Consider the following 461,373-nt stretch of genomic DNA (forward strand, 5'->3'; position numbering starts at 1 on the left):
CTGAGTGATCTTCGCTCGTGTGGTGATGGGATTGCCCTTGGCGTCGCGCTCGCCGGTCGGCCTGTTGCCCCAGGCATAGGTTTCGCTCTGCCAGTTGAAGGCGCCGCCCACTGTCAACTGGCGCCACGCGCCTGGCAGCCGATATGCACTCGACAGCCGCAGCAGGTTCAGCGGTTGCTCGATGTTGTTGCGTTGGTCTTTGCCGTTCACGGAGTGGGTGTAGGTGTAGCCCGCCGTGACATTCCAGTCGGGCATCACTTCACCGGCCAGCTCCACTTCAAACCCGCGCACCTTGTTGCCCTTGCCGCCTGATTTGTAGAACGACTCTCCCGTCCTTGGGTCCGGCGCCACTGAGTCGTCCAGCTCCGCAACGTTGTCCTGGGTACTCCAGAAATAGGCGGTGGCAAGGTTCAGGCGCTCATTGAGCAGGCTGCCCTTGAGGCCTACCTCATAATTGCTGCCGACCACGGGCTCCAGGTATTTTCTGCCGGCATCGCGTCTGTCCTGCGGTTTGAAGATATCGGTGTAGCTCGCGTAGACGGTGTAGGCCGGGGTCAGGTCGTAAAGCAGGCCGGCGTAGGGCGTCCACATATCGTTGTGGACCTGGTGGGTTTTGTCGGACTTGATCCATTGATTGTCGAGGTCGTACTGGGGGGTGGAGTTTTCGATTTCCCAACTGCCGTATCGGCTGCCCAGTACCGCGTGCATGCGGTCAGTAAGGCTCAGTCGTGTGGCCAGGTAGCCAGCTTTCTGCTCCTTGCGGCTGTGTTCACCCTTGAGCCCGGTGGTGACATCGGCAAACTTGCCGATGCCGCCCATGTGCTTCCAGTCTTCGATGGTGCGGTAGCCGTCGGGCAGTACATCGCGCTGATGCGGCGAAGCGTCCCTTTGCTGTGACTGGCCGTAGCCCATCATCAGTTCATGCTGACGCCCCAGCAACGAATAGGCACCGGAAAGGTTGAAGTCGAACACGTCCATCCTGGAGGTGCCGACCATGCGGCTGGCCCAGGCGCCCATGCCGCTGCGGTCCGCATTCGGGAAGCCCGTGCCGCCGTAATACACCTTGCCGTCGGTATCGCTCTGTCGATGGGTGTAGGCGGCTTTCAGGCGCCAGTCCCCGCCCAGTTTGTGATCGAGGGTGGTGAACATTGTTTTGTCGGTCAGCGGCCAGGAGCTCCAGTGCGCGGCCATGTTGGTGGAGCGTGACAGCCCGGCCTTGCCGCCCTGGCTGTTCCAGTAAGGCACCGTGCCCCAGGAGGTGCCTTGCACCTGTTTGTCCTGATAGTCATAGCCCACCGCAAGCACGGTGTCTTCACTCAGGTCGCCTTCGAGAATGCCGTAACCCACCACGCGCTGAAGCTTGTAGTTGTCGCGGTGCGATTGACTGTCGCGGTAGGCCAGCACGCCGCGCCCGCGCAGCCTGCCGTCAAACGCCAAGGGGCCGCCCACGTCCACGTAGCTGTGGTAGTTGTCATAACTGCCGGCACTGAGCCCGGTTTTAGCCTGCCATTGGCCGGTCGGCCGCTTGCGCACCATATTGACGGTGGCCGACGGGTCGCCCGCGCCCGTGGTCAAGCCGGTGGCACCGCGCACCACTTCGATACGGTCATAAATGATGGTGTCGGCGTCGGACTTCATGAAGCCGAAGGTATTGAGCATCCCGTCGACCTGGAAGTTGGTGATGCCGTAGCCGCGAGCAGAGTACGCCGCCCGATCCGAGTCGTTGTGCTGCACCACGACGCCGGTGGTCTGGCGCAAGGCCTCGGTAAGGGTGTTGAGGTTGAAGTCGTCCATCTGCTGGCGGGTGACCACCGAGACCGATTGCGGGGTCTCCTTGATGGACAGGTTCAGGCGCGTGGCAGTGCTCATGGCGCCGGTGGTGTAGGCCCCGGTGTGTTCGGTATCGGCGCCCAGGCCTTCAGCAGTGATGCTGGTGGCGGCGAGTTCGAGTGCCGTGGAAGACGCGTGCTCGGGATCGGTTTCAGCCATGAGCTCAGGGCTGAGCACGCTGCCGAAGAGGCCGAGGGTGAGGGTAATGGAACGGGTGAAGGGCGAAAGCATTGCGGCAGACTCCTTTTTTCTTTGTAGCCTTTTCGATAAAAAAGGCCTTGGCTCAAAGACGAAAGGAGTCGCGCAACTTTAGGCTTAAACGAGAACGATTGTTATCTTCTTGTTTCAGAGGCTACTTGAGTACCACCTCGTTCGGTTCGATCTTCTTCGGCTTGATCAGGCTGAAGTCGATCAAGCCCTTCTGTTTGGTCTCGTAAGGATTGCCGATCATCAGCGGACGCGGCTTGAAGCTGTCACTCACCAGGCTTCGACTGCGGTCCCACTCGTCGAAGCTCAACCCGGCCAGATCGGCCCAGGTGTGAATCAACTGCGAGCTGCTGTAAGGGCGTTGCAGGTCGCCGGCAAAACTCCAGTCGTGGCTTTCGCGCCATTTGGGCGAGGCGTAGGCCATGAACGGGATGGTGTACATCGGCGCGGTCGGCTTGGCTTCGTTACGGCCCAGGGTGCTGTGACCGACGGAGTCGAACACGTCTTCGCCGTGGTCCGACAGGTACAGCAAAAAGCCGTTGGGATCGCTCTTGGCGTAGTCCTTGATCAGGCTCGACACCACGAAATCGTTGTATAGCACCGCGTTGTCGTAGCTGTTGTAGGTTGGCAACTGCGCATCACTGACGCCCTTGGGTACGCCCTGGCGGTCGGTGAACTTGTCGAAGCTCGGCGGGTAGCGGTACTGGTAGCTCATGTGCGTGCCCAACAGGTGCACCACGATGAACTTGCGCTCGGCGCCGTCGGCCAGGGCCTTGGCGAAGGGAGCCAGCACGTCGCCGTCGTACTGGCGGGCGTTCTGGTTGCGATTATTGTTGAGGTACACCTGCTCGTCGGCCTGTTCGGAAAAGGTCGTAAGCATGGTGTTGCGCTTGGTCATGGTCTGCTGGTTGGTGATCCAGTAGGTCTTGTAGCCGGCCTGTTTCATCACGCTGACAATCGACGGAGTCTTGAGGTACAGGTCGGGGTTCTCTTCGTCGGCGAACGTCAGCACCTGTTGCAGCGCCTCGATGGTGTAGGGGCGCGGGGTGATGACGTTGTCGAACACTGCCAGTTGATCACGCAACTTGTCGAGCTCCGGCGTGGTGTTGCGCGGGTAGCCGTAGAGGCTCATGCGCTGGCGGTTGGTCGACTCGCCGATGACCAGCACCAGGGTCGATGGCTGGCCGGCGTTGTTATCCTTGAGGTTCTTCAGGGGCGGGATCTGGCTGGCGCTGGTGAGCATGCCCTGCATGTTGTCCAGCTGTTCGGTGTAGCGACGGTAGGCGACGATCATCTGCCACGGCACGGCCGGCTCGATGCGGGTTTCGAAACGGTCGATGGCCTGTTCCATGGTGTCGCTGGTGGCGATCTGCTTGACCAGCGGGTAACCGACCACGGCCAGCACGATGGCGGCAGCGGCCAGCATCGACTGCCCGCGCGGCATGTACACCGGGCGCAGGCGGGTCCACAGGAACACGGCGAAGGCGGTGTGGGCGATAAACGCCAGCACGATCCACCAGGCGAAATATTGGGTCGCGTATTCGCCGGCTTCAGAGATGTTCGACTCGAACATGATGAAGATGACGCTCTGGGAAAATTCCTGCTGGTAAATGAAGAAATAACCCAGGCTGGCCATGGAGCATGCCCACAGCACCACGCCGATCAAGGCTGCCAGCAAGCGCGTGCGGCGCGGGAACAGCAGCATCGGCGCCAGCCACAGCGCACTCATGAAGAAGGCCTGGCGAAACCCACTGAAACCAGACGTGCCGGTCAGCTGGATCAGCAGTTGGGTAATACCCGAGAAGTACCAGAAGAACAGGAACAGCCAACCGAAGCCGGCCCAATCAAAGCCTTTCGCAGACGCAGTGCTGCGCTTGAACATCGCCATCCAACGCTCCAACCCAATTATTTTCAGCCGGCGCGCAGGAACGCGAGCCAACAGAGGCCGCCCTTGCATGGGGTGGCCCTTCGGGCGGGGAGTATCGGGGAGAGAGTGTGAAAACTTTGTCAGCGACCTGTAAGCATTATCTTACAGGGCGGATCAGCAGAGCGCGGGGCGGGCGCCTGAGGTCTGTTCGAGCTGGCCTTGCAGGTGCGAGCGCAGACGCAGGACTTCCTGCTGCAGTTGATCGCGTTCGTCCTTCAACTGGCGCAATTCATCGCGACGGATGCTGACGTAAAGAGTCTGTGGAGGACGGGTCATCTGTGCTGTGCTCATTGCTTGCCTCGCAAATAGCCGGTAGATCGCGGTGCCGGAACGCAGAATTGGAGTTCTCGGCATCAGTCGGAAGCAATTCTGAATTCTTTTTCACACCAAGGGAACTTTTTTATTTTTGACGGTCGTGTGACTTTTGCTGCAGTGATGGTGAAACGATGGCAACTTTTTTAGCATGAAACTCCCGCTATCCGCTCTGGACTAACCCTCATTAGCCTCATTGCGCTATAAACTATGTCACACATTTTTTAGCAGTTAGGAGCATCAGCACATGCAACTGGGGATTATTGGACTAGGCCGCATGGGCGGTAACATTGCGCGGCGCCTGATGCTCAATGGGCATACCACCGTTGTTTATGACCGTAACGAAGCATTCGTCAAAGGCTTGAGCGAGGAGGGCGCCACCGGCGTCGCCGACTTGAAAGCCCTGGTGGCCGGGCTGCAGAAGCCTCGCGCCGTGTGGGTCATGTTGCCGGCAGGCGACCCGACCGAAGACACTATCAACGCGTTGAGCGAGCTGCTGGAAGACGGTGACGTGATCATCGACGGCGGCAACACCAACTACAAGGACGACGTACGCCGCGGCAAGGCCCTGGCAGAAAAGGGCCTGCACTATGTGGACGTCGGCACCTCCGGCGGCGTCTGGGGCCTGGAGCGCGGCTACTGCATGATGATCGGCGGCGACGTCGAGACCGTGCAGCGCCTCGACCCGATCTTCAAGAGCCTGGCCCCAGGCGTTGGCAGCATCCCGCGTACCAGGGACCGTTCCGCCAGCGCCGACCCGCGCGCCGAGCACGGCTACATCCACGCCGGGCCTGCGGGCGCCGGGCATTTCGTCAAGATGATTCACAACGGCATCGAGTACGGGATGATGCAGGCGTTCGCTGAAGGCTTTGACATCCTCAAGACCAAGAACTCGGACAATCTGCCCCAGGATCAGCGCTTTGATCTCAATGTGGCTGACATCGCCGAAGTCTGGCGCCGAGGCAGCGTGGTGTCGTCGTGGTTGCTGGACCTGACCGCCGACGCGCTGGCCACTGACCCGAAACTCGACGGTTACTCCGGTTCCGTCGCCGACAGTGGCGAAGGCCGCTGGACCATCGAAGCCGCCATGGAGCAGGCCGTTCCGGTTCCGGTGCTATCCACCTCGCTGTTCGCACGCTTCCGTTCGCGTCAGCAAAGCACCTACGGTGACAAAATGCTCTCTGCCATGCGCTTCGGCTTTGGCGGTCACGTGGAGACTTCCAAAAAATGACCGCCAACGGCAAGAAACCAGAGGCCGAGCCCGCACCGCCCACCACGCTGTTCCTGTTCGGCGCCCATGGCGACCTGGTCAAGCGCCTGCTGATGCCGGCGCTCTACAACCTCAGCCGTGATGGTTTGCTGGGCGATGGCCTGCGCATTGTCGGCGTCGATCACAACGCCATCAGCGACGCCGACTTCGCCAAGAAGCTCGAAGATTTCATTCGCACCGAAGCCGCGAGCAAGGTCAAGGGCAATGCCGAGCATGCCCTCGACCCCGAGTTGTGGGCGCAGTTGGTCAAGGGCATCAGCTATGTCGAGGGCGACTTTCTCGACGACAGCACCTACGCCGACATCGGCAAGAAGATCGCCGAAAGCGGCACCGGCAACGCGGTGTTCTACCTGGCCACCGCGCCGCGCTTCTTCAGTGAAGTGGTGCAGCGCCTGGGCAGTGCCGGTTTGTTGACGGAAACCGACGAGAGCTTCCGCCGCGTGGTCATCGAGAAGCCGTTCGGCTCCGACCTGGCTACCGCCGAAGCGCTGAACGCGTGCCTGCTCAAGGTGATGAGCGAGAAGCAGATCTATCGCATCGACCATTACCTGGGCAAGGAGACGGTGCAGAACATTCTGATCAGCCGTTTCTCCAACGTACTGTTCGAGGCGTTCTGGAACAACCATTACATCGACCACGTGCAAATCACCGCCGCCGAAACCGTCGGCGTGGAAACCCGGGGTAATTTCTTCGAGAAAACCGGCACCCTGCGCGACATGGTGCCTAATCACCTGTTCCAGTTGCTGGCGATGGTCGCCATGGAACCGCCGGCGGCCTTCGGTGCCGACGCGGTGCGGGGTGAGAAGGCCAAGGTGATCGGCGCCGTGCGGCCCTGGTCGCTTGAAGATGCGCGGGCCAACTCGGTGCGCGGGCAGTACACCGCCGGCGAAATCGGCGGCAAGTCACTGCCCGGCTATCGCGAAGAAGCCAACGTGGCCCCCGACAGCAGCACCGAGACGTTTGTCGCCCTCAAGGTGATGATCGACAACTGGCGCTGGGTCGGCGTGCCGTTTTACCTGCGCACCGGCAAGCGCATGAGCGTGCGTGACACCGAAATCGTGATCTGCTTCAAGCCTGCGCCCTACGCACAGTTTCGCGACACCGATGTGGACGAACTCAAGCCCACTTACCTGAAAATCCAGATCCAGCCCAACGAGGGCATGTGGTTCGACCTGCTGGCGAAAAAGCCCGGGCCGACCCTGGACATGGCCAACATCCAGCTGGGCTTTGCCTACAAGGACTTCTTCGAGATGCAGCCGTCGACCGGGTACGAAACCCTGATCTACGACTGCATGACCGGGGACCAGACGTTGTTCCAGCGGGCTGACAACATCGAAAACGGCTGGCGAGCGGTGCAGCCGTTTCTTGATGCGTGGCAGCAGGACGACGGGATCCAGGCCTACAAGGCGGGCGAGGACGGCCCGGCCGCCTCCGATGCATTGCTGGCGCGCGACGGTCGCACCTGGCACAGCCTCGGATGAGTGACGCAGCGATCCATCCCATCCGTTTTATCCTGAGTGACGTGGACGGCACCTTGTTGCATCCGGACCACCGCCTCAGCCAGCGCACCGCCGATGCGGTGCGGGCATTGCGCGAGGCCGGGGTGTTTTTCAGCCTGGCCAGCGGGCGACCGCCCAAGGCCATGCATCACCTGATCGAGACCTTCGGCATCGATGTGCCGGTGGCGGGCTTCAACGGTGGCACCCTGATCAACCCCGATGGCAGCATACTGGTTGCCCACCATCTGCCGGCGGAGGCGGCGCTGATTGCCCTGGCGCTGTTCTCGGCCGAGCCGGACGTGGAAGTCTGGATGTTCGCCGACGGGGACTGGTTGCGACGTGATCCGCCGGGGCCTATGGAACCGCGCGAGGCTGCAGGGCTGGGCTATGGCCCAATCGTGGTGGAGAGCTTCGAGCCGTATCTGGATCGGGTCGACAAGATTGTCGCGGCCAGCAACAACACCCGGTTGCTGGTGGAGCTGGAAGCGCAGTTGCATCCCAAGGTGGAAGGCCTGGCTCAGGTGTCGCGTTCGCAGCCGATCTACCTGGATGTGACGGCGATGCTGGCCAACAAGGGCGAGGCCTTGAAGACCCTGGCGGCGCATCTTGGGGTGCCGCTTGCGCAGACCGCCGCCATCGGCGACGGCGGCAATGATCCGGCGATGTTTCATGTGGCGGGGTTGTCGATTGCGATGGGCCAGGCCGAAGAAACCGTCAAGCACCAGGCCACTGTCGTCACCGGCAGCAATCTGGAAGATGGCGCGGCAGAGGCGTTCGAACGCTTCATTCTCGCACCGCACGCACGTTCTTAAAGGCCCAACTCAAACGGGCGATCACTGTTCGCAGTGATCGCCCGTCAGGTTCATCGCCTTACTTGGGCATTGCCCAGGATTGCAACTGATAGCCATGCTCGTCGAGTTCGGCGCGTGCCTGCAACAGCAGATCTTCCAGTTGCGCAGGGTCGGTATAGGCGCTCGACGACAGCTGCTTGCTGCCGATGCGGGTGTTGGTGCGGTCGATGACGCTCAGGCTGAGGGCGCCAACGCCATCATGCCAGGCCACGCACTGAAAGGGCTGGAAGGCACGGTCTGCGATCAAAAGAGCTTCGTTGATGCGGAGCGGGGCGTTCATGTGGGTCTTCTCTCTGTATGCCCATTCAAGTCAGCACCGGCGGTTGGGCTGACCGTGCGGTGGGTTACTTGTACTGATGCACGATGCCCGGGTACGGGTCACATACTGACGCAATTAATTTTCAACGCTTGATCTGCGGATGGAGAGGGTGGCTTTTTGCCCGCACTTATAGCGAAATGTTACATGGCGCTCGTCAATAAATTGATAGTGTGTCGGCCAGGCGTCACAAATCCTTGTTTATAAATAAATTTAACAATTTTGACGCCAAGGAATAGTCATGATTGTTACACCTGTCCCGCGACGCTTGCTTGTGGTTGACCCCTGTGATGATTGTCACGGCCTGCTGCCCGGTTTACGCACCGCTGGCTGGGACGTGGATAGCTGTGCATTGGAAACGGTAGGGGACCGTTCCTGTGATATCGGCTTGCTGCGTTTGCAGCCGTATCATCTGGAGCGCCCCGAGGCAGTCAAGGAGCTGATCAGCCGCAGTGGCACCGAGTGGATTGCCGTGCTCGATCAGGACGTACTGCGCCTGCAGAACGTCGGTGACTTCGTCTGTGAATGGTTTTTCGACTTCCATACCCTGCCGTTCGATGTGTCGCGGGTTCAGATCATTCTCGGCCGCGCATTCGGCATGGCGCGCCTGCGCGGCAAGGGCAATACGCCGGTGGACGGGCCCGAACACGAATTGCTCGGTGACAGCCGGTCGATCCGCGAGCTGCGCAAGTTGCTGTCGAAGTTGGCGCCCACCGAGTCACCGGTGCTGATTCGCGGTGACAGCGGCACCGGCAAGGAGCTGGTCGCCAAGACCCTGCACCGCCAATCCCAGCGCCATGCCAGGCCGTTCGTGGCGATCAACTGCGGTGCCATTCCCGAGCACCTGATCCAGTCCGAACTGTTCGGCCATGAAAAGGGGGCGTTTACCGGCGCCCATCAGCGCAAGATCGGCCGCATCGAAGCCGCGAATGGCGGCACCCTGTTTCTCGATGAGATCGGCGACCTGCCGATGGAGCTGCAAGCGAACCTGCTGCGCTTTCTCCAGGAAAAACAGGTCGAACGCGTCGGCGGCAGTCAGCCGATCCCGGTGGATGTGCGGGTATTGGCGGCGACCCACGTCGACCTCGAAGCGGCGGTGGCCAAGGGCACCTTTCGCGAAGACCTTTATTACCGCCTGAATGTACTGCAAGTGGTGACCGCGCCCCTGCGCGAGCGGCACGGTGACGTCGCGATGCTGGCCAACCACTTTTCACGCTTCTACAGCCAGGAAACCGGCCGCCGCCCGCGCAGCTTCAGCGAAGACGCGCTGGTTGCCATGGGGCAGCATCCCTGGCCGGGCAACGTGCGTGAACTGGCCAACCGCGTACGCCGCGGGCTGGTGCTGGCCGAAGGACGCCAGATCGAGGCCACCGACCTGGGCTTGCTGGGCAAGCGGGCCGTGTCACCACCCATGGCCACACTGGAAGACTACAAGCACCGCGCCGAACGCCAGGCGTTGTGCGACGTGCTCAACCGACACAGCGATAACCTGAGCATCGCGGCCCGCGTGCTGGGCATCTCCCGGCCCACGTTCTACCGGTTATTGCACAAGCATCAGATTCGCTAGGACGAGCTCACTCCAAGGCCAAACCCTGAGACTTGCGGGCTTGTCGCTGGTGAAGGGGTTGTTATGGTGAATGGGCTTTTGTGGCGAGCGGGCTTGCCCCGCGTTGGGGTGCGAAGTAGCCCCAAAACCATGCGCTGCGCAGTGTCAGTTACACCGCGCTTCCTTTATTGGGGGCGCTTCGCACCCCAACGCGGGGCAAGCCCGCTCGCCACAACAACCCATTCACCACAAAAGCCCGCACCCAAGGACGCGTTGGGCAATCAGAAGTAATACGGAAATTTCAGGCTGAACGTAAAGTCCGGCGCATCGTCCGTCATGCCGATCGCGAGGTTCGGCACGATGGTCAGGTTGTCCGACGCCGCAATCGTCATGCCCACGTTGAAATAGCCGGCGTTGGCATCGCTGGACACCACCGACTGCCAATCCTGTCCGCTCTGCTTGACCTTGCTTTTGCGCTGTATCACGTCGGACACCGAGAACGACATGCTCATCTTTTCGTTCAGCGCGAACGCAACGCCCGCGCCAAACTGGAAGCTGTCGCCCAGTTGGATCTTGCCGGGGACTTTCTGGTTGACGTTGGGGCTGATGTCGCTGAACGAGTCCTCGAAGTTGTGGGTGTATGACAGCGAACCGAACAGCACCGCCGGGTCGAAGGTCTTGACCAGCGAGATGCCCGGCGTCACCGACCACACGCCGTTGCCGGTCGGCAGGCTCTCCGGGATGGCGAGGTTGTCGTTGCCCGGTTTCGGGATCAGCTTGATGCCGTACGGGTCTGCCCCGGTCGGGGCCTTGACCCGCACCGACACGACCGCATCGGGCAGGTGCGCGCTCTCGTCGAGAAACTTGTACGAGACGCCGACGTTGACGTCGCCAATGGTCGGGTCGCGGGTTACCGAGCCTTCCGACATGGCGGTAGAGCTGCCGCCGGCACCGCCTGACTGATAAGTGGACTCGCGGTACACCACCGGCACGTTCACGTCGAACTGCCAGCGGTTGTCCAGGTTGTAGCGCCCGGTCAGGTCCAGGGTCCAGCTGTCGGACTTGATACGGTCCAGGTTGATATTGCCGAGGAAGATCGAATCCAGCGCGAGAAAGCCGTTGAGGGACAACTGGCGTGCATCGTAGCGCGCGTAGGTGATGCCGGTTTCCAGACTGAACCTGCCGTTGCCGAAAAAACCACTGGCTTCGTTGTACAGGTTGCTCACACTTTGCGCCGGGGCCGAGTCGTCCTTGAGGTTTTGCCCGTAGGAACTGCCGCCGCCCGCGCCGCCGGAGGCCGCCGCCGCGCCCACGCCCGGCGTATGGCCGGCTACGGTGGTGCCGCCTTTCTGGAAGTCGGCAGGGGATTTAGCCAGGCGTTTGGGGGCGGGTGTTGCGGGTTGATCTTCTACTTGCCTTACACGTTGTTCCAGTACGGCCAGTGCTTTTTGCTGCACTTCATAGCGTTGCTTGAGTTCCAGCAGTTCCTGTTTCAGCGTTTCGATATCAGCGTCCGGTGCGGCATAAAGCACGGAGGCGGGCAGGAGCGTACTCAAACAAACCACGGCACGTAACGATACAGATCGATGCATGAAATAGGCCGTCCCATTTTTGGTGCGAAAGTGTCGAAGGCTCAGCGTAGTTCAATAACCGGAGGGGCGAAGGCCCTTGAGTTGATCCAGATTGAGGTTCTGCGTGACGTTGTTGAAACCGTTGTTGCCCATGACCACATTGAGTTGGGTCAGGTTGTTGACCGCATTGCCGTTGCCTTGAATGACGGTGCCTTGCAACACGTTGCCGGCGCCGATCTGCTGCACGACATTGCCCTGGTTGTTGCTGGCCTGGAGGGCCATTTGCAACCCGCCATTATTGGCGCTCACCGTCACCTGGCCTGCGGCCGTGCCACCGGTAATCGGCTGGCCAGCCAGCAGCGCCTGTCCGGACTGCGCGTAGTTGGCCGGGGCCAGGCCGTTTTTGCTCACATTGATGTCCACGCCGTTGGTGGCAGCGTTGCCATCCCCGGCTGCGCGAACGCTTTGCACCACGCCCTGGCCACTACCCAGGCCCGCGCCACCGACGACTGTGCCGCTACCTTCTGGTTGCTTGATTACACCCGTGCCATCGTTGCCGGATATCTGCACATAAAATTGCGGGGTGACGGTGGACGCGCTGACCTGCATGGCCGCGCTGCCGGTCACGGTGGCGCCGGCGGCATTGGTCCAGGTGCTGCTCATGACGATGCCAAAGCTGATGATGCGCCCCGGCATCACGTAACGCCCGCGCAGGTCGGCCATTTCCGCGTCCTTAAGCTCTATCGGCTTGAACGCGGAGGACGCATGCACCGGTGCAGAGGCGGCCAGGCAGATGACCGTCAACCAACGGAAAGTGTTCATCGTGTGCTCCTGGAGCGTCCTGCCCCTTATTGCGCTTCTAGAAGAAGTCGCTCTGGATAAAACCGAATTCCATCAATTCGCTGTCACGTACCGGGCTGAACGCGTTGAACTGGTTCCTGGCGGTCAGCGGCACGCGCGGGGTGAGAAGGGCGTTGGTCTTGTCATAGCCTTCACCGATCACGGCGAACACGATGCCATTCCAGCCCTTGACGAAATCGTCCCTGGCGTAGCGCTTGTTGCCCAGCACCGGATCGCCGATGTACACCCACTCCTTGTCGGCCCGCTGCAACACCACAAAATGCTTGTAGCCGCGAATTTCCAGCAGGACCACCACCGGCACCTTCACGGTGATCAATACGTCAGGGGCGATGCGATAGCCCTTGGCGCGCATGTTGATGCTTTCCAGGTAGCGCTTCATGTCGAGCATCGAAAAGCCCTGGGTGCGCACCAGGTCCTGGTCGGCGTTGACCAGCATGCCCTTGATGATGTGGTCTTCATCCACGTCCATCCAATAGGCCTGGCGCAGGATGGTGGCCAGTGCGGCGGCGCCGCAGCTGAAATCGGTTTTCTGTTCCACCAGGTTGGCGAACTTGCGCTCGCGGATGCTCTCGACCTTTTTGTACACCACCGCACCGTTGGGCATGACGACCGCCATTTGCCCCGCCCAGGTCGGGCCGGTGAGTGTGAACAGAAGGAGAAAGACAACACGGCGCATGATCAGGTGACCTGTTGGACACTGGAATGAAAGGGGCCTTGTTGCCAAGGCCCGATCTGCATCAGAAGCGAGTGATTGCTACGTTGTTCTGACCCTGGTTGTTGCTGCCCGACAGTACGTTGGAGTTCGATACGCCGGAGCTGTAGTTCAGCGAGTTGTTCACGCTGGCGTTGTTGGTAACCACCGATTTGGCGCCCCAGCCATGGCCGCTGCTCAGGTTCACGGTCAGGTTGCTCGACACATCCTGCACGCCGGATACAACGGCTGCGCCGCTATCGCCATTGCCGGAGGCGATGGCAACGCTGTTGCTGCCCTGGTTGGAGGTGCCGCTGGCTGCGTTCAACTGAATCACGCCGGAAGCGTTGTTGCCGCTGCTGTTGAGCGAGGCATTGTTTTGCGAGCCGCCGTTGATTGCCAGGTTGCCGCCGTTGGATTGCGCGGTGCCGGTGCTGGCGAACACGAAGTCAGCATCGCCGGAAACGATGGCCACGTCGTTCTTGCCCTGGTTGTTGTCACCGCTCAGCACGTTGCCGTTGGCCACGCCGCTGATGTGGTTGTAGGAGTCGGTGGTCGACGCGTTGTTTTCGGTTTTGTCGTTGAGTACGGTGTTGCCCTTGTTGTTCTGGCCGTCAACGGTGGTTGCGGCAGCGGTGGTAGGCGCGTGGTAACCGCCTGCCTGTGCTGCAACAGCCATGAGGGCAGCGAGAGCGAAAGCCAGTGGTTTGAGGGCTGTAGTGGTTTTCATGGTGTATCTCCTTGCTTCTAATTAGTGGTTTAAGTGTTGATACGGTCCATCAGGCGACTCAGCTCCATCAGTTGAGTCGCACGTTCAGGGTGTTAGCCACTCGGTTCCCCACCCCGGCGCTCTGGTTGACCTGTACCACTCCACGGCTGCCGGTGAAGGCCTGGTCGCTGGTAACGACCTGGCGGCTGCCAGTGGTAGAGGTCAATCCCGAGTCTGTTGCAAGCGCAACGGTCTGTTGCGACATGACGCTGTCGTCGATGCTTTGCGGGCCAGTGGTCAGGCTGACGCGCACGGCATTGATCATCTGGTTCTGGGCCCCGGCCGACTGATTGACGCTCAGTGCACCGTTGCCATGGCTGAAAGCGTTGCCCTGAATTGCGGTGCTGGCACTCAGGGAGCGGTCGGCGGCGGCGCCGCTGATTTTTTGCGTGACGGAAAGCGTGGCCTGGGCGTTATGACCCACGGCGATGGCGAGGTTGTTGCTCAGCTGTTGCTGGTCGCCGGCAGCCTGGTTGATCGAAACCACGCCGTTGTACTGCTTGCCCGAGTTATCGATGCTGGCGTTGTTGCCGGTCGTGTCGGCCATGGCTGCCGAGCAGCCCAGCACGGCGAGAAGCATCCAGAGATGATTCATTTGATCGCTCCGCCGATCATGCCGCCCAGGTTGTTCAGCGGTGCGAGACCGCGTGAGACCGCGCCGTTGACCGTTCCCGAGATGCCAGCGCTGCCGCCGCCCTGGCCCGTCGCGCTGGCGGCACCCAGGCTGTTACCGGCCCCGATGGCGTTCAACCCGTTCAGGTCGCCATTGGGCATGACGCTGCGGGTAACGCTCGAACCGCTGCTGATGCCAGCGATGTCGTGGTCGCTGAGCTCGTTGGTGACGGCGCGTATTTGCCCGGTCGGGTTGGCATTGGCGGTAATGGGGTAGGGGTCGGTGCCGCGTGCACGGCCAATGGCATAAGGTTGCACCTGACGCTCGATCACGATCACTCCATCATTCGCCGCCAGTACTGGCAGGCTCACGACGGCACTCAGTGCGCAGCCGATCAGCAGGAGGCTCAGTGAGCCAGGATTGTGTGTGTCCACGGTGGCAGTCCTTAGTCGTCGCGCTGACCCTAAACAGCGCTGACAGACGTAGAGCAGAAGGCGTGCCGCTTTTTATTTAATGTTTATATTCAAAAGCTTAGAGTTTATTGTGGGCAAAATGATGGCCATGCTGTTTCAGGCATGAGACAGCGTTGGGGTGATGACGCAGAGCCAGTACCGCCTGTGAGCTGTCTCAAGAATGAAACACTGCCAAGGGCAAAACCATGACTGCGCTCAAGACGGGCGATTGCAGGCAGGGAAGTGTTTCAAAAATGGACACCTCAGGCCCAGGCGGGCCCGCAACGGCTGGCAAAAAGGCTCAGCCCTTGGGTGCTTTACGCGGGATGGAGTTAAGTACGGGATTGCCGTCCTGGTTCTGGGTCAGGTAGACCGGCAGCACCTTGGGCAGGGAAGGGATGAGGTTGTTGACCTCATTGATGTTGTAGATGCCGCCGATGCGAATCGCCCCGGTGGGCGTGTCGGCCAGCATTACCGGCTTGCTCAGGTAGCGGTTGATCAAGGGCAGCGCATCGGCCAGGGCCAGGTTGTCGAGTACCAGCTTGCCCTGGCGCCAGGCCAGCGCCGAGTCAGCGGGGTTGATCGCGCGGACCCTGGGTGTTGCATCGCCATGCCGATAGCTGGCCTGCATTCCAGAGGTCAGCGGCACGCTGCCGTGCACCGTGTCGCTGGAAATCTGCACCGAGCCTTCGAGCAACATCACCCGTACCTGGTCCTCATACTTCCATACGTTGAACTGAGTGCCCGTCACGCGCACACGGCCGTCGCCGGCCCACACGATAAACGGGTGGGCGCTGTCATGGCTGACCTTGAAAAACGCCTCGCCCCTGTTCAAGGTCAGTCGACGCTGGTCTTTATAGTTGGCGTAGACCAGTTGCGTGCCCAGGTTCATTTCCACGTGGCTGCCATCACCCAGGGTGACCACACGTGTGCCATTGCTTGCATCGAAGCGTTCATAGGCGTTGGGCAGCCAGCCGGCTTCCCAACCGGTGAACGCTGCCAGCGGCAAGGCTACCAGGCAAATCGCAGCGGCGACCGCATAGGTGCGCAGCCGGCTGCGCGGTTTGAACGGCACTACGACAGGCGGGGTTTCAGGGCGGGGCAGATGCTCGGCAACGTCCCAAATCTCCAGCATGGCCGCGTATTCAAAGGCGTGCAGCGGATGAGCGTCATGCCAGCGCTGGAAAGCCTGGCGCTCGGCGCCGGTGCAGTCGGCCGCATGCAAGCGCATGCACCAATTCGCCGCGGCGTCGGTGATGGCGTCATATTCTGCTTCTGAAACGGAATTTTCGCTCATTGACTCATCCTGATTTCGCACATTCTAACCTCCCCGAGCGGACCGCGAGAACAGCATCATGGCGAATGCACATCAATTGGAACTTATTCTCGTTGGCGCGCACCTAAAAATCTCAGGACTTGAGTCTGTGTTTCCCACGATGGAGTAACCAATATGCTGAAGAAAACCCTCATCGCGCTGTGTGCAACCTCCGCCCTGCTGAGCGCAGGCGCCGCGCTGGCCGACAAGCCGGGCGCCGGCTGGATCCCGATTGAAAAAGCCATCGAAGTGGCCAAGACCAAGGCCGGCTATGTCGAAGTCTATGCGGCCGAAGCCGATGACAATGGCTACTGGGAAGTGAAAGGACGCAAGTCCGACGGCGTCGTGTATGAAGCCCGCATCGACGGGGCTTCGGGCAACGTACTGCGTGACCAGAAAGACTGATCGACCCTGCCGGGAGCCTGTTCAGGCTCCCGCATCCAACTCCCGGCCAGGTGGGTGATCAGGTAGGTAATGGAGTCTGCATTGGCCAGAATGGTGTCGATGCGCTTGTCGACGTTACTCATGAACACTGACCGCGCATCCTGCAGCGTCCGCGCACCGGTGGCACTCAGCACCTTGTCCTTGAGTGAATTACTCGAACTGTTTTTGCCGAAATCTTCCCACTTCTGGCTGAATTCGTCCCACGTCCTGAACAGCATCGAGGCCGGGGTGAGCGTCGATAACGCGGTTTCACGCAAGTCCGTCAGCGTGGTCTTGAGCTGCGTGGCGCCTTTGATGTTGACGTTGATCAAGTCTGGAAACGGTCGCATCGTGTCCAGGTAGGCGAGGTCTACAGTGTCGGAGGTCAGGTGAGTTATCTCGTGAATCAGGGTGGCCGCGCGTGCATGGGCGGCAATGTCGAACGGCGCGTTGAGACGGTTCTGATAGACATCCAGCCGCGGATCGAAAAAGCGGTCCATCAGGTAAATCCTGCGTTCTGTGTCGCCAGGCAGGACGAACGCGCAAGCATCCGCAGGGTTGTAACGATCGGTGCCACTGATAAAACGCATCGCGTCGGGCGCGATCAGGTTGGGGTTGACCAACTCATTGAGCACTTCGTCGATACGTCGCTCGATCCGCCCCAACTGGTTGGGGCTGAGGGTGCCGACACCGAACATTTCGCCAAAAAACAAGCCAGACCGGCTCAACGGATCGCGTGAGGGGGCGAAGTGCAGAATGTTGCGTTTGCAGGTCACGGCGTAGTACGTGGCGACATTCAATGCTTCGTTGATACAGCGCGCCTTCCAACTCGACACGGCGCTGATTGCGCGCATGCCAATCGCCTCCACATTGATGCCCTGCTGCTCGACGGTGGGCGGATAGTAGCGATCGGCGAGGCGGGACAAGACTTTGCCATAGCGCGGGGTGTGCCGGTTCAGATCGATTATCCAGTTGCCCTGGGCGTTGCGTTGTATCCAGGGGCCGCGATCCTCGGTGGCACCCAGTCGCCAGTGATCACCGGCCTTGCTCACGGCGTACACCTTGCCTGCGGCGGGCACAAAGTTGCGCTCTCCGTACCTCTCTTTGTAGGTGTGGGTCTGCCCATTCAGGTTCAGGGAGCCAAGCGCGACATCCTGGCTCTCGAACTTCTTCAAGCGCGTGCGCTCAGGGGCCGTCACTTTGTAGGTGTCCAGGGTCATCGCCTTGGGCGGGGAGGGGGCGGGCCATTGATCCAGCGACGGCGCCTGTTTGGCCGCAGGAACACCAGGCATTAGCGTGTCCAGCTCATCGCGCAGGCTGGCCAATTGGGCCACGCCAGCGATGAAAGTCTTGAGTGCACGTGTCCAGCGATGCTGTTGCAGGTCTTCGGCTGAGGCCTCGAACAACTTATAACTGCGCCATACCACCAGCGGGTAGGCGAGCTTGCCCGCCATGAACTCCAGGCCTTTGGGGATAGCCTCGCTCAGCAGGCTGCTCACCGCATCCCACTGTCGTTGCCCCGACGGCGTGAACTGGCAGGTCAGCATCCGGTTGAGCATCTCGCGGTTGTCGTCGAACAATCGATGCAGCAGATTACCGCTGACAGGCGACGCCCCCAGACGAATTTCCGAATTCGGCCGACGCAACAGATTGCGATAGGTCGTCTGATGAGCCGTTTGCATCTGGCCGATCACCCAGTCCTGCAAAACGCCGGGCGAGGTGAACTCATGCAGCAGTTCGGTTTCGTCCTTGTACTCTTTCAACACGTGCCGGGTGCTGTAGGGCGCGTACAGCACCAGGGGATCGGTTGCCTCGGCACCGATCAAGTAGCAGCCCAGCGCCGTCACCACGGAGGCGCCCTGGGTGGCGATCAGCTCCAGCGGTCGAACCAGCGCCTTGGCACCGCTGACGGCTGCACGGGCCACGGCGTCGGGCATATCGAAGGCCTGCTGAATCAGGCGCCAGGCCGCATCCGACAAGCGCTCATCGAGTTTTTGCCCGTGGGCGTACTGCAGCAGTTGCCAGGGCAACTGCCGGCAGAAGAGTTGGCGGCGCTCGCGGGTGTCGTCGGTGTTGCCGTTGAGATGGGTGGCGAGCAACGTCTGGTAGACACTTTTCAAATCGACCTGCCGCACCAGTTGCACCACGGCATTCCCGTCCAGTGTGGCGGGCAGCTCGGTTGCAGAGCGCGATGTCGGCCGGATATCCTCGGCTCGCAACTGCGGCAGGTGGCGCATGGCAAAGTCCGTCAGGGTCAGTGTGTGGCCCGGCAGCTCGATGCGTGGCGTGATCAGCACGTGCTCCGGGTCTGTCGCGTGGTCGGGAAAGCGCGCCGCAAGCAGGGTTTTCAGCGTGCTCTCGACCTTATCGCGCAGGGGCGTGATGCCGTGCAGATAGTCGCGCTCCTGCGGCGCGCTGAGGCGGTACTGTTCGAGCAGTTCGGCATGCAGGCGCTGGTCTGCCTGCGCCGCCATGCCCAGCCATACCGGCAACGCCTGCTGGTTGATCAGGGCGCGGGCAATGTTGATGGCCCGGTCCAGATTGGACGGCGGTGCGCGGCGGATCAACGCGTCCATACAGTCCTGAAAGCGTTGTGCTCCCAGCTTCATCGACAGCAGGTGGTCGATCTCGTCCAGCACGAAGCGGCTATAGGTGGACTGGCGATTATTGATCAGATGATCGTCGATACGCTGCAACTGGCCGAGAACAAAACGCTGGTGGGGCACACGCCTGGATGGCGGCAGGTGCTCGACCAACGACCAGCGTTCCCGCTCATCCTGCATGCGTCGGTCGAGGGTGTCGCGCAAGCTCTTGACTGAGGCAAACCCCTCATAGCCACGCGCGGGCGTCCAAAGTATGGCTGCACCGGAATGCTCGGTGTCGATGCCACCGCGTTCGGTCAGTACAAAGCAGCTGGTCAGTGGATCGGTGCGGGTTCCGACGCTCAGGCTCAGGCCGTAGGCGTCCGGGATAAAGCCGTTGAGGCCATGGCGTGTCAGCCGGGTCATGCTCTCGTTGTTGAGCACACTGCCCAGCAAGGCGACGTGAGTGGGGCCAAGGGTTCGTGACAGGCGTCTGAGGTGCGCTTCGCTGCTCAAACCATCGAACAGACCCTGGGCCAGATGTGCCTTGTTGTTGTCGATCAGCAGATGGGGGAGCGTGCGCAGGTCCCTGTCGACGAAGCTGCTCAGCACCTTGTCGATGACTGTATTGAAGCTGGCGACCGTCACGTTGGGTAATTTCAACACAGTGCCCGCTTCAGGCTTGCCGTAAAACCCGTGCATTGCCGACTGGGTAAGCGCGTCAGCCTGCCCGGTCAGGCGCGCGATGAAGTGAGCGACCATGCCTATTGACGTTTCAGGCACGCGCCTCTCGCGTTCTCCAGCCAGGGTGGAATAGGTATTGAGGTAGATGTCATTGGCCTTCAGGTTCGTATGCCCCTTGGCCAGTTCCGCATCCAGTGCATGAGCGACCAGATCGCGCAGCGTCAACTGCCTGCTGCGTTCCAGCGCCAGCGCATCATGCACCGCACGCATCCGTTTTAGCTGAAGCTTCGCCTTTTCCGCCAGTACCGTACTCGGTCGTCCATTGCCGCTGGTGACCGGGTGCACGCTCCAGTGTCCGCCGGCGTCGTGCTCCATAAGCCGGCTGTCAAGCATGATGCGAACGTCCAGGGCGGTATCGAGCAGGGCGCCCAGGTTGATGGCGCCGGCGCTGCGTCGATACAGGCCCAGCGCGTGCTCCAGGTTACTGAACTGTTTGGCTGCGATATCCTTGATCATGTCCTGGAAGACATCGTCGGCGACGGGCTTACCGCTGACTTGCACCTGATCCATGTCGATAAACACGCTGCGCTCATCCAGCGACAGAAAATTGAGCAGCTCATCTTCATGCCCGGCCGTCTTGAGCATGGCCTGCAGCATGTCCTTGAGTTCTTCCATGTTCTTGAGCACCTGCAACCCCCGCGATTGCGTATAGAGGTATGCGTGGGAGTTGCTGATCAGCAGGGTGCTGGCCAGTTCGACGTAATGTTGATACGGCGCATGAACCTGAACCTTTTCTATTTTCAGGGTGCTTGCATAGGCTGTGCGTGCGGCCTGGCCCGCGAGAAATACCGCGCGCAGCGTCTGGCTTTCTTCAGTGCTCACGATCAGGTCCTGGTGCTTGAACAGCAGGTCGACGCGAAACTTGTCACTGATCACCCGCGCGAAAAACTGCAGGCGTGACTGACCTTCCCGGCAGTCTTCGTTCCAGTAGGTTTGCAGCAGGCTGTGCGGCAATGTCGAGAGAATACCGCTGGTTTGCGCGACCAGACTGTTCCAGTTCTGTTGGTCTTTGGCCCGTTGCTGCGGGGTATGCTGGCGGGTGTCGTAGCCGAGATTGGCGAATATGCGGGTTTGGTCCGTTGGCCAGCCCTGTCTGCCGTAAAACTGCAGAAGCGCCTCGCGCAGGGGCATGGAGGCGCCCAGGCGATGTTCCTCATCGGTGGCGACACTGGCGAGAAAGTCCACCCGCGTGTCGCTCTGGTCAAGGCTGGGGAAGTAGCGCCGCGCCATGATGTTGAGCAGCGTGTCGAGCATCCAGCGCAGGGTGGGGAGCTTGCGCAATTGATCCAGCATCGCGACGACGTTTTTCTGTTGCGCATCGAGAATGCCCTGGCGCTGGTCCGCCATCACGGCGCCGGGGACGGCGGCGGTGCTCACCGTCAATGGATCCTTGCTTGGCAAGGCGTCACGCTCATCGATGGCCAAAAACTGCAGCAGCTCTGCACGCTGGCCGGGCTGTTTCAAGCGTTCCTTCACGCCGTCAAGCAGGTCGGCACGGCTGTCGAACAACTCCAGTCCGCCATAAGGCGTGAAGAGCACGGCTTTAGCGTCGTCAGGTGTCGGGCTCATGATGAAGGCGCCGGCCAGCACTATGGCGGGCTGGTCGCTGAGATTGACCAGCAGCCGTTCCACTTTCATCGGGTAGCCGCGTGCTTCCTTGTTCTGGCGCCCCGCGTCCGTGGCGTAATACAGGGTCAGCAACCAATCAAGGTCCTTGACTGAAAATCCCAGAGTACGCTCGCGCTCTGAGGGGGTCTTGCGACTGACGGGGAGTTGAAACTCATCGAAAAAGTAAGGCGGGTTCACGTGGGCCATTGCGTGCGTTCCATCTGCGGGGCTGTCATCAGTCCCTACCGTAATGGCAGGCGCAACGCCAAGGGTGTTACATATCTGAAGCAGACATTGACAGCAGCCACGGGCCGCGTTGTTTAATCGACGGTCTGGATTCTTATTGTTTCTCCCAATTATAAAATCGGAGCTACAGATGTCTGCCCAGTCCCCGATCGTCGACCTTCCTTGCGCGTTCATCGGTTTCAACGACCTGGTGGCGTTGCTGCACGCCCTGTTCATCAAGCACGGCACGTCACCCGAGGTGGCTGCCATCCTGGCTCACAACTGTGCAAGCGCTGAGCGCGACGGCGCCCACAGCCATGGCATTTTCCGTATCCCCGGTTACCTGAGCACGCTGGCCAGCGGCTGGGTCAATGGCCTCGCGGTGCCGCTGGTGACGGATGTGGCCTCAGGCTTTGTGCGGGTAGACGCCTGCAACGGGTTTGCCCAGCCGGCCCTTGAAGCCGCGCGTACGCTGCTGCTGGACAAGGCCCGCAGCGCCGGGATCGCCTTGCTCGCGATCCATAACTCCCATCATTTCGCCGCACTTTGGCCGGATGTCGAGCCTTTTGCCGAAGAAGGCCTGGTGGCGCTGAGCGTCGTCAACAGCATGACCTGCGTGGTTCCCCACGGCGCCGACCGGCCGCTGTTCGGTACCAACCCCATCGCTTTTGCCGCACCGCGTGCCGACGGGCCGCCGATTGTGTTTGACCTTGCCACCAGCGCCATCGCCCATGGCGACGTGCAGATCGCCGCACGTAAAGGCGAGCGCTTGCCGCCGGGCATGGGGGTCGACAGCCTGGGCCAGCCTACCCAGGACCCCAGGGCGGTGCTGGAAGGTGGCGCGCTATTACCATTCGGCGGGCACAAGGGCTCCGCGTTGTCGATGATGGTCGAGCTGCTGGCGGCGGCGTTGACGGGCGGTAATTTTTCCTTCGAATTCAACTGGGCGGATCACCCCGGCGCGCGCACGCCCTGGACCGGGCAATTACTGATCGTGATCGACCCGAGTAAAACCGCCGGGCAAAGCTTCGCCGAGCGCAGTCAGGAGCTGGTGCGGCAGATGCATGCGGCAGGGTTACGGCGGTTACCGGGTGATCGACGTCATCGCGCGCGGGCGAAGTCGCTGGAGGCGGGTATCGAGATTGACGCGAAGGATCTTCAACAGTTGCGGGAACTGGCGGGAGAGTGAAAGGGGCTGCGCAGGGCGCGCAGCCCCCGGCAGTCAGTTGCGACGGCCCAGCAACAGACCGACCACCAGACCGAAGCCTGCGGAAATCGCCACCGTCTGCCACGGATGACCACCGATGTAGGTCTCGGTGGCATCCACCACTGGCTTGCTGCGCTCGCGCACGCTGGAGACCGAATCCAGTGCCTGCTTGAGTTTGATCGCGACCTGCTCACGCAGGGTTTCGCCTTCTTCGCCCACCAGGGCTGCGCTGCTTTTAAGCAGCTTGTCGGATTCTTCGATCAGCGCCGTCAGTTCACTGAACGCTTGATCCTTGATTTGTTCTTCGACGGCTTGGGCAGCGGTTTTGCGGGCCATTGGGTGACTCCTTGCAGGTGAATGTGACAGTGAACAATGGAGTGTCCGGCGTCGGCAAAAGTTGCAGTTTTTTTGCCTGCAGCCGGTTTGGAGCAAAATCCGGATCAGGATATTTCGACCCACGGTGTAAGATGGCACCTATTTGTGCAGCAGGTAATTCAACATGAGCTTCAATCTCGCCAACAAGACCCTCGCCGAACGCGCCGAGCTGGAAGATGAAAAGTCCCGTCTCTATGACCTGTGGCAAAGCAACCTGGGCAAGGCCAAGGGAGAAGCCGCGCGGTTGTTCGGTGAGCGCGCCAAGCGCAAGGGCAAATGGGCTGAATGGGTGCGTGCCGAGCTTGACGGTATGTCGCCACCGGAGTTCTCCGGCATGGTGCGCAGCGAAGTCAACAAGCTGATGGCTGCGGCTAAATAAAACACGCCGCAATCGCCTCGCGCACCATGGGCAACGGCGAGTCAAACCATGGCTCTGTGGTGAGCGGGCTTGCCCCGCGTTGGGCTGCGCAGCAGCCCTAAAACCAGGCTCAGTACAGTGTCAGGTACACCGGGTTTTCCCTTGAATGGGGGCGCTTCGCACCCCAACGCAGGGCAAGCCTGCTCGCCACAGGGGTAGGATCACTTTTCTGTTTTACCAGGTCGCCGTGTTTGGCAGATTCAGCGTGCCGCGGTCCACAAAGCGCACGGTGCCGAACAGCCCACCCGCCAGTTTGCCGCGCAGCACGTACGGCAGGTTGTTCAGGCTTTGGGTCTGGCTCAGGCCCAGGGTCTGGCGTAACACGGAAAACGCCGAAACGCTGACCGGCACGGTCAGAACCGTCTCGGAAAAACGAGGGATGTTGCCGGCTTGATCACTCACCCCGGACGCCAGCGGCCGCCCGTTTACCTCCAGGTCCAGCGCCACGCCGTTGTAGTCGATTGCCGTTTCGTTGGGATTCTGCACCCGCAGTTTCACCGCGAAGCGCACTTCCAGGTCCTGGCTTTGCAGTGGCTCGATGCCCACCACGGTGATGTTGACCGGATCGCGATGGGGAAACAGCGCGCACGCGCTCAAGGTCAACAACAGTAACGATAGAACCATGAGCTTGCGCATGTGAACCTGCTCCTATTTCGTGACGTCCGGGTCCTGCATCACCTTTAGCGTGGATGACTCCGGATCAAATTCATCGTCTTCCAGCGCTATGAACGTTTCGGGCAGGAAGATGTTCAGCAGGATTGCACAGAACGCGCCCACGGTGATCGGCGATTCGAAGATGTCGTGCAACGCCTTGGGCAGGTCGCGCAGCATTTCGGGCACGGCGGCCACGCCCAGGCCCATGCCAAGGGAAATCGCCACGATCAGCACATTGCGTCGATGCAGGCCGGCTTCGGCGAGGATCTTGATGCCGGCTACCGCCACGGTGCCGAACATGATCAGGGTGGCGCCGCCCAGCACCGGCTTGGGCATCAGTTGCAGCACCGCGCCGATCATCGGGAACAGCCCCAGCAGCACCAGCAGGCCGGCGATAAAGTACGCCACATAGCGGCTGGCCACGCCGGTCAGCTGAATCACTCCGTTGTTCTGCGCGAACGTCACCATCGGCAGGCTGTTGAAGGTGGCGGCCATGGTCGAGTTGAGCCCGTCGGCCAGCAGGCCGGATTTGATCCGCTTGATGTACAGCGGGCCCTTGACCGGCTGTTGGGAAATCATCGAATTGGCTGTCAGATCGCCTGCCGCTTCCAGCGGCGAAATCAGGAAGATCACCGCCACCGGGACAAACGCCACCCAGTCAAACGAGAAACCATATTTGAACGGCACCGGTACGCTGATCAACGGCACCTGGGGCAGGGCGCCCATGTCGACACGGCCCAGCCACCAGGCGACGACGAAGCCAAGGGTCAGGCCGATCACAATCGAGCCCAGGCGCAAAAACGCGTTGTTGAAGCGGTTGAGCACCACGATGGTCAGCAGCACCAGCGCGGCCAGCCCCATATTGCCGGCTGCGCCCAGATCACTGGCGCCAAAGCCGCCGGCCATGTCGGTGACCGCCACCTTGATCAGCGACAGCCCCATCAGGGTAATGATGGTGCCCGTCACCACCGGCGTGATCAGCTTGCGCAGCTTGCCGATGAACTGACTGAGCGCCACTTCGATAAACGCTGCAAAAAAGCACACGCCAAAGATCGTCGAGAGGATTTCATCCGTGCCACCGCCCCGGCCCTTGACCAGGAAGCCGGCGCTGAGAATCACGCTGATAAACGAAAAACTGGTGCCCTGCAGGCACAACAGCCCCGAGCCGATGGGGCCGAAGGTGCGCGCCTGCACGAAGGTGCCCAGCCCCGAGACGAACAGCGCCATGCTCACCAGGTACGGCACTTCGCTTTCCAGGCCCAGTACACCGCCGACGATCAGGGTCGGAGTGATGATGCCGACGAAGCTCGCCAGCACATGTTGCAACGCGGCAAACACCGCCGCGGTGAAGTGCGGACGGTCTTCGAGGCCGTAGATCAGCTCGGATTTATAGCGTGGGCGGGGGGCTTGAGCGTCAGACAAAATGCGGGCTCGGGTCAGAAAAGGGAGGCGCAGGATGCCAGAAAGTCCTCATCGTCTGAAGTGTAAAAAGATATTCAGGCTCCGGACTCGCCGTTCACTTCGCTGATCCTGACCCAACGTTCCTCGCGGGCCGCCGTACGAATCGCCGCCGCCAGCCGTTCCACTTCCCACGCATCGTCAAAATCGCTGCCATCCGCGCCCTGGCCCGCCAGCGCCATGATCAACTCCTGCACTTCAAGGGTCTTCAATTCGTTGTAGCCCAATTGATGTCCGGCCGCCGGGCTGAACGCGGCGTAGCCGGGCAGGTCGGGGCCGGCCAGCACCCGCTGAAAGCCCGTTTGGCCGGCGCGATATACGCGCAGTTCATTCAAGCGTTCCTGATCGAACGCCAGGGTGCCTTCGGTGCCGCTGATTTCAAAACCCAGGTGGTTTTTATAACCGTGCTTGAGCCAACTGCTGCTGACCGTACCGCGCGCACCGTTGGCGAAGCGCAGCAGCGCATGCACCTGATCATCCACTGCGATGGCCTGGAACGTGTCGCTGCCTCTGACCACCGGGCGTTGGTTGTGCACGGTGTGGGTATCGGCACACACGCTGACCACCTCACCGACCAGGTAGCGCGCCATCGACAATAAATGACTGCCCAGGTCCGCGAGGGCGCCACCGGCGTGTCCCACCTCGCAGCGCCACGACCAGGGCGAGGCCGGGTCGGCCATGAAGTCTTCGCTGAACTCGCCCTGGAAGCTGATGATCCGGCCCAGCTCGCCATTGGCGATCATCTGCCGCGCCAGCCCGATCATCGGGTTGTGCTGATAGTTGTAGCCGACCCGCGTGATCACGCCTGCCGCACGGGCAGCCAGGCGCATTGCATCGGCCTGCTCGAGGCTCACGGCCAGAGGCTTTTCGCAATACACCGCCTTGCCCGCCGCAATCGCGGCCATGGCCATGGGGTAGTGCAAATGGTTGGGTGTGGTGATGGCCACGACGTCGACTGTGGGGTCGTTGATCAATACCTGCCAGTCACCCTGGGCCCGGGCAAACCCCCAGGCTTTGGCGCAGCGCTCGGCGCGCTCGCTATCGGCGTCGGCCAGGGCGACCAGTTTAAGCAGCATCGGCAGGTCGAACACCGCCCGGGCATTGTTGAACGCCAGCGCGTGGGCGCGCCCCATGAAGCCTGTGCCGATCAAGCCGATTCCGAGTTCGCGCATCATCAAGGTCCTTGTAAAATTTATTTTCACAAAGGCTTATTAATGGAATATAAATTCTTAAAACTCAATAGATGGAATAAAAAAACTGTTTTGCATGTTACCACTTGATCATCGGCCGCTCGACTTTCGTGCGGCTCCAGCCGTTTCTGTACATGCAATCCTTGATCAGTGTTTCCCGGTCCAAGCGATTTTTGTCGGTGTACTGATACTCCGTGTCGGTCTGCGTGGTTTTATTTTTGCAGCCGTGTTCGCCGGCAGTGCAGGACTGGCTGGTGGTGCTGGCCGATGCCCTCACATTGCTGGGCGGCAGTAGCCGCAGCGCCTCGGCCTCGCAGGCAGTCTGCTGGTGCTTGCGTTGTTCGCGGGTGGCATCGGCCTTGACCCAAACCCGGTCGTAGGATGTGCAGGCGCTCAGAAACACGAAAGAAGTGATTAACAACGGCAGGGCAATGCGCATGGCGGACTCATCATCGCAAGAGTGTGGGCGGCTATCTTCTTTGCCCAGCGCAAGGTCAACCAGTAGGGTGCTTCCGCATTTGCCTGCTGAAATTTCCGATGTGTCAGCATCACCACCACTAATGGCCAGCTATTCAGCCATCGCCCAAAACCTCCAAGTTAACAAAAGATAACGTACCGCCGATTGTCAGGCGATTCCAAAGCCCGCTAGGATGGCCCGTGCTTGCTTCAGGCGCTCTAGATTGCAGGTTTCAGCGCCCGGGAAGACGAGACGACCTGACAAAAAATAATAATGGGGAGAAAGGTCTATGAGTGAGCCTGTCATGGGTTGGGTTGTTTGCCGCCCACGCGCCGCACGCAAGGTTGCGATGCTGGCCACAGCGCTCTCGCTGCTTGGCGCTGTCGCGTTGTCGACCGCCGTCCGGGCCGCCAGCGATACCACCGCGCCAGCGGTGTCTGCGATTGAATCCCCCAAGGCCGCCAAGGGCCTGATGATCGATGTGGTGCACGCCGGCAAGCGCCTGGTGGCAGTCGGTGATCGCGGGCATATCCTCTATTCCGATGATCAGGGCGACACCTGGACCCAGGCCAGGGTGCCCACGCGGCAATTGCTCACCGCTGTTTTTTTCGTCGACGACAAACGCGGCTGGGCGGTCGGCCACGATGCGCAAATCCTCGCCAGCACTGACGGCGGCGCCACCTGGGCCCAGCAATTTCAGGACCTCAAACGCGAAGCGCCGTTGCTCGACATCTGGTTCAACGATGCCAGCCACGGTCTGGCCGTGGGCGCCTACGGTGCGCTGATCGAAACCACCGACGGCGGCAACACCTGGAACGACGTCAGCGACCGCCTCGACAACGAAGACCAGTTCCACCTCAATGCGATCGCCGCCATCAAGGACGCCGGCCTGTTCATCGTCGGCGAGCAGGGCAGCATGTTCCGCTCCAGCGATAACGGCCAGACCTGGGAAAAACTCGAAGGCCCTTATGAAGGCTCACTGTTCGGCGTAATCGGCACGGCGCAAGCGCAGACGCTGTTGGTTTACGGCCTGCGCGGCAACCTGTACCGCTCCAGCGATTTTGGCAGCACCTGGGAGCAGGTCGAACTGAACGCGGCGCGCGGCGCACTGGAGTTTGGTTTATCCGGCGCCACCTTGTTGGAGGATGGCTCCATCGTAGTCGTCGGCAATGGTGGCAGCGTGGTGGTCAGCCACGACGACGGGCTGACGTTCAGCGTGTTCAACCGCCCGGACCGTATCTCGCTCTCGGCCGTCACGGCGGCGGGCAACGGCAATCTGATTCTGGTCGGACAGGGCGGCGTGCGGGTTGCCACGCCGGCCGGCGCCGAACCGACAAAACAATAATAAGGGCGGGAAAGCATGAGCAGTCATCACAACGATAAAGCGACCTTCCTTGAACGCCTGATCTTCAACAACCGCCCGGCAGTCATCGTGATCTGCCTGCTGGTGAGCATCTTCCTGTTCTGGCAGGCGACCTTGATCCGGCCGTCCACCAGCTTCGAAAAAATGATCCCGCTCAAGCACCCGTTCATCGAAAAGATGATGGAACACCGCAACGACCTGGCCAACCTGGGCAATACCGTGCGCATCTCGGTGGAGGCCAGGGACGGTGACATCTTCACCAGGGACTACATGGAGACCCTGCGCCAGATCAACGACGAGGTGTTCTACATCTCCGGCGTCGACCGCTCGGGCCTCAAGTCGCTGTGGAGCCCCAGCGTGCGCTGGACCGAGGTTACCGAAGAGGGCTTTGCCGGCGGTGAAGTGATTCCGCAGAGCTACAACGGCTCGCCGGTCAGCCTCGATCAACTGCGCAACAACGTGCTCAAGTCCGGCCAGGTCGGACGCCTGGTGGCCAACGATTTCAAGTCGAGCATCGTTGATATCCCGCTGCTGGAGTCCTACCCGGACCCGCAGGACCAGGGCAAATTGCTCGCCCTGGACTACCAGAAGTTTTCCCATGAACTGGAAGACAAGATCCGCGACAAGTTCGAAGCGCAGAACCCCAACGTCAAGATCCACATCGTCGGCTTTGCCAAAAAGGTCGGCGACCTGATCGACGGACTGGTGATGGTGGTGCTGTTCTTCGGCGTTGCGTTCGTCATCACCCTGGTTCTATTGCTGTGGTTCACCAATTGCGTGCGCAGCACCATTGCGGTGTTGAGTACCACCCTGGTTGCGGTGGTGTGGCAACTGGGCCTGATGCACTTTTTCGGCTTCGGGCTGGACCCCTATTCGATGCTGGTGCCGTTCCTGATCTTCGCCATCGGCATTTCCCACGGCGTACAGAAAATCAACGGCATCGCCCTGCAGTCCAGCGAGGCCGACAACGCGCTGACTGCCGCGCGGCGTACCTTCCGCCAATTATTCCTGCCGGGCATGATCGCAATCCTCGCCGATGCGGTGGGCTTCATTACCCTGCTGATCATCGACATCGGCGTGATCCGCGAACTGGCCATCGGCGCCTCCATCGGCGTGGCGGTGATCGTGTTCACCAACCTGATCCTGCTGCCTGTGGCGATTTCCTACGCGGGCATCAGCAAGCGTGCTATCGCCAGGAGCAAGAAAGACGCGAACCGCGAGCACCCGTTCTGGCGCCTGCTGTCCAGGTTCGCCAGCGCCAAAGTCGCACCGGTCTCGATCCTGTTGGCGCTGGTCGCCTTTGGCGGCGGCCTCTGGTACAGCCAGAACCTCAAGATCGGCGATCTGGACCAGGGCGCACCGGAGCTGCGCCCGGACTCGCGCTATAACAAGGACAACAACTTCATCATCAGCAACTACTCCACCAGCTCCGACGTGCTGGTGGTAATGGTCAAGACCAGGGCCGAAGGCTGCTCGCGCTACGAAGCCATGGCGCCCATCGACCAACTGATGTGGAAGATGCAGAACACCGAGGGCGTGCAATCGGCGATCTCGCTGGTGACCGTGTCCAAGCAGATGATCAAGGGCATGAACGAGGGCAACCTGAAGTGGGAAACCCTGTCGCGCAACCCCGACGTGCTGAACAACTCCATCGCTCGCGCCGATGGGCTGTACAACAACAATTGCTCGCTGGCGCCGGTGCTGGTGTTCCTCAACGACCACAAGGCCGAGACCCTCGACCGCGCGGTGCACGCGGTGCAGGACTTCGCCAAAGAGAACAACAAGGATGGCCTGGAATTCATCCTCGCTGCCGGTAACGCCGGGATCGAAGCGGCCACCAACGAGGTCATCAAGGAGTCGGAGCTGACCATTCTGATTCTGGTGTACCTGTGCGTGGCTACCATGTGCATGATCACCTTCCGCTCCTGGGCTGCGACGCTGTGCATCGTGTTGCCGCTGGTGCTGACATCGGTGCTGGGCAACGCGCTGATGGCGTTCATGGGCATTGGCGTCAAGGTTGCGACCCTGCCGGTGGTGGCACTGGGCGTGGGGATTGGCGTGGACTACGGCATCTACATCTATAGCCGCCTGGAAAGCTTTCTGCGCGCCGGTCTGCCGCTGCAGGAGGCCTATTACCAGACACTGAAGTCCACCGGTAAGGCCGTGTTGTTCACCGGCCTGTGCCTGGCGATCGGTGTGTGCACCTGGATCTTCTCGGCAATCAAGTTCCAGGCCGACATGGGCCTGATGCTCACCTTCATGCTGCTGTGGAACATGTTCGGCGCGCTGTGGCTGTTGCCGGCGCTGGCGCGGTTCCTGATCAAACCCGAGAAGCTGGCGGGCAAGAAGGGCAATTCGCTGTTTGCCCACTGAGCCCTGGAAACGCACACACTCCAACTGTGGGAGGGCGCACGCCGCCTCCCACAGCTACGTTCATGCTGAGTAGAAAAACAGTTTCCTCGCCATCTCGGGCGAAACCCTGCTGCGCCAGATACGTACCACGGCCTGGTTATCTTTGGCTTGTTGCAGCTGCGCCTTGAGCCCCACGTAACGCTGATCGGCACGTTTCAAATGCGCGGCGACGTAGGCAAGGTCGGCGTCGGTCTTTTTGGCGTAGTGAAAGTGGGCATACCACAGCACTTTATTGGAGGCTTTTTCGCGGATGGCATATTCGCTGAGAAAGTCCTGAGCGCTGGTAACTTTGCGGGCTTCGATCAGCTGAATATCCAGTTGATTGTCGCGCCACAAGGTAAACACCTTGTCAGGTGTTGGTGATTGGCGTTTGTAGCCATCGTTGCGATAGCGCCGCCCGGCATTGCGCAGATCGAGGGCTTCGGCGCGAAAGCCTTCAATGGCGGCAGTGATCGGTTCGGTAACCGGACGCACGCGTTCCAGCTCCGCGATGATCGCCCCCAGTTCGTCCGCCAGTTGCTCCAGTAGCGTGAACCATTCCTGCGGGTTCTTCTCTTCACGTAACACCGGGTCACTCAACTGGCTCTTTTCACGCTCGATCAAGCGCTCGCGGTTCAGACGTTCCTGTCGGAGTCGCTTGCCGGCCTTGATCGCCGCACTGGCCGAGCGCGTGGCAGAGGGACGTGCAGCGGGCGGCGCCCTGACCACTTCGACGTAGACGCCTTCCCTGGGGTGTTCATGAAACGTGCTGCGCACGGCCCCGGTTTGAGGGTCGTGGAGGTCAATGATCGCTTCGCTCGCCGTACTCGATTGTGCACGCACATCACCGACCAGCGTGCCATGGTCGCGTGCCTTGAACACGCGCTTGCTGGCGGGCTTGCTCTTGAGTGGCAGCGCCTTGGGCACCGACACCCGGGTTTGTTCGAGGGCATGAATGACCGTGGCCAGGTCTTCTTCGGCGATGCTGCGCGCCTGTGCAAGACACTCCAGAAATTGCTCTGGATAAGGCCTTCGCAGCGCATCCGACCCCAGTTCGTGCAACGAGCGCATGGCGTAGGCCTGGCTTTCATAGTGCGCAATGACGTTTTCATAGACCGAAACTTGTTCCTGCAGGGTAAAACCGCGCACGATGCGCATCTGCAAGTGGGCGATCAGCGCCGAATAAAACGGCGTGCCATTAAGGTGCTGGAGGAAAAACCACTCGCTCTGATCGGGGGCCGGGCAGCTGCGGTCAAGGGCCAACTCCACGTACGTGCTCAACAGCTTGATCCTGTAGTTTGCGGCGTAGAACAGCTCCGGCACTCTGATCCCGGCATGCAGCTTGTCGCTCTGCGCACTGCCTGCCGGTGAGAGTCGGGCCATTTCATCCCACAAGGTTTCTATGCGCTGCGTGCACTCGATCAGCGCCTGGCTGTACGCTTGCTCACGTTTCTTCTGCCCGATAAACGCCTCGTAAGCGCTGGTCTGCTCGCGAGCCAGGTCGTCGAGCGAGCGCGAGGTGAGTGCATCTATGTGTTCACCTTGAGCGGTAATCGCCACATCTCTGAGATGCTCGTGCAGCAAGTCGCGTAGCGAGAAATGTATGCGGGACAGCGCATTCATCGCGCTCAACTGCTGTTCTTCATACAGCGGTGCGCGGTCCACCGCACGAATCTGATTGAAACTGTCGAGCAGTTGACGTTGCAGAGGCAGCAAGGCGTTCACGTTACGCTGCATGACGGCCAGCGCCACCTCAAAAGCGACCTGTGTTGCCCGGGTTTTTTCTTGCCATAACCGGTGCAACTGCAACTCGCGTGTTGTCGGGGAGGCGGACCTCTGTAGCGTGTTCCAGGCATTAATCAGTTCAGTGCGGTCTGCCTCAAACTTGGCGCGGGCTTGTTGGGTCTTGTTGAACGCTTGATCGTGGACGCTGGTGAGTTGGTTCAGTTGGGCGCCGATCTCGGCCGTGCGGGCAATCAGCGGCGCCGTTCTGTCCTCCAACGCCTGCCGATAGGCAGCAATTCGCTTTTTCGGACCGCCGCCTTCCAGCCGGAGTCCGCGATCCAGCGTCCAGTGTCCATTGCCGTCGGTGCGCAATTTGATCCCGGGATGATCAGGCTTTTGCGGATGCACGATAAAGACATCACCGAAACCGGCCACGATTTCCACCTGAAACAGCAGGCCTGCAACCGAGGCATGCCATTTGCCTGAGAGCTTGAACAAGCCTTTGAAGGCGCCGGTGTCCACGCGCGCAAGGGGCTGTTTTGGCCACTCGACACGCACGGTTTTGAGCCTCTCAAGCAGGCGCGCCGCAGAGGCGTCTCTTGCCACTGATTTGTCGAAGGCCAGTAAGGTGTGGCCGCCTCCCGGTGGTTCGGATGGCAGTGCTATGGTGCCTTGATCCAGTGGCCCCACGCTGATGAGTGGCTGAGTCGATGCGCGGCGGATCGGGTCCAGTGCCAACGCGTAGCGGGGCACCTCGCGTGCTTTTGCGACGTCGCCAGCTGTGCCTGCATGCAACAGCACCAAGGCGATATTGAGTAAAAGATCGACCACGGCCTGCTCTCGAGTAACGGGATCTGCGCTCTCGAGCCCGGGAATGTCGTGTGCCAGGCTGCTGGTCAACGACACCATCCAGCCCGCCAGCAACACCGGTACGCTCAACGGCAGCGCCAACAGGGCGTTGAACAGGAGCCAGCCGCCTTCCAGCATAATCGCCCAGCGACTTTCAGCGTTGGATACCGATTCGCGGTCAGCCAGGTCGACCAGCGCCCGCACGTGGCGGCCAAAAAGGTTCTGCATCAGCTCACCGCCCTGCAGTGATTGAATGAGTTCCTCATCCGACGCGTCAGCGGCAAGCGTTGCTGGCTTGGGTTTATCGGGTACGCCAAACGGGTCGAGGGGGGAAAAATGCACGATATGCGGTTCACTCAATCCGCCGTGTTCGTAGACCGATCGCGCACGGTCCGGTAACCAGGCCAATACACTTTCCTGCAGTTCACCGAGGGCAACGATCGCCGCCAACATGGTCGCGCGATCCGGGAATTGCTCCAGAGGCTGCCTGTACATAGGCCTGTATAGAAGGTGTGGCCCATTGCTGTTGCCGGCGCGCTCAATGATGAACATGTCTTCGACCTGATCGGGGTCGGCACCGGGTTTTCTGCGCAAGGCCAACGGCCGTATCACGATGCTGTCCTCGCCGACGATCTGCTCCACCGCACTGGTCTGTACCAGCGCCGCGATGAACCGGTAACCCGTCATCGTAAAGCCAAGCTCGCCCTTGACTGCCAGTTCAAGCGCCGTCAGCGGCAGCATCACCCTCAATTCGTTGCCAAAGAGCTGTTGGCGCTCGGTGGCATCGGCAGAGCCCCTCAACAATCGATTTTTGAGCGCTTGCGGGTAGAGCCTGCCCGATGTCCACACGGCGTATCAGATCCAGCAGATAATCGGGCGTCGTCCACGCCTGGATCAGTTGCCCGCCGGTGTGCCGAATGGTCATTTCGCCCTTGGGTTTACCGGACAAATTGCGCAGGGCCAGCTCGGTCAGGCTCATCGTCTGACGCTCGATGTATCCACCGCTCAAGGTGCCGACGGGCACTGCAAAAGTCAGCTCCAGCTCATCAGGTTGATAGCCCGGTGCCTGGGGCTGATCCAGCAGCATTTGTTGGTGCAACTGCCTGGCGGCATACACCCGCAGGGTGTCGATGCCATGGGACCACAATTTGCCCTGGCTGGCCTGGCGGACCCTGGCAAGTTCCAGGCTGTGCCTGCCATAAGCCAGTTGCGCGGCGGGCATGGCGCCGCTCAACCAGCATGGCAAAGCCGTTTGCAAGCGCCGCATGACGGGGATTTCGGCTCCTGGCACGTCACTGAACCAGGCCGCCGGATCGGTAACACGGGAGAACAGGGTTTGAAGTTCGGCTTTGCTGGTGTGCGACGGCAGCTGGATGGCGGCCAGGTCTTCCAGTTGTTGATTCAACAGCAGTGCGGCCTGCGTATCGAAAAAATGGCCGGAAGGCTCGTAGCGCTTGAGCTTGATAGCGTGCGCATCGAACTGCAGGCTCAGCTCGCGTTGCCAGGCCTGGACGAAGGCTTCCATCGAGGCATAGGCAACCACGGCGCCCGACAATCGGCAATGCAGCACCTGCTGATCCAGGGTCACCAGCAAATCAGGCGACAGCAACGTGGTTGACAGTGTGCCCCTTGACACGCGCGATTCGAGGATATGCACGCGCACCTGGCTGACCGCCTCAAGGCTCAGGCGATCAGGATGGTTCACCACCTGTGTCAGCGTCTCGGCCACCTTCGCATCGACAGAGGCCTGGCGTATGGCGGCAACATGCAAGGCCTCGGCAAGGCGGTCGCCCAGCCATTGCCAGCGGCTGGTGCCGGCGCTGCTGTCGGCATCCCAGTAGGTGGCCAGCGCCTCCTGAAAGGCGATGTAGAGAATGCCCGGAATCTGCCGGATCACGCTGTCGAGCATCGTCATGCGCGGCCAGGTCGCCTCGTCCGAATCTGCGGCCCGGGCGAAGCCGACCTTGCGCTTGGTGACGTCCACCAGATGGGGCAAGCGGTCGTCAACGCGGCTTTGCACATCCGGCGGCTTGCCGTCAGCCAGGTAATCAAGCACTGCTTCCACCAGGTGGCTCACGTCATAGCCGCCGAGCCTGTTCGGGAAGGCGACATACAGCGCTTGGGCCGGGGTATCGAGCGGGGCGGTTTTTTCGGCGATCAGTTGATCCAGCAGTTGCGCGATCACCGAGCGCAGGGTGGGGCGCGTGCCAAACTGCAGGTGCACCGCCTGGCGCAGCGGCTGCGCCGTCGCGGATGGAGTAGGGGGGTCATGGGGCGGTGTCCTGTACGGGGGCGATCGTCAGGAACAACTGGTCCTGGGGCGGCTCGATCAATACGTAAATGATCTTGCCCAAGGGCTCGGTGCCGGCTTTTTGCTGAGCACGCAGTTGGGCTTGCACATGCTGCTTGAGCAGATCCTTTTGCGTGAATTTTCGTTGCTCGGGCAGCTTCAGATGGGCTCGTGTGTAAGCGGCGGGCGAAGCATCGGCCGAGTCGTAATGAAAGTGCGCGTACCACAACACCACAGAGGGCTTGCGGGCCTTGTCGTACACCGCGTACTCGGTAAAGAAGTCGCCTCTGAGGGTGGGACGCTGGGGATCCGCCTGGCTGGTCAGGTTGATATCGATTTCCTTGTGACGCCATAGATAATCGATGCCTTCCAGGGTCGGCCATTGTTGCTTATAGGCGTCACTGGTGATGCGCTGCGCCATGCGGTTCATGTCGCGGGCGTTGGCCCTGAAGTCATCGATCAGGGTTTGCGCCGTTGCGTTCGCCGAATGATCGCGCGCAATTTCGTCAGCAATGCCGTTCAGCCTTGCCGCCTGTTCACTGAGGAGCTGGTCCCAGTCCGCCGGATTGACATCCTGTCGGGTCAGGGGCGATTGCAACTTCAGTTGCTGGGCGCTGATGACCTGCTCGATACCCTTGCGTTGCTCGATCAAGGCCTGGCCCTGACTCTTGAGGGTCGCCCATGTTCTCGCCGCAGGGGCGGGTTCGGGCTGCGGTGCAGATTCCTGCCGGGTTTGCACCCATCCCTGCGCATCCTCGCTATAGGTGGAAATGGCCTCGCCGGTCAGCGTATCGCTGATGACGATGCTGGGTGTCTCGGCTGTTGTCTGCGCAGGTTTGAACTCGCCGACGAAGTAGTGTCGCCTGTCGGTCTTGAAGACCCGCTTTGCAGGCGCCTTCGGGCGCAGGTTTTTTGCCGGCGGTTGCGGCGGCTCCAGTGCTTCCTGGCGGTATACCACCGTTTCCAGTTCCTTCTCGGCGAGCAAGCGGGCATTGCGCAGGCCTTCCAGCAGGCGCTCCGATACCGCGTGCACACGCTGCGGGCTGACGGTTTTAAGCGCATCCAGCGCCAGTTCGTAGCGACGATAGATGTCCAGGACCGTGTCATAGACATGGCGCTGTTCACTCAGGGGGTAATCTGCGCTGCTGCGCACTTCGATATGGGACAGCAATGCCTGGACGATATCCAGGTCGCCCAGATGGCCCGCATACAGCGCTTCCTGCGCAGAATGAAGACGTCCAAGACTCAGCGGCTCGACCGCCACCCACGACAAAGGGATCAGCGCGTTAAGCTTGAGGCTTTCGGATAAAAAGTGTTGGGGGTACTTGATCGATGCCAGCAGCGAGTCGCGCATCGCGCGACCCGCCACTGAGGCTTGCTCCAACTGGTCCAGGGTGTTCTCCATGGCGCGCGAGACGGTGACCATGCGTTGCTGGGTGTCAGCCAGTTCAATGGCTTTGGCGACGTGCTCCTGGTACGCCGTCGGATCGCCCAGCCACTTCTCAAGGAGCATGCGTCCCGCCAGGTGTGACATGGGTTCGCCGCCACTGGTGAAGCGCAGGGTATCGGCCCAGTGTTGGAGGTAGAGATGAATGGCCAGTTGGTTGTCCCAGATGGTTTGCAGCACTTTTGCCAGGTCGTGCACCCGCCCGCGCGCGCCTGCCGCCCGTTCCAGTGCCTGACCGGTATTGACCAACTCCAGACGCAGGGGCAGCAAGGCATCGTGGCGTTGTTGCAGGGTGTCCAGCAGCACCTCGTATTGTGTCCGCAGCCTCGCGTAACTCTGCATTTCGAGTGTATGACGGGCCTGCAATGCCGGCTTGCGGCTGGCATCGGCACTGTTCAGAAGTTTCCAGACCAGTTTCAACGTATTGGCCTGTTTGGTCAGTGCGGTGCTGGCTGTTGCCATGCGGTCCAGCGAGGCGACAAGCTCGTTCGCCGCAGGCGTGATTTCTTCGTTGAGCGACTGCAGGCGCATCGTCAACGCTTGCACCTCGCGCTGGTTTGCCTCGCGCAGGGCTGCCAGCCGCTTGGGGCCGCCGCCAACCAGCTTCAATCCACGTTCAAGGGTCCAGTGGCCCTGGCCGTCGCTTGTCAGCTTGATGCCGGGGTGCCAGGGTTTATCCGGGGACACAATAAAGACTTCGCCGAACCCCGGAACGATGCTTACCTGGAACAACAGCCCGGCCACCGACGCATGCCAGTTGCCGTCGATTTTATACAGGCCCCTCAACACACCGGTTTCGGCGGGAGCGGGCACCGCGACGGGCCACGCCACTGTGTAGTTCAACAGTTTTTCCAGCAGTCGCGCCGAGGCCGTGTCGCCGGCCAGTGAGAGTTCGAAATCAAGCAGGGTGCGACCGCCACCCGGTGGCTCTGACGGCAGGCCTGCCGCCCCGCGCCGGATCGCGGGCAGTGCTTTGGCTGCCACGCCCGCCAGCCGCCGCAGCGGTAGGCGGGCAAGGGCTTGATGATCAACGGGGGCTTGCTGCATTGGCGGTGTTGAAGTGGACTGGTGCAGCAGCACCAGGGCTGTGTTGAGCAGCAAATCGATCCACGCCAGTTCTCGAGCTATCGGATCGCCGCTGACCAGCGCCGGTAAATCCTGGGCGAGACTCTGTACCAGTTGTACCAGCCAGCCCACCGCCGCCGCAGGGCCGCGCACCAGCATCAACAGGGTATTGAAGCCCAATTGCGCGCCTTCGAGGATCAGCGTCCAACGGCTTTGGGCATTGGAAGTCGACTCGCGGTCGGCCTGCTCCAGCAACTGTCGCACCTCGCTGGTAAACAGATATTCCATCAATTGACCGTTGGTCAGCGATTGCAGAAGCTCGTCGTTGCTCTGATCGTCAGCAGTGGCCAGCGTTGCCGGTTTCGGCACGGCGGGCAGCGGATCGAATTGCGAACCGATACCGCTGATCCGTACGTAATGGGGTTCCTTGAAGCCACCGTTGCTGTAGATGGTCCTGGCGCTGTCGCCCAGCCAGGCGAGGACGCTGTCCTGCAGCTCGCCCGGTTTTTCGATGGCCGCGAGCAGTTGTTCGCGGCGATTGAATTGCAGCAATGACTGTTGATAAGCCGGGCGATACAGCAGATGGGGACCGGTAAGTCCGTTACGCGGTTCGATCACGAACATATGGTGCACTAGATCCGCTACAGCACCGGCTTTGCGCTGAAAAGCCAACGGACGCATGACGATTTCGATGTTATCCACGTAACGTTCGGCGTGGCTGGACGCCACCACTGCCGCCACGTAGTCGGCTCCTTTTGCGGTCAGGCCCGCTTCACCCTTGATCGCCTGCTCCAGCGCCTGGCTTTTCAATCCAGGCGGGCGCTGAGCGATGAACAGGCGTTTGCGCCGCAGCGCATCAGCGTTGTCACCAAGCAATTGCTCGCGAATATAGTTCGGGTAGTTCAGACCGATATTCACCCGCTGCACCAGTTGCTCTACGTAGTCCGGCGTCAACCACGCTTCAATGGATTGTCCGTCGGTATCACGCAGCGTCATGGAACCTTTGGGTTTGCCAGACAGGTTTTTCAGGGCCAGGTCGACCAGACTCATGTGCACCGGCTCGATATAGCCACCGCCGAGCGTGCCCACCGGTACCGCAAAGGTCAGCTCGAGCTTGTCGGCGTGGTATTTCGGTGCGTCAGTGTCACAGGTACGTTCGCCGGTCAGCCAGGCGTTACGCGCCAGGCACATCTGGTTATCCAAATGCTTGCGTGTGTAAGTGCGGATATCGTCCAGCCCATCCAGCCAGGTTTTACCGTCATCCAGGCGCCTGGCGCTGGCTTGCTCGAGCAGGCAGCGGCGGTAGGCGAAACGCAGCTCAGGTGAGGCCTGCTGCAGCCAGTCGGGCAGCGCAGCCTCGACCGAGCGCAGCGTCTGTCGCGACGCGGTGGCTGCTTCCTTGAGTTGCGCGGCGGGGTCGGTGATCGACTGGAACGACGCTTCCAGATTATCCCGCGTGGTGGCAATGCTCAGGTCCACAGCGGCGAGGTCCTCCAACTGCGCATTGAATACCAGCGCAGCCTGCACCTCGAAAATATTGCCGTCGGGTTCATAAAGTTGCCAGGTGAGGCTGTCGGCGGTAAACCGGTCTGCCATGAGCTGACCCCAGGCCTGGCCGAATGCATCCAGGCTCGCATAGGCTTCAATGCGGCCCGACAGGTTGCAGAGCCACACCTGTTTGCCATCGACCAGCAACAGATCGCTCGATTGCACCGTGACCTGGGTTTCGCCCTGAACCAGACGGGTTTGCACGCTGTAGGCATGCAATGAAGATTCCGGCCCGTGGCGCTGGCTGCGGGTTTCGCGCGCCGGGTAATCGGTCAGTTGGTTGATACGCTGCAACGCCGGGACATCACCGGCCAACTGGCGGATGGCGGCAGCGCGCAACTGATCCTGCAAAATACCGGCAAACCATTGCCAGCGGCTGCCTCCGGCATCGCTCGGCATATTCCAGTAGGCCATCAGTGCATCTTGAAAACCCACCTGCACAATCACTGGCAGTTCGCGGATGAGTGCTTCCACCACTGCCAGGTCATAGTGGCGCGTGCCGTTTTGTTCGAAGCTCAGCCGTGTGCCGCTGGCGTCACTCAGATAAGCGTCGAGCCCATCGCGTGCAGTGAGGTCGGGAAAGATTCCGCTGGCGAGGTAGTCAAGCGCGACCTCAACCAGCGGGCTCAAACCGCGTCCACCGCCTTCACGCGGCAGTGCCAGGCGCAACTGGGCGACGGGCAGCGTCAGCGGCGGGTATTTTTCCTGGAGGTGCTCGGTGAGCATTTGTGCCACCACCGAGCGCAGGGTCGGCCGTGTGCGGAACTGGGCCTGGACGGCGAGTTTGATCAACGTGTCGGTCACGGGTAATCCTTTACGAAAGAGAAGGGGACCCGTGTACGTTAGGGCCAGCGACGCAGTGCAGGCGTTAGCCGGTTACCGCCACCCTCTCGGCGGCCAAACTCGCCTATCATGTGCACCTTCCTTTTTCAGATGACCGATTCGTAATGACTGCCGACAATCTCACCACCGTCCTCACCACCGCCGACATGCTCGAGATCGACGGGTTGCACGCCTTCGACTTTGAGCTGTCAGAACAAAAGCTGCAGATCACCGCCATGGACGGCCGTGCTGAAAAGCGCTGGACGTTCAGCCTCGAGCAGGTCGAACAAGCCACCTTTGACCAGACCCTGCAAAGCTGGACCCTGACCGGTGACTCGGGCGAGCATCGCCTGATCTGCATGAGTGCGATCACCGGCAACAATAACGATGAGGACGACGAGCATGATGATGCGTAAATTCTGGCCGCTGCTGATGGCGGGCAGTGTCGGTGCGATGTCTGTGCAGGCTGCACCGGCCGACACCCATGACCTGCTGGTGGGCAGCTACACCGCCGGCAGCAGCGAAGGTATCTACCGCCTGCAGTTCGACAGCCGCACTGGCCAGTTCAACGGCAAGCCGGTGCTGGCGGCCAAGGCGGCCAATCCGTCCTGGCTGACCCTTTCCAAAGACCAGAAGCGTCTCTACGTGGTCAACGAAAATGGCCCGGGCCAGCAGGATGCGGTCGGACGTGTCAGCGGCTACAGCATCGACCCGCAGAACCATCAGCTCAGCCTGATCAACCAGGTGCAGAGCCTGGGCAATGAGCCGACCCATTCCAGCATCGCGGCTGATGGGCGTTATCTGTTCGTTGCCAACTACTCGGTACTGGAAGACCCGGGCGGCAGCCTGGCGATTCTGCCGCTGGATGCCGATGGCAAGCTGTCGGCACCGGTGCAAATGAGCGGGCACCCGGCCAGTGGCGTGAACCCTGAGCGCCAGGCGTCCAACCATGTGCACTCGGTGGTGTCATCGCCCGATGGCAACTACGTGTTCGTGCAGGACCTGGGTGCCGACAAGCTGTTTGTCTACCGTTACGACCCCAAGGCCAACCACGAACAGCCCTTGACCCCGGCCAGGCCGGCGTCGGTGCAACTCCCGGCGGGCAGCGGTCCGCGTCATCTGCTGTTCAGCGCCGACGGCAAGCATGCCTGGCTGACCACCGAGATGAGCGCCCAGATTGCAGTGTTCGATTATCAGGACGGCCAGCTCACCCAGACCCAACTGGTGGACTACGCCACCGGCCAGCCGGTGACCGACAAGGCCGGTGCGGCGTTGCATGCCTCAAGTGACGGCAAGTTCCTGTACGTGAGCAATCGCGGTACGGCCAATCAACTGCTGGTGTTCAGCATCGACCCGGCAACGGCGCACCTCAAGCAGATTCAAAAACGCTCCGTCGAGGGCGACCACCCGCGTGAATTCAGCCTGGACCCGAGCGGCAAGTTCGTGCTGATCGCCAACCAGAAGAGCAATGAAATCGTGGTGATCGAGCGCGACCCGAAGACCGGCCTGCTGGGTAAAACCGTGCAGAAACTGCCTATTGATGCGCCCAGCGACCTCAAGTTTCTGGTGCGTCAATAAGCCACAGGCCCCGCAACGCGGGGCCTGAGCTTTTCTATTAATTCTGTTAATAGCGGCTACTGTTTCAAAGCATTTCTAAGGTTCAATCCTCGGGCGTACGTTGAGTCCCAAGGCCTTCCCCGGCCACTCAACCAAACGAACACAAGGGTTATCGCCATGAACTTGAACCTCTTCTCCATCATCGCCGCTTCTGCTGTTTCCGCCACTGTTGCCTTGCCAGCGGCCGCCAGCGTGGAAGTCACCGACAAAAAATCCAGCACCAGCGCCTACACCCAGAAGTATCTGCAACAAAGCGCCAACTTCTATGCCGCCCTGGATCACAAGGTCCAGCAATAAGCTTGAGTTCAACACAATCAAATGTAGGAGCAGGCAAGCCAGCTCCCGCATTTGATTGTGTTGAACTCAGGGTTTGGCCATTACCGCTACAAACAGCGGCGACTCCAGAAAGCGCTGCAGCCAGGTTTGTAATCGGATATAGGGCGTACTGGCGAACCACTCGCGATCCACATGGGCAAACTGGCGCACGAACGGCGCCAGCGCCACATCCGCCAGGCTCAAATGCTCGGCCAACAAGTAGCTACGCCCCGCCAGTAAAATTTCCAGCTTCTGCAGGAACACCTCACCCTCGGCCCGATAATGTTCCATCGGATGCTCCGGGTAGCGCTCGGCGTACTTGTATCGATTCAAATGATGTTTGAAGTCTTGGTCATTCTCGGCGATCAACGCCAGCGCGGCCGGTTCATTCTGCAGCAACCAGTCATCCGGGTCGTGCTGCGCCAGGGCCCATTGCATGATCGCCAGGCTTTCATCGATCACCTGGCCGCCCACGCTCAATACCGGCACCGTGCCCTTGGGCGACAGCGCCAGCATTTCGGCCGGCTTGGCCTTGAGGCTCACCTCGACAATACGCACCGCCACGCCTGAATAACGCAAGGCCAGACGTGCACGCATCGCATAAGGACAACGCCGGAACGAATACAACAGCGCCTCGCTCACTTGACCTCCAGGGTACTCAAGCCGTTGCCCTGACGCTTGACCTGGATCTGCACCGGGATGCGTTCGTGCATCTCTTGCACGTGGGAAATCACCGCCACCTTGCGGCCCTGGGCCTGCAGGCCATCCAGCGCGTCCATCGCCAGTTGCAGCGACTCCGGGTCCAGGCTGCCGAAGCCTTCGTCGATAAACAGCGACTCGATCTTCAGGGTGCTCGACGCCATGGACGCCAGCCCCAGGGCCAGTGCCAGCGACACCAGGAACGTCTCGCCGCCGGACAACGAATGCACCGAGCGCAGTTCGTCGCCCATTTCCGTGTCCATCACCAGCAAACCGAGCATGCTGCCGCCGCGCTTGAGGCGGTAGCGGCGCACCAGTTGGCGCAACTGCACGTTGGCATGGTGCACCAGCAGGTCGAGGTTGTAGGCCTGGGCGATCTTGCGAAAGGTGTCGCCGGTGGCCGAGCCGATCAGCGCATTCAGGCGTGCCCAGCGCTGCCACTCTTCATAGGCTCGGGCGATTTGCGCGGCCAGTGAGCTGTTGGCCTCCTGACGGCGCTGGTCTTCCGATTGACGTGCGCGCAGCTCGGCGCACTGTTTTTCGGCCTCGGCGATGTGCTGATTAAGGGCGGCGAGGGTCCCGTCCAGCTGTTCGGCGTCGAGGTTGCCGTTGTGCAGCGCCTGATGTTCGGCCAGGCGCTGTTCGCGCTCCTGCAGCAACACCTTGGCTTGCTCGACGGCTTTTTCGCTGGCCTGCACCTGTTGGCGCAGTGCGCTGACCTGCGCGTCGTCGAACGCCAGCAGGCGGGTCAATCCGCTGTCATCCAGTTGCGGGTGTTGCGCGCGCCATTCGCCCAGGCGTGCGTCGAGCGCCTGTTGTTCGGTGTGCAGCGCCGACTGACGCTCCTGGCGGGCCTTGAGATCGGCCGCCAGTTGCACCAACTCAGTGTGGATCGCCTGTAACTGCTGGTTGGCGTCGGTCTCGCTTTGCCGCGATTGCACCACGGCCTGTTCCAGTTGTTGCTGCCACTGTTCGGCGCTGCTGTGGTCGCCCAGCAGTTCGCGCAGCCTGGCCTCGGCGGTCTGCTGCTGCGTCGCCAGTTCATTGAACTGCTGATTGAGCGAGTCCAGTTGCTGCTGACGATGCTGCTGGTGGGTGTGCGCTTTCTCGATGTTCTGCTGGCGTACCTGCTGTTCGGCCAGCTCATCGCGTTGATGGCCCAATTGCTCGAGACGCTGGCTGACCTGCTGGTCGAGCTGCATGAAGGTGGCTGCCGGGTCGCTGCGCAAACCTTCCAGCGTTTCGGCTGGCAGCAGGTTGGCGAAGGTGTGCAGCTCTTCGTCAAGGCGTTCGCGGTCGTTGGCCAGTTCGCGTTGCTGGTCGAGCATCAATTGGCGCGCCTGCTGGCTCGCTTCCTGAGCGTTGTGCAATTGCTGCTGCAGACGCCCGGCGTTCTGTTGCAGGTTGAGCAGCGCGGCCTGGCGCTGTTCGTCCTGGCTGATGCTTTGGGTCAACTGATTGAGTTGCTGGGCCAGCCAATCGCTGCGCTTGGCCACGTCCTGATTGAACAGCGACGCCGACAGTGGATGAGCCACAAGGATCGGCTTGAGCGCCTGTTGTTGCGAGACCACCTGCTCTTGTTGTTGCAGGAATTCCTTTTGCCGAGCGATCAAACCGCCGACGTCACCGCGCAGTTCGGTGAGTTTTTCCTTGAGCGTGTCGACCGCCTTTTGTGCCGTGGCCTCTTCGCTTTCATCGTGCCGACCCAGGCTGTGCAGCAGTGCTTCGGGTTGGTGGTAGGGGTGTTCGGGGCTGCCGCACACCGGGCAGGGTTGATCGTCCTGTAACTGCTGGCGTAATTCCTCGACGCTGGCACTGCGCGCCAGACGCTGGCGTTCCAACAGTTGCCGGGTAACGGTGAGCGCCCGTTCTGCCACCGTCAGCTCGGCCTTGGTTTGCAAGCCGGTCTGGTTCAGTTGCTCGCGTTGCTGGGCGAGTTCGGCCAGCTTGTGCGTGAGGGCAGTGGCTTGCTGGTCCAGTTGTTGCTGGTTGTCCCACAGGCGCGTGAGGTCTTCGAAAGCGCGCTGTTGCTTGCGGTTGTCCTGCAGCAGGCTGGCCAGTAGTTGCACCTGTTCGGCCACGGCATGGGGTTCGGCACCGGCTTCCTGATAAAGCAGATCGAGGGCCTGGCGTTGCTCGGCAAAGTGTTCGGCGGTGCGCGTGGCGCGCGCTTCAAGCTCGGGCAGTTCGGTCTGGCCTTTTTTCAGGCGGTTGCCGATCAGCATCAACTGTTGCAGGCGGTCGCGGTAGGCGTTCCAGGCATCGCTCAAGGGCGCCAGGGCGGCACTGCGCTCAAGTTCGGCGGCCAGGCGTTGCAGGCGCTGCGCGACATCGGCGTGTGTGTCCTGCAGGCCCTTGAGCTGGGCCTGACCCTCACGGCAGGCCTGTTCCTGCTGCTGTTTTTCTTCGTTGCGTCTGGCCAGGTCGCGGGTCAGGTGGGCGAGGGTGCTTTGTGCTTCGACCGCCTGGCGCAACAGCGGTGCGGCATCGGTCTGGTTCTTCACGGCCTGGGCCAAAGCGCTTTGCGCGCTGGTTTGCTGCAGTTGCGCCTGCTGCTGGCGGGTATGCAGCGCGTGTTGCTGTTCAAGATGCTGCTGAATCTGTTCAGCCAGTGGCGTGAGCAAGGTGCTGACTTCGGCCTGACGCGCAAAGTGGTGACGTTGTGGCGCCAGTTGCTCCAGGTGAGTCAGGTCCTGGCGTTGCGGGCTCCGGGCTGCCCAGTCAGCTTGTGCCTGTTGCAGTTGCTCGGTGGCGCTGAGCTGGCGTTCCTGCCATTCACGCAGTTCCTTGAGCCAGGTGTGCTGCAATTCCAGCTGCCGGAGCTGTGCCTGCTGGGTCTTGAGTTGTTGCTGCGCCTCGGTCAGTTGCAGGTCCAGCTCGGCGCGGGCTTCGTCGGCCAGCGGGACAATACCGGTGGCCTGGTCCTGCAACTGCCTGTGTGCGTCGCGGGCGTCTTTGGTCTTGTCGAAGGCGCGGCGGCCAAGCTGGGTGTACAGCGCGGTGTCGGTGAGCTTTTCCAGCAGTTCGCTGCGCTCGTTGTCGTTGGCCTTGAGGAAGGCGCTGAACTCGCTTTGGGCCAGCAACACCGCGCGGGTGAACTGCTCGAAGTTCAGGCCCAGGGCCAGCTCCAGTTGGGTCTTGTATTCGGTTTTCTGACTGGCCAGCACCTGATCACTGTCCAGGTCGAGCAGGCTTTGCCGACTGTTTTGCAACTTGCCGCTGGCCTTGTCGCGGGCGCGGTTGGCCTCCCAGCGCGCGCGGTAGCGACGGCCGTTGACGCCGACAAAATCCACCTCGGCATATCCGCCGCCCGTGCCGCGACGAATCAGCGTGCGCGGGTCGCCGATGGAAATATCGGTATCGGCGTCGGGCATTTTCGCCTGGCCGGTGTCGCCCAGCCGTGGCACCGCGCCAAACAGCGCCAGGCACAAGGCATCGAGCAGGGTGCTCTTGCCCGCGCCGGTGGGGCCTGTAATCGCGAACAGCCCGGCGCTGACCAGGGGCTCGGCGGTGAAGTCGATTTCAAACGGGCCTGCCAGGGAGGCGAGGTTTTTCAGGCGGATGGCGAGGATTTTCATGGTTGCTCACCTTCCTGCTGCACTTCCTGGAGCAACACGGCGAAGTCCTTCAAGGTCTGTTCATCCACTTCACTGCCATAGTTGTCCTGCCAGGCGCGGCTGAACAGCTCCTGGGGGGTGAGTTGGTCGAGTTCGACCAGCCGCGCCTGGTCCGCGTCGTCCTGGCCGCGTGTGCCGGCGTATTCGGCAGCGATGCGCACCAGGCGCACGGCCTTGCCTTGCAGCGCGGTTTCGATTTGCTGGCGCAGGTCCGGTTGCGGCTCGTCCAGGCGCACCCGCACTTCCAGCCAGGGATGGCGCTGGGTCTCGGCGAGCAGGTCGATGTCGGGCAAGTCCGCCAGGGCTTTGAGGATATCAGCCAGGGGGGCAGCTTCCAGGCGTTGCAGGTTGACCGAGCGCGGAATCAGGATCGGTTCGACGCTGACCAGTCTTTCGCCCTGGAACATCACGTCGAGAATCTGGTGTTTGTAGCCGATCTCGGAAAACGACAGTGGAATCGGCGAGCCGCTGTAGCGAATGCGCTCTTCGCCATTCACCTTTTGCGGTTTGTGCAAATGGCCAAGGGCAACATAGGCGACACTTCTATCGAACAGGCTGGCGGGCATCGCCTCGGCATTGCCGATGATCAGGCTGCGCTCGGAGTCTTCCGACACCGAACCGCCGGCCATGTGTGCATGGCTGATGGCAATCAGCGCCTGGCCTTTTTTGCGTTTGGCATTGGCAGCGGCGATCAACCATTCGTGCACCTGGCCGATGCCGCGCAGGTAATCGTCGCCCAGATGCGCGCCAGTGACTTCCGCCGGGCGCAGGAAGGGCAGCGCCAGGCACCAGCCGGCAATCTTGCCTTTGGCATTGGGCAAGGGAATCAGCAGGCGCTCGGCATCCAGTTGCCCGTCATCCAGCCACAGCACCCGGCCCAGCGCATGGGTGCGCAGACGGCGCATCAATGGCGCGGGCAACTCGATGCGCGAGCCGGAGTCATGGTTGCCGGCGATCATCACGATGGTCAGTGCGGGGTTTTGTTCGTGGGCGCCGATGATGAAGTCATACAGCCGCTCCTGCGCCTTGAGCGGCGGGTTGACCGTGTCGAAGATATCGCCGGCGATCAGCAGCACGTCAGGGCTATGGGCCTTGAGCTGGCCGAGCAGCCACTCCAGGAAACAGGCATGTTCGAAGTCGCGTTCCTGGCCATGGAGGTTTTGGCCCAGGTGCCAGTCGGAGGTGTGAAACAGACGCAAGGCGAACTCCGTGAAGAAGATGAAAAGAAGGGGAGTTTACCTGCAAAAGCGCGGGGTATGCCTGCAACCGACACAGATCAAGGCGGGCAGGAGGCACGCCACCCTTGTCAAACACAAAATAACGCGCTGCTTTAGAACCGGAAATCTCACCCCCCTGTGGCGAGCGGGCTTGCCTCCGCGTTGGGCTGCGCAGCAGACCCAAAACCAGGCTCTGCTCTGTGTCAGGGATACTGCATGTTCCTTGATTGGGGGCGCTGCGCGCCCCAACGCGGGGCAAGCCCGCTCGCCACAGACAAGCCGACCCACATGAGTGTTGGGTGTTTCAATTATTTGGGATAGAGCGGCGGCAAGCTGGTGCTGTCCGTCGCTGGGTCCTGCTCGCGCTCTGCTGTTGGGATGGCTTTCACCGCGCGCCAAAACTCCGTGAAGAAGATGAAAAGGAGGGGAGTTTATCTGCAAAAGCGCGGGCTATACCTGCAACCGATACAGATCAAGGAGGGCAGGAGGCAAGCCACTCTTATCAAACACAAAATAACGCGCTGCTTTAGAACCGGAAATCTCACCCCCCTGTGGCGAGCGGGCTTGCCCCGCGTTGGGCTGCGCAGCAGACCCAAAACCAGGCTCTGCGCAGTGTCAGGGATACTGCATGTTCCTTGATTGGGGGCGCTGCGCGCCCCAACGCGGGGCAAGCCCGCTCGCCACAGACAAGCCGACCCACATGAGTGTTGGGTGTTTCAATTATTTGGGATAGAGCGGCGGCAAGCTGGTGCTGTCCGTCGCTGGGTCCTGCTCGCGCTCTGCCATTGGGATGGCTTTCACCGCGCGCCACAGGTCTTCCCCCAGCCAGTAGTGGCCCCCTTCGCTGTACAGAGCGCCGTTCAATCCATCCAGCGCATCCGACAATGGCACAAACCGCGCTGCCATCTCGGCGAGGGTTTCCGGTTGCTGGCGGGCCCAGGCGTCCAGTGCCTGGCGCGTGGCCTGGGGGTCGTTGGCCTGGGTGGCGCGTTTGAGGTCGTCGAGCAGGCTGCGCGGGCTCGGGCCAGTTTGCGCGGCGCGCAGCACGGCGGGCTGCGAGCGGGCGCGCCACCATAGACCGAAGCCGAGCAGGGTGGTGCAGGCCAACAGCAGGGTGCTCAACTGCCACAGCCACAGACGGCTGTCGTCCGGGGCGGTGATGATGGTCGGGGTGGCGGGTGTGTCCACCACCAGGCTCGGGTTGTTGGCCACTTGCAGGGTACGCGCCGGCAGGCTGGTACGCTCAAGATGGTCTTCGTGGGTGTTCCACCACACCACTTCCACCGGCGGCAGTTCCAGCGCGCCGACCCGGTTGGGCACCAGGGCCTCGCGGTCTTCGCGGCTGCCGACCAGGCCACGGTCGCTGTTCTGGTTGCCCAGCACCGGCTGGTCCGGGTAACGGCGCAGGCCGGCGATGTCGGTGTTGGGCAGGGCCGGCAGTTGCGCGCTGGACAGCCCCTCGGCCTTGACCGTGAGGCTGCGGGTCAGCGAGTCACCCACCTGCACATGCTCAGGCTCCGGGCTCCAGCTTTCTGTAAGGGTCAGGCTGCGCGCCGGTAACCAGGGCGCATCCGCCGGGTACAGCGCGGGTTTGGGCTTGACCGTCAGCAGCATGGGTGCGGAGCTGACGTGGATCAGCTTGCCCGGCTTGGTGCCTTGCAGGGTGTTTTCCTGCGCCGGGCGCGACTCCACCAGCGTCGCGCTGAAGGTCTGCGCGGGAATCTCCACTGCGCCGCTGCGCTGCGGGTAGATGGCATAGCGCGTTTCGATCACGCCATGGCGGATGCTGTTGATGACTTTCTCGTAGGTGCGCGACTCGCCCAATTGCTCGATGCGCGCGTCCGGGATCTGCAATGGCGTGAGGCTGCTGTCGTCATACAGCGACACCGAGTGGTACACGCGCACGGTCAACAGCACCTGAGCCTGCACGTACGCGGTGTTCTGGTCGAGGCTGGCCTGCACAAACACGGGTGCAAGTTCCGCGCTGGTGTTCTGGCTGGCGGTTTCCATCACTTGCAGAGTGATCGGCTGGGTCGTGTATTCGCCCACCTGCAGCGGCGGGATCACCACCTCGCCGTTCTCCTTGGGCAACAACGTGATGATCCAGCGCGTGGTCGCGTGGTTGTCGCCGCCCAGGGTGGTGAGCTGGTTGATCTGGCGTGTGCCGCTGACTTCGAACTGCGCGTCCAGGGGCGACAGGTCGGGCTTGCCGAACTGGGTGACGTCGCTCGATTCTACCGTCAGTTCCACCGTTTCGCCGGAGTTGAGGCGGCTGCGGTCGACGCTGGCGACCAGGCTCGCCGCCTGTGCGGGGCCTGCCGTCAGCGCGAGCAGAAGCAGAAGGGTGGTGCGGCGGCTCATCGCGTCTTGTCCTGATGCTGTTGCTGTTCGTACCAGAATTTGCGCCGCAGCAGCTCGCCGGGGTTGTCCGGGATCTGCCGCAGCCATTGCTCCAGGGCCTGGCGGTGTTCGCCGTCAAGGCTGGCGTCATTGGTGCTCAGTGGCGGGGTGGTGGTTTGTTCATCGCCCAGCTCGCTGCCCGGTACTTCGTTGCTGCCGGACTTTGCCGGCGTACCCGGCTGGGTGTCGCCGGTCTGGCCCTGGCCCTGGGACGATTGCTCGCCGCCAGTGGCACGTTGTCCGCTGTCGCCCGGTTGCGCAGTTTGGCCGGGTTGGGCGGTTTCGTCATCTTCGTTTTTTGCAGGCTCTGGCGGCTCGGGGGGCGCCTGCTGCTGCATCAGGGCTTCGACCAGGGCCTTGTTTTTCAGCGCCGGTTGCAGGTCCGGCTGTGCTTCCAGGGCCTGGTCGTAGGCATCGATCGCCGCTTCCAGCTCGCCGGAGCGGGCCAGGGCGTTGCCTCGGTTGTAGTGGGCGCTGGCGTCAGTGCCCTGGGCAAAACGCTTGATGGCCTCGGCATAGTTGCCAGCCTCATACAGCGCCACGCCTTGCCACTGGGGGTCGGCAAAACGCTCGGCAGCTTCGGCGGGCCGTTGTTTTTGCAGCAACTGCTGGCCTTGCTGGTCGGCGCGCAGCCACAGGTCCTGCAACTCGAAGGCGTAGCTGGGTTGCGGCGAGGCGAGCAGCAGCAGGGGCAAGCAGAACAGCCAGCCGCGGCGACCGGCGCAGGCGGCCAGCAGCAAAAGCGGCAGCAGCAGCCAGTAACCCTGGTCGGCCCAGGTGTCTAGGTGCAGCCGTTGGCCGTCGCTGAGCAGGGTTTGTGGTGGGTCGAGTACGCCAAGCTGGCGCAGGTCCTTGTCGTCCAGGCGCGCGGCGCGGTAGCGGCCGCCCATCTCGTTGGCGAAAGCCTTGAGGGTCGGGCTGTCGAGCCGCGGGATCAGGATCGCGCCTTGTTCGTCCTTGAGGAACTCGCCGCTTTCCTGGGTCACCGGCGTACCTTCGCGGCTGCCAATGCCAAGGATCGACAGCGCCGGTGACGCGTTGCCCTGCAGCAACAGCCGGATGCCCTGGCGCTCCTGTTTGGACAGCGATGAGCCGATCAACAGCAGGCGGCCCTGGCCGAGGCCGCCGTGCTTGAGCAGGGCCAGGGCCTTTTCCACGGCGAGGTCGGCGCGATGACCGGGCTCGGGCATGATCGAGGGGCGCAGGGCTTCGAGCAGGTTGCGGCTGGTGGCGAGGTCGTCCGACAGCGGCACCAGGGTGTGGGCGCTGCCGGCGTACACCACGATGGCGGTTTGCGCATCGCTGCGCGCCTGCAGCAAGTCATACAGCTTGCGCCGCGCCTGTTCGAGACGATTGGGCGGGCTGTCGGTGGCGAGCATTTGCGGGGTCAGCTCCAGCAGCACCACCAACGGGTCGGCAGGCTTCTGGCTGGTTTGTTCCACGCGTTGCCAGCTCGGACCGAGCAAGGCCAGCACGGCCAGCAGCCACGCCAGGCCCAGCAGCACCCACGGCGATTTGCTCTCGCGCCCGTTGCCGCCGCTGAGCAGCACGGCGTGAAACGCAGGCGGCAGGATCATCTGCCAGCGCCCGGCGCGTTTTTGCCGGTGCCACAACTGCCACAGCAGCCAGCCGAGCAGCGGCAGCAGCAACAACCACCAGGGACGGAACCAATGTGGCCACAGATCGATCATCGACGCCTCCGCAAACGCAGGCGTTTGAGGCGCTGGCGCCATTCGGGGCGCTGCGGCAGGAACATCCCCCGGCTCGGCAGTTTGCTCAACAGCCGTTGCAGCGCGTTGTCGGGCCAGCGTTCCTGGATCACCAGCAGCATGCTCAGGATCAGTGCCAACGCCAGTGGCCCGCTGTACAACGCCTGGGCCGGGCGGGCCTGGGTGGGTTGCTGTTCGACCGGCTCAAGGCGGTCGAGGGTTTCCTTCACCTGCTGCAGTTCCTCACCATCACGGGCGCGGAAATACTGGCCGCCGGTGGCCTGGGCGATGGCCTTGAGCGCCGGCTCGTCGAGGTCCAGGCTCGGGTTGACGCCGAGAATGCCCAGAGACCCGGTCTGCTCGGGGTCGGCGCCGATGCCGATGGGGTAGATCTTTACGCCTTCTTCGGCTGCCAGGCGCGCGGCGGTCAGCGGGTCGATCTGCCCGCCATTGTTGGCGCCGTCGGTGACCAGAATCAGCACGCGGCTCTGCGCCGGGCGCTGGCGCAGACGCTTGAGGGCCAGGCCGATGGCGTCGCCGATGGCGGTGTTCTTGCCGGCGATGCCGATGCGCGCTTCGTCCAGCCAGGTACGCACGGTGCGCCGGTCGAACGTAAGCGGCGCCTGCAAATACGCCTGGCTGCCGAACAGGATCAGCCCGACGCGATCGCCTTCGCGGCCTTGCAGGAAATCGCCGAGCAAATGCTTGACCAGGGTGAGGCGACTGACGTCCTCGTCCTGCCAGTGCATGTCGGGGAAGTCCATGGAGCCGGACACGTCCACCGCCACCAGCAGGTCGCGGCCACTGGCGGCAATCGGCAGCGGTTCGCCGAGCCATTCGGGGCGGGCGGCGGCGGTCAGCAGCAACAGCCACAGCACCACGAACGGCGCTTGCTGGCGCCAGCCGGGCAGGTTGATGCGTGCGCGGCGTCGGGCCAGGCCTTCGAGGTCCTCGAGGTAGCTGACTTTGAGTACCGGCTCGCCGCTGTCGGCGATGGGCAGCAGCAGTCGCATCAACCAGGGCAAAGGTAGCAGGGCGAAGATCCACGGCCAGGCGAACTCAAACATGTTTGCGAATCCAGGTGTCGACGGCCTGGGTGAGGCCGGCGATGGCCTTGTCGTCGAGCTTGCATTCGGGCTTGTAGGCGCCTTCTACCAGCACCATCCAGCGCGTGAGGCCGGCGGCCGGGCAGCGGTTATCGAGGAATGCCAGCCATTTGCGGCCGTTGAGGGTGTGGCTCTGGCTGTAGGGGTAATCGTTGCGGCACAGACGCTTGAGCAGGCCGTTGAGCTGTTGCAGCCAGGCACCGGCGGGGGCGCCGTCGTAAGGCTTGGGCATCAAGGCCAGTTCGGCGAGGGCGGCGATGCGCAACGGGTCCAGCGGTTGCTCGGCGCGGGCCATCGGACGGCGGGCGGGCAGGAAGCGGCGAGCCCACCACAGGCCACAGCCGAGCAGCGGCACTGCCAGCAGCAACAGCCACCAGCCCGGCGCGGGCGGCCACAGGCCAATGGGCGGCGGGGTGATCAGCGGTTGCAGTTGGTCGAGGCTGCTCATTGTTTTTTGACCGGGCGTTGCGGGTTGAGGTATTCGCGCAGTTGCTCGACCATTTCGCTCTGGGTGCTCAAGGGCATCAGCAGCACCCGCAGTTTCTGCGCGAGCCGTTCCCAGCGGGCCGTGCGCGCTTCGGCCTGGGCCTTGTAGGCCTGACGCAGCTCGAAGTTGAGTGTGTCCAGTTCCAGTTGCGCGCCGCGTTGCGCGAACCTGAGCAGCCCGGCAGCGGGCAGGGCGTGGTCGAGCGGGTCGGAAATGGGCAGCAGCAGCAGGTCGCAATGGCGCGACAGCAGGCTCAGCTGCTGCTCGGCGCCTTCGGTGAGGGCGCGCTCGTCGCAGATCACGATGCCCAGGCTGCCCGGGCGCAACACCTCGCGGCCACGGCGCAGGGCCATGCCCAGGGCGTCGGCTTCCGGAAGGCTGTCGGTGTTCAGGCTCTGGTTGACGTGCACCAGCCGATTGAGCAGTTGCAGCAGGCTCTGCTTGCTGCGTCGGGGTTTGATTTCGTAGTGCTCGCGATCACCGAACACCAGCCCGCCGACCCGGTCGTTATGCCCCAGCGCGGCCCAGCCGATCAGGCTGGCGGCCTGCGCCGCCAGCACCGACTTGAACATCTGCCCCGAGCCGAAAAACAGCCGGCAGCTTTGCTCCACCATGATGAAGATCGGGCGTTCGCGCTCTTCGTGGAACAGCTTGGTGTGCGGTTCCTGGGTGCGCGCGGTGACGCGCCAGTCGATGGTGCGCACATCGTCGCCGGCCTGGTACACGCGCACCTGATCGAAGTCGACACCGCGCCCGCGCAGCTTGGAGTGGTGCAGACCGATCATCGGGCTGCGCTGGCCGGGCGTGGAGAACAACTGCACTTCGCGCACGCGATGACGCATCTCGATCAGCTCGCTGAGCGTGACGCGGACCCCGGCGCTGGTGTTCATCGGCTTCAAGCGACGGCAACGACGTCGAGAATGCGTTGCACCACACGGTCCTGGTCGATGCCGGCGGCTTCTGCCTCGAAGGACAAAATGATGCGGTGGCGCAGCACGTCGAACAGCACCGCCTGGATATCTTCCGGGCTGACGAAGTCGCGACCGGCGAGCCAGGCGTGGGCACGGGCGCAGCGGTCGAGGGCAATCGAGCCCCGGGGGCTGGCGCCGTAGGCAATCCATTCGGCCATTTCCGCGTCGAACTTGGCCGGGGTGCGCGTGGCCATCACCAGTTGCACCAGGTATTCCTCCACTGCATCGGCCATGTACAGGCCGAGGATTTCCTTGCGCGCGGCAAAGATCGCCTGCTGGCTGACGCGGCGCTCGGGCTTGGTTTCACCGTTGAGCGCTTCGCCGCGCGCCTGTTGCAGGATGCGCCGCTCGACGGCGGCGTCGGGGAAACCGATCTTGACGTGCATCAGGAAGCGATCGAGCTGGGCTTCGGGCAGCGGGTAGGTGCCTTCCTGCTCGATGGGGTTTTGCGTGGCCATCACCAGAAACAGCGGTGACAGGTCATAGGTGCTGCGGCCCACGCTGACCTGGCGCTCGGCCATGGCTTCGAGGAGGGCCGACTGCACCTTGGCCGGCGCCCGGTTGATTTCGTCGGCCAGCACCAGATTGTGGAAGATCGGGCCTTGCTGGAACACGAAGCTGCCGGTTTCCGGGCGATAGATCTCGGTGCCGGTGATGTCGGCGGGCAACAGGTCGGGGGTGAACTGGATACGATGGAACTGTGCTTCGATGCCTTCGGCCAGTTCTTTGATGGCCTTGGTCTTGGCCAGGCCCGGCGCGCCCTCCACCAGCATATGGCCGTCGGCCAACAGCGCAATGAGCAGGCGCTCGATGAGTTTTTCCTGGCCGAGAATCTGCGTGGAAAGAAAGGTTCGCAGCGCAAGCAGCGCTTCACGATGTTCCATCGATGACGGTTCCTGGGAAGAAGAGCCTGGGTGTTATGAAAGCTGCCAAGGCCGGGGGCGTCTACTTTAATGCATCGAAGGGGGCGGCGACTAACGGCGTAACGGGTATTTTTGGCAAAACTTGTAGGATTTTTGTGTGGGCAGCACAAATCTTATTGAACACACATTCTGTTGTGAGCGCCCACATTTGAGCGTTGACACCCTTTAGAGTCGGGTGAAGGTGCCGGTGCCCTTGAGGATGTTCTGCAAGGTTTCTTCGACTTCAGCCAGGTCTGATGCTGGCGTGGCGTGAGTGATTTGCAGCTGGTCCTTGCCACCCAGCGCATCGGCATCGCCGGCTGCCAGCTCGACCAGTAAGGTCGTGTCGCCCAGGGTGACCTTCAACCCGTCCAGGGTCGACGGCTCGTAATCCCACGTGAGTTCCACTTCTTCTTCATCCGGGTAACGCGTCAGCATGAACATCTCGCCGTTCTTGCCGTGGCAGCAGAGCATGGCCATGTTGTCTTCTTCGTCGTCGCACGGCGTGGCCATGAGGGCGTCGGTTTTCAGTTGCAGCATGGGGCATCCTGTCTGGGTTTGGGCGTGATGCGCGCAATTGTGCCATTGCGGCGAATTTTGTGCTGCACCCTGTGTCAGACCCAATGCATCGCGTGACGGGCAGTACCATTCATTTCCGCTACTCGCTCACTGGGCAATAGCCGGATAGTTTGCCGAAAAGTGCAGATTGTTCGCATCGCAACCCCAGGCCTGCTTACCGATGACCGAATATGTCGCAGCACCGCAAGCAGGCGTCTTCCCACACTCGTTAAGCTGCGCATCGGGTGTGCGCTGGCCGGGCGTCTGACCTGCCCGTCGTACCGTCACCCGGCTGCGGTTCATCCAGTGGAAGTTGTATGTGACCTGACTGTCTTGTCCAGCTTCACCCACCTGTCACTCTGATTGGTTTATGGTGTTTGTCATCGTTACCCACGAACAGAGCTGACGGTCTCCCCGCACGGGGATAACACGCGACGCTTCCATCAATAACAAGCCCAAGCGGAGTACCACAGATGGCGTTCTTCACCGCAGCCAGCAAGGCCGACTTCCAGCATCAACTGCAAGCGGCACTGGCGCAGCACATCAGCGAACAGGCACTGCCACAAGTGGCGCTGTTCGCTGAGCAATTCTTCGGCATTATTTCCCTGGATGAACTGACCCAGCGTCGCCTGTCTGACCTGGCCGGTTGCACCCTGTCTGCCTGGCGCCTGCTTGAGCGCTTCGATCCTGCGCAACCGCAAGTGCGCGTTTACAACCCCGATTACGAACGTCATGGCTGGCAGTCGACCCATACCGCGGTTGAAGTGCTGCACCGTGACCTGCCTTTTCTGGTGGACTCGGTGCGTACCGAGCTGAACCGCCGTGGCTACAGCATCCATACCCTGCAGACCACCGTGCTCAGCACCCGCCGTGGCAGCAAGGGCGATCTGCTGGAAATCCTGCCCAAGGGCACCCAGGGTGAGGGCATCGAGCAAGAATCGCTGATGTACCTGGAAATCGACCGCTGCGCCAACGCCGCCGAACTGAGCGTGCTGAGCAAAGAGCTGGAGCAGGTACTGGGCGAAGTGCGGGTGGCGGTGGCCGATTTCGAACCGATGAAGGCCAAGGTCCAGGACCTGCTGGCCGGTATCGATGCCAGCCAGTACGCGATTGACGGCGAAGAAAAAGCCGAAATCAAGAATTTCCTCGAATGGCTGGTGGGCAACCACTTCACCTTCCTGGGCTACGAAGAATTCGTGGTACGTGACGAGGCGGACGGCGGTCATATCGAATATGACGCCAGCTCCTTCCTCGGTCTGACCAAGCTGCTGCGTGCCGGCCTCAGCGCTGACGACCTGCGCATCGAAGACTACGCCGTGGCCTACCTGCGCGAGCCGACCGTGCTGTCGTTCGCCAAGGCGGCGCACCCAAGCCGCGTGCATCGCCCGGCTTACCCGGACTACGTGTCGATCCGCGAGATCGATGCCAACGGCAAGGTCCTCAAGGAACACCGCTTCATGGGCCTGTACACCTCGTCGGTGTACGGCGAAAGCGTGCGGGTCATCCCGTATATCCGCCGCAAGGTCGCGGAGATCGAACGTCGCTCCGGCTTCCAGCCCAAGGCTCACCTGGGCAAGGAACTGGCCCAGGTCGTTGAAGTGCTGCCCCGTGACGACCTGTTCCAGACCCCGGTCGACGAGCTGTTCAGCACCGTGATGTCGATCGTGCAGATCCAGGAGCGCAACAAGATCCGCGTGTTCCTGCGCAAAGACCCGTACGGACGCTTCTGCTACTGCCTGGCCTATGTGCCGCGTGACGTTTACTCCACCGAAGTGCGGCAGAAAATCCAGCAAGTGCTGATGGACCGCCTGAAGGCCTCCGACTGCGAGTTCTGGACCTTCTTCTCCGAGTCCGTGCTGGCCCGTGTGCAGCTGATTCTGCGGGTCGACCCGAAGAACCGCCTGGACATCGACCCGCTGCAACTGGAAAAGGAAGTGGTGCAGGCCTGCCGCAGCTGGCAGGACGACTACGCAAGCCTGGTCGTCGAGAGCTTCGGCGAAGCCCACGGCACCAACGTGCTGGCGGATTTCCCGAAAGGCTTCCCGGCCGGCTACCGCGAGCGCTTTGCCGCGCATTCGGCCGTGGTCGACATGCAGCACCTGCTCAGCCTCACCGAAGCCAACCCGCTGGTGATGAGCTTCTATCAACCGCTGGGCCAGGTCTCCGGCCAGCGCGAGCTGCATTGCAAGCTCTACCACGCCGACACCCCGCTGGCGCTGTCCGACGTGTTGCCGATCCTGGAAAATCTCGGCCTGCGTGTGCTGGGCGAATTCCCGTACCGCCTGCGTCATGCCAACGGCCGCGAATTCTGGATCCATGACTTTGCGTTCATCGCCGCCGAAGGCGTGAACCTGGATATCCAGCAGCTCAACGACACTCTGCAGGACGCGTTCGTGCACATCGTGCATGGCGACGCCGAGAACGATGCGTTCAACCGTCTGGTGCTCACCGCCGGCCTGCCCTGGCGCGACGTGGCGTTGCTGCGTGCCTACGCGCGTTACCTCAAGCAGATCCGCCTGGGCTTCGACCTCGGCTACATCGCCAGCACGTTGAACAACCACACCGACATCGCCCGCGAGCTGACGCGGTTGTTCAAGACCCGCTTCTACTTGGCGCGCAAGCTCACCGCCGATGACCTGGAAGACAAGCAGCAGCGTCTGGAACAAGCGATCACCAGCGCCCTGGACGATGTTCAGGTGCTCAACGAAGACCGCATCCTGCGGCGCTACCTGGACCTGATCAAGGCCACCCTGCGCACCAACTTCTACCAGACCGATGCCAACGGCCAGAACAAGTCGTACTTCAGCTTCAAGTTCAACCCGCACGCGATCCCCGAGCTGCCCAAGCCGGTGCCGAAGTTCGAAATCTTCGTCTACTCGCCGCGCGTTGAAGGCGTGCACCTGCGCTTTGGCAACGTCGCCCGTGGCGGCCTGCGCTGGTCCGACCGTGAAGAAGACTTCCGCACCGAAGTACTCGGCCTGGTAAAAGCCCAGCAAGTGAAGAACTCGGTGATCGTGCCGGTGGGCGCCAAGGGCGGCTTCCTGCCGCGTCGCCTGCCGTTGGGCGGCAGCCGGGACGAGATCGCGGCCGAGGGCATCGCCTGCTACCGCATTTTCATTTCCGGCCTGCTGGACATTACCGACAACCTGAAAGACGGCGCGCTGGTGCCTCCAGCCAACGTCGTGCGTCACGACAACGATGACCCGTACTTGGTGGTGGCGGCGGACAAAGGCACGGCGACGTTCTCCGACATCGCCAACGGCATCGCCATCGACTACGGCTTCTGGCTTGGCGATGCGTTTGCCTCCGGTGGTTCGGCCGGTTACGACCACAAGAAAATGGGCATCACTGCCAAGGGCGCGTGGGTGGGGGTGCAGCGTCACTTCCGTGAGCGCGGCATCAACGTGCAGGAAGACAGCATCACCGTGGTGGGCGTCGGCGATATGGCCGGTGACGTGTTCGGTAACGGCTTGCTCATGTCCGACAAGCTGCAACTGGTCGCGGCCTTCAACCACCTGCATATCTTCATCGACCCGAACCCGAACCCGGCCACCAGCTTCGTCGAACGCCAGCGCATGTTCGAGCTGCCGCGTTCGGCCTGGACCGACTACGACACCAGCATCATGTCCGAAGGCGGCGGTATCTTCTCGCGCAGCGCGAAGAGCATCGCCATCTCGCCGCAGATGAAAGAACGCTTCGACATCAAGGCCGACAAGCTGACCCCGACCGAACTGCTCAATGCCTTGCTCAAGGCACCGGTGGATCTGTTGTGGAACGGCGGTATCGGCACTTACGTCAAGGCCAGCACCGAAAGCCATGCAGACGTGGGCGACAAGGCCAACGACGCCTTGCGCGTCAACGGCAACGAGCTGCGTTGCAAGGTGGTGGGCGAGGGCGGCAACCTCGGCATGACCCAGCTGGGTCGTGTGGAATTCGGCCTCAATGGCGGCGGCTCCAACACCGACTTCATCGACAACGCCGGTGGCGTCGACTGCTCCGACCACGAAGTGAACATCAAGATCCTGCTCAACGAAGTGGTGCAGGCCGGTGACATGACCGACAAGCAGCGCAACCAGCTGCTGGCGAGCATGACCGACGAAGTCGGCCATCTGGTGTTGGGCAACAACTACAAGCAAACCCAGGCCCTGTCCCTGGCCGCCCGCCGTGCCTACGAGCGTGCCGCCGAGTACAAGCGCCTGATGAGCGACCTGGAAGGCCGTGGCAAGCTGGACCGCGCCATCGAGTACCTGCCGACCGAGGAGCAGCTCACCGAGCGCGCCGCGAACGGCAAGGGCCTCACCCGTCCGGAGCTGTCGGTGCTGATCTCGTACAGCAAGATCGACCTCAAGGAAGCGTTGCTCAAGTCCCAGGTGCCGGATGACGAGTACCTGACCCGTGACATGGAGACCGCGTTCCCGCCGAGCCTGGTGGCCAAGTTCTCCGAGGCCATGCGTCGCCACCGTCTCAAGCGTGAGATCGTCAGCACCCAGATCGCCAACGACCTGGTCAACCACATGGGCATCACCTTCGTGCAGCGCCTCAAGGAGTCGACCGGCATGAGCCCGGCCAACGTGGCCGGTGCTTATGTGATCGTGCGTGACATCTTCCACCTGCCCCACTGGTTCCGTCAGATCGAAGCCCTGGACCATCAGGTTTCCGCCGACGTGCAGCTGGAGCTGATGGATGAGCTCATGCGCCTGGGCCGCCGCGCCACGCGCTGGTTCCTGCGCAGCCGTCGCAACGAGCAGGACGCTGGCCGTGACACCGCGCACTTCGGTCCGCATCTGGCGGCATTGGGCCTCAAGCTCGACGAACTGCTGGAAGGTCCGACCCGCGAAGGCTGGCAGACCCGTTACCAGGCCTACACCGAAGCCGGCGTGCCGGAATTGTTGGCGCGCATGGTGGCAGGTACTACCCACCTGTACACGTTGCTGCCGATCATCGAAGCTGCCGACGTCACCGGGCATGACGCCGCCGAAGTGGCCAAGGCTTACTTCGCCGTGGGCAGCGCTCTGGACCTGCCGTGGTACCTGCAGCAGATCAGCGATCTGCCGGTGGCCAACAACTGGCAGGCCCAGGCCCGCGAAGCGTTCCGCGACGATGTGGACTGGCAGCAACGGGCAATCACCATCTCGGTCCTGCAAATGGCCGACGCGCCGCAGGAGATGGACGCCCGCGTGGCCCTGTGGCTTGAGCAGCACCAGGACATGGCCGATCGCTGGCGCGCCATGATGGTGGAAATTCGTGCTGCAGTCGGCACGGACTACGCCATGTACGCGGTGGCCAACCGTGAATTGCTGGACCTGGCGTTGAGTGGTCAGTCGGTGCTGCAGCCGGCTTGATCCTTCGGTAAAACAAAAGCCCCCGTCTCATGAGAGACCGGGGCTTTTTTGTTGGTGCGTCATTTGCCCTACAGCTGGATCATTTGTGGGGGCTGGCAGCACTCTGGCAAATTTTGAAGATTTTTTTCAAGCCGTCGTTGTTTGCCGGCAATGTGAACGTAGCGGTCAAGGGTTTGCCCCCCTTTTGAGCGGGCGCCAAGGAAAGCTTGAGGGTCTTCCCGCGTAAGGCGTCGCTGGCCCAGTCGGCGAGCTTATCCTGCGATGCATAGGCATTGAGCGTAAAGATGTGACCCATCTGAAACGCCCCGCCGTAAGCCCAGACGCCATTGACCAGGTGGTCGACCGCCGGGCGGCCTTCTGTGGTGATACGCAACGGCCCATTTGCACTGGCATCCTTGCCTTCAAATGGGGCGATGTCGAAGCGTAGCAATTGCGGGTTGATCTGCAGCGCGAGGCCCGCCGTCGGGTTCTGCGCGTAACAGCTGATCTGCAGGCTGGCGATAGTGCTGTAGTCGCCGTAAGTACTGTTACCAAAGGTACGGGCGGTCAGCCAGGCGCTGTCATCGTAGGGTTTTTCAAGCAGCCACACGGGCTGTCCTGGGGTGATGATGGAGGCCCCAAAAGTAAGTTCGTCATCGCCTTGTGCATGCACACTGAGCGATGGAGTGAGAAGGGCTGCGAGCAACGTAAAGGCGAGGGAGTGCATAGAAGTATTCATTCATATGTAGGACTTTCTGTTAGTAATGAATGCATTCTGCTGCTTGGCGAGCAACCATAATGTAGGACGTTTCCCGGACGGGTTGTCAGTGTGTGCTTTATTTACCTCTCACTACCGACAACTGGCCGTAGCTCGTATCTACTCACACAGGGCAAGCGTATGGCGACTCAGTAGTTTGGCTTCCAGATGATCCAGATGTCGGGTCATCAGGCATGTGGCGCCGTGCGCGTCGCGTTGCTCCACCGCATCGACAATCGCCACATGTTCTTGCCACGCGCAATAAGTGCAGGCATGCGCCTCAAACTGGGCAATGATCAGCGAGGTCAACGGCACCAGGCTGTTGAGGAACTGTGCCAGCGGTCCATTGCCTGCCATCCTGGCCAATAGCAGGTGGAACTCCCCCGACAGGCGAATCGCCGGGCCGCGCTGATCGCGCTCGATGCACTCGCGTTCGCGCACTATCAACTCGCGCAGCTGGCGAACGTGTGCAGGCGTGGCGTGTACACAAGCCAGTTGCACCACGGTTATCTCTGTGAGCCGCCGCGCCTCCAGAATCTGCCGGGTTTGCTGCGCATCCGGCGCGGCGACCTGGGCACGCTGGTTGGGGCGCAGGAGGACCACCTGCTGATGGGACAGTCTGGTCAATACCCGGCGAATCACGCTGCGGCTCACGCCGAAGTTTTCAGCCAGGCTTTCTTCGGTAAAGCGGCTGGTCGGGACAATGCGGTGTTCAAGGATGGCGTCGAACAGCCGCGCGTAAATGTCGTCTGCCGAGGGCTTTTTACCGGCAATCAAGTGCAGTGGCGGCTGGGTCGGGTGGCGGTGCAGGGCGTGGGCGGTCATGGCCTGTCTCCAAAAATCAGCTGCCCGGATGGTCGTCCGGAATGGTCAGGGCGATGCCCATGCGCAGGCCTTCCTGAAGGATATGCCGACGCATTTCGGCACTGGCCAGGGCGCTGTTCTTGTTGCGGATGGCGCGTACCACGGCTTCGTTTTCCCGCAGGCGTTCGGCCAGGTGCTCGGGCGAGTTGCGCAGCACCTGGGCGCTCTGTTTGAGAGCGTTGCGGGTTTGCTGCACCACGTTCTGGAAGATCGGGTTGGCGGTGAGGGCGAACAGCGCTTCATGGAAGCCGATGTAGGCGTGCAGGCCGGCTTCGGCATCACTGGCATCCAGGGCTTCGCGCATGTCCATCAGGGTCAGGCGCAGTTGGCCAACCTCCTGGCTACTGATCGATTGCGCCACCAGGCCGACAATGAACGGCTCGAGGGTGTAGCGCAGTTGCAGGATATCTTCCAGGCTGGCATCGGCCACGGCGTCGTTGGAGTGTGCCTGGCTGACGCTGCTTTCCAGCACCACCACGCCTTTGCCGGGCATGGACCGCACCAGACCGAGGGTTTCCAGCACGATCACCGCTTCGCGCAGGCTGGGCCGGCTGATGCCCATCTGTTCGGCCAGTTCACGCTGACCGGGCAGCATTTCACCGCGCCGCCACTGACCGCGCTTGAGTGCGGCACGCAGTTTTTCCACGACTGAATTGACGACGGTTGAGGTGCTGATCACGTCGATGCCTCCTTAAATTGCAAACACAGTAGTTATCCCAGTAAAAATCCATTGTGGGAGGGGGCTTGCTCCCGATCGCGGTGTTTCAGTCACCGGATGTGCAAGCTGGCCCACCGCTATCGGGAGCAAGCCCCCTCCCACAGTGAGTCTGTGTCGCTTTTCAGAATTCCTGATGCGCCGGCAACACCGGTTTCTTTGTCTGGAAGGCGTAACCCTGCTCGCCGTCCAGTACCTTGTTGGCGCGCTGGATATCAATGTCTTTTTCCCAGCGCGCAATGGCCACGGTGGCGACGCAGTTGCCGATCAGGTTGGTCAGCGCGCGGCCGATGCCCATGAACCAGTCCACCGCGAGCACCAGCACCAAGCCCACCACCGGGATCGCCGGGATGGCGGTGAGGGTCGCCGCCAGAATCACCAGCGCGGAACCGGGTATGCCGTGGGCACCCTTGGAGGTGATCAGCGACACCAGTAGGATGGTCATCAGGTCGGTCATCGACAGCGGCGTGCCGGTGGCGTTGGCGATAAACACAATGGCCAGGGTCAGGTAGATTGAAAACCCGTCGAGGTTGAACGAATAACCGGTGGGAATCACCAGGCCCACGGTGGAACTGCCGATGCCCAGGTGCTCGAGTTTGCGCATCACCTGCGGCAGCACGGCGTCGGAGGAGGCGGTGCCCATCACGATCAGCAGCTCTTCGCGCAGGTACTTGAGCAGCGGCAACATGCGCAGGCCCGACAGGCGCATCACCAGGCCGAGAATCAGCGCGACGAAGGCAAAGCAGGTCAGGTAGAACAGGCCCACCAGGCTGCCCAGGTGTTGCAGCGAATCCAGGCCATAGGTGCTGGTGGTAAACGCGATGGCACCGAACACGCCAATCGGCGCCAGGCGCACGATCATGCCCATGATGCGGAAAATCACATGGCTCAGCTCATTGATCAGTCGCGAGATGCCCGAGGCCGCTTCGCCCACCAGGTTCAGCGCGCTGCCGAACAGTACCGAGAACAACAGCACTTGCAGCACGTTGTTGTCGACAAAGGCGCCGATCACCGAGTTGGGGATCAGGTCCATCAGAAACTGGCTGGTACCCTTAAGGTGCTGGCCCTTGTCTGCCAGTTCATTGAGGCCTGCCGAGGAGAGCTGCTCCAGGTGAATATTGGCGCCCTGGCCGATGCCGGTGCTGAACGCCATGATCAGACCAATCACCAGGGCGACAGTGGTCAGCACTTCAAAGTAGATCACCGACTTGAGACCGATGCGCCCGACTTTCTTCAAGTCGCCGGCGCCGGAAATGCCGCTGACCACCACGCAGAATACGATCAGGCCAATCAGCATCTTGATCAGCTTGATGAAACCGTCACCCAGGGGTTTGAGTTGCGTGGAGAATTCGGGAAGGGCCAGGCCGCAGGCGATGCCGAGCATCAGGCCAATCACGACTTGCAGGAAAATCGAACGCGAGCACCATCTGAGCATGGGAGGAATCCCTATTCGGTGCCCTGGTGGTTCCAGGGCTTAATTGTTGTGGTCATACCGGTAAGTCCAGTGCGCGGCCAGTCTAGGCCGGTTTTTTTTGAAATCACAAGCAAATATTTGGCGGTTGACAGGTCCTGGTCTGACCAGTTGGTCGGCGAGGGCGATGCTTGAGCGGTTGGCGGGGTGGAAAAATTTTCGCTTATCATCCGCGCTCGGCACACGAGGTGATGCATGGATCAGCCAGGACTGACAACTGACGAAACCGGCCGCAGAGGGTGCACCTGGCGTACGGCCGCGCCGGAGTACCTGCGCTACCACGACCATGAATGGGGCGTGCCGGTGGCGGACGATATTCGTCTGTACGAGAAGATCTGTCTGGAGGGGTTTCAGGCGGGGCTGGCGTGGATCACGATCCTGCGCAAGCGCGAGCAGTTCCGGGCGGCGTTCGATGGCTTTGATTTTCGCCGCGTGGCGCAATACGGCGAGGCGGATATCGAGCGGCTGATGCACGACCCCGGCATTGTGCGTAATCGCGCGAAAATCGTGTCGGCCATCAACAATGCCCGCAGGGCCTGCGAGCTGGTGGAGGAGAGCGGCTCGCTGGCGCGCTGGCTATGGGCGTTTGAACCTGGCCCGGACGAACGCCCGGCCGTGGTGGACATGGCCTACTGGACTGCCAACCCGACCTCGCCGGCGTCGGTGCGCCTGTCCAAAGCCCTGAAGAAACGCGGCTGGAGCTATGTGGGGCCGACCACCATGTATGCGTTGATGCAGGCGATGGGGATGGTCAACGACCACCTGGAAGGATGCGCCTGCCGCCAGCAGGTCGAAGCGCTGCGGCGCCAGTTCAAACGGCCTTGAGTCTGCGGCTTGAACGGGATCAAAACTGTGGGAGGGGGCTTGCTCCCGATGGCGGTGTATCAGTGACAGATAGATGCCTGACACTCTGCTATCGGGAGCAAGCCCCCTCCCACAGGAAGTTGTGTGGGTTTCGGGCCAGGGTCAGGAAAGGAAGCCACCGTCCACATTCAGCGAAACACCGGTGGTGTAGCTCGACGCATCGCTGGCCAGGAACAGCACCGCGCCGGCCATCTCGCTCGGGTCGGCCACGCGTTTGAGGGGGATCTGCGCCAGGGCCATTTTCAGGATCGCGTCGTTCTTGACCAGCGCCGAGGCGAACTTGGTGTCAGTGAGGCCCGGCAGCAGGGCGTTGCACCGAATGCCGAACTCGGCGCATTCCTTGGCGAACACCTTGGTCATGTTGATCACCGCAGCCTTGGTCACCGAGTAGATGCCCTGGAACACACCCGGCGAGATGCCATTGATCGACGCCACGTTGATGATGCTGCCGCCGCCGTTATCGCGCATCAACTTGCCGGCTTCCACCGACATGAAGAAGTAACCGCGGATGTTCACGTCGACGGTCTTCTGGAAAGCGCCGAGGTCGGTGTCCAGCACGTTGCAGAACTGCGGATTGGTCGCGGCGTTGTTGACCAGAATATCCAGGCGACCGAACTGCTCGCGGATACCGACGAACACCTGGGTAATCTGCTCCATTTCACCGATGTGGCAGGCCACGGCGGTGGCCTTGCCGCCGTCGGCGATGATCGCGTCGGCCACGTGCTGGCAGCCTTCGAGCTTGCGGCTGGAAACGATCACATGGGCGCCTTGCTGGGCCAGCAACCTGGCGATGGCCTCGCCGATGCCACGGCTGGCACCGGAGACAAAGGCGATCTTGCCGTCGAGGTCGAACAGTTGGGTCTTGGACATGAGGGTTCCTTGTTGTGAACGATCAGAGCGCGGATTTACCGATGACGTTCAGGCTCATCTGCTCCAGCAGCTTGTTCATGTGAATGAACTGCGCAAAGCGTTTGTCCTGGGTCTGGCCATGGAAGAAACGGTAGTAGATCTGCTGCACGATACCGGCCAGGCGGAACAGGCCGTAGGTGTAGTAGAAGTCGAAATTTTCGATCTGGATGCCGGCGCGTTCGGCGTAGTAGTCGACAAACTCGCGTCGCGTGAGCATGCCCGGCGCGTTGCTCGGCTGGCGCCGCATCAGTTGCACCGGCGCAGGGTCAGCGGCTTCGATCCAGTAGGCGAGGGTGTTGCCCAGGTCCATCAGCGGGTCGCCCAGCGTGGTCAGTTCCCAGTCCAGCACGCCGATGATCTGCATGGGGTTGCGCGGGTCGAGGATCACGTTATCGAAGCGGTAGTCGTTGTGCACGATGCTGGAGGTGGGGTGGTCGGCCGGCATCTTGTCATTGAGCCACGCGCGTACGGCTTCCCACTGTGGCGCGTCGGGGGTCAGGGCCTTTTCGTAGCGCTCGCTCCAGCCGCGAATCTGGCGTTGCACGTAACCTTCGGGTTTGCCCAGGTCAGCCAGGCCGCAGGCGCTGTAGTCGACCTGGTGCAGCTCGACGAACTTGTCGATGAAGCTCTTGCACAGCGCCTGGGTTCGGCTGGCGTCCAGGCCCAGTTCGGGCGGCAGGTCGGAACGCAGAATGATGCCGTTGACGCGTTCCATCACATAGAATTCGGCGCCGATCACCGATTCGTCGGTGCAGTGAACGTAGGCTTTGGGGCAGTACGGGAAGCCGTCCTTGAGCTGGTTGAGAATGCGGAACTCGCGGCCCATGTCGTGCGCGGACTTGGCTTTGTGGCCGAAGGGCGGGCGACGCAGGACGAATTCCTGGTCCGGGTACTCCAGCAGGTACGTGAGGTTGGATGCTCCGCCAGGGAATTGGCTGATGGTGACAGCGCCACTCAGGCCCGGGATATGCGCCTTGAGGTAGGGATCGATCAGGCTGGCATCCAGTTCTTCACCTGGGCGAATCGTTGTTGATTGGTCGTTCAGCGCCATGCTTATCCCTTCTGCTTATTCTTGAGGCCTTGGACTATTGGCTAATCTAATGCGCAGCGCCGCCCAGCGACAAGGTCGGGGCGGCTTAATAGGTTAGCGTGTTGGAGGATGATCAGCGTGCCTGATCGGTCATTTAATGGGCGCGGGCAAGGCGACGGGCGTGAGTACCGGGCGCCCGGCAAAATATTCCGTGAGGTTGTCGGCCACGCGCTGCACGGTGTCGTGGGCCGCTTCCGGGGACAGGCCGGCGACATGGGAGGTGAGTACGGTGTTGCCGAGTTTCTTCAGCGCGTCGGGCACCCTGGGTTCGTCATCGAACACATCCAGCGCCGCGCCGCCGATTCGGCGCTGCTCCAGGGCGGCGATCAGGTCGGCGGTGACCACCACGCTGCCACGGCCGATATTGACCAGGTAGCCATTGGGGCCGAGCGCGTCGAGAACGCGGCGGTCGATCAAGTGACGGGTGCTGGCGCCGCCGGGGGTGGCGAGAATCAGGAAGTCCGAGGTGCGCGCCAGTTCCACCGCCGTGGCGCAGTAGGTGTAGTCCACGTCATCGCGGGGCTGACGGTTGTGGTAGCTGATCTGCATGCCGAACCCCATAGACGCACGCCTGGCGATCTCCAGGCTCACCGCGCCGAGCCCGAGAATGCCCAGTTGCTTGCCGCCCAGGGAAGGGCGCATCACCTTGGGCCATTCACTGCGGCGCACAGCGGCGTCGGTCTGCGGGATGCCGCGCACCAGTGACAGCAGCAGCGCCATGGCATGGTCCGCCACCGACGGCGCATTCACCCCGGCGCCGTTGGTCACGACGATCCCGCGATTGCTGGCGGCCTGCAGATCCACGTGTTCATAACCGGCACCGATCACGCAGATGATTTCCAGCACCGGCAACGCGGCGATTTCTTCGGCATACAGACCGAGCGGGCCACGAGTCAGCACAGCCTTGATCTGCGCACCGTGGGCCTTGATCGCCTGGGCGCGTTCAGCCGGCGTCGGCGCAAGGATCACATGAAAGTCATTGCTCTCGATGATGTGCAGGTATTCGTTGATGGTCTCAACCAGGACCAGGACAGTGGTGGTCATCGCAACGCTCTTGCTGAGGGGTTTGAGCGGGTGAGTATGCGGGATTTGTGAGGTGGATCTTTTTGTCGGAGTCGAAAAATTTCTTTTTGCGTAGGGCAGATCTGAATTTATTGACCATTCGTCCAGCGTCGTTTTGTTGAGCCAGTCTTTGTCGTCTTTCTTTCCTGCAGAGACGACACGGATGCTTGTTCCTGCCACACCTGATGATGTCGAATGGACGCCTTATGGATACAAACATTGCCCTTCAACGCTTATTCCCTGGCGGGCGGTAATCGCCAGTACGCTGGTCGGGCCAGCTAAATACCGACCTGGAGTGGCTATTGAAAAGCTTGAAAGAGACGCCTATAAAAATGGTACGCCGACGACCAACGCAAAGCCCTGGAAGGTGATGGAGTACCGGCATTGCATAGGTGCCAGCCATGGCAAACTCAGTCGTTGGGTTCGGGTAGAGCTGAGCGGAGGCGCTATCCATGGTCATCCGATTTCTGAACTGGAATTCAGGAGGTTAACAAATTGATCCGACTAAACTTTACCGATGGCACGATCACCCACAACGATCTCTCGCGATTGCGACATGTCGCTGTGGCAAAGCAAACCGATTTATTGAAGGAGGACATGCTCCAGGTCGAATTTGCTGGAGGGTTTTTACTGGATGTAGGGTGGTACCCGGAGTTTGATGCCGCTGGAGACTTTCGTATAAATGTCATAAAAAATCATGACTGGGATCGTCCCGTCATGGCATTGACCGCCCACGAGACGGCCGACCTGATCGAAAAACTGGACATTGCACAGAGTGCCATCAAGGGCGAACTGCGTAATTCAAACCTGGAAAGTTCAGCGTTGTAATCTCGGGTACTAGTGCGTCGTCGTGGCACCTCGGAGCTCTGAATTCGGCGCTTGCAGCGATTCTGAAGCACTTGCATCGCTCACCGTTCCTCAGCTAAGTCTTTGCTTCTTCAAGAGAATCCCGGACAATCCAGCCCCTTCTACAGTCGGGGCGCTGCCTGTCAGGTTTTTCTGACTCGTCCCGGCCGTGTCAATGCGGAGATCCGACCGGATGAATGATCAGGCCAATAGCGTCGACGAACGCTATGCAACGACACCTGCAACCCTCTCAAGCTGGAGCCGCCAGGACACCACCTGGATGCTGGGCCTGTTCGGCACAGCGATTGGCGCCGGCACTTTGTTTCTGCCGATCAACGCAGGCCTCGGCGGTTTCTGGCCGCTGCTGATTCTGGCGGTGCTGGCGTTCCCGATGACGTTCTTTGCCCACCGTGGCCTGACCCGTTTCGTGCTGTCCGGGCGTGAGGGGGCTGACATCACCGACGTGGTCGAAGAACACTTTGGCATAAAGGCCGGTGCGCTGATCACGCTGCTGTACTTCTTTGCGATTTTCCCGATCCTGCTGATCTACAGCGTTGCGCTGACCAATACGGTCGGCAGCTTCATGGAACATCAACTGCACATCATGCCGCCGCCACGGGCGATCCTGTCGTTCGTGCTGATCCTGGGCCTGCTGGCCGTGGTGCGTTGCGGTGAGCAGGTGATCGTCAAGGCCATGAGCCTGATGGTGTATCCGTTTATCGTCGCGTTGCTGTTCCTCGCGGTGTACCTGGTGCCGCACTGGACCGGTGGCATCCTCAGTACCGCCCATGTGGTGCCGGCACCGTCGGCGTTGCTCAATACCTTGTGGCTGGCGATCCCGGTGATGGTGTTCTCGTTCAACCATTCGCCGATCATCTCGGCCTTTGCGGTGGACCAGAAGCGCCAGTACGGCGCCCATGCCGACGAGCGCAGTTCGCAGATCCTGTGCCGCGCTCATGTGTTGATGGTGGTGATGGTGCTGTTCTTCGTGTTCAGCTGCGTGCTGACCCTGTCGCCGGCGCAACTGGCCGAAGCGAAGGCGCAGAACCTGTCGATCCTGTCGTACCTGGTCAACCACTTCGACAACCCGACCATCGCCTTCGCAGCCCCGCTGATTGCGTTCGTGGCGATTGCCAAGTCGTTCCTGGGCCACTACATCGGCGCCAGCGAAGGCCTCAAGGGCTTGATCGTCAAGACTGGCCGCCGCCCGGCGCCCAAGACCCTGGACCGCATGACTGCTGCTTTCATGCTGGTGGTGTGCTGGATCGTGGCGACGCTTAACCCGAGCATCCTTGGCATGATCGAGACCCTGGGCGGGCCGGTGATCGCCTCGATTCTGTTTTTGATGCCGATGTATGCCATCCGCAAGGTGCCGGCGATGGCCAGGTACCGTGGGCAGGCGTCCAATGTGTTTGTCACGGCAGTGGGTTTGGTGGCGATTACGGCGTTGGTGTATTCCTTTATTGCTTGAGGTTTGACGCAGTCTTCAGGGCTGCTCAACTCTAGAGTGTGGGAGGGGGCTTGCTCCCGATGGCGGTGAATCAGTTACTGAAGAAATTGACTGAACCACTGCCATCGGGAGCAAGCCCCCTCCCACATTTGTTTTGTGGTGGTGCTGATACTGGATTCCAGGCATAAAAAAACGCCGCGTACCTTGCGATACGCGGCGTTTTTACGTCAACACCTTAGGCTTGAATCACCGGGATGTTGGCGCTTGCTGCGATCTTGCGGAACTCGGCGATCTGGTCGAAGTTCAGGTAGCGGTAGACGTCACTGGCCATGGTGTCCAGTTTCGCTGCGTAGCCCATGTACTCTTCGACAGTCGGCAAGCGACCCAGGGTAGACGCGACTGCTGCCAGCTCGGCCGAGGCCAGGTAGACGTTGGCGCCATCGCCCAGACGGTTCGGGAAGTTACGGGTCGACGTGGAAACCACCGTCGAGTTCGGCTCTACCCGTGCCTGGTTACCCATGCACAGCGAGCAGCCCGGCATTTCCATGCGAGCGCCAGCCTTGCCGTAGATGCCGTAGTAGCCTTCTTCGGTCAGTTGGTGAGCGTCCATCTTGGTCGGCGGCGACAGCCACAGACGGGTTGGCAGCTGACCCTTGACCTGCTCCAGCAACTTGCCGGCAGCGCGGAAGTGACCGATGTTGGTCATGCACGAACCGATGAACACTTCGTCGATCTTCTCACCGGCAACGCTGGACAACAGACGGGCATCGTCCGGGTCGTTGGGGGCGCAGAGGATCGGCTCGTTGATTTCCGACAGGTCGATCTCGATGATTTCGGCATATTCGGCGTCGGCATCGGCTTCCATCAGCTCAGGGTTGGCCACCCAGGCTTCCATCGCTTGGGCGCGACGTTCCAGGGTGCGCGGGTCGCCGTAGCCTTCACCGATCATCCAGCGCAGCAGGGTGATGTTGGAGTTCAGGTACTCGGTGACCGACTCTTTGGACAGCTTGATGGTGCAACCGGCAGCGGAACGTTCGGCCGAGGCGTCGGACAGCTCGAACGCCTGCTCCAGCGTCAGGTCGTTCAGGCCTTCGATTTCCAGAATGCGGCCGGAGAAGGCGTTTTTCTTGCCTTTCTTTTCTACGGTCAGCAAGCCGGACTGGATCGCGTAGTAAGGAATGGCATGAACCAGGTCACGCAGGGTGATGCCAGGTTTCATCTTGCCTTTGAAACGCACCAGGATCGATTCCGGCATGTCCAGCGGCATGACGCCAGTGGCTGCGGCGAACGCGACCAGACCGGAACCGGCCGGGAACGAGATGCCCATCGGGAAACGGGTGTGGGAGTCACCGCCGGTGCCGACGGTGTCCGGCAGCAGCATGCGGTTCAGCCAGCTGTGGATGATGCCGTCGCCTGGACGCAGCGATACACCGCCACGGGTCATGATGAAGTCAGGCAGGGTGTGGTGGGTGGTCACGTCGATCGGCTTTGGATAGGCCGCGGTGTGGCAGAAGGACTGCATCACCAGATCGGTCGAGAAGCCCAGGCACGCCAGGTCTTTCAGTTCATCACGGGTCATGGGACCGGTGGTGTCCTGGGAACCTACGGTGGTCATCTTCGGTTCGCAGTAGGTGCCAGGGCGAACGCCTTTGCCTTCCGGCAGACCGCAGGCCTTGCCGACCATCTTCTGCGCCAGGGTGAAGCCTTTGCCGGTGTCGACAGGGGCTTCAGGCAGCTTGAACAGGTCGGTAGGGCCCAGGCCCAGTTCGGCGCGAGCCTTGTCGGTCAGGCCACGGCCGATGATCAGCGGGATACGGCCACCGGCGCGGACTTCGTCCAACAGCACCGGGGTCTTCATTTCGAAGGTGGTGATGACTTCGTCGGTACCGTGCTTGCAGACTTTGCCGGCGTGCGGGTACAGGTCGATCACGTCGCCCATGTTGATGTTGCTGACGTCGAACTCGATCGGCAGAGCACCCGCATCTTCCATGGTGTTGTAGAAGATCGGCGCGATCTTGCTGCCGAAGCAGAAGCCGCCGGCGCGCTTGTTCGGCACGTAGGGCACGTCGTCGCCGAAGAACCACAGCACCGAGTTGGTGGCCGATTTACGCGACGAACCGGTACCGACCACGTCACCGACGTAGGCGATCGGGAAGCCCTGGCCGCGCATCTCTTCGATCTGCTTCATCGGGCCGGTCTTGCCTTGCTCGTCCGGCACGATGCCTTCGCGGGCCATTTTGAGCATGGCCAGGGCGTGCAGCGGGATGTCAGGGCGCGACCAGGCGTCCGGTGCCGGCGACAGGTCGTCGGTGTTGGTTTCGCCGGTCACCTTGAAAACGCGCAGGCTGATCTTGTCGGCCAGGGTAGGGCGGTTGCGGAACCATTCGCCGTCAGCCCAGGACTGCAGCACGCCTTTGGCATGCTCGTTGCCGTTTTTGGCTTTTTCAGCCACGTCGTGGAACGCGTCGAACATCAGCAGGGTGTGCTTGAGCTGGGCGGCCGCGACAGGCGCCAGCGTGGCGTCGTCCAGCAGCTCGACCAACGTCACGATGTTGTAGCCGCCTTGCATGGTGCCAAGCAGTTCAACGGCGCGTTTCCTGTCGATCAGGGGAGAAGTGGCTTCGCCCTTGGCCAGGGCGGAAAGGAAACCGGCCTTGACGTAGGCAGCTTCGTCAACGCCTGGTGGAATGCGGTTGGTGATCAGGTCAACGAGGAATGCTTCTTCGCCGGCAGGAGGATTTTTCAGCAGCTCGACCAGGCCTGCGGTTTGTTCGGCGTTAAGCGGCTGGGGAACAATACCCAGGGCTGCACGCTCTTCGATATGTTTGCGGTAGGCTTCAAGCACAGTTATTACCCTCATCAGTGGTCCCACGGGACGCTCATCCAGAAATGATCGGCACGCGTGCGCTCGGGGGCTTTTTGGGCCGCAAAGCCAGCGCTGCCGGCATCTCTCACAGAAGCTGCTTTCAAAGTTTTACGCCTGCAGAACGAAATTGATGAGGGTTGGCGAGGGCCTGACCTACCGAGTCATTGACCATCGCCAACACCGTTCTGAAGGAACGACTGTGCTCGTGACGCTTTGAAAACAGCTTCCAGCGGATTATTGGCGCCTTACAAGGCCGGGTGATTCTACGGCAAAAAAAATCTAAAGGTAAGTTGCCTGGCCAAGATTGCCGGGTGATCGGGCTTAGACATAGGGCTAACAGGCGACTGTTTCGCCGGTCTGTGTAATGCCCTCTCATCAGATGACGTCAGGATCCGAGATTTCAGGTAACCACATCCCTGTGGCGAGCGGGCTTGCCCTAATGCCGTTCAGTTAAGCGCAGATTCCCTGTGGCGAGCAGGCTTGTCCTGCGTTGGGCTGCGCAGCAGCCCCAAAACCAGGCGCTGAGCCGTATCAGGTACACCGCGTTTTGCAGGATGGGGGGCGCTTCGCACCCCAACGCGGGGCAAGCCCGCTCGCCACAGAAGCTTCAGTTTGGCGGGCGACAGCGCTCGGTCGAAGACTGGGTGCCGCCGCCCACCGTTGCTCTCCATCGTCTCAGGACTTGATGGCCAACGCTTCGAGGTGATCCATCAGCGCCTGCGGCTTCAGCACCAGCACATCGCTCTCCACCGCATCGAGCACCACCTCCGCCGTATTACCAATCAGTGCCCCGGAAATTCCCGTGCGCGCTACGGTGCCGATGATCGTGACCGCCGCCTGCCATTTGTGCGCCGCGAACGGAATCAACACATCGGCCGGGCCTTCCTCGATGTGCAGATGCGCGTCGTCCACATCGAATTGTGCCTGGAACGCCTTGCATTGCTCGCGATAACGCGCTGCGATGGTTTCCCTGAGCTGGAACGTCGGATCGGCCGCCGCCAGCATCGGCGATGGATGGGCGCTGATCACATGCAGTTGCGCCTTGACCAGGCTGGCAATTTCGAAGCCATGGTCGATGATCGAGTCGTGCAGCGCGCGATGTTCGCTGTCGGTATTGCCCACATCGATCGCCGCGAGGATCACGCCACCGCTCCACGGGGTGGCGGTTTTCACCAGCAGCACCGGCGTCGGGCAGTAGCGCAGCAGTTTCCAGTCCGCCGGGGTCAGCAGGGCCTTTTTCAGTGGGCTGTCGGGCATGTGCTGCTTGATCACCAGCCCGCAGCCCTCGGCCTGCTGCACGTCGATGATGGTTTCATGCAGGCTGTCATTCCACGCCTGTTCGGTGGTGACGCTGTAGCCGTCCTCCCGCAGTTCGGCCTTGAGCTGGCTCAGCAGTGCCGAATGCTCGTGCCGCCTGTCGCACACCAGCAAGTGCAGGTGCGCGTCGGTGACGCCGGCGATCAGCCTGCCGCGCTTGAGGGCCAGGCTATCGGCATGTTCGGGCTCGATAACCACCAGGATGCTGCGGATGGCTTGCATGGTTGGCACCTCCAGGAACGTGGACTGCAACAACTATAGTCGCTGCCCGGTATTCGTCATCTTGATGCACATCAGGGTAGGCGGCTGGTGGTCTGCGGCGCGCTCGGTATAATCGGCGCCCTTTTGTGATCCTTTGCCCGTGAGCCCGATGAACCTGCCCGACATCCACGAATTCCTCGGTTGCCGTACCCCCGATGCCTGGGTCCAGGCTGCGCTGGCCGATCAGGACACCCTGCTGATCGACCACAAGAACTGTGAGTTCAAGGCGGCCAGCACCGCCCTTAGCCTGATCGCCAAGTACCACGGCCATGTGGACCTGATCAACATGATGTCGCGCCTGGCCCGCGAAGAACTGGTGCACCACGAACAGGTCATGCGCCTGATCAAGAAGCGCAAGGTCGAGCTGCGCCAGTTGTCCGCTGGCCGCTACGCCTCGGCGTTGCGCAAGGTGGTGCGTAACCACGAGCCGGTCAAGCTGGTGGATACGCTGGTGGTCGGCGCCTTTATCGAAGCGCGCAGTTGCGAGCGTTTCGAAGCCCTGGTGCCGCACCTGGACGAAGAACTCGGCAAGTTCTACTTTGGTTTGCTGAAAAGCGAGGCGCGGCATTTCCAGGGTTATCTGAAACTGGCGTATCAGTACGGCGACGCCGCTGACATCGCTCAGGTCATCGAGCGGGTGAGGGCGGCGGAACAGGAGCTGATCGAATCAGCCGATGTCGAGTTCCGCTTCCACAGCGGCGTGCCCGCCTGAGGCGTCAGCCACGGCGATCAGCGCAGTGATCAAGGGGTCATCGCGTTCAGGATCGAGTGGGCCACTTTTACCCGTTCGGCGTTCGGATAGTTTTTGTTTGCAAGCATCACCACGCCCACACGCTTGCTTGGCACGTAAACCACATACGCACCGAAGCCATTGGTGGAACCGGTCTTGTTCACCAGGGTGTCCCCATGTGGAGCTTGTGCGGGTGTCAGCCAGTCGACCTTGTGCGGCTCCACGGCCATCTGTGTGGAGTTGCCGTCAATCAGGGCGTCCAGTGGGATCGGGTACGGGTACATTTCCCAGCCAAGACCCTGAGTCATGCCATTGACGGTGTAGTAGCCGGTATGCGTGAGCGCAATGGCCTGCCGGACGAGTTTTTCCTGGCCGGCGGGGTTCATGTTGACGTTGACGTAGTGCAGCAGGTCCGCTGCACTGGTCTTGATGCCATAGGCTTCACTGTCCATCGCGCCCGGGCCAACACGTACAGGTTTTCCTTTGCTGTCATAGCCTTGGGCGTACAGGCTCATCTGATTTCCAGGTATTTTCAGAAAGGTATGCGTGAGCCCAAGCCTGGGGAGCAGGGTCTTTTCCATCAATTGATCGAACGACTGCCCCAGGCTTTGCGCTGCCAGATAACCAAACAGGCCCAGGCTTGGGTTGGAATACAGGCGCTGGGTACCAGGGGCGAACGCGGGCTGCCACTGCTGGAAATAGCCGATCATGTGCTGGCTGTTATCCGCCTCCTGGGGAAATTGCAACGGCAGGCCGCCAGCGGTGTAGGTGCCCAGGTTGAGCACGCTGATATGGTCGAACCGGCCGCCCTTGAGTGACGGCAGGTAGTGGCTGGCAGGCTGGTCGAGGGTAAGTTTGCCGGCGGCCACGGCGTAGCCGGCGAGGGTGGCGGTGAAGGTTTTGCTCACCGAACCGACTTCAAACAGGGTGTTTTCGCTGACCTGTTGCCCGCTTTGCTTGTCCGCTACGCCGTAGCTGAAGTACTGCGCTTTGCCGTCCTGCAGCACCCCAACGACCAAGCCGGGGATGGCTTGCTGTTGCATCAGCGGCTTGACGCTGGCGTCCACCACGGCGCGCAGGTCGGTCGCGGCCAGGCAGTGGCCTGTGCCAATAAACAGCGCAAGGGCCGTAACAGAGGGGATGAATCGAGGCATGGGTTGCTTCCATGGCAGATAAAGAGGGTGGGCAAGTTTCGCAAATACCGGCGGTTTACCCCAGCCCTTCGGTAAAACCTTTTACGAAACATAATGAAACATTTGCTGGCCCGCGAAGCTCTATCGCTACACCCGTATCGAGTCCGTCAATGAAAACGCCGCGTCCCTCCGCCCGCATGCCGCACCTGACCCAACTGCGTAACCTCAAGATGGCCCGTTCGGCCCATGCCTACGTACGCGGCAGTACCGTCCAATTCTACGAATGGCTGCACAGCCTGCCCGGTCGACGTTTACCCAGCGGGCCGCCGATCTGGATCTGTGGCGATTGCCACGCGGGCAATCTGGGGCCGACCGGCGACAACAACGGTCGCATTGACATGCATATCCGTGACCTCGACCAGACCGTGATCGGCAACCCCGCCCATGACCTGGTGCGTCTGGCATTATCCCTGGCTACCGCCGCGCGGGGCTCGGACTTGCCCGGGGTGACCACGGCCCGCATGCTCGAAGAAATGATGCTGGGCTACGCGCAGGCCTTCAAGGACAAGCCGGATGAAGTGCCGCCACGGCCGTCCCAGGTCAAGGCCGGGATGCGCAGCGCGGTGGAACGCACCTGGAAGCACCTGGCCCGCGAGCGCATCGATGACGTGCGCCCGACGATCCCCTTGGGCAAGCACTTTTGGGCATTGTCCCGTGCGGAAAAAAGCGCGCTTCAGGCCTTGTGCGGCTCCGATGAGCTGCATCACCTGGTGACCTCGCTCAAGGGGCGGCCCAAGGACGCCAAGGTCGAATTGATGGACTCGGCTTATTGGGTCAAGGGTTGCAGCTCGCTCGGCCTGTTGCGTTACGCGGCGCTGTTGCGCGTTGGCGACAAGGACGATCAGGAATACTGCCTGATCGATATCAAGGAGGCGGTCGGCGCAGCAGCACCGCGTGCAGCCCGCGCAAAAATGCCACGGGACAACGGCCGGCGGGTGGTGGAGGGCGCCCGTCAGCTGTCACCGGGGTTGGGTGAGCGCATGCTGGCGACGCGTTTTCTGGACCATGGTTTTTTCATCCGCGAGCTACTGCCCCAGGACATGAAGCTGGAGCTGGACGAGTTAAGTGAAATCGACGCCATGCACGCCGCCGGTTACCTGGCGCGCGTGGTTGGCATCGCCCATGCCCGGCAAATGGATCGGGCGACGCGCAGGGACTGGATGGCCATGTTGCAGGAAAACCGCTCACGGCAGCTGGACGCACCGTCCTGGTTATGGACCAGTGTGGTGCAACTGGTGGGCAGCCACGAGCAGGGCTACCTCGACCATTGCCGGCGTTATGCGCTGGAACACTGATCAGGCCAGGTATTTATTGAACCAGCCCAGGGTGCGCTCCCACGCCAGGTTCGCCGCCGCTTCGTCGTACCGTGGCGTCGAGTCATTGTGAAAACCGTGGTTGGCGCCCTTGTAGATGAACGCCTCATAGTGCGTACCGGCCGCCTTCAGCGCCTGTTCATAGGCCGGCCAGCCTTCGTTGATCCGCGTGTCCAGCTCGCCGTAATGCAGCATGAGCGGCGCCTTGATGCGCGGCACGTCCCTGGCCTCGGGCTGGCGGCCGTAGAACGACACGGCAGCGCCCAGTTCCGGGTAGGCCACTGCCGCTGCGTTGGTCACACCACCGCCGTAGCAGAAACCGGTGATGCCGACCTTGCCGGTGCTGCTGTCGTGGTGCATCAGCCATTCGATGGCGGCGAAGAAGTCGTTCATCAGCTTGGTCGGATCGACGGTTTGTTGCAGTGCGACGCCTTTTTCATCGTTGCCGGGGTAGCCGCCCACTGAGGTCAGGCCATCGGGCGCCAGGGCGATAAAACCGGCCTTGGCCAGACGTCGGGCGACGTCTTCGATGTAGGGGTTGAGGCCTCGGTTTTCGTGGACCACCACCACTGCCGGCAGCTTGCCTGCAGCTTTTGCAGGGCGTACCAGGTAGCCGCGCACCGTGCCGTTGCCCTTGGGTGAGGGGTAGGTGATGTAGTCGGCCACAATATCCGGGTCGGTGAATTTCACCTGCTCGGCCAACGCATAGTTGGGGCTCAGCGCCGCGAGCAGCGCCGAAGCGGTCAGGCCGCCGAAGGTGAACAGCGCGGCGCGGTCGAGAAATTCGCGACGGTTGAGCTTGCCATGGGCGTATCCGTCGTAGAGTTCCAGCAGTTCGGGGGCAAAGTCTTTGGCGGTGAGGCGAGTCATTGGTGCACTCCTCGATTGGCGATGGCAAACACTATAGACCAAGGCGGGCCGCCGCCTGGATTCGTGTCGATGTGCGCCCAATCAGTACTTGTAAGCCTGACGACCGATCAACAGCCACTTGCCTTTCTGCTTCTGCCAGACCTGGAAGTTGTCGATATCGGTCGGCACATCGACACCGCTGTTCACCGCCAGGGCGTGAAAGTGATTGCGCACCAGGGCGGTGTCACCGTTCAGGGTGATGGTCTGGTTCTGCATTTCGAGAGTCTTGAACGCGCTGACATGGTTTTCCAGGTCGGCGATAAATTGCGCCTTGGTCTGCACCTTGCCGCTGGAGTGGCCGTAGGTGAGGTTATCGGAGGTCAGCGCGTTGAGCTGCTTGAGGTCCAGGTGCAGCATGGCCTGGGTCAATTGATCGACGGCCTGGGCAACCTCTTTTTCGGCAGGGGCAGGCGCGGCGGCGACGTATCCGGCGAACAGGCACAGAAAGCCGATCAGCACTTTGAATTTTTGCATGGGGGTTCCTTATTGTTGTGGGGGGCGCACTCACCAAGTGAGTTGTCGTACAACCATGCAATAGATTCGAAAGGGAAGGAAAGTGAATTTTTGAAATATCTTGAAAGGACTATGCTGATGCCCAATCACCCGATGCCTGCGAGAGCCTGAATGGAATTTAACTGGCACAGCGACCGACTTACCCGCGCCACGCCTGTCACCTCAGGCTACAAGAACACTCAGAATGTACGCCGGTTCATGCTTGAGCAGTGTGGTGCGGCGTTCAAGTTTGATCGGCCGTTCATGGCCTGGATCCGCAACGGCACACCCAAGACACTGGGTGATGCGGTGGACGAGTGGCAACGCCGGCAAACCAACGCTTAACCCCTGGCAAACAGGGCATTGTGGCGAGCAGGCTTGCCCCGCGTTGGGCTGCGGAGCAGCCCCAGTAAAGACGAATGCGCTGTATCAGGCACTCCCCTGGGGCTGGTTTTGGGGCTGCTGCGCAGCCCAACGCGGGGCAAGCCCGCTCGCCACGGGGGCGTTTCGCGATCTCGAATTTGTATTCAGCCTGTCATTCAGTCGCCAGCGGCGGAGTACGCGGCGGCACCAGGCGCTTGCTGCCGGTGGCTTCATACGCCGCAGCAAAGCGCAGCAGCTAAATCCTGGCAAACAGGGCGTTGTGGCGAGCGGGCTTGCCCCGCGTTGGGCTGCGAAGCAGCCCCAGTAAAAACGAATGCGCTGTATCAGGCACTCCCTGGGCCTGGTTTTGGGGCTGCTGCGCAGCCCAACGCGGGGCAAGCCCGCTCGCCACGGGGGCGTTTCGCGATCTCGAATTTGTATTCAGCCTGTCATTCAGTCGCCAGCGGCGGAGTACGCGGCGGCACCAGGCGCTTGCTGCCGGTGGCTTCATACGCCGCAGCAAAGCGCAGCAGCTAAATCCTGGCAAACAGGGCGTTGTGGCGAGCGGGCTTGCCCCGCGTTGGGCTGCGAAGCAGCCCCAGTAAAGACGAATGCGCTGTATCAGGCACTCCCCTGGGGCTGGTTTTGGGGCTGCTGCGCAGCCCAACGCGGGGCAAGCCCGCTCGCCACGGGGGCGTTTCGCGATCCTTGAATTTGCATTCAGCCTGTCATTCAGTCGCCAACGGCGGAGTACGCGGCGGCACCAGGCGCTTGCTGCCGGTGGCTTCATACGCCGCAGCAAAGCGCAGCAGCGCCGAGTCGTCGTAGGCGCGGCCGGCAAAGGTCAGGCCGACCGGCATGCCGATGTCCGCCATCACGCCCATCGGCACGGTGACGGTGGGCACACCGAGGTGGCGGATGGCGAGGTTGCCGTTAGCCACCCACACGCCGTTGCTCCAGGCGATATCGGCGGAGGCTTCGTTCACGTCGGCATCCGCCGGGCCCACGTCGGCCACGGTGGGGAACAGCACGGCGTCGAGTCCGCGTGCGTCCATCCAGTCTTCCAGGTCTACCCGGCGCGTGTGTTCCAGACCGCGCAGGCCATCGGGCAAGGTCGCGATTTCGTTCCAGGGTGTGATGCCGCGCTGGGCCATGCGCACGTATTCGTCCATACCGGCGGCCAGGTCGTCTTCGCGGTTGGGCAGGGTGCCGGGGTCGTGGGGGAAAATCTGCGGGCCGTCCACATCGGCCAGCCGGTTGAGCGCCGGATCGCCGTTGGCGCGCAGGAAATCATCGAAGGCCCAGGCCGACAGTTCCCACAACTCATCGTGCAGGAATGCCTCGGATACCAGGCCACGGGTAAACACGGTGGGCGCGCCGGGGCGGTCGCCTTCGCAGTTGGACACCAGCGGGAAATCCACTTCGATCACTTCGGCTCCTGCCGCTTCCAGCGCCTGGCGTGCGGCGTGCCACAGGTCGATCACCGACGCGCGGGTGTTGATCTTCTGCCCGGTCGGGCCGCCGATGCCGGGCTTTTCGCTGGTGCCGGCCTCCGGGTCGGCATTGATGTACATGCGCGGCACGCCAAAGCGTTTGCCGGCGAGGGCGGCGCTGCCGGTAGCGAGTGCCGCGTAGGACGCCGGGCGCACCGAGCTGACGCTTGGGATCGGCACCCACGGTTGCAGACGCCAAAGGTCGCCACGGGTGTCGGGGTCTTCGGCCACCACCACGTCGAGCACTTCCAGCAGGTCAGCCATGGTGCGCGCGAACGGCACCACCACGTCCATGGTGGGGGTCAGCGGCCAGTTGCCGCGCACCGAAATTACCCCGCGCGAGGGCGTGTAGGCGCACAGGCCATTGTTCGACGCCGGGCCACGCCCGCTTGACCAGGTTTCCTCGGCCAGCCCGAACGCAGCAAAGCTCGCCGCCGTGGCCGTACCGGCACCGTTGGACGAGCCGGACGCAAAAGGCGCCGTCAGGTAATCGGCGTTGTACGGGCTCTCGGCACGGCCATACACGCCGCGCTGCATACCGCCATTGGCCATCGGCGGCATGTTGGTCTTGCCCAGGCAGATGGCGCCACCGCCACGCAGCCGTTCAATGGTAAAGGCATCACGCTGGGCGACCAGCCTGGCGAACGCCGGGCTGCCGGATGCAGCGGTCAGGCCCTTGACCAGATAACTGTCCTTGGCGGTGTAGGGAATGCCATCCAGTGGCCCGAGTGTTTCACCCTTGGCCCGGCGCGCATCGGACGCCTTGGCTTCGTTGAGCGCATCAGGGTTGCGTACCACCACGGCGTTCAACGCGGTGGCGGTGTGCGGGGCGTCATAGGCATCGATCCGCGCCAGATACGCCTTGACCAGTTCAACGGCGGTGGTCTGGCCGGACTCAAGCGCAGCGCGCAATTGGGCAATCGAGACTTCGGTAACTTGCATCAGATTTTTTTCGCCGCCTTCAAGTGGGGGGTATGGCGGCAGTCTACGTACAGATATTTCACAGTGCCAGCTTGCTGCTAAGGTGAGCGCTTTGATGATTCACGCTCCAAGGAGGACAAGATGCCAAGACCCTATATCGCCCTGATCGCTCTGGTCGGGTTTTCGTTGTACACCGTGGCGACGATGTTAACCGCCGAGCAATCACTGCTGGCCTTCGGACGCGAGTTGATGTCGCGCCCGGACACCGCCCAGGTGGTGATCGACCTGTACCTGATGGCAGCGCTGGCCTGTGTGTGGATGTACCGCGATGCCAGGGGGCGAGGGCACTCGGTTGTCTCACTGCTGCCGTACTTTTTGCTGACGGCGGTGTTCGTGTCGGTGGGGCCGTTGCTCTACATCGTCGTAAATGGATTTTCACGACGCTAGCGCAGGCCTCCTGCGCCGGTGCGGTCCACTAGTTGCAGGCTGTCACGCCCGCCGCGCTTGGTTTCGTAAAGCGCGGTGTCGCCCAGCTCGATCACCGCCGCCAGCGAGGCAGGTGGCTGGTCGAACAGGTTGGCGCCGATGCTCAAGGTGACCGGCGCGGGCGTAGTGAAGGCTTGCGCGGCCCGTTGCTGGAATTGCTCGCGCAGGTGACTGCCCAGTTCGATGATCTGCTGCGTGGAGGTGTTGCTCAGCAGGATCACGAACTCATCGCCGCCCAGGCGGGCCGACAGCGCGCCCTGGGGCGTCGCGCTGCGGATCAGTTCGCTCAGGCCGATCAGCAGGCGGTCGCCGGCGGTATGGCCGTAGAGGTCGTTGACCAGCTTGAAGTTGTCGATGTCGATCAGCAGCAGCGCCCCGGGTTGCGTGGACGACACCTTGGCCAGCAGGCGCGGTGCCCGCAGTTCCAGGGCGCGGCGGTTGTAGAGGGCAGTCAGCGGGTCGCGGGCGGCGAGCCGGGCGATCTGCTGTTCGCGGCGATGGCGCTCGGAGCCGGTCATCGACAGCGCAATCAGCATGATCGCCATGGCGCCTTCCACCAGGGAGATCTGGATGATCTCGCCCTTGAACGAGGCCAGGTCGATCAGCGCGCCCGGTATCAACACCGACAGCGCCTTGACCACATAAAAGCCGCCGTGAAACCGCAGTACGTAGCGCAGCTGTACCGCGCCGATGCTCAGCGAGCTGCCGTGGGGCCGCAGCAGGTAGCTCGCCCGCAGCGTCGGCAACGCCACCAGCAGCGACTGTACGCCCAGCATGGCCTTGGACCACGGCAGGTCGGCCGGCAGCGCCAGCATGCCGAACCACACCACAAGCATCAGTAACCAGGCCCGCGAAAGCTTTACCTGGGTAAACCGTGCAACGCCGAGCAGAAACAGCACGTGCGCGCTCACCAGCATGCCATTGACCAGCCAGATGCCGATCATTAAAAAGCCGTTGATGCGCAGCAAGGCCAGGGTGGAACCGACGCCGATGGTGGCGAAACCGCAGGCCCAGAACAACAGCGAGGGTTCGCGCACGCTGTGCCATTCAATCGCAAGGTAAAGGGCGGCAGCGGCTGCCAGGGCAATGGTCAGTGCCAGAATCGTAGGAGGGTCGAGCGTCATGTTGGTGCCGGAGTTGCCTGGGTGTGCGTTTAAAAACGCGATTGTAAGCGCACACGCAGGTTTTTCGGAGCTTTCAGGGTGATGGCGCAGTGATATCAGATGGCCGGTTCATCAAACGCCCTTGGTCGACGGCAACAGGATCGTCAGGATGCCCACCAACGGCAGGAACGAGCAGATCTTGTACACGTACTCGATACCGTGATTGTCCGCGAGCAAGCCCAGCAGCGCCGCGCCGATACCGCTGAAACCGAACATCAGGCCGAAGAACACCCCGGCGATCATCCCCACGTTGCCCGGCACCAGCTCCTGGGCGAACACCACAATGGCCGAGAAGGCCGAGGCGAGCACGAAACCGATCACCACGCTGAGCACGGCAGTCCAGAACAGGTCGACGTAGGGCAGGGCGAGGGTGAACGGCGCCGCGCCGAGGATCGAGAACCAGATGACTTTCTTGCGGCCGATCCGGTCGCCAATCGGGCCGCCCGCGAAGGTGCCCACGGCCACGGCGCCGAGGAACAGAAACAGGTACATCTGCGAGCTGGACACGGACAGCTGGAATTTTTCGATGAGGTGAAAGGTGAAGTAGCTGGTCAGGCTGGTCATGTAAAAGTATTTGGAAAACACCAGCACCGCCAGCACCACCAGGGCAAAGGTCACGCGGCCTTTGGACAGGCCATGGGTGGCCTTGCCGCCCTGCTTGAGTTTGAACAGGTTGAGGTGGTTGCGGTACCAGCGGCTCAGGCCGTACAGCACCAGAATGGCGAACACGGCAAACAGGCCGAACCAGGCGATATGGGTCTGGCCGTAGGGAATGATGATTGCAGCCGCCAGCAACGGGCCGAAGGCGCTGCCAGTGTTGCCGCCCACCTGGAAGGTCGATTGCGCCAGGCCGTAGCGCCCGCCCGATGCCAGGCGCGCGACGCGGGACGTTTCCGGGTGGAAGGTCGACGAGCCCACGCCCACCAGCGCCGCCGCCATCAGGATGGCGGGGAAGCTGCCGACAAACGCCAGCATCAGGATACCGACCAGGGTACACACCATGCCGGCCGGCAGCAGCCAGGGCTTGGGGTGACGGTCGGTGTGGTAGCCGATCCAGGGTTGCAGCAGCGAGGCGGTGAGCTGGAACGTGAGGGTGATCAGGCCGACCTGGGTGAAGCTCAGCCCGTAGTTGGCCTTGAGCATCGGGTAGATCGACGGCAGCACGGCCTGGATCAGGTCGTTGATCAGGTGGGCGAGGGCACAGGCGCCCAAAACACGCATGACCAATGGGCTTATCTGGGGCGCAGGGGCGGCAGCGGAAGGTGTGGCAGTAACGGTCGACATGCAGGCATTCCATACAAGGCAGCTAACAGGGGCTGACAGTACTTCAGCTGGCAGCTCATTTCTAATTGTTTCGAGGCCTGTGCTGCAGGAATGGCGTTACTGTTCGGACGCCGACAGGTTTGCGTAGAAGATGCAGCCGATCAACCGCGCGAACAGGCTCAGGGTTTCCGGCAGGTTGGGGTCTTCAAACAGCATCGCGCGCGAATCCAGGGCGCACAGGGCACCGTAGAGACGGCCATCGGGGAGGAAGATCGGCGCGCCGGCGTAGCTTTCAATGTCGAATTGCTTGACCACCGGGCGCACCGCGAAACGGCCGCTCTTGCTCACCTGCGGGATGAACAGGGTAGTGGGGTTGATGCAGAATTCGCTGCACAGGGTGGTTTCGAGGTCGAGCACATCGTTGGCGTTGATGCCCATGCCCGAAGGGTCGTAAACCGAGCAGACCACCCACTCGACGTCGGTGAACTTGGCGATCCCGGCAAAGCGCATGCCGGTCAGGCGGGTAACCAGTTGCAGGATGCTGGTGGTGGCTTCGATTTCGGCAATGGCAGCGCGTTCGTCCGCGCTGAGCAATGATTGTGGGGCGATGACGCTTGGAACCATTTGGAACACTCCAAAGACGTGGCGGCCGAGGCCACCACGTACAGGCAGGTACTAGTTGATGCGTGGATGCTGTTGTACCAGATTGTTGCGCTTGGCTTCCAGTGCGGCGATCTCGGCATCGATATCTTCGATCTTCTGCTCGATATTATCGTGATGTTCCTGCAACAGTTCCTTGGCTTCTTCCATGTCCGAAGCCGCCGGCGCCGCGCCGCGCAAGGGCTTGTTGGCGGTTTCCTTCATAGTCAGACCGGTGATCAGGCCGATTACCGCGAACACCATCAGGTAGTAGGCGGGCATGAACAGGTTGTTGGTGCTTTCCACCAGCCAGGCCACCGCCGTCGGGGTGATGCCGGCGATCAGTACGGACACGTTGAACGCGCTGGCCAGCGCACTGTAGCGCAGGTGCGTGGGGAACATCGCCGGCAAGGTGGAAGCCATCACACCGATAAAGAAGTTCAGCACCACCGCGAGGATCAACAGGCCGGCGAAGATCAGGCCGGTCTTGCCGCTGGTGATCAGCATGAATGCCGGGATCGACAGCAACAGCAGGCCGACGCTGCCGGCGATGATGAAGGGCTTGCGGCCGATCTTGTCGCTGACAAAGCCGATGAACGGCTGTACGAACAGCATGCCCACCATGATTGCGATGATGATCAGCACGCCGCTGTTTTCGGCGTAGTGCAGGTTATGCGACAGGTAGCTGGGCATGTAGGTGAGCAGCATGTAGTACGTCACGTTAGTGGCCGCGACGATACCGATGCAGGTCAGCAGGCTGCGCCAGTGCTTGGTGGCGATTTCCTTGAACGACACTTTGGGGCCATGGGTCAGGCCTTCGCGGTCGCCCTGTTCGAGCTTGTCGACGTGCTGTTGAAAGGCCGGGGTTTCTTCCAGCGCATGGCGCAGGTAGAGGCCGATCATGCCCAGGGGCAGGGCCAGGAAGAACGGCAGGCGCCAGCCCCAGGCTTCGAAGTCCGCCTCACCCAGCACGGTGGAAATCAACACCACCACGCCCGCGCCCAGCACGAAACCGGCAATCGAGCCGAAGTCCAGCCAGCTGCCGAGGAAGCCGCGCTTGCGGTCAGGAGCATATTCGGCGACGAAGATCGACGCGCCGGTGTATTCACCGCCCACCGAAAAGCCCTGGGCCATTTTGCAGAGCAGCAGCAGGATCGGTGCCCAGATGCCGATGGAGGCATAGCCGGGAATCAGGCCGATGGCGAACGTGCTCAGGGACATGATCACGATGGTGGCGGCGAGGACTTTCTGCCGCCCGTATTTGTCACCCAGCGCGCCGAAGAACAGGCCACCCAGTGGACGAATCAGGAAGGGAACGGAGAACGTGGCCAGGGCTGCGATCATTTGCACGCTGGGGGAGGCATCCGGGAAGAACACCTTGCCAAGCACATAGGCGACGAACCCATACACGCCAAAGTCGAACCATTCCATGGCGTTACCCAGTGCGGCGGCGGTGATCGCCTTGCGCATCTTGGCATCGTCGACAATGGTGATGTCTTTCAAACCGATGGGTTTGACGCTTTTCTTACGTAATTTCATGCGGGCCACTCTAAACAGAACAGGGGGTGCCATCGTTGCAGTGGCACCGCTGTGCTGCTTCAGATACACGCGGACACGAAATAATTCACCTTGTTGCATATTTTTTTGCCTTTTCCGCCTGCAGGCGCGGAGGCAATGGCGTGATGCGCGGCTGTCGTCCTACAACCTGTTGCCGCTGCCGTATTTCATACCCCTTTAAATCCTTGCCCAATCGGCAATATTTCAGATTGACACCCTGTAGTCGTCCCGATATAAAAGCCACAGTTGTACGACGACATATGACGTTACATATGTCCTACCTAACAAAAATAAAAAAGTGATGCCATGAATCTGAACGAGCCCATCAGTGCCCATCGTGTCGGCCAGGCGGTCGGCAATTATCGCTGGACCATCTGCGCGATGCTGTTCTTCGCCACCACCGTCAACTACCTCGACCGCCAGGTGCTCAGCCTGCTGGCGCCGCAGTTGTCGACGCAATTTGGCTGGAGCAACACCGACTACGCCAACATTGCGGCGGTGTTCCAGTTTGTCTATGCGATTTCCATGCTGTTTGCCGGGCGCTTTGTCGACAGGATCGGCACCAAGGCGGCTTACGTCATCGCCATCGGTATCTGGTCCAGCGGCGCCATCCTGCACGCGTTCGCGGTGCCGATGGGTGAGGGGATTGCGGCGGTCAGCGGCGCAATCGGCCTGGCGGTGATCCCTGTGTCGATTGCCGGTTTCATGCTGGCGCGTGCGGTGCTGGCGATTGGCGAGGCGGGTAACTTCCCGATTGCCATCAAGGCCACCGCCGAATACTTTCCGAAAAAGGAGCGCTCGTTCGCCACCGGTATCTTCAACTCGGGTGCCAACGTGGGCGCGATCCTGGCGCCGATCTGCGTGCCGCTGATTGCCGGTATGTGGGGCTGGGAAGCGGCCTTCATGGTGATCGGCATGCTCGGCTTTGTGTGGGTGGCGATCTGGGCCGCCGTGTATGAAAAGCCGGACCAGCAAAAACGCCTGACGGCCGAAGAACTGGCCTACATCCGCAGTGACCAGACCGTACTGCCGCCCACCCCGGCGCCTGCCGGCAGCGTCGCGAAGAAAGTCTCCTGGTTCAAATTGCTCACCTACCGCCAGACCTGGGCCTTCGCCTTCGGCAAGTTCATGACCGACGGCGTGTGGTGGTTCTTCCTGTTCTGGCTGCCCACCTACCTGTCGGCGCAGTACGGCATGAAAGGTGCGGATATCGTGATGCCGCTGGCCGTGCTGTACAGCATGACCATGGTCGGCAGCATCGGCGGCGGCTGGTTCCCCAGCTACTTCATGGCCCGCGGCGACGCACCTTATGACGGCCGCATGAAAGCCATGCTGGTGATCGCACTGTTTCCGCTGGTGGTATTGCTGGCGCAGCCGCTGGGCTACATCAGCTTCTGGATACCGGTATTGCTGATTGGCGTGGGCGCGTCGGCGCACCAGGCGTGGTCGTGCAACATCTTCACCACCGTGTCCGACATGTTCCCGCAGAAGACCGTGGCCTCGGTGGTCGGCATCGGCGGCATGGCCGGCGGCCTGGGCGGTGTGGTGATGACCAAGATCGGCGGCTGGGTGTTCGACTATTACAAGTCGATCAACGATATTCACACCGGCTACATGATCATGTTCGCGATCTGCGCGCTGGCCTACCTGGTGGCATGGAGCGTGATGAAGACGCTGGTGCCGCGCCACAAGGAAATCACGGACCTCTAAAAGCGGCGGCGATCAAGTAGGAGGGGGCTTGCTCCCGATGGCAGTGGGTCAGTCGACTGATAATTGACTGAAACACTGCTATAGGGAGCAAGCCCCCTCCCACATTTTGATCGCCGTTTATCAGACCAGGTTACGGGTTGCGCGTGACTCGCCAAATGGTATTGGCCAGGTCATCGGCAATAATCAGCGCGCCTTTGGGGTCAACCGTCACGCCCACCGGGCGGCCGCGGGTCTTGCCGTCATCGCCGCGAAAGCCGGTGGCGAAATCAATCGGCTCACCGGCCGGTTTGCCATTGCTGAACGGCACGAAGATCACCTTGTAGCCCACCGGGTTGGGACGGTTCCAGCTGCCGTGTTCGCCCACGAATACGCCGTCGGCAAACCCGGCGCCCATGGCCGGGATGGAAAAGTCCACGCCCAGCGCCGCCACGTGGGAGCCAAGGCTGTAATCCGGCCTGATCGCAGCCGCCACCTTGGCCGGGTTCTGCGGTTGTGCCCGTGGGTCGACGTTCTGCCCCCAATAGCTGTAGGGCCAGCCGTAGAAGGCGCCTTCCCGCACCGAAGTCAGGTAGTCCGGCACCAGGTCCGGGCCCAGTTCGTCGCGTTCGTTGACCACCGTCCACAATTGCCCGGAACCCGGTTGAATGGTCAGCGCAGTCGGGTTGCGCAGGCCTGTGGCGTAAGGCTTGTGTGCGCCAGTGGCGGCGTCGATCTGCCAGACCATCGCGCGGTCGATCTCCACTTCCATGCCACGTTCGGTCACGTTGCTGTTGGAGCCGATGCCCACGTAGAGCTGGCGCCCGTCCTCGCTCACGGCCAGGGACTTGGTCCAGTGGTGGTTGATCTGCGCCGGCAGGTCGGTGACTTTGGTCGGTGCGCCTCTGGCCTTGGTCTGGCCGTCGGCATAGTCGAAGCTCACCAGCGCATCCTGATTGGCCACATAGAGCTTGCCGTTGGCGAAGGCCAGGCCGTAGGGCGCGTTGAGGTTGTCGGCAAACACGGTCTTGAGTTCGTACTTGCCATCGCCGTCCGCATCGCGCAGCAGGGTGATGCGGTTGCCGCTCTTGACCTTGGTGTTGCCCTCGGCCTTGATCAGGCTGGCGATCACGTCCTTGGGCTTGAGCTTGGCCGCGCTGCCGCCGCGACCTTCGGCCACGAGAATGTCCCCGTTGGGCAGCACCAGAGTCTGGCGCGGGATCGCCAGGTCGGTGGCAATGGCGGTCACGCTGAAGCCTTCGGGCACCGTGGGCTTGCGGTCGCCCCAGGGGGTCGGCTCGGCAATTTTCATGCTCGGCAGCAGGCTGCTTTGCTGTTCCGGCAACTTGGGATCCGGGCCACGGGCCTGGGTCTTGTCGCCTTCGCCACCGCAGGCAACCAGCAGCAGTGCGGCGCTTAATAAGGTGAGGGTGTGGGACGTTTTCATTTGCTACCTCCGGCACGCAGGCCAATCCAGGTTGCCGCCAGGGTCAGCAGCAGCACGATGGCCGACAGCACCAGGCCGGCGGGCATGGCGGCGTAGGCATCCTTGGCGTGCTGGAAGGCATTGACCAGGCCCAGGACCCAGGTGGCCAGCAACAGCAACACGTACAGCACTGGTGCCCCGGTCTTGCGCTCGGCGCGTACCAGGTTGACCAGCGCGCACAACAGCGCCAAACCGCAAAACACCAGCGCACCGGCGATCAGCCAGGAGGCAAAGTTGGCCCACTGAATCTGGAAGGTCTGGGTGTAGGCGATGTCACTGAGCAGGGCGCCGAGAAACAGCGGCACGGTGCCGGCGAGCAAGGTCGCATGCAGCGGCCCGGGGGTTATGCGTTGATACGCGGGAAGGGTAGTCATGGGGGAACGGCTCCTTGTTGTACAACGCCCCAGGTTCGGGGCAGCGCATAGGAAAGGAACGCAGCATTTGTCAGAAAGTTCAGCGCATCTCGTGTCTAAATATTATGAACCGCCAGGGTCAGCCACCGGCCCAACACCTTACAATCCTGCTCAATACTTCCACGCCAGGCCCTTCCATGACCCACCCTCGCATCGGTTTCGCGTGCCAGTACCGGCACCCCGAACGCCTGCTGTCCAACAGCGCCCTCAAGTTGATCGAAGGCCCGTACAACCCGCGCACCACCACGTTGCGCTGGATGGACGGGGTGGCGCCAGAGGTCGCCCGCGCCAGGCTGGTCGAGGTAGTCAGCCATAACCTGGCGGCTCAACTGCGTCTGCTGGCCTACGTTGCCGACCTGCCGCCGACCCTGCGCATGCTGCGCTTGAGCAGCGACCTGCTGCCGTTTTACAGCCACCCGAAAGTCGCCGCCTTCTATCAGGACCCGGCCATTGCCAGCCAATTGCTCGAAGGCTTCGCCGCCATCGGCGACCTGGCGCGCGCGTCGGACATTCGCCTGTCATTCCACCCCGGCCAGTACTGCGTGCTCGGCTCGGAAAACCCCGGCGTGGTGGAAAACAGCCTGGCCGAATTTGAATACCACGCCGACATGATCCGCATGATGGGCTACGGCCGGCGCTTTCAGGACCTCAAATGCAACGTGCACATCGCCGGTCGCCTGGGCGTGGCGGGCACGCGCGCGGTGTGGTCGCGTTTATCGGAGGTGGCGCGTAACTGCATTACGTTTGAAAACGACGAAAAGACCTACGGCCTCGATCACTGCCTGCAAGTGGCCGACCTGGCGCCCGTGGTGCTGGATATTCACCACTGCTGGATCAACGAAAACGACTACATCGACCCCGATTCGCCGCGGGTTGCCCGCGTGATCGAAAGCTGGCGCGGCGTGCGCCCGACCATGCATTACTCCCAGCCCCAGGAGGTACTGCAGGAAATGGGCTTTGACGCCGAGCACAAACTGGAAATGGATGCCTTGCTGAAGGTGGTCTCCAAGCGTGACCTTTATGCCCACAGCGCGCAAATGTGGAACCGCTGGACCAACGATTACGCGCTGCAGTTTTTTGATCGTTTCGACATCATGCTCGAAGCCAAGGACAAGAATGTGGCGGCGCTGGCATTTTATGAGCATTTCAAGAAAAGCTCAGCGGCCTCCAACTGACACAGCTTCTCCGTGATGAGTGGGCGTGTTGTGGCGAGCGGGCTTGCCCTAATGCCGTTCAGTTAAGAACAGCCCCCTGTGTGAGCGGCGGTGTGCCTGGCCTGCGAAAGCGGTGCGTCAGTCAGCATCCATGTTTGCCGGGCCGACGCCTTCGCAGGCAAGCCAGCTCCCACATTTGATCGCGTTCACATTCCCCATTCCGGTCGGCTCTCAGGCCGCCGCGCTTTTGCTTTTGATCTGAGGCGCCCCGTCAAACACGCTGGCCGAACGCAGGCTTTGGAGGGTGGGTAACCCGGCAGGACGCCGGGTTAGCCGCGCTGGGCCAAGGATGGCCCATCGCGGCGGCCCACGCTCCAAAGCCTGCGTTCGGGCACACCGAGCCTGGGCGAGGTGCCGAGTGTTGGGGCGAAGCGTTTTGGGTTACTTTTTGCGCTCTTCAAAAAGTGACCCGCTGTAAGAGCGGAACCCCAAGTCGCCGTTACCGCAGAAACGGATATGTACACCGAAAAATGGCTTTCGCGAGCAAGTCGCACCGCCGCTTCCACAGAGAATCTGCGCTTAACTGAACGGCATTGGGGCTTGACCCGCGTTGGGCTGCGCAGCAGCCCCCTATCCCAGACTGCACGCCGTATCTGACCCAGCAGCGGCGTACTTCATTGAGAGGGGGCGCTTCGCACCCCAACGCGGGGCAAGCCCGCTCGCCACAAGGGTTCGCTCTATACGAACGGTTAATCAGTCCCTAAGACTTGAACCGTCCCACCAACCCATTCAACTCCTCCGACAGTTGCGACAACCGCCCCGAGTCGTCCTGCGCCGAATGGGCCAGGCTTTCCACCAGCCGTGCTTCGTCGTAGATCTGCTGGATATGCCGGTTGATCTCTTCGGCCACGCTGTGTTGTTCCTCGGCGGCGGCGGAGATCTGCAGGTTCTGGTCGCGGATTTCGTTGACTGAGGTCTGGATGCCTTCGAAGCTGTCGCGCGCGCTTTCGATGGACGACACGCTGGCACGGGACAAGTCCATGCAGCTGTTCATCTTCTGCGTGACTTCCTCGGTCTTGCTGCCGAGGGAGCCCAGCAGGTGCTCGATTTCGCCGGTGGAGTCGGACGTGCGCTTGACCAGCGCGCGCACTTCGTCGGCCACCACCGCAAAACCACGGCCCTGGTCACCGGCCCGGGCGGCTTCGATGGCGGCGTTGAGCGCCAGCAGGTTGGTCTGTTCGGCAATCGCGCGGATGGTGCCGAGGATCTGGTTGATGCTGCGGCTGCCGGCTTCCAGCTCGACCATGGCCTGGGACGATTCGCTCAGGCGCCGGCCCAGGCGGTTGACGTTGTCGGTGGTCACTTCGATCTGCTGCTTGCCCTCGGCGACACGGCGGTGACCGTTTTCGGCCGACTCGGCCGCGCCGCTGCAGGAGCGCGCCACCTCGTTGGCGGTGGCGACCATTTCATTGAACGCGGTCGATACCAGCTCCACAGCCTCGCGCTGGCGTCCGGCCGCTTCGTTCATGTTGTGCGCCACTTCGCTGTTGACCCGTGAGGCGTCCTGCAAATTGGTCGATGCCGACCCGATGCGCTGGATCAGATGGCGAATGGCGGCCAGAAACTTGTTGAACCAGCCGGCCAGTTCGGCGGTTTCATCCTTGCCCTGGATCTGCAGGTCATGACGCAGGTCACCTTCGCCCTCGGCGATCGACTGCAAGCCACTGCTGACCTGGCCGATCGGCTTGACGATCACCTTGGAAAACGCCGCCGCGAGCAGCCCGAAGATCAGCACCAGCACCACCACGATGACGGCGGTGATATAGGTCATGCGGGTCGCGGCCGCCATCACTTCGTTGTATTCGATCAGCCCCACATAACGCCAGCCCAGACCAGGCGAGGTCCAGATGTTGGCCATGTAGCGCACGCCGTCGATCACCACCTCGGTGGAGCCCTGAGGGGTGTTGGCCAGTTGTGCGTACGGCGCGCCGAGGTCCTTGAGCGGCTTGAAGTTATGCGCGGCGTCGCGCGGGTCCACCAGCACCACGCCGTCTTCGATCAGCATCACGTAGCCGCTGTCTCCCAGCTTGATACTCTTGAGCAACTCGGTGAGGTTCTTCAGCGACACACTGACCACGAACACGCCCTTGGGCTTGCCGGCGTTATCCAGCAACGTGCGCGCAGTGCCCACCAGGGCCACGTCGTCTTTATCGTAATAGTAAGCCGGGGTGCGCACGGTCTTGCCGGGGCTGGCCATGGCGGCCTTGTACCACGGGCGGGCGCGCGGGTCGTATTTGGCCAGCTGTGGATCGTCAGGCCATTTGACGTAGGTGCCGTCCTCGAGGCCAATGGACAAGATGGCCGCCGCAGGGTGAGTGGTGCCAAAGCGCGCAAACTGCTCGATCACTCGCTGCGCCTGGGGCGGCATCGGCTGGCTGGCCGCATCGGCGCCCTGATAGTTTTTCAGCGTGTCCACAGAGGTGTATACAGGATCAGCGGCCATTTGGTCGACGTTCTGCACCGTACCATCGAAGAACTGCCGGATGTTGCCGTCGATCTGGCGAATTTCGCGAGTGCTGCCATCGATGAACTGATCGACCGCCTCGGTGCGCGTGTTCATGACGGAGATCACCGCGACCAGGCTGACCGGGATAAAAGCGACGCAGACGAAGGCGAGCACCAGCTTGTTCTTTATTTTCATGGGGACGACCATCAGCGGGGAGGGCGGCCAAATCGTCTGCCCTGGGCGGGCACGGCGACTTGATTTCACTGACTGTTTCGGCCTGAGGGTGGTAAAGCTTTAGCGTTATTTTGTGTACAACTTGTCGCTCATGAGCGGCGCCTTCCCTGGCACCGTTTTTACCCGTTTATTGCGCCTGGCTGCAGTCGCGCGGCGTGATACCTTTTTCCTTGGCGTACTGCTTCGCCGAGGCCTCGATGATGGGGCGCAACAGCGCGCGGTCGGCCTGCACCCAGTCGCTGATCAGGTTCCAGCGCTGCCCGTCCCATTGCTGGAAGCGCACTGCGCCGCCGCCCTCATGGTCGGCGCAGGACAGCTTCAGCGGCTGCACCAGGCCCTTGGCGCCCAGCGCCTGCAATCGCGCATCGTCCAGGTTCAGGTGCTCGAAGCCCCAGCGCACTTGCTCGCCGGTCAGCGGTTGGTGGCCGTATTTCTCCTGGGCCAGGCGGACGGCTTCGACGTTGAGAATGCCGTTGACCACGCCCAGGTTGTAATACACGGTGCCAAAGCGCTTGGGGTCGGCGAGGTTGCCCTTGCCCGGGTCGATCACGCTGTGCTGGATGCCTTGCAGCACGGGAAAGTCGGTGCCCGAAGGGTGAGTGGTGATGGCGATGAAACCCTTGGCCGCGCTTCCGGCCGGCACCACGTCTTCTTCCGAATTGCTCCAGATGTTGCCGATGATGTGATCGGCCGGGTAGCCGACTTTTTGTGCCGACTTGAGCGCCACCGGGTTCATCACGCCCCAGCCGCGCAGGATCACCCAGTCCGGCTTGAGGCGGCGGATGTTCAGCCATTGCGATTGCTGTTCGTTGCCCGGATGGGGCACTTCGAGCAGTGTCAGTTCGAAGCCGGCATTTTTCGCCAGTGTCTCCAGCACGCCGTTGGTTTCCTTGCCATACGGCGAGCCGTGATAGAGCACGGCGATTTTCTTGCCCTTGAGCTTGTCGGCGCCGCCTTCACGTTGGCCGATGTAATTGATGATCGCCGAGACTTCCGAATACGGGTTGAGCTGCAACGGGAACACATAGGGGAAGACGCTGCCGTCGGTGGAGTCGGTGCGGCCGTGGTTGATGGTGATCAGCGGCAGCTTGTCGGCGCTCGAGCGCTCCAGCGTGGCATAGGCCATGCCCACTGACAGCGGGTTGGTGGCCGCTGCCGGCGCACCGTTGAGCCCGCCCTTGAGGCGCTCGTAGCATTCGACGCCTTTTTCTACCACGTACTCGGTTTCGCATTCGCTCCAGGTCAGCTTGACGCCGTTCACGCCCCCCTGGGCGTTGACGTATTGCAGGTAGTCGATGAACCCGCCGAAGAACCCGCTGCCACCGGCGGCATAAGGGCCGACGCGGTAGCTTTGCAAAGGAAAGTATTGTTCGTTGGCGGCCTGGGCCGCGGCCGTGAACCCGGCGGTCATCAAGGCCAGGCCAAGTGCCAGGCGGCGCAGCGATAAGCGGTGGGGCATAGAGGCGATTCCTTGAGCAGTGATTGAATGTCAGTAACTGAATTCAGTAACGCAGCGGCCACACCCTGGCCCGTTGACGAAAGCGCTGCCACAGCCGGGCCAGCCCCTCGGGTTCCTTGATCAGGAAGGCGATGATCAGCGCGCCGAACAGCATCTTCTGGATATTTTCCAGCTGGCCCGCGTCCATCAACCCGGCAGGCAGCAGCCCAAAGAGGTTGCCCAGCAGAATCGGGAACAGCACGATGAAGGCCGCGCCGAGAAGGTTGCCGAGCACACTGCCCAGGCCGCCGATAATGATGATGAACAGCACCTGGAACGAGCGGCTCAGGTCAAAACCGTGGGGCTCCACGGTGCCCAGATAAGCGAATGCCCACAGTGAGCCGGCGATGCCCAGGTAGAAGCCGCTGATGGCGAACGCCAGCAGCTTGGCCTTGTACAGGCGAATGCCGATGACGGCGGCGGCGGTGTCCATGTCGCGCACCGCCATCCAGTTGCGGCCCAGTTCGCTGCGCACCAGGTTCTTGCCCAGCCAGAACAGCGCCACCACCACCGCCAGGGTCAACACGTAGCGGCCCCGAGGCGAGCTGAAGTCCAGTCCGGCAATCAGCAGCGGTGGCGAGGTGATCACGCCGGACGCGTTGTCATTGGTAAACCAACTGAAGCGGGTGAGCACCCACTCCACCACGAACTGCGCGGCAAGCGTCGCCACCAGCAGGTAAAAGCCTTTGATGCGCAGGCTCGGCAAACCGAACAGCACCGCCACCAGCGCGGCGATCACGCCGCCCAATGCAAAACTCAACAGCAGCGGCAAGCCGGGCACGCGCAATTGCAGGTTGTAGGCGGCAAACGCGCCCACTGCCATGAACGCCGCCGAGCCCAGCGACAGCTGCCCGGCGTAGCCGGTTAGCAGGTTGAGGCCAAGGCCTGCGAGCGACAACACCAGCAGCGGCACCAGGATCGCGCTGAACCAGTAGTCGTTGCCCAGCCAGGGCACGCCGACAAAGGCCAACCCCAGCAACAGCCACAAGGCGACGCGGTCCTGGCGCAGGCGGAACGTGCGGCGCTCGGCCGCGTAAGAGGTACTCAGTTGACCGACTTCTTGATACAGCATGCAGGCATTTCCTCAGGGGCAATCAGACCCGTTCGATGGCGCGTTCGCCGAACAACCCTGCCGGGCGCACCAGCAGAAACAGCATGGCGAGCACATAGGGCACCCAGTTCTCAATGCCACTGCCGATGATCGGGCCGAGGTAGATCTCCGCGACTTTCTCGGTGGCACCGATGATCAAGCCGCCGACAATCGCCCCGCTGATCGAAGAAAACCCGCCGATGATCAGCACCGGCAAGGCCTTGAGCACCACCAGCGACAGCGAGAACTGCACCCCCAGGCGCGCGCCCCACAGCAACCCGGCCACCAGCCCGACAAAACCGGCCACCGCCCACACCAGCGCCCAGATACGTGGCAGGCGGATGCCCACCGCCATCGAGGCCAGCGGATCATCCGCCACCGCGCGCAACGACAGGCCGATCCGCGTCTTGTTGAACAGCAACGACAGCGCCACCACCAGCACGGCGGCGGTGCCGGCGGCAAACAGGTCGAATTGCGACAGCAGCATGCCGCGGATCTCCAGCGGCTCGTCGGCAATGCCGAGGTCGAGGCCATGCACCTGCGCGCCCCATAGAAACTGCGCAAACCCTTCGATCAGGTAGGACAGGCCCAGGGTGGCCATGAACAGGATGATCGGCGGGCGATTGACCAGCGGGCGCAGCACCACTTTTTCGATCAGCAGCGCCAGCACCACCATGCTCGCCAGCGTCGCCACAAAGGCCCAGGCAAACGGCAGGCCGCGCTCGATCAGGCTGACAAAGGTCAGCGCAGCGAACAGCACCATGGCGCCCTGGGCGAAGTTGAACACCCCCGAGGCCTTGTAGATCAGCACAAAACCGATTGCCACCAGCGCATACATCACGCCCGCCAGCAGGCCGCCGATCAGTACTTCGAAGAAAAACTCCATGCTCAGCTCCCCAGGTAGGCCGCGATAACGTCAGGGTTGGCGCGCACTTGTTGCGGGGTGCCGTCGCCGATCTTGCGACCGTAGTCGAGCACCACCACGTGGTCGCACACGCCCATGACCACGCCGATATCGTGTTCGATCAACACCACGGTGGTGCCGAACTCGCGGTTGATGTCGCGAATGAACTGGCTCATTTGCAGCTTCTCCTGGGCGTTCATGCCGGCCATGGGTTCATCCAGCAACAACAGCGTGGGTTCGGCGGCCAGAGCGCGGGCCAGCTCGACGCGTTTTTGCAGGCCGTAGGGCAGGGTGCCCACCGGCGCATGGCGCCAGGGATGAATCTGCAAAAAGGCGATGATCTTTTCCGCGTACAGGCGGTGGGCGTCGTCTTCGCGTGGCGCGCGGCCCAGGCGCAGCATCTGTTCGATCCAACTGCTGCGGCGCTTGAGGTTGCGACCGGTGAGTACGTTGTCGAGCACGCTCATGCCCTTGAACAGCGCAATGTTCTGGAAGGTGCGCGCGATGCCGCCTTCGGCCGCCTGGTGCGCGCGCATGCGCTGGCGCGTCTGGCCTGCGTAGTGAATGCGCCCGCTCTGCGGCGTGTAAACGCCGTTGATCACGTTGAGCAGCGAGCTTTTACCGGCGCCGTTGGGGCCGATCAGCCCGCAGATGTGGCCGGTCCTGACCTCGAAAGTGATCGAGGTAATGGCCTTGACGCCCTTGAATGATAAGGAAATGTCATCGAGCCGCAGTAATACCGAATCAGTGAAAGGGCGCATGGTGGGCTCGTCAGGCAGATTGGGAAAGCATGGAGTCGGTGGCTTCGAGGCGCGCAGCGGGTTCTTGCCAATGGCCAGGACGAATCCCCAGCGCAGCGAAGAACGTCGCGCTTTGTGGGCTCAGCGCCGGCCCCACCAGCAACGGCACGCGCAGTCGGCTCATGCCCAGCACATCGAGCAAGGGGCGGCGCACCAGCCAGTGGCCCAGCCAACGGCGCACGGGTGATTCGCTCGGCTGCAGGGCCCAGTGGTACAGCGCATGGCTGACAGTGCCCGGCAGCGGCAGGCGTTCACGCACCCAGTGCTCCAGGCGCGCGTAGGATTCGCGGGTGCCCAGCACCAGGGTCGGGCCCAGCTCGCGGCGGTCGGTGTCGCGGGTGGCCAGGGCTTCGGGGAAGTTCAGGCGAAAGCCTGCGTGCAGCCAGGGCGCGAGCAGGTAGCGCGCCTGGCCGCTGGCGGCGAACACCCGCGCGGCCAGGGCCTCTTCGCCTGCGCTGAGCTGTTCGCGCGCGACCAGTGCGCGCGAATCGGCCAGTAACTGCGCGTGGGTCAGGCCCAGCGCGCTGCCTGCGTGAAAAACGAAGGCGGTCGCATCGGATTGGCGTGCGCAGGGTGGCGCAGGGGCGTCGGTGCGCAGATCGGCGTAGGCGATCAGGTTGGCGTTGAGGTGCTGGCTCAGGCCTCGTCCGTCGAGGTACACAATCACACTGTGCCCGCTCAGTTGCTGCAGCGCGTCGAGGTTCTGCACGAGCACGAAGCGCGGTCGCAGCCCGTTCAGCAATGCGCGGTGGTCACGGTCGGGGTCAAGCAGGGTGACGCTGGCGCCCAACCACTGCGCGGCCAGTGCCATCAGCAGCGCTTCGGGATGCGCCTGGCTGATGATCAACAGGTCATCGTTGCGCCCGAACTGGCGCTCCTGCAGGGCGGCAGCGAGCTGGCCGACGTCCCGGGCCAGTTCGCTCCAGCTGCGTTCATGCCAGATACCCAGGCGCTTGTGGCGCAAGGCAATCGCCGAGCCACGGGTTCGGGCCTGGTGCAGCAGCGCCTGGGGCAGTGTGTGGGGCATGGCGGCATCCTTCGAAGGGTATGCGAAGGTGTTTGCACGCGCCGTGCCAGGCTGATAACTGCCTTTATATCAAATGGATAGACGTTACTCCTAAGGTGATTTGTCTGTGTTGATTCAGCACAGGCTGTCCGCGCAGTGTTGTTGGGCCAACAGTGCCGCTAGGTCGGGATCAGCCCCGTGTCTCGGTAGGTTTGCACCAGTTCGTCGTAAAGGTCGATGTCGGCGCGGCTGCGCGCGATCAATTGCGCGCCGGCGATGGCGGTGTAGATGGCACGTGCGCGGCGCTGGCACGCTTCGGTGTCGCCAGTGCCGAGTTGTGCGAGCAGGTCCGCGAGCCAGGCGATGTTGATGTCCGCAAACGTCAGCACTTCCTGCTTCACGGCCTCCGGTAAATCCTGGTATTCGGCCGCCATGAAGCTGGACAGGCACAGGCGGTTGCCGTCTTCGAGGGTCCTGCGAAAGATGTTCGGGTAGTGCTGCAGGCAGTCCAGCGGTTGTGGGTGGTCACTGCGCAGGGTGTCCAGGGCCGCTGCGGTGTCTTCCCAATAACGCCTGGCCACCGCGGCGCCGAGGTCCGCCTTGCTGGCGAAGTGGTAGTAGATGCTGGCGTTCTTGATCCCCACCGTCTCGCCGATGCTGCGAAAGTTGATGCCGTTGTAGCCGTAGTGCTGGGCCGAAATCCTCGCGGCTTCGAGGATGGCTTCGCGTGCGTTGACGCTCACAGGTGGATTCCTTGGTCGAGGGACAGGGATCTGATTCTACGCCCACAAGCATTTGCCTGCCAACTGATAGGTAGTGCTTGACAGGGGCTGACAAGGCGCCCAGTCTTTACCTACCACTTGACAGGTAGGTGCGCTGGTCAAGCCTTTCAATGCCCTTTGAGCGAGAGATCCCCATGAAAATTTATGACTGGTACAACGGCCCTTATCCTGCCCGTGTCCGTATTGCACTGGCGGAAAAGGGCCTGCTGCCCAGCATCGAATTCGTTTCGGTCAATTTGTGGAACGGTGAGCATAAAAAGCCCGTTTTTCTGGCCCTTAACTACTCCGGCACCTTGCCGCTGCTGGAGCTCGACGACGGCACGCTCATCGCCGAATGCACGGCTATCACCCAATACCTGGATACGCTGCACGGCCATCCGACGCTCACCGGCAAGACGCCGACCGAGCAGGGCCTGATCCATATGATGACCAAGCGCGCCGAAATCGAATTCATGGACGCGGTCAGCGTGTACTTCCATCACGCCACACCCGGCCTCGGGCCAGAGGTTGAGTTGTATCAGAATGCTGAGTGGGGCAACCGTATGGGTGACAAGGCGGTCAGGGGCATGCGCTATTTCGACGGCCTGCTGAAGACTCGCCCGTTTGTTGCCGGTAATGAGTTTTCCATGGCCGACATCGCCGTGTTGGGCGGCATGATCTTCGCCGATCTCGTGAACCTGCCCGTCCCGCAGGACTGCGAGTCGCTGCTGGCCTGGCACGCCAGGATCAACGAGCGCCCAAGCGTCCAGGCCTGGTGCGCGATGGTGGCGCAGCAGCAGTAACGCGATCATCCGGCACTGGCGAGCGAGCTTGTTTGTGGCGAGCGGGCTTGTCGTGGCAAGCGGGCTTGTTGTGGCGAGCGGGCTTGCCCCGCGTTGGGGGGCGAAGCCCCCCGTCAAGGCCGAGTGTGGTGTGCCAGATACACCGCAGACGCCGGGTTTGGGGCTGCTTCGCAGCCCAACGCGGGGCAAGCCCGCTCGCCACAACAAGCCCGCTCGCCACAATAAACTTGCTCGCCACAGTGCGGCGTTACCGGATCTATTAGAGGTCTTGGCGAAATGCCGTATGACTTCCGGCCAGAATCTCACCGGTTGCCACAATTGTGGCGTAGTCCATCGCCAGGTTGCTGAGCGAAAGGGCGTGCACGTCTTCGGCGGGCCAGAGGCGCCCGGATAAGTCGGTCTGGTCAAAGGTGTAACAGGCGTCCGAAACCACCGTCACGTCGAACCCCAGGTTACCGCCCGAGCGGGCGGTGGCTTCGACGGAGTTGTTGGTGATCACGCCGACAATCGTACGAGCAGTCGCCAAACATAGCTCAGCAATTTCGAGGTGTGGTGGATTAAAAGATCTGCCTGACAAACTGGCTACTCCATGGCAAGCGAGCTTGTTGTGGCGAGCGGGCTTGCCCCGCGTTGGGGGGCGAAGCCCCCCCGTCAAGGCCGAGTGTGGTGTGCCAGATACGCCGCAGGCGCCGGGTTTTGGGCTGCTGCGCAGCCCAACGCGGGGCAAGCCCGCTCGCCACGGGAGATGGGCTCGCCTGAAATCCTGGCTGACCTGCTCCTCAATCATGCCTCAGCGATTGAACCGCTCAACCAGCGCGTACTGCGTGGCTGCGGTGTTGGTCAGTTCCTTGCTCAGGTCGGTGGATTGATGGGCCTGCAACGAGGTCTGGTCGGCCAGTTCGGCGATGGTGGTGATGTTGCGACTGATCTCTTCGGCGACCGCGCTTTGCTCCTCGGTGGCGGCGGCGATCTGGGTGGTCATGTTGGTGATATTGGCCACCGCTTCGCTGATGCCGACCAGCGCCTGGTCGGCTTCGAGCACCCGGGCCACGCCTTCCTCGGCCTGGCGGTGGCCGTTCTGCATGCTGCTGACCGCGTTATTGGACGAGGCCTGAAGCTGGGTGATCAGGGCGTGGATCTGCGTGGTGGATTGCGAAGTGCGTTGCGCCAACTGGCGTACTTCGTCGGCCACCACGGCAAAGCCGCGTCCTTGCTCGCCGGCGCGTGCCGCTTCGATGGCGGCGTTGAGGGCCAGCAGGTTGGTCTGGTCGGCAATGCCTTTGATCACATCGACCACGCTGCCGATTTCGTCGCTGTCGCGGGCCAGTTGCGCCACGGTGGCGCCGGTTTCGCCGACCACAGCGGACAAACGCTCGATGGCTTCACGCGTATCGCGCGCCACTTCACGACCACGACCGGTGAGCACATTGGCCTGCTGGGTGGCGTCTGCCGTGCGTTGTACGTGGCTGGCGACTTCCTGGGTGGTGGCGGCCATCTGGTTGACCGCTGCCGACACCTGTTCGGTTTCGACACGCTGGCGGTCCAGGCCCTGGGCGCTGGCGGTGGCCAACTGGTCGGACTGGCCGGCGAGGGCGCTGAGCTGCTCGGCGCTGTCCTGCAGGCGCGTCAGGCAGGTTTTCAGGCGCGCAGTCTGGCTGAGGAACGCGGTTTCCAGACGTGCCTGGGGCCCGCGTGCGTCGCTGTACATCTGCGCGATCAACGCATCCGAGGTCGACGGTTCCACACCCGCCAGCAGGCGCAGTGTGCTGCCTTGGCGCCAGCGCGCGCAGAGCACGCCCACCGGCACGGCCACGGCCAGCGCAACGGCAACCGCCACCGGAGCGCCGAGAAACATCCCGGCCACGCTGCCAGCCAGGCCCGTGGCCATGTACGGCACGCACGCCACGGCTGTCGGCAGCCAGGCATCCTGGCGCGGTACACCGGGTTTGCCTCGGCTGATCCGCTGGTACAGCGCCTGGGCGCGGCGGATTTCATCGGCGGTGGGTTTTACGCGCACCGACTCGAAACCGACGACGCGGCTGCCGTCGTATATCGGCGTGACGTAAGCGTTGACCCAATAGTGATCGCCGTTTTTCGAACGGTTCTTGACGATGCCCATCCATGGCTGGCCTTGCTTGAGCGCGCGCCACATGTGCGCAAACACCGCCGGCGGGACATCGGGGTGACGCACGATATTCTGCGGTGCGCCGATCAGATCGGCGCGATCAAAACCGCTGATATCGACGAACGCGTCGTTGCAGTAAGTGATCATCCCCTGGGTGTCGGTGGCGGAGATGAGTTTCTGCGACGGCGCGAGGGAAATCTCACGCTGTGTTACGGGCTGGTTGTTGCGCATGGTGCTGCTCCCTGAAGTGCCAGACAGGTCATCGGCATCACCTCGAATAAGTTGATGGCCGATTTTTCGCCAGGCACTCCGGGACGGCATTCAGGGGCGTGAAGCGACCTCATCGAGGTGGTCGAGCAGGTCCTGCGGGTCTTCGTAAACCCGCAGCGCGCCCGCACGTTCCAGCTCGCCGATGTCATAGCCCCCCGACAGCAGGCCGATTCCGGTGGCCTTGGCACGCCGCGCCGCGAGCATGTCCCACACGGCGTCGCCGATGACCAGGCACTCGTCGATTGGCACCTTCATATGCCGCGCGGCGGCCAGAAACAGGTCCGGGTCGGGCTTGCCGTACTTCACATCGTCACGGGTGATGATGTTCACCTCGTCAATGTCCAGTTCCAGCGCCTTGAGGTTGATCTTCGCGGTGTCCAGGCCGCCGCTGGTGGCGATGCACCAGTTGAGGCCGACCTGGCTGAGGTGATCGAGCAGCGCGACGGCGCCCGGCAGCGCAATGATCTGCCCCTGCAGTCGCGCATACGCCTCGGCATGCAGTTTGCTCAGGCGTTCGGCTTGGGGCTCGCTGATGTCGAGCCCGGTTTCGCGGGACAGCGACTTGAGCATCAGGCCGCCGCTCATGCCGATTCTGCGGTGGATGCGCCACATCGCAAGGGGGATGCCTTCGGCGTCGAGGGCTTCTTTCCAGGCGGCCACGTTTTGGTAAACGCTGTCGGTGAGGGTGCCGTCGAGGTCGAAAATAAAGGAGGTTTGAGGTCGCATGGGGCTGTTCTCCGATCAGAAAAAAGATGATGGGACATCAGCTTGAGTGACATCACAGGCTTTGGAGTGCCCCGGGGTTTTGCCGTTCGATTTTTTGCTCATTCGCGCAGGCTTTGGCAAAAGCCTGAAACTTTCCGGGGAAAAACCTCATAATGGCGGCCATTTTTGTTCAGTCGTTATTCTGGTGTGCCCCCATGGAAATCAAGGTCAACTTTCTCGACAACCTCCGACTTGAAGCGAAGTTCGATGACTTCACGGTGATTGCCGACCAGCCGATTCGCTACAAGGGCGACGGTTCGGCGCCGGGGCCCTTTGATTATTTTCTCGCGTCGTCGGCGCTGTGCGCGGCGTACTTCGTGAAGCTGTATTGCCAGACGCGCAATATACCCACGGAAAATATCCGCCTGTCGCAGAACAACATCGTCGACCCGGAAAACCGTTACAACCAGATCTTCAAGATCCAGGTCGAGTTGCCCGCCGATATCTCCGACAAGGACCGCCAGGGCATCCTGCGTTCCATCGACCGCTGCACCGTAAAGAAAGTGGTGCAGGCAGGTCCCGAGTTCGTCATCGAGGAAGTCGAGAACCTCGACGCCGACGCCCAGGCCCTGCTGATGCCCGGCGCGACTGCAGGCGCTGGCACCCGCATCGCCGGCAAGGACCTGCCGCTGGAGCAGACCATCGCCAACATGTCCGCCATCCTCGCCGGGCTTGGCATGAAGATCGAGATCGCCTCGTGGCGCAATATCGTGCCCAACGTGTGGTCGCTGCATATCCGCGATGCGCAGTCGCCGATGTGCTTTACCAACGGCAAGGGCGCCACCAAGGAAGGCGCGCTGGCGTCGGCCCTGGGTGAGTTCATCGAGCGGCTCAACTGCAACTTTTTCTACAACGATCAGTTCTGGGGCGAGGAGCTGGCCAATGCGCCGTTCGTGCATTACCCGGATGAGCGCTGGTTCCAGCCTGGGCCCAACGACGAACTGCCGGGGGAAATCCTCGATGCGTACTGCCTGAAGGTCTACAACCGCGACGGCGAGTTGCGCGGTTCGCACCTGTTCGACACCAACTCCGGCAACGAAGCGCGCGGCATCGTTGCGCTGCCGTTTGTGCGCCAGTCCGATGGCGAGGTGGTGTATTTCCCGTCCAACCTGATCGAGAACCTCTACCTCAGCAACGGCATGAGCGCGGGCAATACCCTCGCCGAAGCCCAGGTGCAGTGCCTGTCGGAAATTTTCGAGCGCGCTGCTAAACGCGAAATCATCGAAGGCGAATTCGCCTTACCGGATGTGCCGGCTGAAGTGCTGGCCAAGTACCCCGGCATTCTGGCGGGCATTCAAGGCCTGGAGGCCCAGGGCTTCCCGGTGCTGGTCAAGGATGCGTCCCTGGGCGGCGAGTTTCCGGTGATGTGCGTGACCCTGATGAACCCGCGTACCGGCGGTGTATTCGCCTCGTTTGGCGCGCACCCAAGCCTGGAAGTGGCGCTGGAGCGCAGCCTCACCGAGCTGCTGCAAGGACGCAGTTTCGAAGGCTTGAACGATTTGCCGCAGCCGACCTTTGAAGCCCAGGCGGTCACCGAGCCGAATAACTTCGTCGAGCACTTCATCGACTCCAGCGGCGTGGTGTCGTGGCGCTTTTTCAGCGCGCAATCGGATTACGAATTCGTCGAGTGGGACTTCTCCGGCCAGGGCGAAGACTCCAATGCCGAGGAAGCCGCGACCCTGTTCGGTATCCTCGAGAGCATGGGCAAGGAGTCGTACATGGCGGTGTACGAGCACCTCGGTGCCACTGCCTGCCGGATCCTAGTGCCCGACTATTCGGAAATCTACCCGGTAGACGACCTGATCTGGGACAACACCAACAAGGCGCTGTTTTTCCGCGAAGACATTCTCAACCTGCACCGCCTGGATGACGCGCAACTGCACGCGCTGGTCGAACGCCTGATCGAAAGCGAGCTGGACGACTACACCGATATCACCACCCTGATCGGCATCGAATTCGACGACAACACCGCGTGGGGCCAATTGACCATCCTGGAGTTGAAGCTGCTGATCTTCCTCGCTCTCAAGCAGTACGAAGAAGCCAAGGAGTGCGTGGAGATGTTCCTGCAGTACAACGACAACACCGCCGAACGCGGCTTGTTTTACCAGGCGCTGAACGCGGTGCTGGAGATGGAGCTGGACGACGACCTGGCGCTGGCAGACTACGAGGCCAATTTCCGCCGTATGTTCGGCACTGAACGCATGGATGCAGTGATTGGCTCGGTAGACGGCAGCGTGCGCTTTTATGGCCTGACGCCGACCAGCATGAAGCTTGAAGGGCTGGACCGGCACCTGCGTCTGATCGAGAGCTACAAGAAGCTGCACAGCGCGCGGGCCGGGGTTACCTCCGCCTGAGACACGGTTTTCGTGTGGGAGGGGGCTTGCTCCCTCCCACAGTTGATCGTTGCTGCCTGGACATCTTTAGATGTGAGCCAGGGCCTGGGCCAGGTCGGCGCGCAAGTCCTCCACGTCTTCAACGCCCACCGACAACCGCACCAACCCGTCGCCAATCCCCAGTTGCGCGCGAGTGGCCGCCGGGATGCTGGCATGGGTCATGATCGCCGGGTGTTCGATCAGGCTTTCCACGCCGCCCAGGCTTTCGGCCAAAGCGAAGAGGTTGACGTTTTCCAGAAAACGTCTGGCACCGGCCAGGTCGGTGTTCAAGTCCACGCAAATCATCCCGCCAAACCCGTGCATCTGCTGTTGCGCCAGTTCGTGCTGTGGGTGGGATTTCAGGCCGGGGTAGTGCACCCGCGCCACTTGCGGTTGCTGCTCCAGCCAGGTCGCCAGTTGCAGTGCGTTGCTGCAATGGCGCTCCATGCGCAGGGCCAGGGTCTTCACGCCGCGCAGGGTCAGAAATGCATCGAACGGCCCGGCGATGGCGCCAACCGAGTTCTGCAGGAAGCCCAGGCGCTCGGCCAGCTCCGGGTTGTCGCCGACAATCGCGATGCCACCAATCACGTCCGAGTGGCCGTTGAGGTACTTGGTGGTGGAATGCACCACCACATCGAACCCCAGCTCCAGCGGGCGCTGGATCCATGGGCTGGCGAAGGTGTTGTCGGCCACGCAAATGATGCCGCGCGCACGGCAGATACGCGCCACGGCGCGCAGGTCGGTGAGGCTCAGCAGGGGATTGCTCGGGGTTTCGACCCAGACCATGCGCGTGTCGTCCTGCAACGACGCTTCAAACGCCGCCACATCGCTCAAGTCGACATAGCTGAACCGATGCCCGGCGCTGCGTTGGCGCACCTTGTCGAACAGGCGGAAGGTGCCGCCGTACAGGTCATTGCCGGAGACGATATGCGCGCCGGCATCGAGCAATTCCAATACGGTGGAGATCGCGGCCAGCCCGGAAGCGAAGGCGAATGCCTGAGTGCCGCCTTCCAGGTCCGCCACGCAGCGCTCCAGGGCAAAGCGCGTCGGGTTGTGGGAGCGGCCATAGTCAAAGCCCTTGTGCACACCGGGGCTGTCCTGCAGGTAGGTGGAGTTGGCGTAGATCGGCGGCATCAGCGCGCCCGTGCTCGGGTCGGGCGATTGCCCGGCGTGGATCACACGGGTGGCGAACGCGCTTTTATCGGGCTGGCTCATGCAAGGGATCTCCGTAAATGGTTGAGCAGATCGACGCGGGTGATCAGGCCGTGGAGGCCCGACGCGTCGGCAATGATGGCGACGAGGCCGCGATCCAGCTCGGCCTGCAGTTCGGCCAGGCTGGCGCCGGGGGCGAGGGTGTGCGGGGTGTCGGCCATGGCACTGGCAACAGTCATGGAAAAATCCGCAGCGTCATGGTGCAGGCCCAGCAGAATGTCGGACTCGTCGATCACCCCCACCAGTGTCCGGCCGTCCATCAGCACCGGCAGTTGTGACACGTCGGCCAGGCGCATGCGCTGGAACGCGGTGAGCAGGGTGTCGTCGGGGCTCACGCTGATGACGCGGCCGTCCTCGAAACGGCGGGCGATCAGGTCGCGCAGGTCGCCGTAATGTTTGTACTGCAACAGGCCGGCGTCGTTCATCCATTGGTCGTTGTAGACCTTCGACAGGTAGCGCGTACCGGTGTCGCACACAAAGGTCACCACGCGCTTGGGCTCGGTCTGTTCGCGGCAGTAGCGCAGCGCAGCGGCGAGCAGGGTGCCGGTGGATGAGCCGCCGAGAATGCCCTCGGCCTTGAGCAACTGGCGCGCGTGGTCGAAGCTTTCTTCATCGCTGATGGAGTAGGCGTGGCGCACGCTGGAGAGGTCGGCAATCGACGGGATGAAGTCTTCGCCGATGCCTTCCACCGCCCACGAGCCGGGTGTTTCCATGCGGCCGCTGCGGCTGTACTCGGCCATCACCGAGCCCACCGGATCGGCCAGCACCATCGCCAGCTCCGGCTGCACGCGCTTGAAAAACCGCGTGAGCCCGGTGAGCGTGCCCGCCGAACCCACGCCCACCACAATCGCGTCGAGGTCGTGCTGGGTTTGCGCCCAGATCTCCGGCGCGGTGCTGGTCTCGTGGGCCAGCGGGTTGGCCGGGTTGTTGAACTGGTCTGCGAAGAAAGAGCCAGGAATATCCTTGGCCATGCGCGCGGCCACGTCCTGGTAGTACTCGGGATGGCCCTTGCCCACATCGGAGCGAGTGATATGCACCTCGGCGCCCATGGCCTTGAGGTGCAGCACTTTTTCCGTGGACATCTTGTCGGGCACCACCAGCACCACGCGATAGCCCTTGGCCCGGCCGACCAGCGCCAGACCCAGGCCGGTGTTGCCGGCAGTGGCTTCGATAATGGTGCCGCCAGCGCGCAGACGACCATCGCGCTCGGCCGCGTCGATCATCGCCAGGCCGATACGGTCCTTGATGGAACCGCCGGGATTCTGTGATTCGAGCTTGAGAAACAGGGTGCAGGGGCCAGTGTCGAAACGGCTGACGCGAACCAGCGGTGTATTGCCGATCAGCTCGAGCACGGCGGGGCGGGAGGGTGTAGGCATGTCGTCACCTGAGTGCGGAAGGGGGACAGCAAATGCAAAACATGCCTTGGACCATAGGTCGAGATCATGCCACTCGCAACCGGGCGGTCGGGTGGATGTATTTTTTGGCGCATGGCGGATCAGGACGTCTTCAGCCACCCTGACGCAAAGCCTGCATCAGTTGCTCAACAACGAAGGCTTCGACGGCACCTTCACTGGCACCCGCTTCAAAAGCAGCACAGCATGCCGATTTTTCGCCGACGCAGATACGGTAGACAGCAATGACACTGCCAGGCCCGCCGCCGGTGTGTCCACACAGAGAATACCCACCGTCAATCGGACCCTGCATTACACCAAGGCCATAGCCCGGCGTAATCCAGGGGCGTCCGGGAATCGGACCGCCCAGGGGTCGCACCGTCTGCATTTCCTCAAGCAAGCTCGTTGGGAGCAGCAGGTCTGCACAGAAGAGTCGATCCAGAAATAACGCGGCCTGCGACACCGGGCCGATCAACAAACCGTGGTAAACCCACGCGGGGTCGTAATGTGCCGCGCTTCCGAAATGGGTTGTTTGCAAATCCGCCCGCGTTTTTGCAAAGCGGACGTTCGATAGGCCCAAAGGAGAAAGTGAGCGTTGAATCACCGCTTCCTCAAGCGTCAGATTTGTCAGCCGTTCAATCAGCCTGCCGATGAGCAGGTAGCCGACATTCGAGTAACGCCAACCCGTTCCGGGACTGTATCGAAGCCGAGCGCCGTCAAGGCGTCGCATCATTTCATCGGCTGGCCAGGCTGGCTCATTGTTCTTGACAGCGGCGTGATAGGCCGCCAGTTCGCCGTAATCAGCCAGACCTGCTTCGTGCCGCAGTAGCTGGCGTAACGTAAAAAGCTGATCAGGGATGACGTCGTCCAACCCGATCAATCCGTCACGTACCAACGATAGGGTTGTCGCAGCCAGGACTGTTTTCGTAAAGCTCCACCAGGGTGCCATCGGTTCTGATCGATCAGGCGTGAGAGGTTGACCATTCGATAGGAGTGAACTGAACATTGGCTTGCCTATGTTGAGTGGATCGACATCCCGACAAGTCTGAGAGAAGCCATGAAAATTGCAACCAGCATAATGGCTTTAAGCATGGCGTACGCAGCCTGCTCATCTGTTTACGCTTATCCAATTGAAGTGGCTGCGAAGCAGATGCCCCACAGTCACTTGGTCTGCGGCTCGCCGGCGCCGCAGCAGTTGGCGGGAACTGGCGGAGCAGGCGGTAATGGCGGCGCTGGCGGGAGTGCAGGTGGAAATGGAGGGGCGGGCGGTCATGGTGGGAGTGGCACTGTTCCCGGTAAAGGAGATTCCGGCGGCGCCGGAGGAACGGGTGGAAAGCCAGGCGCAGATGGCGCGCCAGGTTCGGAAGGTGCAAAAGTCCCCGGCAATGAGCCTGATAAAAAATCACGCACCTGGAGTGGCTTGAGCCCCTGCACTGCAGAGGCAGGTTTCCTTGACTGAATAGAACATTCTCAGGACGGAAGGCCATACGGGTATGCCTGCGCCTAGCCGTATTTGCTCAGGTTACGATTGGACTGCCGGTTCGACATAGCCGTCTTGAAAGCTACCGGGCAGTTCATCTGATCTCCGATTTAAAATTCTTACGACTGATAGCTTTGGGTCGAAAGCTGTCGCTAACAAACGATCGTTTTCGGCCGATTCTGTTGAAAAAGTCGGTTACCCAAAACTGCCTGGCCATTGCCTAGTGAGAACGCCATTTTTGCACGCTGCTGCGTGAAATCTGCGTCTGGAAACCTCTAACAAAAGTAAAGATTTCAATCTCGGACGCGTACTTCTCTGCCGTGGAAACCATGATCGACTTTTTCAACAGAATCGGCCAAAAGCGGCCCTTCAAAGTGCCTGCAAAGCCCGAAGCCATTCAAGCGCTGCTTGCGTATATCCAGAATTTGCGAAAACCTCAGTAGATTGAACGCGGGAAATACGTCTTTTCGCGCCACATTGCGACTTGAAGGAAGGACGTAATGCAGCACCTGGATCACTTAACCTTGCACTTATTCATTCTGGTCTGTGAAGAGGGCACGATTACGCGCGCCAGCGAGCGCGGATTCATTGCGCCGTCGGCGGTCAGTAAACGTATTTCCGACCTTGAGGCGCGGTTTGGTACGCCGCTGCTGAGCCGCAGCAAGCGTGGGGTTGAACCGACTCCGGCGGGGTTGGCGCTACTTCGGCACGCGCGGTCTCTGACTCGCGCGATGGAACGGCTCGATAGCGAGCTTGGCGAATACGCTGAAGGCGCCCGTGGACATGTACGGGTGTTGGCAAACATTTCGTCAATTATGGAGTTCCTGCCGGAAGAGCTGTCTGACTTCATGTTCGAGCACCCGGGAATCCAGACAGACATCGAGGAGCGTTTCAGTCCCGATGTGGTGCGCGGAGTGGCCGAAGGCAATGCAGATTTAGGCATTTGCCGACGCTCCATGGCCGTGGGTGATCTGGAGTTTATTCCTTATCGTCGTGATCATCTGGCCGTCGTGATCGGATCGAACCATTCCCTGGCCAATCGCACCCGTATTGCGTTCGCAGAGACCCTGGCCTTTGATCACTTGGGGTTATCCGCTTTCGCCACGTTGAATAACTTTATGCGTAATGAAGCGACGAGGGATGGTCATGAGTTACGGTTTCGTTCCTATGTATCGTCGTTCGACGCAGCATTCCGCCTGGTGCAATTCGGCCTGGGACTTGCTGTATTCCCACTGGAAGCCGTGGCACGGTATGCATCGCTGTTTGACCTGCGCGTTATTCCCCTGACCGATGATTGGGCGTTGGGTGAGTTCGTTATCTGTGTGCGTGATCGGGATGCACTTTCGCTGTCAGCGCGCCGTTTGCTGGATCACTTGCTTTCGCGCGCAACACCGCTTCATTCCCAGCCCTGATTGCATCCATCGCGGTTGACGATGGATCAACGCGTAAATAACGTCTTTTTGCTGCATTTATGGCTCTTTAATCTGAAGTGACGCTTCGGCCTGTGAGAGTTTTTTCATGACAACAATAACAATCAATGAAGTCGGCATGCGTGATGGCTTGCAAAGCCTTCAAGCCATTATGTCGACGTCTGCCAAACGACAATGGATCGATGCCGCCTATGCCGCCGGCGTGCGCTATATGGAAGTGGCGTCCTTTGTGCCCGCCAAACTTTTGCCGCAGATGGCCGATGCCAAAGAGGTCGTCGCCCATGCCTTGAGCTTTCCGGATCTGGTTGTCACGGTGCTGGCGCCTAACCTGCGCGGCTGTCGTGATGCACTGGAATCCGGCGCTCACCGAATTATTGCGCCGGTGTCCGTCAGCGCTGCCCATAGCCTGGCTAATGTGCGTCGTACGCCGCTGGAGATGGTCGAGGAGTTGGCGCAGATGTGCCTGCTTCGCACCGAGCTTGGCTTGCACAACGTTCAGGTCATTGCCGGAATGTCTGTGGCGTTCGGGTGCACCCGCCAAGGTGATGTGCCATTGAGCGATCTTTGCGAGCTAACCGGGCATGTACTGCAAGCCGGTTGCGATCTGGTGTCCCTGGGCGACACCACGGGCTATGCCAATCCAGGCCAGGTCGCGTGCACCTTGCAGGCGATTCGCGCCATCGCGGGTGACAAGCTCAGGGCTGCGCACTTCCACGACACTCGAGGCCTGGCGCTTGCCAATAGCCTGGTCGCCGTTCAGCAAGGTATCACCGAGCTCGATTCGTCACTGGCCGGGTTGGGCGGTTGTCCGTTCGCACCGGGCGCATCCGGCAATACGGTCACTGAGGACCTGGTGTTCATGCTCCAAAGCATGGGCCACGAGACCGGCATTGACCTGGCTGCACTGATCGCGTCCCGCGAGGTGCTGCGCGACGCCTTGCCGCACGAAACCCTTTACGGCTGCATTGCGCGCGCCGGCCTGCCACTCAATTACGTGTCGGCTGCCAGTCGCCCCTGAACCTGTCTGATCGAGGAAAACAATAATGTCCAGGCTTCCATTGGACGGCATCCGTGTCGTTGAAATTTCTCATATGGTGATGGGTCCAACCTGCGGAATGATCCTGGGTGACCTCGGTGCCGAGGTGATCAAGATTGAACCCATTCGCGGAGACGGTACACGCCGCCTGCTGGGCGCGGGTGCCGGTTTTTTTCGCACGTTCAACCGCAACAAACAGTGCATCGCCATCGACGTCAATACTGCACAAGGCCGAGATGCGGTACTGGCGTTGATCGATACCGCGGACGTTTTCATCGAGAACTTCAAACCCGGTCGCATGAGCGAGCTCGGTTTCGGTTACGCAGCGATTCGAGCGCGCAACCCGCGCATTATCTACGCCTCGCACAAAGGCTTTCTCAGCGGCCCCTACGACAATCGCCTGGCCCTGGATGAAGTGGTGCAAATGATGGCAGGCCTGGCCTATATGACCGGCCCGGTAGGCAGACCTCTGCGTGCCGGTAGCTCTGTGAATGACATCATGGGGGGCATGTTCGGTGCCATTGGTGTGCTTGCTGCACTCAATGATCGTAATGTCACGGGTGTCGGTCGTGAGGTGCAGAGCGCGCTTTACGAAAACTGCGTATTGCTCGCTGCACAGCATATGCAGCAGTACGCTGTGACTGGTCAGGCCGCTGCTCCGATGCCAAACCGTATCAGCGCCTGGGCTATTTACGATGTGTTCGAGTTCGCCGGTGGCGAGCAGATGTTCGTCGCCGCCACCGGTGAAGGCCAATGGAGCGCCTTGTGTCATTTGCTGGGCCAGAGCGCCTTGCTGGACGACCAGACCCTGGCGACCAACAACGATCGCGTGCTGCAGCGGCCGCGCCTGTTGGCTCACCTGGCTGAAGTGTTTGCCACCATGGACGCTCAAGCGTTGGCGCTGGAACTTGAGGCCAACAGCATTCCGTTTGCACCGATTCGGCGGCCCGAGGAACTGTTTGAGGATCCTCACCTGCTGCATAGCGGCGGCCTGGCAAATCTTGAGCTCGAAGACGGATCGTTCACCGCCATGCCGTTGCTGCCGTTGTCCCTGGATGGCGAGCGCCTGCAACCGCGGCGATCAATTCCACGCGTCGGCGAGCATACCCACAAGGTCATGCGCGAACTGGGCTACAGCGATGAACACATCGCCGAGCTGTGTGCCGCCGGTGTTCTGAAAACCGATGCTCCGGCTTGAGGAGGAACTGCCATGGCGATTTATCAATACGACACCCTTATTCCTGCCATTCACGCCGAAACGTTCATCGCGCAGGACGCCACCATCATCGGCAATGTCATCCTGGAAAAGGGGGTCAGTGTTTGGCCGCAGGCGGTACTGCGTGGTGACAACGAGCCGATCAAAGTAGGGCGGCACAGCAATGTGCAGGAGGGGGCTGTGCTGCATGCCGACCCAGGATTTGCGCTGACGGTGGGCGAGGGCGTCACCATCGGCCACCAGGCCATGTTGCATGGTTGCACCATCGGCGACGGAGCGCTGATCGGGATTCAGGCTGTGGTGCTCAATGGCGCGGTCATCGGCAAGAACTGCCTGGTCGGTGCCGGAGCGGTTGTCACCGAAGGCAAGGTGTTCCCGGACAACTCCCTGATTCTCGGCTCGCCCGCCAAAGTCGTGCGCGAACTGACACCTGAAGCAATTGCCGGTATGCAGCGAAACGCCGCCGACTATGTCGTTAAAGGTCAGACGTACAAGGCCAAACTTATTCTAATCAGCTGAACCCATTGAGCAGGGTTCCTGAAGAACCTTGCTTCTCTCCAATAATTACAACAATGGAGAAACATCATGGTTGCCATGACTGGCGAAATCGCGCTTGCGCGCAACACAGAAACGATCAACGAGTTGCTGCTCTATCGGCGTGTGGCCTGGCGCATTATGCCGCTGGCCATTATCTGCTTTCTTTTTTCCTATTTTGACCGGATCAACATCAGCTTCGCCAAGGCCCAGATGCAGCAAGAGTTGGGTTTGAGCGACGCGGCGTATGGCCTTGCTGCGAGCATGTTTTTCTTCGGCTACGTGCTATTCGAAGTCCCCAGCAGCCTGGGGCTCAAGCGCTATGGTGCGCCTGCCTGGATCTGCCGGATCATGGTTTCCTGGGGGCTGGCGACGGCGGCGTTGATGTTCGCCTACACCCAATACACCCTGTACTTCCTGCGCTTTTTGATCGGCGTCATGGAAGCCGGTTTTGGCCCGGCGATCCTGTTCTACCTGGCGTGCTGGTTTCCCAAGAAGCACCTGGCGAAGATGAATGGCCTGTGGTTCCTCGCTGTACCTTTGGCAGGCGCCGTCGGAGGGCCGGCAGCGGGCATTCTGTTGGGCACAATGGATGGCGTGTTCGGTCTGGCTGGCTGGCACTGGCTGTTCCTGATGTCCGGGCTGCCCTGCGTGGTACTCGGCCTGCTGGTACTGTGGAAACTGGACCGAGACATCGAATCGGCCAAGTGGTTAAGCCGTAGCGAGAAGGACCTGCTGGCGGCCAATCTGGCGCATGACAAGGTCAACCAGAAACCGGTATTGGGCTCCTTGTGGCGTGTGTTGCTGACCCCGGAAGTCGCGATCATGGCGTTCATCTACTTCGTGATCAAGTCCGCTTCCTATGGCCTCAATTTCTGGATGCCGCACCTGATCAAATCTTCCGGCGTGCAGGATCTGCTTTGGGTCGGGATGCTTTCGGCGCTGCCTTACATCGTGGCGTGCGTCGGCATGATATGGCTGACACGGCGCTCCGATCGTACCGGTGAGCGCAAGCGCTATCTGGTTCTGTGCCTAATGGCAGCGGCAGTGGGCTATCTGCTGGCCTGCCTGTTCTCGGACTCGTCATGGGCCATGATGGCCGCTCTCGTACTCGCGACGGCGGGCACCTTTATCGCGATCCCGATTTTCTGGACCATTCCGCAATCAACCTTTTCGGGATTGGCGATCGCCACGGGCACGGCTGCAATCAACTCCATCGGCCAGTTGAGCGGCATCGTTGCACCTGTGATGGTAGGCAAGATCAACGATCTGTCTGGCTCCACCTACATGGGCATGCTCTCCATCGCGCCATTGATTTTAATCGCCTGTTTCGTCGTCATGCGCTACGTCAAGAATCCTCGGCCCTGACGCGGCGCGCATGAACGGGCACGCTGAAACGCGAGATGCCTCAAGCCCGGCGCGCCATCAACAACACCGTTGCCGCCGCCGACAACAACCCGGCGCAGCACCGATTGAATATCCGCTTGCCCCGTGGCGCTGCGAACCAGCGACGCATGTGCAGGCCCATGTAGGCGTAGGCGCTGATGGCGATCCATTCCAGGGCCAGGAACATCGCACCCAGCGAGGCAAATTGCGGCGTGACAGGTTGATCGGGGACAACGAACTGCGGGAGGAATGCAGTGAAGATCAGAATCGCTTTTGGATTGCCCGCCGCTACCAGAAACTCCTGACGCGCCAATGCCCATAGCCCTGCCTTATTGGCCTGCGATTGCGCATCGGCCAGCGGATTCGCGCGCCACAGCTGGAACGCCAGGTAAAACAGATACGCCGCCCCCAGGATCTTTATCCCGTAGAACAACAACTCCGAGGTCTGCAGCACCACCGCCAGCCCGGCGGAGGCGAGAGCGATCATGCCGGCGAAGGCCACCAGGCGACCGATGCCGGCCAGGCAGGAAATGCGGTAGCCGTACCGGGTGGAGTTGCTCACGGAAAGCAGGTTGTTAGGGCCGGGCGCCATGTTCAGGGCGAAGCACGCGGGGAGGAATAGAGCGAGGGTGGAGAGGTCCATGGCGGCTCCGGGTTCGTGAGACTGAGAGGGATCAGGATAAGGTGGGTGAGGGCGTTCGGGCAATCGGCCAGCCGGCGATTCGCGGCAGCTTGAATAAAGCAGCAAGAATCGGATAGCAGGTACGGTACGAATTCCAGTCTGATAAAACTTCAAACCCATAGGAGTTCGATCATGGCGTTTCGTATCACTGGCCTTTCCCCCGAGCCATTCCAGTCACTGTTTGGGTTGCCCGACAAAGATCTCGCATCGCTCGGGATAAAGCGTTACATCGTCGACAGCCACCCAGGCTTTCCTGACCGTATCGAAATGAAGGATGCGCAGCCAGGTCAAAGCGTGCTTCTACTCAACCATGTCAGCCAGCCCGCCACGACGCCATACCGCGCCTCACACGCGATCTTCATACGGGAATGGGCCACGCAAGCTTATGACGCAGTCGGTGAGGTACCCGAGTCTATGCGAATCCGCCTGCTATCACTTCGCGCTTTCACTGATGATGGGATGATGCTCGACGCCGATGTCGCTGATGGAGTAGCAATGGAAACTGTCGTTACTTGGATGTTTGCCAATCCAGAGGTTGGTTACATTCACGTTCACCATGCCAAGCAGGGTTGTTACTCCGGGCGGATAGATCGTGCGTAGTCGACGCAGGTCTTGGTGGTTGGTTCTTCTTTCGGCTTTGCTGGGCAGCGACTGGCCGGTCGCTGCCCGCCACAAACGGCAGAAATCGGCCACAAGCGATTTATCACGCCCCAACAAAAACTGGAGCGATTCACTGCACCGAATACTGCTCTTGGAAATAGAGAAGTTCGAGCGCTGATAAAACTGTGAGCAGCAGGTCGTCCTCGCCTGTGATCTGCAAGGAAATCTGCGCAGTCGGGAGCAGGTGCAGCCGGCCAGGGACATTGCCACCGAAACCTGCCTGGAGCACCGGCCGACGTCGTATAGGCTGAGTGTGGCCGACATTTACAGGCGTCACGTCATGCTCGGCCACAGTCTTCTGCGCCGCTGTAAGTCGATGTTTTTTAGACGTTCAAATCGGCACCGCTAAAACCGTTGCGTTGATAAAAGCGCTCCAGCTCACGGGCTTCCGGCTCCCTGCCGGTGAAAATTTTCAGGTACTCGGGCATGTAGCGCATGCGCTGGGCGAAGGGCTCCTGGGTTTTCATGCTGATGTAGCCGATCTGTGTGAGGTAGATCGAACGGGCACGGGTAATCGCAGCATCGTGTTCAAAGCCGAAACGGGCGAACATCTGCCGCAATGCCTCGACGCGCTGTACGTCAGCCTGGCCGATTTCCTGCGCCACTTCCGGTGATTGCAGCGCCCAACTGCGCATGGCGAACTCAAATTGCGAGTCGAACAATTCGCTGTTCATCCAGCAGTCAAAGACATTGAGAATCGCCTCGGTGATGGACTCGGCATAGGCCTGGGATTGGGTCACCAAGTTGAAGGTGTTCTTGTTTTTCCATTGTTCGATCAAGGCTACGAGCAAGGCATCGCGGTCTTCGAAAAACCAGTAGAAGCTGGTGCGCGACAAATTCAGTTTTTTTGCCAGCGGCATAACTCGCACGGAATCGACGCCTGACTCAGTCAGACTTTCGTAGGCCGCATTAAGCCAGCCTTCCAGTGAACCTCGGCTTGCCGGTTCCGCCTTTGAGGTCGTTGCTTTCATGGGCATTTCTTACCTTCTCAATTTGCTTTTCCAGGCTGACTGTACACTAGCGTTAATATCGTTGACACCTATGTACATTGGGCATATTGTCGGGGTGCCTGATGACCTGTTTGCGAGACCGATATGAAAAACGATCCGCTACTTCAGCCTTATCGCCTCAAGCATTTGACCCTGCGCAACCGCATCATAACCACTTCCCACGAACCGGCTTACCCGGAAGACGGGATGCCGAAAAAACTCTACCGGGCCTACCACGTTGAACGTGCCAAAGCCGGTGTAGCCATGACCATGACCGCAGGCTCCGCCGCGATATCCCGTGACAGCCCGCCCGTGTTCAACAATATTCTGGCCTACAAGGACGAAGTAGTTGGCTGGATGAAAGACCTGACCGACGAGTGCCACGAACATGGTGCGGCGGTGATGATCCAGCTGACTCACCTGGGCCGGCGTACCCGCTGGGACAAAGGCGACTGGCTACCGGTGGTGTCTCCCTCCCACAATCAAGAACCCGCACACCGCGCCTTCCCCAAGCAGCTCGAGCACTGGGATATCGACCGCATCATTGGCGACTACGCCGATGCCGCCGAACGCATGAAAGCCGCCGGTCTGGACGGCATCGAGCTGCAAGCCTACGGCCACTTGATGGACCAGTTCTGGTCGCCACTGACCAACGAACTGGACGCGCCGTATGGCGGCGCGCTGCCAAACCGCCTGCGCTTTACCTTCGATGTGCTCACAGCCATTCGCAAACGCGTGGGCTCGGAATTTATTGTCGGCATTCGCTACACCGGGGACGAGGTCCTCGCCGGCGGCCTGCAAAAAGAGGAAGGCTTGCAGATCTCCCAAATGTTGAAAGAAAGTGGCATGGTCGACTTCCTTAATGTGATTCGCGGCAACATCGCCACCGACGCAGGGCTGACCGATATCATCCCGATCCAGGGCATGCGCAATGCCCCGCACCTCGACTTTGCCGGTGAAATCAAGGCGCTGACCGGCTTCCCGACCTTCCATGCAGCGAAAATTCCCGATGTGGCCACAGCGCGTCATGCCATTGCCTCGGGGTTGGTGGACATGGTCGGGATGACCCGCGCGCACATGACCGACCCGCACATCGTGCGCAAGATCATCGAAGGCCGTGAAGACGATATACGCCCTTGCGTTGGCGCCAACTATTGCCTGGACCGCATTTACAACGCTGGCGCTGCCTACTGCATCCACAACGCCGCGACCGGGCGTGAAACCACCATGCCTCATGAAATACCCAAGGCTGCGCAGAAGCGCAAAGTGGTGATTGTCGGCGCCGGCCCTGGCGGCCTGGAAGCGGCACGTGTGGCAGGAGAACGCGGCCACGAGGTGGTTGTGTACGAGCTGGCGGACAAACCCGGCGGACAGATTCGCCTGACCGCGCAGTCCGAGCGGCGCAAAGAAATGATCAGCATCATCGATTGGCGCATGGCGCAATGCGAACGCCTTGGCGTGACGTTTCACTTCAACACCTGGGCAGACACCGCGATTGTTCTCGATGAAAATGCCGACGTGGTGATCGTGGCGACAGGGGGCATGCCGCACACCGAAGTGCTGGAACACGGCAATCAATTCCTGGTTTCAAGCTGGGACATTATTTCCGGCGACGTGAAGCCCGGGCGCAATGTGCTGGTGTACGACGATGCGGGCGATCACGCCGGCCTGCAAGCCGCCGAGTTCATCGCCCGCAGTGGCGCCAAGACTGAAATCATGACCCCCGACCGCTCGTTCGCGCCGGAAGTCATGGGCATGAACCTGGTTCCCTACATGCGCTCGTTGCAGCAACTGGACACCACCTTTACCGTCACCTACCGGCTCAAGGGTGTGGAGAAACAAGGCGACCAATTACTGGCTACGATCGGCACCGATTACAGTGACCTGACTAGGACACGCCTGGTGGATCAGGTGGTGGTCAACCATGGAACCCGGCCGCTGGACGAGCTGTATTTCGAACTCAAACCCTTGACCAGCAACGAAGGCGCCGTGCAGTACATGGAACTGATCGCCGGCAAGCCGCAAACCGTTATGAGCAACCCCGAAGGGCGCTTTCAGCTGTTTCGCATTGGTGATGCAGTGGCATCGCGCAATACCCATGCGGCTATCTACGATGCCCTGCGGCTGGTCAAGGACCTCTAGCTGCCGTGTGTCGCCCACAATAATAAAGACAGCCGTCACCTGATTTAGACGCCTTTAGTTACTGCCCCGAACGTTGGTCTGATTGAATTTGATGAACATCAAACTCTTCCTGGCGGAGGTTGTTGCATGCATACGGGTTCTGATTCCATTGAGCTGCTCACTGCGTTAACCGAACGCGACCTGCGCTTTCGCAGCGATGCCAAGGTCACTGAACATGCCCTGGCACCGGTCGACACGGCGTTACTCGATGCGTATACCGCAATCGACCGCAAAGCCCTACGCCATTACCGCTTGGAGCGCATTCGCGAGCAACTGCGCGCCCATGATTACGCCGGCATTCTGTTGGCCGATCCGATCAATATTCGCTATGCCACCGACACCAATAACCTCGGGTTGTGGGTGATGCACTCGCCCAGCCGCTATGTGTTCGTGGCCACCGACGGCCCGGTGGTGCTGTTCGAGTTCACCAGCAGCCGGCACAACAGCGAGCACGTTGAAACCATCGATGAAATCCGCCCGGCGATTCCCTGGCTGTATTTTCTCGCCGGCCCCCGCGTGCAGGAAAAAGCCGAGCGTTGGGCACAGGAGGTGGCGGACCTGATGGCCCGCCACGGTGGCGGCAATCGCCGCCTGGCGGTGGACCGTTGCGACCCTTGGGGGGCGCAGCGCCTGACACATAAGGGCATTGAGCTGTTCGATGCGCAGCCATTAATGGAGCAGGCACGCTTGATCAAATCGGCTGAAGAAGTGGCCAGCCACCGGGTGTCCATGGGCGTGTGCGACCTGGCCATTGCCCGGATGCGCACAAGCCTGGTGCCGGGGGTTACTGAAAACCAGCTGTGGAGCATCTTGCACGGCACCAACGTGGCGCACGGCGGCGAGTGGGCCGAAAGCCGCTTGCTTAGCTCCGGGCCGCGCACCAATCCGTGGTTTCAGGACGCCACCGACAAGGTCATCAAGGCAGGTGAAATGGTCTGTTTTGACACCGACATGGTCGGTCCCGGTGGTTATCTTTCAGACATCTCACGCAGCTTCATCTGCCCCGGCAAGGCGCCGACAATGGCCCAACGCGACTTGCTGGACATCGCCTCGCAGCAGATCAACCACAACGTCGAACTGCTGCGCCCGGGCTTGTCCTTTCGCGAATTCGCCGAACACTGTTGGCCGGTCCCCAAGCGCTATGAGCACAACCGCTACATGATGATGTTGCACGGCGTCGGGCTGGTGGACGAGTACCCCAGCGTCGCCTACGCCGTGGATTTTGCCGAGTGGGGTTACGACGGCCTGTTCGAGGAAAACATGGTGGTGTCGGTGGAAAGTTACATCGGTGAACAAGGCGGTGGGGAAGGGGTGAAGCTCGAAGAACAGGTGCTGATCAGCGCCAACGGGCCGATCAAACTTTCGCGCACGCCCTTAGTCGACGGCGATCGATAGCTGGAGCAAAACCATGAGCAGTATGACCGTGACCGAAACCAGACCTGCCTTGGCGCCGCGCCCGGTGGCCAGCGCCGAACCGTTCTTGCGCCTGGAGGGCATTCATAAACAGTTTGGCCCTTATCCCGTCTTGCATGACGTGTGTTTTGAAATGAGCAAGGGCGAGGTGGTGGCCATTATCGGCCCCAGTGGTTCGGGCAAAAGTACCTTGCTGCGCTGCATCAACCAACTGGAGCCGCCGACCCGCGGTCGGGTCAGTATGGATGGCGTGCACATAGAAGCCGGCAAGGCGTTACCCCGTACAGAGCTGCTTAAGTTGCGCCGGCGCATTGGCATGGTGTTCCAGTCGTTCAATCTGTTTCCGCACCTGACGGTGCTGCGCAATGTCAGCCTGGCGCAAATCCGCACCTTGGGCCGCAGCGCCAAAGAAGCCGACGCCCGTTCCATGCAACTGCTCGAACGTGTCGGGCTGGCTGACAAGGCCGGGCACTATCCGGCGCGCTGCTCCGGTGGACAGCAGCAACGGATCGCCATCGCCCGCGCCCTGGCATTGGACCCTGAGCTGATGCTGTTCGATGAGCCGACCTCGGCGCTGGACCCCGAGCTGGGCCTGGAGGTGCTGACCGTGATGAAAGAGCTGGCCTGCGAAGGCATGTCGATGATTGTCGTGACCCACGAGATGCACTTCGCCGAAACCGTGTCCGACCGCGTGGTGGTCATGGCCGACGGGCGCATCATCGAACACGGGCCGAGCCAACAAGTGATGCGCCAGCCCGAGCACGAACGGGTGATCCAGTTCCTCCAGGCCGTGAGGAATCGCTGATGCAAGACATCCTGATGATGCTGTTGAGCGGCGTACCGTGGACCATCGCCGTTACCGTGCTCGCATTCTGTGTCGGCGTAGTGCTGGGGTTTCCGATCTTTGCCCTGCGGATGTCCAGGGTCAAGGCGCTGAGTATTCTGGCGGCCATGCTGGTACTGACCCTGCGCTCTATCCCGCCGATTGTCTGGCTGTTTTTCATCTTCTTCGGCATCGGTGGCGGCTATATCAGCCTGTCGCCCTTTGCAGCAGCAGTGGTTGGCCTGGGGCTGATTACGGCCGCGCACATGTCCGAGGTGTACCGCGGTGCGTTCACGGCTATTCACGCCGGCCAATTCGAAGCAGCCTATGCGCTTAACCTGTCAGCGCCACAACGGTTTTTCGATGTGGTGTTGCCGCAGTTGGTGCGTATCGCCATTCCCACCTCAGCCACCTACGCCATTGGCCTGCTCAAGGATTCGGCCGTAGCCTCGACTATTGGCGTTAGTGATATCAGCTTTCAGGCTTATCAGGTTTCACAGCAAACCTTTCAGGGCCTGAGCGTCTACAGCGCGGCGGCGGTGGTTTACCTGGTGCTCAGCGTGCCAGTGGCCTTGTTCTCTCGTTGGCTGTCGGCCACGTTGAAACAGAGGATTGCCCGATGAGCGAACTGCTGACGATGTGGGCCCAATGGTTGCCGGAGTTGTGGAAGGGCTTTGTGCTGTCGATGCAGGTCACGGCGGTGAGCCTGGGCCTGGGCATTGTGCTGGGGCTATTGCTGGCACTGGGCGTATCGGCACCGAGCCGCTGGTTGCGTTATCCCTCTCTGGCTGTGGTGGAGCTGGGGCGTGGTGCACCGGCGTTGATCCTGCTGCAGTACTTCTACTTTGGCCTGCCCAGCGTCAACCTTACCTTGACCTCGTTCTGGGCCGCTGCGCTGGCCATGGCTTACTGCACGGCGGCCTACACCAGCGAAATCATTCGCGGTGGCATCGAGGCTGTGGCCCTTGGGCAAGTCGAGGCCGCCGAAGTGATCGGCCTCAACCGGTTCGACGCGCTGCGTTTTGTGATCCTGCCTCAGGCCTTGCGGGTGGCGTTGCCATCGCTGTTGGGGTTCTCGATCATGATGTTCCAGGCCTCGTCGCTGTGTTTCACCATCGCGCTGCCAGAAATTGTCAGCCGGGCGTCCTCGATTGGCTCTTCCACGTTTGAGTACATGCCGGTGCTGATACTGGCCGGTTTGATGTATGCCGCTGTCTGTGCCCCGGCGACCCTGGGTGTGGCAGCGCTGGAAAAAAGACTGGCACCCAGCCAGCCATAACAACAAATGCCACTCACGCCGATTTCGGCTGCTGCTCTCTTATTGCAAAGGTGACGTCATGACTCGCTCATTCAAGCGTTTTACCCGTTGGATGTTCTTGTGCTCGACCCTGGCCGGCGCCCCGTACGCTCTGGCCGACTGCACCCCGGCGAACCAGTTTGAAACCATCACCCCTGGAGTGCTGACCGTGGCGGCGTATGTCTTCCCGCCTTATTCGATACCGGGGCCGAATAACCAGTTGAGCGGCGTGGATGGCGAGATCATCAAGCGCATCGCCGAGCGCGAATGCCTGAAAGTCAAAACCATGGTGGTGGACACCGCAGCCGTGGTCCAGGCGGTGGTGGCAAAGCGCGCCGATGTCGGCATCGGCGATTGGTATCGCACGGCAGAGCGCAGCAAGGCGTTGGGGTTGTCGGCACCGTTGTACCTGGACGTGATGGGCATTATTTCGGATGAGGGTTACACGAAAATTGCCGAACTGGACGGCAAGCGTATCGGCACCGTGCAAGGCTACCTGTGGGTGGATGATTTGAAGAAGGCCTTCGGCGATAACGTGGTGCTCTACCCGAACCCGGTGGCCATGGCCCAGGACTTGGCGTCCAAGCGTATCCAGGTCGGCGCGGACAGCTTCGCGGTGGCAGCGTCTTCGCAGCAGAAGGGCGGGTACTCCGGCAAAAGCGTCAAGGTGTCCGAGCCCGATCAACGGGTCAAGGCCACGCTTGAGCCTGGGCAGAGCGCCTTCCTGTACACCAAGTCCAACGCAGCCTTGGGCGAGGCGCTGGGCAAGAACATCCAGGCCTTGCATGGCTCGGGCGAAATCGCTGAAATCCTCGCCTCGTTTGGCCTTGACCGCCAGGCTGCGCAGGTGGGTGAGCCGAGGATGATTCAGTAAAGATAATTAACTGAACGACACAAATCCTGTAGGAGCGGCTTAAGCCGCGAATGAACGCACCGCGAATTTTCAGGAAGTACGCGTTATCGTTTATTCGCGGCCAAAGCCGCTCCTGCAGGTTCTCAAGTTGCGGCACACTTACAGTCCGAGAACACTGAAGCGACCATGGACGACGACAAACCCTACAAACGCCTGTCTCTGGCCGATGCCACCTCCTTCGCCCAACAGCTCTGCCTGGCCCACGGCGCCAGCTACTCCGTGGCCTCGGCGCTTGCCAACGCCACGGTATCAGCCCAGGCCCATGGCCAACACGAAGTCGGTTTCGGTCACTTGCCTGACTACCTCAGCGGCTTTGCCACCGGCCGAATAGCCATGGCTGCCGAGCCCATCGTTACCCAGGTCGCGCCGGCCATGATCCGTTGCGACGCGGCCCAAGGTATCGCGCAACTGGGGTTCGATCGCGCTTTCCCAGTGCTGTGCAGCAATGCGCATCAACTGGGTGTCGCCCTGTTTGCTCAGTCCAACGCTTTCACCTGTGGCGAGTTAGGCTATTACACCCGTCGCCTGGCGCGCGAGGGACTGGTCGCGTTGGCCTTCACCAATGGCTCACCGCTGCTAACCGTGGCAGGTCAGAGCCGGCCACTGTACTCCACCAACCCCATCGCCTTTGCCGCCGCCAGTGCTGAGGGTCGTTTATTGGCGATTGACCAGGCCAGCAGCGCCACGGCCTACGTAAACCTGCTTCGGGCCGCTGAAGCGGGAGAGGCGATACCGGCAGGCTGGGCGGTTGACGCACAAGGCAATGAAACGCGCAGCGCGCGGGAGGCACTGCACGGGACGTTGCTGGCATTCGGGGGGGCGCGCGGCGCCAACATCGCGTTGATGGTCGAGGTGCTTGCGGCAGGTTTGACAGGGGCCCATTGGTCGTTGGATGCTGCAGATTTCCGTAGCGGCAGCGAATCCCCAGGAGCTGGCATGCTGGTGATTGGCATTGCTCCCAGGTTGCTGGACGAGTGCTTTGCCTTACGGTTGGGCAAGCAGATGACGCGGCTTGAAGCCCTGGGCGTTTATCTGCCGGGCAAAGCTAAAGAGCAAGCCTATGCCCGTGCGGTCCGAGAGGGTATCAGCCTGCCGTTATCGGCATACGATGCCTTTAAGGCGCAGGTGCAATAGTCAAACCCTTCGCCACTGCCGGCCGCGCCAGAAAACGCTCAAGCGCAGCCGTGACGTAATAACCACTCTCCTGTTACGTCACGGATATTCCATACTCAGCCAGCTTCGCCTTGTGCTTCTCCTCCACGTATTTCTTATCGACGATCTGCGAGAACTTCAGGAAGTCAGCCTTTGCGCTGTCCCTGTCTCCCAAATGGTCGTACGCGACACCGCGCGCGTAGTAAGCCCAGGCGAAGTCCGGCTGACGTTGAAGGCCGGTGCTGAATGCTTCAGCGGCTTCTCGGTACTGACCCAGGTCTGTCAGTGCAAGGCCCAGGTGGTAGTAGGTCGGCATGTGGAAGCCCGAGCCTTTTCCGGCTTCTCCCATGCCGTTGTCCAGGTTGTACTGCACCAGTTCAAGGGCTTTTTTCGGGTTGCCGGCGTCGCGATACATCGCACTCAAGTCCAGGTTGGCGCGCGGGTCAGGCTTGGTCGTCAACTGCAGGGATTTTTCCTTGGCTGTAACGGCTTGCGCAAATTGCTTGAGGTTGCTGTGGGCGTCCGCCTGCAACGCGTAAACCAGACTTTGCAGTGAGGCGGGCAGGGTGTTTTTCTGCAGGCACAAGTCACCTTCCTGCAGCACCACAGGGTAGTTCTCGGCTTTGTAGGCCTTGAACTGAGTTGCGCAGTGCGCAAGGTTGGCTTCTTGCGGGTTCTGCATTCCGGCACATCCGGTGAGGATGAAGACGCATGCGATGAGTGCGGGCCAGCGAATAGTCATGAAAAACTTCCTTGTCAGTCAAACAGCCGAGCGTTGAGGTCAGGGCGATAGACCTGTAAAAGCGGTGCGGTCACGGTACCTTGCAGCGAGCAGAACACAGTGGTGTGTCCCGTGAGCGGCGGTGTCGCGTCGCCCTTGTCGACCATGAACACGCGGTCTACGAAACCAAACGGCGTGGCGACGCCTGGGCCGGTCAAGCCTTCGGTGCGCCATTGACCGATCGGGTCACCGACGCGGCGAATTTCGGCGCGGGCAATGGCGTTGCCCTCACTGACAAAGCGTGCGTTATCGACAATCAGCGGCTTGAGTTTTTCGGCCACCTCTTGCGGCAGGCCATCGGCTACGAAACCCCAAAACAGAAAATTACCCACGTCGTTCATGGTTTGGGCCTGGTTGTAGTATCCGATCATAGGCACGCCATTGATGATCAGGGGCTTTTCGAAGCGTTGATAGGTGCCACCTTCCTGCAACGGGTTCATGATGGTCGGCGCCTTGACCGAGCCGTACTGACTCAGGCGCAAGGTATCTGCCGGCAGGCGGGCGTCGCGCAGACTCTCGAAGAAATGCGCATCGCAGCGAGAGAACTCGGTCAGGAGCTGTTCGGGCGTGGTGACGGTCTGAGCCTGCGCGGTATTACAGGCAGCGGCGACGGCGAGCAAAGCAACGCCGGAAAAAACGGATCGGAACATTTGAAATCATCCGTGAAGTAGGAACAAAAAATGTCGGCTTGTAAGTCGCGAACTTTAGCAAAACGGCACTGCGAACAAAACGGAGCAATCACATGCAGAACATCGGAGTACTAGGCGTCGGCGAGCTCACCGAGAAAGTCGTGATCGGCCTGCGCCGCAGTGGCTTCACCGGGCAAATTCTGCTGTCTGCGCGCAACCATGAACGTGCCCAGGCGCTGGCCAGTCGTTGTGCTTGCGAGGTGATGGCCGACAATCAAGCCGTCGTCGATGGATCGGACCTGCTGTTCCTCGGCGTGCGGCCCGATGCGGTCGCGCAGCTTGCCTCGCAGGTGCAGCTCAAGCCTCGGCAGACCCTGGTCTCGCTGGTCGCCGGCTTGACCCTGGGCGACCTCGCCGGCCACTTTCCCTCAGCACGCCCGGTGCGGGCGATGCTGTCGTATGCGGCGCAGATCAACCAATCCACGGTGGTGATCAGCCCGGGTGGCGAGCCCCATCAATCGGTACTCGGCGCGCTCGGACAATTGGTCGTGCTGGACGATGAGCCCAAGTTCGAGCTCGCCACAGTCGCGGCGTGCATGAACGGCTGGTTCTATTTCCTTGTGCATGACCTTCAGCAGTGGTTTACCGCCAGGGGTTTGTCCGAGGAGCAGGCGCGGCAACTGGTGATGGGCAATCTGCAGGATTGCCTGGCCAGTGCCCGCCACCAACCCGACACCAGCGTGAAAGCGCTGGGCGAAGCCATTGCGACGCCAGGCACTTTTACCCATGCGGGGCTGGAGGTGCTGAGGGAGCAGGGCGCCACGCCGGCCTGGGCAAAGGCGTGTGACGAGGTGTTGGCGCGCTTGAAGAAACGCTGATTGTCACGCGGCGTCAGGCAATGGTGGAGGCGTCTTTATCCAGCGCTATCTTTACCTGAAACACCGTGCCCCGATCCGCGTCAGAGCTGACCTCGATCGTTCCACCATGTGACGCCACGATTTCCGACGCGATAAAAAGACCCAGGCCCAAGCCCTCCGTGGGGCCGTGATCAATTGCCGTGCGCTGGGAGAAGCGGCCCATCGGGTTGAAGATGAACGGCAGCACGTCCTCGGGTATCGCCTCACCGCTGTTGTGCACCGAGAACACGGCGTGGTGCTCGTGAGTCGTCAGCTCGACCTTGATAGGCCGGGCGGTGTCGCCGTGCTGCACCGCGTTGCTGATGATGTTCGAGAAAACCTGTTGCATCCTTGCGCCATCGAACAGCCCGGCGACCGGTGACGGAGTTTCGAGCACGATCCTGGCCTCGGGATGAAACGCCTGGATTTCCTCAACCACACGCTCGCAGAGCGGCGCGAGGTCGACCGCTGCGGTTCTGACCGGAATACCCGGTCCCATCTGGCAGCGGGTCAGGTCGAGCAGGTCGCCAACAATCTGGCTCGCGCGCCGCACGCTGGTGTAGATCTGATTGGCGACTTTGGTCGAGCGGGCGCCGGCGCTTTCCGAACGCCTGAGGATGTCGGCACCCAGCATGATTGCGCCAAGCGGGGTGCGCAGGTCGTGACCGAGAATGCCAAGGAACACGTTGCGCGAGGCCTCGACCGCACGCGAGTAACTGGCGATGGATTCGGCAAGTGCCTGATCGATGGCCTCGTGGAAGCGGGTCATGTCGTCGACGTTGATCGGCGTGCCGTCCTGGACCTGGCGCATCCACTGGCTGACCACACTGGTTCTGAGGGCGCGGTATTCCGAGACCATCTGGTCAATGGTGAAATCTGCCATCAGCCGAGTGATGGCGTGGGTTTCGGCGGCGGTTTCCTGCTCATCCACCGGGCCATGGCCCTGGGCCTTGGCCGTTTGCTCGCGGCGGGTCTGGCGGGTGCGCAGGTCCGACACGATGGCCCGCAGCATCTGCTCGGCGTGATCGCGCAGCGCCAGGCTGTCGAGCTCGGCGCCCGGCGTTTTGATGGTTCTGGCGAAATCTTCCCAGGCCTGCAGAATCGGCTCGAGGTGTTCGAGGATGAAATCGGGCAGGCGCATGTCGTGAATCCTGGTGGGAGGCGGTGCAGAGGCGCGCAGAGTAACCCATGTGGAGAGGGGGCTTGCTCCCGATTGCGGTGTATCAGCCAAAGATGTACTGGCTGGCCCACCGTAATCGGGAGCAAGCCCCTCCCGCAGGTTGATTGTCAGGGTGAAACCTGCGCCCCAACGCATCCAGGCGCACGGCAATCGGCGGCAGGCGCTCGCTGCTGCGCGCCAGGGTTTCCACGTCGTCGGCGGTGCTTTGCGCGATGCTCTGCACTGACTGCAGGCGTCCGACGATCTCAAGGTTCGCCGAAGACTGGTCGCGGGTGGTGCTGACGATGCGCCCGTTGAGCGCGTCGATCTGCGCGATGTCATGGCCCACCGCCTGCAGCATCTCGACGGCCAGCCGGCTGTCTTCCACGCAGCGTTCCACGCCTTCGCGGCTGTCGTGCATGGCGGCGACGGCCTGCCGGCTGCCGTGTTGCAGGCCTTCGATGATGGTCTTGATTTCCTGGGTGGAGAGGGCGGTGCGCTGGGCCAGGCTGCGCACTTCATCGGCCACCACCGCAAAGCCGCGGCCTTGCTCGCCGGCGCGGGCGGCTTCGATGGCGGCGTTGAGGGCGAGCAGGTTGGTCTGATTGGCAATGCTGCTGATCACCTCCAGCACCGAGCCGATCTGTTCGGCCTGGGCGGCCAGGGACTGGACGGTGGATTCGGTGCCGTTGATGTGGGAGGCCAGTTGGTTGATCTCCTGGCGGGCGCGGCTGACGCTCTCCTGACCGCGCACGATCTGGCGGCTGGCCTGACCTGCGTGCTCCACGGCCTGTTCGACCTGCACCGTGATGTGGCCCATGGCGTCTTCCATGCGCTGCATCGAACCGGTCATCTCAGTGATCTCGGCCAGTTGATGCCGAGCGCCTTTTTCCAGGGTGCCGCTGGCGCTGGCCAGTTCCTGGCCGAGTTGCCCCAGGCCATGGGAGTCGCGGGCGACGCCGTCGATCAGGAGGGTGAGCTGTTGCAGGAAGTGGTCGAACCGTTTGGCCAGGGACACATGCACCTTGCCTTCGCTGTGCGCGCTTTCGGCGGTGAACTGCGAGGTCACTGCGAGCATCTTGTCGAGCATTTCCTGGCTTTCGACTGCTTCGGCCTGGCTGTGCACCGCGAGATAGAGCAGTGCGATCGTTTCCATGACCACGTAGAACGCGTGCACGAAGACCATCGTCCAGCCGCCGTGATGCTCCATCACGAACACCGGGAAGCCCTGATGCTGCAAGGCGTGGAACACCACGTGATGCACGGCGATGGTCGCCGCGGCCACCAGAATCGGCAGCCAGTCACGGTAAAAGGTCAGCACTGCCAGCAGCGCGAAGATCCCGAAGTGGGATTCGATCACGCCCTGAGCCTGGTTGATATGCAGCGCGGCCATCACCATCAGGCCGGCGCCCAGGGCGCAGCGCATCAACCGGCTGCCACCGATGGCGCGGTACAGCGCGGTGAGCACCAAAGCAGTGCCGCCGCCGACCAACAGCGCCTGTATCAGGGTGTCATGCCAGAACGCCAGGCCCAGGGAAAACAGGAACATCAGCCAGATAAGCGCCAGCATGATGCGGTCGGCCTTGCGGTAGTGCTCCAAAAAGGGGCTGGGGACGGGCATTCACGTTTACTCCTTGTGGTTTGGCCAGGAACAAAGCATGGGGCGTGCCACGACGGCCGCGTGCTGAGTGAAGCGGATCGTTGTTTTTTTGCGCTTCAGGCTGTTATCGGCAAGCCCGCACGGGACTTTAAGCCAGGAACGGCTGCCCGGGCGGGCAGCCGCAGGAGGGTCAGAAGCTGTACTTGGCGGTCAGCATCATGTTGCGCGGAGCACCATAGGAATCACCGCCATAGTCCACGGAGTTGGCGATGGTCTCGTAGTACTTGCGGTCGAAGATGTTGTTGGCGTTGAGCTGCAGGTCCAGATGCTGATTGACCTGGTAGCCAGCCATCAGGTCGGTGACGGCATAAGCGCCCTGTTTGAGCCGGTAGCGGCTGCCATCCGCCACGGTCAGGTCGTTGTACATGCGGCTCTGCCAGGAAATGTTGCCGCCCACGCGGAGTTTTTCCAGCGGGCCCTGGAAGTTGTAGCGCGTGGTGAGTTTGAACAGGTGTTCCGGGGTGTCGGTGTCGAACTGCTTGTTCACGCTCTGCGGATTGGACTGGTCCTTGATCACGTGGGTGCGCGCGTAGGTGTAGCCACCGCCCACCTGCCAGTGCTCGGTGAGCGCGCCTTGCAGTTCGAAGTCGATACCCTGGCTGCGAATCTCGCCCGAGGCTTCCGCGCAGGAGGCCTGCGGGCAGTTCGGCACCACCACGTCGACGGCTCGGTTCTGCTGGTCGACGCGGAACAGCGCCACGCTGGCATTCAGCGCGCCACCCAGGTATTCGCCCTTGATGCCCACCTCGTAGTTCTTGCCGACGATGGGCCTGACCGGGGTGCCGGAGGTGTCCTTGGCCGTCTGCGGGGTGAAGATGTCGCTGTAGCTGGCGTACACCGAATGATGATCGTCCAGGTCGTAGATCAGGCCGGCGTAGCGGGTGACGTTGCGGGTGACCTTGTAGTCGCCGTCGCCATCGTGGTTGTCGTAGTCGTACCAGTCCAGGCGGGCGCCGAGGATCAGCTTCAATGGGTCGACCAGGCTCAGTCGGGTGGTCACGTAGACCCCGTCCTGAGTGGTGACTTCACGACCGTTGGCGGTGTGGGCGAAGTCCGGCTTGCCCGCTGTGAGCGGCCAGTTCATGTCGTACGGCGAGTAGCTGTGAGTGGTCAGGTCGTAGACGCGACGGCTGGCGCCCACCACCAGCTCATGGGTGCGCCCGAGCGCCTGGAAGGGGCCGCTGACAAAGGCGTCGAGGCCCGCCTGGTTTTCATCCGCCGCTGACTGGTACACGGTGCGGGCCAGGGTGTTGTTGACCCAGCGCGACTGGTAGGAGCCTGAAAACAGGGCGTTCTGCTCGGCGTAGTTGGCGTTGACCTGCAGTTTCCAGTCGTTGGCCAGTTGCTGGCGCAATTCGGCAAAGACCGTGTTGATTTCCTGGTCCTTGTTCTCCCAACGTGTACCGGGGTTGTAGGAGCGCGACAGGTTCAAGTGGTGACCATCCTGGCCTACCATCGACGAGCCCCAGAAGTAGTTGGTCTTGTCTTTCTGGTTCGAGAAACCCAGGGTCAGGCTGGTGTTTTCACTGAGGTCGGCTTCGGTGACCGCATAGAACAGCCCGTGGTAATCCCCGACATTGTCGATGAAGCTGTTGGCATCGCGGTAGGAGGTGACCACCCGGCCACGCCAGGTGCCGCTGTCATTGAGGGGGCTTGAGGCATCCAGCTCGCCACGGTAGTTGTCCCAGGTGCCGGCCGCGCCGGTGAGGGTGACTTTCTGCTCATCCAGCGGCCGCTTGCGGATCAGGTTGATGGCGGCCGACGGGTTACCCGCGCCGGTGACCAGGCCCGTAGCGCCACGCACCACCTCGACGCGGTCGAACATCGCCAGGTTCGGCTGGGCACCCACGTTGACGCCGTTGTAGCCACTTGGAATGCCGTCGTACATCAGGTTATCGATGTCGAAACCGCGTGCGGTGTACGACTGCCGGCCAGGGCCGTTGGAGAAGTTGAGGAACAACCCCGGGGTGGCGGCGACCACATCGTTGATGCTGGTCATCGCCTGGTCGTCCATGCGCTGACGAGTGACAACGGTAACGGCCTGCGGGGTTTCACGCAGGGTCAGTGGCAACTTGGTCGCGGTTTTCATCGCGCCGGTGGTGTAGGACTGCGTGCCCTCGGTGGTTTCGCCCAGTTGCCCCTCGCCGGAGACTTGCGTGGCGCCCAGTTCGATAGGGCCGGAGGAGGGCTCGACATCGGCGGCAAAGGCCGCGTGTGAGCTGGCAAGACAAATGGCCAACGCCATCAAACTGGGTGCAAAAATGGTGTTGCCTTGTTGTTGCACAGACATGGAACAAACTCTCCCCGATGCGCCTTCCCTGGCGAATAATAAAACTGTTGATAATTATTCGCATCAGTGTGACAGAAGGTGTCCGAGCAAAAAAGCCTTTGCAGAGAATTGGTTAACGAATTTTTCACATGATGGTGATGTGTAAACCGTCTGGGGCGAGGCACACACCTCGCCTTAAATCAGGGCGCTAGACGAACACAATCTCGAACGGTTCGCGCATGCGCTCGAGCAGGTCATGGGCGAGCATCGGCGGCAGGCCAATGGCGGGATCGCCGGCCAGTTGGCTGGCGAAGGCGTGGGCGGCGTGCAGCTTGCGTGCAACGTTCCAGCTATCCAGGCGCACCTTGCGCGCGCGCAGCCAGGGAATCGTCGAGCCTTCTCGCACGGGACTGTGCCACGCCCACACTGGCAATTCGTACAGATGGGCGCCCACCAGGTTGCAGGCCGTTGCGCAGGCACGTCCAACGGCCTCGTGATCGGGCGTGCCGTCGTGGCGCCAGGTGGTGAAGGCCACGTCGCCGGGTTGCAGGTAACGCGCGATAAATTGGCTCACTGCGTGTTCATCACCGGACAGGCCGCCGTCACGAAAACCGCCGCGAATCCATTTAAGGCTGTGCAGCGGCATGCCCAGACGGCGTAACGCTTCCACGCTTTCCTGGGGCCGCACCACGCTCAACCGGCTGGCCGGCCATACCCGCGAACCCGGATGGCTGGCACTGCCGTCGGTGATCGAGATCAACTGCAGCGGATGTTCCAGTACGCTCAGGCGCTGCAATAGACCACCACAGGCCAGCACTTCATCGCCCGGGTGCGGCGCAACCACTACCACGCGCGCACCTGGCGGTACCAAGGAGCTGGGGTGAATGGTGGGGATCTGCGCCAATTGCGGCGCACTGTTCCAGACTTGCGCAGGACCGCGGCGGCCGTCACGCAGGGAAGCGGGATTCATGGGTGACACATCCTTGTCGATTGAGCTCGGTCGCCACCGCGTACGGCGCGACACTTGGGTAACCGCCGCAGACTCCGTTGCGACGAATGCCTGGTAGTCCAACCCTGGAATACCAGTCAGGCGTTGTCAGCATAGACAAGGATCCGCCGTTGTCACATGGCACAACGACGATTTTCGAGGCGCCGCTATTCGCGCAGGCCTTCGTGAGTGGCCACCGAAGTGCCGTCGCGGCTCCACAGGTCGAGGATGAAATCCGCTTCGTGGTGCATCAGCACGCGCGGCATCGCCAGGCGTTGGTCGAGCAGGGCATGCACCTGTTCGGCGGTCTGCGGGCAGCCGTCGATGGCCGGGCGCCAGTGGCAGGCCAGCAATTGCCCGTTGGCAGTGAGTGACCCGAGGGCGCAGTCGATCAGGCGGGAAAGGTCATCGGCATCCAGGTAGTAGCACCATTCGCTCAACACAATCAGATCGAACTGGGCTTCGGGCCATGCCTGCGGCAGCCGGCTTTGCTGCACCTGCACATGGGGGAAGTCCTGCAGGCGCTTTTTTGCCAGGGCCACCGCCGCCGAGGCCGTGTCGCAGCACAACAACCGGTCACAGCGCGGCGCCAGTGCGGCGCTCAGCTCGCCGTTGGCGCAGCCGGGTTCGAAGATCGAGGCGTAGTGCGGGCGCGGCAATACGGCCAGGGTCAGCGCGCGTTTACGTTGCTCGTACCAGCGTTGGCGGAAGGCCCAGGGGTCGTCGTTGCCGTCGAATAATTGGTCGAAGTAGGGCGTTGCGACACTCATACAAACACCACTTCAAACGGTTGCAGCAACCGTTCGACTACATAGGGCGCAAGGACTGGCGGCAGACCGATCTGCGGGTCACCCTCCAGTTGGCTGGCAAACGCATGGATCGCATGGCGCTTGCGGGCCACCGCTTCGGGGCTCAACGGGATCTTGCGCGCGCGGTGCCACGGTACCTGGCTGTCCTCCGGGGTCGCCCAGTGCCAGGTCCACACCGGCAGTTCATACAGCGTTGCGCCTACGGCTTGGGCAGCCTGGGCGCTGGCGCGACCGACCGCTTCATGGTCGCAATGCCCGTCTTCGCGCCAGGTGGCGAACACCACATCATCAGGCTTGAGGTGGCGCTGGATGAACGCCATCAACTGCGCTTCGCCGGCAGCGACCTTGCTGTCGGCGAAACCTGCGCGCAGCCATTTAAGACTGTGCAAGGGCACACCCAGACGATGCAGCGCCTGGGCGGACTCCTGCGGGCGCACCACGCTCAAGCGTTCCACCGGCCAGCGCTGCGACCCCGGATGACTGGCGCTGCCGTCCGTTACCGAAATCAGCTGAATCTGCCGGCCCAGCGCCGCCAGACCTTGCAGCAAGCCGCCCGTACCGAGCACTTCATCGTCCGGGTGCGGCGCGATGATCACGGCGCGATGGCCCTCGGGCACCAGTTGTTCGACGCTTATCTGCGGCAATCCGGCCATGTGGGGTGAGTTCTGCCACTGGTGCAACGGCGTACCCTGGCCGACGATCGGGTTGGGTTTCATAACTGCCAACTCCCGGACGGCTCGCCCGCCACCAGTTCCCCCAATGAGGCGAGGTCACGTTCAGCATGGCTTTGGCGCACGTACACCGGCAGGTCCGCTATCAACTGGGCGAAATGCGGGTCCTTGCAATACGGCCCGGCGCCGACGGCACGTCCGACATGGTGGATCACCTGTTGGGTCATGTCCTCGATGCTGGCGCGGGTTTGCTGCGCCAACAGGCGCGCGTCGGCCAAAGGCGCCTGGTCGATTTGCCATGCACTGGCGCGCAGCACACAGGCCGCGCTGTTCAGCGCACTGTCGACTGCACCCAGATGGGCCAGAGCATGAGGTTCCGGGCGTTTGCCGCACTGCTCGCGCAGCACTTCGGCCAGGCGTTGCGCGCCGCCGTACCAGCATGCGGCAATACCGACGCCGCCGTGCCAGAAGCCCGGCCGCGCCAGATAATCTCCAGGTTGGCCGATGGCAATGCCCCAGGCCTCATTGAAGACCACCTCGACACTGCCAGTGGCCGCCATGCCCACCGCATTCCAGCCCTGATCCGTCACCGTGACGCCGGGCTGGTGCATTTCCACCGCCACCAGTTGCTGGCGATCATCCTCATCCCAGGCGGTGAGCAATCCATGGCTGACCACCGCCGCGCCCGAGCACCAGGCCTTGCGCCCCTCCAGCAGCAGGCGTTGGCCCGCCTTGCGCACCCGCACTTTCGCATTGGGCGGCTCGGCGGCCCACATGCCCCAGGTGCTGCCCAATGGCGGCAGCGGGCAGCGCAGCTCGGCAATGATCGCCAAGGCGTCGGTATGGCCCTCGAACAACTTGCACAGGCGCAGATCGTGCCCGGCCACCTGCGCCAGGCGGCTGAACCGCTCCAGAGTCTGCCCGCTGCCGGGCAGCGGGAGTTGATCGAGTCCTTCTTCCTGAAGAGCCTTCAGGGCTTCACCCAGGGCTTGCGTGTCCGCATAGCCCCGGTAGCCGCGAAGGAATCCGTGCAAAGCCATCTCACACCTCATCGTCTCGCTGAAGTTCGAACAATAGCAGCGAGCGACCGGTCACGGCGTACTCATGTTCAAAGTCGAAGCGTTCCTGGCCGCGCACTGCCGGCTCGTTGGTGTCGAGCATGCAGGTCCAGAACTGACCTTCGGGCACGTGGGGCAGGCGGAAATTGACCAGGTCATGGTGGGCGTTCACCACCAGCAGCAAGGTCGCATCGGCGCCGGCACGGCGAATCCCGGTTTCCTGGGCGCGGCCATCCATCAACATGCCTAGGCAACGACCGTGGGCGTCCTCCCATTGCTCGGTGCTCATTTCGTTGCCATCCGGCGCCAGCCAGGTGACGTCCTTCACGCCGATGTCTTCGTTGTAGTCGCCCACCAGGAAGCGCCCGCGACGCAGGATCGGGTAAGCCAGGCGCAGCTTGATCAGACGCTTGACGAACTTGAGCAGGGCCTTGCCGTCCTCGTCCAGGTCCCAGTTGACCCAGCCGATTTCGCTGTCCTGGCAGTAGGCGTTGTTATTGCCATGCTGGGTGCGGGCGAATTCATCACCGGCCACGATCATCGGCGTGCCTTGGGCCAGCAGCAGGGTGGCGAAGAAGTTGCGCATCTGGCGCAGGCGCAGTGCGTTGATTTCCGGGTCTTCGGTCGGGCCTTCGACGCCATGGTTCCAGGACAGATTGTTGTTGCTGCCGTCCTGATTGTTCTCGTCGTTGGCTTCGTTGTGCTTGTCGTTGTACGACACCAGGTCGTGCAGGGTGAACCCGTCGTGGGCGGTGATGAAGTTGACCGAGCTGTACGGACGGCGACCGCGATGGTTGAACATCTCGCCCGAGGCGGTCATGCGCCCGGCAAAGTCGGCCAGTTGCGCGTCGTCGCCTTTCCAGAAGGCACGCACGGTGTCGCGGAAGCGGTCGTTCCATTCCACCCAGCCTGGCGGGAAGTTGCCCACCTGATAGCCGCCGGGGCCGCAGTCCCAGGGTTCGGCGATCATTTTCAACTGGCGCAGTATCGGGTCCTGACGGCAGGCCACGAGGAAACTGTGGCGCTCGTCGAAACCGTCGCGGTAGCGGCCAAGAATGGTGGCCAGGTCGAAGCGGAAGCCGTCGACGTGCATCTCGGTGGCCCAGTAACGCAGCGAATCGGTGACCATCTGCAACACGCAAGGGTGGCTCAGGTCGAGAGTGTTGCCGGTGCCCGAATCGTTGATGTAGTAGCGCTTGTCGTCGGGCATCAGGCGGTAGTAGGAGGCGTTGTCGATACCGCGCATCGACAGGGTAGGGCCGCGCTCGTTGCCCTCGGCCGTGTGGTTGTAGACCACGTCGAGGATCACTTCGAGCTTCTGCTCATGCAGGTGCGCAACCATCTCCTTGAACTCGGCGATCTTGCCGCTGACCAGGTAGCGCGGGTCGGGGGCGAAGAACGCGATGCTGTTGTAGCCCCAGTAGTTGGTCATGCCTTTTTCCAGCAGGTGCTGGTCATTGACGAAGGCATGCACGGGCAACAGCTCCACCGACGAGACGCCCAACTGGCGAATGTGCTTGAGCACATCGTCTTCCATCAGGCCGGCGCAGGTGCCGCGTACCGACTCCTCGACCGAGGGGTGACGCATGCTGATGCCGCGCAGATGGGTTTCATAAATGATCGTACGGTCCCACGGCACCCGCACCGGCTGGTCGTTGCCCCAGGTGTGCGCCGGGTCGATGACCTTGCACTTGGGCACGAACGGCGCGCTGTCGCGTTCGTCAAAGCTGAGGTCGTCGTCCGGGTGGCCGATGGTGTAGCCAAACAGCGCCTCGGACCACTTCAATTCACCCACGAGTTGTTTGGCGTAGGGGTCGATCAGCAGTTTGTTGTGGTTGAAGCGATGACCGTTGGCCGGGTCGTAAGCACCGTACACGCGATAGCCGTAGATCAGCCCTGGATGGGCGTCGGGCAGGTAGCCGTGGAAAATCTCGTCGGTGTATTCAGGCAGCTCGATACGCTCGAGTTCCACTTCGCCGCTGTCATCGAACAGGCACAGCTCCACCTTGGTGGCGTTGGCCGAGAACAGCGCAAAGTTAACGCCCAGGCCATCCCAGGTGGCGCCAAGCGGGAAGGGCAAACCTTCACGGATCCTCGACGGCTCATGGCTCGGCGTCGGAGGGTTTTTGTCGGGCTTGCTCATGGTGTTGCTCCTGCAATGGTCTTTTTCAGGCCGAACGCGGCCGTACTGACGAAAATTCAGCTGACTGTCTGGAAGGTAAAAACACCGCTTGCCGACCGTGTCGACAAGCGGTGTGGAGGTCAAGGCTTTGGTTTTTTCGGCGCCGGCGGCTTTTTCGCAGCCGGGGCAGCCGGTTTGCCGTCGGCAGGTGGTGCCGGCTTGGGCTTGGGCGCAGCTTTAGGCCCCGCCTTGGGTACGGCCTTGGGGCCGGCTTTGGATTTGTCCGCAGGCTTGCCCTTGCTCGGCGTCAGCGCCTCGGCTTCAGCCAGCTTGCGCGCCATTTCCCAATGGCGTGCGTCCTCACCGTGGGGCTTGCCTTCGGATTCCCAGATCTGATGCGCCAATTCGCGAATGCGTTTGTCTTCACTACTCATCACACGCTCCTCACAGAAAATGTTCAGCTTTCTTGAATATCAGGATTGATAAAGACATTGACCGGGAAATCCCCCAGGGCAGTGCTGATCAACAGCTCCTTGTCTGGTGTGACTGCGCCTGTATGAAAAAGTCCCTTCCAGTTTTGCGTTGACGCGTTGAACGGTAATTTCACCCGAGTATCGCCCCAAACCTGCGCAGTGATGGTGGGATGCACACCGTTTTCAAGCAGGCGCTGCGGCCAGCGTGGCACCACCACCAGCACCTGTGTCCCGGCGTGCTCGCGGCAGAATGCAACCACGTGGGCGGCGTGTTGCCCGACCACTTCCAGCGGCGTGTAGCTGCCGCTGCGAAACACCTCGGGATGGGCCTCGCGCAAGGCCAGCACCTGGGCGATCAACGCTTGCTTGATCCGGCCGTCACGCCAGTTGAACAGCAGCTCACCAGGATCGGGCGGTGTATCCAGCGCCTCTTGCCGTGCGCTGAAATCCACCGGGCGACGGTTGTCCGGGTCCACCAGACTGAAATCCCAGAACTCGGCGCCCTGGTACAGGTCCGGCACACCGGGCACGGTGACGCGAAGCAAGGTTTGCGCCAGACCATTCAAGGCGCCGGCCGGTGCGATGGCCTGAGCGGCGCTGCCGATGGCATCGCGCAGTGCGCGGCCTTCGTCGCTGAGCAACAGGCGCGAGAGGAACGCCTCTACGCCTTGTTCGTAAGCTTCGTTGGGCGCGCTCCAACTGCTCTGCAACTTGGCCTCGCGCAGGGCCTTCTGCTGCCATTGCCACAGGCGTTGCTGGTAGTCGCTAAAGTCCGCGCCCATGTCCAGCGGCCAACTGCCCAGCAGCACCTGGTACAGAATCAACTCATCGCCAGCGCTGGGTATGTCGGCATCGCTGCGCAAGGGCGCGGCGAGGGTGCGCCAGTGCTCTACTTGCTCGACATACCACGGCGCGCACTCGCTGAGCACCGCCAGGCGCGCGCGGGTATCTTCGCCGCGCTTGTGGTCGTGGGTGGCGGTAGCCAGCAGGTTCTCCGGGAAAGCCTGCAGGCGCTGTTGGTTGACCGCGTGAAATGCCTCCACCGGCGCGCTGAACTGCTCGGTGCTGAAGCCCACATCGTTGCGCGACAGCAGCACCACCGAGCGATAGAACGCGGTGTCTTCAACGGCCTTGGCAGCCGCCGGCGAGGTCAATTGCTGGAAGCGCACGCAGGCATGCTTGAGGATCTTGCGTTCACGGCCCACTGGGCGATTGCGCCACGGCTGGCCGCCTAGCCACTGTTCAAGGTGCTCGAGCACCGGCCAGTCGCTTTCGTTCAAGGTGCTGCGCGCACCGTCCATGGCCTGCTGGAAAATCTTGTCGTCGGCGGCACTGCGGCCACGGGCACTTATGTAGGTGCGGTACACCGGGAAATGCACGATCAGTTCCTGCAAGGCCCGGCGAATGGCGCCCAGGGTCAGGTCGCGGGTCATCACGTCGTCGCGGGCCACCTGCAACAGCGCCTGGGCCACACTTTCGAAGTCGCCGCCCAGCGAGCCATTGAGGATCTGCTGGCGCGCCAGCCGGGCTTCCTCGATAAACGCCGAAGGCCGCTCGCTGTGACGCGTCCACAGCTCGGCCAGCGGTGCAAAGCCTTGCGGGTCATGTTGCAGCAGCGACAGTTGGTTCATGAATTCGTAGCCGGTGGTGCCGTCCACTTGCCAGTCTTCGCGCAGGGTTTCGCCGTCGCCGAGGATCTTCTCGACAAAGATCGGCAAGTGCCGGTCCGGCGCCAGCGAGTCCACGCGGCGACGCAGCTTGCGGCAGTAACCGCGCGGATCGGCCAGGCCATCAATGTGGTCGATGCGCAGGCCGTCCACCAGACCTTCGCTGATCAGCTCGAAAATCTTGCCATGGGTGGCTTCGAACACGGCCGTGCGTTCCACCCGCAGGCCGCCCAGCTCATTGACGTCGAAGAAGCGCCGCCAGTTGATATCGTCCGCCGCCGTGCGCCAGCTGGCCAGGCGGTAGGCCTGTTGTTCGAGCAGTTGGTGCAGGCGCTTGAAGCCGTCCGGTTGACGGCTGTCGAACGCGGCCAGGCGCTGCTCGATGGCCGGCAGCACCTCGGTGGCCCGCTCGACCAGGGCCTGTTTGAGCCAGGCGGCTTCGGCGTAGGCGTCGTCCTGATGGGTGAGGGCGCTGAAACGCTCGGCGAGCGGTTTGAGTGGCTCGTCATTGCCCAGGATCATCGCGTAGTCGCGCGGGCAGATCGGGAAGCGGTGCTCGTAATGCTCGACGTAGAACGCACCGTGCTCGGCGTCAAACAGCAACTTCAGGGTGCCGGTCTGCAGGGCTTCGCCGTAGTCGCTGCCCAGAAACGGCATCAGCAACTGACCCTTGAGCAGCGGGTCCGGCGAGTGCCACTGGATGTCGAAAAATTCGCTGTAAGGGCTCAGGCGCCCCCATTCGAGCAGGTCCAGCCACCAAGGGTTATCGGCACCGCCGACGGCCATGTGGTTGGAGACGATATCGAGGATCAGCCCCATGTCGTGCTCGCGCAGCGCCGCGACCAGCCGGCGCAGGGCCGCTTCGCCACCCAGTTCCGGGTTGACGCTGGTGGGGTCGACCACATCGTAGCCGTGCATGGAACCGGCGCGCGCGCTCAGCAGTGGCGAGGCGTACAGATGGCTGATGCCCAATCGGGCGAAATACGGCACCAATGGCACCGCATCATCGAGGGTAAAACCTTTGTGAAATTGCAGGCGCTGGGTAGCGCGCAGGGGCAGTGCTTTCATCGGTCACGCTCATAGGCTTGATTGCGCGCGACGGCCAGCAGCTCGAGGCGACGCGCGGCGCCGGCGTTGTCGAGCAGGCTCGCGGCCTCGCCCGGCAGGCGGCGGCGCCAATTGGGATGGGTATCAGTGGTGCCGGGCAAGTTGGGTTGTTCTTCGGCGCCCAGTGCATCTTCCAGGGGGAGCAATACCAACGGCGCACGGGTGTGCCCCAGGTAGCGCACGCTGGCATCGATCATGTGATCGGTCTCGTTGCGGATCTCGTCGACGAAGTTTTGCGGGTCCTGGCTCAAGGCCTGGCGCAGCGCCTGGCGTTCGCGCAGGCGGTGCTCGCTCCATTGCTCCACGGTGGGCGCGTCGATCAGACCGAGCTGGACGTTCCAGTCGATATCGCGGCTGTGCCACCAGCCGTTGAGGGTCGGCAGGTCGTGGGTGCTGGTGGTCGCCAGGGCGTTGTCCGGCCAGTCGAGAATCGGCGTGAACCGGCCCTCATGGTTCTGTTCGAACAACAGCACACGCATGCCGAGGATGGAGCGGCTGCTGAGTTTTTCACGCAGGCCGTCGGGCACCGTGCCGAGGTCTTCGCCCAATACGATGGCCTGGTGGCGGTGCGATTCCAGCGCCAGCAGGCGCAGCATGTCGTCCACCGGGAAATACAGGTAAGCGCCTTCGCGCGGCGAGGCGTCCATGGGGATCACCCACAGGCGCTGCAGGCCCATCACATGGTCGATGCGCAGGCCGCCGGCGTGGGCGAAGTTGGCGCGCAGCATCTCGATGAACGCACGAAAGCCGTTGCGCTTGAGGCCCTCGGGGGAAAACGCGGAGATGCCCCAGCCCTGGCCGGCACGGTTGAGGATATCCGGCGGCGCGCCCACGGTGAGGTCGGCGAGCAGTTCATCCTGGCGGCTCCAGGCCTGGCTGCCGCCGCCGTCGGCGCCCACGGCCAGGTCGGCGATCAGGCCGACGCCCATGCCGCTGCCCCGTGCGGCCTGTTGCGCACGCGCCAGGCAGCGCGCGATCAGCCATTGGCTGAAGGCGTAAAAGCCGATTTCATCACGGTTGTCCTCGGCAAATTGCGCCAGTGCCGGGCTCTGCGGCGTGCGCCAATCCTCGGGCCAATGGCGCCAGTCGAGGTCTTCGCCGGCAGCGGCGCGCGTCGCTTGTACGGCTTCAAAGCGGCAATGGTTTTCCAGGGCTTCGCCACCGGCCTGGCGAAAGCTCAGGAAGTCGGCGTGTTGCGGGTGATGGCCGTGGCGAAAATCTTCATACAGGGCGCGCAGCAGGCGCTGTTTGGCCTTGGCGGCAGCCGGCCAGTCGATCAGGGTTTCCTGTTCGAGCTGGTGCAATTCTTCGTCGAGACCCAAGGCCTCAATCGCGTTACGTACTTCCCGCTCGCCGAGGATGCTGGCGGGCGATGCGTAAAGGCTATTGAGGAACAAGCGGCTGGACGGCGAGTAGGGGCTGTAGCTGCCGGTGTTGGCGCTGAACATCGCGTGCATCGGGCTGATCGCCAACGCATCGGCGCCGCGTTCGGCGGCGGCGCGCACCAGGTTTTCCAAGGCCAGGGTGTCGCCGAAACCGCCATCGCCCAGGCGCCGCAGCGAATACAGCTGGGCACTGAGGCCCCAGGCGCGGGCAGGGTGGGTGTCGACTGCTTCGGCCACGCTGTAGCAATGGCGGGGCGCCACGGCGAGGGTGAACTGCTGGTCGGCGATATGCACCTGGTGGTACCCAAGAGCGATCACCCCCGGCAGCACGGCGTTGCCGTCCAGGCGCAGCTCCAGGGCTTCACCCTGTTCCAGGGTCACGCGGCAGGGCGTGTCGGGCGCGAAGAAGTGCGCCAGGTCTAGGCCGTCACCGCTTTCGACGGTGAGCAGAGGCGGCAGGTGTTTATCGTTTTGCGCCTGTTCCAGTTCATGCAGGCTGGCGTCGATCTCGGCATCGTTGTCGGCCGGGTGACCGAGGCCTTTCAACACGGCACGCAGGGCATCGGCGCTCACGCGTTGCGGGCGGCCGTTTGCGTCGATCCAATCGACGGCCAGGCCCGCGCGGCTGGCGAGGATTTCCAGGTTCGCTTCGCTCAAGGGTGCTCTCCAACAGGGGATAAGGTGACGCGGACGCTGCAGGGCGGCAGTTGCGCATCCTGGCTGGCCGGCGTTTGAAAAATAACCGGGCCTGACGCGGCGCACTCCAGCGTCGTGGTGCCCAGGTTCAGGTCGATCTGCAAGGTGCTGCCATCGCCCAGCCGCCAGCGCGCACTGACGGCGGCGTCGGCCAGCACCTGCGCGCCCAGGGCGACAGCGCCCGGCAGGTGCGGCACGATGTGCCGCTGGCGCAGGCGCAGCAGGTGGCGATACCGCTCGGCCTGTTCGTTGTCGGCAAAGCTGGGGGTCGACTGGATGAAGGTCGACAGCGCATTCGGGTCGGGAATGCGTTCGCGCCGCTCGGGGTCGTGGAAGGCGGCGAAGTCGGCAAATTCGTTGCGTCGGCCTTCGCGCACGGCTTCGGCCAGGTCGCCATGGTGATCGGTGAAGAACAGGAACGGCTCACTGGCGTTGACTTCGTCGCCCATGAACATGAGCGGAATCATCGGCGACAGCAACAGCAGGGCCGTGGCGGCGTTGAGCGCCTGGGGCGAGCAGAGCTGGTGCAGGCGCTCGCCGAGGGCGCGGTTACCGATCTGGTCATGGTTCTGCAAAAACGCGACGAACGCGGTCGGTGGCAGATCGGCGCTGGGCTCGCCACGGGCATGGCCGTGGCGTGTGGTGTGGCCCTGGTAGATAAAGCCTTCACCCAGGCAACGCGCGAGTTTGGCGGTCGGATCCTGCGCAAAGTCGCTGTAGTAGGCGTCGGTTTCGCCGGTGAGCAACACATGCAGCACGTTGTGGAAATCGTCATTCCACTGCGCATCGAAATCCTGCCGCAACAGGCTGGCCTGATTCAGCTCGTTTTCCAGCATCAGCCACACGTGGCGACCGGTGTCCACCTGCTGCCGCACGCGGTGCGCCAGTTCCTGCAGGAAGCCCGGGTTGTCGATGGCGTGCACCGCATCCAGGCGCAGGCCGTCGAAACGGTATTCCAGCAGCCACATCAGTGCGTTATCGAGGAAGAAGTCCCGCACTTCGCGGCGATTGAAGTCGATGCCGGCGCCCCAGGGCGTGTGCACCTCTTCCTGGAAGAAGCCTGCGGCGTATTGGCCCAGGTAATTGCCGTCCGGCCCGAAGTGGTTGTAAACCACATCGAGGATCACGGCCAAGCCGTGTTCGTGGGCCGTGTCGATCAGGTGCTTGAGCTGTTCGGGGGAACCGTAGGAGGATTGCGGCGCGTAAGGCAGGACCCCGTCGTAGCCCCAATTGCGCTCACCGGGAAACTGCGCCAGAGGCATCAGTTCGATGGCTGTGACACCCAGCTCGGCCAGGCGCGGCAGGTGTCGCTCAATCGCAGCGTAGCCGCCCAGTGCGCCCACGTGCAGTTCGTAGATCACCGCTTCGTGCCAGGGGCGGCCCTGCCACTGGCTGTGTCGCCACTCATAGGCGAGCGGGTCGACCACCAGGCTCCAGCCATGTACATCGTCGGCCTGTGCCCTTGAAGCGGGGTCGGGTACTTCCATTTCCCCATCGATGTTGAAGAGGTAGCGTGTCCCTGCAGGGCACGCCACTTCTGTCTCGAACCAGCCATCTGCCTGGGGCAGCATGGCGATGGATTTACCGTGTTCCAATTCAACGCTGACATAAAACGCGTCTGGCGCCCACAGGGCAAAACGCGTGTGTTGCGCGTCCAGCATGATTGCGCCGTGGGGCCAGGTTTCCAGAGTCCGTAACGGCATCTACAAAAACCTCCCTTTGATTATTTAGCGGATTTCCCCAGTGCTTTAGCCACCAGTTGCTCATAGAGTTCGGCGTAGGGTTCTACCGCCTGGCTCCAGTTGAAAGGTCGTGTCATGGCCCGGCAACGCATGGCGTTAAGCAGGTCCGGGAAAGCGAATACCTTGAACGCGCGGCTCAGGGCTTCCTTGTAGCTGTCGACTGTCGATTCATTGAACAGAAAGCCGGTCACACCGTTTTCGATGGTGTCGGCCAGGCCGCCGGTGTTGCGCGCTACCGGCAGCGAACCGAAACGCTGGGCGTACATCTGGCTCAGGCCGCACGGCTCGTAGCGCGATGGCATGAGCAGGAAATCGCTGCCGGCGAACATGCGGCGCGCGTCGGTTTCGTTGAAGCCGATGCGCACACCGATTTGGCCCGGGAAGCGCAGCGCCAATTCGCGCATGGCGTTTTCTTCCTCAGGCTCGCCGCGACCAATGATCGCAATCTGGCCACCTTGCTCGACGATAAAGCTGGCAACGGCTTCGGTGAGGTCCAGGCCTTTCTGGAACACCAGACGCGAGACCACCGCAAACAGCGGGCCGGTGGATTCGCTCAGGCCGAACAGGTCGCGCACTTGCCTGGCGTTGACCGCCTTGCCTTCCCAGTCGCCGATATTGAAGTTATGGGTCAGGTGCGGGTCGGTGGAGGTTTCCCAGCTGTCTTCAATCCCGTTGGGAATGCCGCTGAGCAAGCCTTGCTGGGTCTTGCTGGCCAGAAAGCCATCGAGGCCGCAGCCGAATTCAGGGGTGGTGATTTCTTCGGCGTAGGTAGCGCTCACGGTGGTGATATGGCTGGAATACGCCATGCCGGCCTTGAGGAACGACATCTTGCCGTAGAACTCCATGCCTTCTTGTTGCAGGGCGTGGGGCGGAATGCCCAGCTCCGGCGTCGAGGCCAGGCTGACCACGCCTTGGTAGGCCAGGTTATGGATGGTGAACAGGGTCGGGGTGCGAGAACCGCGCCAGTGCATATAGGCCGGAGCCAGGCCAGCGGGCCAGTCATGGGCGTGCACCAGGTCCGGGCACCAGTGAATCTGCGCGAGGTTGGCGGCCATGTCGGCGGCAGCCAGACCCAAGCGGGCGAAGCGAATATGGTTGTCCGGCCAGTCGCGGCCGTTGTTGGCGCCGTAGGGAGTGCCTTCACGCTCGTACAGTTCAGGGCAGATCAGCACGTAGATGACCAGGCCATCCTTGAGGTCCATGCGCCCGATCTTGCACGGCGGCAGCGCGGCATGGCCACCCAGCTCGCCGACGATGTGGATGGGGTTGTCGCTTTCCATCACCTGCGGGTAACCGGGGATCAACACGCGCACATCATGCAGATGTGCCATGGCGCGGGGCAGGGCGGCGGAGACGTCGCCCAGGCCGCCGGTTTTCACCAGGTCGGCAAACTCGGAGGTGACAAACAGGACTTTCTTGCGATTTGGATTCTGACTCACGATCGGCCGCACAGTGTTGGGCAGGTCGGCCAACGATGTGGGCCCCCCTGCCGGCTGACTAAAACGCTCTCCCTGAGTTACAACTGCGGCACTGATCATAATGCACTCCCCTTGATGTTGGTCGGCTAATAGCCCGCTGCCACTAGCTCGAATTGGCCGCTTCCTGCGGCCAGGCGCACAAGCGCTATACAAACTGGCAAGGCGTATGCCAGTTGCACGGTTATGTCGAAAAGATTGGATGGACGGCATCTGGCGGGAACCGCTGAACACGCCCTACCTGAAACTTGACCTACGGCAGAGTTTGAAAGTTTCGATTTTTTGCGGGGTTTTTATTTTGAAACGGACCCATCGGTCATCAGTCTAGGACAGAACTCAGACACTGTAGGGACTTTGGGAAGATTTTGTAGGACAAAAAACTTGTAACAGGCTAATGGACGGATATAAGCCGACGGCCGGTATGGCTGATGCTGGGCAAATTGGCAATTGTGGTGATCAGGCTTGATGTGGCACAGGCTGTTGTGGAGAGCAGGCTTGCCACAGTGGCCTGCTCATTCCGAATCAAGCCAGAGCTGCCCTGCAATGGTGCGGCGGACGGTTATGCCAGCACGCGAACGGGCGCACCTTCAGCCCAGGCCAGGATGTTTTCGATCATCTGCTGGTAGAACTGCCTGTAATTCTGCTCGCTGACATACCCAACATGGGGCGTCGCCAGCACATTGGGCAAGTGCCGGAAGGGGTGATCGACCGGCAGCGGTTCCTCGCCATATACATCCAGCGCTGCCCCGGCCAGTCGCCCGGCGCTCAGGGCTTCGACCAGCGCCTGCTCATCCACGATCGGCCCGCGCGCGGTGTTCACCAGCCTGGCCGTCGGTTTCATCCAGCCCAGCGCCTCGGCGTCCACCAGCCCACGGCTGCGGTCACTCAGCACCAGGTGCACGGTGAGGATATCGGCCTGTTCGAACAGCTCGCGCTTGCTTACCCAAGTCACTCCAGCGTCGGCAGCGCGCTCGGGGGTGAGGTTTTCGCTCCAGGCGATTACGCGCATGCCGAATACCTGGGCAAACCTGGCGACTTTCTGGCCAATGCTGCCCAGGCCGAGAATGCCCAGGGTCTTGCCGTGCAGGTCGCCGCCCAGGCCGACCTGCCAGTGACCGGCCCGCAGCGAAGCGGCTTCGGCAAGCAGGTTTCGCGTCGAGGCCATGATCAGCGCCCAGGTCAGCTCCGGCGCCGCATGTTTATAGCTGTCGGTGCCGCACACCTGGATGCCCAGCGCCTTGGCGGCGGGAATGTCGATGGCGGCATTGCGCATGCCGCCGGTCACCAGCAGTTTGAGGCTGGGCAAGCCTTGCAGCAGCGCCTGGTCGAGGGTCGTGCGTTCGCGCATCAGGCAAATCACGTCGAAGGCCTTCAACCGTTCAATCATCACCGCCGTGTCCGCCGGGTAGTCATGCAGGAAGTGCACCTGCCCGACTTGCGCCAGCGCCGACCAATCCACCACGCCACTGGCCACGTCCTGCCAATCATCAATGACTGCGATCTGTACCGACATTCACGAGTGCCTCGAAAAAAATTGGATTAAAGGCTGTTCAGCCCCTGCAACAGCGCCTGGTGAAACCGAGCCGGTTCTTCCATTTGCGGCGCATGGCCCAGGCCCGGAAACTCCACCAGTGTTGCCTGGGGAATCAGCTTGGCCACTTGTTTGCCCAATACGGTGTAATCGCCAAGCCTGGCCTTGACCTCGGGCGGGGCCACGTCCTTGCCGATGGCGGTGTTATCGGCGGTGCCGATCAGCAACAAGGTGGGCATCTTCAGGTTCTTGAATTCGTAATACACCGGCTGGGTGAGGATCATGTCGTAAATCAATGCCGAGTTCCATGCCACTTGCTTGTGCCCCGGGCCGTTGCTCAAGCCCGCGTACATGTCCACCCAACGCTCGTACTCCGGCTTCCAGCGCCCGACGTAATAGGTGTTGAGCTGGTAGTTGCGAATCCCCTCGGCGCTGACTTTCAATTCACGTGCGTACCACTGGTCAACGCTGATAGAGGGCACGCCCAGGGCTTTCCAGTCTTCCAGGCCAATCGGGTTGACCATCGCCAGTTGTTCGGTCTGTGTCGGGTACATCAGTGCGTAACGGGTGGCGAGCATGCCGCCGGTGGAGTGGCCGATGATGGTGGCTTTTTTAACGCCGAGCTTTTCCAGCAATTGATGGGTATTGGTGGCCAATTGTTGAAAGCTGTATTGATAGCGTTCGGGCTTGCTGGAGGTGCAAAAGCCGATCTGGTCCGGCGCGATGACCCGGTAGCCGGCGTCGCTCAGGGCCTTGATCGAGCCTTCCCAGGTAGCGCCGCAGAAATTCTTGCCGTGCATCAGCACCACGCTGCGGCCATTGGGCGTGCCGTTGGCGGGCACGTCCATATAGCCCATCTGCAGGGACTCGCCCTGGGATTGGAACTCGAAGTGCTTGAGCGGATAGGGGTATTGGAAACCTTGCAGTTCAGGCCCGTAGGTGGCGGCAAAGGCTGAGGCGGCGCCGGTGGCGAGCAGGCCGGTGATGAACATGTCGCGGATCAGAGGCATAAGCAATACTCCAGAAAAGGTGTCCGGATGCTGTTTACAGTGGATTAAGCAGGAATTAATACCCAGTGCAGCGTCACGGCAGCGAGTACACCATACCGCAGGCTTTTGGCGAGGGTGACCAGCAGCAGGAATCGCCACAGCGGCTCGCGCATCACGCCGGCGACGAGGGTCAGCGGGTCGCCGATAATCGGTACCCAACTGAGCAGCAGCGTCCAATGTCCCCAGCGCTGATAATTGTTACGTGCTTTTTCCAACTGCCTGGCATTGACCGGAAACCAGCGCCGGTCCTTGAAATGGTCCACCCAACGGCCGAGCAGCCAATTGACCACTGAGCCCAGCACATTGCCCAGGGTGGCGACGAGCAGCAGCCACCCCAACGAGTAGTCCCCGCTGAGCAGCAGCCCAACCAGCACGGCTTCCGATTGCAGCGGCAACAGCGTGGCGGCGCCAAAGGCCGCGAGGAACAGGCCGAGGTAGCCGATCAAGTGCGAGGATTCATCGTGAGTTTCACCGTGGAGGGGTCAGGCATTCTCCAGCCGTTGCTTGAGCCGGTCCAGCGCAAGCGCCGACAGCTCGACCATGCGTGCATGCAAGGTGGCCAGTTGCAACTCGGTTTCGTAGGTGAGCACACGCTTGAACAGCGTGCCGTCGCGATAGGGTTGCAGGAAGTAGTGGATGGAGCCGTCGACCGCCACCGAAGTGAATGCGGCCTTGAATTCACCAGGAGGCTGGGCGATCTGCACGCGGTAGCTCAGGGGCACGCGCACGCCGAGCAGGTCGATCATTTCGCAAAAGCGTGCACCGGCGGCGAGGGAGCCACGGGTGCCAGTGTCAGCGCTGAGGGAGGTAGGGTGCCATTCGTGCCAGCGATCCGGCTGGGTCACATAGTCGTAGACGGCATCGATAGGGGCCTGGAGAAAGCGTTCCTGACTGATCCGCTCCAGACGGACCGAGCAATCGGCAGTGCGCATGGCACACCTCCTGTGTGGCGAAATCCTTGAGCTGTCAGAATAGTCCCACTCCCGCGCTGTGCACGGGAGTGTTTCATAAATTTATCACTGCACCTTGAAGCGCCCCATCAGGCTGATCACACGGCCATTGGCCTCCAGCAGGCTCTGGGTATTGGTTTCGGTGGCATGGCCGCTCTCTACCAGCTCCTCGACCATCTGTCGGATCTGCACCATGCTGCGGTTGATCTCCTCGGTTACCGCGCTCTGCTGTTCGGCGGCCGTGGCGATCTGGGTGCTGAGGTTGTTGATATGCGCCACCGAACCGGCCATCTCGTCCAACCCGGTATTCACCCGCGCCGTGGCATCCGCCGCCGACTGGCAGCTGGCCTGGGTGTTTTCCATGGCCGCCACTGACGAACTCACGCCGCTGGTCAATCGCGCGAGCATTTCATTGATTTGTGACGTGCTGGCCTGAGTGCGTGCGGCCAGCGCGCGGACTTCGTCGGCCACCACCGCAAAGCCACGGCCTTGCTCGCCCGCGCGCGCCGCTTCAATGGCCGCGTTGAGCGCCAGCAGGTTGGTCTGACCGGCGATGGCGCCGATCACACCGAGGGTTTCGGTGATGCGCGCCGCGTCCTGGCGCATGTTTTCCACGCTGTGGGTGGCGCTGGACACTTCACCGATCAAGGCGCTGACGCTGGTGGAGGCTTCGCCCACTACCACGCGGGAACGGTCGGCGTGTTCGTTGGCGCGCTGGGTGAAGGCCGCGGTTTCGGCGGCATTCTGTGCGACGGTGTCGGCGGTGGAGCTCATTTCGGTGATGGCGGTGACCGTCTGGTCCGTCTCGCTGGCATGGCGCACCAGGATCTGGTTGGTGTGGGCCGAGGTCCGCTGCAATTGCTCAAGGCCTGAAGACATGGCCACGGTGGCTTGGGTCACTTCGCCGATCATGTTTTGCAGGTAGACGATAAAGCGGTTCACCGAGTGGCCGATGGCGCCCATTTCGTCTTCGGCGCGGATGGTGATGCGCCGCGTGAGGTCGGCATCGCCAGCGGACAGCGCGTCGATGTTGGACGTCAGCGACTTCATGCGCTGCACCAGTTGGCGGATCGCGTAGGCGGCCAGCAGCACCAGCAGCAACACCATGGGGATTTGCAGCAGGGCCAGGCTGCCGAGCACGTCATCGCGTTGTGCGGTGATCAGCGAGGTGGGCAGGGCGGTCGCGAGGAACCACGGTGTGCCCTCGATCGGGCGCATATAGAAGGTGCTGGCCACGCCGCCGTTGTCGAACTCGCTGCGCTGCAGGCCTTGCTCCCGTTGGGTCAGTGCCTTGCTGACCTGGGCGGCAAACGCCGAGGTGCCGGTCAGTTCGCTGATGTTCTTGAGCACTACCGGGCTGCTGAAACGGGTGCTGTTGCTGATAATCTTGCCGTCGGCTTCGACGATCAGCATCTGCCCGCCGATGTCTTTTTCCTTGGCGGCCACCAGGTCGTTGAAGAACCCCAGGGTCACGTCGATGGTGGAAACGCCATAGGCGGCGCCATCACGCTGGATCGCCATGGCGCAGTTGGTGCGCGGCTCCTGGCTGGCGTCGTCCTTGTAGGCGGCGGCCCAGGCGCATTGGCCGGGCGGGGAGGCGAGGCCGCCCTTGTACCAGCTCTGATCGTAATAGTTGGGCGCAGGGTCGCTGTTCCAGAAGGTATTGACCGCCAGCTTGCCCGACGCATCGCGGTGCCAGAACGTACTGAATTTGTTGCGCCCCGGCGTGCGCTGGTTAGGCAACGGCCAGATGCCGCCGCCAAACACCTTCAGCTCGCCGTACTGGTCCACCAGGCCGGGCAGAACCTTGTCGATGGCATCGCTGTCGAGCAGGGGAATGGTCTGGGTGATGCTGCGTTGCTGGGCCTGGACCTTGTTCAGTTCGCCCTGGATACGCTCGGCCACTTGCGCGACACGGTTGAGCACCACCTGCTCCTCGGTATGGCGCAACGTGGGGGCGACCAACTGGCCGATACCGACCACCGTCAACACGATCAACACCAGAACGAACAGCAACAGAAACAGGGTATAGCGGGCTTGGATGGAGCGCAGTGGGGGCATGAGGTCGTCCTTACGAAGCGTTTATTGTCGACGCGGCTTTTTTGGAGCTTCGTAGGGGTATCGGCTTGGGCTGCAGGAGCTTTAGGTACGATGGTGCAAGAAAATTCGTACCTGCCCCTTAGCCCCTCAGCGTGTCAGTCAGACAAGCCAAAGTTTTTCAGCGCCTGTAATATCAGGCCCCGGTGCAACATTCTTAACGTTTCAGGAACCTGTCATGACCCAAAAGCAACGCTTGAAATACTCGATTCTGATCTCCCTGGTGGTACTGGGCTCGATGTTCGGCCTGTCCTACCTGCAGAACACGGGCGTGATCAGCGAAAAAACCTTTCAGTACATCGCTATTGCCATCGCGGTGGTCGTGGTGGTGATCAATGGCATCATGCGTCGCAAGGTCAAGCCCAACTTCTGAGTGAGGTCAGGCGCGGCCTTCAAGCACTTTCGCGGCCTCTTCATGGAGGCTGTAGCTCTTGTCGGCATTGAGGGTGATCACGCCCTCGCTGCACAGGCGCTTGAGCACTTCGCGCACGCTGAGAAACGACAGCGGGATGCCCAGCTCCAGCAGGTGGCCGTGCACCCCGCGCACGCCCAGGGTGCGCTGGTTGTCGGCGGCGGTGAGCAGGGCGTCGATGACCTTCAGCCGAATCAGGCTGGTACGCAGGCCAAAACATTTGAGCAAATGGCGAATACGCTGGTTGCCTTGCTGTTCGGGGGTCTTGCCGAACGCTTGGGTGCCGCTGCCGAACTTGGCATCGGCGGCCGATGAATGTCCATCCGTGGTCACTGGCGGGTTGTACATGCAAAAACTCCTTATCAGAGCCTGATCAGGAAAATGATGGCGCTCTTAGGTAATAAGACGAACGAGCGAGCAAAATCATGAAGTGGCGAATGTAGAAATTTTGTCGGTATCGGTTTTGTCACAAGGCAAACACACGGAATAAAGCGCTCTGGCGGCTAAATTGTGCACGGTCTTTTGCGTTCTTACGGTGGGGTGGTTACCCCGGTGAGGGTGTTCAATTTGACTGTGGAGTCTGCGTGATTATTACCAACGGGTTGTCCAGGGTGTGCATGGCGGGGCTGTTGCTGGGGGTGAGCCTGGCCGCATCGGCACGGGAGCAGGTGACGCAGGCGTCGGCCGATATCCGCCGCACCACCTACGGCGTGCCGCACATTCGCGCCACCGACGAGCGTGGCCTGGGCTTCGGTATCGGTTACGCCTACGCCCAGGACAATCTGTGCCTGCTGGCCAATGAAGTGGTCACGGTCAATGGTCAGCGCGCAAGGTTCTTCGGTCCCGATCAGGCGACCCTTGAAGAACGCAACAACCTGGCCAGCGATGTGTTCTTCACCTGGCTGAACACGCCGGAGACGGTCGCGGCGTTCTGGAAAGCCCAAAGCCCCCAGATCAAACAGCGTATCGAAGGCTATGTGGCCGGCTATAACCGTTATCTGAAAGAGCAGGGCGCGCCGGAGCAATGCCAGGGTGCCTGGGTGCGCCCGCTGGTAGCCGACGATTTGGTGAAGTTGACCCGCAGGCTGCTGGTGGAAGGCGGCGTTGGTCAATTCGCCGAAGCGCTGGTGGGTGCGACGCCACCCCAGGCCACCGCATCCGTACAGCCCGGCGCCAAGGCGTTTGCAACGGCAGCGGCCAATCAGCAGCGTTTCAGTCTGGACCGGGGCAGTAATGCCGTGGCCGTGGGCAGCGATCGCTCGTTCAACGGCCGTGGCATGCTGCTGGCCAACCCGCATTTTCCGTGGGTGGGCGGCATGCGTTTCTATGAGATGCACCTGACCATCCCCGGCCAGTTGGACGTAATGGGCGCCGCACTGCCGGGCCTGCCGGTGGTGAATATCGGTTTCAACCAGCACGTGGCGTGGACGCACACGGTGGACACGTCCAAACATTTCACCCTGTACCGGCTCACGCTCGACCCCAAGGACGCCACGCGCTACCTGCTGGACGGCAAATCCGTGCCCCTGGCGAAAACGTCGGTCACCGTGCAGGCCAAGCAGCCGGACGGCAGCCTCAAGGCGGTGAACCACACCGTTTACAGTTCGCAGTTCGGCCCAGTGGTGCAGTGGCCCGGCAAGCTCGATTGGGACGCCAGGTACGCCTTCAGCCTGCGCGACGCCAATCTGGATAACGACCGCGTGCTGCAACAGTGGTACGCCATGAACCGCGCCGACAGCCTCAAGGCCCTGCAAACCTCGGTGCACACCCTGCAAGGCATTCCGTGGGTGAACACGGTCGCCGCCGATGACCAGGGCCAGAGCCTGTACATGAACCTGTCGGTGGTGCCCAACGTCAGCGCCGCCAAACTGACGCAATGCAGCGACCCCCGCGCCGGCCTGCAAATGATCGTGCTCGACGGCGCCCACAGCGCCTGCGCCTGGGACATCGACCCGCGCGCGGCGCAGGCGGGCATTTTCCCGGCAGACCAGTTGCCGCAGTTGCAACGCACCGACTACGTGCAGCATTCCAATGATTCCGCGTGGATGGTCAACCCAAAAGCGCCATTGACCGGTTTCTCCCCGGTGATCAGTCAGGACTCCATCGGCCTCGGCCCGCGTGCGCGCTTTGCCCTCGAGCGCCTGCACGCCCTCGAGAAACACCCCATCAGCGTCGCCGACCTGCAAAGCCTGGTGATGGACAACGAGGTGTACCTGGCGGGCCAGGTCATGCCCGACCTGCTCGCGTTTTGCGCCAAACAGCTGGGCAGCGACGCCGACGCACTGCAGCCACTGTGCAGCAGCCTCAAAAACTGGGACCAGCACGCCAACCTCGACAGCGGCCTGGGCCTGTTGTACTTCATCAACCTGATGGAACACCTGCAACAAACCCCAGACGCCTGGCGCGTCGCCTTCGACCCCGCCAACCCCCTCACCACCCCGCGCGGCCTCGCCATCGACCGCGCGCCGGTGGCCAACGCCCTGCGCGAAGCCATGCTGGCCTCGACCGCAGCCGTCGGCAAACTCGGCGCAGCCCATTGGGGCGACGTGCAGGTCTCCGGCCAAACCCCGATGCACGGCGGCCCGCAGGAACTCGGCATCTACAACGCCATGCAAACCGTGCCCCGCGCCGACGGCAAGCGCGAAGTCGTCAGCGGCACCAGCTACCTGCAAATCGTCACCTTCGACGACAAAGGCCCGCAAGCGCTCGGCGTGCTCGCGTTCTCGGAATCCAGCAATCCCGACTCGAAATACTCAAAGGACCAGACCCAGGCATTCTCCGAGAAAAAGCTGCGCCCACTGCCGTTCACCGACGCCCAGATCCACGCCGACCCGCAGTACCAGACCCAGCACATAAAGGAGTAGGCCAGGCGCGCAACCCCTTGATGCGATGCGAAATATTTTCCAAATCAAGGGGTTGCAGGCATAGGTAAATCGGTACATAATGGCGCCCATCGAACGCAACGAGGCGTTAAAAACCTCAATGTATTCAATAGGTTATAGTGAGTTATAGTTGTTCGAGTAGAGGCAGGCCCTTACAGCCCACTCAAGTTTTTATGCGGTGAATGTCGGTGGTAAAGGCATTGATCGTTTGAGGCCGAGTAGCAAAATGGTTATGCAGCGGATTGCAAATCCGCCTACGCCGGTTCGATTCCGACCTCGGCCTCCACTCTTAAAGCCCCGCAGCCATTAGGTTGCGGGGCTTTTTTGTGCATGCAGGGTTTGTTGGGCAGAGTAACTGGGACACTGAGATAACTTGCGTATCCTACGAGACCGGCAGCAAAGCGCGCTACATAGGGAATATCAAACCCTACCGATTGCGTACTAATTATCAGGTACTCACAGAACTGGATTTTTCCAAAGCTACATTCACAAGAAGCAATGAATTTTCAATCAACTGCGCCAATCCAAACGTTTGAAGACGCTGCGATCCGCTGGATGCGAACGCTTGTTCATTGGCCATAGCGGACGCTGAGGCCAGAATCTCGCTTGCATTCACTAAAGCTTCTTCAGAACTTAAATCTGGCCTTACTTTGAAAATGCTATTGAGCAAGTCGCTATCTGTTGAGTTTTTATCTGTAGAAAACATTCTCTATACCCTCGGAATTCAAGACCCCACCACCGCCGTTGCGACACGGTTGGGTGGTGGACCGTGCGAGGGTCGCAAACCGGTGTCCGAGGGTACCGGCCGGGCAAAAGCCCGCCTCACACGGTCCACCATAGATGCGGTAAGCAGACGCAAAAAAAGCGCCTGCTACTGAGCTATAGCGCTACCGCGCCTCAGACTACTTCAGGTTGCGACACCCGGCCACAGGATTTACTGCGACGCGGAACTCTAGCCAAGTTGGTTCCTATGGCTCAACCCCCGCAGTTCGTGGGAAACGTCCGAAGCATGAGCGCTGCGTAACCTGGGGTCTTCTCCAGTCTACTCACGCGCACAGTCGCCCCAACTCCACCTGATGAATCGTTTAACCCCCCGACAAAATGCACACGCAAGCGCTTGCGTAAGCAAATGTATCTGACTACAGTCGGCCTCACTCGATTACAAAAATAATAAATCCAGGAGCTCATCAATGAGCCTTGAACCCTTGCTTGAGATGCAGGGCATCAGCAAAACCTTCAACGGTTTGCGCGTGCTCAAAAGTGTCGGCCTGAAGGTCTTCCCCGGCGAAATCCACGCCTTGATGGGGGAGAACGGCGCCGGCAAATCCACCTTGATGAAGATCCTTTCCGGCGCTTACCAGGCCGATCCCGGCGGTGAAATCCGCATCGACGGCCAGCCCGTTCCCACCTTTACTCCCGCGACCGCTAAAGCCCTCGGCATTGCTGTGATCTACCAGGAACTGAGCCTGTGCCCGAACCTGAGCGTGGCCGAGAACATTTACCTGGGCCGTGAGCTGCGCCGGGGCTGGACCATCGACCGCAAAGGCATGCAGGCCGGCTGCGTCGAGGTGCTGCAGCGCCTGGGTGCCGAGTTCACGCCAGCCACGCCGGTCAGCAGCCTGTCGATTGCCGAGCGCCAGTTGGTGGAGATTGCCCGTGCGCTGCATGCCCACGCCAGAATCCTGGTGATGGACGAGCCGACCACGCCGTTATCGTCCCGCGAGACCGACCGCCTGTTTGCGTTGATCAAGCAACTGCGCAGCCAGGGCCTGGCGATCATCTATATCAGCCATCGCATGGCTGAAATCTACGAGCTGTCGGACCGCGTCTCGGTGCTGCGCGACGGCCAATACATCGGCGAGCTGACCCGTGACGCGCTGTCGGCCGAGGTGCTGGTGAAGATGATGGTGGGCCGTGATTTGTCCGGCTTCTACAAGAAGGAGCACGCTGCCTACAACCCCGGCAACGTGGTGATGCGCGTGCGTGACATGGCCGATGGCAAACGCGTACGCCATTGCAGTTTTGACCTGCACGCCGGTGAAGTACTGGGCATCGCCGGGCTGGTGGGGGCAGGGCGCACCGAGCTGGCGCGGTTGATCTTTGCTGCCGACCCGCGCACCAGCGGCACCCTGGAAGTGGTGGGCAAGACCGTCACCCAGTTGCGCAACCCGGCGGACGCGATTAGCGCAGGCGTGGTCTACCTCACCGAGGATCGCAAGGCCCAAGGCCTGTTCCTCGACATGAGCGTGGCCGACAACATCAACGTGTGCGCCTGCGTGCCGGATGCCCACGCCGGCGGCGTGCTCGACCGCACTCACGCCGCGCAACGCTCGAATGACGCGATCAAGTCGCTGTCGATTCGCGTGGCGTCGGGCAAGGTCAGCGTGGGCTCGCTGTCCGGCGGCAACCAGCAAAAGGTGCTGCTGGCACGGCTGCTGGAGGTCAAGCCCCATGTGCTGATCCTCGACGAGCCTACCCGTGGCGTGGACATCGGCTCCAAGTCCGAGATCTACCGCATCATCAATCAACTGGCCCAGGCCGGCGTTGGCATCGTGGTCATTTCCAGCGAACTGCCGGAAATCATCGGCACCTGCGACCGCGTGCTGATCATGCGCGAAGGCCAGTTGGTGGCCGAAGTCGGCGGGGCCTCCGGCCACGCCATCTCCCAGGAACGTATTATTGACCTCGCCACCGGTGGCGATCAGGTGGTGGCCCATGGCTGAAGTGAATGGAGCGACAACGACAGGCAAGGCAGAACGGGTTCGCGAGCTGATGCGCACCGTCGGCATGTTGCCGGTGCTGGTCCTGCTGTTGGTGGGCTTTGCCCTGGCCAGCGAAAACTTTCTGACCCTGCAGAACCTCTCGATCATCACCCAGCAGGCTTCGGTCAACGTGGTGCTGGCGGCGGGCATGACCTTTGTGATCCTCACGGCGGGCATTGACCTGTCGGTGGGCGCGATCCTCGCAGCGTCCGCCGTGGTGGCGTTGCAGGCGTCAATGTCGCCGCAGTTCGGCATGTTCGGCATCGCGGCAGGCGTAGGCTTTGGCCTGTTGCTGGGTCTGGTCAACGGTGGGTTGATCGCCTTCATGCGCCTGCCGCCGTTTATCGTCACCCTCGGCGCGCTCACCGCCATGCGTGGCCTGGCGCGCCTGCTGGCAGATGACAAGACGGTGTTCAACCCCGACCTGCCGTTCGCCTTTATCGGCAACGATTCGATCCTCGGCGTGCCCTGGCTGGTGGTGATTGCCGTCGCGGTGGTCGCGCTGTCGTGGTTCATCCTGCGCCGTACGGTGATGGGCGTGCAGATCTATTCGGTGGGCGGCAACCCGGAAGCGGCGCGGCTGTCGGGGATCAAGGTGTGGAAGGTGCTGCTGTTCGTCTACGCCATGTCCGGCGCGCTGGCCGGGCTCGGCGCGGTGATGAGCGCCTCGCGCCTGTTTGCCGCCAACGGCCTGCAACTGGGGCAATCCTATGAACTGGACGCGATTGCGGCGGTGATCCTCGGCGGCACCAGTTTTACCGGCGGCGTCGGCACCATCGGCGGCACCCTGATTGGCGCGCTGATCATCGCTGTGTTGACCAACGGTTTGGTATTGCTGGGCGTCTCGGATATCTGGCAGTACATCATCAAGGGCATCGTGATCATCGGCGCGGTCGCGCTGGACCGTTATCGCCAATCCGGTGCGCGCACCTGAGTTTCCTCACACAACAATCACAAGAGAGACCCGTATGAACCTCAAACGCCTGTTTCCCGTTATGGCCCTGGCTGCCCTGATGTCCCAAGCCGTCGAAGCCCGTGAGCTCAAAGCACTCGGCATCAGCATGGGCTCGCTGGGCAACCCGTATTTCGTGACCCTGGCCGATGGCGCCACCGCGCGGGCCAAGGAGCTCAACCCCAACGTCAAGGTCACCTCGGTGTCGGCTGACTATGACCTGAGCAAGCAGTTTTCGCAGATCGACAATTTCATTTCGTCCAAGGTCGACCTGATCCTGATCAACGCCGTCGACCCGTCCGCCATGGCCTCGGCGATCAAGAAAGCGCGTGACGCCGGGATCGTCGTGGTGGCAGTGGACGTGGACGCCAAGGGCGTTAACGCCACGGTGCAGACCGATAACGTCGAAGCCGGCAAGCTGGCCTGCCAGTTCCTGGTGGACAAGCTCGGCGGCAAGGGCAACGTGATCATCCAGAACGGTCCGCAGGTCACCGCCGTGACCGACCGCGTCAAAGGCTGCAAAGCCGCGCTGGCCGGCGCGCCGGACATGAAAGTGCTGTCCGACGACCAGGACGGCAAGGGCTCGCGTGAAGGCGGGTTGAACGTGATGCAGGGCTACCTCACGCGCTTCCCGAAAATCGACGGCCTGTTCGCGATCAATGACCCGCAAGCCATCGGCAGTGACCTGGCGGCCAAACAGCTCAAGCGCAGCGGCATCATCATCACCTCGGTGGACGGCGCGCCGGATATCGAGAACGCCCTGAAAACCGACACCCAGATCCAGGCGTCCGCCAGCCAGGACCCGTGGGCCATGGCGCAGACCGCTGTGAACGTGGGCAATGACCTGCTCAACGACAAGGCCCCGGCCGAAGCGGTCACCCAGCTCACGCCCAAGCTGATCACCCGTGACAATGTCGGCAGCTACAGCGGCTGGTCGAGCAAACGTTGATTGGTTGAGGGGAACCGCGCCGTGGTCACCATGGATGACGTCGCAAGCAGGGCGGGCGTGTCGACCTCGACGGTGTCCCATGTGCTCAACGGCACCCGCAAGGTCAGCCCGGCCACGGTGCTGGCGGTGCAGCAGGCAATCCAGGCGTTGGGGTACATCCCCAATACCCTGGCGCGTTCGCTCGCGCGGTCAAGCACCAGCACCATCGGCGTGGCGATTTCGGCGCTGTCCAACCATTACTTCAGCGAAACGGTGCACGCGATTGAAACCGAGTGCGCCAAGCATGGCTTCATGATGCTGTTCGTCGACACCCACGATGACCCGGAGCAGGAGCTGCGGGTGATCACGGCGCTGCACCATCGGCGGGTCGACGGCATTGTGCTGGCGCCGTCGAACGGCTCGATGGCCCTGGAATACCTGCGCGCCAACCGGATTCCGGCGGTGCTGGTGGACCGCATGATGAGCGCGCAGTTTGACCAGATCGGCGTGGAGAACACCCAGGCCACCCAGGATCTGATTGCCCATCTGATCGAACACGGCCACCGTCGCATCGGTTTTATCGCCGGGCGTCCGGGCTTCAGCACCACCGATGAACGTGTCGAAGGCTACAAGGCGGCATTGCAGGCGGCCGGCTTGCCATTTGATCCGCAATTGCTGGTCAATGGCGGCTCGAATACCGAGCCGGCACGACTGGCGACCGTGCAACTGCTGGCTCTTGACTCACCACCCACGGCCATCATGGCCGGCAATAACCTGATGACCCTGGGCGCCATGCATGCCCTGCGTGACGCCGGGCTGGAAGTGCCGACGCAGATGGCGCTGGTGGGGTTCGATGATTTTGACTGGGCGGATTTTTTCGTGCCGCGCCTGACGTTGATCGCCCAGCCCGTGCAGGCGCTGGGCACGCGCGCGGTCAACCTGTTGCTGCAACGCATGGCCACGCCAGGCGCGCCGGCGCAAAGCGTGCGCCTGACGCCGAGCCTGCAGGTGCGCAATTCATGTGGCTGTCATTGATTGGAATCACACGCGTATGAGCAGTCCTGTTTCTCTCGGTATTGACCTGGGTACATCGGAACTCAAAGCCATCCTCATGGATGCATTGGGCAACGTGCTGGCTCAAACAGGTGTGCGCTTGAGCGTGTCACGCCGTCATAGCGGCTGGTCCGAGCAGGCTCCCGAGGATTGGTGGCAGGCCTGTTTGCAGGCTCTGGGCACCTTGCGCACCCAGGAGGCTTTCAGCCGCGTGGCCTGCATCGGCCTGTCGGGGCAGATGCACGGTGCGGTATTGCTCGGGGACGATAACCGCGTGTTGTACCCGGCGATTCTGTGGGACGACTCACGCGCCGTGGCCGAGGCCGAGCAACTGGGCGCAGGCTTTGCCAGCATCACCGGCAGCCTGCCGATGGCCGGGCTTACCGCGCCCAAACTGCTGTGGCTGCAACGGCACGAACCCGAGGTGTTCAAGGCGATTGATTGCGTGTTGTCGCCCAAGGATTACCTGCGCTTGCGCATGTGTGGCGAGCGCATCAGCGAGATGTCGGACGCCGCCGGCACCCTGTGGCTGGACGTGGCGCAGCGCGAATGGTTCAGCCCCATGCTGCACGCCACGTGCCTTGAGCCTGGGCAAATGCCGAGGCTGGTGGAGGGTGGCGCGGCGAGTGCTCTATTGACGGCGCAAGGGCTGGGCTTGTCCGCCGGCGTGGTGATCGCCGGCGGCGGTGGCGACAATCCTGTCGCGGCAGTGGGCATCGGTGCGATCAACGCCGGTGACGGCTTCATCACCCTGGGCACCAGCGCGGCGATCGTCGCCATCACCGACCGCGCCGCCGGCAACCCGGCCAGCGCCGTGCACAGCTTTTGCCATGCGCTGCCCGAGCGCTGGTACACCATGGGCGCCATGCTCGCGGGGGCCAGTTGTTTGCGCTGGGTCACACGGCTCACGGGCACTGCGGATGAGCAGACGCTGCTGGATCTGGTGCAGACGCAGCTGCCCATTTCAGAAAGCGTGCCGCTGAGCACACCGTTATTCCTGCCGTATCTCGCCGGCGAACGCACACCCCATAACGACCCACTGCTGCGCGGTGGTTTCATGGGCCTGGGGCATGACTGCACGCCTGCCATGCTTGGCTACGCGGTGATGGAAGGCGTGGGCTTCGGCCTGCTCGACGCCTGGCGCGCCGTGCAATCGAGCGGTGCCGAGGTCAGCGCCTTTGCCCTGGTCGGCGGCGGCGCCCGCAGCGAATATTGGGCGCAGTTGCTGGCCAACATCCTCCAGCGCGAAGTGTTCACCCTGCACGGCAGCGAACTGAGCGCCTGCATCGGCGCAGCGAAGCTGGGGTTCCTCGCGATGGGGCAGGGCGCTGATTTGCTGGCGGCGGGAATGCCGGTCAAGGCGCGCTACTTACCTGACCCGGCACAGCAACCGCTGCTTGAAGCGCGCTATGTCAAGTTTCAGGGGCTGCTGGCCGCAGCGAAATCTGTCGCAAGCGGGCCTCCTGTGATGAGTGGGCTGTGATGAGTGGGCTTCTGTGGTGAGCAGGTTTTTTGTGGTGAGAGGTCTTCCTGTGGCGAGCGGGCTTGCCCCGCGTTGGGCTGCGCAGCAGCCCTAAACCCGAACATCGCGATCTGTCAGGCAGACCGCGGTGTTTTTATTGGGGCTGCTGCGCAGCCCAACGCGGGGCAAGCCCGCTCGCCACAGAAGCCAGTTCACCACAAGGAACCCGTTCATCACAGGAAGCCCGCTAGGCACAAAAAAATCTTCGGCCACAATCCCATGTGTCACAACCAGGCAGCATCCCATAACGAATAATCGCCAATATGCTCAACCAGGCCCGCCCGTAAGGGGTTGGCAATGATGTAGCGCGCCATTTTGCGGATATCTTCCTCGGCTCTTACTGCTCTATCGTGGTAACCACGTTGCCAGAACCGTTCCCGGCTGCAGCGGGCCCGATTAATGCTCAAGGTGCTGCGAGACTTCGTCGCTCGCATCACCTCGGCGAGCGTTGAGTGGTTGAGGTTGAACAGCCAGTGAAAGTGATCCGGCATGACCACCCACGCCAACGAATTAACGCAGCCCGTTTCATGGGCTCTTTTGAATTCGGTAACCAATAACCGGCCCAACCGAAAGTCCCGAAACAGAGGCAGGCGCTGATGCACCACTGCGGTGACAAGATAAGCACGTCCGGATTCCGAGTAGCGACCGCGACGCAACAGGTGTGAGTTTGGTTGAAGAGACAATCCGTTGCTCCTTGCATGGATAAGAAACCTCCACGCTAGCAGCGCATTCGAAGCGGCGACGTTGACTACTGTGTGCCTGTATTTCAACCAACACCCAAACCCTTATGGTGAGAGGGCTTCCCGTGGTGAGCAGGATTGTTGTGGTGAGCGGGCTTCCTGTGGCGAGCGTGCTTGTCCCGCGTTGGGCTGAGCAGCAGCCCCAATAAAAAACACCGCGGTCTGCCTGACAGATCGCGGTGTCTGGTTTAGGGCCGCTTCGCGCCCCAACGCGGGGCAAGCCCGCTCGCCACAACAAGCCTGCTTGCCACAGGAGCCAGCGCGCTAGCGTTTTGGCTAGTGAGTGCCCTGATAGATAAGATTTTCCGGGTTGAAATGCTCCACCACGCTGCCCGGTTGCGGCAACCCCAGGATATGCCCCTTGATCTTGCCCACCACATGCATCTCGCACGGTTTGCAGTCGAACTTGAGCGTCAGCACTTCATCACCATGTATCAACTGCATCGGCGCCACTTTGGTCTTCACACCCGTCACACCCTTGGCCTGTTTGGGGCACAGGTTGAACGAGAAACGCAGGCAGTGCTTGGTGATCATCACCGGCACTTCGCCGGTTTCTTCGTGGGCTTCGAAGGCGGCGTCGATCAGCTTCACGCCGTGACGGTGGTAGAAGTCGCGGGCCTTCTGGTTATAGACGTTGGCCAGGAACGACAGATGCGCTTCCGGGTACACCGGCGGCGGTGTGGTCTCGGCCTTGCGCCCGCCACGAGGGTGCGCGGCAACGCGGGCAGCGGTGAGCGCTTCGATCACTTCACGGCGTAATGCCTTGAGCTGCGAGTTGGGGATGAAGAACGCCTGCGGTGCATCCAGCGCGATATCGGTGGCGTGGTACTCGGTGGTACCGAGCTGGCCGAGCAGGTCACGCAGGGTGTCCAGCGCCTGTTCCGGCTTGTTGGCCACGCCAAACGGGCCGGGCAGGGTGATGCTGGCGCAAATGCCTTCTTCACTGGTGGCAGTGACTTCAAGCTGTTCTTCGCGCAGACGGGCGACCCAGGCCAGGCCGATACGGCGTTCGGCCGAGGTCTTGAGCAGGGCCTGTTGCCAGTTGTGGTCCAGGTTGCGGTTCAGCGGGTGGTGCGGGCGCAGTTGATGCAGGCCGGCGGGCATTTCGTTCGGCTCGACGCGGTAGCGGTAGCGCTTCTGCCCGTCTTCCTCGAACTCGCCCTTGGGCTCGGCGATGTTGGCGCGAAAGCCCACCACTTCACGCTTGACCAGCACATTGAGCCCATCGCCGTTGGACAGCGGCTCATGGGTCACCACCTGCAAGTCGCGCTTGCCGGCCTTTTCCACGGTGCCCACCGGCAGGCCGGTGAAGGTCGGGGTGTCGAAGGCGCCGATGTCGATCTTGCGGTCGCTGACAAAGTAATCGGTGCTGCCCCGGTGAAAGGTCTTTTCCGGATCGGGCAGGAAGAAATGCGCAGTACGCCCGCTGGACGCGCGCGCCAGATCGGTGCGGTCTTCGAGCACATCGTCCAGACGCTGGCGGTAATAGGCAGTGATGTTCTTCACATAGCCCATGTCCTTGTAGCGGCCTTCGATCTTGAACGAGCGCACGCCGGCTTCGACCAGGGCGCGGATGTTGGCGCTCTGGTTGTTGTCCTTCATCGACAGCAGGTGCTTTTCAAAGGCCACGACGCGGCCCTGGTCGTCCTTCAAGGTGTACGGCAGGCGGCAGGCCTGGGAGCAGTCGCCACGGTTGGCGCTGCGGCCGTTCTGCGCGTGGGAGATATTGCACTGCCCGGAGAACGCCACGCACAGGGCGCCGTGGATGAAGAACTCGACGGCTGCATCGGTCTCGTCGGCAATCGCGCGGATTTCCTGCAGGTTCAGCTCACGGGCCAGTACCAACTGCGAGAAACCGGCCTGATCGAGAAACTTGGCGCGGGCCAGGGTGCGGATATCGGTCTGGGTGCTGGCGTGCAGCTCGATGGGCGGGATATCCAGCTCCATCACGCCCAGGTCCTGCACGATCAACGCGTCGACGCCGGCGTCGTAGAGCTGATGGATCAGCTTGCGCGCAGGCTCCAGTTCGTTGTCATGCAGGATGGTGTTGATCGTGGTGAAGACGCGCGCGTGGTAACGATGGGCGAACTCCACCAATTGAGCGATATCGCTCACCTCGTTACAGGCGTTATGGCGGGCGCCGAAGCTTGGCCCGCCGATGTAGATGGCGTCGGCGCCATGCAGGATGGCCTCGCGCGCGATGGCGACATCGCGGGCCGGGCTGAGCAATTCAAGGTGATGCTTGGGCAAGGACATAGTTTTTTTAGTCAGGCTTGTCACGGTTGAGGCGCGCATTGTAGCCGTGAAATGCCTGACCGGCATCTACCGCAGGGCTGTCAGGCCTTGGCGGCCATGGCGGTGACTTCCACGCGCATGCCTTTGACGGCCAGTTCAGCCACGCCAACCGCCGCACGCACCGGCCACGGCTTGGCGAAAAAGCGCGTGTACACCGCGTTGAAGGCGGCGCGGTCTGCCATGTCGGTGAGGTAGATGGTCAGGTGCATCACCCGGTCCATCGAACTGCCGGCCTTCTCCAGCGCCACTTTCAGCGCTTGCAGGGTGCATTCGCTTTGCAGGGTGATGTCGCCCAGTTCCAGGCTGCCGTCGGCGTGGGTCGGGATCTGCGTGGACACCAGGATGCCGTTGAAGCCGATAACGTCCGAGGAAATCGAGTCGGCGTCGGGATCAGGGGTGAAGGACAGGTCGTGATTGGCCATGGGCGCCTCTTGTTGGCAAAAAAACAGAGGCGCCATGGTCCCTGAAAAGCCCCGCCGGGGCAAACCCGGGCAGCCGGTCCAGGCGCTTATTTTGACGTCAATAAATAAACATGTTAGCCGCTTAAAGTCGCGTATTTCGCGGCCGATAGCGGCATTGATACAACTGTTTATCCGCGCGCTGAGGGCACGTCATGTTCAACAAATCACTCAAGACAGAACTGGCGGCCAGGACGGCCGAAGTCACCGAGTACAAAGGACTGATTGCTGCGCTCGAGCGCTCCATGGCCGTGGTCGAATTCGACCTCAACGGCAAGGTGCTGCGCGCCAACGAAAACTTTCTGCGGACCCTGGGCTACAGCGCCGCGCAACTGGCGGGCAAGACCCACCGCGATTTCTGCCTGCCGGCGCTCACCGGCAGCCCGGCCTACGCCACGTTCTGGCAGGACCTCAGGGCCGGCAAGTTCGTGTCGGGCACCTTCAAACGGGTGGACGCAAACGGCAAGGTGATCTGGCTGGAGGCCAGCTACAACCCTGTGCTGGATGCAAGCGGCCAGGTGCTCAAAGTGGTCAAGTACGCGCTGGACGTCACCGCCAACGTCGAGCAGGAGGCCGCCACCCGCAGCAAACTGGTGGCGCTGGACCGCGCGATGGCCGTGATCGAGTTCGACCTCAGCGGGCAGGTGCTGGACGCCAACCCCAACTTTCTCAACGTGATGGGCTATTCACTGGCAGAACTCAAGGGCAAGCACCACCGCCTGTTCTGCGAGCCGGCGCTGATCAACAGCAACGAATACACCGACTTCTGGCGCCGGTTGAACAATGGCGAGTTCTTCACCGGTCAATTCAAGCGCCTGGGCAAGCATGGCCGGGTCGTGTGGCTGGAGGCCAGCTACAACCCGGTGTTCGATAGCGACGGCAAACTGATCAAGATCGTCAAATTCGCCAGCGACATCACCGAGCGCGTGGAGAAATTCGAGGAAGATTCACGCGGCGCCTCCCGGGCCTACCACATCTCGTCCGAGACCGAGCGCTTCGCCGAGCACGGCACCCAGGTGATTCACGACACCGCCACGGAAATGCGCCGCATCGCCGAAAACATCGGCGCCTCCGCCAAGCTGGTGGGGCAATTGGGCGAGCGTTCCGAGCAGATCACCGCCATCGTCAACACCATTCGCGGGATCGCCGACCAGACCAACCTGCTGGCGCTCAACGCCGCCATCGAGGCCGCGCGGGCAGGGGACCAGGGCCGTGGGTTCGCAGTGGTGGCCGATGAAGTCCGGCAACTGGCCGGGCGCACCAGCCGCTCCACCGCCGAGATTGCCGAAATGATCGGCATGATCCTTTCGGAAACCCGCGATGCGGTCTCCAGCATGAACTCCACTCAGGAGGGCGCGCAACGCGGCGTCAACCTGGCCGACCAGGCCGGTTCGGTGATTCTGCAGATCCGCACCAGCACCAGCGACGCGGTGCAGGCGGTGAGCATGTTTGCCTCGAAACTGGACGAGTCGGAGGTGATTCCGAAGACCGCCGTGGGCTGGATGGGCTGATCGCCGAGCGCCAGTGAGGTCGTCTATACCGGCTGCCTCACCGCGCGGCGTACCCATTCCACCTCATCGCGCAGCTCCAGCACCTGCCCATGAAACCGCTCCAGCGCGGCATTGTGGCCAACGCTGACGAGGATCGTCTGCGGCAGCGTTTCCTTGAGCAACTGGTAGCAACGCGCTTCGTTGGCCGCGTCCATGGCCGCGCTGCTCTCGTCGAGAAACAGCACCGCCGGCCGCGCCAGCAGCGCACGCACAAAGGCGCAGCGCTGTTGCTCGCCGATGCTCAGGGTCTGCGCCCAGTCGCGCTCCTCGGCCAATTGCGTGCCCAGGTGCGCCAGGCCGAGTTGGTCGAGGAACCGCTGTACCACCGCGTCCTGCTCGGCCGGTGCGGGGTTGGGGTACCAGAGGGTTTCGCGCAGGCTGCCCAGGGGCAGGTAGTTCTTTTGCGACAGGGTGAGGGCGCGCTCACGGTCATAGGCGACCGACCCCGAGGCATGGTGCCAGAGCCCGGTGAGGGCGCGGATCAGGGTGGACTTGCCATAACCGGACGGCGCGCGGATCAGCAAGCTGTCGCCGGGCTTGAGCGCAAGGTTGAAGCCGCTGAACAGACGGCGGCCGTCCGGCAGCCAGATGTCCAGGTTGCGCACCTGCAAGCCGTCGCGCTGTTGCGTCAGCACGATGGCGGAATCGACCTTGACGTTATCCAGACGCTTCTGGAACCCGTGCAACCGGTCGATCACCGACTTCCATTCGGCCAGCTCCGGGAACACGCCCACCAGGTAAGCCACGGCCGCATGCACTTCGCCAAAGGCAGCGCTGATCTGCGTAAGACGGCCAAGGGTGAAGACCCCGGCAAAGAACTGCGGCGCCATGATCAACATCGGAATCACCGTGGCGCTGCGCAGGTAGAACGTCGAGTAGCCCATGATCAGCTTCTGCTTTTTCACCAGCACCCAGAAATTCTGCAGGGCGGCTTCCAGGCGCTGATTGAAGCGCTGGTTTTCCACCGCTTCGCCACGGTATTGGGCCACCGAGTCGGCGTTCTCCCGCAGGCGCATCAACGAAAATCGAAAATCGGCCTCGCGCCGTTGCTGCATGAAGTTCAGGTGAGGCAGGGCGCGACCGAGCCAGAAGGCGAAACCGGTACCCGCCAGCGCATACACCAGCGCCACCCACACCAACAGGCCGGGAATCACCAGGCCGCTATCGCCCAGGGGAATGCGGATCAGGTCGGAGGCCTGCCAGAGGATATTGAGGAATGAAAACAGCGACACCACGGCCGTCAGCAGCCCCAGGCTGAGCTTGAGCGACTTGATGATGAACAGGTCGATGTCTTCGGCGATGCGCTGGTCGGGGTTGTCGACCTCGGTTTCGCTCATTTTCAGCTTCTGGTAACGCTGGCTGCCCAGCCACTGGTCGAGCATGTTGCGCGTGGCCCAGCGCCGCCAGACGATGGTCAGCTTCTGCTGGAAGTGAAACGCACCCACGGTGAACGCGGCGAGGCCCACCTGCAGCAGGATGAACTGCCCCGTACCGAGCATGAAACCCGGGTAGTCCTTGGCCTGCAGCGCGTTATAAAAATGCAGGTTCCAGAAATTGTTGAGGATATTGACGCCCACCAGGCACAGGTTCATCAGCACCGTGCCCAGCAGCAACCGCAAGGCCGGGTATTTCTGTTCCGAGGTCCAGAACGGTCGTGCCAGGCGCCAGAAATTGCGAAGTGTATGCATGGGGGCTGAAGATGTCCGGTCGTTGGCGACGTTGAGTTTACAGGGGAGGGAGGATAGGATCCGCCAATGCTAATCGCTTGCATTCATAAGGGAAAGCCACAGGAGCATCGGTATCGAATTTCCAGAATGGCTCAAGCAGGCGTGGCCGCCGATCCAGCGGGTCATCCAGCTTGACGCGAATGACCAGCCTTTTCTCGCGCTGAGCCGCGTCGCCGAGCCGGAGTTGCTGCAGCCGGTGCTGGCCGAGTTCGCCCTGCGTTACCCCGGCATCAACAACGCGGCGGTGGTGTCGCAGTGGTCGATGAACTACATGAGCATCGTGGTGCCGGCCACCCTGGCCTGCGTGCTCACCCGCGAGCAGGCAATCGACTTCTGGAGCGACGACAGCGTGTTGCGCCTGGATGCCGGTCAGCCGCTGGCGTTGCACTTTGCCAGGCCCTTGCCAGCCCTTGCCGCCGCCGAGCGGGCCGACTACTTTTCGCGCTGGGTGCACGAGCACCTCGCGCCTCTGTTCGCCACCCTGGCGCTGGCCGGGGGCCTGGCGCCGAAGATCCTGTGGGGCAATTTTGTCGCGATCTGGGACGGCGCCTTCGCCCGGCTCGACCCGGACCTGTCCCGCCCAGGCTTTGCCGAAGCGCACCGCTGGCTGGAACCGGTCAGCGTCAACCACGGCCGCCTGAAATTGCGCGGCCTGCAACGCCAGGTGCCGTCGCCCGCCCCCGAGATTTGCCCGCAACTGCCGCTGCGCCGGCATTGCTGCCTGCACTACCAACTGCACCCGCTGGTGGAAGGTGAGCCGCTGGTGTTGTGCGAATCCTGCCCCAAACTGCACCGCCTGCCACTGGCCGAGCAGGTCAGTTACCTGCACTTGCTCTACGACTGAGCTTCCAGCGCTACGTCGGCTGCCAGCGGCGCCTCACTCAGGCGCCCGTGTTCGATGCGCAGCAGGCGATCGGCGAGGCCGAAATACGCGTCGTCATGGGAGATCACGATCACCAGTTTGCCCCGCGCACGCAGGTCGGCCAGGATCCGCGTGTAGAAAAAGTGCTTGAACGCCGGGTCCTGATCCGCCGCCCACTCATCGAACAGGTAGCATGGCCGGTCATCCAGATAGGCACTGAGCAACGCCAGGCGCTTGCGTTGCCCGGTGGACAGCGCCAACGTGGTCAGGCGGCCCTGTTCGATCTGCACCTTGTGATCCAGTTGCAGGTGCACCAGGTAATCCTGCGCCTGCTGCACCAGCTTCGGGTTGTCGCCGTCGAACAGGTTTTCGAACAGGCAGAAGTCGGTGAAGATCGCCGAAAAGTGCTGGCGGAAATGGTGGTTGTCAGCGCTTGAAGACACTTGCTCGTCAAGCATCACCTCACCGCTCTCCGGGCGATACAGGCCGGTCAACAGCAGCGCCAGGGTGGTCTTGCCGCTGCCATTGCCGCCGGCGATGAACACCACTTCGCCGGCCTTCAAGGTGACGCTGATCGGCCCCAGGGTGAAATGTCCGTCCTCGCGCTCGCGGTAGTAGGTGTGAGTGACGTCACGGCACACCAGGCTGCGCACGCGCGTCGGCGCGAAGGTTTCAAGGCTTTCCTCGGCGCTGTGCATCTGGCCCTCGAGCGCACGGATCTTGTTCAGCGCGACGCTGGCGCGGCCCAGGGTTGGCACCGCATGCATCAGTTCCGAGAGCGGCGTGATCATGTACAGAATCGCGAGAATATAGCCCGTCACCAGGCTCACGCTCAGGTCGATAAAACGCGGCGCCACGAACAGCACCACGCCGATCAGCAGGTAGAACACCGCGTTGCCCCAGTTGAGCACCACCGCGTAAATGCTCATGCCACGCACGAAGTCGCGCCGGTATTGCTGGCTGGTCGGCAGCAGCAGGCGACTGAAAAAGTGCTGGCGACGCGGGTGGTTCAACTGCAGCTCCTTGCTGCCATCGGTGAGCAGGCGATAGTGATCGAATAACTGGTCCTTGAGCTCGCGCGCGCGGGAGATCGAGGTCAGTGCCTTGCGCTGCGGCCAGTTGAAACTCAGGCTGCCCAGCACGATCAGCAACACCGTGAGGCCCAGCAACGGCAGGCTCAGCCAGCCCAGGTAACCGAGACAGGCGAGGATGATCCCGCCGTTGACCAGCAGCACCGGCACCAGCTCCACCGCCTGGCTGATGGTTTGCGTGTCGTCGGTCAGCACCGCCAGCAGCCGGTGCTTGCCCAGGCGCTGCAATTGCGCGTAGGGCGTGTCGATCAGTTTGGCGCTCAGGTGCAGGCGCATATCGTTGACCGCCGCCTGGCCCAGGCGCAGCAGGCTGATGTCGGAAATGATCCGTGACACCGCCACCAGCAGCACCAGCGCGCCGAAGTACAGGCCATCCATCGGGCGCAACTGGTCGAACACCGTGAGGCTGTGGTTGATCATCGCGATCAACCCGGCCGCCGCGAGGCCGCAGGCCAGCCCGGTCAGCGTTGCCACCAGCAGGGCGCGCCACGAGCGCTTGGCCATGAGTATCAGCAAATCCATTCAAACTGCTCCGTCTGTCGCCAGGGCCGCAAGGCCGGCCGCCAGCTGTTGATGCACCGAGGGTTGCGCAAGGATGTTCAAGTGCTGCGCCTGCACCACTTCACGGGTGTACGCGCCGCTGCTCAGCTGTTGCCACTGCGGGTCGGCAAAATCCGCCGCGCCCAGCGTGGCGTCCGCCCACCACACCTGCACCGGGCAGTGCAGCCGTGGCGGCTGGAAGCTGGCGAGCAACTGGCGGGTCTGTCGCTGATGGCCAAGCCGCGTGTGCAGGTGTTCCCAGCTGTCGCCGTCGAGTTGCAGACCTTGCTGCTGCGCCCATTGCGCGAGGGCGGGCAGGCGTTGCGCGGCGGGCAGGGCAGCCAGTTGCGCGGTCAACTCGGTTTTTGCCGGCGCCGGTAAGCCGCGCAGTACCGCCTGGCTGTTTGCCGTGAGCGCCTGCGTGGCGTCGGCCAGCAAGGTCTCGATACTGTCTTCATCGGCGCTGCGCGCATATTGCGAGTCGAGGATGCCGAGAAACGCCACCTGTTCACCGCACCGTTCCAACTGCGCTGCAGCGGTGATCGCCAGCAGCCCGCCGAGGGAAAAGCCCAGCAAGTGATAGGGCCCGTGCGGCTGCTGAGCACGTATGTGTTCGATATAGCGCGCCGCCAGGCCGTCGATATCGCCCTCGCCCACCGTGTCGTCGTCACCCAGCTTTTGCAACCCCCACAGTTGCCAGTGCGGCAGATGGGGCAGCAGCGCGCGGTAATCCTGCACATGCCCGGTGGAAGGGTGAAAACAGAACAGATTCGCCCCTGCGCCCGGCGCCGACAGTCGCACCAGTGGCGACAGCTTGAATTCGGCCTGCACCAGCGCGGCAAAGGTCGCCACGCTCGGCGCATTGAACACCGCGTTCACCGTGACCGGCGCCGCCAGTACCGTCTGCAGGCGGCTGGCCAGGCTCACCGCCGCCAGCGAATGCCCGCCCAGGGCAAAGAAATCATCTTCGATGCCCACCCGCTCCAGGCCCAGCACCTGCGCCCAGGTCTCGGCCAGCAGCGCCTCCAGCGGCGTGCGCGGCAATGCACCGCCGACGCCGCCCTGCACCTGATCGGCCCATTGCTGCAGGGTCTTGCGGTCGAGCTTGCCGTTGCCCATCAGCGGCAACGCCTCGACGATGCGCATGCTCGGCAGCATGTAATCCGGCAGGCGGTCCTGGGCCTGACCATGCAATTGCGCCACGCTCACCGAGTGCCCCGGCGCCAGGGTCACGAAGGCAAACAGTTGCTGGGCCAGTTCACCCTTGGGCAGGCACTCCACTGCCGCCTGGGCCACGCCCGGCAGGCCGGCGAGCTGCGCTTGAATCTCGTCAAGCTCGATGCGAAACCCGCGCACCTTGACCTGGCGGTCGCTACGGCCGGTGATTTCCAGGCTGGCGTCGTGGCGATAGCGCGCACGGTCGCCGGTGCGGTACAGCCGCTCGCCGTCGCGCTCGATAAAGCATTCGGCGGTGTGTGGCGCGTCGAGGTAGCTGCGCGCCAGTTGTGGCCCGGCGATATACAGCTCGGCGTGCTGGCCCGGCGCCGCCAGCCGCTGCTGTTCATCCAGCAGATACAAACGCATGCCGTCGAGCCGATCATCCAGGGGCAGGCGGCGGTAGTCACAGGCCGGGTCCAGCCTGTGCATGGCCACGCCGACGGTGGCTTCCGTCGGCCCGTAATGGTTGAACAGCGTCAGCGTCGGCGCGAACTGGCGAATCGATTGCAGCAGGCGCCGCGAACAGCTCTCGCCGCCGAGGATCAGTTGCCTGCGCGGGAGCACGGCGGCGCTTTGTGCGTGCATCAGCCAGGCATCGAGCAGCGACGGCACGATTTTCAGATGGTCGACCGGGTACTGCGCCTGCCAGGCGGCCCAGGCCTGGGCGTCCATCGCGGTGGTCTTGTCCAGCAGGTGCAGTTCGCCGCCGCTGAGCAAGGCGGGAAACAGCAGGGTGTAACCCAGGTCGGCGGCCAGGGAGGTGACCACGGCGCTGCGCTCACCGGCTTGCAGCTGCAGGCGCGCGGCCACGCTGGAGACATAACTGGCCAGTTGCGCGTGCTCGACGATCACGCCCTTGGGCACACCGGTGCTGCCCGAGGTGAACAGCACATAGGCCGCATTCGTGGGCAGCACGTCGTCGCCCAGGTCGGTCATGGGCGCCTGTTGCCACACGGCGGTGTCGCGCAGGTCGAGGCTGCCCATCGACGCCAGCAGCGGCGCGCTGCCGGCGGCCCCGGTCAGCACAAAGCGCGGCTGCGCCTGTTGCAGGATCGCCAGGGAGCGTTGCGCGGGCTGGTGTACGTCCAGCGGCACAAAGGCCGCGCCGCTCTTGAGCACGGCGAGCATCGCCAGCACCATCGGCGCCGAACGGTCCAGGTACAGCGCCACGCGGTCCTCACGGCCGATGCCCTGGCCGCGCAGGTAATGCGCCAATTGGTTGCTGCGCGCGTGCAGCTCGGCGTAGCTCAGGTGCTGGTGCGGATCGCGCAGGGCCAGGTGTTCGGCAAAGCCTGTGGCGCAGGCGTTGAAGCGCGCCGGCACGCTGACGAATGGCGGCGTGACGCGCTCATGGCGTGCCGCGAGTGTCGCCGCAAAGCCCGGCGCCGCCAGCGACAGTTCGCCCAGCGGCGTGGTGGGGTGGGCGAGGGCGTCCAGCAGCAGCGATTGCAATTGTTCCAGCAGGGTTTCAGCGGCCCGGGTGCTGTAACGGTTGGCCTGATGGCACAGCGTCAGGCGCTGATCTTCGGCGATCAGCAGCAGCTCCATGCCGGCCGGGATTGCACACACTTCCAGCACCTTGAACGGGCTGGCGGCCGCATCCAGCGCCGGGCTCCACTGGAAACCATAAGGTGATGCGATGTCGGCCGGCGAGTATTCCTGCCATTCGCCCACGTCCTCACAATGTGTTTGCAGCGCCGCCAGCGCCTCGCCGAACGGACGCTCCAGCGCCGGCTGCCACGGCAGCGGCAGGGCCTTGGCGAACAATCCCCAGCAGTCGGCCAGTTCTTCGTAGTCGTCACGGCAGTCATGCACCCAGTTGAGGGTGAGGGCCGGGCTGTCAGTGGCGCTCAACCGCTGCAACAGCACGCCCCAGGCGGCCATCAGCAGGTGTTCGGCGGGGGCGGCCTGGGTGTGCAACGCAGCGCTCAACGCGGGATCGAGCATCACGCAGGTGGTCAGCGGCGTGTCGGCCTTGTCGCTGCGCGCCTCGCGGTACAGCAGCTCGGTGCCGGCCTGTTGGCCCAGCGCCAGATCGGCCCAGTACTGGCGTCCCTGCGCTGCATCGTCATCTGCCTGCAGGTCGTGAATCCAGGCGCTGTACTGGGTGTAGGTCATCGCCTCGGCGTCAGCCAGCAGCGGCTGCGCCAAATCCATTGCCTGCGACGAACCCAGCGCCTGCGCCAGGCGCAGCAGCGTGCCACGGTCGGCCGCCAGCGCGGGCAGTTGCAAGGTCACCCGTTGCACCTCGGCGTCCAGCGCCTGCACGTCGATGCTGACCACGCATGCGGCGGCGACGCGTTGCAACGGCACCTGCATCCCCGGCTCGGGCCGAGTGTGCAGGCGCAATGCGTCATGCACCTGCGCCAGCGCCGCCAGCCGCTCACGCAACTGCGCCAGCGCGGTGGCGCCACGCACCTCAAGCACCAGACGGGCCGGCGGCGCATTCGCCAGCCATTGGCTGCGTTGCTGTGGCGACAGGGCGAACGCTGCCTCGTGGTTGCTCATGGCTGTTCCCCCAGTTGTTCGCGGTTCATCATCTGCCCCATGGCCACGCAGATTTTGCGCTCGCCTTCAAACGGGTCGCGGGCATGGGCCACCAGCATATTGTCGAGCATCACCATGTCGCCCTTGTGCCAGACAAAGCGCACCGCACAGGCCTCGTACGCGGCGCCGATTACGTCCATTACCGCGTCTTCGATCACGCTGCCATCGCCGTAATACACGTTGCGCGGCAGGTTGCCGGCGCCGAACAGGTTGATCAGGTTGCTGCGCACCTCCGGCTCCAGGCACGCGCTGTGGTGCAACTGCACCTGGTTGAAAAACGACGCTTCGCCGGTGTCCGGGTGCGCCACAATCGCCGGGCATTGCTGGGCGATCTTCAGGTTGTCCGCGCCCAGCCACTCCCACTGCATGCCCGCTTGGCGGCACTGACGCTCGACCTCTTCGCGCTGCTCGGTCTTGAAGAAGTCCTGCCAGCGCACGTCCAGCTTGTCGGTGAAGTGCCGCACATACAAAAGGCCCAGGGCCTTGAAGCGCTCGACGATGTCCGGCGGCAACTGTGCCAGCACCTGCCGGCAGTCGACAATCGGCGTGCAACCGCCCCGTGGCGCCGGGATTTCGCAGAAGAACCACTGCTTGCGCGGCCATTGCGCCATGTGCGAGCTCTCGTTGTGGAACAGGATCATGTGCTGTTCCGGGTACGGCGTGGAGTGGTAGATATTCTTGCCGGATTTATTCTTCGGCAGGTCGCCGTAGGTGCCGTACAGGTCCGGCTCGATGGCCTGGGCGAACTGCTCGAAAGCAGCCGCGTCCGGCAGGTTGAACCCGCGAAACAGCAGGCCGCCGTGGGTGCGCAGCTGCGCATTGATCCACTCGCGCGCCTGCACCGCCCAGTGCACCGGGTCGAGGTCTGCCAGCAAGGGTTCGATCACCAGCGGCAACGGTTGCGCCTCGCCCAGGGTGCGGGTGCGCACCTGTTCGTGGGCCAGTTGGCTGACGGCGGTGACGCGGGTGTTCTTCAGCTTGCTCATCTTCGACTGCTTGCGCTCGCTGCGCGCTTGCGTCTCATCGATGGCCGCCGGGGCGTCTGCGTGCAGGCGCCACGTCCAGTCCTGCAACGTCAGGCTGTCGAGCAGTTGCGCAAAGCCTTGCTCCAGGCGTTCAACGGTGTGCGCCTGCAACACGCTCGTGCGATACACCCAGCGCACCTGCAGGCCGCTGTCGTCTTCCTCGACAAATACGGCCAGGTCGAACTTGCTGGTCTGCTGCTGCGGCGCCAGGTGTTCCACCGCCAGGTCCGCCAGGCTGGCCGTGCCCTGCGGGGTGTTCTGCATCACGAACAGCACCTGCACCAGCGGGTTCACCCCCGGAACGCGCGGCGGTTGCAGCGCCTCCACCAGCTTGTCGAACGGCACCTGCTGGTGCTGGAACGCCGCCAGGCAATCCTCGCGCAGGCGTTGCAGGCGGCTGTCGAAGGTATCACCGGCATCCAGCCGTGCGCGGATCGGCAGCACGTTGACGAAGAAGCCGATCAGGTTTTCCAGCGCCGCCTGCTCGCGGTTGGCCAGGTCCGTGCCAACGATAAAGTCATTGGCGCCCGTGGCCCGCTGCAACAGGCTGTTGAACGCATTGAGCAACAGCATAAACAGCGTCGCCTTGTGTGCCTGGGCATACGCCTTGAGCACCTGGGTCTGGGCCGGGGTGAAATGCTGGGTCAACAGCGCGCCTTGATAATCCGGCTGGGCCGGACGCGGCGCATCCAGCGGCAACGGGATCAGCATCGGCGCGCCGTCGAGCTGGCGCCGCCAATAGTCGATGGCACGCGCCAATTGGCGCTTTTGCGCTTCGCTGCGTTGCCACTGGGCGTAATCGGCGTACTGGATCGGCAACGCGGTAAACACCGGCGTGGTGCCGCTGGCGTAGGCCTGGTAACCGGTGATCAATTCCTGAATCAGGATGCCCATGGACCAGGCGTCCGTGGCGATATGGTGCAGCACCAGTTGCAACACATGGTCATCCGTGCCCAGGTGCAGCAACTGCGCGCGCAGCATCGGCGCCTGCTGCAGATCAAACGGCTGCGCCGACTGTTGATCGATCACCGCCTGCAGGGCTTGCGGCTGCACCGTGAGCGGCGTGAGGTCGAGCGTCGGCGCCGGATGGATCACCTGGCACGGCTGGTCGCCGTGCAAGTCAAAGCTGGTGCGCAGCGATTCATGGCGTTCCAGCACCCGCTGCAACGCCTGTTGCAAGGCGGCGATATCCAGCGCGCCACGCAGGCGCACCACGCTGGACATGTTGTAGGCCGCGTTCGGCCCCTCGAAACGGTCGAGGAACCACAGCCGTTGCTGGGCGTAGGACAGCGCCAGCGGCCGATTGCGCGGCACCGGCACGATCTCGTCCTCGTCGGCCACCTGGGCCTGTTGATCCACCACCTGCGCCAGGTGCTCCAGAGTGCCGCCTTCGAACAGCACGCGCAGCGGCAGGCTGACGTTCAAGCGGCGGCGAATGCGCGAGAGCATCTGCGTGGCCAGCAGCGAGTGACCGCCGATGGCGAAGAAGTCATCGTGCACGCTGACACTGGGCACGCCGAGAATGGCCTGCCACAGCTCGGCCAGCACTTTTTCGGTTGGCGTGCGCGGGGCAATCGACACGCCATCGGCGGCTGCGGCCTGGGGCAGATCCAGCGCGGCGAGAGCCCGGCGGTCGACCTTGCCGTTGGCATTGAGTGGAAGCTGCGCCAGTTCCACCCAGCGCGCCGGCACCATGTAGCTGGCCAGTTGCGTGGCCAAATGGGCGCTCAGGACCGACTGCGCATCGCCATCAACGGCGCTGTCGAGCACAGGGAACGCCACCAGTTGCAGGGCGCCACGGGCATCCGGCAAGGCCAGCACTGCTGCGCTCTGCACGGCCGGGTGTTGCATCAGGCGGTTTTCGATCTCGCCCAGTTCAATGCGGTGGCCACGAATCTTCACCTGCTGATCGCGCCGGCCCAGGTATTCGATCACGCCATCGGCGCGCAGGCGGCCGATATCGCCGCTGCGGTAGAGGCGCGCGCCCGGCTCGAACGGATGGTCAACGAAGGCTTCGTGGGTGCGTTGCGGGTCGCGCAGGTAGCCACGGCCCACGCCGACGCCACCGATGCACAGTTCGCCCGGCACGCCGATGGGCACGCTGCGCAGCGCGCTGTCGAGCACAAACACCTGGTTGTTCGCGGTCGGTCGGCCAATCGGCATGTGCAGGCAGTCGGCGTCCGGTGCCTGGGTGATCGGGTAAAACGCCACGTCATCCGAGCACTCGGCAGGGCCGTAGGCGTTCATCAACGGGATCGTCGGAAAGCGCGCAAACCAGTCCCGGGCCAACGCTGGCGGCAGTGCCTCGCCGGTCGGCAGCAGCCAGCGCAAGGTGGGCAGGCGGTGTTCGTCGCGGGCTTCCTGCAACATGCCGCGAATCAGCGCGGGCACGGTTTCCAGCAGGGTCAGTTGCTGCGCTTGCACCGCATCGAGCAAGGCCTGCGGGTCATGGGCCTGGGCGTCCGGCAGGATATGCACGGTGGCGCCCACCAGCGGCGCGGCGAGGAACTGCCATACGCAAATATCGAACGCGGCGGAGGCGGTCTGGGCGATGCGGTCGTGTTCGCCCAGGCCCAGGGCCGGCACCTTGCCGAAGATGTTATTGAGCATGCCGCGCTGTTCCACCATCACGCCTTTGGGCGTACCGGTGGAACCCGAGGTGAAAATCACATAGGCCAACTGGTCGGGGTTGTGCACGTAGGTCACCGCAGGGCGGGCCTCGCCTTGCCACAGCGTTTGCGCAACCAGGCAGGTCGGCTGCTCGAGCAACTGCGGCAGCACGCCCTCCAGCACGCCGCTGGCGCTGTCGCACACCAGTAAAAGCGGCGCTTCGCCCAGGTTCAGCAGCTCGACCAGGCGCGCGGCCGGCTGCTGGATGTCCAGCGCCTGGAACGCGGCACCAGCCTTGAGCGTGCCGAGCATCAGGGTCAGCAAGGTCAGGCCGCGCTCGGCAAACAGCGCGACCAGGGTTTCCGGGCCGGCACCGGCGCTGTGCAGGGCATGGGCGACGGCGTTGGCGCGGCGGTCCAGTTCGACGTAGGTCAAGGACTCCTGCCCGTGCACGGCGGCGATCTGCTGCGGCCGGCGGCGCACCTGCTCGGCGAACAAGGCGGCGTAACCCTGGGTCAGCGGGAAGTCGACCGCGCTGCGGTTCCACTCCACCTGCAGTTGCTGACGCTCGGCGGGCGCCAGCATGTGCAGGCTGCCCAGCGTTGCCTCGGGGGCTTCAAGCATGCTCGACAGCAACTGCACCAGGTGCCCGAGCATGCGCTGCACGCTGTCGGCGCTGAACCGCTGGCTGTCATAGGACAGGCGAATGCCCAGGCGGTCGCCGGGGTACAGCACCACGGTCATCGGGAAGTTGGTGTGCACGCGGTCTTCATAGATGTCGATGCTGAAGGCGTCCAGCTGCACGCTGCTGATGTCCAGCGGCGCGTTTTCGAACACCACCAGGCTGTCGAACAGCTGCTGCCCGCGCGGCACGCCGCTGCTGCGCTGGATATCCACCAGCGAGGCACTTTCGTGTTCACGCAGCCGCGCATTGTGCGACAGCAGCGCCTGCAACCAGTCGGCGACCGGTGCGTCGGGGTCGACGTCGAGGCGCAGCGGCAGGCTGTTGATGAACAGCCCGACCATTTCCTCGACGCCGGCAAGCTCGGTGGGGCGACCGGCCACGGTGACGCCGAACAGCACGTCGCGATTGCCGCTGTAGCGCGACAACAGCAAGGCCCAGGCGCCCTGGATCCAGGTGTTGGGCGTCAATTGGTAGTGCTGGCACAGCTGCTGCAAACGTTGGGTCTGGCTGATGCTCAGGGTCTGGTCGAGGTCGCCGACCGCTTCCGGCGCTTGTTCCGCACGGGCCAGGGCGCTGTCCAGGTGCAACGGCGTCGGCTCGCTGAAACCGGCCAGGTCCGCTTGCCAGAATGCGTGGGCGGCGGCCATGTCCTGGCGTTCCAGCCAGCTCATGTAGCCACGGAACGAGCGAAAGCGCGGGCGCGCCAGCGGTTCCTGATGCACAACCGCCTGATAGATCGCCAGCAAGTCCTCCATCAGCAGCCCGAAGCACCAGGCATCGGTGAGGATATGGTGGAAGCTGCGCACCACGGCGAATCGGCGCTCATCGAGCTGGAACACGCGCAGATGCGTCAACGGCGCAACGGCCATGTCGAAACCCTGCACGCGCTGGGCCTCCAGCGCCTGGTCCATGGCCAGGCGTTGCTGCGCGTCATCCAGGTGACGCAGGTCCTGCCAGTCGAACGCCGGCGCGGTGTGGCGGTACACACACTGCAACGGCTCGTGGTCGTCCTGCCACCGGAACGCGGTGCGCATCATCGGGTGGCGGTCGAGGAAGACCTGCCAGGCCGTTTCCATGGCCGGGCGTTGCAGCACGCCGTCCCAGCTGTAGCGCTGCTGCATCAGGTAGATGCCGCTGTGGGGCTGCAGCAGGGTGTGCAGCAGCATGCCCTGTTGCATCGACGACAACGGGTAGACGTCTTCGAGGTTCGACCAGTCCAGCGGCTCGGCGGCGAGGGTTGCGGCTTGCCGGTGGCACAGCGGGAAGGCGTCGCTGTGGGGACGCAGCTCAGGTGCGGCCGCGAGTGCAGCAAGGCTTGCCAGGCGCTCGGCCAGTGGCGCGGTCCAGTCGGCGGCCAAGCGGCCTTCGCAGCGCAGGTGCAGTTGGCCGTCCTGCCAATGGGCTTCAATGCGCAAGGCATGGGCCGTGGTCGCCGGCAGGTCGGCGGCGGTGACCTGCGCCAGCGCGCTGTGGGCTTCGCGGTGGCTGTCGAGATCGCCGCGCCAGTGAATCGCGATATCGGCCGGGGGCAGATCGCGCAGCGGTTCCTGCAGGTAGGTGTTGTCCGACAGGTAGCGCAGCACGCCATAGTCGGCGCCGTGTTGCGGGTAGGCACGCAGTTGCGCGGCCACGGCGTGCAGGCGTTGCAGCGCGGTGGCGGCGTCGGTGTGCAGGAACACCGGCACCGGCAGGTCCAGCGCGCCGATGATGCGTTGCGGCTCAAGATCGGCGAGGGCGATGGGCGACTGCACCGGCAGGCGCTCAATGGCCGGGCGCGCAGCGTACAGCTCAAGCGCCAGCAGGCCATTGCCGCATTGTTCGGCCACGGCGGTGGCCAGCAGGCTGCTCCAGTCCAGGTGCAGCACCTCGGCCAGACGTTTCAAGGCGCCGGAGGTCTGGCTGCTCAGGCTGTGTTCGATCACCTGGCTCGGTTGCTGGCTGGCGGGCAGTTGCAGCGTGTCCATCCCGGCAAATTGCAGCCAGTGTTCCCAGGCGTCATCGAGGGCATCGCTGTGGGCGTGGTCTTGCTGATGGCGCGTCCAGGGGGTGAAGTTGCCGCCGTGATAGGACAGCCGCACCGGCCGTTGCAGGCGCAACTGGCTCAGCGCCAGATTGAGGTCGGTGAGCAACAACGGCCACGAGGCGTCGTCCACGCACAGCGGATGCGCGGCCAGCAGCAGGTGCCCGTCGCCCAGCAGGCTGGCGTGCAGGCTTTGCCCGGCGTGCAGGTCCAGCTCGTCGACCGCGGCCTGGGCCAGGGCCTGTAATCGGTGTGGCAGGTATTCGCCGCTGCTGATCGCGGCCGCCTTGGGCGCTGCCAATACGCGCTGCTGCCAGTCCGCGTCGAACCCCAGGCGCAGGGCCTGATGATGCTGCTGCAAGGCGCCCAGAGCCTGGCCGAGCAAGGCACGGTCCAGCGGCTGCGCCAGGGCCACGCAGCGCCAGGTGGCCGTCAGCGGGCCTTGTTCCAGGCGCGCACGCTGGCCGGCGCCGAGGGGCAGCTCATAGCCGTCGGCTTGCTGCTGCGCCACGGTGTGGCTGGCATCGGCGCCGAGCACGCGGGCGATGTCGGCGACGGTGCGGTTCTCGAACAGTTGGCGCGGGGTGAGCTTGAGGCCTTGCTGGTTGGCCCGCGCGATGATCTGCAGGTTGAGAATCGAATCGCCGCCGATGGCGAAGAAGTTCTCGTTGACACCAACCTGTTCGCGCTTGAGCACGTCCTGCCAGATCGCCGCCAGCAGGCGTTCGACGTCGTTGCGCGGCGCCACATAATCGGCGTTGTCGTCGCGGGTGGCGTGGGGCAGTGGCAGGCGTTGCACATCGACCTTGCCGTTGCGGGTCAGTGGCAATTCATCGAGGGTGATGAAGTGCGCCGGCACCATGTAATCCGGCACGCGGCTGCTCAGGTCGTTGCGCAGCTTTAGCGCCGACAGTGACTGGCTGGCCACCAGATAGGCGACCAGACGCAGGCTGCCCTCCAGCTCGAGCGCGCGCACTACCACTTGTTCGATTAGTGGCGACAGGCGCCGAATCTGCGCCTCGACTTCGCCCAATTCCAGGCGATTGCCGCGAATCTTCACCTGACTGTCGACGCGGCCGAGGAACGCCAGTTGTCCGTCCACCAGCCAGCGCACGCGGTCGCCCGTGCGGTACCAGCGCTGTTGGCGGTCATCCAGGTGGAAGCGTTCGGCGGTCAGGTCGTCGCGGTGCAGGTAGCCACGGGCGAGGGCGCCGCTGATCAGCAGTTCGCCGCTGATGCCGGTGGCCACGTCGCGCCCCTGGGCGTCGACTACGCGCAGTTGGCGGTTCGGCAGCGGCCGGCCGAGGGCAATGCGTGGCTGGCCCGCCGTGAGTTCGGTGGCAATCGCACCCACCGTCGCCTCGCTCGGCCCATAGTGGTTGAACACCCGCAGGCCGGGCGCCAGCGCGTTAACCTGGGCCAGCAGCGCCGGGCTCAGGGCGTCGCCGCCAAACACTAGCAGGGAGGTGGGCAGCAACCGCGCCTCCGGCAGTGCCTGCAACAGCCCGCTGAGGTGGCTCGGGGTGATTTTCAGCACGTCCACCGGGAACTCGCTGAACAGCTGCGCCAGGGCCAGCGGGCTGAAAGCGCTCTCGTCATCCACCAGCAACAGGCTGGCGCCGCTGCACAGCGCGCCGAACAGCTGAGTGTGGCCGAGGTCGGCGGCAATGCTCGACAGCAGGCCATAACGCGCGGCGGCGGGCGGCTGCAGCACGCTGTGCACCGCGCTCAGGTAATCGACGATGGCGCGGTGTTCGACCACCACGCCCTTGGGCGTGCCGGTGGAACCGGAGGTGTAGATCACGTAGGCCGCGTCATCCAGGCTGTGGGAAACCCCTGGCGCGCTGGCGGGCTGGGCAGCAATCGCTTCGGCCTGAGCGTCCAGGCACAGCAGCGGCGTGTGCTCACCCAAGCGTGTCAGCAGGGGCGTCGCCGTGGCGCCGATCAACAGCGCGGCGCGGCTGTCCTGCAGCACGTCGGCCAGGCGTCCGGCGGGTTGTTTGAGGTCCAGCGGCAGGTAGGCGGCGCCGGCCTTGAGGGTGGCGAGCACGGCGATCACAAAATCGGCGCTGCGCTCCAGCGCCAGCGCCACCAGGCTGTGACGGCCGATGCCCTGGGCGCACAGATGCTGGCTAAGGCGATTGGCGCGCTGATCGAGTTCGCCATAGCTCAGCACACCGTCGCGGTCGCGCAGCGCCGGTTGCTCCGGTGCGGCGGCGGCCTGCTGTTCAACGCGCTGATGCAGGCACAGGTCGGGCACCGCAACCGCCGCACCGCGCCCGAGGGCTTGCAGTTGCTCGCGCTCGTGCGCACCCAGCCAGTCGAGATCCGCAACCCGGCACTGCGGCTGCGCGGCCATGGCCAGCAGCACCGTGCGCAATTGCGCCGACAGCAGGGCTATTTCCTCGTCGCTGAAACGGCTGCGGTTGTAGCTGAACAGGTAATGCAGCTGCGCGCCCGGCACCACGATCAGCGACAACGGGAAATGGTTGCGCCCCTGGGTCAGGGTCAGGCCATCGCTTGCGTGCTCGCGGTTCGGGTCGGCGAAGCTCAGGCCACCGGCGTCCTGGTTGAGCGCATCGGTGACCGGGAAGTTCTCGAACACCAGGATCGAGTCGAACAGCGCCTGCTCGGCGGCGATGCGGCTCATCGACTTGAGCTTGCCCAGCGGCAGATAGGCGTGGTGGCGCAGGTCGCTGTTGGCTTGCTGCAACTGTTGCAGCCAGTCCACCAGCGCCGGGCCTTCGGACCATTGCACGCGCAGGGGCAGGGTGTTGATGAACAGGCCGACGGTGCTGTCGATGGCGGCCAGGTTTTCCGGGCGACCGGCCACAGTGACGCCGTAGATCACGTCATCGCGCCCGGCGTGCTGGCCCAGCAGCAGCGCCCAGGCGCCCTGGATCAGGGTGTTGAGGGTCAGGTGATGGCGACGGGCGAACTGCGCCAGTTGCTCGGTTTCCTCGATGCTCAGACGGTGTTCGCGTTCGGCGCACGGCGCGTCGGCAGGCGGGGTCAGACGCAGGCCGAAGTCGGGCAGCGGGGTCGGTTCGCTGACATCCTGCAACTGCCCGCGCCAGAAGCTTTCGGTGGCGGCCATGTCCTGCTCTGCCAGCCAGGCGATGTAGTCGCGGTAGGCGCGGGTCGGCGGCAGGTTGGCCGGGCGGCCGTGGGCGTGTTCGTAGTAGAGCGCCAGCCATTCCTGGATCGCGATGCCCACGCTCCAGCCGTCCATGATGATGTGATGGAAGGTCCAGATCAGGTGCCAGCGCTGCGGTTCGAGGCGCACCAGGGCCAGGCGCATCAGCGGCGCGTCGTTCAGCTCCAGCGGTTCGGCGCGTTGTTCAAGGGCCAGTTGCGGCAGGGCGGTGTGGCTGTCGCTGCGGCCTTGCCAGTCGAGTTCGCTCAACGGCAGGTTCAACTCGGACTGCACCACCTGATAGGCATCGTCGAGGTCTTCCCACAGAAACGCGCTGCGCAATACCGCGTGGCGTTGCATCAAGGCCTGCCAGGCGGCGCGAAACGCCGGCAGTTGCAGCGGGCCATTCATGTCCAGGCTCAGTTGCTGGTAGTACACCCGTGAATCGGGCTCGACCACGCTGTGAAACAGCAAACCGTGCTGGGTCGGCGACAGGGAGTAGATGTCTTCGATGTTGTTCATGGTTGTGCGATCCATTTCAAATGCTTGGAGAGAACGGCGCGCCGTTCTCAGGAATTCGGTTTGCTCTTGAGCTTGCCCAGCAACGTGTCGAGGGACTTCTGATTCAGTGCCTTGGCCAACGGAAAGTCGGACGGCATCAGCGCGCCCGCCTGGGGATCGAGGCAATGTTCGAGCAGCGCTTGCAGGTGCGTCAGCAGGCGCGCGGGCAGGTCGCGGTCGGCCTCGGCGCTGATGCTGTGCCAATGCAGCTGCAACACGCCGTCCTCCAGCCACGCCACCACTTCACGGGCATGGCTCACACGGTTGGCAGGCGCAACCTCCGCCGGCGCCGCCAGGGTGCTGGCGCGCAACCAGCCGGCTGGCGGTTGCTCGTGGCCCAGGTAGTTGAACAGCACGTCACCGTTGCCGGCCGGCAGCGCACCGCGCAGGCGCAGCAAGCCGTATCCCAGGCCCTGTCCGGGTACCGCGCGCAACGCTTCCTTGGCCTGGCGCACCCAGTCGCCGGGCGTGCCTCGGGCATTCACCCGCAGCGGGAACAGGGTGGTGAACCAGCCGACGGTGCGGCTCACGTCGAGCCCTTCGAAGCCCGCATCGCGACCATGGCGCTCCAGATCGAGGACGATGTCCTGGCGCTGCTCGGCTTCGGCGAGGGTCGCGACCAGGGCGGCGATCAGCAGCTCTTCCGGCTGGGTACGGTAGGCGGCGTGGGACTCGGTCAGCCATTGCTGGGTGCGCGTGGCATCCCAGCGCGCCGAGAGGGTCTGGCGCTCGGCCACCGTGGCCTGCGGCATCGGCGTGACGGCGAGCTGGCGCGCCCAGTAAGGCTGCTCGAGGGCGGCACCGGCGGCCCGCCCATGCAACTGCTCGGCCCATTGCCGGTAGGACGTGGTTTTCGCCGGCAGCACCACGGGTGCGCCGCTTTCCAGGGCGGCATACACCTGCTGGAAATCTTCCAGCAACGGCCCCCATGACACGGCGTCGATCACCAGGTGATGAGCCACCAGGTACAGGCGCTGCGGCGTGTCTTCCAGCAGCGCGGCGGCGAACAGCGGGCCGTGTTGCAGGTCCAGACTGCCCGCGACTTCGTGTAATTGCTGCGCCTGGTGTGCCAGGGTCAGCCGCGCCGGTTCGACCGCTGCAATCTCCGCCTGCCACTGGCCGTGCGCGGCATTGAAGCGCAGGCGCAGGGCGTCGTGATGGGCGACCAGATGATCGAGTGTCTTCTGCACCAGCGCCGCTTGCAGTGGACGCTCGCTGTCGGTCAGCACCGATTGGTTCCAGTAGGCAGGCTGCGCTTGCTGCTGGTCGAAGAACCATTGATGCAGCGGCATCAACGGCATCGCACCGCGGACTTCGCCTTGCTCGGCCACGGCCAGCAGCGGCGTGATCAGTTGCGCCAGACCCGCCGGCGTCTGGGCGCGGAACAGGTCCTTGGGCGTGAGGGCATAACCGTGGTCGCGCAGCTGCGAAATCAGCTTGAGGCCGAGGATCGAGTCACCGCCCAGGGCAAAGAAGCTGTCCGCGGTGCCGACCGCGTGGCCGCCGGTGAGGCTGTCGCCGAGCAAGTCGCTGAACAGCTGGCACACCAGGCCTTCCAGGGCAGTGCGTGGTGCGACCGATGCCTGTTGGCGCGGCGGCAGAGGCAGCGCCGCCAGTGCTTTGCGGTCGAGCTTGCCATTGGTGGTCAGCGGCAGGCTTGGCCGTTGCACCCAAACGACAGGCACCATATAAGCCGGCAGTTGACCGCTGAGTGCGGCACCCAGCTCCGTCTCGGCTGCAGCGCCGCTGTAGAACGCCACCAGGCGATTGTCGACCACCAGCGTGCAGGCGCCGCTGACGCCCGGCTGACCGAGCAGCGCTGCATCGATTTCGCCCAGTTCGATGCGTTGGCCGCGCAGCTTGACCTGGTGGTCGAGGCGGCCGAGGTAGTCGATATTGCCGTCAGGCAGGAAGCGGCAGCGGTCACCGGTGCGGTACAGGCGTTCGCCGTTAACCGTCAGGAAACGTTCGGCGGTGAGGTCGTCACGCTTCAGGTAGCCGCGCGCAACGCCGACGCCACCTATATACAGCTCGCCGATACTGCCAATCGGCAACGGCTGCTGCTGCTCATCCAGAATGTGCAGGCGCAGGTTGGCGATGGGCTTGCCGATCGGCACCACAGGGTCGTCCACCGAGCAACGCCACACCGATACGTCAATCGCCGCTTCGGTCGGGCCATACAGGTTGACCAGCGCCGCCGGGTGGCGACTCATGAAGCGCTGCACCAGATCCGCCGGCAGCGCCTCGCCGCTGGCGAACACCTGACGCAGGCTGCGGCAGGCGGCCAGGCTCGGTTCTTCGACAAACGCGCGCAGCATCGACGGTACGAAATGCAGGGTGGTGACCTGCTCCTGCTGGATCAACTGGCTCAGGTAAGCCGGATCACGGTGCCCATCGGGACGCGCCACCACCAGCGTGGCGCCGGTGATCAGCGGCCAGAAGAATTCCCACACCGATACGTCGAAGCTGTACGGCGTCTTTTGCAGCACGCGGTCGTCAGGCCCAATCGCAAATGCATCCTGCATCCAGTGCAGACGGTTCATCAGCGCGCCGTGTTCGTTCATTACGCCTTTGGGTTGGCCGGTGGAGCCGGAGGTGTAGAGCACGTAGGCGAGGTCATTGGCCTGCATGTTCAGCGGTTCGGCGTCGCCCGTGTCGGGCAGTGAGTCCAGAGTCCACGCGGTATGGCCTGCGGGCAGGCGCGACAGCCACTGGGGCTGGGTCAACGTGACCAGAGCATCTGCATCCTCAATCAGGAATGCCAGACGCGCGGCCGGCAACCCGGGATCCAGCGGCAGCCAGGCGGCGCCGGCATGCACGATGCCGAGCAAGGCCACCACCATGTCCACCGAGCGCTCCATGCACACCGGCACAATCGACTCGCGACCAATGCCGGCGGTGCGCAGGGCGCGGGCGACGTGTTGGGCGCGCTGGTCCAGCTCGGCGTAGCTCAGGCGCTGGTCTTCGAAGACCAGGGCTGGCGCATTCGGCGTGAGTGCGGCTTGTTGGCTCAGGGCCGTGTGCAGGTCGGTCGGGCCAGGGTAATGCCGCTCGGTGGCGTTCCATTGCGCCAGCTGCGCCTGATCCTGCTGCTGCGGGAACAGCTCGACCAGCGCGCGTTCCGGTGTTGCCACCAGTGCATCAAGCAGCGTACACCATTGCGCGCTCCAGCGTTGCATCGTGGCGGCGTTGAACAGCGCGGCCTGGTATTCCAGCGCCAGGGTCATGTCGCTGCCGTCGTCGTGCACTTCCCAGCTTTGTTCGAACTTGGCGTCGATGGCCGGCAGGGTGCGTTCTTCAAGGGCCAGCCCCGGCCATTGGCGGCTGTCCATATGGCCGTGATTGAGGGAGAACAGCACCTGGAACAGCGGCGTCCGGTTGAGGTCGCGGCGCTGGGTCACGGCGCTGACCAGGCTGGCAAACGGCAGGTCGGCATGGGCCTGGGCCGCGCGCAGATCGGCTTCTACCGCAGCCAGCAGGGTTGCGGCCGGGGCCTGTTGGTCGACGTTGCTGCGGATCACCAGGGTATTGACCAGGCAAGCCAGCAGGGTCTGGGTTTGCGGTTGGTCGCGCTGGTCCGCCGGAGTGCCCAGGCGAATATCGCGCTGGCCGCTGTAGCGGGCCAGCAGGGCGCTCAAGGCGCTGGCGAGCACCACGTACGGCGTGGTGCCGCGCTGCCGCGCGAAGTGGCGAATCGCCGCCGAACGTTCGCGGCCCAGGCTGAGATTCAGTTGACCGGCACGCCGATCCGCTTCAGCGGCGCGTGGCTGGTCCAGCGGCAGTTCGAGGCGGTAGTCGTCCTCGCCCAGGTGGTTTTTCCAGTACGCCAGGCTGGCCTCGCGCCGGGCCTGGGTGTGCGGATGCTGTTGCCACAGGGCGAAGTCGACGTAGTCGATGGGCAGTGGCGTCCAGTCGGGCGCCTGCCCGTGCAGACCGGCGCGGTACGCCTGGGCCAGTTCGTCGATCAGCAGGCGCATGGCCCAGCCATCGGTGGCGCTGTGGTGCAGGCACACCAGCAGCAGGTGCTCGTCGCGGCCCTGGCGTTGCACTAAATGCGCGCGCCATGGGGCGGCGTTTGCCAGGTCGAAGGGGGCCATCAAATCGGTCTGCGCGCGGTTGCACGCGCTGTCCCAGTCGCGCTCGGCAACCGACGTCACCTGCAGCGCCGGGCCTTGCGGATCGATCAGCAACTGCGCCTGGCCTGCGACCTCTCTGATGCGGCTGCGCAGCACCAGATGGCGTTCGCTGAGCTGATCAAAGGCGGCGCGCAAGGCCGGCAGGTTCAGCGCACCGGTCAAGGTCAGCGCGAACGGCATGTGGTATTCGCGCGATTGCGGCACCAGCCGGCTGAGCATCCAGAACCGCTGTTGCGCCAGGCCCAGCGGCAGGGCAGCGGGACGTGGCTGAGGCGTGATCTGTTCACCCGGCAAGGCATCACCCAGCTGCGCGGCCAGGGCCGCGACGGTCGGCTGGGCAAACACCAGTGCCAACGGCAAGGTCACTCCCAGGCGTTCCCGCACCCGGGCGACCAGTTGCGTGGCCAGCAGGGAATGGCCGCCAAGCTGGAAGAAGTGGTCGTCGATGCCCACCTGCGGGCATTGCAGCACTTCGCTGAACACCTCGCACAGCAGCGTTTCGTTGGCGGTGCGCGGCGCACGGTGCGGCTGCTCGCGACTCGCGTCGGGCAGGCGGATGGCGGCGAGCGCCTTGCGGTCGAGCTTGCCGTTGGGATTGAGGGGCAGGTGATCGAGCTGCACCAGCAGGCCCGGCAGTAGGTGGGACGGCAGTTCGCGGGCGAGTGCCGCGCGCAGGTCGGCTTCGTTGGCGTCACCGCTCCAGAAACTCACCAGGCGTTGGTCGAGCAGCAGAGTGGCGGCTTCGCGCACCTGCGGCCGGGCCTGCAGGGCAGCGTCGATTTCGCCGAGTTCGATGCGCTGGCCGCGCAGCTTGACCTGATGGTCGAGGCGGCCGAGGTAGTCGATATTGCCGTCAGGCAGGAAGCGGCAACGGTCACCGGTGCGGTACAGGCGTTCGCCGTTAACCGTCAGGAAGCGTTCGGCGGTGAGGTCGTCACGCTTCAGGTAGCCGCGCGCAACGCCGACGCCACCGATATACAGTTCGCCGGCCGTACCGATGGGCAACGGCTGCTGCTGGTCATCCAGAATATGCAGCTGCAGGTTGGCGATGGGCTTGCCGATCGGCACCACAGAGTCGTCCACCGAGCAACGCCACACCGATACGTCAATCGCCGCTTCGGTCGGGCCATACAGGTTGATTAGCGCCGCCGGGTGGCGGCTCATGAAACGCTGCACCAGATCCACGGGCAGGGCTTCGCCGCTGGCGAACACCTGACGCAGGCTGAGGCAGTCAGCCAGACTCGGCTCTTCGACAAACGCGCGCAGCATCGAGGGCACGAAGTGCAGGGTGGTGACCTGTTCCTGCTGGATCAGCTGGCTCAGGTAAGCCGGGTCACGATGTCCATCGGGACGCGCCACCACCAGCGTGGCGCCGGTGATCAGCGGCCAGAAGAATTCCCACACCGATACGTCGAAGCTGTACGGCGTCTTTTGCAGCACGCGGTCGTCAGGCCCAATCGCAAATGCATCCTGCATCCAGTGCAGACGGTTCATCAGCGCGCCGTGTTCGTTCATTACGCCTTTGGGTTGGCCGGTGGAGCCGGAGGTGTAGAGCACGTAGGCGAGGTCATTGGCCTGCACGTTCAGCGGTTCGGCGTCGCCCGCGTCGGGCAGTGAGTCCAGCGTCCACGCGTTATGGCCTGCGGGCAGGTGCGACAACCACTGGGGCTGGGTCAACGTGACCAGAGCATCTGCATCCTCGATCAGGAATGCCAGACGCGCGGCCGGCAACTCGGGATCGAGCGGCAGCCAGGCGGCGCCGGCATGCACCACGCCGAGCAAGGCCACCACCATCTCCACCGAGCGCTCCATGCACACCGGCACAATCGATTCGCGGCCAATGCCGGCCGCGCGCAGGGCACGGGCGACGTGTTGGGCACGCTGGTCCAGTTCGGCGTAGCTCAGGCGCTGGTCTTCGAAGACCAGGGCTGACGCATTCGGCGTGAGCGCGGCTTGTTGGCTCAGGGCCGTGCGCAGATCGGTCGGGCCGGGGTAATGCCGTTGGGTGGCGTTCCACGTCTGCTGTTGCAGGCGCTCGGCGTCGGTCAGCGGCGACCAGTCGCCGATAAGCGTCTGCGGTGCGTCGAGCATGCATTCAAGCAGTGCCTGCCATTGCGTCAACCAGCGTTGGGCGGTGGCCTGGCTGAACAGCGCGCTGCGGTATTCCAGCAACACCGACAGCACTTCACCGTCGTGCACTTCCCAGTTCAGGTCGAACTTGGTGGCGGCGGCCGTCACTGCCCGTTCACGCACCTGCAAGTCCGGCCACTGGCTGGCGTCGGCAGTGCCGTTCTGCATGACGAACAGCACCTGGAACAACGGCGTCTGGCCGAGGCTGCGTTCGGGCGCGAGGTGTTCGACCAGTTGATCGAACGGCACGTCCTGATGCTGCTGGGCGTCGAGCACGGTGTTGCGCACCTGGTCGAGCAAGCCGGCGAAGTCCAGGCTCAGTGCCAGGTCGGCGCGCATCACCAGGGTGTTGACGAAACAACCGATCAGCGGCTGCAACTCGGCCAATGGCCGCTGCGCCACCGGGCTGCCGACGCGCACGTCGCGCTGGTTGGCATAGCGTCCCAGCAACAGCTGTGCGGCGCTGAGCAGCAGCATGTACAAGGTTGCGCCGCGCTGCTGGGCAAACTGGCGCAAGCGCGAGGTCAGCTCGGCGGGCAATTGCAGCTGCACCGAGCCGGCACGCGGGTCGAGCAGGTGCGCGCGTGGCTGGTCGGTGGGCAGCTCCAACTGGTAGCTGCCGTCCTCCAGTTGCGTTCGCCAGTAGGCCAACTGGCTGTCGAACCGCGCCTGCTGCGCCGCTTCGCGCTGCCACAGCGCGTAATCCGGGTATTGCAGGGCCAGCGCCGGCAGGCTGTGCTGCTCGCCTTTGTAGCAGCGGGCTAGTTCGTCGAGCAGGTTCTGCGTGGAGGCATCGTCGGTCACGCAGTGGTGCAGCGTCAGCACCAGCAACGCCTGCCTGTTGCGTTTGAGCAGGCGCGCGCGAATCGGTGCTTCGCGGGCCAGGTCAAAGCGCTGCGCGGTGGCGGCCTGGATCGCGTCTTCGTTCAGTTGCTGCCAGTGCGCGTCGGTGACGGCGTCCCAGTGCGTCATGGCCAGCGTCAGCTCGACGTGGGGTTCGATCACCAGCGCCAGTTCACCGGCAGGCTCACGCACGATGCGGCTGCGCAGGATTTCGTGGCGTTGAATCACGCTGTTCAGCGCCGCTTGCAGCGCCGGTACGTGCAGTTCGCCGTCGAACTGCACCGCGCTGACCACGTTGTACTCACTGGCGCCGCTCAGTTGCTCGAGGAACCACAGACGCTGCTGTTCGAACGACAACGGCAGGCGCGCAGGCCGCGGGGCGGGCACGAAGGTGTCGCGGGGTGTTTGCAGCGGCTGCGCGAGCAACGCCGCCAGGGCGTGCAAGGTGGGATGCTCGAACACCGCCCGCAGCGGTGGCACCGTGGCAAATTGCTGACGCAGGCGCGCAAACAGCACGGCCGCCAACAGGGAATGGCCACCCAGGTAAAAGAACTGGCTGTCACGCCCGATTGCGCTCAACGGCAGCTTCAGCAGCTCGGCCCACAGGGCGGCGAGCTGGCGTTCGGCGTCGGTGCGCGGCGGGTCCGTGGCGTCCGGCTCGGCCTGGGTGTGCGGCGCGGGCAAGGCCTTGCGGTTGAGTTTGCCGTTATCGGTCAGGGGCAACGTGTCCAGCACCACAAACGCCGACGGCACCATGTAGTCGGGCAGGGCGGCGCCAAGGGCGTTGCGCCACGCGCTCAGGTCGGGCTGGTCGCAACTGACGTAGGCCACCAGGCGCTTGTCGCCGGGCACGTCCTCACGGGCCAGCACCACCGCCTGGCGTACGCCGGGTTGCGCGCCGAGCAGGGCTTCGATTTCGCCCAGTTCCACGCGAAAGCCACGGATTTTCACTTGATGGTCCATGCGGCCCAGGTATTCGAGCTGGCCATCGGGCAGCCAGCGCACCAGGTCGCCGGACTTGTACATCCGTGCCTCTGGCAGCGGCGAGAAAGGATCGTCGATGAATACGTTGGCGGTTTGCTCGGCGCGGTTGAGGTAACCGCGGGTCACGCCGGCACCGCCGATATGCAGCTCGCCGGGCACACCCACCGGCAGCGGGTTGAGGAACGCGTCGAGCACGTAGGTGCGCACGTTGGCAATCGGCCGGCCAATGATCGGCCGCTGCGGGAAGTCATCCACCGCACAGCCAGTGGCATCCACGGTGCACTCGGTGGGGCCGTAGGTGTTGAAGAAGCGGCTGCCGGCGATGGACGGCAGGCGTTGCCAGAGCTGCGCGTCCACCGCATCGCCGCCAAACAGCACGAAGCGCGGCAGGTAGGTCTCGCCACGGCGCACGCCGTCGGTTTCGAGCAGGCTCTTGAGCTGCGCCGGGGTGCATTCGAAGGCGTCCAGGCGTGTGTCCTTGAAGAACTGTGCCAGGGCGGCCGGGTCGTAGCGCACGTCTTCCGGGGTCAGGTACAGGCTGTGGCCGTCGAGCAGCAGGATGAGCTCGGCCACCGAACTGTCGAAGGCGAACGAGTAGTTGAAACTGCTGCGCATCGGCTGGTCGGTGTAGCGCCGGTACAGACCGTAAATGCGCGCCCAGGCCAGGTTGACCACCGACTTGTTGGTGACCAGCGTGCCCTTGGGCTTACCGGTGGAACCGGAGGTGTACATGATGTAGGCCAGGTCATCGGGACCTGCCAGCGCGGCGGGGTTGCTCTCCGGTTGGCTGGCGAGCAGCGCGGCGTCGGCGTCCAGGCGCAGGCGTGGCAGGTGGCTGCCCAGCTGTTCGAGCAGGCCTTGCTGGCCGACGAACAACAGCGGCTGCGCGTCGTCGAGCATGTAGGCCAGGCGCTCGGCCGGGTAGCTCGGGTCCAGCGGCACATAGGCGCCACCGGCCTTGAGAATGCCCAGCAGGCCGATCAGCAACTCCAGCGAGCGCTCCACACACAACGCCACCGGGCGGTTGGCGCCCACGCCTTGCCCACGCAGGTAATGGGCGACCTGGTTGGCGCGGCGGTTCAGTTCGGCGTAGCTCAGGCATTGGCCTTCAAAGCACAGCGCGTCACGCTCAGGCGTGCGTTCGGCCTGCTGTTCGAACAGCTGGGCGAAGGTCAGGTGCTGTGGCACGTCCATTTCGGTACGGTTCCACTCCACCACCGTGCGCTGCCACTCGGCGGGCATCAGCAAGGGCAGGGTGGCGACCGCTCGTTGCGGCGCGGCGAGCAGTTGTTCCAGCAGGTGTTCCAGGCGTGCCAGGGTTTGCCGTGCGCTGTCCTGGGCAAAGAGGTCGAGGGCGAACATCAGCTCGAGCTGAATCGGCGCATCGGCCGGGCACAGCACATGCAGGTCGAGGTCGCATTCGGAGTGCTTGAGCGGCGTGTCGAGCGCTTCGAAGGCCAGCCCCGGAAACTGCAGGCGCGCCTCCATTCCCAATTGCTGCGCAACCATCACCTGATACAGCGGCGCATGGCTGAGGCTGCGCGGCAGTTGCAGGCTGTCCACCAGTTGTTCGAACGGCAGGTCCTGGTGTTGCAGGCCTTCGCGCAAACGCGTGGCGACTTGGACAACCACCGCGTTGAAATCGGCCTGGGCGCTGAAGTCGGCGCGGATCGCCAAGTTGTTCAGCAGGATCCCCAGCAGGCCTTCGGTGCCCGGCTGTTCACGGTGGGTAACCGGGGTGCCGATCAGTACGGTGGCGTCGCCGCTCAGGCGGTGCATCAACACCGCAAAGCCTGCGAACAGTACGCTGAACGGCGTGGTGCCCAGGCGACTGGCGAGTGCCTGCACGCGGCCACTGAGGTCGGCGCTGAGTTCGCGTTGCACCAGCCCCGCGCGGTAGCTCTGCACCGACGGCCGTGGATGGTCGGTGGGCAAGGCCAGCAGAGGGCTGGCGTCCTGGTCGCGGCGGTCAAGGGTGCGCGTCCAGTAATCGAGTTGGCGCGCAAGTTCAGCGCCTTGCAGGTGATCACGCTGCCACAGGGCGAAGTCGGCGTATTGCAGGGGCAGGGCCGGCAATTGCGCGGCGGCGCCGTGGCGGCGGGCTTCGTACCCTTGCGCCAGCTCACGCAGGGCGATGGTGGCCGACCAGGCGTCGGACACCAGGTGATGCAGGGCAATACCCAGCACGTGTTCGTCCGGCGCCACTTTGAGCAGGCGTGCGCGCAGCAGCGGCGGCGCCGTCAGGTCGAAGGGGTGTTCGAAGGTGGCTTGCAGGGCGTTGAGTTGCGCGCCTTCACGGGCGGTGGTGGCCAGGTTCGACAGGTCTTCGAATGGCAGCTCAATGTTCAGCGCCGCGCTGATGTGCTGGCTCGGCACGCCGTCCACGCTGCGGATGCCGGTGCGCAGGATTTCATGGCGCGCCAGCAGGTCATTCAGGCTCGCGTGCAGGGCTGCCACGTCGAGTTGCCCGCTGAGGCGCAGGGCAAACGGGATATTGAACAGCGTGGTGCCGGGCGTCAGTTGTTCGATAAACCACAGACGTTGCTGGGAGAACGACAACGGCAGCAGGGCCGGGCGTGGCTTGACGTGCGGCGCACCGAGGGCGGCGGCTTGCGGTGCGCCAGCTTGCGCCTCGCGTGCGGCGATGGCCACGGCCAGCAGCGCGACGGTGGGCTGTTCGAACAGCACCCGCAGCGGCAGCTCGAGTTTGAACGTGTTGCGCAGGCGCGCGACGATCTGCGTCGCCAGCAGCGAGTGGCCGCCGAGGGTGAAGAAATTGTCTTCCACACCCACGCTGTCGCGGCCCAGCACTTCGGCCCAGATGGCGGCAATGGCGGCTTCATGTTCGTTGCGCGGCGCGAGGCTTTCGCTGGCGTCTGCGTGCCAGGTCAGTTGCAGCGCGGCGAGGGCCTTGCGGTCGACCTTGCCGTTGTTGTTCAGCGGCAGGCGGTCGAGGCATTCAAAGGCGGCCGGCACCATGTATGGCGGCAACTGCGCGCGCAGGTGTTCGCTCAAGCCATTGTTGCCCAGGCTTTCGTCATGGGCCGACCAGTAGGCCACCAGCCAGGCTTCGCCCACGCTGTTTTCACGCAGCAGCACGGCCGCTTCGCGCACGTTCGGGTGCTGGGCCAGGCGGTGTTCGATTTCGGTCAGTTCGATGCGGTGCCCGCGCAGCTTGACCTGCTGGTCGCGGCGACCGAGGTATTCGATCACCCCGTCGGCACGCCAGCGGCCAAGGTCGCCAGTGCGGTACAGGCGACCGTCGATCTGCGCATGCTCGATGAAGGCTTCGGCGCTGCGCTGCGGGTCGTGCAGGTAGCCACGACCCACGCCGACACCGCCGACGCAGATTTCCCCGACCACACCGACGGGCACCGGGCGCAGTGCTTCATCGAGCACGTACAGGCGGTTGTTGGCGGTGGGCTTGCCGATAGGCATGTGGCTGACGCTGGCGTGCGGCGCTTCGGTGATCGGCTGGAACGCCACGTCGTCGGCGCATTCGGCCGGGCCGTAGGCGTTCATCAGCGCGATAGCGGGGAACCGCGCAAACCAGTCGCGGGCCACGGTCGGCGGCAGCGCTTCACCGGTGGGCAGCACCCAGCGCAGGTCGGGCAGTTGCAGGTCGCACGGGCACAGCGCAAGCAGGGTGCGCATCAGGCTCGGGACGATTTCCAGTACATTCAGGCGCTCGCTGGCGAGCACCTGCAGCAGGCGTTGCGGGTCGTGGGCGACCTCGTCCGGCAGGATGTGCACGGTGGCGCCGAGTACCGGGGCGGCGAGAAACTGCCACACGCTGATATCGAAGGCCACCGAAGCGGTCTGGGGAATGCGGTCGGCGGTGTTCAGGCCCAGGGCCGGGACTTTGCCGAAGATGTTATTGAGCATGCCGCGCTGTTCGATCATCACGCCCTTGGGCGTACCGGTCGAGCCCGAGGTAAACAGCACGTAGGCCAGACTGTGCGGGGTGCCGGCCGGTGCCAGCGGTGCATCGTTGGGGGTGTTCCAGGCCGCTTCGGCGAACAGCGCCCGGGGCGCGTGATCGAGGCCGCTTAGCAACTGATCGAGCAGGCCGCTGCAGTCTTCACTGGCGACCAGCAAAGGCGCGCGGGACAGGCTGAGGATTTCGCGCAGGCGCTCCGGCGGGTGGTTGACCTCCAGCGGCAGCATCGCCGCGCCGGCCTTGAACACCGCGATCATCGCGGTCAACAGCGCCAGGCCACGGGGGGCGAGCAGCGCCACCAACCGGTCCTCGGCGGCGCCGGCCGCACGCAGGGCGTGGGCCAGGCGCGTGGCGCGCCGGTCCAGTTCGGCGTAGGTCAGGGACTGGCCGTCGCAGATCGCGGCCACCTGATCGCCGCGTTCGGCGACCTGGGCGGCAAACAGTTCGGCGTAGCTTTTATCCAGCGGGAAGTCGTGGGGGTTGAGCGCCCAGTCGCCAAGCAATTGCTCGCGTTCATCGGCGGCCAGCAGCTCGAAACTGCCCAGCGCTGCCTCTGGCGCGGCGAGCATGCCGCGCACCAGGCTGGCCAGGTGGCCGAGCAGACGCTGCACCGTCTCGGCCGTGAAACGCTCACGGTCGTACGACACGCGGATGCCCAGTTGCTCGCCGGGCAGGATCACCACGGTCAAGCCATAGTGGGTGTGCACGCTGTGGTCCATGCCGTCGAGGCTGAACTGAAAGCCGCCGTCGAGAATCTGCTCATCGATGGGGGCGTTCTCGAACACCAGGATGCTGTCGAACAGGGTTTCGCCACGGGGGAAGTCGCTCCAGCCCTGGATATCGGTGAGCGGCGTGTGCTCGAAGTCGCGCATCTGCACGTTGAGTGCCTGCAAGTCCCCCAGCCATTCGCCCAGCCGTGCCTCGGGATCGACGCTGACGCGCAAGGGCAGGGTGTTGATGAACAGGCCGATCATTTCGGCAACGCCGGTGAGCTCGGCCGGACGCCCGGCCACGGTGACGCCGAACACCACGTCGCGTTGCCCGCTGTAGCGCGACAGCAGCAGCGACCACACGCCCTGGAAAAAGGTGTTGGGGGTGATCCGGCGGCTGCGGCAGAAACTGGCCAGCGCCTGGGTGTGCTGCGCGTCCAGGTGGATCAGTTGGTCGTCCACCAGCACTGCATCGGTATAGCGGTCGCGCGCCACGCCGTTGTCCACGGTGAGCGGCGTCGGTGCGTTGAGCCCGTGCAACTGGCCGCGCCAGAACTGCTCGGCCTTGCCCGCGTCCTGGCGTTGCAGCCATTGGATGTAGTCGCGAAACGGCCGGGGGCTGCTGATCTGCGGCGTGCGCTGGTTGCACAGCGCCTCGTAGACCTTGAGAAAGTCCACGGTCACCAGGGAAATGCACCAGGCGTCCATCAGGATATGGTGGAAGCTGCGGATAAATTCATAGGCCTCATCGGCCAGGCGCACCAGGCGAAAGCGGATCAGCGGCGGCTTGGACAGGTTGAAGCCGACTTTCTGCTCCTCCTCCAGCAGCGTACGAATGCGCGCCTGCTGCTCGTGGGGCGCCAGCCCGCGCAGGTCGAGGGTATCAAGGGGCACCTTGACCTCGCGGTGGATCACCTGCACCGGCTGCTTCTGGGTTTTCCACTGGAAGCTCGCCCGCAGCGACGGGTGCAGCGCCACCACCTGGCGCCACGCTTCAAGAAACGCGGTCTCGTCAATGGCTCCACCGATTCGGTAGCGATCCTGCATCAGGTACACCCCGGAGTCCTCGTGCAGCAGGGAGTGGAACAGCATCCCTTGTTGCAGCGGTGACAGCGGGTAGACATCTTCGATCGGATTGCGCGTGGTGTTGTCGGTGGTCATTCAAAACGTCCTGCAGAAATAGGGGCGACGGCGGTTACAGGTCGGCGTCGTTGAGCTCGGCCATCAGCGCGTTGAGTTCGTCATCGGACATACCCGAGGCGCTGAACTCGGCGCTTTGCGCCTGCGTCGGGCTTTTGTCCAGCGGCTGGGCGACGCTGGCCATGGCGGCGATGCTCTGGTGCTCGAACACGTGCTTGGCCGACAGCGCGATGCCTTGTTCGTGGGCCTGGGCCACCACTTGCAGGCTGAGAATCGAGTCGCCGCCGATGGCGAAGAAGCTCTCGGTGACGCTGACACGGGGCAGTTTCAGGACCTTGGCGACGATGGCGTGCAGCGTGGTTTCCATCGGCGTGCGCGGGGCCACATGGCTGCTCTGGTCAAGTTGATCCGGGTCGGGCAACTGCTGGAGGTCGAGCTTGCCGTTGGGCGTGCGCGGGAAGGCGCCGAGGGTAAGGACGCGGGTGGGCACCATGTACGACGGCAAGCGCTCGCCGAGGTAGCGCTTTAGCGCTTCGGAATCCGGCGCATAGCCGTGGGCGGCGAGCACGTAGGCGAGCAGGCGCTTGCCGGCGGGCTGGTCCTGCACGATCACTGCCGCTTCACGCACGTCGCTGTGGCTGCACAGTTGGCGCTCGATCTCGCCGAGCTCGATGCGGTAGCCGCGCAACTTGACCTGATGGTCTTTGCGCCCGAGGAACGCCAGGCGCCCGTCGGCCAGCCAGCAGGCGAGGTCACCGGTACGGTAGGCGCGGGTGCCATCGGCGAGGGTGACGAAGGCTTTGGCGGTTTCTTCGGGTTTGTGGCGGTAACCCCGGGCCAGGGTCGGGCCGGCAAGAATGATCTCGCCCGGCTCGCCAATGCCGCTGGCGACGTCGTGTTCATTGAGGACGCGCAGGTCCATGCCGGCAATCGGGCGGCCGATGGTCAGGGCGCGGTCGGTGTCGAGCACGTCGTAAGTGGCCCACACGGTGGCTTCGGTGGGGCCGTATTCGTTGACCAGCAAGGCCTCGGGCAGGGCGTTGCGGTGCTGGGCAATCAGCGACGGCGGGCACGCCTCACCGGCAACGATCCAGCAGCGCAGGCTGTCGGCGCCACCCAACTGATCCAGCAGCGCCTGGTACAGCGACGGCAGCGACAGGCCATGGCTGACCCGGTGCTGCGCGACCAGTTGCGCCAGGTGCGCCATGTCCAGTTCTTCGCCGGGCGCCGGCAAGACCAGGCGACCGCCCTGGGCCAGGGTCCAGAAAATCCCGGCCACCGAGCTGTCGAAGGCAAACGACGACAGCAGCAGGTAGGCGCTCACGGGCGCCTCATACGCGGCCATGCGCACCTGGGTGGAATGGCTCAGGGCGCCGTGGCTGATTTCCACGGCTTTGGGCGCGCCGGTGGAACCGGAGGTATAAATCAGGTACGCAAGGTCGTCGTTGTGAGGCAGGGGCAATGGCGGCAGGGTGCTGGCTGCGTGCAGATCGGCCAGCACAAAGCATTGCAGGCCGGTTGGGACGCTGTCGGCCAGCTCGGGGCTGACGACGATGTGCGCGATGGCGCTGTCGGCGAGCATGTAGGCGCGCCGGTCCTGCGGGTAAGTGGGGTCGACCGGCACGTAGGCGCCACCGGCCTTCATTACGGCGAGCATGGCGACGATGGCGGCGTTGCCGCGCGGGAACAGAATACCCACTGGCACGTTGGCGGCGATCCCTGCGTTCGCCAGTTGGTGCGCCAGTTGTGTGGCGCTGGCGTCCAGTTGCGCGTAGGTCAGGTCGCCCTGTTGATCGCTGAGGGCGACGGCATCGGGCTGGCGCTGCACCTGGCGAGCGATCAGCTCCACCAGCGTCACCGCTTCGATTACCGGCTGCCGTGTCGGTGCGGCGATGATCGCCGCTTGCTGCGGGCCGCTGATGGGCAGTTGCGCCCAGGTCTGCTGCGGGTTGGCCAGCGCGGCCTGCAGCAGTTGCGCCCATTGCTCGGCCAGGCAGGCGGCCGCTTCGGTGCTTAGCTGATTGCAGTCGTAGACAAGCTGGGCGCGGAGCCGGTCGCTGCCTTGATGGACCTGCAGGCACGCCTTGGCCGGGCTCATCACCGCGCTGGCCTCGCGTTCGCGCGGGTCACTGGCGCGCCAGGCGAAGGCGTAACCGCCGCTGAGGTCGCCGGTGTAATAGTCCTGCCAGCCGGCGGCGCGCTCTACCAGGGTGCCGATATGGCTGCTCTGTTCCAGCAGGGTGGCCTGCGCCTGCAGGTCGATGCGCAGGGGCAGGCTCTGCTCGAACAGGCCCACGGCGCTGTCGAGTTCCGGTCCACGGCTGGGGTGAATCAGGGTAATGGGCATTTGCTGCTGCCCGGACAGGCGCCCGAGCAATACGGCCCAGGCGGTCAGCATCAGGTGTGCGGTAAAGGCCGGGTGGTTGGGCAGGCTGATGTCCAGATGTGCGGGGGCAAATCCACCGTCACGGGGTGTTTCCAGTGACAGTTGCAAGGCATGCCGTTCGTGCTCGGCTCCAGGGTTCCAGAACAGCGCGCCGGGATGCTGCGGCGCGTCTTCGACCAGGCTCCAGCGCCATTCGGCGTAATCGGCGTATTGCAGGCTGTCGGCGAGGTCCGGCGGGGTGTCTTGCAGCAGGGCTGTCGCCAGCAGTGTGAGGCTGGCGAGGTCCAGGTGACTGCTGGCGGCGGCCAGGTGCAGTACCTGGCCGTCGCGCTGTTGCACGAGGGTGACCGTCAGCGGCTGTGTCCAGTCCTGCGGGAGCGACGGGATCTGCTGCGCCACGCTGACGCGCAACGCGCACGCGTCATGGATCACCTGCACCGGGTGGCGCAAGCCGGGCACCGGCGTCAGTTGGGTGCGCAGGATCTCGCTGCCGCCCGCCAGCGCTTGCAGGCGCTGTGTGAGGGTGTCGGCGTCGACCGGCTGGGTTACGGCCCATTGCAGCTGGCAACCGAACGGGTGCCGGCTGCCGCCGTTGAGGTGTGGGTAAAGGGACGCCTGTTGCGGCGAGATGCGAAAGCCTTGAAGTCCGTTCATGTTCAACTCAACTGCAAAATAGGGTGGAGAGCGCTCACACGGCGACGTCGCTGGACAGCAGGGCCTCGGCCATGCCGGTCATGATCGCGCGCTTGCCGGTAAAGGGTTCGCGGCCGTGGACCGCGAGCATGTTGTCGATAAACAGTACGTCGCCCTGTTGCCAACTGAAGCGCACCAGCGAATCGAGGTAGGCGGCGCGCAGCGCTTGCAGCACCTGGGGCTCGATGGGCGTGCCATCGCCGTAAAAGGTGTTGGTGGGCAGGTCGAGGTCGTTGAAGTTGCCTTGCAGCGAATCGCGGATCGCCGCCGGCAGGGTGCTGATGTGAAAGAACGTCGCGTGGTTGAACCAGACCTCTTCGCCGGTACGCGGGTGGCGCACCACGGCCGGACCGCGTTGGCGAGTGCGCAGGCGGTTGTTTTCCTTCCACTCGACCTCGATGCCGACGCTGGCGCAGTAGGCTTCGACGTCGCTGCGCTCGCTGGACTGGAACACGCTCTGCCAGGGCAGGCCGAAGCCGTCGCCGTAGTTGCGCACATAGAGCACGCCTTTTTCGCGAAAGCGCGCCTGGATTTCGCTGCTGATGCGTGACTTGACCGTGCGGGTGGAGCCAATCGGGGTTTCGCCGCCGGTCTCGGAAGGCAACTGGCAGTAGAAGAACAGCCGCAGCGGAAACCGTGGCGAATAGGAATGCTCGTTGTGCGGGAAAATCATCTGGTCGGCCGGGTAGTCGGTCGAGGTGTAGATGTTGCCGCCCACCCGGGTGCGCGGCGAGGCGCGGAACATGTACTCCAGGGCTCCGGGGGACAGCGCGGCGATGACCTGGTCGAACTGCTCCACCGAGGTGACGCCGAAACCACGAAAAAGCAAGGCGCCGTGTTGCAGCAGTTTCTGTTCCAGGGCGTCGCGCTCACTGGCGGCCCATGCGGCGAGGTCAACGCCCTCGACGGCCGGCTCGATCACCAGCGGCAGAGCATGGTCGGCGCTGAGCAGGCGTTCGCTGACCAGTTGCCGTGGGGCGACGTTCATCGCTTTGCGGCGTACACCGCCGAGGGTGCGCGGCGTTGGGGGTACGTCTGGCATACAGGCATCCACCTCTGTCAAAGGGTCAGTGAGCGTCGTTTGGTCTGCAGCAACTGGCTGCGCCCGGCGCTGGCCTGGGTGTGCTGGCTTTCGCGCTGGAAGGCCTGGTCCCAGGTGTCGAGGCGCGCCGCCAGTGCGGGCAGCGACTCGCTCAACCAGTCGCCGGCCTCGTCCAGCAGACGCGTCCACAGGTGTTGCAGGCGCAAGGCACGGGCCTGATCGAAGTGCTCGCCACGGTACTTCAGGGTGGCGTCGATGCCATGGCCGGCATGTACCAGGTCCAGTACCAGGTGGAAGTCCCCCGGTGCCTGGGCCACATCGAGCGTGTGCAGTTGCGCGCCGGCAATCAGCGTCGGCGCTGAACGTGACGGTTGATAGTTCAGCTTGACCTGGAACAGCGGCGCGTGGCCCGGACGTCGCGCGGGGGCCAGCGCGGCGACCACCAGGTCGAACGGCAGATCCTGGTGGGCGTAGGCTTGTTGCGCCTGCTCGCGCACCTGTTGGAAAAATTCGCCGAGGCTCGACTCGCCCTCTACCTCGCAGCGCAGGGTGAGTTGGTTGACGAAGAAGCCGATCACCTCGTTATGCGCCGCCAGTGGACGGCCGCTGACGTCGGTGCCGAGCAAAAAGCGCGGCTGGCCTCCCAATTGCTTGAGCACCAGCTGGTAGCAGGCCAGCAGCAGCATGAACAGGGTCATGCCTTGTTCACGTGCGAGAGCGGACAGCGCATCGCAGCGCGATTGAGGCAGGCTGAAGTCGAGGCGGTGCTGCCCCGGCGTCGCGCCGCTGCCGCCCAATGCCAGGGTTTGCGGGACGTCGGCCAGGTGTGCGCGCCAGAAGTCCTGCTGCGCGGCGATGCGCGGGGGCGTCCAGTGCGCCGCTTCCCAGCTGGCGAAGTCGAGGTATTGCAGAGGGCGATCAGGCGAGGTGTGCGCCGCCAGTTCGGCGAGCAGCAGTTGCGCGGAGCGTCCGTCAAAGGCGATGTGGTGCAGGGTCAGCAGCAGGTCATGCCTGTCGCCCTGGCTGATCAGATGCGCGCGCAGCAGCGGGCCGTGTTGCAGGTCGATGGGGGTTGCGTGTTCCCGGGCCAGGCAATCCTGCAGGTTGTCCTGCACGAGCAACTGCACGGGGCTGGCGGGCATCGCCTGCTGCTGCGGGCCGTCGACGCCGTCGTGATAGACCGTGCGCAGCACGCTGTGACGCTCGACCAGCGTGTCGAGCCGCTGCGACAGGGCTTGTGTGTCCAGCGCGCCGTGCAGTGTCAGGTGCAGCACGAGGTTGTGCTGGGTGTCCTGCGGGTCGAGTTGATGCAGGAACCACAATCGGCGCTGGGCGAAGGACTGGTGGCTGTGGCTGAGGTCCGTCTCGGGTGCGGGATTGGCAAGCGGGGCAGGGGTGCCGAGGTAGATCAGCAGCGCCTGCGCCCAGTGCGCCAGGGTCTGTTCGCTGAACAGGCTTTGTGTGTCCAGTTCCCAGCCAAGGTCGCGCTGCAGACGCGCGGCGAAATCGGCCAGGCCGATGGAGTCCAGGCCCAGGCCGATCAGGCTGAGTTCGGTATTTACGCTGAGGTACGGGTTGAGCTCGAGCAGGGTCTGCGCCAGCCATTGATGGCAGGTGGCAAGGTCGGGCTGCTCGCGCAATTGCGCCACGTCAAGGCGTTTTGCGGGCGAAGCGGGCGTGGCGCCGCTCTGGGCGATGATGCTCAGGGTGCCGGCCGCCAGTTGGGTGCGGGCGCCCTGGCGGGCAATCTTGCCGCTGGTGGTCATGGGAATGGTGCCGGCCTGCACCAGCACAATCTGATCGATGCCACAGTCAGCCGCTTCGCGCACGGCGCTTTGCATCGATGCAAACAGCGCCGGGTGATGGGCCGGGTCGACGAACTTGCGTTGCGGCTCGGCCACGATCACCAGTTTTTCGCGGCCCAGCACCGGGTCCATTTCCGAGAAGGCAGCGATGCGACCGGTGCGTATGCCGGGCTCGCTGTCGGTGATCGCAAACTCGATATCGTGGGGGTAGAGGTTGCGGCCGTTGAGAATCAGCAGGTCCTTGAGACGCCCGCAGATCACCACCTGGCCCTGGTGCATGAAGCCCAAGTCGCCGGAGCGCAGGTAATGGCCGGGCTCGCCGGCGATCTGCGCCTGGAAGGCGATGCGGCTGGCCTCGGGGTTTTGCCAGTAGGCCTCGGCGTTGCTCGGCCCTTGCAGCCACACTTCGCCGATGCGATCGACGGCGCAGCGCTCGAAGGTGTCCGGGTTGGCGATGGCAATGGCGTGATGGGCCTGGGGGTAGCCACAGGCGACGAATTCCACTGCGGGCGCATCACCGCTGGCCAGGGCCACACGACCGGTTTCCAGCACCTGTTTGTCCAGGCGCAGCACCACTGGCAGCGCGTCGGCCGGGGTTGCGCTGACGCACAGGGTGGCTTCGGCCTGGCCGTAACCGGGGCTGATGGCCAGCGGGTTGAGGCCGCAGGCGGCAAAGCGCTGGGCAAAGGCGTCGAGGGTGCCGGGGTGGATCGGCTCGGCGCCGTTGATAGCGTGTTGCCAGGCACTGAGGTCGAGCTGGGCGATCAGGCTGTCGCTGACCACGCGGTTGCACAGGGCGTAGGCGAAGTTGGGCGCAAAACTGGCGGTGGCGCGGTAGCGACTCAGCGCCTGCAGCCAGGTGGAGGGCGCGTTGACGAAAGTCTGCGAGGCCATCAGGTAGCACGGCATGCCGCTGTAGAGGGGCGCCAGCACGCCGCCGATCAGGCCCATGTCGTGATACAGCGGCAGCCAGTTGACCATGGCGCCGTGTTCATCGAAACCGTAGGCCTGGCGCATCAGCTCGACGTTGGCGATCAGGTTGCGCTGACGCACTTCAACGCCTTTGGGCGTGCCGGTGGAGCCCGAGGTGTATTGCAGGAATGCCACTGTGGCGGCGTCGATGGACGGGCGTTGCCATTGGCCGGCGGGCGGCGTGCCGAGGTCGTGCACGGTCAGTACGTGGACGCGGTGGTCCACCAGTTCGCGCAGGGCCTCGCAGTGTTCGACGGGCGCCAGGATCAGTGCTGGCTGCGCATCGATCACTACGTTGCGCACGCGGTCCAGATGCCGCGGCTTGCGCGACGGCGGCGGGAACAATGGCACGGCGATCAATCCGGCATACAGGCAGGCGCAGAAGGTGCGGACATAGTCGAGGCTGCTGGGCAGCATCAACAGCACCCGCTCGCCCGGGTTGTAGCGCGCTTGCAGGGCAGCGGCCAGAGAACGGGACTGTTCGTGCAGTTGGGCGAAGGTGAGCGTTTCGCCGATGTCGACGCCGTCGGGCAGAAAGTGCAACGCGGCACGCTGCGGGAAGTGCAGGGCGTTGGCCTCCAGCACGTCTATCCAATGATTGAATGCAAACATGGTGGGATTCATGCCATGGCCACGATGACTTTGCGGTCACCGGTATAAGGATTGCGCCCGTGGGCGACCAGTCGGTTGTCGAGCATCAGGATGTCGCCGGCCTGCCAGGGGAAGCTTACGGCGGTCTGGTCATACACGGCGCGCACGCTGTCGAGCAGGGCGTCGGGAATGGGCGAGCCGTCGCCGAAGTACACGTGGCGCGGCAGGTTTTCCTCACCCACGGCGGCCAGCAGGCTGGCGCGCACGGCGGGCTCGATTGCCGAGACGTGAAACAGGTGCGCCTGGTTGAACCAGACCCACTCGCCGGTTTCCGGGTGCTGCAGCACGGCGGGGCAGCGCTGGCGGGTGCGCAGGTCGCCGTCGGCTTTCCATTCCCATTCGATGCCGTTGTCCTGGCAGTAACGCTCGACCTGGGCACGGTCTTCGGTGTTGAACACCTTTTGCCAGGGCAGGTCGAGGGCGCCGCTGTAGTTGCGCACGTAGAGCAGCTCGCGGCTGGCGAACAGTTCGCGTATCTCGGCGGGCATGCGCTGGTAGATCAGGCGGCTGTCGCAGATTGGCGTCTCGCCGCCGGTTTCACTGGCCTTGATGCAGTGGAACCAGATGCGCGAAGGCCAGGGCCGGGTGTAGGCCTGCTCGTTGTGCAAGGGGATGAACTGATGCGCCGGGTATTCGGTGGAGCTGTAGACCCCGGCGAACACTTTGCTGCGCGGCGTCGAGCCGAACTCGTAGCTGGTCAGGGGCGCGCCGAAGCTGGCCGCAAAGCGCTTGAAGTCGATGGGGGTGGCGACCGTGAAGCCGCGAAACAGTACGCCGCCGACGCTGCGCAAGCTGGCGTCGAGGCTGTCGCGTACAGGCTGCTCGAGCGCATGGATCGATTGGCCGGGGCTGGCCTGCACGCACCGGGGCAGGGTGGCGCCGTGGTTATCATCCGTGATCAACATGGGCTTGAAACGTCCGTCCGGGTGTTCGATGGAGGTCATTGTCTTGCACATCCTGTTTGTGTTTCTGGCTTTTCAGCGACGTGACAGCAGGCCTTGAAAACCGGGCAGAGGCCTTCACAAAACGTTTAACAAAATGTGTTTATGTCGGTACGAAGGGCATACTAGGTGTTAATGAGAGGGATTATCAATAGTATTCCTTTAATATTTTTTTTGGCTTAGACTCCGCCCCGCTGGGGAAAAAACAGTGTTTGCCAACGGATAAAAACTCAAATAATTGCGGTAGGGGAGCGGGGCGTGAATCACAAAATCAATACACTGGCGTTGGCGGTAGCATCAGCCGTCTGCCTTATGAACACTGCATGGGCGGACGATCAGCCAGCGGCGCTGGAGATCGCTCCAGTCACCGTCACGGGCGAAAAGATGAACCGTTCGCTCGAGAAGACCCAGTCAAGTGTGGCTGTGGTGACGGAACAGCAATTGCGCGACAAGGCCGATCACAGCCTGATCGACGTGTTTGCCCGTACGCCAGGCGTGTACAACCAGTCGGGTAATGAGAACTGGGGTATTCGTGGCGTGCCGGTGTCCGGTTTCGATGACCAGGGCCCGGCAACCCTCAACGGTGCGATTTCGGTGTATGTAGATGGTGCCCAGCAACCCAACCGCGCGCTGACGCTGAGCCCGGTTGGCCTGTGGGATACCGAACAGGTCGAAGTGCTCCTTGGCCCGCAGTCCACCACCCAGGGGCGCAACTCCCTGGCCGGTGCAGTGGTGATCACCACCCGCAACCCCACCTTCGAACCTACCTTCTCCGCCCAGACCAACATCGGCAACTACGGTGAGCACGGCGTGGCCGTGGCCGGCGGTGGCTCGATCATCGACGACAAGGTCGCCGGCCGTATCGCCATCGATACCCAGGACGGCGACGGCTATATCCGCAACACCACCAATAACGACGACGCCAACCCACACCGCACCAGCAACTATCGCGGCAAGTTATTGATCACGCCGAACGACGACACCGATGTGCTGTTGACCTACGCGCACAACGAGCACCGCCAGGGCGACAACTCGATCACCCGCATCGGCGACAAGGTGCAGTACTACAAGATCGCGTCCAACACCAAGGCCTACGACAACCTCAACCAGGACACCGTGAGCGCGAAGATCGACTGGCGCCTCAACGACGCCTGGACGCTGACCAACATGACCAGCTACACCCACTCGGGCTACACCGCGCGCAAGGACTTCGACCAGACCGCCACGGCCAACAACGTGATTCTGCGCGAGCAGAACGGCGACATGTTCAGCCAGGAACTGCGCCTGGCGTATCAGAACGACACGGTGCGCAGCTTCGGCGGGCTGTACCTGGGCAACACCACCAACAGCTTCCATGACCGCTTGCTGTTCAACAACGTGCAGCGCGGCGCCGCCAAGGGCGATGTGGACGTCAAGAACGCTGCGGTGTTCGGTGAAGTGGATTGGGATTTTGCGCCGAACTGGACCCTGATCACGGGCCTGCGCTACGACTACGAGACCAACGATACCGACGTCAAGCAGGACGACTTCTCAAGCCCCGGCAAGGTGAAAAAGAGCTTCAATGCGTTCCTGCCCAAAGTCGGCGTCGACTATCAGTTCATGCCTGACCAGTACGTCGGCTTCATGGTGCAGAAGGGCTACCGAGGCGGTGGCGTGAACGTGCGGGCCGGTGGCGGTCACACCGCCTACGATCCGGAATACACCACCAACTACGAGCTGTCGTACCGCGGTTCGTTCCTCGAGAAGAGCCTGCGCGCGCGTGCCAACCTGTACTACACCGACTGGAAGGACCAGCAGGTCAGCGTGCTCGATCCAACGGGTAATTTCTTCCTGGTTTACAACGCCGGTCGCAGCGACATCAAGGGCCTGGAAGTGTCCGTCGAAAAAGACTTTGGCGAGCAGTTCACCCTGAATGTCGGCGGCGCGGTCACCGACTCCAAGTACAAGGAATTCAACACCGGTGACGGCACCGACCGCAGCGGCCAGCCGTTCCTCTACTCGCCCAAATACAAGATGTCTGTGGGCGGCACCTACCGCTGGAATGACCGCCTGACCCTCAACACCGACCTGACCTACCAGAGCACCGCGCCGTCCGACTTCGAGTTCGACGCCGCCGGCAATGTGAGCAAGGTGCGTCGCAGTGACAACTATGTGCTGACCAACTTCAGCACTGAATACAAGGTCACCAAGAACGTCGCGGTGTCCGGTTATCTGAAAAACGCGTTCGGCAAGGAATACGTCACCAGCAACCGCATCGGCGACATCATCGATGTGGGCGCGCCACGCACGTTCGGCCTGGTGCTGCGTTACGACATGTAAACCTCTGGACGCCGGGGCCCCAGGTTCCCGGCGTCCGGTTTTGCCTGGCGCATTCTGCTCCTACACCCAGCCTCCCTGGAGGACTTCATGAACGCCGTTTCGAATGCCACGACGGGTGGTGCAGCACAGCTACGCCTGTCGCACACCGGATTGTCCCAGCCCTATTGCCTGGACCTGACGCCGATGCTCGAGCGACAGCAACAGCAGGAGTCGAATGCGCGCAGCTACCCACGGCGCATTCCGCTGGTACTTGAACGGGCCCACGGCATCTACGTACAGGACAGTCGCGGCCAGGTGTTTGTCGATTGCCTGGCCGGCGCCGGTACCCTGGCGCTGGGCCACAACCACCCGGTGATCATTGAAGCGATCACGCAATTGATGACCGCTGGTGTGCCGATGCACACCCTGGACCTGATGACACCCGTCAAGGACGCCTTCGTGCAGGAAATCTTCGGCTGCCTGCCGGCGGATTTCGCGCGCAATGCGCGCATCCAGTTTTGCGGCCCCAGCGGGGCGGACGCGGTGGAAGCCGCGCTCAAACTGACCCGCACCGCCACCGGGCGGCATTCGGTGCTCGCGTTCGAGGGGGCCTACCACGGCATGACCTTGGGGACGCTGGCCATCAGCGGCAACCTGTCACCCAAAAATGCCCTCGGCGCCCTGATGCCGGGGGTGCAGCGCCTGCCGTTCCCCCATGATTACCGCTGTCCGTTCGGCGTCGCCGGCGAGCAGGGCGTCACCCTCAACCTGCGTTACCTGGAGCACCTGCTCAACGACCCGGAAAGCGGCGTGACCCTGCCGGGCGCGATGATCCTTGAACCGATCCAGGGGGAGGGCGGGGTGATCGCTGCGCCGGACCGCTGGCTGCAGGAACTGCGACGCCTGACCGCCGCCCACGGCATTCCATTGATCGTCGACGAAATCCAGTGCGGCATCGGACGCAGCGGGCGCATGTTCGGCTTCGAGCAGTCGGGCATCACCCCGGACGTGATCACGTTGTCCAAGGCCATCGGTGGCGGCTTGCCGCTGTCGGTGATGGTCTACAACGATTCACTGGATGTGTGGCAGCCCGGCGCCCATGCCGGCACCTTCCGTGGCAACCAGCTGGCCATGGCGGCCGGCACCGCGACCTTGCGTTTTATTCGCGACAATCACCTGGTGGCCCACGCCGAAACCGTGGGCGCACACCTGCGCAAACAGTTGCAGACGCTGCAGGACGAATTCCCCTGGATTGGGGATGTGCGCGGACGCGGCCTGATGCTGGGCATGGAAATCGTCGACCCCCATGGGCTCGCGGACGTACAAGGGCATCCGCCGGTCGACGCGGTACGCGCCAAGGCGTTCCAGCAGGCGTGCCTCAGGCACGGGTTGATCGTGGAACTGGGCGGACGTCATGGCGCCACCGTACGTTTTCTGCCGCCGCTGATCATCACCGAGCAGGAGATTGATTTTGTGGCGCAGATCCTGTTTGAGGCGGCGCGTTCAGTTTGATAATCAAGGCTTCGATGCCTGGTCGGATAACTGGATGACATGGGTTTGCAGCATGAAGTTGAAGCTGGACACGCTGTTGAAAGTCAACGAGGCGTTGGCGGCCAGCGGTGATGTCAGCGCCTGGCACAGCGTTTCGCCCGGTAACACGTAAGCCTTGTTGAAGGTAATGTCGGCCTTGGTCGGCGCACTGGACATGGTTGGATCAAAACGAAATATCTTGCGCGACGGGTTGTTCATACAGAGTTTCCCCTGCGTTTGCTTGAAGCTGATTTGCTTCCAGGTGTCGACCTCTGACACGTTGGGATCCACGCCAATGATCACGGGCAGATCCTGGCCTATGACGAATTTCACCTTGCCTGCGGCTTGCTGCTGTGGGGGCAACCCTGAAAACAGCACCCGTGCGATGTGTTCCCTGTCGAGGGGCTTGTTGCTACGGAAGATCACGCGCACGGTCTGGTTTTTACCGGGTGCAACCACCACGGTTTGCGGCACGGTGTACAACACGCCACCGTCGAGGTCGTCATCCGGCAGTTTGCTCACTTTGCTGTAGAGCAGCACGGCTTCGTCACTGTTGTTTTTAAGGTCGATGGTGGCCTCTTTCTGTCCTTTTTCAATCAGCACCGCAGAGGCGCTGGGTTGCACCTGGGCGTCAGCCAGCAGAGGCATGGCTGACAGGCAGGCCAGCCAGAGGCATTTTTTGCCGAGAGCAGTCAAACGTTGTATCGATAATTTGTTCATTGGAGATCTCCAGTTGAGTGGGAAGTTTGCACATCAAGGTGCTGTCGGACGCATCGAACATCCCTGACGTTTGCAGTTTTTTAATATTGTCCTGTTTAACCAGCAGCACGTTCTGGTCGATAAAGTTGGCGATCAAGTTGCCGTCCTGGTCATAAAACACCGTGCGGGAACTGAGCGCTTCAGGCTTGTTTGTCCAGCGCATCAACACGTTCTTGTTAGTGGTGGGCTCGAAATCAAAATAGGAAACCGCGCCACGGTCGCTGATAAAGTCCACCTGGTTGTTTTGGAAGTACACGCCATCGTCCAACCCCTTGGGGTTGACGTTGACAAAGTCAGGCTTGTTATCGGAAATATTGGCCAGCACCACTTTGCCGTTATAGTTTGTTCTGGCCGAGCTGCGCCGGCTGCTGACCTTGACGAAACCCTTGAGGTGAGTATCGACAATGGCATAGGTATCTTTGAGTTGATCGGGTGTAAACACCACGCCCTTGTGATTGGCGGCAATTGAACCCGAAAGGCTCAGGCTGTTTGACGTTGCGCTGCGGCTGTCGCTTTCGGACTTGGAAACCGTCAGGCCGGCATGGGTGTACGGCGTATTGAAGTCGTTGCTTATGTAGTTTTCTGTGGATTCGCTGCGATTGGCAGTGCGCTGCACATGGCCAGCGGTCACGCTGTAATCGCTGTTGACCCGGGTGGTCAGGTAGTTATCCAGGCGCTGGCTATTGCTGTAAGCGTTGTATTGCGATCGGTAGTCAACACGGCGACCGCCCACTTCAAATGGAACAGACAGGCTGGCATTCAAGGTCATTTTATCGCGCGGGGTGTCACCCGGCGCTTGCGGGGCATATCCGGCACTCAGGGTGAACAAGGCTTTTTTGATGTTGGTGGAATAACCTGCCGACCAGGTCGAATAACTGGCGCGGTTATAAAAGTTATAACGGTTGAGTGAAACACTGAGCGCATTATGGTCACCCACCACAAAACTGTGCGTAATCCCAAGGGTACTTTTAATATCAGCCTGGTCATCGTAAAGCGCCTGGCCGACGTAGGAGAAATTGCGGCTGATGGACTGGTACGTAAGATCGGTGCCGCCGTAACTGAGGGTGGCGTTAAAGTTGACCCCCAGTTTATTACGCTCATTCCTCGATAACAGGCCGTACGTGGTCATCTGCAGGCCGCCTTTATCGAAGGTGTTGCTCAGAGAAACGCCTTGATAACGTTGCTGGGCGACGACCGCGACGGTGGGATTCACGGCATCGCTGTAGCGTTTTGAGTAACCCGCGCCTGCTGTCACTGCGTGCGCGTCTGTGTTCGAGCGCCCCGCAAAGGCGTAAAGCCCACTGCTTTGGGTGGTCGCGCGGCTGATGCGGGCACGAGAAATCTGGCGGGTATCGATGACCTGTCCATCGCGTTTGATCACCACCACCACATCCGACGTGAGTGATGTCACCGGTATGGCGGCAAGGTTGTTGTGGCCGCGGTTGACGTTCAAGGTGTAGACCAGTTGGTCTCGCTGGTAGAACTCGATCACCGCCGGCGCATCGCTGTCGTACGTGAAGGCAACGCTGCCGATGCCTGAGGGCGCGTCTTTGGTGTTGTAGACCACGCCATCCACATACCCCACGCCGAAGCCGCCATCGGGAGAGTTCAGGCGGCCGGCTTTGACGCGGCCAATATCGAAGTCGCGATCCAGATAAAACGACTGAACGTTGTTGTTGGAGTAGCGCTGGGTCCTGGAGGTGAAGCTGCTGAAGGTGCCGTTGGCACGCAACAACGCGTTATCGGCATTGGCGCCGACTTGATAGGTTGTGCTCAGTGAGTCGCTGCTCGAACCGGTGGAGGTGAACGTCGAATAGTAAGTGTTGTAGTTGACGAAGGCGCCGGTGCCGCCTTTTTGTTGTTGAATGAAGTCGGGGTTTTCCAGCAGCGCGCGCGGCACCGTGAGTTTCAGGCTGCGGTCGCTGCGGCTGAAATTGGGCTTGACCCTATCAGTCAGTTGCACGTAGGTCGCCGCGCCTTGTTTAATGCGCTGACCCCAGGCTTCTTTCTTCAGTCCGAACGTTTGCAGGTCATGGGCCGTGTAGCCCGCCTGTCCTCCCGCCGTGGCATAAACCACGGTCTTGGCAATGAAGCGATCATTGACGTAGAGATGTACCGAATTCTCGCCGGCATAAAGTTCCTTGTCGTGAAGGGCGTCCTCAACTTGTTGATCACTGATGCCACTGATACCGAGCAACTTGTTGTCAAACGTGAGCTGTGCTTGAGCGTTCATGGACATGAAAAAGATCAGCAGGAGGAAGTGAACAGGTTTCATGGCAATAAAAATGTCCCACCCTCAGGCAGGACATTTGCGAACCCACAATAAATTAGAAGTAACGAACGTTGACTTGCGCCGTTCCGTTCCAGGGAACTTGCGTGGTCGCACTGATTTGGCTGGCCTTGTTTATTTGCGGCTCAACATCGAAGGTCCAGGTAAACGAAGTGCCACTGGCCGGTTTGTTACTGGCATCCAGCGGGCTCCATTCTTCTGCAGTGTAATAAGCCCACTTGGACATCAACGCAACACTGCCCGGAATAGTAGAGTGGGTGGCGGCGTCGCGGTTATAACCGAAGTTGGTGACGTTGGCGGTGCCGTCGACTGTGGTGCTGACTGGGTTGAGTACAAAGTTACCGATCTTGTTCTTGGTCACCGGGTCAATGCCGATGCCGAAGATACGGCCCGAATCACCGTGGTCGGCGCGCCCGCTGTTGTTCCTGCCGACCATGGCGCTGGAAGGGTCTGCGTCGACAATCCACATGGCGGTTTTCGTGGTTGTACCTTCCGGGCAGTTAATCGTGATCGTGGCTGTTTTAGCGCTGAGCGTGGTGAAGTCGGATTTGTTAAGTGAGTCCCAGCTGATGGTGCCCCAGTCCAGATCAGTACCACTTGGAATATCAACCACGCAGGCGCTCGGGCCAATCACGCCTTTAACGTTGATGTCGCTGGCGGCATGGGCGATAAAAGGGGCGAGGGCAGCGAAGCCGGCAACGGATAATGTCGTACCCAGTTTGAAAAGTTTCACAGTCATACTCCTATGAATAATTAAAAGACGCGTCGAGATGGCAACGCCGATAATGAAATCGACACCATTCAAGTGCGGCGAAATTATAGGAGTGCAAAAAGTGGTAGTTGCCTGGAATATTCCAGTTCTGCTGTTAGCGAGGACAGCTGGGGGGCGCACTGGGATGATGTGCGAACCGTCAAACACCGGCGGCGCGAAGTTGCCAAACGAAGTCGCGAACGGCCGTGTGTACGACTAAATTGCGCTGTGCTTCACCGTGCAAATGCTGCGCCTGACGGGACAGTTCAGTCAGTTCGACCAGTTGCAACGCTCCGGCGAGTTTGTGCAGCAGATGGCCGAGGGTTTCGGCATCGTCACTGATCAGTGCGGCCTCTATGGCCAGCAGGTCCTTGCGACTCTCTGCGCAAAAACTGTCCCACATCACGGCCTTCAGATCGCCCATGCTGGTGACTGCCGAGTCTTCAGGCGGCGCACACAGGTAACGCTCGAACAGGGTAATCAACGCACTGAGGACGATGGGCTTGAGGATGAGTTCATCCATGCCGGCCGCTCGGGCACGCTGCTGTTCCTGCGGGTGAATGCTTGCCGTCATGCCGATGATGGGAATCGTCGCGGCCTCGAGCTGTGAGTCGCGTATCTGGCGGGTCATGGCGTAGCCGTCGAGTTCCGGCATATAGCAATCGGTCAGGATCAGCGTGTACTGCTGCGTTTGCAGGCGATCGAGCGCCTGCAGGCCGTTTTCCACCAGGTCGAAGGCGCATTGCAGGTGCTCCATCTGCCTTTTCAGCAGCAGTCGATTGGTGGGGTGATCCTCCACGATCAGCACTTTATGGCCCTTGGGGTAACTGGAACGGGGCAACGGAATTCGCCGGCTGCTGTTGCGCCCCAGCAGCAGTTGCTCAAGCGCGGCCTGCAAACCGCCCCAGGTCAGCGGGTTGACGCTCAGCCGGGTGGACGAGGGACCGACCGCATAGCCGGCAGGCAAGTCTTCGGTGGTAATCAGCAGCGTCCCGGGATGGCCAGCGGATGCCTCGTCGGTGGTGATCAGCAGGTCCTGCTGATCCGACGTGAAGTGAAACCCCAGCGCCAGCAGGTGCTGTGTCAGGGCTTCCTGACTGAGCGCAAGATCGGACGCTAGCTTTACCGAGTGGGATGCGAAAGGTTTTTCAAGCGCAGCGACGACGGGCAGGCTCAGGGTAAAAGTGATGCGCGTACCTTCATTGAGGCAGCTGTGCAGGTAGAGTTCACCGCCCATCAGTTGCACGAGGCGACGCGAAATCATCAGGCCCAGGCCCGAGCCTCCGTAGCGGCGGGTAATGGAGCTGTCCGCCTGCATGAAGGGTTGAAACAGACGCTCCTGCTGCGCCTGACTGATGCCGATGCCGGTGTCCGCGACCAGGAATTCCAGGTGCTGCTCGCCGTCATCGTGCTTGACACTCAGTTCCAGGCGCACATGACCGCGTTGGGTGAACTTGGTGGCGTTGCTGAGCAGGTTGAGCAGCACCTGGCGCAGACGGCTGCCGTCGACTTCCAACAGCCCGGCGATGCGATGATCAATCAGGCTGTGCAGCCCGAGGCCTTTGCCGTGCGCCTGATGGCCGATCAGGCGCAGCACGCCGTCGAGCAATTGACGCAGATCGGTAGGCTCGGGCGCCACGACGAGCATGCCGGAGTCGATGCGTGAAAAATCCAGGGTGTCGTCAAGCACCTGCAGAAGCGAGCGGGTCGATTCGTTGACCATCGTCAGCATTTCCTGCGCGTCCGTGGGCAGGTGCAGGTCGCTCATCAATTCGAGCAGGCCGAGAATGCCATTCATGGGCGTGCGAATTTCATGGCTCATGGTGGCCAGAAACGCCGCCTTGGCCTCGGCCGCCTGTTCAGCCAGCTGTTCGGCGGCGCGAATGCTGGTGACGTCGATAAACGTGGTGAGCACGCCCTGCGGTTCTGCGCCGTCTAGTCGATAGGGTGTGACGATGTACAGCCAGTGCTGGTCGCTGCCATCCTCGCCCACCAGGATATGCTCGCCTTGTTGGCGTTCATCGTCGCGTAGCGCCCTGTCGACCATCTTCGAGATCCGCTGGCGCACCTGCGCAGGGTAGTAGCTGATTTCGTCAACGGAGCGCCCCAGCACCTGCGCCGCGTCGACGTTGAAGGTTCGCTCATAGGCTTTATTGAGCATCAGGTATCGGCGCTGACGGTCCTTGATTGCCACCGGGTACGGATACGATTCAAGCAGCTCGCGGCTGAAGCGCAATTGCGCGGACAGCCGCTGTTGCGTTTCCCTCAGGGCGCGCTGACGGGTTTTGAGCGACAGGTGTGCGTAGAGCAATACGCCAATGATCAGCAGGGCTGCGGACCCTATGCTGCCGACGATACGCCAGAGGCGTTGCGGGGAGACGCCGATTTCATAGGTATTGCGCAGCCACTGTTGGGCAAACAGGTCGCGCTGTTCTATCGGAATGCTCTGGATCAACTGATCCAGCAGGGCTGCCAATTGAGCATGACGCTCGGTCACCGCGATGGACAACTCCAGCGGCAGATCGGTGGCTGCGGCAATCTTGAGGCTGTCCGACCAGCCTTTCTCCAGTAAGCGGTCCACGGTTATCAGGTTGCCCACGTAACCATCGGCCTTGCCGGTGCGCACCAGCTCAAAGCCATCTGCCGGGTCGGTTACCCGCAGCAGCAAGCTGTCGGGCACCCGTTGCTGGAGGCGTTGCGCGAACTTCGGATTGTCCGGCACGACCAGCGTCGCGCCATTGAGCTCTTCGATGGCGGTTTTGGCGGGTTCTCCGAGGCGTGTCACCAACACGTTTGGAATCTTCACGAAGGGCTGCGTGTAGCGCCAACCGGGCAAGTGTTCGGTGGACGCGTCCACCGGAATACGCAGGTCAATCTCGTCGGAAGGCGCAGCCGTGCCGTTTGGCGCGGGTATTTCAACCACTTTGAGCCGTAGCGCATTCACCAGGTATTTCAGGTAGCTGTAGCTCAGGCCATTGGGGCGACCGTGTTCGTCGAGGAACGACATGGGACGAAAGGTGGTTTCATAACTCACGCGCAGTATCGGCAAGTCATCCACCCATTGGCGCTGCGCGGTGGTCAGGTGGGAGGAGGGCTGCATGCGTTGATTGATCGAATGCTTGTCCAGCCAGCGCAGTTGCAGGTCGTTGAGAAAGTCGGAGGGCGTACGGGCCATGGTTGCGGCAAGGGCGTCGCGCACGTCGGGCCGCAATGAACTGATACCGAAGTGCAGACCGGCGTTGTCGTACAGATCCTGCTGCCTGACCTCAAGGGACTTGTAGTGTCCGCTGCCGAATAGCGCTTCCAGCTGGTACGGCTCGCCCAGGTAGGCGTCACCTTCGCCATGCTGCAAGGCGTCCAGGGCTGATTTGGTGTCTGCGTGGATTCGCAGTTGAGAAGGCGGCAGGCGTTGGCTCAGCCATTGAGCAGTGGTATAGCCTCGCTCGGCGACGAATGAATGTGACGACAAGTCGGCAGGGGTGATCGCCGCGCTGCCGCGCCGTACAACCAACACAAGCGGGGAGAGCAGATAGGGGCTGGAAAAGTCCATGCAGTGTTGCCGCTCGGCGTTGGTCTGCAGATCCGGCACCACGTCGATGCGGCCTTCGCACAGTGCGGTGGTGGCTTGTTCAAAAGTGGCGAACTGGCGAAACTCCAGTTTCAGATTCAATTGGTCGGCCAGGTAACGCAGGTAGTCGATACTGAACCCGGCCGGGCTGTCGCCGACCCAAAAACCCAGGGGAGGGGTGGTCTGCACGGGCAGGCCGACCACTATCACAGGGTTGTCCAACGCCGCCGGGGCTTGTGTTGACGCCGTGCACAGGCTCGACACCAGCAGTGTCAGCCACAACAGCCTGCGCAGGGCGTTTATCACCCGGTGTGCTCGACGGTGGATTTGGTCAGTGAAGCGTAATACTGATACAGCTGCGCGTCGGACTGTATACCCAACTTGCGCTTGGCCGAGTTCTTGCCCCAGCTTACCGTCTTGATGCTGCGATGCAGGGTCTCTGCAATGTCTTCGGGCGACTTGCCCGACGCCAGCAGCCGCACGATTTCCAGCTCCCTGGGGCTCAGCTGCGCTTCTCCTGCCGGGCTGCGGGGCGATTCAGCCAGCGCCTTTTTAAGGGCTTCATTCAAATAGATGCCACGACGCAGCACGGTGCGCACGGCTTTTGGCAGGCAGAGAATGTCGCTGTTTTTTTGAATGATGCCACGCACTTTCGCCTCCAGAATCAGCCTCAGAATGCCGAGATTCTCTTCACCCGTCAGCACCAGCACTGGCAGGTCCGGGTAGCGTCTGTTGAGCAAACCCAGCATGTGCAGGCCATCCATGTCGGCGCCGGGCATCGAGTAGTCCACGATCAGCACGTCGCATTCATGGTTTTCCAATGCGGTGAAGAGTTCCGGAACGCTGGTGGCGGTTGCCTGGATTTTGGCAAAACTGCTGTCATTCAACAGTACAACCTGGCAACCGTGCAGGATGGCAGGGTGATCGTCGGCGATGATGATACGAGGAATCATAAGCGCTGCTCCTGGGGAACTGTACAAATTGGCCCGTCACTTTCACCCGACTGCTCAACACGCAAAAAGTGTAGCGTGAGTACCGTCCTGCGCGCCTGTTCAAGTTGAGACGGGAGAGCCGTGAACGATACATGCACGCAGGTTTGAGAAGACTGGAAAAATCTAGTTCCCTGGGCTTGGCTAAATGCGGCACTTCAACTTGAACTAATCACCACGCCATCCGCCCTAACGCTGTGCAGCTAATCGCCAGCCCGGATTGACGCCGGGTTGCTCACTACACGCAAAGGTTTTGTGATTATGAAAAGTGAACAAGTAGAAGGTGTTGTAGAAAAGGCCGCAGGCAAGGCGCAGAGCGCTGTCGGGAAACTGTTTGGTGATTCGAAGCTGGAAGCTGAAGGGGCTGGACGCCAGGCGGCTGGTCAATTGACCCAGACCTACGGTGATGCACTTGACAGTGTTTCTACATTCGTTAAAGAAAAGCCGGTTGCAGCCCTGGCAATTGGTGCAGTAGCGCTGCTGGTGCTGGATCGTCTGTTGCGCCGCTGAGTTGGGTGGAGAGACCTTGAGGGGGTTTTCCTGAAACTCACCTTCGAACGCTTCGAGGTTGTGTTGTTTGGAGTGTGCGAAGGTGAGATGTGCGCATTCACCTGGAACGTCAAAAAGTATGTGGCTGGCGACGATAGTAACGTGCGTCATCAGTGTGAGCTTTTGGCTGGCGGCGTCATGGTTGGCCGGAGTGAATGAGCCGTGGGACGCGCAATGTTATTTTGCTGTTCTATATCCGGCGTCTCTGGCGCTGACACTGACGCTGGGTCTGCTGTTTCAGAAACGCGGATGGCTGGCGGGCCCCATCGTAATGTTCGGGCAGATTCCGTGTGTGATGATCACATCTGGAGCCGGGCCGCTATTGGCAGTTGGCATTGTGTATTGCATATTGCTTTCGATCCCGGCAGTGATGCTGTGGTGGCTGGCTTGCGTTATCTATCGACGGTTCACCGCTCCAGCGGGTTAGGCTGCATTAAGCGTCTACGCTGAGAAAGCTCCTGAGCATAAGATTGAGGTGACCCGAATGAACAGCGAATCCACGCCGGACAGGACCCGTACCGACCAGATCGACGCCGAGTATTTCGAATACAGCAAAGCGGCCAATCCGATCAGCGCGAACTTGATCACCCGGATTCCCTATCAGAGCTTCCCGGCCTCGCTGTATGACAGCGGTCCCTCCAGGGTGGTGCCACTGGACCTCAGCGAAGCCCTGGGCTGCGAAGGCCCAGCGACAGGCCCTGGGCTGTGTGCGAATTTCATTCGGCTCAACGCCGGCGATACCCTCACCTTGCAGCCCAACGCGACGTCTCAAGTGCTCTATGTAATTGCGGGGGAGGGCCGCGTGGTTCAGGGCGAGCATGCCATTCAATGGTCCAAAGGCTGCTTTATCGCGTTGCCTGGCCTGCACGAGGCACGTCTGAGTGCAACGCAGGATGCTCGGTTTTACTACGTGCACGATGAGCCGCTGTTGCGCTATCTGGGCGTGACGCGCAGCAGTGATCGGTTTGCGCCGACGCTCTATCCCGCAGACGTGGCGAACGCGAAACTGCGTGAAGCGGCCGATGACCCACATGCGCAGGACCGTAGCCGCATCAGTATCCTGTTGGGTAATCGCAACTTTCCACAGACACGCACAGTGACTCATGTGCTGTGGGCGATGTATGGAATTCTGCCAGCAGGGTCGGTGCAAAAACCCCATCGGCATCAGTCGATTGCGTTGGATTTCATTATCGACTGCCCTGCGGGGTGTTACTCGCTGGTGGGTACTGAGCTGGGTGCGGATGGACAGATCCGTAACCCGGTACGAGTCGACTGGTCACCTGGCCTGGCGTTTGTGACCCCGCCAGGGTACTGGCATGCGCACTTCAATGAGGCAGACACGGAAGCATTCCTGATCCCGATTCAGGATGCGGGGCTGCAAACGTATTTGCGGTCGTTGGATATGCGGTTTAGTTGAGTGGCTTGGGGGTAGTGCGAATAATTGCGCAGTGCGCTCATGCTGCCTGAAACATTATTTAACATAATATACATTATGCGTAATACGATGTTACGTAATCAGGGCCTGTCTCCATCGGATTACAGCAGGCAAAGCCCTCTACACTTCAAGCCTTGGCAAACCCTGCATCCACGTATACTTGGCTACCCGTCAACAAGCAGCTTTCATCCGATGCTGGAATTAACGCTACGATCATTGCAGCAACTGGGTGGTCATATCGTTCTTGATAATGTCTTCCCGGTCGATCAAGCGTTACGCTCGGCCCAGGTTTCGATGTCGTGCCAAGTGAACCTGCATTGACGTCAATGCCGACGCATTTGAGATCCAGCGCCCAGCATCCTGGCGAAGTGTTGAAGACTCGATCCAGTTCCTGCAGGTTTCATACATCACCCTGGCTGGACGCTGGCTTGGCGACCGATCAGGCTCAGGCGCTTGTCCAGCTTTACCTGTCGACGGAGACTGGCGACGCACTTGATTGAGTACCAGGCAGTGAACATACGTAGACAGTCAGGCGCGACAGTGAACAGTGCACGCTTACCCTGCCCTGAATCCTCAGCCTTTGAACCCAACTCAACTAAATGACTATTTAGTTGAGTTAAGTCACAAAGAGAACCAAATACTCTTCAGTAGCCACTGGTTGCCGTCACCGCTCCACCCACAATCGCAATCCCCGAACTGCTGCCCAACCGAGTCGCCCCAGCCTCGATCATCTTCACAGCCGTCGGATAATCACGCACCCCACCGGACGCCTTTACCCCAACACCCGTGCCCACGGTCTCGCGCATCAGGGCCACGTCTTCAACGGTAGCGCCGCTGCGGCTGAACCCGGTGGATGTCTTGACGAATGCCACGCCCAGGTCGCGGCAAATCTCGCATGCCTGAACCTTCTGTGCGTCATTGAGCAGGCAGGTTTCCAGGATGACCTTCAACGGCACGGCCCCGCAGGCCTTGTGCACCTGTGCAATGTCGTCGCGCACGGCGTCCAGCAAGCCGTCCTTCAGCCAGCCGATATTGAGCACCATGTCGATCTCCCCTGCCCCGGCCGCAATGGCTCGTTCGGCTTCAAAGGCCTTGGTGTCACTCAGGCCGGCGCCCAGTGGGAAGCCCACCACCGCACAGATCACCACGCTGTTATCGGTCAGGCACGAAGCCACGTAGGGCACCTGCCCGGAATTGACGCACACCGAATAAAAGCCATGTTCCCGCGCTTCGTCGCACAGGGTCCTGATCTGATCAACGGAGGCGTCGGGAGCCAGCAATGTGTGATCGATGTATTTGGCCAATGCGGCGGGTGGAAGACTGTTCATTAATGGCCCCTTGCCTGTATGTTTCCAATGAGTGTGAAGCGCTGTCACAGTGCTCACATAATCCGTTACAATAGTAACACTTAATGTTGCTTATTTAACATCACCAATCAAGCCCTGGAATACGCGTGGACAGTAGAAAAGCCGAGCGACTCAAGCTTATCCAGCAAGCCTTGCAGGATCAGAACGCCATTCACCTGCGGGAAATGGCGGCCCTGCTGGACGTTTCCGAGATGACCCTGCGCCGCGATCTCGCTCACTTCACCGAGCACCTGCGCCTGCTGGGCGGCTATATAACCCGGGTCGGCAATGAGGTCGGCGATTACCGTGTGGCCGATCAGGACACCCGCCACGTCGAGGAAAAACGCCGCATCGGCAAGCTCGCTGCCCAACTGATCCAGCCCGGCGACACGGTGTTTTTCGACTGCGGCACCACCTCGCCGTTTGTGATCGATTTCATTCCCGATCAGTTGGAATTCACTGCGGTGTGCAGTTCGCTGAACGTGCTGCTCAAGCTGCAGAACAAGCCCAATTGCCAGATCGTCTTGTGCGGCGGCACCTTTCACCGCAAGAACCAGGTTTTCGAAAGCAGTGCCGAAAGCAGCATTCTCGACAGCGTGCGCCTGACGTGGGCCTTCGTGACCGCCGCCGGTGTCAGCCAGGCATTCGGCGTGACCTGCTTTAACTTCAATGAGGTCGAGGTCAAGCAAAAGGTCATACGTCAGGCCCAGCAGCGGGTGCTGCTTGCCGACTTCAGCAAGTTCGACACGGTGCGCACCGCTCACTTCGCCACCCTGGAAGACTTTCAGTACGTGGTCAGCGACAAGAAAATCCCCCGCAACTACAAAGAATCCATCCTGGCCAGCGGTGCGCAATTGCTGGTTTAACCCAGCACCGTTTGCCGCTCCTGCGCACTCAGGTAGCCGGTGGTCAGGCTGAACGAAGCGCTGGCGCCGGCGGCCAGTACCCGCACGTTACCCTTGGCTTTTTCGGCGTTATAACCCTCGGGTTCGCAGGTGGACGGCAGCACGAACGCCGCCACCTGCTGATCCGGTGTGTAGAGAATCCAGCGCACGGCACGCTCGAACTGCTCGGGGCGGTAACGGGTGTAAAACGCCGCACCGTCGGGATGATCCAGCAGAAAATGCGCCTGGCCTGCGGCGTCCGTGCCCACGCCATCGAAGAAAAACACGACTTCCGGGTCGTACAGCGACGGCTGATCGAGACTGGCCAATTGCGCCGGATGCTCGACCAATTGCGCCATGTAGGCGCTCCAGGCCGGTGTCGGTTTGACGTGGTCCGGCACGCTGGTGCGCAGGCGTTGGCGTTGCATGCCCAAAGGCTCGACGAACCGCGCACCCGCCACATAGGCGTAGTTCATATGGGCCATGTACATCAGGTCCATGGGTTTGCCGGCCAGGTTGGTCACTGCCATGCCGATATCGAACAGGGCCGAATCGGCGTGCAGGGTCACGCGGGGGCACGCGCGATAGCGATCGCCGAAGCCTTTGGCGTATTCGTAAGAACCGTTCAGGCTCACGCAGTCTTCACCCAGTTCCAGCCAGGCCGTGTCCATCGGCGCGCAGGGCATCTCGCCGTGCAGCGCGTGGGTGTCCTGCGGCGCCGGGCAGCCGTTGCGCAGCAGGCCGCTGTGAAACATGAAACAGCCGTAGGTATCGATGATCGTCGGGCTGGGCCGGGGTTGCTCGAACAGGTTGCGCATGGTCAGGTCGCAACCGTCGAAGACGGCGGACCAGATCATCTGCCCCTGATAAGGCAACAGCACCAGACGACCACGGCTATTTTCCAGGCTCAGGGCCCGCACGCCGGACGGATAGGTCCAGGCACTGACCTTGAACGCCTGCGACTGCAGGATAATTTTCTCCTGCTCGCCGAACAGCGCGGGGTACAGCGGGATACGGGTACTCATGAAGCCACCGCCCCGGCTGCCGTCAACGGCTCGCGGCCTGGCTGGCGCATGCACTTGAGTGCGTAGATGACGATCACGATAAAGCACAGCAACGGCACGCTGTAGGCCAGTTGCATATTGCCGCCGCTGGCGTCGGACAGCAGGCCCTGGAAGATCGGGATGACGCCGCCGCCGACGATGCTCATCACCAGCAATGAACCGCCAACGCCGGTGTCTTCACCCAGGCCGTCGATGGTCAGGCCATAAATGGTCGGCCAGCAAGGACCGAGGAAAATGCTCACGCCGACCGCTGCATACACCGCCGAGATATTCGGTACCAGAATGGTGTAGGCCAGCAGCACGATGCACAGCACACCGTAGATCGCCAGGACCTTGGCCGGGTGCAGGCGTCGCATCAACAGGTTGGCTATCATCTTGCCGACAAAGTAGGCGGCAAAGGTGGTCATCAGAAACCATGAAGCGCTGCGCTCATTCATGCCGCCCATTTGCATGGCCAGGCGAATGGTGAAGCTCCACACGCCGACCTGGGCACCCACATACAGAAACTGCGCCAGTACGCCAAAGGTAAAGCGCGGGTTACGCCACAGGCGACCGAGGCTTTGACGCACGCTGCCCGGCTTGCTGCCGGCGGGTTTATTGCCCTTGCAGGCGGGAAATCGGGTGATGGCGACCAGGATAAACATCAGCACCAGCACGGCAATCATCCACTTGTAGGGCAGCAAGGTGGACTGGATCATCTGCAACTGCTGCACCGCCGCCTCGGTGGCGCTCATCTGCGTCAGCTGTTCGGTGGTGGCGTCAGTGGACTTGAACATCACAAAACTGCCCACATACACCCCGGCCATTGCGCCGAATGGGTGGAAGGTCTGCGAGATGTTCAGGCGCCGCGTGCCGGTTTCCCGTGGGCCCATCAGCGTCGAGTAGGTGTTGCAGGCGGTTTCCAGAAACGACAGGCCCGCAGCGATCACGAACAGCGCCAGCAGGAACATGCCGTACTTGGCCGTGGACGCCGCCGGAAAAAACAGCAGGCAGCCGAGCATGTACAACAACAGCCCGATCAGAATCGTGCTCTTGTAGCTGAAGCGCCGCACCACCATCGCGGCCGGAATAGCCACGAAAAAGTAGCCCAGGTAAAACGCCGACTGGACGAACGCGGTCTGGAAATCACTGAGCAAAAACGCTTTCTTGAAGTGCGCGATCAGCACGTCGTTCATGCTCGCCGCAGCAGCCCACAGTGCAAAGATGCTGCACAGCAGGATAAAGGCGAACCAGGGGGTGCGGTTCAGGTAGAAACCGTCAGGTGTCTGTTGCAGCGCAGGTTTGTTCATTATTGTTCTCCGGGCTGGGTTGAGGGTGTTAGGGCTGTTGCTGGAAGCGCGCGAACGCTTCGCTGTCGGGATAGGAAGACTGCGTGCCCAGCGCCATGACCGAGCATGCCGAGTACGCCACCGCCTGCTCCATGGCCTGCTGAATATTGCCGTCGCGGTTCCAGTGGTGAATGAAGCAACCGATAAAGGCATCACCGGCGCCCGTGGTGTCACGGGCCGCAACCTGGCGGCCCGGCACGCGGAACTCGCCCTCCTCGCCCACGTACAGCGCCCCCTGTTCGCCCAAGGTGACGATGACATGGCGAATGCCGCTGGCAACCAGGGTGCGTGCAGCGGTTTGAGCAGCGGCCAGTGAGTCCACCACCTGCCCGGTGATCAGCGCCAGTTCCGATTCGTTGGGGATCAGAAAATCCAGTTGCGCGAGATGCTCAGGACTCAAGCCCGCCAGGGCCGGCGCCGGGTTGAGCAGCACCGCAATACCGTGCCGACGCGCGAATTCGATGGCGTAATACACCGTCTCCACACGGATCTCCAGTTGCAGCACGATCAGCGCGCACTCACGTAGTTCGGCCGCCGCAGTATCAATGTCCGCCGGAGCCAGATGCGCGTTGGCGCCCTTGACGATGAGAATGCTGTTATGGGAGTCGGAGCGCACAAAAATCGGTGCCACACCACTGGAGACGCCAGGCACCCGCTGCACATAACGGGTGTCGATACCAAAGCGCTCAAAATTGGCCAGGGTATTGTCGGCAAACATGTCGTCGCCAACCTTGCTCAACATCAGTACCTGTGATCCGAGCTTGGCAGCCGCCACCGCCTGGTTGGCGCCCTTGCCACCACAACCGAGGGCGAAGTCCGGCGCTTCCAGGGTTTCGCCCTGGGCCGGCATGCGGTCGATGTAGGTAATCAAATCCACCATGTTGCTGCCGATGACTGCGATCTTGCTCATTGCTATTCCACCTTGTTGCGGCACGGCCAGGCAGGTCATGTCGCTCTTGTTTTGTTATTTAAATAACATATGGTGTGAATATTCAATCTTTTTTTGCGGTGTCGCATCGAGTCCACGCAAAAAAAAACCGGCCCATGGTGGGCCGGCGCGTTGCGTAGCGAGCGTTACAAGCTGAAGCGATCCACCGATTGCGACAACTTGCCGGCCAGCCCGGACAAGTGGTCGGTAGTGGACGCGGTTTCGCCGATCACCCGGCTGTTGTTTTGAGACATGCCGGCGATCATCTCGACCTGATGGGAGATCTCATTGCTGGCCAGGCTCTGCTCGCCGATGGTGCGCGAAATGTCGTTGACCAGCTCGGTGGTGCTGAGGGTGGCCTGCAGGATTTCGCGGATGGCCCGTTCGACCTCGGCGGTCACGGCCATGCCTTTGTCCACCTGGGCGACGCCCTCCTCCATGCTGGTCACCGCCTCGCGCGTACTCTGCTGGATGCGTCCTACCATGCTGGCAATTTCCTGGGTCGAGGCACTGGTGCGGCCTGCGAGGCTGCGCACTTCATCGGCCACCACCGCAAAACCGCGCCCCTGCTCACCGGCACGGGCGGCCTCGATCGCGGCATTCAGGGCCAGCAGGTTGGTCTGGTCGGCGATGCCCTTGATCACCTGGATAATGCTGTAGATCGCCTCGGACTCTTTGTCCAGGGTGCGGATGACCTGCGCCGATTGCTGCGCCGAGCGGGCGATGCCGTCCATGTCGCTGACCACCTGGTGAATCACTCGACCACCGTCCTTGGCCAGGGCTTCGGCCTGGTTGGCCATGTCCAGGGCGCGCCCGGCATGCCGGGTGATTTCCTCGATGCTGGCGGTCATTTCGCTGGCAGCGGCCGCCATGGTGCTGGCCGCGCCGCTTTGCTGCTGGCTGCTGTTGGCGACCTCATGGCAACCGTGGCTCAGTTGCTCGCTCATGTGGTTGACCTCATGGGCGTTGCTGCGCACTACCTCGATCATGCCGCGCAAGTCGCGCTGCATGGTCGCCAGGCTACTGATCAGCATGCCCGCTTCGTCCTTGCGCCGCGGCTCGGTGATCGGCTCGCTCAAATTGCCCCTGGCGATGCTCGAGGCAATCCTGCTTGCCGTTTGCAGCGGCCCCATGATGCTGAGGATGACCCAGCGGCCCTGCGCCAGCAGCAGCAACAGGCTGACGATCAACACAACGCCCAGGGTCAGGTTGGCATTGCTGAGCGTTTGCCGGGTGCTCGTGCCGCTCTGTTCGGTGTTGCCTTCGATCACCTCACTCAAGGCGGCCATCTGTTCTTCCAGATGACTGAACGCACCGTTGAACGTATTCAGTTCGGCGCGGGCAGCCTCGGGGTTGTCCAGCGCCAGCGCGACAATGCGCTCACCCGCGCTGATGTAGGTGTCGAGGGTAGGCTTGAGCTTCTCCAGGCTGTTCTTGAGTGTGGCGTCCAAAGGCAGCTTGAGGTTATCGCCCAGCACCTGGCGGAAATGCTCGGCATGTTCTCTCAGCGACTGGGTGACCTCAGCCTTGGTGCTGGTGCTTTTGCCCAGGCCCACCAGCATCGCCGACAGGACATCGGCGCGCAGGGCATCGTGCATCATGTCGGCTTCCATGTGGTTGCGCAGCACCGTCATGCTCACCGCGTTATCGGCCACGGCTTCGCCCATCCGGGTGTTGCCCAGGTAACCGGCCAGGCTCATGACCAGCGCCGTGAGCAGTCCGGTCGCAATCAACAGCATCAAGCGTAGTCTGATCGTCATGCCTTATCCCCTGTATGGGCCGCCGATTGGCGGTCCTACCGCTACTAGCGTTATCGGCAGTAATCACAGGACTTTTAGATAAATTTCAGCGGCGCGCCGCCGCCCGAACGCCAACCGCTCGTCGGGCCTGCGCCGCATCCATCACAACTATCGCCGGGGCCAAAACTACTAATCCCATAGCACCCTTGGAAATCTATGGAGATTGTTATGACTGATTACCCACGCCCTCCCTTCGCCCCACAAGCCCAAGCCGTGCCAGGCACTCAAAAGAAGATGGACCCGTATCCCGACTGCGGCGAACAAAGCTACAAAGGCTCCGGCCGATTGGCCAACAAGATCGCGTTGATTACCGGTGCCGACAGCGGCATTGGTCGCGCCGTCGCCATTGCATTCGCCCGTGAAGGTGCCGATGTGGCCATCGCCTATCTGGACGAGCATGAAGATGCCCAGGAAACCGCACGCTGGGTTGAAGAAGCCGGCCGTCAGTGCCTGCTGCTGCCCGGTGACATCGCGCAGAAGGCCACCTGCCAGGCGCTGGTGGACAAGACCGTCGAGCAGTTCGGCCGCATCGATGTGCTGGTCAACAATGCCGCGTTCCAGATGAACCACGAAACCCTCGAAGAGATCGAGGATGAAGAATGGGTCAAGACCTTCGATATCAACATCACCGCGATGTTTCGCATCTGCAAGGCCGCTTTGCCCCATATGAAGGCCGGCAGCTCTATCATCAACACCAGCTCGGTCAACTCCGACATGCCCAAGCCGACCCTGCTGGCTTACGCCGCCACCAAGGGCGCCATCGCCAACTTCACCGGTGGCCTGGCGCAGTTGCTGGGCAGCAAGGGGATTCGCGTCAACAGCGTTGCCCCCGGTCCGATCTGGACGCCGCTGATCGTGGCCACCATGACCGATGAGGATGTGCAGAGCTTCGGCAGCGAAACCCCGCTGGGTCGGCCAGGCCAACCGGTGGAAGTGGCGCCGATTTACGTGTTGCTTGCCTCGGATGAGGCCAGTTACATTTCCGGCTCGCGCTATGCGGTGACCGGCGGCAAGCCCATTCTCTAATACCCCACGCAATGTGGGAGGGGGCTTGCTCCCGATTGCAGTGTGTCAGGCAACCATTTTTTGGCTGATGCACCTCTATCGGGAGCAAGCCCCCTCCTACATTTTGATGTTCATCAAATGTTGGTCTTTATCCAAGCGGGAGACCGCTACAGATCAAACCTGTCCACCGCACGACGCCGCTCGTTATCCTCGCGCACGTCATAACTGGCGGTGGTCTGGATATTGGTGTGGTGCGCCAGCTTCTGCGCAATCGACAGGTCATGCTCCTCGATCACTCGAGTGATGAACGAGCGGCGAAAGTCATGGGGCATGATCTTCACCCCCACCTGCTCTCCGCGCTGGCGGGCGATGTAATAGATCGCATGCTTGGTGATGCGCTCGCGGGTGATATGGCTGCCCCGGCGTATACGGTTGAACAGGAAGCTGTCGTCCTGCTCACCCTCCTTGAGCTGTTCGCGACGAAAATCCAGCCATGCCGTGAGCTTGGCGAACGCCCAATCCGGCGCGTACTTGACCAGCTCCTTATTGCCCTTGCCGATCACCCGCAGGCTGCGCTCCTGGAAATTGACCTGCGCCAGATCCAGGTTCACCGATTCCGACTTGCGCATGCCCGAGCCATACAGGATGCCGATCACGGCCGCATCGCGCAGGCCCTGGGGGCGTGGGTCGGCGGCGCACACGTCCATCATTTCGCGGATCAGCGTGCGCCGCAGGTTGCGGCCCTGGCTCAGGCGACTGCCCGCGGTGGCCTTGACCGTGCGCATTTTCAGCAGGTGCTCCTGGCTGATCAGGCTCATGCGCCATGCCTCGTTCATTACCCCACGCACGGCATTCACATACAGCGATGAGGTATTGGGCGCATAGCCGTCTTCGCGCAGGGCGGCAACCAGGGCGATCACGTGTTCGGGTTGCAGATGATGCCAGTCGATGTCTTCGAGGTTGATGTCGTCGAAGCCCAGGCGATCGGCCGCGTCTTGCAGCACATAGCGCATGGTCAGTTGGCTGGAGGGGGCCAGGCGGGTGAGATAGAGGGTCAGTGGGTTGCGGATAGACTCAGTCAAGGGAGATCAGCCTTTGGATTAAATACCTCAAGTAATCGATTGATTAATAGAGGTATTTAGTGAATTGGCGAGGCCTGAGTCTAACGCAGGATCAGCCCCCGCACCACATCACGGCGCCGAGTCTTCGTCCATGGTGGGTTCCTGCGGCTGGGGTTGGGCCTGAGCCTGGCTCCACTCGGTGTCCTGCTTCTTCATCAGCGCAAACCAGTGCTGGCGCATGAAGGCCAGGTAGCGCTCGGGGGCCTTGGCAAAGTCTTTCTCATCGCCATAGCACCCCGGCAATGGCAGTTCGGTGCCCTGTTCCTTGTACTGGCTGACCAGCGCCTGTTGCGCAGCCACGCTGCAGTCGGTGGGCAAAGGCATGCCGCGCAAGGCGCCAAGCTCTTCGTCCCACCACGCGGCGCCGTAACGGTCGACACCGCGCAGCCGGTACTTCTGGGACTTGCCCACATGCATGATCAGCTTGAATTGATTGGGGCTGACGTCGCTGGCGCAGGTCAGCGAATAGCCCACGGTGGCCTGGGTGCTGCCGTCTCCCGCCAGGTCGGTGACCCGGGTGGCCGCCATGTCGAAACGCAGCGCCGCATCGAATTCGCAGCGTTGTACGTCGTCGTAGAGCATCCACATGCGCCTGGGGCGGTCACCATCGATCAGGTACTGGGCCGCGTAGACGAATGCAGACTGACTGCCATCGTCGTCCCGCTCACTGATTTGCTCGGCGAGCACCAGCAGGTTTTTGCCCTGGCGATCGTCCCAGGTGAACGCCGCCACCTGCTTGCCGCGCACTTCGACGCCGTCGGGTATTTGACTGACAGGCGTGAGCGCCACCCCTTCATCGGCCCGCACCGTACCGACACAGGCCACGGTCATCATTAAACCGATCAACGCAGGCCGCAATTGGCCGCGCAAAAGCTGCACGCTATTCATCCGACTACCCTGGCACGAGATGGCTTACTTTACCGGCACTTGAGGCGCAATGCAGAGAAGATTGTTGAATAAAATCCGGCGGCTAATCACAGACGACGAAGTTGCGCGCAATGTGCAGTTGCCTGTCCCCGTTTTTCCGGCCAAATCTCGCCTGCAGGCCCCTGACTGCTTAGCTGAACCCTAGCTGTCTACCTGTCAAATAAACGAGTTTTTCATCAGGCTTTCATATCTGTTCAACATTTTTGCGCTTAATCTTAAACACAGTACTTCACAGCAAACCGCGCTATACAGGCTAACCTGTTGATAATGTTCCAGCTTTGATACCGCTCAGTTACCCGCGGTCTGCATGTTCGCCCCCCTGATTGCTGCTGTTTTCACGCTTCAAGTTGCGCTAACCCCGAGGTCATGAATCTTTGAAACCCTACCCTATTCATTGCGTGTCGATCGTTATTCCGGTCTACAACGAACAAGAGAGCCTGCCTGAACTGCTGCGTCGCACCACCGTCGCCTGCAAGCAACTGGCCTACGAATACGAAATCATCCTGGTGGATGACGGTAGCCGCGACAACTCGGCCCAGATGCTCGAAGACGCGGCGAACGAAGACGGCAGCAACATCGTGGCGGTGATCCTCAACCGCAACTACGGCCAGCATGCCGCGATCATGGCCGGTTTCGAGCAATGCCGGGGCGAGGTGGTGATTACCCTGGACGCCGACCTGCAGAACCCGCCGGAAGAGATCCCGCGCCTGGTCGAGCAAGCCGCCCTTGGCTACGACGTGGTCGCCACCGTGCGCAACAATCGCCAGGACTCAGCCTTTCGCCGCTGGCCTTCGCGCCTGATCAACCTCGCCGTGCAGCGTTCCACCGGCGTGGCCATGACTGACTACGGCTGCATGCTGCGCGCCTACCGCCGCACCATCGTCGACGCCATGCTCGCCTGCCGCGAGCGCAGCACCTTCATTCCAATCCTGGCCAACGGCTTTGCCCGCCACACCACGGAAATTCTGGTGCACCACGCCGAGCGTGAACACGGCGAATCCAAATACAGCGCCATGCGCCTGATCAGCCTGATGTTCGACCTGCTCACCTGCATGACCACCACGCCACTGCGCCTGCTTTCCATTGTCGGTTTCAGCCTGGCGGCGCTGGGCGTGCTGTTCGCCTTCGCGCTGGTCATTCTGCGCCTGGCCTTCGGCGCGCAGTGGGCCGGTGACGGCATGTTCGTGCTGTTCGCGGTGCTGTTCGTGTTCACCGGCGGCCAGTTCATTGGCATGGGCCTGCTGGGTGAATACCTGGGACGCATGTACAGCGATGTGCGCGCCCGCCCCCGTTTCTTTATCGAAAAAGTGCTGCGCAACCAACCGGCAGCACCTGCACCCGTGGTCGTCGTCGACGGCCTGGTGTCTTCCCATACCTCCACTTCTTCCGATCAGGTTCAGTCATGAGTTCAAAAGCTGTTGTATTCGCGTACCACGATATTGGCTGTGCAGGCATCGAAGCCCTGCTCGCTACGGGTTACGACATTGCTGCCGTGTTCACCCATGCCGATGATCCCAAGGAAAACAATTTCTACGGCTCCGTCGCGCAACTGTGCGCACGCAACGGCATCCCGGTACACGCTCCGGAAGATGCCAACCACCCGCTGTGGGTCGAGCGCATCGCCAAGCTGAATCCGGATTACATCTTCTCTTTCTACTACCGCAACCTGCTCGGCGAAGCCCTGCTGGCCACCGCCAAAAATGGCGCGTTCAACCTGCACGGCTCGCTGCTGCCCAAATACCGTGGCCGCGCCCCGGCCAACTGGGTGCTGGTCAATGGCGAAACCGAAACCGGCGTGACCCTGCACCGCATGGTCAAGCGGGCCGATGCCGGCGCGATCCTCGCCCAGCAGAAAGTCACGATCGACCGCAGCGATACCGGCCTGACCCTGCACGCCAAACTGCGTGACGCGGCCACCAGCCTGCTGCGCGACGCCCTGCCGCAACTGGCCCAGGGCAAGCTGACCGAAACCGCCCAGGACGAAAGCCAGGCCACCTGCTTTGGTCGCCGTACCGCCGCCGATGGCAAGCTGGACTGGAAAAAGCCGGCTGAACAGCTGTTCAACCTGGTTCGCGCGGTGACTCAACCCTACCCGGGCGCCTTCTGCGCCGTGGGCGAGCACAAACTGATCGTGTGGCAGGCCGAGGTGGTCAAAGGCAATGAAGGCCTGGCGCCGGGCCGCGTGATCAGTGTCAACCCGCTGCGCATCGCCTGCGGTGAAGACTCGCTGGTGATCAAGTTCGGCCAGCGCAACGCCACCGGCCTGTACCTGGCCGGCCCTTCCCTGGCCGATGAACTGGGCCTGGTGGACGGCTCCGTGCTGCGCGGCGCCGAATCCGGCCGCAAGCCACGCCGTACCCGTGTGCTGATCCTGGGGGTCAACGGCTTTATCGGTAACCATCTGTCCGAGCGCCTGCTGCGTGATGACCGCTACGAAGTCTATGGTCTGGACATCGGCTCCGACGCCATCGAGCGCCTGCGCAGCCACCCCAATTTCCATTACGTGGAAGGCGATATCAGCATCCACACCGAGTGGATCGAATACCACATCAAGAAATGCGACGTGGTCCTGCCGCTGGTGGCAATCGCCACGCCCATCGAATACACCCGCAACCCGCTGCGCGTGTTCGAGCTCGACTTTGAGGAAAACCTCAAGCTGGTGCGCTACTGCGTCAAATACAACAAGCGCGTGATCTTCCCGTCGACCTCCGAAGTCTATGGCATGTGCCAGGACCAGTACTTTGACGAAGATACCTCCAACCTGGTGGTCGGCCCGGTCAACAAGCAGCGCTGGATCTACTCGGTGTCCAAGCAACTGCTCGACCGCGTGATCTGGGCCTACGGCGACAAAGGCCTGAAGTTCACCCTGTTCCGTCCGTTCAACTGGATGGGCCCGCGCCTGGACCGTCTGGACTCGGCGCGTATCGGCAGCTCCCGGGCGATCACCCAGTTGATCCTGAACCTGGTGGAAGGCACGCCGATCCGCCTGTTCGACGGTGGCGAGCAGAAGCGCTGCTTCACTGATATCGCCGACGGCATCGAAGCCCTGGCGCGCATCATTGATAACGACAACGATAACTGCAACGGCCAGATCATCAACATCGGCAACCCGGAAAACGAAGCCAGTATCCGTCAGTTGGGCGAAGAGCTGCTGCGTCAGTTCGAAGCCCACCCACTGCGCGGCAACTTCCCGCCGTTCGCCGGTTTCCGCGACGTCGAGAGCAAGGCGTTCTACGGTACCGGTTACCAGGACGTGGCGCACCGCAAGCCAAGCATCGACAACGCCAAGCGCCTGCTGAACTGGGCGCCGACCGTGGAGATGAGCGAAACCATCGGCAACACGCTGGACTTCTTCCTGCGCGAAGCCATGCTCGAAATCGCGGACAAAAAGTAATGAAGGCAGGCTTGCGCATCGACGTCGACACCTACCGTGGCACCCGTGAAGGTGTGCCGCGGCTGCTCGAATCCCTGGACGAAGCCGGGGTTAAAGCGACGTTCTTCTTCAGCGTCGGGCCGGACAACATGGGGCGCCACCTGTGGCGCCTGATCCGTCCGCAGTTCCTGTGGAAAATGCTGCGTTCCAACGCTGCCGGCCTGTATGGCTGGGATATTTTGCTGGCCGGCACCGCCTGGCCGGGCAAACCGATCGGCCGCGATCTGGGGCATTTGATGCGCCAGGCCAAGGCTGCCGGGCATGAGGTTGGGCTGCACGCATGGGACCACCATGGCTGGCAGGCCAACACCGGACGCTGGAACGAAGCACAACTGATCGAACAGATCCGCCGTGGCGTCGACACCCTCAGCGACATCCTCGGTGAGCGCGTCGATTGCTCAGCGGCCGCCGGTTGGCGTGCCGATGAGCGCGTGGTGCAAGCCAAGCAAGGGTTCAACTTTCGCTACAACAGCGATTGCCGGGGTACCAGCCTGTTTCGGCCGACACTGGCCGATGGCAGTGCGGGTACGCCACAAATTCCGGTAGACCTGCCGACCTTCGACGAAGTCGTCGGGCCGGTGGTGGCTGCCAAAGACTTCAACGGCTTCATTCTTGACCGCTTTGAAGCGGCCAAGCTCAACGTCTACACGATCCACGCAGAAGTAGAAGGGATTCTGATGGCCAATGATTTTCGCCAGTTGCTCGCCCAGGCAGGGCAGCGCGGCATCGAGTTCGCGCCACTGGGTGAGCTGTTGCCCGCCGACATCGACACCCTCCCCCGGCAGCAACTGGTGCGCGGCGCCTTAAGCGGTCGCGAAGGCTGGCTTGGAGTGCAGCAGGCATGATTCGGCGTTGGGCGCTGCCCCTGCTGTTGCTGGCCTTCGGCGCGTTTTACCTGCTGCCATTGGCCACCCATGGCCTGTGGATTCCGGATGAGTCGCGTTATGCGCAGATCAGCCAGGAAATGCTGCTGACCGGCAAATGGGCCGCGCCGCACTTTATGGGCATCCGCTATTTCGAAAAACCTGCCGCCGGTTACTGGATGATCGCGTTCGGCCAGGCGATCTTCGGGCAGAACCTGTTCGGCGTACGGTTTGCCTCGGCCCTGAGCACCGGCCTGAGCATCCTGCTGGTGTACGCCGTGTCGCGCCGCTTGTGGGATGACCGTCAGAAAAGCCTGATCAGCACCTTGCTGTACATGAGTTTTGTGAGCGTGGCGGCGCTGGGCGGTTATGCCAACCTCGATCCGCAGTTCACCTTCTGGGTCAACCTCACCGGCGTTGCGCTGTGGTTTTGCCTCGACAGCAGCACCCGGCGTGGCCGCCTGTGGGCATGGGCCCTGCTCGGGTTCGCCTGCGGCATGGGCTTCATGACCAAGGGCTTTTTGGCGTGGCTGCTGCCAGTATTGATTGCCGTGCCTTATATGGTCATGCAAAAGCGCCTGGGCGAATTGCTGCGCTATGGCCTGGTGGCCGTGGCGGTCGCGATTGTCGTCAGCCTGCCATGGGCGCTCGCCGTGCACCTGCAGGAGCCGGACTACTGGCACTTCTTCTTCTGGCACGAGCATATCCAACGCTTTGCCGGCGAAGATGCCCAGCATGCCGAGCCGTTCTGGTATTACCTGCCGCTGCTGGCCGCCTTTTCGCTGCCGTGGCTGGGCCTGCTGCCGGCCACCTTCAAGCAGGCCTGGCTGGACAAGCGCTCGCCGAAAATCACCTATCTGTTGCTGTGGCTGCTTATGCCCCTGGCCTTCTTCAGCCTGGCCAAAGGCAAGCTGCCGTCCTACATCATGCCGTGCCTGCTGCCCCTGGCCTTGCTGATGGGCCATGTGCTGGCCGACAAACTGGCCCAAGGCCGCACCCGTGCCTTGCGCATCAACGGTTGGCTGAACCTGATTCTCGGTGTCGTGGCGCTGCTGGCGCTGGCCTGGGTGCAACTGAAAAAACCGGTGTACGAACCCGGCCAGGAAACCTTCAGCCTGGTGCTGGTGTGTGTCTGCCTGTTCGGCTGGATCATCGCCAACCTGCTGCAGGCCATGCGCCCGTTGACGCTGTGGGCAGCACCGCTGATCGGCAGCGGCTTGCTGGTAGCCCTTGCCCCGGCTGCGCTGCCCCACTCGGTGGTTTACAACAAGACCCCGGATCAGTTCATCCTTGATCACCTGCAAGAGCTGCAACCCGCTACCGCCCTGCTGAGCAATGACCTGGGCGCCGCGTCGGCGCTGGCCTGGCGCCTGCAACGCCCTGACGTGACGCTTTACAACTCCATCGGAGAAGTGAAATACGGCCTCGCCTACCCGGATGCCGGCCATCACATGGTGGACACCCATCAGATTCAGCAATGGATGAGTGATGCGCGCAAGCAGGGTCCGGTCGGCGTGGTGATGCGGGTCAAGGGCGATGACGAGGTTGCCGAAGTCAATCTGTTGCCCCAGGACGGCAAAAGGTACGAGCAAGGCAACATCGTGATCCTCATCTTCGGCCAGGTGGCGCCGTGATCACCCTGTTGCTGTTACTCGCCGCGTGCCTGCTCACCTGCATGGGCCAGGTCTCGCAGAAGTTTGCCGTGGAAAGCTGGCGCCACCTGCCCGCGGGCTGGGCGCTGAAACTGCGCTCGCCGTGGCTGTGGTCGGCGCTGCTTTGCCTGGGTTTTGGCCTGCTGGTGTGGCTGCTGGTGTTACAGCGCCTGGAAGTCGGGATTGCCTACCCGATGCTCAGCCTGAACTTCGTGCTGGTCACGTTGATGGCGCGGTTCGTGTTCCATGAGCCTGTCGACGGCCGTCACTGGCTGGGCGTGGCGCTGGTGATTGCCGGCGTTGTGTTGCTGGGGCGCCAGGTATGAGCCGCGTACGGGGTTTCGCCCTGGCCATGGGCAGCGTCGGCCTGGTCAGCGCCGCACAGTTGGGCATGCGCTGGAGCATGACGCGTCTGCCCCTGCCCCATGAATGGCTGAGTGCACCGATTGATCCGAGTGCGCTGGGCGTGGTGATCCTCGCGATCCTCGCCTACGCGCTGTCGATGCTCTGCTGGCTGGGTGCGCTCAAGCACCTGCCGCTGGGCCGAGCCTATTCATTACTGAGCATCAGCTACGCGCTGGTGTACCTGCTGGCTGCCAGCCTGCCGGTGTTCAACGAATATTTTTCGCTTTCAAAAACCCTGGGGGTGGCGTTTGTCATCCTCGGTGTGTTGGTTATCAACTCCCGCCGTGCTAGCGCAGCAAGTCCCAGGAATGCCTCATGAAAATCAGTGTATTTGGTAGTGGTTACGTCGGTCTGGTGCAGGCCACTGTATTAGCCGAAGTCGGTCACGATGTCATCTGCATGGACGTGGATCAAAACAAGGTCAAGCTGTTGCAGCAGGGCCATGTGAGCATTTTCGAGCCGGGTCTTGCGGCCATGGTCAAGGAGAACCTGGAGAGCGGTCGCCTGCACTTCACCTTTGATGAGAAGTTGGCAGTCGAACACGGCGAAGTGCTGTTTATCGCCGTGGGCACGCCGTCGGACGAAGACGGCTCGGCCGACCTCAAGTACGTGCTGTCGGTAGGTGACGCTGTGGCTCGCCATCGTGTGGCCCCGGTGATCCTGGTGGAAAAATCCACCGTGCCCGTCGGCACCGGCGACACCCTGCGCGCGCATATTGAAAAAGCCCTGCGCGTGGTTGGCCGTCACCTGGAGTTCGATATCGTCTCCAACCCGGAATTTCTCAAGGAAGGCTCGGCCGTTGCCGACTGCCGCCGCCCTGACCGCATCATCATCGGCTGCGAGCGCGAAGAAGTGCGCGACGTGATGCGCGACCTGTACGCGCCCTTCAATCGCAACCATGACCGCATCATCTTCATGGACCTGCGCAGCGCCGAGCTGACCAAGTACGCCGCCAACTGCATGCTCGCCACCAAGATCAGCTTCATCAACCAGATCGCCGAACTGGCCGAACACCTGGGCGCCGACATCGAAGCCGTGCGCCTGGGCATCGGTGCCGACTCGCGCATTGGCTACCACTTCATCTACCCGGGCTGCGGCTACGGCGGCTCGTGCTTCCCCAAAGACATGCGCGCCCTGATCCACAGCGCCAGGCAGGCCAACTGCTCCAGCGACCTGCTGGAGGCCGTGGAAGCGATCAACCAGCGCCAGAAGAGCAAGCTGTTCGAGCGCATCAACGCGTTCTTCAAGGGCAATCTGCGCGGCAAGACCTTCGCCCTCTGGGGCCTGGCCTTCAAGCCCAACACCGACGACATGCGCGACGCCCCCAGCCGCGTGCTGATGGAAGCCCTGTGGGCTGCCGGCGCCAACGTGCGCGCCTTCGACCCCGAAGCCATGCAGGAAACCCAGCGCCTCTACGCCGATGAAGAGCGCCTGATGCTGATGGGCACCCCTGAGTCCACGCTGGTGGGCGCCGACGCGCTGATCGTCTGCACCGAATGGCAGCAGTTCAAGGCGCCGGACTTCGACCTGATCCACCAGCGCCTGAAAACCCCGGTGATCTTCGATGGCCGCAACCTGTATGACGGCGAGCGCCTGGCGCGCAAAGGCTTCCAGTATTTCCCGATGGGCCGTGGTGACTCCTGCACGCTGCCGATACCGCAGCAGCAATGGTTGCCCCAGGTTGTGGAAGCCTGATACGTGAACAAAGCGCAACCCTCCCCGCTCACCGCAACGCTGCGCCGCCAATCCCTGGGTCTGGGGTTGCTGGCGCTGTTGCTGTTTGTCGTCGGTAACTGGCATCAGGCAATCATCGGCTTTGACTCGCGTTTCGTGGTGTTTGCCCAGGAGATGCTGCGCCATGGGCCGAGCTTTTTCCCCACCACGTACGGGCAGCCCTACGCCGACTACCTGGCGACCTCCACCCTGCTGACCTGGGTGTTGTCGTTGCCATTTGGCCAGGTCACCAGCTTCACGGCCTGGCTGCCCACCTCCATTGCGTCGTCGCTGATCGTCACCCTGGTGTACCGCCTGACGGCACCCTACTCCACGCGCTGGGGCCTGCTGAGCGTGGCGATGCTGTTGCTCAGCAGCACCTTCATTACCGAGACCCGCGCGGTATCCCTCGACCAGATGCTCGCCGCTGTGGCATTGGCAGTGTTTTACCTGGGTTATGCCCATGATCATTTCGGCGCGGTCAGGCGCGTGCACTGGCTGTTCCTGTTACTGATCATCGGCTTTGCCATTCGCGGGCCCATCGGGCTGGTGATTCCCGTCGGCGTGCTGTGCAGCTACTACCTGCTCAATCGCCAATGGCGCCAGTTGTTCAGCTTCGGCCTGCTGGCCCTGGCGTTGCTGGCGGCGTGTATGGGCCTGTTGCTGCTGCTGGCCAAGCTCAGTGGCGGTGAAGTGTTCATGCAGGACGTGATCCGCATGCAATTTCTGGGGCGCATGGACGGCAGCGAAGGCTCGAGCGGCGTGCTGTATTACTTCACCAGCTCGCTGGGCAACTATGCCCTCGCCTACCCGCTGGCCTTGCTGGTGCTGCTGGCGGTGCTCGTCGACGGGCGTCGCGCCCCGGCCCCGGCGTTGCAACTGGTGTTGTACTGCGCGGCGGCCGGTGTGCTGGTGATGCTGGGGTTGTCGGTGCCACAGGCGAAAAAGGCGCGCTACATTCTGCCGATGCTGCCAATGGCGGCGATCATTGCAGCCTACCCGTTCCAGGTCAGCCAGGGACGCTTGTTCGCCGGGTTGCGCGTTTTGATGCTGGGCATCTGGACGCTGTCGCCGGCACTTCTGGCGATCGGGCTGATGGCTGCGCGGCGGCGTTACCCGCAGCAGCTGGACAGCCTCGGGCTGATTTTTACCGTGCTCGCGGTGCTGCAGCTGCTGGCATTGCTTTCGTTGCTGAAGCCGCGATGGCGCCCGCTGGGGCCGGCGTTCGCAGCCGTGCTTGCGATCTGGTCGACTTACATCGTGGTGGTCGAGCCTCTTGAGCGCGCGGTCTACGACACCCGCACCTTCAGCCTTGCGGTCAAGGCGCGGATCCAGCAAGAGCCTGCCCCGCTGGTGCTGCACGGCCTGGGCAAGGATGCGAAAGCCATCAAGTTCATGGTCGGCTATGGCTGCGACAAGGTGCCCCTGTTCACCCAGACGTCCAAAGACCTGGCACCTCTGCAAGGGCCGGCATGGCTGGTGATGAGTGCCCAGGACTTCACACGCCTGGATGACCCGCGCCTGCATGACCTCACACCGACCCTCACCGGAACCTTTGACAAGGATGCCTACGTGCTGCTGCGTCTGGAGAAGGCTTCGCCGCCTTGAGCGCAGTGCTGACCGCTTTGTAGGACGTGACGCCCGCTCTTTCAGGAGCGGGCGTTTTTCGTCACAAGCACCCGGAAACACCCTACATATCTATGCGTAAAGGCCGATTAACTCTGCCTTTCGGCGCCCCCACCCCGCCGGTAAACTCGCTTGTCAGTGCGTTAACTATCTACCACCCGACGCACACTGCATAACAACAAGGACGCTGTCGGCCAGCCTCATCACGGCCGCCTACTGCATAAAAGAGGGTAATGCCGTGTCGGATGATCTTTTACTTGTTCCCGTGCCGAGGCTGGATGGATTGATGGAACTTCGCGATGCTGTGGTGGCGCTGAACGGGCCGTTGGCCGAGGACCCGGCGGTGCAGGAAAACCTGCAGCGTCAGCTGTTCAACGAGGAACGCAGGACCCGCGTGCTGGGGCGCATCAGCGCAGTGTCAGCACAAAACACCCGGCAAATTCCCTTTGGCTGATTGCATTGAATCCAGTTTTATTGCATTAAACCTGCATTAATATGCATTAGACCCGCCCATCCAACGGCGGCACACTGCGCAGGTTCCTTCCCCCAATTGTTGGAACTTGCGAGGGCTTTTCCGGGAAACCAGGCAAGCCCTTTTTTTGCCCGCTGTTCATGGATTCGTACAATGTTCGCTCGCTGGTTACCCGCTGCCATCAATACCCGCCCCGCAGAATGGAGCCGTGCCGCCATCGGCATGGCCCTGGGCACCCTGCTCAGCGTGTGGCTGTGCGCCCAGGTGTTTGGCATGGACGTAGCGTTGCACCTGCTGGGACCGTTGGGCGCGTCGGCGGTGTTGCTGTTTGCGGTGTCATCCGGCGCACTGGCGCAGCCGTGGTCAATCATCGGCAGTTACCTGTGTGCGACGGTCGTTGCGCTGCTGGTGGCCCGGGTACTGGGGCGCACCCTGGGCAGCGCGTGTCTGGCGGCAGGCATGACGGTGATCCTGATTTGCTGGCTGCGCTGCCTGCATCCGCCGGCCGGTGGGCTGGCGATGACCCTGGTGCTGGCCGATCCTGCGTCCGCCACCCTTGGCTGGCACGAACTGTTTGCCGTGATGCTCGGCGCCGGCGCATTGTTGACGTGTGCACTGGCCTACAATAATGCCACCCGCATCCGCTATCCAAAGGCTGCCGATGTATCGCCCGAAGCCGTCATGGGCAGCCAACCGCCGATGACTGACCCGGCGATCACCGCTGCTGACCTGAAGCGGGCCCTGGCTGAAATGGAACAGTTCTACGACATTGAGCCGAACGCGCTGGAGCAACTCGTCCATGCGGCCGAGGGCCACGCGCGCCGCCGCAGCGTCGGCGAAGTCCTGGCCCGACGCGTAGCGTGAGCATGGCTGCATAAATGCAAGAAGCACCTGCATGTTTGAAGGTTGTACTGGGCAAATTTGCACTGGTAGGATCGTGAGCAGGTTCGTTCGCGAACATCTTGATAAAGACAATAAAAGCAGGGAGTTAGAGATGACTGCTCAGGTTTCCGCCGAGGCAAGCCACGTCGACACGCACACCACGGATGTTCTGGCCGAAGTCCGCAACCATATCGGCCACCTGACCCTCAATCGCCCGGCCGGCTTGAACGCTCTCACGCTGGACATGGTGCGTAGCCTCAGCCGGCATTTGCAGGCGTGGGCCGATGACCCGCAGGTGTACGCGGTGGTGCTGCGCGGCGCTGGCGAAAAAGCCTTCTGCGCCGGCGGCGATATCCGCTCCCTGTACGACAGCTTCAAGGCCGGCGATACCCTGCACGAGGACTTTTTCGTCGAGGAGTACGCGCTGGACCTGGCCATCCACCATTACCGCAAACCCGTACTGGCCCTGATGGACGGCTTCGTGCTGGGCGGCGGCATGGGTCTGGTGCAAGGCGCTGACCTGCGGGTGGTCACCGAGCGTAGCCGGCTGGCCATGCCGGAGGTAGCCATTGGTTACTTCCCGGACGTGGGCGGCAGTTACTTCCTGCCGCGCATTCCGGGTGAGATCGGGATTTACCTGGGCGTTACCGGCGTGCAGATTCGTGCGGCCGATGCACTCTATTGCGGCCTGGCCGACTGGTACCTGGAGAGCGAGCGGCTGACCGACCTAGATCAGAAGCTGGACGACCTGCGCTGGCACGGCGCCCCGCTCAAGGATCTGCAGGGCGTGCTGGCCAGACTGGCCGTGCAGCAACTGCCCGATGCACCGCTGGTCGGGTTGCGCCGGGCTATCGACCATTTCTTTGCCTTGCCGGATGTGCCGAGCATGGTCGAACAGCTCCAGCAGGTCACGGTCGCCGACAGCCATGAATGGGCGATCACCACCGCCAGCCTGATGCAGACCCGCTCGCCGCTTGCCATGGCCGTGACCCTGGAAATGCTGCGTCGCGGCCGCCGCCTGCCGTTGGAACAGTGTTTCGCCCTGGAGCTGCATCTGGATCGTCAGTGGTTCGAGCACGGCGACCTCATTGAAGGCGTGCGCGCGTTGATCATCGACAAGGACAAGGCGCCCCGCTGGAACCCACCGTCCCTCCACGAGCTGAAAGCCGCTCACGTTGAACGCTTCTTTCGCGACTTCAAGCAGGTTGGGAGATAAGTCATGCAAGATATTGAATACACAGAAGATCAGGTAATGTTTCGTGACATGGCGCGGGACTTTGCGCGCCATGAGATTGCCCCGCATGCCCAGGCGTGGGAGAAAGCCGGCTGGATCGACGACGCCCTGGTCGCGAAGATGGGCGAACTGGGCCTGCTGGGCATGGTGGTCCCCGAGGAATGGGGCGGCGCCTATGTCGATTACGTGGCTTATGCCTTGGCGGTGGAGGAGATTTCCGCAGGCGACGGCGCTACCGGCGCGCTGATGAGTATCCATAATTCAGTAGGTTGCGGGCCAATCCTCAACTACGGCTCACTGGAGCAGAAGCAAACCTGGCTGGCGAAACTTGCCAGCGGCCAGGCGATTGGCTGCTTTTGCCTGACCGAGCCCCAGGCCGGTTCCGAAGCGCACAACCTGCGCACCCGCGCCGAACTGCGCGACGGTCAGTGGGTGATCAACGGCGCCAAGCAATTTGTCAGCAACGGCAAGCGCGCGCAGTTGGCGATCGTGTTTGCAGTGACCGACCCCGACCTCGGCAAGAAAGGCATCTCGGCGTTCCTGGTACCCACCGACACCCCGGGGTACGTGGTCGACCGTACCGAACACAAAATGGGCATCCGCGCCTCCGACACCTGCGCCGTCACCTTCACTGCCTGCACCGTGCCCGAGGCCAACTTGCTGGGCGAGCGCGGCAAGGGCCTGGCCATTGCGCTGTCGAACCTGGAAGGCGGCCGCATCGGCATTGCCGCCCAGGCCCTCGGCATTGCGCGTGCAGCGTTCGAAGCGGCGCTGGTGTATGCCCGTGACCGCACGCAGTTCGACAAACCGATTATCGAGCACCAGAGCGTGGCCAACCTGCTGGCCGACATGCAGACACGCCTCAATGCGGCCCGATTACTGATCCTGCACGCCGCGCGCCTGCGCAGTGCCGGCAAACCGTGCCTGTCGGAAGCCTCGCAGGCCAAGCTGTTTGCCTCGGAAATGGCCGAGAAGGTGTGTTCGTCTGCGCTGCAGATTCATGGCGGGTACGGGTACCTGGAGGACTACCCGGTGGAGCGCTACTACCGGGATGCGCGGATCACGCAGATTTACGAGGGCACGAGTGAGATTCAACGGATGGTGATTGCCAGAGAGTTGAAAAACTACCCGCTCTGACTGCCATACCAAGCTGTGGGAGGGAGCTTGCTCCCTCTTATCAAACACCCAATACCTATAGGCAGCCACATTCCTCTGTGGCGAGCGGGCTTGCCCCGCGTTGGGCTGCGCAGCAGCCCCAAAACCAGGCTCCGCGCAATATCAGGCACACCGCATTTTCCTTGGATTGGGGCGCTTCGCACCCAACGCGGGGCAAGCCCGCTCGCCACAGAAGCTCCATTCGGCGCAGCTATCCTCAGCGCCGGGCAGATCGGCTACTTGTCCTTGAACTCAGGCGCGCGCTTGGTCACGAAGGCGGCCATGCCTTCCTTTTGATCCTGGGTGGCGAAGGCCGCATGGAACACTCGACGCTCGAAGCGCACACCTTCCGACAGGCTGACCTCAAAGGCGCGGTTCACGCTCTCCTTGACCATCATGCTGATCGGTACCGACTTGCCGGCTATCAGGGTCGCGACTTTAAGCGCTTCGTCGAGCAGTTCATCGGCCGGCACGATGCGCGCGACGATGCCGCAACGCTCCGCTTCCACCGCATCGATGAAGCGCCCGGTCAGGCACATCTCCATGGCCTTGGCCTTGCCCACGGCGCGGGTCAGGCGCTGGGTGCCGCCCATGCCCGGCAGCACGCCGAGGTTGATTTCCGGCTGGCCGAATTTGGCGCCGTCACCGGCCAGGATAAAGTCGCACATCAGCGCCAGTTCACAGCCGCCGCCCAGGGCGAAGCCGTTGACCGCCGCGATGATCGGCTTGCGACGGTTGGCCACGCGGTCGCTATCGCTGAACAGGTCGTCGAGGTAGATCTGCGGGTAGGTCAGTTCGGCCATTTCCTTGATGTCGGCGCCGGCGGCGAAGGCTTTTTTCGAACCGGTCAGTACGATACAACCGATTTCCGGATTGGCTTCCAGGCCGTCCAACGCCTGGTTCAGCTCGCTGACCAACTGCGCATTCAGCGCGTTCAGCGCCTGCGGGCGATTGAGGGTAATCAGCCCGACACGGCCCTGCACGTCCAGCAAAATGGTTTCGTAGCTCATGGATTGGCTCCTTAGAGATTGCGTGAGATGACCATGCGTTGAATATCGCTGGTGCCTTCGTAAATCTGGCAGACCCGCACATCGCGGTAGATCCGCTCCAGGGGAAAGTCGCTCAGGTAACCGTAACCGCCCAGGGTTTGCAAGGCGGCCGAGCAGACTTTCTCGGCCATTTCCGAGGCGAACAGCTTGGCCATGGAGGCCTCCACCAACGCCGGCTTGCCGCTGTCGCGCAGCGCAGCCGCGTAATGCACCATCTGCCGCGCCACCGCTACCTGTGTGGCCATGTCGGCCAGGCGAAACGCCACGGCCTGGTGCTCGACCAACGCCTTGCCGAAGCTCTCGCGCTCACGCGCATAGTCGCGCGCTGCCTCGAACGCCGCGCGCGCCATGCCCACCGCTTGCGACGCAATGCCCACACGGCCGCCTTCCAGGTTGGCCAGGGCAATCCGATAACCCTCGCCCTCCTCGCCCAACCGATTGGCCACCGGCACCCTCAGGTCTTCAAACAGGATCTGGCAAGTGTCGGAGGCATGCTGACCGAGTTTGTCCTCGACCCGCGCCACGCTGTACCCCGGCGAATCCGTCGGCACGATAAACGCACTGATGCCGCGCTTGCCCGCGGTCGGGTCGGTGACTGCGAACACAATCACCACCCCGGCGTTTTTCCCCGAGGTGATGAATTGCTTGCAGCCATTGAGCACATAGTGATCGCCGTCGCGGCGCGCGCGGGTTTTCAGGCTGCTGGCGTCGGAGCCGGCCTGGGGCTCGGTGAGGGCGAAGGCGCCGAGCATGGCGCCACTGGCCAGGGGCGCGAGGAACTGCGCTTTCTGTTGCTCGCTGCCGAATTTGAGGATCGGCACGCAGCCCACCGAGTTGTGCACGCTCATGATGGTCGAGCAGGCGCCATCGCCGGCGGCGATTTCTTCCAGGGCCATGGCATAAGCGAGATAGCCGGTGTCGCAGCCGCCCCACTGTTCCGGCACCAGCATGCCGAAAAAGCCCAGCTCGGCCATTTCGCCGATGGCCTCTTTGGGGAAACGGTGGTCGCGGTCCCACTCGGCGGCAAACGGCTTGAGCCGCTCCTGGGCAAATTGCCGGGCGGCGTCACTGATTTGCAGCTGTTCGTCATTGGGCAGCATGGTGCTCATTCCTTAATACAGGCATTCGACGGCCATGGCCGTGGCTTCACCGCCGCCGATGCAGATGGCGGCCACACCGCGCTTGAGGCCTTGCTGGCGCAGCGCCGAAAGCAACGTCACCAGGATCCGCGCGCCGGAGGCGCCAATCGGGTGGCCAAGGGCGCAGGCACCGCCGTGGATATTCACTTTGCTGTGGGGAATCTGCAGCTTGCTCATGGTGACCAGGCTGACCACAGCGAACGCTTCATTGATCTCGAACAGGTCGACTTCGTCGAGGTTCCAGCCGGTCTTGCTCATCAGTTTACGAATCGCCCCTACAGGCGCCACCGGAAACAGCCCCGGCTCATCGGCGAACGCAACGTGACCATGGATGACTGCCAGAGGCTTGAGCCCACGCTTGTCAGCTTCGGATTGACGCATCAACAGCAACGCTGCCGCGCCGTCGGAAATCGAGCTGGAGTTGGCGGCCGTCACCGTGCCGCCTTCGCGGAACGCCGGTTTCAGGCTGGCTATCTTGTCCAGTCGGGCCTTGGGCGGCTGCTCGTCATGCAGGATGGTTTGCTGCTCCTTGCCCACGGTGACCTGCACCGGGACGATCTCGGCGGCAAAACTGCCGTGGCTGATCGCTTCCTGTGCGCGGGTCAGGGAGGCAATGGCAAAGGCGTCCTGGGCTTCGCGGGTAAAGCCGTTATGGAGGGCGCAGTCTTCGGCGAATGTGCCCATCAGCCGGCCCTTGTCGTACGCGTCTTCCAGGCCGTCGAGGAACATATGGTCAAGCACCTTGCCGTGTCCCATGCGGTAGCCGCTACGGGCGCGGTCTAGCAGGTACGGCGCGTTGGACATGCTTTCCATGCCGCCGGCAATCACCACCTCGGCGCTGCCGGCGAGCAAGGCATCGTGGGCCAGGATCGCTGCCTGCATGCCCGAACCGCACATCTTGTTCAGGGTGGTGCAGCGTGTGCCCTTGTCCAGACCGGCGCCCAGCGCGGCCTGACGTGCCGGCGCCTGGCCAAGCCCCGCCGGCAGCACGCAGCCGAACAGCACTTCGTCGACGCTGTCTGCGGCAATCCCGGCCCGCTCCAGCGCACCACGAATCGCGGCGGCGCCCAGTTGCGGCGCGGTCAGGCCCTTGAGGTCGCCCTGGAACCCGCCCATGGGCGTGCGCGCGGCGCTGACAATAACAATCGGATCGTTCATGAGACCTCCTTAGCGGGCTGCCATGCGCAAGGCGCCGTCCAGACGGATCACCTCGCCGTTGAGCATGCTGTTTTCAATGATGTGCCGCACCAGCGCAGCGTACTCGGCAGGTTTGCCCAGGCGCGGCGGAAACGGCACGCCGGCGGCCAGGGCGTCACGTACCTCGGGGGTCATGCCGGCCATCATCGGCGTTTCGAAGATGCCGGGGGCGATGGTCATCACGCGGATCCCGAAACGCGCCAACTCACGGGCGGCCGGCAATGTGAGGCTGGCGATGGCGCCTTTGGACGCGGCATACGCGGCCTGGCCGATCTGCCCGTCGAAGGCGGCGACCGAGGCGGTATTGATGATCACCCCGCGCTCGCCGTCGGCATTGGCCTCGGTGTCGGCCATCGCCGCCGCCGCCAGACGCAGCAGGTTGAAGCTGCCAATCAGGTTGACGTTGACCACCTGGGCAAAGCTCGCCAGGCCGTGGGGCCCTTCCTTGCCAAGAATTTTCTCGCCGCGCACCACACCGGCGCAGTTGACCAGCCCATGCAGGCCGCCAAACGCATCGACCGCCGCCTGCACGGCCGCCTGGGCAGCAGCTTCCTGACTGATATCGGCCACGGCGCTGCGTGCACGCTCGCCCAGCTGTTCGGCCTTGGCGGCGACGGCTTGGGCATTCATGTCCACCAGCATCACTTTCGCACCCGCTGCCACCAGCATCTCGGCTGTGGCCGCGCCGAGGCCCGAGGCACCGCCGCTGACCAGAAACACCTTGTTTTCAATCTGCATCATGGTTTCCTTGAAAAGTGGATCACGCCACGGCCGCCTGGGCCTTGGCGATCTCTTGATTACGCAGGATGAAGCGTTGCAACTTGCCGCTCGGGGTCTTGGGCAGGTCGCTGACAAATTCGATTTCCCGTGGGTACGCATGGGCCGCCAGGCGCTTGCGCACATGCAGGCGCAGCTCTTCGGCCAGTTCCGGGGTGGCGCGGTACTGCTCGTTGATCACCACAAACGCCTTCACGAGCTCGGTGCGCTCCGGGCACGGCTTGCCGACCACGGCCGCTTCGACCACTGCCGGGTGTTCCACCAGGGCGCTTTCCACATCGAACGGGCCGACGCGGTAGCCGGACGTGGTGATCACATCGTCACTGCGCCCGACAAAACTGATGCTGCCGTCCGGGTTCAGCTCCACGGTGTCGCCGCTCAGGTAGTACTTGCCGACGAACGCTTTGGTGTTTACGCCGTCGTAACCGGCGAACCAGCACATCGGCGATTGTTCGCGGTCGATGGCCAGGATGCCCGGCTGGCCGGCAGGTAATTCCCGGCAGTCATCGTCCAGCACCACGATGCGGTGGCCCGGCGAAGCGAAGCCGGTCGAGCCCACGTGCACCGGATGCGTCAGCCCGTGGTGGTTGCACAGCACCATGCCCAGTTCGGTCTGGCCGTAATGGTCGTGGATGGTCACGCCGAGGTTGTCGGCGAACCAGCGGATCACTTCCGGGTTCAGCGGCTCGCCGGCGCTGCTGACGATGCGCAGCCGGCCCTTGATCGATTCGGCGAACTGCTTGCCGCCGGCAATCAGCAAACGGTAAGCCGTGGGCGAGCCGGTGAGGTTGGTGATGCCGTACTTGTTGATCACCCGGCAGGTGCTTTCGAGGGTGAACGGTCCATCGTAGAAGGTGATTGGGTGGCCCATGGACAGCGGCCCGGTCACCCCGAAATAGATGCCGTAGGCCCAGCCCGGGTCGGCAACGTTCCAGAAGGCGTCTTCGGGGCGCAGGTCCACGGCGTCACGGGTGTAGCTCTGGAACGCGACGATGGCCTTGAGCGGCACCGACAGCGCTTTGGCCGGGCCGGTGGTGCCCGAGGTAAACATCAACAGGAACGGCTCGTCCGCGCCCAGCATCACCGGCTCGCAGTCATTGGAGTGGTTGGGCAGCTCGGCCCAGAAACTGAAGTCGCCCCGCACCAGGCCTTCGCCTTTGGGGCCGGTGACTGTGACGATGGTCGGGCATGCGTCGACTTCGGCGAGTTTGGGCCGGTTGACCGCGTCAGTGACCACCAGCGCCGCGCCGCAGCTGTTCAAGCGATGCTCGATGGCCTTGGGGCCAAAAGCGGTAAATAACGGTTGGTAGACCGCGCCGATACGCCAGGTGGCGAGCACCACCACCAGCAGTTCGGCGGTGCGTGGCAGCAGGCCCGCGACCTTGTCGCCGCGCCGCACGCCCTGGGTCAGGAGGAAATTGGCGAAACGTGCCGCCTGATCCTGCAGGTCGCTGAACGTCACCGTGGCGCTGCGCCCGTCCCTGCCCTCCCAGAACAGCGCGATGCGCCCCGGCAGCGCGTGGCGGTCACAGCATTCCACGCAGGCGTTGAGGGCCTGCAGGTTGCCAGCCAGCGCCGCGTCAACGGTACGCGGGTAATCGAACTCGGTGATCGCAGACAGGTAGTCACGCATCGCTTCAAATCCCTCTGTGTTTTTATTTTCAGGGCGTAAACAGCAGAAATAGTGGCGTCAGAGCGTTGCAGCGGCAATGGTCAAAGCCTTCAAGATAGTTGACTGGTTTGGCCATTGCGCGCGGCAGCGGACACAGGTTTGACACCTGCCGTGGTCTGGTCGAAGCTGACGGCCTTGTAACAGTCGCTCACGTTTTCTGGACGCCCGCATGTCAAAGTCACGCCGTTACTCCATCGTCGGCCTGTGCGCCCTGCTGTTTATTGTAGTGATCACCTGGTATTTCTCCCGATCCACCCCGGCGGCGGTGCCGCCTGCGATTGCCCATGGATATGCCAAGGCGCTGCGGCAGGCACACAACGGCGAACCGGGCGCGGCGCGGGTGCTGTACCAGCAATTGGGCCGCCCGGACCTGTCGCCGGAACGCCGCGCTGCCCTGCATGCCGAACTGCCCAACTACCCCAGCCCCCAGGCATTGAAACTGGCCGATAAAGACCTGCTTGACGACTCGCCCGTGGTACGCGAAGCGGCCATTCACGGCATTGTCGGCCTGGTGCCCACCGGCCAGCGCACCCTGCTGCTCGGGCCGGCGCTGGACGACCCGGAGCAGGAGGTTCGTTTTGCAGCCGCCAATGCCTTGCTCGGCCTCTCGCCGGATACGTTGGGCCTGTACTTCGGCCCGTTGCAGCAAGTGCTCGATGAGTTCGTGAAAAAGCTCAAGGCCGAGCCCGAAACAGCCGAAGGCTGGATTCAGCTGGCGCGCCTGTACATTCACAGTGCCCTGCTGCCGGACGCGCAGAATGCGCTGGAGCAGGCAATACGCCTGCAGCCGGACAACCTGCAGGCCGTGGTCGCGCAGATTGAACTGCTGGACAAACAGGGCAAGACCGACGAGTCCCGCCAATTGCTGGGGCGGCAACTGGCGGCGCACCCGGAATCGGCCTATTTGCAGCATGCGCTCGGCATGTGGCTGCTGCACCACGGCGAGCGGCCTTATGCACTGCTCGGTCTGTCCAGAGCGATCGAACTGGAGCCGGACAATCAGGATTACCGTTACGACCTCGCCACCACCTTGCACGCCCAGGACGAACTGGAAGCGGCCCAGCGCCAGTTGGAAGAAATCATCCAGCGCCACCCGGCCAACCGCAAGGCGCGGGTGCTGCTGGTCAACTACTGGAAGGAGAGCGGGCAGTTGCAGAACGTGCAGGTATTGCTCGCGCAGCTTGAGCAACAGAACCCCGACGACCCCGCGTTGCAGCAAGGCCTGTAAAAATCCTCGCAGCAAACGGACCTGGTGTGGCAAACGGGCTTGTTGTGTCAAACGGGCTTGTTGTGGCGAGCGGGCTTGCCCCGCGTCGGGCTGCGCAGCAGCCCCAAAATCAGGCTCCGCGCAGTGTCAAGTACACCGCGTTTGCCTTGATTGGGGGCGCTTCGCACCCCAACGCGGGGCAAGCCCGCTCACCACAACTAGCCCGCTCACCACAACTAGCCCGCTCACCACAACTAGCCCGCTCGCCACATTAAAGACCCGCTTTCCACCGTTAGACTTGCTTCACACAGCAACCGACAGTCGCCCACAGCACATAATCGCAAGTTCGCGGAACGGCTACAGGCCGCTACGGTCAAGAGATTATGGCGTGCCAAGCGGGCACGCCCTCTATCTGTACGTGACCTGAGGGCACTTCTTGTCTACATCCAACGAGCTGTTCAGTGAAAAGGCGGCCATCGGCATTGAAGGTCTTGATGACATTCTTTGCGGCGGGCTATCGCGCAGCCACCTGTTCCTGCTGGAAGGCGAACCTGGCACCGGCAAGACCACCGTAGCCCTGCACTTTTTGCAGGCGGGTGCCAAAAACGGCGAGCGATCGCTGTACATCACGCTGTCGGAAACCGAGCGCGAACTGCGCCAGGGTGCCAAGTCCCACGGTTGGGACCTGGATGACAATATTCATATCTTCGAGCTCACCCCGCCCGAGAGCCTGCTCAACGCCGACCATCAGCAGAGCCTGCTCTACTCCTCCGACCTGGAACTGGGTGAAGCCACCCGGCAGATCTTTGAAGTGGTCGAGCGGGTCAAGCCGAGCCGCGTGGTGATCGACTCGCTGTCGGAAATTCGCCTGCTGGCCCAAAGCTCGTTGCGCTATCGCCGGCAGATTCTGGCGATCAAGCACTACTTCGTGCGCTACGACGCCACCGTGCTGCTACTGGACGACCTCACCACCGAATCCCTGGACAAGACCGTGCATAGCGTGGCCCACGGCGTGATTCGCCTGGAAGAGCTGACGCCCAGCTACGGCGCCGAGCGCCGCCGTGTGCGGGTGGTGAAGTACCGTGGCCAGAAATACCGTGGCGGTTTTCACGATTTCACCATCATGCAGGACGGCATCCATGTGTTCCCGCGTCTGGTGGCCGCCGAGCACCGTGGCGGTTATGTACGACAAACGCTGAGCAGCGGCATTCCTGAACTGGATGCGTTGATGGGCGGCGGTGTCGAGACTGGTTCCAGCAGCCTGATCCTCGGCCCCGCCGGTACCGGCAAATCGCTTATTTCGATGGTCTTCGCCGCCGCCGCAGTGGCGCGTGGCGAAAAAGCCGCGCTGTTCATTTTCGATGAAGAGCTGGGCCTGCTGTTTGAGCGCATGAAAAACATGGGCATTGACCTGGCCGCCCTGCAAGCGACCGGCAACCTGTTGATCGAACAGGTGGATGCCGCCGAACTGTCCCCCGGCGAGTTCTCGCACCGCGTGCGGCGCTGCGTCGACGAGCGCGGTATCAAGACGGTGGTCATCGACAGCATCAACGGCTATCAGGCCGCGATGCCGGAAGAGAACGCGCTGATCCTGCACATGCATGAGTTGCTGCTGTACCTCAACCGCCGTGGCGCGGCGACCTTTATGACGGTCGCCCAGCACGGGCTGGTCGGCGACATGCAGACACCCGTGGACATCACCTACCTGGCCGACACCGTCATTCTGCTGCGCTACTTCGAGGCGCTGGGCAAGGTCCGCCGCGCGATCTCGATCATCAAGAAACGCACCGGCTCCCATGAGTCGTCGATTCGCGAGTACCGCATCAGCGGGCGCGGGCTGACCGTGGGTGAGCCCCTCGACAACTTCCAGGGCGTATTGCGCGGTATTCCTACCTACATGGGCGCGGGTTCTCCCCTGCTCAAGGAAGAGGGCCAGTGACCAGTCTCTCCCCTGTCTCCGAGCGGGCAATCATCCTGGCCCCCGTAGGCCGTGACAGCTCACTGGCGCTGATGATGCTCAACGAAGCCGGTTACAGTGGCATCGTCGCCGCCAACCTGGGCGCCCTGTGCGAGGCACTTGAACAAGGCGCCGGCTTGCTGGTGATTGCGGCGGAAGCCCTGCGCGGCGTCGACCTCGAACCGCTGCTTGAATACCTGCATCAACAGCCCGCCTGGTCGGACCTGCCCATCGTATTGATGACCCACCACGGCGGCACCGAGCAAAACGGCTCATCGCACCTGAGCGGCCTGTTGGGCAACGTAACCTTCCTGGAGCGGCCGTTTCATCCGGTCACGCTGATCAGCCTGGTAAGCGCCGCACTGCGCGGCCGCCGCCGCCAATACGAGGCCCGTGACCGCCTGATTGATTTGAGCGAAAGCGAGCAGCGCCTGCAAAGCACCCTCGAGACCCTCGAACAGCAAGTCGAGGAGCGTACTGTACAACTGCGCAGCAACGAGGACGCGCTGCGCCAGTCGCAGAAAATGGAAGCGGTCGGTCAGTTGACTGGCGGCATTGCCCACGACTTCAACAACATGCTCACGGGCATCATCGGCAGCCTGGAATTGCTGCGAAGGCGCATTGCACGGGGCAAGCTCGACGACCTTGATGGCCTGATCGACCTGGGCGTCACCTCGGCCAACCGCGCCGCCGGCTTGACCCACCGTTTGCTCGCCTTCTCCCGTCGCCAATCGCTGGACCCCAAGCCTGTAGAGATCAACCAGCTGGTGAACTCCATGGGCGAGCTGCTGCAACGCAGCATCAACGAAAGCATCGCCCTCGACATGCGCCTCACCGGCCCGCTCTGGACCGCCGAAGCCGACCCCAATCAACTGGAAAGCGCGCTGCTCAACCTGGTGCTCAACGCGCGCGATGCGATGCCGGGCGGCGGCCGCCTGACGGTCGAAACCGGCAACCGCCATCTGGACAGCGTGTTTACCGCGGCTTATGGCACCCTGCAGCCCGGCGATTACGTTGAATTAAGCGTCAGCGATACCGGCTGCGGCATCCCGGACAGCGTGATTGGCCGAGTATTTGACCCTTTCTTCACCACCAAACCGATTGGCCAGGGCACCGGCCTTGGCCTGTCGATGATCTACGGTTTTGCCCGCCAGTCCCGCGGCCATGTGACCATCCACAGTGAGGTGGGCAAAGGCACCACAGTCAGCCTGTTCCTGCCACGCTTTGCCGGCGAGATCGCCGCGCAGGAGGTCAGTAATCCGACGCTGCTGCCGTACGCCAACGCCGGCGAAACCGTGCTGATTGTCGAGGACGACCCCGCCGTACGCGTATTGGTCAGCACGGTGCTCAAGGAGTTGGGCTATGGGTTTGTCGAGGCGGGGGACGCTGTCAAAGCGGTGCCGATCATCGAGTCCGAGCAACGCATTGATCTGATGATCAGCGACGTCGGCCTGCCGGGCATGAACGGACGCCAGTTGGCGGAGATTGGCCGGCAGATCCGACCTGGGTTGAAGGTGCTGTTCATCACGGGGTATGCCGAGCATGCAGCGGTGCGGGGCGGGTTTCTGGATCCTGGGATGCAACTGATCACCAAGCCTTTCACTTTTGACCTGTTGACCGCCAAAGTTCGGGAAATGATCCAGGGCTAGGGCTGCCTGATAGCAGCCCCTGGACTGTCAGGCCAGTAACCGCTGGATATGCTCCTGCAGCGTGTCCAGATCAAACGGCTTGGCCAGAATCGGCGCATTACGCGTGATCGGGCTGTCACAGTCGAGAATTTCCTGCGGGTAACCGCTGATAAAAATCACCTTCAATTCCGGCCTTACCATCAAAGCCGGCTCGGCGATCTGCACACCCGAGATCCCACCGGGCAGACGGTAGTCGGTGACCATCAGGTCCAGGTGCGGTTTGGTTGCCAGAATCTCGAACGCCTCTTTTCCGTTGACGGCCTTCAGTACCCGATACCCCAGGCCTGCCAGGTATTCACCCAGCACAAACATAATGGATTCGTCGTCCTCGACGATCAGTACGACGTCTTGTGCATCTTCACTCATGGGGAGCCTATGTCCGGTCAATTGCTGCAATTACGACCATGGGGTCAAGCAGAGGTTGCGTTGAGCTGACGATTGATTTCAGGGGGCGGCTTGCAGGGGCAGGCACACCCGAAACAAGGCGCCCTCGCCTATCCGGCTCTCCACCTCGATGGTGCCGCCATGGGCTGCCACGATCTGCTCGGAAATGAATAACCCAAGGCCCAGCCCGGCTGCTGCGTGACTGGCCGATACGCGCTCGAACTGCTGGAAAATGCGTTTCTGGTTCTCTTCGCTGATACCAATGCCGTGGTCGCGCACTTCCACGCGTGCCTCGCCATGCTCGGCATACACTCGCACGTGCACCGGGCTCTTGGCGCCGTAGCGCAACGCGTTGGTCAGCAGATTGTTGACCACCTGCTCAATGCGAAACTCGTCCCAATGGCCCTCTACCGGTCCTTCGACCACCAGCTGCATGGACGACTCGGCGGCACTCACCTGTGGCGCAAAATTAGTTACCAGGTTGCTCACCAACTGCGCCAGGTCAAAGTGCGCCGGGCGAATCGACAGTTTGCCGGTGCGAATACGCGATACATCGAGCATGTCCTCGATCAGTCGGATCAAGCTGCGGATCTGCCGCTCGTCGCGGTCGACCATCGCGTGCATCTTGTCCAGGGTAAACGCCGCAGCGTTGTCCCGGGCCAGGTGCATCTTGCGCAGTTGGGTTTCCAGGATCAGGCCGTTAAGGGGCGTACGCACTTCGTGGGCAACGATCGACATGAAGTCATCGCGCATGCGCACCGCCTGTTCCAGCTCGGCCTGGGTGGCCTGCAGGCGTGTCAGCAGCAGTTCCTGCTCGCGGCGGCTGCGCTCCAGGGCTTCGACCTGCAGCTTCATGGCCTTGCTCTGACGATACAGGTCGACGAACACATTGACCTTGCTCTTCACCGCATGGATATCCAGCGGTTTGTGCAGGAAGTCCACGGCGCCGCTTTCGTAGCCCTTGAACGCGTAGTTCAGCTCGCGACCGGCGGCACTGACGAACACAATGGGGATGTTCTTGGTCTTTTCGGTGCCGCGCATCAGCTCGGCCAGCTCGAAGCCGTTCATGCCGGGCATCTGGACATCGAGAATCGCCATGGCGAACTCGTGCTCGAGCAACAGTGACAAGGCCTCATCGGCGCTCAACGCCTTGTAGACGTGACGATCCTCGCGCTTGATCAGCGCTTCGAGAGCCAGCAGGTTTTCCGGCAGATCGTCAACGATCAGCAGTTTGGCCTGGACGGTACTTAACATGGGGAAGATTCCAGGGAAGCCAGCAATGAGCCGATTCGGCCCAGAGTCAGAATATGATCAGGTGTGTGCAGGGCCAGGGCCGCCAGCGGCATCACGGCAATGCGTGCCTCGGTGGGGTCCTGGACGACCGTGGTGCCGCCCGATTGCTTGACATGGGCCAGCCCGCGCGCGCCGTCCTGGTTGGCGCCGGTGAGCAGGATCGCCAGCAGGCCGGCGCCGTACGCATCGGCAGCCGAGGCAAACAGGTAATCGATGGCCGGCCGTGAATGGTGCACGCGGTCTTCCTGGCTCAGGGACAGGCTGAGGTCCTGCTCCACCGACAGGTGATAGCCTGGCCCGGCAAAATACAGGGTGCCGGCCTCGATCAACTCTTTGTCCCGCGCTTCTTTTACCGGGATGCGCAGGCGCCGAGCAAAGACTTCAGCCAACTGACTGCGGCGTTCATCTGGCAAGTGCAGCACTGCAATAACCGGCTGGCCAAAGCCTGCGGGCAGTTCGCCAAATATCGTCAGCAACGCCTCGACACCGCCGGCGGACGCGCCGACGACGATGGCTTCAATCCCGCGAATCGGGTTGGCTGCGGCGTCGTTCATGATTTGCGGTAGATCCGTTCCTGTTTGACCAAAGGTTCGAATTGCTTGCTGTAGGCGGAAAAATCGAGGGTTTCCTTGCTGCCCAGCACCAGGAAGCCGCGATGACACAGCGACTCATGGAACAGCCCAAATGCGCGATCCTGAAGTTTTTTATTGAAATAAATCAGTACGTTACGACACGAAATTAATTGAGTTTCGGAGAATACACTATCGGTCGCCAAACTGTGATCGGCAAAGGTCACATTCTCACGCAGTGTCTTGTCGAAGATCGCGTAATCGTAGGCTGCCGTGTAGTAATCGGCAAATGAGCGCTGGCCGCCGGCCTGTTGATAGTTGGCGGTGTAGGCCCGCACGTTCTCCAGGGAGAAGATGCCTTGCTTGGCCTTGTCCAGCGATGCCGGGTTGATATCGGTGGCATAGATGATCGTGCGCTCCAGCAAGCCTTCTTCACGCAGCAGGATCGCCATGGAGTAGACCTCCTCCCCCGTGCTGCAGCCGGCGATCCAGATCTTGATCGACGGGTAGGTCTTGAGCAGCGGCACCACTTCCTGGCGGATCGCGAGAAAGTGCGAAGGGTCGCGAAACATCTCGCTCACCGGGATCGTCAGAAATTGCAGCAGTTGCATGAACGCCGACGGATCGTGCAGCACCCGCTCCTGCAGCGCCGAAATGGTCGCGCAGTCAAACTGGCGCAACGCATGGGCCACACGGCGCTTGACCGACGCGCCCGAGTAATCGCGAAAGTCGTAGCTGTACTTGAGGTAAATCGCCTCAATCAACAGGCGCAGCTCAATGTCGCTGCTTTTGTCCAAGAAACTGCGCTCCACTTAAATGCGTTCCATCTTCGGCAGCCACACGCGAATCAACGAGAACAGACGGTCCAGGTCAATCGGTTTGGCCAGGTAGTCATTGGAACCCGACGCAAGGCAGCGCTCCTGATCGTCTTTCATGGCCTTGGCGGTGACCGCAATGATCGGCAACTTCTTCCAGCGCGGGTCCTGGCGGATCAGCGCAGTGGCCTCGTAACCGTCCATCTCCGGCATCATCACGTCCATCAGCACCAGGTCGATGTCCTCGACCTCATCGAGTCTTTCGATGGCCTCACGGCCGTTTCGCCCGATCACCACCACAGCGCCCTTGTGCTCCAGCGCACTGGTCAGGGCGAAAATGTTGCGTACATCATCGTCCACCAGCAGGATTTTGCGCCCCTCGAACACCTTGTCGCGGCTGCGCGCGGTCTTGAGCATCGTCTGGCGCTCATGGGACAGCTGGGATTCGACTTTGTGCAGAAAGAGTGTGACCTCGTCCAGCAGGCGCTCCGGCGAGCGCGCGCCCTTGATGATGATCGAGCGTGAATACTTGCGCAGTTCGGCTTCTTCATCGCGGGTCAGGTTGCGCCCGGTGTAGACAATGACTGGCGGGAACGAACAGATATCTTCGGTGGCCATGCGCTTGAGCAGCTCGTTGCCGAGCATGTCCGGCAGCTTGAGGTCGATGATCATGCAGTCATAGATATGATCGCGCAGCAGGTCCAGGGCTTGCTGGGCAAAGCCCACGGCGGTGATCTCGATGTCATCGTCGCCGATCAGGCGGGCAATGCTGTCGCGTTGCAGGTCGTCGTCTTCCACCAGCAGCACGCGCTTGACCTTCTGCGTCAGCTTGGCTTCCAGACGCGCGAACACGTCCTTGAGCTCTTCACGGGTGGTGGGCTTGACCGCATAGCCGATGGCGCCCATATGCATCGCCGCTTCGACGCGGTCTTCCACGGAAATCACGTGCACCGGGATGTGGCGGGTACCGGCGTTCTCCTTGAGGCGCTGCAGCACGGTTAGCCCGGAATGGTCCGGCAGGCGCATGTCGAGCAGGATGGCGTCGGGAATGAGTTCTGCCGCCAGGCTGTAGCCTTCGTCCGCGCCATGGGCCACCAGGCAGTGGTAGCCCAGCTCATGGGCCAGGTCGAAGAGGATGCGCGCAAAATTGGGCTCGTCTTCCACTACGAGGATGCAGCGGGTGGTGAACGGTGCCTTGTCGCGGTCGTCGGCAAAACGCGGGATCTGGCTGGTGTCGGCGACCGACAGCGGCGAGACCTTGACCGGCGCAGGCGCGGCGACCAGCGTCTGGCGCGGCTGCTCTGCCAGCGGCGCATCGGCGTCGCGTTCCACGTAGTGCTCAGGCAATACCAGGGTGAACACGCTGCCCTTGCCCGGCTCGCTGGTCACGCTGATGTAGCCGCCGAGCAAGGCGGCCAGGTCGCGGGAAATCGACAGGCCCAGGCCGGTGCCGCCGTAACGGCGGTTGGTGGTGCCGTCGGCCTGGCGGAAGGCTTCGAAGATGCTCTCCTGCTGGTCCGGCGCAATGCCGATACCCGAATCGCGCACGGTGAAGGCAATGCCCGCATCCTGCGCACGGGAGACGGACAGGCTGACTTCACCCTGCTCGGTGAACTTGACTGCATTGGACAGTAGGTTCTTGAGGATCTGCTCCAGGCGCTGGCGGTCGGTGAACAGCATGGCCGGCGCACCCGGCTGCACATCCACCTGGAAACCCAGCTTGCGGTCGGCGGCCAGCGGCTCGAACATCCCGCGCAAACCTTCGACCAGACGCGCCACGCTGGACGTTTCCGGACGCACTTCCAGCTTGCCGGCTTCGACCTTGGAGATGTCGAGGATGTCGTTGATCAGGTTCAGCAGGTCGTTGCCGGCCGAATAGATCGACTCAGCAAACTTGACCTGTTCGGCACTGAGGTTTTCCTGAGGGTTCTCGGCCAGCAACTTGGCCAGGATCAGCGAGCTGTTGAGCGGTGTACGCAGCTCGTGGGACATGTTGGCGAGGAATTCGGACTTGTATTTGCTCGAACGCTGCAATTCGTCGGCGCGGTCTTCGAGTTCAAGCTGGGCCTGGTTGAGTTCGACGTTCTTGCGGTCCATGGCGTCGCGCTGCTCGGACAGGGTCTGGGTCTGCTCGGCCAACTGCTCGTTGGTCTGCTCAAGCTCCGCCTGCTGGGTCTCCAGGTGGGCCTGAGACTCCTTGAGGATGCGGGACTGTTCTTCGAGTTCTTCGTTGGCGGTCTTGAGTTCTTCCTGCTGCACTTGCAGCTCTTCGTTGAGCTGCTGGGTCTCGGCGAGCACTTCCTGCAGGCGCTGACGGTAGCGCGCAGCTTCGATGGAGGTGCCGATATTGCCGGCGATCAGCTCCAGCAACTCGACGTCGCGTTCATCCAGGGGACGCAGGAAACCCAGTTCGATCACACCGTTGACACGGTCCTCGTCGCTGGTCGGCACCACCAGTACACTGCGCGTCGAGCCCTCTCCCAGCCCGGAGCTGACCTTGAAGTAATCCACCGGCACATCGTCCAGGCGAATCAGGCGATCAAGCTGGGCGGCCTGCCCAACAATGCCTTCGTCGCTGTAGATCGACTGCTCCTGCTGCTCCTGCTCGCGGGAAAACCCATAAGTGGCCACACGCTTGAGACCGCCATGCTCCTGACGCACGTACAGCGCGGCCACGGCAGAGCCCATGTATTGGGCGAAGAACTGCAGGATATTGCGGCCCAGCATGTTCAGGGTCAGTTGGCCGAGGACCTGCTCGGCCAGTTCGGTCTGGCCGTTGCGCAGCCAGGCCTGTTGCTCAAGACGCCGTGCAATCTTCTGTTGTGACGCGAGGTTTGCACTGTAGCTATCTGATAACGCTACCAAATTTCTGCGGCCAATATAGGCCAGGAAACCGCTCAGCCCCAATACGAACGCCAGGTACAGCGCAACGCTGACAATGGTGGTACGGGTGACATCCTTGTTGCGCGCGATTCTGAACTGCTGCTCCATCGCCACCGCATCCGCGTATTCCTGGCGAATCGCATCGGTGAGGCCCTTGCCCCGACCGCCCTTGACCGCCGAGCGGTAATCACCGCTGCTGCGCTGCAGGTCGATCATCGACTGGGCGTACTTGTTCCACTCGCCCTGCATCGCTTCCAGGCGTTTGAGGCGGTCCACCTGCTGCGGGTTATCCGCCACCAGCTCCTGCAAATTGCGCAGGTCGCCAATGATGCGCGGCTTGGCCACTTCGTAGGGGTCGAGAAAATGCTCGTCGCCAGTGATCAGAAAGCCACGCAGGCCGGTTTCCAGATCCACTGTCAGTTTCGACGACTCATTGAGGTTGTTGATGACCCGGTCGGTGTGCTCCACCCACTGGATCACCGACAACAGATAGGTGATCAGGCAGACGAAAAACACCGCGCTGAGTACGCCGACGCTTAAGGGTAACGCGACGTTTCGGCTCAGCAGGGTACGGAAGCTCTTTTCATCGACGGATGACGCAGGAGTCATGGGCATGCCTTGGCCAATACGGAAAAACCGGGAGTTTGCCCGAATATCGGGTGCCGAGGCTACGTTTGTGCGCTGATTTGACGCGAGAGCACCGGCTCGATGCATAAATCCCACAGCCTTGACCGCTCATTTCGTCAGCTTATTTACAAATTTGTTTACAGATCGACGGCGCGAAGCTGGAACGTGAGTGAATTGATCCTGCACTCAGGACTACGCCTCAGGAACAGGGAGATCCAACGCGAGGGCGTCTTTCTGACAGACCGAGGTATTTCAAATGAGCATCTCCAGCGTAGCGCATCGACCGATTAACCTTGTCACTGAAGCCCCTGAAACGGGTGCAAAAAAAGCTGACGCGGTAACGGCGAACCCATCTCCCCAGGAGCATTCGTCCTCGGTAGCGACACCTGCCGTCAAAACCGTGCAGCAATTGCTCGCGGACCAACAGGATATGCTCAGTTTGGCCGATAAACTAAGGGGCCTGACAACCTGGGTGGATCACAAGTTTTCCTACCAGTTGAACAGCGATGTTGTGCTTCCCTATGTAGGTTCTTCCTACGCTCTGGCGCGCACCACTCCCCCGACCCTGGCTACCGTCATCACGGACCTGGGCCATGACTTGCCGCAGAACGTCGTTGAAGCCAAAGAGCTGGCAGACATATTGGAGAAAAAAGCGTCGGTGCTCCTCCTGGGGGATTTCGGTGGCGCGCTGTCCTGGTCGATACCGATGTCGCGAACTGACCAGTACCGCATCGCCCAATTCCTGCTTTCCAACGACACGGGGCTGCCGGGTTTACCGTTGTCCACTGATAGGGGTGTGCTGGATTATTTATTGATTGGCAGCTCGGTGACACACGATGATTTGAAAGGCCCCGCCACCATGGCCATGCAGAAATTGCTCGACACCCCAAAAGCCCTGGCGCTGGGGCAAGCCCTCCAGGCGCACCTGGGGGGTGTGGCGTCGGACACCAGCATTTACGACTATATATTGGCGGCGATTCACCTTCGGCTGGATCCGGAATCTTCTCTAAAAAGATTCGCAACCAAACAGCGCACTTTGATCTATTACGTCCCGAGCATTGGGGCCTCACCCCGTCGCACGTCGTCAGCGAACTGAGCCGTCATCTTGTCGACAATGGACGGGCTGCACCGTATTCAGCCACGCTCGCCACTCACCTTTTACTGGCCTCCAGTGCACCGCAATTTCTGGTTAAAGACATTCCAGGCGGCGTCACCGTAGGCTCTGCCATGTGGGCGCAGTTAACGATTGCCGCAGCCAGGATCGAGGCGCAGACGCCTGGTCGGGTGCAGAACATGACCTACGCAGAGGTTATCGCTCAAGCTGAGTCAATAGCGGCTGACACTTACGCCACTCAATTGGCTCAACGCGGCGCCCTGAGCGATTGGGCCGTAGCCAATGGAGTGCTCAAACCCAGCGAAACCGAACATTCTGCGGCCGAGATACAACAGGCCAGGATCGCCTATAACGATCGACTCAACGCACTGGTGACCTCGTCGTCGTTGCTGCAGACGCCCGTGCCCAGTCGAAGGGACATCGCGCTGGAACACCTGAAAGCTGAATTTCCCGAGGTTGATCCTGCCTTCTTTGAAATCAGGGTTTTGCAACTACGCGACACGAACGCAGGTCGCGTTTACCCCAATTATCTTACGCGCCGCTCGATGCTTGACATCGTAATGGAGGGCAAACCCCTCGATAGGCATCACAAATGGATCGCGCCGGTCCCGCAAACTCTGATCGACTCTTTCAACACTTACGTAAAGACAAAAAAACACGTTGAGGTTCACAAGCTATTCGACACTCATTATGAAGCCGCCATGAAATCGCTGGGTGACGGCCACCATGAACTTGTCAAACAGCTGGTATCCAACTTGCCACTGGCCGATCGCAGGAATTTTGAATGCGGCGACGTGAAATTTTTCCACACCAACAAGTACAAAATTGCATTGGATTTCACTTCGCCGCTCGAACTGACAGAGCGTGCCCGCACTCTGCACGTGAAAACCACGCTCAACGGTGAAGTCACTATTTATGAAATCGACACCAGCAAGGGAACTATTGAAGAACAGGCTGACCCGTTAGACAAATTCAGTGAGCCCTACAGCCCTGAAAAGATGGACTCAAGAAAAGCAAATATCATCACTCGAAGATCGCTTCTGAACCCTTACAACGGCGCGCGCGACAACGAAGCGAGAGAAAAACCGGTTACATCTGAAATACCCGACAGCTATCGCTCCAAGCGCACCGACTTCATTGCCGACATGTACGTCAAAGCGCTCGCGCTGGATGGCGAGGAGCTGTTGAACCACGCCAGAGGTATTACGTCCTTCGACAAAGGTCGGGCGCTAGGTAGCGTGATTGATGAGTTTTTTCTCAACCTGATTCCGTTTCGATCGGCTATCAATAATTTCCTGCAAGGCAACACCCTTGACGGGGTCGGTGATCTGGCTATGGATGCGTTCGGACTGATCACGCTGGGTGCGGGCAAGGCTGCGCAAGCGGTAAAAGTCTTTGGCAAGGGCATGTCGGGTTTGAAAGCCGCTGCCAAGGCGACCAAAGCGGTAAAGTTCATTGGCGCGGCTGCTATTGAGTTTGTTAATCCCGTGGGCGGGGTGGGCGACGTGTTGGTGGGAGGAGCCAGACTGGTTGGAAGAGGGCTTGCCAAGGGGGCCGATGTGGTCACCGCGCTCAGGGGCGCAAGTGGCAGTTACGATGTGCTCAAAGCAGCCAGTAAAAATAATCGCATCGTAGCGACCGGCACCTTCAAGCTGGCAGACGATGTCGTCCAAGGCGGTGCAGTTTTTGAAAACCGTAAATGGTACTCGTTGGACCCGGTCATTGGCCCTTATGGAACGGCGTTGGCGGACTTCAAACCGGTAACGGTCGCCGCCAACGGTGAAATAAACGGCAACTGGGTTAATTGGTTGACCGCTGTTGTGGCTCCAACCCCGAGAACCCCCCACATTTCTGATGTCCTCAGAGACACCTTGGCAAAGGCCAAGGCTAATGACCTTGCCGCCTTCACCCGAGGTCATGATGCTGGCAACATCGAAAACATCCCTGGGTATTACAGTTCCATGAATGTTTCGGATCTCAAGGAGTTGACAGTCAGTCCGGGGCGCACGGCCGAAGAGATTGGTTCGTTGGCCAAGGTGATAGAAACCAGAATGATGCGCAGTAGTCTTGAAAACGCGAGAATCTTCAGCGAGCAGATTGCCGCCGCAGGTGGCAAAGCCACGCTGATGCCGCAAAACTTCTACCTGAGCCAAGGGGATCTGGCATCAAACGGCGAATGCGCGGCCTTGGTCAATACCATGGCCATGGCCATTCAGAATGGGCGCCAACAGACGTTGATCGATAATGTTTTCAAAGCGAGCATTAAGACCAATGATTCCAAAGTCCTCGCGTTTCGCAAACAACTGAACGAGATGCATCAGATCGTTCGCGACAATTTTCATGGTGTTCAACCCGTGTCCCAAATGTCACACATTGACATCGGCGCTACCCTGAGCAAAGCAACCCCGCCCTACATGATGAGAGTCGCTACGCAAAATCACGGTCTGCTCGCGGGGGTTATGTTGAATAGCAATGGCCAGAAGGAGTGGTTTTTCTTTGACCCCAATTTCGGCCTGGCGACGTTCGCCAGCGAAGCCGCAATGCAGCGCGGAATAGAGGTCTGCCTCAATAGCGGAAGAACAGCAGGCACACTGAGCCCCGTCGCCATTATCAGCGGCAGGCCGCAGTTCAATGTCAGTCTTTTCAATGACTCTGACTTTCTAATGACAGTGCCCTATAACAACCCGTATGCGCTGTTCAACGCGGCTCTTTGAGCCAGGGCTCACACATTCATGCAAGAGGGTTACAACGCCCGGCGTTCTGTATCCCCCAGCGACTTCAAGACGGGTCGCAACCCGTCGGCAGTCAAACGTATGAGTAAACCAGCACGCTGACGGGACATTCGGCGTGCCTAAGGTCACAATGCCAGCAATTCATTTTGAACTTGCTGGCATTGTTATCACTCACTACCGGGTTAGCTTCTGCCTCGTCACGTTCAGCCCCTCACTTTTCAGGAATGCTCATTATGTCCTCCACCCCCTCCACCATCCTTGTAGTAGAAGACGACAACATCGTGCGCATGCTGATCGTCGATGTACTCGAAGAGTTGGAGTTCACTGTGCTGGAGGCTGCTGACGCCGAACAGGCACTGGCATTCGCGCAGAATCGCGATGAGGTCATCAGCCTGATGATGACCGACGTCGGTCTGCCGGACATGGACGGCAAGCAACTGGCAACCAAAGTACGTGAGTTGCGCCCTGAACTGCCGATCCTGTTTGCCAGCGGCTACGCCGACAACATTGATGTGCCTGCCGGCATGCAGGTGATTGGCAAACCGTTCTCGATCGATCAGCTGCGCGACAAGGTCAAGTCCATGCTCCCCGCAGCCTGATACCTGCCCCTCCCCTTATCCATTTGCTCAGTTCAGTGTGCGTGCAGGGATTTACGTGACGTTTGGCCAATAAAACGGGAAACTCGTCGCCTTCATCTCCCGTCAGTCAAAAGAACTCTGGAAGGACGCAACAACATGATCGGAAAACCTGCGCGCCTGGTGCTGGCGAGCCTCTCCCTCCTCATGAGTACCGGCGCATGGGCCGACTTCACGGCGACGCCGGCGCAAGCGCGGGCGATCGCCAAGGAAGCCTACCTGTATGGCTTCCCGGTGGTGCAGATGTACAAAACGCTCTACACCCAGGCGGTGGACAAGGGCGGCGTCAACTACAAGGCACCGTTCAACCAGATCGGCAATGCCGCGCAGGTGGTGACGCCCAGGGACACTGCGTTCCCCAGCCCGAACGCAGATACGCCCTACTCTTTCGTATGGATGGACCTGCGCAGGGAACCGCTGGTACTGACCCTGCCCAAAATCGAAGACGACCGCTATTACTCGGTGCAGTTGATCGACCTGTATACGCAGAACATCGCTTACCTGGGCACCCGCAGCACCGGTAACAACGGCGGTCACTACATGATCGCCGGGCCTGACTGGAAAGGTCAGCAGCCGGTGGACGTCGACCGGGTGGTCTACAGCGAGAGCAATATCGCCTACGCCCTGTACCGCACGCAATTGTTCGATGAAAAGGACCTGAACAAGGTCAGGCAGATCCAGGACGGCTATAAAGTCCAGGTGCTGAGCAGCTATGTGAAGCAGGCTGCACCGCCCAAGGTTGCGAAGGTCGAGTGGCCCAAGCCGATGGCGACCATGACCGAGGGTCCGCAGCTGTTTCGCTATCTGAACTTCATGCTGGCCTTTGCCGCGCCCCAGGACAGTGAAAAGGAGATGCTCGCGCGCTTTGCCACTATCGGCATCGCCCCTGGCGCGCCGTTCAAGGTGAAACAGTTGACGGCTGAGCAGCGCAAGGCGCTGGAAGACGGTATTACCGACGCCAAGGCCGAGTTCGCTGCGTTCAAGAAAGACAAAATCGATACCCGTCAGGTCACCAGCGCAGACCTCTACGGCAGCCGCGACCACCTGCAGAACAATTACCTGTACCGCTACGCCGGTGCCGAAACGGGGTTGTTCGGCAACTCGAGTGATGAAGCGGCCTACTTCAAGTACGTCGTCGACAGCGAAGGCAAACCGGCCAACGGTGCACGCCACAGCTACACCGTGCATTTTGCCAAGGACCAGTTGCCGCCCGCCGATGCGTTCTGGTCGCTGACGATGTACGACGCCAAAACCCGCTTGCTGGTGCCGAACCACAAGAAGCGCTACCTGATCAATTCGCGCATGCTGCCCGCCCTCAAGCGCGACGCTGACGGTGGCCTGACCCTGGCGCTGCAGCACCACGAACCACCGAAAGCCGAACAGAGCAACTGGCTGCCGGCGCCGCCGGGCCCGTTCTATGCGGTGCTGCGGGTGTACCTTCCCAAGCCCGAAGTGGGTAATGGGCAATGGAAACTGCCACCGTTGACGCCATTGAAGTAACGATTGAGTGTGTGCTGCGCCCGGGCCGTCAAGCTGAGGGGCGAAGGCGCGCCATGCTCAACGTGTCGACAAACACACCGTCACGCAGGGCGTAGTCGCGCAAGCGCCCTTCCACTTCGAAGCCGAACTTGCGGTACAGGTGATGCGCGGCTTCGTTGTCGGCATACACCGTCAGTTCCACCCGGTGCAGGTTCATCCAGTTGTCGGCCACGTCCAGCGCGGCCGCCAGCAGCCGGGAGCCCACCCCTTTGCCCTGCCAGGCTGTCGCCACGCCCATGCCGAACGAACCCACATGACTCTGGCGCACCCGCAGGTATTGCTCCAGGCCCAGTTGGCCGACCACCTCGCCACCATGCAACGCCACCAGCTGGAGTCGGCGCTCGTTATCCAGCACCAGGCGTTTGCGCCAGGCTTCGACCGACTGGTAAGGCATCTGCAACACCTGCCTGCACACCGCCGGCTCGTTATAGAGGGCGGTAACGCCTTCCAGATGGGCCTCGGTGAAGCGCTGGATCATGATCGGGGTTTCAGGCGCATGCATTGTGTTTCATCCTTTGAAATACACATGGCCGCCCAGTGTAGGGGTCAAGGCTGCGCGAAGGAAAGCGCCCTGCTTTCCTTCGCGCCTGCCGTAAAACAACGTGGTGCCCAAGACGTGAACGTTATCTGACTTGCTTCCTCGCAGATTGCTCCAGCGCCGCCAGTCGCCACACCCGTGCGATATCCGATGCGCGCTCGCGCAACAGGCGTGGCGCCTCGCTGCAGGCCTGCTCCAGGCTCATGGGGCCTGACGGCAAGGCAAAGGCTGCGTCCACGCCGTGGGCATACATCTGCTCATAGCCATCACCCAGTGTGCCAGCGATCACGATCACCGGCACCCTGTGCTGTTGGGCGATGCGTGCCACCCCAAACGGCGTTTTGCCGCGCAGGGTCTGCGCGTCGAAGCGGCCCTCTCCGGTGATGACCAGGTCGGCACCGCGCACGGCTGCGTCCAGGCCGACCAGTTCGGCGACTACCTCCACTCCCGCCCGAAACTGCGCCCCCAGGAATGCCTTGGCGGCAAAGCCCAGGCCGCCAGCGGCGCCGCTACCGGGCTCGTCGCGCACGTCGGTGGCCAGAACGCTGGCGCAGTGGTCGGCGAAATGACCGAGCGCGGCGTCCAGGTATTGGACTTGCTGGGGATTGGCGCCTTTCTGCGGACCAAAAATCACCGAAGCGCCGTGCGGGCCACACAGCGGGTTGTTCACGTCGGCGGCGATTTCAAAACGCACCTGTGCCAGGCGCGGGTCAAGGTTGTCCAGGCCGATACGCGCCAACTGCGCCAATGCCAGGCCGCCGGGCGGCAATGGTTGATCTGCTGCGTCGAACAGTTGCACACCAAGGGCCTGCATCGCCCCGGCGCCGCCATCATTGGTCGCACTGCCGCCGATGGCCAGGATGATGCGCCGGGCGCCGAGTTCCACTGCGGCGCGGATCAATTCCCCCGTGCCGTAAGTGGTGCTGGAGCAGGCGTCGCGCTGGCCCGGCGCGACCAGTTGCAGGCCGCTGGCTTCGGCCATTTCGATGATGGCCGTGTGGCTGTCGGCCAGCCAGCCCCAACGGGCCTCAACCGTACCGCCCAATGGCCCTTGAACCGTCTGGCTGCGCAACTCGCCGTTGCACGCAGCCAGCACGGAATCGACCGTGCCTTCACCGCCGTCCGCCATCGGACATTGAACCAGCTCGGCAGCGGGCCAGACCTGGGCCAACCCTTCGGCGATGGCCTGGGCCACACCTGCAGCACTCAGGCTGTCCTTGAACGAGTCAGGGGCGATGATGATTTTCATGGGCGTTCTCCGTTTTTTATAACGTCCATGCTGCCAGTTGCCACCGGTCATGACGCCTGTCCGATGCACAAGTGCGGCGCAGGTTTGTTGTTCATTGTGACAATGGCTGAGGCAACAGCTGCACGCCCAGGTACAGCGCGAGCATGCCGTCCAGAGTCAACGGGTCAACACCGCTGAGTTCGGCGATACGCTCCATGCGGTAGCGCAGGCTGTTGCGGTGGATGCCCAAGGCGTCGGCACAGGCCTGGCTCTGCCCGTCGTGTTCGCACCAACTGCGCAGCGTGGCCAGCAGTTGGCCGTTGTTGTCCCTGGCCAGCACCTGGCGCAGCGGGTTGAGCAGCTCATCCAGCGCGTCTTCGTGGCGATGGCGCCAGAGCATCACCGGCAGGCGGTAGCGGTTGAGGGTAAGAATGCGCGATTGCGGCAGCACATCGCGGCCGTAGGCGAGCAGATCGCCGACGCGGCGGTAACAACGACGCAATGCGGTCAGCCCCTCGGCCTGCCCGCCAATGGCCACGCGCAGGACGTTCCAGCCCAGGCCGTCGAGTTTTTCCAGCAGGCGTGGATTATCCATCGGCACGGTGGCGGGCCGGCACCACAGCAGTGAGGATGGCGCCGAACTTACGCACCAGCTGTCCGGGTAGCGTGAAGCCAGCCAGGCACTCAAGTCCTGAGCCGGCTGCCCGGCCCCCAGCTCAAAAAGGTACGGCACGCGCGCCGTTTGCGGCTTGAGGCCCAGGCGTTGCGCCTCATCCACCAGGCGCGGCGAGTCGCCGTTGTCGGCCAACAGCAGCGCCAGCAGGTCATCGCAGCGCTGGCGTCGCCATTGTTGTTCGATTTGCTGATGACGATGGCTCACCAGCATTTCGGCGGTCATGCGCACCAGTTCGGCGTAGGTGCGCAACCCTTGCGGCTCGCCGGTGATGCCGAGCACGCCGATCAGGCGCTGATCATGCAGCAGCGGGAGATTGATGCCCGGTTGCACGCCCTTGAGGTGCTTGGCGGTCTGCGTGTCAATCTCCACCACGCGTCCGTTGGCCAGCACCAGCTGCGCGCCTTCGTGACGGGTATTGATGCGTTCCGGCTCGCCGCTGCCAAGGATCAGGCCCTGGCTGTCCATGACATTGACGTTGTAGGGCAGGATCGCCATGGTGCGATCGACGATATCCTGCGCCAGGTCATGATCAAGCTCGAACATGGGGCTGTTTTCCTTGAAAGCGAGGTTGTTCATCGGCACAGCGCATCGCATGCTTGACTGTGCGCGGGCACAAAGACAGCAGCCTGCCCGTTGGCCGAGACTCGTTGGGCGATCAACGTTACCTGTGCATCGCAAAAAATCATAATAAAGAGAGACCGCCATGTCCCAGAGCGCCGCTGCAGCACCGGCCACCGATGACGCAAAAAACGCCATCTACAAGCGCATCACCCTGCGCCTGATCCCCTTCATCTTCATCTGCTACCTGTTCAACTACCTCGACCGGGTCAACGTCGGCTTTGCCAAGTTGCAGATGCTCGACGCATTGAAGTTCAGTGAAACCGTGTACGGCCTGGGGGCCGGGATCTTCTTTATCGGCTACGTGCTGTGCGGCGTGCCGAGCAACCTGGCGCTGACGCGGTTCGGCCCGCGGCGCTGGATCGCGTTGATGATGATCGTGTGGGGCACGCTGTCGACCTGCCTGCTGTTCGTCACCACGCCCACGCACTTCTACACCCTGCGCCTGTTTACCGGTGCCGCCGAAGCGGGCTTCTTTCCGGGCGTGGTGCTGTACCTTTCGCAGTGGTTCCCGACCTTCCGCCGGGGGCGCATCATGGCCTTGTTCATGTCGGCAATCCCGGTGTCCGGCCTGCTGGGCAGTCCGTTTTCCGGCTGGATCCTCAACCATTTCGCCGCCGGTCAAGGCGGCCTTGCGGGCTGGCAGTGGATGTTCCTGTTGCAGGGCATTCCCACGGTGATCCTCGGCGCTCTCGCCTACTTTATGCTCAGCGACAGCTTTGCCCATGCCAAGTGGCTCAAGCCCCACGAGCGTGCGGTGCTGGAAGCCGACCAGGCCACAGACCTGGCGAACAAGCCGAAAACCAGCACCGATTCGCTGGCTGAGGTGTTCAGGAACCCGGCTATCTGGGCGTTCGGCGTGATCTACTTCTGTATCCAGAGCGGTGTTTACGCGATCAACTTCTGGTTGCCGTCGATCATCAAGAACCTGGGGTTCAGCGATAACCTGGTGATTGGCTGGCTCAGCGCGATTCCTTATCTGCTGGCGGCGGTGTTCATGCTGCTGGTGGGGCGTTCCGCCGATTTGCGCAAGGAGCGGCGCTGGCACCTGGTGGTGCCGATGCTGATGGGCGCCATCGGCCTGGTGATTGCGGTGAATTTCGCCACCACGCCGGCAATCGCGATCCTCGGCCTGACGATTGCGACCATGGGCGCCCTCACCGGCCTGCCAATGTTCTGGCCGGTGCCCACCGCCATGCTCAGTGCAGGCGCGGCGGCGGGCGGCCTGGCGTTGATCAACTCCATGGGCCAGATGGCCGGCTTCCTCAGCCCTTATATTGTCGGCTTTGTGAAGGATGCCACCGGGTCCACGGATATGGCGTTGTACCTGCTGGCAGCGGTAATTGTGGCGGGCAGCGTCTTGGCTTTGCGCATGACCCGCAGTCTGAAGGCCTGAGCAGGCCAAGTACCGTCAAAAAAAACGCCCCAAAATAGCGCGACGCTGCTTCGCTAAAACCACCATAATCTGCGCTTGAAATTGGATTAAACGGTTTGCGCGAGGGCAGCGTGTCTAAAGGTGTTGTGTTATCCGTATCGGCTTCGGTGTTGTTTGCCGTCATGTACTACTTCACGTCGTTGCTGACGCCGTTGAGCGGACTGGAAATTTTCGGCTGGCGCATGCTGCTGACCATGCCCTGCATGACCGTATTCATGGTCGTCACCGGCGAGTGGCGGCGTGCATGGGCGCTGTTGCGCAGGATCGCGGCCCAGCCACAGTTGATCGTCGGGGCGATGCTGTCTTCGACCTTTCTTGGCCTGCAGTTGTGGCTGTTCATGTGGGCGCCGCTCAACGGACGTAGCCTGGACGTGTCGGTGGGCTATTTCCTACTGCCGCTGACCATGGTGCTCACCGGGCGCCTGGTGTGGGGCGAGCAGTTGTCTTACCTGCAGAAGATCGCGGTGTTCTTTGCCGGTCTCGGGGTGCTCAACGAGTTGTTCCAGGCCGGAGGCTTCTCCTGGGCGACGCTGGTGGTGATCATCGGCTACCCGCTGTATTTCATCATCCGCAAATACCTCAAGACCGACCACCTGGGCGGGCTATGGCTGGACATGGCGCTGATGCTGCCGGTCGCCTGGTGGTTCGTGCAGAGCGGTGAACAGGGATTTGCGGTAATGGATGCGCACCCGAAACTCTATGCGCTGATCCCCATACTCGGGCTGATCAGTGCCTCGGCGCTGGTGAGCTATATCATTGCCAGTCGACTGCTGGCGTTCAGCCTGTTCGGGCTGCTCAGTTACGTCGAGCCGGTGCTTTTACTGGTGGTGGCGCTGCTGCTCGGCGAGGGCATCAAACCGGGCGAATGGCTGACCTACATTCCGATCTGGATCGCGGTGATGGTGCTGGTGTTCGAAGGCTTCAAGCACCTGGTGCGCCAGCGCCGGGCCTGAATCCCAGGCAACAAAAAGCCCGGCCGAAGCCGGGCTTTTATGGGTCAGTCGGTGCTCAACACACCGCGACGCACCTGATCGCGCTCGATCGACTCGAACAGCGCCTTGAAGTTGCCCTCGCCAAACCCATCGTCGCCTTTGCGCTGGATGAATTCGAAGAACACCGGCCCCATCAGGGTTTCCGAGAAAATCTGCAACAGCAGGCGCTTGTCGCCTTCGATCGACGAACCGTCCAGCAGGATACCGCGCGCTTGCAACTGGTCGACCGGCTCGCCGTGGTTGGGCAGGCGGCCTTCGAGCATTTCATAGTAGGTGTCCGGCGGCGCAGTCATGAAGCGCATGCCGATCCGCTTCAAGGCGTCCCAGGTCTGGATCAGGTCGTCGGTGAGGAACGCCACGTGCTGGATGCCCTCGCCATTGAACTGCATCAGGAATTCTTCGATCTGCCCCGCGCCCTTGGACGACTCTTCGTTGAGCGGGATACGGATCATGCCGTCCGGCGCACTCATAGCCTTGGACGTCAGGCCGGTGTACTCGCCCTTGATATCGAAGTAGCGCGCCTCACGGAAGTTGAACAGCTTCTCGTAGAAGTTCGCCCAGTAGGCCATGCGGCCGCGGTACACGTTGTGGGTCAGGTGGTCGATGACCTTGAGGCCGGCGCCGACGGGATTGCGCTCCACGCCGTCGAGGTAGACGAAGTCGATGTCATAGATCGAACTGCCTTCGCCGAAGCGATCGATCAGGTACAACGGCGCGCCGCCGATACCCTTGATGGCCGGCAGGTTGAGTTCCATCGGACCGGTCTGGATATGAATCGGCTGGGCACCCAGTTCCAGCGCGCGGGTGTAGGCCTTTTGCGAGTCCTTGACGCGAAACGCCATGCCGCACACCGACGGACCGTGTTCGGCCGCGAAATACGAGGCCAGGCTGTCGGGTTCGTTGTTGAGGATCAGGTTGATCTCGCCCTGGCGGAACAGGTGCACGTTCTTGGAGCGGTGGGTGGCTACCTGGGTGAAGCCCATGATCTCGAAGATCGGCTCCAGGATGCCTGGGGTCGGTGATGCGAATTCGATAAATTCAAAGCCCATCAGGCCCATCGGGTTTTCGTAGTGGTCTGCCATGGTCGGCGCCTCATCATGCGGGTGGTTGGCAATTGTTCAGTGGCGTGCAGTGATGAGGGTTGAGGGCGGCGCGCAGGAGAGGCCTCGCACGCTGCGGGCGAGGAAGTCACCGAAGATAAGGGGGGAGCCGAGTAGCTTCATGGTGTCATCAGTCTCTGACGGCAGAGGCTTGCGTGAGCGCAAGTCCATATTCTTGTATGCGTAAATCGATTCTACACAGCGTAACCTTGTTTGTCCGCAGTCTTATCAGATCGCCAGTGCCATGCCCCGTGCAAGGAGTTTGTAACAGCAGTTGATACAATGTTGGCCTGCTGCGCGACAAGCATATTTCAACCCAGGCATCTATCATCGCTATATTGCCGCCGGCCTCCTGGCGCCCCCACTCGCCTTACAGGCCGCTTATGCCCTTATCTGTCAAAGGCCCGCGCAAGCCCCTCGCCCGCCATTCCATCAGCGTTTTCTGTGCGTTGGTGCCCGTTGTGCTGGGTGTGTTCATCCTGCACTGGCAAGCCGAGCGCACCCTGAAGCACAACACGGTGCAAGCCGCCCAGGAAGCGGTGCGCCAATTCGAGCTGATGCTCGACCAAACCGCCCTCGCCACCCAGGCGCTGCTGCCGCTGGCTGGCAAACCCTGCGACCAGGCGGTGCAATTGGCGCTGCGTGAGCAGGTCACGCGGGGGCCGTTTGTGCGCGCAACGACCTTGTCCTGGCAGGAAAACATCTACTGCACGTCGCTGTTCGGCAGCGATCACGTATCACGCATCAACCCGGCCGACTACGTGGATGGGCGACTGTGGCTGATGAAAGGCAACCCGGTGACGCCGGACACGGCATTGCTGGTGTACCGGCTGGTCGATGGTGACCGGGCCGCCTTCGCCTCAATCGATGGCTACCACCTGACCAATACCCTGCGCCTGCTCAGCCGACATGCGCAGATGGTGCTGCAAGTGGGCCCCAATTGGCTGGGGAACGACGGCAAAGCGCACGCCACTGCGGTTCCGACGTTTGCCGTGGCCCACCACCAGCTTGCGTCCGAACGCTATCAATTGAGCGTCGATGCCGGCCTGCCGGCAGGTGAAGTCTGGCGCTACATGCAGGCACGCTACCCGGCCATGTTCAGCCTGGTGCTGTTTTTTGGCCTGTTGGCGGGCCTGCTCGCACATGGCCTGCAAAAACGTGTGTCCAGGCCCACCCATGAGCTGCGGCGAGCCCTGGGCGCCAATGAGTTTCTCGCGTATTTCCAGCCGGTGGTGCGCGGCGATAACCGCGAATGGGCAGGCTGCGAAGTGCTGATGCGCTGGCAGCACCCCAAGGAAGGCCTGGTGCGGCCCGACCTGTTTATCCCGTTGGCCGAGGATTGCGGCCTGATCGTACCGATGACCCGCGCCCTGCTGCGCCAGACCGCCGAACAACTGGCGCCGCACGCAGGGCTTCTCACTCCCGGCTTTCACATTGCGGTGAACATCACGGCCCGGCACTGCCGCAATCTGGAGTTGGTGGAGGATTGCCAGGCATTTCTTGCGGCCTTCCCACCCGGTCACGTCACGCTGGTGCTGGAGCTCACCGAGCGCGAGTTGATCGAGCCTACGGATGTCACCCGTCGATTATTCAACGCGCTGCATGAACTGGGGGTGTTGATCGCCATAGACGACTTCGGCACCGGGCATTCCAGTCTGGGTTACTTGCGCAACTTCCACGTTGACTACTTGAAGATCGATCAGAGTTTTGTCGCCATGATCGGCGTCGATGCGCTCTCCCGCCATATTCTCGACAGCATCATCGAACTGTCTGCAAAGCTCGACCTGGCTATCGTTGCCGAAGGCGTGGAAACGGTCGAACAATGTGAATATCTGGCGGCGCACGGTGTGGATTTCCTGCAGGGTTATCTATTCGGACGGCCGTTACCCGGCGCTGAATTCATTAAATCCCTGGTCCGCCATTGAATAGCCAGCGACTAGCAATGTGAAATAATGGAGTTCAGACAAAAGACTTGATTTACTCAAGACGGATTAACTACTACAATTTTTCCTGCCTGTGCAGCGCCCGCAGACGCCATCTTAGTTGAGTCGCCTTAACGCTTTTGGCTTATAGCTTTGTCTGCAGTTGATGTCAGCCACATACACTATTGGAGTAAAGATTTTGTCCAGACTCGCCGAATTTCGCGCAGCAGAAAAAGCCCTTCAAGAGCAGCTCGCCCAGCTGGAATCCCTGAAGAACGACGCCGGCCTGAAGAAAGAAATCGAATTCGAAGAAAAGCTTCAGGCACTCATGAAGCACTACGGCAAGGGCTTGCGCGACGTCATCTCCATTCTCGATCCAAACCCGGGCAAAGCCGGCGCTGCAGTCGCTACCGCCCCCAAACAGCGCCGTGCACGCGTGGTCAAGGTGTACCACAACCCGCACACCGGCGAGCTGATCGAAACCAAGGGCGGCAACCATCGCGGCCTTAAAGCCTGGAAAGAACAGTATGGCGCTGCCACTGTAGACTCCTGGTTGCGCGGCTGATCGCAGCGCACTAACAAAGAGCCCCGCTTAAGCGGGGCTTTTTTATTCAAGGGTTCGATATCGAACTTAAATATTATTTCATTTTGTTCAAAATCGATAAGTACCCCACACTTAAAGTTTCAGCGTGCTGCGCACTGAACTGACTTCATCCTTGCTCGCCTCATAAGCCTGGGCCTGACCCGCAAATGAAAATACATAGGCCTTATCGGCATCAACAGCGCCGACTAATGTTTGTGACAGCACATGCCTGCCGTTCTCGGTAATCACGCAGGTAGATTCCAATGCATCGAGACGGCTCAATGTGCTGGCGTGAATTTTGGTACACACACTTTGATAACCGCCCTGGGCGAAATCCTTCTGGATGGATTTACGCATTTCCAGCAACACGCCTTGCAGATTGACCTTGTGCCCCGCCTCAATCGGCGTGGCGGTCAGCTCCATGACCATCAGGGTCGCACCATTCTCGTCGTTCTTGATTGCCCGCTGGCGCGACACGCTCGCAGCGGCCGCGGGCGTCTGGGCGTCAGGCGCCACGTCCTCTACCTGCCAGCCACTGGGCCAGTGAACTTCCGGGTCGGCCGCCCATACCAACGGACTGGCCGACAATAAACACAGGACATTCAACAGCGGTTTAGGTAACTGGATCATTGCAAAGACGCCCAAGGTTCAAGCGTCAAAGTCTGAGCCCCCACACCCGCGACTCGCAAGGCCTGCGTGACCTTTTCTTTTGGCGCTACCGGCGGGCCTTGCGTATCATGACCGCGCAGCACGGACGCTTGCCGCAAGCCAAGGGACCGCTTTGCCCCATTTTTTCTGGAGGGCCCATGAGCCTGCACGAACTGAACACCTTGCCGGGCGTCACTGCCCAACCTGATACCGCCACCTCGAACTTCGTGTTCAACCACACCATGCTGCGGGTCAAGGACATCACTCAATCGCTGGACTTCTATACGCGCGTGCTGGGGTTTTCCCTGGTGGAAAAACGCGATTTCGCGGAAGCGGAATTCAGCCTGTACTTCCTCGCCCTCGTCGATAAGGCACAGATTCCAGCGGACGCCGCCGCGCGTACCCAGTGGATGAAGTCGATTCCAGGCATCCTGGAACTGACCCACAACCACGGCACCGAAAACGACGCGGATTTCGCCTACCACAACGGCAACACCGATCCGCGCGGTTTCGGTCATATCTGCATCTCGGTGCCGGATATTGTGGCCGCCTGCGAGCGTTTCGAAGCCCTGGGCTGCGATTTCCAGAAGCGCCTGTCGGATGGCCGCATGAAAAGCCTGGCCTTTATCAAGGACCCGGATGGGTACTGGGTCGAGATCATTCAGCCCGCGCCGCTGTAACAAAAAAACCCCATGATCGCTCATGGGGTTTTTCATTGGCGGGCCCGGTATCAAGCCGGGGCGGAGCTGCGGATCAAATGATCGAAAGCACTCAGTGAGGCCTTAGCGCCCTCGCCTACCGCAATCACGATCTGCTTGTAAGGTACGGTCGTCACGTCACCGGCGGCAAACACGCCTGGCAGTGACGTTTCGCCACGGGCATCGACGATGATCTCGCCGCGTGGTGTCAGCTCCACGGTGCCTTTGAGCCAGTCGGTATTAGGCAGCAAGCCGATCTGCACAAAGATGCCTTCCAGGTCGAGGGTGTTGAACTCGCCGCTGTCGCGATCCTTGTACACGAGGCCGGTGACTTTCTGGCCGTCGCCTTTGACTTCACTGGTCAGCGCACTGGTGATCACGTCCACGTTCGGCAGGCTGTGCAACTTGCGTTGCAACACGGCGTCGGCGCGCAGTTTGCTGTCGAACTCGAGCAAAGTGACGTGGCTGACAATACCGGCCAGGTCGATGGCCGCTTCCACGCCGGAGTTACCGCCGCCGATCACCGCGACACGCTTGCCCTTGAACAGCGGGCCATCACAGTGCGGGCAGAAGCAGACGCCCTTGGCCTTGTATTGCTGCTCGCCCGGCACACCCATTTCACGCCAGCGGGCGCCGGTGGCCAGAATCAATGTCTTGGACTTGAGAGTCGCACCGCTTTCGAAGCGAATCTCGTGCAGGTCTCCGGCATTTTTTGCCGGAATCAGGCTGCTGGCGCGCTGCAGGTTCATGACGTCCACGTCGTACTGACGCACATGGGCTTCCAGGGCGCTGACCAGTTTCGGCCCTTCGGTTTCCTGCACCGAGATAAAGTTCTCGATGGACATGGTGTCCAGCACCTGGCCGCCAAAACGCTCGGCCGCAACACCGGTACGAATGCCTTTGCGCGCAGCGTAGATGGCGGCCGAAGAACCGGCCGGGCCACCGCCGACGACCAGTACATCAAAGGCGTCCTTGGCACTGATTTTTTCGGCGGCTTTTTCGATGCCGCTGGTGTCGAGTTTGGCGAGAATCTCTTCCAGCCCCATGCGGCCCTGGCCAAAGTTCACGCCGTTCAAGTAAACGCTCGGCACCGCCATGACCTGGCGCTCATCGACTTCTGCCTGGAACAGCGCGCCGTCGATGGCGACGTGGCGGATGTTCGGGTTGAGCACGGCCATCAGGTTCAGCGCCTGGACTACATCCGGGCAGTTCTGGCAGGACAGCGAGAAGTAAGTCTCGAAGCTGAACTCGCCTTTAAGGGCGCGAATCTGTTCAATCACTTCGACACTGGCTTTCGAGGGGTGGCCGCCGACTTGCAGCAGGGCCAGCACCAGCGAAGTAAATTCATGGCCCATGGGGATGCCGGCAAAACGCAGGCTGATATCGGCACCCGGGCGGTTGATGGAGAACGATGGCTTGCGCGCGTCATTGCCATCGGTGTTCAGAGTGATCAGCGTGGTGAGGCTGGTCACGTCCTGCAAAAGGGCAAGCATTTCCTGGGATTTCGCGCCGTCATCGAGGGAGGCGACGATCTCAATCGGCTGGGTGACCCGTTCCAGGTATGACTTCAACTGAGCTTTAAGAGTGGCGTCCAACATACGGGCGATTTCCTTTGATTTCGGGTATAAAAAAACGCCCGAGCGAATCTCGCCCGGGCGTTTTTGAGGGCGGTTGCAGCTTACTGAGTAGGTGCGGATACCCGCCCTGGGTGCTTCACAGGCTTAGATCTTGCCGACCAGGTCAAGCGACGGAGCCAGGGTGGCCTCGCCTTCTTTCCACTTGGCTGGGCACACTTCGCCCGGGTGGGCAGCGACGTACTGGGCAGCCTTGATTTTGCGCAGCAGCTCGGAAGCGTCACGGCCAACACCACCGTCGTTCAGCTCGACGATCTTGATCTGACCTTCCGGGTTGATCACGAAAGTACCGCGGTCTGCCAGGCCAGCTTCTTCGATCAGCACGTCGAAGTTGCGGGAGATGGTCAGGGTCGGGTCGCCGATCATGGTGTACTGGATCTTGCCGATGGCTGGCGAGGTGTTGTGCCAGGCAGCGTGAGCGAAGTGGGTGTCGGTGGACACGCTGTAGATCTCGACGCCCAGTTTCTGGAATTCGGCGTAGTTGTCAGCCAGGTCTTCCAGTTCGGTTGGGCAGACGAAAGTGAAGTCGGCTGGGTAGAAGAACACAACGGACCATTTGCCTTTCAGGTCAGCGTCGGTCACATCTACGAAGCTGCCGTTTTTGAATGCGGTGGCTTTGAACGGTTTTACTTGGCTGTTGATGATAGGCATCGTTGACTCTCCGTCAGGGGTTATGAAGTTGATGGGGTGAATCCTAACCACTCTTTACGTCGATGGCTCATTGGCAAACCTGATGCTGGTGATTGGTTTTCCCTATCAGGTAGCTGTATTAATAGAAGAAATCTCACAGAAGCGGTTGGCTGGCCAGCGTCATGCCGGTAAAGGGGGTCGCCTCAACATAGCGCATGGCCGATTTCATGTCGCGCCAGCCGACGTAACTCATCAACGACTTCAAGTCCCAGCCGCTGCGGTGAGCCCAGGTCGCAAAGCCCCGGCGCAATGAGTGACTGGTGTATTGCTCGGCGGCGATCCCCGCACGCTCCAGCGCCTGGCGCAGCAATGGAATCACGCTGTTGGAGTGCAAGCCCTCCTCGCCCAGGTTGCCCCAGCGGTCAATGCCGCGAAACACCGGGCCGCGTACCAGGGCCGAGGCGCTGAGCCATTCGCTGTAGGCCTGCACCGGGCACAGCCTCAAAAGCGCAGGCGTCTGGTAAGTCTTGCCGAGATTGTCACGATCGCTTTTGCTGCGCGGCAGGTACAGGCTGATACCGGCGCCGGGCGTGGCCTGCACATGTTCGATCTGCAGGCGACACAGCTCATCACTGCGAAACCCGCGCCAGAACCCCAGCAGGATCAGCGCCGTGTCGCGCCGGGCACGCAGTAATCGCGGCTGATCCTGTTGATTGCTCGCCTGCTGGGCCTCTGCCTGCAGAGACGCCACCACCTGTTCCAGGTGAATAAGCTGCAACGGCTCGGCCTGCCTCTCCCGAGCCGGGTGCACGGCCCGAATGCCCTTGAGCACCTTGCGCACCACGGGCGCCTTGGTCGGATCGGGAAAACCCTGGCTGGTGTGCCACTGCGCCAACGCCGACAGGCGCAGCTTCAACGTATTGACCGCCAGCACGCCTGCATGCGCCACCAGATAGCGCGCAACGCTGTCACTGGTGGCGGGGAGGAATCCGCCCCAATTCACTTCGAAATGCTCAATGGCCGCGCGATAGCTGCGGCGCGTGTTGTCGCGGGTGGCCGCGTTGAGATACCGCTCCATATCGCTCATGGCAGGCCTATTCGTACTGATGGCAGAGGTTTTCGCGCTCACAACGCACATGACACGGGATAATACGCCAATATCCCATCTGTTAAATCATGAATTTAAAGACTTTTATATTTATGATACGGTATGTAACTACATACTCTGTACCACAGTACGAAATCGACGGAGACCCCATGGCTCGTGGCGGCATTAACAAGGCAGTAGTCCAGACAGCCCGCTTGGCGATCATCGCCCGCGGCGAAAACCCCAGCATCGACGCGGTACGCATCGAGATGGGCAATACCGGTTCGAAAACCACTATTCATCGGTATTTGAAGGAGCTGGACGAAAGCGAAACCCGGGCGAGCATCACCCAGGCGCCCATCGACGACGAGTTGAGCGAGCTGGTGTCACGGCTGGCCCAGCGCCTCAAGGAGAAAGCCCAGGAGCCAATTGACCTGGCCCAGGCGCGTTTCGAACAGGACAAAGCCGCCCTGCTCGGCCAGCTGGAAGAACTCAAGCTTGCCCACAGCCAGCTCAAGCAGCAGTTCGATATCCAGACCGCAGCGCTTGCAGAAGAAAGTGCAGCGCTGCAGACCGCCAGCACCAGCCTGCAAACCGAGCAGACACGCAACGCCGGGCTCAGCCAGGCGTGCAGCGATTACGAATTGAGGATCAACGATAAAGACGAACAGATCCGCTCGCTGGAAGAAAAACACCTGCACGCCCGCGATGCACTGGAGCACTACCGCAACGCCATCAAGGAACAGCGCGAGCAGGAGCAGCGTCGTCACGAGGGCCAGGTGCAGCAGGTCCAGGCCGAGCTGCGCCAGGCTCAGCAAAGCGCGATGGTGCGTCAGGACGAGATCACTCAGTTGCACCGTGACAACGAGCGCCTGCTGATCGAGCACCGCGTCACAGCCAGGGAACTGAATGCACTGCAGGAACAGACCCGCGAAGACCAGGCCCGGCAACTCGCGCTAAGCGAACAGGCAAACCGGATTGAAAGCGAACGCGCCCTGCTGCAGGAACGTCTGCGCGTGGCCATGCTGGACAGCCAGTCACGCCAGGACGCGCTGGCCGAGCATCAACAAAAGAACAAGACGCTGGAACTGGACCTGATCAAGGCCCAGGCCAGCATCGAGGCGCTACGCCTGGCGGCCGTCGTTGCGACGACGCCAGAGGCAACGCCTGACGCCTGATCAGTCGGCTACAGGCGTGCGCATGGTGACGAACTCTTCAGCGGCCGTGGGGTGCACGCCGATGGTTTCGTCGAAATGCTGCTTGGTTGCGCCCGCTTTGAGCGCGATTGCCAGGCCCTGCACGATTTCGCCGGCATCGGGGCCGACCATGTGGCAACCCAGCACCTTGTCGGTGTCGGCGTCGACCACCAGTTTCATCAAGGTCTTTTCCTGGCAGTCGGTAAGCGTGAGCTTCATCGGCCGGAAGCGGCTTTCAAACACCTTCACGCTGTGGCCCTGCTCTTTCGCATCTTCTTCGGTCAGGCCAACGGTGCCGATGTTCGGCAAACTAAAGACGGCCGTCGGAATCATCGCGTAATCCACCGGGCGATACTGCTCGGGCTTGAACAGACGACGCGCCACCGCCATGCCTTCGGCCAAAGCCACAGGGGTCAGTTGCACACGACCGATCACATCGCCAATCGCCAGGATCGACGCTTCAGCGGTCTGGTACAGGTCATCCACTTCGACAAAGCCGCGCTTGTCCAATTTGACGCCGGTATTTTCCAGGCCAAGGTTATCCAGCATTGGCCGGCGGCCCGTGGCGTAGAACACGCAATCGGCTTCCAGCACCCGACCATCCTTGAGCGTGGCCTTGAGGCTGCCATCGGCCTGCTTGTCGATACGTGCGATATCGGCATTGAACTGCAGGTCCAGGCCGCGCTTGGTCAGCTCTTCTTTCAGGTGGGTACGCACCGAACCGTCGAAGCCGCGCAGAAACAGATCGCCGCGATACAGCAGCGATGTAGTGGCGCCAAGGCCGTGGAAGATCCCGGCAAACTCGACCGCGATGTAGCCACCACCCACCACCAGTACGCGCTTGGGCAGCTCTTTGAGGAAGAAGGCTTCGTTGGAGCCAATTGCGTGTTCGCGCCCCGGAATCTCCGGAATCTGCGGCCAGCCACCGGTCGCGATCAGGATGTGTTTAGCGGTGAACCGCTCGCCATTGATTTCCACTTGATGAGAATCAACCAGTCGCGCGTGCCCTTCGTGCAGGGTCACGCCACTGTCGACCAGCAGCTTGCGGTAGATGCCATTGAGGCGGTTGATCTCGCGATCCTTGTTGGCGATCAACGTCGCCCAATCGAAGTTCGCTTCACCCAGGGACCAGCCAAAACCACTGGCCTGCTCGAAGTCTTCGGCAAAATGCGCGCCGTACACCAACAGCTTTTTCGGCACGCAACCGACGTTGACGCACGTACCGCCCAGGTAGCGGCTTTCGGCCACGGCCACTTTGGCACCAAAGCCTGCCGCAAAGCGGGCCGCACGAACACCGCCGGAACCGGCGCCAATTACATACAGGTCAAAATCGTAGGCCATTTCACTCTCCTCGGCAGCACATCAGCATACCGACTTAGATGGGGCTGAAAAACGAAAAAGCCACCCGGGGGTGGCTTTCTCTTTAAACACAACGGCGCAGGCGTGAATCAGTAAGCCTTGCCCGTCTTGTAGAAGTGCTCGTAGCAGAAGTTGGTGGCTTCGATGTAGCCTTCGGCGCCGCCGCAGTCAAAGCGCTGGCCCTTGAATTTGTAGGCAATCACGCAACCGTCTTTGGCTTGCTTGAGCAGCGCGTCGGTGATCTGGATTTCACCACCCTTACCTGGCTCGGTTTCTTCGATCAACTTGAAGATGTCCGGGGTCAGGATGTAACGACCGATGATCGCCAGGTTCGAGGGCGCGTCTTCCGGTGCCGGTTTTTCGACCATGTCGCGGACGCGGATCAGGCCATCACCAATATCGTCGCCGGCGATAACGCCGTACTTGTTGGTCTCGGCCGGGTTGACCTCCATCACGGCCACGATGGTGCAACGGTATTTCTGATAGAGCTTGACCATCTGGGTCAGCACGCCGTCGCCTTCCAGGTTGACGCACAGGTCATCAGCCAGGACCACGGCGAACGGTTCGTCACCGATCAGTGGGCGGCCGGTGAGGATGGCATGGCCAAGGCCTTTCATCTGGGTTTGACGGGTGTAGGAGAAAGAGCACTCGTCGAGCAGCTTGCGAATACCGACTAGGTATTTTTCCTTGTCGGTGCCTTTGATCTGGTTTTCCAGCTCGTAGCTGATGTCGAAGTGGTCTTCCAGCGCGCGCTTGCCGCGACCGGTGACGATGGAGATTTCATTCAGACCGGCATCCAGTGCCTCTTCGACGCCGTACTGGATCAGTGGCTTGTTTACCACCGGCAGCATCTCTTTGGGCATGGCCTTGGTCGCTGGCAAGAAGCGAGTGCCGTAACCGGCTGCTGGGAACAAGCATTTCTTGATCATATGAGTCCTTACAAAGGGCTGTGCGTACGGAATTCGGCGCAGTCTAATGACGCCGCAGTCACCTTACAATGGGTCCTGCTGGCGTTGCGATAGCAAGATAGAGAAAAAATTTCTGCGTAAGTTCCGCATATCTTGTGACAAGTGCCCTCACCCACCCCATGGATATGCAATAACCTGGGCCGCAATGCAACGTTTGGCGCTATCATTGTGGCCTTGAATCACATCATGAGACGGTTAATAGATGTCAGAACCCAAAGGCGTAAATGGCTACCTGATCACCCAGCGAGCGGACGGCTGGCACTTGATCAACTTCCACGGTGACAGCGTCGCAGGCGTATTCGCCAGCGAGAGCATGGCCATTGCCGTTGCCGAAGTCTTCGTGGATGAGGCAGGCCATGCGTCCAGCAAGCGGCCCAAGGGCAAATAAGCCTTAAAACCCTGCACAAAAAGCCCCGGTAATCGGGGCTTTTTTGTGTTTGTCTGTACCAAGATGGCAGATCGCTATAATCTTGCGCAAACGCCCCACGACAGTGTCAGCGCCCCCTCTATAACACCTTCGACGACGACCCCACCATGAACAAGATCCTGACACTGATTGCAGTACTGGCGCTGACCGGTTGCACCACCACCTCTGACGTGGTCCTCAAAAATGGCGAACAAGGTTTGACCATCGATTGCTCAGGCGAAGTCAACTCCTGGGCCAGCTGTTACGAGAAGGCCGATGCCTCCTGCGCCGGCACCGGTTACCGCATCATCGGCACCGAAGGCACGCCTGCACTGAGCGAAGAAGACAAGACGCTCGGCAAGGATGTCGGCAATTTCAAGGGCCGCAGTGTAGTGGTCGTCTGCAAATAGGCGCTGCGAGCTTATAGCTGAATCTCGGCAAAGCGGATGCCCAGCCCTCGCAGCGTCTCGGTCAAATCATCCAGGCGCGCGAAGGACTCCACTTCATCCTGATCATCCACCAGGAAAAAACTGCGGCCGCCGCTTTTTTGAAGAAGACGATCCATTCACCCAGATCAGCAGGGTTCTGGATAATGTGAGTGGCAGAAATCAGGCCCTCGGCCTGACAGCTTGTGACGTGTTCACGTTTCATGACGGCGTTCCAAAAACACACAAATGCCGCTTGGCCTCAAGGGTCGAGCGGCATTTTTATCGGATTCAAAAGGTTGGACCTGTTACAGCACTCAGCCGGAGATGCAATCTTCCCCAGCTTTCTTCACGTCACCCGGGCGGATCGGCACGTTGGACATGCTCTCGTAAAGCTTGATGCTACTGCCGCTGGAACGGTCTTCAATCTCGAAAATCGCCGAAGGGTCAGACGAGAATTTCTGTGGCACGATCACCTGTACCCCGTTCTTGTGCGGCTCTATCTGCGATGGCCGACGCGTGCTGGACAACTTCTGCACAATGCACGCCGCATAATCCTGCGGTTTCTTTCCGGAAATCACCGCCAGTGTGGGCGGGGTCTGCTTGATGTCTGCAACCGAAGCACACCCGCCGATCGCCAACGCCAGAACCAACACACTCCACTTCATACAAAAACCTCCGATAAAGACCCTACGACAGCGGGCATGGGAATTTTCTCCCGTAAAAGTAGGACTTTTCTCTGATAACTGGGTAGATAAACTGTTTTAAATTGTCGAAGTCGTCGACGACGGCCCGATAATAAACGCGCTGGGGCTGATAAACTCCATCTTAACCTACGTATCGTTCTGATTTTTCAGAAAAAGCCCTTCTGGAGACACCTCATGAAATTCATCCACCAGCGTGAGCACCTCAATGAGGGAGACATCGTCGTCATCGAATGCTCGCAAACTTGTAATATCCGTCTGATGAGCGATGCGAACTTTCGCAGCTTCAAGAACGGCGGCCGCCACACTTACCACGGTGGCGCCTTCGATCAGTTCCCGGCCAAGATCACCGCGCCGAGCACCGGTTTCTGGAATATCACCCTGGACGTAGTCACCCGTCGCGCCATTAGCGTTACCCGCAAACCGGCGCTGTCCCACAAGATCCGCATCGTCCGCCGTACCAGCAGCAAGCTGAGCTGACCCGCGCACTGACAGGAATAAAGCTGTGATCACCACCACCAAATACGTCATCAAGTACAAGCTCAACGGCGAACGCCGCTTTGAGTTCGCCCAGCTTGAGTCCAAAAGCATTGAAGAAGCCAGGCAAGCGCTGGCGAAAATTCACGATGCCAGCGACGAAATCAGCGAGATCACCGTAAGCAAGGCGCTGTAAGCCCATGGCCGGCCCCACTGCCGATCTGTTTGCCGACGAGGCCTTGCAGCAACCGGCAAGCCGCGAGCAGATCTCCGAACAATCCTGGGTGCTCAGAGGCTTTGCCTTGCCATGGATTGATCGCCTGCTGCCCGAGCTGAGAAGCCTGCTGGCCCGCTCGCCCTTTCGCAGAATGGTCACACCCGGCGGCTTTACCATGTCGGCGGCGCTGAGCAGCTGTGGCGCATTGGGCTGGACCACCGACAGCACTGGCTACCGCTACAGCCCGATTGATCCCCACAATCAACAGCCATGGCCTGCCCTGCCCGATGCCTTGCGCCAACTGGCCGAGCAGGCGGCGGCGAGCGCAGGCTTCAGCGACTTCGCACCGGATGCCTGCCTGATCAACCGTTACGTGCCCGGCGCCAAAATGTCCTTGCACCAGGACAAGAACGAACGCCACTACAGTGCGCCGGTGGTGTCGGTGTCCCTCGGGCTGCCTGCGATCTTTCTGTTCGGCGGCCACGCGCGCAGTGACAAGCCGCAAAAAGTCTCCTTGTTCCATGGCGATGTAGTGGTCTGGGGCGGTGTCGATCGCTTGCGCTTTCATGGGGTGATGCCGATCAAGGACGGCGAGCACCCGGTCATGGGCGCGCAACGCATCAACCTCACCTTTCGTACTGCCGGCTGATTTGACCGCAAGCTTCAGAGTGCCACGGGCCATCCGTGCAGCTAATCTGCCGGTGAACCGTCAAGAGTCCAGGCCATGAACATTGAACAAGACCCACGCTGGGCTGCTGTCCTCGCCCGAGACCCCAAGGCCGACAGCCTGTTTGTCTACGGCGTCAGAACCACCGGCGTCTATTGCCGGCCCAGCAGCAGCGCACGCCGGCCGCGCCCGGAGAACGTCGAGTTTTTTGACACGCCTCAACAAGCCGAGGCGGCCGGTTATCGGCCGAATAAACGCACCGAAGGCGCCACCCAGCATGCCCGACTGGTGGCCAGCGCGTGTCGCCAGATCGAACAGGCCGACACCGAACCCAGCCTTGAAACCCTGGCTCTGCAGGCCGGGTTGAGCCCCTTCCATTTTCACCGGGTGTTCAAATCGGTCACCGGCCTCACGCCCAAGGGCTACGCGCGCGCCGAACGCTCACGCAGAGTGCGCGACGGCCTCACGCAGCAGGGCACCGTCACGGACGCGCTGTACGATGCAGGCTTCAACTCCAACAGCCGCTTTTATGAGTCGGCCGGGCAAATGCTGGGCATGAAGCCCAGTGACTACAAGGCCGGCGGCACCAACAGCGAAATCCGTTTTGCCGTGGGTGAATGCTCGCTGGGCGCGATCCTGGTAGCGCAAAGCCTGCGAGGCGTGTGCGCGATCCTGCTGGGCGACGATCCGAATGCGCTGGTGCAAGACCTGCAGGACAAGTTCCCCAAGGCCGAGCTGGTCGGCGCGGATCACGACTTCGAACAGCTGATCGCTCAGGTCGTGGGCTTTATCGAAGCGCCTGACCTGGGCCTGAACCTGCCGTTGGACCTGCGCGGCACGGCGTTTCAGGAACGGGTGTGGCAGGCCTTGCGCGATATTCCGCCGGGCAGCACCGCCAGCTACGCGCAGGTCGCCCAGCGCATCGGCGCGCCCACGTCATCCCGTGCGGTGGCGCAAGCCTGTGGGGCCAACAGCCTGGCGGTCGCCATTCCCTGTCACCGCGTGGTGCGCAGCAACGGCGATTTGAGTGGTTATCGCTGGGGCGTGGAACGCAAGCGGCAGCTATTGGAGCGAGAACGCGAGGGTTGAACAGACTGGCCGGATGACCATGGCCCTGTTAAAACAGCGAACCGTCTTACTTACGCTGGAGACCCATCCCATGAGCACCTGGCCAGACACCCGCATTCTCGACCTGCTGGGCATCGAAGTGCCCATTATCCAGGCGCCCATGGCCGGCGCCACCACCACCGCCATGGTCATCGCCGCCAACGAAGCCGGTGCGCTGGGCTCAATGCCTGCCGCGGCGCTGAGCATCGAGCAACTTCGTGACGCTCTGACCACGATTCGTCAGGCAGGCAACCGGCCAATCAACGTCAATTTTTTCTGCCATCAACCGCCCGCGCCAGACGAAGTGCGGGATAGCCACTGGAAAGCGTTACTCGAACCCTACTACCGCGAACTGGGTGCCGACTTTGATTCGCCAACGCCCGTGTCCAACCGCGCGCCGTTTAACGACGAAGCGTGTCGGGTGGTCGAAGCGTTTCGGCCCGAAGTGGTGAGCTTTCACTTTGGCTTGCCGGAAAAATCTCTACTCGACCGGGTGAAAGCTACCGGTGCCAAGGTGCTGTCGTCGGCCACCACCGTTGAGGAAGCCCTCTGGCTGGAGCAACATGGCTGCGACGCCATCATCGCCATGGGCATTGAGGCCGGCGGGCACCGTGGGATGTTTCTGAGTGACGACCTCAATAGCCAGATCGGCCTGTTTGCGTTGTTGCCGCAAGTTGTCGACGCCGTCAGCGTGCCGGTTATCGCCGCCGGTGGTATCGCTGACGCGCGGGGCATTGTTGCGGCCTTTGCCCTGGGCGCGTCAGCGGTGCAGATCGGCACGGCGTATCTGTTTACGCCGCAGGCCACCGTGACGGCTTCCCACCACCATGCGCTGCGCCATGCCCAGGCCAGCGAGACTGCCCTCACCAACCTGTTCACAGGTCGCCCGGCGCGGGGCATCGTCAACCGGGTCATGCGTGAACTCGGCGCGATGAACCCCGCAGCACCTGCGTTTCCCAAGGCCGGCGGTGCGTTGATGCCGCTCAAGGCCAGAGACGAAGCGGGCTTCAGCAACTTGTGGGCCGGTCAGGCAGTGCGCCTGGGCAAAGACATTTCAACCTGCGCGCTGACCCGCGAGCTGGCCGAACAAGCCCTGGCAAAACTGAAGTAGGCACTTCGCGCTGTACCGACAATGGCCAAGCGCTATATATTTGCCTACACAGCGATTGCGCCATCACGCACCGCCAACCCTCAAAGGAGCTGCAGCATGAAGATTCACGCCCCTCGCCTGGCCGTCCTGGTCGCGGCCCTCGCCTTCGGGTCAGCCCAGGCCGATGAAGTCCAGGTGGCCGTGGCCGCCAACTTCACCGCGCCGATCCAGGCGATTGCCGCCGACTTCGAGAAAGACACCGGCCACAAGCTGGTTGCGTCCTACGGGGCAACGGGGCAGTTCTACACCCAGATCAAGAACGGCGCGCCGTTCGAAGTGTTCTTGAGCGCCGACGACACCACCGCACAAAAACTCGAAAACGAAGGCGACACCGTCAAGGGCTCGCGCTTCACCTACGCCGTAGGCACCCTCGCGTTGTGGTCGGTCAAGGACGGTTATGTGGACGCCAAGGGCGAGGTGCTCAAGGAAAATCAGTTCAAACATCTGTCCATCGCCAATCCGAAAGCTGCGCCTTACGGCCTGGCCGCCACCCAGGTGCTGGCCAAACAGGGCCTGACCGAGCAGGTCAAGGACAAGCTGGTTGAGGGCCAGAACATCACCCAGGCCTATCAGTTCGTGTCCACCGGCAACGCCGAACTGGGGTTTGTCGCCTTGTCGCAGATCTATAAGGACGGCAAGGTCACGCACGGTTCGGCTTGGATTGTTCCTGCTTCACTGCATGACCCGATCAAACAGGACGCAGTGATCCTCACCAGGGGCAAAGACAACGCCGCAGCCAAGGCCCTCGTTGACTACCTCAAGGGACCAAAAGCCGCAGCCGTCATCAAGTCCTACGGTTACGAGCTGTAAATGCCGCTATCGAGTGCCGATTTTTCCGCGATCTGGTTGACCGTCAAACTGGCGTCACTCACTACCGTGATCCTGCTGTTGATCGGCACGCCGATTGCGCTCTGGCTGTCGCGCACCCGCTCGTGGTGGCGCGGGCCCATCGGTGCGGTTGTCGCCTTGCCGTTGGTGCTGCCGCCTACCGTTATCGGCTTCTATCTGCTGTTGACCATGGGGCCCCACGGCTACGTCGGCCAGTTCACCCAATGGCTAGGCCTGGGCACCCTCACCTTCAGTTTCGCCGGGCTGGTGATCGGCTCGGTCATCTATTCCATGCCCTTCGTGGTGCAGCCGTTGCAAAACGCGTTTTCTGCCATTGGCACGCGCCCACTGGAGGTCGCTGCCACTTTACGGGCCAACCCCTGGGACACGTTTTTCACGGTGATCCTGCCCCTCGCACGCCCTGGATTCATCACCGCCTCCATCCTTGGCTTTGCCCATACCGTCGGTGAGTTCGGCGTGGTGCTGATGATCGGCGGCAATATCCCGGACAAGACGCGGGTGGTGTCAGTGCAGATCTACGATCATGTCGAAGCCATGGAATATGCCCAGGCCCATTGGCTGGCGGGCGCCATGGTGGTGTTTGCATTCGTCGTGCTGCTGGCACTTTATTCCAGCCGTAAAACCCGCATGGGCTGGAGCTGATGTCGATGATCGAAGTACGTCTGCACAGGAAGTACCCAGGTTTTGCGCTGGATGTGGATTTGCACCTGCCCGGGCGCGGTGTGACGTCGTTGTACGGGCACTCCGGCTCCGGCAAGACCACCTGCCTGCGCTGCATCGCCGGGCTGGAGCGCGCCGAACACGGGTTTATCCAGATCAACGACGAGGTCTGGCAGGACAGCCGCAACGGGCTGTTTGTACCGCCCCATAAACGCGCGTTGGGCTACGTGTTTCAGGAAGCCAGCCTGTTTCCTCACCTGTCGGTGCGGGCCAATCTCGAATTCGGCCTCAAGCGCATCCCGCGCCAGGCGCGCCGTGTCGATATGGCCCAGGCCACCCAATTACTGGGCATCGGCCATCTGCTCGAGCGCAACCCCGAGCACCTGTCCGGCGGTGAACGCCAGCGCATCGGCATTGCTCGCGCCTTGCTCACCAGTCCCAAGCTGCTGCTGATGGACGAACCGCTGGCCGCCCTCGACAGCCAGCGCAAGGGCGAAATCCTGCCGTACCTGGAACGTTTGCACGACGAACTGGATATTCCGCTGCTCTACGTCAGCCACGCCCAGGATGAGGTCGCGCGCCTGGCCGATCACATCGTGTTGCTCAGCGACGGCAAGGCGCTGGCCAGCGGTCCGATCGGCGAAACCCTGGCGCGCCTGGACCTGCCTCTGGCGCGGGGCGACGATGCCGGCGTGGTAATCCACGGCACCGTCAGCGCCTATGACGCTGCCTACCAACTGCTCACCCTGCAACTGCCCGACAGCGCCTTGTACATGCGTGTCGCCCACGCGCCGCTGGCATTGGGCCGTGCGCTGCGGGTGAAAGTGCAGGCGCGGGATGTGAGCCTGAGCCTGCAGGCGCAGGAGCACAGCAGCATCCTTAACCGTCTGCCGGTGACGGTCACCGAGGAAATCGCCGCAGACAACAGCGCCCACGTGCTGGTGCGCCTGGATGCCGGCGGCACACCGCTGCTGGCACGGATCACACGGTACTCCCGCGACCAGTTGCAACTGCACCCCGGGCAGGCGTTATGGGCACAGATCAAGGCAGTCGCGGTGCTGGCGTAACCATTTGGCACGACCGCACATCGCTGCGGTCAATCAGACATACCGGCCTGATCTGTTGCCAAGGAAGTTGCCCATGCCCGATTCCGACCTGCCCCGCGACCTGCACTACGTCGATGACACCCAACCTGGCATCACCCGCAAGCAGTTGCGCGGCAAATTCCAGTATTTCGATATCAATGGCAAGCGCATCACCGATGCCCACGAAATCAAACGCCTGAATGCGCTGGCCGTGCCGCCGGCCTACACCGATGTATGGATCTGCGCCGACCCCCGCGGCCACTTGCAAGCCACCGGCCGCGACGCGCGCGGGCGCAAGCAGTACCGCTATCACGCGCGCTGGCGCGAAGTGCGCGACACCGACAAGTACTCACGCCTGCAGGCCTTCGGCAAGGCCCTGCCCAAGCTGCGCAAACAACTGGAAGCGCAATTGGCCGAGCCCGGTTTCACCCGTGAAAAGGTGCTCGCGACCGTGGTGATGTTGCTCGATGCCACCTTGATTCGCGTCGGCAATACCCAGTATGCCCGTGACAACAAATCCTACGGCCTGACGACGTTGCGCAACCGCCATGTCGACGTCAAGGGCAGCGAAATCCAGTTCCAGTTCCGTGGCAAAAGCGGCGTTGAGCACCAGATCAGCGTGAAGGACCGGCGCCTGGCTACCGTGGTCAAGCGCTGCATGGAATTACCGGGGCAAAACCTGTTCCAGTACCTGGACGAAGACGGTGAGCGCCATACCGTCAGCTCCCACGATGTGAACGCCTACCTGCACAGCCTCACTGGCGCGGACTTCACCGCCAAGGACTACCGCACCTGGGCCGGCACCGCCATGGCGCTGGCGGTGCTGCGCGAGCTGGAGTGGCAGCCCGAATCCGATGCCAAACGCCATGTGGTAACCATGGTCAAGGACGTGGCCAAGCAGTTGGGCAACACTCCGGCGGTGTGCCGCAAGTGCTATATCCACCCGGCCGTGCTCGAACATTTCAGCCTGGGCGAGCTGTCCAAACTGCCCCCGCCACGACTGCGCAAAGGGCTCAAGGCCGAGGAAGTGGCGCTGGCCATGTTCCTTGAACAACTGGCTGAGGCGAGCTAGGCTTAAGCTCCTTTATCGCTGACCGGACGACTGCCGACGTGAACAACTGAGCCTTTCAAAAATGTATCTGCAACAGGCCGCCCTACGTGCCTGTTGGCCTGTTCGACATTTTCTGGAGGTGCCTGTGACTCACGTCAAGCGGCTACCCCTATTGGTTTCCCTGCAACACCTGTGTTTCCAGTTCGCCAACGGCGAAACCCTGCTGGAAGACCTTAACCTGTCCATCGATCACACCCCGACCGGCGTCGTCGGCCGCAATGGCTGCGGCAAAAGCCTGCTGGCCCGGCTGCTCGCCGGTGTGCTGACGCCGTCTTCCGGCAGCGTGAAAGGGTCTGCCAGCGTGAAGTACGTGCCGCAGACGGTGGAGACTCAGGCGGGAGACACCGTCGCCCATCTCAGCGCAACAGCCCCCATCCTCGCGGCGCTTGAACGCATGGCTGCCGGCACCGCCGAGGGCGCCGATGTGGAGTTGATCGATGATCGCTGGGACCTGGCCGAGCGCTTGCGCGCAGCACTCGATGCCGCCGGTTTGCCTGACGTTGACGCGCAGACGCCGGCCGAACATCTGAGCGGCGGTCAGTTGGCGCGGGTGGCGATTATCGGTGCGCTGTTGGCGGCGCCACAATTGCTGATTCTCGATGAGCCGAGCAACCACCTCGACAGCGCCGGACGCGCCTGGCTGCTGCAGGTACTGCACTTCTGGCGCGGGGGGCTGGTGGTGGTCAGTCATGATCGGCAGTTGCTCAATGCCATGGGCCGCATCATTGAGCTGTCACCCCTCGGGGCCCGGCTGTACGGCGGCAACTACGAGGATTATCGCCAACAGCGCGAGGCGCAGCAGCATGCGGCAGTAGCCGAACTGGAGCGCGCACGCCTTGAGCGCAGCCGCGAACGGCAACGCCTGCAACGCCAGAACGATGATCTGCAACGCCACGCCGCGCGCTCGCGCCAGCATGCGCAGAATGCCAACGTCGACCGGCTTACCCGGGCGCGCTGGAAAGGTGCCGCTACCGAGGTGGTCAGCAAAGTGCGCAGTGCGCAGCAGGCGCACAAAGGCCAACTCGATGCCCAGGTGCGCCAGGCCTGCCAACACGTGGCACACGAGACACCCACCCTGCTCGCCTTGCCGGCCTCGACAGTGCCCAACGGTCGTCAGGTGATGAGCCTTGAGCGAGCGCAACTGCCGTGGCTTGATCCACTGGTACCTTCAACTTGGCTGACGCTCAGCCTGGCCGGGCCCGTGCGCATCGCCGTAAAGGGACTTAACGGCTGCGGCAAATCCACGTTGCTCAAGCTGCTGGCCGGTCAATTGCAGGTCGCCAGCGGGGTCTGTTCGGTGCATCTGCCGACGGCGTATATCGACCAGCATCTGGCGCTGCTGGATAACGGGCGCTCCGTGGTCGAACAGCTCAACCTGCTCGCCACGCCGCTGGCCGAAGCCGAACTGCGCACCCGCCTGGCGTTGCTGCAACTGGATGCGCTGCGGGTGACCCAACCGGCCGGGCAACTCAGCGGCGGCGAACGCCTGAAAGCCGCGATGGCGATCGCCCTGTGGAGCGGGACGCCGGCACAATTGCTGCTGTTGGACGAGCCGACCAATCACCTGGACCTGGAGTCGGTCGTGGCGTTTGAGCAAGCCTTGAAGCACTTCACCGGGGCAATGGTAGTGGTCTCCCATGATGAGGCCTTCCTGCAGGCCATCCAGCCGACTCACCTGTTGATCTGGCAAGAAAAAGGTTGGCAACTGGTGCGTACTTGAGCCCCACACCGCCCTGTGGCGAGCATGCTTGCCTTGCGTTGGGCTGCGCAGCAGCCCCAAACCAGGCGCTGAGCGGTATCAGGTACACCGTATTTTCCTTAATTGGGGGCGCTTCGTACCCCAGCGCAGGGCAAGCCTGCTCGCCACGAGGGTGTGGTGGGCGGGGATGGATCATGCCGGCCATCCACGCATTGCGCCGCCGTTCAAAGCGTTCTACGGTAATGGCCGATTAATCTCACCCAGGATCCGCGCGCATGCTGCCTTTATCCCGCAAACCGTATGCCAGCGCTGCGCTCGCCCGTCGGCGACTCTGGCGCGGGCGCGTGGGCCTGATGCTGGTGGCCGGGCTGTCGGTGCTGGCCGGGATGACCGATGCCATTGGTTTTATGGCCAGCGGCGATTTTGTGTCGTTCATGAGCGGTAATACCACGCGCCTGGCAGTGGCGATCAGCGCGGGTGACCTGGGTTTGACTGCGCGCCTGTTGCTGCTGGTCGCCACCTTTATTCTGGGTAACGCCTTGGGCGTGGTCGTCAGCCGGCTGGGCAAACGCCGGGCACTGCCGTTGCTGCTGTGCATCGCCGCGCTGCTCTGCGCCGCCGCGCTCTGGCCGTTGGCCGATACGCTGCCCGCGCTGCTGGCGGCGATTGTGGCGATGGGCATGCTCAACGCGGCCGTCGAAGAAGTGAACGGACTGCCGGTGGGGCTCACTTATGTGACGGGGGCGCTCTCGCGATTTGGTCGTGGGCTGGGTCGCTGGGTGCTGGGGGAACGACGTAATGGCTGGCGCGTGCAATTGATCCCGTGGACGGGCATGTTTGTCGGCGCGGTGATCGGTGCGTTGCTGGAACAGCAGATGGGCATGCGCGCTTTGTGGATCAGCGGTGCACTGGCGGGGGTGTTGGGGCTGGTGTCGCTGAAGATTCCACGGCGCTGGCAGTTGAGCTTCATGCCACGTTGAAGAGCGGTAAATGCGAGGCCCGCTCGACGTCAAGGCCTCGACATCCCTGTACCGGTAAAGAGCCATTACGTCGAGCGGGCGGGTGAATCATAGGCCAATGCCCCCGGGCTGTCCCGCAGGGCATTTCTGAAAACCGCTGAGGCAAGGATTACAGGCAGGTCGCCAGTGCGGCCAGGCGACGCTTGGCAGGCATGCTGTCGGCGACGGCGTAATACTTCACGCTGGATCCGGCGCCCGCGCTTTGCACGTCGACAAAGTAATCGCCGCCGGTGGTGTAGACCGTGAAACCGCCCGCCCCGACCGGCTCCTTGAAGCCGCCGGCATCCACGCCGAACACGCTTTCATCCTGCCAGCCGTACTGGATGCATTGGGCAACCACCAGCGTGCCCTTGTCCGACGCCAGTGTCTTGTAAGGGCTGCCCGCGCGCGCCTCTTTCATCTTCGAACCGGCGCACCCCGTCAGGGCTGCCACTACCAATGCACCTAATACCACGTTGCGCATGCCATCGCTTCCTTGGAAAAAAGGCGACTCTACCACTGCAGCACTCTTTTTTCGCCTGATCGGGCCGTTGCCTGTGACGATCCTGCTCAAGCGAGCCTGACCGACGCCAGCTCCACCGAATCGCGCGCTACGCGCAAGTCGCAGGCGTCCTGATTAAGGCGGTGAATGGTGTTGAGCAGACGCTGACGCAGCACCTCATCGCCAAGCTGTTCGACGGCGCGCATCAGCTCGTACGCCGCCGTTTCGTTGTTATCGGCGACGGCATCGAGGGTCTTGCGCAAGTTGCGAGTGGCACGGGTCACGCGGATTTTTCCTTCTTCAGCAATGGGCAGGCACTGTAGGACATGGATGTTTCATTTTAATTTCAAACAGTTGTGGTTCGTTCGCCGGTCTTTGATCCAGATCAATCGCAACAAGTTTTTTCCGAAATATCTGGCAATATGCTGGCGGTTGACGGCGCTGGCGAACTTTATGTTGGCGAACTGATCCATGCTCTGCACGTCAGGCCGCCGCAGGCCTGCGCATTGGCTGTTGGTCCCCTGGAGCGTTCATACATGCTTGTCGCAATTGGCATTTTTATCTTCACCATCGTGCTGGTCATCTGGCAGCCCAAGGGCCTCGGGGTCGGCTGGAGCGCAACGATGGGCGCGATCCTGGCCCTGGCCTTGGGCGTGATCAGCCTGGCGGACATTCCGGTGGTGTGGCACATCATCTGGAATGCCACCGGCACCTTTGTCGCGTTGATCGTGATCAGCCTGCTGCTGGACGAGGCCGGGTTCTTCGCCTGGGCCGCGCTGCACGTGGCACGCTGGGGCCGTGGGCGCGGCCGGCGTTTGTTTGCCTACATGGTGCTGCTGGGTGCGCTGGTGTCGGCGCTGTTTGCCAACGATGGCGCGGCGTTGATCCTCACCCCAATCGTGATGTCGATGCTGCTGGCCCTGCGCTTTTCGCCAGCGGCGACCCTGGCGTTCGTGATGGGCGCCGGCTTTATCGCCGACACCGCGAGCCTGCCGCTGGTGGTGTCGAACCTGGTCAATATCGTCTCCGCCGACTACTTCAAGATCGGCTTCAATGAATATGCCGCCGTGATGGTGCCGGTGAACCTCGTCAGCGTGGCCGCAACCCTCGCGGTGCTGCTGTGGTTTTTCCGCCGCGACATCCCGCAGACCTACGACCCCGCCGACCTGGACGACCCGGCCAGCGCGATCCGTGACCGTGGCACGTTCCGCGCCGGCTGGTGGGTGCTGGGTATTCTTCTGGTCGGCTGTTTTGCCCTGGAACCCCTGGGCATTCCCATCAGTGCGATTTCCGCCGTGTGTGCGGTGCTCCTGCTGGTGATTGCCGCCAAGGGCCACACGATTTCCACGCGCAAGGTATTGAAGGACGCGCCGTGGCAAATCGTGATCTTTTCCCTGGGCATGTACCTGGTGGTCTACGGCCTGCGTAACGCCGGGTTGACCGACTACCTGGCGACCTGGCTCGACACCTTCGCCACCCACGGCGTGTGGGGCGCGGCCATGGGCACCGGCGTGCTCACGGCACTGCTGTCGTCGGTGATGAACAACCTGCCGACCGTGCTGATCGGTGCGTTGTCCATCGAGTCCAGCCATGCCGTGGGCGTGGTCAAGGACGCGATGATCTACGCCAACGTCATCGGCAGCGACCTGGGCCCGAAGATCACCCCTATCGGCAGCCTCGCCACCCTGCTGTGGCTGCATATCCTCGCGCGCAAAGGCATCACCATCAGTTGGGGCTACTACTTCAAGGTCGGCATCGTGCTGACCCTGCCGGTGCTGTTGATCACCCTCGCCGCCCTCGCCTTGCGCCTGAGTCTCTGACGGCTCTATGCTCTCGGCTTTTGTCAAAAGGACGTGGGCATGCTGTCGATCTTTGTATACGCACTGGTGTTCGGCTTCGTGTTTTGTCTCTCGCCCGGCGCCGTCCTGGCAGAAACCCTGCGCCGTGGCCTGCTCCACGGCTTCACCCCGGCGCTGCTGGTGCAGGTTGGCTCGCTGGTGGGCGACGCGGTATGGGCCGTTATCGGCCTGACCGGCATCGCGCTATTGATCCAGCACGATGCCGTCCGCGTACCGCTGACCGTGGTTTGCGCGTTGTACCTGGCCTGGCTCGGTGTGCGCAGCTTGATCGATGCCTGGCACCTGCCGGCAGCCGATAACGCCCCTGCCAGCTCCCGGCAAAATGCGCTGGCGGTGGGCGCGGCGATTTCCCTCGCCAACCCAAAGAACATCGTTTACTGGGGCGCCCTGGGCAGCGCGTTGTCCGGCATCGTCGGCGCCACACCCAGCCACGGGCAAACCCTGATGTTTTTTGCAGGCTTCATGGTCGCGTCGGTGCTGTCGTGCTTTCTCGTTGCGGGGCTGGTGAACCTGCTGCGCCAGAACGCTTCGCCCACCTGGCAGCGCGTCATCTACGCAGTGTGCGGGCTGGTGCTGATTTACCTGGCCGTGCTCGCGGCGCAGGGTATATGACGCGATGTATACCAATCGTTATCTGAATGGACGCTGACCCATGAACCGAATCGAACAGATTGCGCTGATGGCGAACTACAACCAGTGGATGAACCGCAAGGTCTACCACGCGGCCGCCCAACTGACCGATGAAGCCCTGCGCAGGGACCGCCAGGCGTTCTTTGCCTCGATCTTCGGCACCTTGAACCACCTGGCCCTGGGCGACATCGTCTGGCTCAAACGCTTTGCCAAGCATCCGGCCGGGTTTTCGGCCCTGACCCCCTTAAATACCCTTGCCACCCCCGCCAATCTGAAACAACTGGCATTCACCGACCTGCAGGAACTCACCGCCCTACGTGTGTGGCTGGACCAGATGATCATCGACTGGGCTGTGACCTTGCACGACGACGACCTCGACCAGCAATTGAGCTACCACACCATGGCGGGTGACGCAGCCAGCAAGCCGTTCTTCAGCCTGCTGGTGCACTTTTTCAATCACCAGACTCACCACCGCGGCCAGGTGACAACGTTGTTGAGCCAGGCCGGACAGGATGTGGGGGATACAGACCTGCTGGCGTTGATGGATTGAATCGTCGGATTTTTCTGTAGATAACTGATCTACCAAGGTTTTTAGCCCGCGCAGAGGATCGATAAAAGCCCCCTTCGACCTTGCATCGAAACGCCCGGGACTATATATTCCCAACCCTGCTGCACCGCGCTACCGCCCGAATGGCGAAACTGGTAGACGCATGGGACTTAAAATCCCCCGCTCGTAAGGGCGTCCCGGTTCGATTCCGGGTTCGGGCACCATAGATATCAAAGGGCTTGCCAGGGAAACCTGAGCAGGCCCTTGTCTTTTTCGTTGCGCAATATCTCTCCAACCGCGTTCTGCCGAACGACACTAAGGTAGTTGCTCTCATGTCAGAACCGCGTATTCGAGCGCTTGCTCTATGTGTCTTTCACCATCACGGAAAAATACTGGTCAATCAGTTCCACGACGCTGTTGAAGCACGAACCCTCTTTCGCCCCATTGGCGGGGGTATTGAGTTCGGCGAGAGAGGTGTGGATGCCATCGCCCGTGAAGTGAAGGAAGAGCTGGGACTTTCGATCAGCGACATCCGATTGATTGGCACGCTGGAAAGTATTTTCACCTACGCAGGCAAGCCAGGGCATGAAATAGTCTTCGTCTATGATGCAAGGTTCGACGACGCAGAAGTCTATGAGAAACCCTGGCTGGAGGGCCATGAAAGCGATGGGGCAGCGTTTCAAGCCACATGGTGTTTTGGCTCAAGCTTCGACGCTGGAGCTCAGTTAGTACCTGAGGGGCTCTCCGAGCTGCTGGGGTGGGTGCAAAAGTAGAACGGAGCCCCATGGAAGACAGCCACTGCCTCGGCGCCACCGCATGGCCGGCTGTGGAGTGCTAATCCACGGAAAGTCCTGCCACCTTCAACCCATCTGCTCGAACCGCCGCCGCTTTAGGAACAACCCCATCCCCAGTGCAACGGCAAAGATCGACAGCAACCCCAGGTCAAATCCAGACAAGCGGATTTGGCTCGCGGCAACGCAACCGGCCGCGCCTATCGCTACCAGCAGTACCCCTAACCATTTGCGAAGCGGATACGACTTAAGAAACCGATCGAGCAGAAAGAACAGCACCAGAGCAGCGGCCAGTTGGGTAATGTCAGACATGGGTTTCTTCCGTCAGGTCTTGATGATCAGTGTCGAGGCGGTACGTTGCGGGCCGATGCCGCCATTTACCTGAGCCTCAATACTCACCAGTATGTCGCCTGCATGATAGGTGGGCAGGGTTTCATTCACATACATGCGCACACCGGCGCCGACAGGGGCACCCACATAGGGGGAGGCAACATAAGAGGTGGCGCCAGCGAACGCCGAGGCCGCCAGATTGGCGATTTTGGTGCGTTGGGCGTTGAGCACATCGCCCTGCTGCCGCGTCAGCGGCTTGGAGATGCCGATCATCATCAGGCACGGCAGGTTCTTGACCAACATCTTGTCATATACCTCGACGACCTTACGGTTGACCTCGTAGTGCGCGTTTTGCGCCTCTCCAAAATGCAGCTCGCGCAGGCGCCCGCGTTCGCTGTCGGTGAGGGTGATCTGCGAGACGCTGAACACGATCCCGTGATTGCCGATGTATTGGAAAGTCCCTTCGAACTTCATTGCACGCCTCCTTTCGAATCAAGGGTGAGATTGTCTAGAAGGCGTGCGTTGAATTCAAATTAATTCACCTGGAGGGCAAGGTGCGTTGTGTCGTGGTCAACTAATCCCGGAGACGACGTTAAGTTTTCCCCGCGCCAACCCATCGTTGAATTGGTGAAGCCGAATCCAGTTGTAACGATGCATCAAAAAAGCTGGCATCAATCGATGAACTACTCGCATAGAGACCCGTTCGTTTCTCATCGTCCTTGGTGATCTCATAGGCCTTGCTCACATCTCGGTTCAACCCCGTCGTAGAGTCAGCGTTCGTCTCGGCATCCCCCCTTACGACGATTTCACCTGCCCCCACAGTGGCTCGGACGATCTGTTCACGTTCTTTCTCGTAGTTCCAACCTTCAACGCTCCAACCGGTCTGGCCTTCCTTGCCTTTGCCCGCTTGGCTGCTGTCTTGTGCTGCCTTTGCTGTCACTGCTTCCCGCTTTGTAGGTGCCGCCAACGTTCAGGTAGTAACCATGCTCTTTATCCTGCCCCGCGATATCGCTGAAGCCGAGCGTCCCAGTATCCAATTTGAGGTTGCCGTTGTCGGCGGCGATGACAGCGCCGTCGATTTGAGTGTGGTTCTCAGTTCTGATATCGACTAAGTTTTTTCCGGTGATGCGGGTTTGTTCTTCAACCCAATCGGTTTTGCCGGTGGTCCTACCATAGCCGACCGAACCGCTGACCCCGGCGCCCGGGCCGATGGTAGCCGTAACGCTGATATCAAACTCTTTGCCCTTTACATCGCCCTTATCAGTTATCGACGAAACGTTGAGGTCACCGCCAACGCGCCCCACTATTTCATCGGCTCTCAGGTTTGCTCCGCCGATCGTGGTGTCCTTGCCGCTGACAAAACCCAACCGGTCGCCCGCATAAAGGTATGCCTCTTGTTGGCGTTGGCCTTCTCGCTCCAGGTTGCCCTTGCCCATATTCACGCTGACGTAAACGCCTATACCTTCGGAGCCAAAAGTGAGGCCTGCTTCCCCGCCGCCGCTGTGGCGGTTATTTTCACTATTACTGTCGTTGTGCGCCGAACGAATGTTCAAATCGTTACCAGCGTTCAGTTCGATGTCCCGCTGAGCTTTAACCTGCGTCCCGATCAGGCTCAGGTTATTGCTGGCCTTGAGATTGATATCTCGACCGGCATCCAGTTGTGAAGCCGTAGAGGAACCCATAGAGCTCTCGCCCGTGGCCGTTCCGAAGCTGCCTCCAGCACCCAATTTGATTCCACCACTGGTGCCACCATGAATGCCTCCCCAACTTTGAGTGTTGTTGGTTTCTTCACTGATACTGCCTTTGGCGATATCGAATGTGACATCGCGACCTTTGATATTGATGTCGCGGCCCGCATCGAGCTGGCTTCCCTTCACCAACACGTCGTTGCCGGCGTTAAGGTGGAGATCGTTACCGGCGTTTAAAGTCGAAGACCGATTGATTTGCTCGATAACCTGCTGGCTGTTCGTTTGTTTGCTGCTGCCAAACTTCCCATCCAGCGTCGGCCCACTGACAAACTGGCTGACCGAATCGACCGCTTTCAGTGTGCTGGACCCTTTGCTGACGTTGTCCTCCCCCTTCCCAGCTCCGCTCACCGCCTCTTTGGTGTTTGCATAGTTGTGATTGATCGAAACGCCAAGCCCATTACTCTCTTTCTGCCGCACTTGCTCGGTGAGTACACTTTCGCGAGCGGCATCGATGTTGATATTCCTCCCTGCAGTCAGATCAATATCATTGGATGCACTGAGGTCCGAGCCGCGCTGATTGATATCGCGCTTCGCATTGATCGCTACATCCTGCCCGGCACTGATTTGGCTACCGGCGGCGGTTTCTCGTTCAACGCGATCGCTTTGCGAGCTGACTTGAGTACCCGCGAAGAAGCTGACACCGTTTCCATCACTGGAAACCCCAATGCCCGCCTGCTTCGACTTTGCCCAACCCCGCTCGCTATTCGTGTTCTGCGCGGCGACGACATTCACATCGCGCCCCGCATTCAGGCTCACATCACGGCCGGCGCTGATTCCACTGCCTACCAGATTAATGTCGCGCTCAGCCTGCAACGTCGCATCACGATCTGCAGACACCTGGCTTCCCACACTGGTACTGCTTTGCGCTTCCTGGCCGGCTTTTTTGCCGAGGAAATCGCGATGAACCCGCCCGACATCGAGCCGGCTTTCTTCACGTATTTCTCACTGCGGCTATAAGCCGTGTCATTGGCGGAGATCAGGTTGATATCGCCTGTGTCCTTGACCAGACCCGCTCTCAGCTCGGCATCGTTTTCTGCGTTGATTTCACTGGCTCGCAGGCGCACGTCATTGCCGGCAGCCATCACCACGTCATTGCCGGCCTCCAGTTCACTGCCGACCTGGCTGGCGGTGGTTTTCAACTGACTCTTGCCACTTTTGGAAAGCCCGAGGAATCCGGACTTGGTTTTCTTGCTGTAGGAACCATGTTCCTCGACACCCGAGAGCACCGCGATATCACCTGTGGCGCCCAGCAGCAGGTCGCCACCGGCTTTCAACTGGCTGCCGATCACGGTGACGTCGCGCCCACCCTCGATGTTCATCCCGCCATCGGCTTTCTTGCTGGCATTGACCGTTAGATCTTTACCAGCTTCGACGACGGAGGCAACGTTGGTGCTGTCGTAGCTTTCGCGCTGTTCGCTTTTGCTGCGGCCGAACGAACCTTTACTCTTTTTCGAGTAGAACGAGGCGTCTTCATCCAGTGCCGACAAGATGTTCACATCACGCTGTGCCTCCAGCGCGACGCTGCCAGCACCCGAGATTCGGCTGGCGGTCAGCTCCAGATCCTTGCCGGCACTCAGCGACACGTCGCCACCTGCGGTCAATACGCTGGAAACCTGGCTGATGTGGTTTTCCGAACGGGTGACTTTCTTGGTTTTGCTCCCCGAATGCTGCTCATCTGCCGCAGACAAGATGCTCAGATCTCCCATTGCAGCAATTGCCAAGTCGCGTTTTGCATCGATTTGGCTGGCTATGGCACTCACATCGCGCCCAGCCGTCATGCGCAGGTTCTCTCCTGCATCGATGGCAGAGCCGGTCTGAGTGACCGATGAGGACCGCGCCCACATCCCGCCATTGCCGGAATCACGCGTTTCAGTCGAGACAATATTGATATCCCGCCCAACATTGATCAGCGTATCCGCCCCGCTCTTCAGCACACTGCCACTGTTGGTGAAATCGCGGCCCGCCTTGATCGTCAGGTCGTTGGCCGCTTCCACGCGAGCCGCGTCGCCGAAGTAGCTGCGGTTGTCCTCACCCATGCCCAGCCCGGTGAGGCTGCGTTCGTTGATCACATCGCCTTTCACGGCCGTCAGCGTCACGTCCCGCCCGGCGATCACGCCGCCGGACTGGTTGACGATATTGTTGCCGGTCAGCAGGTCCAGGCGGTTGCCCGCTTCGATGCGACCGCTGTTGATCAGGTCGTTGCCGGCGGCGGCCGAGAGGTTGTTGCTGGCGCGCAGGGTGCCGGCGTTGGTCAGGTCCTTGCCGGCGATCAGGTTGACGTCCTGGCCGGCGATGAGTGCGCCGTTGGAGGCCAGGCGCTGGTCGGCGCTGGCGAGGTAGAGCACCGGCACCAGGACTTTTTCGCCGTTCACTTCGTGCTCTTCCAGCCACACAATGTCGTGGGTCAGCGCGGCGACCTGTTCGCCGGTGAGTGATACGCCCACCGAGAGGCCGAGGCTCTGTTTGCTGTGGATGGCGTTGTCCATCAGGTAGCGGAACAGTGCATCGTCGGAATCACCAGGCTGCGATCGATACAAATGTTATGGCACTTGGGATAAAAAAGAGACAGATTTATTTTCCAAATAAAATAAACTTGTCCCTTTTTTCAAAACTTCAGCCACCCCTCATTAACTTTTAAGATTTTTAGCTAGCGTCGCAGACATTAACTGCATTGTTCTGGAAGAGCTCTCAAAGCCATCAGCTAGGACGTTCAATACATCTTCAACATCAAGGATACTACCAGCCAAAAAAAGTGAATTGATTGACTCTATAGCGTGAATAGCCACACATTCGTCTTCCGCCCTAATCAACTCTAATAGAACATATAGAGCTCGCTCATCATTCACGTCACTTAACGATTCGGCGCAGCGACCTCTCCACTCTTCAGATTTCATTGACAATGTAGATTTCAACTTACACCAGTCGAAATCATCGAATTTATTTACTTGAGAGCAGGCAACATCGACTCCTATATCAGACCAATAATCTTCAGAACTGATCGATTCTAGAAAAACCTCATACTCTTCAAACATTTTTCACCTATTAGAATTTTGTTGGATCAGTACAGCCTTTACCACAAGGGTAGCCAGCAGTCACTCTATCACCTACTTTAATAACCTCAACCTTAACTCCATTTACCGTCGCCTGGTGCAATGAGGCGCCATCAGCGCGAGTTGCGATTGCCGGCCCATTTCCAGTGGCTCGTACCGCGTTCATAGTCTCCGCGTCCGACCATGATACTGGGAACAAGGTACTTGTCTTAATTTTCGAAATATTTCCATCCGAAAATTGGGCTACCAGTTTTGAATTTCGACTTCCATCTGCGTTGCTTGATAAAACTTCAACAGCGTAATCCGGATGCACATCGCTTATATCTCCTGAATGAGCGCCTATAATTTCGTTTTTTGGATTTCCTGAGGAAGAGATTTTACGCTCACCGTAAAGTATTTTCTGCTCAACTTCTGGAGATATGAAAGTTTTGCTTATTAGTGAATATGGACCTGCGATCTCATTTGAGGTGAGAGGTCCCCTATCATCTACAGTCGCTTCAAGCTTCTGGCTCGGCAATAGAACCGATGCTCTCTCTCCACTCGCAAGTTTCGCGGCTCCTCTGAACAGCGCAATTTCCAAGGCCGCACGTGCTGCCGCCGTTCCATAATCACGCATCGGGTTAACATCACCCGGATAGGTATCTGAACTGAAAGAATCCAGTACCTTGCCTCCCTGCGTATATTGGTAAGGTGTAAAGAGCTCACCCGTCGCTTGCATACCATCGTGAAAAGACAGCGCACCGCCCAAACCAGAAAGCGCAGGTACGGCACACCCCACTAATGTCACGCAGGCTGGCGTAGACAATATCGCACCACCTAACCCGGCAGCAGCCCCTATAGCCCCCAGGACGGCTCGGCTCGCATTACCCGAGCGAGTAAGCGCTTTGTCATTCTTAAGCAACGCGTCGTTTGCCTTATCCCAACTGCCGTACTCATCGAAAGCGCCCGTTGCCAATAGTTGCTTTTGAGCATCCTTGAAGCCGTTGCCATCCAACTCAAGATCGCGGACATATTTGTAGTTACGATCATCAACTGGAACGGAAGAACTGCATTGCACCAGGGCGCACGCTGCAGCCTTTAATTTGTAAGCGTTGTTTGGATCCTCCTTTTGTAACGCCTCAAGCGCGATTGTTTCCTTCTGGTGCAACTGGCGGTTGTATTGATCCGCCATTTGCGAGACCCAGGACGCCTTGTTGACATCGCCTCCAGCCAGGCCGGCGGCAGTTAAACCTACAATTTGCGCGAACCCTTGTCTCATTTCAGGTTGCTTGTCGAACGTATCGTTCAGGATCTGCGCCATTGCCTGGCTAGCACCCGCAGCGATTGCGCCAGTCTTGAAATCACCACCTGTAGCACTGGCAACCGCGCCGCCAAATAATGCGTGCATGGAGACACGGGCGGGTCCACCTTCTGCCCACGCTGCCATACCGTTGATATCACCGGCCGCCTTGGCGGCCTGCCAATGCTCTTGAGCGTAATTGCCTACATAATTGAATGCTGTCGCAGCCACAACGTTTCCAGCCTGCGCAACCAAGCCACTTGTAATGTTTTGGCCTAAGCTTCCGCCACTGATCGCAGTCTGGATGGTTCCAGCAGCCACCCCTTGTGCTGCAGCATGAATCGCAAATCCGCCAATCCCTTCCAGCGATTTCAGATCAAATCCTTTGGTCAGGTTATTGAACGGCGCAGTCGTCCCTCCCAAATAGGGATCAATGACACCTGTCGTAAAACCGCCAGTGATCCCCGAAATCGCCGCATTCTTTAAGCTGTTACTGCTAAAGGTGTCCTTGAAAGCGGCCCCGAGGTTTCCTTTGTTGTTAATAACGCTAACCGCACCTGTACCGGCCATTGACGTAACCGCAGCCGTAGCCATCGCATTGCCCCAACCGGCAGCCGTGAACTGAGCCCCAGCGGCCAAAGCCTGTGATGTAGTAGCTGCAGCCATTGTCATTCCGGAGCCAGCCCCCGCTCCCGCAGCACCACCTATCGCCGCACTGGCCGTGCCGGCAGTCAGAACCGTCACGATGATGATGATCGCCAGCATCGCTCCCTGCCCAAGGCTGGAGTTACTGTACTTGTAAGAGTCGTGCGTCTCCTTGATCAGCTTCCAGTCAACATCGCCACGCTTCTCGGCGTCTTTCAACCACGCCATCTGCGGATCAGCCTGCACCATCGCATCAATGGCCTGGCTAACCGTCTGCTGATTCACCTGCTTCACATCAATATGCAGCCCATCCAATGCTTTGATGACAACGTCACCTTTCGCCGCCATCTGCGTTTGCCTGAACGTTTCGTCGGTATTGCCCTTACCGCTCATGCTGTTCCAGGCGAGGCTCGATTTGCTTTTTGAATGGTTCTCCTGATCCAGGTCCTTCACGCCCTCGAAGTTGATTCCTCCACCACTTTGCAGGGTCAGGTCTTCACCGCTTTCCAGCTTGGCCGCTTGATAGCGTTGATCGCCGCCGCTAACCAGCGCGACGGCGCCACCGCCCTTGACCTCGCTTCCCACATTGACGACCTTGGTCACTTCATCGTGCTTGGTCTGCTTACTACCCCAACTCCCCTTCTTCTTCATGTCATACAACGAATAATCACTGTCCTGCGCCGCCAGCACATCCAGCCGATCACCCGCCACCAGATACGCCTCATCCCCCGCCGTCACCCGGCTGGAAATCAGCGCCATGTCATTCCCCGCGCTCAGGCGGATATCCGCCCCGGCGCTCACGACAGTGCCGACCTGGCTGACGTGATCTTCCTGGGTGGTTTTCTTTTTGCTCTTGGCCAGCGAGTGGTCCTCGTCCGCTGCCGAGGCCAGGTTCATGTCTTCTCTGGCCGACAGGCCAATATCGCGCTTGGCGTCGATCACGCTGGCGATGGCGTTGAGGTCGCGCCCGGCGTTCATCTGCACATCGCGGCCGGCGCTGACGGTTGAACCGCTTTGCGTGGTGTTGGAGGTGTGTTTCCACATGCCTCCGTCGCCGGAGTCGAGGGTTTGCGTGGCGACAATATTGATATCCCGCCCAACATTGATCAGCGTATCCGCCCCGCTCTTCAGCACACTGCCACTGTTGGTGAAATCGCGGCCCGCCTTGATCGTCAGGTCGTTGGCCGCTTCCACGCGGGCCGCGTCGCCGAAGTAGCTGCGGTTGTCCTCGCCCATGCCCAGCCCGGTGAGGCTGCGTTCGTTGATCACATCGCCCTTCACGGCCGTCAGCGTCACGTTCCGCCCGGCGATCACGCCGCCGGACTGGTTGACGAGGTTGTTGCCGGCCAGCAAGTCCAGGCGGTTGCCTGCTTCAATGCGGCCGCTGTTGATCAGGTCGTTGCCGGCGGCGGCCGAGAGGTTGTTGCTGGCGCGCAGGGTGCCGGCGTTGGTCAGGTCCTTGCCAGCGATCAGGTTGACGTCCTGGCCGGCGATGAGCGCGCCGTTGGAGGCCAGGCGCTGGTCGGCGCTGGCGAGGTAGAGCACCGGCACCAGGACTTTTTCGCCGTTCACTTCGTGCTCTTCCAGCCACACGATGTCGTGGGTCAGCGCGGCGACCTGTTCGCCGGTCAGCGACACGCCCACCGAGAGGCCGAGGCTCTGTTTGCTGTGGATGGCGTTGTCCATCAGGTAGCGGAACAGTGCATCGTCGGAGGTCTGGCCGTCGAGGAAGCGTTGACCGGTGCGGGCGACGACGGCCTGTTGGATCAGGCGCTGTTCGTAGAGGCCGTCGCCGAGGCGTTTGGCGCTGTCGTCGGGGTTGTAGCCGAGGCCGGCGAGCAGGTAGTCCGAGCTGACGAATTGCTTGAGGTCGGTGAGGACCGGGTTGGTTTCGATCAGGTATTTGTGGGGTTGCGAGGCGGCTTGCGGGGTGGCGAGGCCTTGCACGCGGTTGATGGTTTGGGTAGCGACGGACGTGCTGCTGTCCACGGCCTGCGGGGTGACGCCGGGGATGTTGACGGGCGCGCTGCGGGTGGTGGCGACGGTTGTATCGCGAGACGCGTTCGACAGGCCGGGCTGAGCGGTGGTCGCCGGCGCGGTGATCGGGGTGCTGGCGTCACGTGCGGCAGGCGTCAGGCCAGGCACGTTGAGGTCCGGGCGAGACACCTGGGTGGTGTCGCCATTGCCGTGGTTGATTGCAACGTCCGCGGTCCGCCCCGGTTGCCAGGCGCTGCTGTCGGTGTTGCCCGCAACGTTGATCGCGCTGGCGTTGGCGTTGATGCCACCGGCTTCGCGGGCGGTCAGCACAACCTGATGCACGCCGGCGGCGGTTGGCGCGGCATCGGCGATCTGGAAGCTGCGGCCCGATGTGGCGGGCGCAGATTGCTGACGTTGCGCCACGCCGACGCTGGCGCCGCCCAGGGTCCAGCTCTGCGGGCCGGTAGCGCCGCTTACCTGGCTGTCGTTGGCGGCCTGGCCGCTGAGACGGAACAGGCCGTTTTTGCCGGTGGGCAGGCTGAAGCCAGGCAAGGCAATCGGGTTGACCTGTTGCAGGGCAAGGCCGGGCGGCAGTTCGCGGTTGATGGTGACCATGACCGCCGTGTTGCCGCTGACCTGGGTGGCGCCGACCCGCGATGCATTGCCGCTGACGGCGACGTTTTGGCGCACCACGCTGTTGGTGAGGTTTTGCGTGGCATTGATGCTCACGGCGCCGCCGGCTTGAACCACCGCATTGGCCGCACTCGAGGCGCCGACGGTGGTGCTGTTGAATGGCCGGGCACCGACCATTTCCCAAGGGCCATCGGCGGCGCCGATGCTTGGATCAACCGATCGAGCGGTCGCGACGCTCAGCGGGCCGTACTGAGTGGTGCCGTTGGTATCGTCACGACCATTGCGCCGGTTGACCACACGCACGATGGACTCGGTGCCATTGCTGGTCCACGCATGGATAGTGGGTGCAGATGCATTGTAGGAAGGATCATGACCACGGTTGTAGTTCATCACCGTCACCATGAAGCGTGACAGGTCGTAGGGGTTCACATCGCCGTAGGTGTAAGAACGGCGCAGGGTGTATTCGCCGACCGAGGCCCCTTCGTTGGTGAAGTTCTGCAAGGCGAAGTTGATGTTGCCGCCGGCGGTGAGAGTTGAGTTCGTGTTGCTGAAGTCGCCACCTGCGACTGTGAAATTTCGCCCGGCCGTCATGCTGGCCGAGGCCGAGTCTGCAACGATCTGCGACTTGAAGTTCTGCGCCCACACCAGGTAACTATCGGCGGTGCGGTTGGTGTCAATCGACGCACAAATGCTGCACTGCACGCCGATATAACTGGATACCAGCCCGCCGGTGGTGGTGAACACATCCTTGCGGTTCTCGATACGCGCCGCCGCCAGCTTCAGGTCACCGCCACTCTCGATCGTCGCCGACAGGTTGTTGATCGCGCTGCTCTGACCGTCGTTGTCATCCCTGGCGATGCTCACGTTGCCCAGACCGTAAACGTCGGCAAAGCGGTTGGTGAAGGTGTCGACCCGCAGCGCCATGTCGCCGCCGCTGAAAATCAGGCTGTTCTGGTTCAACAGGGTCGAGCCGGCCAGACGCAGATTGCCGGTGCTGCCCAGGGTGCCGCTGTTGTTGATCGTGGCTGCGCTGACGGTCAGGTCGGTGGCCGAGGTGATCCGGCCTTCATTGGCCAGGGTGTCGCCCACGCTGATGCGGCTGCTGCCGCCACTGGCGATGCTTGCCTGTTGCGCAACGGTCAACTGCGCGGCGGTGAGGTCCAGCGCGCCCACGCTGCTGATACGCCCGCTGCCCCCGTAGCCACCGGTCAACTGCAACCCCAGGCTGCCATCGCTGGCGATCAGGCCGTGGTTGGTCCACTCGCCGCCCTTGCCTTCCAGGCGCGATGACGCCAGCAACTGGCCGGTTGCGGTCTGGGTAAAGGTGCCGACGTTGACGTATAAGCGCCCCGCCTGGATTACGCTGCTGTTGGTCCAGGTGTCGGCGTTGAGGGTCAGGCCGCCACGGGTGACGATGTTGCCGCCGGCGGCGGTGACGTTGGGCAGGGAGATATCAAACTCGCCCTCCCCGCTGTGCAACAACTGGCCGCCGTTGTTCTGGAACGAAGCAGCCGCGAGGCTCAGGTCGGTGTTGGCGGTTTCAACGAGGCCGTTGCGGTTGTCGAACAGGTTGCCGATCTGGAACTGGGTCTTGCCGCTGCGCGCCAGGGCACGCAGTTTGCCGCCTTGGTTGGCCAAGTCACTCGCCTGCAGGGTCAGGGTCTCATCGCTTTCGATCACCCCTGACTGGTTGTTCAGTTGCCCGGTGAGGCCAAGGTCGATGCGCTGGTCGGCGATTTGCCCGTTGCCGTTGTCCAGCGAGGCGCTGCGCACGAGCACCGCCCCGTTGGCGTACAGCCCGCCGTAAGTATTGAGCATGCGCGTGGCGCGGATGACGGCGTCGCCGTTCTGCGCGGCGATGCGGCCTTGCCCGTTGTCGACGGTAAGCGCGACCAGGTTGATGCGCTGGCCCTGCACCACACCGGCCTTGTTCTGCGCCAGGCCGTTGAGCAAGCTGGCATTCAAGTTGGCGTCCACCAGCCCGGTCAGGCTGGCCACGCTACCGCCCTGGTTGCTCAGGGTATTGGCTTTGATCACTGTGTCGCCGGTTTGCGCCAGCAGTTTGCCGCCCTGGTTGTCGATGTCGCCGTTGATGTCGAGGCTCAGGCCGCTTTGGCCTTGCACGGCGCCGCCGGCATTGGTGAGGCCTGCGGTATTGATGTTCAGGTCGGCTTCCTGACTGTAGATCAAACCGTCGGCATCGTTTTGCAGCAGGCCGGTGCTGCTGATCGCCACGCGACTTCTCGCAGCGATGGTGCCGCGCTGGCGGTTGTCGAAGCCGCCGGCCAGCAGGGTCAGCAGGCCCTGGCTGACCATCTGCCCGCCCTGGTTGTTGACCTGTGTCGCGCGCTGCAACAGCAGCGGGCCGGCGCTGGCCAGTTTGCCATTGGTGTTGGTCAGCGCGCCCAGCAGGTCGAGGGTCATGCGGTCGTTGCCGGCGACGGTGCCGCCGCTGTTGTCGAGGTCCGAGGCCGTGACGGCCAGAGCTTTTTGCGCATTGATCGTGCCGGCCTGGTTGCCCAGGCTCAGCGCTTGCAGATCAAGTTCGGCGCCGCTGTCGATCAGGCCGCCGCTGCCGTTGTTCAGCGCGCCACTCACGCCAAGGCGTTGCCCTGCGCCGCTGGAAAGAATGCCGCCGCTGTTATCCAGGCGCGCAGCGGTAAGGTCCAACCGCCCCTGGCTGACCAGCGCACCCGCGCCGGTGTTGAGCAGTGCGCCGGTGAGACGCACATCCACTGCGCCGTTGCGGCTCGACAGCGTGCCGTTATTGCGGTTGTCGAGGCTGCCGCCGGTCACGCTCAAGCCCTGCCAGCCGGACAGCAGACCGCCCTGGTTGAGCAGCGTTGCGGCGTTCACCGACAGCAACTGGCTGCTGATCAACTTGCCGCCGGTGTTGTTCAGGGTATTGAGGTTCAGCGTGAGGTTTTGCCGGGTCGACAGTTCGCCGTTCTGGTTGTTGATTTCGCCCACGCGGTTCAGCACCAGCGCGCCCTGGGCGGCGATCAGGCCGTTGCGGTTATCCAGGTCGGTGTTGTCCAAGTCCAGGGTCACGCCTTCGCCGCCGACGATTTGCCCGCCGTTCAGGGTCAGGCCGCTGAGTTTCAGGTCCAGCGTGCGCTTGGCCGACACTTCGCCGCCGCTGCCGGTGCCGAGGGTGCCTGCCGCGAGGTCCAGAGTGCCTTGGCTGTTGATCAGGCCACGGGCGGTGTTGTCCAGGGTCGCCGCAGTGAGCACCGCGCGGCTGCCGCCCAACAGCGTGCCGCCCTGGTTGTTCAGCAGGCCGTCACTGGTCAGTTGCAGCTCGCCCCGGCCGTTGAGCGTGCCGCCCTGGTTATTCAGGGTGCCTGCGCGCAGGTTGAGGTTGGCGGCGCCGACCAGGCCCTTGATGTTGGCCAGCGCCTGGCTGATGCGCAGCGTCAGGTCGCCATTGCTCAGCAGCCTGCCGCTGCTGTTGTCCAGGCTTTGCGCGGCCAGGGTGAAGGCCTGGTCGCTGGAAATTTCACCGCTCTGGTTGTCGACGCCGGTGAGGTTGCTCAGCAGCAATGCGCCGCTGGCATTGATCAGGCCTTCCCGGTTAATCAATTGCCCGTTGCTCAGGTCGAGGCTCAGGCCGGCCTGGCTGAACAGCTTGCCGGCCTGCTGGTCGAGGCCGCTCACCGTGGCGCTCAGCGCTTTGACGCTGCCGATGCTGCCGCCGTTGTTCAATTGGCCGGTGGCCAGGCTCAAGCTGTCGCCGCTGGTGAGGCGCCCGGCCTGGTTATTCAGGGTGCCGGTGGTGACGCTGACCGGGCCTTTGCCGCTGATGCTGCCTTGCTGGTTGCCCAGGTTGGCACTGCGCAGTATCAGGCCGGCGTCCGTCACCAGCTCGCCGCCCTGGTTGTTCAGATCGGCGCGGGTGGTGACGTCAAGGGTTTGCGCGCTGGAGAGGCTGCCTTGGGTGTTGTCCAGGCTGCGCGCCTTGACGTCCAGCGAGCCTTCGCTGCTCAGCAGGCCTTGCTGGTTGGTCAGGTCACCGGTGAGGTTCACCACCAGCGGCTGTTGACTGAGCAGCTTGCCGCCGCTGTTATCCAGCGCGGTGCCTGTCAGGGTGAGGCGCTGACCGTTCAGTTGGCCGCGCAGGCGGTTGAACACCTGCTCCACCACCAGGCTCAAGCCTGCGGCGGCGAAGACTTTGCCGCCGTCGCTGTTGTCCAGGCGCTGGCCGGTGAGGTCAAGGTCGGCGTTGCTGGTCAGCTCACCGCCGCGGTTGTCGACGTCACCCACCTTCAGCGTCAGGGTTTTGGTAGCGCCCAGCAGGCCCTTGCGGTTGTCGAGGCTGGCAGCGGTCATCAACAGGGTGTCGGTGCTGAGCAACTGGCCCTGCTGGTTGTCGATGCGACCGGCGTTGACGGTGACCTTGGCCTTGCCCGCCATTTCGCCCGCGCGGTTGTCGAGGGTCGACGCCGTCAACAGCACGTCGGCGTCGCCGATCAGGCTGCCACGCTGGTTGTCGATCAGGCCGTCAGCGCTGACGTCCAGGCTGCCACGGCTGCTGAGCAGGCCGTCGCTGTTGTCGAGGCTGGCGCTGTGGGCCGTGAGGCCGACTGCACTGATGCTGCCTTTAATGTTGGCCAGCGCCTGCTCGATGCGCAGCGCCAAAGCCTGGTTGCTGATCAGCTTGCCACTGCTGTTGTCGAGGCTGCGGGCCGCGAGGGTGAAGGCGCTCTGGCTGGAGATTTCACCGTTGCGGTTATCCACGCCGCCGAGGTTTTTCAGCACCAGCAGCGGCGCGTTGATCACGCCGGCGTTGGTCAACTGGCCTTGATGCAGGTCCAGGTTCAGTTGGCTGCTGCTGAACAGTTCGCTGCCGCTGGACTGGGTCAGGCTGGCCAGGTTCGCGGTCAATACGCCGCCGCTGGCGATGCGCCCGCCGTTGCTCAGGTCGGTGGCCGTAAGGTCGAGGCTGTTGGCGCTGATCACGCGCCCGCCCAAGCCGTTGTTGAGTTGCCCGGTGGTCAGGCTGGCGGCGCCCTGGCTTTTCAGCAGGCCCTGGGCGCTGTTGTCCAGGCTGGCGCTGCCCAGGGTGAGTGCCTGTGCAGATTCCACCACGCCGCCCACATTGAGCAGTTCGCCGTCGCTGGTGAGGGTCAGGTCGCCGGCACTGGACAGGCTGCCGCCGCTGTTGTCCACCCGCTGCGCATGCAGTTGCAGGACGCCTTCGCTGCTGAGCTTGCCGTGCGTGTTGTCCAGCGCGCCCGAGAGTTGCAGCGCCAGCACCCGCTGGGCGGCCAGTGTGCCGTCGCGGTTGTCCAGGTGCGCAGCCTTGAGGTTGACCTGCTGGGCAAACACCAGCCCCTTGGCCTGGTTGATGACGTCGGCCACCGCCAACTCCAGCGCGGTACCGGCCAACACCTTGCCGCCGCTGTTGTCCAGGCGTTGTCCACTGAGCTGTGCCTTGAGCTGGCCGGAAATTTCCCCAGCGCGGTTGTCCACGCGCTCAACGTTGAGTTGCAGCGCTTGGGTGGCGCCGACCAGCCCGCCGTTACGGTTATCCAGGTCGTTGCCGGCAAGGTTCAGGTTGCCCTGGGCGACAAATTCGCCGCCCTGCTGGTTCAACACGCCGACCGTGGCATCCAGATCGGCCTGGCTGGCGATACGGCCCTTGCTGTTGTCTGCGGTGTCCAGCGTCAGGCGCAACGGCCCGACCGCGCTGATCAGGCCGCCCTGGTTGTTCAGCGATTGTGCGCTGAGGGTTTGCGTCTGCCGGCCGTTGAGCACACCGCCACGGTTGTCGACGCTGCCGGCCGTCAGGCTCATGTCGCCCTTGGACAACACGCGGCCCTTGGCCTGGTTATCGAGCAGGCCCTGGAGCTGCACCGTCAGGCTGCCATCGCTAACCAGATTGCCGGACTGGCTGTTATCCAGGCTCGCAGCGTTGACCTGCAAGTGCTGCCCGGCCCCGAGCGTGCCGCCCTGATTGAGCAACGTCCCATGGGTGGTCAGGTTGAGGCTGACGTCGCCCATGACCTGCCCGTTGCGGTTGTTCAGGGTCATGGCGTCGACCACGCTGGCGCCGGCGCTGGACACTTCGCCATTGCCGTTAAGCCACTCGCCGGCCACGGTCAGGCCGAGGTCCTTGGTACTGTTGAGCACGCCGTCAGTGTTATCCAGCTGGGCTGCCTGGGCGCTGAGGCCGGCGGCGGCGATCACGCCCTTGAGGTTGACCAGGGCCTGGTCAACGGTGAGGGTCAGGGCCTGATCGCTCAGCAGTTTGCCGTTGCTGTTGTCCAGGCTTTGTGCCGTCAGGGCGAATGCGTGTTCGCTGGAGATTTCGCCGTTTTGATTGACGACGGTGGCGAGGTTTTTAAGCACCAGGACGCCGGGGGTGTTGATCAGGCCGGCGCTGTTGTCGAGCACGCCGTGGTTCATGTCCAACGTCAGGCCGGCGCCGCTGCGCAGTGTGCCTTGCTGGTTCAGCAGCGGACCGTTGAGCAGCAGGCTCAGGTTGCGTTTGGCGTAGAGGTTGCCCTTGAGCTGGTTGTTCAGGCGTTCGGCGCTCAGCTGGATGTTGCCGTTGGCGAGTACCTTGCCGCCGGCGCTGTTATCCAGTTGGCGGCCATCGACCGCCAGATCGGTAACGCTGGACACTTCACCGGCACGGTTGTCCAGGCTGTCGACGGTCAAGGTCATGACCTCGCCCGAGTTGAGCAGGCCGCTGCGGTTGTCCAGGCCCGTCCCCGTCACACTGAGCTGCCCCGCAGCAGTGACGCTGCCGGCGCGGTTATCGAGTTGGCCGATGGTCAGCGCGAGGTCACGCTTGCCGGTGATGCGGCCAGCGTTGCGGTTATCAAGGCTGGCCGCGCTCGCCTGCAACAGGCCGGCGGAGGCCAGCAGCCCGGTCTGGTTGAGCCATTGGCCGCTGATCAACGCATTCAAGGTGCCGTCGCTGGTGAAGGTGCCGCCGGTGTTGTCGAGGCTCGCGGCGCGCACATCCGACGCCTGCCCGGCGAGCAGGCGGCCGTTGCGGTTGCTGAGGGCGCCCGCTTGGTTGAGGGTCAGGCGCTGGTCGGCCTGGATCAGGCCGCTGCCGTTATCCAGCAACGTGCCGCTCAGCAGGGTGTTGGCGCCGAGGATCTGGCCCTGGCGGTTGTCCAGGTCGGTGGCAATGTGAGCACTCAGGTCATCGCGCGCGCTGAGTTTGCCAGCGGTGTTGATCAGGCTGTTGGCGCGCAGGTCCAGGCCGCTGGCGGCGATCAGGCCTTGGCTGTTGTCCAGCGCCTGGGCGATCAGGACCTGCAGCCCTTGCTCACTGAGCAATTTGCCGCCGCGGTTGTCGAGGCTGTCGGCGGTGAAGTTCAGCGCCTGGGCACTGGAGAGTTCGCCGCCCTGGTTGTTGACGCTGTTGAGGTTGCGCAGCAGCAATGCGCCGGGCGCGTGGATCAGGCCGCCCTGGTTATTGAGGTGACCGTGGTTGAGGTCCAGGTTGACGAGGGCCTGGCTGTAGAGGTTGCCTTTGAGGCTGTTGTCGAGGCTGGCGGCGCTGACCTGCAGTTGGCCGATCGCACTTAACAGGCCGGTCTGATTCAGCAGTTGCGCGCTGATCAGTGCACTCAATTGCCCGTCACTGGTCAGCTTGCCGCCGCTGTTGTCCAGGCTGCCGGCGCCGATGGCAACGCCCTGCCCCGCGAACAAGGTGCCTTGACGGTTATCGAGCAGGCCGGCGCTATTGAGGGCGAGCGAGGTATCGCCTTGCATCAGGCCCTGGCGGTTATCCAATGACGCGCTGTTGACCGACGCGGTGCGGGCCAGCAGCTTGCCGCTGCGGTTATCCAGTGCAGCATCGACCTGTGCGAGCAGGCCTTCGCCGGCGCTGAGGGTGCCGCTCTGGTTACCCAGGCTGCCGGCCTGAATATCGAGGTTTTTCGCCGACACCAGCCCTTGGGTGTTGTCGAGGGCGCGGGCGATTCGCAGGGTCAGCGCCTGTTCGCTGAGCAGCCTGGCGTTGGTGTTATTCAGCGCTGTGGCGGCCAGGGTGAACGCCCGAGTGCTGGAAATTTCGCCGCCCTGATTGTCGACGCTGTCGAGGTTGCTCAGCAGCAACTGGCCGGGAGCGTTGATCAGGCCGCCCTGGTTGTTCAAATGCCCGCCGTTGAGGTCGAGGCTGACATCGCCCTGCCCGAAAAGCCGGCCATCGTTGTGCTGGTCCAGGCCGGTGACACTGGCAGTGAGCACCTGACCGCTGCTGATGCGCCCGCCTTCGCTGTTGTCGACCTGACCCGCGTTCAACCCAAGCCGAGCGTTGCCGCGCAGGTTGCCCTGCTGGTTGTTGAGCGAACCGGCCACTTGCAGCGTGAGGGTGTCGGCGAGCAGCGTGCCCTGACGGTTATCCAGGCTACCCAGGCGCAGGCGCGCGTCGCCCTTGGCGGCGAACAGGCCGGCCTGATTGAGCAACTGGCCGGCGATGGCGGCGCTCAATGTGCCGTCGGTGGTGAGCTTGCCGGCGCTGTTGTCGAGGCTGGCGGCAGTCAAATCGAATGCACTGCCGGCGGCCAGGGTACCGCGCAGGTTGGTCAGCGCCGCGCTGGTGATGGTCAGGGCATGATCGCCCTGGACGGTGCCATCGCTGTTGTCCAGCGCGCCGCTGCCGACGACGAGGTCGGTGGCAACCAGCTTGCCGTTGCGGTTATCCAGGTTGCCGGCGGTCAATTGCGTCGACTGGCGCGCGGTCAGGCGACCGCTTTGGTTATCGATCAGTCCTGTTGCGTTCAGGTTCAGCGATTGCCCGGCCGACACCAGGCCTGCCACGTTATCCAGCGTATCGAGTTGCAGCGTGACCTGCGCCTGGCTCGACAGCTCACCGTTGCGGTTGATCAGTTGGCCGATGTTCGCGGAGAGTGTACCGGTGCTGCTGACCAGGCCGCTCTGGCTGTTGGTCAATTGCGCGGCGTTGATGCCAAGGCTGTCGGCGCTCAGGATTCGGCCCTGATGCTGGTTGTCGATCTGCGTGGCTGTCAGCTGCGCGCCACGTTGTGCACTCAAGGTGCCGCCCTGGTTGACGAGTTCGCCGGTGTTGACGCTGAGGTCACGGCTGGCGATCACTGTCTTGCCACTGTTGTTGACCGCCTGCGCCGTCAAGCGCACATCGCCCTGGGCATTGCGGCTGTTATCGGCGTTGACGCCAGCCTCGACGATGCCGTTGTTGCTCAGGCGCCCGCCGGCATCCAGCGTGATGCTGTCTTTGGCCGCGAGGGTGTGCTGATTGGTCAATGCGCCCTGGGTGTTGATCGACAAATCGGTGCCTGCGTAAACCGCGCCTTTGGCTTCCACGCTTACCGCTTTGACGGCGACGGCGGTGCCAGCCGTGGTCGTGCCCATCACCACATTGCCGGCGGCATCGATCTGAATATCACCGCCTGCGACCATGTCGCCGGACAGCCGCACCCCCACACCCGCCTCGGTGCCGATCAACTTCACCGCACCGACGTACATGCCGCCCAGCGCCGACGAGTCAATCGCCAGGTCCGGCGCCGCGCTGCCATCTGCCGCGCGCGCCGTGGCTTTCAGGGTGCGTGCGTCCACGTCGTTACGACCGGTGACGAGGGTGAGTTTCTTTGCCTGGATCTGCGCGTTGAGGGTGGCGGCGCGGGTGATGATTTCGAACTGGTCGACGTTGGTGGCGTTAAGGCCGGCGCCTTCGATGGCGACGCTGCCCTGGTCGACCTGATAGCGGCTGACCTGGCCGTTGTCGATCACCGCTTTACCGGTGGTCAGGGTCACTTGCGGCGTGTTGATAAAACCGCAGCCGTTGCAACTGATGCCATAGGGGTTGGCCACGATCACATGGGCCGACTGCCCCGCCACTTCGGTGTAGCCGCGTAACTGGCTGGGGCCGGCGCCGTTGACTTCGTTGAGGATGACGTTGGCGGCGCTGCCCTTGAAGTTCGGGTTGCCAACGATGAGGCCGCCCAATTGGGTGGCCTGGGTGCGGTCGGTGGCGTTGTTGAGGATGACGCCGTTGGCTGCGACGTTGTAGTCCTGAAACTGGTTGTGAGACAGACCGTTGGCGTTGGGCGCCGCGATGTTAACGATGGGCACGCCATTGCCCGCCTGGCCGAGCGTGGTGCCCGGCGCGCTGACCACGATGCCGTCCGCCTGGGCCAGCAGTGGCTGCCAGAACATCGCGTTGGCCAGGATCAACGCCAGCCCGCGCTTGGGCAACCCGAGGAAACTGGAGCGGGTTTTCAGGGCTGCAGAAGGTTGGCGCGCGAGGAAGGCGAACTGGCGAACATCCATGTCAGGTCTCGATGCCCGAAGGCGGTAAAGGTGTTAAAGGAAAAAATCCAGGCGGAAGTAAATCGGCGCTTCACGTTCGGTGATCACGCCGGGTCGTTCCAAAGAATGTGCAAAGGTCACGCTGGCCGCGACGTTCTTGCCGCGTGCAAACAGATCAAGGGAATTGCTGCTCATGCGCCCGTGCTGGTCGCCGTTGAAGCGGTCGCGGCTGATCACGCCCTGGTCGTAACCCAGGCTGGTGCCGTACTCGCTGAACAGCGGTTGCAGCCAGGCCCAGGTCACCGGGCGGCTCCAGCGCAGGTCGTTGCGCCAGTAGCCTCCGCTGTCGCCGGAGAGCATCTGGTCGCGGTAGCCACGCACCGACGATTGCCCGCCGAGGCTCAGGCGCTGCGCGCTGAACAACACGTCTTCGCTGTGCTGGCCGGTCATCAGGCTGCTGAAACTGAAGGCCTCGCCCCACAGTTTGAACGGGTACAGGTAACTCAGCGTGGCGGTGTATTTGCGGTAGCGCGCATCGGCCTGGCCCGCCCGTGGGTTGTGGTTGGCCTGGGCGTCGAAGGCACCGATACCGTCCTGCATGCCCAGGTCGATGTTGAGAAACGACGCGCCGATGCGTCGCCCATGGTTGATGCCGAACTGCGCTTCGCTCAGGCGGTTGCTGCTCAGGGCCAGCTTGCTGTCTTCGATGAAGTTGTTGGTGCGCAGGTAGGCCACGCCGGTGCTGAGGGAGGTTTTGCTGAGGGCGTCGCGGTGGATCACGCGCTCCAGACGCAGTTGGTGGTTCTGGCTGTCGCCGGTCTGCTTGAAGTTGAAACCGTTGGCCTTGGCCCGGGAGCGGTACTCGCTGTCCGAATAGCTGTAGGTGAGGTTCCACCAGCCGAACGGCAGGCTGTAATTGAGCATCGAGTTGCGCGAGGTGCGCTGGTGATCGCTGACCGCATCGTGGCCGCCGCGCAAGGATAACTGATCGGCCAGACCCAGCGGGTTATCCCAGTCCAGGTTGGCGCCCCACTGCTGTTCGCCGGTGCTGCGCTGGCCGCCGTTGTGGCGCGACAGCCCGACGCGCCAGGGCTTTTGCGGGGTGTTCTTGACCAGCACGTCGCTGCCGCCCACAGTCTTGCCCGGTGCCAGCTCCATCTGCGCCTGGTTGGACGGCAGGCGGTTCAACTGGTCGACCATCTGCTCGATTTCCCGCAGGTTGAGCAATTGGCCCTGCTTGCCGGGGAAGCTCATCGCCAGTTGGCGGTCGGTGATGCCACTGCCTTCAGCGCCTTTCAAGCCTTCAAGCCTGCCTTCGACCACCTGCAGCTTGAGGTGGCCACTGGAAAGATCCTGTTGCGGCAGATAGGCACGGCTGGTGACCAGGCCTTTGGCGAGGTAGCGGTCGGTGATGACCTTGAGCACCGCGTTCAATTGCGGCACGCCCAGGCATTGGCCGATATAGGGCTTGATCAGCTCGGCGCGCTCGCCTTCGGACAGCGCGTCGGCACCGGCCAGTTCGATGGTTTTGATCGGGAAGCAACGGCTGTCGACAGGGGTTGCCGGCGTGCCGGACGCTGCGGATTTACCGGGCAGGTCCTTGAGGTCTTCGAGGCGTCGTTGCTGTTCTTCGAGCAGACGGTCCTGGCGGTCACGAATCAGATCGGTGACACCGGGCGTGTCCTGCGGGGCTGCGGCCGCCGTGAGCCAGAAGAAAACGGACAGCAGGCTGAGCCCGGTCCGGTGTAACGAACGCCACATTGTCAGATCCCTCTTTATGGCCTAGTGCCATCAATGGGCGGCGATCATAAAGTGGCAATATAGTGGCGTCAATTAAATGTACGAATCTGTTCCAGTGACAGACTTCACAAAAACAAACTCTTTAATCTTCCCCTCCTCAAGTTTCATAAAGGCAGGAACGGGATCCTTCAGAATTTTCCCGCAGATCGACACGTATGAACGTGTCATCAGCGCAACGCTTACGCGGAAAAATCGAAGGGGTTCACCTGATGCACTTGATCACTAATCTTGGTGATGTGGCAGCTCTGCGGCAAAAAATTGTCGACGACGTTGCACAAAGAGGTTTTACATCATTGCGCGGCCTTATAAGCCGCACAGAAATCGCCCAATGCCTCGTGACCATAAATGAGTATGCGAACACCCGAGAACATCTTGCCTCCTCTGGAGTTTCACCTGCCCAGATCCGCCAGAACATGAGCAAGTGGTCCATCGGCGGCCAAAGTACCTCGCAGAGCAATCTTGCGCGGTTCATGCTGACGATTTACAACCCCTTGTTTCAGGAAGACATGTTCGGGCTGCATAAGCACTTTGAGACGCTGATCGACGTGCGTGACATCCTGGCCGGCCGTGCCAGGCAAAAAGATGAAGATCTCATGCCATCGCGATTCAACGCATGTCGCCTGCAGATCTACCCCGCCGGCGGCGGTTTCATGGGTGCACACACAGACTCCCGTGCCGAGGAAAATCTGCAGAAAGGGTCAGGGCCTTATATACAGCTGGTGATGCTTCTGACGGAGAAAGGACGCGACTACCAACAGGGCGGTGCGTTCGTTATGAAGGACGAGCAATTCGTCGATACCGAGTCCACAAGCCAGGCTGGCGACATCCTTGTATATGACGGCTCTACGATGCACGGCGTCGCGGATATTGATCCTGCAATACGCTTCAATACCAGCGATCTCAAAGGCCGCGTGGTGGCCCTCGCGACAATCTACAACTACAAATAGCTTATAAAAACGCGAAAGCCAGTCGCTGGCGACTGGCTCGGATGCAAGGGCTGCCAGGCACTTACGTTGAGCGGCCCTCGCTTCGGTTTTGTTGTTTTTTAACGCCTTTCCCGTTCTTTCGCTCGTATTGATGGTGGATAAACCACACGACCAGCACCACACCGGCCAGACCAAAAATAAACAGCAACAGCTCTATCGCGGGACCTTCATGTGAAAACATCTTTCGTTCCTCGTCCTGAAGTATCGCGCCGCAAAAACGGGCGCTTCCGAAATTGTTCGTAACAATTCATACATTTCCAGAGTAGACGCCAAAACTGTGCGTGACAACCCCGATGGCGCCAGAACCCTTGATCCAGACGTGTCAGTCGTCGAAAAGCGTTGCTGTATCCGTACTGAAAAAGCGCTGCGGTGCTCGTCTCAAGATGTTGCAAGCTCAGATGGGCAGCGACTCTATCGTCCACCTGCTGACGCTTCCGATGTTCAAGGAATACGCGCTGGTTTTCGGGATCTGGGTTTACAGCCTGCAGTTGCGCACTATTGGCTACTTTTCGAATACGTGATGGACAGACGTGTGTTATTGCGCGGAGCGCTGCCGACGCAATAAAAGTTGAAGCCGAAAAAAGGGGCCATTGCAGGCCCCTTTTGTACACTCAAGTATTACTTGCTCAGCCATGACTCGACAGTGTCGGCGCCATGTTCGGCTTTCCACTCTTTCAAGCCTTTGTGATTGCCACCCTTGGTTTCAATCGTCTCCCCCGTGTGCGGATTCTTGTAGACCTTCACCTGGCGGGCTTTGCGCGTGCCTGCCTTGGGTGCAGCCACCGGAGCACGTCGGCCGCTTTGCGGATCCAGCAAGTTGATCACATCCTTGAGGCTGTAGCTGTACTTGGCGAGCAAATCGCGAAGCTTGGTTTCGAATTCAATTTCTTTCTTAAGACCGGCATCGCCTTTTAAGTTCTCCAGCGCTTGAAGTTGTTCGGCGAGATGTTTTTCGAGTTGGCGGAATTCGGCGAGCTTGGACATGGGCATTTCCTGGAGAGTGGATAATTGTGCGGCACATTCAAATGGACACTTGAATAAGGCAGAAGTATCAATCGAATGTAGCGCGCAACAACAGCGTTTATTTGCGGCGAGCTGACTTATTGTGGCAAGCAGGTTTGTTGTGGCGAGCGGGCTTGCCCCGCGTTGGAGCGCGAAGCGCCCCCAATTAAGAGTCTCTCGGTCTACCTGACACTATGCAGAGCATGGTTTTGGGTCTGCTGCGCAGCCCAACCCGGGGCAAGCCCGCTCGCCACAGTGAAATTTCGACACTGACCGGTCACACGACGTTCATAAACCAGACGGAAGGCACACGCAGACGTCTAAAGTTGTGACGCACCGCGCAGATAACCCCTATGTCGTTTACATCCGCAACACTGTTCAAGGATCGAACTCATGCCCCCGAGTCAACCCAGCCGTACTGCCCTTGCCGGTCATCCGCGTTTTTGTTGGTTTGCTTTCATCCCGGTCATCCCCGCTGTCATCTGGATACTGTCGCAGTCCACTGCCCCGGCCAACCTTGCGGCCTGCGCCGTGCTGGTGTTGGTCGGCCTCGGCGCCTGCGCCTGGAGTGCCCGTGCCCAGCGCGACGCCGTGCACCGCGCCGTCGCGCTGGCAGAGGATTCAGCGGCGCAGGCCGGCTTGCAGGGTGTGGATTCACGCACGCAGCTCGACGAGATCCTGCTCGGCGCCATGCCGATCTGGGCCAAACAAGTGGAAAGCTCGCGGCAGCAGACCGAAGACGCGATCGTGAGCCTGGCCAATCGGTTCACCGGGATTTCCGCGCGGTTGCAGGACACCGTGCAGGCCTCGCAGCACGCCGCTGGCGAGCTGGATGGGCAGGCCGCCGAGGGCGCGCTCAAGGAGCTGGCCAGCAGCGACAGCGAGCTGAGCCAGGTGATCGATTCGCTCAAGGCCACCCAAACCAGCCGTGACCAGACCCTGACCCAGGTGCGCAGCCTCACGGCCTATACCGGCGAGCTGCGCACCATGGCCGCCGATGTCGCGGCCATTGCCGCGCAGACCAACCTGCTGGCGCTCAACGCCGCCATCGAGGCCGCACGCGCCGGAGAAGCCGGTCGCGGCTTTGCGGTGGTAGCCGATGCGGTGCGCAGTCTGTCGAGCAAATCCAGCGAGACCGGCCAGCAGATGTCGGCCAAGGTCGACATCATCAATAACGCCATCACCCAACTGGTGCAGGCGGCGTCCAGCAGTGCCGACCAGGACAGCCATTCCGTTGCCGCGTCCGAGCAGAGCATCCAGCAGGTGCTCGAGCGCTTCCAGAACATCACCGGGCGCCTGGCCGACTCTGCCGACCTGCTCAAGCAGGAAAGCTACGGCATTCGCGACGAGATGACTGAGGTGCTGGTCAACCTGCAGTTCCAGGACCGGGTCAGCCAGATACTCAGCCACGTGCGCGACAACATGCACGCCCTGCACGAACACCTGTTGCAGGCCAGCCAATCGCCGGACCAGGCGCTGGTCGTCGATGCGCGCCAATGGCTGGCGAGCATGGAGGCCACCTACGCCACCGACGAACAACGCCGCACCCACCATGGCGAAGCGGCCGCGTCACAGAATTCTCAAGACATCACCTTCTTTTAAGGAGCACACCATGGCGAAGAATGTATTAGTGGTCGACGACTCCAGCAGCGTGCGGCAAGTGGTCGGCATTGCCCTGAAAAGCGCCGGTTACGACGTGATCGAGGCCTGCGACGGCCGGGATGCGCTGGGCAAGCTCACCGGGCAGAAGGTCCACTTGATCATCAGTGACGTGAACATGCCAAACATGGACGGCATCACCTTTGTCAAGGAGGTCAAGAAGCTGGCCAACTACAAGTTCACGCCGATCATCATGCTGACCACCGAGTCCCAGGAATCGAAAAAGGCCGAAGGCCAGGCGGCCGGTGCCAAGGCCTGGGTGGTCAAACCGTTCCAGCCGGCGCAGATGCTGGCGGCAGTGTCCAAACTGATCCTCCCCTGACCACTGGCGCCATGGAGGGCCTCCCATGCCGATTACCTGCGAAACCGTTGACGGCACCACCTGCGTGGGCATCGACGGTGAACTGACGATCTACACCGTGGCCGAGGTGGCCGCCGCGCTGCTGCCGCAACTGGGCACGGCGCCGCGCCTGGCGCTCGACCTGTCCCAGGTCACCGAGATGGACGGCGCCGGCCTGCAATTGCTCGCGGTGATCCACCGCGAAGCCGAGCACCGCGGCACTGCCCTGAGCCTGGCGGGCCAGAGCCAGGCGGTCGAGCAAACCTTCACGTTGTGTGGCGGCGTCGCCTTCTAGCGCCCGCCTCCCCGTTCAATGCACGACAAAGGAGTGTCCAGGTGAGTATCAACCTCGATCAGGCACAACAGACGTTCATCGTCGAGGCACGCGAATTGTTGCAGGCCATGGAGCAATCCCTGCTGCAACTGGAAAGCGAGCCTGGCGATCAGGATGCCATCGGCGCGGTGTTCCGCGCCGCACACACCATCAAGGGCTCCGCCGGTCTGTTCGGCCTGGAGCCGATCGTGAGCTTTACCCATATCGTCGAAGACGTGCTGGATCGCCTGCGCGATGCCAGTGTGGCGGTGGACGCCGCGCTGATCGCGGTGCTGCTCAAGTCCGGCGATCACATGCTCGAGCTGATCGACGTGGTGGCCAGCCGGGGTGAAGCGCTGCAAGCGCCGGCGCTCGAGCGCGAAGCAGCGTTGCGCCAGGCGCTGAGTGCCTATCAGGGCGCGGACCACGCGGTGGCCGGCATGCCGATGACTGCCGTGGTCAACGACACCCAGGGCGACGTGCTGTGGCACATTTCCCTGCGTTTTGGCGTGGACGTGTTCCGCAACGGCATGGACCCGCTGTCCTTCCTGCGCTACCTCGACACCCTGGGCCGGATACTGCAGGTCACCACCCTGACCGACCGCCTTCCGCCGCTGGACAGTTGGGACGCGGAAAGCTGCTACCTGGGCTTTGAGATAGACCTGCGCTCGGCGGCCAGCCACGCCACGCTCAATGAAGTCTTCGACTTCGTGCGCGACGACTGTGAAGTGCACATCAGCGCCATCGACGACACACCGTTTGAGGAGCCGCCCAGCGGCACCGAACTGGTGGCGCAATCGGAACACTTGACGCCGGCGCCCCAGCGTGTGGCAACGAGCAGCGAGACAAAACCCCGCGATGGCAACTATGTGAGGGTCAACGCCGACAAACTCGACGAGCTGATCAACCTGGTCGGCGAACTGGTGATCGCCAGCGCCGGCGCCAGCCTGCTGGCGCGTTCGTGCAACAACGACCCGTTGCAGGAGGCCACGTCCACCGTCTCCGGGCTGGTGGAAGAGATTCTCGATGGCGCCCTGCACCTGCGCATGATCCCCATCGGCGACACCTTCAACCGCTTTCGCCGCGTGGTGCGCGACGTCAGCCAGGAACTGGGCAAGGACATCGACCTGCTCATCAGTGGCGCGGAAACCGAACTGGACAAAACGGTGGTGGAAAAGATCGGCGACCCGCTGATGCACCTGCTGCGCAATGCCATGGACCACGGCATCGAAAATGCCGCAGCGCGGCACGCGGCGGGCAAACCGAGCAAGGGCCACCTGAGCCTGAATGCCTACCACGACTCCGGCAGCATCGTCATCGAAATCGCCGACGACGGCGCCGGGCTCAACCGCGAGCGCATCCTCGAAAAAGCCCAGGAGCGCGGGCTGGTCGCCAGCGGCGCGCAGCTCACCGATCAGGAGATTTACAACCTGATCTTCGAGGCCGGGTTTTCCACCGCCGAGGCGGTCACCAACCTATCCGGGCGCGGCGTGGGCATGGACGTGGTCAAGCGCAATATCACTCTGCTGCGCGGCACCGTCGATCTGGACAGTCGCCCCGGCCAGGGCACGGTGGTGCGTATTCGCCTGCCGCTGACCCTGGCGATCATCAACGGTTTTCTGGTCGGCATCGATCAGTCCACCTACGTGATTCCGCTGGACATGGTGCAGGAATGCATCGAGCTGGACGAACACCAGCGCCAGTCGAGCCGCGACCAGGGTTATCTGGACCTGCGCGGCGAGGTGTTGCCGCTGGTGGACCTGCGTGAGCACTTCAGCCACGAAGGCCCGCCGGCGCGGCGCCAGAATGTGGTGGTGGTGCGTTACGCCGAGCACAAGGCCGGGCTGGTGGTGGATGACCTGCTCGGCGAGTTCCAGACCGTGATCAAACCCCTGGGCAAGCTGTTTGGCGCACTGCGCGGCATCAGCGGCTCAACCATCCTGGGCAGCGGTGCCGTGGCGTTGATTCTGGACGTGCCCGCCCTGCTCAGCCAAATCGTACAACTGGAAGCCCGTACAGCCCAGGCGCCTCAGTCGCCCTCGGTCGTCGTCCGCTGATGTATTTGCAACTCCATGGAGGTTCTCCGATGAAATGGTTCTACGATCTTAAAATTTCCACCAAGCTGATCAGCTCGTTCCTGCTGGTCCTGGCGCTGACGGCGGGCATGGGCGTTTTCGCCATCATGCAGCTGGGTGCCGTCAACCAGGCCGCTCAGGACATCAAGAGCAACTGGTTGCCATCGGTGCGCGCAGCGGCCGGCATGCGTTTTTATGCCGCCAACTATCGCCTGAAGGAATACCGCCATCTCAGCGCCGACACCGTCGAGGAAAAGGCACAGATGGAGCGAGAGGCCGCCGAAGCGAACCAGCAACTCGAAACCCGTATGGACACCTACGAAAAGCTGATCGTCAGCGATGACGATCGTCAGTTTTTCAACAGCGTGAACACCAGTTGGGACGCCTATCTGGCCAGCAGCAAGCAATTGCTGGAGCTGTCCCGGCAGAACCAGGAAACTGCGGCGCGGGCAATGCTCAAGGGCGAGTCCAAGCTGCGCTTTGAAGAGGCAGTCAGCAACCTGCAAAAAATGGTCGAGCTCAATGACACCGGCGCCACGGTCGCGGGTGACAAAGGCACGGCGTTGTATGAAAACGCGCGCCTGTCGATCATTGCTGCATTGGTCGCGGCGCTGCTGATTGGCCTGGGCCTGGCGCTGTTCATCGCGCGGATCATCTCGCGCCCGTTGCGACAGGCGGCGACCGCCGCCGAGCAACTGGCCGAGGGCAACCTCAACGCTCATATCGACAGCGGCGCCAAGGATGAAACCGGCATGGTGCTCAATGCCATGCGCAACATGGTCGGCAAACTGGCGCATATCATCGGCGAAGTGCGCAACGCCGCCGATAACCTCGCCAGCGCCTCGGAACAGGTCAGCGCCACCGCGCAATCAATGAGCCAGGCCACCAGCGAACAAGCCGCCAGCGTCGAAGAAACCAGCGCGTCGGTGGAGCAGATGAGCGCCAGCATCAACCAGAACACCGAGAACGCCAAGGTCACCGACGGCATGGCCAGCAAGGCTGCCAAGGAAGCCACCGAAGGCGGTGAATCGGTGCAACAGACCGTGGTGGCGATGAAGAAAATCGCCCAGCGCATCAGCATCATCGATGACATCGCCTACCAGACCAACCTGTTGGCCCTTAACGCGGCCATCGAAGCGGCGCGGGCTGGCGAGCATGGCAAGGGCTTCGCGGTGGTGGCCGCCGAGGTGCGCAAGCTGGCCGAGCGCAGCCAGGTGGCCGCGCAGGAAATCGGCGAGTTGTCGTCCAGCAGCGTGGAGATGGCCGAGACGGCCGGCAAGCTGCTCGGCGAAATGGTGCCGTCGATCAACAAGACCTCCGACCTGGTGCAGGAAATCAGCGCCGCCTCCGAGGAGCAGGCTGCCGGTGTCGCGCAGATCAACACGGCGATGACCCAGCTCAACCAGGTGACGCAGCAGAACGCCTCGAGCAGCGAGGAACTGGCCGCCACCGCCGAAGAAATGAGCAGCCAGGCCGAGCAACTGCAACAGGCCATGAGCTTCTTCGTGCTCGACGCGTCACCCAGAGCCACGGTGCAGAGCAGCGCGGTTGACACCGGCAACAAGCCCAACCGCCAGCCACCGCGTCCGGCGGCGCCGGCACCGCGCAAGGCATTTGCCTACAACATGGCCAGCGCCCCCGACGAATCGGAATTCACCCGTTTCTGATCGCACGCGACGCTACGGGCTCACAGGGAGAATCACATGGGCGCAGTAACCCCTTCCCGTCATACCGCGGTTGCGGTCGACGAGGACGCGCAATACCTGACCTTCATGCTCGGCGGCGAGATGTTCGCCATCGGTATTCTAGGCATCAAGGAAATTATCGAATACGGCAGCCTGACGGTGGTGCCGATGATGCCCGCGTTCGTGCGTGGCGTGATCAACCTGCGTGGCGCTGTGGTGCCAGTGGTGGACCTGTCGGCGCGCTTTGGCCGGCAGAACTCGGCCATCACCCGGCGCTCCTGCGTGGTCATCATCGAAGCCCGTACCGAAGACGGTCAGCCCCAGGACATCGGGCTACTGGTGGACACCGTGTCGGCGGTGCAGGAAATCCCGGCCGCGCAGATCGAGCCACCGCCCAGCTTCGGCGCGCGTATTCGCGCCGATTTCATCAGCGGCATGGCCAAGGTCGAAGGCAAGTTCGTGATCGTGCTGGAGGTGGACAAGGTGCTGTCCATCGACGAGATGTCCAGCCTCGCCGAGGCTGGCCAGGCGCCGGCACTCGATGCCGACGCGCGTTGAGGCCCGGTCATGCCAGATACCTCGTCGCTTGATGACCGCGAGTTCGGTCAGTTCCAGTCCTGGCTGTACCGCGCGGCCGGCATCAACCTGTCGCCGGCAAAAAAGGCGCTGGTGGCCGGACGCCTGTTCAAACGCCTCAAGCATTATGAGTTGGAGAGCTATGGGGAGTACTTCAAGCTGATCATGAGCGACCAGCGCAAGGGCGAACTGCAGGTCGCGCTGGATTTGCTCACCACCAACGAAACTTATTTTTTCCGCGAGCCCAAGCATTTTGACTTCCTGCGTCAGCAGGTGCTGCCCAAGGCGGCGCCGGGCAAGCTGTTTCGCGTGTGGAGCGCGGCCAGTTCCTCCGGCGAAGAGCCCTACAGCCTGGCGATGACCCTGGCAGAAGGCCTGGGCACCACGCCGTGGGAAGTGATCGGCTCGGACATCAGCACCCAGGTGCTGGCCAAGGCACGCAGCGGGCATTACGCCATGGAGCGCGCCGGCACCCTGCCCCAGCCGCTGTTGAGCAAATACTGCCTCAAGGGCATCGGACGCCAGGAGGGCACCTTCCTGATCGACAAGCGTTTGCGCAGCCGGGTCAATTTCGTGCAGGTCAACCTCAACGAGCCGCTGCCCGGCCTGGGCGAGTTCGACGTGATATTCCTGCGCAACGTGATGATCTATTTCGATCAGCAGACCAAAAGCCAGGTGGTCGCGCGCCTGTTGCCACTGCTCAGACCCGGCGGGCATTTCATCATCAGCCACTCGGAAAGCCTCAACGGCGTCAACGACACGTTGAAGCTGGTGGCGCCTTCGATTTACCGCAAGCCATGAAAAAGCCCGTCGATGCGCCAGAAGTGGTATTGGCGCCAGGTCAGGTGAGCTTTGCCACACGGCCCACGCGCCTGCGCACCCTGCTGGGCTCCTGCGTGGCATTCACCTTCTGGCACCCGCAACGGCGCATCGGCGGCATGTGCCATTTCATGCTGCCGGCGCGTTTGCGAAAAGGCCAGCCGCTGGACGGCAAGTATGGCGATGAGGCGCTCGAACTGCTGCTGCACCACGCCTACGTCAATGGCACGCGGGCGCAGGACTATCAGGTCAAGCTGTTCGGCGGCGGCGAGATGTTCCCCGAACAGCAGCGCCGCCTGCCGGACCAGGACGTGGCCAGCCTGAATATCCGCGCGGCGCTGGCCCTGACCGAGCGCCATCACCTGCACCTGACCGCACAGGACATGGGCAGCACCGGCTATCGCACGATTGTATTCGACCTGTGGAACGGCAACGTCTGGGTCCGGCACCAACCAATGGGAACACTCCAATAAATGCCTACCAAAAAAATCAGCGTGCTGCTGGTCGATGACTCGGCCGTGGTGCGCCAGGTGCTGTTGGCGATCCTCAACGACACGCCGGACATCCATGTGATGGGCGCGGCGTCCGACCCGATTTTCGCCATGGACAAGCTCGCCCGCGAATGGCCGGACGTGATCGTGCTGGACGTGGAAATGCCGCGTATGGACGGCATCACGTTTCTGCGCAAAATCATGAGTGAACGCCCGACGCCCGTGGTGATCTGCTCCTCGCTGACCCAGAAAGGCGCGGAAACCTCGTTGCAGGCACTGTCGGCTGGCGCCGTGGAAATCATCACCAAACCCACCACCGGGCTGAAGAATTTCCTGATCGACTCGGCCGCCGAACTGGTGGCGGCGATCCGCGCGGCGGCCAACTCCAACGTCAAGAACCTCGGCAAACGCGCCGTCAGGCCAGCCGCCGCGCCCGCCCCGGTCAGCAAGCTCAGCGCCGACGCGATCCTGCCCGCCGCCAGCGGCCATGCCATGGCCCAGACCACCGAGCGCATCGTCGCCATCGGCACCTCCACCGGCGGCACCCAGGCGCTGGAGGCCGTGTTGACCGCGTTGCCGAGGGTGTGCCCGGGGATGGTGATCGTGCAGCACATGCCGGAAAAATTCACCGCGTCCTTTGCCGAACGCCTCAACAGCGTGTGCCAGATCGAAGTGCGCGAGGCGCGCAACAACGACCGCATTCTGCCGGGCCTGGCGCTGATCGCCCCCGGTGGCAAGCACCTGATGGTCACTCGCAGCGGCGCCTACTACCACGCGCAGGTGATCGACGGCCCGCTGGTCAACCGCCATCGTCCGTCAGTGGATGTGCTGTTTCGCTCGGTGGCGCGTTTTGCCGGCAAGAACGCCACCGGCATCATCATGACCGGCATGGGCGACGACGGCGCGCGAGGCTTGAAGGAAATGCTCGACGCCGGCGCCGCCACGGTGGCTCAGGACGAGGCCAGTTGCGTGGTGTTCGGCATGCCCAAGGAGGCGATCAAGCTCAATGCCGCGCAGCGCATCATGGCGCTGCAGGACATTCATCAGGCGATTTTATACAAGTGAGCGGGTGCGCTGGCGGGCGGGCCGCGGGCGTCTGATCAGTTGCTGCCAGACGAGCTGCCCCTGCACCAGGGCAGCGGCGTGCAGAACCTTGTGCGTCCAGCGGGCATCCTGCGGGTCAACCACTACCACGCGGAACCCGTGATCCTCACCTTCGATGCGCACGCCCTCGGAATCATCGACGTGCAGGTCGATGTCGAACGCCGGCGGGTACTTCGACGGCGCATTGGACAGGCCGTGCACCGTCAGGGCGCGGTTATGCAGCACACTGTTGACCACACCGTCCACACGGATGCCGTAGAGCAACAGCCAGCGGCGGATGTAGGACGGCGTGCGGCCGGACGATGTATAAACCCAGACACTGCAGCCCTGGCGACGCAGTTCGCGGATCAGCGCGCGGGTACCCACGCGCAGCGGCTCGCCCAGCCATCGATGCACGCAGGCCGGCAGCCGGCTGGTTTCCGCCGCGCAGTGATGCTGCTGGCAGGCCAGGGTGTCGTCGATATCGAAGGAAATACGCATGCGTGGAAAGGCGCGCATCAATGGCCTCCCTGATGCAGCGGCCGGGGGGTGTCGCCCAGGAAAAACTTGCCTGGGGCGGGCGCCTGATGTTCCAGAAAGGCCGCGTATTTCTTCTTGATCTTGGGCAATTCGTACAACGCCTTGACTCCATGCTTTGCAGAGTTGCGGATCACCGAGGACGGATTGAAATAGCCCTCGGCGTTCTCCAGCGTCAGCACGAAGGGCGGTAACCCTGCGCGCATGAGCAAATAGCTGACAATAAGCGAACCGCTGCGGTTGTTGCCTTCAATGAACAGTTGCGGCTTGCTGAGAATGCGTACATAGACGCCGGCCGCACGCTTCCAGACCGACTCGCTGCGATACGCACAGTACCAATTGAACAGGTCCTTGATCCCGCCTTCAACGTTGTTGAAGAAGTGTTCCTCGGTCGCTGCCAGGTGCTGCGCGTATTCCAGCCGGCGCGCCGGGTCTGTACCGCACAGTACAACGGCGTTGATCTCCAGCATCAGGTTCAGTTGGTGCAGATCGAACAGGTCGACGCCGCGTGCGACATAGTCGTCAATCAACGCGTAGCCTTCAAGCACATTGTGCAGCACTTCGTCAGTCAGGGGATCGCGCGGCTCGGTGAAGTGCCGGCTCAGCTCGGCAAAGCGATCCTGCACTTCACGCAGTGCGCGCTCAATGGCCGGCAAATCCAGGCGATGCGTTACAGACATTGAAACTCCTTGGAAAACCGAGGCAGGGAAATCTACCGGATGCCCGCCAATTCCATTTGGCGTTTGCAGGTATGCGGTGTCGATGAGGCGTTGATGCTCAGCTGAACTTGCCGCTGATGTAGTCTTCGGTCATTTGCTCGCGGGGTGTGCCGAAGATCTGCGCAGTGGCGCCCATCTCCACCAGATAGCCGGTGCGCGTGCCCTGGGAAATGTCCACCGAGAAAAACGCGGTGGTGTCCGCAACACGGATTGCCTGCTGCATGTTGTGGGTCACCAGCGCGATGGTGTAGTCCTTCTTCAGTTCGACCATCAGCTCTTCGACGCGGCGGGTGGCAATCGGGTCGAGGGCCGAGCACGGTTCGTCCAGCAGCAGCACTTCAGGTTCGGTGGCGATGGCGCGTGCGATACACAGCCGTTGCTGCTGGCCGCCGGAGAGCGACAGGCCGCTGACCTTGAGCTTGTCCTTGACCTCGTCCCACAGCGCCGCGCCCTGCAGCGCGTGCTTCACGCGGTCGCCCAGGTCGCCCTTGTAGCGGTTCAGGCGCAGGCCGAAGGCGACGTTGTCGAAGATGCTCATCGAGAACGGGTTCGGCTGCTGGAACACCATGCCGATGTAACGACGCACCACCACCGGGTCGACGCCCTTGCCGTACACGTCCTGGCCAAGAAAATGCACATGGCCCTCGAAGCGGAAGCCCTTGACCAGGTCGTTCATGCGGTTGAGGCTGCGCAGCACAGTACTCTTGCCGCAGCCGGACGGCCCAATGAAGCCGGTGATCTTGTTTTTTTCGATCGGCACGTGGCTGTCACGCACCGCCATGAAGTTGCCGTAGAAAATCTTGTCCAGCTTGCAGTCCATGACCACAGGCGAGTCGGTCACAAACGGAGCAGCAATTTGCGCAGTTGATACGTTCAAAATTCAGGTGCTCCCGCTCTTAATATTTGGGTTTGCCGAAAATACGGCTCACGATATTCACGACCAGCACGATCATCACCAGCACCAGCGAGGCCGCCCAGGCGAGTTCGAGCTGGTTGTCGAACGGCATGCCGGAGAAGTTGTAGATCAGCACGGCCAACGAGGCTGTCGGGTTCATGACGGCGAGGTTGCCGTCGTGGTAGATCCAGTAGTTGCTGAACAGCGCGGTAAACAACAGGGGCGCGGTTTCGCCTGCGGCGCGCGCCACGGCCAGCATCACACCGGTGAGGATCGCCGGCATGCCGGTGGGCAAAACGATTTTCCAGATCACCTGGGAACGGGTGCAGCCCATGCCGTACGCGGCGTCCTTCATGATCTTGGGCACCATTCTCATCGACTCTTCGGCCGTCAGCACCACGATAGGCAACATCAGCACGGCCAGCGCCACGCCGCCTGCAGGAGCCGAGTAAGTGCCGGTGGTCATCACCACCAGGGCGTAGGCAAACACGCCGGCCAGGATCGACGGCAGGCCGGTGAGCATTTTGGCGGCAAAGCGCGCCGCACTCGCCAACTTGCTGTCAGGGCCCAGCTCGGCGAGGAACACCGCCGCGAGGATGCCGACCGGCACGGCGATGGCCGCCGCGATACCGACCATCACCAGGGTGCCGGTCATGGCGTTGCCGAAACCGCCGCCGGTCTCGAAACCGGTGGGCGGCAGCTCGGTGAACAGTTCAAGACTCAGGCGCGCCCCGCCCCGGGTAATCAGCATATACAGCACGGAGATCAGCGGTACGCTGGCCAGCAGCGCCCCCAGCCAGACCAGCGTGGTCAACACCAGACTGCGCAGGGCGCGGCCTTCGAAGCGGCGCTGCAGGCTGGGCAGCGCGATGTCGGGCGTGGTGAGGTTGGTCATTGCTTGGTCCCCCGCTGGGCGTAAAGCATGAGCATCGAGCCTGCCACGTTGACCAGCAGCGTGATGAACATCAGCACCAGCGCTGCATACATCAACACCTCAATCTCGTTCGGCCCGGCTTCGGGAAAGTTCAGCGCCAGCAAGGCCGCCAGGGTGTTGGCCGGGGCGAACAGCGACAGCGAAATGTTGTTCGCGTTGCCCACCAGCATGGCAAGGGCCATGGTTTCACCCAGTGCGCGGCCCAGTCCCAGCACCAGCGAGCCGAAGATACCGGTGGCCGCCGACGGCACCATCACCTTGAGAATCGCTTCCCAGTGGGTGGTGCCCATGCCGTAGGCCGCCTGTTTGGTTTTCATCGGCACGCCGGTGAGCGCGTCCTGGGACACGGCGGCAATGGTCGGCAGGATCATGATGGCCAGTACCAGCGCGGCCGGGAGCAGGCCCGGGCCGCTCAATGAGGTGCCGAAAAACGGGATCCAGCCAAGCTCCGTGTTCAACCATGCGGTCAGCGGCCGGATGGCCGGGATGACCACGTAGATGCCCCACAGGCCATACACCACGCTGGGAATGGCCGCGAGCAGTTCGACGATGGTACGAAACACCGCAGCCAGCTTGGCCGGGAGGAAATCCTGGGTGAGAAAAATGGCCATGCTGACGCCGAACACGCCAGCGATCAGCAACGCGATGAAGGCGCTGTACAACGTGCCCCAGATCGCCGGCAAAATGCCGTATTTGCCCTGATTGACATCCCAGACGCTGCCCAGCAGCACGTCAAAGCCGTGCTTTTCCATGCCGGGAAGCGCCTTGCGCCCTACTTCGAACACCAGCGCGAACACCAGCGCCAGCACCAGCACCACGCCGATGCGTGCAAGCGCACGGAAGGTGCGGTCAACCACAAAATCCTTGGTGGACGGTGGCTGACACGCAGAGTCCGGGTTAACCGGTACGACAAAAGGTGAGTTCATGGGTTGCTTCCGAAACAGGGAGGACGCGCTCCCGACGTGGCTGAGCGCCTGCGCCGGGAGTGAGCTGGCAAGCCTTACTGGATGTTGGCTGAAGCTTTGCGAACCTGTTCAACCACCGAAGCCGGCAGCGGGATGTAGCCCATCGAGTCAGCGATTTTCTGTCCTTCGGTGAGGCTGTACTCAACCATTTCGCGCATGGCCTTGGCCTTGGCCGGGTTGCCGTTGTCCTTGCGGAAGATCATCCAGGTGTAGGACGTGATCGGGTAGGACTTGGCGCCATCCGGGTCCGGCAGCCAGGCCACCAGGCTTTCAGGCATTTTTACCGCTGCCAGTGCTTCTGCACCGCTTTCGGCGTTCGGCACTACGTATTGGCCAGCCTTGTTCTGCAACTGGGCGAAGTCGACCTTGGCCAGTTTGGCGAAGCCGTATTCGATGTAGCCAATCGCGCCCGGCGTCTGGCGTACGGTGGCGGTCACGCCATCGTTCTTGGGCGACTTGATGAACTTGTCGGTGGCCGGCCAGTTGACGGTGTTGCCTTCACCCAACGCGTCCTTGAACGCAGGGTTGATGGCCGCCAGGTGCTTGGTGAATACGGCGGTGGTGCCGCTGGAGTCCGCACGTACCACCACGGTGATCGGCGTATCGGTGAGTTTCAGGTCCGGGTTGGCGGCGACGATCTTGGGATCGTTCCATTTGGTGATCTTGCCCAGGAAGATGTCGGAGTACACATCGCGTGGCAGCTTCAGACCTTTGGGGTTGCCCGGCAGGTTGTACGCCAGCACGATTTCGCCGGCGGTCATCGGCAGCAATTGCACACCTTCGGCGACCTTGGCGATGTCTTCGTCTTTCATGGCCGAGTCGCTGGCGGCGAAGTCCACAGTCTTGTTGAGGAAATCCTGTACGCCCGCCCCGCTCCCCTTCGACTGGTAGTCCACTGTCACGCCCGCACTTTTCTTGCTGAAATCCTTGAACCAGGTGAGGTAGATCGGCGCCGGGAAACTGGCACCGGAACCAGTCAGGCGGATGCTTTCGGCAGCAAACACCGAAGTGGCACTTAGCGAGACCGCGACGGCGAGTGCAGCTGACTTCATCAAGCTTTTCATTCAAGGAACTCCGTGTTGTATTTTCGGGCTCCCGGGACTTTGCAGCAGCTTTGTTACGTTTTTATGAAAAATGAATGGCAGGCAGGTTTTTGTCCTGTTTTGCAGCGTCAAACGCTTATTTTCGTGTCATTACTTCGTAACAAGATGCGACTAACACTCGATCATCCTCCCCACGCGAGTGTCTCCCATGTCTGCAACAGACGACGCCCTGATCCAGCGCATCCGCCGTGAGCTGCTCGATCACAGTGACGAAGAGCTGGAACTGGAATTGACCGAAGACGGCCATGACCTTAATGCGCTGCTGGATGAGCATCTCGAGGAAAGCCCCGAAAAGACCGAGCGCAGGGTTTATTTCAGCGAACTGTTCCGCCTGCAGGGCGAACTGGTGAAGCTGCAAAGCTGGGTGGTCAAGACCGGGGCCAAGGTGGTGATCCTGTTCGAAGGCCGCGATGCCGCCGGCAAGGGCGGGGTCATCAAACGCATTACGCAGCGGCTCAACCCGAGGGTGTGCCGAGTCGCCGCCCTGCCCGCGCCGAACGACCGCGAACGCACGCAGTGGTATTTCCAGCGCTATGTCTCACACCTGCCGGCGGCGGGCGAAATCGTGCTGTTCGACCGCAGTTGGTACAACCGCGCCGGCGTCGAACAGGTCATGGGGTTTTGCAACGAGGCGCAATACGAAGAGTTCTTTCGCAGCGTGCCGGAGTTCGAACGCATGCTCGCGCGCTCCGGGATCCAGTTGATCAAATACTGGTTCTCGATTTCCGATCAGGAACAGCACCTGCGCTTTCTCAGTCGCATTCATGATCCGCTCAAGCAATGGAAACTGAGCCCCATGGACCTGGAATCCCGCCGCCGCTGGGAGGCCTACACCAAGGCCAAGGAAATCATGCTGGAACGCACCCACATCCCCGAAGCGCCCTGGTGGGTGGTGCAGGCGGACAACAAGAAGAAGGCCAGGCTCAACTGCATTCACCATTTGCTCAAGCAGATGCCCTATGAAGAAGTCGAGGTGCCGATGATCGAGCTGCCCGAACGCGTCAGGCAGGAGGATTACCTGCGCAGCCCCACGCCGCCGGAAATCGTCATCCCGCTGGTTTACTGATAGCGTTCAAGTGCCCGCGTTTGCGTGATCCCGACTCGCCCGCGGCGAGTCGGTTTGTCCCTTCCCGGCTTTAGTCCATCACCTCGGTCACGCCGCGATCCTCACCCAAAAAACCGCCGCTCTGGTGGTGCCACAACCGCGCATAGATGCCGTTCTTGGCGAGCAGTTCGGTGTGGGTGCCCTGTTCGAGAATGCGGCCGTCATCCATGACGATCAGTCGGTCCATGGCGGCAATCGTCGACAGTCGATGGGCGATGGCGATCACGGTCTTGCCCTGCATCATTTCATCGAGGCTTTCCTGGATGGCCACTTCGACCTCCGAGTCCAGCGCGCTGGTCGCCTCGTCAAGCAGCAGGATCGGCGCGTTCTTGAGCATCACCCGGGCAATCGCTACGCGCTGGCGCTGGCCGCCGGACAACTTGATGCCACGCTCGCCAACGAGTGTGTCATAGCCGGTGTGGCCCTGGCGGTCACTCAATCGGCTGATGAACTCATCGGCCTGGGCGTTGGCCGCCGCCGTGCGGATTTGCGCGTCGCTCGCATCGGGACGACCGTAGGCGATGTTGTCGCGAATGGAACGGTGCAACAGCGACGTATCCTGGGTGACCATGCCGATGGCGCTGCGCAGGCTGTCCTGGGTCACCTGCGCGATGTCTTGCCCGTCAATCCGGATCGTGCCGCTGTCGACGTCATAAAAGCGCAGCAGCAGGTTGATCAGCGTGGACTTGCCGGCGCCGGAGCGCCCGACCAGGCCGATTTTTTCGCCCGGGCGAATGTCCAGGCTCAGGCCATCGAGCACCTGGCGCTCGCCGTTGTAGTTGAAACTCACGTTGTCGAAGGTGACGGCGCCGCCGGAGGTGACCAGCTCACCCGCGTCCGGCGCGTCCTGCACCTTGGCGCCGCGAGTCAGGGTTCCCATGCCGTCCTGCACGGTGCCGATGCTCTCGAACAGCGAGGTCATCTGCCACATGATCCAGTGGGACATGCCATTGATGCGCAAGGCCATGGCGGTGATCGCGGCCACAGCGCCCGCACCGATCTCGCCCTGGTGCCAGAGCCACAGCGCATAACCTCCAGCGGCCATGATCAAGGCCACCACCAGAGCCTGGTTGACGATTTCGAACTGGCTGACCAGGCGCATCTGGCGAAAGCCGGTCTGCTTGAAATCTTCCATGGCCGCACGGGCAAAATGCGCTTCGCGGTTGGAATGGGAGAACAGCTTAACGGTGGTGATGTTGGTGTAGGCGTCGGAAATACGGCCGGTCATTGACGAGCGTGCGTTGGCCTGCTCCTGCCCCACTTTGCCCAGACGGGGCACGAAGTACAGCATGGCCAGCCCGAACAACAGGATCCAGGCAATAAACGGCAGCATCAGTTTGAGCGCGAAGCCACCGGCCAGCGCGATGATCGCAATGAAATACACACCTATGCCGGGCAGGATCTCGATCAGAGTGAACAGCACATCGCGCACCGCCAGCGCCGTCTGCATCACCTTGGTGGTGACCCGCCCGGAAAACTCATCGGAAAAAAACGAAAGGCTTTGCCGCAGCATCAGCCGGTGGAAGTCCCAACGCAGCCGCAACGGCAGGTTGATCGCCAATATCTGGTGCTGAACCATCGTGCGCAACGCCACCAGGGCGACACTCAACACCATCACGATGCCCATGCCCCACAACACCCGGCTTTCCTGCGCGGCCGCATCACCGCCGGCCTGCCAGGTCGACAGCAAGTCGACGACCTGACCCAGGAAGGAAAACAGCCAGGCTTCGTAGATCGACACTGCGGCGCTTAGCAGCGCAAACGCCAGGATATAGCCACGCGCGCCGCGGGTGCAGGCCCACAAAAAGCGCGCCAGCCCGTTCGGCGGCGGGGGGACTTCGTCAGGGGGGAATGGGTCGAGTCTTCGTTCAAACGCACGAAGCATGGTGGTCTCCAAAGCAATCAAGTTGGAGGGGATTCTGCCAGTTAACGATTGCTTTGGGGGGATCAGTGTGCGGGCCCGCGGGGATCAGACCTGCACGCTGAACCGCTGCGCCGCGCGCCGCTCGTACATTGCATCCTCAGTCTTGGCCGTCGCCCGCTCGCCTCTGTAGGACAGCTGGGTGATAAAAAGCCGGTCCTTGGCCCCCTTCAAATCCGACGGGTCGAATTCCCTTAACAGCGGCGCCAGGTCAATGGTCCTGGCGAAGTTTTCGTTGGTCAGGCTGTAAAAGCCCAGGCCCGACTGCACCGAATCGGCGTCCACCGTGTCGATGGAGGCGTTGCGGTAGGCCACGGCTGCGGTTTTCAAAGCAGCGGATTGATTGAGCAGTTCCGTCAGCCGCCGGGTATCCGAACTGCTGAGCTGACTGGCCGTATCGCGCACTTTCAGGCTGCCGTCCGCCTCCACGGTGAAGCCATACTTTTTCGCGGCCAGGTCGGGAGCGGTGACTGCCAGCGTCGACTCGAACACCTTGAAGGACGCCTTCAACGTGCTCAGCGCTCCAGAGGCGATCTCAACGAGTCGAGGAAAGTCTGGCGATTGGGAGCGACCGATCCAGGTATCGAAAACCTCAGGGGGTTTCACCGTGGTGCCCGCTGGTCCACTCGGACTGGGATGGTAGACGGCCGCCAGGGAGGCGGTTGCCAGCGCTTCTTTTGCAGCGTCTGTCAGTGGCTGCACCACGAGCGTCTGGCCGGAAGGCATGAGGCTGGTGTTGGCTGGCGGGGTATAGGCGGCGCTAACGGGAGGAGTCATTTCATCAGTCCTTGATTGGTGGGGCTCATAGACTTTATCGACGGCGATGGGCCGGGCTTTAGCGTCTGCTGAAGTGAACCGGTTGCAAGAAACGCGACGATGATGTCGACTTGGTGTCGAACATCGGCCGCCAGGGCTTCTGTGGCGAGCGGGCTTGCCCCGCGTTGGGCTGCGCAGCAGCCCCGGTAAAGATGAATGCGCTGTCTCAGGCACTCCGCGGTGACGGGTTTTGGGGCTACTGCGCAGCCCAACGCGGGGCAAGCCCGCTCGCCACAAGGGGCAATCGGTGGTTGTCTGAAAGGTGTGGATACTGTTCAGCTCGTCGGCGCCAGGCCAGCGACGAAGTCTCGATAGCTGTGCAAGTTGCACCTTAATCGGTCCATGATTGACGGGCTCATAGCGTTTTTTGGTGTCGACCATGGGTTACTCCTTTTGCGCAGAGAATGCTTTTGTGGCGAGCGGGCTTGCCCTGCGTTGGGCTGCGCAGCAGCCCCGGTAAAAATGAATGCGCTGTCTCAGGCACTGCGCGGTGACGGGTTTTGGGGCTGCTGCGCAGCCCAACGCGGGGCAAGCCCGCTCGCCACAAGAGGCAATAGGTGGTTGTCGGACCTGGTCATTTCTCACAATCTGAACGGTATTGACCGCATCAATAAAAGCCACCCACAAGCGTTTACGAGGCCTGTATGTACCATCTCTATTACTCACCCGGTGCCTGCTCACTTGCGGCCCATATTCTTCTTGAGGAACTGGGCGTGCCGTTCGAGCTGCAGTTGCGCTCGGCAGTGAAAGGCATTGGCACACAAACTGCGGAATATTTGAATATCAACCCGAAAGGCCGAGTACCCGCTCTGCTCTGCCTGGACGGTTCCATAGGTGAACAAACGGGCGTGCTAACCGAACTGCCTGCGATTTTGTTCTACCTGGCAAACCAGTCTTCACCGGCGCGCTTTATCGCGGACACGCCAGGTGAGTCGGCACGAAGTCTGGAGTGGCTGAACTGGTTATCAGGAACTGTGCACGGCCTCGCATATGGACAGGTCTGGCGGCCGCAACGGTTTGTCGACGATGAGCGTCTATTTCCTGCGGTCATTGAAAAAGGCCGCAGCAATGTGATGGAGAGCTACCGGTTTATCGAGCAGCGCCTTGCAGCGCGCGCTGATGGCGCGGCTTACAACATTGTTCATCCAGTGCTGATGTTTTTCTGGATGTGGGGGAAGTGGATCGATATAGACATGAGTCTGCATTTCCCCCACTGGACTCAACGTATTCAGTCAATTATCGAAAGGCCTGCCGTGCAACGGGCATTGGCCACAGAGGGTATCGATATAAATACCTTCAGATAAACACTGATGGCACACGCACAGGTCAGCAGGCCCCTGGCGGAATACCGTCCTTGTTGAAGTCCTTCAAACGCTCACGCTCTTGTTCGGTTGAATGCGCGGGTGTCTGCTGTTCCTGTTCCGGTTGCTTCTTCTTTTCTTCAGTCATCGCGGTGTCCTCTGGGTGGTCTGTGTTTCGGCAGCCCAAGCCGCTGGCAGTTCAACCGGGATGCAGGTGCAGCGCCCGGCAACAAATTTAGAACTCGCTCCGTTCTTCAGCACTCGGATGAGAAAGCACCAAAAACATTGAAGGATCGAGGCCATGCAGAACCTCAGGATCGCCACATTCAACGTCAACGGCATCGGCGCGCGGTTGCCCAACCTGTTGCAGTGGCTGGAGAAAGAGCGGCCGGACGTTGTCTGCCTGCAAGAACTCAAGGCTCAGGACAAAGCCTTCCCCGCTGCCGAGCTTGAGGCGGCCGGTTATGGTTGCCTGCACCATGGGCAGGCCGCGTGGAATGGCGTGGCGATTCTTGCCCGCGACTCCGAACCGCTGTTGATCCACAAAGGCTTGCCCGGCGCGGAAGACGACTCGCAGTCGCGCTACCTCGAAGCCGCCGTGCATGGCGTGGTGGTGGGTTGCCTCTACCTGCCCAACGGCAATCCGCAGCCGGGCCCCAAGTTCGAGTACAAGCTCAAGTGGTTCGAGCACCTGATCAAGCATGCCCGCACGCTGCAATCGAGCGAACACCCGGTGGTGCTGACCGGGGACTTCAATGTGGTGCCCACCGACCTCGATATCTACAACACCCGTTCATGGCTCAAGGATGCCCTGCTGCAGCCGCAGAGTCGCGAATGCTATCAACGGTTGCTGGACCAGGGCTGGATCGACTCGGTGCGTCACCTGTATCCCGAGGAGCGGGTCTACACGTTCTGGGATTACTTCCGGCAACACTGGCAGAAGAATTCCGGCCTGCGTATCGACCATCTCCTGCTCAACCCGGTACTCGCCCCACATCTCAAAAACGCCGGTGTGGACGCCTGGGTGCGCGGCGAGGAACACGCCAGTGATCATGCGCCCACCTGGATCGAGCTGTCGTCGCGCAAAACGCGCGCAAAGAAAAAGCCGCAGGCGAACAAAGCCCTGGAGGAGTACCACCACAAACGTGATTTCGATGCGACCTCGGAACCCGCCGGCGGCACGTCCAGGGGCAGGACACGCGCAGAGCCGAACGCCCTGCAGTTCTGCATTCAAAAGCACGATGCCAGCCGCCTGCATTACGATTTTCGCCTGGAGCTCGACGGCACCCTCAAAAGCTGGGCGGTGCCGAAAGGCCCTTCGCTGGACCCGAAAAACAAGCGCCTGGCCGTGCACGTCGAAGACCACCCGCTGGACTACGCAACCTTTGAAGGCAGCATCCCCGAGGGCCATTACGGTGCTGGCGACGTCATCGTATGGGACCGCGGCATCTGGAAACCGCTGTCGCATCCGGCGCAAGCCTACGCGAAGGGCCGCCTCAAATTCGAGCTGCTGGGCGAAAAGCTCGGCGGTGTGTGGAACCTGGTCAAGACGCATATGCCGGGCAGGCAGGAGCAATGGTTTCTGATCAAGCATCAGGACGAATTCGCCCGCCCCCAAAGCGACTACGACGTGGTCGAGGCCGAGCCCCACAGTGTGCTGAGCGAGCGCACCATCGTGCAGAAAAAGCGCAAGGCGGCGCAGGCCAAACCCGTCGACAAGGCTCCCGCCAAGCGCGCCAGGCCCACACGCGCAAAAAAGCTGGAGAATGCCCGGCCGTCCGCGCTACCTGAAAGCCTCAAGCCCGAACTCGCCACGCTGGTGGACTCCCCACCCGAGGGTGACTGGCGCTATGAAATCAAGTTCGACGGCTACCGCATCCTGGCCCGGGTGGAAGACGCCAAGGTGCAATTATTCACGCGCAACGGCAACGACTGGACGCACAAGCTACCGCGCCAGGCCGAGGCGATTGCCAGCCTGGGCCTCACGTCTGCCTGGCTGGATGGCGAAGTGGTGGTTGCCAACGAACACGGCGTACCGGATTTCCAGGCCTTGCAAAATGCGTTCGAGCAGGCGCGCAGCGGCAACATCGTTTACTACCTTTTCGACCTGCCCTTTCTCAACGGCATGGACCTGCGTGAGGTGCCGGTGGAGCAACGTCGAGGCGCCCTGGCCAAGTTACTGGAGCGCAGCGAAGGCGATCTGCTCAAGTATTCGGCGGATTTCGCTGAAACGCCCGAGGCACTGCTCAACAGCGCCTGCGACATGCACATGGAAGGTCTGATCGGCAAGCGCGTGGGCAGTGCGTACCAGTCACGGCGCAGCGGCGACTGGATCAAGCTCAAATGCAAGCGGCGCCAGGAGTTCGTCATCGTCGGTTATACCGAACCCAAGGGCTCGCGCAGCAAGTTCGGCGCGCTGTTGCTGGGGTTGCATGATGACGACAGCGGTGAACTGCGGTACGCGGGCAAGGTAGGTACCGGCTTCAACCAGGCCACACTGGCGACGATCTTCGCGCAACTGACCCCGCTTGAGGTCAAGAAACCTGCGGTGGTCAACCCGCCAACGGGGTTCGAGGCCAAGGGCGTGCACTGGCTCAAGCCCGCGCTGCTGGCGGAAGTTGCATTCGCCGAAATTACCCAGGAAGGCTCCGTCAGGCAGGCGGTGTTTCACGGGCTGCGTAACGACAAACCCGCCAAGTCGATTACCGAAGAGCGCCCTGCCCTTGCCGTCAAACCTAAAACCGCCAGGAAGACCAAGGCGATGACCAAGACCCCACCCGAAAAAAACGGCTCGACCACGCTCAGGCTCACCCACCCCCAGCGCGTGATCGACCCCGGCAGCGGCGCGACCAAGCGTGACCTGGCGGACTATTACATGGGCGTCAGCGACTGGATCCTGCCGCAGTTGCTCAATCGGCCTGTCGCGCTGGTGCGTGCGCCGGATGGCATTGGTGGCGAGCTGTTTTTTCAGAAAAACGCAGAGCACCTGGCGATTCCCGGCATCGAGATCATCGGCAAGGAGGAGACCGGCCAACCGGTAATGCTGATCAACAACATCGAGGCACTGGTCGGCGCGGTGCAGATGAACACCATCGAGCTGCATACCTGGAATGCAGTGTCCAAAAACCTGCAAAAACCCGACCGCTTCATTCTCGACCTGGACCCGGACCCGGCGCTGCCCTGGAAAAGCATGATCGAGGCCACCCAACTGACCTTGACGGTGCTGGACGAGCTGGGGCTTAAATCCTTTCTCAAGACCAGCGGCGGCAAGGGCATTCACATCGTGGTGCCGCTGACGCCGAAGGCGGACTGGGATGCGGTCAAAAGCTTCAGCCACGCCGTGGTCAAGCATATCGCCAACCTGCTGCCGGACCGGTTCTCGGCGGTTTCCGGGCCGAAAAACCGGGTGGGGCGGATTTTCATCGACTACCTGCGCAATGGCCTGGGCGCCACCACCATCTGCGCCTATGCAGCGCGCAGCCGCGAGGGCTTGCCGGTGTCGGTGCCGATCTTCAAGGATGAGTTGAAAGACCTCAAGGGCGCCAACCAATGGACCGTGCGCAATCTGCATGAGCGCCTGGGCGAGCTGGACGCCGACCCATGGGCCGATCTGCCTGGAACTCGGCAAACCATCACGGCGCAGATGCGTAAACGCATCGGCCTGAAGTGAGCGCACAGGTGTATCCGAGCACACCGGACGGTCGCTACTTTGTGGTCAAGGGCACGTTGTGGCGGTGCAGCAACCCGTCGCTGCCTGACGACGTCAGGCAACAGTTGGTCAACCAATTGATGGCCGCGCGCCGCGCAGTGAAGGCCGCCAATGCCTCGGACGATCCCCATGAGCTGAAGGCCGCGAGGGCCAGGGTTCACGAGGCCAAGGTCGCGCTCGGCGAACGCGGCCCGGTGTGGTGGGATGACGGAGCGCCGGACTTCAACCGGCACAAGGTCGGCAACACGCCCTATTCACCGTGGTACGCATCGCTGAATGCCTGAGGTGCCACCGGCACCCCAGGCAACCTCATCACAGCATCGGTGTGCTGCTCACCACCCGCAACGCCAGCCCTTCATAGGCATCCAGCGTGATGGTGAACTCACCCTCGGCAGTCAAGTCGCCTTCGACTCGCTCATTGATGATGTCAACTACCGGCCCCGGCGCAATATTGGGCAGATGCAGGGTTTCCGTGATTGGCGTGGCGCCGAAGTTCAGCGCAGTGATCTGCGTACCCTTGCCGGCCGGCAGTTCGTGGACCATCACCAGCAAGCCCGGGTGTTCGACGTCCGGCACCAGGATCTGGCGGCTTGCGGCAATATCATAGGCGCGGCGCACGCCGAGGATTTTTTGCAGCTGGGAGGCGAACGACTCCGGGTCCTGCAACTGGCTGTTCAAACTGCCGTACAAGGATTTGGAGCGTGGCATCTGCCCGGTCGACAGCTCGGCTTCGGGGTTCAGGTCCACCAGGTCGTAGGCGCCACGATGGATCCAGCGGGTGTCGCCGTCCTGCATCAGGTGGGCCACCTCATCGGCCGCCAACGGCAGCGCGCCCACCAGGTCCCAGCCGGACAACGCGAATACCCCGGGCTGCATGGCGTTGTACATCACCAGCAGCAAGTGGATCTGACGAATCTGCTGGACATCGGCCGGCGTGATGGCGTCCAGGTCGCGGATGCCCAGCGCCGCCGTGATGATGCTCGCCGTGGTGCACGACACCCCATTGGTAACGAACTTGAGGTTGTACGGCGCATGCTCGCCGGTCAGGCGCTCATACATCTGCTCGCGGATGTGCTCGCGCAGGATGTTGCCGGGAAAGGTCTGGCCCTGATACAGGAAGCTGTCGTGGGCGTGCAGGGTCCAGAAGTGCACCAGTTCCAGGGTCAGTTCATCGTGGTTTTGCAGCGCGTGAATCAGCGAGCCCGGGTCGATGCCCAGGCTGTGCATCTGGCGCAGCATCAGGCGCAGGAATTCCGCATCGCCCATCAGCAAGGCGTGCTGGTAGGCCGGCCGGGTGATGAAGTCGTAGGACAGGTCCGCACCGCCGTGGGACATCGACGCGATGTCGTCGACCGTGAGGTTCAATTCCTGAAAGCTGAAGCCACCGGCCTTGCGAATCGCACCGCCGAGCAACTGGTTACCGGTGATCGACAGCGGATGGCTTTCCGACCAGGCAGTGCCGTCCAGCTTGCGCTCGACACCGAGGAAGCCGTTGGCATCCAGGCGCAAGATCTTCGCGCCCATCACGTCGATCGCGTGCAGGGCGTCGCCGATGATCATCTGCTGCGCGGCGAATGACGGGTCGAGCCAGTTAAGCGACGGCTGGCCTTCCTTGAAGTAGTGCAGGTACACCCAGCGCCGGGGTTTGCCGTCGACGCCCAATACCACCGGCGTGGCGCTCCAGTCGGTCTCCTTCACGCCGGGCTCGAAGAAGATCACCCGTTGCAACTGGCCAACGATGTAGTGCTTGTCGCGCAGGGCATCCACCTGCAGCGGGCTGAGGTTCTGCGCATCACGCCCTTCGGCAACGTCGGGCAGCAGGGGCCAGTCTTCTTCGCGGATTTCCACCATGTGGTAGAGCCCCGGGTAGTCCTCATAGGCCATCTCGGCCAGGCGAAAATCCGCGCCTTTGCCGGTGTGCGACGGGATCACGTCGTCGATGATCACCGCGTTGTGCGCGGCGGCCATGCGCGTCAGCGCCTGTAACTGCGCCTCGGTGCCCAGCTGCGGGTCGATTTCGAAGCTGATGCGGTCGAAGTTGCCATCGATGGTGGGCGTATGGCGGGTACCGGACAAACCACCGGACTTTTTCAGCGGGCCGTTGTGAATGCCCTGGATGCCGATTTTCGACAGCGCATGCCACAGCGCTTCATCGCCCAGCGCTTCGAGTACGGTGCCGTCTTCACGGGTGACGATCGAGGCCGGGTACGCGGTGAACCACACCGACGACAAGGCGGAAGCATCACGCGGCCGCGTCTGCGCGTAAGGCTGCTGCCACAACCGGCCCTGCCCCGAATACAGCCGGGCGCGCTGGCGCGCCGCATGCAGCATCGATTGTTCTACCAGCCAGTTCACATGATCCTTGTCTGCCGCCGTCATAAGCCCACTACCTATCTCGTGAAAGGTTATTCGTAAACATAGGAGGGGCAACGGCGCCTATTCGTTGCATCGCGATACCCAACACCCGGGATTCTGCGCACAGGCACGCAAAAAAAGCCCGGCGGCACCGTAACGGTGCGACCGGGCAAAGCAAGCGACCCGTTTAATACCGTGGTTTCACGCTTGTCCACTCAGGCTGATAGCGCTGCATCTGTTTCACGTCATCGCGCTGGCGAATGCCGCAACTCAAGTACTGGTCATGGAGCTTGCCCAGTTGATCGTGGTCCAGCTCGAGCCCCAGTCCCGGCGCGCGGGTGATTGTCACGCAGCCGTCGACAATCGGTACCTTGCCACCCTTGATCACTTCTTCGTCCGGCTCCTGCCACGGGTAGTGGGTGTCGCAGGCGTAATCGAGATTGGGCACTGCGGCGGCAACATGGGCCATGGCCATCAGGCTGATGCCCAGGTGCGAGTTGGAGTGCATCGACACGCCCAGGCCAAAGGTGTCACACATTTTGGCCAGCACCTGGGTATCACGCAGCCCACCCCAATAGTGATGGTCGGTCAGCACGATCTGCACGCTGTCGAGCGCAACGCTGCGGCGAAATTCGTCGAAGTCGGTGACCACCATATTGGTGGCCAGGGGCAGTCCGGTGCGGGCGTGCAGTTCGGCCATGCCGTCCAGCCCTGGCGTGGGGTCTTCGTAATATTGCAGGTCATCGCCGAGCAGTTGCGCCATGCGGACCGAGGTTGCCAGGGACCAGTTGCCATTCGGGTCAATGCGCAGCGGAACCCCCGGGAACGCCTCTTTCAGGGCCTTGATACAGGCCACTTCGTGTTCGGGGTCCAGGGCGCCGGCCTTGAGCTTGATGCTTTTAAAACCATGGCTTTCGATCATCCGCCGCGCCTGGGCGACGATCTGTTGCGCGCTCAGAGCCTCGCCCCAGCTGTCGGGCTTGTAGGGCGAATCGATGTGCTGGGCGTATTTGAAAAACAGGTAGGCGCTGAAGGGGATGCGGTCGCGAATCGCCCCACCAAGCAAATCCACCAGCGGCACGTTCAGCGCATGAGCCTGCAAGTCAAGGAAGGCCACCTCAAAGGCCGAGTAGGCATTGCTCACCGCCTTGCTGGCATGGGAGCCCGGCGCCAGCTCGGCACCGGGCAGGCTGGTGGTCTTTTGCGCGGCCACGGTGGTCTGCACGATGGCGCGCAGTTGATTGAGCTGGAACGGATCAAGGCCGATCAGCTGTGGCGCGACCTGCTGCTGAATCGCCAGCGCCGGTGCATCGCCATAGCTCTCACCCAGCCCGATATAGCCGGTGTCGCTCTCGATCTCGATGATCGAGCGCAACGCGAAGGGTTCATGAATACCGCTGGCGTTCAGCAGTGGTGGATCGCGGAAGGCAATCGGGGTGACGCTGACGCGGATGATTTTCAAGAGATAGCTCCCTGTTGGCCTGAACGCAAGGTGTGATGAGGATCGCGAGGTGGGCTGGCGACCGGTTCGACGGGCACCGCGCTGGCGGGTACGCCGCCGCGTGGCGCAGTGCGGGCAAAAAACACCACCACCGCCGCCACCAGCGAAGTCGCCGCCAGTCCGTATAGCCCGCCCTGGATGGAGCCGGTGGTCTGCTCGAGAAAGCCAAAGGTGGTGGGCGCGACGAATCCGCCCAGGTTGCCGACCGAGTTGATCAAGGCGATCACCGCCGCAGCGATGCGCGCATCCAGGTAGCCCTGGGGAATCGGCCAGAACAGCGCCGAGGCCGCCTTGAAACCAATCGCGGCAAAACAGATGGCGACAAACGCAAACACCGGCCCGCCGGTGGTGGAAATGAACATGCCGAAGGCGGCGATCACCAGCATCAGCGATACCCAGGCCTGCTGGTGTTTCCACTTGCTGGCCAGAGCAGCAAAGCCGTACATGGCGACGATGGAAATCAACCACGGAATCGAGTTGAACAGGCCGACCTGAAAGTCGCCGAGGCTGCCCATCTGTTTGATCATGCTCGGCAGCCAGAAGGTCGCGCCGTAAATGGTCAGGGCAATGGAGAAGTAGATGAAGCAAAACAACGCGATCTGTTTATCGGCCAGCAACTTGAACATGGACGGCCGGCTGACCTGCGCCGCCTCACGCGCCAACTGCTCAAGCGCAATGGCGCCGACCAGCGCCTGCTTTTCTTCGTCGCTGAGCCACGTGGCCTGACGGGGATGGGATTGCAGCCAGAACCACACAAACCCGCAGAGCACGATGGAGGCAAAACCTTCAATGAGGAACATCCACTGCCAGCCATGCAGGCTCAAGCCGCTCACACTCAGCAGCGCGCCTGACACCGGACCGGAAATCACCGAGGCGATGGCCGAACCACTGAGGAAAATCGCCATGGCCTTGCCGCGCTCGCTGGCCGGCAACCACTGGGTGAAGTAATAAATTATGCCCGGGAAAAACCCGGCTTCGGCGGCGCCGAGGACAAAGCGCAGCACATAGAAACTGGTCTCGCCCTGCACAAAGGCCATGGCCATGGCGGCCGCGCCCCAGGTAAACATGATGCGGGTCAACCAGGCGCGGGCACCGTAGCGCTGCAACAGCAGGTTGGACGGCACTTCGAACAGCGCGTAGCCGATGAAGAACAAACCCGCGCCCAGACCATAGGCGGCGGCGCCAATGCCCAGGTCGGTTTCCAGATGGCTGCGTACAAAGCCGATATTGACCCGGTCGATGTAGTTGACGATGAACATCACCACAAACAGCGGCAAGACGTGACGCTTGACCTTGGCCGACGCACGGGCGAGTACGGTTGGGTCGGGCGAACTCTGGACGGTATTCAAGGGCGACTCCCGTTGATTTATTTTTTAGGGACGTCGGGATGATGGACGCTGGGTATTGATCCCGTCTAATCTAACTTGGCATTCGATTGATACCTGGATTAGATCAATGTTCGAACTGACTCAGTTGCGCTGCTTTACCACGGTGGCTACCGAACTCAACTTTCGGCGTGCTGCGGAGCGGTTGAACATGACCCAGCCGCCGCTGAGCCGGCAGATCCAGTTGCTGGAGCACCATTTGGGGGTGGAGTTGTTCACCCGAACCACCCGCAGCGTCACGCTCACCGCCGCAGGTCGGGCTTTTTTCGTCGAAGCCCAGAACCTGCTCGAGCGCGCCCAGCAAGCCGCCGTGACCGCCCGGCGCTTTGCCGAAGGGGATATCGGCACGGTAAACATCAGCTTCGTGGGCAGTGCGGTGTATGAGTTTCTGCCCAAGGTCATCGCCGAAGCGCGTCTCAAGCAGCCCCATGTGCGCATTGATCTGGCCGAGATGAACACCTATCAGCAGCACGAAGCCCTGCGCGCGCGCCGCATTGACCTGGGCATCGTGCGTGCGCCCCTGCTCGAACCCGGCTACGCCACCGAATGCCTGGTGCGCGAACCCTTCGTGCTGGCTGTGCATTGCAGGCATCCACTGGCCCAGGCCGAGCACGTCTCGGTGCAGGACCTGGATGCCCAGCCCTTCCTGATGTACGCCCACTCGGCCTATCCGCCATTTAACGAGCTGCTTACGGGCATGCTTCGCTCAGCCCGCGTGGCGCCGGAATACGTGCAATGGTTGGGATCTTCCCTGACCATTCTGGCACTGGTCAACGCCGGCATGGGCCTGGCCCTGGTGCCCCGTTGCGCCAGCAGTGTGGTGTTCAAGAACGTGGTCTTTCGCGAGATCGATCTCGGCCAAGGCGTGCAGAGCGAACTGCACCTGATCTGGCGTGAACACAATGACAATCCGGCTTTTGCCATGCTGCTCGAGGCTATTCGCAAGGCGGTGCATGGCGGTTGGGAAAGTGGCCACTGATCGCAATCAGGCGGGTGGCTGCTCCTTGGCGTTGTGCGCCGCGTAAATGACGGTTTGCGCAAGGTCGGCCGACAGGGGTTGCCGGGTGAAGTAGATGTCGCCGTCGTCGGTATGAATTTCGTAATCCACTTTGCGTGCCGAAGGCACTGCCGGGCCGGCATGCTTGATGATTTTGTGCACGCGCTGGAATTTCACTCCCAGGGTGCCGTTCTGGACAGGGCCGGTGAGCACATTGACACTTTGAAACCAGCCATCGTCGCGTTTGTTGGCCAACAACGCATTGGCCATCGCCTCAAAGCGCTCCAGGCGGGTAAACCCCCACAGTGTCGGCGCTTCGATGGCTTCGCCTTGACCGGCCGCACCGGTAAACACGAATAGATTGATCGTCGGATTGTCTTCGCAGAAGAAGTCATAAGGCACCAGCCCATCGATCATTTTCCGCCCTGAAACAAACCCTTTTTTATGCACCTGAAACATCGCTGCCTCTACTCAACCAATGGCTTTGCCGAGCGCAGAGTCTAATGAGGTGGCAAGTACAGAGCCGTCAAGCGAGTGTAATTTCGCGTAAAGACCGTGCCCTCGGCAGGCTGATTTCCAGGGTCAAACCACCCTCCTGCTCATTGCGAGCCACGATACTGCCCTGGTGCATTTCCAGGGCACTGTAGGCAATCGCCAAACCCAGGCCAAAACCGACGCTGGCGTCGCCGCTGCCGCGTTCGAACGGCTGAAAGATGCTCTGCAGCCGGGCTTCGTCCACCCCCGGTCCCTGATCGGTGATGCGTACCCAAAAATACTCCCCATCGGCACTGAGCCGGGTAGATACCTGCACCGTAGTCTTTGGCCGGGTATAGCGCACGGCGTTGCGTATCACGTTCTCGAAACAGCGGTACATCAGCTCGCCATTCACGCAGGCGATAAAAGGCGGCCCGTCCTGCAACTGCACCTGGCAGCCTTTGATGCCCGCCTCGAATTGCGCATCTTCAACGATCATCGCCAGTAACTCGCTGATGTCGAACGGTTCGCGCTGGATGCTCTCGGGCCGCCCTTGCAGGCGCGCCAGCGTCAGCAACGCTTCGATCAGGGCATCCATGCGCTCGGACTCGCGCTCGATGCGCTCAAGCATGCCCACACGCTCGCTGCCCTGACGCAACAGCCCGATGGCCGCGCGCATGCGCGTCAGCGGTGAACGCAGCTCATGGGAAATATCGTGAAGCAATCGTTGCTGGGCTTGCACCAGCAACTTGAGCTGGTTGGCCATACGGTCGCATTCGCCGGCCAGGTCGACAATTTCGTCGCGACGCTTGCCCATCATCGGTTTGACGCGAACATCGAAACGCCCCTGAGCCACTTCGCCCATCGCGCGGCGCAAACTGGCCAGGGGCCATGCCAGGTAGTAGGCCAAAAACCCGCTGAACAGTGCGCTCATCAAGGTGCCGATGATCAGCGGCACCTGCAGGCCGGGTCCACCGTGCTCATAGCTGATCGGGTGGGTGGAGCGCAGCGACAGAATGAGACCTTCCTTGCTGATCACCGTCTGCTCATAGGCTGGCGACAGCACAGCGGAGCCGGCCAGCAGTTGCCCGGCATTGTCATACACGCCGATTGCCTGATCGGGCGGACGTCGCCAGGTCGCCAGCAGCTCGGCTCCAGACTCAACGCCGAACTGCCGCAGCAGTGCGGCCTCGCTGGCCAGGATGACTTTCAAATTGGGGTCGTCCGGCTCGAACGTTTCCACCTCATGCACCCCGACCCCGGCAAAAAAGTCAGGCTCGTCGCCAGCCAGAACGCCAGGAACAGCTTCCAGAACAGCCGGCTGGGCTTCATCATTCGGCTATCAACTGATAGCCGAGGCCACGCACGCTCTGGATCCAGGCCTTGCCGTCGCTGCGCGGCCCCAGCTTCTGGCGAATGCTGCTGATGTGCACGTCGATACGCCGGTCATAGCGTTTGAGCGGGCATCCCAGGGCATTGAGCGACAGGTCGGTCTTGTTCACCACCTGACCCGCGCATTTGGCCAGTTCCTCCAGCAGGCTGAACTCGGTGCTGGTCACCCCCAGCTCACGGCCTTGCCAACGGGCCTCACGCCTGGCCGGCCACAACACCAGCTCACCGGTGCGGATAACGTCCGCCGTCGGACGATCCGCCGGCTGCACCCGCCGCATGATGGCACGCAGACGCGCCACCAGCTCTCCGGGGGAACTGGGCTTGGGCACGTAGTCGTCCGCGCCAAGCTCGAGGCCGGCTATGCGGTCGATATTGTCGCCACGGGCGGTGAGCAGCACGATGGGCACCTGACTGACCGCGCGGATACGCCGCAGCACCTCTATCCCGGACAACTGCGGCAACATCACGTCCAGCACCACGATGCTGTAGCGGCCCGACAGCGCCTGCTCCTCACCCTCCTCTCCGGTATGCACGGCGGTCGCGTCAAAACCTTCACGCGCCAGGTACTGCCTGAGCATTTCGGTGAGGTCTTCATCGTCATCAACCAACAGTACTGAAATCATCGCCAGCTCCTGGGTCAGGGTGCGCACATTATCGGTTTTCGCTGACCAGCGTCATGACCTCAATGCAACCTTTACCTAACTTGACACTGGGTTAACCGCACCATACCCACCGCGCTCTTATGCTGCCGCGTCGATGTGTTCTGGAAAGATTTTGATGATTTCTTCGCGCTTGCTCTGCACGGTTGCGCTATTGCTTGATATTTCATTGCTACAGGCCCAAACCCTGACGATTTCGGATATCCGTATCAACGGCCTGCAACGGGTCTCTGCGGGCAGCGTTTTCGGTGCACTGCCACTAAACATAGGTGAAGAGGCGGACGCCCGCCAACTGGCGCAGGCCACGCGCGCGCTGTTCAAGACCGGATTGTTTCAGGACATCCAGCTGGCGCGGGACAACGATGTGCTGATCATCAATGTCGTGGAGCGCCCTACGGTTTCCACCATCACGATTGAAGGCAACAAGGCAATCTCAACCGAAGACCTGTTGAAAGGCATGAAACAGGCCGGGCTGGGCGAAGGCGAGATTTTCCAGCGTGCCACCCTCGAAGGCCTGCGCAACGAGCTGGCGCGCCAGTACGTTGCCCAGGGCCGATACTCGGCATCGGTCGATGCGCAGGTAATCACCCTGCCACGCAACCGGGTCGAGCTCAAAGTCACGATAGATGAAGGCGCCGTCGCCGCCATCAGCCATATCAACGTGGTCGGCAACACAGTATTCAGCGACGAAGAACTGGCCGATCAATTCACCCTGAAAACCAGCAACTGGCTGTCGTTCTTCAGGAACGATGACAAATACGCCCGCGAGAAGCTCTCCGGCGACCTTGAACGACTTCGCTCCTACTACCTGGACCGTGGCTATATCAACATGGATATCAGCTCGACCCAGGTCTCCCTCACGCCGGACAAAAAGCACGTCTACATTACCGTCAACATTCAGGAGGGCCGCCGCTACCGGGTGCGCGAAGTCACACTCAGCGGTGACCTGAAAATCCCCGAGGACCAGGTGCAGTCCCTGTTGCTGGTGCGCAAGGGCCAGGTATTTTCACGGCAGCTGATGACCACCACCGCCGAGCTGATTACTCGCCGCCTCGGCAATGAAGGCTACACATTCGCCAACGTCAACGGCGTACCTCAGGTGCACGAAGACGATCATACGGTGAGCCTTGTATTCGCCATCGACCCCGGCAAGCGCGCCTACGTGAATCGCATCAATTTTCGCGGCAATACCAAGACCCAGGATCAGGTGCTGCGCCGCGAAATGCGCCAGATGGAGGGAGGATGGGCATCCACGTTCCTCATCGACCAGTCCAAGGTACGTCTTGAACGCCTGGGTTTCTTCAAGGAGGTCAATGTCGAAACGCCGCCAGTGCCGGGCACAGATGACCAGTTGGATGTGAACTACAGCGTGGAGGAGCAATCGTCCGGCTCGATTACCGCCAGCGTGGGGTTCGCCCAGAGCGCCGGGCTGATCCTGAGCGGGTCGATCAGCCAGCGCAACTTTCTCGGCAGCGGGAATTACGCCAGCCTGGGCCTGACCCGCTCCACCTACCAGAGCAGATACAACCTGGGCTTTACCGACCCCTACTTCACGAAGGATGGCGTAAGCCTGGGTTACAACGGGTTTTACAGCAAGACCGATTACAACAACTATTACGACAATGGACGCTCCTATTACGCGCTCAACAGTTTTGGCGTGGGGGCGAAAATCGGCTACCCGATCAGCGAAACTTCGCGTTTGAGCTTTGGACTTACGGCACAACGCGACAGTATTGAGCCGGGCACCTACAGCGCCGATGAAATCTATGAGTTCATTGGCCGTGAGGGCAAGGCGTTCACCAACTTCAAGGCTGAACTTGGCTGGTCGGAATCGACCCTGAACAAAGGTATCCTCGCCACACGCGGGCACTCGCAGAGCCTGAACATGACGGTGACAGTGCCCGGCAGCGACCTCAGCTTCTACAAGCTCGACTATACCGGCCAGACGTTCGTGCCGCTGAGCACTGACACTGCCCTGCGCCTGCATACCAAGCTCGGCTATGCCAATGGCTACGGTTCCACCGATGGCCTGCCCTTCTATGAAAACTACACCGCCGGCGGCGAAGGCTCAGTGCGCGGTTTCAAAAGCGGTACGCTCGGGCCCCGCAACACGCCCGCGACCGGAGCCTATTCCAGCCAGGGTCAGGCGTACTACACCGACCGTGACCGCGATGCGCTGGGTGGCAACGTCCTGATCACTGGGGGCATGGAATACCTGTTCCCCATACCGTTCGTCAAAGACACCAAATCCTTGCGCACCTCGGTGTTCTGGGACGTAGGCAGCGTTTACTCGGACAAGTGCTACCTGAGTACCACCCAGGGATGCGGCACCATCGGGCTCGGCCAGATGGCCAGTTCGGTGGGTGTCGGCGTCACCTGGTACAGCGCGCTGGGCCCACTGAGCTTCAACCTGGCCTATCCGATTCGCACGCCCGAAAATGCAGATACGCAGATATTCCAGTTCTCCCTGGGCCAGAGCTTCTGAGTGCACGCACAGCTGAAATATCACTCCGAGGCCTGTCGATACTGCCTCGGAGTGAACCCGGTGGAGGATTTGAACTGGCGGGTAAACGCACTGTGATCGGTGTAACCGCACTGCAACGCTACCTCTGTAATCGGCAGCTCTGAATGCAGCAACAGTCGATGAGCATGCTCCAGCCGCACCTTCTGGATCATCTGCCGAGGCGTGAGCTGGAACACGCGCTTGCAGTAGCGCTCCAGTTGCGCCACAGAAATTCCCGCGATACGCGTCAGTTCCCCAAGGGGCACGCGGCGGTGGAAGTGCGTGCGGATGTGTTTGTCGACCGCCGCCAGCCGCTGGTAGGCCGGATGGGTTTCGCTCGCCGATTGCAGATCGACCGAGATACCCGCCAGGCCAATGATATGGCCGACATCATTGTAAAGGGGCCATTTGTGAGTGAGGCACCAGCCGGGCTCGTGACTGCCGTAGAGATGCAACTCCAACTGGTCTTCAAGCACCACGCCCGCTTGCAGCACGCGCCGATCCTGCTCGGTATAGCCGGGGCCCAGTTGCGCGGGAAACACTTCAGCGCTGGTCTTGCCCAACAGCGCCTGCATCTGCTTCAGGCCGCAGCGCTGCACCAGCGTGCGGTTGGCGAGCGCGTAGCGGGCATCGCTGTCCTTGATGAAGATCGTCGCATTGGGTATCGCGTCCAGCAGCGGTAATAGTTGCGCCACGCCGGACAGCAAGTGTTCGATGCTCGGGGGGCGATTGCCCTGGAGAAAGGTCGCAAACGTGCTGTGCAACATGAATTTGACTGCCCCACTCATACGTCGACGTCCAGCAGATTGCGCCATGCCCGCAGCGCTGTCGAGCACGGTCATTGTGCCGAAATCGTCATCCATAATTAGGCAAAGCATCAATCGGTGCCCGGCCGACGCGTTCAGGCTATGCCCGTCACAAGAAGACGCGGCCATGACTTCTCCCGGCAACGTGCACTGACGGAGCGCTCCATGAAACGATTGCATGTCATCGACTCCCACACCGGAGGCGAACCCACGCGCCTGGTCCTCAACGGCTTTCCTGCACTGGCCGGTACCACCATGGCCGCCCAGCTCGAAAACCTGCGCACACACCACGATCAATGGCGTCGCGCCTGCCTGCTGGAACCGCGCGGTAACGATGTGCTGGTGGGCGCGCTGTATTGCCAGCCGGTGACGCCAGGAGCCACCTGTGGGGTGATCTTCTTCAACAACGCCGGTTACCTTGGCATGTGCGGCCACGGCACCATCGGCCTGGTGGCTTCATTGCATTTTCTTGGCCATATCAGCCCCGGCGACCACCTCATCGACACACCGGTCGGGAGTGTAACTGCCACGCTGCACGTCGACGGCACCGTTACTCTGCGCAATGTGCCCGCCTGGCGCTACCGCAAACAGGTTGCGGTGCAGGTACCCGGCCATGGCCTGGTACATGGCGATATCGCCTGGGGCGGTAACTGGTTTTTCCTGGTGTCTGACCACGGCCAGGCGTTGCACATGAGCCATGTCGAGGCGCTCAGCGACTACACCTGGACGCTGCTCAAGGCCCTTCAGGATCAGGGCATTCACGGGGCGGAAGGTGCGCTGATCGACCATGTCGAATTGTTCGCCGATGACGCCCAGGCCGACAGCCGCAACTTCGTCATGTGCCCTGGCAAAGCCTACGACCGCTCGCCCTGCGGTACCGGCACCAGCGCCAAGCTCGCCTGCCTGGCCGCAGACGGGAAACTCGCCGAAGGCGACATCTGGTTACAGGCCGGTATTACCGGCAGCCAATTCGAGGGCCGTTATGAATGGGATGGCGAGCAGGTGCGGCCCTTCATCACCGGCCGCGCCTACGTGACCGCCGACAGCGTGCTGCTGATCGACGAGCAGGACCCTTTTGCCTGGGGCATCTGCGCCCCGACCCTATTCGTCTGACACAAGGAGTTGCGACAATGACCCACAACATCTTCAGCGGCTGCATTCCTGCCCTCATGACGCCCTGCACCCCCGCGCGCACGCCCGACTTCGACGCGTTGGTCGCCAAAGGCCGTGAGCTGATCGATATCGGCATGAGCGCCGTGGTGTACTGCGGCTCGATGGGCGACTGGCCGCTGCTCACCGACGCCCAGCGCCAGGAAGGCGTGGCGCGCCTGGTGGCCGCGGGTGTGCCAACCATCGTCGGTACTGGCGCGGTGAACAGCCATGAGGCCGTGGCCCATGCAGCGCATGCCGCCAAGGTCGGTGCCCACGGCCTGATGGTGATTCCCCGCGTACTATCCCGAGGCGCATCCGCTACCGCGCAAAAGGCCCATTTCGCAGCGATCCTCAATGCAGCGCCGAACCTGCCGGCGGTGATCTACAACAGCCCTTACTACGGTTTCGCAACGCGTGCCGAGCTGTTTTTCGAACTGCGCCGCCAGCACCCGAACCTGATCGGCTTCAAAGAGTTCGGCGGCGCCGCCGACCTGCGCTACGCCGCAGAAAACATCACGTCCCAGGACGACAACGTAACCCTGATGGTCGGCGTCGACACCCAGGTGGTGCATGGCTTCGTCAATTGCAATGCCACCGGTGCCATCACCGGGGTCGGCAACGCCTTGCCCCGGGAAGTGCTGCAACTGGTGGCGCTGAGCCAGAAAGCCGCACTGGGCGACGCAAAGGCTGGGCGTCTGGCCCGCGAGCTGGAAACGGCACTGGCGGTGCTGTCGTCCTTCGATGAAGGCTGCGACCTGGTGCTGTATTACAAGCATCTGATGGTGCTCAACGGGGACGAGGGTTACGCACTGCACTTCAACGAGACCGATAAGCTCAGCGATGCCCAGCGGCACTATGCCGAGCAGCAATACACATTGTTCCGCAACTGGTATGTCAATTGGACGGCCGAGGTGTCGGTGTAGGAGCGAACAGGCCATGTGCGATCACACCCCGCCAGACATCGCCGTCGTCGGCGCCGGCATCATCGGTGTTGCCTGTGCTCTGCAACTCTCGCGGCAAGGACGCCAGGTGCTGGTGATCGACGCGCAGGGGCCGGGCATGGGCGCCTCGTACGGTAACGCCGGCCATCTTGCGACCGAGCAGGTGTTTCCCATCGCCGATCTGGCGATCCTCAAACACCTTCCCGCAATGCTGCTGGACCCCACGGGCCCGCTGCGCCTGGACTGGAAATACCTGCCCCGCGCCCTGCCCTGGTTCGCCCGGCTGCTGCTCAACCTGAGACCGGACTCCTATCGACGCACAGTGGCAGGTCTTCGGGCCCTGAATGAAGGCAGCCTGGACGCCTGGCGCCGCCTGCTTGAGTCCATCGGACAGCCACAACTACTGCGCAACGACGGCTCGTTGCTGGTATTCGAGCGAGCCGATTCGCGAAGCGCCATCGATACCTTGCAGCAGCGCGTGCAGCAACACGGCGTACCGGTGACCTTCTGGCCGGGCGATGCGGTCCGGGCGGGTGCGCCGCAGTTGAGTGAGCGCATCCAGGGCGGTTTGTTTTTTCCGGGCACCGGGCACTTTATCGATCCCTACACAGTGGTGCGTGCGCTGGTTAATGCTGCCAAGGCCAACGGTGTACGTTTTATCCAGCGCAAGGTGCTCGATGGACGGATTGACGGCGATGGAGTCACGCTGACGACCGACCAGGGAACCCTCACCGCACGGCAGGTCCTGATTGCCTGCGGCGCCCACTCCGCCAAACTGACGGCGGCCCTGACCGGCAAGAAAGTACCGCTGGACACGGAACGCGGCTACCACCTGATGCTGCCCCACGAGCACGGCAGGCTGCCGTTTGCTGTCACCTCGCTGGAACGCAAGTTCATCATGACCCCCATGAGCAGCGGCCTGCGCCTGGCCGGCACGGTGGAATTCGCCGGACTGGACCGCCCCGCCAACATGGGACGCGCATGGCAACTGCACCGCCTAAGCCAGGGCCTGTTCCGCGAAGACTTGAACCGTCACGACGCCACCCCCTGGATGGGGTTTCGGCCGTCACTGCCGGACTCGCTGCCGATCATTGATCAAGTCTGTGAGGGCAAGGTGCTGCTCGCGTTCGGTCACCAGCATCTGGGGCTGACCCAGGCCGCGGTGACAGCGCAGATGATTGGACAAATGCTGTCTCATCAGCGCGTCCCGCAATGGGCGTCGTATCGTCTTTCAAGGTTCTGAGGGATTAAAAATCAGAATCAAATCCTGGAAGCGGGCCTTACTGTGGCGAGCGGGCTTGCCCCGCATTGGGCTGCGCAGCAGCCCCAAAACCATGCCCCACGCAGTGTCAGGTACACCGCGTTTTCCTTGGTTGGGGGCGCTTCGCACCCCAACGCGGGGCAAGCCCGCTCGCCACAGAGGCCTCGGCCTGCTTAAGGGTTTTGAGTCCAGGTGGCGGCAGCCCTGAACAATGCCTCGGCAATGTGTTGAATCTCATCGCGCATCCACAGTTTCTCCATCCATCCGGAAGGAATGCCTTGAATTCCGTAGTGAGCGCCGGCCAATTGCCCAACGATGGCAGCGGTTGTATCGGCGTCATCGCCCAGATTTGCCGCTTCGAGTACTGCGTCGGCGAAACAATGGGTGTGATGGAAGCACCAGAACGCAGCCTCCAGGGAAGCCACTGCATAACCGGAACCCACAATGTCGTTACTCGACTTCGCTTGATATTCACTGCCTGCGATAGCCGACACTTTCGGTGCCGACAGGGAGAGATTGGGAAACCGAAGCACATCAGCTTTAGCAGCCCCACTCAATGCATTACTGATCGCTTCAGCCAGTAACAGACAACACTCAATCGCCTCCTGCGCCGCATGGGTGGTGCGAGAGCTGTCTGCCGTGAATGCGCGGACCTGCTGACGATCAGGAAAGTAAAACAGGGCCACAGGCGCCAAGCGCATCATTGAGCCATTGCCTGCGGAATATGGGTCCGTAGAGCCTGCAAATGGATTGCCATTTTTCTGGAAGTCCGCCAACGCTTGACGAACCGTCATCCCAATATCAAAACATTCGCCTGTGGAGCTCAAATCCCCATGCGCCCACCATTTAAGGTAACGCGCCATCTGATCCGCCGCGTCAAACCCTCCACTCTGCAACAAGCTCTGCGCCAGGCAGAGTGCCATCGATGTATCGTCCGTCCATTGGCCAGGTTTGAGCTTGAAAGGCCCTCCGCCGACCATATCAACCACGGGCGCGAATGAGCCTCGGGGCATGAATTCGACCGTCGTCCCAACTGCGTCGCCACAGGCCAAGCCAAGCAAACTGCCACGATAGCGATCCAAAAGCGTTATAGCCATGCGTACTCCCTGAGCTAATTCCTCAACGACACACAGGCTACTTCACCAACCGCCTCTCCTTGGAGGGGCGATATCCGAAATACGCGCTGTAACACTTGCTGAAATGACTCGGCGATACAAACCCGCACGCCACCAGCACATCCACCTGTGACAACTCGGTATGCTGCAACAGCCGTCGCGCCTCGGTGACGCGCAGTTCCATGTAATAGCGCTGCGGCGTGGTGCCCAGTTGCTCCTTGAACAGCCGTTCGAGCTGACGCCGGGAACGGCCGGCGTAAACGGCAAGTTGGTCGAGTTCGAGAGGTTCCTCAAGGTTGGCGTCCATCAACTTGACCACTTCGCGCAGCGGCGCGCTGACGCAGACGTTCTCGGTCGGTTTGATGCGCCGATAGCGTGACTCCTCGAACGCCAGAATATCTTCGATACCTTCAACCAGCGCCTTGCCATGCAGGCTCTTGATCCAGTCCAGCGCCATATGGAAGGCGCCCGAAGGGCTGGAGGCGGTGAGGCGGTCGCGGTCGATCACGAAGGGTTCGCTGGTGACCTGAGCCGCCTTGGACACTTCCGCAAGTGCCGGCCGGTGCTCCGGGTGAATTGCGCAGCGATAACCCTGCAACAACCCGGCGCGCCCCAGAAACCAGGAGCCATTCCACAACCCGGCGAGGCTGATGCCTTGTTCAGCGGCGCTGCGCAACAGATGGATGAAGTCTTCGCTGGCCTTGAGCTCGGTGCGAAAGCCGCCGCATATCACCAGCAGGTCCAGGTCATGCAACGCCGCCGCATCAAGTACGGCGTCAGGGCGAATCACCAGGCCCAGGTCACTGATAACTTCGCCCTCACCCCAGCCGAAGGTGCGCGAGGCGAACAACTCGGGGCGCAGCAGGTTGGCGGTGACCAGGGTATCGAGGGTCTGGGTGAATGCTGGCAGGGAAAAGTGTTCGAGCAACAGAAAGCCGACGCGAGCGACCGAGGCCAACCGCCCGGGATTTTCGTTGAGGTAACGCAGGTTCTTGCCTTTCATGCCGCCGCTGAATTGACGTCTTTCCATCGCAGGGTTGGCCCACTTTTATTGTTGATTCCGTGGGCGCCATCTTAGGGGCAAATCGGCTGGCTGTCTCAACCGGTGGGTAAACAGTCACCTCTTTCAAGCCCTTGCTTCATTCGACAAATCGCAATCTGATACGGTTTTATATTCGCCAGCTGCCTCTGTACCGAAAACGGCTGCAGATGGACAATGGCGCCAACCCGACATTCCTGTCGCCCAACCTCTCGGAGGCCTCATGACCAAGATGGCACTTTTTCTGTTCGGTTTTCTGGTACTGACCATTGGTATAGGCCTACTGGCGACGATATCGCCGGTCTAAAGTTCATCGGCCTTACATAGCCGTTTAATGCTGATCGAAAAGCAGACCCCGAGAAACGTCATTCCATTCGATTGAGGGCGAAAGATTTCCGGTAAAGCGGTTTCGGCCATCAAAACGCCATAATCTCTGCTATTGTCCAAAGACTTCATCTCCTCATCATCGCCCCCAGGCGATCTTCTGTGAGCATGCTCTGCGACATCGGCGTTTTCGGTGTCGGGTCTCAATAGCATGGAACGCCCAAGCGATGGATACACCGTCACCCACACCGTCGCAATCGCGCGCCGAAAAGATCGTCGAGTTCAAACGCCAGAAAACCCTGCTCAAGACCGGCGCGTTGCAGGATGCCATCTTCAACAGCGCGTATTTCTCCAGCATCGCCACCGATGAAAAAGGCGTGATCCAGATCTTCAACGTCGGCGCCGAACGCATGCTCGGCTATGCCGCCGCCGACGTGGTCAACCGCATCACCCCTGCCGACATCTCTGACCCGGCCGAGCTGATCACCCGCGCCGCCGCGCTCAGCCTGGAGCTCGACACGCCCATCACCCCCGGCTTCGAGGCGCTGGTGTTCAAGGCCTCGCGGGGTATCGAAGACATTTACGAGCTGACGTATATCCGCAAGGATGGCAGCCGCTTGTCAGCCATGGTCTCGGTGACAGCGTTACGCAACCGCAATGACATGATCATCGGCTACCTGTTGATCGGTACCGACAACACTGCACGCAAGCAGGAAGAAGCCGAGCGCAAAGGCTTCGAACGCGCCCTCGAAGAAAAGAACCTGGAGCTGGAACACGCCAGCCACATGAAGTCCGAATTCCTCGCCACCATGTCCCATGAGTTGCGCACGCCGTTAAACGCGGTGATCGGCTTTTCCGAAGCCCTCAAGGATGGGCTGGTGGGCGACATGAGCGAGACCCAGCGCGAATACATCGGCGACATTTTCACCAGCGGCCAGCACTTGCTGTCGCTGATCAATGACATTCTCGACCTGTCCAAAGTCGAGGCCGGGATGATGGACCTGGAGCTGGAAGCCGTTGAACTGTCGGGCTTGCTGGCCAACAGTCTGTTGATCGTGCGCGAAAAAGCCGCGCTGCAGCGTATCCAGCTAAAACTCGACAGCCCGGACGATTTCGGCTGGCTTGAGCTGGACCTGCGCAAGACCAAACAGATCGTCTACAACCTGCTCGCCAATGCGGTCAAATTCAGCGAACACGGCAGCTCGGTGACCCTGGCCGTGCGCGAAGTCAGTCGCCATCAGGTCGGCCTGGTGCCCGGCGACTGGCCAGTGCACAACTTTGCGTTACCGCCCGGCTCGCACACACAGTTTCTCGAATTGAGCGTCAGCGATACCGGCATCGGTATTGCCAGGGACGACATGGGCAAACTGTTCAAGGCCTTCAGCCAGATCGACAGCAGCCTGGCGCGCAAATTTGAAGGCACAGGTCTTGGCCTGGCGATGGTCAAGCAGTTGACCGACCTGCATGGCGGCAGCGTTGCCGTGGCCAGCCGCGAAGGCCTAGGTGCGCGCTTTGTGGTATGGCTGCCGCTGCACCGGACTCTGGAGGCCACATGGCCGCAATCCTGATCGTCGAAGACAACGAAGCCAACATGCGCCTGGCTCGTCTGCTGCTGGTGAATGCCGGCCACAGCGTGTTGTGGGCCGCCGACGCCGAAAGTGGCCTGACCATGGCGCGCGAGCTACAACCGGCGCTGATTCTGATGGACATTCAACTGCCTGGCATGGACGGCCTGGCTGCAACACGCTTGCTCAAGCAAGACCCACATACCGCGCATATCCCGGTGATCGCCCTCACCGCCATGGCCATGAAAGAGGACCGGGAAAAAACCCGCCTGGCCGGTTGCGACGCCTATGTGATCAAACCCCTGCGCTACAAGGAGCTGTACCAGGTGATCGACACCCTGCTGAACCCGTCCATTACACCTCTAGCATGAGTCCTCTCCATGGCCAGCTCACCCGCAACGCTGTTGATCGTTGATGACGACGCTCATATACGCAAACTCCTGGAAACCCTGCTGCATCACGAGGGCTACCTGACCCTGAGCGCCGCCAGCGGTGAAGAGGCCTTGCACCTGGTGGCCAGCAACCCGCCCGACCTGGTGTTGCTGGACGTCATGATGCCCGGCATGGACGGCTACGAAGTGGCCAGCCAGCTCAAGGGCAATCCCGCCACCGCGAATATCCCGATCATCATGCTCTCGGCGCTCAGCGAATCCGAGGCGCGGGTCAATGGCCTGCAAAGCGGTGCCGAGGAGTTCATCACCAAACCGGTGGAGCGCCTGGAGCTGTGGCTGCGAGTGCGTAACCTGCTGCGACTGAAAGCCCACAGCGATCAGCTCAGACAGCACAACCTGATGCTCGAACAGCAGTTGCTGAAACACACCAGTCCAAGCGCGCAGATGAATGTGCATGACCTGGCCCGCCAGGACCTGGAATACGCCCTGCGTGCAGCGGTTGAACGCAATGAGTTTGCCTTGCACTACCAGCCCAAGGTCGAGCTGGCCAATGGCGAAGTCTGTGCGCTTGAGGCCCTGCTGCGCTGGGATCGGCCCGGTTATGGCCCGGTCTCACCTGCCGTGTTTGTGCCGCTGCTGGAAGACCTTGGCCTGATCGTGCCCGTGGGCTGCTGGGTGATCGAGCGTGTGTGCCAACAGATTGCCACGTGGCAGCTCAACGGCATTGGCGCGGTGGAAGTGTCGGTCAACGTATCCGGTCATCAATTGATCGAGGGTGACCTAATCGCCGATATCGAGCGCATTTTGGCCACCACCGGGGTTGAGGCGCGCTGGCTGGAGGTGGAACTCACGGAAAGCTCGCTGATGGAAAACACCGAGCACACCATCGCCAGCCTGCAACGTCTGCGCGCCATGGGAGTAAAGATTTCCATCGATGACTTCGGCACCGGCTACTCAAGCCTGGCGTACCTGCGACGTTTTCCCATCGATACGCTGAAGATCGACATCGCGTTCATTCGCGAAGTCACCACCAACCCGCAGGATGCGGCGATCACGCGCACCATCATCGAACTGGCCCACAGCCTGAGCCTGCGAGTTGTCGCAGAGGGTGTCGAGACCCAGGCGCAGTTGACGTTCCTGAAAGAGGCCGGCTGCGACCAGATTCAGGGGTATCTGTTTAGCCGACCGTTGCCGGTGGAAACGCTGGAACGGCTGTTGCGGGACCGGGTCAAGTAAGCACAGGGAACTTGCTCGCCACAGGAATGAGCCTGCCTGAATGCGGATCGGCTTGAGTCGAAACACAAACTCATCAACCGCGTGGTCGAGCGAGGGAATCAATGACGCGACAGACGCTACAGATGATTGATACCACTCAATCTCAAGGCGCTTTCCATGCACAGATTCTCCAACCTTAACCAGGTATTCAGTCAGCCGTTATCGACTTTTACACCCGCCTCCTGGCAGCCATTCTCCAGACACCAGCACGACACCCGGTCGCAACCCGAACCGAGCACTTCTCGCGCCGACGGTGACCGCGAATTGGCCATGCAATACCGCGACGCGCTCCTTGAGGCGGCTCAAAGCAGCACCCCCCGACGATCAACAACGTGCCTCCCCACTCCACCTTCGGCCAATGGTGGGGCCAATTACGTGACGCTTTCCAATCCACCGATGTGCGCCAGTGGCTTGAAGAAAAAGGCATCAACCCCGCCTCGATCACACTCGACCCACGGACGGGCGAAGTCTCCTTCATGGCCAAGGGAAAATTGCACACAGTGGGCCAAGACGATGCTCACTGGCGCGCAATCAGCGGACCCATTATCGAAGCCGCTCGTGTACTCAGTGTGGGGACCGCCTTCACGCCACCTGCAACCGAGCTCGATGAACCCGTTCCGGGGTGGATAGTCGGACGTTTCCATCAAGAACCCAAAGCACTGACAGCGTTCGAAATGCGCCAGCGCGCGCAGACCATCGAGCGCGATCAGAACTTCAAGCCACTCGACCCGAACACCCGCCAAGCGTTGATCACAGCGCGCAGCGAAGATGCACTCCAAACGCATCAATCAGTACTCGCCGATATCTACACCCGCCACGTCGCCGCCACCACACTGCAACATCTGGCGAACACCGTGAAACATGGCATCGACTACGACGGTCAGATCGAAGATGAATTGAAGAAGCCCGTTTATCTCTCTGAACATGCTTCCTACTACCCGGATAAAACCGGCAAATGGAACCAGGTCAGCCTTTTGCAACTGCTCAAGGATCACGGCTGGGACATTCCAACGAATCACGAGCAGTTGGAGAACCTGGCGACAGTTCTGACCACTCCTGTCCTCACCTCACCGGCCCATGGCGACCTGGGGGGAGCACTGTCCTGGCCCGAACCACTTGATCGGGACAGACAGAGTCAACTGAAACAGGCCATACACTCAGCTCGCCTCGGCAATGTGAGAGTGCCCGCCGATGAAACTGTTCTTGCTTATCTGCTGGGAGACAGGTCCATTTCCCCTGAAGAACTGGGCTATCCGCGGCGTCTGATCAATGACCTCCTCAGTTCCCCCGAGGGCAAGGCACTGGGCGAGGCTATTCAGGCCTTTTTTGAGCAGAGCGGCATCAAGGGCAGCCCCGGTGACTGGCTGCTGGCAGCGATAAACCTGGAGAGCAGCATTGAGATTGAGGGTGAAGATACTCGCCAGACACAGCCCCATATAGAGGGCTACACACTGGTCACCGCAAAAAACGCAGACAAGAGGCCCTCGATCATCGTCAAAGAGCTCGCTGAATACCTGCTCGCCAACGGCAACGCCGAGTCCGCCGACACGGCAACGCTCCGGGCTCACCTGATGCTGGCGAGCCGAGCGCCGCAGTTTCTGGTCAAGGACATCCCCGAACAGGTGAAGGTCGGCTCCCACAGCTGGGTCAGCTTTACCACGGCTGTTGCCCGCATCGAAGCGAAAGCACCTGGAGCAACCTCAGGAATGAGTTATGCGCAGGTCATGCTGCACGCGAGCGCTGCGCCGATTAACGATCACGAGCGCCAGGTCGAGTACACGGCCCAGCAAGCTGCGATCAAGGACTGGGCTGTCGCAAACGGCATGCGCTATCCGACGACCGAAAGTGCGATAACCGACGTCTGTAACGCCTTCAACAACCAGATACGCGAACTGCGCGAGGCCGCAGAAACGCAGATTCCACCCATGCCCACCACCAGCGCGGTCGCACTGGAACAGTTGAAGACAGCCCTGCCGGACATGGACCCAAAACTGTTCGAAGCAAAATGCATTGAGCTCAAACCCTCCAACAAGGACTTCCCGGGGCCCTACTCGATACTCGATCTGTTTATCGACGGCCGCTTCCTGAGGCACGCGCCGGACGGAAATTTGAGCGAGGGGGTGTATTGGCTGAAGTTGCTGCCCGGGGTGATCTTGCCAGCGATTGGCGACGAGGTTACGCCCGGCACTTGGGACGCTTTGACAAACGGAATCGACATCAAGGATGTGCTGGCAAAAATCAAGGATTTACCCTCCCCACGGCAGCCGTTCGAAACAGCATTTGCCGATTACGAGAACGCGGTAAAAAAGACGACCGCGGCGCAAATAAAAACCCTGGTTTCAAACCTGCCACTGGAAGACCGGAAAAATCTGGAATTTGGAAAAATAACCGTCCGTACGCAAATCGACTACTGGCGAAACGATCATCCGCTCCCGGTTGAAAAAGGCACTGTACTTGTTGAAACCGTGCGCAACGGTACATCGGTGACTTATGCCATCAATCGATTGAAGGGCACCATCACCAAGCGACCGGGCATGGCCTATAAGGAGCACCCACCCACCGACGGTTGGTTTCCTTCCAAAGGAAAAAGATACGACGCTGTAACGCCCGGCGGGAAGTTTGCACCCGGGCTGACGGATGAAAAAAAGGGCGAAAACGGCGCTCCCTACAGCTACGGCAGTGAACGCACCCGGTATCTCGCCGAGGCGGTCATCGCCGACATGGAGCTGCCTGCGGTAAAGCGCTACGCCAAAGGCGCTACAACCTTTGAAACGCAAGTGCCCACTTACAGGATTGTCGAAGAGATTGTGCTCAACCTGATCCCGTTTCGGTCGGCGATCAAGAATTTTATCGACGGAAAAACCCTTGAAGGCTTCGTGGATCTGGCCTTCGACATCTTCGGTTTTGCGGTAGGTCTGGGCGCGGCCTTGAAGGGAGCAAAAGCACTGTCAGTCGGCGCTTCGGCATTATCCAGGGTCGTCCATGCGGGCAAAATCCTCGGCCGTGCGACGGTAGGCGCGCTTAACCCTTTGAGCGGTCTTGATGACCTGGCGCGCGGGGCTTTCAAGCTAGGCCACCGTGGCGTTTCCCGCGCGCGCGCAGCGTTGACGAAGGTTGATATCGCCGCACTGACGAAAAAACCGAATATCGCCGAAGGCACACTCGGGGGCGTCAACGGCGCAAGTGATGTTGGCGCACTCGCGAAGCTGGATGAAGTGACCGGTCAATGGCACGCCATCAACCCAGCCACGCAAAAACCCTTCGGGCCGCCGCTGGAGAACTTTCAGGCCAAGGTGCTTTCCAGTGGTGAACTCAGCGAAAACATGAAGACGTTGTATAAAAAACTGGATAAGAATACCCATCTGGACATTTGTTATGCGACCGCGTTACGCGCCGCCCAGGCCGACAGAAAGATCACTGACACGGCGTTCAAGATGATCATTCCCGAAGTACTCAATGGCGGATCACAGACCTATAACCGCATGATGAAAATCCGCCCGGACACCCTGAAAGGCAGCTTTAATGCAGCCGACCTTACCGAATCAGGCATCGTTACCTTTGTCAGCCGGCGCGGCTATAACAAGGACAAAATCGTGCACGCTGCCTATATTCAAAAAGCCCCCGACGGCCAACTGTACCTCTACCACTCCAACTCTCTGTCGCTGGACCACGCCTTAGGTGGCACCAGGCTGCAGCCTGCCACCGCAGGCACGGCTAACGTCTATACATTGGGTCGGGAACAGCAAGCCGGCATTCAACGCTTCATGGATGACGGCGGCGGCTACGACATGGTGTTCACTCCTTCCAGCACCCTGGAGTCCAGCATCAGACGTCGCACCGCCTGAGCCTGCCTCATCCCTCAAAGTGAATGGAATCACTTTGAACCCGCACCCGGGCGCAGCCCTCCAACCTGCATACACCACGGCCCGGTATACGCTCGATGACATTCATTCTATGGTTGGCCGTACTCGGCGCCGTATTGCTCACCCTCGCCCTCACCTCCTCCTACCTGCGCTGGATGCCGGTGACCACCTCGGCGGTGTGCCTGTTGCTGGGCGTCGCGATTGGCCCGCTGGGGGTCGACCTGTTGCACCTGGACATCAAGGGTTCGGCGCGCTGGATGGAACACCTGACCGAAGTCGCCGTGCTGTTTTCGCTGTTTGTCAGCGGCCTCAAGCTGCGCCTGCCACTCACTCATCGCCTCTGGCGCATTGCCTTCGGCATGGCCGGGCCGGTGATGCTGCTGACCATCCTCGGCACCTGCCTGGCGCTGCATTACCTGCTGCAATTGTCGTGGGGCGTGTCGCTGCTGGTGGGGGCGATCCTGGCACCCACCGACCCGGTGCTGGCTGGCCTGGTGCAGGTCAACAACGCCCAGGACTATGACGCGCTGCGCTTTGGCCTCTCGGGCGAGGCCGGTTTGAACGACGGCACCGCCTTCCCCTTCGTGATCTTCAGCCTGCTGTTCATGCAGCATGGCGGTTTCGACGGTGACTGGCTCGGCGGCTGGGTCCTGAAGAACCTGATCTGGGCGGTGCCAGCCGGGTTGCTGGTGGGTTACTGGATGGGCCGAGGCATCGGCCGCGTTACCTTGTGGCTGCGCATCACCCACGACGACAGCACCCTGTCGCCCAATGACTACCTGACCCTGGCGCTGATCGCACTGGCCTACGTGGTCGCCGAAGCGATCGGTGGCTACGGTTTCCTGTCGGTATTCGCTGCCGGCCTCGGCCTGCGCCAGGCCGAATTCAAATCCACCGGCAACGCCAGGACACCCGCCGAGCACCTGGCACTGCCCGTGGTCGGTCACCTGGAAGTGGAGCCTGCGCGCGCCCTGCAAGGCGACGTCAGCGAGCTGGCCGACACGCAGATTGCCGCAGGCGTGATGATGGGCGACATGCTCTCGTTCGGAAGCCTGGTGGAACGCTCGATGGAAGTGTTTCTGGTGACCGTATTGGGCATCGTGCTGGTCAGCCATTGGGACTGGCGCGCGCTGTTGGTGGCGGCTTTGCTGTTTTGCGTGATTCGCCCGGTCAGCGTATTTGCCATGCCCTGGGGCAGCCTGGTCGACCGCCAGCAACGCGGCCTGATGGGCTGGTTCGGGATTCGCGGCATCGGCAGCATTTACTACCTGTTCTACGCCCTTAACCATGGCCTGATCGGCACCAGCAGCGCCGTGGCAGTAAACCTGACAGTGTCGGTGATCGCCCTGAGCATCGTCATTCATGGCCTGAGTACCCAGCCGATGCTGGCATGGTATGAACGACGAGCCAGGGCGAAGGGTCAGTCCTGATTCTCAGTATTGCCGACGTCTGCCGCGTCATCCAGATCGTTGAGCGGCACGGTGGCATCGTCCATCAACGAGCCCGGGTCTTCGTTGCCCGGATCGTTGGGTTCGTCTTCCAGGTCGAGTTCTTTTGACATGACGTTCTCCTCTAGCCGCCCTGAGTATCGATATCGGCATCGGTTTCAGGCTTGTGCTCGGGCTCGGGTTCGAAATCCGGGCTGAACTCGTTTTCCTTTGCCTTGGGATCGCTGGCAGCCGCTGGATCCTTGGGCGCATTGACAGCGCTGCCTGGGGCCGGCTCGCCGCCATCGATGGCCGGGTCATTACGGTTGCTGGTTTGCGGGTCGTCGCTGGTGTTCATGGGGCACCTCTTCGCAGGTCTGGGAGAAATCTGTACTGCGTAAAACTAAGGCGCCGCGCTGGCGAGCGAAGTTCCTTCCGATTGCTCAGCGGATCGGATTATCGACCTGGATATAGAACGCATAAATGCCCAGCACCAGCCAGAACACCATGAACAGCCAGGGTGCACGCATGGAGAACAACAGCGACTTGCGATAGCCCTTGTGGGACGACTCCATCTCGGAAAACAGCGGCGACTCATCGTAGGCCATGCCCATCACCGGCTCACTGCGCAATAGTTCGCTCTGCTTGTAGTGCCAGTGGTCGATGATTTCATACGCCGCGCGAATACCGGGCCAGGCATTCAGCGAACTCAAAATACCCAGCGCCACCAGAAACACTGGCACCACCAGGGTAAACAGCTTGCCCCACTCCGGGTTGAGGTTGCCCATGCCGGAGACAAAGGCAATCACCAGGAATGACTGCGCGGTGAGGTAGGCATCGGTGCGGTTGGCGAGGATGCTGGTTTCGTACTGGATTTCTCGGCGGTAGAAGTCCAGCCGGTCCTTGGGCGAACCGAAGATCTTGGCGTTGTGCTCGCTGTGGTCGGTCAGGGCCGATTCCGGGGTATCGGGCGAGATGATGGTTGGCACGACGGTACTCCGCAGATTGTCGAATGCCAATTAGAAGAATCGAGCGTGCACGAAGTTCAAGTTAGTTACGCACCATTAAAGAGCACTGCGCGAGCGATCTGAGAGTGGAACGCCCTATTGTGGCGAACGGGGCACCGTGGCGAGCGGGCTTGCCCCGCGTTGGGGTGCGAAGCGCCCCCAATCCAGCAAAACGCGGTGTACCTGATACGGCTCAGCGCCTGGTTTTGGGGCCGCTGCGCAGCCCACGCAGGACAAGCCTGCTCGCCACAGGGAATCTGCGCTTAAAGGGCTTGCCACAAGTAATCGGCGCCTGAAGGCCATTTCGGCACATGCATTGCTTAACCCTTTCATCTGCCCGTAAACAGGAGCAAGCGTTACCCCCCGACCCAGAGCCACCCCCACAAGAAAGAAAGGACCAGGCCTGTTGGCACCCTGCGCCACGGGCTCATAAAAAAATGCGTTTTTAAAAGCGGCAGTGCCACCCATGCACCCCTGGGCACTGACAAGGTATCGGAATGGCTCGATCTTTCTTTGACGAAATGAATGACGCGAACGGCGAGTGCCGTGCGCATTACCAGGATTTCTCCCGCTGGCTGGCCAACACGCCGCCGGAACTGCTGGCCCAGCGTCGCCGTGAAGCTGACTTGCTGTTTCACCGCGCCGGGATCACGTTCACCCTGTACGGCGATGAACAGGACACCGAGCGCCTGATCCCCTTCGACATCATCCCGCGCAGCATTCCCGCCAGCGAGTGGAGCGTGATCGAGCGCGGCTGTATACAGCGCGTCAATGCGCTGAACATGTTCCTCGCCGACATCTACCACGACCAGCGCATCATCAAGGCCGGCATCATTCCGGCGGAACAGGTGCTGGGCAACGAAGGCTATCAAAAGGCAATGGTCGGGCTGGACCTGCACCGCGGCATCTACTCGCACATCTCCGGCGTCGACCTGGTGCGCGACGGCGACGGCACCTACTACGTGCTCGAAGACAACCTGCGCACCCCCAGCGGCGTGAGCTACATGCTCGAAGACCGCAAGATGATGATGCGCCTGTTCCCCGAAGTGTTCGCCAGACAGCGCATCGCGCCGGTGGACCACTACCCCAACCTGCTGCTCAAGACCCTCAAGAGTTCCAGCCGCCTCGACAACCCGAATGTGGTGGTGCTGACCCCCGGCCGTTTCAACAGTGCGTTTTTCGAGCATGCCTTTCTGGCGAGGGAAATGGGCGTGGAACTGGTGGAAGGTGCCGACCTGTTCGTGCACGACCTCAAGGTGTTCATGCGCACCACCGACGGGCCCAAAGCCGTCGACGTGATTTACCGCCGCATCGACGACGCATTCCTCGACCCGCAGGCGTTCAACGCCGAATCCATGCTCGGCGTGCCCGGCCTGGTGGCCGCCTATTGCGCGGGCAACGTGGTGCTGGCCAACGCCATCGGCACCGGTGTGGCCGACGACAAGTCGATCTACCCCTACGTGCCGGCGATGATCAAGTTTTACCTGGACGAAGAACCGATCCTGCAGAACGTGCCGACCTTTCAGTGTCGCAAGCCTGATGAGCTGTCCCACGTGCTGGCCAACCTCGGCGAGCTGGTGGTCAAGGAAACCCAGGGTTCCGGCGGCTACGGCATGCTGGTGGGCCCCGCGTCCACGGCCGCCGAGATCGAGGACTTCCGCCAACGCATCAAGGCGCGCCCCCATGCCTACATCGCCCAGCCGACCCTGAGCCTGTCCACCTGCCCCACGTTCGTCGAAAACGGCATTGCGCCCCGCCATATCGACTTGCGCCCCTTTGTCCTCTCGGGCAAGGAAACCCGCCTGGTGCCCGGTGGTCTCACGCGGGTGGCGCTGCGTGAAGGCTCGCTGATCGTCAACTCGTCGCAGGGCGGCGGAACCAAGGACACCTGGGTGGTGGAGGACTGAATATGCTGAGTAGAACCGCCGCAGATCTGTACTGGATGTCACGTTACCTGGAGCGCGCCGAAAACCTGGCGCGCATGCTCGAAGTCAGTTATTCGTTGTCGCTGATGCCCCAGGCCGGGCGCAGTGACGGCCTGGACGAACTGGCCATGTCGCTGCTCAGCAGCGGCACCCTGGAGAATTATCTGGAACGCCACCAGACTCTGGACGCCGAGCGCATGCTGCACTTCTTCGCCCTCGACGAAGAAAACCCGGCCAGCATCTACAACTGCCTGCGCGCCGCACGCGGCAATGCCCATGCGGTACGCGGGCGCATCACCGCCGACATGTGGGAAAACCTCAACGCCACCTGGCTGGAAATGCGCAGCATCGCCGCCGGCGGCCTCGCACGACATGGCATCAGCCACTTCTGCGACTGGGTCAAGCAGCGCTCGCATCTGTTTCGCGGCGCCACCTCGGGCACCATCATGCGCAATGACGCCTACCGCTTCATTCGCCTGGGCACCTTTGTCGAGCGCGCCGACAACACCCTGCGCCTGCTGGATGCGCGCTACGAGATGTTCGGCGAAGAGTCCGAAGAAGTCAGCGACCTGTCGGCACGCGGCTACTACCAGTGGAGCGCCTTGCTGCGCGCATTGTCGTCGTTCGAGGCGTATACCGAGCTGTACCCGAATGCCCTCAACGCGCGCTCGGTGTCCGAACTGCTGCTGTTGCGCAGCGATGTGCCGCGCTCGTTGCACGCCTGTATCGAGGAACTGAGCCAGATCCTCGCTGACCTGCCCGGCAGCTACGGCCGCACCGCGCAACGCCTGGCGGCGGAGTTCGAGGCGCGGCTGCGCTACACCGGCATCGACGAGATTCTGGAGGACGGCCTGCATATGCGCTTGATCGAGTTCATCGACACCGTGCGCGAGCTGGCCCGATCCATCCAAAGCTCCTACCTGGAAGTGGTCTGAAAGGGAGGCTACGCAGCGCTCTGTGGCGAGCGGGCTCGCCACAAGAAGCCCACTCACCACAGGAATGTGGCTGCCTGAAACCATCAGACCTCTTTGGACTGCACCGCCCACCACCTGGGCAACAACTGCCGCACCCGCGCCTCGCCAAAGCGGTCATCGATCAGCATCACCACGCCCCGGTCCTGCTGGCTGCGAATCACCCTGCCCGCCGCCTGCACCACTTTCTGAATCCCGGGATACAAATAGGTGTAGTCATACCCGGCGCCGAAGATCGCGCCCATGCGCAGCTTCATCTGCTCATTGACCGGGTTCAACTGGGGCAGGCCCAGGGTCGCCACAAACGCGCCGATCAAACGCGCGCCGGGCAGGTCGATGCCTTCGCTGAACGCCCCGCCCAGCACCGCAAAGCCAATGCCCTGGCTGTGCTGGGTGAACTGGTCGAGAAACCCCTGGCGCTCGGCCTCGGCCATGCCACGCGACTGCAGCCACAGGGCAATCTGCGGATGCCGTTCGGCCAGCAGCTGGGCGACCTGTTGCAGGTAGTCGAAGCTTGAAAAAAAGCCAGGTAGTTACCCGGTTGCGCGGTGAACTGCCGCGCAATCAACTCGACGATAGGCGCCAGCGACGCCTGGCGATGCACGAAGCGCGTGGAGATACGCTCGACAATGTGCACCTGCAACTGCTCGGCCTTGAACGGCGACTCGACATCCACCCAGGCCGTGTCCGCCGGCAGACCCAGCAGGTCGGCGTAGTAATGCCGTGGGCTCAGGGTCGCGGAAAACAGCACGCTGCTGCGCGCGGCGGTAAGCCTTGGGCCAATGAATTGGGCGGGCACCACATTGCGCAGGCACAGGGTCGAGCTGCTGCGCTTGCCGGTGAGCTGACGTTTGCTGATATCGAAGATGAAGTGTTCGTTGAACAGCTCCGCCACCTTGGCAAATTGCAGCGCCTCAAAATAGAAGGCCTGCAGATCACCGCTGAGGGCCTCGGGGCGCTCGTTGAAGTAGTCGCCCATCGCGCCGACGCACAGGCTCAACGCCTGGAGCAGCTTTTCCGGCAGCGCCCCATAGGCCTGATACGGCGCAACCTGGTCCTTGTGCAGCGCATTCCATTCACGGTTGAGGCGCTGCAAGGGCTTCTTCAAGGGTTCGGGCGCCGTGTCGCGCAAGGTCTTGAGTGTGTACTGATCGAGGCTCGCGCTGTACATCGCACGGGCCCGTTCGACCAGGTTGTGGGCTTCGTCGACCAGCACAGCGGCCCGCCACTGGTTGAGCTGGGCCAGGCCGAACAGCATGGCGGCAAAGTCGAAATAGTAGTTGTAGTCGGCGACGACCAGGTCGCTCCAGCGTGCCATTTCCTGGCTCAGGTAATAAGGGCACACGTCATGGGCCAGGGCTACTTCGCGCAGGCTGCGTTGATCGAGCAGGCGCACCCTGGACGCGGCAGCGCGGGCGGCGGGCAGGCGATCATAAAAACCTTTGGCCAACGGGCACGATTCGCCGTGGCAGGCCTTGTCCAGGTGCTCGCAGGCCTTGTCCCGCGCCACCAGTTCCAGCACACGCAGCGGTAACTGCGGGTGGCTGTCGTACAAGACCTGCGCCGCATCCAGGGCCAGCTTGCGCCCGGGCGTCTTCGCGGTAAGGAAGAACAGCTTGTCCAGTTGCTGGGGTCCCAGGGCCTTGAGCAGCGGGAAAATCGTGCCGACGGTCTTGCCGATGCCGGTCGGCGCCTGGGCCATCAGGCAGCGGCCGGTGCTCACCGCCTTGTACACCGTCTCGGCCAGCACGCGCTGGCCGGGGCGAAACGCGGCATGGGGGAAGGCCAGGGTTTGCGCCGCCTGATTACGGGCTTCGCGGTGCTGCATTTCCAGGCGCGCCCAATCGAGGAACAGCGCACAGTGATGATTGAAGAACGCTTCGAGTTGCGCCGCCTGGAAGGGCTGGCTGAGCAGGGTTTCGCCCTCGCCGACGATATCGAAATACACCAGCGCCAGGTTGATCTCGCTCAGGCCCAGCTTCTGGCACATCAGCCAGCCGTACACCTTGACCTGCGCCCAATGCAGCAGCCGGTGATTGGCAGGCTGGGCATCGAGGTCGCCACGGTAGGTCTTCACCTCTTCCAGGCGATTGCTGTCGGGGTCGTAGCCGTCCGCCCTGCCCCGCACCTTGAGCTGCTGGTACTCGCCCTCAAGGGCCACTTCATTCTGGTAATGCGCGCTGCGCCGGGACGCCACCGTGCGATGGCCGATGATGCCTTCCTGGGCGCTGGGCGATGGGGTAAAACGCAGGTCGAGGTCGCCGACCTTGGCCGTGAACTCACACAGCGCCCGCACAGCCACGCTGTAGCTCAAGCGGGCTGCTCCGCCCAGCGCACGTAGCAGACGGTGACCGGCATCTGGTACTCGCCGCAGAATTCCAGCCAGCGCAATTGGTTGTCCTGCAGGCGGTCGCCGGGGCCCTTGACCTCGATCATGCGGTAAGTCTTCTGCGCCGGCCAGAACTGGATCAGGTCCGGCATCCCGGCACGGTTGGCGCGAATATCCAGCAGCAGGCGTTCGAACCAGTAGCGCAGGTGCTCGGCGGGCAGGCAGGTCAGCGCCTGTTCCAGCAACTCGTCGCTGAGCAGGTTCCAGAACACGAACGGTGACTGGATGCCCCATTTCTCCACATAGCGCTGGCGGATACTGGTTTTGTAGCGCTCATCCTGCAATTGCTCGAAACACGCGGCGAACAGCGGCGCACGGCGCTGATGGAAGTCTTCGCTGTGCAGGTCCGCAGGCCCGCGCTGGAACGGGTGAAAAAACGACCCCGGCAGCGGCGCGAAAATCACATCCCAACACAACAGGCCGAACAGTGAGTTGATCAGCCCGTTTTCCACGTAATGCACCGGTGCGTCAGGCTCACTGAGGTGCGCCTGCACGCAGTATTCCACCGACATCACAGGCGTCGGCACCGCCAGCGCCAGGTCCAGGCGCGTGACTGGTCGCGGCCTGGCCTTGGGCAGCGCCGGCTCGCCCAGCTTGCGGCGCAGGCGCGGCAGCACCCGCAGCAGGTGTTGTTGCTCGGCCGCGCTGTGCGGTGCCTGCTGCGCCAGACACGCCAGGGCCATGGCCTGGGCGTAGGCTTCCTGGCGTTCCAGCACGCGGATCAGCCGTGCGCGGGCGCCGGGGTGGCTGCACGCCCGATAGATCTGCTCGGCCAGAACCAGTTCGGCGCTGCGCTCACACAGCTGGCCGATCTGGAACAGCAGCTTGGCACGGCGTTTTTCCAGCCAGGGGTTGTCGGTTTGCAGCGTGGCGATCTGCTCAAGCACCTCATCCACGGCTTCGCCCGTCTCGAAAGCTTGCTGGCACTGGTGCAAAAACAGATAGCCGTGCACGTCATCGCGGCTGCGCAGGCCCCGGGATTCGTCGCAAAAGGCAACTTTTTCATAGGTATGAATGCCCAGGTCGGCGAGCACGAACTCGGACCAGTCCTGATGCAGGTTGCCGAAGAACATCAGGCGCAGGCGGTCGCACAACTGCATCACGGTGAGGCTGTAGAGCGTGTCGGGCAGCGCCGGGCACCACTGGGCGAAACTGCGGCTGTCGGGGAACTGCGCGGCCAGGTGTTCCAGCCAGTCGACCTTGTTGCCTCTGGGGTGCTCGATCCAGGGTTTGAACGCCGCGAGCAGTTCGCTTTTTTGCAGCACGCTGAACAGCACCTCAAACTCCAGTGGGCTTTGATCTTCCACCCAGCCCAGCCCGAGCAACGGCGCCGCCGCCGCATGGGGGCAACCGATCTCCAGATAATTGAGCTTGCCCGCGCGAAAATGCACGCCCTTGCGCATCACCATGCGCACCAACAACGCCTGGGACGGCTGCGGCAACCTGTCAAATTGCTGAATGAAATGCTCTTCGTCGGCGTCGAGCAAATCGGCATAGCGCTGCCCCAGCCAATGCAGCACTTGGCGGAAGTTGTGCAGGTAATACAGGGGATCGTCGAGGGGGTTGGCCATGGCGCAAGCAATCAAATACTGGTTATGCATACAGAGTGCCGTTGCCCAGGCCTTGTTGCAATCGGTAATAGATAAATGGCGCACGCAACTTTTTGTATAAAAGTGATCAGATAGGGGAATCGATGGCGTACCATTTATGGCCCGCAGCCAGCTGCTGCGGGACTTTTCAGAGTGAAGGTAAGGGTTATGAACATGAAGAATTTGGGTCTGCCACTGGTTGCACTCACTTTTCTGCTGCTGGCCGGTTGCGCCACGCAAACGGTCGTCACACTGCAAAACGGCACGCAATACCTGACCAAGGACGCCCCCAACGCCAAGACGGCCGACGGCTTCTATGAGTTCACGGACATTGCCGGCAAGCGCATTCGCATCAAGGCCGATGACGTGGCCACGGTGCGCAAGGAAGACTAGCCTCTAACCGATCCTGTGGGAGGGGGCTTGCTCCCGATAGCGGTGTATCAGTCAGCCCATCTGTCGCTGACCCGCCGCTATCGGGAGCAAGCCCCCTCCCGCCTTTGGTCTTCATTGTTTCAAGCAGTGCGTTCAAAGCCCCTCACACCGTTTCGAACACATTCAGTCCTTAGCTGATGACTATTCCCTCCCCCGACAAACTCGCCACCCCCACCAGCGTCACCGAATCCCCACCAAAGCTGAGCACCGTATCCGCGCCGACCACCCTGGCGTGATCGCGGTAATCCGTGCTGCCCTGCACGCCGCTGAACACCAGCGTGTCGGTGGGCTGATAGCCGATCACCCGGTCATGGCCGAACTGCCCGCTGAACACAAAGGTGTTGTGCCCGCTGTTGTCGCGGAGCGTGTCGTTGCCTTTGCCTCCCTCGATAAAGTCCGTGCCCTTGCCGCCCTGGATAAGGTCGTTGCCGTCGCTGCCGAGGATGAAGGTGTCGCCCTTGTGCGGTTCGGCATTGCGGTTGAGGTCCTGCACCCAGGTGCTGGCGCGTGCCGGGTCCGACAGGTTGGCGACGATCACCGTGGAGTCGCGCGTCATCTGCTCGTAGAACCCGGACTCCAGGATGCGCGTCATGCCATCGCCATAGCCGCTGGGCAAGTGAGCGAACCAGGTGGGCAGGTTGGCGATGGAAAACGGCAGCACGTTCCACAGTGTCGAGGCGTAGTGGTCATTGAAGTTGACGATATTGTCGGTGGTCGACTCATGGGGTTTGTCGTGCACGCCCAGGGACGCGAAGTTAACCGATGAACCGTCCAGCGCACGGAATACCGGGTCGTTCTCAAAGCCGACATTGAGCACCTTGTCGCCGGCGCTCTGGGTCGGCGAAGCATAGGCCACGTAGTGGGCATCCTTGTAGAAACCTGACCATTTATTGCCGCTCAAGTCGGCCATACTGTTGACCGCCAGCCCGCCCAGGCTGTGCCCGCTGACCAGCACGTCCTTACCGCTCAGGCCATGGGCGCCGGCGTAGTCGGCGACGTTCTTGAGCAAGCCGCCAAAGGCTTCGCCCGCGTAATTTTTTGCATAATCCCTGGGGCCCAGCGCGGCCAGCAGGTCGCTGACCAGGTCGCCGATGGAGTCGCTGATCAGGTTTTCCCGAGGGCCGGAGGTGCCGCGAAAACCGATGCCGATTTCCAGCAGCTTGCCGGCGTCGTCATACTTGCCCAGCACCTCGACCTGCGCCGTGGTGTAGCCGGCCTTTTCGCCAAAAAACGTGCCCCGGGCGTCGACCTTGCCGGCGTAGCCCAGGGCAGCGGCGCTGATCGGCGTCCAGCCGGCTTTTTGCACCGCGTCCAGGGCCGCTTTTTCCGAGTCCGGATTCCACGGAATACCCGGAATCACCCCCTGGGAATCAGTGCTGCCGAGCAATGCGCCCACCAGCGTGGCGGGCAAGCCGAGGCCCAGCCCATTGTGCTGATAGCCCACGGCAAAGCCGTTGTCCAGGTTGTGATAGGTGTACAGCGTGATCGCCATGGCATCGGCGAACAACGCTTTGGAGCCCTCGGTGCCGAGGTTTTTATAGTCAAAGATACCCATCGCTCGTGCCTCTCTTTTGTTGATGTTGTCGAGAAAGCCAATCGATCGTTCCCGCGTCGGGCGCGGGAACGCTTCACGCGTCAGAACGCCCAGTCGAGGCTCAACCCCACCCCGTGGACCTTCTCCTTGCTGGCCAACAGGCCGTTGTAGTCGAAGTTCACCCGCGCATCCTTGCTCAACGCCAGGCTCACCCGCGCGCCAACCAGTGCCGCATCACGCACCATCGGCGCACTCTGCACCGCAAACGACGGGCCGCCCGACGCAAACGTCAGGTGCTGCTCGGAATCGGTGCTGCCCAGGTTGTGCTGCCAGCCCAGGGTGCCGGACAGCTCCAGTTGCTGGTGGTCATTCACATTGAAGGTCTTCAACGCACGCAGGCCCAGGGTGCTCAGCACCAGGTCGCGGGTGTCGTCACGGCTTTTCAACGCCGCGGCATCGCCCTTCTCGGTAAAACCATCGCTGTCCAGGTGCACGTAGGCCAGGTTGGCGAAGGGTTCCAGCGCCAGCGCCGGCAGATTTACGCGGTAGGCCGCCTCGGTGAACACTTGCGTGCTGCGGGCATCGACCTTGGCTTTTTGCTTGCCGGCGACGTCGCCGTATTGCAGGTCGCGCTTCACGTCGGCGCGGTGCCAGCTGTAGGTCGCCCCGCCGCTCAGGCGCCAGGCACCGATCTCATGCCCGGCATAGGCACCGAAGTGGTAGCTGTCGACCGACGCGCGCGAATGGGTGTCGCTGCCCATGTTCAGTGAAGTGTCGCTGTAGCCCGCCACCAGGCCGATACGGGTGGACTCATCCAATGCCCCGTCAACGCCGGCGAGCATGCCGCCAATCGACGTGGTGTAGCCCGCCGTGTCGCTGCGGCTGTCGGTCTTGCCCCAGGCGCCGAGAGCCTTGATCCAGACGTTGCCGCGACTGTCGACGGTGTCGCTGGAGGCACCCATTTCACCATTGCGCAAGCGCTCGCCCACGGCCTCACGCACGTAGCGGCTGTCGTTGACCAGCGCGGTCTCCAGCGCCGGGTAGATTTCCCCCGACAGTTGCTGGAAAGCGTTGCGGGCCGACGCGGCGGTCGGCGCCAGCAGCAGGCTTTCGTACACGGCATTGCCCGCGCCCAACTGCTCGGCGGCTGCGGCCACGGCCCGCTGGTTATCGGTGACGCCCACGCTGGCAAAGCTGTTGGCGTTGCGCGCCACATCCAGTTGAACGCCGTTGGCGGCGTAGTTCAGGTTGCCGCCGATGAACACGTAGTCGGGCAGTACCGCCGCAAAACTGCCGTTGATACCGCCGGCCGCTTGCAGGATGTTGTACTGGCGCCCGATCAGGCTTTGCGCCTGCGCCGTGCTGAGCAACGTCGGGCTGTTTTCCAGGGCCAGGGTCACGGTGCCGCCCTTGAGCGTGGCGGTGCCGCCAGCCACGATGCGGTCGCTGCGGGTGGGCGACAGTTCCACGGCGTAGGTGGAACCTGCGTCGAAGGTCACATCTCCGGCCACGTTCAGGGTGCCGATGGAGTTGCCCGGCGCCACGGTGCCACCGCTTTTGGCCAACAGCGAACCGATGCGCCCGGAGCCGCCGACCACGCCGCTCTGGCTGACGGTGACGTCCGAGGTCAGCGAGCCGTTGATTGCCAGCCGACCCTGATTGACCAGGGTCGGGCCGCTGTAGGTGTTGGTGCCGCTCAGCACCAGGGTGCCGATGCCCAGCTTGGTCAGGCCGCCGTGCCCGGCAATGTCATTGCTCCACACGTCCAGCCCGCAATGCACATCGGTGCACACCCGCTGCGTCGGTTTGCCGGCATCCACCACCGCGCCGATGCCCGGCAGGTCGGCGACGAACTGGCCGCTGCCATAGGCGCCGTCGATGCGGAACTCGGCCGGAATATCCTCGGCAGTCACCAGCATCCCCGGCCCGTTGATGGCCTTGCCCAGGTTGATCATGCCCCAGCCGTACAGCGAATCGATGCCCGGCGCGCCGAGGTCGGTGGCGGTGGTCTTGAGCAGCGTGGAGATCTGGTCGCCGCTCATGTACGGGAAACGCTCCATCAACACCGCCGCACTCCCCGCCACATGGGGCGCGGCCATGGAGGTGCCGTTGAAGTTGGCGTAGTCGGTGGTGAGGTTGTCCAGATTGGTGCCGTTGATGACCGAGCTGAAGATCTTCGTACCGGGGGCCGACACGCAGAAACTCGCCGCATACCCGCAACGCGAGGAAAAGGTGCTGATCACATAGGGCGTGGCGCTCGCGGTGTCGGGGTTCTGCTGCAAGGCGGCCACGGACAGCCAGTTGGGCGCAATCTCCGGGACGAAGTACGCCAGGCCCGAAATCGCATCCGGGTTGTTGCGGTTGTAGTCGTTGCCGGCGGCGAAGATGGTCAGCACGCCGCTGCGCGCGGCGTCGATTGCGCCCTGGTAGGCGCCGCCGGCAAGGGTGCCGAGGATCGGGCGGATGTTATTGAACTGGGCCTGCGCTTCATTCACGGTGAAATTGGGGAACGCCGGATCCCGGCCGCCCTTGGCATATTGGTCACCGATGCCGATGCCCCAGCTGTTGTTGATGATGCGCGCACCGCTGGCCACCAGGGCATCCCAACCGGCCTTGTACACCGCGCCATCGTTGCCGAGGATGATGCCGTCTTCGGGGCCGGGGTCGCCGTTCTCGGCGCTGATGATCTGCGCACCGTACGCTACGCCGTGCATCGGCCCGCCGTCGCGGTTGCCTGCGGCGATCCCGCCGACGTGGGTGCCGTGGTTACCCAGCTTGCCGTTGGAACCCAGGGACGGCGTGCCGTCATAACGAAACGCATCGCCGGCCTTTACCGGAATATAGGGGTCGGTGTACTGGCGGATGCCCTCGGTGACTATCGTCACCACTTTGCCGGGGCTGGCGAACTCCGGGTGCGCGGCGTACACCGGCTGGTCGAAGATGCCCAGTTTTACGCCCTTGCCGGTGTAGCCGGCGGCGTACGCGGTGTCGGCATGCACGGCGCCCAGGCCCCACTCAGCATTGAACTCGGCGCTGCGCCAACTGGCGGCATCGCCCAGCTTGCCGGTTTCCACATAGGGTGCCGCGTGGGCGGTGCCCAGGCTGGCCAGGCAGCACAGCAATGCGCCACAGGGCGCGCTGCGCGGGTGGCGCAAAGCCTTGTGGATGGCGGTTGTTAACCCTGACTTGCGTGTGTTCACGGTGACCTTCCTTAGTTTTTTATTACGGATATAGAGATCCCTGTGGGAGGGGGCTTGCTCCCGATGGCGGGGTGTCAGGCACCTGATTTATTGCCTGATACATCGCCATCGGGAGCAAGCCCCTCCCACCTTAGAACTGCCAGTTCAGGCTCAGGCCTACGCCCTGGGTTTTCGCCCTGCCGCCCAACTGCCCGTTGTAATCGAGGTTGACCCGCGTCGCCTGGCTCAGCGCCAGGCTGGCCTGCACGCCCACCAGCGCCGCATCGCGCAGCAACGGCGCGCTGCGTACGGCAAACGACGGGCCACCGGCCACAAACGCCAGATGTTCTTCGGATTCGACGGCGGTCAGGCTGTGTTGCCAGCCCAGCGACCCGGACAGCTCGAGCTGCTGGTGATCGTTGAGCGCGAGGGTTTTCAGCGCGCGCAGCCCCAGGGTGCCCAGCACGGCATCACGTCGATCACTGCCGCGTTCCAGCGCGGCCGCGTCGCCGTTTTCGTGAAACGCATCGCTGTCCAGATGCACGTAGGCCAGGTTGGCGAACGGTTCCAGTGCCAGCGGTTGCAGCTGCAAGCGATACGCTGCTTCGCTGAACAGTTGCGCACTGCGCGCGTCCAGGCTTGCCTTCTGCTTGCCGCTGACGTCGCCGTATTGCAGGTCGCGCTTCACATCGCCGCGGTGCCAGCTGTAGGCACCGCCGAGGCTCAGCCGCCAGTTGCCCAGCTCACGCCCGGCATAGGCACCCACGTGGTAGCTGTCGACCGATGCCGAGGCATGGCTGCCGCCCCCCATGTTCAGCGAGCTGTCGCTGTAGCCGGCGACCACACCAACGCGGGTCTGCTCATCCAGCGCCCCGTCCACGCCCAACAGCAGGCCGCCGAGGGAAGTGGTGGCGACTGCGGTTTCGCTGCGGTTGTCGCTCTTGCCCCAGGCGCCCAGAGCCTTGAGCCACAGGTTGCGCTCGCCGGCAATCGGCACATGGCGCAAGCGCTCACCCACGGCATCGCGCACCTGGCGGCTGTCGTTGATCAGCATGGCGCCCACTGCCGGGTAGATCTCGCCGGACAACTGCTGCAAGCCTTGTTGCGCGCCCGCCAGGGAGTCGGAACGCAGCACGCTTTCATACACCGGGTTGCCCGCGCCGAGCTGCTCGGCGGCCGTGGCCACGGCGCGCTGGTTGCGGTTGGCGGCGACGCTGGCAAAGGTGGCGTCATTGCGCGCCACGTTCAATTGCACGCCGGTGGCGGCGTAATCGAGACGCCCGCCGAGGAACACATAGTCGGGCAGCACCTGGCCAAACTGCCCCTGAATCCCGCCGGCCGCTTGCAGGATGGTGTATTGGCGGCCAATCAGGCTGTGTGCCTGCGCCGCGCTGAGCAGGGTCGGGCTGTTTTCCAGGGCCAGGGTCACGTTGCCACCGCCAAGGACCGCCCGGCCGCCGGCGACGATGCGGTCGCTGCTGCTGGGTGTCAGTTCCACTGCATAGGTGGAGCCCGCCGCCAGGTTGACGTCGCCCGCCACCTGCAAGGTGCCCACGGAATTGCCCGGCGCCACGCGCCCGCCGCTGTTCACCGACAGCGCGGCGATACGCCCGGAGCCGCCGAGGGTGCCGCTGTCGTTGACGGTGACTGCCGAGGTGAGCGAGCCATTGACCGCCAGCAGCCCGCCGTTGACGGTGGTTGCACCGCGATAGGTGCTGTCGCCGCTGAGTACCAGCGTGCCCGCGCCGGACTTGATCAGGCTGCCTTCATACACCCGCCGCGCGGCGGCCTGATCGCGTGCCGTGCCCACCGCGTAATCGGTCTGGTCCTGCTGGCTGGCGTTCGCGCCCACGCCGTTTTGCCAACCCTTATCGAGCAGGGTTTGCTGCCAGGCGGCCTGTTCGGCGCGGTCCTCGGCCAGGCGCTGGATCAGCGCCTGGTCGGAAATACCATTGCTCCACACATCGCCCTGCCCGGCCGCGAGGGTCACGTTCATCGCCCCGAGCAACTGCCCCGGCCCGTGCATCACCCGGCCCAGGTCGGGCACACCCCAGCCCACCGTGGTGTTGGGCGCCTGGGTGAGCGAACCGTCGAGCTGGGTGGCGGTGGTCAGCAGCACCTGCAGGGCCTGCTCGTTGCTCATGTAGGGGTAGCGCTGCATCACCAGCGCCAGCGCGCCGGTGGCATGGGGCGCCGACATCGAGGTGCCGGATTTCACCCCGTAACCGCCCCCGGGGACGGTGCTGTTGATCAGTGCACCGGGGGTGGAAATACACCAGTACTTGGCGATTCCGCATTTGTTGTACTTCTGGTTATTGGCGATATCCAGGCCCGAGACCGCCAGCCAGTGCCCTTCCAGTCCCGGCTGGAAATACGGCAGCGCGGCACGCACGCTGGCATTCGCGTAGCCGCTGTTGCCGGCGCTGAACACGTTGATCACCCCGGCTTTGGCCACATCGGCCGCCGCGTCCAGCCAGGTGCCACGGTTGTAGTGCTGGGCGTAGGCGGCGTGCAGGTCGCCGAGGGTCTGGTAGCTGACGTCCTTGGGCTGGCTGCCCCAGCTGTTGTTGATGGCGCGCACGCCGGCGTCCACCAGGGCGCTGTACACGGCCTTGAAGTACCTGGGGTCGGGCGTGGGGCCGAACAGGAAACTGTCGTTGGCGTTGGTATTGCCCACATAGACCTGCGCGTTGTAAGCCACGCCGTGCATGCCGACGCCATCACGGGCGGCGCCCAGGGTGCCGGTGACGTGGGTGCCATGGGAGTCGTTGTTGGGGTTGAGTGCGCCGGTGGTGCTGAAGGCGCTGCCATCCAGGTAAGTGCCCGTGGCGGTGACCGGGTGAAAACGATCGGTGGAAGCCTCTGGATGACTGGCATCGAAGCCCGAATCCAGCGCGCCGATCTTCACCCCGCTGCCATTGATGCCGGCGGCGTAGGCTTCATCGGCCTTCATGCGCCCCAGGCCCCAGTCACTCTGGAACTCGGCGGAGCGCCAACTGGCGGGATTGCCCGGCTGGCCGGTCTCGGTGTATTGCGCCTGCGCCGCCACGGACAACAGCAGCAACGAGCCTGCGGTAAAGGGTTTGAAACGCGACGAATCGGTGATCATCAGAGCCATCCTGTGTGTGTTGTTATGGGCGTTGGTTCACAGGGCCGAAGGCCTCATCCACTTTCGCAAGGTCGGTGTCGCGCAGATTGCCCGCGTAGTAATGCAATTTGGTCCAGGCCATCAGGTAGTCGTAACGCGCCTGAGCCAGGTCGCGGCGGGTGCTGTAGAGCTGCTGCTCGGCGTTGAGCGCATCGAGGTTGACCCGCTCGCCGCCGAGGATGCTGTGTTTGGTCGAGACCACCAGCGCCTCGGCCGACGCCAGGGCCTTTTGATAGGCGCGCAGCTTGCTCACCCCCGACAAACACGCACTGAACTGGCGACGCAGTTCGATCAGGGTTTCGCGGGTCTTGCCTTCCAGCTCGTATTCGGCCTGCTCCATGGCACGGCTGGCCTGGCGGGTTGAGGCCGATACGCCGCCGCCGGCATACAGCGGCACGCTGATTTCGACGCCGATGGTGTTGGTGTCGTAGCGCTGGTTGTAGGTGTTGCCGCTGTCGGACTCCTGCTGGCGCGAGCTGGCATACGCGGTGACCTTGGGCAGATGCCCGGCGCGGTTGCGCTCCACCTCGTAGCGCGCCACTTCCAGGGACTGGCGCTGGGACGCGAGCGTGGGGTTGTTGCTCAGGGCCAGTGCGTGCCAGGTGTCGTAGTTGGCGGGCGTGAGGGTGAAGGCGCCGAAACTCTGGTTCAACGGCGCCAGGTCGTCGATGTTGACGCTCTGCACGCCAATCAGCGCGCCCAGCTCGCGCAGGGACGCGTCCTGTTCGTCCAGCGCCTGGATCTCTTCGGCGGTGGCCAGTTCGTAACGGGATTCGGCTTCGAGAATATCGGTGCGGGTGCCCTCGCCCTGCTGGAACAGGTGCTGGTTCTGCTGGAACTGCTGCTCGAAGGCCTTTTTCTTGGCGCGGGCGATGTCGATCTGGTCCTGGGCAAACAGCGCCTGGGTGTAATAGCTCAGTACGCGCACCAACAGCGCCTGGCTCTTTTCGCGAAAGCTCTCGTCGGCGAACAGCGCCTGGGCCACGCCCTTGCGGTAGTTGGCATAGGCTTCGTAGTCGAACAGCGGCTGTTGCAGGCTGAAGGTGGAGCCGTAACTGTTGTAGTTGCGGTCGTCGCGATAACTGCCGCCGCGGCCGTCAGGCAGGTGCGCTTCGGAGTTGTTGCGGCCCTTGTTGTAGGTGTAGGACAGCCGTGGCAGCAGGCCGGCGCGGCCAATGGTGCGATTTTCCAGGCCGGCGTCGCGCTCCTTGATCGCGCCGAGGAATACCGGATCGTTGCGCAGGGCCTGCTCATACACATCGAATGGGCCCATCGCGGCCTGGGCACTGGCGCAGCTCAACAGCAAGGCGAGGCATACGGGCTTCATGCTCATTCCTCGGTCAACGCGGAGCCGGCGCGATCCAGCAGCGGCTTGAACAGGTAGTTGAGCAACGAACGCTCGCCGGTGCGCACGAACATCTCGGCGGGCATGCCGGGCTTGATCACCAGGCCGTGGAGTTTTTCCAGCGCGGCCTCGCTGACGGTGGTGCGCAGCACGTAATACGGCGCGCCGGTCTTTTCATCGAGCATCTGGTCGGCGGAAATCAGGCTCACCTCCCCCGGTACGCGCGGGGTGCGGCTCTGGTTGAAGGCGGTGAACAGAATATCCACCGGCAGGTGGGTGCCGACCTTGTCCACCAGGTGCACCGGCAAGTGCCCTTCCACTTCCAGACGCGTGCCCTGGGGCACGATTTCCAGCAGGGTTTCGCCGGCCCGCACCACGGCGCCTTCGGTGTGCACGCCGAGGTTGACCGCGATGCCATCGGCCGGCGCGTTGATCTCGCTGTGTTGCAGGTCGAAACCGGCGGAGGTCAGTTGCTGTTCCAGGGTGAGGCTGCGCAATTGCGCATCGGCCAGTTGGCTGCGCACCTCCTTCTGGTACTCCTCGCTGTGCTGCTGCAGTTTGAGCCTGGATTCGAGGATGCCCTGCTCCACTCGGCCGCTTTCGCCACTGTTCTGCGCCAGGTCCTGTTGCACCTGGGACAGCTGGCGCTGGTAGTCCATCAGCCGGTTGCGCGGGATGTAGCCGTTGTCGGCAAGCGGTTGCAGGTTGGCCAGTTGGTCGCGCAGGGACTGGGCCTGGGCGGTCAGGTCGGTGCGGGCGCGGCGCATGCCGTTCAACTGCGCACTGGCACCCTCGATATTGGCGCGAATGCCGGCCTGTTCACGGGCGAAGGCTTCGCGGCGGCTGCTGAACAGTTGGCGCTGGCCTTCCAGCACCAGGGCCAGCGCCGGGTCTGGGTCGGCGCTCAGATCAGCGGGAAAGGTGACCGCCGCTTGATTGTCGCGCTCGCTCTGCCAGCGTGCCACGCTGGCCCAGGCCATGCGGTACTGGGCCTGCAGCGACTGCACGTCGGCCTGGTTGCGGGTCTGGTCGAGCCGAAACAGCGGCTGGCCCTGTTTGACCGTCTCACCTTCGCGCACCAGGATCCGGCTGACCACACCGGGGCTGACGCTTTGTACTGCCTTGCGCTTGCCGGAGACCACCACGGTGCCCTGCACCGGAATGCCCTGGTCGAGAGGCGCCAGGCTCGCCCAGAGGAAAAAACCGCCGGCACCGACCACGGTGAGCAGCCAGCCCATGCGAGTGAAAAAGCGGGCGTCGCGTTGTTCAAACGTCATACTGCTCATGCGCCTGGATTCCTTCCGGCTTGATACTGGCGGCTGAAACTGACGCCGGGTTTTTCCTTCGGCGCTTCCTGCTGGCCGGAGAGCGCCCGCAGCACGTCCTGGCTCGGCCCGAATGCCTGCAGGCGTCCTTCGTTGAGCACCAGCAGCTTGTCGGCCTGGGCCAAAACAGAAGAACGGTGCGTCACCAGAATCACGCTGCTGCCCTGGGCCTTCATTTGCACGATGGCGCTGGCGAGCGCCGCTTCACCGACGGTGTCGAGGTTGGAGTTGGGCTCGTCCAGCACAATCAGCCGCGGCCCGCCATACAGCGCGCGCGCCAGGGCGACCCGTTGTTTCTGGCCGCCGGACAGGCCACCGCCGTTATCGCCCAGCAATGTGTCGTAGCCCTGGGGCAGGCGCAGGATCAGCTCATGCACGCCGGCCTGTTGCGCCGCATTCACCACCAGCGCCGGGTCGGCCTCACGAAAACGCGCGATGTTGTCGGCAATGCTGCCACTGAACAGCTCGATGTCCTGGGGCAGATAGCCGATGTGCGGGCCGAGGTCGTCACGGTCCCAGCGGTGAATGTCCGCGCCATCCAGACGCACCGTGCCGGCCAGAGTCGGCCACACGCCCACCAGCACCCGCGCCAGGGTGGACTTGCCGGAACCCGAGGCGCCAAGCACGCCCAGCACTTCACCGGCACCGAGGTTGAAACTGACATGGTGCAGCGTCGCCAGACGCAGCCCCGGAGGGCCGGCGCTGACGTCTTCGAAACTCACCTGGCCGTGGGGCGCCGGCAAGGCCATCTGCTCGCCCCCCGGCGGGAAGGCGCGCAGCAGCTCATCCAGACGTTGATAGGCCAGTTTGGCCGAGCTCCATTGCTTCCACACCGCGATCAACTGGTCGATGGGGCTGAGCACACGGCCCATCAGGATGGAACCGGCGATCATCATCCCGGCGGTCATGTCGCCCTTGATCACCAGCAGCGCGCCCAGGCCCAGCACCAGCGACTGCAGGCACAGGCGCAGGGATTTGCTCAGGGAGGTGATCACCGAACCGGTGTCGCTGGCCTGGTTCTGCAGGCCGAGAAATTGCGAATGCACGGCAAACCAGCGGGTGCGCAACGCACTGAGCATGCCCATGGCCTGGATGGTCTCGGCATTGTGCAAGTGGCTGGTGGCCAACTGGGTCGACTGCTGGGAGTAGCCACTGGCCTCGCCCAGTGGCTTTTTGGTCAGGTATTCGTTGAGGCAGGCCAGGCCGATCAGCAGCACCGCCCCGGCCGTGGCCAGCACACCCAGCCACACGTTGAACAGGAAAATCACGAACAGGTAGATGGGAAACCACGGCGCATCGAAAAACGCGAACAATGCAGGCCCGGTGATGAATTGGCGGATATGGGTCAGATCCCCCAGGGATTGCCCGGCATGGCCCTGGCCGCTTTGAAGGTTGCGTTCAAAGGCGGCCTTGTAGACGCGCAAGTTGAAGCGCCGCTCCAGGTGACTGCCGATGCGGATCACGATAAAACTGCGAATGACTTCGAGCAGGCCAATAAACGCAAAGAAGCCGACCACCATCAGCGTCAACATCACCAGGGTGGTTTCATTCTGGGAGGACAGCACACGGTCGTAGACTTGCAGCATGTAAATCGACGGCACCAGCATCAACAGGTTAATCAAGGCGGTGAAACAACCGATACTGATCAAGATGCTCTTGTATTCACCCAGCGCCTTGAACAAGGGTGCAACGGTATGGGGCCTGGCCATGTCTTCTTATCTTCCTTGAAGCAAACTACGCGCACTAGTTGGCGCAACCCTTGATCAGGGCCGGTCAACTAATCAATCAAGTTATATGTTTATAACGGCAACTAAGGTTTTCGTTGCAATACCACAACACCGCCGGATCGAGTGCGGCCCTCGTACTCGCCTTCGTGTTGGCGATTCAAGTGGGTAATACCGCTGCCTTCGGCGTTCATCAGCCAGATTCCGTCCGGGGTGGGTGACCAGCTCAAGGGCTTGTCGCCCAGCCACTGCGCCACACACGCCACATCGCCGCCCAGGGCGTTGGCCTGCTCCAGTAATTCCAGGTTGCACACCTGATCCTGCTGTTTCAATTCCCAGTGCCCCGCCAACTGCGCGGGGGTGGGTAAAATCAGACTGCTCGCCATTGCGTGGGCTCCTGCCGACACGAACATCACCTGCACAACACAGACGATCATTTTGGACAACCACTGCATCTTCACGCTCCCGCCTGCAAGCGCGGCGCCGAAGCGCCGCGCCCGTGCATCACGCCACGATGTCGCTGACGGCTGCCTGGCCAACGGTGGTGACGAGGAAATCCGCCACACCCTTGCCGGCAAAGTCGACGGCCAACGTGCCCAGGTTGGTGCCTGAGGCGTAGGTCAGCACCGCGTCGCCGGCATGCCCGGAAAAGGCACTGACGAAGCTCAGGCCCGCGCCTTTGGTAATGCCGGACAGGTCGATCTTGTCTGCACCGCTGGTGAAGTCAAAAATTTTGTCCGCAGCCCCGGGCCGGGAGTCGGAACTGGCGCCGAACACGAAGGTGTCATTGCCTGCACCGCCCCACAACTGGTCTGCACCGCCACCGCCGTAGATGAGGTCGTTGCCGGCCCCGCCCTTGATCAGGTTGGCGGCATTGTTACCGATGATCAGGTCGTTACCCGCCCCACCGAACGCGTTCTCGATGGTCACGCCCTTGGCAATGGACACGTTGCCCACCAGGCCGCCCACGTCGGAGAACGAGGTCTCATTGAGGTTGATCTTCTGGTTCTGGGTAAACCCGGAGAAGTCCAGGGTATCGTTGCCACCACCGTCCCACACCGAGAACACCAGCTTGTCGGCATTGGAGGTCGCGCTGAGGAAATCACGCCCGGTGTTGGAGTTGAAGCCGTAGGTGGTGTCGGTGGCGCGGGTGGCAAAGTTGGCACCGTAGAGCTTCTGGATCGCGGCAATATCGTCGATCAGCGGGCCGGAGGCATAGGCTTCAACCCCGCCTTTGCTGAAATTCTGATTGGTGTTGCTCTCGCTCCAGTAGCTCATCAGGCTGTAGCCACGCGTGTCCTGTCCGTAGGTCGCGTCTTTGTAGGATGGGTTGCCGTTCCCGGCGTTGTAGTCGCCAGGGTGAGCCAGGCCGAGGGTGTGGCCGATCTCGTGGGTCAGGGTCTGCCGTCCGTAATTGTTCAGGTCCGGCGTCTTGTTCTGCGTGTAACTGTTGTTGGTCAGGTACCACGACGTGCCGTCGTAGCCCGCGCCTGTACCGGGTAGGTAGGCGAAGGCCGCTGCGCCGTCCTGGCCGCCGCTGTAGTTGCCGAAGGTCATGTGGCCGTCACCGCCGCTGGCCTTCTCGGTGAAGGTGACCTTGGCCACGTCCGCCCAGGATTGCATGGCGAGCGCTGCCTGTGCTTTCTGCTGGGCGCTGAACTGGCTGAAACCCGAGATCCCGTGTTTATTCAGGGTGCTCGTGGTGGCCGAGGTCAGGAAGGTGTAGGTGAGGTCGATCTTGCCGTTGCCATCGGCGTCGCGGTACGCCGCGCCGTCCCGCAGCAGCTGGGTCGCTGCCTGGTCCACGGTGTAGGACGGTTTGCCATTGACCGTAAGGTTGCCGCCACGGTCATACAAATGGCTGAAGCTATCGATTTGCGAGTAGGCGGTGCTGGCCTGAGCGGCAGACACAATAGCTTTGTCTTTTACTTTTGACATAAACGTACTTCCTTGTTTGCAAGTGCATCAGTCTTGGGTCGATAGGAACCTCGCGGGCGAGATCGTCCTATCACTCGCCTCTTTTGAAGGCGTAAGAAAACTGACACAACTTGAAATCTTTCGTCTACATCTATTTCTGCAATCAAAATGTGATGGCCATTACAGGTTGGCAAGTAGTCGGCAATGTTTATTGGGGTCGATGGTTTTTGTCCTACAAAATAGCAGGTGCTGTTATTTAAATATTAAATAGCTGTAACGACATTCAACTTGCGTTGCGCAGTTGAATAATGGATCCAATTAATTGTCACCGTGTCATTGGCAACATTAAAGAGCCACTACTTATTATTTATCGTAAATATTGGCCCCTATTACCGGGACAAATAGCTTATCCCGTTATTTTTGTCGGTTTTGAGTGGCGGGCCCGCCTAGAGAGATCGTCCGGTGTACGTTTCATGACCCAGGTCAATGCCGAGGTGAAGAACCGCCGAACGGAGCGAAAAATTTCACCTGGCCCTGGCAGGCGGATGCTATTTTTAAGCGCTCGACGCCATGACCACAGACGGTTCTGGCCCCTGCCGCGAGCTAAAGGAAGTGCTCAATGAACAAGGTGGGCAACATGAACAAAGTGACGTTCCCGAATGCCTGCCAGCTGATGCGCTGGCATTTTCATCCGACCGGCTTCGAGGGCAGCATGGACGCGCCCGGCAGCATGGTTGCGCGCCTGTTCGACCGCACGAGCGGCGAGACGCTGATTGCGATTGCCGGCATTCCCTGCGCGTCGGTGATGAACGCTGCCGATGTGGAGCGCATCATCGAGGCGATTGAGGATGAACTGGCGTCGTTCGTGCCGCCGCAGTCATTGCGGGCGTGAGCATGTGGGAGGGGCTTGCTCCCGATGGCGGTATATCAGCCTTGATGAGTTGACTGACACACCGCCATCGGGAGCAAGCCCCCTCCCACATTGACCAACTTTACTTTCAAATCCTCTGATCATCGAAAAACGCCTTTTTGCCGTCTACCCGCTCGGACGCCCTTGGCACATTGACTGCTGCGCCGTCAGGCTTTTCCACATACCAATAGCAATGGCTGGCGGCCCGGGTAATCCCGACATAGGCCAGGCGCAGCACCTCGTCTTTTTGCGCCGTGTCATAGGGTTCGCTGTCGCCAGCCTTGCCCAGGCCCGCCATGCGGTACACCTGGTTCTTGTAGGGCGAGCTGGTAACGTGCTGGCAATCGCCCAACAGAAACACCGCGTCCGCCTGCAGGCCCTTGGCGCTGTGATACGTCAGCTGTTTCAACCTGCGCGCAGGCGCCGGCAAGCTCGAATCAGCATTAACTACAGCCTGAATATGCTCTTGTATCAAGATCTTATCGTTGCTTTTTCGATACAGCATCAAGACCGAATCCCCCTGCTGATAGTGCGCCTGCAACTGCCGCCCCAAGGCAGCATCGTCGCGGGCCAGCACTTGAACGGGCACCAGTGCCTTGGGCACGCCACTGGCTTTGGCCTTCTTGCCGGGAATCGCTGGCGCGGCGCGCACGATATGCTCGGCGGCATCGATGATGTGCTGATGGCTGCGGTAGTTCTCACCCAGCATCACGCGGGTGGTGCCAGGCGACGGGAACTCGGTGTTGAATTCCATGAAGTACTTGGGCGAACTGCCGCGCCAGCCATAGATCGACTGCCAGTCATCACCCACGCACAGCAACGAAGAACGCTGGGCACCGCGCCCCACATGCATGGCCGGGCCGCGGCTGCGGATTTCGCGCAGGCTGGCGCGGATCCACGAAACGATCTGTGGCGAGACGTCCTGGAATTCGTCGATCATCAGGTGCGACATCGGTCGCAGCAGCGGGTCGCTGAGCAACGTGAGGTTTTCCGGCATGTTCTCGCCAAACAGCGAAAACATGCGGTTATAGGTCATGATTGGCGGCGATTGTTCGAGCAGATGCTCTTCCAGGGCTTTCCAGAAGATGCTCAGTGCTTCAAAGAACAAGCGGTCGGTATCGTCCCTGGCGAAGGTCATCTGGCCGATGGCGGTGGGAACGTCCAGGCCGAGGTTCTCGATAAAGCCCGCCGCAGTGACAAAACAGTCCAGCAATGGCGCCGAGGCCAGCTCGCCCTTGACCTTGTAGTCAAATCCAGGCCCGGCGGTGGCGTCACCGACCAGACTGCTTATAAGACGTTTTGAGGACTCATAACTATCCAACCATATCAACGGCTTGCGGCAGAAAGCTTGAAACAGGGTGCGCTTAACTGCCCACTCGGCGCGTACCGACAGCTTGGCGTTGGGCCGGCTGATCTGCGGGTTTTCCCGCGAATCGAAGCCCAGCACCACCCAGGCGTCCAGCTCGGGGATATAGCCGTGACAATGGAAGGTGGCGCCGTTGATTTCAAACGTCTGGCGGCTGGGCTCGATGCCCTTGATCGGCCAGGCGCCCGCGCGAAACCACAGGTCTTCGATCAGATCGCACAGCTCTTCATCGCGCTTGGCCGCCAGCTCTGTTACCGCGATGCGTTTCTGCACGTCCGGGTGGTCGCGCTCCAGCTCCTTGAGCTGCAGGCCATGGCAGGCCAACGGCGCGATCAACTCGCGAAACCGCGCGTGGCGACTGTGCAGCCGGTGGTAACAGGCGTTCATCTGCTGGCGCTGGGCGTCGTTGATGCGCAGGTCGAAGGGGTTGCTGTCAGCGTCGTCGAAGCCGGCGCTGAGGTTTTCGAACGCCTGCAACCGCTCAAACCCCGGCAGGCTGCGCACCATCGGCAGAATGCGTGAATGAAAGGTGCGCACCACGGCCTGAGCCTCTTTCATGCTGAGGGGCTGGCCCCACAGCGCGAGGATGTCCATGAGCTTGTTGACGAAGTCCTTGCGCGACTCACGGGTGAAGGTCACCACGGTCATCGAACTGAGTTCAAAGCCCAGGTAATGGGTGAGCAACAGGATGCGCAACACCAGCGAGGTGGATTTGCCGGCACCTGCACCGGCAATCACCGAGGTGGACGGCGTATCGCTGAAGATCATCTTCCACTGCGCGGTGCTGGGCTGGGCATGGGCCGGCAGCAGACGCGCCACATCGGCTTTGATACGCTTTTTAATCTCGGCGGTCAGCGGCAGGCGCCAATCGTCGAACAGGCTGTCGTCCACACCGGGCGCGCGGTGCTCGTCCGGGCGAAAATCACGAATCAGCAAAACTTGCCGGCCTTGCTCGATACCCTCGGCCATGCCCTCACGGTAGCCGTATTCCACGCCCGCCTCATGACCACTGCGAAAACCGTCAGCCTGGCCGTGTAACCACGAAAACCGGTGCTGAGCGCGCAGCCGTGTGAGGCCATGGCCAAACAGACGCGCGGCGAGGCGCTTGAACAAGGGCATTTCTGCCAGCGGAAGCAGATCAGGGGGCAAATCGGGCTTTTGCTGCGGCACGCGAACTCCAGCGAGGACGTTGATTCTGGCGAATGGGCCATGGTCGCCGGAATCGATGTTCAGTGCCAGCCAATTGCTTTGCCGTCATGCAGTTAGGCGACGAAGTGAAAGTCAAAACCCCATTAATACATCTAATCTTTTGATAGGAATCAGGCAGTTTTTACGCTTTTTACCGATCAACGGCTCAAGGATGATAGAGCCCATTCAGAGGAGACGATCATGCTTGAACTTCGACCTTTCACTTCCCTGGGCGGCGCCCACCACGGCTGGCTCGACGCCCATCATCACTTTTCGTTTGCCGAGTACCACGACTCCAAACGCATGCACTGGGGCAACCTGCGCGTATGGAACGATGACATCATCGCGCCGGGCACCGGTTTTCCGCAGCATTCGCACCGGGACATGGAAATCATCACCTATGTGCGCGAAGGCGCCATCAGCCATGCCGACAACCTGGGCAACAAGGGCCGCACCGAAGCTGGTGACGTGCAGGTGATGAGTGCAGGCACCGGGATTGCCCACAGTGAATACAACCTGGAAGCGGCGCCGACGAAGATTTTCCAGATCTGGATTATTCCCAATGAAGCCGGGCTGCCGCCATCGTGGGGCGCCAAGCCGTTTCCACAGGACGGCCGTGAGGGCTTCGTGACCCTGGCTAGCGGCAAGAGCGGCGACAGTGAAAGCCTGCGGATTCGCGCCGATGCCCGCCTGGTGGCGGCCAACCTGAAAGCCGGAGAAAGTGCCGAGTACCACCTGGACGGCGGACGCCGCGCCTATCTGGTGCCGGCCACGGGGGTAATTGAGGTCAATGGCGTGCGTGCACAGGCGCGAGACGGTGTGGCGGTGGAAGATGAGCCAGTGTTGCGGGTTACTGCGATTGAAGACAGCGAGATTGTGCTGGTCGACCTGGCCTGATTCACAAGGAAGGCTCCAGCGCTGTCGCGCAGCGAACTGGGGTCTCTGTGGCGAGCGGGCTTGCCCCGCGTTGGGGTGCGAAGCGCCCCCAATCAAAGAAAACGCGCAGTACCTGATACTGCGCAGAGTCTGGTTTTGGGGCTGCTGCGCAGCCCAACGCGGGGCAAGCCCGCTCGCCACAACAGGCCCGCTCTACACAGGGGGGCTATTGAGAAATAGCGCCATCAACCAGCACTTGCGCTTCTTCCACCAATTGCTTGAGGTGATCTTCGCCGATAAAGCTCTCGGCGTAGATCTTGTAGATATCCTCGGTGCCCGATGGCCGTGCGGCGAACCAGCCGTTTTCGGTCATCACTTTCAAGCCGCCGATGGCCTGGTTGTTGCCCGGCGCGTGGCTGAGGATCTGCTGGATGCTCTCCCCGGCCAGTTGGGTGGACGTGACTTGCTCCGGCGCCAGCTTGCCCAACAAGGCTTTCTGCGCCGGGGTGGCCTTGGCGTCGACACGAATGGCAAACGGCTCGCCCATCGCATCGGTGAGGCCGCGGTAGATCTGGCTCGGGTCCTGGCCTTTGCGCGAAGTCATTTCGCCAGCCAGCAACGCCGGGATCAGGCCGTCCTTGTCGGTGCTCCACACCGTGCCGTCCTTGCGCAGGAACGACGCACCTGCACTTTCTTCGCCGCCAAAGCCCAGCGAGCCTTCGAACAGACCATCGGCAAACCACTTGAAGCCCACCGGCACTTCGTACAGGCGACGGCCGATTTTCGCCGCCACCCGATCAATCAAACCGCTGCTGACCACGGTCTTGCCCACGGCCGCATCGGCACGCCAGTGGGGACGGTTCTGGAACAGGTAGTCAATCGACACCGCCAGGTAATTGTTCGGTGCCAACAACCCACCGGACGGCGTCACGATGCCGTGGCGGTCGTGGTCCGGGTCGCAGGCGAACGCCACGTCAAAGCGTTCCTTGAGCCCGATCAGGCCTTGCATGGCGTAGCTGGAGGACGGGTCCATGCGGATCTGGCCGTCCCAGTCGACGCTCATGAAGCGGAAGGTCGAGTCCACTTCGGTATTCACCACCTCCAGGTTCAGGCGGTAATGCTCGGCAATCGCCGACCAGTAGCGCACCCCTGCTCCACCCAGCGGGTCGACGCCCAGGCGCAGGTCAGCGCTGCGGATGGCATCCATGTCGATCACATTGATGAGGTCCGCCACGTAGGTGTTGAGGTAGTCGTGGCGGTGGGTGGTGTCCGCCTTGAGCGCCTGGGCGTGAGTAATACGCTTGACCCCGGCCAATTGGTTGGCCAGCAGCTCGTTGGCCTTGGCTTCGATCCACTTGGTGACGTGGGTATCGGCCGGCCCGCCATTGGGCGGGTTGTATTTGTAGCCGCCGCTTTGCGGTGGATTGTGGGAAGGCGTGATGACGATGCCGTCCGCCAGGCCACTGGTACGGCCGCGGTTGTAGCAGATGATGGCGTGGGAAATCGCCGGCGTCGGGGTGTATTCATCGCCCTCGGCGAGCATCACATGCACGCCATTGGCGGCAAGCACTTCCAGCGCGCTGGCGCCGGCCGGGGTCGACAGTGCATGGGTATCCAGGCCGACAAACAACGGGCCATTGATGCCCTGGGCTTCGCGGTACAGGCAGATCGCCTGGCTGATGGCGAGCACATGCCATTCGTTGAAGCTCAGCTCTAAGGAGCTGCCACGGTGCCCGGACGTACCAAAAGCCACGCGCTGGGTGGAGATCGCTGCATCAGGCTGGCCGGTGTAATAGGCCGTGACCAGTCGCGGGATATCCACCAGCAACTGAGCCGGCGCCGGTTTGCCCGCAAAAGGACTGATTGTCATGCATGAACCTCGAAAAGAAGAAGTCGGAAAAAGGCAGTTTACTGGCACTTGGACTACTGCGCGACGGTATCGATCCTACCTCATGATGAGAAATTTCACGCAGCTAACCCTGGTGTGCCTGGCGCAGTCCCTCGCCCAGCGCAGCCAGGGCTGTGTCCAGGTTGGGCAGGCCGTGGAACGTATGGCTCAGACGCAGGTGCTGATGGTGCAGGCCGCTGATACTGAACAGCTCACCGGGCGCGACGACGACGGCGCGGGCCAGCAGATACTGGAAGACCTGGCGCATATCCACTGTCTTGGCTGACTCCAGCCAGAATGTCGCGCCGCCGACCGGCATCCGGTACGTCACCAGGCTTCCCAGATGCTGGTCGAGAAGCTCACTCATGGCGCTGGCCTGCTCGCGCAATAATGCGCGCAAATTGCGCAGATGCAGGTCAATGCGCCCGCTTTGATACAGCCGCGCAATCGCACGCTGACGGATCGCCGAGAGCCGAAACGAGCGCAGTAGAAACTGGCGTTGCAATTGGCTGCTCATGTGCCGCGACAGCAAATAACCGTAGGGCGCTTCCGAACCGAGGATTTTCTCGAACGAGGAGAACACGATCAGCCGCTCGGGGTTGACAAGGTCACGCAATGCGGCCTGGGTCGGCACGAAACTCAATTCGCCATACAGGTCGTTTTCCAGCAGCCAGCAACCGTAATGGTCCAGAAGCTGCGCCAGTTCGAGGCGATCCTGAGGTTGCACGACCACTCCCGCCGGCAGGCTCACCGACGATGACATCAACAGCAGTTGCACGGACTCCTCGCGCAGTGCCCGTTCGAGCAACACCAGGTTCAGGCGACCTGCGTGCATCCAGGGCAATTCGATCACGCGCACACCGGCATCCTGCAGCAGGCGCAGGATCAACCAGTCACAGGGCGACTCGACCAGTACCGTGGAACCGCGCAACCCCAGCACCTCGATGAGGATGTCGAGTACGCCGCGCAAGTCGGCGCCTAGATACACGTCATCCGCGTGCCAGCAGCGCGTGGGCGATGAGGTGTAGCGCGCCGCCAGCGCCGCGCGCAACTCCCACACGCCGCACGACTGGGAACTGTGCTGCGATTGACGCGGATACTGGCGCACCAGTTCGCGCTCCAGGCGCAACAAGGTGTCGTCCAGACTCGCCAGCAAAGCCGGTTCATCACCGCTGAGCACCGCCATTGCCGGGCTGCGGGCCGCCACGTAAAGGCGTTCGAGCAAGTCGCCGCTGGCAAATGTCGTGGCGCTGTTGGCAAGGGGCCAGGCGTAATAGCCCGATTTGGCCACCGAATACACGCGGCCCTCTTTCTCAAGCAGCGAATACGCATACTGGATGGTGGAGATCGAGACATTCAAACGCTGGGACAGCTCGCGCAGCGACGGCAGCTTTACCCGCGTATCGGTACTCACCTCATTGATCAGATTGATCATGTAGCGATACACCGCCTGGTAGGCGAAGTCCGCTTGTCGCGTGCCACGCAGTGTCATCGAGTGGACAGCTGCCGAGCCATGTCGTGACCGGTCAGGTTGCCTTCAAGGTCGTGCTTGCGCGCATTGCCTCCGGGCAGCAGGGTCATTGGCCGCTGACGATACAGATGCTGGAGCAAGGGCAGCGGCAATCCGCTGGCAACGGTCACCCACTGCTGCAGCATCTCGGCAGCCGGCTTGCCCTGCAGCACCTTGTGCAGTTCGGGCAGTGCCACGAGCATGCCTGGATGGCACTGGCGCAAGTAGCTTTCCAGCCGTTCGCCGTGATGGATAAACGGCGAAAACAGCAGGCAGATCAGTTGGCTTTCATCCAGCCCGAAAAACTGCCGGGCATAGTCGGTGGAAGCGGCGCGTCCTTCGCTGCTACCGGCCTGGGCCAGCAGTTCCGGCGGAATCTGCACATGATCGAACTGCTCCTGCGCCAGCAGCAGGAACTCTTCAACGCCTTCCCCATACGGCAATTCGCGCAGGCATTCGGCCTTCAGGCCGCGCAGATGCGCCATCAACACGGGATTGGCGAACGCCGGATGGCTGAAATGAAACCCCAGGGGGTCTGGGGTATAGGCCATGAACTCGGTGAGCAAAGGCGCACTGGCAGGGTCTATGTCTTCAAGCAGGTCGGCAAAACCGATATACGCCAGGGGACGGTACCCGCCAGCGCTGATGTCAGCCCTGGGCTGATAGTGCTCGCCATACAGGTCGCGATAGAAGTCTTCGCTCCATTGGTCCATTCGCGCAAACAGCCGATCGAGGGACAGGGGCCTGGCTGCGCGGACCTTGTCCGAACCGGCCTGAGCCGCCTTTTTCAGCCAGGCCAGCAGTTGGCTCTGTTTGCGCCCGGAGTCGCCGCTGACCAGCACATGCACACCGCCATCCCAGGCGGTGACACGCTGGTAAAAATCCCCCAGGGCCAGGTAGGTATCGTTGCACAGCGTTGCACAGATATCGCCGCAGCTCAGGTGCCCGACCATCAGCCGGTTGCGTTGCGCCGCCTCACAGCCCTGGGTCGATACCGGGCGCTGATGATTGAATGGCAGCACCTCATGGTTTTCGACCATCAGCAGTTCCACGCGATCATCGTCATGGAAAAACAGGCGGCTGTAACCGTTGTGGATGGTATCGAGTGTGCGCTGGGTCATGCCGGCATGGCGCAGCGTTGCCACCCGCAGTTGGAACGTTGTCGGTGATCGCCCGGCGATGCTCAATTGCGCCGCGCGCAGCATCGCCAACGTGTAACTGCTGACCTCACCGCCGCCGTGGGCGACCAGCACCTTGTAGGCACCGATATATTCCATGCCTCCCGCCGCCACGACAATACGCTGGATCAATAATTGAAGCGCCGTACGTTCCGCGCGACTGAAGTACCCGATCAATCGTTGCTGAACTTGCTGGTACACATACGTCATGGCCTGTTCGTGAATAGCGCTCATCGCTCTACTACCTGAGTTGAAATATAAGTTTCAAACAACTATCAACGCGAGTTGCTTGATGTATTGAATTGCCAGGAAAGTCGCTTTAGGTATCGTATTGACAGTGAACCAACACTAGCACCTTGCAAAAAATCGACATCGACCGTGCAGAGCGTTCACCCGGGCCTCCTTGGCCTCGAGCGCCGACACACACGCCGCCCACGCAGGGATTGACGACCTTCCTAGGAGTATTCAGACAATCTCCTACATTCCTTTAACCCCGAATTAAAAGATCCATCCGACAAATAAAATTTGTCAGGCAGTGTTCCATGAATGTCAATTGTTTGATTGCCAGCATAAAACTGCCTGGCATCTGAGCCCGCAGCAAATGTTCCATTATTAAAGGCGGCAGGAAATACCCGCTGCCGTATCAGTGCATCAATCATCACTCGGTCCTTGAGTTGAAAGTAAGAACTCAATTATCAAGGCTGGAATAATGATTAACAGATACAGAAGCTGGCCGAAAACCAGTTCAGTTCAGGTTCAAGCACATGGTGGATCACCCGGACACGACAACGCCGCGCTGAAATTCAGGGCGGCGTCCGGGGCAAAGGTATCGTTTACGGGACTGAGGGGCGATTACACGCAGTGGAAAACGAGCAGGGTAAGCCCTGTCAAATGGCGCTTTTGTCCCATACGCCAAGGGCGAGGAACAGCCGATTACGAATGTTCCTACACACGAAACAGCTTAAACTTGCAGTGCCACCCGCTCACGGCACGGGCATTCGTCCATATAACGGTGCGCTTCAACGAACTGGTCGAAGGCAAATACCGTGGTTTTCAGCGGCACCAGCACACGGTCAGCGGTCAACTGGTTGATATCACGCAATGCCCGCTGCATGGCGACCTGGTCCTGGATAATGCCCAGCTCCGGTTTACCGGTGAAATTGCCGATGCAGTGCACAAAGAACTGGATGTTCTTCTGGAACGCCGCACAGGCCGGAAACGGTGTCTGATTGCCGCCCTGCAGGCCATAGAGCACCAGGCTGCCACGCGGGGCCAGCACGTCTCCAAGCAACGACATCTGCGGGCCGCCCAAGCCATCGAACACCACGTCGACACCACGATTGTCGGTGAACTTGTTGATTTGCATCAGCAGGTCCTGCTCCTCGGTGACGATCACCTTTTCTGCCCCGAGGGACAACAGGTAGTCACGCTCGGCGCTGTCCTTGGTCGCCGCAATCACCCGCACACCCAGGGCTTTGCCCAATTGCACGAAAGACGGGCCGGCGCAGTGGCTGGCGTCGGTCACCAGAGCAAACTGGCCGGGCTTGACCCGTGCCAAGTCCATGTAGGCGAAGTAGGCGATCAACAGCGGCGTGTAATGCACACTGGCTTCAATCGGGCTCAGTACATCCGGGTAACGGGTCAGAGCCGAACGGGGCAGCACGATCTGTTCGCCATACACTGGGTAATCATTGGGGCTCTCGGCCGGAAAACTGGCCACTTTATCGCCCACCGCCAAGTCATCCACGCCGTCGCCGAGGGCGACCACCACACCGGCCATTTCATGGCCAAGGCCGGACGGCAAACGTGCATGGGAGGACGCCAGGTTCTGGCGCCACAGGATGTCGTACCAGCTGATGCCAATCGCCTCGACACGCACCTGCACTTCGCCCGGTGCGGGCTGCGCGGCTGCATGCTCTTCGCATTTGAGCACCTCGGCCGGACCAAACTTGTGAAAACGGATCGTGCGGGACATCGCAAACCTCGTCAAAGTAACCTCTAATGCCATGAACTTTATCTGGGCTTTGCGGGTAAGGCCACCGGTCGCCATTAATAGTCGACATGCTTGTCATTGATTCCGCGACTAAGCTACAGACCTCAGCTTTCGTAGGAAAACTCAATTATCTTGTGCAGAGTATCAGCCTTTCCCCGTAAGATTCATGCCGGTCGTTGTTTACACATGGCCGCTCTCGTCAAGTTTGCAGACTCTTCCAGGACACAAGATGAACCGTAACGACCTGCGTCGTGTCGACCTTAACCTCTTGATCGTATTCGAAACCTTGATGCATGAGCGCAGCGTGACCCGCGCTGCTGAAAAACTGTTCCTCGGCCAGCCGGCCATCAGCGCCGCCCTGTCGCGCCTGCGCGGGCTGTTTGACGACCCGCTGTTCGTACGCACCGGCCGCAGCATGGAGCCCTCGGCCCGCGCGGTCGAGATCTTCGCCCTGCTCTCCCCGGCCCTGGACTCCATCTCCACCGCCGTCAGCCGCGCCGCCGAATTCAACCCGGCCACCAGCACCGCCGTGTTCCGTATCGGCCTGTCCGACGACGTCGAATTCGCCCTGCTGCCCCAACTGCTCAAACGCCTGCGCGCCGAAGCCCCCGGCATCGTGCTAGTGGTGCGCCGCGTCAACTACATCCTGATGCCAGGCCTGCTGGCCTCGGGCGAAATCTCCATCGGCGTCAGCTACACCGCCGACCTGCCCGCCAACGCCAAACGCAAGGTTTTGCGCCGCAGCCTGCCCAAGCTGCTGCGCGCCGACAGCGTGCCCGGTTCCCTGAGCCTGGACGACTTCTGCAGCCGCCCCCACGCGCTGGTGTCGTTTGCCGGCGACCTGAGCGGGTTTATCGATGAAGAACTGGAAAAGCTCGACCGCAAGCGCCATGTGGTACTGGCCGTGCCGCAGTTCAACGGCCTGGGCACGTTGCTGGCGGGCACCGACATACTTGCCACCGTGCCCGACTACGCCGCCGAGGCCCTGACCTCGGCCGGAGGCTTGCGCGCCGAGGACCCACCGCTGCCGGTGCGCAGTTTTGAACTGCACATGGCATGGCGCGGGTCACAGGACAATGATCCGGGGGAGCGGTGGTTGAGGTCGCGGATTCAGATGTTTTTTGGGGATCCTGAGAGTCTTTAGGTGTCGTCAGGAAGCTGTTCAGCCTGATCATTTCCGGCTTTTCATAGGCCATGGAGATCTACCCATTTCCAGAGTACGAGGCATCTGGGGGCATGCTATGGATGGTTTGAAAAGGATGCCCCCAGATCTAAAACAGGCGGACACCATCGACCTTAATTCTGGCGTTCAGTAGGCGTATTTACCGTTTGCTCAGGTAACGCCTACGTAGATACCTGCGCGGACGCACACCCCCTTACTTCGCCAACACGCCCCTATCGCCTGACTTCAACCTTGTAAAACAAATTCTCAACCATAAGTCGGCGCCGATCAGAGGTAACCGCATCTTGAATCTGGCTCACCAATCGCACGTAGTACTTGCACTCTTTTTGTGTGCCCAAATCGGACACCGGCTTGGCCGCTTGAGTAAAGCTTTCATACGTACGTGTGGTATTGGCCATCAGTTCTGTAATACCTGGCAACGCCATCGCATCCTCCTGACGCGCTGGCGGCCATGCGGGTTCGAATGAGAGATTGTTTTCACTCAGTTTTACCGTGAGGAAACATCTCCGCTTTACTCAATCAGGTGAGTTTAAGGCTCAAATCAATACTAAGCCTTGGTCATCCGGCAACACCCACGTCTTCGGCGGCACAGGGCCTACGTGCTTGAGGCACACGGCAGCATTGATTATGAGAGTCGCCCGCTCCTCCCGATCTTCAGCGGCGACCGCTGCCCGCATGACCGCTGTGTAACCGAGCTACGTTCTGATCGATGCGGCCTTGGATCGTGCGCAAGGTGTCTTGAGTAATAACCTGTGGGCATAGGTTCTCGGCGATGCTTGCAAACCGGCTCGCCACATCACAAATGCCGTCAATCATTCTGCCGGCAACGTCCGGGGGCACCTCGGCTTCCTCGGCAAGCCGAAGCATTTGCGTGCGGGAAATCGACAGGGCTTCCCCCATCACATCCATCTGGTGATATCCACTTGGCCCCTCGCAGAAGGTCACATCGTAAGCCGGCGACAGTCTCCACTGACCGTCTTGCGACATGATGTAGGCAAAGTTCTTGGGATGATCGTCTCTGTTGTTGAACGCAACATTGAAAACAGCACGTTCGAAGGCCACCGCCATCTCTCGCACGTCGTTGGTACACATCTGTGTTGCCCGCAAGAAGTTGACGTAGTCCAACACCCCCGGAGACCGGTAATTTGCCCCCGTAAAGGCCGCTAGGCTTTGCATGGGTACGCGCAGACCATCCCGACGGTCAAATCGCTTACTGGCAAACGCTGCCAACCCATTAGGCAGACTGAAGTACTGCGTGTCAGGGGTCTCGATGCCGCACATGCGCAGGCACTCGGCGTAGACCATTTCGATAGCGCACACCTCGGCATGCTCTTCTTTCGCGGGGAACTTGACCAACCAAGCTTCAAAGCCCGCCGTAACGGCAGTGGTAAAACCGCCAGTTTCTGGATCGCGATAGACGAGGGCCTTAGGCCTTGCACCTTGAGGCGAGCCACCCACCAGCAGCAACGTCTGCAGGAACTCGCCACCGTCTCCATGGAGCACTTCCTGCACTTCGGCGGCAAGCTGCTCCAGCGGGATATGGACTTCAGACTCCTGCCCTTCTGGTGCCACGGGCTCAAACGTTATGGCCCCCATTGCATTGCTACCGATGTAGGCTAGCCGTTCCAGTGAGCCGATGCGCGCCGTGGTGAGCCCGCGGCGCCTGAACATACGGTCCATCAGTAACATGCCCCACCCATCGGGCAAGGAGTCGTAAACAGGCCCTGGCAAGTACAGTTGGTGGTCTGGAAAATCTTGGCGCAACTGGGCCCCCACCAACGGGAGCGTGTAGGAGGACAGTTCCAAGCCCCTTTGCCTGGCTTCATTGCTGTACTCGAACACGATCAGCGGGCGACCGGTCAAGGCGGTCGTGGAGACCAGCGTCCCCCATTGCCATCGCTCACCCCAGCCCTCGTAGAAGACGTTCACCTGCTCAAGCATTGCCGGACTTCCTCTTTGAACGGAGACGATTGGCGCTGTTTTCGTAGCGTCGAATATCCTCGATGCTGTCCAGCTTTGGCAGGAACAGGCCTTCAAGTTCCTTGGTTCGACCAAGAGCCATCGCCACACGAACGACGTTCTCGAATCCGACATTGCGCCCTGCTTCAAGGTTGGACACCGTGTTTGTGCCGATGCCGGCACGTCCGGCCAAGTCGGCTTGTGTCATGTCCAGCGCCAAGCGCTCTGTGCGCAAGCGATCGCAGAGGCGCTTGACGACTTCGCTCGGCTTGCTGAAGCTTAAATCCAACATAGTGTGTACCTAGCCCATTCTGTGCCAGTTAGTTCCCAAAATTATAGAATTAACGCATAGCCCTATCAAGCGACTTAATTCACTAAATCTGTGCCTTATCGCTTAATTTCTAGCTTTAGCCACAATTTAATGGACTTATCTACGATAAAGCCAAAGGGCCGGGAGAACTGTTGGGGCCTGCTCAGAACCGTATTTTGGATGAAGGCTTGCCTTCCGCCTGAGTCCGGTGAGCGTTGGGGGCAAAAATGGGGGGCAGCTAAAAATTTTTCGACCTGAAACCACCGTCCCAGAGCCCAGTCAAAATGTTCTTTGGCGACCCTGACAGCCTGTAACCAAGCCCCATAAAGCTTTTTATAACAATAAGTTATGGGCACTTTCAGTCCACCGCCATCTATCCTGATCCAATGGAGTTCACAGCTCCCACGCTCGGAGCGCCCACGCATGAAGCCATTTAATCGCCGACGCCTCCTCACTACGATTTTGCAGGCCATGGCCCTCACGCCGTTTTTGCGTGTTCGCCCCGCGCTTGCCGACGACACCTTTCGGCCCTTGCGCGCAGTCGCTGCGCAACACGGGCTCTCGTTCGGCTTCGCGGTAGATCCCGCCCTGCTCGATAGCAATCCGTCGTATCGGAACGTCGTGGCCCGGCAAGCGGGCATCGTGGTGCCGGAAAACGCGTTGAAGTGGGCCCAGGTCCACCCCGCCCCGGACCGCTACACCTTCGCCCCAGTGGACCTTATCCTCGCGTTTGCGCAGGCGAACCATCAGCGCATGCGCGGCCACACACTGTGCTGGCACCGCGCCCTGCCCGACTGGGTCACCCGCACGGTGACACCCGCCAACGCGAAGGAGGTACTGACGCAACACATTGCCGCGGTGGTCGGCCGCTACCGCGGCAGGATTGCCTCCTGGGATGTCGTCAACGAGGCCATTCAAGTTGACGACGGGCAGGCAGGCGGGCTGCGCGACGCCTTTTGGTACCGGATGCTCGGTCCCGGCTATATCGACCTGACCTACGAGGCCGCGCACCGCTCCGATCCGGACGCCGCACTCTGCTACAACGAATACGGACTGGAAAGCGACTCACCCGCTGGCACGCGCAAGCGCGCCGCCGTGCTTGCCCTCCTGCGAACCCTGAAGCAGCGCGGCGTGCCGGTGCATGCGCTGGGCATCCAGTCCCATTTGCGCGCCGCGGACCCGCATGGCTTCGGCCCCGGGCTCGCCGCATTCCTGCGGCAGGTGCATGACCTGGGCCTCAGCGTCTACATTACCGAACTCGACGTCGACGACAGCCACGTGACGGGCGACGCGAATCAACGCGACGCCATCGTGGCCGGCACCTACAAGCGATACCTGGACCTCGTGCTCGGCACGGGCACGGTATCCGCCGTTTTGACCTGGGGTGTATGGGATACCGCGCACCGCACCGGTGCTACCCCTTCGATGGGACCACTGGCGCAGCGACCGCTGGTGTTCGGACCGCAGGGCGTGATCAAACCCGCCAGTTGGGTCGTCGAGCATAGCCTGGCATGGAATCGCTAATCGCTAATCGCTATCCACGACTCGTCAGTAAGGCGAAGCCCCGCCTGCGTGAGGTGTCGCAAACACACCGAGACCGAAATCGTTTGCCAGTCTGCGGGTGGCCCGTGCCAGCAGGGTCAGATCCAGCCCCACGGCGACGAAGCTGGCGCCCAGTTCGAGATAGTGCCGAGCGAGAGTGACATCGCCTGTCAGCGTGCCGGCGGCTTTGCCACTGGCAACAATGGTGCGTATGGCGTTCTCTATCGCTTGCTGCACGTCAGGGTGCTCGGGATGCCCACGATGACCCATGGATGCGGCCAGATCAGCCGGCCCGATGAAGATGCCATGCACGCCGTCGACGGCGCAGATGGCTTCAAGATTCTCAAGCGCGAGCCTGGATTCAGCCTGCACCAACAGGCATACATCGTCATTGGCTGTCTCCAGGTAGTCCGCGTGCCCTCCCCAACGCGAAGCACGCGCGGCCGCTGCACCCACGCCTCGGGTGCCCTGCGGCGGGTATTGGGTCGCGGCCGCCAGCGCAATGGCCTGCTCGGCGGTATCGACCATGGGCACCAGCAACGTTTGCACACCAATGTCGAGCAACTGCTTGATCATTGCCGGGTTGCCATCCACCGTGCGGGCCACGGGGTGGGCCGGGTAAGGTGCAACAGCCTGCAACTGTGCCAATGTGCTGCGCACGTCGTTGGGTGCGTGTTCACCGTCGATCAGCACCCACTGGAAGCCTGCCGTGGCGCAAATTTCGGCGCTGTAGGCATTGGCCAGTGAAAGCCAGAGGCCGATGACCTTGTCGCCTCGCGAAAGCGCGGTCTTGAACGGATTTGCCATGATTGCCTGTACTCCTCTGTTGTCGTTGTCGGAACTAGTTCAGGCCGCCCTGACACAGGTATTTGATGTGCATGTAGTCCTCCAGGCCGTAGCGTGAACCCTCGCGGCCATACCCCGATTCTTTGACACCCCCAAACGGCGCGGCCTCTGCGGCGAGCGCACCTTCGTTGATGCCCACGATGCCCGACTCCAGCGCCTCGGCCACACGCCAGACGCGTTTGACGTCCTGGGTGTAAAAGTAGGCCGCCAACCCGAATGGCGTGTCGTTGGCCAGTTCGATCACTTGCGCTTCAGTCGTGAAGCGGAAAACGGGGGCCACGGGGCCGAATGTCTCTTCATTGCAGAGTTCCATGTGCGAGGCCGCATTGATCAACACGGTCGGCGCGTAGTAGTTCGGGCCGTCAGCCACTGCATCGCGGATACGGCGACCACCCGTGGCTATTTCTGCGCCTTTTGCAACCGCGTCATCCACATGGCGGGCGATCTTGTCGATGGCGCGCGCGTTGATCATCGGACCGATCTGGGAATCGCCGTGGGAGGCCGGTCCAACCTTCAGCGCACTGACGCGTGCCACCAGTTTTTCAACGAACTGATCGTGAACGGCGCTCTGCACGTAGATTCGATTGGGGCACACGCAGGTCTGACCGCCATTACGAAATTTGGAAACCATGAGGCCGTCCACTGCAGCATCGAGGTCCGCGTCGTCAAACACAATGAAGGGGGCATTGCCGCCCAGCTCCAGCGAGCACTTTTTCAAGGTGTCGGCCGACATTCGGGCCAGATGTTTGCCCACTGGGGTCGACCCTGTGAAGGTGATCTTGCGCACCCGTGAATCAGCCAGCCAAGCGTTAACCACTTCGGGTGTACGCTCGCGCGAAGCGGTGACGATGTTCAGTATGCCTGCCGGAAAACCGGCTTCCTCAGCCAGGCGCACAAGCGCAAGGGAGGTCAGTGGCGTGTCTTCGGCGGGCTTGCAGACGACGGTGCAACCGGCCGCCAGTGCTGGTGCGATCTTGCGGGCAATCATCGCCGCCGGGAAATTCCAGGGTGTAATCGCTGCCACCACGCCAACAGGTTCCTTGATTGCCGTCATGCGGCGACCCGAAACCGGCGCCGGGATCACATCGCCGTAGGAGCGCGTCGCTTCCTCGGCAAACCACTCAACGTAGCTGGCGGCGTAAGCCACTTCGCCCCTTCCCTCTGCCAGCGGCTTGCCCTGCTCCAGCGAAATGAGCCTGCCCAGGTCTTCCTGGTGCTCCAGAATCAGATCGTTCCAGCGTTTGATCAATTGCGCGCGCTGCTTGGCAGGTGTATTTCGCCAGGCGGCAAAAGCCGCATGAGCGGCATCGACGGCGTCACGGGCGTCAATTGCGTTGCTGTCGGGCACTTGGGCGAGGTGGCTGTCGTCGGCCGGGTTGGTGACCGTCAGCAGCGTCTGCGAATCGCTGCTGCGCCAACGACCGCCAATGAAATTCTGCGTTCGAATCAGGTCAGTGCGGGTCAGTTTCAAGCTCATGCCGAGGTTCCTCAATATGTGTGAAAACGAGTTGGATCAGCTGACGATGCCCAGGTGCCAGGGCACGAACTCATGATCCCCAAGCCCCAACAATTCGCTCTTGGTCGAGGCGCCTGAAGCCGCCTGCAAGATGTGCTCGAAGATGCGTTCGCCCATCTGCTCAACCGACAACTCACCGTCAAGAATGAGGCCGCAATTAATGTCCATGTCTTCTTCCAGACGGTTGAACATCGCGGTATTGCTGGCGAGTTTGATCGTAGGCGCCGGCTTGCTGCCGAACATCGAGCCCCTTCCCGTGGTGAAGCAAATCAGGTTTGCACCGCTGGCGATTTGACCGGTGGCCGCGACAGGGTCGTAGCCCGGTGAATCCATGAACACGAACCCGGCCTTGTCAATCGGCTCGGCGTACTCGTACACCGCCTGCAACGGTGTCGTGCCGCCTTTCATGGCGGACCCCAGGGATTTTTCGAAGATATTGGCCAGACCGCCGGCCTGATTACCGGGGCCTACGACGCCATTGAACTGCCCATTCTGACCTCGCGTGTATTCTTCCCACCAGGCCAGGCGGTCCAGTAGCTTCTGGCCCACCTCGGGACTGATCGCACGGCGCGTCAGCATGAACTCCACACCGTGGATCTCGGGCGTCTCGGACAGAATGGCGGTGCCGCCATGACGCACCAGAATATCCATCGCAGCCCCCAATGCCGGGTTGGCGGTGATGCCCGAGAAGCCATCGGAACCGCCGCACTCCAAGCCGATCTTCAGGTGCGCCGCACTGACCGGGACACGCTTGACAGCGTTGGCTTCGGGCAGCATCGCTTCGATCGCTGCAATGCCTTGAGCGATGGTTGCACGTGTGCCGCCGGTATCCTGCATCACGAATGTGCGCAGATGGCTGTCGGGCACCAGTTGCTGAGCATCGACCAGGCTGGCCACCTGGTTTCGCTCGCAACCCAGCCCGACGATCAGTACAGCGGCCAGATTGGGATGGCGTGCGTACCCGGCGATGGTGCGCTGCAGCACGTCGAAATGATGACTGGGGGACGACATGCCGCATCCGCTTGTCTGGGCGAATGCGACGACGCCGTCCACATTCGGGTAGGCGGCGAGCCGCTCGGGCGTGAAGTGTTCGGCGATCTTCTTGATCACGGTCGACGAGCAGTTCACCGATGACAGTAGCCCTATGAAGTTGCGCGTGGCGACACGGCCGTCTGCCCGCACGATACCCATGAAGGTCGCGCGCTTATCGACTGCTACGTAGTCCACCGGGCGCACATCCTCACAGAAGCCCGGGTCTCGGTCGAAATCGATGAGGGCGATGTTGTGGGAGTGAACGTGCTCGCCCTTGAGGATATTGCGCGAAGCGACCCCGATGACCGTGTCGTACTTGCGCACGGGTTCGCCGCACAGGATGTCCTGCGCTGCAACCTTGTGCCCGGCCGGCACTTGCGCGCGGATGCGTACGCCCAGCTCGGGCAGCTCGTCGCCAAGGCCGATCAATTGACGGGCGACAAGGACGTTGTCATTGGCATGCAGACGTATCAGTCGGTGAGTGGCATGGGTCGAGGTAGGGGTCATAAAACAATCCTGGCATCAGATTACGGCGTCGGGGTTGCAACGCCGGTGTCATCCCGGCATTGGCGCTTAGCGGCTATAGGGTTCATTCAACACCTGCGGGGGCGCGGCGGCGTGCCGAGGCTCGGTTGGCGTGGACGCAACGATGGGCTCGACCTTCTTCAGCAGCAGGGCGTAGTTCAGGATGCCCAGCATTCCGAGCACCGCCGAGAAGACCAGCGCCATTTTGAACGATCCGGTCGAGGCCACGATGAAGCCGGTAATCACCGGCCCCAGTACGCCGCCGAAGTTCGCCACCATGTTCTGCAACCCGGCGACGGTGGACGTCATGTTCTTCGGCGCGACGTCTCCCGGCAGCGCCCATACCTGCGAGGTCGCGACGGTGGTTCCGGCCTTTGCGATGCACAGCAGCAGGACCGTGAGCCCGACCGACGTGGTCAACGGCGCCAGGCCGATACACAGCGCCATTGAAAGGCCCACGATGAGAAACAGTTTGCGTGTCGCGGTCAGCGACAGGCGTCCACTGTGGACCACCCTGTCGGAAAGCCACCCGGCCGCGATCTCGGCGAAGAGGCCGCAGATCAGCGGAAGCGAAGCAACCATGCCCATCTTGAGCAGGCCCATCCCCTGCTCTTTCACAAGGTAGGTGGGCAGCCAGGTGATGAAGAAGTATGAGATGTAATTGATGGTGAAGAAGCCCAGGCACATCGCCCAGATATTGCGGTGCTTGAGCAGTTCGTACCACTTCATCGCAATCGTGGTATCGACACCGTGCTGCTGGGCCTGACCACCCCGAATGTATTGCACCTCGGCGGCGTTTGCGCTTCTGTGCGTCTCCGGCGTGTCCGAGAAATACCACCACCAGATCAGGCTCCAGACCAGACCGGTCAAGCCCACGATCACAAACGTCATGCGCCAGTCGAACGTCATCATCAAGGTCACGATGAGCGGCATCGCCACGGCACCGCCGAATTTCGAGGCACTGTCAAAAAGCCCGGAAATAGTTGCCCGTTCCTTGTCGGGAAACCATTTTGACGCGATCCCGGCGTTGGCCGGATAAGCGCCGGCTTCACCGACGCCCAGTGCCACGCGCAGGCCAACCAGGGAGGCAAAACCTGTCGCAAGTCCTGTCGCCGCCGTCGCAAGCGACCATGAGCCTACGGCTATCCCAAGCCCCATTTTCTGCCCGAATTTGTCTGCCACCCAGCCGGCAGGAATTTGTAGCAGCGCGTAGGACCAGAAAAACGCGGACAAGACGATCCCCATCATCTCGGGGGTGAGGCTGAACTCTTTGATGAGTTCGGGTGCAGCGACGGAAAGAACGGTGCGATCGATATAGTTGATGGCGATGGCAAACCACATCAGACCTGCCACCACCCAACGAGCGTTGGATTTCCTGCCTTGCTTCACTGCGATGTCATTTAACGGTTTTGTAGGCATTGGAGTGCGCATTGCTTGTCTCCGGTTTTTGTTTTTGTTCTTCGATACTGACTCGCGCCTACATTGCTGAACAATGAATAAGCGGACATACTTCATAACCCTTTTGACATCTAAGCTTTTCTGCCGGGGATAAAACAGGTGAGCGACATCGATAGAGTTTTGCGCTCCAATCTCAAACTCAAGCATCTGCAGCTCGTCGTTGCACTGGATGAATTCCGTCATCTGGGGCGGTCAGCGGAATTCTTGTCGCTCACCCAGCCGGCAGTCAGCAAGTCGCTGGCGGAAATCGAAAAAATGTTCGGGCTTGAGTTATTCATCCGCTCAACGCGAGGGACCCGGCCGACGGCCTATGGCGAGCAGGTTGTGCGCTTTGCGCGTTCGGTGCTGGTGGATTTTGACCGCACCTGTGAAGACATCGCCTCTGTCGCCAGCGGCGGCGCCGGCCGTATCCGTGTCGGCGCAATGGTCGTCGCCACGCCTGGCTTGCTGGCTGGCGCCGTCGGCCGCCTCAAGCTCAGCTCGCCACACACGACGGTGTCCATCGAGGAAGGTGATCTCACGCGCCTGTTGCCGAGGCTGCGCACAGGCGAGCTGGATTTGATCGTGGGTCGGCTGGAGCCGGGCTACAGCTCTCCTGACCTTGAAACGCAGGCGTTATACACCGACACCATGCGCGTCGTCGTCGCCGCCGATCATCCGCTGGCCACGTTGGCCCACCCCACCTGGGAGCATCTGGCGACGCTGCCCTGGGTTGTTCCCCCAGCGTGGGCATCCTCGCGGGTCAAGCTCAATCAGATGTTCTACAAACACACCCTGCAACCGCCCGCCGACATCATCGAAACCTCGTCCTTTTTGGTGATGATGACGTTTATGAGGCAACGAAGCTGCGTCTGTTTCGTCGCCACTAAAGTCGCGCACTACCTCGAGTCCGTAGGCCTGGGTTACACCGTGCCGCTGGAGGTGCCGATCGAATTACCGCCGGTGGGTATCATTCTGCTGCGTAACGGGCTGAGAACGCCCGTTGCAGACACCCTCATCAAAGCGTTGCACGAACAGACGATGGACATCAGAGGCGAGACCGCGCCGCAGACGGTATGAGGCGTTGGCGCAAAGCGTCAACGCCTGCCCAGAGCCGCGACAAGGCTCAATAACGACTCAGAACGTCGCCCACACGATGAACTGCATGTACGTGTTGGTTGATGCGTCGCCGCTCTGCCGGCCGCCGTTGCCCAGCCACTTCTGCGGTTTGTAGAAGCCCACCAGCGGCGAAAGCGTGATGTTATCCGTGACGGCCCAATCCACAAACAGATCGAGCTCCTGCGCAGCGAAATCCAGCTCATGACGGCGGGAAAGCTGGTGGTAGTCGAACGCCATCGCGTTAAGGGTCAATTTCTCGGTCGGTTTGACCGACAGGAGTATGTCGTTGATCTGCATGTTCGAGGTCACGGAACCCGCGTAATTAAGCCCTATTTCCCCCTGGAGCCGTTTGCGATAACCGCCTTGGAACAGGAAGTCCCAGCCTTCGGAGTAGCGCGAATAACGATAACTGACAGTCGGTTGCCATGGGGTGTCGACGAAGGTGTAGCCCGCGTCGAAGAACATCGCTCGCTGTGAGCCCGAACGTTTTTCCTGGCGGGCCACCTCAAACGCAAAATCGGCGTTTTCGATCCCGGCATTGCCCTGCCCTCGGATGCTGTAGACGTTCATGCCCTTGCGCTCAAGCCGATCGGCGAAGGCGTATTTCTCCTCCACATCCAGGCCATGCACGTAGGTCGTACCGATCGAACCGATGGGGGTGGTGTAGTCGATCGTGCCCACTGCCAGTTCGGTCTTGGACTGCCCGGCGTTGTCGGATTTCAACCATATCAAGCTGCCGTGCAGCCCTTCCTTGCCACCCAGTTTCAGCACCGCCGTGTTGCCAAACGCCAGGCGTTGACCCAGGTAAAAGGCGCCACCCCGGTTGAACCGGCCATCACGCACGCCCTCGATGGGGCTGAACGCGTTACCCGCGTCGAAGCCATCGTCGGTGATCAGAAAGCCGTCCACCGTGACAATCTGGCGGCCAAAAGAGAAATCCACGCCATCCTTGCCCAGGGCGGGTAGCAGGTCACCTGATTTCCAGCCCAGGAACGCGTCTTCCACAGCGGTTCGTCGCTCATCGCCCGCCGTGGTCGCCCCCATGTCTCCGTCACCCCAGGACCCGCTGCTAAGCAGGCTGAAGCCGCCATAGACCGAGCCGGCAACCAGCTTGTCCGTGGAGCCCGTCAGACCGTATTTGACGTAACCCTCCTGCCAATGCATGCCGCCGGATTTTTTCTGCGGATCGCCCAGGTAGTTATGGGTGCCGCCAAACCAGCCAAATGCGGCGCCCAGGTCGGCATTCAAAACGGTTGCTCCGTTGTCTTCGTTGTACAGCGCGTAAGCATGTGCCTGCGAGCCGACTGCACAGAGTGCAACCAGCGACAGCAACGGCGCGTATGGGGGAATGCGCATAACGTCTCTCCTGTTTTTATTGTTGTGAGGCGAAACAGGAGTGTTCCGGCTTGGCTCGGCAATGCGGTAACCCAAATCAGCATGTACAAGGGCCAGATCGCCCATCCGTCGTCGAGCGGCCCCCTTGCGCGCAACAACGCCTCAGCGCCTTCACTGGTTGCCGTTTTGGGCTAAGGCTTCTGACCGTGAGCGCCCTATGCTGGGCCCATAAGAACCATAAAAACCCGAGGCACCCGTCATGACCCTTTTGTCACCCTCCCCGCTGTTCCGTCAGGGGCTTTGTCTTTTGACCCTCATAGCCTGCAGTGCATTAGCGCCTGTTGCCAGTGCCCACCATTCCTTTGCGCTGTTCGACCAGACCCAGACGCTCACGATCAAAGGTGTGGTCGAGCGCTTCGCCTGGACCAACCCGCACATCACCATCTATGTCGACGTTCCCGGGCCACCGGCCCAGCGCTTCAAGATCGAGACCGGCAGCGTCAATGCGCTGCAACGCACGGGCTGGACAGCCAATTCGGTCAAGGCTGGCGAAACCGCCGAGGTGTCCTTCAAACCGCTGAAAAACGGTGAACCGGGCGGGCTGCTGGTGGAGATCAAGATGGGTGACGTGGTGCTCTCGGGCGGCGGCTAAACGCGACCCCTCCCGAGTGCGACAACAACAGAACTGGGCAAACCAGCAACGCGGAGACACTTCAATGAAACCAGCACGAACCTGCAGCACAGCCATGCTCTTCCTGGGAATGGTGCTCGTGACTGCCGCCGGGATGAGCAGCGCCGCGACAGCGTCAAAACCGCAAACCGACAAGCACAGCGTGGCCACCCGGCCAGACATCAGCGGTACCTGGGAAAGAACCCCGGACGACTGGTTCGGCGAAAACCCGGACGACCCGGTACATCCCGGCGGTCCGATGGATCTCAAGGCACCCTATGCCGCCGAGTACGTTGCGCTCAAAAAGAAAGAGGCTGTGGCCAACGAAGCCGGAACGCCGATTGCCACCACCAGTTCCAAGTGCCTGCCCGAGGGCATGCCGACCATGATGGCAGCGCTCTTCCCGATCCAGATCATTCGCGACGACAAGCAGGTGATCATCCTCGGCGAGTATCTCCAGCAGGTGCGGCGGATTCTTTTGAACCAGCCCATGCCACCGACAGACACCCTCGACCCGCTGTACCAGGGCCATTCGCGCGGACACTGGGAGGGCGACACGCTGGTGGTCGAGACCCAACGGGTGCGCACAGACGTGCGCTTCTACGACGTCCCCCACGGGCCGGCGATGAAGATCACCGAACGCATCCGGCTGCGCGGGCCGGATCACCTGGAAAACCAGGTCCTGATCGAAGACCCGCAGGTACTCAACACCCCCTATCGCTTTACGTTCGAGTACAAGCGCTCCAACTACGCCATTCAAGAATACGTGTGCGAGAACAACCAGATCGTGATCGACAGCGAGGGCAAGGCATCTCTGAGCCTTGAGTGAATCCGCCCATCCCCCCTCTGGAGCGCTAAGAATGGAACGCCTGACCCCTATCGGCATCAGCGTTGTGTTGTCGCTGCTTGTCGCGTCGAACACGTTCGCCGACGTGCCGCGCATGCCCACGGCTATCGCGGTGCCGCCTTCCGACAAGGCACCGCTGTCGTCGGCGACACGCCCGGGCACCGAATACAGCGACCTCAATCACTACGGCTACGTCGAGCAGGAGTACTACCTGCAAGGCGTCGCCCCGGCCATCACCGCCGCCGGCAAAACCCTGCTGGAAGCGCCTTACACCACGCGCATTCTGGTACGCAAACCGGCGGACCCGGCGCGTTTCAATGGCACGGTGGTGATCGAGCCGTTCAGTTGGTTCGGCGAGCGCGGCGCCGGCTGGATCCTGACCCGCGACTATCTGCTGCGGCGCGGCTACGCGTACGTCGGGTACACGCTGAACGTAAACAAGCCGGCGGTGGACCCCAAGTTCATCTCCGAAACCCCGGCGGCCGAAGCCGAACAGATCGCCCAGTACGGGCGGATCGTGAACTTCGAGTTCATGCGTCGCTTCGACTTTGCCCGCTACGCGCCGCTGGGCACCTACTACGACCCGGCACACTTCACACGTGGCGAAGCGCCCGATCCGTTTGCACCCCAATCCCAGGGCATCGGCGCGCAGTTGGCGTTGCTGCTTAAAACCAAGGGGACACAGAGCCCACTGGCCGACCTCGACGTGCAGCGCGTCTATGTGAATAGCTGGGCCGTCACCGCACAAGTCTGGATGGACTATCTCGACCAGGGTCGTCACCAGCTGTGGCGCATGCCCGACGAAACGCCGCTGATCGACGCCTACATGACCGGCCGCATGGCCTACGGAGAAGTGGGCGGCGACGTGATCCGAGTGCCCCGCCAGATGCCCGAAGGCGTGCCGTTCGTGACGGTCTTCAGCCAGTCCGAATTGATGCACGACGTGATCGAAGGCATCCCCCTGCCCCCGGACACCGACACTCCGCAACTGCGCTACTACGAAGTCACTGGCATGCCCCATCTGCGCCTGGCCGACCTTGGTACGGAGCACACCGAACAGCTCGCTGCCGACATCGGCAAGGGCGACGACCCGCGGTGCCGGACGCTGTATGACGAACCGGTTGAATTGGTGGTCTCGGCACTGCTCGATGGCATGGACCAATGGGTACGTGACGGCAAACCCATGCCCAAAGCGCCCCGGGTGGTCCGTGACGGCAAGGCCGCTGCCCGTGCGCCTGCCACCGGCAACCTGCAAGGCGGCCTGCGCCCGCCATGGATCCAGGTGCCCAGCGCCACCTACCTCACCGATCAAGAGACCGGCTGCGGGTTGATCTACGACACCAAGGTGCCTTACTCGAAGGAAGTGCTCGGCCAGCGTTATGGAAACTTCAACCGCTACGCACAGAAATTCGAAGACGCCAAAGCTGTTTCGATCAAGGAAGGCTACTTGCTGCCGGAGGATGCGGCGGGCCTGCATCCGATCGCAACCCCTCAAGATTTCTAACCCACTGCGGAAGAAAAGCCGATGTCATCTTCACTCATCATTGCCTGGATCTACGCGTCACCGTTGAGCACTGCGATCCGCGACATCCTGTGGGTGATCCCCACCGTGCAGAGCATTCATATCATCGCCATCACCGTGCTCTTCGGCTCGGCACTGATTTCCGATCTTCGCCTGGCGGGCGTGTTCGCCAGCGATGAGCCCTTGCGCGGCGTCGTACGCCGTTACTACCCGTGGATGCGCAATGCGCTGATCGTGCTGCTGTGCACCGGGTTGGTGATGATCATCGCCGAGCCCGACCGGGTGCTCGTCAACTCGACGTTCTGGCTGAAGATGGCCCTGGTGGTGACAGCGTTCAGCATGACCTGGTTGCTGCGCCGCCCGTTGATGCGCCCCGCCAGCCATGCAGGCAGCGACGACGCATCGCGTCCGGTGAAGGCACTTGCGTGGCTGTCGATCGGTTTGTGGTGCGTCGTGATCATTTGCGGTCGCTGGATCGCCTACACGATCTAAGCGTTTTCAACGAAAGTTATCAGGTATTCGCCATGGATATTCAACCCCTGCTGCAAGCCGTTCAGGACACCCCTGTCGCGACATTCATCCGCGAGTCAGGCTCGGCTTTTCCGATGCTCGAATCGGTGCATGTGATCGGCATTGCCATCGTCTACGGCACCATCGCCGTGGTGGATTTACGCCTGCTTGGCGTGACCGCCCACCGGCGCGGCGCGCTCAAGCTGATCCAGGATTTGCTGCCCTACACCTGGGTCGCGTTCGTGACCTGTGTCATCACCGGTCTGCTGATGTTCTGCGCCAACGGCACGACCTATGTGCAGAACACCGCGTTCCTTTTCAAAATGGGCCTGTTGATGCTGGCAGGCATCAACATGGCGGTGTTCCACCTGGGGGCCTTTCGCCGAATCGCCGAATGGGACACCCAACTGCCGCCTCCCCGTCAGGCGCGTGTCGCCGGCTTCAGCTCGTTGCTGTTGTGGGCGGGCGTGGTGTTCCTCGGCCGCTGGATTGCATTTCTCTGATGGCGCGTTCAGCCGCTGCCGTCACGCGGGTGCGCCCACGCTCCAGCGGCTGGGAGTCGCTGGCCCTGGTGCTGGCGACCCTGGCCGTCATCGCCAGCGTGGCAGGCTACGTGCTGCTGCGCCCCGAACGCGTTGGCCCGCCCACCCCGTTGAGCTGGCAGGTACGTTCCTTCGATGGCCTGGGTGCGGTCGATCAGGCCATCCACAGCGCATTGCTGCCGGCCGGTGAAGAAATCATCTGGAACAACAACGATACCGGCGGCTGGGTCACTCTGGAGCGCGCCCAGGAACTGTTGCTGCCGCCCTTCTACCGGGATGCCTTCTGGAAGGCCAATGGTGAAGTGCACTGGCAATTGATTCTGCCCGGCACCCACCTGGCCCATAAGGGCGGCGACGACGATGCCACGGCGGCAGACCAGACCGCCAGCGACGTGTCCAAAGCCACCCTGGGCCAGGGCGCGACGGTCTACTACGGCTCAGCCGGCCACGCGCCCGGCCAGAGCGCCTACCTGCTGATCATCGGGCATGCCCATGCCGGTGTGATGTGGGCCAACCAGGCGACGATCTGGGTCCACCGCGACCCAGACGCGCCCTACCCCGCCATCGTCAAGCCCGAATCCCTGGTCGGCGAGGGATGGCGCCAAGTCATCCCGTACGACGGCGCCAGCGAAATCGAACGCGTAAAAGGAACCCAGCCATGACTGTTGTCACGAAACCCCGCGCCTTGTGGCGCCGTTGCATCGCGCTGTGGGTGCTGATACCCGCCATCGCGCTCGCCGCCCCGGCCTTGGCCTCGGCGAAGCCACTCAGAATCGGTATCACCCTGCATCCCTATTACAGCTTCGTGGCCAATATCGTGGGTGATCGGGCGCAAGTCGTTGCGCTCATCCCGGCAGAGGCCAACCCGCACAATTACCAGCCGCAGCCCGATGACATCACCCGCGCGATGAATATCGATGTGCTGGTGGTCAACGGCATCGGCCACGATGAATGGGCCTTCCAGATCATCAAGGCCGCCGGCCGTACGGAAAACCTGCCGATTATCCAGGCGAATGCGACGGTGGCCCTGATTCCCATCGGCGGCGACCAGGAAGGCGTGAAGGTGGTCAACCCGCACACTTTTGTCTCCACCACGGCGGCGATACAACAAGTGTTCGAGATAGCTCGCCGGCTCGGTGAACTGGACCCGGACAACGCTGCCGCGTATCGAAAAAATGCCCTGGCGTATGCCGGCCGTATCCGCGAGCTGCGTGCAGGCTTCATGACGCGCTTCGCCGCACTGGACCTGTCTTCGTTCCGCTGCGCGACGACCCATGCCGGCTACGACTACATGATGCAGGAGTTCGGCCTGTTCGTAAGCGCCGTGATCGAGCCGCGCCACGGCGTCGCGCCGACGGCACGCCAATTGGCCAACACCATCGAGGCAATCAAGAAAGCCAACGTCAAGGTGCTGTTCGCCGAGAAGAACTTCTCCCTCGACCTGGCCAAACCCATCGAAGCCGCCACCGGCGTGAAGGTGTTCGCCCTGTCCCATATCACCGGCGATACCTACAGCGCGGACGAGTTCGAGGTGGCGATGCGCGAAAACCTCGAAACCCTGGCGCAAGCCGTTGAGTACACCCAGCAATGAACGCGCTGAAGGAGGAATACGCAATGCGCGGGCCCGCCATTGTGTTCGACAACGTCTGCCTGCGACTGGGCGGCACGCAGGTGCTCGATCAGGTGAACCTGCGCATCGAGGCCGGCGCCCTGCACTGCCTGGTAGGCCCCAACGGCGGCGGCAAGACCTCGCTGGTGCGTGCGCTGCTGGGCCAGATACCACACTCGGGGACGATCCGATTCGAGGGTGAATTCACCACGCCCCTGGGGTATGTCCCGCAGTTGCCGGACTTCGACCGCAATGTGCCGATGACGGTCAACGATCTCATGGCCCTGTTGGGTCAACGCCGGCCCGCCTTCCTGGGCGCAAGCCGCGCGGCCAGGGCAGCCAATGACCAGGCCCTGGAACGTACCGGCATGGCGGGAATGGGTAAAAAACCGTTTGGCAGCTTGTCCGGCGGCCAGCGTCAACGTGTGCTGCTGGCTCAGGCGATCAGCCCGATGCCGTGGCTGCTGATCCTCGATGAGCCGACCGCAGGGATCGACGAAGCCGGTGTGCGCCTGGTGGAGGCACTGGTGACTGAGCTGAACACCCGTGGGGTGACCATCCTGTGGATCAATCACGACCTCGAACAGGTCAAGCGCATCGCGCAGTCCGTGACCGTTATCAACCAGCGGGTGCTGTTTCACGGCCCCGCCGAGCAGATCGACAGCCGACTGGAGGTCATTCGATGAATGCCTTGTATGACTTCATTCGCGATCACCTCCAGGCGCTCGCCGCAAGTCACGTGTTGCCGCAACCCTTCGAATACGAGTTCGTGATCAATGCGTTGATGTGCTCAGTGCTGATCGGTCCGTTGCTGGGGGTGTTGGGCTCGATGGTGATGATCAAGCGGATGGCGTTCTTCAGCCAGTCCGTGGGCAATGCGGCGATGACCGGCGTGGCCATTGGCGTGCTGATCGGCGAGTCGTATACCTCGCCCTACTTTTCGATGTTCGGCTTCTGCCTGCTGTTCGCCCTGACGCTCAAGTACACCCAGCACCGCACCACCCTGGCCAATGACACGCTGATCGGCGTATTCCTCTCCATCTCGCTGGCGGTCGGTGCCTCATTGCTGCTGTTCGTGTCAGCGAAAATCAACACGCATGTGATGGAGGGTGTGCTGTTCGGCTCGATCCTGGCCGTTGACCACACCGACATGAACGTACTGCTGGGCGTGACCGTGATTTGCACTCTGATCGGCCTGCCCCTCTACAACGGCATGTTGCTTTCCAGCCTCAATCCAAGCCTGGCCCATGCGCGCGGCGTGAAGGTGCGCAGCGTCGAGTACCTGTTCGTGGTGCTGGTCACCCTGGTAACGGTCGCCTGCCTGAAGATCATCGGGGCCGTGCTGGTCGAGGCCCTGCTGCTGATACCGGCAGCCGCGGCGCGCAACATCAGCCATTCATTGCCTGGCCTGGTTACCTGGGCCGTGCTGATTGCGACCTTTTCCTGCGTGGTCGGCATTCTGGCACCGATGCAGTTCCATATTCCCGTGCCCACGGGCGGCGCCATCGTGATCGTCGCGGCCCTGGTGTTTGCGTTCACAACCATCATCCGCGGCACCGCGCCGCAGTTCAGAGGGGCCAGCGTATGACACGGTTCAACCCATCCATTCGCCCCTGGCTGGTGCTGCTGGCATGTCTGCTGGGCGGCGCGCCGTCAGCCTTCGCGGACGTCAGCCAACAAAAAGTGCTGGTCGCCCTGCCGGCGGTGTATGCACTCACGTCGGCACTCGGCGAAGGCACACACCTCGAGGTCGTACGTGTTCCACTGGACGCCGCCGTCCCCATGGAAAGCCAGGCCAACGCGCTGTCGCGCCTGGACCCCACCGTGTTCCAGACGGCCGTCGCCGTGGTCACCCTGAGCAGCCTGTGGCGCGCTGACCCGCTGTATGCGACGGCGCGGCGCCACACTCTGCGGATCGTCGAAATCGATGCTTCGCATTCTTGGGACAACCTCAAGCCCGGTGTGGCCACCACCCGTGCGCCCGCCAATGATGTGCCCTGGGCTGACGTTCGCAACGCCGAAGGCGCCCCGTCGCCTTACGCCTGGCTGGGGCCCGTGAATGCCATGCGCATGTCGGCACTGATTGCAGCCGACCTGGCGCGGCTGTCCCCGGACGACGCGCCACGGATCGCGCGCAACCTCGCCGCGCTCGACGGCCGGATCCGCCAACTGAAGGCCGACTACGGTGACCGGCTGCTGAAAGTGCCGGACCTGCGCGTCCTGTCGCTGACCAGCGAGCCGGTCTACCTGCTCGGCGAGTTCGGCGTGTACGTAGACGGTTGGTTCGTACGCCAGGACATCGACTGGACTGACGCCGACCGCGCCGCCCTGACTCGCTACCTTCGCGAGCGTGATATCCGCGTGGTGGTCCACAAATGGGCGCCTGACGCCAGGATTGTACGAGCCATCGAGGACGGCGGCGCACGCCTGCTGATCCTGGATATCGGCAATCCGGGCATGCTCGCCAACAAGGCAAACAGCTACGAGGCGCTGTTGAGTTCCAACCTGGACGCCTTGCTGGCGGCTTTTGCGCCGGCCAGTCCCCCTGCGGCTGCCATTCAAGCAGCGGCGCCGCAGTGATTCATCTCGACCCTAGAGGCTGAACCTTATGAAAGCGCAAATGTTTGCCCACCCGATCCTGCTGGCAAGTGCACTGCTGTTCTGCCAGGCCGCCCTGGCCCATGGCCCGGTTTTCGACTGTTATATCGAGCACGACGACTGGGTCAAGTGCGAAGCGGGCTACACCGACGGCAGTTCCGCCGTGGGTCGAAAAATCCATGTCCAGGACACGGGCAACAAGCTGTTGCTTGAAGGCACTGTCGGCAAGGACAACAGCTACACGTTCCAGGCCCCCGCCGGCGCGTACTCCGTTGAGTTTCTGGGCGGCGAAAACCATGGCGCCACCATTCAGTCCTCCGACATTACACAGTGAAACCGACCATGCCGATCAAACGACGACTGCTTCAAGCCCTTGCCGCCGCGACCTTCAGTTGCATGACCTGCGCCGCGCAAGCTCACTTTCAGATGCTCTACCTCGACGAAACGGCGTTGCAACGTGCAGCTAATCTGGACTTCGCCATAGTGTTCACGCACCCGTTCTCCGGCGGCCCGACGATGAATATGGGTGAACCCCGCGCGTTCAATCTCATCAGCGCCCACGGCGGCGAAAAAACCGACCTGCGCCAATACCTCAAGCCTGTCCAGTGGCAGAGTCGCGACAATCAAGCGGCCGCCTATCGAGCATCGATTCCACGGGAGTTGGTGCGCTCACTGGGCGACCATATTTTCGTGCTCGAACCTGAGCCCTATCTGGAAAAAGAGGAAGACGTTTACATCCAGCAGTTCACCAAGCTCGTCGTCAACGTGGGTGGCGTCCCCGGTAACTGGTCAGAGCCCCAGGGGTTGCCGGTTGAGATCCAACCCCTCAACAAGCCCTACGCAAACTGGACGGGCGGCGTGTTCCGCGCAGTGGTCCTGGCTGACGGCAAGCCCGTTCCGTTCGCCGAGATAGAACTCGAATACGTCAACCATTCTGTCGACCTCAAAGACAACGCCTTCGGCAAGCAGGACTATGTCAAGGCCCCCCAAGCCTCGTTCAAATCCCTGAGTACCTATTCGGACGCCCAGGGTGTGGTGACGATCGGCCTGCCACGTGCCGGCTGGTGGGGCATTGCCGCGCTCAACATCGGTGCGACCAAAATCTATAAAGGCAAACCCCTTTCCCAGGACGCGGTGCTGTGGGTGCAAGTCAGGGATATGAAATAACCTGATCGCCAACGTCATGATGTCCAGGGGCTGCAGAATATTGGCCTGCGTCAATAGCGACGGGCGTCGTGAGGATGTGCAATGGATAAGTCACAAGACGTTGAAGAGGACAATCGACTCGCGGCGCACGCTCAACGACTTTTAAAGAGTGGTGCGCTCGGTAAATCGCGGCAGATCATTCGTCTTTTCGAGTTTCTGCTCGATCGATCACTCACGGCGACCCCAACGAAGGAGGTCGAGATTGCACTCGTTGTGTTTGGTCGCCCCACCAATGTGGATCTCGCGGCTGATGCCACGGTTCGAGTGCATATTCATCGGCTGAGAAAAAACTCGAGGCTGCGCCCGTCGATGAGCGTGGCGAGCGTCTTGTCCTGCCGCGTGGCGAATACCGTCTGGTGGTCGCTGCTCCCGATGAGCAAGACAACCACTCCAACCCTGCGCGCCGACGTTTGCTTGATTGGCGGTATTTTGCCGGCGTGGCGCTTTTCCTTGCGTTCAACGCAATGTGCTGGCTCTGGCTGACGGGGAAACCACCCAATGACGCGCGTGTCGAGAGCATTCTCTGGAGTGGTCTGACGAAAAATCCAGCTGAGCTATTGATCGTTTCCGGTGATTTTTACGTATTCGGTGAACAAGGCGCTGATGGCTCCATTCTTCGCATGGTCGCTGATTACACCATTGCTTCCAGCGAGGACCTCAATAAGTACAAGCAGCAGATGCCTGGGGCCGGCCAGAGGTATGTCGACATGAATGCCCATCACTTGCCGAGTGGGCTCTCATCGGCTCTGGTTTCGGTGACGCCAATCGTGGCCGCAACGAGGCCTGGCAATTCAAGCCTGATCAAGGATGTGACAACATCACGCTTCACCAATGAGATGCTGAGCGATCACGATATTGTCTATGTCGGTTTGCTCGACACCCTCGGCGATCTGCATGAACCGTTCTTCGACCTTTCCGGTTTTTCGCTATCGGCCAGCGGCGATACCCTTGTGGATCGAGCGAGCGGCGATCAATTTCAATCCGATTGGGCCGAGCCAACCACTGAAAGAATCATGCGCCGTGATTATGCGTACCTTGCCAGCTTCCCGGGACCGGCAGGAAATCACATCGTCGTCGTGGCCGGCATTATGGATCCTGCCCTGATAGAAGCGGCAAAGATCGCCTCGAACAGTGCCGAACTGAGTCGCTTGAAGGCCCAGCTAGGTGATAGCGAGGCCTTCGAAGCGCTGTACGAGGTGCGTACGTTTGGTCCGTCGAACCTATCGGCAGAGTTACTGATCGCACGCCCGCTTGACGTCAGTCAGATGTGGCGTGCGAGAGACGGGAGTAGACCCTAGGCAATCTCCACGAACATATGCGCCTTGTCGCGCCGGACTTTTTCGAGTGTTACCAGCCAATCGCTTTCGGTATCCCGGTACCCCAGGGCCAAAAGAACCGAACTGTTCAACCCCTGTTCGGGAAGCTTCAGAAGCGCGTCCACCGCGCTGCTGTCGAACCCTTCCATGGGCGTGGCATCCACGCCAAGTTCAGCAGCCGCCAGCAGCGCAAATCCCAACGCGATGTAGCATTGTTTGGAAGCGTGAAAAAACTGCTGCTCCTTGCTCATGCTGCCTAACGAGTCGAGCAACGATAGCCGGTAATCATCGGTGACACTGGCAGGCAGGTTACGTATCGCGTTGCTGTATTCGAAAAAACCGTTGACCCGCTCAGGCGTATATTCATCCCAGGCAGCAAAAATCAATAAATGGGACGATTGAGTAATTTGCTGTTGGTTGGCGCAGATCGGCTGCAACTGCGCCTTCAACTCAGGGTTAGTAATGATTAACACCTTGAAAGGCTGCATGCCCGAGCTGCTGGGGGCCAGACGTATGGCTTCCAGGATCGGATCGATCTTCTCTTGCGCCACCTTGTCGCCGTTGTAGCTCTTGGTTGCATAGCGCCAATGGAGTGTGTCTTTCAATGCCATGTTGATTTCCTTTACTGGAATTGAGGTCTTGTCTTTTAGCTTGCCAAGCGCAGCACCCATTATGGATTTGGGCTCTCGCCTTCCTTCAAGTGACGCCAGAAGGTCTTGAAAGGATCGATATAGAACCCCTTCAGGGTTTTGTGTGGATTGTTGGCGCCATATTCTTCGTCGTTGCATCCCCAACGCCAGGTTTCGCCCTGTTTGGGCAGGTACAGTGTGCCGAACATCCAATCCCAGAGTGTCAGTATGACCGCGTTATTCTTGTCCCAGTGATGGGGCTCCATACTGTGATGCAAGTTGTGCATGACGGGAGCCAAAATGATCCTGTTCAGCCACCCATAGGAGATCGGCATATGGACGTGAGAAAAAACATCTATCACAAAGAAGGCGATATAGGCCGTTGTGGTGACTGCAGCGACCATGCCCGGATGAATTTGGCTTCCCGTTGCATACAGTACAACCCCGGTGAAGGCCCCACCAAAAATCGCTGGAATGATATTCAGGCCAAAGAACTCGATGGGGTGTTGTCGAAAGAGCGTCCAGGGCGTGAGTGTTTCAGCGGTGTGGTGAGGCTTGTGAAGATGCCAGAGCAGTGCATGAGTATGGCACCAACGGTGTACCCAGTACCCCACGAAGTCCACGCTCAGGAAATAGACCAGAAACTGAACCGAGACCATTAGCCAGGTCGTTGTGATCACAGGCTCCTGGGCGCCGAATTCAGCGTTTAAATAAGCGCCTGCGTTGTCAGCGATAGCGATGCCATTAATGGCGATGACACCGACAAGGGGAAAGCCCAGCATAAGCAGGATAATGCCGTTCCACCTATCGACGCGCGATGAAGCGTGGTCGTATTGCTCCCTGGGAAAGGCTGCATTGATTAGAGCGCGCAGGGTCAGGGGACCTTGCCACTTTTGCGAGAAGATGAACATTACCGCAATGACTGTTACGAAAAGAGGAAGCCCAAAGGCCCATAAGCTCATTATTTCAACTGTCGGCTCATAGAAAGCGACAATTGATTCCCAGACGTTATGCATTGTCATCGTGAATTCCTCGCCATTTATTGTTTTTTATTGTTTTGAGGCCCATCGAAAGCCTCGATTTTTTTACTCTCCGTGAAGGCCCGGTCAGATGGCTTGTTTCTAACTGGCTGTATGGATAGTGCCTATGACGTACTGCCATTGAGAAGTTGGGTAACGGTTAATTAACAGTACGCAAAAGGTTATTTTCGAAAAAATCCCGGTAAAAACATCATTTAAATCATGGAGATATTTTCAGGGCTCATGCTGATGGAGTTGCCTTTCCGACATCAGACATGACAGCTGCCCGAGTGACGTTCAGGCAGTAACAGGAACGTTCGTCGTTATTCCAGGCGGGCTAGTTGATGTTCTATTGCGAGGGTCAAGAGCATTACGGCGTCACACCATGACATGCTTGTTGATGTTCAAACGGATCACGTTGTACAACGAAAAGCCCAGTAGCAACTGGGCACTGAGCTTTTCGCGTTTTCAGACTGCAGCAGCGATGGCCTTGCCCAGCGATTCGGTGTTGCCAGTGCCACCAATGTCGGCGGTCAAGGGCGCGTGCTCCGGGCCCATCGCAAGCACGGTTTCGATCGCTGTCAGCACGGCGGCGCCGGCTTCGGGATGGCCCAGGTGCTCGAGCATCATCGCACCGCACCAGATCTGCCCGATCGGGTTGGCGATGCCCTTTCCGGCGATGTCGGGCGCCGAACCATGCACCGGCTCGAACAGGCTCGGGAAGTTGCGTTCCGGGTTGATGTTGGCCGAGGGCGCAATGCCGATGGTGCCGGTGCAGGCCGGACCCAGGTCGGAAAGGATGTCGCCGAACAGGTTGCTGGCCACCACCACGTCGAACCAGTCCGGGTGCAGGACGAAGTTCGCCGTAAGAATATCGATGTGGTACTTGTCGACGTTGACGTCCGGATATTTCTTGCCCATTTCCACGACGCGCTCATCCCAGTAGGGCATGGTGATCGCGATGCCATTGGATTTGGTGGCCGAAGTCAGGTGCTTCTTCGGACGGCTTTGCGCCAGGTCGTAGGCGAACTTGAGGATACGGTCGACGCCGACGCGGGTCATCACGGTTTCCTGCAGCACGATTTCGCGATCGGTCCCGGGGAACATCTTGCCGCCGACGCTGGAGTACTCGCCTTCGGTATTCTCGCGCACCACCCAGAAATCGATGTCGCCGGGCTTGCGGTTCGCCAGTGGCGCTTTCACGCCGGGCATCAGACGGCAGGGACGCAGATTGACGTACTGGTCGAATTCACGACGGAACTGCAGCAGCGAATCCCACAGGGAAATATGGTCAGGCACCACGTCCGGCCAGCCCACGGCACCGAAGTAGATCGCATCGTAGCCCTTGAGCATGTCGAACCAGTCGTCCGGCATCATCTTGCCGTGCGCCAGGTAGTAATCGGCACTGGCGAAGTCGAACCAGTCCCATTGCAGCTCGAGGTTGAAGCGGGCAGCCACCGCATCGAGCACACGCACGCCTTCGGGCATCACTTCCTTGCCAATGCCGTCGCCGGGGATCACTGCAATTTTGTACTGGGTTTTGCTCATGGATTCGACTCCTAGGTTGATTGGGCATGGATCCCAGTGTATGCAGTGTCCTGGGATTAATAATTAGCCTTGTTGGAAAGCCATTCTTAGTTTTCAGGAAAGAATCCATGAGCATGATCGATGACCTGAGTTTCTTTCAGCAGGTGGCTACGCGCGCCAGCCTCACGCAAGTGGCACGCCATCTGGGGCTGTCGCTGCCTGCCGTGAGCAAACGGCTCAGCCACCTGGAGGCCAGGCTCGGAGTGCAGTTGTTGCAGCGCACCACGCGTCGATTGTCGCTGACCCCCGAAGGCGTGCTGTACCTGGAGGGAGGTCGGCCGATTCTGCGCCAGCTCGAGGAACTGGAGAGCGCGCTCAGCAGCCGCCAGCCCACCTTGCACGGCCGGTTACGCATCAACGGCACGCTGGGTTTCGGCCGGCAGCACCTCGCCCCCGTGGTCTCGATCTTCGCCCGGCTGCACCCGGAACTCGAGATTTCTCTCGAGCTGACCAGCCAGCCACTGAGCATCCTGGACGATCAATTCGATATCGGCGTGTGCATGGGCGAGCCGCCGGACTCACGGTTGATCGGCATTCGCCTGCTGGAGAATCCACGCATTCTCTGCGCGTCTGCGGGTTACCTTGAAGCGATGCCTGCACTGACGCACGTGGCGGATCTGGCGCGGCATAACTGCATTGTTTTGCGCCAGTTCGGCAGCGACTATGCGATCTGGCGCTTCAGGAAGGATGGCCAGGATTACTCGCACAAGGTCAGCGGGACGCTGTCGAGCAATGACGGCGAGGTGGCGTTGAGTCTGGCGCTGGACGGCCATGGATTGATTCTGCGGTCGCGCTGGAATGTCCAGCAACATCTGGAAAGTGGTCGCCTGCAGGCGGTACTGACCGATCACCAGGCGCCGAAGGCTGATATTTTTGCGGTGTATCAGCATCGGCAGCATATCCCCCAGCGCATCTCGGTCTTCGCCCGTTACCTTGCGCAGGCGCTGGCAGAGCGTTTGCCATTCGCGGCCCTCAAGTGAGCAACGACGGGGCGGCGTGTTGGTCGGCCAAGCCACTGCGCTAAGCCGGTGCAGCGAAAAAACCCAGCACTGCTTCGAGCAGCACGTCAGGCACTTCTTCGGCGATGTAATGGCCGCAAGGTAGCGCCTTGCCGCGAACATTCAGGGCGACCTTGCGCCACTCTTCCAGCGGGTCGAAACAGCGCCCCACCGTGCCCTCCTCGCCCCAGAGCACCAACAGCGGCAGCGTCAGATGATTGCCCGCCAGGATATCGGCGCGGTCGTGCTCCAGATCGATACCGGCCGAAGCCCGGTAATCCTCACAAATGCCCCGCGCACTGCCCGGACGCTGCAGGCAGCGCAGGTACTCGCCAAACGCCTCGTCGGTGAAAGGCTTGAGACCGGCGCTACGGGAGCCCATCACACTGCGCAGATAGAGTTCGGGGTCGGCTTCGATAAGCCCCTCCGGCAATGGCGCAGGCCGAATGAGGAAGAACCAGTGCCAATAGGCGCGGGCGAAGGCTTCGTTCGTTTGCGCGTACATCGACAGGGTTGGCGCGATGTCCAGCAGCACCATCTGCTGCACCGCGTGCGGATGGTCGAGGACCAGGCGATGGGCCACACGCGCACCGCGGTCATGGGCCAGCACCCTGAACTGCGCAAAGCCCAACGACTTCATCAACTCGACAGCATCGAGCGCCATTTCACGCTTGGAATAACCCGCATGCCCGGCGTCGGCTGGCGGCCTGTCGCTGTCGCCATAGCCGCGCAGATCAGCGGCGACCACGGTAAAAACGCCCGCCAGTTGCGCAGCGACCTTGTGCCAGATCACGTGGGTCTGCGGATGGCCGTGCAACAGCAGCAGCGCGGGGCCACTGCCGCCAATGCGGTAACTGATGTTCACGCCGTTTACCTGGCGTTGTTCTTTCTGAAATCCGGCAAACATGATTCGACTCCTTAAAGGTAAGGCTCACTAAACAGCTGCAGAATAACGCGGAGCACGATGACAATTCAGGCACCAGACGACACCGGTAACAAGCAGTGCAATCGCCGCTATTTCATAGGAGTCGGGCAACCGCTGCTCCCATAGAAACCCAAAAACCAGCGCCGCCAATGTCTCAATCACGAGCACTTGCCCGCTGAGTGCCAACGGTAGAAGTCGGCTGGCCTGGTTCCAGCAGGCGCCACCCACCACTGAAGACAAGATGGCTACGCCTCCTGCCACCAGCAAAAAATGCAGCCATTGGGCGCTACCATGGGTTGCGGCCTGCAAGCCCAGGACAGGTGCCGCCAAAAGCAGTGACTGAGCGCCCGTCATCACCCCTGTCAGCAGTGCCCAGTCATGGGAGGAGACGCTGGCGACCTGAACCAGCCGCCGAGCATTGCTTACGGCATACCAACTCCACGTCACCAGAGCACCCACCGCGCATGAAATCCCGGCGATGGTTGCCAGCGTATCCGGCTCTGTCGCCATTGATCAGTGCATGCCAACTGATAAGCATGACGCCACCCACCGCGCAGCACAGCGACGGGACGAGCTTGGGCAATGAAACGGCGTTGGCGTCATGACGACCCGCCAGGGTGACGAACACCGGGATGAGTCCGACAATCAGCGACGTTGTGGCGATGCCCACCAGTTGCACACCGGTGCCCACCAATGTGTAGTAGATGAGGTTCCCTATCAGGCTGAGCCAGAACAGTGATTTCCAGTCAGCCATGCTCAGATGGGCACATACGCGCCGCCAGCGCGGCATCAGCAAAACCATCGAAACCGCGCCATAGCAAAGAAATCTCAGCACTGCGAATTCCAGGCCGCTTAACCCCGGGGTCAGCTGGGGGCCAAGGAAGATCACGCCCCAGCACAACCCTGCGCACACGCCGTAAACAATGCCCTTGAGCAGTGACCGATCAGCAAACATTTCACCCGTACTCCATAGCCTGATGGATGAAGTCTGATGCAGCTGATTCGGCAAATATTGTCGTTAACTGTGGAGTTTTTTACCCAGGCTGTTTCTGCGCTTTACGATAGGCAGCCGGCGTTATGGCGCTTATACGCTGCATGGTACGGGTCAGGGATGCCTGATCGGAAAAACCTGCCCGCAAGGCAATCTCGGCTATGGGTAGCGACGTTGCACGCAGCCAGCGTTGAGCTTCCTGCAGGCGTAATTCAGTCAACCACGCTTGAGGGGTCATCTCGAACAATTGGCGAAACCGCAGGTGCAGTTTGCTCAGGCTCATGTTGGCGACTCGAGCCATGCTTTCGTTGCTCCAGTTCGCGCCAGGGTTGGCCCGAAGACGGACGATCAATTGCTCCATGGGATCTGAAACGCGGGGTGCATCAGCGCCCAGGGACGAAAGAAGCAAAGGGCCCAGCTGTGAGGCCGCGATGGACAGTTGCGCGTTTCCTATCAGCTCGGCGAACTCCATAAGCCGACGAGTTGCGGCGGGAATGGGCACATAGATTCTCCGAGCCAGACGCTCGATCTGCAGCGTTTCCAGGGTCGTCGGCGCACAGTCCAGAACCAGAAAGCGGTTATCGGCGTGCGTATGCTGCGAGTGCACCGCGCCGGGTGTCACAAGTGCCGCCAGTGACTGATCGATGTAGCCACCGCGCCCCCCTACATCGATTTCCATTCGGCCACGAATCGGCAGTACCAATTGAGCATGCTCGTGATGGTGATGAGGGGCTTCCCGCTCGTAGCTGCGAACCTCAAGATTCAGAAACATTTGACGCTATCGCCCTTATCGCAAGAGTTTTTTCATGCACCAACGGTCGGCGTTTACCTGACCCATTTATTGCTTCGCAACTAGGTGCTCAACTGTTCCTGGAGCCACGCCAGTAGCGCTTGCACTTCAATCCGCTCATCCCCGCCATTTTCTTTATAAACAGAAATGGCATGGGGCAGAGGAACATATTCTGCACAAGGTCGCACCAAAGCGCCCTCCTCAATAAGCTTTCCGGCAGTTCGACGCCATCCCAATGCGATGCCATGTCCCGCGACTGCCGCCTGAAGCATCAGCGGGTAGCTATCGAACACCGTACCAGGCACATGATTCGCGATCGACTTTCCAAACACCTGCAACCACTCCTCCCAGACCATAAAGTCCGGAGACGTAGAGCGATAGTGTAAAAGATGGTGCAGACAAAGCGCTTCAGGGCCAAGCAATGTGCCTGTGGCAAGGTAGCTCGGACTGCACACGGGGAAGACTTCGTCAGCAGCCGTAAAGGCCAGAGCATGCAAGCCGCTGGCGCGTCCGGTGCTTTGCAAGGCAACATCGAAGCGGTCGTTGAATTCGGCAATAGGCCGTGTTGAGGTCACTACTTGAACCTCGATTCCCGCATGTTGATCCTGGAACGTGGAGAGGCGTGGCATCAGCCAGTAAAAGGCTTCACATAACTGGCAGAGTAAAACGACACGATTTTTGCGCCGTGATTCTCGAAGCGTAACAGCACGGTCGCTGATATTTCCCAGTGCCTCGCTCACCACGCTTCCCAACTGCCGTCCCTCCTCCGTCAAAAAGACCGCCCGATTACGCCGGACAAAGAGCTTCACGCCGAGATCTTCTTCAAGACCTCGAATTTGCCGGCTGACGGCGGCTTGGGTGATGTGCAACTCATCAGCGGCCCTCGAAAAGCTTTCCAGCCGGGCAGCCGCTTCAAAAGGCAGCAAACTGGTCAGCGCAGGCAATGTCTTCCTGAGGTTATTCATAATCAGTCGTTATGCATTCAGACCCGAGAACTCGTTTTTAACACACTGCGACAAAACGCAATATGAGCTGAACATCTGCCGGACCTCAGCTAATGATCACCGCCCGCTCAACTATCATCACCGGCACGCTGCTCGCCGTTTTTGCGACGCTGGCCTGGGCTCTTAACTTCGTAGCGCCTTACGTCACTGGCGCCTACAGCATTTACGACCTTACGATCATCAGATTTCTGATCGCGGGTGCCTTGGGGTCGCTGGGGGTGATCCTGTGTCGTACTCAGCGGCGGTCTTTGCAACGTTCCCAGCAGTTGCTCGCCGCAGCGCTGGGCGCAATGGGATATCTAGGGTACAGCAGCTGTATTGCAGCGGGCGTGATCTTCGGTGGCCCCGTACTGACGGCGGCGTGTGTCGGATTCGTGCCTGTTCTGCTCGCCCTGCTCGGCAATGCAAAAGAGAAAACGATGCAGTGGCACCGCCTTGCCTTACCCCTGACATTCATGATGGTTGGGCTCTTCCTTGCAAATATCGGCAGCATGAATCTGGCGCAGGCAGGCAAGACGTCCTGGCTGACGGGATTATTTTTTTCTGTCCTGGCAGTGACCCTGTGGCTAGCCTTCAGTCTGCTGAATCAAAGCGCCATGGGAAAAATCCCCCAGACTGCAACAGCCATCTGGACCAGCTTGATGATGGCGGGTGCTGGCATGGGCACCGTGTTCCTGATACCCGTTGTACACATGCTGGGGCTCTTTAAACTCCCGAGTATGGGTTTCAGTATCACCTCGGCGGGACATCTTTATGCCTGGGCTCTGGTCATTGCGGTTATGTCTTCGGTGATCGGTGCCTGGGCTTGGAACGCGGCGACAAAACGGCTGCCGATGGTGCTTTCCGGTCAGTTGATCTCGCTGGAATCTTTGTTCGCCGCTGTCCTCGGCTTGCTCTTTATTGGGAGGTTCCCAACACCCATAGAGGCGACAGGGCTTATTGCCGTGGTCATCGGGGCAGCAATAGCGGTTCACAGCATTCTCGGCGCAAATGAAACCATTACCTCTTCAGTGGTCACTCGCTCCAACCAACCACGCCCTTGATTTCCAGGAAGTCGTGAATGCCCCAGCCCGCGTACTCGCGGCCATTGCCGGATTGTTTGTAGCCACCAAACGGCGCGAACGTGTCCCAGCTTGGGTAGTTCAGGTACACCGAGCCGGCGCGCATCTGTTTGGCAACGGCGCGGGCACGCTCGATATTACCGGACTGTACGTAGGCCGCCAGGCCGTACACGGTGTCGTTGGCCATTTCGATGGCCTGCGCTTCGCTGTCATAGGCAATGATCGACAGCACAGGGCCGAAGATTTCTTCGCGGGCGATGGTCATCTGCGCCGTCACGTCGCCGAACACGGTGGGTCGCACGTAGTAGCCCTTGTCCAGGCCTTTGGGACGGCCCAGGCCACCGCTCACCAGGGTGGCGCCCTCCTCGATGCCGATGGCGATCAGGCTCTGAATCTTGGCGAACTGTGCCTCGCTGATCACCGGACCGAGAGTCGTGCCGGCATCCAGCGGGCTGCCGGTCACCAACTGCTCGGCGGTTGCCTTGGCAATTTCCAGGACACGGGCAAGCTGCGCTCGCGGTACCAGCATGCGTGTCGGCGCATTGCAGGATTGCCCGGAGTTGGCAAAGCAGCGCTGCACCCCCTTGGCCACCGCCACGTCAAAGTCCGCGTCTTCCAGCAGGATATTGGCCGATTTACCGCCCAACTCTTGAGCCACGCGTTTAACCGTGTCGGCCGCCGCCTTGGCGACCAGAATGCCTGCGCGGGTGGAACCGGTGAACGAGACCATATCGACTTTCGGGTGGCTGGTCATGTAATGGCCCACATCCGCCCCGGTGCCGTTAAGCAGGTTGAACACCCCGGCGGGCACACCCGCTTCATGCATGATCTCGGCGAAGATGATACCGGTCAGCGGTGCGATTTCGCTGGGCTTGAGCACCACGGTGCAACCGGCGGCAATGGCGGGTGCGACCTTGCAGACGATCTGGTTCAGCGGCCAGTTCCACGGCGTGATCAGGGCGCAGACGCCAATGGCTTCACGCATCACCTGAGTGCTGCCATGCACTTCGCTGAACGGGAAGGTCTCCAGGGCACTGATGGTCGACTCCAGGTGCGCGCGGCCACTCCAGACCTGCGAGTCACGGGCGAAATGCAGCGGCGCGCCCATCTCCTGGCTGACGGCCTTGGCCAGGTCTTCGTAGCGCAGGTTGTAGACCCGCAGGATTTCCTTGAGCAGTGCCAGGCGTTCGCTGACGGGGGTTACAGAGAACGCGGGAAAGGCCCTGGCAGCAGCGTTGACCGCGCTGTCCACGTCCGCTGCGTTGCCCACCGCGATGCTGATGAAAGCTTGCTCGGTGGAGGGGTCGATCACCTCCAGCGTGTTCCCCGACTGGGTGTCGACCCACTGGCCATCAATGTAAAACTTGAGCGCATTGTTCATGGTTTATCTCTGGATAATTCGGAAACAGGTGCCCTCAGCGGTCCGTTTCAAGACACGCTGACGGGCCAACACTCATGCGTGAGTAAGGTACCACCGCCAGTCCTGCTCGCCGACCTCGGCATTGAAGGTACGAAACTCGCGCCACTTGATCGCCAGGAACACCTTCATGAATTCAGCGCCCAGAGCCTCGCGTGCCCAGGTTGAACCCTGCAATGCCTGCAACGCTGTCAGCCAATCGGTGGGTAGAAAATCGGTCGCCTGCTCATAGCCGTTGCCCACAATCGCCGCGCCAGGATCGCTCTGATGCGTGATGCCGTGGTGAATGCCCGCCAGTAACGCGGCAGCGGCGAGATAGGGGTTCGCATCGGCACCGCAAATGCGGTGTTCGATGTGCCGACTGATCGCGGGGCCGCCGGGCACGCGGAACGACACCGTACGATTGTTGACGCCCCAGCTTTTGGCCAGCGGCGCGTAACTGCCGGTCTGGAACCTGCGATAGGAGTTGGCATGGGGGCAAAAGATCGCCAGCGAGTCGAACAAGGTTGCCATCATCCCGCCAATGGAGTGACGCAACAGCGGCGTGCCCTGTGGGTCTTCGCTCGCATACAGGTTGTTGCCCTGCTCGTCGGCGAGGCTGACGTGCAGGTGCAGACCGCTGCCGGCCTGATCGCTGAACGGCTTGGCCATGAAACACGCTTGCAGCCCGTGTTTGTTGGCCACACCCTTGACCAGGCGTTTGTAACGTACGCCTTCATCAATGGCCTGGAGTGCGTCGAAACGATGCTCCAGCGTCAACTCGAGCTGGCCCGGCGCATACTCGGAGATCGCCGTGCGCACCGGTAACCCCTGCAGCGCGCACGCTGCGTAGAGGTCATCAAGAAACGGTTGAACCTGCTCGAGTTCGTATACGCCATACACCTGCGGAGCCACCGGACGTACGCCATTGGTTTGTTGCGCCGGCTGCGGTCGCCCGTTGACGTCGCGCTGTTGGTCCAGCAGGTAGAACTCCAACTCCACGGCCATGACCGGATGGAAGCCATCGGCTTTGAGCCGCTCGATGGTGTTCACCAGCACATGACGCGGGTCCGCCGGCGCGGCGGGAATACCTTGGGTCGGGTGCATGCTGACCTGCACCTGACCGGTGGGATGGGTGCGCCAGGGTTGCACGGTAAGACTTCCAGGCAAGGGGTAACTCCAGCAATCAGCGTCAGCGACATCCCAGACCAGGCCTGTGTCGTCAACGTCCTCACCCTGCACGGTCAGGGCAAGAATGGAACTTGGCAGCGGCCGCCCATTGTCGTAGATCGCCAGCAGCTCATTACGATGCAACAGTTTGCCCCGTGGCACGCCATTCGCGTCGATCAGGAACAACTCGATGCTCAGCACTTCAGGGTGTGCGGCGAGATAATCCTCGGCCTCTTTTCTATCAGCAAATTGCATGTCAAACCTCTTGGCGCTCATTCAAGCGCCCTGGCAGTATTTGAAAAAAACGGGGCGTCACCGTCCACTTAAGCGGAGGCGACCCGGGCTCCCGGCAGGGCAAGCAGCGTGGTCAGCGCGTTATCCAGCTCACCGAGCAGCCTGTCGATATCCGCCTCACTGGTTTGCGGGCAGCACAGGGTCATGTTGTGAAAAGGCGTGATCAGGATGCCGCGATTGATCAGGTAGAGGTGCAGCGCCATTTGAAGGCTGTCATGAAAAGCCGCCTCGGCTTGCGCACCTGTCCTTGGCGGTGTGGTACAGAATTGAAACTCACAACGGGCGCCCAGCTCGGTGACAGACCAATTCAGTTGATGGCGCTTGAACAACGCGCGAAATCCCTGGGCCAGTCTTGAGGCGACAGACAGCATGTGCTGGTAGGCAGACTCCGTCATGACCTCTTCAAGGCTGGCGCGCATGCAACGCATCGCCAGCGAGTTGGCGGACAGAGTTGTTCCCATACCGCTGTGTCCATGACCGCCGCCCTCTGCGCTCGCCTGCACCTCGCGCATGGCCAGGGCAACGTCCTCGGTCATGCCAAACACAGCGCAAGGCACGCCCCCTGCGATGGGCTTGCCCACCACGAAAAAGTCGGGTTCCAGCGCCCATTGGCGCGTGCATCCACCCAGGCCGGTGGAAATCGTGTGGGTCTCATCAATGACCAGCAGGCTGCCATATTGACGGGTCAACTCGCGGCACTTTTGCATGAACCCTGGATCGGGCAGGACCATGCCGATGTTCGTCATCGCCGGCTCGCACATCAGCGCGCACACATCGCCCTGGGCTAACGCAGCCTCCAGTGCGGCGACATCGTTAAACGGGATGGATCGGCTGTACTGGCTCAAGTCATGAGGCCTGGCCCACAAGCCCTGGACGGGGCACTGTCTTGCCGTCGCGGTAGCGCACCATCACGTCATCCACGGTGCCGTGGTAGCAGCCGTCGAACACCAGCAGGACATTGCGCTGGGTGATGGCGCGCGCCCAGCGCAGCACATAACGGTTGGCGTCAGTCGCATTGGCCGTCACCTGCCAGTAAGGCAAATCGAATCGCTGAGCCAGCAACTCGCCGCAAACCACCGCGTCCTCGCCGGGCAGCATGGTGGTCAAGCCATTGTTCGCCTGCTCGGCGATGGCACGGGCAACAGGATCAGGTGAATGGCCGAACATCGTGCCGGTGTCGCCCAGGCAAAAGTCAATGTATTCATGATCGTCAACGTCGGTGAAGCGTGCGCCTTTGGCGCGTTGCACGAAGAGCGGCGAAGGCATCGACCAGTCGCTCATCCAGTGCATGGGCACACCGTTGAACAGATTCGCCCTGGCACGCTTGGCCAGCGCCATCGACGTTGGGTTGCTTTCTATGAAACGCTCACGCTCGGAGGCGGTAAAAGCATCAATCGCTGATTCATTGATTCCACTTTTCGACATGATCGACACCCCAGTGAAAGTTACTCACACGTTTAATTTGAAAGAGAGTAGAAATTAGGCCACTAAACCTGATAAAAAAAGACGATCATCATCAGAAAATCTGACAACAAAAATGGCATTTACCAGCGAGTCACTCAAAATATTCCTCTCGGTCGTCGACAGCGGGTCCTTTTCTGCCGCCGCACGAAAGCTGGGCCGCGTACCCTCGGCCGTCAACATGGCGGTGTCGCAACTTGAAGCAGAGCTGGATCTGCTGCTTTTTGATCGATCAACGCGCAAAGCCATCCCTACGGCGGCCGCCAGAGCACTTGAACCCCAGGCACGACAGGTCGTCAGTCAGTTGAATCTGCTGGATGCTCACGCGCTTCAGCTTCATCAGGGGTTGGAGGGGCGCTTGTCCCTCGCGATGGCGCCGGAGTTGCAAACCGGCATATGGAATCGCCCGCTGTCCACTATTGCCCGCGAGTTCCCCACGCTTGAAATCGAGATTCGCTCCGCGTCCCATCCGGAGGCGATGCGCCTGCTCCATGAAGGGCGCGTGCAATTGGCACTTGGCTTTGAACGCCCTGGGCTGGACGAGCGGGAGACGTTCCTTGAAGCGGGAAGCCAATTGTTAGTGGCCGTTGCCTCTCCGGATCATCCTGCGGCGGCCGGCAAGAAAAGCCCTTTAGGTGAAGAGCAACTGGTCGACGTTCGGCAGATTATCGTTGCGACTGGAGGGCCTGCAGACTCTGACCCACGTGTCGTGCTGTCGCGGCGGATCTGGCACAGCGACAGTTATCTGGCAACGCTGGATCTGGTGCTGCAAGGATTGGGCTGGGCTTATCTTCCACAATCGTTGGTGCAGCCTCTCATCACATCGGGGGCATTGACGGAAGTGGTGTTTGACTACATGCCGAGTCAGATGCGGTTATGGGTCGATATCATCTGGGTCAAGAACCGACCTCTGGGGCTGGGCGCGAGTCGTTACCTGAGCCTGATGCGCGCAATTGCCGAGGGCGAGCCCCGCCGTGGTTGAAGAGTGAAAATTACCGGGCACGCTCGGTGGCTGCCATCGCCAAGATCAAGCAGCTCATCATCGATGCTCAGGCACCGCCGTGAGCTGCTCCATCATTGTCACGCGTCGGGCTCAGCGCCCCTGCGGCCGCCTACCACGCCGCAATGTGCGAATCCGCCCGTGGCTCAGTGCCGCCGCACAACACGCCGGTGACCGGGTCACGCAGGATGATCTGCCCACGCCCGTAGTCGGTCAGGTCGCTGTCGGTCTGCACCTTGTGCCCGCGCCGCGCCAGCGCATTGACCAGGTCGCGCGAAGCTCCATGTTCGATGCCGACCTTCATGTCGCCCAGCCATTGCCAGCGCGGGGCGTCGAGGGCCGCCTGGGGGTTGAGGCCGAAGTCCACCAGGTTCATCACCATCTGCACATGGCCCTGGGGCTGCATGTAGCCGCCCATCACGCCGAACGGTCCAAGGGCCTCGCCGTCCTTGCTGAGAAAACCCGGGATGATGGTGTGGAAGGTTTTCTTGCCCGGTGCCAGGCAATTGGAATGGGACTCATCGAGGCTGAATTCCTGCCCGCGGTTCTGCAGGGCGATGCCGCTGTCGGGCAGCACCACGCCGGAGCCGAAACCGTGGTAGTTGCTCTGGATGAACGAGACCATGTTGCCTTCGGCGTCGGCGGTCGCCAGGTACACCGTGCCACTGGCGTGCGGGTCACCGGGCTTGGGCGGCTGGGCCTGCTCGCCGATCTCGCCACGGCGACGGCTGCTGTAGTCGTCGCTGAGCAGGTCGGCCACCGCCACGCGCATGTGCGCAGGGTCAGTGATGTAATGCAGGCCGTCGCTGTAGGCCAGCTTCATGGCTTCCAGCTGGCGATGCCAGGTTTGCTGGCTGTCGCGGTGATCGAAGTTGAAGCCTTCGAGAATCTTCAGCGCCATCAGTGCGACCAGGCCCTGGCCGCTCGGCGGGATTTCCCACACGTCGACGCCACGGTAATTGATGTGGATCGGCTCCACCCACTGCGCGCGGTAATCCTTGAGGTCGCTGGCGCGCAGGTAGCCACCGCTGGCGCGCGAATGCGCATCCAGGCGCTCGGCCAGAGCGCCGCGATACAGGCTTTCGCAGCGGGTTGCGGCGAGTTCTTCCAGGGTACGGGCCTGGGCCGGGTTGCGGAAAATCTCGCCCGCCTTGGGCGCGCGCCCTTCGATCAGGAAGGTGTCGAACCAGGCTTGCAGCACGTCATCGCGGTGCGGGTTGAATTCGTTCAAGGAGATCTGCCATTGATGGGCAACCACCGGCGACAACGGGAAACCGTCGCGCGCCAGGCTGATGGCCGGCTGCAGCAAATCGGCAAACGGCAATTTACCGAAGCGCTTGGACAACTCGGCCCACGCCGACGGGCAACCGGGCACCGTCACCGAGGTCCAGCCGTACAGCGGCATCTGTTGATGCCCCGCCGCCTTGACCGCCTCGATACTCAAGGCGGCGGGCGCATGGCCGTTACCGTTCAGGCCATGCAACTGCCCCTTGCACCACACCAGCGCAAAGGCATCGCCGCCCAGGCCACAACCGGTGGGCTCGACCACGGTCAGCGCGGCGGCGGTGGCGATGGCGGCATCGATGGCATTGCCGCCCTTCTGCATGATTTCGATGCCGACCTGGGCCGCCAGCGGTTGCGAAGCGGCGACCATGCCCCGACGCGCGAACACGCTCTGGCGTTGCGAGGAATAAGGGTATTCATGAGCGGAAAATTTCAACATGGCAAAGGCTCTTCAAAAAAGGTCATAACACGCGGCTGAGAAACGCCCGGGTCCGCGGATGGCTGGGATGGCTGAAAATCTGCTCCGGCGGCCCTTGTTCGATCAATTCACCCTGATCGAGCACCACCACGCGGTCGGCCACTTCACGGGCAAAGCCCATTTCGTGGGTGACCACCACCATCGTCATGCCCTCCTCGGCCAGTTCCTTCATCACCTGCAGCACTTCGCCGACGGTTTCCGGGTCGAGGGCGCTGGTGGGTTCGTCGAACAGCATCGCCTGGGGTTTCATCGCCAGTGCACGGGCAATCGCCACCCGCTGCTGCTGGCCGCCGGAGAGCATCGACGGATAGTGGCTGGCCTTGTCCGCCAGGCCGACCCGCGCCAGCAAGCCCCGGGCCTGCTCCAGCGCCTGGGCACGCGATACGCCGAGCACCTGGATTGGCGCTTCGATGATGTTTTCCAATGCAGTCATGTGCGGGAACAGGTTGAAGCGCTGGAACACCATGCCGATGTCGCGGCGCTGGCGGGCAATGTTGCGCTCCGAATCGCGCACCAGGCTGCCATCGGCGCGTTCGCGATAGCCCATGGCGCGGCCGTTGACGCGAATGCGCCCGCCCTGGATGTCTTCGAGCAGGTTGATGCAGCGGATAAAGGTGGTCTTGCCCGAGCCGGAGGCGCCGATCAGCACCACCACCTCGCCGCGCCGCACTTGCAGGGAGATGCCCTTGAGGATCTGCAACTCGCCGAACGACTTCTGGATATCCTGTGCGTCAATGATCAGCTCTTCACTTTGGTGCGCCATGGTTAACGTCCCCTCAGCAGTTTCAGGGTACTGCGACCGAACATGCGGCTGGCGGCCGGAGGTGGCGCCGAAGGTCGATCGGACTGGCCGAAACGGTTTTCGAGCCAGCGTTGGAAAAAGCCCCACAGAGTGGTCAACGTCAGGAAGTAAATCGCGACGACCAGGTACAACTCGAATACGCGAAACGTCGCCGAGGTCACCATCTGCGTGCTGAGCAACAGCTCCTGCACGCCGATCACACTGACCAGCGTGGTGTTCTTGAGCATCACATTGAACTCATTGCCCAGCGGCGGCACGATCACTCGAAACGCCTGGGGCAGCACGATGCGCCGCATCAGCTTGCCGAACCCCATGCCCAGGGAACGCCCGGCTTCGTACTGGCCCTTGTCCACCGCGCCGATGCCGGCGCGGATGATCTCGGCCATGTACGCGCCTTCATTCAGGCCCAGGGCGATGATCGCCGCCTGGATATTGCCGGGGATGATCAGCCCGAACAGCTCGATGTCCTCGAAGCGGAAGATCCCGCCCGCTGCCAGTGCGGTGTACAAAAACACGATCTGCACCAGCAACGGCGTACCGCGCATCAGCCACACGTAAAGGCGTACCGGCAGGTGCAGCAGCGGGTTCTTCGACAGGCGCAACAGCGCCGCTGCCAGGCCCAGCGCGCAGCCGAGCAGCATCGCCAGCACGCTGATCAGGCAAGTCAGCCACAGCCCGGTGAGGTAGACCCCACTGGGTTGCAGCAGGTATTGCCAGAACACATCCCAATTGAAATTCATCGTGGTAGAACCTCAGTCCAGTGTGTCGCTGCTGACATGCCATTTATTGAGCAATTGCACATAGCTGCCATCGCTGCGCATATCACTGATGATCTGCTGCACGGCGGCGGTCAGTTGCGGGTCGTCCTTGCGCATGCCAAGGCCGGTGAGGATGCGGCTGAATGCAGGCACCCCTTCCTGAAACAGCTCCGGGGCCATCGCCGCGTAGTAACCGGCGGTTTCCACGGTGGTGCCATAGGCGTCGACCTGGCTGATGCGCAGCGCCTGGAAGGCATCGGTGTCGGTGTTGTAGACCACCAGTTTCATCGGTGGCTTGCCGGCCTTGGCGAGGCTTTCGTTCTGGTTGTCGAGCAGGGTCTTGATGGTGGAGCCGTTGAGCACCGCCACCTTGTGCGCAGACAGGTCATCCAGGGTCTTGATGCCTTTGGGGTTGCCCTTGGGCACTACCACCGCCTGGCTGGAGTACATGTAGTTGACGATGTCGATCACCTGGCGGCGCTCGGGTTTGTCGAACAACTGGTCGACGATCATGTCGCACTGCTGGGCAAGCAGCGCCGGCACCAGGCCGGAAAACGGAATGACCCGCCATTGCACGGTTTTATTGCCCAGGCGCTTGGCGATTTCCAGACCCAGGTCGACGGTGAGCCCGCGCGGTTTCTGGGATTCGTCGAAGGACACCAGGGGCGGTGAATCCATCCCCGAGCAGTAGGTGAGTTTGTCGACGCTCTTCAGGCGCTCAGGCACCTGGACTGCGGCGCAGGCCCATTGTGTGCAGAGACCCAGGGTTACAGCCACCAGCAAGACGCGGTGTTGTTTATGCATGACCAGACACTCCACTTCGTTGAATAACGGGGCAGGAATCGACGTCCAAACATGGGCGGGTTCGGACCCGCCTCTCTTATTTTTCCAGTTGCAGAAATTGAATCAGCAGCGGCACGGTGCTTTCGATGTGTTCGCGCACCACCGCTTCGGCGCGGGCGGCGTCACCGGCGCGAATCGCGTCGAGGATCACGGCGTGTTCCTGGCGCGCGCTGAGGGGTTTTTCGCTGTGATGCAGCCACAAGCGCATGGGCGCTTCCACCAGCGAATACAACGCCGAAATCTGCTTGAGCAAGCGCGGCCGGCCGCTGAGCCCGCACAGGTATTCGTGAAAGGCGCGGTGGCGACGGACCCACGCAGCGCTCTCGTCGCGGTAGTCATCCATCTCGTCCAGCAGCCGCTCCAGAGCCGCCATCTGGCGCTCACCGATACTGCTGACCGCGACGCGCACCGCCAGGCCCTCAAGCGCGCTGCGCATCTCGAACACCTCGTGCAGCTCAGCGATATCCAGGCCACTGACGATGGCTCCGCGATTGGGCCGCAGCGTTACCAGGCCCTGGGCATCCAGGCGGCGGAATGCTTCGCGCACCGGCATGCGGCTCATGCCGATCTCGCCGGCGATATCCTCGGCAATCAGGCGATCACCCTTGCGGAAACGACCGCCGCAGATGGCGTCAAGGAGGAAGTTATAGGCTTCCTCTTCTGCAGTGAGAGGCTGGCGGTCAGCGTAAGCGGGGGCAAATTGCATGGGCAGCCTCTTTGTATTTTTGTATCCAATTATCCATGGATGCAATAAAGCATGGGCCGTGCCAACAACGTTGGTGCGGAGTTAACTGACTGATTCGAATGCGATCTTTGGTTTGTAGGCAGGAGAGCCGTCGCAGGAACATAGCGCCCTGTGCTACCAAATGGCACAGCGGCGATCTGTTTGTGTGCAGGGAGGTAGCGGGTGTGCGCCGAGTTGGTCTTTCTAGAGCGCTTCCAGCAGAGGCTTATGATGACGGACGTGGCGGGAAAGTTTTACCGGAACGTCCGATTTTCAATCCTTGCTCAATTTGGGTATGGCCATACGACTACCCGCCTTGATTTCGCGCAACGCCAGACTCGACTGAATAGACGCGATACCGACCTGGCGCCGCAGCACCTGCTCGATAAAGTCGCTATAGCTATCCAGATCCTCGGCCAACACTTGGAGCACGTAGTCGGCATCTCCGGTGATCTTGTGGCAGGTCAATACCTCTGGCAATTGCACAATCACTGCCTCGAAAGCGTCCGGAGCGTGATCGGCATGGGTGGAAAAGCGAATGTGCACGAATGCCATGATATCCAGCCCCAGCATTCTTCGATCAAGGGTTGCCTGATAACCCTTGATCACCCCCGCCTCTTCCATCCTCTTGCGCCGTCGCCAGCAAGGCGTGAGGCTCAATGAGAGCCGCTCACTGAGTTCGGCATTGGAAATGCTCGCGTCCTCCTGCAACAACTCGAGAATGGCCAGATCGGTCTCGTCGAGGCTGATGCGTTTGGATATATTTTTCTTCATTACGCCATTCCCGAGTTAAATCGCCCGATAAATATAGAGAAGCACGAAAACAAAGCAAAGAACGCCCGTCCTGACCAGAACAGAATATTTGCACTGGCTCACATTAACGGATGCGCAGAATGTTTACAGTTTTCAGTGATTCCCACCGTCTGCACCACGGCACCGAGTTGAAGGATGGCGTGCTCAAGCCGTCGTTCGAGCAGCCCAGTCGGGCCGACACCGTTCACAACCGCGTCAAGCAAGTAGGCCTTGGTCAGATAGTCGAACCGCGCGCGTTTGACCGCGCGTGCTACGTCAACGCGCACAGCGAGCGCTATGTGAGTTTTCTGGAAAGCGCCTGGTCAGAATGGTGCGCCACAGGCCGCACGCATGATGCCTTGCCCCTGGTATGGCCTGTACGCGACCTGGCCAACGATCAGGTACCCACGTTCATTGACGGCAAACTCGGCTTCTATGCAATGGATGCCGGCTCGCCGATCACTGCCACCACCTGGCAGGCGGTCAAGACCAGTGCCGATATCGCCCTGACGGGCCTGGCGCTTATCGATGAAGGCCATGACAGTGCCTTTGCCCTTTGTCGTCCGCCGGGCCATCACGCGGCGCGTGAATACATGGGGGGTTACTGCTACCTGAACAATGCGGCCATTGCTGCACAGCAGGCAATCACCCAGGGCGCCAAACGTGTCGCGGTACTTGACGTCGATTTTCATCATGGCAACGGCACGCAGAACATTTTTTACCAGCGCAATGACGTGATGTTCGTCTCGCTGCACGGCGAGCCGGCCGTGTCCTATCCCTACTATTCGGGGTTCAGCGGTGAAGTCGGCGCCGGCCCCGGCGAAGGGTTCAACCTCAACTACCCGCTGCCGAAAAACACCGCCTGGGAAACCTACCGCGACGCCCTGCTGCATGCCTGCAGGAAACTTCAGCAATTCTCGCCGCAGGTATTGGTGATCTCACTGGGCGTCGACACCTTCAAGGACGACCCGATCAGTCATTTCCTGCTGGAAAGCGAGGATTTCATCGGGATCGGCGAGCTGATCGCGAGTGTTGGCTGCCCCACCCTCTTCGTGATGGAAGGCGGCTACATGGTCGATGAGATCGGCATCAATGCGGTGAACGTACTGCATGGCTTCGAAAGCAAGCGCGCCTGAACACCCCTGCTTTACAACGTTTAACTGGATGGATTGGAGAATAAAAAAATGACGCTCTTCCTGGATGTCGATGATGCCGCACGCTTGTTCGCCAAGGTGGGTATCCGCCGGGCAATCCGTGAGATGGCCACCTACATCGAAGCGGACTATTTACGCTGGGCGCAGTTTGACAAGTCGCCGCGCACGGCCAATCACTCCGCAAACGGTGTGATCGAGTTGATGCCTACCGATGATGGCAAGCAGTATTCCTTCAAGTACGTGAACGGCCATCCGGACAATGGTCAGCAGAACCTGCTGACGGTGATGGCATTCGGTCTGCTGGCCGATGTCCACAGTGGCTATCCGACCCTGCTCAGCGAGTTGACACTGACAACCGCCGTGCGCACCGCTGCAACCTCGGCATTGGTCGCGCGTACGCTTGCCCGTCCAGGGGCCACCTCGATGGCGCTCATTGGCAATGGCGCTCAGAGCGAGTTTCAAGCGCTTGCCTTCCATGAAATGCTGGGCATCAGCGAAATTCGCATCTTCGATATTGATCGCGATGCCTCACTCAAGCTGCTGCGCAACCTGGCGGCTTTCCCGACGATCAACGTGATTCACGCCGACTCCGTACAGGAGGCGGTCAAGGGCGCACACATTGTCACCACCGTGACCGCCGACAAGGCCTACGCAACGATCCTGACGCCCGAGATGATCGAGCCCGGCATGCATATCAATGCCGTCGGCGGCGACTGCCCGGGCAAGACCGAACTGCACGCCGACATCCTGCGCAACGCCCGGGTCATCGTGGAATTTGAACCTCAAACGCGGATTGAAGGTGATATTCAGCAACTGGAGGCTGACTCGCCCGTCGTCGAGTTTTTCCGGATTGTGCAAGGCGACGTCCAGGGACGCGAGAGCGATGAACAGGTGACGGTCTTCGATTCCGTGGGCTTTGCCCTCGAGGATTTCTCGTCGCTTCGCTACCTGCAGGCGATGGCGCACGAACATCAGGTCGGCCGGCACATCCACCTGGTCCCCACGCCTGAAAACATAAAGAACCTGTTCCAGATGCTGGATCAGCAGCCGGCCAAAGCCGCCCATCTGCGCACGGCCAGTTGACCTGCGAGTGACGCCCCCGGCATTTGAACTGGGGGCCGTCACTGTCCACATAAAACAACACCGTCACCCGCCATTGCCTCCTGACAATGGCGCTGGATATCCACTTTTCTGCCAAAACTCAAAAACATAAGATCAAGAGGTTTTGAAATGAAATCGAATTCATCAGAGCGGACTGAGCAGCCTGCGCTGCAGCGCACGCTCAGCAATCGTCACATCCAGTTAATGGCCATGGGCGGCGCCATTGGCACGGGCTTGTTCATGGGCTCTGGAAAGATCATCGCCCTCTCCGGCACCTCGATCATCCTCATCTACATGATCATTGGCCTGTTCGTTTACTTCGTCATGCGCGCCATGGGCGAACTGCTGCTTTCCAACCTGAATTTCAAGACCTTTGCGGATTTTGCCGGCGCCTACCTGGGTCCCCGCGCCGCATTTTTTCTCGGGTGGTCGTATTGGCTGAGCTGGAGCGTTGCGGTGATTGGCGATGCCGTCGTGGTGGGAGGCTTTTTCCAGTACTGGTTCCCCCACCTGCCCGCCTGGATACCGGCTATCGGGATGCTCGCGACACTGTTCGCCCTGAACGTGCTGACGGTCAGACTTTTCGGTGAAGTCGAATTCTGGTTCGCGATCATCAAGATCATCGCCGTGGTGACGCTTATCGGCGTGAGCATCGTGCTGATTGCCAGCTCGTTCGTATCCCCCAGTGGCGTTACCGCGTCCCTGGGCCACCTGGTGGATAAGCAGGCTGCATTCCCTCATGGCGTGCTGGGGTTTTTTGCCGGTTTTCAGATGGCGATATTCTCCTTTGCCGGCACCGAGCTGATCGGCACCGCTGCGGCAGAAACCCGGTCTCCAGAGCGGACCCTGCCCAAGGCAATCAACTCGATTCCGCTGCGAATCATCCTGTTCTACGTGTTGGCACTGGGCTGCATTATTGCCGTGACGTCCTGGCAACAGGTGTCACCTGTAAAAAGTCCCTTTGTCGAACTTTTCCTCGTCGCCGGCTTTCCCGCAGCAGCCGGCATCGTTAACTTCGTGGTCCTGACATCCGCCGCGTCATCGGCCAACAGTGGCGTATTCTCCTCCAGCCGTATGCTGTTCGGGCTGGCGAATCAGGACAACGCCCCAGGCATTTTTCGGCGACTGTCGGGCAACAGCGTGCCGCTGCTGAGCCTGGCCTTCACCACCCTGTTGATGCTGGCGGGTGTACTCGTGCTGTTCATCGTCCCGGAAGTCATGACGGCATTCACCATCGTTTCCACTGTGTCAGCGATTCTGGTGATCTTCACGTGGTCGACCATCCTCGCGTCCTACATTGCCTATCGCAAAAAGCATCCTGAGCTTCACGCCAAGTCGGCTTACAAGATGCCGGGCGGCGTCCCCATGGCAGGGTTCTCACTGGCTTTTCTGGGCTTCGTTCTGTGCCTGCTGGCATTGAGGCCCGACACCCGTGTTGCCTTGATGGTCATGCCAGGGTGGTTCATATGGCTGGCAATTGCTTATCAGCTGACACGCATCAGGAAGCCTGCTCGCTCGGGTGCTCAGGTGACGATAACCCGGGGCCTGTGACGCTAGTCGTCGAGCATCGTGCGGATTTTCCTCGGCAGGTCCTGCGGCTGATAGGGTTTGGGCAGCAGCTCGAACTCATTCACCTGTATATCCGCGCGTTCCAGCGAGTCTTTCGCGTAGCCCGTGGTAAGTAATACGCGGGTATGCGGGTACAGCCGGGCAACCTCACGGGCCAGTGCCGCGCCGTTCATGGCGCCCGGCATGATCAGGTCACTGAACACCAGGTCGTAACGCGCGTTCTCCAGCATCGCCAACGCCTGCTCGGCATGGGTCGCGATCTCGGTCCGGTACCCATAGTCAGTCAATATCACCTGGACCAGCTCGGCCACTTCGGGTCGGTCCTCCACGATCAGGATGTGCTCGCTGCCTCGCAACGAGGTAATGTCAGACGGCGGCTGTTCGACCCAGGGCTGGCTGTCGTCGGCTGGAAAGTAGAGCCGTATCGTCGTTCCGGCGCCCGGGGACGAGCGGATCCGCGCAGCCCCGCCCGATTGCTTGACGAACCCGTACACCATCGACAGCCCCAGTCCCGAGCCCTTGCCCTCCTCCTTGGTGGTAAAGAACGGCTCGATGATTTTTTCCTGTATGCCCGGCTCTATGCCGTTGCCATTGTCGGTCACCGACAGGCTGACGTATCGGCCCTCGGGCACCCCGTTTTCAGGCGACTCCACGTTGCAGGTCGTGAGGCTGATCATCGGCTCGACGCACCCCTCCAGCGCATCCTGTGCGTTCGATAACAGGTGCTGCACCGCCAGCTCTGCCTGGGCAGGGTCGATGCGGCAGTTCCACAGGTTCGGCGCGAGGTCCATCTGCACATTGGCGTCATGCACGGCACGCCGCATGAAATCGGGCCGGGTGAGCAGGCAGTTCAGATTGATCACGCGACTGTCGAGCCGCTGTTTGCGCGAAAATGCCAGCAACTGTTGCGTCAATGTCTGTGCTTTTTCAGCCGCCGCCCTGGCACGACCGGCGCTCTTGAAGATGCGCTGCAGGTCGCCGTCGGGGCGCTTCGCGCTCTGCTGGATCAAGTCGAGATAGCCAACCATCACCTGCAGCAGGTTATTGAAATCGTGGGCGATGCCGCCGGTCAGTTGTCCCAGCGCTTCCATGTCCTGGGCGCCACGCAGGCGCTGCTCGGCGTCGTGGCGGCGGCTCACGTCCAGCTGTGACGCAAAGAAGTACACCAGTTGCCCCGCTTCGTTGAACAGCGGCGCGATGAAGATTTCATTCCAGAACGTCGAGCCGTCCTTACGGTAATTGAGCACCTCCACACAGA

Annotated in this window: 349 protein-coding genes, 2 tRNA genes and 12 pseudogenes (2 of these 363 only partly in view); 152 read left to right on the forward strand and 211 right to left on the reverse strand. The window is 61.6% G+C overall.

What is annotated here, in order from left to right; translation table 11 throughout:
• The 3 genes from VRB54_RS10850 to VRB54_RS10860 form a co-directional block, all read right to left on the reverse strand.
• Positions 1 to 2,061, reverse strand: the 5' portion of a protein-coding gene (locus VRB54_RS10850) for a TonB-dependent siderophore receptor (RefSeq protein WP_338480807.1). The gene continues 177 nt to the left of window position 1, outside the view; only the first 2,061 of its 2,238 coding nucleotides appear in the window; it begins with the start codon at positions 2,059 to 2,061; its stop codon lies beyond the left edge, outside the window.
• A 121-nt stretch (positions 2,062 to 2,182) separates the two neighbouring features.
• Positions 2,183 to 3,925 carry a phosphoethanolamine transferase CptA gene (locus VRB54_RS10855; protein WP_209981554.1) on the reverse strand — a complete coding sequence of 581 codons (1,743 nt, stop codon included), beginning with the start codon at positions 3,923 to 3,925 and terminating at the stop codon, positions 2,183 to 2,185.
• 153 nt (positions 3,926 to 4,078) lie between these two features.
• Positions 4,079 to 4,255 (reverse strand): DUF6026 family protein, encoded by a 177-nt coding sequence (locus VRB54_RS10860; RefSeq protein ID WP_338480808.1) that lies wholly within the window; start codon positions 4,253 to 4,255, stop codon positions 4,079 to 4,081.
• A 268-nt stretch (positions 4,256 to 4,523) separates the two neighbouring features.
• On the opposite strand from VRB54_RS10860, the gene gnd reads away from it, so the two are divergent.
• Genes gnd through VRB54_RS10875 form a run of 3 tightly spaced genes read left to right on the forward strand, consistent with a single transcriptional unit; the run spans position 4,524 to position 7,857 of the window.
• Positions 4,524 to 5,507, forward strand: a complete 984-nt coding sequence (gene gnd, locus VRB54_RS10865) for a phosphogluconate dehydrogenase (NAD(+)-dependent, decarboxylating) (RefSeq protein WP_209981556.1) — start codon at positions 4,524 to 4,526, stop codon at positions 5,505 to 5,507.
• Positions 5,504 to 7,027: a glucose-6-phosphate dehydrogenase gene (gene zwf, locus VRB54_RS10870; RefSeq protein ID WP_338480810.1), complete on the forward strand. Its 1,524-nt coding sequence runs from the start codon at positions 5,504 to 5,506 to the stop codon at positions 7,025 to 7,027. The genes gnd and zwf overlap by 4 nt, the downstream gene beginning before the upstream one ends.
• Positions 7,024 to 7,857 (forward strand): Cof-type HAD-IIB family hydrolase, encoded by an 834-nt coding sequence (locus tag VRB54_RS10875; RefSeq protein ID WP_338480812.1) that lies wholly within the window; start codon positions 7,024 to 7,026, stop codon positions 7,855 to 7,857. The genes zwf and VRB54_RS10875 overlap by 4 nt, the downstream gene beginning before the upstream one ends.
• Positions 7,858 to 7,915: 58 nt before the next feature.
• Here the strand turns inward: VRB54_RS10875 and VRB54_RS10880 are convergent, their stop codons facing one another.
• Positions 7,916 to 8,176 carry a hypothetical protein gene (locus VRB54_RS10880; protein WP_209981562.1) on the reverse strand — a complete coding sequence of 87 codons (261 nt, stop codon included), beginning with the start codon at positions 8,174 to 8,176 and terminating at the stop codon, positions 7,916 to 7,918.
• Between the two features lie 277 nt (positions 8,177 to 8,453).
• On the opposite strand from VRB54_RS10880, the gene VRB54_RS10885 reads away from it, so the two are divergent.
• Complete coding sequence (locus tag VRB54_RS10885) at positions 8,454 to 9,779, forward strand: sigma-54 dependent transcriptional regulator (protein WP_338480814.1); 1,326 nt, start codon at positions 8,454 to 8,456, stop codon at positions 9,777 to 9,779.
• Positions 9,780 to 10,039: 260 nt separating this feature from the next.
• Here the strand turns inward: VRB54_RS10885 and VRB54_RS10890 are convergent, their stop codons facing one another.
• The 7 genes from VRB54_RS10890 to VRB54_RS10920 form a co-directional block, all read right to left on the reverse strand.
• A complete protein-coding gene (locus tag VRB54_RS10890) occupies positions 10,040 to 11,350 on the reverse strand; it encodes a hypothetical protein (protein ID WP_338480816.1) in 1,311 nt (436 codons plus the stop codon).
• A 51-nt stretch (positions 11,351 to 11,401) separates the two neighbouring features.
• Complete coding sequence (locus tag VRB54_RS10895; RefSeq protein ID WP_338480817.1) at positions 11,402 to 12,151, reverse strand: hypothetical protein; 750 nt, start codon at positions 12,149 to 12,151, stop codon at positions 11,402 to 11,404.
• A 37-nt stretch (positions 12,152 to 12,188) separates the two neighbouring features.
• Positions 12,189 to 12,866: a C39 family peptidase gene (locus VRB54_RS10900; RefSeq protein ID WP_422396085.1), complete on the reverse strand. Its 678-nt coding sequence runs from the start codon at positions 12,864 to 12,866 to the stop codon at positions 12,189 to 12,191.
• A gap of 61 nt (positions 12,867 to 12,927) precedes the next feature.
• Positions 12,928 to 13,611, reverse strand: coding sequence for a heme utilization protein (locus VRB54_RS10905; protein WP_338480819.1), 684 nt, complete (start codon positions 13,609 to 13,611; stop codon positions 12,928 to 12,930).
• A 67-nt stretch (positions 13,612 to 13,678) separates the two neighbouring features.
• Complete coding sequence (locus VRB54_RS10910; protein ID WP_338480821.1) at positions 13,679 to 14,245, reverse strand: adhesin; 567 nt, start codon at positions 14,243 to 14,245, stop codon at positions 13,679 to 13,681.
• Positions 14,242 to 14,697 carry a hypothetical protein gene (locus tag VRB54_RS10915; RefSeq protein WP_338480823.1) on the reverse strand — a complete coding sequence of 152 codons (456 nt, stop codon included), beginning with the start codon at positions 14,695 to 14,697 and terminating at the stop codon, positions 14,242 to 14,244. Before VRB54_RS10915 ends, VRB54_RS10910 begins: the two co-directional genes overlap by 4 nt.
• A gap of 319 nt (positions 14,698 to 15,016) precedes the next feature.
• The gene (locus VRB54_RS10920; RefSeq protein WP_338480825.1) at positions 15,017 to 16,012 is read right to left on the reverse strand and encodes a FecR family protein; all 996 of its coding nucleotides are present in this window, start codon (positions 16,010 to 16,012) and stop codon (positions 15,017 to 15,019) included.
• A gap of 153 nt (positions 16,013 to 16,165) precedes the next feature.
• On the opposite strand from VRB54_RS10920, the gene VRB54_RS10925 reads away from it, so the two are divergent.
• Positions 16,166 to 16,435 carry a PepSY domain-containing protein gene (locus VRB54_RS10925; protein ID WP_003236351.1) on the forward strand — a complete coding sequence of 90 codons (270 nt, stop codon included), beginning with the start codon at positions 16,166 to 16,168 and terminating at the stop codon, positions 16,433 to 16,435.
• On the opposite strand, the gene VRB54_RS10930 is transcribed toward VRB54_RS10925, so the two are convergent.
• Positions 16,339 to 21,594: a dermonecrotic toxin domain-containing protein gene (locus VRB54_RS10930; protein ID WP_338480828.1), complete on the reverse strand. Its 5,256-nt coding sequence runs from the start codon at positions 21,592 to 21,594 to the stop codon at positions 16,339 to 16,341. The two genes, VRB54_RS10925 and VRB54_RS10930, sit on opposite strands and share 97 nt — an antisense overlap.
• A 169-nt stretch (positions 21,595 to 21,763) precedes the next feature.
• Here VRB54_RS10930 and VRB54_RS10935 point away from each other — a divergent pair, with 169 nt between their 5' ends.
• Complete coding sequence (locus VRB54_RS10935; RefSeq protein ID WP_338480830.1) at positions 21,764 to 22,801, forward strand: Ldh family oxidoreductase; 1,038 nt, start codon at positions 21,764 to 21,766, stop codon at positions 22,799 to 22,801.
• Between the two features lie 33 nt (positions 22,802 to 22,834).
• On the opposite strand, the gene VRB54_RS10940 is transcribed toward VRB54_RS10935, so the two are convergent.
• The gene (locus VRB54_RS10940; protein ID WP_017738628.1) at positions 22,835 to 23,155 is read right to left on the reverse strand and encodes a DUF883 family protein; all 321 of its coding nucleotides are present in this window, start codon (positions 23,153 to 23,155) and stop codon (positions 22,835 to 22,837) included.
• 163 nt (positions 23,156 to 23,318) lie between these two features.
• Here VRB54_RS10940 and VRB54_RS10945 point away from each other — a divergent pair, with 163 nt between their 5' ends.
• Complete coding sequence (locus VRB54_RS10945) at positions 23,319 to 23,573, forward strand: hypothetical protein (RefSeq protein ID WP_057009320.1); 255 nt, start codon at positions 23,319 to 23,321, stop codon at positions 23,571 to 23,573.
• Positions 23,574 to 23,786: 213 nt separating this feature from the next.
• Here the strand turns inward: VRB54_RS10945 and VRB54_RS10950 are convergent, their stop codons facing one another.
• From VRB54_RS10950 to VRB54_RS10965, 4 genes are all read right to left on the reverse strand, one after another.
• Complete coding sequence (locus tag VRB54_RS10950; RefSeq protein WP_338480835.1) at positions 23,787 to 24,248, reverse strand: LEA type 2 family protein; 462 nt, start codon at positions 24,246 to 24,248, stop codon at positions 23,787 to 23,789.
• Positions 24,249 to 24,260: 12 nt separating this feature from the next.
• Positions 24,261 to 25,688, reverse strand: a complete 1,428-nt coding sequence (locus VRB54_RS10955; protein ID WP_338480837.1) for a nucleobase:cation symporter-2 family protein — start codon at positions 25,686 to 25,688, stop codon at positions 24,261 to 24,263.
• A 74-nt stretch (positions 25,689 to 25,762) separates the two neighbouring features.
• A complete protein-coding gene (locus VRB54_RS10960) occupies positions 25,763 to 26,896 on the reverse strand; it encodes a Gfo/Idh/MocA family oxidoreductase (protein ID WP_338480839.1) in 1,134 nt (377 codons plus the stop codon).
• Positions 26,897 to 26,993: 97 nt separating this feature from the next.
• The gene (locus VRB54_RS10965) at positions 26,994 to 27,353 is read right to left on the reverse strand and encodes a hypothetical protein (RefSeq protein ID WP_338480841.1); all 360 of its coding nucleotides are present in this window, start codon (positions 27,351 to 27,353) and stop codon (positions 26,994 to 26,996) included.
• A gap of 322 nt (positions 27,354 to 27,675) precedes the next feature.
• Here VRB54_RS10965 and VRB54_RS10970 point away from each other — a divergent pair, with 322 nt between their 5' ends.
• Both VRB54_RS10970 and VRB54_RS10975 read left to right on the forward strand, forming a co-directional pair.
• On the forward strand, positions 27,676 to 28,716 hold the full coding sequence (locus VRB54_RS10970) for a WD40/YVTN/BNR-like repeat-containing protein (RefSeq protein ID WP_338481090.1): 1,041 nt from the start codon (positions 27,676 to 27,678) through the stop codon (positions 28,714 to 28,716).
• 15 nt (positions 28,717 to 28,731) lie between these two features.
• The gene (locus tag VRB54_RS10975) at positions 28,732 to 31,107 is read left to right on the forward strand and encodes an RND family transporter (protein ID WP_338480843.1); all 2,376 of its coding nucleotides are present in this window, start codon (positions 28,732 to 28,734) and stop codon (positions 31,105 to 31,107) included.
• A 60-nt stretch (positions 31,108 to 31,167) separates the two neighbouring features.
• Here the strand turns inward: VRB54_RS10975 and VRB54_RS10980 are convergent, their stop codons facing one another.
• Genes VRB54_RS10980 through VRB54_RS10990 form a run of 3 tightly spaced genes read right to left on the reverse strand, consistent with a single transcriptional unit; the run spans position 31,168 to position 40,853 of the window.
• A complete protein-coding gene (locus VRB54_RS10980; protein ID WP_338480845.1) occupies positions 31,168 to 34,440 on the reverse strand; it encodes a hypothetical protein in 3,273 nt (1,090 codons plus the stop codon).
• Positions 34,418 to 35,923, reverse strand: coding sequence for a hypothetical protein (locus VRB54_RS10985; protein WP_338480847.1), 1,506 nt, complete (start codon positions 35,921 to 35,923; stop codon positions 34,418 to 34,420). The genes VRB54_RS10980 and VRB54_RS10985 overlap by 23 nt, the downstream gene beginning before the upstream one ends.
• A 43-nt stretch (positions 35,924 to 35,966) precedes the next feature.
• The gene (locus VRB54_RS10990; protein WP_338480848.1) at positions 35,967 to 40,853 is read right to left on the reverse strand and encodes a hypothetical protein; all 4,887 of its coding nucleotides are present in this window, start codon (positions 40,851 to 40,853) and stop codon (positions 35,967 to 35,969) included.
• A 143-nt stretch (positions 40,854 to 40,996) separates the two neighbouring features.
• On the opposite strand from VRB54_RS10990, the gene VRB54_RS10995 reads away from it, so the two are divergent.
• The 3 genes from VRB54_RS10995 to VRB54_RS11005 all read left to right on the forward strand — a co-directional run bounded on the left by VRB54_RS10995 (position 40,997) and on the right by VRB54_RS11005 (position 42,785).
• Positions 40,997 to 41,287, forward strand: coding sequence for a DUF5629 family protein (locus VRB54_RS10995; protein ID WP_338480850.1), 291 nt, complete (start codon positions 40,997 to 40,999; stop codon positions 41,285 to 41,287).
• Complete coding sequence (locus VRB54_RS11000) at positions 41,274 to 42,449, forward strand: lactonase family protein (protein ID WP_338480851.1); 1,176 nt, start codon at positions 41,274 to 41,276, stop codon at positions 42,447 to 42,449. The genes VRB54_RS10995 and VRB54_RS11000 overlap by 14 nt, the downstream gene beginning before the upstream one ends.
• A 156-nt stretch (positions 42,450 to 42,605) precedes the next feature.
• Entirely contained in the window at positions 42,606 to 42,785 is a 180-nt protein-coding gene (locus tag VRB54_RS11005; RefSeq protein ID WP_338480852.1) for a hypothetical protein, read from the forward strand.
• Between the two features lie 66 nt (positions 42,786 to 42,851).
• Here the strand turns inward: VRB54_RS11005 and VRB54_RS11010 are convergent, their stop codons facing one another.
• The 10 genes from VRB54_RS11010 to VRB54_RS11055 all read right to left on the reverse strand — a co-directional run bounded on the left by VRB54_RS11010 (position 42,852) and on the right by VRB54_RS11055 (position 56,451).
• A complete protein-coding gene (locus VRB54_RS11010; RefSeq protein ID WP_338480853.1) occupies positions 42,852 to 43,445 on the reverse strand; it encodes a glutathione S-transferase in 594 nt (197 codons plus the stop codon).
• Positions 43,442 to 47,080 (reverse strand): AAA family ATPase, encoded by a 3,639-nt coding sequence (locus tag VRB54_RS11015; protein WP_338480855.1) that lies wholly within the window; start codon positions 47,078 to 47,080, stop codon positions 43,442 to 43,444. The genes VRB54_RS11010 and VRB54_RS11015 overlap by 4 nt, the downstream gene beginning before the upstream one ends.
• Positions 47,077 to 48,318 (reverse strand): exonuclease SbcCD subunit D C-terminal domain-containing protein, encoded by a 1,242-nt coding sequence (locus VRB54_RS11020; protein WP_338480856.1) that lies wholly within the window; start codon positions 48,316 to 48,318, stop codon positions 47,077 to 47,079. Before VRB54_RS11020 ends, VRB54_RS11015 begins: the two co-directional genes overlap by 4 nt.
• A 738-nt stretch (positions 48,319 to 49,056) precedes the next feature.
• Positions 49,057 to 50,697: a BatD family protein gene (locus tag VRB54_RS11025; protein WP_338480857.1), complete on the reverse strand. Its 1,641-nt coding sequence runs from the start codon at positions 50,695 to 50,697 to the stop codon at positions 49,057 to 49,059.
• Positions 50,694 to 52,427, reverse strand: coding sequence for a VWA domain-containing protein (locus tag VRB54_RS11030; protein ID WP_338480859.1), 1,734 nt, complete (start codon positions 52,425 to 52,427; stop codon positions 50,694 to 50,696). The genes VRB54_RS11025 and VRB54_RS11030 overlap by 4 nt, the downstream gene beginning before the upstream one ends.
• On the reverse strand, positions 52,424 to 53,512 hold the full coding sequence (locus VRB54_RS11035; RefSeq protein ID WP_338480861.1) for a VWA domain-containing protein: 1,089 nt from the start codon (positions 53,510 to 53,512) through the stop codon (positions 52,424 to 52,426). Before VRB54_RS11035 ends, VRB54_RS11030 begins: the two co-directional genes overlap by 4 nt.
• Complete coding sequence (locus tag VRB54_RS11040) at positions 53,505 to 53,999, reverse strand: DUF4381 domain-containing protein (protein ID WP_338480862.1); 495 nt, start codon at positions 53,997 to 53,999, stop codon at positions 53,505 to 53,507. Before VRB54_RS11040 ends, VRB54_RS11035 begins: the two co-directional genes overlap by 8 nt.
• Complete coding sequence (locus tag VRB54_RS11045; protein ID WP_338480863.1) at positions 53,996 to 54,928, reverse strand: DUF58 domain-containing protein; 933 nt, start codon at positions 54,926 to 54,928, stop codon at positions 53,996 to 53,998. Before VRB54_RS11045 ends, VRB54_RS11040 begins: the two co-directional genes overlap by 4 nt.
• Positions 54,929 to 54,933: 5 nt before the next feature.
• A complete protein-coding gene (locus VRB54_RS11050) occupies positions 54,934 to 55,893 on the reverse strand; it encodes an AAA family ATPase (RefSeq protein WP_003236444.1) in 960 nt (319 codons plus the stop codon).
• Positions 55,894 to 56,097: 204 nt separating this feature from the next.
• Entirely contained in the window at positions 56,098 to 56,451 is a 354-nt protein-coding gene (locus VRB54_RS11055) for a hypothetical protein (protein ID WP_338480864.1), read from the reverse strand.
• Between the two features lie 491 nt (positions 56,452 to 56,942).
• Between VRB54_RS11055 and VRB54_RS11060 the strand changes: the two genes are divergently transcribed.
• Positions 56,943 to 61,811: an NAD-glutamate dehydrogenase gene (locus VRB54_RS11060; protein WP_338480865.1), complete on the forward strand. Its 4,869-nt coding sequence runs from the start codon at positions 56,943 to 56,945 to the stop codon at positions 61,809 to 61,811.
• 79 nt (positions 61,812 to 61,890) lie between these two features.
• On the opposite strand, the gene VRB54_RS11065 is transcribed toward VRB54_RS11060, so the two are convergent.
• From VRB54_RS11065 to VRB54_RS11080, 4 genes are all read right to left on the reverse strand, one after another.
• Positions 61,891 to 62,517, reverse strand: coding sequence for a hypothetical protein (locus tag VRB54_RS11065; protein WP_338480866.1), 627 nt, complete (start codon positions 62,515 to 62,517; stop codon positions 61,891 to 61,893).
• Positions 62,518 to 62,667: 150 nt separating this feature from the next.
• On the reverse strand, positions 62,668 to 63,372 hold the full coding sequence (locus VRB54_RS11070) for a GntR family transcriptional regulator (protein ID WP_338480867.1): 705 nt from the start codon (positions 63,370 to 63,372) through the stop codon (positions 62,668 to 62,670).
• A 16-nt stretch (positions 63,373 to 63,388) separates the two neighbouring features.
• Positions 63,389 to 64,090, reverse strand: a complete 702-nt coding sequence (locus VRB54_RS11075; RefSeq protein ID WP_338480868.1) for a FadR/GntR family transcriptional regulator — start codon at positions 64,088 to 64,090, stop codon at positions 63,389 to 63,391.
• A gap of 160 nt (positions 64,091 to 64,250) precedes the next feature.
• A complete protein-coding gene (locus VRB54_RS11080) occupies positions 64,251 to 65,576 on the reverse strand; it encodes a C4-dicarboxylate transporter DctA (protein ID WP_338481091.1) in 1,326 nt (441 codons plus the stop codon).
• Positions 65,577 to 65,792: 216 nt separating this feature from the next.
• Between VRB54_RS11080 and VRB54_RS11085 the strand changes: the two genes are divergently transcribed.
• Positions 65,793 to 66,422 (forward strand): DNA-3-methyladenine glycosylase I, encoded by a 630-nt coding sequence (locus tag VRB54_RS11085; RefSeq protein ID WP_338480869.1) that lies wholly within the window; start codon positions 65,793 to 65,795, stop codon positions 66,420 to 66,422.
• Between the two features lie 141 nt (positions 66,423 to 66,563).
• Here VRB54_RS11085 and VRB54_RS11090 read toward each other — a convergent pair whose 3' ends face one another.
• The 3 genes from VRB54_RS11090 to VRB54_RS11100 all read right to left on the reverse strand — a co-directional run bounded on the left by VRB54_RS11090 (position 66,564) and on the right by VRB54_RS11100 (position 69,504).
• A complete protein-coding gene (locus tag VRB54_RS11090) occupies positions 66,564 to 67,331 on the reverse strand; it encodes an SDR family oxidoreductase (RefSeq protein WP_338480870.1) in 768 nt (255 codons plus the stop codon).
• A 22-nt stretch (positions 67,332 to 67,353) separates the two neighbouring features.
• The gene (locus tag VRB54_RS11095; protein WP_338480871.1) at positions 67,354 to 68,421 is read right to left on the reverse strand and encodes a phosphotransferase family protein; all 1,068 of its coding nucleotides are present in this window, start codon (positions 68,419 to 68,421) and stop codon (positions 67,354 to 67,356) included.
• A 129-nt stretch (positions 68,422 to 68,550) separates the two neighbouring features.
• Complete coding sequence (locus VRB54_RS11100; RefSeq protein WP_338480872.1) at positions 68,551 to 69,504, reverse strand: 2-hydroxyacid dehydrogenase; 954 nt, start codon at positions 69,502 to 69,504, stop codon at positions 68,551 to 68,553.
• Positions 69,505 to 69,685: 181 nt separating this feature from the next.
• On the opposite strand from VRB54_RS11100, the gene VRB54_RS11105 reads away from it, so the two are divergent.
• The 3 genes from VRB54_RS11105 (at position 69,686) to VRB54_RS11115 (ending at position 71,839) form a co-directional block, all read left to right on the forward strand.
• Entirely contained in the window at positions 69,686 to 70,021 is a 336-nt protein-coding gene (locus VRB54_RS11105; protein ID WP_338480873.1) for a hypothetical protein, read from the forward strand.
• The gene (locus tag VRB54_RS11110) at positions 70,018 to 70,350 is read left to right on the forward strand and encodes a hypothetical protein (RefSeq protein ID WP_338480874.1); all 333 of its coding nucleotides are present in this window, start codon (positions 70,018 to 70,020) and stop codon (positions 70,348 to 70,350) included. Before VRB54_RS11105 ends, VRB54_RS11110 begins: the two co-directional genes overlap by 4 nt.
• Positions 70,351 to 70,561: 211 nt before the next feature.
• Positions 70,562 to 71,839, forward strand: coding sequence for a serine/threonine transporter (locus VRB54_RS11115; RefSeq protein WP_338480876.1), 1,278 nt, complete (start codon positions 70,562 to 70,564; stop codon positions 71,837 to 71,839).
• Between the two features lie 214 nt (positions 71,840 to 72,053).
• On the opposite strand, the gene acnB is transcribed toward VRB54_RS11115, so the two are convergent.
• Positions 72,054 to 74,663, reverse strand: coding sequence for a bifunctional aconitate hydratase 2/2-methylisocitrate dehydratase (gene acnB / locus VRB54_RS11120; protein WP_338481092.1), 2,610 nt, complete (start codon positions 74,661 to 74,663; stop codon positions 72,054 to 72,056).
• 696 nt (positions 74,664 to 75,359) lie between these two features.
• A complete protein-coding gene (locus VRB54_RS11125) occupies positions 75,360 to 76,223 on the reverse strand; it encodes a universal stress protein (protein WP_338480877.1) in 864 nt (287 codons plus the stop codon).
• A gap of 148 nt (positions 76,224 to 76,371) precedes the next feature.
• On the opposite strand from VRB54_RS11125, the gene VRB54_RS11130 reads away from it, so the two are divergent.
• Complete coding sequence (locus VRB54_RS11130) at positions 76,372 to 76,974, forward strand: tRNA-(ms[2]io[6]A)-hydroxylase (RefSeq protein WP_338480878.1); 603 nt, start codon at positions 76,372 to 76,374, stop codon at positions 76,972 to 76,974.
• A gap of 29 nt (positions 76,975 to 77,003) precedes the next feature.
• Here VRB54_RS11130 and ampC read toward each other — a convergent pair whose 3' ends face one another.
• The gene (gene ampC, locus VRB54_RS11135) at positions 77,004 to 78,146 is read right to left on the reverse strand and encodes a class C beta-lactamase (protein ID WP_338480880.1); all 1,143 of its coding nucleotides are present in this window, start codon (positions 78,144 to 78,146) and stop codon (positions 77,004 to 77,006) included.
• Positions 78,147 to 78,295: 149 nt separating this feature from the next.
• On the opposite strand from ampC, the gene VRB54_RS11140 reads away from it, so the two are divergent.
• Positions 78,296 to 79,480 (forward strand): DUF2252 family protein, encoded by a 1,185-nt coding sequence (locus VRB54_RS11140; protein WP_057009270.1) that lies wholly within the window; start codon positions 78,296 to 78,298, stop codon positions 79,478 to 79,480.
• Here the strand turns inward: VRB54_RS11140 and yghX are convergent, their stop codons facing one another.
• Positions 79,481 to 80,368 (reverse strand): YghX family hydrolase, encoded by an 888-nt coding sequence (gene yghX, locus VRB54_RS11145; RefSeq protein ID WP_231421154.1) that lies wholly within the window; start codon positions 80,366 to 80,368, stop codon positions 79,481 to 79,483.
• A gap of 81 nt (positions 80,369 to 80,449) precedes the next feature.
• Complete coding sequence (locus VRB54_RS11150; protein WP_322213489.1) at positions 80,450 to 80,881, reverse strand: nuclear transport factor 2 family protein; 432 nt, start codon at positions 80,879 to 80,881, stop codon at positions 80,450 to 80,452.
• 150 nt (positions 80,882 to 81,031) lie between these two features.
• Here VRB54_RS11150 and VRB54_RS11155 point away from each other — a divergent pair, with 150 nt between their 5' ends.
• On the forward strand, positions 81,032 to 81,244 hold the full coding sequence (locus tag VRB54_RS11155) for a DUF6434 domain-containing protein (protein ID WP_338480882.1): 213 nt from the start codon (positions 81,032 to 81,034) through the stop codon (positions 81,242 to 81,244).
• 467 nt (positions 81,245 to 81,711) lie between these two features.
• Here VRB54_RS11155 and VRB54_RS24550 read toward each other — a convergent pair.
• Together VRB54_RS24550 and VRB54_RS11160 are read right to left on the reverse strand one after the other, a co-directional pair.
• A pseudogene (locus VRB54_RS24550) lies at positions 81,712 to 81,795 on the reverse strand (hypothetical protein); the annotation flags it as partial.
• 195 nt (positions 81,796 to 81,990) lie between these two features.
• Positions 81,991 to 83,700: an amidase gene (locus VRB54_RS11160; protein ID WP_338481093.1), complete on the reverse strand. Its 1,710-nt coding sequence runs from the start codon at positions 83,698 to 83,700 to the stop codon at positions 81,991 to 81,993.
• 117 nt (positions 83,701 to 83,817) lie between these two features.
• On the opposite strand from VRB54_RS11160, the gene VRB54_RS11165 reads away from it, so the two are divergent.
• The gene (locus tag VRB54_RS11165) at positions 83,818 to 84,123 is read left to right on the forward strand and encodes a DUF2834 domain-containing protein (RefSeq protein ID WP_338480884.1); all 306 of its coding nucleotides are present in this window, start codon (positions 83,818 to 83,820) and stop codon (positions 84,121 to 84,123) included.
• Here the strand turns inward: VRB54_RS11165 and VRB54_RS11170 are convergent.
• The 4 genes from VRB54_RS11170 to proP form a co-directional block, all read right to left on the reverse strand.
• Complete coding sequence (locus tag VRB54_RS11170; protein WP_338480886.1) at positions 84,120 to 85,286, reverse strand: GGDEF domain-containing protein; 1,167 nt, start codon at positions 85,284 to 85,286, stop codon at positions 84,120 to 84,122. The genes VRB54_RS11165 and VRB54_RS11170 overlap by 4 nt on opposite strands.
• Before the next feature lie 111 nt (positions 85,287 to 85,397).
• Positions 85,398 to 86,609: an MFS transporter gene (locus VRB54_RS11175; protein ID WP_338480887.1), complete on the reverse strand. Its 1,212-nt coding sequence runs from the start codon at positions 86,607 to 86,609 to the stop codon at positions 85,398 to 85,400.
• A gap of 96 nt (positions 86,610 to 86,705) precedes the next feature.
• Positions 86,706 to 87,212, reverse strand: coding sequence for a GAF domain-containing protein (locus VRB54_RS11180; RefSeq protein ID WP_338480888.1), 507 nt, complete (start codon positions 87,210 to 87,212; stop codon positions 86,706 to 86,708).
• Between the two features lie 51 nt (positions 87,213 to 87,263).
• The gene (gene proP / locus VRB54_RS11185; protein WP_338480890.1) at positions 87,264 to 88,766 is read right to left on the reverse strand and encodes a glycine betaine/L-proline transporter ProP; all 1,503 of its coding nucleotides are present in this window, start codon (positions 88,764 to 88,766) and stop codon (positions 87,264 to 87,266) included.
• A gap of 324 nt (positions 88,767 to 89,090) precedes the next feature.
• On the opposite strand from proP, the gene VRB54_RS11190 reads away from it, so the two are divergent.
• The gene (locus tag VRB54_RS11190; RefSeq protein ID WP_338480892.1) at positions 89,091 to 90,494 is read left to right on the forward strand and encodes an MFS transporter; all 1,404 of its coding nucleotides are present in this window, start codon (positions 89,091 to 89,093) and stop codon (positions 90,492 to 90,494) included.
• Between the two features lie 130 nt (positions 90,495 to 90,624).
• On the opposite strand, the gene VRB54_RS11195 is transcribed toward VRB54_RS11190, so the two are convergent.
• Complete coding sequence (locus VRB54_RS11195; RefSeq protein WP_338480893.1) at positions 90,625 to 91,917, reverse strand: sorbosone dehydrogenase family protein; 1,293 nt, start codon at positions 91,915 to 91,917, stop codon at positions 90,625 to 90,627.
• Entirely contained in the window at positions 91,914 to 92,330 is a 417-nt protein-coding gene (locus VRB54_RS11200; RefSeq protein WP_338480895.1) for a DUF2231 domain-containing protein, read from the reverse strand. The genes VRB54_RS11195 and VRB54_RS11200 overlap by 4 nt, the downstream gene beginning before the upstream one ends.
• A gap of 176 nt (positions 92,331 to 92,506) precedes the next feature.
• Between VRB54_RS11200 and VRB54_RS11205 the strand changes: the two genes are divergently transcribed.
• Complete coding sequence (locus VRB54_RS11205) at positions 92,507 to 93,544, forward strand: UV damage endonuclease UvsE (protein ID WP_338480896.1); 1,038 nt, start codon at positions 92,507 to 92,509, stop codon at positions 93,542 to 93,544.
• A gap of 739 nt (positions 93,545 to 94,283) precedes the next feature.
• On the opposite strand, the gene VRB54_RS24555 is transcribed toward VRB54_RS11205, so the two are convergent.
• From VRB54_RS24555 to VRB54_RS11240, 8 genes and pseudogenes are all read right to left on the reverse strand, one after another.
• Positions 94,284 to 95,051 (reverse strand): methyl-accepting chemotaxis protein, encoded by a 768-nt coding sequence (locus VRB54_RS24555; protein WP_422396101.1) that lies wholly within the window; start codon positions 95,049 to 95,051, stop codon positions 94,284 to 94,286.
• A gap of 90 nt (positions 95,052 to 95,141) precedes the next feature.
• Positions 95,142 to 96,236 (reverse strand): annotated as a pseudogene (locus VRB54_RS24560) (cache domain-containing protein); the annotation flags it as partial.
• Positions 96,237 to 96,390: 154 nt separating this feature from the next.
• Complete coding sequence (locus VRB54_RS11215; protein ID WP_338480900.1) at positions 96,391 to 97,722, reverse strand: ABC transporter substrate-binding protein; 1,332 nt, start codon at positions 97,720 to 97,722, stop codon at positions 96,391 to 96,393.
• Positions 97,723 to 97,765: 43 nt separating this feature from the next.
• Positions 97,766 to 98,833, reverse strand: a complete 1,068-nt coding sequence (locus VRB54_RS11220) for a branched-chain amino acid ABC transporter permease (RefSeq protein ID WP_338480901.1) — start codon at positions 98,831 to 98,833, stop codon at positions 97,766 to 97,768.
• Between the two features lie 22 nt (positions 98,834 to 98,855).
• On the reverse strand, positions 98,856 to 99,737 hold the full coding sequence (locus VRB54_RS11225) for a branched-chain amino acid ABC transporter permease (protein WP_338480903.1): 882 nt from the start codon (positions 99,735 to 99,737) through the stop codon (positions 98,856 to 98,858).
• Between the two features lie 2 nt (positions 99,738 to 99,739).
• Complete coding sequence (locus VRB54_RS11230; protein WP_338480905.1) at positions 99,740 to 100,516, reverse strand: ABC transporter ATP-binding protein; 777 nt, start codon at positions 100,514 to 100,516, stop codon at positions 99,740 to 99,742.
• Positions 100,517 to 100,526: 10 nt separating this feature from the next.
• Positions 100,527 to 101,582 carry an AMP-binding protein gene (locus tag VRB54_RS11235; protein ID WP_338480906.1) on the reverse strand — a complete coding sequence of 352 codons (1,056 nt, stop codon included), beginning with the start codon at positions 101,580 to 101,582 and terminating at the stop codon, positions 100,527 to 100,529.
• A gap of 158 nt (positions 101,583 to 101,740) precedes the next feature.
• Complete coding sequence (locus VRB54_RS11240) at positions 101,741 to 102,304, reverse strand: TetR/AcrR family transcriptional regulator (protein ID WP_338480908.1); 564 nt, start codon at positions 102,302 to 102,304, stop codon at positions 101,741 to 101,743.
• A gap of 173 nt (positions 102,305 to 102,477) precedes the next feature.
• Between VRB54_RS11240 and VRB54_RS11245 the strand changes: the two genes are divergently transcribed.
• A complete protein-coding gene (locus VRB54_RS11245; protein WP_338480910.1) occupies positions 102,478 to 103,125 on the forward strand; it encodes a glutathione S-transferase in 648 nt (215 codons plus the stop codon).
• 259 nt (positions 103,126 to 103,384) lie between these two features.
• On the opposite strand, the pseudogene VRB54_RS11250 reads toward VRB54_RS11245, so the two are convergent.
• The 4 genes and pseudogenes from VRB54_RS11250 to VRB54_RS11260 form a co-directional block, all read right to left on the reverse strand.
• Positions 103,385 to 103,633 (reverse strand): annotated as a pseudogene (locus VRB54_RS11250) (isochorismatase family protein); the annotation flags it as partial.
• Positions 103,634 to 103,915: 282 nt separating this feature from the next.
• A complete protein-coding gene (locus VRB54_RS11255) occupies positions 103,916 to 105,013 on the reverse strand; it encodes a methyl-accepting chemotaxis protein (RefSeq protein ID WP_422396102.1) in 1,098 nt (365 codons plus the stop codon).
• Between the two features lie 195 nt (positions 105,014 to 105,208).
• A pseudogene (locus VRB54_RS24565) lies at positions 105,209 to 105,571 on the reverse strand (PAS domain-containing protein); the annotation flags it as partial.
• Complete coding sequence (locus VRB54_RS11260) at positions 105,572 to 106,246, reverse strand: HAD family hydrolase (RefSeq protein ID WP_338480912.1); 675 nt, start codon at positions 106,244 to 106,246, stop codon at positions 105,572 to 105,574.
• A gap of 194 nt (positions 106,247 to 106,440) precedes the next feature.
• Between VRB54_RS11260 and VRB54_RS11265 the strand changes: the two genes are divergently transcribed.
• On the forward strand, positions 106,441 to 108,639 hold the full coding sequence (locus VRB54_RS11265; RefSeq protein ID WP_338480913.1) for an OsmC domain/YcaO domain-containing protein: 2,199 nt from the start codon (positions 106,441 to 106,443) through the stop codon (positions 108,637 to 108,639).
• Positions 108,640 to 108,705: 66 nt separating this feature from the next.
• On the opposite strand, the gene VRB54_RS11270 is transcribed toward VRB54_RS11265, so the two are convergent.
• The 3 genes from VRB54_RS11270 to VRB54_RS11280 all read right to left on the reverse strand — a co-directional run bounded on the left by VRB54_RS11270 (position 108,706) and on the right by VRB54_RS11280 (position 112,266).
• Positions 108,706 to 109,872 carry a cystathionine gamma-synthase gene (locus VRB54_RS11270; RefSeq protein WP_338480914.1) on the reverse strand — a complete coding sequence of 389 codons (1,167 nt, stop codon included), beginning with the start codon at positions 109,870 to 109,872 and terminating at the stop codon, positions 108,706 to 108,708.
• Entirely contained in the window at positions 109,869 to 111,245 is a 1,377-nt protein-coding gene (locus tag VRB54_RS11275; RefSeq protein ID WP_338480915.1) for a cystathionine beta-synthase, read from the reverse strand. Before VRB54_RS11275 ends, VRB54_RS11270 begins: the two co-directional genes overlap by 4 nt.
• A gap of 130 nt (positions 111,246 to 111,375) precedes the next feature.
• Positions 111,376 to 112,266, reverse strand: coding sequence for a serine hydrolase domain-containing protein (locus tag VRB54_RS11280; RefSeq protein WP_338480916.1), 891 nt, complete (start codon positions 112,264 to 112,266; stop codon positions 111,376 to 111,378).
• A 217-nt stretch (positions 112,267 to 112,483) separates the two neighbouring features.
• On the opposite strand from VRB54_RS11280, the gene VRB54_RS11285 reads away from it, so the two are divergent.
• The 6 genes from VRB54_RS11285 (at position 112,484) to VRB54_RS11310 (ending at position 118,324) form a co-directional block, all read left to right on the forward strand.
• Positions 112,484 to 112,684 (forward strand): hypothetical protein, encoded by a 201-nt coding sequence (locus VRB54_RS11285; protein ID WP_338480917.1) that lies wholly within the window; start codon positions 112,484 to 112,486, stop codon positions 112,682 to 112,684.
• Between the two features lie 556 nt (positions 112,685 to 113,240).
• Positions 113,241 to 114,152, forward strand: coding sequence for a LysR family transcriptional regulator (locus tag VRB54_RS11290; RefSeq protein WP_338480919.1), 912 nt, complete (start codon positions 113,241 to 113,243; stop codon positions 114,150 to 114,152).
• 106 nt (positions 114,153 to 114,258) lie between these two features.
• A complete protein-coding gene (locus VRB54_RS11295; RefSeq protein WP_338480921.1) occupies positions 114,259 to 115,188 on the forward strand; it encodes a hydroxymethylglutaryl-CoA lyase in 930 nt (309 codons plus the stop codon).
• A 25-nt stretch (positions 115,189 to 115,213) separates the two neighbouring features.
• The gene (locus VRB54_RS11300) at positions 115,214 to 116,404 is read left to right on the forward strand and encodes a CaiB/BaiF CoA-transferase family protein (RefSeq protein ID WP_338480922.1); all 1,191 of its coding nucleotides are present in this window, start codon (positions 115,214 to 115,216) and stop codon (positions 116,402 to 116,404) included.
• A gap of 12 nt (positions 116,405 to 116,416) precedes the next feature.
• Positions 116,417 to 116,941 carry a gamma carbonic anhydrase family protein gene (locus VRB54_RS11305; protein WP_338480923.1) on the forward strand — a complete coding sequence of 175 codons (525 nt, stop codon included), beginning with the start codon at positions 116,417 to 116,419 and terminating at the stop codon, positions 116,939 to 116,941.
• A gap of 66 nt (positions 116,942 to 117,007) precedes the next feature.
• Entirely contained in the window at positions 117,008 to 118,324 is a 1,317-nt protein-coding gene (locus VRB54_RS11310; protein ID WP_338480925.1) for an MFS transporter, read from the forward strand.
• A 40-nt stretch (positions 118,325 to 118,364) separates the two neighbouring features.
• On the opposite strand, the gene VRB54_RS11315 is transcribed toward VRB54_RS11310, so the two are convergent.
• Positions 118,365 to 118,985 (reverse strand): LysE family translocator, encoded by a 621-nt coding sequence (locus VRB54_RS11315; protein ID WP_338480927.1) that lies wholly within the window; start codon positions 118,983 to 118,985, stop codon positions 118,365 to 118,367.
• A 171-nt stretch (positions 118,986 to 119,156) separates the two neighbouring features.
• On the opposite strand from VRB54_RS11315, the gene VRB54_RS11320 reads away from it, so the two are divergent.
• Positions 119,157 to 119,624: a DUF1203 domain-containing protein gene (locus VRB54_RS11320; protein WP_338480928.1), complete on the forward strand. Its 468-nt coding sequence runs from the start codon at positions 119,157 to 119,159 to the stop codon at positions 119,622 to 119,624.
• Between the two features lie 130 nt (positions 119,625 to 119,754).
• On the opposite strand, the gene VRB54_RS11325 is transcribed toward VRB54_RS11320, so the two are convergent.
• Complete coding sequence (locus VRB54_RS11325) at positions 119,755 to 119,976, reverse strand: hypothetical protein (RefSeq protein ID WP_338480929.1); 222 nt, start codon at positions 119,974 to 119,976, stop codon at positions 119,755 to 119,757.
• A gap of 31 nt (positions 119,977 to 120,007) precedes the next feature.
• Positions 120,008 to 120,655, reverse strand: coding sequence for a TetR/AcrR family transcriptional regulator (locus VRB54_RS11330; RefSeq protein ID WP_186753830.1), 648 nt, complete (start codon positions 120,653 to 120,655; stop codon positions 120,008 to 120,010).
• Between the two features lie 123 nt (positions 120,656 to 120,778).
• On the opposite strand from VRB54_RS11330, the gene VRB54_RS11335 reads away from it, so the two are divergent.
• From VRB54_RS11335 to VRB54_RS11365, 7 genes are all read left to right on the forward strand, one after another.
• Positions 120,779 to 122,815 (forward strand): NADH:flavin oxidoreductase, encoded by a 2,037-nt coding sequence (locus VRB54_RS11335; protein ID WP_338480931.1) that lies wholly within the window; start codon positions 120,779 to 120,781, stop codon positions 122,813 to 122,815.
• Positions 122,816 to 122,941: 126 nt separating this feature from the next.
• Positions 122,942 to 124,249, forward strand: coding sequence for a Xaa-Pro peptidase family protein (locus tag VRB54_RS11340; protein ID WP_338480932.1), 1,308 nt, complete (start codon positions 122,942 to 122,944; stop codon positions 124,247 to 124,249).
• A gap of 13 nt (positions 124,250 to 124,262) precedes the next feature.
• Positions 124,263 to 125,072, forward strand: coding sequence for an amino acid ABC transporter ATP-binding protein (locus VRB54_RS11345; RefSeq protein ID WP_186753835.1), 810 nt, complete (start codon positions 124,263 to 124,265; stop codon positions 125,070 to 125,072).
• Positions 125,072 to 125,713, forward strand: a complete 642-nt coding sequence (locus VRB54_RS11350) for an amino acid ABC transporter permease (protein ID WP_338480934.1) — start codon at positions 125,072 to 125,074, stop codon at positions 125,711 to 125,713. The genes VRB54_RS11345 and VRB54_RS11350 overlap by 1 nt, the downstream gene beginning before the upstream one ends.
• Complete coding sequence (locus VRB54_RS11355; protein WP_186753838.1) at positions 125,710 to 126,369, forward strand: amino acid ABC transporter permease; 660 nt, start codon at positions 125,710 to 125,712, stop codon at positions 126,367 to 126,369. The genes VRB54_RS11350 and VRB54_RS11355 overlap by 4 nt, the downstream gene beginning before the upstream one ends.
• 58 nt (positions 126,370 to 126,427) lie before the next feature.
• On the forward strand, positions 126,428 to 127,261 hold the full coding sequence (locus VRB54_RS11360; RefSeq protein ID WP_338480935.1) for a transporter substrate-binding domain-containing protein: 834 nt from the start codon (positions 126,428 to 126,430) through the stop codon (positions 127,259 to 127,261).
• A 165-nt stretch (positions 127,262 to 127,426) separates the two neighbouring features.
• The gene (locus VRB54_RS11365) at positions 127,427 to 128,434 is read left to right on the forward strand and encodes an Ldh family oxidoreductase (RefSeq protein WP_338480936.1); all 1,008 of its coding nucleotides are present in this window, start codon (positions 127,427 to 127,429) and stop codon (positions 128,432 to 128,434) included.
• A 73-nt stretch (positions 128,435 to 128,507) separates the two neighbouring features.
• Here VRB54_RS11365 and VRB54_RS11370 read toward each other — a convergent pair whose 3' ends face one another.
• Positions 128,508 to 129,194: a tetratricopeptide repeat protein gene (locus VRB54_RS11370; RefSeq protein WP_338480937.1), complete on the reverse strand. Its 687-nt coding sequence runs from the start codon at positions 129,192 to 129,194 to the stop codon at positions 128,508 to 128,510.
• A 14-nt stretch (positions 129,195 to 129,208) separates the two neighbouring features.
• A complete protein-coding gene (locus VRB54_RS11375; protein WP_338480938.1) occupies positions 129,209 to 129,883 on the reverse strand; it encodes a hypothetical protein in 675 nt (224 codons plus the stop codon).
• A gap of 92 nt (positions 129,884 to 129,975) precedes the next feature.
• Here VRB54_RS11375 and VRB54_RS11380 point away from each other — a divergent pair, with 92 nt between their 5' ends.
• Positions 129,976 to 130,740: a pyrroline-5-carboxylate reductase family protein gene (locus VRB54_RS11380; protein ID WP_338480939.1), complete on the forward strand. Its 765-nt coding sequence runs from the start codon at positions 129,976 to 129,978 to the stop codon at positions 130,738 to 130,740.
• 13 nt (positions 130,741 to 130,753) lie between these two features.
• On the opposite strand, the gene VRB54_RS11385 is transcribed toward VRB54_RS11380, so the two are convergent.
• From VRB54_RS11385 to VRB54_RS24575, 19 genes and pseudogenes are all read right to left on the reverse strand, one after another.
• Entirely contained in the window at positions 130,754 to 131,899 is a 1,146-nt protein-coding gene (locus VRB54_RS11385; RefSeq protein ID WP_338480941.1) for a sensor histidine kinase, read from the reverse strand.
• Between the two features lie 82 nt (positions 131,900 to 131,981).
• Entirely contained in the window at positions 131,982 to 133,538 is a 1,557-nt protein-coding gene (locus VRB54_RS11390; RefSeq protein WP_422396086.1) for a methyl-accepting chemotaxis protein, read from the reverse strand.
• Between the two features lie 169 nt (positions 133,539 to 133,707).
• The gene (locus tag VRB54_RS11395) at positions 133,708 to 135,867 is read right to left on the reverse strand and encodes a TonB-dependent siderophore receptor (protein WP_338480942.1); all 2,160 of its coding nucleotides are present in this window, start codon (positions 135,865 to 135,867) and stop codon (positions 133,708 to 133,710) included.
• 187 nt (positions 135,868 to 136,054) lie between these two features.
• The gene (locus VRB54_RS11400; RefSeq protein ID WP_338480943.1) at positions 136,055 to 136,816 is read right to left on the reverse strand and encodes a PIG-L family deacetylase; all 762 of its coding nucleotides are present in this window, start codon (positions 136,814 to 136,816) and stop codon (positions 136,055 to 136,057) included.
• Positions 136,817 to 137,001: 185 nt separating this feature from the next.
• The gene (locus tag VRB54_RS11405; RefSeq protein ID WP_338480944.1) at positions 137,002 to 137,604 is read right to left on the reverse strand and encodes an SAM-dependent methyltransferase; all 603 of its coding nucleotides are present in this window, start codon (positions 137,602 to 137,604) and stop codon (positions 137,002 to 137,004) included.
• Positions 137,601 to 138,359: a PIG-L family deacetylase gene (locus tag VRB54_RS11410; protein WP_338480945.1), complete on the reverse strand. Its 759-nt coding sequence runs from the start codon at positions 138,357 to 138,359 to the stop codon at positions 137,601 to 137,603. Before VRB54_RS11410 ends, VRB54_RS11405 begins: the two co-directional genes overlap by 4 nt.
• Positions 138,356 to 139,354, reverse strand: a complete 999-nt coding sequence (locus tag VRB54_RS11415) for an acyl-CoA dehydrogenase family protein (RefSeq protein WP_338480946.1) — start codon at positions 139,352 to 139,354, stop codon at positions 138,356 to 138,358. The genes VRB54_RS11410 and VRB54_RS11415 overlap by 4 nt, the downstream gene beginning before the upstream one ends.
• 1 nt (position 139,355) lies before the next feature.
• Complete coding sequence (glgX, locus tag VRB54_RS11420; protein WP_338480948.1) at positions 139,356 to 141,515, reverse strand: glycogen debranching protein GlgX; 2,160 nt, start codon at positions 141,513 to 141,515, stop codon at positions 139,356 to 139,358.
• Positions 141,516 to 141,634: 119 nt separating this feature from the next.
• Entirely contained in the window at positions 141,635 to 141,928 is a 294-nt protein-coding gene (locus VRB54_RS11425; protein ID WP_338480949.1) for a DUF2934 domain-containing protein, read from the reverse strand.
• A gap of 23 nt (positions 141,929 to 141,951) precedes the next feature.
• A complete protein-coding gene (locus tag VRB54_RS11430; protein WP_338480950.1) occupies positions 141,952 to 144,702 on the reverse strand; it encodes a malto-oligosyltrehalose synthase in 2,751 nt (916 codons plus the stop codon).
• The gene (malQ, locus tag VRB54_RS11435; RefSeq protein ID WP_338480951.1) at positions 144,699 to 146,783 is read right to left on the reverse strand and encodes a 4-alpha-glucanotransferase; all 2,085 of its coding nucleotides are present in this window, start codon (positions 146,781 to 146,783) and stop codon (positions 144,699 to 144,701) included. The genes VRB54_RS11430 and malQ overlap by 4 nt, the downstream gene beginning before the upstream one ends.
• Entirely contained in the window at positions 146,780 to 148,525 is a 1,746-nt protein-coding gene (treZ, locus tag VRB54_RS11440; RefSeq protein WP_338480952.1) for a malto-oligosyltrehalose trehalohydrolase, read from the reverse strand. Before treZ ends, malQ begins: the two co-directional genes overlap by 4 nt.
• Positions 148,526 to 148,545: 20 nt before the next feature.
• Complete coding sequence (glgA, locus tag VRB54_RS11445) at positions 148,546 to 150,102, reverse strand: glycogen synthase GlgA (protein ID WP_338480953.1); 1,557 nt, start codon at positions 150,100 to 150,102, stop codon at positions 148,546 to 148,548.
• A 496-nt stretch (positions 150,103 to 150,598) separates the two neighbouring features.
• The gene (locus tag VRB54_RS11450; protein WP_338480954.1) at positions 150,599 to 151,552 is read right to left on the reverse strand and encodes a D-2-hydroxyacid dehydrogenase family protein; all 954 of its coding nucleotides are present in this window, start codon (positions 151,550 to 151,552) and stop codon (positions 150,599 to 150,601) included.
• Positions 151,553 to 151,578: 26 nt separating this feature from the next.
• Positions 151,579 to 152,580 carry an alpha/beta hydrolase gene (locus VRB54_RS11455; protein WP_338480956.1) on the reverse strand — a complete coding sequence of 334 codons (1,002 nt, stop codon included), beginning with the start codon at positions 152,578 to 152,580 and terminating at the stop codon, positions 151,579 to 151,581.
• A gap of 44 nt (positions 152,581 to 152,624) precedes the next feature.
• Positions 152,625 to 153,062 carry a YqaA family protein gene (locus VRB54_RS11460; RefSeq protein ID WP_338481094.1) on the reverse strand — a complete coding sequence of 146 codons (438 nt, stop codon included), beginning with the start codon at positions 153,060 to 153,062 and terminating at the stop codon, positions 152,625 to 152,627.
• Positions 153,063 to 153,101: 39 nt separating this feature from the next.
• On the reverse strand, positions 153,102 to 153,551 hold the full coding sequence (locus VRB54_RS11465) for an SRPBCC family protein (RefSeq protein WP_338480958.1): 450 nt from the start codon (positions 153,549 to 153,551) through the stop codon (positions 153,102 to 153,104).
• An 84-nt stretch (positions 153,552 to 153,635) separates the two neighbouring features.
• Positions 153,636 to 154,481 carry a methyl-accepting chemotaxis protein gene (locus tag VRB54_RS24570; RefSeq protein ID WP_422396103.1) on the reverse strand — a complete coding sequence of 282 codons (846 nt, stop codon included), beginning with the start codon at positions 154,479 to 154,481 and terminating at the stop codon, positions 153,636 to 153,638.
• Positions 154,482 to 154,496: 15 nt separating this feature from the next.
• A pseudogene (locus VRB54_RS24575) lies at positions 154,497 to 155,630 on the reverse strand (HAMP domain-containing protein); the annotation flags it as partial.
• Positions 155,631 to 155,844: 214 nt separating this feature from the next.
• On the opposite strand from VRB54_RS24575, the gene VRB54_RS11475 reads away from it, so the two are divergent.
• Positions 155,845 to 156,039, forward strand: a complete 195-nt coding sequence (locus tag VRB54_RS11475) for a hypothetical protein (protein WP_057009804.1) — start codon at positions 155,845 to 155,847, stop codon at positions 156,037 to 156,039.
• A 6-nt stretch (positions 156,040 to 156,045) separates the two neighbouring features.
• Here VRB54_RS11475 and VRB54_RS11480 read toward each other — a convergent pair whose 3' ends face one another.
• Entirely contained in the window at positions 156,046 to 156,426 is a 381-nt protein-coding gene (locus tag VRB54_RS11480) for a fe2+ zn2+ uptake regulation protein (protein ID WP_338480960.1), read from the reverse strand.
• A gap of 236 nt (positions 156,427 to 156,662) precedes the next feature.
• Here VRB54_RS11480 and VRB54_RS11485 point away from each other — a divergent pair, with 236 nt between their 5' ends.
• Both VRB54_RS11485 and VRB54_RS11490 read left to right on the forward strand, forming a co-directional pair.
• Positions 156,663 to 158,942, forward strand: coding sequence for an acylase (locus tag VRB54_RS11485; RefSeq protein WP_338480961.1), 2,280 nt, complete (start codon positions 156,663 to 156,665; stop codon positions 158,940 to 158,942).
• 230 nt (positions 158,943 to 159,172) lie between these two features.
• Positions 159,173 to 159,246 (forward strand) — tRNA-Cys (locus VRB54_RS11490).
• A 162-nt stretch (positions 159,247 to 159,408) separates the two neighbouring features.
• On the opposite strand, the gene VRB54_RS11495 is transcribed toward VRB54_RS11490, so the two are convergent.
• Positions 159,409 to 159,666, reverse strand: a complete 258-nt coding sequence (locus VRB54_RS11495) for a DUF6124 family protein (RefSeq protein WP_338480962.1) — start codon at positions 159,664 to 159,666, stop codon at positions 159,409 to 159,411.
• Between the two features lie 484 nt (positions 159,667 to 160,150).
• On the opposite strand from VRB54_RS11495, the gene VRB54_RS11500 reads away from it, so the two are divergent.
• From VRB54_RS11500 to xylB, 5 genes are read left to right on the forward strand one after another with little or no spacing between them, the layout of a single operon-like run.
• Complete coding sequence (locus tag VRB54_RS11500) at positions 160,151 to 161,683, forward strand: sugar ABC transporter ATP-binding protein (RefSeq protein ID WP_338480963.1); 1,533 nt, start codon at positions 160,151 to 160,153, stop codon at positions 161,681 to 161,683.
• Positions 161,676 to 162,656: an ABC transporter permease subunit gene (locus VRB54_RS11505; protein WP_338480965.1), complete on the forward strand. Its 981-nt coding sequence runs from the start codon at positions 161,676 to 161,678 to the stop codon at positions 162,654 to 162,656. The genes VRB54_RS11500 and VRB54_RS11505 overlap by 8 nt, the downstream gene beginning before the upstream one ends.
• Positions 162,657 to 162,690: 34 nt before the next feature.
• The gene (locus VRB54_RS11510; protein WP_338480966.1) at positions 162,691 to 163,623 is read left to right on the forward strand and encodes an ABC transporter substrate-binding protein; all 933 of its coding nucleotides are present in this window, start codon (positions 162,691 to 162,693) and stop codon (positions 163,621 to 163,623) included.
• Between the two features lie 21 nt (positions 163,624 to 163,644).
• A complete protein-coding gene (locus VRB54_RS11515) occupies positions 163,645 to 164,637 on the forward strand; it encodes a LacI family DNA-binding transcriptional regulator (protein ID WP_338481095.1) in 993 nt (330 codons plus the stop codon).
• Positions 164,638 to 164,653: 16 nt separating this feature from the next.
• The gene (xylB, locus tag VRB54_RS11520) at positions 164,654 to 166,138 is read left to right on the forward strand and encodes a xylulokinase (protein ID WP_338480967.1); all 1,485 of its coding nucleotides are present in this window, start codon (positions 164,654 to 164,656) and stop codon (positions 166,136 to 166,138) included.
• Positions 166,139 to 166,401: 263 nt separating this feature from the next.
• On the opposite strand, the gene VRB54_RS11525 is transcribed toward xylB, so the two are convergent.
• The 3 genes from VRB54_RS11525 to VRB54_RS11535 form a co-directional block, all read right to left on the reverse strand.
• Positions 166,402 to 166,860, reverse strand: a complete 459-nt coding sequence (locus VRB54_RS11525) for an REP-associated tyrosine transposase (RefSeq protein ID WP_338480968.1) — start codon at positions 166,858 to 166,860, stop codon at positions 166,402 to 166,404.
• A gap of 333 nt (positions 166,861 to 167,193) precedes the next feature.
• Positions 167,194 to 169,173: a U32 family peptidase gene (locus tag VRB54_RS11530; protein WP_338480969.1), complete on the reverse strand. Its 1,980-nt coding sequence runs from the start codon at positions 169,171 to 169,173 to the stop codon at positions 167,194 to 167,196.
• An 80-nt stretch (positions 169,174 to 169,253) separates the two neighbouring features.
• Complete coding sequence (locus VRB54_RS11535) at positions 169,254 to 169,634, reverse strand: RidA family protein (RefSeq protein WP_338480970.1); 381 nt, start codon at positions 169,632 to 169,634, stop codon at positions 169,254 to 169,256.
• Positions 169,635 to 169,825: 191 nt separating this feature from the next.
• On the opposite strand from VRB54_RS11535, the gene VRB54_RS11540 reads away from it, so the two are divergent.
• Entirely contained in the window at positions 169,826 to 171,181 is a 1,356-nt protein-coding gene (locus VRB54_RS11540; protein WP_338480971.1) for a PAS domain-containing methyl-accepting chemotaxis protein, read from the forward strand.
• Between the two features lie 23 nt (positions 171,182 to 171,204).
• Here the strand turns inward: VRB54_RS11540 and VRB54_RS11545 are convergent, their stop codons facing one another.
• Positions 171,205 to 172,908, reverse strand: a complete 1,704-nt coding sequence (locus VRB54_RS11545) for an ABC transporter ATP-binding protein/permease (protein ID WP_338480972.1) — start codon at positions 172,906 to 172,908, stop codon at positions 171,205 to 171,207.
• A 226-nt stretch (positions 172,909 to 173,134) separates the two neighbouring features.
• Between VRB54_RS11545 and fhuF the strand changes: the two genes are divergently transcribed.
• Positions 173,135 to 173,791, forward strand: coding sequence for a siderophore-iron reductase FhuF (gene fhuF, locus VRB54_RS11550; RefSeq protein WP_338481096.1), 657 nt, complete (start codon positions 173,135 to 173,137; stop codon positions 173,789 to 173,791).
• Here the strand turns inward: fhuF and VRB54_RS11555 are convergent.
• From VRB54_RS11555 to VRB54_RS11590, 8 genes are read right to left on the reverse strand one after another with little or no spacing between them, the layout of a single operon-like run.
• Positions 173,782 to 175,422, reverse strand: coding sequence for a cyclic peptide export ABC transporter (locus VRB54_RS11555; RefSeq protein ID WP_338480973.1), 1,641 nt, complete (start codon positions 175,420 to 175,422; stop codon positions 173,782 to 173,784). The genes fhuF and VRB54_RS11555 overlap by 10 nt on opposite strands.
• The gene (locus VRB54_RS11560; RefSeq protein WP_338480974.1) at positions 175,423 to 179,166 is read right to left on the reverse strand and encodes an amino acid adenylation domain-containing protein; all 3,744 of its coding nucleotides are present in this window, start codon (positions 179,164 to 179,166) and stop codon (positions 175,423 to 175,425) included.
• Positions 179,163 to 189,203, reverse strand: a complete 10,041-nt coding sequence (locus VRB54_RS11565; RefSeq protein ID WP_338480975.1) for an amino acid adenylation domain-containing protein — start codon at positions 189,201 to 189,203, stop codon at positions 179,163 to 179,165. The genes VRB54_RS11560 and VRB54_RS11565 overlap by 4 nt, the downstream gene beginning before the upstream one ends.
• Before the next feature lie 47 nt (positions 189,204 to 189,250).
• The gene (locus VRB54_RS11570) at positions 189,251 to 203,146 is read right to left on the reverse strand and encodes a non-ribosomal peptide synthase/polyketide synthase (RefSeq protein ID WP_338480976.1); all 13,896 of its coding nucleotides are present in this window, start codon (positions 203,144 to 203,146) and stop codon (positions 189,251 to 189,253) included.
• A 34-nt stretch (positions 203,147 to 203,180) separates the two neighbouring features.
• Complete coding sequence (locus VRB54_RS11575; RefSeq protein WP_338480977.1) at positions 203,181 to 206,165, reverse strand: amino acid adenylation domain-containing protein; 2,985 nt, start codon at positions 206,163 to 206,165, stop codon at positions 203,181 to 203,183.
• 34 nt (positions 206,166 to 206,199) lie between these two features.
• The gene (locus tag VRB54_RS11580; protein WP_338480978.1) at positions 206,200 to 207,246 is read right to left on the reverse strand and encodes a TauD/TfdA family dioxygenase; all 1,047 of its coding nucleotides are present in this window, start codon (positions 207,244 to 207,246) and stop codon (positions 206,200 to 206,202) included.
• Between the two features lie 17 nt (positions 207,247 to 207,263).
• Entirely contained in the window at positions 207,264 to 210,635 is a 3,372-nt protein-coding gene (locus tag VRB54_RS11585) for a condensation domain-containing protein (RefSeq protein ID WP_338480979.1), read from the reverse strand.
• An 8-nt stretch (positions 210,636 to 210,643) separates the two neighbouring features.
• Positions 210,644 to 211,579: a TauD/TfdA family dioxygenase gene (locus VRB54_RS11590; RefSeq protein ID WP_422396104.1), complete on the reverse strand. Its 936-nt coding sequence runs from the start codon at positions 211,577 to 211,579 to the stop codon at positions 210,644 to 210,646.
• A 294-nt stretch (positions 211,580 to 211,873) separates the two neighbouring features.
• Here VRB54_RS11590 and VRB54_RS11595 point away from each other — a divergent pair, with 294 nt between their 5' ends.
• Together VRB54_RS11595 and VRB54_RS11600 are read left to right on the forward strand one after the other, a co-directional pair.
• Positions 211,874 to 213,934 carry a TonB-dependent receptor gene (locus VRB54_RS11595; RefSeq protein WP_338480981.1) on the forward strand — a complete coding sequence of 687 codons (2,061 nt, stop codon included), beginning with the start codon at positions 211,874 to 211,876 and terminating at the stop codon, positions 213,932 to 213,934.
• A gap of 87 nt (positions 213,935 to 214,021) precedes the next feature.
• Entirely contained in the window at positions 214,022 to 215,425 is a 1,404-nt protein-coding gene (locus VRB54_RS11600) for a diaminobutyrate--2-oxoglutarate transaminase (protein WP_338480982.1), read from the forward strand.
• Between the two features lie 3 nt (positions 215,426 to 215,428).
• Here the strand turns inward: VRB54_RS11600 and VRB54_RS11605 are convergent, their stop codons facing one another.
• The 5 genes from VRB54_RS11605 to VRB54_RS11625 form a co-directional block, all read right to left on the reverse strand.
• Positions 215,429 to 216,091, reverse strand: coding sequence for a fimbria/pilus periplasmic chaperone (locus VRB54_RS11605; RefSeq protein ID WP_338480983.1), 663 nt, complete (start codon positions 216,089 to 216,091; stop codon positions 215,429 to 215,431).
• Positions 216,075 to 218,477 (reverse strand): fimbria/pilus outer membrane usher protein, encoded by a 2,403-nt coding sequence (locus tag VRB54_RS11610; RefSeq protein ID WP_338480984.1) that lies wholly within the window; start codon positions 218,475 to 218,477, stop codon positions 216,075 to 216,077. Before VRB54_RS11610 ends, VRB54_RS11605 begins: the two co-directional genes overlap by 17 nt.
• A 52-nt stretch (positions 218,478 to 218,529) precedes the next feature.
• On the reverse strand, positions 218,530 to 219,225 hold the full coding sequence (locus tag VRB54_RS11615) for a DUF1120 domain-containing protein (RefSeq protein ID WP_338480985.1): 696 nt from the start codon (positions 219,223 to 219,225) through the stop codon (positions 218,530 to 218,532).
• A gap of 178 nt (positions 219,226 to 219,403) precedes the next feature.
• Positions 219,404 to 223,117: an ATP-binding protein gene (locus VRB54_RS11620; protein ID WP_338480986.1), complete on the reverse strand. Its 3,714-nt coding sequence runs from the start codon at positions 223,115 to 223,117 to the stop codon at positions 219,404 to 219,406.
• Positions 223,114 to 223,764, reverse strand: coding sequence for a response regulator transcription factor (locus VRB54_RS11625; protein WP_338480987.1), 651 nt, complete (start codon positions 223,762 to 223,764; stop codon positions 223,114 to 223,116). The genes VRB54_RS11620 and VRB54_RS11625 overlap by 4 nt, the downstream gene beginning before the upstream one ends.
• Before the next feature lie 297 nt (positions 223,765 to 224,061).
• On the opposite strand from VRB54_RS11625, the gene VRB54_RS11630 reads away from it, so the two are divergent.
• Both VRB54_RS11630 and VRB54_RS11635 read left to right on the forward strand, forming a co-directional pair.
• Positions 224,062 to 224,310, forward strand: a complete 249-nt coding sequence (locus VRB54_RS11630; protein WP_338480988.1) for a CsbD family protein — start codon at positions 224,062 to 224,064, stop codon at positions 224,308 to 224,310.
• Between the two features lie 523 nt (positions 224,311 to 224,833).
• Positions 224,834 to 225,766, forward strand: coding sequence for a cupin (locus VRB54_RS11635; protein ID WP_338480989.1), 933 nt, complete (start codon positions 224,834 to 224,836; stop codon positions 225,764 to 225,766).
• Between the two features lie 662 nt (positions 225,767 to 226,428).
• On the opposite strand, the gene deoC is transcribed toward VRB54_RS11635, so the two are convergent.
• On the reverse strand, positions 226,429 to 227,112 hold the full coding sequence (gene deoC / locus VRB54_RS11640) for a deoxyribose-phosphate aldolase (protein WP_338480990.1): 684 nt from the start codon (positions 227,110 to 227,112) through the stop codon (positions 226,429 to 226,431).
• A 125-nt stretch (positions 227,113 to 227,237) separates the two neighbouring features.
• Between deoC and deoR the strand changes: the two genes are divergently transcribed.
• Complete coding sequence (deoR, locus tag VRB54_RS11645; RefSeq protein WP_338480991.1) at positions 227,238 to 227,996, forward strand: DNA-binding transcriptional repressor DeoR; 759 nt, start codon at positions 227,238 to 227,240, stop codon at positions 227,994 to 227,996.
• On the opposite strand, the gene VRB54_RS11650 is transcribed toward deoR, so the two are convergent.
• From VRB54_RS11650 to VRB54_RS24585, 5 genes and pseudogenes are all read right to left on the reverse strand, one after another.
• Entirely contained in the window at positions 227,993 to 229,039 is a 1,047-nt protein-coding gene (locus VRB54_RS11650; RefSeq protein ID WP_338480992.1) for an aldose 1-epimerase family protein, read from the reverse strand. The genes deoR and VRB54_RS11650 overlap by 4 nt on opposite strands.
• The gene (fucP, locus tag VRB54_RS11655; protein ID WP_338480993.1) at positions 229,036 to 230,367 is read right to left on the reverse strand and encodes an L-fucose:H+ symporter permease; all 1,332 of its coding nucleotides are present in this window, start codon (positions 230,365 to 230,367) and stop codon (positions 229,036 to 229,038) included. Before fucP ends, VRB54_RS11650 begins: the two co-directional genes overlap by 4 nt.
• A 28-nt stretch (positions 230,368 to 230,395) precedes the next feature.
• A complete protein-coding gene (rbsK, locus tag VRB54_RS11660; protein WP_338480995.1) occupies positions 230,396 to 231,316 on the reverse strand; it encodes a ribokinase in 921 nt (306 codons plus the stop codon).
• A gap of 164 nt (positions 231,317 to 231,480) precedes the next feature.
• Entirely contained in the window at positions 231,481 to 232,344 is an 864-nt protein-coding gene (locus tag VRB54_RS24580; protein ID WP_373460621.1) for a methyl-accepting chemotaxis protein, read from the reverse strand.
• A pseudogene (locus tag VRB54_RS24585) lies at positions 232,339 to 233,094 on the reverse strand (MCP four helix bundle domain-containing protein); the annotation flags it as partial. The gene VRB54_RS24580 and the pseudogene VRB54_RS24585, both read right to left, overlap by 6 nt.
• Positions 233,095 to 233,301: 207 nt before the next feature.
• Between VRB54_RS24585 and VRB54_RS11670 the strand changes: the two are divergent.
• Complete coding sequence (locus VRB54_RS11670; RefSeq protein WP_338480997.1) at positions 233,302 to 234,159, forward strand: SDR family oxidoreductase; 858 nt, start codon at positions 233,302 to 233,304, stop codon at positions 234,157 to 234,159.
• Between the two features lie 146 nt (positions 234,160 to 234,305).
• Here VRB54_RS11670 and VRB54_RS11675 read toward each other — a convergent pair whose 3' ends face one another.
• Both VRB54_RS11675 and VRB54_RS11680 read right to left on the reverse strand, forming a co-directional pair.
• A complete protein-coding gene (locus VRB54_RS11675; protein WP_338480998.1) occupies positions 234,306 to 235,220 on the reverse strand; it encodes a site-specific integrase in 915 nt (304 codons plus the stop codon).
• A 108-nt stretch (positions 235,221 to 235,328) separates the two neighbouring features.
• Complete coding sequence (locus VRB54_RS11680) at positions 235,329 to 236,147, reverse strand: M949_RS01915 family surface polysaccharide biosynthesis protein (protein ID WP_338480999.1); 819 nt, start codon at positions 236,145 to 236,147, stop codon at positions 235,329 to 235,331.
• Positions 236,148 to 236,560: 413 nt separating this feature from the next.
• Here VRB54_RS11680 and arnC point away from each other — a divergent pair, with 413 nt between their 5' ends.
• The 12 genes from arnC to VRB54_RS11740 all read left to right on the forward strand — a co-directional run bounded on the left by arnC (position 236,561) and on the right by VRB54_RS11740 (position 249,603).
• Entirely contained in the window at positions 236,561 to 237,592 is a 1,032-nt protein-coding gene (gene arnC / locus VRB54_RS11685; RefSeq protein ID WP_338481000.1) for an undecaprenyl-phosphate 4-deoxy-4-formamido-L-arabinose transferase, read from the forward strand.
• Positions 237,589 to 239,580 carry a bifunctional UDP-4-amino-4-deoxy-L-arabinose formyltransferase/UDP-glucuronic acid oxidase ArnA gene (gene arnA / locus VRB54_RS11690; RefSeq protein ID WP_338481001.1) on the forward strand — a complete coding sequence of 664 codons (1,992 nt, stop codon included), beginning with the start codon at positions 237,589 to 237,591 and terminating at the stop codon, positions 239,578 to 239,580. The genes arnC and arnA overlap by 4 nt, the downstream gene beginning before the upstream one ends.
• Complete coding sequence (gene arnD / locus VRB54_RS11695; protein WP_338481002.1) at positions 239,580 to 240,464, forward strand: 4-deoxy-4-formamido-L-arabinose-phosphoundecaprenol deformylase; 885 nt, start codon at positions 239,580 to 239,582, stop codon at positions 240,462 to 240,464. Before arnA ends, arnD begins: the two co-directional genes overlap by 1 nt.
• Positions 240,461 to 242,116, forward strand: a complete 1,656-nt coding sequence (gene arnT / locus VRB54_RS11700; protein ID WP_338481003.1) for a lipid IV(A) 4-amino-4-deoxy-L-arabinosyltransferase — start codon at positions 240,461 to 240,463, stop codon at positions 242,114 to 242,116. Before arnD ends, arnT begins: the two co-directional genes overlap by 4 nt.
• Complete coding sequence (arnE, locus tag VRB54_RS11705; protein WP_209981973.1) at positions 242,113 to 242,460, forward strand: 4-amino-4-deoxy-L-arabinose-phosphoundecaprenol flippase subunit ArnE; 348 nt, start codon at positions 242,113 to 242,115, stop codon at positions 242,458 to 242,460. Before arnT ends, arnE begins: the two co-directional genes overlap by 4 nt.
• Positions 242,457 to 242,858 (forward strand): 4-amino-4-deoxy-L-arabinose-phosphoundecaprenol flippase subunit ArnF, encoded by a 402-nt coding sequence (gene arnF / locus VRB54_RS11710; RefSeq protein ID WP_231421283.1) that lies wholly within the window; start codon positions 242,457 to 242,459, stop codon positions 242,856 to 242,858. Before arnE ends, arnF begins: the two co-directional genes overlap by 4 nt.
• Positions 242,855 to 244,234 (forward strand): UDP-glucose/GDP-mannose dehydrogenase family protein, encoded by a 1,380-nt coding sequence (locus VRB54_RS11715; RefSeq protein WP_338481004.1) that lies wholly within the window; start codon positions 242,855 to 242,857, stop codon positions 244,232 to 244,234. Before arnF ends, VRB54_RS11715 begins: the two co-directional genes overlap by 4 nt.
• Before the next feature lie 3 nt (positions 244,235 to 244,237).
• On the forward strand, positions 244,238 to 245,860 hold the full coding sequence (locus tag VRB54_RS11720) for an ArnT family glycosyltransferase (RefSeq protein WP_338481005.1): 1,623 nt from the start codon (positions 244,238 to 244,240) through the stop codon (positions 245,858 to 245,860).
• A gap of 304 nt (positions 245,861 to 246,164) precedes the next feature.
• Positions 246,165 to 246,332 carry a hypothetical protein gene (locus tag VRB54_RS11725; protein WP_338481006.1) on the forward strand — a complete coding sequence of 56 codons (168 nt, stop codon included), beginning with the start codon at positions 246,165 to 246,167 and terminating at the stop codon, positions 246,330 to 246,332.
• Positions 246,333 to 246,503: 171 nt separating this feature from the next.
• On the forward strand, positions 246,504 to 247,214 hold the full coding sequence (locus VRB54_RS11730) for an HPP family protein (RefSeq protein ID WP_338481007.1): 711 nt from the start codon (positions 246,504 to 246,506) through the stop codon (positions 247,212 to 247,214).
• Positions 247,215 to 247,344: 130 nt separating this feature from the next.
• The gene (locus VRB54_RS11735) at positions 247,345 to 248,448 is read left to right on the forward strand and encodes an enoyl-CoA hydratase/isomerase family protein (protein WP_338481008.1); all 1,104 of its coding nucleotides are present in this window, start codon (positions 247,345 to 247,347) and stop codon (positions 248,446 to 248,448) included.
• 3 nt (positions 248,449 to 248,451) lie between these two features.
• A complete protein-coding gene (locus tag VRB54_RS11740; protein ID WP_209981988.1) occupies positions 248,452 to 249,603 on the forward strand; it encodes an acyl-CoA dehydrogenase family protein in 1,152 nt (383 codons plus the stop codon).
• A gap of 254 nt (positions 249,604 to 249,857) precedes the next feature.
• Here VRB54_RS11740 and VRB54_RS11745 read toward each other — a convergent pair whose 3' ends face one another.
• Genes VRB54_RS11745 through VRB54_RS11765 form a run of 5 tightly spaced genes read right to left on the reverse strand, consistent with a single transcriptional unit; the run spans position 249,858 to position 255,416 of the window.
• Positions 249,858 to 250,631, reverse strand: a complete 774-nt coding sequence (locus VRB54_RS11745) for an enoyl-CoA hydratase (protein ID WP_338481010.1) — start codon at positions 250,629 to 250,631, stop codon at positions 249,858 to 249,860.
• A gap of 11 nt (positions 250,632 to 250,642) precedes the next feature.
• A complete protein-coding gene (locus VRB54_RS11750; protein ID WP_338481011.1) occupies positions 250,643 to 251,770 on the reverse strand; it encodes an acyl-CoA dehydrogenase in 1,128 nt (375 codons plus the stop codon).
• A gap of 12 nt (positions 251,771 to 251,782) precedes the next feature.
• On the reverse strand, positions 251,783 to 252,967 hold the full coding sequence (locus VRB54_RS11755) for an acetyl-CoA C-acyltransferase (protein ID WP_338481012.1): 1,185 nt from the start codon (positions 252,965 to 252,967) through the stop codon (positions 251,783 to 251,785).
• Positions 252,968 to 252,976: 9 nt separating this feature from the next.
• Positions 252,977 to 253,744: an SDR family NAD(P)-dependent oxidoreductase gene (locus VRB54_RS11760; protein WP_338481013.1), complete on the reverse strand. Its 768-nt coding sequence runs from the start codon at positions 253,742 to 253,744 to the stop codon at positions 252,977 to 252,979.
• Between the two features lie 22 nt (positions 253,745 to 253,766).
• The gene (locus VRB54_RS11765; RefSeq protein ID WP_338481014.1) at positions 253,767 to 255,416 is read right to left on the reverse strand and encodes an AMP-binding protein; all 1,650 of its coding nucleotides are present in this window, start codon (positions 255,414 to 255,416) and stop codon (positions 253,767 to 253,769) included.
• Positions 255,417 to 255,624: 208 nt separating this feature from the next.
• Between VRB54_RS11765 and VRB54_RS11770 the strand changes: the two genes are divergently transcribed.
• The 3 genes from VRB54_RS11770 (at position 255,625) to VRB54_RS11780 (ending at position 260,268) form a co-directional block, all read left to right on the forward strand.
• Positions 255,625 to 256,683, forward strand: a complete 1,059-nt coding sequence (locus VRB54_RS11770) for a tetratricopeptide repeat protein (protein WP_338481015.1) — start codon at positions 255,625 to 255,627, stop codon at positions 256,681 to 256,683.
• A 415-nt stretch (positions 256,684 to 257,098) separates the two neighbouring features.
• Positions 257,099 to 258,601, forward strand: coding sequence for an ATPase domain-containing protein (locus tag VRB54_RS11775; protein ID WP_338481016.1), 1,503 nt, complete (start codon positions 257,099 to 257,101; stop codon positions 258,599 to 258,601).
• Positions 258,598 to 260,268, forward strand: a complete 1,671-nt coding sequence (locus VRB54_RS11780) for an ATP-binding protein (RefSeq protein WP_338481017.1) — start codon at positions 258,598 to 258,600, stop codon at positions 260,266 to 260,268. The genes VRB54_RS11775 and VRB54_RS11780 overlap by 4 nt, the downstream gene beginning before the upstream one ends.
• A gap of 27 nt (positions 260,269 to 260,295) precedes the next feature.
• Here VRB54_RS11780 and VRB54_RS11785 read toward each other — a convergent pair whose 3' ends face one another.
• From VRB54_RS11785 to VRB54_RS11805, 5 genes are all read right to left on the reverse strand, one after another.
• A complete protein-coding gene (locus VRB54_RS11785) occupies positions 260,296 to 260,673 on the reverse strand; it encodes a response regulator (RefSeq protein ID WP_338481018.1) in 378 nt (125 codons plus the stop codon).
• A 78-nt stretch (positions 260,674 to 260,751) separates the two neighbouring features.
• On the reverse strand, positions 260,752 to 261,945 hold the full coding sequence (locus tag VRB54_RS11790) for a hybrid sensor histidine kinase/response regulator (protein ID WP_338481019.1): 1,194 nt from the start codon (positions 261,943 to 261,945) through the stop codon (positions 260,752 to 260,754).
• Positions 261,939 to 262,538 (reverse strand): chemotaxis protein CheB, encoded by a 600-nt coding sequence (locus tag VRB54_RS11795; protein WP_338481020.1) that lies wholly within the window; start codon positions 262,536 to 262,538, stop codon positions 261,939 to 261,941. Before VRB54_RS11795 ends, VRB54_RS11790 begins: the two co-directional genes overlap by 7 nt.
• Positions 262,535 to 263,365 (reverse strand): CheR family methyltransferase, encoded by an 831-nt coding sequence (locus tag VRB54_RS11800; protein WP_015372059.1) that lies wholly within the window; start codon positions 263,363 to 263,365, stop codon positions 262,535 to 262,537. The genes VRB54_RS11795 and VRB54_RS11800 overlap by 4 nt, the downstream gene beginning before the upstream one ends.
• Positions 263,366 to 266,860, reverse strand: a complete 3,495-nt coding sequence (locus VRB54_RS11805) for a response regulator (protein ID WP_338481021.1) — start codon at positions 266,858 to 266,860, stop codon at positions 263,366 to 263,368.
• Positions 266,861 to 267,134: 274 nt separating this feature from the next.
• Between VRB54_RS11805 and VRB54_RS11810 the strand changes: the two genes are divergently transcribed.
• The 4 genes from VRB54_RS11810 (at position 267,135) to VRB54_RS11825 (ending at position 272,859) form a co-directional block, all read left to right on the forward strand.
• Entirely contained in the window at positions 267,135 to 267,974 is an 840-nt protein-coding gene (locus VRB54_RS11810; RefSeq protein WP_338481022.1) for a hypothetical protein, read from the forward strand.
• Positions 267,975 to 268,105: 131 nt separating this feature from the next.
• Positions 268,106 to 270,706, forward strand: coding sequence for a hypothetical protein (locus VRB54_RS11815; protein WP_338481023.1), 2,601 nt, complete (start codon positions 268,106 to 268,108; stop codon positions 270,704 to 270,706).
• A 251-nt stretch (positions 270,707 to 270,957) separates the two neighbouring features.
• Positions 270,958 to 271,323, forward strand: a complete 366-nt coding sequence (locus VRB54_RS11820) for a response regulator (RefSeq protein ID WP_338481024.1) — start codon at positions 270,958 to 270,960, stop codon at positions 271,321 to 271,323.
• Positions 271,324 to 271,458: 135 nt separating this feature from the next.
• On the forward strand, positions 271,459 to 272,859 hold the full coding sequence (locus VRB54_RS11825; RefSeq protein WP_338481025.1) for a DUF1254 domain-containing protein: 1,401 nt from the start codon (positions 271,459 to 271,461) through the stop codon (positions 272,857 to 272,859).
• A 28-nt stretch (positions 272,860 to 272,887) separates the two neighbouring features.
• On the opposite strand, the gene VRB54_RS11830 is transcribed toward VRB54_RS11825, so the two are convergent.
• The 3 genes from VRB54_RS11830 to VRB54_RS11840 form a co-directional block, all read right to left on the reverse strand.
• A complete protein-coding gene (locus VRB54_RS11830; RefSeq protein ID WP_338481026.1) occupies positions 272,888 to 273,400 on the reverse strand; it encodes a GNAT family N-acetyltransferase in 513 nt (170 codons plus the stop codon).
• A 121-nt stretch (positions 273,401 to 273,521) separates the two neighbouring features.
• Entirely contained in the window at positions 273,522 to 274,685 is a 1,164-nt protein-coding gene (locus VRB54_RS11835; protein WP_338481027.1) for a glycerate kinase, read from the reverse strand.
• 91 nt (positions 274,686 to 274,776) lie between these two features.
• Positions 274,777 to 275,883, reverse strand: a complete 1,107-nt coding sequence (locus tag VRB54_RS11840; protein WP_338481028.1) for a sugar diacid recognition domain-containing protein — start codon at positions 275,881 to 275,883, stop codon at positions 274,777 to 274,779.
• Between the two features lie 160 nt (positions 275,884 to 276,043).
• Between VRB54_RS11840 and VRB54_RS11845 the strand changes: the two genes are divergently transcribed.
• Positions 276,044 to 277,354, forward strand: a complete 1,311-nt coding sequence (locus VRB54_RS11845) for an MFS transporter (RefSeq protein ID WP_338477334.1) — start codon at positions 276,044 to 276,046, stop codon at positions 277,352 to 277,354.
• 110 nt (positions 277,355 to 277,464) lie between these two features.
• Positions 277,465 to 278,346, forward strand: a complete 882-nt coding sequence (gene rarD / locus VRB54_RS11850) for an EamA family transporter RarD (protein WP_338477335.1) — start codon at positions 277,465 to 277,467, stop codon at positions 278,344 to 278,346.
• A 44-nt stretch (positions 278,347 to 278,390) separates the two neighbouring features.
• On the opposite strand, the gene hppD is transcribed toward rarD, so the two are convergent.
• Positions 278,391 to 279,467 carry a 4-hydroxyphenylpyruvate dioxygenase gene (hppD, locus tag VRB54_RS11855; RefSeq protein WP_209982039.1) on the reverse strand — a complete coding sequence of 359 codons (1,077 nt, stop codon included), beginning with the start codon at positions 279,465 to 279,467 and terminating at the stop codon, positions 278,391 to 278,393.
• A 401-nt stretch (positions 279,468 to 279,868) separates the two neighbouring features.
• Here hppD and VRB54_RS11860 point away from each other — a divergent pair, with 401 nt between their 5' ends.
• Together VRB54_RS11860 and VRB54_RS11865 are read left to right on the forward strand one after the other, a co-directional pair.
• The gene (locus VRB54_RS11860; RefSeq protein WP_338477336.1) at positions 279,869 to 281,410 is read left to right on the forward strand and encodes an EAL domain-containing protein; all 1,542 of its coding nucleotides are present in this window, start codon (positions 279,869 to 279,871) and stop codon (positions 281,408 to 281,410) included.
• A gap of 196 nt (positions 281,411 to 281,606) precedes the next feature.
• The gene (locus VRB54_RS11865) at positions 281,607 to 281,972 is read left to right on the forward strand and encodes a histone-like nucleoid-structuring protein, MvaT/MvaU family (RefSeq protein ID WP_338477337.1); all 366 of its coding nucleotides are present in this window, start codon (positions 281,607 to 281,609) and stop codon (positions 281,970 to 281,972) included.
• Positions 281,973 to 282,083: 111 nt separating this feature from the next.
• On the opposite strand, the gene VRB54_RS11870 is transcribed toward VRB54_RS11865, so the two are convergent.
• Positions 282,084 to 282,620, reverse strand: coding sequence for a DUF4946 domain-containing protein (locus tag VRB54_RS11870; RefSeq protein WP_338477338.1), 537 nt, complete (start codon positions 282,618 to 282,620; stop codon positions 282,084 to 282,086).
• 176 nt (positions 282,621 to 282,796) lie between these two features.
• Here VRB54_RS11870 and gloA point away from each other — a divergent pair, with 176 nt between their 5' ends.
• Complete coding sequence (gloA, locus tag VRB54_RS11875) at positions 282,797 to 283,318, forward strand: lactoylglutathione lyase (protein WP_338477340.1); 522 nt, start codon at positions 282,797 to 282,799, stop codon at positions 283,316 to 283,318.
• A gap of 50 nt (positions 283,319 to 283,368) precedes the next feature.
• Here gloA and ahpF read toward each other — a convergent pair whose 3' ends face one another.
• The 3 genes from ahpF to VRB54_RS11890 all read right to left on the reverse strand — a co-directional run bounded on the left by ahpF (position 283,369) and on the right by VRB54_RS11890 (position 286,687).
• Complete coding sequence (ahpF, locus tag VRB54_RS11880; protein WP_338477341.1) at positions 283,369 to 284,934, reverse strand: alkyl hydroperoxide reductase subunit F; 1,566 nt, start codon at positions 284,932 to 284,934, stop codon at positions 283,369 to 283,371.
• Between the two features lie 123 nt (positions 284,935 to 285,057).
• Complete coding sequence (gene ahpC, locus VRB54_RS11885; protein WP_003191303.1) at positions 285,058 to 285,621, reverse strand: alkyl hydroperoxide reductase subunit C; 564 nt, start codon at positions 285,619 to 285,621, stop codon at positions 285,058 to 285,060.
• Between the two features lie 133 nt (positions 285,622 to 285,754).
• A complete protein-coding gene (locus VRB54_RS11890; protein ID WP_338477342.1) occupies positions 285,755 to 286,687 on the reverse strand; it encodes a site-specific integrase in 933 nt (310 codons plus the stop codon).
• A gap of 170 nt (positions 286,688 to 286,857) precedes the next feature.
• Here VRB54_RS11890 and VRB54_RS11895 point away from each other — a divergent pair, with 170 nt between their 5' ends.
• Positions 286,858 to 287,865, forward strand: a complete 1,008-nt coding sequence (locus tag VRB54_RS11895; protein WP_338477343.1) for a DNA-binding protein — start codon at positions 286,858 to 286,860, stop codon at positions 287,863 to 287,865.
• Here the strand turns inward: VRB54_RS11895 and gorA are convergent, their stop codons facing one another.
• Together gorA and galU are read right to left on the reverse strand one after the other, a co-directional pair.
• Positions 287,866 to 289,224: a glutathione-disulfide reductase gene (gene gorA / locus VRB54_RS11900; protein ID WP_338477344.1), complete on the reverse strand. Its 1,359-nt coding sequence runs from the start codon at positions 289,222 to 289,224 to the stop codon at positions 287,866 to 287,868.
• Positions 289,225 to 289,331: 107 nt separating this feature from the next.
• The gene (gene galU, locus VRB54_RS11905) at positions 289,332 to 290,171 is read right to left on the reverse strand and encodes a UTP--glucose-1-phosphate uridylyltransferase GalU (RefSeq protein ID WP_003230743.1); all 840 of its coding nucleotides are present in this window, start codon (positions 290,169 to 290,171) and stop codon (positions 289,332 to 289,334) included.
• A gap of 241 nt (positions 290,172 to 290,412) precedes the next feature.
• Here galU and VRB54_RS11910 point away from each other — a divergent pair, with 241 nt between their 5' ends.
• Both VRB54_RS11910 and VRB54_RS11915 read left to right on the forward strand, forming a co-directional pair.
• A complete protein-coding gene (locus VRB54_RS11910; protein WP_209982057.1) occupies positions 290,413 to 290,598 on the forward strand; it encodes a hypothetical protein in 186 nt (61 codons plus the stop codon).
• Positions 290,599 to 290,744: 146 nt separating this feature from the next.
• Entirely contained in the window at positions 290,745 to 291,026 is a 282-nt protein-coding gene (locus VRB54_RS11915) for a hypothetical protein (RefSeq protein ID WP_338477345.1), read from the forward strand.
• Positions 291,027 to 291,037: 11 nt separating this feature from the next.
• Here VRB54_RS11915 and VRB54_RS11920 read toward each other — a convergent pair.
• Both VRB54_RS11920 and VRB54_RS11925 read right to left on the reverse strand, forming a co-directional pair.
• Positions 291,038 to 291,267, reverse strand: a pseudogene (locus tag VRB54_RS11920) (hypothetical protein).
• Between the two features lie 91 nt (positions 291,268 to 291,358).
• On the reverse strand, positions 291,359 to 291,709 hold the full coding sequence (locus VRB54_RS11925; protein WP_209982062.1) for a hypothetical protein: 351 nt from the start codon (positions 291,707 to 291,709) through the stop codon (positions 291,359 to 291,361).
• Between the two features lie 213 nt (positions 291,710 to 291,922).
• Between VRB54_RS11925 and VRB54_RS11930 the strand changes: the two genes are divergently transcribed.
• The 11 genes from VRB54_RS11930 to VRB54_RS11980 all read left to right on the forward strand — a co-directional run bounded on the left by VRB54_RS11930 (position 291,923) and on the right by VRB54_RS11980 (position 301,747).
• Entirely contained in the window at positions 291,923 to 292,225 is a 303-nt protein-coding gene (locus tag VRB54_RS11930; protein ID WP_003230751.1) for a DUF1883 domain-containing protein, read from the forward strand.
• Positions 292,226 to 292,250: 25 nt separating this feature from the next.
• A complete protein-coding gene (locus VRB54_RS11935; protein ID WP_338477346.1) occupies positions 292,251 to 292,418 on the forward strand; it encodes a hypothetical protein in 168 nt (55 codons plus the stop codon).
• A 4-nt stretch (positions 292,419 to 292,422) separates the two neighbouring features.
• Positions 292,423 to 293,088, forward strand: a complete 666-nt coding sequence (gene alkB, locus VRB54_RS11940) for a DNA oxidative demethylase AlkB (RefSeq protein ID WP_338477347.1) — start codon at positions 292,423 to 292,425, stop codon at positions 293,086 to 293,088.
• Between the two features lie 75 nt (positions 293,089 to 293,163).
• Positions 293,164 to 294,195: a bifunctional DNA-binding transcriptional regulator/O6-methylguanine-DNA methyltransferase Ada gene (gene ada / locus VRB54_RS11945; RefSeq protein ID WP_338477348.1), complete on the forward strand. Its 1,032-nt coding sequence runs from the start codon at positions 293,164 to 293,166 to the stop codon at positions 294,193 to 294,195.
• Between the two features lie 70 nt (positions 294,196 to 294,265).
• Positions 294,266 to 295,324, forward strand: a complete 1,059-nt coding sequence (locus VRB54_RS11950) for a nitronate monooxygenase (protein ID WP_338477349.1) — start codon at positions 294,266 to 294,268, stop codon at positions 295,322 to 295,324.
• Positions 295,325 to 295,420: 96 nt separating this feature from the next.
• The gene (modA, locus tag VRB54_RS11955; RefSeq protein WP_338477350.1) at positions 295,421 to 296,173 is read left to right on the forward strand and encodes a molybdate ABC transporter substrate-binding protein; all 753 of its coding nucleotides are present in this window, start codon (positions 295,421 to 295,423) and stop codon (positions 296,171 to 296,173) included.
• A complete protein-coding gene (modB, locus tag VRB54_RS11960; RefSeq protein WP_209982075.1) occupies positions 296,174 to 296,854 on the forward strand; it encodes a molybdate ABC transporter permease subunit in 681 nt (226 codons plus the stop codon).
• A 5-nt stretch (positions 296,855 to 296,859) separates the two neighbouring features.
• Positions 296,860 to 297,939 (forward strand): molybdenum ABC transporter ATP-binding protein, encoded by a 1,080-nt coding sequence (gene modC / locus VRB54_RS11965; RefSeq protein ID WP_338477351.1) that lies wholly within the window; start codon positions 296,860 to 296,862, stop codon positions 297,937 to 297,939.
• 73 nt (positions 297,940 to 298,012) lie between these two features.
• Positions 298,013 to 299,029, forward strand: a complete 1,017-nt coding sequence (locus VRB54_RS11970; RefSeq protein ID WP_338477352.1) for a DNA topoisomerase IB — start codon at positions 298,013 to 298,015, stop codon at positions 299,027 to 299,029.
• 124 nt (positions 299,030 to 299,153) lie between these two features.
• A complete protein-coding gene (locus VRB54_RS11975) occupies positions 299,154 to 300,788 on the forward strand; it encodes an ABC-F family ATP-binding cassette domain-containing protein (RefSeq protein ID WP_338477353.1) in 1,635 nt (544 codons plus the stop codon).
• 254 nt (positions 300,789 to 301,042) lie between these two features.
• A complete protein-coding gene (locus VRB54_RS11980) occupies positions 301,043 to 301,747 on the forward strand; it encodes a YoaK family protein (protein WP_338477354.1) in 705 nt (234 codons plus the stop codon).
• 148 nt (positions 301,748 to 301,895) lie between these two features.
• On the opposite strand, the gene VRB54_RS11985 is transcribed toward VRB54_RS11980, so the two are convergent.
• Positions 301,896 to 302,249: a hypothetical protein gene (locus VRB54_RS11985; RefSeq protein ID WP_338477355.1), complete on the reverse strand. Its 354-nt coding sequence runs from the start codon at positions 302,247 to 302,249 to the stop codon at positions 301,896 to 301,898.
• A gap of 86 nt (positions 302,250 to 302,335) precedes the next feature.
• Positions 302,336 to 302,551 (reverse strand): hypothetical protein, encoded by a 216-nt coding sequence (locus VRB54_RS11990; protein ID WP_209982087.1) that lies wholly within the window; start codon positions 302,549 to 302,551, stop codon positions 302,336 to 302,338.
• A gap of 252 nt (positions 302,552 to 302,803) precedes the next feature.
• On the opposite strand from VRB54_RS11990, the gene VRB54_RS11995 reads away from it, so the two are divergent.
• From VRB54_RS11995 to VRB54_RS12015, 5 genes are all read left to right on the forward strand, one after another.
• Positions 302,804 to 304,087, forward strand: a complete 1,284-nt coding sequence (locus VRB54_RS11995) for an arsenic transporter (RefSeq protein ID WP_338477356.1) — start codon at positions 302,804 to 302,806, stop codon at positions 304,085 to 304,087.
• Between the two features lie 39 nt (positions 304,088 to 304,126).
• Positions 304,127 to 304,738 (forward strand): LysE family transporter, encoded by a 612-nt coding sequence (locus VRB54_RS12000; RefSeq protein WP_338477357.1) that lies wholly within the window; start codon positions 304,127 to 304,129, stop codon positions 304,736 to 304,738.
• 40 nt (positions 304,739 to 304,778) lie between these two features.
• Positions 304,779 to 305,306 (forward strand): DinB family protein, encoded by a 528-nt coding sequence (locus VRB54_RS12005; RefSeq protein WP_338477358.1) that lies wholly within the window; start codon positions 304,779 to 304,781, stop codon positions 305,304 to 305,306.
• A 134-nt stretch (positions 305,307 to 305,440) separates the two neighbouring features.
• A tRNA-Leu gene (locus tag VRB54_RS12010) sits at positions 305,441 to 305,527 on the forward strand.
• Between the two features lie 108 nt (positions 305,528 to 305,635).
• Complete coding sequence (locus tag VRB54_RS12015; protein ID WP_338477360.1) at positions 305,636 to 306,076, forward strand: NUDIX hydrolase; 441 nt, start codon at positions 305,636 to 305,638, stop codon at positions 306,074 to 306,076.
• A gap of 87 nt (positions 306,077 to 306,163) precedes the next feature.
• On the opposite strand, the gene VRB54_RS12020 is transcribed toward VRB54_RS12015, so the two are convergent.
• The 7 genes from VRB54_RS12020 to VRB54_RS12045 form a co-directional block, all read right to left on the reverse strand.
• Entirely contained in the window at positions 306,164 to 306,406 is a 243-nt protein-coding gene (locus VRB54_RS12020) for a hypothetical protein (RefSeq protein ID WP_060550219.1), read from the reverse strand.
• Between the two features lie 12 nt (positions 306,407 to 306,418).
• Positions 306,419 to 306,898, reverse strand: coding sequence for a hypothetical protein (locus tag VRB54_RS12025; RefSeq protein ID WP_338477361.1), 480 nt, complete (start codon positions 306,896 to 306,898; stop codon positions 306,419 to 306,421).
• Positions 306,899 to 307,290: 392 nt separating this feature from the next.
• On the reverse strand, positions 307,291 to 309,009 hold the full coding sequence (locus VRB54_RS24590) for a hemagglutinin repeat-containing protein (protein ID WP_422396055.1): 1,719 nt from the start codon (positions 309,007 to 309,009) through the stop codon (positions 307,291 to 307,293).
• A complete protein-coding gene (locus tag VRB54_RS24595; protein WP_422396056.1) occupies positions 308,955 to 310,709 on the reverse strand; it encodes a hemagglutinin repeat-containing protein in 1,755 nt (584 codons plus the stop codon). Before VRB54_RS24595 ends, VRB54_RS24590 begins: the two co-directional genes overlap by 55 nt.
• A gap of 90 nt (positions 310,710 to 310,799) precedes the next feature.
• Entirely contained in the window at positions 310,800 to 311,204 is a 405-nt protein-coding gene (locus VRB54_RS12035) for a HEAT repeat domain-containing protein (protein ID WP_338477362.1), read from the reverse strand.
• Between the two features lie 10 nt (positions 311,205 to 311,214).
• Positions 311,215 to 326,028, reverse strand: a complete 14,814-nt coding sequence (locus VRB54_RS12040; protein WP_338477363.1) for a filamentous hemagglutinin N-terminal domain-containing protein — start codon at positions 326,026 to 326,028, stop codon at positions 311,215 to 311,217.
• 33 nt (positions 326,029 to 326,061) lie between these two features.
• Positions 326,062 to 327,768 carry a ShlB/FhaC/HecB family hemolysin secretion/activation protein gene (locus tag VRB54_RS12045; protein ID WP_338477364.1) on the reverse strand — a complete coding sequence of 569 codons (1,707 nt, stop codon included), beginning with the start codon at positions 327,766 to 327,768 and terminating at the stop codon, positions 326,062 to 326,064.
• A 248-nt stretch (positions 327,769 to 328,016) separates the two neighbouring features.
• Here VRB54_RS12045 and VRB54_RS12050 point away from each other — a divergent pair, with 248 nt between their 5' ends.
• Entirely contained in the window at positions 328,017 to 328,754 is a 738-nt protein-coding gene (locus tag VRB54_RS12050; RefSeq protein WP_338477365.1) for a hypothetical protein, read from the forward strand.
• A 61-nt stretch (positions 328,755 to 328,815) separates the two neighbouring features.
• Here VRB54_RS12050 and VRB54_RS12055 read toward each other — a convergent pair whose 3' ends face one another.
• Positions 328,816 to 328,974: a hypothetical protein gene (locus tag VRB54_RS12055; protein ID WP_169793821.1), complete on the reverse strand. Its 159-nt coding sequence runs from the start codon at positions 328,972 to 328,974 to the stop codon at positions 328,816 to 328,818.
• A 112-nt stretch (positions 328,975 to 329,086) separates the two neighbouring features.
• On the opposite strand from VRB54_RS12055, the gene VRB54_RS12060 reads away from it, so the two are divergent.
• On the forward strand, positions 329,087 to 329,314 hold the full coding sequence (locus tag VRB54_RS12060; RefSeq protein WP_338477367.1) for a hypothetical protein: 228 nt from the start codon (positions 329,087 to 329,089) through the stop codon (positions 329,312 to 329,314).
• 97 nt (positions 329,315 to 329,411) lie between these two features.
• Here VRB54_RS12060 and VRB54_RS12065 read toward each other — a convergent pair whose 3' ends face one another.
• Entirely contained in the window at positions 329,412 to 329,777 is a 366-nt protein-coding gene (locus VRB54_RS12065; protein WP_231421315.1) for a histone-like nucleoid-structuring protein, MvaT/MvaU family, read from the reverse strand.
• A 708-nt stretch (positions 329,778 to 330,485) separates the two neighbouring features.
• Between VRB54_RS12065 and VRB54_RS12070 the strand changes: the two genes are divergently transcribed.
• The 9 genes and pseudogenes from VRB54_RS12070 (at position 330,486) to VRB54_RS12110 (ending at position 338,818) form a co-directional block, all read left to right on the forward strand.
• A complete protein-coding gene (locus VRB54_RS12070) occupies positions 330,486 to 331,397 on the forward strand; it encodes a methyl-accepting chemotaxis protein (RefSeq protein WP_422396105.1) in 912 nt (303 codons plus the stop codon).
• Positions 331,398 to 331,407: 10 nt separating this feature from the next.
• The gene (locus tag VRB54_RS12075; protein WP_024076566.1) at positions 331,408 to 331,776 is read left to right on the forward strand and encodes a response regulator; all 369 of its coding nucleotides are present in this window, start codon (positions 331,408 to 331,410) and stop codon (positions 331,774 to 331,776) included.
• A gap of 25 nt (positions 331,777 to 331,801) precedes the next feature.
• Complete coding sequence (locus VRB54_RS12080; protein ID WP_338477369.1) at positions 331,802 to 332,089, forward strand: STAS domain-containing protein; 288 nt, start codon at positions 331,802 to 331,804, stop codon at positions 332,087 to 332,089.
• 41 nt (positions 332,090 to 332,130) lie between these two features.
• Positions 332,131 to 334,164 carry a chemotaxis protein CheA gene (locus VRB54_RS12085; RefSeq protein ID WP_338477370.1) on the forward strand — a complete coding sequence of 678 codons (2,034 nt, stop codon included), beginning with the start codon at positions 332,131 to 332,133 and terminating at the stop codon, positions 334,162 to 334,164.
• Between the two features lie 29 nt (positions 334,165 to 334,193).
• On the forward strand, positions 334,194 to 335,849 hold the full coding sequence (locus VRB54_RS12090; RefSeq protein ID WP_338477371.1) for a methyl-accepting chemotaxis protein: 1,656 nt from the start codon (positions 334,194 to 334,196) through the stop codon (positions 335,847 to 335,849).
• A gap of 36 nt (positions 335,850 to 335,885) precedes the next feature.
• Complete coding sequence (locus tag VRB54_RS12095) at positions 335,886 to 336,425, forward strand: chemotaxis protein CheW (RefSeq protein WP_057010285.1); 540 nt, start codon at positions 335,886 to 335,888, stop codon at positions 336,423 to 336,425.
• A gap of 9 nt (positions 336,426 to 336,434) precedes the next feature.
• A complete protein-coding gene (locus VRB54_RS12100; RefSeq protein ID WP_338477372.1) occupies positions 336,435 to 337,244 on the forward strand; it encodes a protein-glutamate O-methyltransferase CheR in 810 nt (269 codons plus the stop codon).
• A pseudogene (cheD, locus tag VRB54_RS12105) lies at positions 337,241 to 337,773 on the forward strand (chemoreceptor glutamine deamidase CheD). Before VRB54_RS12100 ends, cheD begins: the two are co-directional and overlap by 4 nt.
• Positions 337,736 to 338,818, forward strand: coding sequence for a chemotaxis response regulator protein-glutamate methylesterase (locus VRB54_RS12110; RefSeq protein WP_338477373.1), 1,083 nt, complete (start codon positions 337,736 to 337,738; stop codon positions 338,816 to 338,818). The pseudogene cheD and the gene VRB54_RS12110 overlap by 38 nt, the downstream one beginning before the upstream one ends.
• Here the strand turns inward: VRB54_RS12110 and VRB54_RS12115 are convergent.
• The 6 genes from VRB54_RS12115 to pstS form a co-directional block, all read right to left on the reverse strand.
• Positions 338,807 to 339,355 carry a hypothetical protein gene (locus VRB54_RS12115; protein ID WP_209982115.1) on the reverse strand — a complete coding sequence of 183 codons (549 nt, stop codon included), beginning with the start codon at positions 339,353 to 339,355 and terminating at the stop codon, positions 338,807 to 338,809. The two genes, VRB54_RS12110 and VRB54_RS12115, sit on opposite strands and share 12 nt — an antisense overlap.
• Positions 339,355 to 340,053 (reverse strand): hypothetical protein, encoded by a 699-nt coding sequence (locus VRB54_RS12120; protein ID WP_338477374.1) that lies wholly within the window; start codon positions 340,051 to 340,053, stop codon positions 339,355 to 339,357. Before VRB54_RS12120 ends, VRB54_RS12115 begins: the two co-directional genes overlap by 1 nt.
• Positions 340,054 to 340,150: 97 nt before the next feature.
• Positions 340,151 to 340,912, reverse strand: a complete 762-nt coding sequence (gene pstB, locus VRB54_RS12125; protein ID WP_057010279.1) for a phosphate ABC transporter ATP-binding protein PstB — start codon at positions 340,910 to 340,912, stop codon at positions 340,151 to 340,153.
• Between the two features lie 76 nt (positions 340,913 to 340,988).
• A complete protein-coding gene (pstA, locus tag VRB54_RS12130) occupies positions 340,989 to 341,882 on the reverse strand; it encodes a phosphate ABC transporter permease PstA (RefSeq protein ID WP_338477375.1) in 894 nt (297 codons plus the stop codon).
• The gene (gene pstC / locus VRB54_RS12135) at positions 341,879 to 342,847 is read right to left on the reverse strand and encodes a phosphate ABC transporter permease subunit PstC (RefSeq protein ID WP_209982120.1); all 969 of its coding nucleotides are present in this window, start codon (positions 342,845 to 342,847) and stop codon (positions 341,879 to 341,881) included. The genes pstA and pstC overlap by 4 nt, the downstream gene beginning before the upstream one ends.
• Positions 342,848 to 342,921: 74 nt before the next feature.
• A complete protein-coding gene (gene pstS, locus VRB54_RS12140) occupies positions 342,922 to 343,950 on the reverse strand; it encodes a phosphate ABC transporter substrate-binding protein PstS (protein ID WP_338477376.1) in 1,029 nt (342 codons plus the stop codon).
• Between the two features lie 187 nt (positions 343,951 to 344,137).
• On the opposite strand from pstS, the gene ppk2 reads away from it, so the two are divergent.
• A complete protein-coding gene (ppk2, locus tag VRB54_RS12145) occupies positions 344,138 to 345,055 on the forward strand; it encodes a polyphosphate kinase 2 (protein WP_338477377.1) in 918 nt (305 codons plus the stop codon).
• A 70-nt stretch (positions 345,056 to 345,125) separates the two neighbouring features.
• On the opposite strand, the gene VRB54_RS12150 is transcribed toward ppk2, so the two are convergent.
• Positions 345,126 to 346,979, reverse strand: a complete 1,854-nt coding sequence (locus tag VRB54_RS12150; RefSeq protein ID WP_338477379.1) for an ABC transporter ATP-binding protein — start codon at positions 346,977 to 346,979, stop codon at positions 345,126 to 345,128.
• 84 nt (positions 346,980 to 347,063) lie between these two features.
• Positions 347,064 to 347,792 carry a hypothetical protein gene (locus VRB54_RS12155; protein ID WP_338477380.1) on the reverse strand — a complete coding sequence of 243 codons (729 nt, stop codon included), beginning with the start codon at positions 347,790 to 347,792 and terminating at the stop codon, positions 347,064 to 347,066.
• Between the two features lie 683 nt (positions 347,793 to 348,475).
• Here VRB54_RS12155 and VRB54_RS12160 point away from each other — a divergent pair.
• Positions 348,476 to 349,135 carry a glutathione S-transferase gene (locus VRB54_RS12160; RefSeq protein ID WP_338477381.1) on the forward strand — a complete coding sequence of 220 codons (660 nt, stop codon included), beginning with the start codon at positions 348,476 to 348,478 and terminating at the stop codon, positions 349,133 to 349,135.
• A gap of 22 nt (positions 349,136 to 349,157) precedes the next feature.
• Here VRB54_RS12160 and VRB54_RS12165 read toward each other — a convergent pair whose 3' ends face one another.
• Positions 349,158 to 349,280: a hypothetical protein gene (locus VRB54_RS12165; RefSeq protein WP_003230191.1), complete on the reverse strand. Its 123-nt coding sequence runs from the start codon at positions 349,278 to 349,280 to the stop codon at positions 349,158 to 349,160.
• A 153-nt stretch (positions 349,281 to 349,433) separates the two neighbouring features.
• On the opposite strand from VRB54_RS12165, the gene ligD reads away from it, so the two are divergent.
• Both ligD and VRB54_RS12175 read left to right on the forward strand, forming a co-directional pair.
• A complete protein-coding gene (gene ligD / locus VRB54_RS12170) occupies positions 349,434 to 352,802 on the forward strand; it encodes a DNA ligase D (protein ID WP_338477382.1) in 3,369 nt (1,122 codons plus the stop codon).
• 8 nt (positions 352,803 to 352,810) lie between these two features.
• Positions 352,811 to 353,125 (forward strand): hypothetical protein, encoded by a 315-nt coding sequence (locus VRB54_RS12175; protein ID WP_338477383.1) that lies wholly within the window; start codon positions 352,811 to 352,813, stop codon positions 353,123 to 353,125.
• A gap of 28 nt (positions 353,126 to 353,153) precedes the next feature.
• Here VRB54_RS12175 and treS read toward each other — a convergent pair whose 3' ends face one another.
• From treS to VRB54_RS12190, 3 genes are all read right to left on the reverse strand, one after another.
• Positions 353,154 to 355,220 carry a maltose alpha-D-glucosyltransferase gene (gene treS, locus VRB54_RS12180; protein WP_338477385.1) on the reverse strand — a complete coding sequence of 689 codons (2,067 nt, stop codon included), beginning with the start codon at positions 355,218 to 355,220 and terminating at the stop codon, positions 353,154 to 353,156.
• 163 nt (positions 355,221 to 355,383) lie between these two features.
• Positions 355,384 to 356,658: a glucarate dehydratase family protein gene (locus tag VRB54_RS12185; protein ID WP_338477386.1), complete on the reverse strand. Its 1,275-nt coding sequence runs from the start codon at positions 356,656 to 356,658 to the stop codon at positions 355,384 to 355,386.
• Complete coding sequence (locus VRB54_RS12190; RefSeq protein WP_338477387.1) at positions 356,655 to 358,046, reverse strand: MFS transporter; 1,392 nt, start codon at positions 358,044 to 358,046, stop codon at positions 356,655 to 356,657. The genes VRB54_RS12185 and VRB54_RS12190 overlap by 4 nt, the downstream gene beginning before the upstream one ends.
• Before the next feature lie 106 nt (positions 358,047 to 358,152).
• Here VRB54_RS12190 and VRB54_RS12195 point away from each other — a divergent pair, with 106 nt between their 5' ends.
• Positions 358,153 to 359,061 (forward strand): LysR family transcriptional regulator, encoded by a 909-nt coding sequence (locus VRB54_RS12195; RefSeq protein ID WP_338477388.1) that lies wholly within the window; start codon positions 358,153 to 358,155, stop codon positions 359,059 to 359,061.
• 6 nt (positions 359,062 to 359,067) lie between these two features.
• On the opposite strand, the gene VRB54_RS12200 is transcribed toward VRB54_RS12195, so the two are convergent.
• From VRB54_RS12200 to VRB54_RS12210, 3 genes and pseudogenes are all read right to left on the reverse strand, one after another.
• A complete protein-coding gene (locus tag VRB54_RS12200; protein ID WP_338477389.1) occupies positions 359,068 to 359,538 on the reverse strand; it encodes a hypothetical protein in 471 nt (156 codons plus the stop codon).
• A gap of 67 nt (positions 359,539 to 359,605) precedes the next feature.
• Positions 359,606 to 360,888 (reverse strand): annotated as a pseudogene (locus VRB54_RS12205) (ATP-binding protein).
• Entirely contained in the window at positions 360,885 to 361,568 is a 684-nt protein-coding gene (locus VRB54_RS12210) for a response regulator transcription factor (RefSeq protein ID WP_338477391.1), read from the reverse strand. The pseudogene VRB54_RS12205 and the gene VRB54_RS12210 overlap by 4 nt, the downstream one beginning before the upstream one ends.
• Before the next feature lie 154 nt (positions 361,569 to 361,722).
• Here VRB54_RS12210 and bamA point away from each other — a divergent pair, with 154 nt between their 5' ends.
• Positions 361,723 to 364,089 carry an outer membrane protein assembly factor BamA gene (bamA, locus tag VRB54_RS12215; RefSeq protein ID WP_338477392.1) on the forward strand — a complete coding sequence of 789 codons (2,367 nt, stop codon included), beginning with the start codon at positions 361,723 to 361,725 and terminating at the stop codon, positions 364,087 to 364,089.
• 20 nt (positions 364,090 to 364,109) lie between these two features.
• Here the strand turns inward: bamA and VRB54_RS12220 are convergent, their stop codons facing one another.
• Complete coding sequence (locus tag VRB54_RS12220) at positions 364,110 to 364,874, reverse strand: AraC family transcriptional regulator (protein WP_338481097.1); 765 nt, start codon at positions 364,872 to 364,874, stop codon at positions 364,110 to 364,112.
• A gap of 204 nt (positions 364,875 to 365,078) precedes the next feature.
• On the opposite strand from VRB54_RS12220, the gene VRB54_RS12225 reads away from it, so the two are divergent.
• The 3 genes from VRB54_RS12225 to VRB54_RS12235 are packed head-to-tail and all read left to right on the forward strand — an operon-like array spanning position 365,079 to position 368,249.
• On the forward strand, positions 365,079 to 366,026 hold the full coding sequence (locus VRB54_RS12225; protein WP_338477393.1) for a 4-hydroxyproline epimerase: 948 nt from the start codon (positions 365,079 to 365,081) through the stop codon (positions 366,024 to 366,026).
• A 17-nt stretch (positions 366,027 to 366,043) separates the two neighbouring features.
• The gene (locus VRB54_RS12230) at positions 366,044 to 366,988 is read left to right on the forward strand and encodes a dihydrodipicolinate synthase family protein (RefSeq protein WP_338477394.1); all 945 of its coding nucleotides are present in this window, start codon (positions 366,044 to 366,046) and stop codon (positions 366,986 to 366,988) included.
• Between the two features lie 13 nt (positions 366,989 to 367,001).
• Positions 367,002 to 368,249, forward strand: a complete 1,248-nt coding sequence (locus VRB54_RS12235; RefSeq protein ID WP_338477395.1) for an FAD-dependent oxidoreductase — start codon at positions 367,002 to 367,004, stop codon at positions 368,247 to 368,249.
• A 191-nt stretch (positions 368,250 to 368,440) separates the two neighbouring features.
• On the opposite strand, the gene VRB54_RS12240 is transcribed toward VRB54_RS12235, so the two are convergent.
• Both VRB54_RS12240 and VRB54_RS12245 read right to left on the reverse strand, forming a co-directional pair.
• Positions 368,441 to 369,364, reverse strand: coding sequence for an ADP-ribosylglycohydrolase family protein (locus VRB54_RS12240; RefSeq protein WP_338477396.1), 924 nt, complete (start codon positions 369,362 to 369,364; stop codon positions 368,441 to 368,443).
• A gap of 37 nt (positions 369,365 to 369,401) precedes the next feature.
• Positions 369,402 to 370,385 (reverse strand): GlxA family transcriptional regulator, encoded by a 984-nt coding sequence (locus VRB54_RS12245; RefSeq protein WP_338481098.1) that lies wholly within the window; start codon positions 370,383 to 370,385, stop codon positions 369,402 to 369,404.
• A 587-nt stretch (positions 370,386 to 370,972) separates the two neighbouring features.
• On the opposite strand from VRB54_RS12245, the gene VRB54_RS12250 reads away from it, so the two are divergent.
• The 5 genes from VRB54_RS12250 to VRB54_RS12270 all read left to right on the forward strand — a co-directional run bounded on the left by VRB54_RS12250 (position 370,973) and on the right by VRB54_RS12270 (position 379,270).
• A complete protein-coding gene (locus VRB54_RS12250) occupies positions 370,973 to 372,313 on the forward strand; it encodes a PAS domain-containing sensor histidine kinase (protein WP_338477397.1) in 1,341 nt (446 codons plus the stop codon).
• The gene (locus VRB54_RS12255) at positions 372,298 to 372,681 is read left to right on the forward strand and encodes a response regulator (protein WP_209982158.1); all 384 of its coding nucleotides are present in this window, start codon (positions 372,298 to 372,300) and stop codon (positions 372,679 to 372,681) included. The genes VRB54_RS12250 and VRB54_RS12255 overlap by 16 nt, the downstream gene beginning before the upstream one ends.
• Before the next feature lie 9 nt (positions 372,682 to 372,690).
• The gene (locus VRB54_RS12260) at positions 372,691 to 373,938 is read left to right on the forward strand and encodes an EAL domain-containing response regulator (RefSeq protein WP_338477398.1); all 1,248 of its coding nucleotides are present in this window, start codon (positions 372,691 to 372,693) and stop codon (positions 373,936 to 373,938) included.
• Positions 373,939 to 374,309: 371 nt separating this feature from the next.
• A complete protein-coding gene (locus tag VRB54_RS12265) occupies positions 374,310 to 377,822 on the forward strand; it encodes a hypothetical protein (protein ID WP_338477399.1) in 3,513 nt (1,170 codons plus the stop codon).
• A 95-nt stretch (positions 377,823 to 377,917) separates the two neighbouring features.
• Positions 377,918 to 379,270 (forward strand): sodium:proton antiporter, encoded by a 1,353-nt coding sequence (locus VRB54_RS12270; protein ID WP_338477400.1) that lies wholly within the window; start codon positions 377,918 to 377,920, stop codon positions 379,268 to 379,270.
• Here the strand turns inward: VRB54_RS12270 and VRB54_RS12275 are convergent.
• The 3 genes from VRB54_RS12275 to VRB54_RS12285 all read right to left on the reverse strand — a co-directional run bounded on the left by VRB54_RS12275 (position 379,261) and on the right by VRB54_RS12285 (position 380,256).
• Positions 379,261 to 379,401 carry a hypothetical protein gene (locus VRB54_RS12275; protein ID WP_338477401.1) on the reverse strand — a complete coding sequence of 47 codons (141 nt, stop codon included), beginning with the start codon at positions 379,399 to 379,401 and terminating at the stop codon, positions 379,261 to 379,263. The two genes, VRB54_RS12270 and VRB54_RS12275, sit on opposite strands and share 10 nt — an antisense overlap.
• Positions 379,402 to 379,412: 11 nt before the next feature.
• Positions 379,413 to 379,625: a hypothetical protein gene (locus VRB54_RS12280; protein ID WP_209982169.1), complete on the reverse strand. Its 213-nt coding sequence runs from the start codon at positions 379,623 to 379,625 to the stop codon at positions 379,413 to 379,415.
• Between the two features lie 85 nt (positions 379,626 to 379,710).
• Entirely contained in the window at positions 379,711 to 380,256 is a 546-nt protein-coding gene (locus tag VRB54_RS12285) for a hypothetical protein (protein ID WP_338477402.1), read from the reverse strand.
• Between the two features lie 515 nt (positions 380,257 to 380,771).
• Between VRB54_RS12285 and VRB54_RS12290 the strand changes: the two genes are divergently transcribed.
• Positions 380,772 to 382,181: a circularly permuted type 2 ATP-grasp protein gene (locus tag VRB54_RS12290; RefSeq protein ID WP_209982173.1), complete on the forward strand. Its 1,410-nt coding sequence runs from the start codon at positions 380,772 to 380,774 to the stop codon at positions 382,179 to 382,181.
• Positions 382,182 to 382,183: 2 nt separating this feature from the next.
• On the forward strand, positions 382,184 to 383,134 hold the full coding sequence (locus VRB54_RS12295; protein WP_209982174.1) for an alpha-E domain-containing protein: 951 nt from the start codon (positions 382,184 to 382,186) through the stop codon (positions 383,132 to 383,134).
• An 83-nt stretch (positions 383,135 to 383,217) separates the two neighbouring features.
• Here VRB54_RS12295 and VRB54_RS12300 read toward each other — a convergent pair.
• Positions 383,218 to 385,484, reverse strand: a pseudogene (locus VRB54_RS12300) (ATP-dependent DNA helicase).
• Complete coding sequence (locus tag VRB54_RS12305; RefSeq protein ID WP_338481099.1) at positions 385,481 to 387,130, reverse strand: VRR-NUC domain-containing protein; 1,650 nt, start codon at positions 387,128 to 387,130, stop codon at positions 385,481 to 385,483. The pseudogene VRB54_RS12300 and the gene VRB54_RS12305 overlap by 4 nt, the downstream one beginning before the upstream one ends.
• A gap of 186 nt (positions 387,131 to 387,316) precedes the next feature.
• Here VRB54_RS12305 and VRB54_RS12310 point away from each other — a divergent pair, with 186 nt between their 5' ends.
• Positions 387,317 to 387,541 (forward strand): YgdI/YgdR family lipoprotein, encoded by a 225-nt coding sequence (locus tag VRB54_RS12310; protein WP_057008775.1) that lies wholly within the window; start codon positions 387,317 to 387,319, stop codon positions 387,539 to 387,541.
• Between the two features lie 169 nt (positions 387,542 to 387,710).
• Here VRB54_RS12310 and VRB54_RS12315 read toward each other — a convergent pair whose 3' ends face one another.
• The 8 genes from VRB54_RS12315 to VRB54_RS12350 all read right to left on the reverse strand — a co-directional run bounded on the left by VRB54_RS12315 (position 387,711) and on the right by VRB54_RS12350 (position 401,773).
• Positions 387,711 to 389,135: a lipase gene (locus tag VRB54_RS12315; protein ID WP_338477403.1), complete on the reverse strand. Its 1,425-nt coding sequence runs from the start codon at positions 389,133 to 389,135 to the stop codon at positions 387,711 to 387,713.
• Between the two features lie 80 nt (positions 389,136 to 389,215).
• Positions 389,216 to 392,314 carry an autotransporter domain-containing protein gene (locus VRB54_RS12320; RefSeq protein WP_338477404.1) on the reverse strand — a complete coding sequence of 1,033 codons (3,099 nt, stop codon included), beginning with the start codon at positions 392,312 to 392,314 and terminating at the stop codon, positions 389,216 to 389,218.
• Between the two features lie 130 nt (positions 392,315 to 392,444).
• Positions 392,445 to 395,402 (reverse strand): autotransporter domain-containing protein, encoded by a 2,958-nt coding sequence (locus VRB54_RS12325; protein WP_338477405.1) that lies wholly within the window; start codon positions 395,400 to 395,402, stop codon positions 392,445 to 392,447.
• A gap of 22 nt (positions 395,403 to 395,424) precedes the next feature.
• Positions 395,425 to 396,768, reverse strand: coding sequence for a TolC family outer membrane protein (locus VRB54_RS12330; RefSeq protein ID WP_338477406.1), 1,344 nt, complete (start codon positions 396,766 to 396,768; stop codon positions 395,425 to 395,427).
• 2 nt (positions 396,769 to 396,770) lie between these two features.
• Positions 396,771 to 398,072 (reverse strand): HlyD family type I secretion periplasmic adaptor subunit, encoded by a 1,302-nt coding sequence (locus VRB54_RS12335; RefSeq protein WP_338477407.1) that lies wholly within the window; start codon positions 398,070 to 398,072, stop codon positions 396,771 to 396,773.
• Positions 398,069 to 399,820 (reverse strand): type I secretion system permease/ATPase, encoded by a 1,752-nt coding sequence (locus VRB54_RS12340; protein WP_338477408.1) that lies wholly within the window; start codon positions 399,818 to 399,820, stop codon positions 398,069 to 398,071. The genes VRB54_RS12335 and VRB54_RS12340 overlap by 4 nt, the downstream gene beginning before the upstream one ends.
• A 101-nt stretch (positions 399,821 to 399,921) precedes the next feature.
• A complete protein-coding gene (locus VRB54_RS12345) occupies positions 399,922 to 400,290 on the reverse strand; it encodes a protease inhibitor Inh/omp19 family protein (protein WP_338477409.1) in 369 nt (122 codons plus the stop codon).
• Between the two features lie 49 nt (positions 400,291 to 400,339).
• Positions 400,340 to 401,773, reverse strand: coding sequence for a serralysin family metalloprotease (locus tag VRB54_RS12350; RefSeq protein ID WP_209982194.1), 1,434 nt, complete (start codon positions 401,771 to 401,773; stop codon positions 400,340 to 400,342).
• A 598-nt stretch (positions 401,774 to 402,371) separates the two neighbouring features.
• Between VRB54_RS12350 and VRB54_RS12355 the strand changes: the two genes are divergently transcribed.
• Positions 402,372 to 402,644, forward strand: coding sequence for a DUF1652 domain-containing protein (locus VRB54_RS12355; RefSeq protein ID WP_057008783.1), 273 nt, complete (start codon positions 402,372 to 402,374; stop codon positions 402,642 to 402,644).
• Between the two features lie 106 nt (positions 402,645 to 402,750).
• Here VRB54_RS12355 and VRB54_RS12360 read toward each other — a convergent pair whose 3' ends face one another.
• Complete coding sequence (locus tag VRB54_RS12360) at positions 402,751 to 405,198, reverse strand: UvrD-helicase domain-containing protein (RefSeq protein WP_338477410.1); 2,448 nt, start codon at positions 405,196 to 405,198, stop codon at positions 402,751 to 402,753.
• Positions 405,199 to 405,417: 219 nt separating this feature from the next.
• Between VRB54_RS12360 and VRB54_RS12365 the strand changes: the two genes are divergently transcribed.
• A complete protein-coding gene (locus VRB54_RS12365; RefSeq protein WP_338477411.1) occupies positions 405,418 to 406,113 on the forward strand; it encodes a pirin family protein in 696 nt (231 codons plus the stop codon).
• A 205-nt stretch (positions 406,114 to 406,318) separates the two neighbouring features.
• On the opposite strand, the gene pgm is transcribed toward VRB54_RS12365, so the two are convergent.
• The 5 genes from pgm to VRB54_RS12390 form a co-directional block, all read right to left on the reverse strand.
• Complete coding sequence (gene pgm / locus VRB54_RS12370) at positions 406,319 to 407,962, reverse strand: phosphoglucomutase (alpha-D-glucose-1,6-bisphosphate-dependent) (protein ID WP_338477412.1); 1,644 nt, start codon at positions 407,960 to 407,962, stop codon at positions 406,319 to 406,321.
• 103 nt (positions 407,963 to 408,065) lie between these two features.
• The gene (locus VRB54_RS12375) at positions 408,066 to 409,472 is read right to left on the reverse strand and encodes a PLP-dependent aminotransferase family protein (protein ID WP_338477414.1); all 1,407 of its coding nucleotides are present in this window, start codon (positions 409,470 to 409,472) and stop codon (positions 408,066 to 408,068) included.
• Positions 409,469 to 410,902: a hypothetical protein gene (locus VRB54_RS12380; protein WP_338477415.1), complete on the reverse strand. Its 1,434-nt coding sequence runs from the start codon at positions 410,900 to 410,902 to the stop codon at positions 409,469 to 409,471. The genes VRB54_RS12375 and VRB54_RS12380 overlap by 4 nt, the downstream gene beginning before the upstream one ends.
• Before the next feature lie 221 nt (positions 410,903 to 411,123).
• Positions 411,124 to 411,327, reverse strand: coding sequence for a hypothetical protein (locus tag VRB54_RS12385; protein WP_338477417.1), 204 nt, complete (start codon positions 411,325 to 411,327; stop codon positions 411,124 to 411,126).
• Positions 411,328 to 411,629: 302 nt separating this feature from the next.
• Entirely contained in the window at positions 411,630 to 412,643 is a 1,014-nt protein-coding gene (locus tag VRB54_RS12390; RefSeq protein WP_231421348.1) for a zinc-dependent alcohol dehydrogenase family protein, read from the reverse strand.
• A 247-nt stretch (positions 412,644 to 412,890) separates the two neighbouring features.
• Between VRB54_RS12390 and VRB54_RS12395 the strand changes: the two genes are divergently transcribed.
• Positions 412,891 to 413,805 (forward strand): LysR family transcriptional regulator, encoded by a 915-nt coding sequence (locus VRB54_RS12395; RefSeq protein WP_338477418.1) that lies wholly within the window; start codon positions 412,891 to 412,893, stop codon positions 413,803 to 413,805.
• 251 nt (positions 413,806 to 414,056) lie between these two features.
• Here the strand turns inward: VRB54_RS12395 and VRB54_RS12400 are convergent, their stop codons facing one another.
• The 3 genes from VRB54_RS12400 to VRB54_RS12410 form a co-directional block, all read right to left on the reverse strand.
• Positions 414,057 to 414,269 carry a hypothetical protein gene (locus VRB54_RS12400; protein WP_338477419.1) on the reverse strand — a complete coding sequence of 71 codons (213 nt, stop codon included), beginning with the start codon at positions 414,267 to 414,269 and terminating at the stop codon, positions 414,057 to 414,059.
• Positions 414,270 to 414,498: 229 nt separating this feature from the next.
• Positions 414,499 to 415,785: a type II toxin-antitoxin system HipA family toxin gene (locus VRB54_RS12405; RefSeq protein WP_338477420.1), complete on the reverse strand. Its 1,287-nt coding sequence runs from the start codon at positions 415,783 to 415,785 to the stop codon at positions 414,499 to 414,501.
• Positions 415,778 to 416,095, reverse strand: a complete 318-nt coding sequence (locus tag VRB54_RS12410; RefSeq protein WP_057008794.1) for a helix-turn-helix domain-containing protein — start codon at positions 416,093 to 416,095, stop codon at positions 415,778 to 415,780. The genes VRB54_RS12405 and VRB54_RS12410 overlap by 8 nt, the downstream gene beginning before the upstream one ends.
• 441 nt (positions 416,096 to 416,536) lie before the next feature.
• On the opposite strand from VRB54_RS12410, the gene VRB54_RS12415 reads away from it, so the two are divergent.
• Positions 416,537 to 417,637, forward strand: a complete 1,101-nt coding sequence (locus VRB54_RS12415; protein ID WP_338477421.1) for an endo-1,4-beta-xylanase — start codon at positions 416,537 to 416,539, stop codon at positions 417,635 to 417,637.
• A 24-nt stretch (positions 417,638 to 417,661) separates the two neighbouring features.
• Here VRB54_RS12415 and hpaI read toward each other — a convergent pair whose 3' ends face one another.
• From hpaI to VRB54_RS12435, 4 genes are all read right to left on the reverse strand, one after another.
• Positions 417,662 to 418,462 carry a 4-hydroxy-2-oxoheptanedioate aldolase gene (hpaI, locus tag VRB54_RS12420; protein WP_338477422.1) on the reverse strand — a complete coding sequence of 267 codons (801 nt, stop codon included), beginning with the start codon at positions 418,460 to 418,462 and terminating at the stop codon, positions 417,662 to 417,664.
• Positions 418,463 to 418,496: 34 nt separating this feature from the next.
• Complete coding sequence (locus VRB54_RS12425) at positions 418,497 to 419,978, reverse strand: NAD-dependent succinate-semialdehyde dehydrogenase (RefSeq protein ID WP_338477423.1); 1,482 nt, start codon at positions 419,976 to 419,978, stop codon at positions 418,497 to 418,499.
• 36 nt (positions 419,979 to 420,014) lie between these two features.
• Positions 420,015 to 421,556 carry an altronate dehydratase family protein gene (locus VRB54_RS12430; RefSeq protein WP_338477424.1) on the reverse strand — a complete coding sequence of 514 codons (1,542 nt, stop codon included), beginning with the start codon at positions 421,554 to 421,556 and terminating at the stop codon, positions 420,015 to 420,017.
• Between the two features lie 66 nt (positions 421,557 to 421,622).
• Positions 421,623 to 423,005: an MFS transporter gene (locus VRB54_RS12435; protein WP_338477426.1), complete on the reverse strand. Its 1,383-nt coding sequence runs from the start codon at positions 423,003 to 423,005 to the stop codon at positions 421,623 to 421,625.
• Positions 423,006 to 423,131: 126 nt separating this feature from the next.
• Here VRB54_RS12435 and VRB54_RS12440 point away from each other — a divergent pair, with 126 nt between their 5' ends.
• The gene (locus tag VRB54_RS12440) at positions 423,132 to 424,091 is read left to right on the forward strand and encodes a LysR substrate-binding domain-containing protein (RefSeq protein ID WP_338477427.1); all 960 of its coding nucleotides are present in this window, start codon (positions 423,132 to 423,134) and stop codon (positions 424,089 to 424,091) included.
• 57 nt (positions 424,092 to 424,148) lie between these two features.
• Here VRB54_RS12440 and VRB54_RS12445 read toward each other — a convergent pair whose 3' ends face one another.
• The gene (locus tag VRB54_RS12445; protein WP_338477429.1) at positions 424,149 to 425,486 is read right to left on the reverse strand and encodes a hypothetical protein; all 1,338 of its coding nucleotides are present in this window, start codon (positions 425,484 to 425,486) and stop codon (positions 424,149 to 424,151) included.
• Between the two features lie 286 nt (positions 425,487 to 425,772).
• On the opposite strand from VRB54_RS12445, the gene VRB54_RS12450 reads away from it, so the two are divergent.
• From VRB54_RS12450 to VRB54_RS12515, 14 genes are all read left to right on the forward strand, one after another.
• Complete coding sequence (locus tag VRB54_RS12450) at positions 425,773 to 426,117, forward strand: DUF6152 family protein (protein WP_231986813.1); 345 nt, start codon at positions 425,773 to 425,775, stop codon at positions 426,115 to 426,117.
• Positions 426,118 to 426,181: 64 nt separating this feature from the next.
• On the forward strand, positions 426,182 to 426,964 hold the full coding sequence (locus VRB54_RS12455; protein WP_338477430.1) for a hypothetical protein: 783 nt from the start codon (positions 426,182 to 426,184) through the stop codon (positions 426,962 to 426,964).
• A 31-nt stretch (positions 426,965 to 426,995) separates the two neighbouring features.
• Positions 426,996 to 428,486, forward strand: coding sequence for an alpha/beta hydrolase domain-containing protein (locus tag VRB54_RS12460; RefSeq protein WP_338477431.1), 1,491 nt, complete (start codon positions 426,996 to 426,998; stop codon positions 428,484 to 428,486).
• A 21-nt stretch (positions 428,487 to 428,507) separates the two neighbouring features.
• On the forward strand, positions 428,508 to 428,996 hold the full coding sequence (locus VRB54_RS12465) for a DUF6644 family protein (RefSeq protein WP_057008804.1): 489 nt from the start codon (positions 428,508 to 428,510) through the stop codon (positions 428,994 to 428,996).
• A 32-nt stretch (positions 428,997 to 429,028) separates the two neighbouring features.
• Positions 429,029 to 429,517, forward strand: coding sequence for a DUF6644 family protein (locus tag VRB54_RS12470; RefSeq protein WP_209982281.1), 489 nt, complete (start codon positions 429,029 to 429,031; stop codon positions 429,515 to 429,517).
• Positions 429,517 to 430,218: a DUF6162 family protein gene (locus VRB54_RS12475; protein WP_338477432.1), complete on the forward strand. Its 702-nt coding sequence runs from the start codon at positions 429,517 to 429,519 to the stop codon at positions 430,216 to 430,218. The genes VRB54_RS12470 and VRB54_RS12475 overlap by 1 nt, the downstream gene beginning before the upstream one ends.
• Positions 430,215 to 431,147: a metal ABC transporter solute-binding protein, Zn/Mn family gene (locus VRB54_RS12480; RefSeq protein WP_338477433.1), complete on the forward strand. Its 933-nt coding sequence runs from the start codon at positions 430,215 to 430,217 to the stop codon at positions 431,145 to 431,147. The genes VRB54_RS12475 and VRB54_RS12480 overlap by 4 nt, the downstream gene beginning before the upstream one ends.
• Positions 431,148 to 431,170: 23 nt before the next feature.
• Positions 431,171 to 431,851 carry a metal ABC transporter ATP-binding protein gene (locus tag VRB54_RS12485; protein ID WP_338477434.1) on the forward strand — a complete coding sequence of 227 codons (681 nt, stop codon included), beginning with the start codon at positions 431,171 to 431,173 and terminating at the stop codon, positions 431,849 to 431,851.
• A complete protein-coding gene (locus tag VRB54_RS12490; RefSeq protein WP_057008809.1) occupies positions 431,848 to 432,753 on the forward strand; it encodes a metal ABC transporter permease in 906 nt (301 codons plus the stop codon). The genes VRB54_RS12485 and VRB54_RS12490 overlap by 4 nt, the downstream gene beginning before the upstream one ends.
• On the forward strand, positions 432,750 to 433,745 hold the full coding sequence (locus VRB54_RS12495) for a metal ABC transporter substrate-binding protein (RefSeq protein ID WP_338477436.1): 996 nt from the start codon (positions 432,750 to 432,752) through the stop codon (positions 433,743 to 433,745). Before VRB54_RS12490 ends, VRB54_RS12495 begins: the two co-directional genes overlap by 4 nt.
• Positions 433,746 to 433,773: 28 nt before the next feature.
• Positions 433,774 to 434,097: a hypothetical protein gene (locus tag VRB54_RS12500; protein WP_338477437.1), complete on the forward strand. Its 324-nt coding sequence runs from the start codon at positions 433,774 to 433,776 to the stop codon at positions 434,095 to 434,097.
• An 8-nt stretch (positions 434,098 to 434,105) separates the two neighbouring features.
• Positions 434,106 to 434,930 carry a DUF4198 domain-containing protein gene (locus tag VRB54_RS12505; protein WP_338477438.1) on the forward strand — a complete coding sequence of 275 codons (825 nt, stop codon included), beginning with the start codon at positions 434,106 to 434,108 and terminating at the stop codon, positions 434,928 to 434,930.
• 81 nt (positions 434,931 to 435,011) lie between these two features.
• On the forward strand, positions 435,012 to 435,452 hold the full coding sequence (locus VRB54_RS12510) for a hypothetical protein (RefSeq protein ID WP_338477439.1): 441 nt from the start codon (positions 435,012 to 435,014) through the stop codon (positions 435,450 to 435,452).
• Positions 435,407 to 436,267, forward strand: a complete 861-nt coding sequence (locus tag VRB54_RS12515) for a hypothetical protein (protein WP_338477440.1) — start codon at positions 435,407 to 435,409, stop codon at positions 436,265 to 436,267. Before VRB54_RS12510 ends, VRB54_RS12515 begins: the two co-directional genes overlap by 46 nt.
• On the opposite strand, the gene VRB54_RS12520 is transcribed toward VRB54_RS12515, so the two are convergent.
• The 3 genes from VRB54_RS12520 to VRB54_RS12530 form a co-directional block, all read right to left on the reverse strand.
• Complete coding sequence (locus VRB54_RS12520; RefSeq protein WP_057008813.1) at positions 436,264 to 436,896, reverse strand: nitroreductase family protein; 633 nt, start codon at positions 436,894 to 436,896, stop codon at positions 436,264 to 436,266. The two genes, VRB54_RS12515 and VRB54_RS12520, sit on opposite strands and share 4 nt — an antisense overlap.
• A 59-nt stretch (positions 436,897 to 436,955) precedes the next feature.
• Positions 436,956 to 437,936, reverse strand: coding sequence for a sterol desaturase family protein (locus tag VRB54_RS12525; protein WP_338477441.1), 981 nt, complete (start codon positions 437,934 to 437,936; stop codon positions 436,956 to 436,958).
• A 465-nt stretch (positions 437,937 to 438,401) separates the two neighbouring features.
• Positions 438,402 to 439,481, reverse strand: coding sequence for a tartrate dehydrogenase (locus VRB54_RS12530; protein ID WP_338477442.1), 1,080 nt, complete (start codon positions 439,479 to 439,481; stop codon positions 438,402 to 438,404).
• A gap of 107 nt (positions 439,482 to 439,588) precedes the next feature.
• Here VRB54_RS12530 and VRB54_RS12535 point away from each other — a divergent pair, with 107 nt between their 5' ends.
• Positions 439,589 to 440,500 carry a LysR substrate-binding domain-containing protein gene (locus tag VRB54_RS12535; RefSeq protein ID WP_338477443.1) on the forward strand — a complete coding sequence of 304 codons (912 nt, stop codon included), beginning with the start codon at positions 439,589 to 439,591 and terminating at the stop codon, positions 440,498 to 440,500.
• A gap of 40 nt (positions 440,501 to 440,540) precedes the next feature.
• Here the strand turns inward: VRB54_RS12535 and VRB54_RS12540 are convergent, their stop codons facing one another.
• The 4 genes and pseudogenes from VRB54_RS12540 to VRB54_RS12555 all read right to left on the reverse strand — a co-directional run bounded on the left by VRB54_RS12540 (position 440,541) and on the right by VRB54_RS12555 (position 444,189).
• Positions 440,541 to 441,425: an alpha/beta fold hydrolase gene (locus VRB54_RS12540; RefSeq protein WP_057008816.1), complete on the reverse strand. Its 885-nt coding sequence runs from the start codon at positions 441,423 to 441,425 to the stop codon at positions 440,541 to 440,543.
• Positions 441,426 to 441,452: 27 nt separating this feature from the next.
• Positions 441,453 to 442,398: pseudogene (locus tag VRB54_RS12545) on the reverse strand (DMT family transporter).
• A gap of 79 nt (positions 442,399 to 442,477) precedes the next feature.
• Entirely contained in the window at positions 442,478 to 443,206 is a 729-nt protein-coding gene (locus VRB54_RS12550) for an AraC family transcriptional regulator (RefSeq protein ID WP_338477444.1), read from the reverse strand.
• 80 nt (positions 443,207 to 443,286) lie between these two features.
• On the reverse strand, positions 443,287 to 444,189 hold the full coding sequence (locus VRB54_RS12555; protein ID WP_338477445.1) for a LysR substrate-binding domain-containing protein: 903 nt from the start codon (positions 444,187 to 444,189) through the stop codon (positions 443,287 to 443,289).
• Positions 444,190 to 444,281: 92 nt separating this feature from the next.
• On the opposite strand from VRB54_RS12555, the gene VRB54_RS12560 reads away from it, so the two are divergent.
• Positions 444,282 to 445,271 (forward strand): DMT family transporter, encoded by a 990-nt coding sequence (locus VRB54_RS12560; protein WP_338477446.1) that lies wholly within the window; start codon positions 444,282 to 444,284, stop codon positions 445,269 to 445,271.
• Here VRB54_RS12560 and VRB54_RS12565 read toward each other — a convergent pair.
• The 3 genes and pseudogenes from VRB54_RS12565 to VRB54_RS12575 form a co-directional block, all read right to left on the reverse strand.
• Complete coding sequence (locus VRB54_RS12565) at positions 445,243 to 446,670, reverse strand: aldehyde dehydrogenase family protein (protein ID WP_338477447.1); 1,428 nt, start codon at positions 446,668 to 446,670, stop codon at positions 445,243 to 445,245. The genes VRB54_RS12560 and VRB54_RS12565 overlap by 29 nt on opposite strands.
• Positions 446,671 to 446,742: 72 nt before the next feature.
• Positions 446,743 to 448,110, reverse strand: a complete 1,368-nt coding sequence (locus tag VRB54_RS12570; RefSeq protein ID WP_338477448.1) for a glutamine synthetase family protein — start codon at positions 448,108 to 448,110, stop codon at positions 446,743 to 446,745.
• Positions 448,111 to 448,178: 68 nt separating this feature from the next.
• Positions 448,179 to 449,574, reverse strand: a pseudogene (locus tag VRB54_RS12575) (aspartate aminotransferase family protein).
• A 112-nt stretch (positions 449,575 to 449,686) separates the two neighbouring features.
• Between VRB54_RS12575 and VRB54_RS12580 the strand changes: the two are divergent.
• Positions 449,687 to 450,592, forward strand: coding sequence for a LysR family transcriptional regulator (locus VRB54_RS12580; RefSeq protein WP_338477449.1), 906 nt, complete (start codon positions 449,687 to 449,689; stop codon positions 450,590 to 450,592).
• 130 nt (positions 450,593 to 450,722) lie between these two features.
• Here the strand turns inward: VRB54_RS12580 and VRB54_RS12585 are convergent, their stop codons facing one another.
• The 6 genes from VRB54_RS12585 to VRB54_RS12610 all read right to left on the reverse strand — a co-directional run bounded on the left by VRB54_RS12585 (position 450,723) and on the right by VRB54_RS12610 (position 456,273).
• Positions 450,723 to 452,333: a gamma-glutamyltransferase family protein gene (locus VRB54_RS12585; RefSeq protein WP_338477450.1), complete on the reverse strand. Its 1,611-nt coding sequence runs from the start codon at positions 452,331 to 452,333 to the stop codon at positions 450,723 to 450,725.
• 22 nt (positions 452,334 to 452,355) lie between these two features.
• Positions 452,356 to 453,135 carry an amino acid ABC transporter ATP-binding protein gene (locus VRB54_RS12590; protein ID WP_056857993.1) on the reverse strand — a complete coding sequence of 260 codons (780 nt, stop codon included), beginning with the start codon at positions 453,133 to 453,135 and terminating at the stop codon, positions 452,356 to 452,358.
• A gap of 2 nt (positions 453,136 to 453,137) precedes the next feature.
• Complete coding sequence (locus VRB54_RS12595; protein ID WP_003236553.1) at positions 453,138 to 453,914, reverse strand: amino acid ABC transporter permease; 777 nt, start codon at positions 453,912 to 453,914, stop codon at positions 453,138 to 453,140.
• Between the two features lie 12 nt (positions 453,915 to 453,926).
• The gene (locus VRB54_RS12600; protein WP_338477453.1) at positions 453,927 to 454,736 is read right to left on the reverse strand and encodes an ABC transporter substrate-binding protein; all 810 of its coding nucleotides are present in this window, start codon (positions 454,734 to 454,736) and stop codon (positions 453,927 to 453,929) included.
• Between the two features lie 76 nt (positions 454,737 to 454,812).
• The gene (locus tag VRB54_RS12605; protein ID WP_338477454.1) at positions 454,813 to 455,481 is read right to left on the reverse strand and encodes a GntR family transcriptional regulator; all 669 of its coding nucleotides are present in this window, start codon (positions 455,479 to 455,481) and stop codon (positions 454,813 to 454,815) included.
• A 291-nt stretch (positions 455,482 to 455,772) separates the two neighbouring features.
• Positions 455,773 to 456,273, reverse strand: a complete 501-nt coding sequence (locus VRB54_RS12610; RefSeq protein WP_338477455.1) for an Lrp/AsnC family transcriptional regulator — start codon at positions 456,271 to 456,273, stop codon at positions 455,773 to 455,775.
• Positions 456,274 to 456,392: 119 nt separating this feature from the next.
• Between VRB54_RS12610 and VRB54_RS12615 the strand changes: the two genes are divergently transcribed.
• The 3 genes from VRB54_RS12615 (at position 456,393) to VRB54_RS12625 (ending at position 460,097) form a co-directional block, all read left to right on the forward strand.
• Complete coding sequence (locus VRB54_RS12615) at positions 456,393 to 457,427, forward strand: histone deacetylase family protein (protein WP_338477456.1); 1,035 nt, start codon at positions 456,393 to 456,395, stop codon at positions 457,425 to 457,427.
• 48 nt (positions 457,428 to 457,475) lie between these two features.
• Complete coding sequence (locus tag VRB54_RS12620) at positions 457,476 to 458,528, forward strand: ornithine cyclodeaminase (RefSeq protein WP_338477457.1); 1,053 nt, start codon at positions 457,476 to 457,478, stop codon at positions 458,526 to 458,528.
• 147 nt (positions 458,529 to 458,675) lie between these two features.
• Positions 458,676 to 460,097 carry an amino acid permease gene (locus tag VRB54_RS12625; protein ID WP_338477458.1) on the forward strand — a complete coding sequence of 474 codons (1,422 nt, stop codon included), beginning with the start codon at positions 458,676 to 458,678 and terminating at the stop codon, positions 460,095 to 460,097.
• A gap of 2 nt (positions 460,098 to 460,099) precedes the next feature.
• Here the strand turns inward: VRB54_RS12625 and VRB54_RS12630 are convergent, their stop codons facing one another.
• A protein-coding gene (locus VRB54_RS12630) for a histidine kinase famiy protein (RefSeq protein WP_338477459.1) crosses the window boundary here: on the reverse strand, positions 460,100 to 461,373 show its 3' portion. It continues 289 nt past the right edge of the window; only the last 1,274 of its 1,563 coding nucleotides appear in the window; its start codon lies off the right edge, out of view; the stop codon is at positions 460,100 to 460,102.

This window comes from Pseudomonas trivialis, assembly GCF_036864995.1.
Lineage (GTDB): Bacteria > Pseudomonadota > Gammaproteobacteria > Pseudomonadales > Pseudomonadaceae > Aquipseudomonas > Aquipseudomonas trivialis.

Excerpts from the sequence above, each read along its gene's own strand:
- VRB54_RS11540 (WP_338480971.1), top strand. The coding sequence starts at position 169,826 with ATGTTCAACAAATCACTCAAGACAGAACTGGCGGCCAGGACGGCCGAA.
- xylB (WP_338480967.1), top strand. The coding sequence starts at position 164,654 with ATGAGCAGTCCTGTTTCTCTCGGTATTGACCTGGGTACATCGGAACTC.
- VRB54_RS12270 (WP_338477400.1), top strand. The coding sequence starts at position 377,918 with ATGACATTCATTCTATGGTTGGCCGTACTCGGCGCCGTATTGCTCACC.
- VRB54_RS12605 (WP_338477454.1), bottom strand. The coding sequence starts at position 455,481 with ATGCAATTTGCCCCCGCTTACGCTGACCGCCAGCCTCTCACTGCAGAA.
- VRB54_RS11025 (WP_338480857.1), bottom strand. The coding sequence starts at position 50,697 with ATGAGCCGCCGCACCACCCTTCTGCTTCTGCTCGCGCTGACGGCAGGC.
- VRB54_RS11380 (WP_338480939.1), top strand. The coding sequence starts at position 129,976 with ATGCAGAACATCGGAGTACTAGGCGTCGGCGAGCTCACCGAGAAAGTC.
- VRB54_RS12410 (WP_057008794.1), bottom strand. The coding sequence starts at position 416,095 with ATGTTGGATTTAAGCTTCAGCAAGCCGAGCGAAGTCGTCAAGCGCCTC.
- VRB54_RS11715 (WP_338481004.1), top strand. The coding sequence starts at position 242,855 with ATGAAAATCAGTGTATTTGGTAGTGGTTACGTCGGTCTGGTGCAGGCC.
- VRB54_RS12325 (WP_338477405.1), bottom strand. The coding sequence starts at position 395,402 with ATGATCACCGATTCGTCGCGTTTCAAACCCTTTACCGCAGGCTCGTTG.
- VRB54_RS11260 (WP_338480912.1), bottom strand. The coding sequence starts at position 106,246 with ATGCGACCTCAAACCTCCTTTATTTTCGACCTCGACGGCACCCTCACC.
- VRB54_RS11670 (WP_338480997.1), top strand. The coding sequence starts at position 233,302 with ATGACTGATTACCCACGCCCTCCCTTCGCCCCACAAGCCCAAGCCGTG.
- VRB54_RS12230 (WP_338477394.1), top strand. The coding sequence starts at position 366,044 with ATGACCCACAACATCTTCAGCGGCTGCATTCCTGCCCTCATGACGCCC.
- VRB54_RS11840 (WP_338481028.1), bottom strand. The coding sequence starts at position 275,883 with ATGTTCGAGCTTGATCATGACCTGGCGCAGGATATCGTCGATCGCACC.
- VRB54_RS11995 (WP_338477356.1), top strand. The coding sequence starts at position 302,804 with ATGCTTGTCGCAATTGGCATTTTTATCTTCACCATCGTGCTGGTCATC.
- VRB54_RS11035 (WP_338480861.1), bottom strand. The coding sequence starts at position 53,512 with ATGTTTGAGTTCGCCTGGCCGTGGATCTTCGCCCTGCTACCTTTGCCC.
- galU (WP_003230743.1), bottom strand. The coding sequence starts at position 290,171 with ATGATCAAGAAATGCTTGTTCCCAGCAGCCGGTTACGGCACTCGCTTC.
- VRB54_RS11310 (WP_338480925.1), top strand. The coding sequence starts at position 117,008 with ATGGTTGCCATGACTGGCGAAATCGCGCTTGCGCGCAACACAGAAACG.
- VRB54_RS11610 (WP_338480984.1), bottom strand. The coding sequence starts at position 218,477 with ATGAAACCTGTTCACTTCCTCCTGCTGATCTTTTTCATGTCCATGAAC.
- VRB54_RS11805 (WP_338481021.1), bottom strand. The coding sequence starts at position 266,860 with ATGACTCCTGCGTCATCCGTCGATGAAAAGAGCTTCCGTACCCTGCTG.
- glgX (WP_338480948.1), bottom strand. The coding sequence starts at position 141,515 with ATGAGCAAGCCCGACAAAAACCCTCCGACGCCGAGCCATGAGCCGTCG.
- VRB54_RS11005 (WP_338480852.1), top strand. The coding sequence starts at position 42,606 with ATGAACTTGAACCTCTTCTCCATCATCGCCGCTTCTGCTGTTTCCGCC.
- bamA (WP_338477392.1), top strand. The coding sequence starts at position 361,723 with ATGATTTCTTCGCGCTTGCTCTGCACGGTTGCGCTATTGCTTGATATT.
- VRB54_RS12045 (WP_338477364.1), bottom strand. The coding sequence starts at position 327,768 with ATGTGGCGTTCGTTACACCGGACCGGGCTCAGCCTGCTGTCCGTTTTC.
- VRB54_RS12460 (WP_338477431.1), top strand. The coding sequence starts at position 426,996 with ATGGAACGCCTGACCCCTATCGGCATCAGCGTTGTGTTGTCGCTGCTT.
- VRB54_RS12570 (WP_338477448.1), bottom strand. The coding sequence starts at position 448,110 with ATGCAATTTGCTGATAGAAAAGAGGCCGAGGATTATCTCGCCGCACAC.
- VRB54_RS11365 (WP_338480936.1), top strand. The coding sequence starts at position 127,427 with ATGGACGACGACAAACCCTACAAACGCCTGTCTCTGGCCGATGCCACC.
- VRB54_RS11330 (WP_186753830.1), bottom strand. The coding sequence starts at position 120,655 with ATGAAAGCAACGACCTCAAAGGCGGAACCGGCAAGCCGAGGTTCACTG.
- ada (WP_338477348.1), top strand. The coding sequence starts at position 293,164 with ATGAACATTGAACAAGACCCACGCTGGGCTGCTGTCCTCGCCCGAGAC.
- VRB54_RS12060 (WP_338477367.1), top strand. The coding sequence starts at position 329,087 with ATGGCGCCAGAACCCTTGATCCAGACGTGTCAGTCGTCGAAAAGCGTT.
- VRB54_RS11820 (WP_338481024.1), top strand. The coding sequence starts at position 270,958 with ATGTCCTCCACCCCCTCCACCATCCTTGTAGTAGAAGACGACAACATC.
- VRB54_RS11320 (WP_338480928.1), top strand. The coding sequence starts at position 119,157 with ATGGCGTTTCGTATCACTGGCCTTTCCCCCGAGCCATTCCAGTCACTG.
- VRB54_RS10965 (WP_338480841.1), bottom strand. The coding sequence starts at position 27,353 with ATGCGCATTGCCCTGCCGTTGTTAATCACTTCTTTCGTGTTTCTGAGC.
- VRB54_RS11625 (WP_338480987.1), bottom strand. The coding sequence starts at position 223,764 with ATGATTCCTCGTATCATCATCGCCGACGATCACCCTGCCATCCTGCAC.
- VRB54_RS24580 (WP_373460621.1), bottom strand. The coding sequence starts at position 232,344 with ATGCAGCGCGACTTGCGCGGCATGATCGAGGTAGTGCGCAGCAACGCC.
- VRB54_RS11450 (WP_338480954.1), bottom strand. The coding sequence starts at position 151,552 with ATGTCGGTACAGATCGCAGTCATTGATGATTGGCAGGACGTGGCCAGT.
- VRB54_RS11095 (WP_338480871.1), bottom strand. The coding sequence starts at position 68,421 with ATGGCGCTGAACGACCAATCAACAACGATTCGCCCAGGTGAAGAACTG.
- VRB54_RS11335 (WP_338480931.1), top strand. The coding sequence starts at position 120,779 with ATGAAAAACGATCCGCTACTTCAGCCTTATCGCCTCAAGCATTTGACC.
- VRB54_RS12015 (WP_338477360.1), top strand. The coding sequence starts at position 305,636 with ATGTCAGAACCGCGTATTCGAGCGCTTGCTCTATGTGTCTTTCACCAT.
- VRB54_RS10925 (WP_003236351.1), top strand. The coding sequence starts at position 16,166 with ATGCTGAAGAAAACCCTCATCGCGCTGTGTGCAACCTCCGCCCTGCTG.
- VRB54_RS12250 (WP_338477397.1), top strand. The coding sequence starts at position 370,973 with ATGGATACACCGTCACCCACACCGTCGCAATCGCGCGCCGAAAAGATC.
- VRB54_RS11830 (WP_338481026.1), bottom strand. The coding sequence starts at position 273,400 with ATGCATGCGCCTGAAACCCCGATCATGATCCAGCGCTTCACCGAGGCC.
- VRB54_RS11315 (WP_338480927.1), bottom strand. The coding sequence starts at position 118,985 with ATGGACCTCTCCACCCTCGCTCTATTCCTCCCCGCGTGCTTCGCCCTG.
- VRB54_RS11050 (WP_003236444.1), bottom strand. The coding sequence starts at position 55,893 with ATGGAACATCGTGAAGCGCTGCTTGCGCTGCGAACCTTTCTTTCCACG.
- VRB54_RS11425 (WP_338480949.1), bottom strand. The coding sequence starts at position 141,928 with ATGAGTAGTGAAGACAAACGCATTCGCGAATTGGCGCATCAGATCTGG.
- VRB54_RS11895 (WP_338477343.1), top strand. The coding sequence starts at position 286,858 with ATGGCTCGTGGCGGCATTAACAAGGCAGTAGTCCAGACAGCCCGCTTG.
- VRB54_RS11825 (WP_338481025.1), top strand. The coding sequence starts at position 271,459 with ATGATCGGAAAACCTGCGCGCCTGGTGCTGGCGAGCCTCTCCCTCCTC.
- VRB54_RS11745 (WP_338481010.1), bottom strand. The coding sequence starts at position 250,631 with ATGAGCTACGAAACCATTTTGCTGGACGTGCAGGGCCGTGTCGGGCTG.
- VRB54_RS11950 (WP_338477349.1), top strand. The coding sequence starts at position 294,266 with ATGAGCACCTGGCCAGACACCCGCATTCTCGACCTGCTGGGCATCGAA.
- VRB54_RS11350 (WP_338480934.1), top strand. The coding sequence starts at position 125,072 with ATGCAAGACATCCTGATGATGCTGTTGAGCGGCGTACCGTGGACCATC.
- VRB54_RS11340 (WP_338480932.1), top strand. The coding sequence starts at position 122,942 with ATGCATACGGGTTCTGATTCCATTGAGCTGCTCACTGCGTTAACCGAA.
- VRB54_RS11730 (WP_338481007.1), top strand. The coding sequence starts at position 246,504 with ATGTTCGCTCGCTGGTTACCCGCTGCCATCAATACCCGCCCCGCAGAA.
- VRB54_RS11225 (WP_338480903.1), bottom strand. The coding sequence starts at position 99,737 with ATGGAGTTTTTCTTCGAAGTACTGATCGGCGGCCTGCTGGCGGGCGTG.
- VRB54_RS11795 (WP_338481020.1), bottom strand. The coding sequence starts at position 262,538 with ATGAACGACGCCGCAGCCAACCCGATTCGCGGGATTGAAGCCATCGTC.
- treS (WP_338477385.1), bottom strand. The coding sequence starts at position 355,220 with ATGACGGCGGCAGACAAGGATCATGTGAACTGGCTGGTAGAACAATCG.
- VRB54_RS11740 (WP_209981988.1), top strand. The coding sequence starts at position 248,452 with ATGCAAGATATTGAATACACAGAAGATCAGGTAATGTTTCGTGACATG.
- VRB54_RS11400 (WP_338480943.1), bottom strand. The coding sequence starts at position 136,816 with ATGAATCCCGCTTCCCTGCGTGACGGCCGCCGCGGTCCTGCGCAAGTC.
- VRB54_RS10895 (WP_338480817.1), bottom strand. The coding sequence starts at position 12,151 with ATGAACACTTTCCGTTGGTTGACGGTCATCTGCCTGGCCGCCTCTGCA.
- rbsK (WP_338480995.1), bottom strand. The coding sequence starts at position 231,316 with ATGAGCAAGATCGCAGTCATCGGCAGCAACATGGTGGATTTGATTACC.
- VRB54_RS12245 (WP_338481098.1), bottom strand. The coding sequence starts at position 370,385 with ATGAAAGGCAAGAACCTGCGTTACCTCAACGAAAATCCCGGGCGGTTG.
- VRB54_RS11560 (WP_338480974.1), bottom strand. The coding sequence starts at position 179,166 with ATGAGCAACCACGAGGCAGCGTTCGCCCTGTCGCCACAGCAACGCAGC.
- VRB54_RS10960 (WP_338480839.1), bottom strand. The coding sequence starts at position 26,896 with ATGCGCGAACTCGGAATCGGCTTGATCGGCACAGGCTTCATGGGGCGC.
- VRB54_RS10920 (WP_338480825.1), bottom strand. The coding sequence starts at position 16,012 with ATGAGCGAAAATTCCGTTTCAGAAGCAGAATATGACGCCATCACCGAC.
- VRB54_RS11175 (WP_338480887.1), bottom strand. The coding sequence starts at position 86,609 with ATGTCGACCGTTACTGCCACACCTTCCGCTGCCGCCCCTGCGCCCCAG.
- VRB54_RS11785 (WP_338481018.1), bottom strand. The coding sequence starts at position 260,673 with ATGAGTGAAGATGCACAAGACGTCGTACTGATCGTCGAGGACGACGAA.
- VRB54_RS12035 (WP_338477362.1), bottom strand. The coding sequence starts at position 311,204 with ATGTTTGAAGAGTATGAGGTTTTTCTAGAATCGATCAGTTCTGAAGAT.
- ahpF (WP_338477341.1), bottom strand. The coding sequence starts at position 284,934 with ATGTTGGACGCCACTCTTAAAGCTCAGTTGAAGTCATACCTGGAACGG.
- VRB54_RS11580 (WP_338480978.1), bottom strand. The coding sequence starts at position 207,246 with ATGCCAGACGTACCCCCAACGCCGCGCACCCTCGGCGGTGTACGCCGC.
- VRB54_RS11395 (WP_338480942.1), bottom strand. The coding sequence starts at position 135,867 with ATGTCTGTGCAACAACAAGGCAACACCATTTTTGCACCCAGTTTGATG.
- VRB54_RS12465 (WP_057008804.1), top strand. The coding sequence starts at position 428,508 with ATGTCATCTTCACTCATCATTGCCTGGATCTACGCGTCACCGTTGAGC.
- VRB54_RS12455 (WP_338477430.1), top strand. The coding sequence starts at position 426,182 with ATGAAACCAGCACGAACCTGCAGCACAGCCATGCTCTTCCTGGGAATG.
- VRB54_RS11115 (WP_338480876.1), top strand. The coding sequence starts at position 70,562 with ATGAATGATCAGGCCAATAGCGTCGACGAACGCTATGCAACGACACCT.
- VRB54_RS12445 (WP_338477429.1), bottom strand. The coding sequence starts at position 425,486 with ATGCGCATTCCCCCATACGCGCCGTTGCTGTCGCTGGTTGCACTCTGT.
- ampC (WP_338480880.1), bottom strand. The coding sequence starts at position 78,146 with ATGCCTCGATTCATCCCCTCTGTTACGGCCCTTGCGCTGTTTATTGGC.
- VRB54_RS11295 (WP_338480921.1), top strand. The coding sequence starts at position 114,259 with ATGACAACAATAACAATCAATGAAGTCGGCATGCGTGATGGCTTGCAA.
- VRB54_RS12330 (WP_338477406.1), bottom strand. The coding sequence starts at position 396,768 with ATGAAGCCCGTATGCCTCGCCTTGCTGTTGAGCTGCGCCAGTGCCCAG.
- VRB54_RS11475 (WP_057009804.1), top strand. The coding sequence starts at position 155,845 with ATGACCCAAAAGCAACGCTTGAAATACTCGATTCTGATCTCCCTGGTG.
- VRB54_RS10855 (WP_209981554.1), bottom strand. The coding sequence starts at position 3,925 with ATGGCGATGTTCAAGCGCAGCACTGCGTCTGCGAAAGGCTTTGATTGG.
- VRB54_RS11910 (WP_209982057.1), top strand. The coding sequence starts at position 290,413 with ATGTCAGAACCCAAAGGCGTAAATGGCTACCTGATCACCCAGCGAGCG.
- VRB54_RS11345 (WP_186753835.1), top strand. The coding sequence starts at position 124,263 with ATGAGCAGTATGACCGTGACCGAAACCAGACCTGCCTTGGCGCCGCGC.
- VRB54_RS11430 (WP_338480950.1), bottom strand. The coding sequence starts at position 144,702 with ATGAAAGCACTGCCCCTGCGCGCTACCCAGCGCCTGCAATTTCACAAA.
- VRB54_RS12415 (WP_338477421.1), top strand. The coding sequence starts at position 416,537 with ATGAAGCCATTTAATCGCCGACGCCTCCTCACTACGATTTTGCAGGCC.
- VRB54_RS11760 (WP_338481013.1), bottom strand. The coding sequence starts at position 253,744 with ATGCAGATTGAAAACAAGGTGTTTCTGGTCAGCGGCGGTGCCTCGGGC.
- VRB54_RS12355 (WP_057008783.1), top strand. The coding sequence starts at position 402,372 with ATGAACAAGGTGGGCAACATGAACAAAGTGACGTTCCCGAATGCCTGC.
- VRB54_RS10980 (WP_338480845.1), bottom strand. The coding sequence starts at position 34,440 with ATGCTGCCGCTGACGGCGCTTGAACTGGCAGTCAAGGGCGAGCTTGGC.
- VRB54_RS11205 (WP_338480896.1), top strand. The coding sequence starts at position 92,507 with ATGACCCACCCTCGCATCGGTTTCGCGTGCCAGTACCGGCACCCCGAA.
- VRB54_RS12435 (WP_338477426.1), bottom strand. The coding sequence starts at position 423,005 with ATGCGCACTCCAATGCCTACAAAACCGTTAAATGACATCGCAGTGAAG.
- pstC (WP_209982120.1), bottom strand. The coding sequence starts at position 342,847 with ATGAACTCACCTTTTGTCGTACCGGTTAACCCGGACTCTGCGTGTCAG.
- gnd (WP_209981556.1), top strand. The coding sequence starts at position 4,524 with ATGCAACTGGGGATTATTGGACTAGGCCGCATGGGCGGTAACATTGCG.
- VRB54_RS11150 (WP_322213489.1), bottom strand. The coding sequence starts at position 80,881 with ATGCAAAAATTCAAAGTGCTGATCGGCTTTCTGTGCCTGTTCGCCGGA.
- VRB54_RS11065 (WP_338480866.1), bottom strand. The coding sequence starts at position 62,517 with ATGCACTCCCTCGCCTTTACGTTGCTCGCAGCCCTTCTCACTCCATCG.
- VRB54_RS12345 (WP_338477409.1), bottom strand. The coding sequence starts at position 400,290 with ATGCAGTGGTTGTCCAAAATGATCGTCTGTGTTGTGCAGGTGATGTTC.
- VRB54_RS11355 (WP_186753838.1), top strand. The coding sequence starts at position 125,710 with ATGAGCGAACTGCTGACGATGTGGGCCCAATGGTTGCCGGAGTTGTGG.
- VRB54_RS12065 (WP_231421315.1), bottom strand. The coding sequence starts at position 329,777 with ATGTCCAAGCTCGCCGAATTCCGCCAACTCGAAAAACATCTCGCCGAA.
- VRB54_RS12390 (WP_231421348.1), bottom strand. The coding sequence starts at position 412,643 with ATGTCCCGCACGATCCGTTTTCACAAGTTTGGTCCGGCCGAGGTGCTC.
- VRB54_RS11070 (WP_338480867.1), bottom strand. The coding sequence starts at position 63,372 with ATGACCGCCCACGCCCTGCACCGCCACCCGACCCAGCCGCCACTGCAC.
- VRB54_RS12585 (WP_338477450.1), bottom strand. The coding sequence starts at position 452,333 with ATGTTGAAATTTTCCGCTCATGAATACCCTTATTCCTCGCAACGCCAG.
- VRB54_RS11220 (WP_338480901.1), bottom strand. The coding sequence starts at position 98,833 with ATGCTGTATCAAGAAGTCGGTCAACTGAGTACCTCTTACGCGGCCGAG.
- VRB54_RS12580 (WP_338477449.1), top strand. The coding sequence starts at position 449,687 with ATGGCATTTACCAGCGAGTCACTCAAAATATTCCTCTCGGTCGTCGAC.
- VRB54_RS12210 (WP_338477391.1), bottom strand. The coding sequence starts at position 361,568 with ATGATTTCAGTACTGTTGGTTGATGACGATGAAGACCTCACCGAAATG.
- gloA (WP_338477340.1), top strand. The coding sequence starts at position 282,797 with ATGAGCCTGCACGAACTGAACACCTTGCCGGGCGTCACTGCCCAACCT.
- VRB54_RS10905 (WP_338480819.1), bottom strand. The coding sequence starts at position 13,611 with ATGAAAACCACTACAGCCCTCAAACCACTGGCTTTCGCTCTCGCTGCC.
- VRB54_RS12120 (WP_338477374.1), bottom strand. The coding sequence starts at position 340,053 with ATGTCTGTAACGCATCGCCTGGATTTGCCGGCCATTGAGCGCGCACTG.
- VRB54_RS10900 (WP_422396085.1), bottom strand. The coding sequence starts at position 12,866 with ATGCGCCGTGTTGTCTTTCTCCTTCTGTTCACACTCACCGGCCCGACC.
- VRB54_RS12005 (WP_338477358.1), top strand. The coding sequence starts at position 304,779 with ATGAACCGAATCGAACAGATTGCGCTGATGGCGAACTACAACCAGTGG.
- VRB54_RS11575 (WP_338480977.1), bottom strand. The coding sequence starts at position 206,165 with ATGAACGGACTTCAAGGCTTTCGCATCTCGCCGCAACAGGCGTCCCTT.
- VRB54_RS11860 (WP_338477336.1), top strand. The coding sequence starts at position 279,869 with ATGCCCTTATCTGTCAAAGGCCCGCGCAAGCCCCTCGCCCGCCATTCC.
- VRB54_RS12155 (WP_338477380.1), bottom strand. The coding sequence starts at position 347,792 with ATGACTCCTCCCGTTAGCGCCGCCTATACCCCGCCAGCCAACACCAGC.
- VRB54_RS11845 (WP_338477334.1), top strand. The coding sequence starts at position 276,044 with ATGTCCCAGAGCGCCGCTGCAGCACCGGCCACCGATGACGCAAAAAAC.
- VRB54_RS12275 (WP_338477401.1), bottom strand. The coding sequence starts at position 379,401 with ATGTCAAAAGAACTCGACCTGGAAGACGAACCCAACGATCCGGGCAAC.
- VRB54_RS11140 (WP_057009270.1), top strand. The coding sequence starts at position 78,296 with ATGAAAACGCCGCGTCCCTCCGCCCGCATGCCGCACCTGACCCAACTG.
- VRB54_RS10885 (WP_338480814.1), top strand. The coding sequence starts at position 8,454 with ATGATTGTTACACCTGTCCCGCGACGCTTGCTTGTGGTTGACCCCTGT.
- VRB54_RS12080 (WP_338477369.1), top strand. The coding sequence starts at position 331,802 with ATGCCGATTACCTGCGAAACCGTTGACGGCACCACCTGCGTGGGCATC.
- yghX (WP_231421154.1), bottom strand. The coding sequence starts at position 80,368 with ATGACTCGCCTCACCGCCAAAGACTTTGCCCCCGAACTGCTGGAACTC.
- VRB54_RS11650 (WP_338480992.1), bottom strand. The coding sequence starts at position 229,039 with ATGAGTACCCGTATCCCGCTGTACCCCGCGCTGTTCGGCGAGCAGGAG.
- VRB54_RS12385 (WP_338477417.1), bottom strand. The coding sequence starts at position 411,327 with ATGATTGATGCACTGATACGGCAGCGGGTATTTCCTGCCGCCTTTAAT.
- VRB54_RS12255 (WP_209982158.1), top strand. The coding sequence starts at position 372,298 with ATGGCCGCAATCCTGATCGTCGAAGACAACGAAGCCAACATGCGCCTG.
- VRB54_RS12200 (WP_338477389.1), bottom strand. The coding sequence starts at position 359,538 with ATGTTTCAGGTGCATAAAAAAGGGTTTGTTTCAGGGCGGAAAATGATC.
- VRB54_RS12490 (WP_057008809.1), top strand. The coding sequence starts at position 431,848 with ATGAATGCCTTGTATGACTTCATTCGCGATCACCTCCAGGCGCTCGCC.
- VRB54_RS12475 (WP_338477432.1), top strand. The coding sequence starts at position 429,517 with ATGGCGCGTTCAGCCGCTGCCGTCACGCGGGTGCGCCCACGCTCCAGC.
- VRB54_RS12070 (WP_422396105.1), top strand. The coding sequence starts at position 330,486 with ATGCCGATCTGGGCCAAACAAGTGGAAAGCTCGCGGCAGCAGACCGAA.
- VRB54_RS12600 (WP_338477453.1), bottom strand. The coding sequence starts at position 454,736 with ATGCATAAACAACACCGCGTCTTGCTGGTGGCTGTAACCCTGGGTCTC.
- zwf (WP_338480810.1), top strand. The coding sequence starts at position 5,504 with ATGACCGCCAACGGCAAGAAACCAGAGGCCGAGCCCGCACCGCCCACC.
- VRB54_RS12430 (WP_338477424.1), bottom strand. The coding sequence starts at position 421,556 with ATGACCCCTACCTCGACCCATGCCACTCACCGACTGATACGTCTGCAT.
- VRB54_RS12375 (WP_338477414.1), bottom strand. The coding sequence starts at position 409,472 with ATGACACTGCGTGGCACGCGACAAGCGGACTTCGCCTACCAGGCGGTG.
- VRB54_RS11680 (WP_338480999.1), bottom strand. The coding sequence starts at position 236,147 with ATGAATAGCGTGCAGCTTTTGCGCGGCCAATTGCGGCCTGCGTTGATC.
- VRB54_RS11530 (WP_338480969.1), bottom strand. The coding sequence starts at position 169,173 with ATGTCCTTGCCCAAGCATCACCTTGAATTGCTCAGCCCGGCCCGCGAT.
- VRB54_RS11505 (WP_338480965.1), top strand. The coding sequence starts at position 161,676 with ATGGCTGAAGTGAATGGAGCGACAACGACAGGCAAGGCAGAACGGGTT.
- VRB54_RS11045 (WP_338480863.1), bottom strand. The coding sequence starts at position 54,928 with ATGAACACCAGCGCCGGGGTCCGCGTCACGCTCAGCGAGCTGATCGAG.
- VRB54_RS11890 (WP_338477342.1), bottom strand. The coding sequence starts at position 286,687 with ATGAGCGATATGGAGCGGTATCTCAACGCGGCCACCCGCGACAACACG.
- fucP (WP_338480993.1), bottom strand. The coding sequence starts at position 230,367 with ATGAACAAACCTGCGCTGCAACAGACACCTGACGGTTTCTACCTGAAC.
- pstB (WP_057010279.1), bottom strand. The coding sequence starts at position 340,912 with ATGGACTGCAAGCTGGACAAGATTTTCTACGGCAACTTCATGGCGGTG.
- VRB54_RS12115 (WP_209982115.1), bottom strand. The coding sequence starts at position 339,355 with ATGCGCGCCTTTCCACGCATGCGTATTTCCTTCGATATCGACGACACC.
- VRB54_RS10940 (WP_017738628.1), bottom strand. The coding sequence starts at position 23,155 with ATGGCCCGCAAAACCGCTGCCCAAGCCGTCGAAGAACAAATCAAGGAT.
- VRB54_RS12350 (WP_209982194.1), bottom strand. The coding sequence starts at position 401,773 with ATGTCAAAAGTAAAAGACAAAGCTATTGTGTCTGCCGCTCAGGCCAGC.
- VRB54_RS11030 (WP_338480859.1), bottom strand. The coding sequence starts at position 52,427 with ATGATCGATCTGTGGCCACATTGGTTCCGTCCCTGGTGGTTGTTGCTG.
- VRB54_RS11085 (WP_338480869.1), top strand. The coding sequence starts at position 65,793 with ATGGATCAGCCAGGACTGACAACTGACGAAACCGGCCGCAGAGGGTGC.
- VRB54_RS11455 (WP_338480956.1), bottom strand. The coding sequence starts at position 152,580 with ATGCCTCTGATCCGCGACATGTTCATCACCGGCCTGCTCGCCACCGGC.
- ligD (WP_338477382.1), top strand. The coding sequence starts at position 349,434 with ATGCAGAACCTCAGGATCGCCACATTCAACGTCAACGGCATCGGCGCG.
- VRB54_RS11305 (WP_338480923.1), top strand. The coding sequence starts at position 116,417 with ATGGCGATTTATCAATACGACACCCTTATTCCTGCCATTCACGCCGAA.
- VRB54_RS11585 (WP_338480979.1), bottom strand. The coding sequence starts at position 210,635 with ATGTTTGCATTCAATCATTGGATAGACGTGCTGGAGGCCAACGCCCTG.
- VRB54_RS12165 (WP_003230191.1), bottom strand. The coding sequence starts at position 349,280 with ATGACTGAAGAAAAGAAGAAGCAACCGGAACAGGAACAGCAGACACCC.
- VRB54_RS10995 (WP_338480850.1), top strand. The coding sequence starts at position 40,997 with ATGACTGCCGACAATCTCACCACCGTCCTCACCACCGCCGACATGCTC.
- VRB54_RS12400 (WP_338477419.1), bottom strand. The coding sequence starts at position 414,269 with ATGGCGTTGCCAGGTATTACAGAACTGATGGCCAATACCACACGTACG.
- VRB54_RS10860 (WP_338480808.1), bottom strand. The coding sequence starts at position 4,255 with ATGAGCACAGCACAGATGACCCGTCCTCCACAGACTCTTTACGTCAGC.
- VRB54_RS11385 (WP_338480941.1), bottom strand. The coding sequence starts at position 131,899 with ATGCGCCTGCCCGATTTCATCCTCGAACACCTCGAGCCGATTCTGCAG.
- VRB54_RS11410 (WP_338480945.1), bottom strand. The coding sequence starts at position 138,359 with ATGAAACCCAACCCGATCGTCGGCCAGGGTACGCCGTTGCACCAGTGG.
- VRB54_RS11635 (WP_338480989.1), top strand. The coding sequence starts at position 224,834 with ATGAACAGCGAATCCACGCCGGACAGGACCCGTACCGACCAGATCGAC.
- VRB54_RS11755 (WP_338481012.1), bottom strand. The coding sequence starts at position 252,967 with ATGAACGATCCGATTGTTATTGTCAGCGCCGCGCGCACGCCCATGGGC.
- VRB54_RS11245 (WP_338480910.1), top strand. The coding sequence starts at position 102,478 with ATGAAAATTTATGACTGGTACAACGGCCCTTATCCTGCCCGTGTCCGT.
- VRB54_RS12620 (WP_338477457.1), top strand. The coding sequence starts at position 457,476 with ATGACGCTCTTCCTGGATGTCGATGATGCCGCACGCTTGTTCGCCAAG.
- VRB54_RS11985 (WP_338477355.1), bottom strand. The coding sequence starts at position 302,249 with ATGCGCAACGTGGTATTAGGTGCATTGGTAGTGGCAGCCCTGACGGGG.
- VRB54_RS10950 (WP_338480835.1), bottom strand. The coding sequence starts at position 24,248 with ATGCGCAAGCTCATGGTTCTATCGTTACTGTTGTTGACCTTGAGCGCG.
- VRB54_RS11275 (WP_338480915.1), bottom strand. The coding sequence starts at position 111,245 with ATGCCTACACCCTCCCGCCCCGCCGTGCTCGAGCTGATCGGCAATACA.
- VRB54_RS12365 (WP_338477411.1), top strand. The coding sequence starts at position 405,418 with ATGCTTGAACTTCGACCTTTCACTTCCCTGGGCGGCGCCCACCACGGC.
- VRB54_RS11105 (WP_338480873.1), top strand. The coding sequence starts at position 69,686 with ATGCTTGTTCCTGCCACACCTGATGATGTCGAATGGACGCCTTATGGA.
- VRB54_RS12295 (WP_209982174.1), top strand. The coding sequence starts at position 382,184 with ATGCTGAGTAGAACCGCCGCAGATCTGTACTGGATGTCACGTTACCTG.
- VRB54_RS12340 (WP_338477408.1), bottom strand. The coding sequence starts at position 399,820 with ATGGCCAGGCCCCATACCGTTGCACCCTTGTTCAAGGCGCTGGGTGAA.
- VRB54_RS11980 (WP_338477354.1), top strand. The coding sequence starts at position 301,043 with ATGCTGCCTTTATCCCGCAAACCGTATGCCAGCGCTGCGCTCGCCCGT.
- VRB54_RS12310 (WP_057008775.1), top strand. The coding sequence starts at position 387,317 with ATGAACATGAAGAATTTGGGTCTGCCACTGGTTGCACTCACTTTTCTG.
- VRB54_RS11605 (WP_338480983.1), bottom strand. The coding sequence starts at position 216,091 with ATGCCTCTGCTGGCTGACGCCCAGGTGCAACCCAGCGCCTCTGCGGTG.
- VRB54_RS12040 (WP_338477363.1), bottom strand. The coding sequence starts at position 326,028 with ATGGATGTTCGCCAGTTCGCCTTCCTCGCGCGCCAACCTTCTGCAGCC.
- VRB54_RS12470 (WP_209982281.1), top strand. The coding sequence starts at position 429,029 with ATGGATATTCAACCCCTGCTGCAAGCCGTTCAGGACACCCCTGTCGCG.
- hpaI (WP_338477422.1), bottom strand. The coding sequence starts at position 418,462 with ATGGCAAATCCGTTCAAGACCGCGCTTTCGCGAGGCGACAAGGTCATC.
- VRB54_RS11285 (WP_338480917.1), top strand. The coding sequence starts at position 112,484 with ATGGCGGCGCTGGCGGGAGTGCAGGTGGAAATGGAGGGGCGGGCGGTC.
- VRB54_RS11555 (WP_338480973.1), bottom strand. The coding sequence starts at position 175,422 with ATGGATTTGCTGATACTCATGGCCAAGCGCTCGTGGCGCGCCCTGCTG.
- VRB54_RS11100 (WP_338480872.1), bottom strand. The coding sequence starts at position 69,504 with ATGACCACCACTGTCCTGGTCCTGGTTGAGACCATCAACGAATACCTG.
- VRB54_RS11925 (WP_209982062.1), bottom strand. The coding sequence starts at position 291,709 with ATGAAGTGGAGTGTGTTGGTTCTGGCGTTGGCGATCGGCGGGTGTGCT.
- VRB54_RS11790 (WP_338481019.1), bottom strand. The coding sequence starts at position 261,945 with ATGTTAAGTACCGTCCAGGCCAAACTGCTGATCGTTGACGATCTGCCG.
- VRB54_RS12495 (WP_338477436.1), top strand. The coding sequence starts at position 432,750 with ATGACACGGTTCAACCCATCCATTCGCCCCTGGCTGGTGCTGCTGGCA.
- VRB54_RS11765 (WP_338481014.1), bottom strand. The coding sequence starts at position 255,416 with ATGCGTGACTACCTGTCTGCGATCACCGAGTTCGATTACCCGCGTACC.
- VRB54_RS11930 (WP_003230751.1), top strand. The coding sequence starts at position 291,923 with ATGAAATTCATCCACCAGCGTGAGCACCTCAATGAGGGAGACATCGTC.
- VRB54_RS12510 (WP_338477439.1), top strand. The coding sequence starts at position 435,012 with ATGGATAAGTCACAAGACGTTGAAGAGGACAATCGACTCGCGGCGCAC.
- VRB54_RS11870 (WP_338477338.1), bottom strand. The coding sequence starts at position 282,620 with ATGATCCAGTTACCTAAACCGCTGTTGAATGTCCTGTGTTTATTGTCG.
- VRB54_RS11510 (WP_338480966.1), top strand. The coding sequence starts at position 162,691 with ATGAACCTCAAACGCCTGTTTCCCGTTATGGCCCTGGCTGCCCTGATG.
- VRB54_RS11170 (WP_338480886.1), bottom strand. The coding sequence starts at position 85,286 with ATGACGCTCGACCCTCCTACGATTCTGGCACTGACCATTGCCCTGGCA.
- VRB54_RS11725 (WP_338481006.1), top strand. The coding sequence starts at position 246,165 with ATGGAACTTCGCGATGCTGTGGTGGCGCTGAACGGGCCGTTGGCCGAG.
- VRB54_RS11200 (WP_338480895.1), bottom strand. The coding sequence starts at position 92,330 with ATGACTACCCTTCCCGCGTATCAACGCATAACCCCCGGGCCGCTGCAT.
- VRB54_RS12590 (WP_056857993.1), bottom strand. The coding sequence starts at position 453,135 with ATGGCGCACCAAAGTGAAGAGCTGATCATTGACGCACAGGATATCCAG.
- modA (WP_338477350.1), top strand. The coding sequence starts at position 295,421 with ATGAAGATTCACGCCCCTCGCCTGGCCGTCCTGGTCGCGGCCCTCGCC.
- VRB54_RS12425 (WP_338477423.1), bottom strand. The coding sequence starts at position 419,978 with ATGAGCTTGAAACTGACCCGCACTGACCTGATTCGAACGCAGAATTTC.
- VRB54_RS12395 (WP_338477418.1), top strand. The coding sequence starts at position 412,891 with ATGAACCGTAACGACCTGCGTCGTGTCGACCTTAACCTCTTGATCGTA.
- VRB54_RS12485 (WP_338477434.1), top strand. The coding sequence starts at position 431,171 with ATGCGCGGGCCCGCCATTGTGTTCGACAACGTCTGCCTGCGACTGGGC.
- VRB54_RS11230 (WP_338480905.1), bottom strand. The coding sequence starts at position 100,516 with ATGCGCCCTTTCACTGATTCGGTATTACTGCGGCTCGATGACATTTCC.
- VRB54_RS12610 (WP_338477455.1), bottom strand. The coding sequence starts at position 456,273 with ATGAAGAAAAATATATCCAAACGCATCAGCCTCGACGAGACCGATCTG.
- VRB54_RS11915 (WP_338477345.1), top strand. The coding sequence starts at position 290,745 with ATGAACAAGATCCTGACACTGATTGCAGTACTGGCGCTGACCGGTTGC.
- VRB54_RS11360 (WP_338480935.1), top strand. The coding sequence starts at position 126,428 with ATGACTCGCTCATTCAAGCGTTTTACCCGTTGGATGTTCTTGTGCTCG.
- VRB54_RS11390 (WP_422396086.1), bottom strand. The coding sequence starts at position 133,538 with ATGCCCGTCCCCAGCCCCTTTTTGGAGCACTACCGCAAGGCCGACCGC.
- VRB54_RS11500 (WP_338480963.1), top strand. The coding sequence starts at position 160,151 with ATGAGCCTTGAACCCTTGCTTGAGATGCAGGGCATCAGCAAAACCTTC.
- VRB54_RS10875 (WP_338480812.1), top strand. The coding sequence starts at position 7,024 with ATGAGTGACGCAGCGATCCATCCCATCCGTTTTATCCTGAGTGACGTG.
- VRB54_RS12240 (WP_338477396.1), bottom strand. The coding sequence starts at position 369,364 with ATGGCTATAACGCTTTTGGATCGCTATCGTGGCAGTTTGCTTGGCTTG.
- glgA (WP_338480953.1), bottom strand. The coding sequence starts at position 150,102 with ATGATCAGTGCCGCAGTTGTAACTCAGGGAGAGCGTTTTAGTCAGCCG.
- VRB54_RS11270 (WP_338480914.1), bottom strand. The coding sequence starts at position 109,872 with ATGAGCCAGCCCGATAAAAGCGCGTTCGCCACCCGTGTGATCCACGCC.
- VRB54_RS12260 (WP_338477398.1), top strand. The coding sequence starts at position 372,691 with ATGGCCAGCTCACCCGCAACGCTGTTGATCGTTGATGACGACGCTCAT.
- VRB54_RS11165 (WP_338480884.1), top strand. The coding sequence starts at position 83,818 with ATGCCAAGACCCTATATCGCCCTGATCGCTCTGGTCGGGTTTTCGTTG.
- modB (WP_209982075.1), top strand. The coding sequence starts at position 296,174 with ATGCCGCTATCGAGTGCCGATTTTTCCGCGATCTGGTTGACCGTCAAA.
- pstA (WP_338477375.1), bottom strand. The coding sequence starts at position 341,882 with ATGACCAACCTCACCACGCCCGACATCGCGCTGCCCAGCCTGCAGCGC.
- proP (WP_338480890.1), bottom strand. The coding sequence starts at position 88,766 with ATGAAATTACGTAAGAAAAGCGTCAAACCCATCGGTTTGAAAGACATC.
- VRB54_RS11495 (WP_338480962.1), bottom strand. The coding sequence starts at position 159,666 with ATGTTTTCTACAGATAAAAACTCAACAGATAGCGACTTGCTCAATAGC.
- VRB54_RS11280 (WP_338480916.1), bottom strand. The coding sequence starts at position 112,266 with ATGTTCAGTTCACTCCTATCGAATGGTCAACCTCTCACGCCTGATCGA.
- VRB54_RS11545 (WP_338480972.1), bottom strand. The coding sequence starts at position 172,908 with ATGCATACACTTCGCAATTTCTGGCGCCTGGCACGACCGTTCTGGACC.
- VRB54_RS11480 (WP_338480960.1), bottom strand. The coding sequence starts at position 156,426 with ATGTACAACCCGCCAGTGACCACGGATGGACATTCATCGGCCGCCGAT.
- VRB54_RS12235 (WP_338477395.1), top strand. The coding sequence starts at position 367,002 with ATGTGCGATCACACCCCGCCAGACATCGCCGTCGTCGGCGCCGGCATC.
- VRB54_RS11590 (WP_422396104.1), bottom strand. The coding sequence starts at position 211,579 with ATGTTGATCACGGATGATAACCACGGCGCCACCCTGCCCCGGTGCGTG.
- VRB54_RS11465 (WP_338480958.1), bottom strand. The coding sequence starts at position 153,551 with ATGCGCACTGCCGATTGCTCGGTCCGTCTGGAGCGGATCAGTCAGGAA.
- VRB54_RS11265 (WP_338480913.1), top strand. The coding sequence starts at position 106,441 with ATGGAAATCAAGGTCAACTTTCTCGACAACCTCCGACTTGAAGCGAAG.
- VRB54_RS12195 (WP_338477388.1), top strand. The coding sequence starts at position 358,153 with ATGTTCGAACTGACTCAGTTGCGCTGCTTTACCACGGTGGCTACCGAA.
- VRB54_RS12560 (WP_338477446.1), top strand. The coding sequence starts at position 444,282 with ATGATCACCGCCCGCTCAACTATCATCACCGGCACGCTGCTCGCCGTT.
- VRB54_RS11195 (WP_338480893.1), bottom strand. The coding sequence starts at position 91,917 with ATGAAAACGTCCCACACCCTCACCTTATTAAGCGCCGCACTGCTGCTG.
- VRB54_RS12020 (WP_060550219.1), bottom strand. The coding sequence starts at position 306,406 with ATGTCTGACATTACCCAACTGGCCGCTGCTCTGGTGCTGTTCTTTCTG.
- ahpC (WP_003191303.1), bottom strand. The coding sequence starts at position 285,621 with ATGCCTATCATCAACAGCCAAGTAAAACCGTTCAAAGCCACCGCATTC.
- VRB54_RS24570 (WP_422396103.1), bottom strand. The coding sequence starts at position 154,481 with ATGATCGGCGAAGTGACCCAAGCCACCGTGGCCATGTCTTCAGGCCTT.
- VRB54_RS11290 (WP_338480919.1), top strand. The coding sequence starts at position 113,241 with ATGCAGCACCTGGATCACTTAACCTTGCACTTATTCATTCTGGTCTGT.
- VRB54_RS10975 (WP_338480843.1), top strand. The coding sequence starts at position 28,732 with ATGAGCAGTCATCACAACGATAAAGCGACCTTCCTTGAACGCCTGATC.
- VRB54_RS11815 (WP_338481023.1), top strand. The coding sequence starts at position 268,106 with ATGTGGGCGCAGTTAACGATTGCCGCAGCCAGGATCGAGGCGCAGACG.
- pstS (WP_338477376.1), bottom strand. The coding sequence starts at position 343,950 with ATGAAAAGCTTGATGAAGTCAGCTGCACTCGCCGTCGCGGTCTCGCTA.
- VRB54_RS11155 (WP_338480882.1), top strand. The coding sequence starts at position 81,032 with ATGGAATTTAACTGGCACAGCGACCGACTTACCCGCGCCACGCCTGTC.
- VRB54_RS11235 (WP_338480906.1), bottom strand. The coding sequence starts at position 101,582 with ATGCCCCACACACTGCCCCAGGCGCTGCTGCACCAGGCCCGAACCCGT.
- VRB54_RS12315 (WP_338477403.1), bottom strand. The coding sequence starts at position 389,135 with ATGGGTATCTTTGACTATAAAAACCTCGGCACCGAGGGCTCCAAAGCG.
- VRB54_RS12595 (WP_003236553.1), bottom strand. The coding sequence starts at position 453,914 with ATGAATTTCAATTGGGATGTGTTCTGGCAATACCTGCTGCAACCCAGT.
- VRB54_RS12090 (WP_338477371.1), top strand. The coding sequence starts at position 334,194 with ATGAAATGGTTCTACGATCTTAAAATTTCCACCAAGCTGATCAGCTCG.
- VRB54_RS12550 (WP_338477444.1), bottom strand. The coding sequence starts at position 443,206 with ATGTTTCTGAATCTTGAGGTTCGCAGCTACGAGCGGGAAGCCCCTCAT.
- ppk2 (WP_338477377.1), top strand. The coding sequence starts at position 344,138 with ATGTCTGCAACAGACGACGCCCTGATCCAGCGCATCCGCCGTGAGCTG.
- VRB54_RS11370 (WP_338480937.1), bottom strand. The coding sequence starts at position 129,194 with ATGACTATTCGCTGGCCCGCACTCATCGCATGCGTCTTCATCCTCACC.
- arnF (WP_231421283.1), top strand. The coding sequence starts at position 242,457 with ATGAGCCGCGTACGGGGTTTCGCCCTGGCCATGGGCAGCGTCGGCCTG.
- VRB54_RS11970 (WP_338477352.1), top strand. The coding sequence starts at position 298,013 with ATGCCCGATTCCGACCTGCCCCGCGACCTGCACTACGTCGATGACACC.
- hppD (WP_209982039.1), bottom strand. The coding sequence starts at position 279,467 with ATGGCAGACCACTACGAAAACCCGATGGGCCTGATGGGCTTTGAATTT.
- VRB54_RS10880 (WP_209981562.1), bottom strand. The coding sequence starts at position 8,176 with ATGAACGCCCCGCTCCGCATCAACGAAGCTCTTTTGATCGCAGACCGT.
- arnA (WP_338481001.1), top strand. The coding sequence starts at position 237,589 with ATGAGTTCAAAAGCTGTTGTATTCGCGTACCACGATATTGGCTGTGCA.
- VRB54_RS11125 (WP_338480877.1), bottom strand. The coding sequence starts at position 76,223 with ATGCAAGCCATCCGCAGCATCCTGGTGGTTATCGAGCCCGAACATGCC.
- VRB54_RS11810 (WP_338481022.1), top strand. The coding sequence starts at position 267,135 with ATGAGCATCTCCAGCGTAGCGCATCGACCGATTAACCTTGTCACTGAA.
- VRB54_RS12225 (WP_338477393.1), top strand. The coding sequence starts at position 365,079 with ATGAAACGATTGCATGTCATCGACTCCCACACCGGAGGCGAACCCACG.
- VRB54_RS11040 (WP_338480862.1), bottom strand. The coding sequence starts at position 53,999 with ATGAGCAGCCTCGACCAACTGCAACCGCTGATCACCCCGCCGCCCATT.
- VRB54_RS10935 (WP_338480830.1), top strand. The coding sequence starts at position 21,764 with ATGTCTGCCCAGTCCCCGATCGTCGACCTTCCTTGCGCGTTCATCGGT.
- treZ (WP_338480952.1), bottom strand. The coding sequence starts at position 148,525 with ATGCCGTTACGGACTCTGGAAACCTGGCCCCACGGCGCAATCATGCTG.
- VRB54_RS12335 (WP_338477407.1), bottom strand. The coding sequence starts at position 398,072 with ATGAGCAGTATGACGTTTGAACAACGCGACGCCCGCTTTTTCACTCGC.
- VRB54_RS11630 (WP_338480988.1), top strand. The coding sequence starts at position 224,062 with ATGAAAAGTGAACAAGTAGAAGGTGTTGTAGAAAAGGCCGCAGGCAAG.
- VRB54_RS12380 (WP_338477415.1), bottom strand. The coding sequence starts at position 410,902 with ATGAGCGCTATTCACGAACAGGCCATGACGTATGTGTACCAGCAAGTT.
- VRB54_RS11415 (WP_338480946.1), bottom strand. The coding sequence starts at position 139,354 with ATGGCTTTGCACGGATTCCTTCGCGGCTACCGGGGCTATGCGGACACG.
- VRB54_RS11015 (WP_338480855.1), bottom strand. The coding sequence starts at position 47,080 with ATGAAAATCCTCGCCATCCGCCTGAAAAACCTCGCCTCCCTGGCAGGC.
- VRB54_RS11565 (WP_338480975.1), bottom strand. The coding sequence starts at position 189,203 with ATGAACAACATCGAAGACATCTACTCCCTGTCGCCGACCCAGCACGGT.
- VRB54_RS10890 (WP_338480816.1), bottom strand. The coding sequence starts at position 11,350 with ATGCATCGATCTGTATCGTTACGTGCCGTGGTTTGTTTGAGTACGCTC.
- VRB54_RS11375 (WP_338480938.1), bottom strand. The coding sequence starts at position 129,883 with ATGTTCCGATCCGTTTTTTCCGGCGTTGCTTTGCTCGCCGTCGCCGCT.
- arnD (WP_338481002.1), top strand. The coding sequence starts at position 239,580 with ATGAAGGCAGGCTTGCGCATCGACGTCGACACCTACCGTGGCACCCGT.
- VRB54_RS12110 (WP_338477373.1), top strand. The coding sequence starts at position 337,736 with ATGCCTACCAAAAAAATCAGCGTGCTGCTGGTCGATGACTCGGCCGTG.
- VRB54_RS12280 (WP_209982169.1), bottom strand. The coding sequence starts at position 379,625 with ATGAACACCAGCGACGACCCGCAAACCAGCAACCGTAATGACCCGGCC.
- alkB (WP_338477347.1), top strand. The coding sequence starts at position 292,423 with ATGGCCGGCCCCACTGCCGATCTGTTTGCCGACGAGGCCTTGCAGCAA.
- arnT (WP_338481003.1), top strand. The coding sequence starts at position 240,461 with ATGATTCGGCGTTGGGCGCTGCCCCTGCTGTTGCTGGCCTTCGGCGCG.
- VRB54_RS11055 (WP_338480864.1), bottom strand. The coding sequence starts at position 56,451 with ATGCTGCAACTGAAAACCGACGCCCTCATGGCCACGCCGTGCGACGAC.
- VRB54_RS12615 (WP_338477456.1), top strand. The coding sequence starts at position 456,393 with ATGTTTACAGTTTTCAGTGATTCCCACCGTCTGCACCACGGCACCGAG.
- VRB54_RS11570 (WP_338480976.1), bottom strand. The coding sequence starts at position 203,146 with ATGACCACCGACAACACCACGCGCAATCCGATCGAAGATGTCTACCCG.
- VRB54_RS11000 (WP_338480851.1), top strand. The coding sequence starts at position 41,274 with ATGATGATGCGTAAATTCTGGCCGCTGCTGATGGCGGGCAGTGTCGGT.
- VRB54_RS11535 (WP_338480970.1), bottom strand. The coding sequence starts at position 169,634 with ATGGCCAATCACGACCTGTCCTTCACCCCTGATCCCGACGCCGACTCG.
- VRB54_RS11750 (WP_338481011.1), bottom strand. The coding sequence starts at position 251,770 with ATGCTGCCCAATGACGAACAGCTGCAAATCAGTGACGCCGCCCGGCAA.
- VRB54_RS12100 (WP_338477372.1), top strand. The coding sequence starts at position 336,435 with ATGCCAGATACCTCGTCGCTTGATGACCGCGAGTTCGGTCAGTTCCAG.
- VRB54_RS11600 (WP_338480982.1), top strand. The coding sequence starts at position 214,022 with ATGAACGCCGTTTCGAATGCCACGACGGGTGGTGCAGCACAGCTACGC.
- gorA (WP_338477344.1), bottom strand. The coding sequence starts at position 289,224 with ATGGCCTACGATTTTGACCTGTATGTAATTGGCGCCGGTTCCGGCGGT.
- VRB54_RS12075 (WP_024076566.1), top strand. The coding sequence starts at position 331,408 with ATGGCGAAGAATGTATTAGTGGTCGACGACTCCAGCAGCGTGCGGCAA.
- VRB54_RS11735 (WP_338481008.1), top strand. The coding sequence starts at position 247,345 with ATGACTGCTCAGGTTTCCGCCGAGGCAAGCCACGTCGACACGCACACC.
- VRB54_RS12480 (WP_338477433.1), top strand. The coding sequence starts at position 430,215 with ATGACTGTTGTCACGAAACCCCGCGCCTTGTGGCGCCGTTGCATCGCG.
- VRB54_RS12055 (WP_169793821.1), bottom strand. The coding sequence starts at position 328,974 with ATGTTTTCACATGAAGGTCCCGCGATAGAGCTGTTGCTGTTTATTTTT.
- pgm (WP_338477412.1), bottom strand. The coding sequence starts at position 407,962 with ATGACAATCAGTCCTTTTGCGGGCAAACCGGCGCCGGCTCAGTTGCTG.
- VRB54_RS12025 (WP_338477361.1), bottom strand. The coding sequence starts at position 306,898 with ATGAAGTTCGAAGGGACTTTCCAATACATCGGCAATCACGGGATCGTG.
- VRB54_RS10970 (WP_338481090.1), top strand. The coding sequence starts at position 27,676 with ATGGGTTGGGTTGTTTGCCGCCCACGCGCCGCACGCAAGGTTGCGATG.
- VRB54_RS12555 (WP_338477445.1), bottom strand. The coding sequence starts at position 444,189 with ATGAATAACCTCAGGAAGACATTGCCTGCGCTGACCAGTTTGCTGCCT.
- VRB54_RS12305 (WP_338481099.1), bottom strand. The coding sequence starts at position 387,130 with ATGGCCAACCCCCTCGACGATCCCCTGTATTACCTGCACAACTTCCGC.
- VRB54_RS12000 (WP_338477357.1), top strand. The coding sequence starts at position 304,127 with ATGCTGTCGATCTTTGTATACGCACTGGTGTTCGGCTTCGTGTTTTGT.
- VRB54_RS11770 (WP_338481015.1), top strand. The coding sequence starts at position 255,625 with ATGTCAAAGTCACGCCGTTACTCCATCGTCGGCCTGTGCGCCCTGCTG.
- VRB54_RS11300 (WP_338480922.1), top strand. The coding sequence starts at position 115,214 with ATGTCCAGGCTTCCATTGGACGGCATCCGTGTCGTTGAAATTTCTCAT.
- VRB54_RS12050 (WP_338477365.1), top strand. The coding sequence starts at position 328,017 with ATGCACTTGATCACTAATCTTGGTGATGTGGCAGCTCTGCGGCAAAAA.
- VRB54_RS12540 (WP_057008816.1), bottom strand. The coding sequence starts at position 441,425 with ATGTTTGCCGGATTTCAGAAAGAACAACGCCAGGTAAACGGCGTGAAC.
- VRB54_RS11405 (WP_338480944.1), bottom strand. The coding sequence starts at position 137,604 with ATGAGTGTCGCAACGCCCTACTTCGACCAATTATTCGACGGCAACGAC.
- VRB54_RS11835 (WP_338481027.1), bottom strand. The coding sequence starts at position 274,685 with ATGAAAATCATCATCGCCCCTGACTCGTTCAAGGACAGCCTGAGTGCT.
- VRB54_RS12505 (WP_338477438.1), top strand. The coding sequence starts at position 434,106 with ATGCCGATCAAACGACGACTGCTTCAAGCCCTTGCCGCCGCGACCTTC.
- VRB54_RS12095 (WP_057010285.1), top strand. The coding sequence starts at position 335,886 with ATGGGCGCAGTAACCCCTTCCCGTCATACCGCGGTTGCGGTCGACGAG.
- VRB54_RS12565 (WP_338477447.1), bottom strand. The coding sequence starts at position 446,670 with ATGAACAATGCGCTCAAGTTTTACATTGATGGCCAGTGGGTCGACACC.
- VRB54_RS10945 (WP_057009320.1), top strand. The coding sequence starts at position 23,319 with ATGAGCTTCAATCTCGCCAACAAGACCCTCGCCGAACGCGCCGAGCTG.
- VRB54_RS12160 (WP_338477381.1), top strand. The coding sequence starts at position 348,476 with ATGTACCATCTCTATTACTCACCCGGTGCCTGCTCACTTGCGGCCCAT.
- VRB54_RS12405 (WP_338477420.1), bottom strand. The coding sequence starts at position 415,785 with ATGCTTGAGCAGGTGAACGTCTTCTACGAGGGCTGGGGTGAGCGATGG.
- VRB54_RS11060 (WP_338480865.1), top strand. The coding sequence starts at position 56,943 with ATGGCGTTCTTCACCGCAGCCAGCAAGGCCGACTTCCAGCATCAACTG.
- VRB54_RS11255 (WP_422396102.1), bottom strand. The coding sequence starts at position 105,013 with ATGGCCACGGGCCTGGCTGGCAGCGTGGCCGGGATGTTTCTCGGCGCT.
- VRB54_RS11215 (WP_338480900.1), bottom strand. The coding sequence starts at position 97,722 with ATGCCCCACCGCTTATCGCTGCGCCGCCTGGCACTTGGCCTGGCCTTG.
- VRB54_RS12535 (WP_338477443.1), top strand. The coding sequence starts at position 439,589 with ATGAGCATGATCGATGACCTGAGTTTCTTTCAGCAGGTGGCTACGCGC.
- VRB54_RS11090 (WP_338480870.1), bottom strand. The coding sequence starts at position 67,331 with ATGTCCAAGACCCAACTGTTCGACCTCGACGGCAAGATCGCCTTTGTC.
- VRB54_RS12520 (WP_057008813.1), bottom strand. The coding sequence starts at position 436,896 with ATGGCATTGAAAGACACACTCCATTGGCGCTATGCAACCAAGAGCTAC.
- VRB54_RS10910 (WP_338480821.1), bottom strand. The coding sequence starts at position 14,245 with ATGAATCATCTCTGGATGCTTCTCGCCGTGCTGGGCTGCTCGGCAGCC.
- modC (WP_338477351.1), top strand. The coding sequence starts at position 296,860 with ATGATCGAAGTACGTCTGCACAGGAAGTACCCAGGTTTTGCGCTGGAT.
- VRB54_RS12220 (WP_338481097.1), bottom strand. The coding sequence starts at position 364,874 with ATGTTGCACAGCACGTTTGCGACCTTTCTCCAGGGCAATCGCCCCCCG.
- VRB54_RS12625 (WP_338477458.1), top strand. The coding sequence starts at position 458,676 with ATGAAATCGAATTCATCAGAGCGGACTGAGCAGCCTGCGCTGCAGCGC.
- VRB54_RS11180 (WP_338480888.1), bottom strand. The coding sequence starts at position 87,212 with ATGGTTCCAAGCGTCATCGCCCCACAATCATTGCTCAGCGCGGACGAA.
- VRB54_RS11130 (WP_338480878.1), top strand. The coding sequence starts at position 76,372 with ATGAACCTGCCCGACATCCACGAATTCCTCGGTTGCCGTACCCCCGAT.
- VRB54_RS10930 (WP_338480828.1), bottom strand. The coding sequence starts at position 21,594 with ATGGCCCACGTGAACCCGCCTTACTTTTTCGATGAGTTTCAACTCCCC.
- VRB54_RS24555 (WP_422396101.1), bottom strand. The coding sequence starts at position 95,051 with ATGAACGAAGCGGCCGGACGCCAGCGCGAGGCTGTGGAGCTGGTATCG.
- VRB54_RS12525 (WP_338477441.1), bottom strand. The coding sequence starts at position 437,936 with ATGACAATGCATAACGTCTGGGAATCAATTGTCGCTTTCTATGAGCCG.
- deoC (WP_338480990.1), bottom strand. The coding sequence starts at position 227,112 with ATGAACAGTCTTCCACCCGCCGCATTGGCCAAATACATCGATCACACA.
- VRB54_RS12500 (WP_338477437.1), top strand. The coding sequence starts at position 433,774 with ATGAAAGCGCAAATGTTTGCCCACCCGATCCTGCTGGCAAGTGCACTG.
- VRB54_RS12290 (WP_209982173.1), top strand. The coding sequence starts at position 380,772 with ATGGCTCGATCTTTCTTTGACGAAATGAATGACGCGAACGGCGAGTGC.
- VRB54_RS11190 (WP_338480892.1), top strand. The coding sequence starts at position 89,091 with ATGAATCTGAACGAGCCCATCAGTGCCCATCGTGTCGGCCAGGCGGTC.
- VRB54_RS12530 (WP_338477442.1), bottom strand. The coding sequence starts at position 439,481 with ATGAGCAAAACCCAGTACAAAATTGCAGTGATCCCCGGCGACGGCATT.
- VRB54_RS12150 (WP_338477379.1), bottom strand. The coding sequence starts at position 346,979 with ATGCTTCGTGCGTTTGAACGAAGACTCGACCCATTCCCCCCTGACGAA.